This window comes from Marinomonas sp. 63XJN7_7_ISO-PGPR-S23-202, from assembly GCF_056173505.1.
Genome location: NZ_CM149677.1, coordinates 230,686 through 692,058, shown reverse-complemented (window position 1 = coordinate 692,058; position 461,373 = coordinate 230,686). Strand labels below are relative to the sequence as shown.

The 461,373-nt window shown below is 44.2% G+C and carries 403 protein-coding genes, 2 tRNA genes, 14 pseudogenes and 1 riboswitch (2 of these 420 cut by a window edge); of the genes and pseudogenes, 169 read left to right on the top strand and 250 right to left on the bottom strand.

Annotation, left to right across the window (positions count from 1 at the left end):
* The 3 genes from rfbA to AC0VYG_RS03140 form a co-directional block, all read right to left on the bottom strand.
* A protein-coding gene (gene rfbA / locus AC0VYG_RS03150) for a glucose-1-phosphate thymidylyltransferase RfbA (protein WP_475430899.1) crosses the window boundary here: on the bottom strand, positions 1-429 show its 5' end (the start). It extends 456 nt beyond the left edge of the window; only the first 429 of its 885 coding nucleotides appear in the window; it begins with the start codon at positions 427-429; its stop codon lies off the left edge, out of view.
* Positions 430-438: 9 nt separating this feature from the next.
* Complete coding sequence (rfbB, locus tag AC0VYG_RS03145; protein ID WP_475430898.1) at positions 439-1,521, bottom strand: dTDP-glucose 4,6-dehydratase; 1,083 nt, start codon at positions 1,519-1,521, stop codon at positions 439-441.
* 359 nt (positions 1,522-1,880) lie between these two features.
* On the bottom strand, positions 1,881-2,369 hold the full coding sequence (locus tag AC0VYG_RS03140; RefSeq protein WP_475430897.1) for a glycosyltransferase: 489 nt from the start codon (positions 2,367-2,369) through the stop codon (positions 1,881-1,883).
* Positions 2,370-2,629: 260 nt separating this feature from the next.
* Here AC0VYG_RS03140 and AC0VYG_RS03135 point away from each other — a divergent pair.
* Positions 2,630-3,138 (top strand): annotated as a pseudogene (locus AC0VYG_RS03135) (helix-turn-helix domain-containing protein); the annotation flags it as partial.
* 197 nt (positions 3,139-3,335) lie between these two features.
* On the opposite strand, the pseudogene tnpC reads toward AC0VYG_RS03135, so the two are convergent.
* Positions 3,336-4,956 (bottom strand): annotated as a pseudogene (gene tnpC / locus AC0VYG_RS03130) (IS66 family transposase).
* A gap of 36 nt (positions 4,957-4,992) precedes the next feature.
* Positions 4,993-5,355 (bottom strand): IS66 family insertion sequence element accessory protein TnpB, encoded by a 363-nt coding sequence (gene tnpB / locus AC0VYG_RS03125; RefSeq protein ID WP_475430896.1) that lies wholly within the window; start codon positions 5,353-5,355, stop codon positions 4,993-4,995.
* A gap of 73 nt (positions 5,356-5,428) precedes the next feature.
* Here tnpB and AC0VYG_RS03120 point away from each other — a divergent pair.
* Positions 5,429-5,746 (top strand): annotated as a pseudogene (locus tag AC0VYG_RS03120) (IS3 family transposase); the annotation flags it as partial.
* Between the two features lie 21 nt (positions 5,747-5,767).
* Here AC0VYG_RS03120 and AC0VYG_RS03115 read toward each other — a convergent pair.
* The 27 genes and pseudogenes from AC0VYG_RS03115 to AC0VYG_RS02985 form a co-directional block, all read right to left on the bottom strand.
* Positions 5,768-7,732: a polysaccharide biosynthesis protein gene (locus AC0VYG_RS03115; protein WP_475430895.1), complete on the bottom strand. Its 1,965-nt coding sequence runs from the start codon at positions 7,730-7,732 to the stop codon at positions 5,768-5,770.
* 153 nt (positions 7,733-7,885) lie between these two features.
* Positions 7,886-8,437 (bottom strand): sugar transferase, encoded by a 552-nt coding sequence (locus AC0VYG_RS03110; RefSeq protein WP_475430894.1) that lies wholly within the window; start codon positions 8,435-8,437, stop codon positions 7,886-7,888.
* A gap of 16 nt (positions 8,438-8,453) precedes the next feature.
* Entirely contained in the window at positions 8,454-9,395 is a 942-nt protein-coding gene (locus AC0VYG_RS03105) for a UDP-glucose 4-epimerase family protein (RefSeq protein ID WP_475430893.1), read from the bottom strand.
* A 100-nt stretch (positions 9,396-9,495) separates the two neighbouring features.
* Positions 9,496-9,690 (bottom strand): annotated as a pseudogene (locus AC0VYG_RS03100) (IS5/IS1182 family transposase); the annotation flags it as partial.
* A 71-nt stretch (positions 9,691-9,761) separates the two neighbouring features.
* Positions 9,762-11,117, bottom strand: coding sequence for an IS5 family transposase (locus tag AC0VYG_RS03095; RefSeq protein ID WP_475428916.1), 1,356 nt, complete (start codon positions 11,115-11,117; stop codon positions 9,762-9,764).
* Positions 11,118-11,238: 121 nt separating this feature from the next.
* A pseudogene (locus AC0VYG_RS03090) lies at positions 11,239-11,745 on the bottom strand (IS5 family transposase); the annotation flags it as partial.
* Positions 11,726-11,938, bottom strand: coding sequence for a hypothetical protein (locus AC0VYG_RS03085; RefSeq protein WP_475430892.1), 213 nt, complete (start codon positions 11,936-11,938; stop codon positions 11,726-11,728). The pseudogene AC0VYG_RS03090 and the gene AC0VYG_RS03085, both read right to left, overlap by 20 nt.
* Before the next feature lie 149 nt (positions 11,939-12,087).
* A pseudogene (locus tag AC0VYG_RS03080) lies at positions 12,088-13,442 on the bottom strand (IS5 family transposase).
* A gap of 259 nt (positions 13,443-13,701) precedes the next feature.
* Positions 13,702-14,814, bottom strand: a complete 1,113-nt coding sequence (locus AC0VYG_RS03075) for a glycosyltransferase family 4 protein (RefSeq protein ID WP_475430891.1) — start codon at positions 14,812-14,814, stop codon at positions 13,702-13,704.
* A gap of 60 nt (positions 14,815-14,874) precedes the next feature.
* Positions 14,875-16,230 carry a phenylacetate--CoA ligase family protein gene (locus tag AC0VYG_RS03070; RefSeq protein WP_475430890.1) on the bottom strand — a complete coding sequence of 452 codons (1,356 nt, stop codon included), beginning with the start codon at positions 16,228-16,230 and terminating at the stop codon, positions 14,875-14,877.
* An 8-nt stretch (positions 16,231-16,238) separates the two neighbouring features.
* Positions 16,239-17,333 carry a CapA family protein gene (locus tag AC0VYG_RS03065; RefSeq protein WP_475430889.1) on the bottom strand — a complete coding sequence of 365 codons (1,095 nt, stop codon included), beginning with the start codon at positions 17,331-17,333 and terminating at the stop codon, positions 16,239-16,241.
* Positions 17,334-17,385: 52 nt separating this feature from the next.
* Positions 17,386-18,366 carry a glycosyltransferase family 2 protein gene (locus AC0VYG_RS03060; protein ID WP_475430888.1) on the bottom strand — a complete coding sequence of 327 codons (981 nt, stop codon included), beginning with the start codon at positions 18,364-18,366 and terminating at the stop codon, positions 17,386-17,388.
* 36 nt (positions 18,367-18,402) lie between these two features.
* Positions 18,403-19,335 carry a glycosyltransferase gene (locus tag AC0VYG_RS03055; protein WP_475449891.1) on the bottom strand — a complete coding sequence of 311 codons (933 nt, stop codon included), beginning with the start codon at positions 19,333-19,335 and terminating at the stop codon, positions 18,403-18,405.
* Positions 19,316-20,431 (bottom strand): glycosyltransferase, encoded by a 1,116-nt coding sequence (locus tag AC0VYG_RS03050; protein ID WP_475430886.1) that lies wholly within the window; start codon positions 20,429-20,431, stop codon positions 19,316-19,318. The genes AC0VYG_RS03055 and AC0VYG_RS03050 overlap by 20 nt, the downstream gene beginning before the upstream one ends.
* A 160-nt stretch (positions 20,432-20,591) precedes the next feature.
* Positions 20,592-21,629: an EpsG family protein gene (locus AC0VYG_RS03045; RefSeq protein ID WP_475430885.1), complete on the bottom strand. Its 1,038-nt coding sequence runs from the start codon at positions 21,627-21,629 to the stop codon at positions 20,592-20,594.
* A gap of 141 nt (positions 21,630-21,770) precedes the next feature.
* Positions 21,771-21,911: pseudogene (locus AC0VYG_RS03040) on the bottom strand (IS4 family transposase); the annotation flags it as partial.
* 463 nt (positions 21,912-22,374) lie between these two features.
* Positions 22,375-23,696, bottom strand: a pseudogene (locus AC0VYG_RS03035) (IS5 family transposase).
* A 291-nt stretch (positions 23,697-23,987) separates the two neighbouring features.
* A complete protein-coding gene (locus AC0VYG_RS03030; RefSeq protein ID WP_475430884.1) occupies positions 23,988-25,235 on the bottom strand; it encodes a flippase in 1,248 nt (415 codons plus the stop codon).
* 811 nt (positions 25,236-26,046) lie between these two features.
* Positions 26,047-26,910, bottom strand: a complete 864-nt coding sequence (locus AC0VYG_RS03025) for an SDR family oxidoreductase (protein WP_475430883.1) — start codon at positions 26,908-26,910, stop codon at positions 26,047-26,049.
* Positions 26,911-26,912: 2 nt separating this feature from the next.
* Positions 26,913-27,335, bottom strand: a complete 423-nt coding sequence (locus tag AC0VYG_RS03020) for a hypothetical protein (RefSeq protein WP_475430882.1) — start codon at positions 27,333-27,335, stop codon at positions 26,913-26,915.
* Entirely contained in the window at positions 27,323-28,423 is a 1,101-nt protein-coding gene (gene rfbG, locus AC0VYG_RS03015; protein WP_475430881.1) for a CDP-glucose 4,6-dehydratase, read from the bottom strand. Before rfbG ends, AC0VYG_RS03020 begins: the two co-directional genes overlap by 13 nt.
* Positions 28,424-28,428: 5 nt before the next feature.
* The gene (gene rfbF, locus AC0VYG_RS03010; RefSeq protein ID WP_475430880.1) at positions 28,429-29,202 is read right to left on the bottom strand and encodes a glucose-1-phosphate cytidylyltransferase; all 774 of its coding nucleotides are present in this window, start codon (positions 29,200-29,202) and stop codon (positions 28,429-28,431) included.
* Positions 29,203-29,515: 313 nt separating this feature from the next.
* A complete protein-coding gene (locus AC0VYG_RS03005; protein ID WP_475430879.1) occupies positions 29,516-30,541 on the bottom strand; it encodes an NAD-dependent epimerase/dehydratase family protein in 1,026 nt (341 codons plus the stop codon).
* A 53-nt stretch (positions 30,542-30,594) separates the two neighbouring features.
* Positions 30,595-31,857, bottom strand: a complete 1,263-nt coding sequence (gene tviB / locus AC0VYG_RS03000) for a Vi polysaccharide biosynthesis UDP-N-acetylglucosamine C-6 dehydrogenase TviB (protein ID WP_475430878.1) — start codon at positions 31,855-31,857, stop codon at positions 30,595-30,597.
* A 117-nt stretch (positions 31,858-31,974) separates the two neighbouring features.
* Positions 31,975-32,358, bottom strand: coding sequence for a MarR family EPS-associated transcriptional regulator (locus AC0VYG_RS02995; RefSeq protein WP_475430877.1), 384 nt, complete (start codon positions 32,356-32,358; stop codon positions 31,975-31,977).
* A 215-nt stretch (positions 32,359-32,573) separates the two neighbouring features.
* A pseudogene (locus AC0VYG_RS02990) lies at positions 32,574-33,044 on the bottom strand (transposase); the annotation flags it as partial.
* Between the two features lie 15 nt (positions 33,045-33,059).
* Positions 33,060-33,344 (bottom strand): helix-turn-helix domain-containing protein, encoded by a 285-nt coding sequence (locus tag AC0VYG_RS02985; RefSeq protein ID WP_475430876.1) that lies wholly within the window; start codon positions 33,342-33,344, stop codon positions 33,060-33,062.
* 237 nt (positions 33,345-33,581) lie between these two features.
* On the opposite strand from AC0VYG_RS02985, the pseudogene AC0VYG_RS02980 reads away from it, so the two are divergent.
* Positions 33,582-34,247, top strand: a pseudogene (locus AC0VYG_RS02980) (IS5 family transposase); the annotation flags it as partial.
* A gap of 30 nt (positions 34,248-34,277) precedes the next feature.
* On the opposite strand, the pseudogene AC0VYG_RS02975 reads toward AC0VYG_RS02980, so the two are convergent.
* The 3 genes and pseudogenes from AC0VYG_RS02975 to glmU all read right to left on the bottom strand — a co-directional run.
* Positions 34,278-34,705 (bottom strand): annotated as a pseudogene (locus AC0VYG_RS02975) (transposase); the annotation flags it as partial.
* A gap of 228 nt (positions 34,706-34,933) precedes the next feature.
* A complete protein-coding gene (gene glmS / locus AC0VYG_RS02970; protein ID WP_475430875.1) occupies positions 34,934-36,760 on the bottom strand; it encodes a glutamine--fructose-6-phosphate transaminase (isomerizing) in 1,827 nt (608 codons plus the stop codon).
* Positions 36,761-36,892: 132 nt separating this feature from the next.
* The gene (gene glmU / locus AC0VYG_RS02965; RefSeq protein ID WP_475430873.1) at positions 36,893-38,257 is read right to left on the bottom strand and encodes a bifunctional UDP-N-acetylglucosamine diphosphorylase/glucosamine-1-phosphate N-acetyltransferase GlmU; all 1,365 of its coding nucleotides are present in this window, start codon (positions 38,255-38,257) and stop codon (positions 36,893-36,895) included.
* 215 nt (positions 38,258-38,472) lie between these two features.
* Here glmU and galE point away from each other — a divergent pair, with 215 nt between their 5' ends.
* Entirely contained in the window at positions 38,473-39,492 is a 1,020-nt protein-coding gene (gene galE / locus AC0VYG_RS02960) for a UDP-glucose 4-epimerase GalE (RefSeq protein WP_475432514.1), read from the top strand.
* Between the two features lie 64 nt (positions 39,493-39,556).
* On the opposite strand, the gene AC0VYG_RS02955 is transcribed toward galE, so the two are convergent.
* Positions 39,557-40,459, bottom strand: coding sequence for a LysR family transcriptional regulator (locus tag AC0VYG_RS02955; protein WP_475430872.1), 903 nt, complete (start codon positions 40,457-40,459; stop codon positions 39,557-39,559).
* Between the two features lie 185 nt (positions 40,460-40,644).
* On the opposite strand from AC0VYG_RS02955, the gene AC0VYG_RS02950 reads away from it, so the two are divergent.
* Entirely contained in the window at positions 40,645-41,238 is a 594-nt protein-coding gene (locus tag AC0VYG_RS02950; RefSeq protein WP_475430871.1) for an FMN-dependent NADH-azoreductase, read from the top strand.
* A gap of 155 nt (positions 41,239-41,393) precedes the next feature.
* Here the strand turns inward: AC0VYG_RS02950 and AC0VYG_RS02945 are convergent, their stop codons facing one another.
* Positions 41,394-43,568 (bottom strand): Tex family protein, encoded by a 2,175-nt coding sequence (locus AC0VYG_RS02945; protein ID WP_475430870.1) that lies wholly within the window; start codon positions 43,566-43,568, stop codon positions 41,394-41,396.
* Between the two features lie 316 nt (positions 43,569-43,884).
* On the opposite strand from AC0VYG_RS02945, the gene AC0VYG_RS02940 reads away from it, so the two are divergent.
* Positions 43,885-44,283, top strand: coding sequence for an H-NS histone family protein (locus AC0VYG_RS02940; protein WP_199477401.1), 399 nt, complete (start codon positions 43,885-43,887; stop codon positions 44,281-44,283).
* 119 nt (positions 44,284-44,402) lie between these two features.
* Here the strand turns inward: AC0VYG_RS02940 and AC0VYG_RS02935 are convergent, their stop codons facing one another.
* The 6 genes from AC0VYG_RS02935 to AC0VYG_RS02910 all read right to left on the bottom strand — a co-directional run bounded on the left by AC0VYG_RS02935 (position 44,403) and on the right by AC0VYG_RS02910 (position 48,978).
* The gene (locus tag AC0VYG_RS02935; protein ID WP_475430869.1) at positions 44,403-45,491 is read right to left on the bottom strand and encodes an LPS O-antigen chain length determinant protein WzzB; all 1,089 of its coding nucleotides are present in this window, start codon (positions 45,489-45,491) and stop codon (positions 44,403-44,405) included.
* 90 nt (positions 45,492-45,581) lie between these two features.
* Entirely contained in the window at positions 45,582-46,295 is a 714-nt protein-coding gene (gene trmB / locus AC0VYG_RS02930) for a tRNA (guanosine(46)-N7)-methyltransferase TrmB (RefSeq protein ID WP_475430868.1), read from the bottom strand.
* A 125-nt stretch (positions 46,296-46,420) separates the two neighbouring features.
* The gene (locus AC0VYG_RS02925; protein WP_475430867.1) at positions 46,421-46,816 is read right to left on the bottom strand and encodes a DUF423 domain-containing protein; all 396 of its coding nucleotides are present in this window, start codon (positions 46,814-46,816) and stop codon (positions 46,421-46,423) included.
* Positions 46,817-46,819: 3 nt separating this feature from the next.
* Complete coding sequence (locus AC0VYG_RS02920) at positions 46,820-47,806, bottom strand: WD40 repeat domain-containing protein (protein ID WP_475430866.1); 987 nt, start codon at positions 47,804-47,806, stop codon at positions 46,820-46,822.
* Entirely contained in the window at positions 47,778-48,248 is a 471-nt protein-coding gene (gene rsd / locus AC0VYG_RS02915) for a sigma D regulator (protein WP_475430865.1), read from the bottom strand. The genes AC0VYG_RS02920 and rsd overlap by 29 nt, the downstream gene beginning before the upstream one ends.
* A 214-nt stretch (positions 48,249-48,462) precedes the next feature.
* Positions 48,463-48,978 (bottom strand): disulfide bond formation protein B, encoded by a 516-nt coding sequence (locus tag AC0VYG_RS02910; protein WP_475430863.1) that lies wholly within the window; start codon positions 48,976-48,978, stop codon positions 48,463-48,465.
* Between the two features lie 138 nt (positions 48,979-49,116).
* Between AC0VYG_RS02910 and AC0VYG_RS02905 the strand changes: the two genes are divergently transcribed.
* Entirely contained in the window at positions 49,117-49,542 is a 426-nt protein-coding gene (locus tag AC0VYG_RS02905) for a flagellar basal body-associated FliL family protein (protein ID WP_475430862.1), read from the top strand.
* Between the two features lie 82 nt (positions 49,543-49,624).
* On the opposite strand, the gene AC0VYG_RS02900 is transcribed toward AC0VYG_RS02905, so the two are convergent.
* The 3 genes from AC0VYG_RS02900 to AC0VYG_RS02890 all read right to left on the bottom strand — a co-directional run bounded on the left by AC0VYG_RS02900 (position 49,625) and on the right by AC0VYG_RS02890 (position 53,455).
* Positions 49,625-49,909, bottom strand: a complete 285-nt coding sequence (locus AC0VYG_RS02900) for an oxidative damage protection protein (RefSeq protein WP_475430861.1) — start codon at positions 49,907-49,909, stop codon at positions 49,625-49,627.
* Between the two features lie 115 nt (positions 49,910-50,024).
* Positions 50,025-51,083 (bottom strand): A/G-specific adenine glycosylase, encoded by a 1,059-nt coding sequence (gene mutY, locus AC0VYG_RS02895; protein ID WP_475430860.1) that lies wholly within the window; start codon positions 51,081-51,083, stop codon positions 50,025-50,027.
* 95 nt (positions 51,084-51,178) lie between these two features.
* Complete coding sequence (locus AC0VYG_RS02890) at positions 51,179-53,455, bottom strand: AsmA family protein (RefSeq protein ID WP_475430859.1); 2,277 nt, start codon at positions 53,453-53,455, stop codon at positions 51,179-51,181.
* A gap of 257 nt (positions 53,456-53,712) precedes the next feature.
* Here AC0VYG_RS02890 and hisB point away from each other — a divergent pair, with 257 nt between their 5' ends.
* The 3 genes from hisB to hisF are packed head-to-tail and all read left to right on the top strand — an operon-like array spanning position 53,713 to position 55,823.
* On the top strand, positions 53,713-54,306 hold the full coding sequence (hisB, locus tag AC0VYG_RS02885) for an imidazoleglycerol-phosphate dehydratase HisB (protein WP_199477410.1): 594 nt from the start codon (positions 53,713-53,715) through the stop codon (positions 54,304-54,306).
* A gap of 9 nt (positions 54,307-54,315) precedes the next feature.
* Positions 54,316-55,008, top strand: coding sequence for an imidazole glycerol phosphate synthase subunit HisH (hisH, locus tag AC0VYG_RS02880; protein WP_475430858.1), 693 nt, complete (start codon positions 54,316-54,318; stop codon positions 55,006-55,008).
* Between the two features lie 38 nt (positions 55,009-55,046).
* Positions 55,047-55,823 carry an imidazole glycerol phosphate synthase subunit HisF gene (hisF, locus tag AC0VYG_RS02875; protein ID WP_475430857.1) on the top strand — a complete coding sequence of 259 codons (777 nt, stop codon included), beginning with the start codon at positions 55,047-55,049 and terminating at the stop codon, positions 55,821-55,823.
* Between the two features lie 152 nt (positions 55,824-55,975).
* On the opposite strand, the gene AC0VYG_RS02870 is transcribed toward hisF, so the two are convergent.
* Positions 55,976-56,512 carry a hypothetical protein gene (locus tag AC0VYG_RS02870; protein ID WP_475430856.1) on the bottom strand — a complete coding sequence of 179 codons (537 nt, stop codon included), beginning with the start codon at positions 56,510-56,512 and terminating at the stop codon, positions 55,976-55,978.
* Between the two features lie 235 nt (positions 56,513-56,747).
* Between AC0VYG_RS02870 and gshA the strand changes: the two genes are divergently transcribed.
* Positions 56,748-58,337, top strand: a complete 1,590-nt coding sequence (gene gshA / locus AC0VYG_RS02865; protein WP_475430855.1) for a glutamate--cysteine ligase — start codon at positions 56,748-56,750, stop codon at positions 58,335-58,337.
* Between the two features lie 124 nt (positions 58,338-58,461).
* Here the strand turns inward: gshA and yihA are convergent, their stop codons facing one another.
* Positions 58,462-59,106 carry a ribosome biogenesis GTP-binding protein YihA/YsxC gene (gene yihA / locus AC0VYG_RS02860; RefSeq protein WP_475430854.1) on the bottom strand — a complete coding sequence of 215 codons (645 nt, stop codon included), beginning with the start codon at positions 59,104-59,106 and terminating at the stop codon, positions 58,462-58,464.
* 297 nt (positions 59,107-59,403) lie between these two features.
* On the opposite strand from yihA, the gene AC0VYG_RS02855 reads away from it, so the two are divergent.
* The 10 genes from AC0VYG_RS02855 (at position 59,404) to lhpI (ending at position 67,889) form a co-directional block, all read left to right on the top strand.
* Positions 59,404-60,012, top strand: a complete 609-nt coding sequence (locus tag AC0VYG_RS02855; protein ID WP_475430853.1) for a c-type cytochrome — start codon at positions 59,404-59,406, stop codon at positions 60,010-60,012.
* A gap of 173 nt (positions 60,013-60,185) precedes the next feature.
* Complete coding sequence (locus tag AC0VYG_RS02850; RefSeq protein WP_475430852.1) at positions 60,186-60,818, top strand: thiol:disulfide interchange protein DsbA/DsbL; 633 nt, start codon at positions 60,186-60,188, stop codon at positions 60,816-60,818.
* 31 nt (positions 60,819-60,849) lie between these two features.
* Positions 60,850-62,388 carry a GGDEF domain-containing protein gene (locus AC0VYG_RS02845; RefSeq protein WP_475430851.1) on the top strand — a complete coding sequence of 513 codons (1,539 nt, stop codon included), beginning with the start codon at positions 60,850-60,852 and terminating at the stop codon, positions 62,386-62,388.
* 98 nt (positions 62,389-62,486) lie between these two features.
* Positions 62,487-63,242: a bifunctional demethylmenaquinone methyltransferase/2-methoxy-6-polyprenyl-1,4-benzoquinol methylase UbiE gene (gene ubiE, locus AC0VYG_RS02840; protein ID WP_475430850.1), complete on the top strand. Its 756-nt coding sequence runs from the start codon at positions 62,487-62,489 to the stop codon at positions 63,240-63,242.
* Between the two features lies 1 nt (position 63,243).
* Positions 63,244-64,887, top strand: coding sequence for a ubiquinone biosynthesis regulatory protein kinase UbiB (gene ubiB / locus AC0VYG_RS02835; RefSeq protein ID WP_475430849.1), 1,644 nt, complete (start codon positions 63,244-63,246; stop codon positions 64,885-64,887).
* A 16-nt stretch (positions 64,888-64,903) separates the two neighbouring features.
* Positions 64,904-65,233, top strand: a complete 330-nt coding sequence (locus tag AC0VYG_RS02830; RefSeq protein WP_475430848.1) for a phosphoribosyl-ATP diphosphatase — start codon at positions 64,904-64,906, stop codon at positions 65,231-65,233.
* Between the two features lie 9 nt (positions 65,234-65,242).
* Entirely contained in the window at positions 65,243-65,458 is a 216-nt protein-coding gene (tatA, locus tag AC0VYG_RS02825; RefSeq protein WP_475430847.1) for a Sec-independent protein translocase subunit TatA, read from the top strand.
* Between the two features lie 2 nt (positions 65,459-65,460).
* Positions 65,461-66,021, top strand: a complete 561-nt coding sequence (tatB, locus tag AC0VYG_RS02820; protein ID WP_475430846.1) for a Sec-independent protein translocase protein TatB — start codon at positions 65,461-65,463, stop codon at positions 66,019-66,021.
* Between the two features lie 25 nt (positions 66,022-66,046).
* Positions 66,047-66,808, top strand: coding sequence for a twin-arginine translocase subunit TatC (gene tatC / locus AC0VYG_RS02815; RefSeq protein ID WP_475430844.1), 762 nt, complete (start codon positions 66,047-66,049; stop codon positions 66,806-66,808).
* Positions 66,809-66,941: 133 nt separating this feature from the next.
* Positions 66,942-67,889 (top strand): bifunctional Delta(1)-pyrroline-2-carboxylate/Delta(1)-piperideine-2-carboxylate reductase, encoded by a 948-nt coding sequence (lhpI, locus tag AC0VYG_RS02810; RefSeq protein WP_475430843.1) that lies wholly within the window; start codon positions 66,942-66,944, stop codon positions 67,887-67,889.
* Between the two features lie 30 nt (positions 67,890-67,919).
* On the opposite strand, the gene dtd is transcribed toward lhpI, so the two are convergent.
* The 3 genes from dtd to thiI all read right to left on the bottom strand — a co-directional run bounded on the left by dtd (position 67,920) and on the right by thiI (position 72,194).
* Entirely contained in the window at positions 67,920-68,354 is a 435-nt protein-coding gene (gene dtd, locus AC0VYG_RS02805; RefSeq protein WP_475430842.1) for a D-aminoacyl-tRNA deacylase, read from the bottom strand.
* A gap of 166 nt (positions 68,355-68,520) precedes the next feature.
* Positions 68,521-70,341, bottom strand: coding sequence for a translational GTPase TypA (typA, locus tag AC0VYG_RS02800; protein ID WP_475430841.1), 1,821 nt, complete (start codon positions 70,339-70,341; stop codon positions 68,521-68,523).
* Between the two features lie 401 nt (positions 70,342-70,742).
* A complete protein-coding gene (gene thiI / locus AC0VYG_RS02795) occupies positions 70,743-72,194 on the bottom strand; it encodes a tRNA uracil 4-sulfurtransferase ThiI (RefSeq protein WP_475430840.1) in 1,452 nt (483 codons plus the stop codon).
* A 334-nt stretch (positions 72,195-72,528) separates the two neighbouring features.
* Between thiI and glnA the strand changes: the two genes are divergently transcribed.
* From glnA to tsaC, 5 genes are all read left to right on the top strand, one after another.
* Positions 72,529-73,935 (top strand): glutamate--ammonia ligase, encoded by a 1,407-nt coding sequence (glnA, locus tag AC0VYG_RS02790; protein WP_475430839.1) that lies wholly within the window; start codon positions 72,529-72,531, stop codon positions 73,933-73,935.
* Between the two features lie 221 nt (positions 73,936-74,156).
* Complete coding sequence (glnL, locus tag AC0VYG_RS02785; RefSeq protein ID WP_475430837.1) at positions 74,157-75,242, top strand: nitrogen regulation protein NR(II); 1,086 nt, start codon at positions 74,157-74,159, stop codon at positions 75,240-75,242.
* Positions 75,239-76,672 carry a nitrogen regulation protein NR(I) gene (gene ntrC / locus AC0VYG_RS02780; protein ID WP_475430836.1) on the top strand — a complete coding sequence of 478 codons (1,434 nt, stop codon included), beginning with the start codon at positions 75,239-75,241 and terminating at the stop codon, positions 76,670-76,672. The genes glnL and ntrC overlap by 4 nt, the downstream gene beginning before the upstream one ends.
* Positions 76,673-76,844: 172 nt before the next feature.
* On the top strand, positions 76,845-77,237 hold the full coding sequence (locus tag AC0VYG_RS02775) for a DUF3461 family protein (RefSeq protein ID WP_475430835.1): 393 nt from the start codon (positions 76,845-76,847) through the stop codon (positions 77,235-77,237).
* 147 nt (positions 77,238-77,384) lie between these two features.
* On the top strand, positions 77,385-77,942 hold the full coding sequence (gene tsaC / locus AC0VYG_RS02770) for an L-threonylcarbamoyladenylate synthase type 1 TsaC (RefSeq protein ID WP_475430834.1): 558 nt from the start codon (positions 77,385-77,387) through the stop codon (positions 77,940-77,942).
* 166 nt (positions 77,943-78,108) lie between these two features.
* On the opposite strand, the gene AC0VYG_RS02765 is transcribed toward tsaC, so the two are convergent.
* From AC0VYG_RS02765 to amaB, 12 genes are all read right to left on the bottom strand, one after another.
* Positions 78,109-78,822: an ABC transporter ATP-binding protein gene (locus AC0VYG_RS02765; RefSeq protein WP_475430833.1), complete on the bottom strand. Its 714-nt coding sequence runs from the start codon at positions 78,820-78,822 to the stop codon at positions 78,109-78,111.
* Positions 78,819-79,700 carry an ATP-binding cassette domain-containing protein gene (locus AC0VYG_RS02760; protein ID WP_475430832.1) on the bottom strand — a complete coding sequence of 294 codons (882 nt, stop codon included), beginning with the start codon at positions 79,698-79,700 and terminating at the stop codon, positions 78,819-78,821. Before AC0VYG_RS02760 ends, AC0VYG_RS02765 begins: the two co-directional genes overlap by 4 nt.
* The gene (gene livM / locus AC0VYG_RS02755) at positions 79,697-80,968 is read right to left on the bottom strand and encodes a high-affinity branched-chain amino acid ABC transporter permease LivM (RefSeq protein ID WP_475430831.1); all 1,272 of its coding nucleotides are present in this window, start codon (positions 80,966-80,968) and stop codon (positions 79,697-79,699) included. The genes AC0VYG_RS02760 and livM overlap by 4 nt, the downstream gene beginning before the upstream one ends.
* Positions 80,969-81,880, bottom strand: coding sequence for an ABC transporter permease subunit (locus AC0VYG_RS02750; protein ID WP_199477436.1), 912 nt, complete (start codon positions 81,878-81,880; stop codon positions 80,969-80,971).
* An 89-nt stretch (positions 81,881-81,969) separates the two neighbouring features.
* Entirely contained in the window at positions 81,970-83,082 is a 1,113-nt protein-coding gene (locus AC0VYG_RS02745) for a branched-chain amino acid ABC transporter substrate-binding protein (RefSeq protein ID WP_475430830.1), read from the bottom strand.
* Between the two features lie 577 nt (positions 83,083-83,659).
* Entirely contained in the window at positions 83,660-84,691 is a 1,032-nt protein-coding gene (locus AC0VYG_RS02740) for a divergent polysaccharide deacetylase family protein (protein ID WP_475430828.1), read from the bottom strand.
* Positions 84,692-84,702: 11 nt separating this feature from the next.
* Positions 84,703-86,016 carry a S41 family peptidase gene (locus AC0VYG_RS02735; protein WP_475430827.1) on the bottom strand — a complete coding sequence of 438 codons (1,314 nt, stop codon included), beginning with the start codon at positions 86,014-86,016 and terminating at the stop codon, positions 84,703-84,705.
* 54 nt (positions 86,017-86,070) lie between these two features.
* Positions 86,071-87,222 (bottom strand): murein hydrolase activator EnvC family protein, encoded by a 1,152-nt coding sequence (locus AC0VYG_RS02730; RefSeq protein WP_475430826.1) that lies wholly within the window; start codon positions 87,220-87,222, stop codon positions 86,071-86,073.
* A gap of 8 nt (positions 87,223-87,230) precedes the next feature.
* Positions 87,231-88,766: a 2,3-bisphosphoglycerate-independent phosphoglycerate mutase gene (gpmI, locus tag AC0VYG_RS02725; RefSeq protein WP_475430825.1), complete on the bottom strand. Its 1,536-nt coding sequence runs from the start codon at positions 88,764-88,766 to the stop codon at positions 87,231-87,233.
* A gap of 114 nt (positions 88,767-88,880) precedes the next feature.
* Positions 88,881-89,786 (bottom strand): LysR substrate-binding domain-containing protein, encoded by a 906-nt coding sequence (locus AC0VYG_RS02720; protein WP_475430824.1) that lies wholly within the window; start codon positions 89,784-89,786, stop codon positions 88,881-88,883.
* Between the two features lie 161 nt (positions 89,787-89,947).
* Complete coding sequence (locus tag AC0VYG_RS02715) at positions 89,948-91,219, bottom strand: NAD(P)/FAD-dependent oxidoreductase (protein WP_475430823.1); 1,272 nt, start codon at positions 91,217-91,219, stop codon at positions 89,948-89,950.
* Between the two features lie 108 nt (positions 91,220-91,327).
* Positions 91,328-92,872, bottom strand: a complete 1,545-nt coding sequence (gene amaB / locus AC0VYG_RS02710; protein WP_475430822.1) for an L-piperidine-6-carboxylate dehydrogenase — start codon at positions 92,870-92,872, stop codon at positions 91,328-91,330.
* Positions 92,873-93,066: 194 nt separating this feature from the next.
* On the opposite strand from amaB, the gene AC0VYG_RS02705 reads away from it, so the two are divergent.
* The 9 genes from AC0VYG_RS02705 (at position 93,067) to AC0VYG_RS02665 (ending at position 100,007) form a co-directional block, all read left to right on the top strand.
* The gene (locus AC0VYG_RS02705) at positions 93,067-93,954 is read left to right on the top strand and encodes a LysR family transcriptional regulator (RefSeq protein WP_475430821.1); all 888 of its coding nucleotides are present in this window, start codon (positions 93,067-93,069) and stop codon (positions 93,952-93,954) included.
* Between the two features lie 130 nt (positions 93,955-94,084).
* A complete protein-coding gene (locus tag AC0VYG_RS02700) occupies positions 94,085-94,885 on the top strand; it encodes a 2-oxoadipate dioxygenase/decarboxylase family protein (protein WP_475430820.1) in 801 nt (266 codons plus the stop codon).
* Between the two features lie 201 nt (positions 94,886-95,086).
* Positions 95,087-95,509 (top strand): rhodanese-like domain-containing protein, encoded by a 423-nt coding sequence (locus tag AC0VYG_RS02695; RefSeq protein WP_475430819.1) that lies wholly within the window; start codon positions 95,087-95,089, stop codon positions 95,507-95,509.
* Positions 95,510-95,516: 7 nt separating this feature from the next.
* Positions 95,517-95,771 (top strand): glutaredoxin 3, encoded by a 255-nt coding sequence (grxC, locus tag AC0VYG_RS02690; RefSeq protein ID WP_475430818.1) that lies wholly within the window; start codon positions 95,517-95,519, stop codon positions 95,769-95,771.
* Between the two features lie 92 nt (positions 95,772-95,863).
* Positions 95,864-96,340: a protein-export chaperone SecB gene (gene secB / locus AC0VYG_RS02685; protein ID WP_475430817.1), complete on the top strand. Its 477-nt coding sequence runs from the start codon at positions 95,864-95,866 to the stop codon at positions 96,338-96,340.
* Positions 96,341-96,447: 107 nt separating this feature from the next.
* On the top strand, positions 96,448-96,585 hold the full coding sequence (locus AC0VYG_RS02680) for a hypothetical protein (RefSeq protein WP_475430816.1): 138 nt from the start codon (positions 96,448-96,450) through the stop codon (positions 96,583-96,585).
* Positions 96,585-98,312, top strand: a complete 1,728-nt coding sequence (locus AC0VYG_RS02675) for a COG3014 family protein (protein ID WP_475430815.1) — start codon at positions 96,585-96,587, stop codon at positions 98,310-98,312. The genes AC0VYG_RS02680 and AC0VYG_RS02675 overlap by 1 nt, the downstream gene beginning before the upstream one ends.
* A 31-nt stretch (positions 98,313-98,343) precedes the next feature.
* Positions 98,344-98,940, top strand: coding sequence for a penicillin-binding protein activator LpoB (locus AC0VYG_RS02670; protein WP_475430814.1), 597 nt, complete (start codon positions 98,344-98,346; stop codon positions 98,938-98,940).
* A 77-nt stretch (positions 98,941-99,017) separates the two neighbouring features.
* Positions 99,018-100,007, top strand: coding sequence for an LPP20 family lipoprotein (locus AC0VYG_RS02665; protein ID WP_475430813.1), 990 nt, complete (start codon positions 99,018-99,020; stop codon positions 100,005-100,007).
* Positions 100,008-100,062: 55 nt separating this feature from the next.
* Here AC0VYG_RS02665 and pobA read toward each other — a convergent pair whose 3' ends face one another.
* Complete coding sequence (gene pobA / locus AC0VYG_RS02660) at positions 100,063-101,259, bottom strand: 4-hydroxybenzoate 3-monooxygenase (RefSeq protein ID WP_475430812.1); 1,197 nt, start codon at positions 101,257-101,259, stop codon at positions 100,063-100,065.
* Between the two features lie 345 nt (positions 101,260-101,604).
* Between pobA and AC0VYG_RS02655 the strand changes: the two genes are divergently transcribed.
* The 6 genes from AC0VYG_RS02655 to AC0VYG_RS02630 all read left to right on the top strand — a co-directional run bounded on the left by AC0VYG_RS02655 (position 101,605) and on the right by AC0VYG_RS02630 (position 107,013).
* Positions 101,605-102,504, top strand: a complete 900-nt coding sequence (locus AC0VYG_RS02655; protein ID WP_475430811.1) for a helix-turn-helix domain-containing protein — start codon at positions 101,605-101,607, stop codon at positions 102,502-102,504.
* A gap of 186 nt (positions 102,505-102,690) precedes the next feature.
* Positions 102,691-102,873, top strand: coding sequence for an RSP_7527 family protein (locus AC0VYG_RS02650; protein WP_475430810.1), 183 nt, complete (start codon positions 102,691-102,693; stop codon positions 102,871-102,873).
* A gap of 347 nt (positions 102,874-103,220) precedes the next feature.
* Positions 103,221-104,999 carry an EAL domain-containing protein gene (locus tag AC0VYG_RS02645; RefSeq protein ID WP_475430809.1) on the top strand — a complete coding sequence of 593 codons (1,779 nt, stop codon included), beginning with the start codon at positions 103,221-103,223 and terminating at the stop codon, positions 104,997-104,999.
* 142 nt (positions 105,000-105,141) lie between these two features.
* Positions 105,142-105,948: a UDP-2,3-diacylglucosamine diphosphatase gene (locus AC0VYG_RS02640; RefSeq protein WP_475430807.1), complete on the top strand. Its 807-nt coding sequence runs from the start codon at positions 105,142-105,144 to the stop codon at positions 105,946-105,948.
* A gap of 118 nt (positions 105,949-106,066) precedes the next feature.
* Positions 106,067-106,510, top strand: a complete 444-nt coding sequence (locus tag AC0VYG_RS02635) for a MarR family winged helix-turn-helix transcriptional regulator (protein ID WP_475430806.1) — start codon at positions 106,067-106,069, stop codon at positions 106,508-106,510.
* A 71-nt stretch (positions 106,511-106,581) separates the two neighbouring features.
* Positions 106,582-107,013 carry an organic hydroperoxide resistance protein gene (locus AC0VYG_RS02630; RefSeq protein ID WP_475430805.1) on the top strand — a complete coding sequence of 144 codons (432 nt, stop codon included), beginning with the start codon at positions 106,582-106,584 and terminating at the stop codon, positions 107,011-107,013.
* 138 nt (positions 107,014-107,151) lie between these two features.
* Here AC0VYG_RS02630 and AC0VYG_RS02625 read toward each other — a convergent pair whose 3' ends face one another.
* Genes AC0VYG_RS02625 through AC0VYG_RS02605 form a run of 5 tightly spaced genes read right to left on the bottom strand, consistent with a single transcriptional unit; the run spans position 107,152 to position 113,821 of the window.
* Positions 107,152-107,943: a diguanylate cyclase gene (locus AC0VYG_RS02625; RefSeq protein WP_475430804.1), complete on the bottom strand. Its 792-nt coding sequence runs from the start codon at positions 107,941-107,943 to the stop codon at positions 107,152-107,154.
* Positions 107,944-108,318 (bottom strand): biofilm regulation phosphoprotein SiaC, encoded by a 375-nt coding sequence (gene siaC / locus AC0VYG_RS02620; protein WP_475430803.1) that lies wholly within the window; start codon positions 108,316-108,318, stop codon positions 107,944-107,946.
* Between the two features lie 9 nt (positions 108,319-108,327).
* On the bottom strand, positions 108,328-108,864 hold the full coding sequence (siaB, locus tag AC0VYG_RS02615; RefSeq protein ID WP_475430802.1) for a biofilm regulation protein kinase SiaB: 537 nt from the start codon (positions 108,862-108,864) through the stop codon (positions 108,328-108,330).
* A 4-nt stretch (positions 108,865-108,868) separates the two neighbouring features.
* Positions 108,869-110,875: a biofilm regulation protein phosphatase SiaA gene (gene siaA, locus AC0VYG_RS02610; protein WP_475430801.1), complete on the bottom strand. Its 2,007-nt coding sequence runs from the start codon at positions 110,873-110,875 to the stop codon at positions 108,869-108,871.
* Between the two features lie 57 nt (positions 110,876-110,932).
* Positions 110,933-113,821 (bottom strand): bifunctional diguanylate cyclase/phosphodiesterase, encoded by a 2,889-nt coding sequence (locus tag AC0VYG_RS02605; RefSeq protein WP_475430800.1) that lies wholly within the window; start codon positions 113,819-113,821, stop codon positions 110,933-110,935.
* Between the two features lie 440 nt (positions 113,822-114,261).
* Here AC0VYG_RS02605 and AC0VYG_RS02600 point away from each other — a divergent pair, with 440 nt between their 5' ends.
* From AC0VYG_RS02600 to fecE, 5 genes are all read left to right on the top strand, one after another.
* Positions 114,262-114,750: a gluconokinase gene (locus AC0VYG_RS02600; RefSeq protein WP_475430799.1), complete on the top strand. Its 489-nt coding sequence runs from the start codon at positions 114,262-114,264 to the stop codon at positions 114,748-114,750.
* 220 nt (positions 114,751-114,970) lie between these two features.
* Positions 114,971-115,927, top strand: coding sequence for a Fe(3+) dicitrate ABC transporter substrate-binding protein (locus tag AC0VYG_RS02595; RefSeq protein ID WP_475430798.1), 957 nt, complete (start codon positions 114,971-114,973; stop codon positions 115,925-115,927).
* Complete coding sequence (locus AC0VYG_RS02590; RefSeq protein WP_475430797.1) at positions 115,924-116,925, top strand: iron chelate uptake ABC transporter family permease subunit; 1,002 nt, start codon at positions 115,924-115,926, stop codon at positions 116,923-116,925. The genes AC0VYG_RS02595 and AC0VYG_RS02590 overlap by 4 nt, the downstream gene beginning before the upstream one ends.
* Positions 116,922-117,881, top strand: coding sequence for a Fe(3+) dicitrate ABC transporter permease subunit FecD (gene fecD / locus AC0VYG_RS02585; protein WP_475430796.1), 960 nt, complete (start codon positions 116,922-116,924; stop codon positions 117,879-117,881). The genes AC0VYG_RS02590 and fecD overlap by 4 nt, the downstream gene beginning before the upstream one ends.
* A gap of 3 nt (positions 117,882-117,884) precedes the next feature.
* Positions 117,885-118,658: a Fe(3+) dicitrate ABC transporter ATP-binding protein FecE gene (gene fecE, locus AC0VYG_RS02580; RefSeq protein WP_475430794.1), complete on the top strand. Its 774-nt coding sequence runs from the start codon at positions 117,885-117,887 to the stop codon at positions 118,656-118,658.
* Positions 118,659-118,750: 92 nt separating this feature from the next.
* On the opposite strand, the gene nhaC is transcribed toward fecE, so the two are convergent.
* From nhaC to AC0VYG_RS02565, 3 genes are all read right to left on the bottom strand, one after another.
* A complete protein-coding gene (gene nhaC, locus AC0VYG_RS02575) occupies positions 118,751-120,271 on the bottom strand; it encodes a Na+/H+ antiporter NhaC (protein ID WP_475430793.1) in 1,521 nt (506 codons plus the stop codon).
* Positions 120,272-120,597: 326 nt separating this feature from the next.
* Positions 120,598-121,155: a cysteine hydrolase family protein gene (locus AC0VYG_RS02570; RefSeq protein WP_475430792.1), complete on the bottom strand. Its 558-nt coding sequence runs from the start codon at positions 121,153-121,155 to the stop codon at positions 120,598-120,600.
* Positions 121,148-121,666: a hypothetical protein gene (locus AC0VYG_RS02565; protein ID WP_475430791.1), complete on the bottom strand. Its 519-nt coding sequence runs from the start codon at positions 121,664-121,666 to the stop codon at positions 121,148-121,150. The genes AC0VYG_RS02570 and AC0VYG_RS02565 overlap by 8 nt, the downstream gene beginning before the upstream one ends.
* A 362-nt stretch (positions 121,667-122,028) precedes the next feature.
* Here AC0VYG_RS02565 and AC0VYG_RS02560 point away from each other — a divergent pair, with 362 nt between their 5' ends.
* Positions 122,029-122,613, top strand: a complete 585-nt coding sequence (locus tag AC0VYG_RS02560; RefSeq protein WP_475430790.1) for a BON domain-containing protein — start codon at positions 122,029-122,031, stop codon at positions 122,611-122,613.
* Between the two features lie 117 nt (positions 122,614-122,730).
* On the opposite strand, the gene AC0VYG_RS02555 is transcribed toward AC0VYG_RS02560, so the two are convergent.
* Positions 122,731-123,636: a LysR family transcriptional regulator gene (locus AC0VYG_RS02555; RefSeq protein ID WP_475430789.1), complete on the bottom strand. Its 906-nt coding sequence runs from the start codon at positions 123,634-123,636 to the stop codon at positions 122,731-122,733.
* 292 nt (positions 123,637-123,928) lie between these two features.
* On the opposite strand from AC0VYG_RS02555, the gene AC0VYG_RS02550 reads away from it, so the two are divergent.
* Positions 123,929-124,618, top strand: coding sequence for a type 1 glutamine amidotransferase domain-containing protein (locus tag AC0VYG_RS02550; RefSeq protein WP_475430788.1), 690 nt, complete (start codon positions 123,929-123,931; stop codon positions 124,616-124,618).
* 500 nt (positions 124,619-125,118) lie between these two features.
* Here AC0VYG_RS02550 and AC0VYG_RS02545 read toward each other — a convergent pair whose 3' ends face one another.
* Together AC0VYG_RS02545 and AC0VYG_RS02540 are read right to left on the bottom strand one after the other, a co-directional pair.
* Positions 125,119-125,418, bottom strand: coding sequence for a Dabb family protein (locus tag AC0VYG_RS02545; protein ID WP_475430787.1), 300 nt, complete (start codon positions 125,416-125,418; stop codon positions 125,119-125,121).
* Between the two features lie 51 nt (positions 125,419-125,469).
* Positions 125,470-126,315, bottom strand: a complete 846-nt coding sequence (locus AC0VYG_RS02540; RefSeq protein WP_475430786.1) for a thermonuclease family protein — start codon at positions 126,313-126,315, stop codon at positions 125,470-125,472.
* A 210-nt stretch (positions 126,316-126,525) separates the two neighbouring features.
* Between AC0VYG_RS02540 and AC0VYG_RS02535 the strand changes: the two genes are divergently transcribed.
* Complete coding sequence (locus tag AC0VYG_RS02535) at positions 126,526-127,116, top strand: LysE family translocator (protein ID WP_475430785.1); 591 nt, start codon at positions 126,526-126,528, stop codon at positions 127,114-127,116.
* A gap of 20 nt (positions 127,117-127,136) precedes the next feature.
* Here the strand turns inward: AC0VYG_RS02535 and AC0VYG_RS02530 are convergent, their stop codons facing one another.
* The 5 genes from AC0VYG_RS02530 to AC0VYG_RS02510 all read right to left on the bottom strand — a co-directional run bounded on the left by AC0VYG_RS02530 (position 127,137) and on the right by AC0VYG_RS02510 (position 130,958).
* Entirely contained in the window at positions 127,137-127,970 is an 834-nt protein-coding gene (locus tag AC0VYG_RS02530) for an AraC family transcriptional regulator (RefSeq protein ID WP_475430784.1), read from the bottom strand.
* Positions 127,971-128,013: 43 nt separating this feature from the next.
* On the bottom strand, positions 128,014-128,808 hold the full coding sequence (locus AC0VYG_RS02525) for an endo alpha-1,4 polygalactosaminidase (protein ID WP_475430783.1): 795 nt from the start codon (positions 128,806-128,808) through the stop codon (positions 128,014-128,016).
* A gap of 145 nt (positions 128,809-128,953) precedes the next feature.
* Positions 128,954-129,802 carry a diaminopimelate epimerase gene (dapF, locus tag AC0VYG_RS02520; RefSeq protein WP_475430782.1) on the bottom strand — a complete coding sequence of 283 codons (849 nt, stop codon included), beginning with the start codon at positions 129,800-129,802 and terminating at the stop codon, positions 128,954-128,956.
* An 11-nt stretch (positions 129,803-129,813) separates the two neighbouring features.
* A complete protein-coding gene (locus tag AC0VYG_RS02515) occupies positions 129,814-130,497 on the bottom strand; it encodes a GDSL-type esterase/lipase family protein (protein ID WP_475430781.1) in 684 nt (227 codons plus the stop codon).
* The gene (locus AC0VYG_RS02510; RefSeq protein ID WP_475430780.1) at positions 130,494-130,958 is read right to left on the bottom strand and encodes a GNAT family N-acetyltransferase; all 465 of its coding nucleotides are present in this window, start codon (positions 130,956-130,958) and stop codon (positions 130,494-130,496) included. Before AC0VYG_RS02510 ends, AC0VYG_RS02515 begins: the two co-directional genes overlap by 4 nt.
* 118 nt (positions 130,959-131,076) lie before the next feature.
* On the opposite strand from AC0VYG_RS02510, the gene AC0VYG_RS02505 reads away from it, so the two are divergent.
* The gene (locus AC0VYG_RS02505) at positions 131,077-131,829 is read left to right on the top strand and encodes an ElyC/SanA/YdcF family protein (RefSeq protein ID WP_475430779.1); all 753 of its coding nucleotides are present in this window, start codon (positions 131,077-131,079) and stop codon (positions 131,827-131,829) included.
* A gap of 48 nt (positions 131,830-131,877) precedes the next feature.
* Here AC0VYG_RS02505 and AC0VYG_RS02500 read toward each other — a convergent pair whose 3' ends face one another.
* The 7 genes from AC0VYG_RS02500 to AC0VYG_RS02470 form a co-directional block, all read right to left on the bottom strand.
* Positions 131,878-132,390, bottom strand: coding sequence for a ferritin-like domain-containing protein (locus AC0VYG_RS02500; protein ID WP_475430778.1), 513 nt, complete (start codon positions 132,388-132,390; stop codon positions 131,878-131,880).
* Positions 132,391-132,574: 184 nt separating this feature from the next.
* Positions 132,575-132,691 carry a DUF4160 domain-containing protein gene (locus tag AC0VYG_RS02495; RefSeq protein ID WP_475430777.1) on the bottom strand — a complete coding sequence of 39 codons (117 nt, stop codon included), beginning with the start codon at positions 132,689-132,691 and terminating at the stop codon, positions 132,575-132,577.
* Between the two features lie 169 nt (positions 132,692-132,860).
* Positions 132,861-133,523 carry an anthranilate synthase component II gene (locus AC0VYG_RS02490; RefSeq protein WP_475430776.1) on the bottom strand — a complete coding sequence of 221 codons (663 nt, stop codon included), beginning with the start codon at positions 133,521-133,523 and terminating at the stop codon, positions 132,861-132,863.
* Between the two features lie 11 nt (positions 133,524-133,534).
* Positions 133,535-134,944, bottom strand: a complete 1,410-nt coding sequence (locus tag AC0VYG_RS02485; RefSeq protein WP_475430775.1) for an anthranilate synthase component I family protein — start codon at positions 134,942-134,944, stop codon at positions 133,535-133,537.
* Positions 134,941-135,171: a Trp family transcriptional regulator gene (locus AC0VYG_RS02480; protein WP_199477489.1), complete on the bottom strand. Its 231-nt coding sequence runs from the start codon at positions 135,169-135,171 to the stop codon at positions 134,941-134,943. Before AC0VYG_RS02480 ends, AC0VYG_RS02485 begins: the two co-directional genes overlap by 4 nt.
* A 147-nt stretch (positions 135,172-135,318) precedes the next feature.
* Positions 135,319-135,810, bottom strand: a complete 492-nt coding sequence (fabA, locus tag AC0VYG_RS02475) for a bifunctional 3-hydroxydecanoyl-ACP dehydratase/trans-2-decenoyl-ACP isomerase (RefSeq protein ID WP_475430774.1) — start codon at positions 135,808-135,810, stop codon at positions 135,319-135,321.
* A gap of 50 nt (positions 135,811-135,860) precedes the next feature.
* Entirely contained in the window at positions 135,861-136,682 is an 822-nt protein-coding gene (locus AC0VYG_RS02470) for a DUF6597 domain-containing transcriptional factor (protein ID WP_475430773.1), read from the bottom strand.
* 535 nt (positions 136,683-137,217) lie between these two features.
* Between AC0VYG_RS02470 and AC0VYG_RS02465 the strand changes: the two genes are divergently transcribed.
* A complete protein-coding gene (locus AC0VYG_RS02465; RefSeq protein WP_475430772.1) occupies positions 137,218-138,852 on the top strand; it encodes an EAL domain-containing protein in 1,635 nt (544 codons plus the stop codon).
* A 14-nt stretch (positions 138,853-138,866) separates the two neighbouring features.
* On the opposite strand, the gene AC0VYG_RS02460 is transcribed toward AC0VYG_RS02465, so the two are convergent.
* Positions 138,867-139,256 carry a septal ring lytic transglycosylase RlpA family protein gene (locus AC0VYG_RS02460; RefSeq protein WP_475430771.1) on the bottom strand — a complete coding sequence of 130 codons (390 nt, stop codon included), beginning with the start codon at positions 139,254-139,256 and terminating at the stop codon, positions 138,867-138,869.
* 156 nt (positions 139,257-139,412) lie between these two features.
* Here AC0VYG_RS02460 and AC0VYG_RS02455 point away from each other — a divergent pair, with 156 nt between their 5' ends.
* Positions 139,413-140,501: an AbrB family transcriptional regulator gene (locus AC0VYG_RS02455; protein WP_475430770.1), complete on the top strand. Its 1,089-nt coding sequence runs from the start codon at positions 139,413-139,415 to the stop codon at positions 140,499-140,501.
* An 89-nt stretch (positions 140,502-140,590) separates the two neighbouring features.
* On the opposite strand, the gene AC0VYG_RS02450 is transcribed toward AC0VYG_RS02455, so the two are convergent.
* The 9 genes from AC0VYG_RS02450 to AC0VYG_RS02410 all read right to left on the bottom strand — a co-directional run bounded on the left by AC0VYG_RS02450 (position 140,591) and on the right by AC0VYG_RS02410 (position 148,891).
* Entirely contained in the window at positions 140,591-140,989 is a 399-nt protein-coding gene (locus AC0VYG_RS02450; RefSeq protein WP_475430769.1) for a cytidine deaminase, read from the bottom strand.
* Between the two features lie 16 nt (positions 140,990-141,005).
* On the bottom strand, positions 141,006-141,974 hold the full coding sequence (locus AC0VYG_RS02445) for an ABC transporter permease (protein ID WP_475430768.1): 969 nt from the start codon (positions 141,972-141,974) through the stop codon (positions 141,006-141,008).
* Position 141,975: 1 nt separating this feature from the next.
* Positions 141,976-143,085, bottom strand: coding sequence for an ABC transporter permease (locus tag AC0VYG_RS02440; protein WP_475430767.1), 1,110 nt, complete (start codon positions 143,083-143,085; stop codon positions 141,976-141,978).
* On the bottom strand, positions 143,082-144,638 hold the full coding sequence (locus AC0VYG_RS02435) for an ABC transporter ATP-binding protein (protein ID WP_475430766.1): 1,557 nt from the start codon (positions 144,636-144,638) through the stop codon (positions 143,082-143,084). Before AC0VYG_RS02435 ends, AC0VYG_RS02440 begins: the two co-directional genes overlap by 4 nt.
* A gap of 355 nt (positions 144,639-144,993) precedes the next feature.
* Positions 144,994-145,989: a BMP family lipoprotein gene (locus AC0VYG_RS02430; RefSeq protein WP_475430765.1), complete on the bottom strand. Its 996-nt coding sequence runs from the start codon at positions 145,987-145,989 to the stop codon at positions 144,994-144,996.
* 295 nt (positions 145,990-146,284) lie between these two features.
* Positions 146,285-147,103 (bottom strand): bifunctional DNA-formamidopyrimidine glycosylase/DNA-(apurinic or apyrimidinic site) lyase, encoded by an 819-nt coding sequence (mutM, locus tag AC0VYG_RS02425; protein ID WP_475430764.1) that lies wholly within the window; start codon positions 147,101-147,103, stop codon positions 146,285-146,287.
* 149 nt (positions 147,104-147,252) lie between these two features.
* On the bottom strand, positions 147,253-147,423 hold the full coding sequence (gene rpmG, locus AC0VYG_RS02420; RefSeq protein WP_011978459.1) for a 50S ribosomal protein L33: 171 nt from the start codon (positions 147,421-147,423) through the stop codon (positions 147,253-147,255).
* An 11-nt stretch (positions 147,424-147,434) separates the two neighbouring features.
* A complete protein-coding gene (gene rpmB, locus AC0VYG_RS02415; protein ID WP_067012586.1) occupies positions 147,435-147,671 on the bottom strand; it encodes a 50S ribosomal protein L28 in 237 nt (78 codons plus the stop codon).
* A 305-nt stretch (positions 147,672-147,976) separates the two neighbouring features.
* Complete coding sequence (locus AC0VYG_RS02410; RefSeq protein WP_475430763.1) at positions 147,977-148,891, bottom strand: DMT family transporter; 915 nt, start codon at positions 148,889-148,891, stop codon at positions 147,977-147,979.
* Between the two features lie 126 nt (positions 148,892-149,017).
* Between AC0VYG_RS02410 and AC0VYG_RS02405 the strand changes: the two genes are divergently transcribed.
* Entirely contained in the window at positions 149,018-149,485 is a 468-nt protein-coding gene (locus AC0VYG_RS02405; RefSeq protein ID WP_475430762.1) for an Lrp/AsnC family transcriptional regulator, read from the top strand.
* A 515-nt stretch (positions 149,486-150,000) separates the two neighbouring features.
* Here AC0VYG_RS02405 and radC read toward each other — a convergent pair.
* The gene (radC, locus tag AC0VYG_RS02400) at positions 150,001-150,675 is read right to left on the bottom strand and encodes a RadC family protein (protein ID WP_475430761.1); all 675 of its coding nucleotides are present in this window, start codon (positions 150,673-150,675) and stop codon (positions 150,001-150,003) included.
* A 163-nt stretch (positions 150,676-150,838) separates the two neighbouring features.
* Here radC and coaBC point away from each other — a divergent pair, with 163 nt between their 5' ends.
* The 4 genes from coaBC (at position 150,839) to slmA (ending at position 154,442) form a co-directional block, all read left to right on the top strand.
* A complete protein-coding gene (gene coaBC, locus AC0VYG_RS02395) occupies positions 150,839-152,062 on the top strand; it encodes a bifunctional phosphopantothenoylcysteine decarboxylase/phosphopantothenate--cysteine ligase CoaBC (protein WP_475430760.1) in 1,224 nt (407 codons plus the stop codon).
* A 29-nt stretch (positions 152,063-152,091) separates the two neighbouring features.
* Entirely contained in the window at positions 152,092-152,550 is a 459-nt protein-coding gene (dut, locus tag AC0VYG_RS02390; protein WP_475430759.1) for a dUTP diphosphatase, read from the top strand.
* Between the two features lie 314 nt (positions 152,551-152,864).
* Positions 152,865-153,776 (top strand): acetylglutamate kinase, encoded by a 912-nt coding sequence (argB, locus tag AC0VYG_RS02385; RefSeq protein ID WP_475430758.1) that lies wholly within the window; start codon positions 152,865-152,867, stop codon positions 153,774-153,776.
* A 72-nt stretch (positions 153,777-153,848) separates the two neighbouring features.
* Positions 153,849-154,442, top strand: a complete 594-nt coding sequence (gene slmA, locus AC0VYG_RS02380) for a nucleoid occlusion factor SlmA (RefSeq protein WP_475430757.1) — start codon at positions 153,849-153,851, stop codon at positions 154,440-154,442.
* A 78-nt stretch (positions 154,443-154,520) separates the two neighbouring features.
* Here the strand turns inward: slmA and pyrE are convergent, their stop codons facing one another.
* Complete coding sequence (pyrE, locus tag AC0VYG_RS02375) at positions 154,521-155,168, bottom strand: orotate phosphoribosyltransferase (RefSeq protein ID WP_475430756.1); 648 nt, start codon at positions 155,166-155,168, stop codon at positions 154,521-154,523.
* A 114-nt stretch (positions 155,169-155,282) separates the two neighbouring features.
* On the opposite strand from pyrE, the gene AC0VYG_RS02370 reads away from it, so the two are divergent.
* Positions 155,283-156,059, top strand: coding sequence for an exodeoxyribonuclease III (locus AC0VYG_RS02370; RefSeq protein ID WP_475430755.1), 777 nt, complete (start codon positions 155,283-155,285; stop codon positions 156,057-156,059).
* A gap of 139 nt (positions 156,060-156,198) precedes the next feature.
* On the opposite strand, the gene AC0VYG_RS02365 is transcribed toward AC0VYG_RS02370, so the two are convergent.
* Complete coding sequence (locus AC0VYG_RS02365; RefSeq protein WP_475430753.1) at positions 156,199-157,113, bottom strand: D-hexose-6-phosphate mutarotase; 915 nt, start codon at positions 157,111-157,113, stop codon at positions 156,199-156,201.
* Positions 157,114-157,338: 225 nt separating this feature from the next.
* Between AC0VYG_RS02365 and AC0VYG_RS02360 the strand changes: the two are divergent.
* Together AC0VYG_RS02360 and rimK are read left to right on the top strand one after the other, a co-directional pair.
* Positions 157,339-157,743 (top strand): annotated as a pseudogene (locus AC0VYG_RS02360) (ATP-dependent zinc protease family protein); the annotation flags it as partial.
* A gap of 75 nt (positions 157,744-157,818) precedes the next feature.
* The gene (rimK, locus tag AC0VYG_RS02355; RefSeq protein ID WP_475432513.1) at positions 157,819-158,724 is read left to right on the top strand and encodes a 30S ribosomal protein S6--L-glutamate ligase; all 906 of its coding nucleotides are present in this window, start codon (positions 157,819-157,821) and stop codon (positions 158,722-158,724) included.
* A gap of 117 nt (positions 158,725-158,841) precedes the next feature.
* Here rimK and AC0VYG_RS02350 read toward each other — a convergent pair whose 3' ends face one another.
* The 3 genes from AC0VYG_RS02350 to AC0VYG_RS02340 form a co-directional block, all read right to left on the bottom strand.
* A complete protein-coding gene (locus tag AC0VYG_RS02350; protein ID WP_475430752.1) occupies positions 158,842-159,801 on the bottom strand; it encodes a GGDEF domain-containing protein in 960 nt (319 codons plus the stop codon).
* A gap of 6 nt (positions 159,802-159,807) precedes the next feature.
* The gene (locus AC0VYG_RS02345) at positions 159,808-160,818 is read right to left on the bottom strand and encodes a response regulator (protein WP_475430751.1); all 1,011 of its coding nucleotides are present in this window, start codon (positions 160,816-160,818) and stop codon (positions 159,808-159,810) included.
* A gap of 175 nt (positions 160,819-160,993) precedes the next feature.
* The gene (locus AC0VYG_RS02340) at positions 160,994-162,187 is read right to left on the bottom strand and encodes a GAK system CofD-like protein (protein WP_475430750.1); all 1,194 of its coding nucleotides are present in this window, start codon (positions 162,185-162,187) and stop codon (positions 160,994-160,996) included.
* Between the two features lie 284 nt (positions 162,188-162,471).
* Between AC0VYG_RS02340 and AC0VYG_RS02335 the strand changes: the two genes are divergently transcribed.
* Positions 162,472-163,410, top strand: coding sequence for a DUF808 domain-containing protein (locus AC0VYG_RS02335; RefSeq protein WP_475430749.1), 939 nt, complete (start codon positions 162,472-162,474; stop codon positions 163,408-163,410).
* 27 nt (positions 163,411-163,437) lie between these two features.
* Here the strand turns inward: AC0VYG_RS02335 and AC0VYG_RS02330 are convergent, their stop codons facing one another.
* The 10 genes from AC0VYG_RS02330 to AC0VYG_RS02285 form a co-directional block, all read right to left on the bottom strand.
* Positions 163,438-163,833 carry a peptidoglycan-binding domain-containing protein gene (locus AC0VYG_RS02330; RefSeq protein ID WP_475430748.1) on the bottom strand — a complete coding sequence of 132 codons (396 nt, stop codon included), beginning with the start codon at positions 163,831-163,833 and terminating at the stop codon, positions 163,438-163,440.
* Between the two features lie 180 nt (positions 163,834-164,013).
* Positions 164,014-164,808, bottom strand: coding sequence for an HAD-IIB family hydrolase (locus AC0VYG_RS02325; RefSeq protein ID WP_475430746.1), 795 nt, complete (start codon positions 164,806-164,808; stop codon positions 164,014-164,016).
* A 15-nt stretch (positions 164,809-164,823) separates the two neighbouring features.
* Entirely contained in the window at positions 164,824-165,570 is a 747-nt protein-coding gene (locus tag AC0VYG_RS02320; RefSeq protein ID WP_475430745.1) for a glycerophosphoryl diester phosphodiesterase, read from the bottom strand.
* Positions 165,571-165,629: 59 nt separating this feature from the next.
* Positions 165,630-166,706, bottom strand: coding sequence for a sn-glycerol-3-phosphate import ATP-binding protein UgpC (locus AC0VYG_RS02315; RefSeq protein WP_475430744.1), 1,077 nt, complete (start codon positions 166,704-166,706; stop codon positions 165,630-165,632).
* 3 nt (positions 166,707-166,709) lie between these two features.
* Complete coding sequence (gene ugpE, locus AC0VYG_RS02310; protein ID WP_475430743.1) at positions 166,710-167,555, bottom strand: sn-glycerol-3-phosphate ABC transporter permease UgpE; 846 nt, start codon at positions 167,553-167,555, stop codon at positions 166,710-166,712.
* Complete coding sequence (ugpA, locus tag AC0VYG_RS02305; protein ID WP_475430742.1) at positions 167,555-168,430, bottom strand: sn-glycerol-3-phosphate ABC transporter permease UgpA; 876 nt, start codon at positions 168,428-168,430, stop codon at positions 167,555-167,557. Before ugpA ends, ugpE begins: the two co-directional genes overlap by 1 nt.
* Before the next feature lie 86 nt (positions 168,431-168,516).
* On the bottom strand, positions 168,517-169,821 hold the full coding sequence (gene ugpB, locus AC0VYG_RS02300; protein ID WP_475430741.1) for a sn-glycerol-3-phosphate ABC transporter substrate-binding protein UgpB: 1,305 nt from the start codon (positions 169,819-169,821) through the stop codon (positions 168,517-168,519).
* 182 nt (positions 169,822-170,003) lie between these two features.
* Positions 170,004-170,354, bottom strand: a complete 351-nt coding sequence (locus tag AC0VYG_RS02295; RefSeq protein ID WP_475430740.1) for an Hpt domain-containing protein — start codon at positions 170,352-170,354, stop codon at positions 170,004-170,006.
* Positions 170,355-170,367: 13 nt separating this feature from the next.
* The gene (locus AC0VYG_RS02290; RefSeq protein ID WP_475430739.1) at positions 170,368-173,592 is read right to left on the bottom strand and encodes an ATP-binding protein; all 3,225 of its coding nucleotides are present in this window, start codon (positions 173,590-173,592) and stop codon (positions 170,368-170,370) included.
* Between the two features lie 269 nt (positions 173,593-173,861).
* Positions 173,862-175,442, bottom strand: a complete 1,581-nt coding sequence (locus AC0VYG_RS02285) for a methyl-accepting chemotaxis protein (protein ID WP_475430738.1) — start codon at positions 175,440-175,442, stop codon at positions 173,862-173,864.
* 360 nt (positions 175,443-175,802) lie between these two features.
* Between AC0VYG_RS02285 and AC0VYG_RS02280 the strand changes: the two genes are divergently transcribed.
* The 3 genes from AC0VYG_RS02280 to AC0VYG_RS02270 are packed head-to-tail and all read left to right on the top strand — an operon-like array spanning position 175,803 to position 178,677.
* Positions 175,803-176,057 carry a FeoA family protein gene (locus AC0VYG_RS02280; RefSeq protein ID WP_475430737.1) on the top strand — a complete coding sequence of 85 codons (255 nt, stop codon included), beginning with the start codon at positions 175,803-175,805 and terminating at the stop codon, positions 176,055-176,057.
* Positions 176,058-176,083: 26 nt separating this feature from the next.
* Positions 176,084-178,423: a Fe(2+) transporter permease subunit FeoB gene (feoB, locus tag AC0VYG_RS02275; RefSeq protein WP_475430736.1), complete on the top strand. Its 2,340-nt coding sequence runs from the start codon at positions 176,084-176,086 to the stop codon at positions 178,421-178,423.
* A complete protein-coding gene (locus AC0VYG_RS02270; RefSeq protein WP_475430735.1) occupies positions 178,420-178,677 on the top strand; it encodes a FeoC-like transcriptional regulator in 258 nt (85 codons plus the stop codon). Before feoB ends, AC0VYG_RS02270 begins: the two co-directional genes overlap by 4 nt.
* A 331-nt stretch (positions 178,678-179,008) precedes the next feature.
* Here the strand turns inward: AC0VYG_RS02270 and AC0VYG_RS02265 are convergent.
* Positions 179,009-179,084, bottom strand: a tRNA-Phe gene (locus AC0VYG_RS02265).
* An 82-nt stretch (positions 179,085-179,166) separates the two neighbouring features.
* Positions 179,167-179,242: transfer RNA gene (locus AC0VYG_RS02260), tRNA-Phe, on the bottom strand.
* Between the two features lie 120 nt (positions 179,243-179,362).
* On the opposite strand from AC0VYG_RS02260, the gene trmL reads away from it, so the two are divergent.
* Complete coding sequence (gene trmL / locus AC0VYG_RS02255; RefSeq protein ID WP_475430734.1) at positions 179,363-179,833, top strand: tRNA (uridine(34)/cytosine(34)/5-carboxymethylaminomethyluridine(34)-2'-O)-methyltransferase TrmL; 471 nt, start codon at positions 179,363-179,365, stop codon at positions 179,831-179,833.
* A gap of 65 nt (positions 179,834-179,898) precedes the next feature.
* On the top strand, positions 179,899-181,008 hold the full coding sequence (locus AC0VYG_RS02250) for a potassium channel family protein (RefSeq protein ID WP_475430733.1): 1,110 nt from the start codon (positions 179,899-179,901) through the stop codon (positions 181,006-181,008).
* 115 nt (positions 181,009-181,123) lie between these two features.
* Here AC0VYG_RS02250 and AC0VYG_RS02245 read toward each other — a convergent pair whose 3' ends face one another.
* The 12 genes from AC0VYG_RS02245 to AC0VYG_RS02190 form a co-directional block, all read right to left on the bottom strand.
* Entirely contained in the window at positions 181,124-181,375 is a 252-nt protein-coding gene (locus tag AC0VYG_RS02245; protein WP_475430732.1) for a YfhL family 4Fe-4S dicluster ferredoxin, read from the bottom strand.
* Between the two features lie 142 nt (positions 181,376-181,517).
* Positions 181,518-182,009, bottom strand: a complete 492-nt coding sequence (gene coaD, locus AC0VYG_RS02240) for a pantetheine-phosphate adenylyltransferase (RefSeq protein WP_475430731.1) — start codon at positions 182,007-182,009, stop codon at positions 181,518-181,520.
* 170 nt (positions 182,010-182,179) lie between these two features.
* Positions 182,180-182,734, bottom strand: coding sequence for a YggT family protein (locus tag AC0VYG_RS02235; RefSeq protein WP_475430730.1), 555 nt, complete (start codon positions 182,732-182,734; stop codon positions 182,180-182,182).
* Positions 182,735-182,748: 14 nt separating this feature from the next.
* Complete coding sequence (proC, locus tag AC0VYG_RS02230; protein WP_475430729.1) at positions 182,749-183,579, bottom strand: pyrroline-5-carboxylate reductase; 831 nt, start codon at positions 183,577-183,579, stop codon at positions 182,749-182,751.
* Positions 183,580-183,669: 90 nt separating this feature from the next.
* Positions 183,670-184,359 (bottom strand): YggS family pyridoxal phosphate-dependent enzyme, encoded by a 690-nt coding sequence (locus tag AC0VYG_RS02225; protein WP_475430728.1) that lies wholly within the window; start codon positions 184,357-184,359, stop codon positions 183,670-183,672.
* A gap of 298 nt (positions 184,360-184,657) precedes the next feature.
* A complete protein-coding gene (locus tag AC0VYG_RS02220; RefSeq protein WP_475430727.1) occupies positions 184,658-185,752 on the bottom strand; it encodes a GGDEF domain-containing protein in 1,095 nt (364 codons plus the stop codon).
* Positions 185,753-185,890: 138 nt separating this feature from the next.
* Positions 185,891-187,168, bottom strand: coding sequence for a dihydroorotase (locus tag AC0VYG_RS02215; protein ID WP_475430726.1), 1,278 nt, complete (start codon positions 187,166-187,168; stop codon positions 185,891-185,893).
* Position 187,169: 1 nt separating this feature from the next.
* Entirely contained in the window at positions 187,170-188,165 is a 996-nt protein-coding gene (locus AC0VYG_RS02210; protein ID WP_475430725.1) for an aspartate carbamoyltransferase catalytic subunit, read from the bottom strand.
* An 87-nt stretch (positions 188,166-188,252) separates the two neighbouring features.
* Complete coding sequence (locus AC0VYG_RS02205) at positions 188,253-188,417, bottom strand: hypothetical protein (protein ID WP_475430724.1); 165 nt, start codon at positions 188,415-188,417, stop codon at positions 188,253-188,255.
* A gap of 55 nt (positions 188,418-188,472) precedes the next feature.
* The gene (gene pyrR / locus AC0VYG_RS02200) at positions 188,473-188,970 is read right to left on the bottom strand and encodes a bifunctional pyr operon transcriptional regulator/uracil phosphoribosyltransferase PyrR (protein ID WP_475430723.1); all 498 of its coding nucleotides are present in this window, start codon (positions 188,968-188,970) and stop codon (positions 188,473-188,475) included.
* Between the two features lie 106 nt (positions 188,971-189,076).
* Positions 189,077-189,535, bottom strand: coding sequence for a Holliday junction resolvase RuvX (gene ruvX / locus AC0VYG_RS02195; protein ID WP_475430722.1), 459 nt, complete (start codon positions 189,533-189,535; stop codon positions 189,077-189,079).
* Positions 189,535-190,101 (bottom strand): YqgE/AlgH family protein, encoded by a 567-nt coding sequence (locus AC0VYG_RS02190; protein WP_475430721.1) that lies wholly within the window; start codon positions 190,099-190,101, stop codon positions 189,535-189,537. Before AC0VYG_RS02190 ends, ruvX begins: the two co-directional genes overlap by 1 nt.
* 559 nt (positions 190,102-190,660) lie before the next feature.
* On the opposite strand from AC0VYG_RS02190, the gene AC0VYG_RS02185 reads away from it, so the two are divergent.
* Both AC0VYG_RS02185 and iolB read left to right on the top strand, forming a co-directional pair.
* A complete protein-coding gene (locus tag AC0VYG_RS02185; protein ID WP_475430720.1) occupies positions 190,661-191,509 on the top strand; it encodes a 2OG-Fe(II) oxygenase family protein in 849 nt (282 codons plus the stop codon).
* A 235-nt stretch (positions 191,510-191,744) separates the two neighbouring features.
* Positions 191,745-192,617 carry a 5-deoxy-glucuronate isomerase gene (iolB, locus tag AC0VYG_RS02180; RefSeq protein WP_475430719.1) on the top strand — a complete coding sequence of 291 codons (873 nt, stop codon included), beginning with the start codon at positions 191,745-191,747 and terminating at the stop codon, positions 192,615-192,617.
* A gap of 62 nt (positions 192,618-192,679) precedes the next feature.
* Here iolB and AC0VYG_RS02175 read toward each other — a convergent pair whose 3' ends face one another.
* From AC0VYG_RS02175 to AC0VYG_RS02160, 4 genes are all read right to left on the bottom strand, one after another.
* Positions 192,680-193,516, bottom strand: coding sequence for a MurR/RpiR family transcriptional regulator (locus AC0VYG_RS02175; RefSeq protein ID WP_475430718.1), 837 nt, complete (start codon positions 193,514-193,516; stop codon positions 192,680-192,682).
* 269 nt (positions 193,517-193,785) lie between these two features.
* Entirely contained in the window at positions 193,786-194,829 is a 1,044-nt protein-coding gene (locus AC0VYG_RS02170) for an ABC transporter permease (RefSeq protein WP_475430717.1), read from the bottom strand.
* A gap of 48 nt (positions 194,830-194,877) precedes the next feature.
* Positions 194,878-196,428, bottom strand: coding sequence for a sugar ABC transporter ATP-binding protein (locus AC0VYG_RS02165; protein ID WP_475430716.1), 1,551 nt, complete (start codon positions 196,426-196,428; stop codon positions 194,878-194,880).
* A 57-nt stretch (positions 196,429-196,485) separates the two neighbouring features.
* Positions 196,486-197,412, bottom strand: a complete 927-nt coding sequence (locus AC0VYG_RS02160) for a sugar ABC transporter substrate-binding protein (RefSeq protein ID WP_475430715.1) — start codon at positions 197,410-197,412, stop codon at positions 196,486-196,488.
* Positions 197,413-197,758: 346 nt separating this feature from the next.
* Between AC0VYG_RS02160 and iolG the strand changes: the two genes are divergently transcribed.
* From iolG to iolE, 4 genes are all read left to right on the top strand, one after another.
* Positions 197,759-198,769, top strand: a complete 1,011-nt coding sequence (gene iolG / locus AC0VYG_RS02155) for a bifunctional inositol 2-dehydrogenase/D-chiro-inositol 1-dehydrogenase (RefSeq protein WP_475430714.1) — start codon at positions 197,759-197,761, stop codon at positions 198,767-198,769.
* Between the two features lie 257 nt (positions 198,770-199,026).
* A complete protein-coding gene (locus AC0VYG_RS02150) occupies positions 199,027-200,967 on the top strand; it encodes a bifunctional 5-dehydro-2-deoxygluconokinase/5-dehydro-2-deoxyphosphogluconate aldolase (RefSeq protein ID WP_475430713.1) in 1,941 nt (646 codons plus the stop codon).
* A gap of 20 nt (positions 200,968-200,987) precedes the next feature.
* Positions 200,988-202,838, top strand: a complete 1,851-nt coding sequence (gene iolD / locus AC0VYG_RS02145; protein WP_475430712.1) for a 3D-(3,5/4)-trihydroxycyclohexane-1,2-dione acylhydrolase (decyclizing) — start codon at positions 200,988-200,990, stop codon at positions 202,836-202,838.
* A gap of 34 nt (positions 202,839-202,872) precedes the next feature.
* Positions 202,873-203,772, top strand: coding sequence for a myo-inosose-2 dehydratase (gene iolE, locus AC0VYG_RS02140; protein WP_475430711.1), 900 nt, complete (start codon positions 202,873-202,875; stop codon positions 203,770-203,772).
* Positions 203,773-203,904: 132 nt separating this feature from the next.
* Here the strand turns inward: iolE and AC0VYG_RS02135 are convergent, their stop codons facing one another.
* Together AC0VYG_RS02135 and AC0VYG_RS02130 are read right to left on the bottom strand one after the other, a co-directional pair.
* A complete protein-coding gene (locus AC0VYG_RS02135) occupies positions 203,905-204,654 on the bottom strand; it encodes a sulfite exporter TauE/SafE family protein (RefSeq protein ID WP_475430710.1) in 750 nt (249 codons plus the stop codon).
* Between the two features lie 116 nt (positions 204,655-204,770).
* The gene (locus AC0VYG_RS02130) at positions 204,771-205,844 is read right to left on the bottom strand and encodes a lactonase family protein (RefSeq protein ID WP_475430709.1); all 1,074 of its coding nucleotides are present in this window, start codon (positions 205,842-205,844) and stop codon (positions 204,771-204,773) included.
* 214 nt (positions 205,845-206,058) lie between these two features.
* On the opposite strand from AC0VYG_RS02130, the gene AC0VYG_RS02125 reads away from it, so the two are divergent.
* Positions 206,059-206,718: a DsbA family oxidoreductase gene (locus AC0VYG_RS02125; protein ID WP_475430708.1), complete on the top strand. Its 660-nt coding sequence runs from the start codon at positions 206,059-206,061 to the stop codon at positions 206,716-206,718.
* Positions 206,719-206,825: 107 nt separating this feature from the next.
* On the opposite strand, the gene AC0VYG_RS02120 is transcribed toward AC0VYG_RS02125, so the two are convergent.
* The 4 genes from AC0VYG_RS02120 to ligA are packed head-to-tail and all read right to left on the bottom strand — an operon-like array spanning position 206,826 to position 209,335.
* Positions 206,826-207,335 carry a nuclear transport factor 2 family protein gene (locus AC0VYG_RS02120; RefSeq protein WP_475430707.1) on the bottom strand — a complete coding sequence of 170 codons (510 nt, stop codon included), beginning with the start codon at positions 207,333-207,335 and terminating at the stop codon, positions 206,826-206,828.
* Between the two features lie 7 nt (positions 207,336-207,342).
* Complete coding sequence (locus AC0VYG_RS02115) at positions 207,343-208,056, bottom strand: alpha/beta fold hydrolase (protein WP_475430706.1); 714 nt, start codon at positions 208,054-208,056, stop codon at positions 207,343-207,345.
* A complete protein-coding gene (locus AC0VYG_RS02110; protein WP_475430705.1) occupies positions 208,053-208,922 on the bottom strand; it encodes a class III extradiol dioxygenase subunit beta in 870 nt (289 codons plus the stop codon). The genes AC0VYG_RS02115 and AC0VYG_RS02110 overlap by 4 nt, the downstream gene beginning before the upstream one ends.
* Positions 208,910-209,335 carry a protocatechuate 4,5-dioxygenase subunit alpha gene (ligA, locus tag AC0VYG_RS02105; protein WP_475430704.1) on the bottom strand — a complete coding sequence of 142 codons (426 nt, stop codon included), beginning with the start codon at positions 209,333-209,335 and terminating at the stop codon, positions 208,910-208,912. The genes AC0VYG_RS02110 and ligA overlap by 13 nt, the downstream gene beginning before the upstream one ends.
* Before the next feature lie 184 nt (positions 209,336-209,519).
* Between ligA and AC0VYG_RS02100 the strand changes: the two genes are divergently transcribed.
* Positions 209,520-210,782, top strand: coding sequence for a LysR family transcriptional regulator (locus tag AC0VYG_RS02100; RefSeq protein WP_475430703.1), 1,263 nt, complete (start codon positions 209,520-209,522; stop codon positions 210,780-210,782).
* Here the strand turns inward: AC0VYG_RS02100 and AC0VYG_RS02095 are convergent.
* The 6 genes from AC0VYG_RS02095 to AC0VYG_RS02070 all read right to left on the bottom strand — a co-directional run bounded on the left by AC0VYG_RS02095 (position 210,779) and on the right by AC0VYG_RS02070 (position 215,881).
* Positions 210,779-211,426 carry a LysE family translocator gene (locus AC0VYG_RS02095; protein WP_475430702.1) on the bottom strand — a complete coding sequence of 216 codons (648 nt, stop codon included), beginning with the start codon at positions 211,424-211,426 and terminating at the stop codon, positions 210,779-210,781. The two genes, AC0VYG_RS02100 and AC0VYG_RS02095, sit on opposite strands and share 4 nt — an antisense overlap.
* A gap of 161 nt (positions 211,427-211,587) precedes the next feature.
* Positions 211,588-212,181, bottom strand: a complete 594-nt coding sequence (locus tag AC0VYG_RS02090) for a Crp/Fnr family transcriptional regulator (RefSeq protein WP_475430701.1) — start codon at positions 212,179-212,181, stop codon at positions 211,588-211,590.
* 28 nt (positions 212,182-212,209) lie between these two features.
* Positions 212,210-213,142: a DMT family transporter gene (locus tag AC0VYG_RS02085; protein ID WP_475430700.1), complete on the bottom strand. Its 933-nt coding sequence runs from the start codon at positions 213,140-213,142 to the stop codon at positions 212,210-212,212.
* A 2-nt stretch (positions 213,143-213,144) separates the two neighbouring features.
* Positions 213,145-213,984 (bottom strand): arylamine N-acetyltransferase family protein, encoded by an 840-nt coding sequence (locus AC0VYG_RS02080; RefSeq protein ID WP_475430699.1) that lies wholly within the window; start codon positions 213,982-213,984, stop codon positions 213,145-213,147.
* Between the two features lie 48 nt (positions 213,985-214,032).
* Positions 214,033-214,377, bottom strand: coding sequence for a darcynin family protein (locus AC0VYG_RS02075; protein ID WP_199476682.1), 345 nt, complete (start codon positions 214,375-214,377; stop codon positions 214,033-214,035).
* Positions 214,378-214,498: 121 nt separating this feature from the next.
* Complete coding sequence (locus tag AC0VYG_RS02070; RefSeq protein WP_475430698.1) at positions 214,499-215,881, bottom strand: aminotransferase-like domain-containing protein; 1,383 nt, start codon at positions 215,879-215,881, stop codon at positions 214,499-214,501.
* 181 nt (positions 215,882-216,062) lie between these two features.
* On the opposite strand from AC0VYG_RS02070, the gene AC0VYG_RS02065 reads away from it, so the two are divergent.
* A complete protein-coding gene (locus tag AC0VYG_RS02065; protein ID WP_475430697.1) occupies positions 216,063-216,662 on the top strand; it encodes a LysE family translocator in 600 nt (199 codons plus the stop codon).
* 60 nt (positions 216,663-216,722) lie between these two features.
* Here the strand turns inward: AC0VYG_RS02065 and AC0VYG_RS02060 are convergent, their stop codons facing one another.
* Entirely contained in the window at positions 216,723-218,066 is a 1,344-nt protein-coding gene (locus AC0VYG_RS02060; RefSeq protein ID WP_475430696.1) for an ATP-binding cassette domain-containing protein, read from the bottom strand.
* Between the two features lie 393 nt (positions 218,067-218,459).
* Here AC0VYG_RS02060 and AC0VYG_RS02055 point away from each other — a divergent pair, with 393 nt between their 5' ends.
* Complete coding sequence (locus tag AC0VYG_RS02055; RefSeq protein WP_475430695.1) at positions 218,460-219,419, top strand: DMT family transporter; 960 nt, start codon at positions 218,460-218,462, stop codon at positions 219,417-219,419.
* 51 nt (positions 219,420-219,470) lie between these two features.
* Here AC0VYG_RS02055 and AC0VYG_RS02050 read toward each other — a convergent pair whose 3' ends face one another.
* From AC0VYG_RS02050 to AC0VYG_RS02035, 4 genes are all read right to left on the bottom strand, one after another.
* On the bottom strand, positions 219,471-219,971 hold the full coding sequence (locus AC0VYG_RS02050; protein WP_067012471.1) for a GNAT family N-acetyltransferase: 501 nt from the start codon (positions 219,969-219,971) through the stop codon (positions 219,471-219,473).
* A gap of 181 nt (positions 219,972-220,152) precedes the next feature.
* Positions 220,153-221,370: a zinc metallochaperone GTPase ZigA gene (gene zigA / locus AC0VYG_RS02045; RefSeq protein ID WP_475430694.1), complete on the bottom strand. Its 1,218-nt coding sequence runs from the start codon at positions 221,368-221,370 to the stop codon at positions 220,153-220,155.
* Positions 221,371-221,675: 305 nt separating this feature from the next.
* A complete protein-coding gene (locus AC0VYG_RS02040) occupies positions 221,676-222,515 on the bottom strand; it encodes an alpha/beta hydrolase (RefSeq protein ID WP_475430693.1) in 840 nt (279 codons plus the stop codon).
* Positions 222,516-222,608: 93 nt separating this feature from the next.
* Positions 222,609-228,740, bottom strand: a complete 6,132-nt coding sequence (locus tag AC0VYG_RS02035) for an autotransporter-associated beta strand repeat-containing protein (RefSeq protein WP_475430692.1) — start codon at positions 228,738-228,740, stop codon at positions 222,609-222,611.
* Positions 228,741-229,132: 392 nt separating this feature from the next.
* Here AC0VYG_RS02035 and AC0VYG_RS02030 point away from each other — a divergent pair, with 392 nt between their 5' ends.
* Complete coding sequence (locus AC0VYG_RS02030) at positions 229,133-230,344, top strand: IS256 family transposase (RefSeq protein ID WP_475432512.1); 1,212 nt, start codon at positions 229,133-229,135, stop codon at positions 230,342-230,344.
* A 108-nt stretch (positions 230,345-230,452) separates the two neighbouring features.
* On the opposite strand, the gene AC0VYG_RS02025 is transcribed toward AC0VYG_RS02030, so the two are convergent.
* Positions 230,453-231,418 carry a helix-turn-helix domain-containing protein gene (locus AC0VYG_RS02025; protein WP_475430691.1) on the bottom strand — a complete coding sequence of 322 codons (966 nt, stop codon included), beginning with the start codon at positions 231,416-231,418 and terminating at the stop codon, positions 230,453-230,455.
* Positions 231,419-231,712: 294 nt separating this feature from the next.
* On the opposite strand from AC0VYG_RS02025, the gene eat reads away from it, so the two are divergent.
* The 4 genes from eat (at position 231,713) to AC0VYG_RS02005 (ending at position 236,295) form a co-directional block, all read left to right on the top strand.
* A complete protein-coding gene (eat, locus tag AC0VYG_RS02020; protein WP_475430690.1) occupies positions 231,713-233,089 on the top strand; it encodes an ethanolamine permease in 1,377 nt (458 codons plus the stop codon).
* A 121-nt stretch (positions 233,090-233,210) separates the two neighbouring features.
* Positions 233,211-234,629, top strand: coding sequence for an ethanolamine ammonia-lyase subunit EutB (locus AC0VYG_RS02015; RefSeq protein ID WP_475430689.1), 1,419 nt, complete (start codon positions 233,211-233,213; stop codon positions 234,627-234,629).
* Entirely contained in the window at positions 234,629-235,510 is an 882-nt protein-coding gene (gene eutC, locus AC0VYG_RS02010; protein ID WP_475430688.1) for an ethanolamine ammonia-lyase subunit EutC, read from the top strand. Before AC0VYG_RS02015 ends, eutC begins: the two co-directional genes overlap by 1 nt.
* Before the next feature lie 131 nt (positions 235,511-235,641).
* Positions 235,642-236,295 (top strand): helix-turn-helix transcriptional regulator, encoded by a 654-nt coding sequence (locus AC0VYG_RS02005; protein WP_475430687.1) that lies wholly within the window; start codon positions 235,642-235,644, stop codon positions 236,293-236,295.
* 34 nt (positions 236,296-236,329) lie between these two features.
* On the opposite strand, the gene AC0VYG_RS02000 is transcribed toward AC0VYG_RS02005, so the two are convergent.
* Positions 236,330-236,644 carry a 4a-hydroxytetrahydrobiopterin dehydratase gene (locus tag AC0VYG_RS02000; RefSeq protein WP_475430686.1) on the bottom strand — a complete coding sequence of 105 codons (315 nt, stop codon included), beginning with the start codon at positions 236,642-236,644 and terminating at the stop codon, positions 236,330-236,332.
* A gap of 117 nt (positions 236,645-236,761) precedes the next feature.
* Between AC0VYG_RS02000 and AC0VYG_RS01995 the strand changes: the two genes are divergently transcribed.
* The 11 genes from AC0VYG_RS01995 to AC0VYG_RS01945 all read left to right on the top strand — a co-directional run bounded on the left by AC0VYG_RS01995 (position 236,762) and on the right by AC0VYG_RS01945 (position 265,759).
* Positions 236,762-238,828: a phosphatase PAP2 family protein gene (locus AC0VYG_RS01995; protein WP_475430685.1), complete on the top strand. Its 2,067-nt coding sequence runs from the start codon at positions 236,762-236,764 to the stop codon at positions 238,826-238,828.
* Positions 238,829-239,164: 336 nt separating this feature from the next.
* A complete protein-coding gene (locus AC0VYG_RS01990; protein ID WP_199476693.1) occupies positions 239,165-239,929 on the top strand; it encodes an ABC transporter ATP-binding protein in 765 nt (254 codons plus the stop codon).
* Positions 239,930-239,943: 14 nt separating this feature from the next.
* Complete coding sequence (locus AC0VYG_RS01985; RefSeq protein ID WP_475430684.1) at positions 239,944-240,807, top strand: ABC transporter substrate-binding protein; 864 nt, start codon at positions 239,944-239,946, stop codon at positions 240,805-240,807.
* The gene (fhuB, locus tag AC0VYG_RS01980; RefSeq protein WP_475430683.1) at positions 240,804-242,783 is read left to right on the top strand and encodes a Fe(3+)-hydroxamate ABC transporter permease FhuB; all 1,980 of its coding nucleotides are present in this window, start codon (positions 240,804-240,806) and stop codon (positions 242,781-242,783) included. Before AC0VYG_RS01985 ends, fhuB begins: the two co-directional genes overlap by 4 nt.
* A 111-nt stretch (positions 242,784-242,894) precedes the next feature.
* Positions 242,895-244,550 (top strand): multidrug ABC transporter permease/ATP-binding protein, encoded by a 1,656-nt coding sequence (locus AC0VYG_RS01975; RefSeq protein ID WP_475430682.1) that lies wholly within the window; start codon positions 242,895-242,897, stop codon positions 244,548-244,550.
* A 31-nt stretch (positions 244,551-244,581) separates the two neighbouring features.
* Complete coding sequence (locus AC0VYG_RS01970) at positions 244,582-244,785, top strand: MbtH family protein (protein ID WP_475430681.1); 204 nt, start codon at positions 244,582-244,584, stop codon at positions 244,783-244,785.
* Between the two features lie 62 nt (positions 244,786-244,847).
* On the top strand, positions 244,848-255,644 hold the full coding sequence (locus AC0VYG_RS01965) for an amino acid adenylation domain-containing protein (protein ID WP_475430680.1): 10,797 nt from the start codon (positions 244,848-244,850) through the stop codon (positions 255,642-255,644).
* Positions 255,641-261,046 (top strand): non-ribosomal peptide synthetase, encoded by a 5,406-nt coding sequence (locus tag AC0VYG_RS01960; RefSeq protein WP_475430679.1) that lies wholly within the window; start codon positions 255,641-255,643, stop codon positions 261,044-261,046. The genes AC0VYG_RS01965 and AC0VYG_RS01960 overlap by 4 nt, the downstream gene beginning before the upstream one ends.
* Positions 261,047-261,161: 115 nt before the next feature.
* Positions 261,162-263,399, top strand: a complete 2,238-nt coding sequence (locus AC0VYG_RS01955) for a TonB-dependent siderophore receptor (RefSeq protein ID WP_475430678.1) — start codon at positions 261,162-261,164, stop codon at positions 263,397-263,399.
* On the top strand, positions 263,389-264,402 hold the full coding sequence (locus tag AC0VYG_RS01950; RefSeq protein WP_475430677.1) for a GNAT family N-acetyltransferase: 1,014 nt from the start codon (positions 263,389-263,391) through the stop codon (positions 264,400-264,402). Before AC0VYG_RS01955 ends, AC0VYG_RS01950 begins: the two co-directional genes overlap by 11 nt.
* A 61-nt stretch (positions 264,403-264,463) precedes the next feature.
* Positions 264,464-265,759 (top strand): lysine N(6)-hydroxylase/L-ornithine N(5)-oxygenase family protein, encoded by a 1,296-nt coding sequence (locus AC0VYG_RS01945; RefSeq protein WP_475430676.1) that lies wholly within the window; start codon positions 264,464-264,466, stop codon positions 265,757-265,759.
* A 60-nt stretch (positions 265,760-265,819) separates the two neighbouring features.
* Here the strand turns inward: AC0VYG_RS01945 and AC0VYG_RS01940 are convergent, their stop codons facing one another.
* Positions 265,820-266,395: a nitroreductase family protein gene (locus tag AC0VYG_RS01940; protein ID WP_475430675.1), complete on the bottom strand. Its 576-nt coding sequence runs from the start codon at positions 266,393-266,395 to the stop codon at positions 265,820-265,822.
* A gap of 170 nt (positions 266,396-266,565) precedes the next feature.
* Between AC0VYG_RS01940 and AC0VYG_RS01935 the strand changes: the two genes are divergently transcribed.
* Together AC0VYG_RS01935 and AC0VYG_RS01930 are read left to right on the top strand one after the other, a co-directional pair.
* Complete coding sequence (locus AC0VYG_RS01935) at positions 266,566-268,500, top strand: alkaline phosphatase D family protein (RefSeq protein WP_475430674.1); 1,935 nt, start codon at positions 266,566-266,568, stop codon at positions 268,498-268,500.
* Positions 268,501-268,729: 229 nt separating this feature from the next.
* Positions 268,730-269,647 carry a SphA family protein gene (locus tag AC0VYG_RS01930; RefSeq protein ID WP_475430673.1) on the top strand — a complete coding sequence of 306 codons (918 nt, stop codon included), beginning with the start codon at positions 268,730-268,732 and terminating at the stop codon, positions 269,645-269,647.
* A 59-nt stretch (positions 269,648-269,706) separates the two neighbouring features.
* On the opposite strand, the gene AC0VYG_RS01925 is transcribed toward AC0VYG_RS01930, so the two are convergent.
* Positions 269,707-270,252: a hypothetical protein gene (locus AC0VYG_RS01925; RefSeq protein WP_475430672.1), complete on the bottom strand. Its 546-nt coding sequence runs from the start codon at positions 270,250-270,252 to the stop codon at positions 269,707-269,709.
* Between the two features lie 252 nt (positions 270,253-270,504).
* Here AC0VYG_RS01925 and AC0VYG_RS01920 point away from each other — a divergent pair, with 252 nt between their 5' ends.
* From AC0VYG_RS01920 to AC0VYG_RS01910, 3 genes are all read left to right on the top strand, one after another.
* Entirely contained in the window at positions 270,505-271,572 is a 1,068-nt protein-coding gene (locus tag AC0VYG_RS01920; protein ID WP_475430671.1) for a peptidase M42, read from the top strand.
* A 194-nt stretch (positions 271,573-271,766) separates the two neighbouring features.
* Positions 271,767-272,825, top strand: a complete 1,059-nt coding sequence (locus tag AC0VYG_RS01915) for an NAD-dependent epimerase (RefSeq protein WP_475430670.1) — start codon at positions 271,767-271,769, stop codon at positions 272,823-272,825.
* 50 nt (positions 272,826-272,875) lie between these two features.
* A complete protein-coding gene (locus AC0VYG_RS01910) occupies positions 272,876-274,057 on the top strand; it encodes a nucleotide sugar dehydrogenase (RefSeq protein WP_475430669.1) in 1,182 nt (393 codons plus the stop codon).
* A 150-nt stretch (positions 274,058-274,207) separates the two neighbouring features.
* Here the strand turns inward: AC0VYG_RS01910 and AC0VYG_RS01905 are convergent, their stop codons facing one another.
* The 3 genes from AC0VYG_RS01905 to AC0VYG_RS01895 are packed head-to-tail and all read right to left on the bottom strand — an operon-like array spanning position 274,208 to position 275,950.
* Positions 274,208-274,486, bottom strand: a complete 279-nt coding sequence (locus AC0VYG_RS01905; protein WP_475430668.1) for a putative quinol monooxygenase — start codon at positions 274,484-274,486, stop codon at positions 274,208-274,210.
* Between the two features lie 13 nt (positions 274,487-274,499).
* On the bottom strand, positions 274,500-275,012 hold the full coding sequence (locus AC0VYG_RS01900) for a GNAT family N-acetyltransferase (RefSeq protein WP_475430667.1): 513 nt from the start codon (positions 275,010-275,012) through the stop codon (positions 274,500-274,502).
* Entirely contained in the window at positions 275,009-275,950 is a 942-nt protein-coding gene (locus AC0VYG_RS01895) for a DMT family transporter (protein WP_475430666.1), read from the bottom strand. The genes AC0VYG_RS01900 and AC0VYG_RS01895 overlap by 4 nt, the downstream gene beginning before the upstream one ends.
* A 158-nt stretch (positions 275,951-276,108) precedes the next feature.
* Here AC0VYG_RS01895 and AC0VYG_RS01890 point away from each other — a divergent pair, with 158 nt between their 5' ends.
* Both AC0VYG_RS01890 and AC0VYG_RS01885 read left to right on the top strand, forming a co-directional pair.
* Positions 276,109-276,570, top strand: coding sequence for an Lrp/AsnC family transcriptional regulator (locus AC0VYG_RS01890; protein WP_199476711.1), 462 nt, complete (start codon positions 276,109-276,111; stop codon positions 276,568-276,570).
* A gap of 188 nt (positions 276,571-276,758) precedes the next feature.
* A complete protein-coding gene (locus tag AC0VYG_RS01885; RefSeq protein WP_199476712.1) occupies positions 276,759-277,145 on the top strand; it encodes a hypothetical protein in 387 nt (128 codons plus the stop codon).
* 12 nt (positions 277,146-277,157) lie between these two features.
* On the opposite strand, the gene AC0VYG_RS01880 is transcribed toward AC0VYG_RS01885, so the two are convergent.
* The gene (locus AC0VYG_RS01880; protein WP_475449890.1) at positions 277,158-277,880 is read right to left on the bottom strand and encodes a helix-turn-helix domain-containing protein; all 723 of its coding nucleotides are present in this window, start codon (positions 277,878-277,880) and stop codon (positions 277,158-277,160) included.
* 189 nt (positions 277,881-278,069) lie between these two features.
* On the opposite strand from AC0VYG_RS01880, the gene AC0VYG_RS01875 reads away from it, so the two are divergent.
* From AC0VYG_RS01875 to AC0VYG_RS01855, 5 genes are all read left to right on the top strand, one after another.
* A complete protein-coding gene (locus tag AC0VYG_RS01875) occupies positions 278,070-278,486 on the top strand; it encodes a GntR family transcriptional regulator (RefSeq protein WP_067012405.1) in 417 nt (138 codons plus the stop codon).
* An 8-nt stretch (positions 278,487-278,494) separates the two neighbouring features.
* Positions 278,495-279,430 carry an ABC transporter ATP-binding protein gene (locus AC0VYG_RS01870; protein WP_475430664.1) on the top strand — a complete coding sequence of 312 codons (936 nt, stop codon included), beginning with the start codon at positions 278,495-278,497 and terminating at the stop codon, positions 279,428-279,430.
* Entirely contained in the window at positions 279,427-280,401 is a 975-nt protein-coding gene (locus AC0VYG_RS01865) for a hypothetical protein (protein WP_475430663.1), read from the top strand. The genes AC0VYG_RS01870 and AC0VYG_RS01865 overlap by 4 nt, the downstream gene beginning before the upstream one ends.
* Before the next feature lie 203 nt (positions 280,402-280,604).
* Positions 280,605-282,596 (top strand): methyl-accepting chemotaxis protein, encoded by a 1,992-nt coding sequence (locus AC0VYG_RS01860; protein ID WP_475430662.1) that lies wholly within the window; start codon positions 280,605-280,607, stop codon positions 282,594-282,596.
* Between the two features lie 241 nt (positions 282,597-282,837).
* Positions 282,838-283,371, top strand: coding sequence for a 5' nucleotidase, NT5C type (locus tag AC0VYG_RS01855; RefSeq protein ID WP_475430661.1), 534 nt, complete (start codon positions 282,838-282,840; stop codon positions 283,369-283,371).
* Positions 283,372-283,411: 40 nt separating this feature from the next.
* On the opposite strand, the gene AC0VYG_RS01850 is transcribed toward AC0VYG_RS01855, so the two are convergent.
* Entirely contained in the window at positions 283,412-284,527 is a 1,116-nt protein-coding gene (locus tag AC0VYG_RS01850) for an acyltransferase family protein (protein WP_475430660.1), read from the bottom strand.
* A 235-nt stretch (positions 284,528-284,762) separates the two neighbouring features.
* On the opposite strand from AC0VYG_RS01850, the gene AC0VYG_RS01845 reads away from it, so the two are divergent.
* The gene (locus AC0VYG_RS01845) at positions 284,763-285,224 is read left to right on the top strand and encodes a YehS family protein (protein WP_475430659.1); all 462 of its coding nucleotides are present in this window, start codon (positions 284,763-284,765) and stop codon (positions 285,222-285,224) included.
* A gap of 236 nt (positions 285,225-285,460) precedes the next feature.
* Here the strand turns inward: AC0VYG_RS01845 and AC0VYG_RS01840 are convergent, their stop codons facing one another.
* The 5 genes from AC0VYG_RS01840 to AC0VYG_RS01820 all read right to left on the bottom strand — a co-directional run bounded on the left by AC0VYG_RS01840 (position 285,461) and on the right by AC0VYG_RS01820 (position 291,135).
* A complete protein-coding gene (locus AC0VYG_RS01840) occupies positions 285,461-286,495 on the bottom strand; it encodes a peptide ABC transporter ATP-binding protein (RefSeq protein ID WP_475430658.1) in 1,035 nt (344 codons plus the stop codon).
* Positions 286,492-287,460: a dipeptide ABC transporter ATP-binding protein gene (dppD, locus tag AC0VYG_RS01835; protein WP_475430657.1), complete on the bottom strand. Its 969-nt coding sequence runs from the start codon at positions 287,458-287,460 to the stop codon at positions 286,492-286,494. The genes AC0VYG_RS01840 and dppD overlap by 4 nt, the downstream gene beginning before the upstream one ends.
* A 9-nt stretch (positions 287,461-287,469) precedes the next feature.
* Positions 287,470-288,354 carry a dipeptide ABC transporter permease DppC gene (gene dppC / locus AC0VYG_RS01830; RefSeq protein ID WP_475432511.1) on the bottom strand — a complete coding sequence of 295 codons (885 nt, stop codon included), beginning with the start codon at positions 288,352-288,354 and terminating at the stop codon, positions 287,470-287,472.
* Positions 288,355-288,417: 63 nt separating this feature from the next.
* A complete protein-coding gene (locus tag AC0VYG_RS01825) occupies positions 288,418-289,428 on the bottom strand; it encodes an ABC transporter permease subunit (protein ID WP_475430656.1) in 1,011 nt (336 codons plus the stop codon).
* A gap of 105 nt (positions 289,429-289,533) precedes the next feature.
* Entirely contained in the window at positions 289,534-291,135 is a 1,602-nt protein-coding gene (locus tag AC0VYG_RS01820; RefSeq protein WP_475430655.1) for an ABC transporter substrate-binding protein, read from the bottom strand.
* Positions 291,136-292,206: 1,071 nt separating this feature from the next.
* Between AC0VYG_RS01820 and AC0VYG_RS01815 the strand changes: the two genes are divergently transcribed.
* Together AC0VYG_RS01815 and AC0VYG_RS01810 are read left to right on the top strand one after the other, a co-directional pair.
* Positions 292,207-293,706, top strand: coding sequence for a coniferyl aldehyde dehydrogenase (locus tag AC0VYG_RS01815; RefSeq protein WP_475430654.1), 1,500 nt, complete (start codon positions 292,207-292,209; stop codon positions 293,704-293,706).
* 163 nt (positions 293,707-293,869) lie between these two features.
* Positions 293,870-295,027 (top strand): aldose 1-epimerase family protein, encoded by a 1,158-nt coding sequence (locus AC0VYG_RS01810; protein ID WP_475430653.1) that lies wholly within the window; start codon positions 293,870-293,872, stop codon positions 295,025-295,027.
* Here AC0VYG_RS01810 and AC0VYG_RS01805 read toward each other — a convergent pair.
* The 3 genes from AC0VYG_RS01805 to AC0VYG_RS01795 all read right to left on the bottom strand — a co-directional run bounded on the left by AC0VYG_RS01805 (position 294,999) and on the right by AC0VYG_RS01795 (position 299,073).
* The gene (locus AC0VYG_RS01805) at positions 294,999-295,406 is read right to left on the bottom strand and encodes a gamma-glutamylcyclotransferase family protein (protein WP_475430652.1); all 408 of its coding nucleotides are present in this window, start codon (positions 295,404-295,406) and stop codon (positions 294,999-295,001) included. The genes AC0VYG_RS01810 and AC0VYG_RS01805 overlap by 29 nt on opposite strands.
* 312 nt (positions 295,407-295,718) lie before the next feature.
* Positions 295,719-297,347 (bottom strand): methyl-accepting chemotaxis protein, encoded by a 1,629-nt coding sequence (locus AC0VYG_RS01800; protein ID WP_475430651.1) that lies wholly within the window; start codon positions 297,345-297,347, stop codon positions 295,719-295,721.
* 106 nt (positions 297,348-297,453) lie between these two features.
* Positions 297,454-299,073, bottom strand: a complete 1,620-nt coding sequence (locus AC0VYG_RS01795; protein WP_475430650.1) for a methyl-accepting chemotaxis protein — start codon at positions 299,071-299,073, stop codon at positions 297,454-297,456.
* Positions 299,074-299,582: 509 nt separating this feature from the next.
* Here AC0VYG_RS01795 and AC0VYG_RS01790 point away from each other — a divergent pair.
* The 3 genes from AC0VYG_RS01790 to rarD all read left to right on the top strand — a co-directional run bounded on the left by AC0VYG_RS01790 (position 299,583) and on the right by rarD (position 303,143).
* Positions 299,583-300,389, top strand: a complete 807-nt coding sequence (locus tag AC0VYG_RS01790) for an ATP-grasp domain-containing protein (protein ID WP_475430649.1) — start codon at positions 299,583-299,585, stop codon at positions 300,387-300,389.
* 208 nt (positions 300,390-300,597) lie between these two features.
* A complete protein-coding gene (locus tag AC0VYG_RS01785; protein ID WP_475430648.1) occupies positions 300,598-301,974 on the top strand; it encodes a histidine-type phosphatase in 1,377 nt (458 codons plus the stop codon).
* A 218-nt stretch (positions 301,975-302,192) separates the two neighbouring features.
* The gene (rarD, locus tag AC0VYG_RS01780) at positions 302,193-303,143 is read left to right on the top strand and encodes an EamA family transporter RarD (RefSeq protein ID WP_475430647.1); all 951 of its coding nucleotides are present in this window, start codon (positions 302,193-302,195) and stop codon (positions 303,141-303,143) included.
* On the opposite strand, the gene AC0VYG_RS01775 is transcribed toward rarD, so the two are convergent.
* Positions 303,121-303,846 carry a sulfite exporter TauE/SafE family protein gene (locus AC0VYG_RS01775; RefSeq protein ID WP_475430646.1) on the bottom strand — a complete coding sequence of 242 codons (726 nt, stop codon included), beginning with the start codon at positions 303,844-303,846 and terminating at the stop codon, positions 303,121-303,123. The genes rarD and AC0VYG_RS01775 overlap by 23 nt on opposite strands.
* 138 nt (positions 303,847-303,984) lie before the next feature.
* Between AC0VYG_RS01775 and AC0VYG_RS01770 the strand changes: the two genes are divergently transcribed.
* Positions 303,985-304,887 carry a LysR family transcriptional regulator gene (locus AC0VYG_RS01770; RefSeq protein WP_475430645.1) on the top strand — a complete coding sequence of 301 codons (903 nt, stop codon included), beginning with the start codon at positions 303,985-303,987 and terminating at the stop codon, positions 304,885-304,887.
* A 258-nt stretch (positions 304,888-305,145) separates the two neighbouring features.
* On the opposite strand, the gene AC0VYG_RS01765 is transcribed toward AC0VYG_RS01770, so the two are convergent.
* From AC0VYG_RS01765 to AC0VYG_RS01740, 6 genes are all read right to left on the bottom strand, one after another.
* Positions 305,146-305,622 (bottom strand): GyrI-like domain-containing protein, encoded by a 477-nt coding sequence (locus AC0VYG_RS01765; protein WP_475430644.1) that lies wholly within the window; start codon positions 305,620-305,622, stop codon positions 305,146-305,148.
* 86 nt (positions 305,623-305,708) lie between these two features.
* Complete coding sequence (locus AC0VYG_RS01760; RefSeq protein WP_475430643.1) at positions 305,709-307,859, bottom strand: FAD-dependent oxidoreductase; 2,151 nt, start codon at positions 307,857-307,859, stop codon at positions 305,709-305,711.
* A 144-nt stretch (positions 307,860-308,003) separates the two neighbouring features.
* A complete protein-coding gene (locus AC0VYG_RS01755; RefSeq protein ID WP_475430642.1) occupies positions 308,004-309,200 on the bottom strand; it encodes an MFS transporter in 1,197 nt (398 codons plus the stop codon).
* A gap of 106 nt (positions 309,201-309,306) precedes the next feature.
* Positions 309,307-310,242, bottom strand: coding sequence for a DMT family transporter (locus tag AC0VYG_RS01750; RefSeq protein ID WP_475430641.1), 936 nt, complete (start codon positions 310,240-310,242; stop codon positions 309,307-309,309).
* Positions 310,243-310,411: 169 nt separating this feature from the next.
* Positions 310,412-310,590, bottom strand: a riboswitch (FMN riboswitch).
* 88 nt (positions 310,591-310,678) lie between these two features.
* Positions 310,679-311,761 carry a PA0069 family radical SAM protein gene (locus AC0VYG_RS01745; RefSeq protein ID WP_475430640.1) on the bottom strand — a complete coding sequence of 361 codons (1,083 nt, stop codon included), beginning with the start codon at positions 311,759-311,761 and terminating at the stop codon, positions 310,679-310,681.
* 150 nt (positions 311,762-311,911) lie between these two features.
* Positions 311,912-313,294, bottom strand: a complete 1,383-nt coding sequence (locus AC0VYG_RS01740) for an MATE family efflux transporter (RefSeq protein ID WP_475430639.1) — start codon at positions 313,292-313,294, stop codon at positions 311,912-311,914.
* 155 nt (positions 313,295-313,449) lie between these two features.
* On the opposite strand from AC0VYG_RS01740, the gene AC0VYG_RS01735 reads away from it, so the two are divergent.
* Positions 313,450-314,349 carry a LysR family transcriptional regulator gene (locus AC0VYG_RS01735; RefSeq protein WP_475430638.1) on the top strand — a complete coding sequence of 300 codons (900 nt, stop codon included), beginning with the start codon at positions 313,450-313,452 and terminating at the stop codon, positions 314,347-314,349.
* Positions 314,350-314,680: 331 nt separating this feature from the next.
* Here the strand turns inward: AC0VYG_RS01735 and AC0VYG_RS01730 are convergent, their stop codons facing one another.
* The 9 genes from AC0VYG_RS01730 to AC0VYG_RS01690 form a co-directional block, all read right to left on the bottom strand.
* Positions 314,681-315,742 (bottom strand): LacI family DNA-binding transcriptional regulator, encoded by a 1,062-nt coding sequence (locus tag AC0VYG_RS01730; protein WP_475430636.1) that lies wholly within the window; start codon positions 315,740-315,742, stop codon positions 314,681-314,683.
* 355 nt (positions 315,743-316,097) lie between these two features.
* Positions 316,098-317,465 (bottom strand): dihydrolipoyl dehydrogenase, encoded by a 1,368-nt coding sequence (gene lpdA / locus AC0VYG_RS01725; protein ID WP_475430635.1) that lies wholly within the window; start codon positions 317,463-317,465, stop codon positions 316,098-316,100.
* Positions 317,466-317,468: 3 nt separating this feature from the next.
* Positions 317,469-318,296 (bottom strand): 2-oxo acid dehydrogenase subunit E2, encoded by an 828-nt coding sequence (locus AC0VYG_RS01720; RefSeq protein WP_475430634.1) that lies wholly within the window; start codon positions 318,294-318,296, stop codon positions 317,469-317,471.
* A gap of 5 nt (positions 318,297-318,301) precedes the next feature.
* Positions 318,302-319,738: an NAD-dependent succinate-semialdehyde dehydrogenase gene (locus AC0VYG_RS01715; RefSeq protein ID WP_475430633.1), complete on the bottom strand. Its 1,437-nt coding sequence runs from the start codon at positions 319,736-319,738 to the stop codon at positions 318,302-318,304.
* 10 nt (positions 319,739-319,748) lie between these two features.
* Positions 319,749-320,729, bottom strand: a complete 981-nt coding sequence (locus AC0VYG_RS01710; protein ID WP_475430632.1) for a biotin/lipoyl-containing protein — start codon at positions 320,727-320,729, stop codon at positions 319,749-319,751.
* On the bottom strand, positions 320,729-321,712 hold the full coding sequence (locus tag AC0VYG_RS01705; RefSeq protein WP_475430631.1) for an alpha-ketoacid dehydrogenase subunit beta: 984 nt from the start codon (positions 321,710-321,712) through the stop codon (positions 320,729-320,731). Before AC0VYG_RS01705 ends, AC0VYG_RS01710 begins: the two co-directional genes overlap by 1 nt.
* Positions 321,713-321,731: 19 nt before the next feature.
* Positions 321,732-322,712 carry a thiamine pyrophosphate-dependent dehydrogenase E1 component subunit alpha gene (locus tag AC0VYG_RS01700; RefSeq protein ID WP_475430630.1) on the bottom strand — a complete coding sequence of 327 codons (981 nt, stop codon included), beginning with the start codon at positions 322,710-322,712 and terminating at the stop codon, positions 321,732-321,734.
* A gap of 21 nt (positions 322,713-322,733) precedes the next feature.
* Entirely contained in the window at positions 322,734-323,108 is a 375-nt protein-coding gene (locus AC0VYG_RS01695) for an FmdB family zinc ribbon protein (protein WP_475430629.1), read from the bottom strand.
* 72 nt (positions 323,109-323,180) lie between these two features.
* Positions 323,181-324,485 (bottom strand): M24 family metallopeptidase, encoded by a 1,305-nt coding sequence (locus AC0VYG_RS01690; RefSeq protein WP_475430628.1) that lies wholly within the window; start codon positions 324,483-324,485, stop codon positions 323,181-323,183.
* A gap of 420 nt (positions 324,486-324,905) precedes the next feature.
* Between AC0VYG_RS01690 and AC0VYG_RS01685 the strand changes: the two genes are divergently transcribed.
* The 5 genes from AC0VYG_RS01685 to AC0VYG_RS01665 all read left to right on the top strand — a co-directional run bounded on the left by AC0VYG_RS01685 (position 324,906) and on the right by AC0VYG_RS01665 (position 330,735).
* Complete coding sequence (locus tag AC0VYG_RS01685) at positions 324,906-325,706, top strand: SDR family NAD(P)-dependent oxidoreductase (RefSeq protein ID WP_475430626.1); 801 nt, start codon at positions 324,906-324,908, stop codon at positions 325,704-325,706.
* Between the two features lie 428 nt (positions 325,707-326,134).
* Positions 326,135-327,073, top strand: a complete 939-nt coding sequence (locus AC0VYG_RS01680; RefSeq protein WP_475430625.1) for a sugar ABC transporter substrate-binding protein — start codon at positions 326,135-326,137, stop codon at positions 327,071-327,073.
* 267 nt (positions 327,074-327,340) lie between these two features.
* The gene (locus AC0VYG_RS01675) at positions 327,341-328,189 is read left to right on the top strand and encodes an ABC transporter permease (RefSeq protein WP_475430624.1); all 849 of its coding nucleotides are present in this window, start codon (positions 327,341-327,343) and stop codon (positions 328,187-328,189) included.
* 24 nt (positions 328,190-328,213) lie between these two features.
* The gene (locus AC0VYG_RS01670) at positions 328,214-329,176 is read left to right on the top strand and encodes an ABC transporter permease (protein WP_475430623.1); all 963 of its coding nucleotides are present in this window, start codon (positions 328,214-328,216) and stop codon (positions 329,174-329,176) included.
* Positions 329,173-330,735 carry a sugar ABC transporter ATP-binding protein gene (locus tag AC0VYG_RS01665; RefSeq protein WP_475430622.1) on the top strand — a complete coding sequence of 521 codons (1,563 nt, stop codon included), beginning with the start codon at positions 329,173-329,175 and terminating at the stop codon, positions 330,733-330,735. The genes AC0VYG_RS01670 and AC0VYG_RS01665 overlap by 4 nt, the downstream gene beginning before the upstream one ends.
* 144 nt (positions 330,736-330,879) lie before the next feature.
* Here AC0VYG_RS01665 and AC0VYG_RS01660 read toward each other — a convergent pair whose 3' ends face one another.
* Complete coding sequence (locus AC0VYG_RS01660; RefSeq protein WP_475430621.1) at positions 330,880-331,824, bottom strand: LysR family transcriptional regulator; 945 nt, start codon at positions 331,822-331,824, stop codon at positions 330,880-330,882.
* A 109-nt stretch (positions 331,825-331,933) separates the two neighbouring features.
* On the opposite strand from AC0VYG_RS01660, the pseudogene AC0VYG_RS01655 reads away from it, so the two are divergent.
* A pseudogene (locus AC0VYG_RS01655) lies at positions 331,934-332,905 on the top strand (MFS transporter); the annotation flags it as partial.
* 90 nt (positions 332,906-332,995) lie between these two features.
* Here AC0VYG_RS01655 and AC0VYG_RS01650 read toward each other — a convergent pair.
* Complete coding sequence (locus AC0VYG_RS01650; protein WP_475430620.1) at positions 332,996-334,201, bottom strand: bifunctional transcriptional activator/DNA repair enzyme AdaA; 1,206 nt, start codon at positions 334,199-334,201, stop codon at positions 332,996-332,998.
* A gap of 220 nt (positions 334,202-334,421) precedes the next feature.
* A complete protein-coding gene (locus AC0VYG_RS01645) occupies positions 334,422-336,386 on the bottom strand; it encodes a methyl-accepting chemotaxis protein (protein WP_475430619.1) in 1,965 nt (654 codons plus the stop codon).
* A gap of 336 nt (positions 336,387-336,722) precedes the next feature.
* On the opposite strand from AC0VYG_RS01645, the gene ypfH reads away from it, so the two are divergent.
* The 3 genes from ypfH (at position 336,723) to AC0VYG_RS01630 (ending at position 338,919) form a co-directional block, all read left to right on the top strand.
* Positions 336,723-337,352: an esterase gene (ypfH, locus tag AC0VYG_RS01640; protein WP_475430618.1), complete on the top strand. Its 630-nt coding sequence runs from the start codon at positions 336,723-336,725 to the stop codon at positions 337,350-337,352.
* A 166-nt stretch (positions 337,353-337,518) separates the two neighbouring features.
* Complete coding sequence (locus AC0VYG_RS01635) at positions 337,519-338,280, top strand: sulfite exporter TauE/SafE family protein (protein WP_475430617.1); 762 nt, start codon at positions 337,519-337,521, stop codon at positions 338,278-338,280.
* 42 nt (positions 338,281-338,322) lie between these two features.
* Positions 338,323-338,919 (top strand): glutathione S-transferase N-terminal domain-containing protein, encoded by a 597-nt coding sequence (locus tag AC0VYG_RS01630; protein WP_475430616.1) that lies wholly within the window; start codon positions 338,323-338,325, stop codon positions 338,917-338,919.
* Between the two features lie 132 nt (positions 338,920-339,051).
* Here AC0VYG_RS01630 and AC0VYG_RS01625 read toward each other — a convergent pair whose 3' ends face one another.
* The 6 genes from AC0VYG_RS01625 to AC0VYG_RS01600 all read right to left on the bottom strand — a co-directional run bounded on the left by AC0VYG_RS01625 (position 339,052) and on the right by AC0VYG_RS01600 (position 343,864).
* Positions 339,052-339,705 (bottom strand): GntR family transcriptional regulator, encoded by a 654-nt coding sequence (locus AC0VYG_RS01625; protein ID WP_475430615.1) that lies wholly within the window; start codon positions 339,703-339,705, stop codon positions 339,052-339,054.
* Positions 339,706-339,900: 195 nt separating this feature from the next.
* The gene (locus AC0VYG_RS01620; protein WP_475430614.1) at positions 339,901-340,566 is read right to left on the bottom strand and encodes an amino acid ABC transporter permease; all 666 of its coding nucleotides are present in this window, start codon (positions 340,564-340,566) and stop codon (positions 339,901-339,903) included.
* On the bottom strand, positions 340,563-341,240 hold the full coding sequence (locus tag AC0VYG_RS01615; protein ID WP_475430613.1) for an amino acid ABC transporter permease: 678 nt from the start codon (positions 341,238-341,240) through the stop codon (positions 340,563-340,565). Before AC0VYG_RS01615 ends, AC0VYG_RS01620 begins: the two co-directional genes overlap by 4 nt.
* A gap of 49 nt (positions 341,241-341,289) precedes the next feature.
* Complete coding sequence (locus tag AC0VYG_RS01610) at positions 341,290-342,120, bottom strand: transporter substrate-binding domain-containing protein (RefSeq protein ID WP_475430612.1); 831 nt, start codon at positions 342,118-342,120, stop codon at positions 341,290-341,292.
* Positions 342,121-342,138: 18 nt separating this feature from the next.
* Positions 342,139-343,056: an aminotransferase class IV gene (locus AC0VYG_RS01605; RefSeq protein ID WP_475430611.1), complete on the bottom strand. Its 918-nt coding sequence runs from the start codon at positions 343,054-343,056 to the stop codon at positions 342,139-342,141.
* Between the two features lie 22 nt (positions 343,057-343,078).
* On the bottom strand, positions 343,079-343,864 hold the full coding sequence (locus AC0VYG_RS01600) for an amino acid ABC transporter ATP-binding protein (RefSeq protein WP_475430610.1): 786 nt from the start codon (positions 343,862-343,864) through the stop codon (positions 343,079-343,081).
* A gap of 562 nt (positions 343,865-344,426) precedes the next feature.
* Between AC0VYG_RS01600 and AC0VYG_RS01595 the strand changes: the two genes are divergently transcribed.
* A complete protein-coding gene (locus AC0VYG_RS01595; protein WP_475430609.1) occupies positions 344,427-346,403 on the top strand; it encodes a methyl-accepting chemotaxis protein in 1,977 nt (658 codons plus the stop codon).
* 196 nt (positions 346,404-346,599) lie between these two features.
* On the opposite strand, the gene AC0VYG_RS01590 is transcribed toward AC0VYG_RS01595, so the two are convergent.
* Entirely contained in the window at positions 346,600-347,931 is a 1,332-nt protein-coding gene (locus tag AC0VYG_RS01590) for a hypothetical protein (RefSeq protein ID WP_475430608.1), read from the bottom strand.
* A 7-nt stretch (positions 347,932-347,938) separates the two neighbouring features.
* Positions 347,939-349,177 carry an NAD(P)/FAD-dependent oxidoreductase gene (locus AC0VYG_RS01585; protein ID WP_475430607.1) on the bottom strand — a complete coding sequence of 413 codons (1,239 nt, stop codon included), beginning with the start codon at positions 349,175-349,177 and terminating at the stop codon, positions 347,939-347,941.
* Between the two features lie 50 nt (positions 349,178-349,227).
* Between AC0VYG_RS01585 and AC0VYG_RS01580 the strand changes: the two genes are divergently transcribed.
* Positions 349,228-349,923, top strand: a complete 696-nt coding sequence (locus tag AC0VYG_RS01580; RefSeq protein ID WP_475430606.1) for an aspartate/glutamate racemase family protein — start codon at positions 349,228-349,230, stop codon at positions 349,921-349,923.
* Between the two features lie 33 nt (positions 349,924-349,956).
* Here AC0VYG_RS01580 and AC0VYG_RS01575 read toward each other — a convergent pair whose 3' ends face one another.
* The 4 genes from AC0VYG_RS01575 to AC0VYG_RS01560 all read right to left on the bottom strand — a co-directional run bounded on the left by AC0VYG_RS01575 (position 349,957) and on the right by AC0VYG_RS01560 (position 353,585).
* The gene (locus AC0VYG_RS01575) at positions 349,957-351,252 is read right to left on the bottom strand and encodes a TRAP transporter large permease (protein ID WP_475430605.1); all 1,296 of its coding nucleotides are present in this window, start codon (positions 351,250-351,252) and stop codon (positions 349,957-349,959) included.
* Positions 351,249-351,788: a TRAP transporter small permease gene (locus AC0VYG_RS01570; RefSeq protein WP_475430604.1), complete on the bottom strand. Its 540-nt coding sequence runs from the start codon at positions 351,786-351,788 to the stop codon at positions 351,249-351,251. The genes AC0VYG_RS01575 and AC0VYG_RS01570 overlap by 4 nt, the downstream gene beginning before the upstream one ends.
* Before the next feature lie 61 nt (positions 351,789-351,849).
* Positions 351,850-352,839 (bottom strand): TRAP transporter substrate-binding protein, encoded by a 990-nt coding sequence (locus AC0VYG_RS01565; protein WP_475430603.1) that lies wholly within the window; start codon positions 352,837-352,839, stop codon positions 351,850-351,852.
* A 248-nt stretch (positions 352,840-353,087) separates the two neighbouring features.
* Positions 353,088-353,585 carry an Lrp/AsnC family transcriptional regulator gene (locus AC0VYG_RS01560; RefSeq protein WP_475430602.1) on the bottom strand — a complete coding sequence of 166 codons (498 nt, stop codon included), beginning with the start codon at positions 353,583-353,585 and terminating at the stop codon, positions 353,088-353,090.
* A 221-nt stretch (positions 353,586-353,806) separates the two neighbouring features.
* Between AC0VYG_RS01560 and AC0VYG_RS01555 the strand changes: the two genes are divergently transcribed.
* On the top strand, positions 353,807-355,513 hold the full coding sequence (locus AC0VYG_RS01555) for a thiamine pyrophosphate-binding protein (RefSeq protein ID WP_475430601.1): 1,707 nt from the start codon (positions 353,807-353,809) through the stop codon (positions 355,511-355,513).
* Positions 355,514-355,643: 130 nt separating this feature from the next.
* Here the strand turns inward: AC0VYG_RS01555 and AC0VYG_RS01550 are convergent, their stop codons facing one another.
* From AC0VYG_RS01550 to AC0VYG_RS01535, 4 genes are all read right to left on the bottom strand, one after another.
* Positions 355,644-356,579 (bottom strand): GGDEF domain-containing response regulator, encoded by a 936-nt coding sequence (locus AC0VYG_RS01550; RefSeq protein WP_475430600.1) that lies wholly within the window; start codon positions 356,577-356,579, stop codon positions 355,644-355,646.
* A 1-nt stretch (position 356,580) separates the two neighbouring features.
* On the bottom strand, positions 356,581-358,029 hold the full coding sequence (locus AC0VYG_RS01545) for a response regulator (protein WP_475449889.1): 1,449 nt from the start codon (positions 358,027-358,029) through the stop codon (positions 356,581-356,583).
* Positions 358,001-359,320 carry a PAS domain-containing protein gene (locus tag AC0VYG_RS01540; protein WP_475449888.1) on the bottom strand — a complete coding sequence of 440 codons (1,320 nt, stop codon included), beginning with the start codon at positions 359,318-359,320 and terminating at the stop codon, positions 358,001-358,003. Before AC0VYG_RS01540 ends, AC0VYG_RS01545 begins: the two co-directional genes overlap by 29 nt.
* Positions 359,321-359,457: 137 nt before the next feature.
* Positions 359,458-360,633, bottom strand: a complete 1,176-nt coding sequence (locus AC0VYG_RS01535; protein ID WP_475430598.1) for an MFS transporter — start codon at positions 360,631-360,633, stop codon at positions 359,458-359,460.
* 99 nt (positions 360,634-360,732) lie between these two features.
* Here AC0VYG_RS01535 and AC0VYG_RS01530 point away from each other — a divergent pair, with 99 nt between their 5' ends.
* Positions 360,733-361,638, top strand: a complete 906-nt coding sequence (locus AC0VYG_RS01530) for a LysR family transcriptional regulator (protein ID WP_475430597.1) — start codon at positions 360,733-360,735, stop codon at positions 361,636-361,638.
* A gap of 13 nt (positions 361,639-361,651) precedes the next feature.
* Here the strand turns inward: AC0VYG_RS01530 and AC0VYG_RS01525 are convergent, their stop codons facing one another.
* The 4 genes from AC0VYG_RS01525 to AC0VYG_RS01510 form a co-directional block, all read right to left on the bottom strand.
* On the bottom strand, positions 361,652-362,761 hold the full coding sequence (locus AC0VYG_RS01525) for an ABC transporter ATP-binding protein (RefSeq protein ID WP_475430596.1): 1,110 nt from the start codon (positions 362,759-362,761) through the stop codon (positions 361,652-361,654).
* A gap of 94 nt (positions 362,762-362,855) precedes the next feature.
* On the bottom strand, positions 362,856-363,815 hold the full coding sequence (locus AC0VYG_RS01520; protein WP_475430595.1) for a carbohydrate ABC transporter permease: 960 nt from the start codon (positions 363,813-363,815) through the stop codon (positions 362,856-362,858).
* Between the two features lie 58 nt (positions 363,816-363,873).
* Positions 363,874-364,740 carry a carbohydrate ABC transporter permease gene (locus AC0VYG_RS01515; protein ID WP_475430594.1) on the bottom strand — a complete coding sequence of 289 codons (867 nt, stop codon included), beginning with the start codon at positions 364,738-364,740 and terminating at the stop codon, positions 363,874-363,876.
* 82 nt (positions 364,741-364,822) lie between these two features.
* Entirely contained in the window at positions 364,823-366,178 is a 1,356-nt protein-coding gene (locus AC0VYG_RS01510) for an ABC transporter substrate-binding protein (protein WP_475430593.1), read from the bottom strand.
* A gap of 579 nt (positions 366,179-366,757) precedes the next feature.
* On the opposite strand from AC0VYG_RS01510, the gene AC0VYG_RS01505 reads away from it, so the two are divergent.
* Together AC0VYG_RS01505 and AC0VYG_RS01500 are read left to right on the top strand one after the other, a co-directional pair.
* On the top strand, positions 366,758-367,744 hold the full coding sequence (locus AC0VYG_RS01505; RefSeq protein ID WP_475430592.1) for a type IV toxin-antitoxin system AbiEi family antitoxin: 987 nt from the start codon (positions 366,758-366,760) through the stop codon (positions 367,742-367,744).
* Positions 367,728-368,567: a nucleotidyl transferase AbiEii/AbiGii toxin family protein gene (locus AC0VYG_RS01500; protein ID WP_475430591.1), complete on the top strand. Its 840-nt coding sequence runs from the start codon at positions 367,728-367,730 to the stop codon at positions 368,565-368,567. The genes AC0VYG_RS01505 and AC0VYG_RS01500 overlap by 17 nt, the downstream gene beginning before the upstream one ends.
* Here the strand turns inward: AC0VYG_RS01500 and AC0VYG_RS01495 are convergent, their stop codons facing one another.
* From AC0VYG_RS01495 to dgt, 5 genes are read right to left on the bottom strand one after another with little or no spacing between them, the layout of a single operon-like run.
* Positions 368,568-369,155, bottom strand: a complete 588-nt coding sequence (locus AC0VYG_RS01495) for a hypothetical protein (RefSeq protein WP_475430590.1) — start codon at positions 369,153-369,155, stop codon at positions 368,568-368,570.
* Between the two features lie 52 nt (positions 369,156-369,207).
* Positions 369,208-369,810: a DNA-3-methyladenine glycosylase I gene (locus tag AC0VYG_RS01490; protein WP_475430589.1), complete on the bottom strand. Its 603-nt coding sequence runs from the start codon at positions 369,808-369,810 to the stop codon at positions 369,208-369,210.
* Positions 369,811-369,835: 25 nt separating this feature from the next.
* Entirely contained in the window at positions 369,836-370,231 is a 396-nt protein-coding gene (locus AC0VYG_RS01485; protein ID WP_475430587.1) for a GFA family protein, read from the bottom strand.
* Between the two features lie 21 nt (positions 370,232-370,252).
* Complete coding sequence (locus AC0VYG_RS01480; RefSeq protein WP_475430586.1) at positions 370,253-370,891, bottom strand: Vat family streptogramin A O-acetyltransferase; 639 nt, start codon at positions 370,889-370,891, stop codon at positions 370,253-370,255.
* 13 nt (positions 370,892-370,904) lie between these two features.
* Positions 370,905-372,407: a dGTPase gene (dgt, locus tag AC0VYG_RS01475; RefSeq protein ID WP_475430585.1), complete on the bottom strand. Its 1,503-nt coding sequence runs from the start codon at positions 372,405-372,407 to the stop codon at positions 370,905-370,907.
* A 183-nt stretch (positions 372,408-372,590) separates the two neighbouring features.
* Here dgt and AC0VYG_RS01470 point away from each other — a divergent pair, with 183 nt between their 5' ends.
* From AC0VYG_RS01470 to AC0VYG_RS01450, 5 genes are all read left to right on the top strand, one after another.
* On the top strand, positions 372,591-372,821 hold the full coding sequence (locus tag AC0VYG_RS01470; protein ID WP_199478271.1) for a type II toxin-antitoxin system Phd/YefM family antitoxin: 231 nt from the start codon (positions 372,591-372,593) through the stop codon (positions 372,819-372,821).
* Between the two features lie 486 nt (positions 372,822-373,307).
* Positions 373,308-373,805 (top strand): formate dehydrogenase subunit gamma, encoded by a 498-nt coding sequence (locus AC0VYG_RS01465; RefSeq protein ID WP_475430584.1) that lies wholly within the window; start codon positions 373,308-373,310, stop codon positions 373,803-373,805.
* Complete coding sequence (locus AC0VYG_RS01460) at positions 373,805-375,373, top strand: formate dehydrogenase beta subunit (RefSeq protein ID WP_475430583.1); 1,569 nt, start codon at positions 373,805-373,807, stop codon at positions 375,371-375,373. The genes AC0VYG_RS01465 and AC0VYG_RS01460 overlap by 1 nt, the downstream gene beginning before the upstream one ends.
* Positions 375,374-375,375: 2 nt before the next feature.
* Positions 375,376-378,240 (top strand): formate dehydrogenase subunit alpha, encoded by a 2,865-nt coding sequence (gene fdhF / locus AC0VYG_RS01455; RefSeq protein WP_475430582.1) that lies wholly within the window; start codon positions 375,376-375,378, stop codon positions 378,238-378,240.
* 120 nt (positions 378,241-378,360) lie between these two features.
* Positions 378,361-378,591, top strand: a complete 231-nt coding sequence (locus AC0VYG_RS01450) for a formate dehydrogenase subunit delta (RefSeq protein ID WP_475430581.1) — start codon at positions 378,361-378,363, stop codon at positions 378,589-378,591.
* Positions 378,592-378,676: 85 nt separating this feature from the next.
* Here the strand turns inward: AC0VYG_RS01450 and AC0VYG_RS01445 are convergent, their stop codons facing one another.
* From AC0VYG_RS01445 to sstT, 6 genes are all read right to left on the bottom strand, one after another.
* Positions 378,677-379,315: a response regulator transcription factor gene (locus tag AC0VYG_RS01445; RefSeq protein ID WP_475430580.1), complete on the bottom strand. Its 639-nt coding sequence runs from the start codon at positions 379,313-379,315 to the stop codon at positions 378,677-378,679.
* Positions 379,316-379,334: 19 nt separating this feature from the next.
* Positions 379,335-380,693: a cache domain-containing protein gene (locus tag AC0VYG_RS01440; RefSeq protein ID WP_475430579.1), complete on the bottom strand. Its 1,359-nt coding sequence runs from the start codon at positions 380,691-380,693 to the stop codon at positions 379,335-379,337.
* Between the two features lie 152 nt (positions 380,694-380,845).
* Positions 380,846-382,135: a TRAP transporter large permease gene (locus AC0VYG_RS01435; protein ID WP_475430578.1), complete on the bottom strand. Its 1,290-nt coding sequence runs from the start codon at positions 382,133-382,135 to the stop codon at positions 380,846-380,848.
* Between the two features lie 73 nt (positions 382,136-382,208).
* On the bottom strand, positions 382,209-382,748 hold the full coding sequence (locus tag AC0VYG_RS01430; protein WP_475430577.1) for a TRAP transporter small permease subunit: 540 nt from the start codon (positions 382,746-382,748) through the stop codon (positions 382,209-382,211).
* A gap of 106 nt (positions 382,749-382,854) precedes the next feature.
* Positions 382,855-383,925, bottom strand: a complete 1,071-nt coding sequence (locus AC0VYG_RS01425; RefSeq protein ID WP_475449887.1) for a TRAP transporter substrate-binding protein — start codon at positions 383,923-383,925, stop codon at positions 382,855-382,857.
* A 242-nt stretch (positions 383,926-384,167) separates the two neighbouring features.
* Complete coding sequence (gene sstT, locus AC0VYG_RS01420) at positions 384,168-385,391, bottom strand: serine/threonine transporter SstT (protein ID WP_475449886.1); 1,224 nt, start codon at positions 385,389-385,391, stop codon at positions 384,168-384,170.
* A gap of 323 nt (positions 385,392-385,714) precedes the next feature.
* Between sstT and AC0VYG_RS01415 the strand changes: the two genes are divergently transcribed.
* Positions 385,715-386,353, top strand: coding sequence for an NAD(P)H-dependent oxidoreductase (locus AC0VYG_RS01415; RefSeq protein ID WP_475430574.1), 639 nt, complete (start codon positions 385,715-385,717; stop codon positions 386,351-386,353).
* Between the two features lie 232 nt (positions 386,354-386,585).
* On the opposite strand, the gene AC0VYG_RS01410 is transcribed toward AC0VYG_RS01415, so the two are convergent.
* Both AC0VYG_RS01410 and AC0VYG_RS01405 read right to left on the bottom strand, forming a co-directional pair.
* Complete coding sequence (locus AC0VYG_RS01410; RefSeq protein WP_475430573.1) at positions 386,586-386,864, bottom strand: hypothetical protein; 279 nt, start codon at positions 386,862-386,864, stop codon at positions 386,586-386,588.
* Between the two features lie 148 nt (positions 386,865-387,012).
* Positions 387,013-387,300 carry a hypothetical protein gene (locus AC0VYG_RS01405; protein ID WP_475430572.1) on the bottom strand — a complete coding sequence of 96 codons (288 nt, stop codon included), beginning with the start codon at positions 387,298-387,300 and terminating at the stop codon, positions 387,013-387,015.
* 401 nt (positions 387,301-387,701) lie between these two features.
* On the opposite strand from AC0VYG_RS01405, the gene AC0VYG_RS01400 reads away from it, so the two are divergent.
* Positions 387,702-388,238: a DUF3750 domain-containing protein gene (locus AC0VYG_RS01400; protein ID WP_475430571.1), complete on the top strand. Its 537-nt coding sequence runs from the start codon at positions 387,702-387,704 to the stop codon at positions 388,236-388,238.
* Positions 388,239-388,447: 209 nt separating this feature from the next.
* Complete coding sequence (locus tag AC0VYG_RS01395) at positions 388,448-390,352, top strand: alpha-amylase family protein (RefSeq protein ID WP_475430570.1); 1,905 nt, start codon at positions 388,448-388,450, stop codon at positions 390,350-390,352.
* A gap of 126 nt (positions 390,353-390,478) precedes the next feature.
* Here the strand turns inward: AC0VYG_RS01395 and AC0VYG_RS01390 are convergent, their stop codons facing one another.
* Both AC0VYG_RS01390 and prlC read right to left on the bottom strand, forming a co-directional pair.
* Positions 390,479-390,739: a YheV family putative zinc ribbon protein gene (locus AC0VYG_RS01390; protein WP_475430569.1), complete on the bottom strand. Its 261-nt coding sequence runs from the start codon at positions 390,737-390,739 to the stop codon at positions 390,479-390,481.
* A gap of 107 nt (positions 390,740-390,846) precedes the next feature.
* On the bottom strand, positions 390,847-392,877 hold the full coding sequence (gene prlC, locus AC0VYG_RS01385; RefSeq protein WP_475430568.1) for an oligopeptidase A: 2,031 nt from the start codon (positions 392,875-392,877) through the stop codon (positions 390,847-390,849).
* A 325-nt stretch (positions 392,878-393,202) separates the two neighbouring features.
* Here prlC and AC0VYG_RS01380 point away from each other — a divergent pair, with 325 nt between their 5' ends.
* From AC0VYG_RS01380 to AC0VYG_RS01345, 8 genes are all read left to right on the top strand, one after another.
* Positions 393,203-393,763 (top strand): gamma carbonic anhydrase family protein, encoded by a 561-nt coding sequence (locus AC0VYG_RS01380; RefSeq protein WP_475430567.1) that lies wholly within the window; start codon positions 393,203-393,205, stop codon positions 393,761-393,763.
* Complete coding sequence (locus tag AC0VYG_RS01375) at positions 393,760-394,224, top strand: hypothetical protein (protein WP_475430566.1); 465 nt, start codon at positions 393,760-393,762, stop codon at positions 394,222-394,224. The genes AC0VYG_RS01380 and AC0VYG_RS01375 overlap by 4 nt, the downstream gene beginning before the upstream one ends.
* Positions 394,225-394,321: 97 nt before the next feature.
* Positions 394,322-394,954, top strand: coding sequence for an RNA polymerase factor sigma-70 (locus AC0VYG_RS01370; protein WP_475430565.1), 633 nt, complete (start codon positions 394,322-394,324; stop codon positions 394,952-394,954).
* The gene (locus tag AC0VYG_RS01365) at positions 394,912-395,133 is read left to right on the top strand and encodes an anti-sigma factor family protein (RefSeq protein ID WP_475430564.1); all 222 of its coding nucleotides are present in this window, start codon (positions 394,912-394,914) and stop codon (positions 395,131-395,133) included. The genes AC0VYG_RS01370 and AC0VYG_RS01365 overlap by 43 nt, the downstream gene beginning before the upstream one ends.
* A 132-nt stretch (positions 395,134-395,265) precedes the next feature.
* Positions 395,266-395,541, top strand: coding sequence for a BufA1 family periplasmic bufferin-type metallophore (locus tag AC0VYG_RS01360; RefSeq protein WP_199475483.1), 276 nt, complete (start codon positions 395,266-395,268; stop codon positions 395,539-395,541).
* A 21-nt stretch (positions 395,542-395,562) separates the two neighbouring features.
* A complete protein-coding gene (gene bufB, locus AC0VYG_RS01355; RefSeq protein ID WP_475430563.1) occupies positions 395,563-396,462 on the top strand; it encodes an MNIO family bufferin maturase in 900 nt (299 codons plus the stop codon).
* On the top strand, positions 396,446-397,222 hold the full coding sequence (locus tag AC0VYG_RS01350; protein ID WP_475430562.1) for an HvfC/BufC family peptide modification chaperone: 777 nt from the start codon (positions 396,446-396,448) through the stop codon (positions 397,220-397,222). Before bufB ends, AC0VYG_RS01350 begins: the two co-directional genes overlap by 17 nt.
* A gap of 10 nt (positions 397,223-397,232) precedes the next feature.
* Positions 397,233-397,703, top strand: a complete 471-nt coding sequence (locus AC0VYG_RS01345; protein ID WP_475430561.1) for a DoxX family protein — start codon at positions 397,233-397,235, stop codon at positions 397,701-397,703.
* A gap of 105 nt (positions 397,704-397,808) precedes the next feature.
* Here AC0VYG_RS01345 and AC0VYG_RS01340 read toward each other — a convergent pair whose 3' ends face one another.
* From AC0VYG_RS01340 to AC0VYG_RS01295, 10 genes are all read right to left on the bottom strand, one after another.
* Positions 397,809-398,396: a biliverdin-producing heme oxygenase gene (locus AC0VYG_RS01340; RefSeq protein ID WP_475430560.1), complete on the bottom strand. Its 588-nt coding sequence runs from the start codon at positions 398,394-398,396 to the stop codon at positions 397,809-397,811.
* Positions 398,397-398,458: 62 nt separating this feature from the next.
* Positions 398,459-398,893: a YbaN family protein gene (locus AC0VYG_RS01335; RefSeq protein ID WP_475430559.1), complete on the bottom strand. Its 435-nt coding sequence runs from the start codon at positions 398,891-398,893 to the stop codon at positions 398,459-398,461.
* 43 nt (positions 398,894-398,936) lie between these two features.
* Positions 398,937-399,725, bottom strand: a complete 789-nt coding sequence (gene znuB / locus AC0VYG_RS01330) for a zinc ABC transporter permease subunit ZnuB (RefSeq protein WP_475430558.1) — start codon at positions 399,723-399,725, stop codon at positions 398,937-398,939.
* A 54-nt stretch (positions 399,726-399,779) separates the two neighbouring features.
* Positions 399,780-400,574 (bottom strand): zinc ABC transporter ATP-binding protein ZnuC, encoded by a 795-nt coding sequence (gene znuC, locus AC0VYG_RS01325; RefSeq protein WP_475430557.1) that lies wholly within the window; start codon positions 400,572-400,574, stop codon positions 399,780-399,782.
* Entirely contained in the window at positions 400,571-401,095 is a 525-nt protein-coding gene (locus tag AC0VYG_RS01320; RefSeq protein WP_475430556.1) for a Fur family transcriptional regulator, read from the bottom strand. Before AC0VYG_RS01320 ends, znuC begins: the two co-directional genes overlap by 4 nt.
* The gene (locus tag AC0VYG_RS01315) at positions 401,095-402,057 is read right to left on the bottom strand and encodes a nickel/cobalt transporter (protein WP_475430555.1); all 963 of its coding nucleotides are present in this window, start codon (positions 402,055-402,057) and stop codon (positions 401,095-401,097) included. The genes AC0VYG_RS01320 and AC0VYG_RS01315 overlap by 1 nt, the downstream gene beginning before the upstream one ends.
* Positions 402,058-402,185: 128 nt before the next feature.
* Positions 402,186-402,791, bottom strand: coding sequence for a MarC family protein (locus AC0VYG_RS01310; protein WP_067012984.1), 606 nt, complete (start codon positions 402,789-402,791; stop codon positions 402,186-402,188).
* Between the two features lie 39 nt (positions 402,792-402,830).
* On the bottom strand, positions 402,831-403,466 hold the full coding sequence (locus tag AC0VYG_RS01305) for a LysE family translocator (protein WP_475430554.1): 636 nt from the start codon (positions 403,464-403,466) through the stop codon (positions 402,831-402,833).
* A 48-nt stretch (positions 403,467-403,514) separates the two neighbouring features.
* Positions 403,515-404,102: a DUF1007 family protein gene (locus AC0VYG_RS01300; protein ID WP_475430553.1), complete on the bottom strand. Its 588-nt coding sequence runs from the start codon at positions 404,100-404,102 to the stop codon at positions 403,515-403,517.
* Positions 404,103-404,107: 5 nt separating this feature from the next.
* Positions 404,108-405,064: a homoserine kinase gene (locus AC0VYG_RS01295; RefSeq protein WP_475430552.1), complete on the bottom strand. Its 957-nt coding sequence runs from the start codon at positions 405,062-405,064 to the stop codon at positions 404,108-404,110.
* A gap of 787 nt (positions 405,065-405,851) precedes the next feature.
* Between AC0VYG_RS01295 and AC0VYG_RS01290 the strand changes: the two genes are divergently transcribed.
* From AC0VYG_RS01290 to AC0VYG_RS01255, 8 genes are all read left to right on the top strand, one after another.
* Positions 405,852-406,691, top strand: coding sequence for a GGDEF domain-containing protein (locus AC0VYG_RS01290; protein WP_475430551.1), 840 nt, complete (start codon positions 405,852-405,854; stop codon positions 406,689-406,691).
* Positions 406,692-406,843: 152 nt separating this feature from the next.
* Positions 406,844-409,597 (top strand): DNA polymerase I, encoded by a 2,754-nt coding sequence (gene polA / locus AC0VYG_RS01285; RefSeq protein ID WP_475432570.1) that lies wholly within the window; start codon positions 406,844-406,846, stop codon positions 409,595-409,597.
* A 68-nt stretch (positions 409,598-409,665) separates the two neighbouring features.
* Positions 409,666-410,124: a hypothetical protein gene (locus AC0VYG_RS01280; protein ID WP_067012232.1), complete on the top strand. Its 459-nt coding sequence runs from the start codon at positions 409,666-409,668 to the stop codon at positions 410,122-410,124.
* A 774-nt stretch (positions 410,125-410,898) separates the two neighbouring features.
* Entirely contained in the window at positions 410,899-412,386 is a 1,488-nt protein-coding gene (locus AC0VYG_RS01275; protein ID WP_475430550.1) for a Fic family protein, read from the top strand.
* Positions 412,383-412,592 carry a DNA polymerase gene (locus AC0VYG_RS01270; protein ID WP_475430549.1) on the top strand — a complete coding sequence of 70 codons (210 nt, stop codon included), beginning with the start codon at positions 412,383-412,385 and terminating at the stop codon, positions 412,590-412,592. Before AC0VYG_RS01275 ends, AC0VYG_RS01270 begins: the two co-directional genes overlap by 4 nt.
* A gap of 220 nt (positions 412,593-412,812) precedes the next feature.
* Positions 412,813-413,055 (top strand): hypothetical protein, encoded by a 243-nt coding sequence (locus tag AC0VYG_RS01265; protein WP_475430548.1) that lies wholly within the window; start codon positions 412,813-412,815, stop codon positions 413,053-413,055.
* A 378-nt stretch (positions 413,056-413,433) separates the two neighbouring features.
* A complete protein-coding gene (locus AC0VYG_RS01260) occupies positions 413,434-414,645 on the top strand; it encodes an IS256 family transposase (protein WP_475432512.1) in 1,212 nt (403 codons plus the stop codon).
* Complete coding sequence (locus tag AC0VYG_RS01255) at positions 414,646-415,848, top strand: MFS transporter (protein WP_475430547.1); 1,203 nt, start codon at positions 414,646-414,648, stop codon at positions 415,846-415,848.
* Between the two features lie 185 nt (positions 415,849-416,033).
* On the opposite strand, the gene AC0VYG_RS01250 is transcribed toward AC0VYG_RS01255, so the two are convergent.
* From AC0VYG_RS01250 to AC0VYG_RS01240, 3 genes and pseudogenes are all read right to left on the bottom strand, one after another.
* A complete protein-coding gene (locus AC0VYG_RS01250; protein WP_475432572.1) occupies positions 416,034-416,399 on the bottom strand; it encodes a hypothetical protein in 366 nt (121 codons plus the stop codon).
* Positions 416,400-416,440: 41 nt separating this feature from the next.
* Positions 416,441-416,674: pseudogene (locus AC0VYG_RS01245) on the bottom strand (transposase); the annotation flags it as partial.
* A 225-nt stretch (positions 416,675-416,899) separates the two neighbouring features.
* A complete protein-coding gene (locus tag AC0VYG_RS01240) occupies positions 416,900-418,462 on the bottom strand; it encodes an amidase (RefSeq protein WP_475430546.1) in 1,563 nt (520 codons plus the stop codon).
* Between the two features lie 243 nt (positions 418,463-418,705).
* Here AC0VYG_RS01240 and AC0VYG_RS01235 point away from each other — a divergent pair, with 243 nt between their 5' ends.
* Positions 418,706-419,446 carry a hypothetical protein gene (locus AC0VYG_RS01235; RefSeq protein ID WP_475430545.1) on the top strand — a complete coding sequence of 247 codons (741 nt, stop codon included), beginning with the start codon at positions 418,706-418,708 and terminating at the stop codon, positions 419,444-419,446.
* A 365-nt stretch (positions 419,447-419,811) separates the two neighbouring features.
* Here the strand turns inward: AC0VYG_RS01235 and AC0VYG_RS01230 are convergent, their stop codons facing one another.
* Entirely contained in the window at positions 419,812-420,486 is a 675-nt protein-coding gene (locus tag AC0VYG_RS01230; protein ID WP_475430544.1) for an NAD(P)-dependent oxidoreductase, read from the bottom strand.
* 95 nt (positions 420,487-420,581) lie between these two features.
* Here AC0VYG_RS01230 and AC0VYG_RS01225 point away from each other — a divergent pair, with 95 nt between their 5' ends.
* A complete protein-coding gene (locus AC0VYG_RS01225) occupies positions 420,582-421,478 on the top strand; it encodes a LysR family transcriptional regulator (protein WP_475430543.1) in 897 nt (298 codons plus the stop codon).
* Between the two features lie 26 nt (positions 421,479-421,504).
* On the opposite strand, the gene AC0VYG_RS01220 is transcribed toward AC0VYG_RS01225, so the two are convergent.
* A complete protein-coding gene (locus AC0VYG_RS01220) occupies positions 421,505-422,392 on the bottom strand; it encodes a DMT family transporter (protein WP_475430542.1) in 888 nt (295 codons plus the stop codon).
* A 271-nt stretch (positions 422,393-422,663) separates the two neighbouring features.
* Here AC0VYG_RS01220 and AC0VYG_RS01215 point away from each other — a divergent pair, with 271 nt between their 5' ends.
* Complete coding sequence (locus AC0VYG_RS01215; RefSeq protein WP_475430541.1) at positions 422,664-423,260, top strand: hypothetical protein; 597 nt, start codon at positions 422,664-422,666, stop codon at positions 423,258-423,260.
* A 92-nt stretch (positions 423,261-423,352) separates the two neighbouring features.
* Here AC0VYG_RS01215 and AC0VYG_RS01210 read toward each other — a convergent pair whose 3' ends face one another.
* Positions 423,353-423,628, bottom strand: coding sequence for a DUF1330 domain-containing protein (locus tag AC0VYG_RS01210; RefSeq protein WP_199475505.1), 276 nt, complete (start codon positions 423,626-423,628; stop codon positions 423,353-423,355).
* 97 nt (positions 423,629-423,725) lie between these two features.
* Here AC0VYG_RS01210 and AC0VYG_RS01205 point away from each other — a divergent pair, with 97 nt between their 5' ends.
* Positions 423,726-424,640, top strand: coding sequence for a LysR family transcriptional regulator (locus AC0VYG_RS01205; protein WP_475430540.1), 915 nt, complete (start codon positions 423,726-423,728; stop codon positions 424,638-424,640).
* Between the two features lie 583 nt (positions 424,641-425,223).
* On the opposite strand, the gene AC0VYG_RS01200 is transcribed toward AC0VYG_RS01205, so the two are convergent.
* The gene (locus AC0VYG_RS01200) at positions 425,224-426,318 is read right to left on the bottom strand and encodes a methyl-accepting chemotaxis protein (protein WP_475430539.1); all 1,095 of its coding nucleotides are present in this window, start codon (positions 426,316-426,318) and stop codon (positions 425,224-425,226) included.
* 160 nt (positions 426,319-426,478) lie between these two features.
* A complete protein-coding gene (locus tag AC0VYG_RS01195) occupies positions 426,479-427,147 on the bottom strand; it encodes a metal-dependent hydrolase (protein WP_475430538.1) in 669 nt (222 codons plus the stop codon).
* A 263-nt stretch (positions 427,148-427,410) separates the two neighbouring features.
* On the opposite strand from AC0VYG_RS01195, the gene mtgA reads away from it, so the two are divergent.
* The 3 genes from mtgA (at position 427,411) to AC0VYG_RS01180 (ending at position 430,248) form a co-directional block, all read left to right on the top strand.
* Entirely contained in the window at positions 427,411-428,091 is a 681-nt protein-coding gene (gene mtgA, locus AC0VYG_RS01190; protein ID WP_475430537.1) for a monofunctional biosynthetic peptidoglycan transglycosylase, read from the top strand.
* 151 nt (positions 428,092-428,242) lie between these two features.
* Positions 428,243-428,656 (top strand): universal stress protein, encoded by a 414-nt coding sequence (locus AC0VYG_RS01185; RefSeq protein WP_475430536.1) that lies wholly within the window; start codon positions 428,243-428,245, stop codon positions 428,654-428,656.
* 278 nt (positions 428,657-428,934) lie between these two features.
* Positions 428,935-430,248, top strand: coding sequence for a PAS domain-containing protein (locus tag AC0VYG_RS01180; RefSeq protein WP_475430535.1), 1,314 nt, complete (start codon positions 428,935-428,937; stop codon positions 430,246-430,248).
* 98 nt (positions 430,249-430,346) lie between these two features.
* Here AC0VYG_RS01180 and AC0VYG_RS01175 read toward each other — a convergent pair whose 3' ends face one another.
* The gene (locus AC0VYG_RS01175) at positions 430,347-431,138 is read right to left on the bottom strand and encodes a DsbA family protein (RefSeq protein WP_475430534.1); all 792 of its coding nucleotides are present in this window, start codon (positions 431,136-431,138) and stop codon (positions 430,347-430,349) included.
* A gap of 231 nt (positions 431,139-431,369) precedes the next feature.
* On the opposite strand from AC0VYG_RS01175, the gene AC0VYG_RS01170 reads away from it, so the two are divergent.
* Positions 431,370-433,271, top strand: coding sequence for a B12-binding domain-containing radical SAM protein (locus AC0VYG_RS01170; RefSeq protein ID WP_475430533.1), 1,902 nt, complete (start codon positions 431,370-431,372; stop codon positions 433,269-433,271).
* Positions 433,272-433,346: 75 nt separating this feature from the next.
* On the opposite strand, the gene AC0VYG_RS01165 is transcribed toward AC0VYG_RS01170, so the two are convergent.
* The gene (locus AC0VYG_RS01165) at positions 433,347-433,889 is read right to left on the bottom strand and encodes a DUF3237 family protein (RefSeq protein ID WP_475430532.1); all 543 of its coding nucleotides are present in this window, start codon (positions 433,887-433,889) and stop codon (positions 433,347-433,349) included.
* 499 nt (positions 433,890-434,388) lie between these two features.
* Here AC0VYG_RS01165 and AC0VYG_RS01160 point away from each other — a divergent pair, with 499 nt between their 5' ends.
* Positions 434,389-435,495: an NAD(P)-dependent alcohol dehydrogenase gene (locus tag AC0VYG_RS01160; protein ID WP_475430531.1), complete on the top strand. Its 1,107-nt coding sequence runs from the start codon at positions 434,389-434,391 to the stop codon at positions 435,493-435,495.
* 122 nt (positions 435,496-435,617) lie between these two features.
* Here the strand turns inward: AC0VYG_RS01160 and AC0VYG_RS01155 are convergent, their stop codons facing one another.
* From AC0VYG_RS01155 to AC0VYG_RS01135, 5 genes are all read right to left on the bottom strand, one after another.
* Positions 435,618-438,152 (bottom strand): FAD-binding oxidoreductase, encoded by a 2,535-nt coding sequence (locus AC0VYG_RS01155; RefSeq protein ID WP_475430530.1) that lies wholly within the window; start codon positions 438,150-438,152, stop codon positions 435,618-435,620.
* Positions 438,153-438,183: 31 nt separating this feature from the next.
* Positions 438,184-439,908 carry an alpha-keto acid decarboxylase family protein gene (locus AC0VYG_RS01150; RefSeq protein ID WP_475430529.1) on the bottom strand — a complete coding sequence of 575 codons (1,725 nt, stop codon included), beginning with the start codon at positions 439,906-439,908 and terminating at the stop codon, positions 438,184-438,186.
* Positions 439,895-441,685 (bottom strand): flavin monoamine oxidase family protein, encoded by a 1,791-nt coding sequence (locus tag AC0VYG_RS01145; RefSeq protein WP_475430528.1) that lies wholly within the window; start codon positions 441,683-441,685, stop codon positions 439,895-439,897. Before AC0VYG_RS01145 ends, AC0VYG_RS01150 begins: the two co-directional genes overlap by 14 nt.
* A gap of 230 nt (positions 441,686-441,915) precedes the next feature.
* On the bottom strand, positions 441,916-443,904 hold the full coding sequence (locus tag AC0VYG_RS01140) for a BCCT family transporter (protein WP_475430527.1): 1,989 nt from the start codon (positions 443,902-443,904) through the stop codon (positions 441,916-441,918).
* A gap of 443 nt (positions 443,905-444,347) precedes the next feature.
* The gene (locus AC0VYG_RS01135) at positions 444,348-446,279 is read right to left on the bottom strand and encodes a methyl-accepting chemotaxis protein (protein WP_475430526.1); all 1,932 of its coding nucleotides are present in this window, start codon (positions 446,277-446,279) and stop codon (positions 444,348-444,350) included.
* 838 nt (positions 446,280-447,117) lie between these two features.
* Between AC0VYG_RS01135 and adhP the strand changes: the two genes are divergently transcribed.
* The gene (gene adhP, locus AC0VYG_RS01130; protein ID WP_475430525.1) at positions 447,118-448,128 is read left to right on the top strand and encodes an alcohol dehydrogenase AdhP; all 1,011 of its coding nucleotides are present in this window, start codon (positions 447,118-447,120) and stop codon (positions 448,126-448,128) included.
* Positions 448,129-448,195: 67 nt separating this feature from the next.
* Here the strand turns inward: adhP and AC0VYG_RS01125 are convergent, their stop codons facing one another.
* Entirely contained in the window at positions 448,196-449,485 is a 1,290-nt protein-coding gene (locus AC0VYG_RS01125) for a diguanylate cyclase (RefSeq protein WP_475430524.1), read from the bottom strand.
* 165 nt (positions 449,486-449,650) lie between these two features.
* Between AC0VYG_RS01125 and AC0VYG_RS01120 the strand changes: the two genes are divergently transcribed.
* The 3 genes from AC0VYG_RS01120 to AC0VYG_RS01110 all read left to right on the top strand — a co-directional run bounded on the left by AC0VYG_RS01120 (position 449,651) and on the right by AC0VYG_RS01110 (position 452,362).
* Complete coding sequence (locus tag AC0VYG_RS01120; RefSeq protein ID WP_475430523.1) at positions 449,651-449,791, top strand: hypothetical protein; 141 nt, start codon at positions 449,651-449,653, stop codon at positions 449,789-449,791.
* Between the two features lie 102 nt (positions 449,792-449,893).
* Positions 449,894-450,301: a GFA family protein gene (locus AC0VYG_RS01115; RefSeq protein WP_475430522.1), complete on the top strand. Its 408-nt coding sequence runs from the start codon at positions 449,894-449,896 to the stop codon at positions 450,299-450,301.
* Positions 450,302-450,718: 417 nt separating this feature from the next.
* Positions 450,719-452,362, top strand: coding sequence for a methyl-accepting chemotaxis protein (locus AC0VYG_RS01110; RefSeq protein ID WP_475430521.1), 1,644 nt, complete (start codon positions 450,719-450,721; stop codon positions 452,360-452,362).
* A 195-nt stretch (positions 452,363-452,557) separates the two neighbouring features.
* Here the strand turns inward: AC0VYG_RS01110 and AC0VYG_RS01105 are convergent, their stop codons facing one another.
* On the bottom strand, positions 452,558-454,759 hold the full coding sequence (locus AC0VYG_RS01105; RefSeq protein WP_475430520.1) for a PepSY domain-containing protein: 2,202 nt from the start codon (positions 454,757-454,759) through the stop codon (positions 452,558-452,560).
* An 18-nt stretch (positions 454,760-454,777) separates the two neighbouring features.
* Positions 454,778-455,254, bottom strand: a complete 477-nt coding sequence (locus tag AC0VYG_RS01100; RefSeq protein ID WP_475430519.1) for a DUF2271 domain-containing protein — start codon at positions 455,252-455,254, stop codon at positions 454,778-454,780.
* A 182-nt stretch (positions 455,255-455,436) separates the two neighbouring features.
* On the opposite strand from AC0VYG_RS01100, the gene AC0VYG_RS01095 reads away from it, so the two are divergent.
* A complete protein-coding gene (locus AC0VYG_RS01095) occupies positions 455,437-456,099 on the top strand; it encodes a response regulator transcription factor (RefSeq protein ID WP_475430518.1) in 663 nt (220 codons plus the stop codon).
* On the top strand, positions 456,092-457,432 hold the full coding sequence (locus AC0VYG_RS01090) for a sensor histidine kinase (protein ID WP_475430517.1): 1,341 nt from the start codon (positions 456,092-456,094) through the stop codon (positions 457,430-457,432). The genes AC0VYG_RS01095 and AC0VYG_RS01090 overlap by 8 nt, the downstream gene beginning before the upstream one ends.
* A gap of 12 nt (positions 457,433-457,444) precedes the next feature.
* On the opposite strand, the gene AC0VYG_RS01085 is transcribed toward AC0VYG_RS01090, so the two are convergent.
* Entirely contained in the window at positions 457,445-457,825 is a 381-nt protein-coding gene (locus AC0VYG_RS01085; protein WP_475430516.1) for a winged helix-turn-helix transcriptional regulator, read from the bottom strand.
* Between the two features lie 191 nt (positions 457,826-458,016).
* Between AC0VYG_RS01085 and AC0VYG_RS01080 the strand changes: the two genes are divergently transcribed.
* On the top strand, positions 458,017-458,568 hold the full coding sequence (locus tag AC0VYG_RS01080; protein ID WP_199475530.1) for a flavodoxin family protein: 552 nt from the start codon (positions 458,017-458,019) through the stop codon (positions 458,566-458,568).
* Positions 458,569-458,778: 210 nt separating this feature from the next.
* Entirely contained in the window at positions 458,779-459,054 is a 276-nt protein-coding gene (locus AC0VYG_RS01075) for an Lrp/AsnC family transcriptional regulator (RefSeq protein ID WP_199475531.1), read from the top strand.
* A gap of 94 nt (positions 459,055-459,148) precedes the next feature.
* On the opposite strand, the gene AC0VYG_RS01070 is transcribed toward AC0VYG_RS01075, so the two are convergent.
* Both AC0VYG_RS01070 and AC0VYG_RS01065 read right to left on the bottom strand, forming a co-directional pair.
* Positions 459,149-460,225: an alkene reductase gene (locus tag AC0VYG_RS01070; protein ID WP_475430515.1), complete on the bottom strand. Its 1,077-nt coding sequence runs from the start codon at positions 460,223-460,225 to the stop codon at positions 459,149-459,151.
* 109 nt (positions 460,226-460,334) lie between these two features.
* The gene (locus AC0VYG_RS01065; protein ID WP_475430514.1) at positions 460,335-461,168 is read right to left on the bottom strand and encodes a helix-turn-helix domain-containing protein; all 834 of its coding nucleotides are present in this window, start codon (positions 461,166-461,168) and stop codon (positions 460,335-460,337) included.
* 118 nt (positions 461,169-461,286) lie between these two features.
* Here AC0VYG_RS01065 and AC0VYG_RS01060 point away from each other — a divergent pair, with 118 nt between their 5' ends.
* Positions 461,287-461,373, top strand: partial view of a Gfo/Idh/MocA family protein gene (locus AC0VYG_RS01060; RefSeq protein ID WP_475430513.1) — the start only. The gene runs 1,041 nt beyond the window's last position; 87 of the gene's 1,128 nt are visible here — the first part of the coding sequence; its start codon is at positions 461,287-461,289; its stop codon lies off the right edge, out of view.

Here is a 461,373-nt window from a genome sequence, read left to right as displayed (position 1 = left end):
ATCATTAACATGATAACCAAATACCGTTGCCCCCCGCTCTTGGCTAACCGCTTGTTCTAACTTATTTGAGAAGTGCTGACCAAAAAAGATATTATCGCCCAGCACTAATGCAACACTGGCATCGCCAATAAAATCTTCAGCGATTAAAAAAGCCTGAGCTAAGCCATCAGGCGAAGGCTGTGCAGCATAACTAAGATTAACCCCAAAAGGGCTTCCATCTCCTAGCAAACGCATAAAAGCAGACTGATCTTCTGGCGTTGTAATAATGAGTATTTCTTGAATACCTGACAACATAAGAACCGACAATGGATAATAAATCATCGGCTTATCATAGACAGGCATCAATTGTTTTGACATTGAAAGTGTTAAAGGATGCAATCTGGAACCACTTCCTCCGGCAAGAATAATTCCCCTACGATTTACTGACATAATAAGTACTTAACCCTTTTCACCAATACGTCCAAGTTTGTAATCCCCGCTCAGCACTCGTTCCCACCAGCCACGGTTATTCAAGTACCAGCATACCGTCTTACGCATGCCGGTTTCAAACGTTTCTTCAGGCTTCCAACCAAGTTCTTTCTCAATTTTTTTAGCATCAATTGCATAACGAACATCATGTCCTGGACGGTCCTTGACATAAGTAATTAAGTCATTATAACACTGAACACCTTGCGGCTTTTGCGGAACAAGCTCTTCAAGAAGCGAGCAAAGAGTCCTGACCACATCAATGTTACGTTTCTCATTATGTCCACCAATATTATAGGTTTCACCTATTTTCCCTTCTATCGCAACCTTGACCAATGCGCGGGCGTGATCCTCAACAAATAGCCAATCGCGAATTTGGGAACCATCACCATAAACAGGAAGAGGCTTACCAGCAAGGGCACTAAGAATCATATGAGGAATTAATTTCTCAGGAAAATGATAAGGGCCGTAATTGTTTGAGCAATTAGTGACAAGTGTAGGAAGACCATAAGTTCGAAGCCAAGCTCTAACGAGGTGATCAGAACTAGCCTTTGATGCGGAATAAGGAGAGCTAGGCGCATAAGACGTAGTTTCGGTAAATAACGGCAGTTCACCAGGTTCTTCATCAGGATGAGGTAAGTCCCCATATACTTCATCAGTCGAGATATGATGAAAACGGAATGCAGCTTTACCCACCCTATCTAGGCCCATCCAGTATTTACGGGCCGCTTCAAGGAGCACGTAAGTCCCAACGATATTCGTCTGAATAAAATCTCCTGGACCATCGATAGAGCGATCCACATGACTTTCGGCCGCCAAGTGCATCACCACATTAGGTTGGTGCTCAGCAAACACACGACCCAACTCAGCGCCATCACAAATATCAACATGCTCAAATGAGTAGCGATTCGAACATAATTCTTCAGGAATAGATTCTAAATTGCCTGCATAGGTTAATTTATCTAGATTTACGACACTATGAGATGTGTCGGACAAAAGGTGGCGAACCACCGCACTACCAATAAACCCGGCGCCGCCGGTGACTATAAATTTCATCTATTTCTGCCCAATAGTTAGAATAAGCTTTTAATGGATAACGATAATTTAGTAACAAAAAACTTGAAACGACCAATTGACGGATCTATCGCTTTAGCCTGACGCCATATTTTAGATTTCACTTCATTATTAACAGCATACGTCAAGATACGTTTTACTAACTGCCCTACCCCATTACGTTTAGCACCCACCGCATTGCTTCCATGCTGTCTGTACTTGATCAACGGCTCACCAATCTAGTCTATGCATCCCTCACCTGAACCACTTCTACAATAATCCACCAATCATACATTATAGCATGGCTAGAGATAGGCAAAGAAACGCTCCAGGCGCGGAATTCAGCATCATTATGCAGCCCGTTACAGAGTTTTTAGAGAGACATTGTAGAAGACTCTGACAATCAGTATACAATCCTTGATAGTTAAACATAGAGGGGGGGCAATTTGATTGAGTTCTTGATCCACAACCTCTAAATCAGAATGGACTACAATTGGCACATTTGACCCATATCGGTTTTCAGCTTGGCACATTACAACAAAGATTTTCTCTATCTTCTCAGAAAGCCATACCTCATCTTGATCACAAAACATAATGTAATCCGCTGTTGACATGGATAAAAGGTACACGAAATTAGCCCGAGAATTAGCAAAACTAATTCCACCATCCATCAACTCAAACTTTTGAGGATGACTATGGCAAAAATTTTTCACAATACTTATAGTGTCATCTGTTGAACCATCATCATGAATGAGAACTTGCCAATCGCCCAATGTCTGGCACAAAAGCGACTCTAATTGCTCTTTGATGTATTTTTCACCGTTGAAAGTGGCGAGGAGAATTTGGATCATATTCACTCTTTTAGACGATGGTAGCACTTCATTTAAGTATATTATAATTTACCTAAACGACGAATCAAAAAATGAAAAAAGCCTTTCATTATTGCAAGACCTTTACTTACTTTTTGTCGTTCAAAAAAATGATCTTCAGCCACTCAATCACTATTTTTCGCAACTCTTCAAGCACGAATTTAGGCGCAACCCTCTGTGTCAGGATAGTTGTCGCCTCATTTGATATTGTAAAACAGACAGGGGACGGTAAGTGAAAACCAGTGGATTACCAAAGACATTCAAGTGCCTTTAAAGAAGCCATCTTACAGAAGCTCTACCAAAGCCAGTTGTCGAGACGTGAGTTTGCAGAACAGGAAGGCATTAAGCTCTCTACCCTGTATAGTTGGCAAAAGCAATTCAACACATCAGGATTTAGCGAGTCAAAAGTGAGTTCATCAGATAAGTGGTCAAATGAAGAAAAGTTTGCTGTCGTACTTGAAACCGCCGTCTTGTCTGAAGCGGAGCTTAATGAGCATTGCCGTGTGAAAGGCCTGTACCCTGAGCAAGTAAAACAGTGGAAACAAGCTTGTATTGCTGGGAATACAGTGAAAGAGAAGAAAAAGACCACGGCTGAGCAACAGTCGGATAAAAAACGCATTAAAGAGTTAGAGCGAGAACTGAGAAGAAAAGAGAAAGCGTTAGCAGAAAGTGCAGCGTTACTTGTGCTGGGAAAAAAGTTCGATGCCTATTGGGAGGAAAAAGAGGAGTAAGCGTCTGGCAAACCACACGTATCACTAAAAATCAGTCTGTGATGAGGTTTTTCCGTTTTACCCTTTACTGTGGCTGTGAGTATGTTACGGTTTATGTATAGACAGTGATCAGGGTGATCTTCGCTCCTAGGACGGGAGCGCTGTCTTTCTTCAGGATGAACTCAGTGCCGCATGGAAGCGGCGGAGAATCTTCTTCCCTCACTCATTCCTACTCTTTTTATTCTGTGTGCTTTATTGTTGATATGAATGTCACATTCCATGGCAGTAAGTCATCTAGATTCGCCTCTTTCTCGCGCATTGGCAGTTCTTCAAACAACTTAACGAGGTAATCGTAAGGGATTATTCCATTGGCTTTGGCCGTTTCTATGACGCTGTAGAGCATGGCACTGGCCTTCGCACCGTTCTCTGTATTCGAGAAGAGCCAGTTTTTGCGTCCGATCACGAAGGGCTTTATCGCGCGCTCGGCACGGTTGTTGTCGATATTAAGATACGGGGCATCAACGTAACGCACGAGTTTATCCCATTGATTGAGACAGTAGTTTAACGCACCAGTGAGTTTGTCTGTTGGCGGTTTGTGTTGCACGGTTTTCTCTAACCACTTTTTAAAGTCGTTAAGTACTGGTATCGCGTATTCTCTTCGATAAGCGAAGGCTTCTTCCGCTGTTTCACACTGTGCGGCTCTACTCTCTATGGCATAGAGTTTTTGTATCCAGTTAAGTGCCACTGTGTGCGTGCCTGTTTTCCCTTTGCTTTTTCCTAAGCTTTTCTCGATGTCCATAAATTTCCGACGTGCGTGAGCCCAGCATCCGACGAGCTGTGTTTTGGTTTGTTCGTAACCTGCATAGCCATCGACTTGCAGATAGCCAGAGTAGCCACTCAAGAAGTGTTTTGGGTGTTCCGCTTGGCGTGTTTTTTTGGAACTCGTAAAGCACAACAGGCCGCAATGGCGTTTTATACATGGGATGAGGCGTGTCTGGCCCATCCGTGCCACTGCAGTAGACCCACATATAACATTTATCTCGGTCTTCTTTCACAACATTAAGTGGGGTTTCATCTGCATGAAGAGCGGGTTGCTCCATCATGATCGCTTTCAAGTGGGGCAAACGCATCCGCGCTTTTGAGGACCCAGCTCGACAGGGTTTTACGATTCAGTTCGATGCCTAATTGTTTGAAAAGGGCTTCTTGTCGATACAGAGGTAACGCAAATTGATATTTACTGGTCACAACCTGACTCAGTAAACTGGCTGTGGCGATGCCCTTCGGGATAAGACTGGGCGTCTGTGGAGCTTGTTTGATCGAGACCTTCACCTCATTCTGTTCGCAATGACGGCAGCCATATTTGGGGCGAACGGTTTCAATCACGGTCATTTTCGCAGGAATAAATTCCAACCGCTCCGAGCGGTCTTCCCCTATACGATGGAGTGGCCCTTGGCAACAGTCACACACCTTTTCCGCCTCGGATAAGTCCAGTTCAATCATTTTACGTGGAAGATCTTTTGGTAAAGGCTTGCGTTTAGGTGGATGGCGTTTTTGCGAAGTGGCTTGCTCTGCTGACGAGTCAGACTCACTGGATGAGTCCTCATCTTCACCACCACGGATTCGGCCTCATCAAACAACTCACCTTGACCAGGACTCTTTTCAGTGCGTTTACCAAACTGACGATGTTGGGCCAGACGCCATTGCTGTATGAGACGTTCGTAGCTCGCTTTCCATTGAGAAATTTGTGCGTCTTTTTCTTCTAACAGCGTGTCTTTTTCTGACAATTGATCTGCTTGCTCAAGCAGCATTTTCTTAAGCAAATCAATGTCATCAGGTAAGTTATTTGGCATTTTAATCATGACATGGATTATACCATCCAGAATCATATGAGAGTATTAATTGTCATGATAACGATAGGTTATTTTGGGATGAGCTTGATCGAGATGAAGCGGTAGCCCATCCAACAACCAATGAAGCTGTCTAGGGGACACTTGCAAAGACAATGACTCATCTTCTATTCCCGGCCATAAAAACACACCTTTTTCCAAGCGTTTATAATGCAACCAAAAGCCATTGGTAGACCACTGCAGAATTTTCAGTCGATTGCGTGTTCGACCACAAAAGACAAACAGTCTATCTGAGCAGAGCTCTTGCTCAAGATCGTAGGCGACAATCGAAGTTAGGCCATCAATGGATTTACGCATATCGGTTGGCCCACAGATCAGAATCACAGGCAAAGAATCACTGGTGTTGAACATAGTTGTGCCTCCAAAAGTCACAACTATGCAGAATGAGAAAAGCTAAATTAAGGTGTCATTCCCCAGACGCTTACAAAGAGGACAGCTAACCACACTGGCCGATAGGCAAAAGTATTCGCAGTGGATCCGTCATGCGGTGGCGTCCGGTGCACGGCAAGAGCCTGCCTGCGAGGTGATTGGATTATCGGTCAGGACGTTACAGCGTTGGTGTAGAGAGGGTTCTATTGGGGAGGATAGAAGAGTCACATCGACAAGGCCCGCCCCAGCGAACAAACTGAGCGAGGTAGAATGGCAGACGATGATTGAGGTCTGCAACCGTGACGAGTTTGCTTCGTTACCACCCAGCCAAATCGTGCCTATATTGGCCGATAGAGGCAATATACTCGCCAATATCGGCCTACTCAGTTGAATATCACTTCAGATGAACAACCTTGAGATTATTTTCTTTCTGATTTAACACACTTTTTGCCTTCCAAACTAAATCACAAATGCCATCTGTAGGATGAAAATCTGTTGGCGCATTGATAAGTAAATCCCGCACAGAAGTCTGATCAAAAACATCACAAGCCTCACTTAGGGAATCCAAAGTACAAGTCAAATCTGACAGCGGCAAAAAACGTTCATTAGCTGTCATAATACGCTCATGGTAGGTTTTTTGCACATTATCCCCAATCAACAGCTCTTCGAAAAGCTTTTCTCCTGGCCGCAACCCTGTATATTGGATTTCGATATCACCATTTGGATTGGAGTCAGATTTCACCTCTAGCCCAGATAAACGAATAAGATTTTCAGCAAGATCAACAATTTTAACAGGCTCTCCCATATCCAAAACAAACACATCCCCCCCTTTACCCATAGAACCAGCTTGGATAACAAGCTGAGCCGCCTCAGGAATAGTCATAAAGTAACGAATAATATCTGGATGAGTAACCGTTATAGGTTGATTATTTAAGATTTGTTTTTTAAAAACAGGGATAACTGAACCAGAAGAGCCAAGCACATTACCAAAGCGCACCATAGAAAAACAAGTGAACTTTTTTTGCTTGTCAGCTTTTCCTGCTTCTTCATCAGCTAAAGCTTGTAAGCTCAACTCTGCCATACGCTTTGTCGCCCCCATGACATTGGTTGGACGAACGGCCTTATCCGTTGAAATAAGCACAAAAGAGTCAACGCCAGACTCAATCGCTGCTCTAGCACAGCGATAAGTCCCAAACACATTATTACGTACTCCTTCAATAACATTGTACTCAACTAAAGGTACATGTTTATAGGCAGCCGCATGGTAGACGGTTTTTACAGAAAATGCTGTCATAATAGAAGTAAGGCGAGCTTGATCTTGAACAGATCCGATCAATGGAACAACCTTAACGTCAAAAGAAAACGTCTTTAGCGTTTCCATCAGCTCTTTATCAATTTGATAAACAGCAAACTCAGATAATTCCAACAAAACCAGTGTAAGTGGCTTATGCTTTATTATTTGCCGACACAGCTCAGCACCAATAGAGCCACCAGCTCCTGTTACCATAACAACTTTATCAGTGATATTAGCTCTCATTAAGCTAACATCAGGCTCGACTATATCTCGTCCCAACAAATCATCAACAGCAACATCTTGCAACTCATTGACCTTGGCTTTACCAGTCACAATATCGTCAAAATCAGGTACGGTCAGCACCTCTACTGAAAATGGCAGTAACTGATCAATAATCTTTTTACGCTCTGAGCGACTGGCTCTGGGAATAGCCAACAAGACTTTTTCAACATTATGTTTTTCTATCAAACTTGCCATCTTATCAACATGGAAAACAGGCACACCTTGTATGATAGTATCAACTAGTGACGAATCTTGATCGATAAAGCCTTTTACTTTATAACCAGACGCTTGACGCAACGCCAAGGCAAGCTGGCGACCCGTTGATCCAGCTCCGAAGACCAAAACTGCCTCTGAACCATTTTTCGGAATCTGCACCAAAAGCGCACGAAACAACAAACGTGAACCACCACACAAAAGAACAAAAAAAGGGAAGTAAATTATAGGTACAGTACGAGGAATAGGAGCATTAAAAAAGTACGCAAGTGATGTAATACTAAGAGACGAAATAATTGAACCAAATAGAATGGCACTGAATGCATGAAACGTTAGGTAACGAAGAACAGCTCGATATAATCCTAACTTAACGTTGGCCATTAACGTGATAAAAACAGTACCACATAAGACAAGCCAAATTTGCAAAGAAGGGAACGCTTTAAACTCCCCCAAGCGAACCCAATAAGCCACTGTAAAAGCGATAAAAACGAAAGTAGAATCAACAAATAAGCTTATCAGACGTTTATAAAAACGCGGTATAGCCCAAATCAAATCAAATTTTTTAACCATCTCATGCACCCTGTATGTGCGCCTTCAAAAAAACAAGCAACACAAAATCACCTGTAGGTCGCGGCTTTAGCCAGACAACAGCGTATTTTTGGTAGATCAGCCTTTAGACCGACAAAACGTTAGTGAAAACACTTTACGCCAATTTCGCAAAAACTACCCTTTCACCCGATCACCAGACCCACTCCCCCTTACCGTCTTGATGATATAAAAAAAATACAACGGCAAAGACAAATTCTTTATCATCTTCGCATCAGTTTCCGCCAACAGCTCAGGCGTCGACATATCGATCTCATTAACCTGTGCCAAGCCAGTAATACCAGGACGCACGTTGTACACACCTAGCTTATCTCTTTCGGTAATAAGCTCATCTTGGTTATACAAATTAGGGCGTGGACCAACTAAGCTCATTTCACCTTTTAGCACATTCCACAATTGCGGCAATTCATCCAGTTTAGTACGCCGTAAAAAGCCACCTAGCTTAGTAATAGAAGTCGTAGACGCCAAATGACTCGCCACGGAAGCAGTGTCCATCGACATGGTACGAAACTTCACTAAAACAAACGGCTTTTTGTTACGCCCTACGCGCTCTTGTCGGAAAATAGGCGACCCCGTGTCAAATAAGCCAATCAGATAAATCACCAACAACACCGGAGAGCCACACACCAAGCCCAACAGAGAAAACACCAAATCCAATAACCTAATCATTCACTTCATCCAATTTTTAATCTTTCTTTTTCGCTGCCAATGCAAAACCATGCTCGACGGAATAAGGCGGCTCCCAGCCTAACGTATTTTTCGTATGTTCAATGTCCAGTTGCAAAGACCCAACTAAGCGATCGACCACGGCGTCTTTTTTAAACAGCTTACCCGCTAGTTTAAAACACCACACAGGCACAGGAAATGACAAATTTGCTTTACCCTGAACTTTGGCCATTAAAGCTACCATACGAGCGGTCGACATATCATCGTCATCAGACACTAAAAATACTTGGTTTGCCACGTTGGGGTGATCGATACAGACCTTAATCAAATCCACCAAATTATACACAGAAACCAAGCTACGTTTATTTTCATTGATCGCGCGAAATGGTAAGGGCAAACCTTTGCCAACCAATCGCATCAAAGAAGCAAAATTGGCTTTTACCCCTTCTCCATAGACCAAAGGTGGTCGAATAATAACAATCTCCATTCCTGTTTCTTTACCTAGCGCCAACAGCTGTTCTTCCGCTTCAGACTTAGACTGACCATAAGGGTCTTGTGGCCTACGCGTATCAAACGCTGTAAAAGGCTGAAGACCAGACGTGGATTCACCGTTTATCTTGATCGAACTCAAAAAAATAAACCTTTTCACTCCAACTTCTGCCGCTTGGCGAGCTAGGTTTAACGTGCCTTCTGTGTTGACAGCTCTAAACTCAGCTAAAGGGTCCGAGGAAGAGTCATTCATGACATGAACACGGGCGGCAAGGTGGATAACAATATTTACATTATCAAAGGCCCTTAAATAGTCAGTATCTCTCTGTATCTCCCCTTTTACAAAAACAGCTTCGGGTAGATCCAATTCTTCACGACCAAAAAGGCACAGTTGCTTTGAAGGTAAAACAGATAGCAGCACGGTACCAATAAAGCCAGACCCACCTGTAATAAAAATTCGTTTATTATCCATTCCGTTTACCAAATCCAATAATATCACTAATCATTCTTACCATTATATTACCTCAAGAAAACTTAGACCGTGTTGATCTTTTGTATATATTTCAATTAATTCACATGGTTAGCCACATCAGCGTAAAGGCCAATACAACGACACTTTGGTAATTCCTAGCTAATTTATCGCACCATGTCGCAATCGCACGATACCTTTTGATTTTTAGAAACGCATTTTCAACCAAGTGACGATAACGATATAAACACCAGTCCACATCCTCATTTCCTTGCTTGCTATTACATTTTCTTTGTATGACATGTTGAGTACCTCTGTGCTGAATACTCGCTCTTAATGTTTAGCTAGTCGTCCCTGAATAATGGCGTTTCAAGCAAGAAACGCCATGCAATTTTTGGGTCTTTCCAGTAGAAAAGTTATTTTCAGCCATAATCGCCTTAAAAATTGCCCAAAATATGGGGCACAATAAAGCCACTTCAGTAGCTTACGTAGGTTCTGACCACAGGCACTTAAGATCACGTTAATCGCATCGCCTAGTACGCCTTTTAAGAAGCATCGTCTGAGTTTTCCATCTGATTTGAGGTGTCCTATGATGGGTTCTACGCTATTTCGTCTTCCCATCCATGGCTTCTCTTTCTTTGGTACACCACGTTTTTGACCTGCAACCAACACCTTAATATCGTCTACGCCCGATCCTTTATACCCTCTATCAACAAAACAGGTTTCCGGTTTTTTTCCTGTTAGGGTTTCAACTTGTTGAAGTTGATCTTTCAAGGTATGGCCATCATAAGGATTACCTGGATAGCTTCTGGCTCCCACAATGAAGGATTCTTTTGCTGTTACGGCTATGCTCGCTTTTACACCAAATTCGTAGCGTTTATGCGCTTTGCCTTTGGATATGCAGTCCACATTAGGTTCATGCAAGCTATACAGTTTGTTTTTGCTCTGGCGAGTTTGTTTTAGTAATCGATAGGCTTGGTTGAGTGTGTCTTCTTGCTTTTGAGTGAGCGTTAATCCTTGTCGTTTTACTTGCCGATCAACATCTCGCAGGACTCGCCCTAAAAAGCCTTTGACTTGCTTAATCGCTTTTCTCATCCGCTTATATTGTTTGGCGTGGCCATAGCGTCCAATTTTTGGCATTAACTCATGACAGGCTTTGTCGTAGGTTTGTCTTAACGTGATGTTTTGTTCTTTGGCGACCTGAGTGAGCTGCTCTCTAGCCTTGTTGTAGAGCTTGGCATCGGTTGGGAAGGTGATGTTTTTTTCTTGTACCGTGGTGTCTACCACGACTCGTTTTAGGCTCGCTGGTTTGATGACTTTTAGTTTCAATCCTGCTTGTATCGTCTGGGTAAGCAGCCATTCACAGCCTTCTTCTCCTAACCGTTTTCGCCATTTAACAAGACTGGTTGGATGGCACGGGAAGTCGTGCTGGAAAAAGGTTTCGCCGCAAAAGTATTGGTAATAAGGCGATTCAAGCCATTGCTCTAGCACCAGCTCATCAGACAAATTATGCAAGTGCTGCAAATACAGCAATCCCGCCATAAGACGCGTTGGCAACGCGGCCGCACCAACGCTTGAAAAATGGGCACTAAGCGTTGAGTCCAATTGCTTCCAATCAATGATCTTAGCCAGTCGAACTAAAGGATGATTGGGGTTAATGATGTCAACGAGCTGAGGTTGGAATAAATCCTTTTGCGGTATGGTCTGTGTCTGACGAGGCTTCATAAAACTCACCTGTTCTGCAACTTTTTGGGCCTTATGGCGTATTTATAGCAAGATTTAGATATTAACTATCTTATAAAAACACATTAGATTCAATAGGTTGAGAGTTTTTCAGGGGCGACTAGCTATCGTACCCTTTGTCAGCCACCACGACCTTTGCTTCCGGTGACGCTGATATCAAGGATTCACAGTGACACATATCGTGTACTTGGCCACCGGATAACTCAAAATAGACACGAAGGCCACCACTATCTACCGCTAAATGTATTTGGTCGAGTTACCGCCTCGACTTTTTCCTATCGCTTGCTCAAACGGCGCTTTAACACTTGCTTCATCTCGATGAGTTTTAACAATACTTGCGTCAATAAAGAGCCATTCAGGATCATTTAAACGGTTAAGAAACTGAAAAATCTCCATCAATAATCCTTTTTTTTGACCTAGAATTGAAGTGCCTAAATATCGTGTTCCAAGCACCAAATTCTTTGGCCAAGTCACGCCAAGGAATACTTGTTCTCATGCGGTATAAAATGCCTTCCAGGGTCATTCTATGTTCAGGTTTGTTATAAACACGTCCCGTTAGGGACATGATTTTTGACAGCAGTGTCCAGCTATCATCTGTTAGCCTTAGCATTTGGAGCAGTTATTTTGATTTTTGGCGAAACCATTATAACAGCTCCTCTTGCCAATTTGGTATCCAACCGCCCCCAATCCAGCAATTTAACTTTAACCAACCGAACGAGTGCATGGTTGGGGTTAATAATATCGATTAGCTGAGGCCGGAATAAATCCTTCTGCGGATCTTGCTTTGTTTGACGAGGCTTCATAAAAAACTCACTGATTCTGCAACTTTTTAGGTCTAAAGCGCCATTATTGGCGAGATTTTAGTCCTTAGCATCATACAAAATACATTGTATTTCAATAGGTTGAGAATTATTCAAGGACGACTCTGTAGTCGTCCCTGAATAATGGCGTTTCACGCAAGAAGCGCCATGCTATTTTTAGGTCTTTCCGTTGGAAAAATTATTTTCAGCCATAATCGTCTTAAAAATGGCCCAAAATATGGAACGCAATAAAGCCACTTCAGTAGCTTACGTAGGTTCTGGCCACATGCGCTTAAGAGCACGTTAATCGCATCGCCTAGTATGCCTTTTAAGAAGCATCGTATGAGTTTTCCATCGGATTTTAAATGACCGATAATTGGCTCCACACTATTTCTTCGTCCCATCCAGCGCTTCTCTTTCTTGGGCACACCGCGCTTTTGACCTGTAACCAAGACTTTAATGTCTTCCACGCCCGATCCTTTATATCCTCGGTCAACAAGACAGGTTTCCGGTTTTTTCCTGTCAGGGTTTCCACTTGTTGAAGTTGATCTTTCAAGGTATGGCCATCATAAGGATTGCCTGGATAGCTTCTTGCGCCCACAATAAAAGATTCTTTAGCCGTCACCGCGATACTGGCTTTCACACCAAACTCATAGCGTTTATGCGCTTTGCCTTTGGAGATACAGTCCACATTAGGTTCATGCAAGCTGTAGAGTTTGTTTTTGCTTTGGCGGGTTTGTTTTAGTAACCGATAAGCTTGGTTGAGAGTGTCTTCTTGCTTTTGGGTGAGCGTTAACCCTTGTCGTTTTACTTGTCTATCAAGGTCCCGCAATACCCGCCCTAAGAAGCCTTTAACTTGCTTAATCGCCTTTCTCATTCGTTTGTATTGTTTGGCATGCCCATAGCGTCCAATCTTTGGCATTAACTCATGACAGGCTTTGTCATAGGTTTGTCTTAGTGTGATAGCGAGGTCTTTTGCCACTTGAGTGAGTTGCTGTCGTGCCTTGTTGTAGGGTTTGGCATCGGTTGGGAAGGTGATGTTTTTTTCTTGTACCGTGGTATCAACAATCACACGCTTTAGACTCGCAGGCTTGATCGCTTTTAGCTTTAGTCCTGCTTGTATTGTCTGAGTAAGCAGCCATTCACATCCTTCTTCTCCTAACCGTTTTCGCCATTTAACAAGACTGGTTGGATGGCACGGGAAGTCATGTTGAAAAAAGGTTTCGCCGCAAAAGTATTGGTAGTAAGGCGACTCAAGACATTGCTCTAAGGCCATTTCATCAGACAAATTATACAAATGCTGTAAATATAGTAGCCCTACCATCAAACGAGTCGGCAGAGCCGCTGCGCCAACCGTCGCGAAATGCGTCCCCAATTCGGTATCCAACCGATCCCAATCCAGCACTTTAGCCAACCGAACGAGTGCATGGTTGGGGTTAATAATATCGATTAGCTGAGGTCGGAATAAATCCTTCTGCGGATCTTGCTTTGTTTGACGAGGCTTCATAAAAACTCACTGATTCTGCAACTTTTTGGGGCTAAAGCGCCATTATTGGCGAGATTTTAGTCCTTAGCATTATACAAAAGGCATTGCATTTCAATAGGTTGGAAATTATTCAGGGACGACTCTGTTAAATGGCTTCTTTAAAGGCACTTGAATGTCTTTGGTAATCCACTGGTTTTCACTTACCGTCCCCTGTCTGTTTTATAATATCAAATGAGGCGACAACTATCCTGACACAGGGGGGGGGAAGCTATATAAATAACTAAAAGAAATTTAAATAAATTGATAGATGCTTTTTTACAACATCATGAATGCTAAATTCAGATTCAGCTAATAACCTTCCCGCTCTACCCATTTGTTGGCGACGAAAGTCGTCAAAAATTAACTCTTCTATTGCATTGAATAAACTTAATACATCTTTGGGGGGAACTAACAAACCTGTATTAGGTTCTATCGCATCCCTACAGCCAGGTACATCAGTAGTAACAACAGCTCGACCACAGGCAGCAGCTTCCAATAATGATTTAGGCAGACCTTCACGATAAGAAGGCAAAACCATTAAATTTGATTTTGGTATGACTAAGTGAATGTCGTTTCTATAACTCCAATGCTCTACCGATTTATTGTTGACATAATAGCTTAATTCTTGCCTTGTTACGGCATTAGGGTTCCCTTCATCAATGTCTCCGACAATAACGAACCTTACATTTGGGTTGTGCATGAATTTTTCTGAAACCTTACAAAATTCAACTACTCCTTTATCTTTCAAAAGACGAGCAACGAGCATGACAACTTTAGTATCAACCTGTTCTTTTTCGAAAACAAACTTATCTAAATCTACACCAGAACCCCTAATTAAAATAGCTTGACTAGAATTAATAATTTTTTTCTGTAAGAATAAATCCCTATCACTAGCATTTTGGAAAATAACTTTAACTCTATCCCCCCCCCCAAAAGCAAGCTTAAACAATAAGCAAACAAACGGTTTTAAAAGAAGTGTTTTTATCGATTTATCAATAAAAACATAACCTAATCCTGAAACAGAAAAAACTCTTCCGGTAATTTTATTAAAGCGAGATACTAATCCTCCGTAGACTACCCCTTTTATAGTAACACCATGAACAACATCAGGCTGTATTAATGATACAAGCTTGTTCAATCGGTAAAGTGTATTTATCTCTGAAAAAAAAGAAGTTCCACTTCTACTCAACGGCAAATTATGAGTATGGATACCATAAAATTTTATCTCATCTAATTTTGTAGTAAAATTACATATTAAGTGCACTTCATGACCATCTTCAATACATTTCAAGGCGATTGGCAACCTATGTGATAAAAAAAACCAATCTACATTTACAATATAAACTATTTTCATTTTTTTAACTTACAGAAATAATTATTGAAGATAAATAAGTTTCTTTAAATAATAAAGCAACTAAAACTCGCGCTTTATTAAACGAAATTTACCACTTTTTTCACGTTCAATACTATCAACCACACTAATAGTGAAGTTAGTAGAGGCACCAAATCTGAACCGAAGTGCATCAAGCATTTTTTGTTCGTGAGATCGTTCATAAATATTTTCATCAATTTCAATTAAAACATTTATATCCTCTTTAGAGGATTGGATAAATTGAATATTTCTAACGCAATTTGGCAGTCCTTTTATTACGTCGGCAAGATGACTAAGACTTACTTTTTCACCGTTAAGTCCATACAAAAAGTCAACAGCTCTGCCTGAGATCTCATCTACTAAAGGGTGCGCTGAGCCACATTTACAAAAGCCATCTTTGAAAATAATTTGATCGCCTATATCATATCTAATAAGAGGGGTTCCATGTGATGTAAATGAGGTAACCAAAACAGAATTTGTATCTGCTAGTGTTTCAATGACACCGGTATCTAAATTATAGTGCAGTTCACCCATTACACACTCAGTAACAAATGGAGCCCCTTCAGCGGAGGCATATTGATTGTAAATTTTACATTTAAAAGCTCCCTCAATCGTTGCCCTATGATGAGGTAATAATGTTTCAGAAGTAGTAAATATTGCACTAGGAGTAAAGGTCAAAACAACATTGTGTTCTAAGATCCATTTGCTTACTTCATATATGGCGGAAACAAAACCATTAATCACTTCAGGTTGATAATCGTTCATGTCGGATACATAAAATTTGATATATTCTGGTTTAAGATGAAAAGTAGAATATAGCCTTTGATTGTAAACTTTATTATCTCGCCAAAAAACATTCTCAGTAACATTCTTAATAATTTCTCTACCACTGAAAGTTGCTTTTTTTGCTTTCATTGGTTCAACACCAACTCTAAACTTGAAAGCATCTAAATAAGCCATACGCTCTTGAAAATCATCTAACGTAAAAACAACTTCTAAAGACTTTCCTGTAGTACCACCTGTAAAAGAACTTACCCCATCATTCTTTTTAATTGTACGAATAGAGTTGATATTAGTACGGAGCATTTCTTTTGTTAAAACAGGTAATAGATGCAAGTCAGATAAACCGTTAAAATTTTCAACATCTACATTCTTATAAAAATCCCTATAAAATGCAGAATTTTCGACAGAAAATTTAACAAACTCTTTTAATAATTTGTTCTGCTCATTAACATTAGCTAAAGAATCAGAGTAATCCTTATTTATATACTTCGAATATGACTCTTTGTATCGAGCACCGTAACGTTGTTTAAAAATCAACTTTCCATATTGAGAAATAACAAAATCTTGAATCTTTCTAGGCAAAAAACCATAAATTTTTTTAATCGGAATAAACATAAAATACCTTAACCTAATTTATTTAAGAAGTGTTTTTTGTAATTTCTATTGTTATTTTTTGAATTCAAATAAAGCTTTACGTAGCGTAGGGAAAGACGACTTAAGACCCACTTAAGGTTTCTAAGTTTTTTTCTTTTTAAAAGATAATCATTGAGTAAAGAATTTCTCATATCATTATAATCATTGCGTGAACCAACAAGTACATCAAACGCTGTTTGAGAATCATTAAGAACTTTCATTGCACGATCATCATTTAAGATCAAATCACCTAAAGAAATAAAGATTGGAATTTGATTTAAATTTTTAACTCCGTCAAAACCCAGTTCGAAAGTTGAAATCAAGCCGCAACGATTATTACTTGACATTTTAACCAAAGGTTTATCAGATTTATCATTATACACATCACTAAAACAAAAATTCCCAAGGCTATAGTTAATCAAGCTCGAATTAACTAATTCATAAGGCTGGATAACATGAGGATGATGTCCATAATATACATAAGGTGCAATTTCTGAAAGTTTTCTTGCAAAAATTATATCATTATAGCTCGGGAAGTTAACATGCTCCTGTCCCGAGTGGAAGCTAAACACATTAAAATAACCATTGGCATGATTTTTTTTGAAAATTTCAGTAACATAATTAACATCTAGTCCATTAATGCCCTTACGGCCTGAGAAAGTAACATTCAAAGGGTTAGTATCATAATTACAAAACCCATTGAAAGCAATTTTAACCTCCCCCTTTGATACAAAAGCTTGTTTATTCTCAATCCCAAAATATTCAATACCAGCAGACTCTAAAATATTCTTAGTAAGATCATATGAATCAGAGCCATAATCATAAATATGATTATTAGATAGATTAACATGTGTAATATTTAAAAATTTTAGCAACTCTATATTAATTGGATTTGAACTTATATAAGCAGATTTACTACCATAAGGTTTACTAGACAAATTAAAAGGGGTTTCTAAATTACCTACAACAAGATCAAACTGACTCAAAAAATCAGACATATTCTTCAAAGAAGTTGTTAAGCCCTTGTCTTCGGAGAGAGAATAATCTCCAAATAAGCCTATATCACCTAACAGCGCAATTTTCATACCCACCTCAAAAAAAATAAAGCTATAAGTTCCATTTAAAGGATAATATAAGTTAAAATTTCTTTCTTAAAGTATATTTATATATTAATTTAGAAGCTATTTTTAATCCTAAAATAGAAACCATTATTTTACAAATTTTATTTTTATAACTATGTGCTATTGACTCAAATTTCCTCAAGTTCGATATTTTATTGAATAGCTCCGGACTAATATTTCGACTGTTAGACTGTGCAAGAATTATGTAATAAAATTTGGTCAAATCGTCCAAAATCAATGACATATAAAAATCACAGCCGTCGATTTCTTTCATGTGTTTTTTTAAAAAGCCGTAAATATCTAACCAAATCTTATCTGTATAACCCTCAGATTGAGTCGAATTAGTTCTTAACCTATTTCCATAACAATGATTACCTACGCTTTTAAAGTTACAACAGACACTCATGACGCGAAAAAACCATTCAACGTCTTCACCGCGAATGTTATCAAGAAAAAACAAATCATTTTTTATCAAAAAATCCTTCTGAACGACTTTGTTCCACGCACATGAAACATACTTGTTACTTTTTACTAAATATTCTATAGCCGAAACCAAAGGTTTTTCATTGATTTTTTTTTCATCAAACTCTAACAAAGTCCCAACAAATTTCTTTTCTAAATCATTATAAAGCAAAGTTTGAAGCAATATGACTTCGACATCCTCCCTTTCAAAAACAAGGTTATTAATTGATGACAATACGTTCTCATTTACATAAAAATCATCGCTATCCAAAAACAAAAGATAATCTCCTGTAGACCTTTTAATTCCCAAATTTCTGGCACGAGATATACCTTTATTTTCGTCAAAAACCTCTACAACAACTCTATCGTCACTTTCAAATTCCTTATATATGTCTTTACATAATGAAGAAGCACCATTATCAATCAAAATCAACTCAAAATTGGAGTAGCTTTGAGACAAAACACTATTAATACACTCTTTTAAATACTCTTCAGTTCTATACACTGGTATAATAATACTAAACTTAATATTCATAGAAAATCCACAAAAAACACACCTATTAATTTTAATTTAATATTTGAAAACAAAAATCTTTAGAAGCCTCAAAAATCTCTTTGAATCAGTTAAATACATTCTTCTATAATTACGGAAAAAATATTTTAAGGAACAAAAAAAATTCTTTCTCTCCTGTAAACTCTTATAATAAAATAAAGCTTCATCCAATTTACTTAAGTAGTTAATACACTTACCTTTATTAAACTCAATAACATTTATTAGAAATTCAATTTTTAATGAGTAATCACTCTTAACTTTAAAAACTCGATAATAAAATGACTCTTTATTTAAATTAGTAGCATTTCTACCATGAGCACGGTAATAGAGTATATTATCTGAAGTGTATGAAACACCATTTCTAATTGCAGCGTTTATTCCTAACCAATAATCATGAAACTTAACTCCATCTGGAATTGGAAGAACTTCGTCAACTAAGCTTTTTCGAACCATTAATGCTGCACCTTGAATGAAATTAGAATGGCACAAATGTGTAACAAGATCTTCTTGATTTTCGACAAGCAGGTTACAGTTCTTGCTTCTAACAGGTTTCCCTAAAAAATTTCCGTCTTTATCTATAAATACACTATTACCACAAACCAAGTCTTTATTTCCCAGATTGCTTAAGAGTTTCTCTAAATGTAATTCATGCCAAATATCATCTTGATCGGAAAACGCAAACAAATCATATTGTGCCATCGACATTAATTTTTCAAAGTTTTTTTTAAATCCTAAATTTTCTGAGTTTCGTAAAACTCGAATTCTTTTATCTATCAATGAATAACTCTCAAGAAGTTCGAAAGTACCATCAGTTGACATATCATCACAAATTATCAATTCAAAATTCGAGTGGGTTTGATTTAAAATCGATTTCAACTGTTCTTCTAGAAATGATTCACCATTATATGTAGCCATCAAAACTGAAATGAATTTATTTCTCACAGCAAACATCCTCGTACGCCTTCAAATACATTTCTGTCATATCAATTGCTGAATCATATTCAGAGTATCCCTCATCCCGAATTATTTTCCACGCTTCAGCACGAGCATTAAATCTTTCACTATCATCTAGTTGAGAAAGATTTAAAATATTCTCGACCCATAAATTGGTTTTCAATGGAATAAAAATAGTATTTCCATCTATATTTACTTCACTAGTTACTTCGTCCGAGATCACACAATATAAACCATTACATTGAGCTTCAATTGCCGATATAGGAAACCCTTCAAAAATAGATGGCATCAATAAAAAATCAGCCGAACTCAGTATTTCAGGAACATCACTTCTATTCCCTAAAAGCTCAATATAATCAGTAGCATCAAGACTTCTTATTAAACCCTCAATTTCAAGGTATAATGGCCCATCACCAATAAACAAAAATTTCATATTCCTATTAGCTTTATAAGCTTCCACAATTGCTTTAATCAAAAATTTATGATTTTTTTCTTTTACTAACCTTCCAATAACAACAAAAACTTTTTCAGATTCAACAATCCCCAACTCATTTCGTTTTCTCACTCTTACTTGTGGGTCAAACTTGAAAACTGGCAAATTAATACAATTTTTTTTAACAATAAACTTCTTGTTTTCTCCATACATCCATTTACCAGCCTTGATTCCGCAAGCCAACTTGTAGTTAGATATCAAGTTAAGTAATGGCCTACCTATAAAATGTATCAGTCTGTGTTCCCAATCCGAATTATGGGAATGAGCAATCCTTATTCGACACCCCGCAAACTTAGCGACTAACAAATCAATCCACATGATAGACCCAGTTGAATGCCTATGAACTATATCGTAATTATTTTTTATTATTTTATATAATTGAATTACATAATTTATAGGATATGACCGTAGTCTCGGTAACTTATATATAATACTACCGTTACTAGCAATTTCACTCTCTAAACAACCAATTTTATTTGTATGCACTAAAAAATCGATATTTTCTTTTGGTATAGTTGTGTTTCTGTATATTGACATGAGATAGTTTTCTATGCCACCAGTATCCATTGAAGCAACACCAATCATTAATATTTTCATCATATACCTAAAAAGCCATATACGGACATCACAGAATTTTTCTGTTTTTGATTAATCTTTTTATTATAACACACTCGGGTCATAAAAACCCTAGAGTCAAACTAAAACAAACAGGTAATCAACATCAAAAATCTAGCCTCATTTAAAAAACCATTTGACAAATTTAAAATACACTTTCGAATTCCATTCTAAGCCAAAGTGTATCAAAACTTAAAAACAAATAAAACAAACAGAACAATAGAAAAACAAACCTTCCAAAGAATTTAATTTTTGGAAAGAAGTCAAAAAACAAAGGTAAAAGAAAAATAATAGTCACAGAAAAAAGTTGAAGTATTCGGTATGAAACTGCACCAGAAAAAGCACTAAATATAGGAAATAGCACCAAACCGGTCGCAAGGCTTTGTACATACATCACCTCTAAGCTGTTTTTTTTAAAATATGATTTATTTAAAAAAAGTATGAAAAATATTACAAAACAAGATAATGTCGATATATTAATTATCTTAAACCCTCCTTCCGGTTCATAACGCCTTACGTAAAAAGATAATATATCTATATTTAAAATTGATGCAAAACTATATACAAGTTTTGCCACTATGCCAGACAGTGCGAAACTAAGAGCAATACATATAAAAAGAAAAAGCCAAGGCACCCTACTGCGATAAAAATAAACTATACTAAATAGCAAAGCCGTAATATGAAATAATGCAGCAATTGAAATTATCAAAAAAAACTTTACAATATTTCTATCTCTTGCAGCAGGAAAGCAAAAAAACAAAATACCAACAGCAGCTGCCAATCTTATTTGTATCATTTCATGAAGAACGAAACAAAAAACAACATATGATAAAATATATAACAAACCAGATCTATAATATTTATATATATATAGCATATTTGTTGAAACAGCAACTATTGCATAGATAAGTAAAAAAACCAAAAAGTTACTAGAAACATATCTGAAAAATTCTTTTGTTGGCTCTAGATAGTTAAAATGTTGATTTGAATTAGTCGATTCAAAATACATAAGATAATTATGGTAATCTGGCATTTCTGGACTGCGAAAAACGATTACAATAATAAGGAATATAGATAAGACTATAACCTCTATTTTATTAAGATATATCTTATTTGACGATAAAAAAGATATTATTACGAAAAAAATACACAGGGTATAATAAGAAACTAACGAGCCATACATATTCAAATAATCTCGATTTTTAGTTTAGACTTATTTTATGCTCAGAATAAAGTCACAAAATCCTACGCCTATAATAACGTAAGCGTCTGGAGAATGAAACACTGATATCTTGCCACTTGAAGTCATCCCATTAACCATAAGTCATTTTAATACTTCTCGAAGTGTTTCAGCACCTAAAAGCATGCTCTGACACCGCTCTAAACCTTGCCATACGATTTTCATCCCCGGTTCACCACCTCTTTTTCGGCCTAAAAAGTCTCCTAATGACGCGATCATCCTAATCTGTAGTAGTCAACTAATTCCAGACTGTAAATTAGGTTGCTCCTCAGCTTTGTCGGGTGGCATCCCATTGTTACATTGATGCGGCCTACACCAGTTATATTAACCCGGCGGTTAAAATTATCTGATATAATCACTGAATGAACGAAAAAATAGACACAAGAAAACTTACTAGGCTACGAAAGCAAGTTGTCATGCTGCGAGAAAAAGACTTCTCTTTTAAAGACATATTTGAAGTGACAGGCGTCCATGCAGGCACAGTTGGTCGTTGGTATAGAGACTACTTAAAACGTGGAAAAGCAAGCTTTGAGTATAAAATGTGGTCGAGAAAAAAGCTCATTTGACAATCTAATCAAAGCACAAGAAGCTCGAATTCGGCAAGAATGAGGATTTAAGGGCAGGGCTAGAGCATGCTTTGTTCTTTTTTTAGCCGAACAATAATTGGTCGTCCCTGAATAATGGCGTTTCACGCAAGAAGCGCCATGCTATTTTTAGGTCTTTCCGTTGGAAAAATTATTTTCAGCCATAATCGTCTTAAAAATGGCCCAAAATATGGGGCGCAATAAAGCCACTTCAGTAGCTTACGTAGGTTCTGGCCACAGGCGCTTAAGAGCACGTTCATCGCATCGCCTAGTATGCCTTTTAAGAAGCATCGTCTGAGTTTTCCATCGGATTTTAGATGCCCGATGATGGGTTCTACACTGTTTCGTCTTCCCATCCAGCGCTTCTCTTTCTTGGGCACACCGCGTTTTTGACCTGTAACCAAGACTTTAATGTCTTCCACGCCCGATCCTTTATACCCTCGGTCAACAAAACAGGTTTCCGGTTTTTTTCCTGTCAGGGTTTCCACTTGTTGAAGTTGATCTTTCAAGGTATGTCCATCATAAGGATTACCTGGATAGCTTCTTGCGCCCACAATGAAGGATTCTTTAGCCGTCACCGCGATACTGGCTTTCACACCAAACTCATAGCGTTTATGCGCTTTGCCTTTGGAGATACAGTCCACATTGGGTTCATGCAGGCTGTAGAGTTTGTTTTTACTCTGACGCGTTTGTTTGAGTAATCGATAAGCTTGGTTGAGAGTGTCTTCTTGCTTTTGGGTGAGCGTTAATCCTTGTCGTTTTACTTGTCTATCAAGGTCCCGCAATACCCGCCCTAAGAAGCCTTTGACTTGCTTAATCGCCTTTGTCATTCGTTTGTATTGTTTGGCATGCCCATAGCGTCCAATCTTTGGCATTAACTCATGGCAGGCTTTGTCATAGTTTTGTCTTAGCGTGATAGCGAGGTCTTTTGCCACTTGAGTGAGTTGCTGTCGTGCCTTGTTGTAGAGTTTGGCATCGGTTGGGAAGGTGATGCTTTTTTCTTGTACCGTGGTATCAACAATCACACGCTTTAGACTCGCAGGCTTGATCGCTTTTAGCTTTAGTCCTGCTTGTATTGTCTGAGTAAGCAGCCATTCACAGCCTTCTTCTCCTAACCGTTTTCGCCATTTAACAAGACTGGTTGGATGGCACGGGAAGTCATGTTGAAAAAAGGTTTCGCCGCAAAAGTATTGGTAATAAGGCGATTCAAGCCATTGCTCTAAGACCATTTCATCAGACAAATTATACAAATGCTGTAAATACAGTAGCCCTACCATCAAGCGAGTCGGCAGAGCAGCGGCTCCAACCGATCCCAATCCAGCACTTTAGCCAACCGAACGAGTGTATGGTTGGGGTTAATAATATCAATTAGCTGAGGTCGGAATAAATCCTTCTGCGGATCTTGCTTTGTTTGACGAGGCTTCATAAAAACTCACAGATTCTGCAACTTTTTGGGGCTAAAGCGCCATTATTGGCGAGATTTTAGTCCTTAGCATTATACAAAATACATTGTATTTTAATAGGTTGTGAATCACTTAGGGCCGACTAAATGGTTACAACCTCACAACACTAAAATGATATTTAAATTTATACTTCCAATATTATCTTGACAAACTAAAAATATAGATTCTATTAAATCACTATATTAAAAACCACTTTTTAATTCTACATCAAAAATTTAATTTTTTTTGGATTTTCAATATTCTAAAGTAAATTATCAGTTTTTGAAAACCCTAATCCCTTTATTAACAACCATCTTATACATCCTCAACGTAACTAAGCTTTCAATAATCACCACAGAAATCGCAGCACCTTCAGCATCAAAATAGAAAATTGCTGGAACTAACATCAACACACTCAAAACTGCTGAACTTAAATAAATACGCGAAAACTCTTTTTTATATCCAAATGTTAAGAGAACATGATTTGCCATAACATCTGCAATGCTAATTATAATCGGTAGAAAACATAAAATCCTTAAAATTAGAATGCTTCTTTGATATCCAGACCCAAAAACAATATCAACAATAAACGGAGCAAATATAAAAAATGCAACACTAACTGAAAAAGCTACAAGCGTTTGAATTTTTAATAAATATCTAATGACTTCTAGAGCCTTTTCTTTTCCCTCATTCATCTTACTATTAATTCTAGGGTAAAAAGAAGCAGATATCGGTGAATATAACCCCTGAGCAGCTTTAATAAGTTTATTTGATGATACATAAACAGCAACACTTATTGGACCAGAAATAAAACCAAGTAAAACCGTTGTGCTCGATGTATAAAAATTTATTGCTGCCATAGATATAAATAAATGCCACCCATCTTTTATTTCAGTTAGCATGCCTTTAAATGTAGGGTAACGCCAAACAATCCACTTTTTATTCGTAATTAAAAAAAATGAAATTATCGCAATTATTAAAAAAGGTAATGACGTTATCAAGGCAGCAGTATTTATATCACTTTCACTTCTAACAAATATGAACAGACAAGGAATTGAGCATATCTGTATAATAACCCTGTAAAATGATATAATCCCCAACTCTTCTTTGCCTTGGAAAAGCCACTGAGGAAATAACGCCGTACCAAAAACAGTAATATATGAGTATATTAATACATCTGATATTTCTTTAAATGAATCAATAAAATTTATAAGTAGTATTAGTATAAAAAATCCAATTAATGATACTATCATCCTAATTGCCATGACATTCCAAAAAACCTCACTAATACTCACTTGATCATCACTGAATTTTGCGATCTTTTGAGTGATTGACAATTCAAACCCATAACGGACAAAAATTAGAAAATATTGTATTATTGCAATTGAAAATACTAATATACCATACCCCTTAGGCCCTAATACCCTAACCAAAAATGGGAGAGTAATAAGAGGAATTACATATCCAGCCATATTAATACTGAAAAGAGAAGATATATTCCTAATTAATACTTTATCTAGCATTTGGTATTCCATTTTTTAAAAGACATAAATATCTTCATTTTTTTACAAAACTGATATAGCATCAATCAGTCAAACTTTATTTAAACCCTCGTCAAAAATAACTAAAAAAAACTACATTAGCTATCTAAAGTTCGAATATAAAAACGTCTCAATGCTTTTTTATTTTAGATAATTATCTTTATAAAAAATAAAAAACATATACCATTTACTAAACATTTTAATCACCAATCCCCCATTAAATAACCTTTTTCGTAACCAAATACCTTTGACGAAAAAACTTTAAAGCCCAATTTTCTATATTAATTATTTTTAGATTGTTACATTAAAAAACCACCATTTTTTTGCAAAGCAACAGACATCAAAATAGCATTTTTAACAAAATACAAGCTTATTAAAAAAGCAAATTCCCTACCAGAGCTCCATATCTAGTTTGTATTTAAACTATCGTCATTTAAATATAATTTTCATGAACACTAGATTAATAAGAGCCTTACACATTAAACATATGCTATAAGGGGATCTACCAAATGCTTAAGGATAATTTGGTTGTACTTTTTATTCATTACATGTTTTTAAAATACTGAAATCATGTGATCAAGCAATTTTATTGCCATAATTATATATACCGTTCGTAAGTTAGCATTAGTACCATTTAATTAATATCAAAAAGTTTTATATATCGCTACGCCAAAAAATGAAACAAAAATATCTCTTCAATCAAGCGACCAATCGAATTCTCTAAAGATAACGCCCAAAAAAACTTCACCCAATTAGACTTTGAGAGTTATTCTTGGTGCTCTTTCCTATATGATCACCAGTTACCTTTTAGTTTACATATATATTCTGCTAAACTAACGTTCCAAATTGGCATATGAGATAGACCCAGCTCATCCATTTTAAAATTGCACGCACTCTCATTAAAAGAAACCCTAGCCTCTCTCTTGAATGGAGAATCACTAGCAATTACCTTTACATCCAGTTCAGCACATCGTACAATTTCTTTCACATAGTCATGCCTATTTGCAATACCCCGATTGACACAATTAAATACACCCGATAGATTAAGTTTTATTAGTGTTAAAATTCTATCTGCAACATCATCAACAAAAGTTGGATTTCCATATTGTGTAACATCTGAGTTAATTTGACCATTAGAGGCAATACACTCACGAATCCTATTTGCTACAAAATTTTTAGGCATTCCCCACTCACCACCGAATAACCAACCAGTACGTATAATAAGACAATCATTGAGTTGACTTTGTATTAGCTTTTCCGCTTGCCATTTAGAATTATGATGAACTGTTGTCGGTCGTATTTGATCGTACTCATGGTAAGCTGTTTTTTTATGTGTACCATAGATTCCAGTGCTACTGATAAATACCATTTTAATACCAATAATACGACATGCAATTGCAAGTAATTCTGGAAGTAAAGTATTATCTCGGTAACAAAATTCTGGTTCTTTTTCACACTTTTCAACATCAGTATTTGCTGCGCAGTGCACAAGTACTTCAGATTTAATTTCTTGCAAATATTTAACTATAGATTCCAATCCATTGTGAGGACTCAATTCAGCCCTACTAAGAGACAGAATCTCTATACCCTCAGAAACCGCTATTTTCTTGATCCTGCTCCCAAGCAACCCATTTGTACCCGTTAGTGCTAATTTCATCACTAAGCATCCAGAAAAAACTTGCTTAACGCAACATTTTCTGCCTCCTCTGGGCAATGCTCAATTGAAGAAACATTCAACACCAAATTCATACTCGGAGCATGTCCTTTGAAGGCCATCCAATACCCAGGAGGAACTGTAAGGCGACAGTAATTACTTTGGTTAATTCGATATGATCTGGTTTCAGCTTTAGCTTCATCATAAATATAAAAAGTTACATCCCCAACAGGCACAATAAGGTTCATCGTCATTTGAGTATGTTTCTTCCACCCCTTTGTCTCGCCTTCAAAAATTTGCGTAAAATAAGCCTCACCAAAACCAGCATAAGAGTGTTCGCTAGCCTTAAGCGCATGATAAATATCCCCTTGGGGGTGTTTAATCTGCTTCAATTCCGTAAGACTCTCCCTTTTAATTATATTGTCCATGCTAATAACCTTTGTGCAGCTAAAGTTTCATACTCATGAATTTGTTTATTAGTCAGTTCAAACATATCTATATTTTCTTTATAGAACGAGAAATACCATTCACTTACTAACCTGACACACTCTTTGTAATATAGATTGGCTTCCCAATTTAGGTGAAATAATGCTTTGTCACAATTTAGTTTCAACAGCCCGGCCTCGTGAAAAGGAATATTTTCTGTTACTGCATAAGCATCTTTAGGATCTTTAAAGTCCCAATAGAGGCTTAAGTCTGCCAATAAGTTTAAAACTGTTCTATTTTGTTCAGACTTAGGGCCGAAGTTGAACGACTCGCCGTGTAAGGCCTCATCCTCAGATAATTTTTGCCCTAATCGCAGGTAACCACTGAGAGGCTCTAATACATGTTGCCAAGGACGTGTTGCACTTGGGCTTCTTAATTCAACAGGAATACCTTCTGACCATTGTTTCATGCAATCTACAACAATTCGATCCTTAGCCCAATCACCACCACCAATAACATTTCCAGCGCGCCCTGTAGCTAAGCGTACTTTTACTTTATCATTGTTAAAAAATGACTGTTGATAAGCATGAAAGATAACTTCCGCAGCCCCTTTAGAGCCACTATAAATATCTCGTCCACCTACAGCATCAGTTTCTTTATAGCCCCACTCCCATTCTATGTTTTCATAACACTTATCTGAAGTGATGACTATAGCCGTACAAACATGGGTAAAGTACCGTAGACATTCCATTACATTAGCTGTACCAACAACATTTGTTGTAATTGTATCTAAAGGATCTGCGTACGAAATAGACACAATTGGTTGAGCAGCAAGATGGAAAACAAAGTCTGGTTTATGCTGTATGAAAATTGCTTTTAATGAATCAAGATTACGTATATCACAGAAGTAGTGATCAATTTTTTTCTCCAAATTGAGTTCTTTAAACATTGAAGGTAAAGTTGGAATTTTATCTGACACTCCTACAACATGAGCTCCAAGTTTTAGTAGCCATGCCGTTAGCCAAGAACCTTTGAAACCAGTATGACCAGTTACTAATACTGTCTTATTTTTATAAACATCATTAAACATGTTTCTTATTCCCAAATTTTCCAAGGCGCTTTACCCTCTTGCCACAGGTTTTCGAGATAAATTTTATCTCTCAATGTATCCATTGGTTGCCAGAAGCCGTGATGTTCATAAGCCATCAACTCCCCCTCCTCAGCAAGCTGGTTCAATGGATATTGTTCCCATACAGTGCTATCACCATCTATGTACTTAAGTACCTCAGGTGAAAGAACAAAAAAACCACCATTGATCATTGCCCCATCCCCTTTGGGCTTTTCTTTAAAACTATTTACTTGCCCTGCGCTAGTATCTAATGCACCAAAACGGCCGGGGGGGAAAGTGGCAGTTAGTGTTGCTTTTTTACCATGCGCTTTGTGAAACTCTATCGTTTTAGTAATATCAATATCTGCGACACCATCGCCATACGTAAAGCAAAATATTTCTTCATCTTTAAGATGATCTTTAACTCGACCTAAACGCCCCCCCGTCATAGAGTTATCACCAGTATCTACTAATGTAACAGTCCAAGCTTCTGCACGTTTACGATGAACTTTCATATTATTTTCTTTCATATCAAATGTGACATCAGACATATGTAAGAAGTAGTTTGCAAAATACTCTTTAATCATATATCCCTTATAGCCACAACAAATGATGAAATCATTAATACCATGTTCAGAGTATTGTTTCATAATATGCCACAAAATTGGTTTTCCTCCGATTTCAACCATTGGTTTTGGCTTTACAGAGGTCTCTTCACTTAATCGTGTTCCTAAACCACCCGCTAAGATGACTGCTTTCATTGGTGCTCCAGCTATTAAATTATTTTGGGAGATAGATCAAAGATAAAAGCCTTTGAGTTTTTAGGCCAGTTATAGAGCGATCAAGAGCATCGCCACATCGGGGCCGATAAACTAAAAACATGACCTAACTTATTCATGTCAAACACATCTACTTACTCAAAGGTATAGTGCTCATTTCGGGACTACACTTGAGAAATTCTAGGCTACCTGCATGGGTCAACTTATCCAGATTAATATCACTATCATGGAATACTAGATAATATTACAGATAAAAGCGAGCCATTGAAGCCCAAGCCGACTGTTACTAATATTCTCATTTTAAAAAAAACTTTTTATACCAAGGCATTGCTTTATTTATACCGTCTAGAATATGAAATTCAGGTGAATAACCCAATTTGGTTTTCGCTTTTTCAATATCAGCCTGAGAATGACGAACGTCACCGGCCCTAAAGTCTCGATAAATAGGCTCAAATGCAACGTTTATTCCATTTTCTTTCAGTGCTATTTGTATAGCTTTATAGAGTTCATTAAGCGTTGTTCTATCACCGACAGCAACATTATAAACCTGATCCTTAGTTTCATCAGGTGCTGTAGCTGCTAAGATATTCATCTGTACCGTGTTTTCTATGAAACAAAAATCACGACTAGTTTCACCATCACCATTAATATAAACATCTTCGCCTTGGATCATGGAAGCGCTCCATTTTGGAATAACAGCAGCATAAGCACCGTTGGGGTCTTGACGTTGGCCAAAAACATTAAAATAGCGTAAACCAATTGTTTTAAAGCCATAAGTACGAGCGTAAACCCCTGAATATAGTTCGTTAACATACTTCGTCACTGCATAAGGCGATAGCGGATTACCTATGTTTTCTTCCACTTTTGGCAGAGCTGGATGATCTCCATACGTTGAACTGCTTGCCGCATAAGTAAAGCTTTTCACATTTGCTTCTTTTGCTGCTTGAAGCATATTTAGAAAACCAGTGATATTGGCCGCGTTTGTCGTAAGAGGGTCAGCGATAGAACGAGGCACGGAACCCAGAGCCGCCTGATGCAATACGTAATCAACGCCTACCATAGCTACTTCGCAATCTTTATAATTGCGAATATCACCTTCTATAAAGGTAAAACCTTGCCACTGCTCATTGGTAACCAAGTTTTTAACTTCGTCTAGATTGCGCTGATGGCCCGTTGAAAAGTTATCTAAACCAATCACTATTTGATTAAGCTTTAATAAGTGTTCCAAAATATTTGATCCAATAAAACCAGCAACACCAGTAATTAACCATGTTTTACAATTGATACGTAGTTGATCTTTCACTTCATTGTAACGGGACATAAATCTAGCCTTATTTAATCTTCTAACAATATCATTTTTTCTAAAATTTATTATTACAAGCGAATATCTGCTTCTTTTGCAGAAAGCACATATTTTAAATCATATATAACGCCATTTGGTTGAGTTAACTGCCTTATTCCTGTAGCACCCATTTTTTTAAACTCATCATGTGCGACAGCAATAATAACTGCATCATATTGACCATTTTCTGGAGTTACTATTGGGGTGATACCATATTCATGCTGTGCTTCTTTAGCACTCACCCATGGATCATATACATCAGACTCAACGCCAAACTCTTTCAGCTCTTGCACAATGTCTACCACTTTTGTGTTTCGAAGGTCTGGGCAGTTTTCTTTGAAGGTTAAGCCCATGACAAGAACTTTAGCACCTTCAACATGTATGCGTTTTTTGAGCATTTGCTTGACTAGCTGAGATACTACATATTGCCCCATGCCATCGTTTAAACGGCGACCAGCAAGAATCATTTCAGGGTGGTAACCAACGGATTGGGCTTTATGTGTAAGATAATAGGGATCAACACCAATGCAGTGACCGCCTACTAAACCCGGACGAAATGGTAAGAAATTCCACTTTGTACCTGCCGCTTCAAGTACCTCAAGTGTATCTATGCCTAACTTATTAAAAATAATAGACAACTCATTAATCAGGGCAATATTGACGTCACGCTGTGTATTTTCTATGACCTTTGCGGCTTCAGCAACGCGAATAGAGGTAGCTTTGTATGTACCAGCAGTAATAATAGAGCGATAAAGTTGATCAACTTCTTCTGCAATCTCTAGTGTTGAACCTGACGTTACTTTTAAAATATTAGTAACGCGGTGCTTCTTATCACCAGGGTTAATTCGCTCTGGTGAATAGCCAGCAAAAAAGTCTTTATTGAATTTAAGTCCTGAAGCTCGCTCAACCACAGGAATACAAACTTTCTCTGTAGCTCCTGGATAGACCGTCGATTCGTAAATAATGATATCGCCTTTTGATACAACCCGACCCAACACCTCACTAGCTTTAACCAATGGCGTAAGATCTGGCTGCTTATGTTCATCAATTGGTGTAGGCACAGTAACAATGTAGATCTGGCAATCTTTTAAATCCTCTACATTGGCAGAATACGCTAGATTTACCGCTTCAATTAACTCACCATGACTAACTTCTAATGTTGAGTCTTTACCAGATAGCAATTCATCAATACGTGCTTGATTAATATCAAAACCCACAACAGGTTGCTGTTTACCGAATTCCACTGCTAGAGGTAAACCTACGTAACCTAAACCAATTACTGCAATTTTCTTCATTTTCTATCCAATAAATTTAACATAATTTTGTTCTTACCGTTAGGTCACACCTCCTGCCTCGGCTAATCTGACCTACGAGGTGGTTGTATTTATCACCCGTGTTTTGGTTCATCCGGCCTACGTTTTCACTTCTTGTCGTAGTTGTTCTATTTCTTTTTCTAGGGCTTCGTGTTCTTTTAATTTTCGTAGTAGAAAACGCTGTGTCAGGGTGACTTTTTCTTCTATGCCTTTTGGTGTCAGTAGGTATAGGTAGCCAATTTTGTTGGTACTGTGTTTAAAGTTGTCGGCTTTTACCAAGCCTTTTTCGATTAAGGCTTTTAAGCAAAAATTAGCTTTGCCAAGGCTTATATTTAGTCGCTTGGCAAGCTCCCGTTGACTAATTTCAGGATCTTGCTGTAACTCTTTAAGAATTTTATAGCGATATTCATCTGTTAACATAAATAGCCTACGGCCTACCCCAGCTCGCAACCAAGACAGACGATACTTTAACTTGATTGACAAACATGTTCATCTGTTGAACGATACTAGTGGAAAGCATTAAATTATGCAAACAGAGAGATAGAGAATTTTAGATTATGGTTGCTTTACTGACAAGGTTAAACTTTGGTCTAACAGTGTTTGTGGGGATAAATTATTGTCGGGATACCTTCCAACAATGCACACCGAACTTGTATGATTTAGCCGACAACTATTAACCCGGCGGATATTTATATCTTCTATGCAGCATAATGGATTGAATTGTGTTTAAAGTACTTTTTGATTCGATTCGGACTCTTCTGCAACCCCCTCATATGAGAGACCACTCTATCCTTTAAAACCTTTTCATTCTTTGGCGCATCACCTGTATGCACACCTGCCTTTAAATCACAGTCGAGATACTCATCTGGATTGAGTTCAGGTGAGTAGGCAGGTAAATAAAAGACTTCTATTTGCTCTTTGATTTTTGGCTTGGCTAACCACTCTTTTACTAATTTTGCATGATGTACTCGAAGGTTATCGAGTATCAGAAATACCTTTTTCTTAGAGGTTAAGATCAATCGCTTCATAAAGTGAATGAGTACTTTTGCTGTCATGTTGTCAGCATAGGTCATAAAGAGTACTGTTCCTTGGTTTGTGATAGTAGAAATCATATTGATTCGGCAATGCTTTGCTGGAATCACTTGGACTGGTGCCTTGCCTTTAGGAGCAAAACTTCGTCCATGCTAACTATCATTACGAAGGTCCGTTTCATCACCCCAATGTATCTCTGCCCCTTCATTCTTCGCCCTTTCCTTGATCAAGGGGTACTCTTCCCCAAGCCATTTGGACACTTTTCGAGGGTTTTGCTCATAGGCTTTTTTCAGTGGCTTTTGTGGGGTAAATCCCCAGCGCTTTAGATAGTCTCCAATGGCTCTAATGGGCATATCTTTCCCCCACAATTGCTTGATAAGCTGTTGGATCGTACGACGTGTCAACAAAGCAAAATTCAGCCTGCATTGATCAGGCATTTTATCAGTGATTTCTTGCCGAATTCGAGCTTCTTGTGCTTTGGTTAGACTGCCAAATGAGCTTTTTTCTCGACCACGTTTTTTATACTCAAATCTTGCCTTTCCACGCTTTAAGTAGTCGTCCCCAAAAAACTCTCAACCTATTGAAATGCAATGTATTTTGTATAATGCTAAGGATTAGAATCTCGCCAATAATGGCGCTTTAGCCCCAAAAAGTTGCAGAATCTGTGAGTTTTTATGAAGCCTCGTCAAACAAAGCAAGATCCGCAGAAGGATTTATTCCGACCTCAGCTAATTGATATTATTAACCCCAACCATACACTCGTTCGGTTGGCTAAAGTGCTGGATTGGGATCGGTTGGATACCGAATTGGGGACGCATTTCGCGACGGTTGGAGCCGCTGCTCTGCCGACTCGCTTGATGGTAGGGCTACTGTATTTACAGCATTTGTATAATTTGTCTGATGAAATGGTCTTAGAGCAATGGCTTGAATCGCCTTATTACCAATACTTTTGCGGCGAAACCTTTTTTCAACATGACTTCCCGTGCCATCCAACCAGTCTTGTTAAATGGCGAAAACGGTTAGGAGAAGAAGGCTGTGAATGGCTGCTTACTCAGACAATACAAGCAGGACTAAAGCTAAAAGCGATCAAGCCTGCGAGTCTAAAGCGTGTGATTGTTGATACCACGGTACAAGAAAAAAGCATCACCTTCCCAACCGATGCCAAACTCTACAACAAGGCACGACAGCAACTCACTCAAGTGGCAAAAGACCTCGCTATCACGCTAAGACAAAACTATGACAAAGCCTGCCATGAGTTAATGCCAAAGATTGGACGCTATGGGCATGCCAAACAATACAAACGAATGACAAAGGCGATTAAGCAAGTCAAAGGCTTCTTAAACACAACCACTCTCAAGCCAATACATTTAAATATTGATGGCAAGTTCATCATCTTCTTGCTCTCGTCGACTTTTTGGACAATCCAGCCAAGCGTAAAAACCGCTCCTATGGACTTGTATTGTTCGACACAAGACAGCAATAGAATAGTCGTGGAGCCGTGATTTTATGAACGTGTACTTTTCTTTGACTCCCCGGCAAAGTACACGGCGGCCTCCTTTAGAATGTCCCTCTCTTCGGTCACCCGTTTAAGCTCAGCTTTGAGCCGCTGAATCTCTGACTGAGCTGAATCTTCCATTTTTCTGCTCGCTTCAGGCTTGCTGTATCGGACAATCCAATCATGCATACTTTTGTAGCTAACGCCAAGTCGCTCAGCCACTTCTGCAATCTTGTAGCCGCGCTCAGTGACTTGTTTAACGGCTTCAATTTTGAACTCATCGGTATAACGTTTGCCACTCATAATTCACCTCATTTTTACCTATTATTATATAGCTATGAGATGTCTACAAAAGTGGGTCCATACCACTTAAGCTATCTGGGTGTATTACAACAACTCATGGCACCCTACAAACAATCACTACTCCACTAACTGCAGCTTAGGGTTAAGCCTGACAAATACCCATTGCGTCAGGCTTAACCATCTTCGGGATTCCTTCTAACAGTATATATGCCGACCTACAGGCGCCGATTATTCAACAGTTACGGATTTTGCCAAGTTTCTTGGTTGATCTACATCTGTACCTTTTACAACGGCAACATGGTAAGACAATAGCTGCAGAGGGATGGTATGTACTATCGGCTCTAAGATACTTTCGACCTTAGGCACTTCCGTAAAGGTAATGTTTTCTTCATTATTTAGCTCGGTATCTTTGTCTGCAAAGACGTAAAGCTCACCACCTCGGGCAGCCACTTCTTGAAGGTTAGATTTTAGCTTATCTAACATATCGTTATGGGGTACCATGGTTATGATGGGCATATTCTCATCAACCAAAGCCAATGGGCCATGCTTTAATTCACCAGCAGGGTAGGCTTCCGCGTGGATATAAGAGATTTCCTTCAGTTTTAAAGCTCCCTCTAAAGCAATAGGAAACATAGCACCGCGACCAAGAAATAAAGCATTGTGTTTATTAGCAAAGCGATCGGCAATTTTTTTGATATGGGCATCTTCTTGCAACGCCGCACTAACATAGCTAGGCAATGAGCGCATAGCTTGCACTAAGGCTTTTTCTTTTTCTGCAGACAAACTATTTTCCACAGAGATCGCCACACTAGTAATCAACAATGCGGTTAATTGTGTGGTAAAGGCCTTGGTTGATGCCACCCCAATTTCAGCGCCAGCATTGGTTAGCAATGTAAGCGCCGATTCACGCACCAGCGTACTAGAAGGCACATTACAAATGGCGAGAGTCGTCAAATAACCAAGTGTTTTTGCCATGCGTAATGCCGCCAATGTATCGGCCGTTTCACCGGACTGAGACAAGGTTAAAAACAGCGTATTTTTAGGCACCGCCACTTTGCGATAGCGATATTCGCTAGCAACTTCCACACTGCAAGGCACGCCAGCCAAATCCTCAAGCCAATATTTGGCAACCAATCCAGCATGATAACTGGTGCCGCAAGCGACGATATGAACATTTTCTACCTCTTTCAAAAAGCCAGAATCCGCACCAAAACAACTGGTTAGGACCTTTGACTCGCTAATTCGACCTTCTAAGCAAGCCGCAATCACTTTGGGCTGTTCATAGATCTCTTTCATCATATAGTGACGAAATTCCCCTTTGTCGGTAGCATCAACATTGTGATTAAAAACACTGATAGGGCGATCTTGCACTGCACCACTTTGATCATAAATGGTCACCGCATCGCGTGCCACCTCAACCACATCCCCTTCTTCTAGAAATATAAACTGGTCGGTCACATGCAATAACGCCAACTGATCAGATGCCACAAAATTTTCTTCGATTCCTACACCGACAACTAATGGACTACCTTTGCGAGCAGCAATAAAACGTTCTTCATCTTTACTGCTTACCACCGCAATAGCGAACGCACCTTCCAGCTTCGCAAGGGTCTTTTGCACAGCTTTAAGCAAGTCGGGTCCTGTTTTTAAAGCATCATCAATAAGATGTACAATGACTTCCGTATCTGTTTCAGATTTAAACTGATAACCTTTGGCTTTGAGGTCACGGCGCAGTGGCTCGTGGTTTTCAATAATACCGTTATGCACTAAGGCTAAATGATCGCCCGAGAAATGTGGATGGGCATTCGCCTCCGTGGGTTTACCGTGGGTTGCCCAACGAGTATGAGCAATGCCCAATTTACCATCCAGCGGCTCAACATCGAACTTATCCTTGAGGGCTTGTACTTTGCCTACAGCTCGGTGTGCAAACACACCATTACCATTGTTAATAGCGATACCTGAGGAGTCATAGCCACGGTATTCTAGTCGGCTTAACCCTTCGATTAAAATTTTTGATACATTACGGCGAGCAATCGCGCCAACAATTCCACACATGGATAAATCCTTTCAACGACTTATCAAGCTACTTTATAAAGAAGAGCTTGATATTATTAAATAGAGACAAATAGCTAAGACTTATAGGCTTAGACATTTCAGTTAAAATATTTTAGACACAATGCATTTTGGTTAAGATTTTTTAGCAGCGCGAATCCAATTGTCTTTTTGTGTTTGTCGGCTTCTGGCTAACACTAGCTGATTCGCTCCAACATCGCGTGTGATCGTTGAGCCTGCCGCCACGGTGGCTCCTTCACCTATACTTACGGGCGCTACTAATGAGGAATTGGAACCAATAAAGACATTATCAGCGACTTGGGTCAAATGTTTATGTATGCCATCATAATTACAGGTGATGGTTCCTGCTCCCACATTGACCCCAGCCCCCATGCGCGTATCACCAATATAACTTAAATGGTTAACCTTGCTTCCCTCACCAATGATGGCTTTTTTGGTTTCGACAAAGTTACCAATTTTAGCTTTATCTGCAAGCTGAGTACCGGGACGCAAGCGCGCAAAAGGTCCAATATCACATTGTTTGCCAATAACACTGTCTTCAATCAACGTATGGCTTTTTAGAATGGTGCCATCACCAATTTGACAATCTTTTAGATGACAGTTAGCACCAATCTCTACATTATCGCCCAAGACAACATTGCCTTCGAAAATACAGTTGATGTCGATAATCACATCCTGCCCCGCGCTGAGTTCACCACGAATATCAATTCGCGCTGGATCTAACAAAGTGACACCATTTTCCATCAACACTCTTGCGTGATGCTGTTGCCATTCTCGTTCGAGGGCCGCTAGCTGAATTCTATCATTGACACCAGAAACCTCTGCTTCGTTTTCGGGGTGAACAGTAACAATCTCTACGCCATCTTGCGCGGCCATGGCAATAATATCAGTTAGATAATACTCTCCTTGGGCATTATTGTTGCTCAACGCTGCTAGCCATTTTTGTAGATGATTATTAGGCGCCAATAAGATCCCCGTATTCACTTCATTGATTAGCAACTCTTTAGCAGAAGCGTCTTTTTGTTCGACAATGGCAACCACTTGCTCTTGGTCATTACGAACAATTCGACCATAGCCCGTTGGATTTTTAAGTTTTATCGTGAGTAAAACCAATGTATTAGGAGAAGACAACGCCGTCATGGCGTTTAGTGTGCTTGCCTGTATTAAGGGTACATCACCGTATAGGGTCAAAGTCGATCCGCCGACCTGCAAATGAGGCGCCACTCGACGCAATGCATCACCCGTGCCTTGTGGATTATTTTGCCAAACAATATTGGCCGAAAATTTTTGACATTCAGCAGAAACTTTTTCTCCTTCATGCCCAACAATAAGATGTAATTTGGCTCCTGGTAGCTCTTTAGCGGTATTCAAAACATGCTGAATCATAGGAGTGCCTGCTATTTTATGCAGTACTTTTGGTAGGTTAGACTTCATTCGGCTGCCTTTACCAGCAGCTAAAATAGCAATATCAAGCGTCATGTGCGTCCTTATTTATTAGCATCTTCTACAGATAGATGAAAGAATTGTGACCATTAAACAGTGACTCTCTTTTTTGCTCAAGTTGAATTGTCATTTTTTTTATGACAACTATTAAAATAACACCTTTTAACAAATCTATTACAGCTTAGACAAATAGCATTGCTGTGCTGCTTTATGTAAAATCCCCTTATCATAAAGAAGACAAGGATTAAATGATGAAGTGCGTACTGGTAACAGGCGGTGCAGGGTTCATAGGAAGCCACACCTGTGTTGAACTACTACAACAAGGTTACGAAGTAGTTGTTGTCGATAATCTTTGTAATTCAAGCCCTCTTGCATTGGAGCGGATCGCACAAATCACTAGCAAGAAAGTCACTTTTTATAAACTAGACTTGTTAGATAAGCCAAACTTAGAAAACGTTTTTCAAAAACATCCTATCGATGCGGTTATCCATTTTGCGGGATTAAAGGCCGTTGGTGAGTCAACAAAAATCCCCCTGAGTTACTATCATAACAATCTCACTGGAACGCTAGTTCTTCTCGACATAATGCAAAAGCATCATGTCTTTGATTTGGTATTTAGTTCATCAGCAACTGTTTATGGGGAAAACAACCCCATTCCCTATATCGAACATTTTCCTTTAAGCTCAACCAGCCCATATGGCCGGACAAAAGTAATGATAGAACAGTTCCTTCAGGATGCATTTAAAGCGGATTCTAGATGGAATATTTCATTGCTGCGTTATTTCAATCCTGTTGGAGCTCATCCTAGCGGGTTAATGGGTGAGGATCCTAACGGCATCCCAAACAATCTAATGCCGTTTATTACTCAAGTTGCGATAGGCAAACGCGACAAATTAAATATATTTGGGGGCGATTACCCGACCCATGACGGTACAGGGGTACGCGATTATATTCATGTAGTTGATTTAGCATTAGGCCATATCAAAGCCATCAAAAAGCTAGCACACAACCAAACACCAAGCATTGAAGCCTATAATCTTGGTGCAGGTAAGGGTTATAGCGTTTTAGATGTGGTAAAAGCATTTGAAAAGGCCGCAGCTAAAAAGATATGCTACCAGATTGCCCCAAGACGCGAAGGTGATATTGCTGAATTTTATGCTGATGCAACAAAAGCCAAAAGTGAATTAAATTGGCAAGTAGAGTTATCTTTGGAAGATATGTGCCATGATGCATGGAACTGGCAAAGCAAAAATCCAAATGGTTATCAGTAAGAAGTCAACAAAGTAAAATAAATGCTCCGTGTACTCCTAGATGCAACCTAAAACAGGTGGCATTTTATTTTACACTTGGGCAACGATTACATTCCTTCTGAAGAAGCTCAACGAACAATCTTGCTGCGGGGCCAGTGCGCTCTCCTTTACCAAAAATAGCATACACATAAAAAGTACGTTCGCTCCCTGAAACAAGATTTAATCGTTTCAGCTTGCCGCTTTGCAACGCATCGCTAATATCCGCTTTTGGCAACCAAGCAAAGCCGACGCCACTTGAGACAATTTCCAATGCGGATTGCACACTGGAAACCGTCCAACGGCGGTCGGTTCCAAGCCAGCCCGCATCCACCGAGCTTTCTACTGCTGAATCACGAATAACCAGTTGCAGCTCTTGACTGAGTCGCTCATTATTAATAGGAAGTGTTTCTTGATTCAAGGGATGATCCGCTGCTACAACCGCCATCAATTCGACTTCCACAATGGGATCAGCAAGGTAGCCTTTGGGCACAATACTACTTAGCACTAGGTCTGGATGCCCCTGTTTAAGCGCCTCTATACCACCACTTAACACCACCTCTTTCAATTGCACCAAAGTCCCTTGACTTTGTGGCTCAAATGCTCGCAATGCTCTTAATAATGCGGGAGTTGGAAAGACTTGATCGACAACCACTTCTAATTCTGGTTCCCAGCCTTGTCCTAAGGTTTTCGCTAATTCCTCCAAATCCACCGCTTCTTGGATTAAGTGCCGCGATCGTCGTAATAAGACCTCTCCCCGCTCGGTTAATTTTGCTTTACGCCCTTCGATAATCAGTAAAGGGTAACCAAGTTGTTCCTGAAGACGGGCCACCGTATAACTCACTGATGATTGGCTTTTATGCAAGGCTTCAGCCGCTTGCGCAAAGCCGCCTTTATCGACAACCGCTTGCAAAACACGCCATTGCTCTAATGTCACTCTTGGGGCTTTCAATAGTGTTCTCTCTTTTGACTTTCTAGAAGCATTATTAGACAAATAACGTGATTAATATATCGTATTTTTCGATCACTATCCGCTAAATAATGCGCTTTCTTATCGAATAAACTGTCTTTATTATAACCTCATTAATAAACTCACGGGACAAAATAATCCCATTAATGATAATTGGAGAGTAAATAATGCCGACTTTATTACGTATTGACTCTAGTGCTTCTGGTGACAACTCAAAATCTCGCCAACTGGCCAATGAATTTGTTGAAAAGTGGTTAGCGAAAAACCCCGAGGGAAAAGTTGTGTCTCGCGATGTGAGCGCTAACCCTTTACCACATTTTACAGGTGAAACACTTGGCGCTCTTTTCACGCCAGAAGCGGATCGCAGCCCAGAGCAAAAAGCCATTGTTTCCATTGGTGACGAGTTAATTGAAGAGCTAGAAGCCGCTGATATCGTGATCGTTTCTGCACCAATGTACAACTTCGGCATTCCATCGACTTTGAAAGCTTATTTTGACTACATTGCACGTGCTGGTCGCACTTTTAAATACACAGAAACTGGCCCAGTTGGGCTTGTTAACAAAGATGCTTATGTTTTTGCAGCAAGCGGCAGCTTCTTAGCAGATACACCTGCCGACCATCAAGTTCCTCATATCCAAACCTTCTTAGGTTTTATCGGCTTGAACGTGAAAAACACCTTTGTTGCCGGCGGTCAAGCACTTGGCGAGCCCGGTGAAGAAGCCTTTAGCAAAGCTAAAGCCCATATTGCTGAAGCGGTATAATCGCAACGCTATCGTTTAGCATTCTCCTATGAAACAAAGCCAAAGCCCATAAAGCGTATTCCTATTAAACAGGGTACACATTATGGGCTTTTTCATTTCCATTAGACTATCTAATCTATCCATTGGATCAACTAGCATCCAAGAAGATTAATAGCTTATACTCCTTGAGCCTTTAGGCTGATCCGTTTTCTCGACACATCCACCTCTAAGACCACAACCTTAATGATATCTCCCACTCGAACCACCTCCCTTGGATCTTTGACAAAACGATCCGCTAGTTGCGATATATGTACCAATCCATCTTGATGCACGCCAACATCCACAAAGGCTCCAAACGCCGCCACGTTGGTCACAACCCCCTCAAGCGTCATCCCCTCGTGTAAGTCATTCATACTCTGAACACTATGATCAAAGGCCGCATAGCGAAACTCAGGCCGAGGATCTCGCCCTGGCTTTGACAGTTCATCCAGAATATCTGTAAAGGTATAACTTCCCACTTGAGTCGCAAAGTCTGGTTCGCTTTTGAACTGATTTAGCAATGCGCTATTTCTCATTAGCTCGCTGGCTTTCACCCCAAGTCGAGTAGCCATTTGCTTCACCACATAATACGACTCAGGATGCACGGCGGATGCGTCCAATGGCTCTTTGCCATTCAACACTCTGATAAATCCTGCACATTGCTCAAAACACTTCTCACCAATCCCTTTGATGCTTAACAACTCATGACGGGATTCAATACGGCCCTTTTGGGCACGATAGTCGACGATATTTTGCGCCAATCGAGCACTTAAGCCAGAGACATAAGACAGTAAGGAGGCTGAAGCCAGATTCACGTCGACCCCCACTTTATTAACACAATCCTCTACCACTGCGCTCAACGACTTCGCTAGCTGGCTGGGCTTTACATCATGTTGATACTGACCCACTCCTATCGCCTGAGGCTCAATCTTAACCAATTCCGCCAAAGGGTCCTGAAAGCGCCTGGCTATCGAGATAGCCCCTCGGATCGTCACATCTAGATCCGGAAACTCGGCGATTGCCACTTCAGACGCCGAGTAAACCGACGCACCCGCTTCACTCACAACAACCGTTTTACAGTCTAGTTTTTCTGATTTAATTAAATCAGCACAAAAAACCTCCGTTTCTCTAGAGGCGGTTCCATTACCGATCGCCAACCAATTTATCTGATATCTTTCCAGTAACGACCGTAAAGTGTCTCTGGCTGCCTGCGCTTGCTTATCTGATGAAAAAGGGTAAATCACAGTCGATGCTTTTACCTGAGCCAACTCATCAATGACCGCCAGTTTCACGCCGTTGCGAAAACCTGGATCCACCCCTAATACACGACACGCCCCCGCTGGCGCTGACATTAGTAAATCCTTGAGGTTATCGGAAAATACCTTTATCGCCCCTGATTCAGCGCGCTCCTTTAATTCAGACAAGACATCCGCTTCTAACTTTGAGAATAACTTAGTTTGCCAAGCAAGCGTTAAATAGTCACGCTGACGTTTTGTTAAAGGGGAAGAAGAGGACACGGATGTAGAAAAGAGATTATTTAATGTAGGAATATTCAGCCATGAAGGAACCTCTTTCTCTAACCCTACTTCTGAATATCGAACCCCCAATTTTAACATCGACTCCTTTTTACCACGAAAAAGCGCTAATAAACGGTGGGGAGGTACTTTCTTAATCGGCTCCTGATAATCAAAATAGCCTTTATATTTATCCCCTATTTTTTGCTTACCTCGAATGACCTTACTGATTAACTCCCCTTTATCCAATAGCATGGCCCGTCCTTTTTTTAACAGATCACTATTCATAGACAACGCCTCCATAATGATCTCTTGAGCACCTTTTAGCGCCTCATCAAGAGACATAGATATATCATGGTTAGACTTAAGCCATGTTGCGACTAGTTCCCGCTCACCCCCTCCTGATTCAGTCCATAGGTATTCTGCCAAAGGACCTAAGCCCAGCTCCCTTGCCAAGCCTGCATTGGTCTTACGAGTTTTTTTAAACGGTGCATAGAGATCTTCTAACTCTGTTTTTGTTTCAGCCCGTTTTATTTTATCCACCACTTCCAGTGGATAAGGTGTAATAGATTTCAAACTTTCTAGAATACTATACTGGCGCTTATACAGCTCAACAAGATATAACCAACGCTCATGAAAGCGTCGTAGATTCACATCGCTCATTCCTCCCGTCATATCCTTACGATAGCGAGCAATAAAAGGAACACTGACGCCTTCTTCAAATAAACAAACAATACTTTCACTCATTTTATTTGTTAAAGAAAACTCATTACCCAAGGTATTTGCTATTTGCCTCATTTTTTACCTCGTTTTTTACACTTTTTAATCACTCGATTGTTTTATTTGTATCGCATCTTTGGATTTTTTTTATTAGAATCGGCAAACAAACTTGAAATAGTTAAAATATGAGTCAAACTATAGAACAATCCATTGGATCATTTTACAGTAACTGAGTCATCTGTGAATATTGTTTATTCGCATGTCAGCTGGCAAAAAGACAAATCTATCGTCCTTGTCAGTATCATTTCGACACTTATTGAGTCTAAGGATGAATCTCTTTTTCGGTGTAGAACACAAAACAATCCGTTCTTAACAGATATATTAGGGGATACCTATGAGTTTATTACTTGAATTAGCTGGCAATAAAGCCAAAGCACGTGCCGCAGCAAAAGAACTAACGGTCGCTCAACTTGAAAACCTTATTGCAGGCTTTACAAATGCATTAGAAAAAGTCAAGGAAGAAGAGCAAGCTCGTCAAGCTGAAGAAGCGGAAAAAGCAGCTCGCGCTGAAGAAATCGCTGCACTAATTGCGAAAAGCGGTCTAACCATGGAAGAGGTAGCCCTATTGAGCTCACCAAAATCCAGCGCCAACAAAGGCAAAACCGTTGAGCCAAAATACCGTCTTACTATTGATGGTAAAACACATGAATGGACAGGCCGTGGCCGCACTCCAAAAGTATTCCAAGAATACTTTGATGCTGGCAATAGCCGTGAGAGTGTTGAAATCAAATAATTTCACCGCTCTAAAAAAACATAAGACAATAAAAAAGCGACTTTTAGTCGCTTTTTTATTGTCTATTTCTTTTTATCTTATTTTGCTATTTGCTATCTGTGGACACCAAAACAATCTTTCTACTTCTCTCTAAAAGCGTGCCTAATAAGTACAATAGCACAACCTAACATACCTCCTAGCAACACCCCTAAAATAGCAATCAATGCTCGTTTTGGTGAGGTCCTACTTAGCGGCGCTTCAGGACTTTCTACATACTGAAAGGCACTAAACTGCACATTTTTATCAACAGTCTGATCATTGAGTAAATCTAGCTGGGATTCAACAGATTGTAAACGGGGTTTGATCAAACTAAGCTGTTTAAGGCCTTTTAAGACCTTAACTTTGGCTTCTAACGCATTTGCACCAATATTAATTGCAAACATTTCTTGACCAACTAAGTTTTGCTGAGGTTTATCCACTCCCGCCGCTTTAGCTATATCCAAAGCGTATTGTGACAGTAATAACTGGTTTTTTAACTCTGATTTGGCATCACTCACCAAAAGACGCTTACTTTGCCCAAGCTCTTGCCTTTTAGCATCAACTATTGAATACAAGTTTTTTATCAAAGCCGCACGAGACTTGCTTTCAACGTATTCAATATATCCAACTAAAAAATCGAGACTTTCCTGAGCGGATGCTTGAGTTGCTTTTAGAGAAAAGGACGGCTTATCTGAATGACTCACATCCTTCAGATAAGATGATGACAACTTCTCCATCCATTTTGTAAGCAACTTAGCTTTTACCTCTGGTGATTTATCATCTAACTGCGCTTGATTCAAAGCATTCTTAAAAGCAGGCCATGCGAGGATAAACGTTTTCTTATTAAAACTGCTCCGATACTGCTGCATAAAAACGCTAATAAGCAGTTTAGGATCAGTGAAATTATCAAGAGAGGATTGACGAAAGAAAGGTTTGAAATCAGATACCATCTCTTGGTAATGACTAAACTCACTTATCTGTGGCGCCGTTACTGTTGCCTTAGCAGTCCATACCTGCTTCGCCTGCAAGGCATACACTACAGCGCCTACAGCACAGACAATCGTTGCTATGATTATGATCCATTTTCCCTTCCAGAGGGCTATTAATAATTCCTTTAGATCGATTTCATCATCCTGTTGAAAGGTCTTTCTAGGTAAAGACGACTCCTGCAATTGGCGGGACTTTTCCACAATGTTTCCTTTTCTTATGTCAATTACAATTAATAATAGCGAGATAGCGGCACAAAAAAAGGCTCAACTACAACAAGCAAATAATGTGAACTATAGAGTAATTTTTTTATAAATCAAATCCCACACGCCATGACCCAGCTTTTCGCCACGCTGTTCAAATTTAGTCAATGGACGTGATTCTGGTCGCGGATAATATTGTCCCTTACCAGCGGCATTCTCATAAATAGTCTGCGCTTCCATAACCTCCATCATATGCTCTGCATAAGGCTGCCAGTCTGTTGCCATATGAAAATAGCCATCTGTTTTTAAAACATTTGCCACTTGCTGTGCAAATAGAGGCTGAACTATGCGACGCTTGTTGTGTTTCTTTTTATGCCAAGGATCGGGAAAGAACAATTGAAAACCACTAGCCGACTTTTCAGGCAGACAATTCGCCATCACTTCGATGGCATCATCACAATAGACACGTAAATTCGTAATACCTGCTTCTTTTGCCAGCATCATCAGTTTTGCCACACCTGGGGGATGTACTTCAATGCCGATAAAATCTTTCTCAGGAGCATTTTTCGCCATTTCTGCGAGAGAGGCACCCATTCCAAAACCAACTTCAATGATTACATCGGACTGACGACCAAACACTTCTTGATAATCAATTCGGCCATTCTCTAACTCTAGTCCGTAAAATGCCCAATTAGCATCGTAGTTTTTTTGTTGGCCTTCTGTCATCCGACCACCTCGCACAACAAAACTGCGAATGGTACGTTTCTTAATAGGCTCCTGACTGTCTATCATAGTGTCTTGCATTATCTCTTATCAATTAAATGAATGGCATTAAGTGAATGGTCGTTCATCGCTTCACTAATATTGTGGTCGGATATACTACCGAAAAGAGCATTTTTTGTCCTCTACCTAATGACTATTTTCAACAATCAATTGACCTTAAAATGACCTTGCCACAGATTTTTTGCTAAAAGAAACCAAGCAAGCAAATATAAGACACCACCAATAGGCGTAATTGCCCCTAACCAAAGTACACCAGTGAAGGTCATCACATACAGGCTACCCGCAAAAAAAACATTACCGATGAGAAAGCATAAGATGATTTTTCTAGCAGAAGGAATATAGGAAAACAAAGCAGCAACAATAAGAGATGCCAGCGCATGATACATTAAGTACTGGCTCCCCGTATGCCACCAAGATAAGGCTCTTTCATTTACCATTTTAGTCAGAGCATGGGCTCCAAATGCCCCAGCGGCAACAGACACAAAACCTTGTATAGCCGCAAAACCGGCTAATTTAGCCGGAAAAGAGGAAACTTGAGACATGAATTATTCCAATACATTTAGAAAACCATTGCTGCCAATGGCAAAGTAACGGCTACCATTTGAAAAAGACAGGGCAAGCACGCTGGCCCCAGTAGGTTGCAAAGTGTCTCTGAGGTGCAGGTCCCATTCTTTAAGCACTTGTCCAGTCGGCATATCAAGCAAAGAAACCTGATGATCAACCCCACCAATTAAAAGCTGCTGATCATTTCTAGAAAATACGGCACTACTAATGGTTCTCTTACGCGACTTCAAAGATCCTGTATAGACCGTGGTGACAACTTTGCCCGTTTGTGTTGACCACACTTTAGCGGTTCCTAGTTGGGCAGAACCGAAGGCGTATTTACCATCATCAGATAAGGCCACCGCCGCAATTTGATTACTTAATGTCCACTCAAACTTCTTTTTACCTGTCCGGACATTCCACAAGGTAACGTGATATTTGTCATCTCCGGTGAGAGCCAGACGCCCATCAGGTGACACATCTACAGCTCGAACTATGGCGCCAGTACGAAATGTCTGTTTTATGCCACCATTTTTCACATCAAAGTAACGCGCCGTTTGATCATCCAAACCAACGAGAGCGAAATCGCCATTATCCGTCAATTTTAACGACTGAATATTACCCGGTGTGTCCCAAAAACCGACGGAGTGACCATCTGAAGTACGCCATAACACCAAGGTCCGAGCAGATCCTGTCGCGGCAAATTCACCCGTCGGGTCAATGTCGGCACTAATAATGGACGTATACTCACCTTTCGCATGATTCCAATTATAGCGCCTATCGTTAAGAGCTGTTCGCCAATAGCTCCCACCATGTTCAATTGAGCCAACCACTGCGGCACTACCATCCTCACTCAGCGCGGCAGAGAAAAGTCCTTGGACAGCAAATTCTTCAATTCTTACTGGCGCTTTTTCAGAACAAGCAGACAACACAAAAGCGCTGACGATAAACAGAGAAAGATTACGCGCTTTTTTCGCTGTGGGCCTCATGAAGCTCCTCAATCAATCTATCTTCTAACTGAAAACGCTCCGCCATCACCACGGCAAGGGTTTTCATGGAGCACGGAAGTGCTTCCAGCTGTGCACTGACGTGCTTTTGAGTGTCATACTTATCATTAAACTCAAGAGCTACTTCTGTACTCTCATCGATTTCGGGCATCAATTCATTAAGCAGCTTTAAAGCTGAATCATCTTTAAATTCTTGAGCCTCTAGAGCCAGCTGCTCATACACATTAAAATGCCCAACAGACACATAATCCACCAGCAGTTCACATAGGTGTTGAATTTTCGGCGTATCCATTTGGGTATATTCTTCAAGATCGCGTAACTCTACCCAAGTCTCAATTAAATGCTGCCTCTGTTTTAGCCAACGATCAATAATCTCATGAACACCGCCCCAGCGCTCTTGTGCCGTTTTACATCTCTCTAACATAGAATATCTCCATTCACTCGACGATAGTCAACACACGCCTCGCTTAATTATAAATTCAGTCTCTTCATACTCAGTTAAATAAGAGCATATTCCGAAGCGATACCCCCTGCAAGAGCGGGACAAAGGGTAATTTGTAACGTTTCAATTAGGCTAGGTGACTAAGTGAAAACACCATTACCAAGCAGTTAATCTCAGATAGCCCAACCATCCATGTTTAACGTCTTGTTTTTCCTGAACGAAAAGCAATCCAGACATTAACGACGGCCATTAAAACAAACATGACCAAGGTCCAACCAGGAATACTGAGACCAAGGAAGGTCCATACCACTTCGCCACAATCACCGGTTCCCATAATCATTGCTCGCAGGACACTTTGCCATGGGAACGCACTGATCATATAACTTAGCCCAGGCATACAAGCGGGCAAGTCATCCATGGGAAGATTTTGTAAATACAAGTGACGGATGGATAATGCCGCCCCCATTAATGATAAAACGACCACTGTGACAGAAAACCACTGCCGGCGTTTCTCATTCGCCGTTAACGCTGAAAAAATCGATACTAGACCAATAAAAAAGAAAACAATGCGCTGCAACATACATAATGGGCACGGTTCAAGCCCCATTTGATATTCCATATAAAAGGCCACACCTAATAAAGCAAATGCCGCCAAACCAACCACGCCATGGAAGCGACGAGACGACATTCTCTTAATCATAGACAAGAGCATAGAGATTCCTTATATTCCATAGAGTTACATTGAGCAAAAATGGACATAAACAAACGAGAAAAGTTCCAAATTACTACTGACATACACATTTAATCGCAGTTAGTATACTGTCTATTGCAATAAATACGAGACATCACCATGTTCAGAACGGCTCCCTTGGCAATTATTCGCCTTTTGGCTCTTCCCATTTTTCTGCTCAGCCTGTTGACGGTAACAGCCCACGCTGAGGACGATTCAGGAAAAGCACCACCAATTTACATCGAAATCAGACCGCAATTTGTCGTTAACTTTGAAAGCAACACCGCAAGGCTTAGGTATATAAAAACCAGCATTACACTGCAAGCGAAAGCAGGGGATAAAGCGTTAATTGAGGAAAACATGCCGTTGATAAAAGATGCTCTCGTGATGTTTTTAAGCTCAAGAACCACCGACCAAGTGACTGGCGCGCAAGCAAGAGAAAAAACACGCATTGAAGCGATTAAAGACCTAAATAAAGTTATGAAAAAAGAAACAGGAAAAGAGCCAGTGAAAAGCGTACTATTTGGCAGTTTTTTAACGCAGTAGAGACTTAAGTTAACAGCAGGGAAGACGCCAGCGGTCAGCAATTAAACCATTTAAGCAGGCTTTCCCTACGTTAACCAAGAACTTATAGCTCTTTAATATCGTCGGGGCTTACATACCCAGCGACTTTATCAACGGGTTCATTGTTAAAAAATTTGTCCATCTGCTCCATAATGTATTTACGAGCATCAGGCTTCATTAAGTTTAACTGCTTTTCATTGATCATCATGGTTTGCAGTACTTGCCATTCTTGCCATGCTTGTTTCGATACAGTTGAAAGAATCTCCTGGCCTCGAGCCCCAGGTAATGGCGCGCGCTCCAGTGCTTCCATCTCTTTTTGATATTTTTTGCAGAATACGGTATTTGACATGATTTGCTCGCTGTCCAGTGGGTTCAATCTATGTGGTCTATGACGACCATGAATCTATATCAACTATTAATGGTGTTATGGACATAGAAATCAAGCGTTTTACCGGGGAGCTATTTCATTCAATAGAGGCAACCTCACTTAATAACGTACGTACAGGAGCAGGTAAGCCCAAAGCCATCACATCACTGAGATTAAACCACTGATACTTCCCTTCTTCCATCACGGCGTTGACCTCACCAATGCGAACATGACTTGGTTCGATATCCAAGTGATAATGACTAAAGGTGTGCCGGAACGCCGTCAAGGCAGAAACATCATAAATCTGAGTTTGAAAGCGCTGCTCAACATGCATGACCACACTTTCGTCGCAGGCAAGCTCAGGTAAACTCCATAATCCTCCCCAAATCCCTGTTTGAGGACGTTTCTCCATCAATATCTGGTGATCGTCATTCGATATCACTAAGAACTGCAAACGTTTTTCGGGCTTAAGTGCTTTTTTGGGTTTCCGAACCGGAAACTGTGTAGGATCCTGGGTTTGACGGGCTAGACAATCGGCTTCGAGTGGGCACAACAAGCACTGAGGCTTAGAACGGGTACACAAGGTTGCCCCAAGATCCATCATAGCTTGAGTATAATCACCACAGCGTTCGCTCGGCATATAATGCTCCGCCAATTCCCACATAGCTTCTTCCGTTTTCCTCTCGCCCGGCCAAGTGGGAACCGCATGAAACCGTGCCAGCACGCGTTTCACATTACCATCTAAAATCGCGGCCTGCACACCACGAGAAATCGATAAAATCGCTGAGGCAGTAGAGCGCCCTATGCCGGGTAATTCACAGACGCCTTCAACGGAATCAGGGAACAGAGAATCCCACTCGTCCACTAATATCTTAGCGGCCTTATGCATATTTCGTGCACGAGCGTAATAGCCCAAGCCACTCCAATGGGCCAGCACCTTTTCTTGATCCGCCTCGGCCAGCGCTTCAACCGTGGGAAAAGCCGCCATAAACTTCTGATAATAGGGAATAACCGTGGTTACTTGCGTTTGCTGCAACATGATCTCGGAAATCCACACACGATAGGGGGTTTTATTCTCTTGCCAAGGTAGGTTTTTACGCCCGTGTTTATCAAACCACGCTAGTACACGAGGCGCAAAATTTTCAACTGGTTGCATTACCGTCTCACGATTGTCTTGCTCTATGACATACATCGAACAGCGTATGGGAAAGAGATCACTCAAGCCTCCTCTTCCCCATTCACTTATTCACATTAAAACAAACTCTTTAGTTTATCTTTTAGCTTATCTCTAAGCTTTTTCTCTTCTTCTTGGCGTCTTGCTTTAAGTTTCTCTTTCAATTTTTCCTTCTCAGCTGCGACTTTATCCTTTAACTCTTGTTTCGCTAAATTCGCAAACAAAGCCCCAAACTTTTTCAAATCAGGCCGACATAAACTAGCAGGATCATCCGAAAAATGCCCTTTGCAAACAATAGGAAAGGCCAGTTTAGTAATTTTATCATTGACTCGACAGGCATGATCAAGATGACTGCCACTGAGCGCCACATTGGCTTGATAATCCAATGACTGCTTAGGCAAAGAAATAATACCGTCTCCTGTTACCTGAATCCCTGCTGATGTTAGGATCAAGCCAGGCGTTGAAATTTGTCCATTTACAATACGTGCTGGAAAGGTCATGTTTTCAAATGGCGTATCATCACCGAAGTCTTTGTTATTAATAGACTCTTTGCGAACGGCGGCAATGCCTTTACACACCGTTCGAGTGAGGTTCACGCCTACCAATGCGCCTTTTTTAATATGAACCAATAAGTCCCCCTGCAAAGAAGACATCAAATCCGCTAGATGATTGCCTTGAGCAGACAATTCGCCATCTACGAACGTGGTGCCACGTAATTTATCCATCTTCATGTAATCATGTAATAAAGGCTGGATTTGCACACCGGACACTTTTGGTACCAGCGTCATTTTAGGTGTATTACCACTCACATCCAGGGTGGCTTTCACTTCTGCTTGCCCCTGATATAAATGGATTAAAGCGGGTGATACCCGTACAACACCGTTCCCCACCGTCGCGTCCAGCGCAACCTTATTAAGCTTCATTTTTTTGAAGATCACATTCTTTAATGAAATGCCTAAATGCCCTTCTAAGGAACGAATCAGATCCACCGGAATAAGATCTTTACTCGACGCGGCAGCACCGTTTTGAGGCGTTTGGCTCTGGCCTTGTGTCGTCGAATTATTGCCAGCAGCTGGCGCCTGAGAAGCACTGCTTGAGGCTGTTTGCTCCGGAGGTACCGTTTCAGGAGGTAAGTAGCGATCTAAATCCAACCCCTCCCCGGCGATGTTAATGTCCCAACGCAATGGCGAAAAATCAACGCCTGCACTGGCGTTAATCTTACTACCGTCCAGAAGCAAAGACATCGGCTGAACTAAGAGCGTATCTTTGTCCCCATGCAAGGTAATAGCCACTTGAGCCTTGGTTAATGCACTGCTATCCGCCATATTAGGCAGCGCCATATTGAGCTTTTTCATCACCTCTCTTGGGTTAAAGGGGGCGATAGAAAGCTTGCCATTAAATTCGGGATCACTTAACACTTGAAAAGCCTGTACGCTTGCATTCGCCGTCATACCCAATGTTTTCAACACTAAACCTTGCGCCGATAAGGTTTCTTGGGGCACATCCATGTCTACTTGAGAAGCTTGTAAACTGGCCTTAAATGGACTCGTCGGCAGTCTATCTCCCGATGTTGTGGTTGAAAGATCCACATTATTCAAAGAAAAGGCTTCACGTTCTGGAAAAAATGTCAGGTCAGCATCCAGTTTTACCTCGGCATCAATAGGATGCTTGCCTTGCAAGTCACTTTGCTTGATCATCAGATTCATCGCCAATGGCCACGCCTTATTCCACTGAACATTACTCAATTCTACATTCATCACAGCGTTTATTTTTTGCTTATTCACCGCATTGGTGTATGTGATATCGGCATTTTTTATAATCAGTTTATCCAAATGCAGATTTGGCAAAGCGCGCTTGAACGGATCACTCGCCGAAGTCGCATAATCAGCCTGATTAGTCGAACTGGTTCGACTAGATTGACCAGTGTTAGAATTGGATGACGGCACTTGGCCTTTTGCTTTATTAACGGCATTGCGCTGCCAATTAGCATGACCTTGTTTATCCACTGACAGATTGGCTTTTAAATTCACCAACTCTACCGTATCCACATCAATGTTGCGTTTTAAAAGGGGCAATACCGCTAGCCCAAATTCAGCCCGATCAAACTGTAAAAGCTCTGGGTCCTTCCCCAAAGCCACACCAATATGACTTAACGAGAGTCCAAAATGAGGGAAAAAAGACCAATGAATGTCGCCATCCATACGTAAACGTACATCGGCTTTTTCAAGCGCTACCTTTTGAATTTCTTTTTTAAAGTCATTAGGGTTCACAAAGAGCATGACGTACGCTACCAGAGCGACCATCAATACCAAGAGAACCCCAACTAAGATCGCCAATCTTTTTATCCACACCATGCCACACCCCTTAAATCCTATTCGACTGCAACTTATTAAGTTAACCGCTTATAAGCTAAGCCAATCCAATGACCGCCATCATAACACTCGATAAGACTCTTTATCTCCCTCAATAAGCCCTTTATCAACTTAATAGCAACAAGCCATTAAAAAGGACAAAGGAAGGGATAGAAGCCAAGGACGCCAGACTCTATAATACAGACCTAATTTTTATAACATGATGTCAAATCATAGCAACTCACTGTGGAGAAGCTTCAATGTCCGATCGGATCGCCAGCGTCGAGCGTAATACGCTTGAAACACAAATCAAAGTGTCTATTAATCTAGACGGTACCGGAAAATTCAACTGTGAAACAGGCGTCCCTTTTCTTGACCATATGTTGGATCAAGTGGCTCGCCACGGCCTGATTGACCTAGATATTCACGCTGTTGGTGACTTACACATTGACGCCCACCATACAGTGGAAGATCTTGGCATTACCATGGGGCAAGCCTTTGACAAAGCCATTGGTGACAAAAAAGGTATCAAACGCTATGGTCATGCTTACGTTCCCTTAGATGAAGCGTTATCTCGCGTGGTTATCGATTTTTCGGGTCGTCCCGGCTTGGAAATGCATGTACCCTTTACTCGTGCCTCTGTTGGCGGCTTTGATGTGGACCTTTTTTCCGAGTTTTTCCATGGCTTTGTTAATCATGCCAAAGTGACGTTACACCTAGACAATCTTCGAGGTAAAAACACTCACCACCAAGCGGAAACCCTTTTTAAAGCCTTTGGGCGTGCCTTACGCATGGCATTAGAAGTGGACGAACGGATGGCAGACCAAATGCCGTCGACAAAAGGCTGTTTGTAGGAAGCTTTCATGACGAATGTAAAAAGCGATAGAAAAAATGTTGTAAAAAAATCCGTTGTCGCGGTCATTGATTATGGCATGGGGAATTTACACTCAGTCGCCAAAGCCCTTGAGCATGTGGCGGATGACAATACCGAGGTTGTCGTGACCAGCGATCCTCAAATCATTGATTCTGCGGATCGGGTCCTCTTGCCTGGTGTTGGAGCGATACGTGACTGCATTGGGGAAATGCATCGCACTGGCCTTGTACCGAGCATCCAAAAAGCCATGGCGGAGAAGCCTTTTTTAGCCATCTGTGTGGGCATTCAATCCCTCATGTCTCACAGTGAAGAAAATGACGGCGTAGCGTGTCTTGATCACTTTAAAGGCAACGCGCTGTTTTTTGGCAACCAACATAAAGACCACGATGGCAGCAAACTAAAGGTGCCCCATATGGGCTGGAACCAAGTTAAGCAGACAATTCTCCATCCTTTATGGAAAGACATTCCTGATCAAGCCCGTTTTTACTTCGTACATAGCTTCTACGTAGTGCCTGAAAACAAGGACGAAATAGCGGGCACCTGTGATTACGGTTTAGAGTTTTGTGTTGCCTTGGCCCGCGACAATGTATTTGCTGTCCAGTTCCACCCAGAAAAAAGCCATAAAGACGGTTTGCAACTGTATAAAAACTTCCTTAACTGGGATGGCAAACCAGCACTTTGATTGTATAGATACCGTGACTTAAAGATTAGGAGCCAACTATGGGCTTAGCAAAACGAATCATCCCCTGTCTTGACGTAGACAATGGCCGTGTTGTAAAGGGTGTTCAGTTCCTGGATATTCGCGATGCAGGCGACCCAGTCGAAGTCGCCAAACGCTATAATGAACAAGGCGCAGACGAAATTACGTTTTTGGACATCACCGCCAGCTCTGATGACCGCGAAACCACGGTTCATATGGTCGAGGCTATTGCCAGTCAGGTGTTTATTCCGCTTACCGTTGGCGGTGGCATCCGTACCTGCGAAGATATTCGTCGCATGTTAAACGCTGGCGCGGACAAAGTAGGCATCAATACAGCTGCGGTGTTTAACCCGGAATTTGTCCGTGAAGCCGCACAGCGTTTTGGCTCTCAATGCATCGTGGTTGCCATTGATGCAAAGAAAGTGAGCGACAAAGGGGAACCCGATAAATGGGAGATTTTTACCCATGGTGGTCGCAAGCCAACCGGGTTGGATGCGATTGAGTGGGCGAAAAAAATGGTCGAGTATGGCGCTGGCGAAATACTACTAACCAGTATGGATCGTGATGGCACCAAAAACGGTTTCGATTTAGGCTTAACACGTGCCATCAGCGAAGCGGTGCATGTGCCAGTGATTGCTTCTGGCGGCGTTGGTAATTTAGATCATCTTGTCGATGGCGTCCTTGAAGGCAAAGCGGATGCGGTACTAGCGGCTAGCATCTTTCACTTCGCTGAATACAGCATCCAAGAAGCGAAAGAGCGTATGATGGCGGCAGGGATAGAAATGCGCATGTCATAATAGCCAAAACCATATAATCCGCTTTAAAACACGGACTAAACAAACGACTCAGAATAAAAAGGGCATCCCCTACCTTCATCAGGCCGTCCTTTTTACTGTCTAATCTAGAGGGGAATTTAATCTAGTTTTAACTGTCCAATCTAAAAGGAAGCCTAATGCATAGAGTACGTTCGGGGAGCAAAGGTACTTGAGTGAACGACTTGTTTATCCTTCTTGGGCGGCACAGCAAACTCAAACAACACAGAGCGGTGACTGCCATTATCTTCATCCATCGTGACTTCTAATTGCCACGTGATGGTATTGTGATCCGACTCTGGCAACAATATATTGGCTTGCCACTTGTTTTGAACCGGCCGCTGGGTCAACTCCATGGAGCTGACTCCCATATAATGATTCTTGCCCTGTAGTGTAAATTGAATCGAATCCACATTATTCGCCAGCTCTTTGGGCAACTTAAGCGATACCTCCATAGGTTTATTGGCATGAATCCCATTGTCAAATATCAAGGTAGCAGACTTACCGACGTCAGTCAGCGGAGCAGTACAGGTTTTCATGTCTTTGCTGCACTGAACAACAGCCACATAGGGCTGCTGTGGCATGATGCGATCCATCCCCCAGGTTAAAGCGAGTACTATAAGAAATAAAAGCGTGCCCCAATAAAGGACCTGCTTCAGCCTTACTGTATTCATGGTGTTCTGCTTAGCGACATTTAATCTCAACATAGGACTAAGTTTACAGCGCTTACACCAGAACCTCTAGCACCAGAGTGAGGAGTGATTCTGCAATTTTAGAGCAGAAAAAGCGCGTTACTTGCCGTCAATGTGCAGTGCCGAGTACAATCCTTAAAAAACCAGACACTAGGGAAGGGTCCCTAGCTCTGTCAACAATAGACACGGCTTGCCGAATGATTAGAAGGAAGACTGCTTGACCACCCTAAACAATGCCCTTAATGCGCTGGCGAAACATTGTCAGCAGGCAGACTCTTCAGCCTTGACATTTCATCGTGGAGTCGAAAGAGAAGCTCTCCGTGTTGATCGTTCATCGGGGCGGATTTCTCATAATCCACATCCTGTTGCGTTAGGGTCAGCCCTGACCCACGCTTCCATTACCACCGATTATTCTGAAGCGTTAATGGAATTTATTACGCAAGTTCATCCGAGTGTCGAAGGAGTCATTAGCGAACTAAAAGACATTCATCATGTTGTTAATCACGAGCTCAACAAACATAACGAGTGCCTTTGGCCTGCCAGCATGCCCTGTTATTTAGAGAGCAATGAAGATGTTCCCATCGCCTATTTTGGCGAGTCTAACACTGGCAAACTTAAGCGTATTTATCGTGAAGGGTTATCCAATCGCTATGGTCGCATCATGCAGTGTATTGCAGGCATGCATTACAACTTCTCCTTTGATAAGGCATTTTGGCGTTTCTTGGAACACTACAAAGGCAAGACCGACTTGACGCCAGAACAACAGCAGGAGTTCCAGTCTGACCAATACTTCACCCTCATCCGTAATTTCCGACGCAACTCCTGGATTCTTTCTTGGTTATTTGGCGCCTCACCTGCTATCGATACCAGTTTTTTACCCAGTAAGCCCAACACCTTATCTCCATTAGATCAACAAACTTGGATTGGCCCTAAAGCCACTTCGCTTCGCATGAGTGACCTAGGCTACCAAAATAAAGCACAAGCCGACTTATATGTGTGTTATAACGAAGTCAGCACCTACATCAGCACCATCAAAAAAGCCCTAAAAACTCCCTATCAACGCTACGAAGAGATTGGTGTCAAAGTAGAGGGAGCATACAAGCAACTTAATAGCAACTTGCTACAGATTGAAAACGAATACTACAGCGACATTCGACCTAAACGGGTGACACAACCAGGGGAACATCCTAGCGCGGCGTTACAGGCCAGAGGGGTTGAGTACATAGAAGTCCGCATCATGGATATTGACCCTAGCTCCAACATTGGCATGCAAGCCTCAACCCTGTATTTCCTCGATACCTTCTTGCTGTACTGTATGCTAAACAACGACGAACAACTCAACGCAGAAGAATGCCATGCTCTTCGTCTTGCTCAGCAAGATATCGCGGTACATGGGAGAGATGCAGAACATAGCTTTGACTTTGGCCACGGCCCAGTATTGTTAAAAGAAAAACTCCACACACTACTAGAAGAGCTTCGCCATGTTGCGACTTTCTTAGCCGAGAATACAGGCAATAATGCTTATATTTCTGCCATTGAAGAGCAGCTCAACAAGCTCAACAACCTCTCGCGACTCCCCTCTCAAAAATTGATTGAACAATGTGAAGAGTATAAGGGATACCAGTCTGCCATGCTTTCATTGGCGAACCAGCAACAATCAACTTGGTTAAAGACACCCATTAGCCATGAGTTATCACAACGCTTCGCGAAGCAAGCCTCTGATTCTCTACTGGAACAAAAACAGATTGAAGAAAGTGACGAAGTGGATTTTGATACGTTTCTTACCGCATATTTGCAGCAGCAATAAACGTCATTAAGCCCGAAAAAAAACGCCTCTCGGGGCGTTTTTTTTTTCGGGCTGATTCTTTTGCAATAAACCTTTCTCAAGGTCAATAGTCCATAAAAAGGCAGCAGCGCATTAACGTGTTCTGTTACGCATTTGGGGAGATAGGAATATCGTCCAGATTATCAAACACCAACCAATCAGCTAGCTTTATCCGTAGTTCATCAACGCCATCACCGCTCAATGCCGAGAATGTTTGTGCACTGCCATCAACACCACGCTCTTTTAGTGTTTTTGCAACTTTCAACTTCGTTGATTTTGCAGGGCCTCGTTTAAGCTTATCCGACTTAGTAAGCAGCACATGCACTTGCATATTATTTGCCTTTGCCCAATTTAACATCATCTCATCAAATTCTTTTAGAGGATGGCGAATATCCATTACTAAGATGACCCCCGCCAAAGAACGACGATTCATCAAATAATCTTGCATGTGTGCTTGCCAGACTTTTTTCATTTCAATTGGCACTTTCGCAAAACCATAACCTGGCAAATCAATCAAACGACGATCTTCTAAGCTCAGACCAAAACAGTTAATCAACTGAGTTCGACCAGGAGTTTTGGATGTACGGGCAAGCTTTTTTTGATTCGTTAGCGTATTCAGCGCAGTGGATTTTCCTGCGTTAGAGCGACCAGCAAACGCGACTTCGATCCCTTGGTCTAGTGGGCACTGTGAAAGCTTCTCGGCACTCTTAATAAAGTGAGCGGATTGAAAAATAGAGTCAAAAGGGGTCATAGGTTGGTATTCGTCAGTAGAATTTAGCGTTCACGTTTATTCGTCGGTTGTATATAATGCCTGTGAATGGCTCGGTTTACCACGTTTAGTCAGCTTATTCTAACAAATTACACTATTTAGTGAGTATTAGATTAGGTTTAGGTAGTAGTTGCTGTTTGCAAACAATAAAAAACAAATCCTCACATTATCAGCGCGGCAATGAACTATATTAGGCTACTACGGCTAAAGTTAAGAGAGGAGCCGTTACTTATTTAAGAGCTACTACTATTTAAGAGCTACTACCAAAAAGGTTGTTACATGATCAAGGCTCTACTCACTGGCTTACTATTTTCTGTTATGACAGCATCAGTGCTCGCTCAAGGCGACCCCATTGCGGGCAAATCCCTCACAACACCCTGTGCAGCTTGCCACGGACAAGATGGCAACAGCACGATCAACCTCTTTCCGAAACTGGCAGGCCAACAAGAAAACTATTTATTAAAACAGCTGCAAGACATTCAGTCGGGAAAACGAGCAGTCCCCCAAATGGCTGGCCAGCTCAACGCCCTAACTCAACAAGATCTTTCCGATATTGCGGCGTACTTTGCTCATCAAACCATCAAAATAGGTAAAGCTAAACCAGACTTAGTTGAACAAGGCGAGCAACTCTTCCGCTTTGGCGATCCCAGCAGAGCCATTCCCGCTTGTTCTGCATGCCATGGCCCGGCTGGACGCGGCATTAATTCTGCTCGCTACCCTGCTCTAAACGGCCAATTTGCAACGTATACCGCCAGCCAATTACATGCTTTCCAACAAGGTCTGCGACATAATGACCCCAATGATGAAATGCAGTCCATCGCACAGAAACTCAATGATCAACAAATCAATGCGGTGGCCAGTTACTTAGCAGGACTCAAAGCCAGATAAACTTTGTGTTGAATCAAAAGAGCAGAAAAACAGTCACTTATTAGGTTTTATACTTGTAAGTTTTCTGTAAACTTGCTGGAATAATCGAACTTTGTGATGGGAAACACATCGAATAAAATCGACAATTTGTGCATTATCGCAATGCTATCAAACATTACCACTAGGAGTTATCAATGAAAAAGCTGTTCTCAGCCCTTCTTTTCTGCTTGTTATTTCCCCTAACGGCTTTGGCTCAAGACTATAGCGATGGCCATGGCTACACCACTATCGCCGATCCAGTTCCCACCAACGACCCACACAAAGTGCAAGTAGTGGAGGTTTTTTGGTATGGTTGTCCACACTGTTTTCGTTTAGAGCCATACACTCAAGAGTGGAAAAAAACCATCCCAAACTATGTAGATTTTCAGTACTTACCCGCCGTTTTTGGTCGTGGTTGGCTTAACCATGCCAAAGCATTTTACGTTGCTAAGTTGTTAGGCGTCGAAAATAAATTACACTCAGATTTATATAATGCGATCAATGTTGATCACAGACGCCTCAATACAGAGGACTCTCTAGCAAAATTCTTCACCCACTACGGCGTCAGTGAAGCAGAATTTAAAAAGCAATTTAACTCGTTTGCCGTTCAAAGCCGTCTCGCCCAGGCCGATGCACGGATTCGAGGTTATGGCGTTCAAGGGACACCTACTCTTGTCGTAGATGGTAAATATTTAGTCGATGCAGAAACCGCTGGCGGTAATGAGAACATCTACAAAGTAGTCAATTATTTAATAGAGAAAGAACACGACAAAATGCAACTACAGTAGACTTAAATTGCGTCTTATTTAGTGAGGGTATATGACAGAATCTGCTCAGGACAAGTTAATTGGTGCATTGCGCAAGGCAGTATCAAGAATCAGTCTATTGGCCGAAGGTAATGACCCTGAAGTGGATTCTGTCATTCGTCAAATTCGCCACAATATTGCCAAAGGCGCGGATGCTGACAAAATACAAGCCATGCTTAGCGCTGCCGAGCCCTATCTATTAAACAGCGAAGAAACCCATCTGAACCGAGCAAAACAGGTCCGAGAAACACTCCATGAGTTAATTGACTTACTTGAGTTGCATCATAAAAAAAGACTCCCCTGTAGCGAGAAACAAGCCCTGGAGGCGCTCATACGCTTACACTGGCAATCGCCACCGTTCTGGCCCTCTCTTTTCAGTGGCTACCTAGAACTTGCTAAAACGACCTTAAGCTTAAAAACGCCAACAGACAGCGATAAGCAACCCCTTATTAAACGGCTGTTTCATCGCACGAAGAAACAACAAGATGCCCAAAATAGTCAGGAAATTATGGCTCAAATTAGCCATACCCTATCCAGCTTACTAACTAATTTGTCTTTAAGTAATGAATACGACGAGCAAATCATTGCCTTACGAGAAGTATTAGCCAACAGCAACGACTTGCAGCAGCTGCCAGACCTACTAGACGAAGTTATTAATCTTATCGTCATCAGTACAGGCAAGACTCAGGAAGGACTAACCAATTACCTGAATCAGCTGAATCTGCAATTAGCCAGCATGAATGCTTCCATTGTTAGTCATTATAAAAACCAAAAAACACTGGTCGAAAACCGAGAAGGGCTGAATACAAAATTAGAACAACAGGTGAGTGATACCAGCCTTGCCTCCCAAAGTGCAACCGACCTAGATGAACTCAAAGAGCTCATCGACTCTCGTATGAAAATCATGACAACCACCATGGTTGATTACAAGCAACAAATGACGGTGTTAGAAAAAGAGACCCATCAATCCATCTCCTCATTAAAAAACAAAGTAGACCGGATGGAAAAAGAAGCCTCTGCCATGCGAACCAAACTGCAAGAAAAGCTGGCCCAGGCGATGACCGATGCACTCACCAACTTGCCCAACCGAGCGGCTTACCAAGATTCCATCTTGCCTCTGATTCAATCGTCAAAGAAAAGTGGAAAAAAACTCTTCTTAGCCGTCTGTGATATTGACCACTTTAAACAAGTCAACGACACTTGGGGTCATCAAGCTGGCGATAAAGTCTTACGTTTAGTCACCAAACAACTACTCAGCACCCTGTCTAGCAAAGACATGATCTTTCGTTACGGAGGCGAGGAGTTTGTTGCTTTGTTTGTCAATTCGAATGAGCAAGAAGCCACTCAAAAGGCTGAAGCCATCCGTGCCGCCGTCGAAAAGGCACCTTTTAATGTAAATGGCGCCCCTATTACCATTACCATATCGATAGGCATGGCCTGTTGTCGAATGTCAGAGGACCATGATGGGTTGTTTAATAGAGCAGACAAACAACTTTATATTGCCAAAGAAGCTGGCCGTAATATTGTAAAAGTTGATCAAACAAAAGAATAAACCGTACCAGAGGTCGCCGCACACGGTTACAATAGCGAACAATATAGCAATAGATAAATAGATTGGCGCAACATGTCGCCTCTAGGATGAAGTAATTTATGCAAGACGATCAGCAAAAAACCACCGATTTTGGCTTTAAAGAAATCCCCAAAGAAGAAAAAGTGAAGGCCGTCGCCAATGTCTTTCACTCCGTCGCCGCAAAATACGACATTATGAATGATTTGATGTCTGGTGGCATTCATCGCATTTGGAAGCGTCACACCATCAGCCAATCTGGGGTACGCGCTGGCAATAAAGTATTAGACATTGCTGGTGGTACTGGCGATTTAACCTTGCAGTTTTCTCGATTAGTAGGAAGTCAGGGGCAGGTTATTCTCGCCGATATTAACGACTCTATGTTAAAAGTTGGCCGCGATAAGCTCGTTAATAAGGGCATTGTTGGCAATGTACAATTTGTCCAAGCCAATGCAGAAGAACTGCCTTTTCCCGACGATACCTTTGATTGCATCACCATTGCCTTTGGCCTTCGTAATGTAACAGACAAATCCAAAGCCTTGGCCTCTATGTACCGCGTACTGAAGCCTGGTGGACGTTTATTAGTATTAGAGTTCTCGAAACCAGAATCACAGTCCCTATCGACAATCTATGACCAATACTCTTTCCGCCTTCTCCCCCTCATGGGCAAAGTGATTGCCAATGATTCTGAAAGCTATCGCTATCTAGCAGAGTCCATTCGTATGCACCCTGATCAAGAAACCTTAAAAGGTATGATGGATGAGGTGGGCTTTGAGCGAACCAGCTATCAAAACCTGACAGGTGGTATTGTCGCCTTACACAAAGGATTTAAATTCTAATATGTTCAGAAGCGCCTTTCGTTTAACTCGCATCATTTTCACTGTGTTGCGCTTCCGCCTTGACGCCCTTATCCCATTCGATAAGTTGCCTTGGTACCTACGCTATACCGTTGGCCCTTTTTTTTCCTTGGGCCGACAACGCGCCATCAAAAACCGCGGAGAACGTCTGCGTCTTGCTTTGGAGTCGTTAGGCCCTATTTTTGTTAAATTCGGGCAAATACTGTCGACTCGACGCGATTTACTCGACGATGATTTAGCCGATGAGTTGGCACGATTACAGGATAAAGTCCCGGCTTTTTCTGGGCAGCTGGCTCAAAGCATCATTGAAAGAGATTTAAAAGCCCCTGTTAGCGAACTGTTTGCTGAGTTTTCAGCAGAGCCCTTAGCATCCGCTTCCATTGCGCAAGTGCATACCGCCAAACTTCATTCCGGTGAAGACGTCGTCGTTAAAGTCATCCGTCCAGGCATTGAAAACACCATTCGTCAGGACATTAGATTGCTCTATGCACTTGCCCATTTTATCGCGAAAAGCAGCTCCGATGGACGACGTTTACGCCCGGTTGAAGTTGTTACTGATTACGAGTACACCATTTTAGACGAGCTAGACTTAGCAAAAGAAGCGGCCAATACAGGCTTATTACAGCGCAACTTCACAGGTTCTGATTTACTTTATGTCCCCCAAGTCTATTGGGATTATTGCCATAAAAATGTCATGGTCATGGAGCGCATTTCTGGTATTCCAGTGGCTGACATTCGCGCCCTTAATGCTGCAGATGTCGATATGAAGACGCTTGCCGAACGTGGCGTCGAGATATTTTTCACACAAGTCTTTTCACACAGTTTTTTCCACGCCGACATGCACCCCGGCAATATCTTTGTCGATTCAACCAACCCATTGCAGCCCAAATATATTGCCATTGACTGCGCCATTATGGGCAGTTTGGATGATGCAGACAAAAACTACTTGGCACGTAATTTATTAGCCTTTTTTCAACGGGATTACCGCATGGTGGCACAGCTGCACGTTGAAAGTGGCTGGGTTCCAAAAGAAACCCCTGTTCACGCTTTTGAATCGGCCATTCGCAGCGTCTGCGAACCCATGTTTGCCAAACCCCTTAAAGACATTTCTTTTGGCCAAGTACTCATCGGTTTATTTCAGACGGCTCGCCGCTTTAATATGGAGGTCCAGCCTCAATTAGTACTATTGGAGAAAACCCTACTCAACATTGAAGGGTTAGGTCGACAACTTTATCCTGACTTAGACCTTTGGGTGACAGCCAAGCCGTTTCTGGAGCGGTGGATGCGTGAGCAAATGGGTCCTAAACGCATGATGGAAGAAGTTCGCAAACAAGGACCAGAGTGGGCTGGCCAATTTCCGAAGTTACCAAACCTTGTTTTTTCTGCTTTAACACAGATTTCTAGACAAGAAGAGCTCATGACACAACAAACTCATGCGATAAAAGAACTTACCAAAGAAGTGAACCAGGCCAATCGTGGCCTACCATTCAAGCTGCTAGGACTGGTCAGTTTAGGAGCGGCTTGGTTTATATCTGACCCAGAGTCATTGCAAAGATTACAAACCGCAGATATATTCAGTATGCTACTGTTTGCTGCGGGGCTATACTTGTTAGTATTAAAACCGTAACATTCAAGAGGCTATAATGAGCACCAACGTACTGGCAGAACTTGCAGCAACACTAGAACAACGGAAATCTGCTAACGCGGACTCATCTTATGTTGCCAGCCTTCACGCTAAGGGGTTAAATAAGATCCTTGAGAAGGTCGGTGAAGAAAGCACAGAAACCATTATCGCCGCGAAAGACGCAGCCCTTTCGGGAGATAAAAGTGACCTTATCTATGAAACGGCCGATCTATGGTTTCACACCCTTGTCATGCTATCTCACTTGGATTTAGGGCCGGATGCCATTTTAGATGAGCTCGCACGACGCTTTGATTTATCCGGCTTAGAAGAAAAGGCCAATCGCAATTAGGAGTAAGAAATGTTAGGTGGTGTTAGTATCTGGCAATTATTGATTGTCTTAGCAATTTTAGTACTGATCTTCGGCACTAAAAAATTGAAAAATCTAGGCTCCGATCTAGGTAGCGCCGTTAAGGGTTTTAAAGAAGCCGTTAACAAAGAAGAGGACGAAAACGACAAGCAAACACAAAGCAAAGTCATTGAATCCGAAGCCAAAAAAGACGATAAGAGCGCCTAACCTTGTTCGACATTGGTTTTTCTGAGCTGCTGGTAGTATTCGTTGTGGCCTTGATTGTTCTTGGCCCCGAGCGACTGCCTATAGCAGCAAAAACAGCAGGCTTGTGGATCCGTAAAATCCGACGCAGCATTAATGCTGTCCAGCGCGAGATTAATGCCCAGCTTGATCAGGAAGAACTCGCTCGCAAGATAGAACAAACCAATCAGCGCATTAAAAAAGAGGGTGAGGACGTCCAAAACGCCATTCTTTCTGGTGATAAATTGCCTATAGAGGAAGAAGACTCCTCCTCGAAAGCACCCGTCATGTCAGAGGAGAACAAACTCCCTCCTCAAGAAGGAATCGTTGTGGCTGAGCAAAACACTGACGCCAAAACAGAAGAAACCTTGGCAGAGCCACAAACAGGCTTCAACGAGCCAGCCCCTGCGACGTCTACTGCCTCTTCGTCTACTGCCTCTTCGTCAACAGCCGAAGAACAGCAAGATGATTCAATATTAAAAGAGGCTCATTCTTCAACAGCCAATACAAAAGAAAAAGCCAGTACTACAGAGTCAACTCGTTCTTAATTAATTTGCGGATTGTATACCCCTTATGAGCACAGATTCAAACGATCAAGCACCGCTGGTCGCTCATTTAATTGAGCTACGTAATCGTCTACTTAAATCCGTCGTGGTGATACTGATTATTTTCCTTGGTCTGTATTACTTCGCCAATGACCTGTACTTAATCGTATCTGAGCCGCTACGTATGCTGCTTCCCAAAGGAAGTACACTGATTGCAACCGAGGTGGCTTCCCCTTTTCTCGCACCGCTCAAACTGACCTTTGCCATTTCCGTGTTAATTTCCATCCCTTTTACTCTATATCAGGCGTGGTCTTTTATTGCTCCCGCGCTTTATAAGAATGAAAAAACCGTTGCAATTCCACTGCTGATCTCTAGCGTCATCTTATTTTACGCGGGCGTTCTCTTTGCCTACTACGTGGTATTACCCTTGATTTTTGGCTTCTTTACCAGCGTAGGACCAAGTGATGTTCGAGTCATGACAGACATTAACAACTACCTTAACTTTGTTTTGAAGCTCTTTTTTGCCTTCGGTATCACCTTTGAAATTCCTGTGGCAACCTATTTGCTCATCAAAGCAGGGATAACAACCGTTGCAAAGCTCTCCAAAAAACGCCCTTATATCATTCTTGGCTGCTTTGTGATTGGCATGTTGCTGACACCGCCTGACATTTTCTCCCAAACACTATTAGCGGTACCAATGTGGATGCTATTTGAAATGGGATTATTAGCTGGTCGAACGGTCAAAGTCGTTGTTGACGATGAAGCAGAAGAAGCAACGGAAACCAGTTAAACCTTGAATCTCCTATCAAGGTGATGAAACAGGGTGCGCGCCAGCATCCTGCCTACTCTTTGCTCGAAGAATCTAGACCTTTAGCAAACTCTTCTTTACTCTGTACTTTACACAGTCAAAAGAAGGAAGCGACATGAAAATCATTGGGGCCGAAGAGGTTCAACAAACATTATCGTTCGAAGAATTGATTCCCGCTCTGGCACTCGCCTTTCGCAGTGAATTTGGCATGCCACAACGACAAGTGTACCCGCTTCCTGACGGCACAGCCGAAAAACACGACACCTTTGCTGTTTTACCTGCATGGACAAAGGATGTGGTTGGCGTTAAATCTTTTACCCATTACCCCGACAACCCCAATCAAGGCCGCTTAACCGTGGCGGCTCAGGTACTGTTATTCGACAGAAAGACAGGGAGCCCTATCGCTCTTGTCGATGGCACCAGCTTAACGTATTGGCGAACCGCTGCGGTCTCCGCATTAGCCTCCAGCCTAATGGCTCGCAAAGATGCCAGCACACTTTTACTCTTCGGAACAGGTGAACTCGCACCTTATATGGCATTAGCCCATGCCAGCGTTCGCCCCATCCAGCATATTTTCATCCATGGCCGCTCACAAGAAAAGAGCAGCAAGGTTCAAGCCCTTATTCAAACCGCGCGCCCCGACCTTAACGTTGACATTTGCGATAATGTTGAAGATGTTATCACTCAAGCGGATATTATCAGTTGTGCCACAGGCAGCCCTACCCCGCTATTTAAGAGCGTTAGTCTGGCTGCAGGCACACATATTGATTTGGTGGGCAATCATCACACGCACTGTCGAGAATGCGATACAGCCACCATAAAGATGTCCCACGTCATTGTTGACAGTCGATTAAATGTCTTAAACGAGGCGGGAGAGATTTTAATTCCACTCAAAGAAGGCAGTATCGATGAATCGCATATAAAGGGCGAGTTGGCTGAACTCTGTTCAGGTAACGCGCAAGGACGAAAGAGCAATAGCCAAATTACCTTATTTAAGTCTGTTGGCACAGCGCTCGCCGATGTCGCCAGTGCTTATCATGTGTATCAGACGCTGAACAACTAATTCTCAACGCCCTTAATTGAGCATAAACACTTAATTCAATAAAAAAGTGACGGGGCCGTCATTGGTAAAGGACACTTTCATATCCGCGCCAAAGCGCCCTGTTTCAACACGGTCATACTGGGCGCGCACTTTTTCCACAAAATCATTAAACAAACGCTCCCCTTCTGCAGGCACAGCGGCTGTGGAAAAACCTGGCCGCAATCCCTTCTTAGTCTCAGCCGCTAAGGTAAATTGCGATACCAGCAATACGCCACCACCCACTTGCTGAACATTCAGGTTCATCTTGCCATCATCATCGCTAAACATACGATATTTCAACAGCTTATCAGCCAGCCTTTGAGCATCGGCTTCTGTATCGCCTTTTTCAATTCCTACCAATACAAGCTGTCCGTGATCAATGGCACCTATCGTTTCCCCCTCAACCACCACTTTGGCATTTAACGCCCTTTGCACCAATACTTTCATCCTTTCCTTCCTAGTTCCGCCCCACTAAATGAGTCCTATGACTTTAACAAAGTCTAGAAAAAACAAAAGCGCCCAAAGGCGCTTCTGCTCGCTCACAGATTTATTTGCATAAACCCATTTGCTGCTGCTCTATAAAGTGACGCAATACGCCACTCAATAACCGCTATTACTTACGACCAGCACGTTTACGCTCGTTTTCCGTTAGGAGTTTCTTACGAATACGAATGCTTTCTGGTGTTACTTCGACCAACTCATCGTCTTCAATAAACTCAAGCGCTTGCTCAAGTGTATGACGAATAGGTGGAGTCAAGGTCAAGGCTTCATCGGTACCGGATGCTCGTACGTTGGTCAACTGCTTACCTTTAACAGGGTTAACAGATAGATCGTTGTCACGAGAGTGAATGCCGATAACTTGGCCTTCGTAAATTTCAACCGCATGGCCCAAGAACATACGACCACGGCTTTGCAAGTTAAACAGTGCATAAGCCGCTGTTTTGCCAGTCAGCATGCTGATCAATACACCATTTTGACGGCCACGAACATCACCATCCTTCACAGGACCGTAATGATCGAAAACACTCGTCATAATACCAGAACCAGACGTGAGCGTTAGGAATAAGCCACGGAAACCAATCAAACCACGAGAAGGTGTCATGAACTCAAGACGAACACGACCTTTACCATCGGGCTCCATGTTTGTTAACTCAGCTTTACGCAAGCCAAGCTCTTCCATCACCGCACCTTGATGCTGCTCTTCTACGTCAATGACCACTTGTTCGTAAGGTTCTTGGATTTTACCATCCACTTCTTTTTGAACAACTTCGGGACGAGACACACCCAGCTCAAAACCTTCACGACGCATGTTCTCGATCAATACAGATAAGTGCAGCTCACCACGACCAGACACGATAAACTTATCAGGTGTATCGCCTTGACGAACACGCAATGCCACGTTGTGAATCAGCTCTTGATCAAGACGGTCTTTAATGTTTCGAGAGGTAACAAACTTACCTTCTTTACCAGCAAACGGCGAATCGTTCACCATGAAAGTCATGCTAACCGTTGGCTCATCAACAGTTAGTGCAGGAAGCGCTTCAACACACTCTGGATTACAGAGAGTGTCAGAAATACTTAGACCATCGATACCTGTAATACACACGATATCACCAGCAGATGCTTTGTCTGTGTCTACGCGCGCAAGACCATGGTAACCCTTAACGTTTAGAACCTTACCTCTACGCTCTTTGCCATCCGCTGATTTAACAACCACTTGCTGATTAGGCGACAAACTACCGCGAGTAATACGGCCAACACCGATAACACCAACATAAGCATCGTAATCCAATGCAGACACTTGCATTTGGAACATGCCTTCTGGATCAACATCAGGCACAGGCACACTATCGACGATCATTTGGTAAAGCGGCGTCATGTCTTCCGCCATGTTCTCTGGATCATCACCAGAAATACCATTGATAGCAGACGCATAGATCACAGGGAAATCAAGTTGTTCTTCTGAAGCGCCAAGGCTATCGAACAAATCAAACACCTGATCCATAACCCAATCAGGACGCGCACCAGGACGGTCAATTTTGTTGATAACAACGATAGGGCGAAGACCACGCTCAAACGCCTTAGAGGTTACGAAACGAGTCTGTGGCATAGGGCCATCAACCGCATCAACCAACAACAACACAGAGTCTACCATGGACAATACACGCTCTACTTCACCACCGAAGTCGGCGTGCCCTGGTGTATCCACAATATTGATACGATAATCGTTCCACATAATTGACGTATTTTTCGCCAAAATGGTAATACCGCGTTCTTTCTCTTGGTCGTTGGAGTCCATAATTCGTTCTGAACCAAGGTCTTTACGATCGAGCGTACCAGATTGACTTAGAAGTTGGTCAACCAAAGTCGTTTTACCATGGTCAACGTGGGCGATAATAGCTACGTTACGTAACTTTTTGATATCATTAGACATTTATAGTTCTCTGCATTAAGCGTAAGCAAGAAGATACACCGCCGCTTGGCTTGGGCTATTATGCTATTCAAGCGCGTCGGATCTTGGTGCGGGGTAAAATTCGCGCAATTGTACCCTTATATTGATCAATATCCCATTAAAGAGACAAAAAAAGTCACAATAATTAATCAAGGCCAATCTGTGCGCAATAAAATACTTGTGCCTTAGACACAATCCATTTGAAATAAAAAGCGACTCTATCTCAAATCTATTGTGACCATATTGCATCAATTTTATGTCAGTGTAATGACTGTTTATTCAACCACTGCCATTCATAAAATCAACAGGACATATATGAAGGCTTTGCATTGATATAAATATTAGACAGCCCATTTCTGGGCTAATCTCATATTAAGAGGGAGTTAAGGCAAATAAATCCCTACGTTAGTTCGACCTTTGCCTAACAAATAAGAAGCATGGATACGACTCATGACGCCTTTACCACAATACAACAGGTGCATTGTTTCTTGGTCCAAATCATGCCAGCTAGACTCTAACGCAAAGAAAGGAATCACCTTAACTGGACGGCCGCTGACTTTCAAAGGGCGCTTCGCCGCTTCATCCGGATGACGAATATCCACAATCACTTCATCACCAACAGGCATACGCACGACAGGAACCTCACCTTGGTACTGTTTTGCCACATCATCCATTACATTCTGGATAGACATAACTTGAGCTTCTTCCACGGCTTTGTCCAACACGGTAAAGTCAAACTTACTTTCTTCCCGTTCCACACGGTGCATACGAGCACGGGTGGTCGGGTTGACGGAAATCACACCACAGAATTCAGGCATGCTGGCCGCAAAGGGCGCGGTGCCAATTTCAATAGCTTTATCGATAATAGCCTGCTTATTGGTGGTAATCAGCGGGCGAAGCACTAATTCATCTGTCACCTGATCGATAACTTTCAAGTTTATCAAGGTCTGGCTAGAGACTTGCGCGACGCTCTCACCGGTTACCAGTGCCTTCGCCCCGACGCCTTCCATAACTTTAGAAGCCGCCCTAAGCATCATACGCTTAAGAATCACGCCCATCTCCGCATTATCCACTTTAGTCAGTATTTCCCCCACTACCGCTTCAAAAGGGACTGTAACAAATTTAACATTCAGGCCTGAACCGTACTTTTCCCAAATAAAGTTGGAGACTTGCTTCACACCGATTTCGTGAGCATCTCCCCCTAAATTGAAAAAACAAAAGTGCGTTTTTAAACCTCGACTCATTGTCATAAAAGAGCTAACAGTGGAGTCATATCCCCCAGACATAAGAGACAGCACTGAATCTTGGGAGCCCAGTGGGTACCCTCCCAAACCCTCAACACGCTGTTCAATTATCCACACACGCTGATCACGAATGTCGATAGGCACCAGTACTTCAGGGTTTTTCAAACGCACCGCTAAAGCACCACTGCGGGCTTTTAAACAACCACCGATGTAACGCTCAGCTTCTACCGAAGTAAAATCATGATGACCAACCCGTTTAACGCGAACGGCAAAAACAGCGTCTTTTAACATTTCACCATAAGACACCATGGCTTCTTCAACGATGTCATCCAAATCAGTGAAAGAAAACTCACGAACAAACTGAAAATGCGCGATACCGGCTATATTAGACAAGGCAGTGGTAAAATCCTCTCGCAGCTCATCCTTTTCAGAAAGCACCTCGATGAAATCCCAATTACCCGCCACAACGACATCAGCATCATGCTTTTTCAGAACCAACCTCATATTATGACGAAGTTGTTTAACAAACGCCTTTCTCACTGGACGACTTTTAATAGTGATTTCAGGGAAGAACTTAACAATAAATTTCATAGGAATTGCAACGCATACCAGATGGTTAAAAAAGGCGCACAGTATAATAAAAGATGCCGACAACGAAAACCGACATTTTTGCACCGTAATAAAGCAAAAAGATATTTTTACGCACTTTATTGGTTCATTTATTTGTTGTATTGTCTTTTTGCTGGCCACAGAAGTGTGCATTTTTTATGGGAATATTTTTAAGACAATGTTTTTAAAAGCTTTTTTATAACGCCCAACATTCTGGCATAAGTTATGCTTTATCTTGGGACATTGTGCTTTACGGCTAGCACGCTTTTTCACAAAGTCGGATACTTTATTATTTAAATTAAATTGGAGAACAACTATGTCAAACAAGACCCTTGATTTGATTGCTGAGCACGACGCGAAGTGGGTTGACCTTCGCTTTACTGATTTCCGCGGTAAAGAGCAGCATGTGTCTATTCCAGCATCCTCGATCGACGAAGAGTTTTTTGAAAACGGTCAAATGTTTGATGGTTCATCCATTGCTGGCTGGAAAGGCATCAATGAATCAGACATGATCATGATGCCGCAAGATGATACGGCTCTAATCGACCCTTTCACAGAAGAAGCAACCGTCATTGTTCGCTGTAACATTATCGAACCTTCAACCATGCAAGGTTATGATCGTGACCCTCGTTCTGTTGCACTGCGTGCCGAAGAATTTCTAAAATCTACTGGCCTTGGCGACACCGCTTTCTTTGGTCCTGAGCCAGAATTCTTTGTATTTGACGATGTTCGCTGGAAAGCAGATATGTCTGGCTGTTCTGTAGAAATCAATGCAGAAGAAGCCGCTTGGGCATCTAACAAAAAATTTGAAGGCGGCAACATGGGCCACCGTCCAAGTGTAAAAGGCGGCTACTTCCCCGTTCCACCTGTTGACTCCCATCATGACCTACGTGCAGCAATGTGTGGCGCAATGGAGTCTATGGGCTTAGCCATTGAAGTTCATCACCACGAAGTGGCGACAGCAGGTCAAAACGAAATAGGTGTAAAATTCAACACCATGGTTAAAAAAGCAGACGAAGTACAAATTCTTAAGTACTGCGTACATAACGTTGCCCATGCATACGGCAAAACAGCGACATTCATGCCTAAACCAATCGTTGGCGATAACGGTTCTGGTATGCACGTTCACCAATCTTTCTGGAAAGATGGTGTTAACCAATTCGCTGGTGACCAATATGCAGGTCTATCTGAAACCGCTCTTTACTACATTGGCGGTATCATCAAGCACGCTAAAGCATTGAATGCGTTTACCAACGCGTCTACTAACTCTTACAAGCGCCTTGTTCCTGGCTTTGAAGCACCTGTTATGCTTGCTTACTCAGCTCGCAACCGTTCAGCTTCTATTCGTATTCCTTACGTTGCAAGCCCTAAAGGCAAACGTATTGAAGCACGTTTCCCTGATCCAACCGCTAACCCATACCTAGCCTTCGCAGCTATGTTGATGGCAGGCCTTGACGGTGTGAAAAACAAAATTCACCCTGGCGATGCTGCAGACAAAGACTTGTATGATCTTCCTGCTGAAGAAGCATTGGCTATCCCACAAGTGGCTGGCAGTCTAGAAGAAGCACTTAAGTGCCTAGATGAAGATCGCGAGTTCCTAACTCAAGGTGGCGTATTCTCTGACGATATGATCGATGCATACATCGACCTTAAGACAGAAGAAGCACTTCGCGTATCAATGACAACGCACCCTGTTGAGTTCGAACTTTACTACAGCGTATAAGCGTTTTAGCCAATAGAAACTTAGTCAGTTTTTAATAAAAAGCCCCGCCTTATATCGGGGCTTTTTTTCTGCGCTAAAATAAACCGGGCAATTCAATTAGCACCAAAACGGTGCAATTAAAGAAATTCCATCAAGCAAACCCTGTATAAATTGGCCTTATTCATTTGCCCAATGTTGGTTCGTATTTTGCACATAATAAGATTCAATAGAGAGGCACCCAAGTGTATAGCTTATTAATAGACCACTTATCTACCGCCGTGATTCAAGTTAACCGCGAGCTAGGTATTGAGTATTTAAATCCCGCAGCCGAAATGCTACTGGCGGTTAGTCGTCGACGTATTTACGGCCAAGATATCGGAATCGCTTTTCGTGAAAACGAAGAAAGCATTGCATCGTTATATGCCGCCATCGAGTCAGGTCACCCTTTCACCAAACGGGATGCCGAAGTCGAACGTGCTAACGGAAAAAAACTATTCTGTGATTATACAGTGACACCTATTACTGGCACCATGAACACCACAGACAGCTTGCTGATTGAGTTTTATCCCCGTGATCGCATGAAGCGCATCTCCCAAGAAGATGAGTTGATTGCAAATCATCAATCAAGCAAGGAGTTGGTTCGTGGTTTGGCCCATGAGATAAAAAATCCACTCGGCGGCATTCGTGGTGCAGCACAATTAATTAGTCGAGCCTTTACCGACGAAGCACTTAAAGACTATACACAAGTCATTATTGAAGAATCTGACCGACTTAGGGATTTAGTGGATCGTTTGCTCGGACCACGCCAGCTCCCCCAAAAAGCACCATTGAATATTCACCGAGTACTAGAGCGAATTAAACAACTCATCTTGGTGGAATCCGATGGCCAGATTGAGCTGGTTCGTGACTATGACCCAAGCATTCCCGATATCATCGGCGATGAATCCCAACTGATTCAAGCCATGCTCAATGTCTCTCGTAACGCCATGCAAGTTCTTTTAGAGCAAGAAGACAATCAGCATAAGGAGATTAAGATAGTCACCCGTGCTCTTCGCCAATTTACCATTGGAGCCAACCGTTATCGCCTCGTCTGTAAAGTGAGCATTATTGATAATGGCCCAGGTATTCCTGAACACATCATGAAAACACTTTTTTACCCCATGGTGAGCGGGCGAGCCGACGGGACGGGACTCGGGCTTTCTATTTCCCAATCGGTCATTCATCAACATGACGGCATTATCGAATGCAACAGCCAGCCACAAAGAACAGAATTTAATGTTTTGATACCTATCGAAACATCATCTCAAGATAAGGAGAAGAACCCATGACACAACAAGAGACGGTATGGATTGTTGACGATGACAGATCCATACGTTGGGTCTTAGAAAAGACACTTGAACAAGAAGGCATCCAATGTCAACTTTTCGACTCCGCCGATAATCTTGTCAAAATGCTTAACCAAGAGCAGCCCAGCGCCATCATCAGTGACATCCGAATGCCTGGTATGGATGGATTAGAGCTGTTGGAAAAATTGCAGAAAGAACACCCTTACTTACCCGTCATTATCATGACGGCGCATTCAGATTTAGAAAGTGCGGTGGCATCTTATCAAGGTGGTGCCTTTGAGTACCTTCCCAAGCCTTTCGATGTAGAAGAAGCCGTCAGTCTCGTTAAACGCGCCATCTTGCACCATCGTAAATCGATGCCCAGTTTAGATGAGGCAGAAGTCGCTGAAATCGAAGCACAAGTCGATAAAGAAATCATCGGTGAAGCACCGGCTATGCAGGAAGTGTTTCGCGCCATTGGTCGCCTAGCGAATTCCAATATCACCGTCTTGATTAACGGGGAATCTGGTACGGGTAAAGAATTGGTCGCTCAAGCCCTACATCGTCATAGCCCACGTGCCGCGAATCCTTTTATTGCCCTGAACATGGCCGCCATTCCCCACGACTTAATCGAGTCGGAATTATTCGGTCATGAAAAAGGTGCCTTTACCGGAGCCAATACCCAACGACGCGGGCGCTTCGAGCAGGCCAACGGTGGCACCCTTTTCTTAGATGAAATTGGTGACATGCCTGCGGAAACGCAAACTCGCTTATTGCGGGTGTTAGCAGACGGCGAGTTCTATCGTGTTGGTGGTCATACACCTGTCAAAGTAGACGTACGCATTATTGCCGCGACACATCAAAACCTTGAGGGGTTGGTCACAAAAGGCTCATTCCGAGAGGATTTATTTCATCGTCTTAATGTTATTCGTGTTCACTTACCCAAATTAGCAGAGCGTCGTGAAGACATACCGAAACTGGCTCGCCACTTCTTAAGTCGAGCAGCGGAAGAACTGTCTGTTGAGCCGAAGTTTCTCTCCAAAGAAACAGAGAACTATCTCACTCGATTAGAGTGGCCCGGTAATGTTCGTCAACTAGAAAACACCTGCCGCTGGATCATTGTCATGGCCTCAGGTAGAGAAGTACTGGTAGAAGACTTGCCTCCCGAACTATTGACCTCTGTCCCAAGTGAACAGCCATTTGGCTCTTGGGAAGACGCTCTGAAAAACTTTGTCGACAGTGCCTTAGCCAGTGGCCAAAAAGGCATTTTAGATGACATCGTGCCAAAGTTTGAACGTATTATGATCGAAACGGCCCTAGCGCATACTGCAGGCCGTCGTCGTGATGCCTCTTTATTACTAGGCTGGGGGCGCAATACCCTGACCCGGAAAATTAAAGAATTAGGCATTGATCACTCAGAACAAGAAGATTAAAAGACGAAACACCCATCAGCAAAGATTGCTGCGCTGCCCATCTTAGTCACCACAAGACGCCAGGGAATGTTAGATTCCCTGCGTCAGCTCAACTTTCTCACGGCTAGACCTTGCTTTTCCTTAAACAATCCCATACTAATTGAGGTAAGCAAGAAACATACACAAGGAATCAATGATGAGCAGCAGCTATCCAACACTCAAATCCATGGGCATTAGCAGTACGGAGAATATTGAAAAATTTACTCTGCGCTACGAAAATAGCCAAGATGTACTAAAAGTCTATTATCGTCGAGAAAAAGGCTCTTTATTACCGAAAAGTAAAAAGTTCAAATTTGGTCGCTCTACCAAAACCGTTTTAGCCGATGGAGGTCAGCAAACCTACCGACAAGTTCAAGAGCCCTCCCTGATCGTCGTAAGAGCCATGGAAGAGCTAGAACAAATTGTCGGCAAGCAAAAAGAAGAGAAAATCACCAGAGAAGAACTGATTAACGAGCTTGAGCACTTAGAAAAAGTCATGCAGAACAAAATTTCAGAGATCAAGCACAAGATCAATGCATTGAAATAAGACGGCTCAAGAAACATTTTCATTCGCTTGTCTTTAAAGAATAGCATGGCGGGCTCATTGTTATGAGCCCGTTACTGGCTTAGGCTGTCAAATCCCGCTAGAATCACCACCGTCATACCACTCCTATTGAAAGTAAGTGATCGCTTCATGTTGTTAATTTCATCACCAAAAGATTTAGCCTTAATCATGCGTCAAGGCGGTGTCATTGCCTACCCTACCGAAGGAGTGTGGGGACTCGGCTGCGACCCATTCAATGAACAAGCCGTCAAGCGGATTTTAACGCTTAAATCCCGACCCATGGAAAAAGGATTGATTTTAGTAGGTGGGCATTCCAATCACTTACAGCCATGGGCTGAAACCCTAGAACAAAAGGCAGCAGAGCGTCTCATCAGCCAAACGGAGATTCCGACGTCTTGGGTTGTGCCAGATACCAGCATAGCTCCTGCGTTTGTGAGAGGCGAGCACCAAAGCGTGGCTATTCGTCTTTGCCGACATCAACCAGTACAGGCTCTTTGTGAAGCCTTTAATGGCGTGATTGTTTCCACATCCGCTAATCCCGCAGGTCTTGAGCCAGCCATAAGTGCCATTGAAGTGGACAATTATTTTGGTAATCGAATTGATGCCATTTACGATGCCCCCCTTGGCAATGCCACTCAACCCTCACAAGTAAAAGACATATTAACAGGCACACTGTTTCGCGCTTGATCTAAAAGCCCCCTATTTATCGATAAATAGGGTACAAGTCTGTGGGTAACGCCTGTTTTGTACACAACTGACCAAAATAGGCCAAAAAAAAAACAGTGGACTTATACAATGAGCCCACTGTTTTTGTTGATAACCAACGTTAGAAGGTTAACCCTTACATAATCGATCAATGGCCGCCTAAGTAGGCATCACGCACTTCTGGGTTTACTAGCAACTCTTGTCCTGTTCCAGTTAAACGAATTTCCCCATTTACCATGACATAACCACGATCAGCGAGTTTTAAAGCATGGTTCGCATTTTGCTCAACAAGAAAGATAGTCATCCCTGTGCTGGCAACATCTTCCAAAATTTTAAAAATTTGCTTAACAATAATCGGCGCGAGTCCCAAACTCGGTTCATCTAATAATAGCAGCTTAGGACGGCTCATCAGGGCACGAGCAATAGCCAGCATTTGCTGCTCACCGCCCGACATGGTTGACGCCCGCTGGTTGCGACGTTCTTTCAGTCGAGGAAACAACTCAAACATATGCTGCATATCTTTTTCCGCGTGTTCCATGCCAATGGGTATCGTCCCCATTAACAGGTTCTCTTCTACCGACATGCCAGGAAAAATGCGACGTCCTTCCGGAGACTGAGCCAATCCATGAGACGCCACATAGTGCGCGCTTTTTTGCGAAATATCCTCACCTCGATAGACAATTTCTCCTGATGAGATGCGAGGTTGGCCGAAAATAGACATTAATAAAGTTGACTTACCCGCTCCGTTGGCACCGATTAAGGTAACAATTTCCCCTTCCGTTACCGTTAGCGAGACTTTCTTTAGTGCTTGGATTGGACCGTAGTGGACATCAACCTCTTTAAACTCCATCAAGGTTGTCATAGGGTCACCTCCTCACCTTCTTCTGCGCCAAGATACGCCGCAATGACTTTAGGATTATTCTTAATATCATCTGGATTCCCTTTGGCTATCACTTCACCATGATCCAGTACCACAATATAATCCGAGATATCCATGACCATCCCCATATCATGCTCAATCAGTAACACCGTCGTATTATGCTGATCACGCAGAATGCGTATCATTTTGGTCAACGCCTCTGTTTCTGAAGGGTTCAGCCCCGCAGCTGGCTCATCCAAACAAATAATCTCTGGGTTCGTACACATCGCACGCGCAATTTCTAAACGGCGCTGCTGTCCATAAGACAACTCTCCCGCCAAGCGGTTAGCAAACTCTGTCAAATCCACCACACCCAACCAATAGAACGCACGCTCAAGGGCTTCTTCTTCAGATTGTTGATACGAAGGTGTGTTTAAAATGCCTGCGAGCAAATTACGCTTCACTCGCATATGTTGAGCAACTAATAAGTTCTCAACCACAGACATTTCTTTAAACAGACGTATATTTTGAAACGTACGAGACAAGCCTGCACGGTTTACCAAATGCGACCCACCAAACATTTTGTATTTCAAACGCTTAAAAAAAGCGACAGGGGAAATAAAGTCAGTCGCCTTAAATGGCTCACCCAACACTTTAATGACACTGGTGTCTTTGCTATTCGCTGACAGCATAATGTTTCCACCTGTTGCCTTATAAAAGCCAGTCAGACAATTAAACACCGTTGTTTTCCCAGCGCCATTTGGCCCAATTAAAGCCGACACCGAACCACGTTTTATATTAAACGTCACATCATTAAGGGCTTTGATACCACCAAAGTGCATGACCAAGTTTTCTACAGTTAAGATGTTCTCTTGGCTCATTTCACCACCCCTTCTTTCCGAGAAAAACCACGTCGAGTGACACGAACAAGGCCGCGTGGTTTCCAAATCATCATGACAACCATCAAAATTCCGAATAACAAAATTCGATATTGCGCCACTTCCCTCAGTAACTCAGGCAATACCGTCAAACAGAACGCAGCAATCACAACGCCCACTGTTGACCCCATCCCGCCAAGGACGACAATGGCAAGAATCAGAGCAGATTCGAAAAAAGTAAATGAGGTGGGATTAATAAAGCCTTGATAGGTCGCAAAGAACACACCTGCAATACCGGCCGTGGCGGCTCCCATCATAAATGCAGACAATTTCACCAATACATGATTAAGGCCTAGAGAGCGACAAGCAATCTCATCTTCACGCAAGGCTTCCCAAGCTCGGCCAATCGGCATTTTGACCAAACGATGTTTGATAAACAACACCGCCCATACAACAACAAACAAGACCAAATAGACAAACATGTACTTATGGGCAGAATCATAAGGTACATTAAAATATTCATGAAAGGTTTCGCCATGGGCAGAACGCCGCTTAAACTCTAAGCCAAATAAAGTCGGCGCAGGGGCTGTGATACCATTTGGCCCATGGGTAAATGACTGCCAGTTGGTGAGCACCAAACGAATAATTTCACCGAAACCAAGCGTGACGATGGCAAGATAATCACCGTGCATTCGAAGCACAGGGAAACCCAAAATTGCCCCAGCACACGCCGCTAAAATTGCCGCAATTGGCAACATGGACCAAAATCCCAAGCCAAGATGATTATACCCTAGTGCTAAACCATAGGCGCCAATGGCATAGAACCCCACGAAACCTAAATCCAATAAGCCAGCCAGCCCCACAACGATATTAAGCCCCAGCCCCAGTAAGACATAAATCAAACCTAAAATAACAATCGTGAGCACATACTTGGAAGCAATGAAGGGCACTAAAAGGCCAATGACCATGACGAGTGGAATAATCCAAACCATTTTGGATTTATGATTTGGGGGTAAGACAGTCACACCATCGTTATTATTGGCATAACGAAATGCCATCATCTTGCCACGATGCGTTTGAAAGAAAGTCGACATCAAAAAACGCCCAACAAACACAATCGCAACAATCACGAATACTCGATCAAAGCTCAGCTTAAATTGGTAACCATTGAGAACAATCCCCATGATGGGTCCGAAAACCACCAGTGCCATCAACGCAGCGATAATGGCATCAGTCCCACTTTTTTTGTAACTAATATCAGTCTGAGTCATTTACACTTTCTCCACGGCGGGTTTACCAAGAAGACCACTTGGGCGAATAATCAAAATAAGCACAAGTAGAGAGAAAGAAAACACATCCTTATAGTCAGAACTGATTAAGCCTGCAAATAAGGATTCGGACAATCCAAGAATGATGCCCCCAAGCATGGCGCCAGGTAATGATCCAATACCGCCAAGTACCGCAGCAGTAAAGGCTTTGATCCCCATAATAAAGCCGATATAGAAATCAAACGAACCATAATCCAAGGTCACCAAAACACCAGCTAAGGCGGCCATAGAAGAACCAATGACGAACACGGAAGAGATCACCTTGTCGGTATCAATCCCCAAAATCGACGCCATTTTTCTATCTTGTTGCGTCGCACGACACATACGTCCCAACTTGGTTTTTTGAATGATGTAAGTCAAAACCCCCATGCCGGCAAAGGCGATCAACAAAATCAATATTTTCAGATAAGTAATTTGTACAAAACCATCCCCCACATGAAAACGAATGGCTCCAGACAATAACGTTGGTACACCTTGTTGATTAGGACCCTGGCTCAATTGCACATAGTTTTGCAGAATTAACGACATCCCAATCGCAGAAATCAGAACAGAAAGACGACTTGAATTTCGCAGTGGACGATATGCCACCCGCTCGATCACCCAACCATACGCCCCTGTGACAATAATTGTAAAAATCAACGTGCCAATCAGTATGAAAGGAAAAGATTGCACACCAAAAAAAGTAAGTAACGCAATCGCAATGGCGGTGAGATAAGCTGAGACCATGTAAACATCGCCATGGGCGAAGTTAATCATCCCAATAATGCCGTATACCATTGTATAACCGATCGCAATAAGTCCATAAACAGAACCAAGCGTTAGCCCATTAACCAACTGCTGGAGAACGATATCCATCGCAAAACCTCATGGGGGGAATAAAACTAAAAACAGGCTCATTGGTATCTATATACCAATGAGCAAGTGAACAAACTAATTAGGGCAAATTAGTCAAGTTGATGGTATTTACCTTTATCATCCCACTTATACATGACGTAGTCGGAAACGGTCAGGTCACCTTTTTTATCAAAGGTTTTCTTACCCATAACAGTATTTACTGAGTGAGAGTGTAGCCACTGCGCCGCTTTGACTGGGTCAAGGTTTTCATGGCCTAGCGCATCAGCCACTACTTGCATTGCAGTGTAGGCGTATAGTGTGTAGCCTTCTGGCTCATAACCACTATCACGGAATTCTTTAACAACAGCTTTACCTGCTGGGTAGCTAGTTGGGTTAGCACCAAAGGTCATGTAGACGCCATTGACGTATTTCGCACCGCCCGCTACCGTCACAAACTCGTCGGATACGATACCGTCACCAGACATGAAAATGGCTTTTGAACCTTGATCACGAAGCTGACGAACCAATGGACCCGCTTCAGAATGCAGGCCACCAAAGTAAACCAAGTCAGCGTTTACTGAACGAATTTTCGTCACCAAAGCATTAAAGTCTTTCTCACCACGAGTCAAACCTTCATACATCACTTCTTTAACGCCATAACCATTCAGGGTTTTTTTCATGGCATCTGCCAAGCCTTTACCATAAGTGGTTTTATCATTAATGATAGCGACACGCTTGGCTTTTAATGTATCCACAATATAGGTTGCGGCAACATCACCTTGCTGATCATCACGGCCACAAACACGAAATACATTTGGTAGTCCACGATCAGTTAAGATAGGACTAGTAGACGCGGGGTTAACCATCAACACGCCAGCGTCAGCATAGACGTTTGATGCAGGAATACTAGAAGAGGAACAGAAGTGACCAACCACCGCCACGACATCATCAGAGTCCACTAATCGGTTTGCAACAGACAAGGCTTGTTTTGGTTCACAAGCATCATCCGCTTTAATCAAGTTAATCTTTTCACCATCTATACCGCCTGCGGCATTAATGTCTTCGGCCGCTTTTTTGGCACCTTCCCATAGCTGCTTACCAAACGCCGCATTGGCACCGGTAAATGGACCCGCCACACCGATATTCACATCGGCTTGCGCCAAGGTTGCTGCACCAGCTACCGCAATAGAGAGTAACGTTTTTCTTATAACCGCATTTGACATGTTCAGAGCTCCCACTTTTTGTTTATCGTTTTTATTAAATAGCAAGAAGCGTTCCAGAAAATTAAAACCAAAGAAATGATGATAAAAATGGAACTATTTATTGTTTTTATAAAAAATGTGCACACTTTTCACACACAAGATTAATCCGTGCACAAAAATTGGTCAATATTAAAAAGATAAATCTTTGAAATAAAATGGTAGATATAAATGATAGGGCAGCACAAAAAACTATAGATCAGACATTTTTAAGGATTATATTTTGAACAACGAAAGGCATCGCACCAAAAAAAGGCAACAATTGATGTTAAGAAGAGGTAAACAACAAGACGAGACAAGTCATTTACGTAAAGATATGGTCATCCCCTAAATATAGACAAAAAGAACAGAAAAGTTTGTCAAAAAACTCTGTTTTTCTATCAAAAAACTCCGAAAATTGTCTTTTTACAAAAATGCTAAGATTGTCTTCTAGAAAAATTGCGAATCAAAGCCTTAACTCTCCTTAGAATAAGCCATCTCAAATACGCTTTTGAGGTTGTGCTAGACCCTAGACAACCCCAGTAATGGCCTGGATGGACGACTATTGAGAAGGAGCATTATGGCTGAGTATTTGCGATAGAGGCACCAGTACAACATTATCCTTACGAAGCTGCGTTAAACGCTTCTTCAAATAGGACAGAGTTTCTGGATAAGGGTGACCAATTGCCATGGCCTGGCCACGATGCTTAGCCACTTTAATGAGACGGGAAAACTGACGATCTATGGCTTTTTCCGTGCGAATGTTATCCAAAAAGACATCCCGCGTTGTGGTTGGTAAGCCATATTTCTTTGCCGTTTCCCCCGCTACACTATGGGAAGACGTTAAACTGTCGATAAAAAACAAGTGATGCTGTTGCAAGATCTGCATCACCCAATTCATAGACTGCTGGTTGGCGGTCAGCAAACTTCCCATGTGATTATTCACCCCTTGAATACCTGGCAAGCTGTCAATATCTTTCGTCAACGCTGTTTTCAACTCCTTTTCGGACATCCGCGCATACAGTCCGCCAGGTCCTAATTTCAACTCCCTTTCATTCTCCATTGGTGCATGCAGCATGGTTAAGCGCCCTTGTTCTTTAGAGCGCACTGCCGTTTGATGGGCAAACGGCGTCATTGGCAGGATGGCCAACGCCACTTCTTTAGGCAGCTTTAAAGCCCCCAACATCCCTCTGCGATTATAACCAAGGTCATCTATCAAAATCGCAATTCTTACTTTTCGCTCAGGCAAAGACGAACCATGGGATAAGGCAGGTGATTCAGACTTTTGTCTATCGACCACACGATCATCAATGGTTTGCAGCATCAACGGACGATTATCATTTTGCTGCTCAGGGTTCAAAGCATCGAACATCATAAACCCTGATGCTTTCCCTGACGATTCCGACGCACTCTTCAGCGGCCCTGTCAGTGACGATAGCCAAGACGTTACGACAGGAAAGCTTACAGATTCTTTCATCATCTGCCCATGATAAGGCGCAGAATGACTCTCATGAGCAAAAGACACGCATGCGATCAGACCTAGATATAGCACGACAAACAAGCGCATCATTCGCTTGATCAGAACAACTTTCACAATAAACTCTCTCAAGAACGGTGCTCAAACTTAGGCAGTGTTTTCAAAATTGTCACCGCTTGAAACAACTGAAAATCTTTTTTCGCTAACTCACTTAACTTAGCACCTTGTGTATCAAAGCGATCCGCTCCACCTGTTCCATTGCTTAGATGTCCATTCAATTCAGACTCTTTCACAATGAATGGTTCCTTGGTCAAACTTAGAGTGGCTTGTGGCACAACAAGATCAGGAGTAATACCTTGAGCTTGGATAGATCGCCCATTCGGCGTGTAATACAAAGCGGTCGTCAACTTCACAGCAGCCCCATTCGACAAAGGAATCAAGGTTTGTACTGAGCCTTTGCCAAAGGTATTTGTCCCGACTATCAAACCACGATGATGATCTTGCAAAGCACCTGAGACGATCTCGGAGGCAGATGCCGATCCTTGGTTGACGAGCACCACTAAAGGCGCATTGGGCAACAGAGTGTTTTTCGATGTCGCTCTAAATTGACTATTCGATACATCATCTCGACCTTTGGTATAGACAATCATGCCTTTACTAATAAAGGCATCCACCACACCGACTGCTGCTTGTAAAACGCCACCTGGGTTGTTTCTAAGATCCAGCACAACCCCCTTAATCGGTTTTTGCTTTTTCAGTTTCTTAATCGCTTTATAAAACTCTTGGGCCGTGTCCCCCTGAAACTGACTGATGCGCAAGTAGGCAATGTTATTGCCTAGCCATTTTGTCGATACACTGTTATCAGCAATCATCTGACGTTTAAGACTAAAATGCTTGATCTTTCCATGACGCTCTATATCAAGCGACAACGTCGTGCCTGCGTCACCACGCATCAAATTCATGACATCCTCAAAGCTCATGTCGGTAACCACTGTATTGCCTACCTTCACGATCACATCACCGGGTAAAATGCCTGCTTTAGCAGCGGGTGAGCCATCAATAGGGGAGACAATCACCAGCTTATTGTCTTTTAGCTCCACTTCAACTCCGACTCCGGCGTACTCTCCTGTCGTCAGCTGATCAAAATCTTTCACTTCCTCTTTCGTCAAATATTCAGAATGAGGGTCCAAGCCAGCGACCATGCCCTTGAGCGCTTTATTGAGAATTTGTTGATCCGACATGGGGTGTACATAGGTGTCACGGATCGTTTCAAAGGTTTCCACAAAAGCTTGTATTTGCGACAACGGCAATGTCGAGTTCTCCACTCCTTTATCGTTGACTGCAACCGCCTTCTTGGCACCAGAGGTATCCGCTGCGAAACTTGGCTGCATAGAAAACGCCACCAACAAACACACCACTCCACGACTTAAGAACTTCATCATATTTTTTCCTGTTGTTATCTTTGGTGACTCATATTAGGGACGAGCCGCCCTCCACTAACGCCGTCTTATCCACGCAAGTGGTTTAAGTGGCGTGCCATCATGACGAATAGCAAAAAACAATGCGGGTTCAGAACGACCACCCGAACTACCAACGGTGGCAATAACGTCATTCGCATTGACCCATTCTCCGACTTCTTTAAGCAAACTTTGGTTGTAACCATACAAAGACATATAGCCATTACCATGGTCGATAATAATTAAAAAACCAAACCCTCTTAACCAGTCGGCAAACACCACACGACCATTAAAAATAGCATGAACCGGCTCGCCTTCTTTACCTTTTAATGTCACCCCACCCAAATTGATACTGCCATCCGAGGGCAGTTTAACCAAGGGGGTAAGTGGTGGCACTAACTTACCTTTTTGTGATGAAAAAGGCTCATTCTGATCCGGCAATTTTATATCGGCCAATGCTTCTTCAAGCTGTTTTAAGACACTTTCTAATTGCTTCTGATTCTTTTTTATCTGCTCGGAGCGTTGATTGCCTTTCTTTAAATCTTGATCAAGCTTCGCTAATAGCTGTCGACGACTTTGTTTTTCTTTCTTTAACTTGTCACGTTGAGCAAACAAAGAGGCCTGCTCTTGCGCTTGTTGTGCACGCTTGCTACGGATACTTTTTTCCACCAAGTTGAGATCATTCACTTGGCTGGCGTAACCATTAATAAGGGATTGACGGGCATCGGATACATAGCGGTTGTACTGAACTAATCGATCAACATCTTTGCCCGAACCATTGAGCAAAAGCTTAATAGCTTCTTGCTTGCCAGAACGATAAACCGCCCTCAATTGGGCGGCTATTTGTGAACTCTGTTGTTGAATACTGAGCTGCAGGTCACCCTGCTGAATCTTCAGCTTCGAAAGCTGTTTTTCTCCCTTTTTTAAGCTTTCTTTTAGCTGATCAATTTGCTTCATCAAATGTTGGATGGCTTTTTCCTTGCTCTCCAATTGGTTCTCCACATCAGATCGTTGCGATTTCACTTCCTTCATCCAACGATTAAGCTTTTGTAGATCTTTCTTCAATGCTTCAATTTGTTGCTTTGCTTGCTCAGGTGTTTGCGGTGCAGCGTTAGACGCTGTTGCCGCCCAGCTCACACTAGACAGCAACAGAAGCACCCAACACAGCACATGACGACAAAAAACTGTCATCGGTTACCTCACGAATGCGTGAGCAGACTGGTGCCACTCATTTCTTCTGGCTGGTCCATGCCCATCATCTCCAGCAAGGTGGGGGCGATGTCTGATAACGCCCCATCTTTCAGCCCTAGATGTTGATCGCTATTTGGGGCAAACAGAACCAAAGGCACAGGCCCATTGGTATGCGATGTCAAAGGCTGAGAACCATCATCACTCAACATTTGCTCAACATTACCGTGATCTGCCGTAATCAAACATTGCCCGCCATTCTCTTGCAATGCCTCCATAATGCGACCAAGGCAAGCATCCACGGCTTCAACGGCTTTCACTGCCGCGTCAAAAATACCACTGTGCCCCACCATATCACCATTAGCAAAGTTACAAATAATCGTGTCGTACTTACCTGCTTTGATCACTTCGACGAGTTTATCTGTCACCTCTGGTGCACTCATTTCTGGTTTCAAATCATACGTTGCCACATTAGGAGAAGGAATCAACTCGCGCTCTTCTCCCTCAAATACGGCCTCTTCCCCACCGTTAAAAAAGAAAGTCACATGGGCGTATTTTTCTGTTTCCGCAATACGTAACTGTTTTTTACCCGCTTTGGACAAGATTTCCCCTAACGTATTGCTTAATGCAACAGGAGGAAAAGCGACATCGGCCTCAATATCCGCTGCAAACTCGGTGAATGTGACGAAGGCCGCATAGTCAGGGTGGGCTTCTCGTTTGAAACCTTCAAAATTTGGGTCCGTAAACGCTCGAGTCAACTGACGAGCGCGGTCTGGTCTAAAGTTGGCAAAGACAATCGTATCACCATCCTGCACGGAAACGGGCTCACCAATCACGGTGGCTTTCACAAACTCATCGTTTTCATCGCGATCATAAGCTGCTTGAATAGCCTCTTCTGCTGTCTCGGCTTGGAACTGACCTTTGCCCATAACAATGGCATCGTAAGCCGTTTGGACTCGATCCCAACGATTATCACGATCCATTGCAAAATAACGGCCCGTTAAGGTAGCAATCTTGCCAACACCTAATGCTTTTAGCTTCTCCTCTAACGTCGCAATGGGGGTTTTGGCCGAGCGTGGAGGGGTATCCCGACCATCGGTGAAACCATGAACATACACTGCTTTCGCACCGCGTTTTGCCGCCAACTCACACATAGCGATGATTTGCTCATAGTGACTATGAACCCCACCATCCGACAATAACCCCATGATATGAACCGCTTTGTCTGCTTTAACGGCTTTGTCGACGGCACTAACCAGCACGTCATTTTCAAAAAAACTACCATCTTCAATGGCTTTACCGATTCGAGTGAAATTCTGGTACACAACACGACCCGCGCCAAGGTTCATATGGCCTACTTCTGAGTTGCCCATTTGCCCTTCTGGTAAGCCAACCGCAAGACCCGATGTTTTGATAAAAGAATGGGCTTGGTTTTCCCATAAAGCATCCCAATTTGGCGTATTGGCGACGGCAATCGCATTGGATTTTGACGTGTCACTGTAGCCCCATCCGTCAAGAATAAAGAGTGCTGTGGTTTTCTTATTCATGGTGATCCATCCGTAAGTTGGTCATAATGATGTTTCAGTACATTTGCTTCGATACTATCACAGACCTGTAATTTTGTTACAGACTCTGCTTTCTATTCTAACCATTAATCTTCTCTATTCGCTGTCAATATTTGCTAATAACCAATCTCGAAATGCAACCACTTGTTCTAAATCCGCTTTGTCCGCCGGATAGGATAACAAATACTCATTGGGCGTTCTCACTTCGTCGCCAAAAGGGGCAACAAGCTCTTTAGCCTCTAATGCTTGCTCAGTCAAAATAGTCGGCATAATGGCAATGCCCATGTGATTTTTCGTGGCTTCTAATAACATATGAAAATGAGCAAAAGACGTGCCCGCAAATGAACCACTTTCCAACCCTTTTGCCACCAACCAATCAGGCCACGCATTCATTCGCGATGACAGGTGCAACAAGGGAAACTGAGTCACATCATGGCACTGCCAATCTTTCAGCCCTTTGGTTTCGTCAAATTGACGCAAAAGACGAGGTGAGCATACGGCAACCACTTTTTCTGAAATAAGCCGATGAGACACCGCCCGAGGCCAATGATCGCCACCATAATGTAAAATGATGTCGATGCTGTCTGCATCAATCTTGGCGGCATCGTCTAATGAGCGCAGTTTAATTTGAAATTCTGGATGTGCCTGTTGAAACCGTGCCAAACGCGGCATCAGCCAATAAGAAGCAAAGGTGGGGAGAGCAGAAATAGTCAGCGTTGTTTTTTCATCTTCTCGGTGCAGCATTTTTAAGCTGGCGATTTCCATACCATCTAAAAGCGGCACGACCTCCTTATAGTACGCTGCTCCAGTACTCGTTAACACAAGCCGCTTATTCAAACGAATAAATAAATCCCGTGACAAAAACTCTTCCAGATTACGAATCTGACGACTCACTGCACTCTGCGTAAGATGCAGCTCTTGAGCAGCACGAGTAAAACTAAGATGTCTAACCGACGCTTCAAAACACTTGAGCGCAGTTGACGACGGAATATAACGCCGCATGTGATAGCCATTACTTATTTAAAATGAGAGAGGCTAACTGTAACGTATTCGATACACTTTCCCAAACATTGAATGATACGAATGCACTATTATTGCTCACTCATTCATTGAGATGAATAGGGCACTCCCCAAAAGGCAGTGCCAAGTATCCATTCGTTACACTAATCTAATGCATGCGCCTTTTGCCCGTAGTGATAAGTATGAGCTCCGACTTCATAAAACATTCGTTTCAGCTCACGCAAAGGGATATTACGCAACAAGGTAGTGGGTACCGAGAGCGTGTCACGCTGACCAGTAAACCATTCAGCGAGTTCTTTGCCCATTACGGTTCCCGGTCCAATGCCACGACCACTGTAACCTGCGACACTGTATAGCCCCTGCTGAAGCTGTTGGCAATGGGGAAGATGGTCTTCGCTGTATGCAATTTTGCCTGTCCAACAATAATCCCATTCGACCTTATTTAACACAGGAAAAATTTCCGTGACTCGTTGGGTCGCCCAGTTCGATAACACACGACCTTCACCGCCCATTCCACCAAACACCAAACGACCTTGCTTATCCATACGAAACGAACTCATGACGGTACAAGTGTCCCAAACGCCTTCTTTATTTGGCAAAATTTTCGCCAACTGCTCGTCATTGAGCGGTTTAGTCGCCAGTTGGCTGTAAAAGATAGGGACGAACTTTCGTGCTTGTACTCTCACACCATGCTCACTGTAGGCATTGGTAGCCAAAATCACTTTTTCAGCGCGAATTTCCCCTTGATTAGTCTTCACTTGCCAACCATCTTCACAGGGCAAAATACTGTCTACTGGCGAGTAATCATAAAGCTTTGCGCCCTCTTTAATAGCCGCATGAGCAAGCCCTCGAGCATACGCCAGAGGTTGAATGGTCCCGGCACGAGGATCAAATAAAGCCGAGTTGAATTTATTCGATCCGATGCGCAATTGCGCTTCGGAAGCCCCCAAAAGCTCTACTGGCGCACCACGCTTCTTCATTTGCTCGTAACGACGTTGCAGTTGCGCTAGACCGGCTTTCCCCACTCCTGCATGCAAGGTGCCATGGCGTACCGCTTCACACTCCATCCCATACTCATCAATCAAGCCATAGACATAATCTGGTGCAGCAGCCAAAGCGTCATACATAACCCTCCCCGCTTCAGGGCCAAGGGCTCGATCTAACTGGTCAGGCTCTAACCAAACCCCCGCATTGGCTAGACCCACATTACGACCGGAACCACCGAAGCCGATTTCTTGTGCTTCCACCACCGCCACACTGACTCCTAATCTAGCCAGATGCAAAGCCGCCGATAATCCTGTAAAACCGCCACCGACAATCACCACACTCGCACTCTGTGAGCCCGTTAAAGGCGTGAGCTCGGGACCTGCTGGCGCAGTGGCCCGCCATAATGAATCGCATGCTGCATCAGACATAATCAAACCTCAAAGTAAATGAGAACAAGGTAAAAACAACAAAGGCGAGCGTCTGCTCACCTTTGCTTTTCATGCTATAGACGCTAATCGTAAGGCGTTAGATCTGCCTTACTCAAAAACAATTCCCTGAGCTAAAGGTAAGTCGCCACCGTAGTTAACGGTATTCGTCGTGCGACGCATATAGTTTCGCCACGCATCAGAGCCAGACTCACGACCACCACCTGTGTCTTTTTCACCACCGAAAGCGCCGCCAATTTCTGCACCAGAGGTACCAATATTCACGTTCGCAATGCCGCAATCGGATCCAGCTGGAGACATAAATAATTCCGCCTCACGCATACTCTCAGTGAAAACCGCTGAAGACAGACCTTGCGGTACTTCGTTTTGGATCTCAATGGCTTCGTCAAATGACGAGTAGGTCAATACATAAAGAATCGGCGCAAAGGTTTCTTCATGTACAATGGGCGCATCATGGGCGATACGAACAATCGCTGGACGCACATAAAATCCCCCTTCGGGAACCCCTTCGGTTACTCGATCGCCACCACAAACAATGGTTCCACCTTGTTGTTTTGCTGCTTCAAGAGCTGCTTGCATACGCGCAAAGCTGCCTTCATCAATCAGTGGCCCAACCAAGTTACCATCTGATAATGGGTTACCAATGCGCAGAGAGCTGTAAGATTTTGTCAAACGCTCTACCAAGCCATCCACAATCGATTCATGGGCAATCAAACGACGCAATGTGGTACAACGTTGGCCTGCCGTTCCGGCTGCCGAAAACACAATCGCACGCAGTGCCAAATCCAAATCCGCTGTTTGGGAGACAATCATGGCATTGTTTCCACCGAGTTCCAGCAATGAACGACCCAGACGACCCGCGACGGTTTTGGCAACAGCACGTCCCATGGCAGTCGACCCCGTTGCAGACACGAGAGGGAAAGTATCGCTTGCTGAAATGGCTTCACCAAGCTCACGATCGCCAATCATTACACTGACCGATGCTTTCGGAATATCCGGCATGTCGGCGATGACATTTTGCGCTATTTGGTACATGGCCAACGCACACAAAGGTGCTTTTTCAGATGGTTTAAGCAAGACAGGATCTCCACACACTAAACCAAGCATGGTATTCCAAGACCAAACCGCCATAGGGAAATTGAACGCAGTAATCACAGCAACCGGACCCAATGGCTGCCATTGTTCCATCATTCGGTGACCAGGACGCTCTGAAACGATAGACAGACCATGCAACATACGCGATTGCCCAACCGCGAAGTCACAGACATCAATCCACTCTTGCACTTCACCAAGGGCTTCTGGAAGAATTTTACCTGCTTCGAGGGAAATCACCTGGGCCAGTTCGTGTTTATACTTACGAGCTTCTTCACCAATACGACGAACCAATTCACCACGGCGCGGTGCTGGTACAAGACGCAGCGCTTTAAAGGCGTCTTTTAGTTCATCATTTACCTTATCCAGCTGACTTGGCGTAGCATTTTGAAAAGTAGAAAGTACCGCGCCATCAATTGGGCTATGGACAGAAAACGCGCTACCACTGCCCAATACTTGTGTATTACCCGTTAATACGCTGAAAAACGTCTCGCCCTGTTTGAGCGTATTGACACCGAGTGTGTCTAAACAAGTTAATGTCATGGGGAACCTCTTTAGTTAAATTCAAGGAGCTAGGCGACGCCAAACCGCGTTACCTTTAATGTCATCACCATATACCGCCTTTGACTGAATTGAGAAATACTGATTTCCTGCCTCTGGTCTAGTTTTTACCTATAGCCTACGCCATACTGTTCTTATTACTGATTAACCTATTCATCAATGACGCTGAGTTAGACATGGACATCCGATCATTACGCTATTTTATTGCGGTGTTTGAAGAACGTAGTTTGAGCGCCGCCGCCAAACGCTGCTTTGTCGCCCAGCCCTCTATTTCTGCCACTCTAGCGCAACTGGAGGACGACCTAGGCACCAACTTATTTGTACGCCATTCCAAAGGCGTTACACCAACCGACAGTGGCACCCAGCTCTACCCTCATGCCTGTAGGATGATCAGTGAAATGAACGCCATGCGAGAGCTATTTTCCCAACCGGCTGAATCCCTCGACCTATCGATTTCATTGATGCCTTTTTTATCAGGTGCTTTGATAGGCAAAGTCATCAAAACCATGTTAGAAGAAGTGCCTGAACTGAAACTTAGCCTGGTCGATGACACGGAAAGTGCTGATTTACGCTTCACATGCAGCCGCTACAAACAAGATGACGATGTATTCTACCCCTTATGGGAAGACGAATACGTCATCGCCATGCCCACCGATCATTGGCTATCCGACTTCGCCAATTTATCCATCAAGCAAATAGACCGACAGCCCTTTATTTCGCGTACGCCTTGCGACATCTTAGAGTCATGGAATTATCTAGTACAAAAAAGTGGCTTATCAATGGACGTGCGGGCGACAGTCAAAACAGAAGAGTATGCTCTAGACTTGGTAGCAGCAGGATTAGGCATTTCCTTAATCCCAGAGCACTCAGCACGAGGCAGAACCGACATATGCATTCGTCCGTTAAACGACGTCAATCTAAAACGTATGGTGGGGTTAGCCCATCACAAGCAACACAGTTTTCCCGCGCATTTGATCCAAGCTATTTTATCGGCCAAAGCTAACATAGTCAGCACGAAAACACATGGGACACTCACTCCCTCTTTAAATACAGACCGACAGTAACGGATGTTTGGCATACGGAACCCCCTGTCGCATGATCAAAACGCATCAACCAGTGCTTTTTTACCCTTTGTATCTTCCGCTCATAATCCAGTACAGTTGAGTAAATACAACAATGAATATCGAGGTTACTATGCAGCCATCCACGTTCTTTGACTCCCTATGGCAAAGCTATGTCAAAGTGACACCACAAGCCGATCGTATACAAACTTTGTTTAAAAGCCATGGCGAAGAGGTTCTTAATGACCATGTTGCTTTTCGTACCTTCGCAAACTCACCGATTGCTTTGGCAAAGCTAGAACCACAGCTCGAAAGCATGGGGTATAAAGCCTATGGTGCATTTCGTTTTGAAAACAAACACCTTGTGGCCCGTTGTTACAAACACAGCGATTCCTCTTTGCCTAAAATATTCTTGTCTGAGTTACTGGTTGAAGAGCTACCAGAAAACTGTCAACACATTATCCAAGGCTTGATTAAACAGATTCCAAACGATGCCGTACAAACCCCTGAAATTTTCTGGGCTGGTTGCCTATGGGATACCGTCTCGCTGAAGGACTACAACACCCTTGCTGAACACAGTGAATACGCTGCCTGGCTAGCAACCATGGGATTACAAGCGAACCATTTCACCGTAAGCATTAATAAACTAGACACCTTCACCAGCATCGAAGAAGTCAATCAGCTGCTTCAAGACGAAGGTTATGTATTGAATCAAGTGGGAGGGTTGGTAAAAGGCTCTCCTGAGCTTTTTCTAGAGCAATCTTCTACCATGGCTGACAAAATAAGCTACACCTTTGCCGACGGTGAAGAAAAAACCATTCCAAGCTGTTTTTACGAGTTTGCCCGTCGCCATGTACAACCCGATGGAACACTGTTCGACAGCTTTATCGAAGGTAATGCTGATAAAATCTTCGATTCCACCAACACAAAATAACGCTGATCAGCGGTTATTTTTAGCAAATTAATATAACAAAACCATCAATAGCAGGCCTTAAGCGGCTTGCTATTGATGGTTGTTTAACCCGTCTCAGGTCGACATCCTTCCATATTTCCTTACCACTGATCATTAGAGAGTATGTACCGATTCCACAGGCCGTGTATAATGCTGGCAGTTTTTAAATAGGCTTACGAGATTATGATCAACCAACTTATTACATTTGCAACCAATCACTGGGAACTGGTCGCGGTCTTCGTCGTGATTTTGATTACCTTGATCTTCAATGAAACCAAAGGCGGTCCTAAAGGCGTATCTACTAGCACAGCGACCACTATGATGAACAATGAAGAAGCCATTGTTCTGGATATTCGTCCAGAAAAAGAGTACAAAACGGGACACATTACTGGTGCAATTAATATCCCTTCAGACAAAATTAAAAGCAGCCTAAACAAGCTTGAAAAACACAAGGACAAGGCCATTATCGTGGCGTGTAAGACAGGCATGAACTCAACGGCAAGTGCGAAAGAACTCAATAAAGCAGGGTTTGCAAAAGTCTTTAAACTGAAAGGCGGTATAACCGAATGGCAAACATCCAACTTACCACTGGTAAAAACTAAGTGAGGTAACCATGGCCAATGTCACCATCTACTCTAGCAATTACTGCCCTTTTTGCATTCGTGCAAAGCAGCTATTAACCAGCAAAAACGTCGATTTTAACGAAATCAACGTAGACGGTCAGCGTGAGCGCCGCCAAGAAATGATGGAAAAAAGTGGCCGCCATACGGTTCCACAAATCTGGATAGATGAATTACACGTTGGGGGCTGTGATGAACTCTTTGCCCTTGAACGTGATCAAAAGTTAGACCCTCTACTGGCTAAATAAGCTTGGAGCCGTCTTAACATACACATGCCTTACTATGGCAGGCGCTGCTCTGATGCAGCGATAATAATAACCCTACAAAGGAAAGAGTAACCATGGCTGAAAACACTGCAGCGACCGAAACCGAAGAGCAAGGTCCACAGCTTTCTATGCAACGCGTCTTTTTGAAAGACATTTCTTTTGAGTCTCCACGCTCTCCAATGGTCTTTCAAGAAGAGTGGAACCCAGAAGTGGGATTGGAGCTCAACACACGCAGCCGTCAAGTTGGCGAAAGTGTGTATGAAGTCGTTCTAGACCTCACAGTAAACGTTAAAAACAGCGATGAGCCTGCTTACTTGGTTCAAGTACAGCTAGGTGGTTTATTTGTCATTTCTGGTCTAGACGATCAGCAACTTCATCATGCTCTTGGCTCTTTCTGTCCTGCCACCTTGTTTCCATACGCTCGCGAGCACGTTGACTCAATCATCGTAAAAGGCAGCTTCCCTGCAATCATGCTAGCGCCGATTAACTTTGATGCGTTGTACGTAGAAAGCTTACAAAGCCAACAAGCTGAGACAGACACCACTCAGTAATAGCAGATCGAGTATTTTGTTAAAAAAGAGACCTAAGGTCTCTTTTTTTATGGCATAGTATTATTCTTGTCGATACATTTTTATCTTGCTAATGAGCTGACATTTCTATGTTTAAGAAGAGCATGCCTAAGAAGAAAAAGCCCTGCCCTTATTGCCTCAAAATGCGTTGGTTTTTACTCTATGCTGGCTGTATTGCGATGGTGGCACTGTTGATTGCCAATAAGTTTTTAGGAACAGGGCAGTAATGTTGTCGATGGATAAACAGACAACAATATTACCTTGTCAAATCATGACACGCCCCATTTGCATTATTAAATACCTGCTGATCGGCTTCATCGTTACATTATTATCGGGCTGCGCGACCTATCAGCAAGAAGTCCATAAAGGTTTATCGCTTGCCCATCATGGTGATTGGAAAGACGCTGAGAGCCAATTTAAAAGCGCGCTGGACAAACCTCAGGATAAACTCCTTTACTACTTAGAAGCGGGCGCCCTAGCCCAGAATCAAGGGGATTATAAACGTAGCAACCAACTGCTAGCGAAAGCAGACATACTCAGTGATACTTTTTTCCAAGAAAACTTTAAAAATCGTGCTTGGGCCTTGTTAAGCAATCCAAGACAAGGCGATTACCGAGGCAACGGTTTCGAGCGTGTCTATATCAGCTATCTTAAATCCCTCAATTATCTGGCCTTAGCCCAACAAGCAACGCAGCCAATTAAAAAACGCCAATTACAAGACGCCGCCCTCGTCGAGGCCCGCCGCATTGATAACAAACTCAATGAAATACAAGCGCAAGAACCCAGCTACAAAGAATTAGATGCCAAAGAAAACCAAGCGTTCTACCTCAAAGCCCTCAACTGGTTAAGCGGTTTTTATACCCGTGGACATAACGACAAGTATCTGTACCGAGACGATGCATGGGCACGCTACCTAGAAGGGATCCAATACGAGCAAAGCAAAGACTACGACGATGCTCGAATTAGCTATCAGCAAGCCGCTAAACTGTATGAATCTGGTTATGCCAAACAATATGGTCTGTCTAATGTTACGGCGGAACGCGCTTGGTTAGATACCATTCGTATGATGCGTAAAGGCGGAGATTGGAGCCAAGATGACATCAATAGATTGATCCGACAAAAATTATCGCCGACAATGCAAAAAACACTTAAAGATTATCAAAAAGGCGATGGGGAACTCATTGTCTTAGAAAACGAAGGGTTTGTTCCAGACAAGAGTGAGCTGTCATTGCAACTCTACGCCGATCCCAACGCATACTCATTAGTGCTCGCGCCATTTTTGGCCAATGGTGACAACCAACAAAACGATGCCTTTCGCTGGTTTACCATGGTGTATGCCGACGTCAATCCGCTTAACTTAATCGCCAATTACAAAGCAGGAGGGCCATGGGGGGCGTTTGGTGGCGTGTTTACCAAACGGGTCATTCTAGGCCCTGTCGTATGGAAACAACTTAAACGAGCCCATCTGGATACCTTATTAACACAGCAATTTATTCGTATTACCGTGCCCTATTATCCGCGTTTCACCTTAGACCACCATACCCCGCAGGTCTTGTTAAATGGTTCAGACATCAAGACCACTAGCATTCGTATGAGCTCTTTATCGGATATCGCCTTGCAGGAGCTACTATCCAATGCGCAACGGGACATTTATGAAAGTTTGGTGCGAGAATTATTACGCAGTTGGCTGGCGTTTCGCATTGCCAACAGTGTAAATGACGATACGGCAAAATTAATACTAAGCTTAGTAGGGCAAGTTGCTGTTTTTAGTAGCTCTGCGGCGGACACCCGAAACTGGCTCACCCTACCCGCACAAATCCGGCTAACGCGGATTCCGTTGCATCCAGGTGATTACACCCCCCAGTATAAGATCAATAATAAAGATTTTTCACATAACAAAATTGTGATAAAACCCGATAACATAACATTGTGGAACTTGCGTAACCCTTATTAGCCATTGAAGACTATCAACAAGGATTTAAATAATGCAAACGGCTCATTGGAAACATTTTACTCTCATACTCTTTGCCTTGATGCTGACGGCCTGTTCGACCACCGTTCAGCGCATCAACCCAGATCAAGAGGTCGCCCTGTCTGATCGTTGGAACAATATCGACTCAAAACTGGTCGCCGACGCCATGATCAATGACATGTTAAGCTTCCCTTGGTACCAAAACTACGATTTCACCCATAAAAGAAAGCCAACCATTATCATCCAAGACATTCGTAATAAGAGTGATGAGCACATTCCGGTGGATACCTTTATCAACGACATTAAACGCAGCCTGCTGCGTGCTGGAAACGTGAACTTTGTGGTCTCAGGTAGTGAACGCAATGATATTCGCAAAGAACGTGAGGATCAGGCTCTTAACGCGGCCCCCGGCACTGCGGCGAAATTCGGTTTAGAGCAAGGGGCCAACTTTGCCCTTTCAGGCACCATCAGCTCAATTGTCGATTCCAACGGCGACGAGCGAGTGAAATTCTATCAGGTCGACCTTAAGCTTATTAATATGACCACCAACGAAGAAGTCTGGAACGGTCAAAAACAAATTAAGAAATTGTCGAAAAAAGGCTTTTTCTAATGAGGAAGACAGGACCCAAATGGCATTGGTCGTATTGTCTAGCTATCACAAGCGTCACCCTGTTACTGAGCGGGTGCATGGAGACAAACGTAAAAGACGATACTACCATGGCCGTGACGCCCAACTTGGTGACACCAGCGACGGATAAACTCCCCAATTGGGTCCTCTCTCCCCCTCAAGACAGCTCACACCTTTACGGTGTGGGCAGTGCCCCACGTATCGACAATATTGCCTTGTCTTTTGCCCAAGCAGAACAAAATGGTAATGCACAGATCGCACAACAACTGCGCACCCAAGTAAGTCAAATCAATACACAAAATACGCAAGTCTCGAACGCCACCGGACAACCTGAGCAAGTAACCCGTATACAAAGCGCTTATACTCAAGTCAAAACGCCACCGATTGAGCTAGAGCAAACCGTCAATGAAGCCCGTTTTGCTGGCAAACATGTTGTCTACGCCCTGCAATCCATTAATCGCGATCGTATTGTGGCAAAGCTTAAGCTCACCATGCAGGATATTGACGAGGCCATTCAGCAGCAAGCCAGCCAACTCTCCAGCAAGCCTGGTGCAGCACCAAGAGAACAGGACTGGCGTACTTATATGCGGCTCATCCCTTTGTTCGCCAAGCGTAAAACGACACATGATGAATTAGCCCTCTATGATCAACACGTGGGCTCTTTTCTTCATTCAAACCCAGCCATATCCAGGCTAGAGACACAAACCAACAAGGCACTATCTGAATTTGGATTTGATACCACAAACACGTCGTTTCCACAGGCACTGAATAGTGCGCTGTCGACCTTTGGCCTCACGCCCAAAATGCACTCTACCTTTCAACTTACCAGTCAAACCAGCCAACACAGTCAAACACAAGACGGGCGATTTTATGTCTTTGAAGAGGGTACGTTAAGTTTATTGGACTCTACAGGCAATCAACTTGGCACATGGACAGCCAACGGCCGTGGTATCTCAACTGACAAAGACAGTGCCATACAACAGGCCCGAGGCGACTGGTCCCACCAAGCCATTCAAGCGATGTTTCATTGGCTAACCGGACAACAATAAAAAACCCAATAAAAACAGGTTTCTATTGGGGTTTTTATCAGAAGAAAATAATAGATTACACCAAGTCTTCGTAAGGCAAACCGACATATTGCATAGCAATCACACGGCGCCCGGCTTCGTTATTTGTATAAAAATTCAATTCAGACTCCATAAATTTAGCGTGAGTCTCTGTTTCTAAATCATTTTCACCAGTAAAATCATGCAGCATATTGGTCATCCACCAAGAAAAGCGTTCCCCATTCCAGACCCGACGTAGACAAATATCGGAATATTGGCTAATACAGTCCTTATCACCTTCTTTGTATACTCGAGTCAGCACTTTGTATAGTGTCGCCACATCAGACGCGGCTAAGTTTAAGCCTTTCGCCCCCGTAGGTGGGACGATGTGAGCGGCATCACCCACAAGGAACAAATGACCATATTGCATTGGTTCACACACAAAAGAACGTAATGGCGCGATGCTTTTTTCAATACTTGGTCCAGTAATCAACTTTTCCGCTACATCATTTGGTAAACGATTTTTAAGCTCTGTCCAAAATGCTTCATCACTCCAATCTTCGACCTTGTCTGTCAAAGGCACCTGAAGATAATAACGAGAACGAGAGGAGGAACGCATACTGGTCATAGCAAAGCCACGATCGGTTTTACAATAGATTAATTCATCGTTCACCGGTGGCGTATCAGACAACACTCCTAACCAGCCAAATGGATAGACACGCTCATATTCTTTGCGAGAAGAGGCAGGTATGGTTGGTCGAGACACCCCATGAAAGCCATCACAACCAGCAATATAATCGCAATCAAGACGGTAACGTTCACCCCCTTGCTCGAAGGTCACATACGGCGTATCGGTTTTTACGTCATGCAGTTCGACATTGCTTGATTCATAATAAGTTGTTAAGCCTGCCGCAGAACGAGCGTCCATTAAATCTCGGGTGACTTCTGTCTGCCCATACACCATTACCGTACTGCCACCAGTCAGTTTTTCCAGCTCGATTTTGACACGTTTATTGTTAAATGCCAGTTCGACGCCAGTATGTACTTGGCCCTCTCGGTCCATTCTTTCACCCACGCCTGCTTCGCGCAGTAAGTCCACCATGCCTTGCTCTAATACACCGGCACGAATACGACCTAGAATATAGTCACCAGATACACGCTCAATAATCACATTATCAATGCCTTGTTTGGACAGTAATTGTCCTAGTAATAGGCCAGATGGACCAGCACCAATAATCGCTACTTTTGTTTTCATGTTCTCTCACCTATTGTTTTTGTTGTTCCAGTTCAACAGCCAGCATAGACACACTGTTGATTTGAGAGGGCGACACCTTAAGAAAGGCTCAAAAAACGCCCGAAAGTGTCTTCATAGTGAGGGATAGGAGCGCTGAACGTTATGTCATTTCTGTTCAAAAAATTGTACTTTTTGTTCAATATAGCTTAGTTTAATTTACTAAAATATAGATAAAAACGTCACCAAAAATAAAATTAATCTAATAAAAACAAAAAATTAAATTCAATCCACCATGTTGATTTGTGATTTCCTCTAACACTAAATTCAATAGGATATTGCATCTTTCGAATATAACAGAAGAATAAAATGGCAAAAAGTACCAATAACATCCCTCATTTTGGCCTATATGGTGAATCAAGTTGGGTCGACGATCCGGAGTTTTTTCATATCGAAGACATTGTCTCCCGCAGTGAAAACCTTGACTGGAAAATCAATGCCCATCGCCATGTTCAGCTCTTTCAAGTGCTCATTTTGAAAGCGGGTGGGGCGCTGGTGCAGATGGATGAAAAACAGCAAAAGTTGGTCGGTAGTTGGGCCATCATCGTACCCGCAGGTGTTGTTCATGGGTTTCGATTTGCGCCCGACACTGACGGTCGAGTCATCACTATTGCCGAGCCCATGCTAGAAGATATTTATCGAGAAAAAGCAGCGCGCTTCGTTAAACCTCTTTTAAGCCAACCAAGCTATATCAACTTTAACGGTTATCAGTCGGCTTTTTCTGAATTATGGCCCTTACTTTCACAATTAGAAAAAGAGTCCGAACAAACCCGTAAAGGTCGTGTCTTAATGAGTGAATATCTGATCAAATCCATCTTGTTATTATTGCGTCGACAACAGCTTTCTTCAGGCATATTAAACACTGACATCACCCTTCAAAGTCAGCAGATTCACGAACTAAAAGAACTCATAGAGAAACACTACAGACAACACTGGAGCAGTGAGGAATATGCCACCACGCTGGGAACCTCTGTCAGCCGTTTAAACCGACTGAGTAAAGCCATGCTAAATCACAGTGTCCATGATTTAATTCGTGATCGTCTGCTCCTAGAAGCCAAACGTAACCTTATTTATACCGCTCGATCAGTAGAAGAAATTGCCTATGATTTAGGCTTTAAAGATCCAGGTTATTTTTCACGCTTTTTCAAGAAAGCCTGTGGCGTTCCACCAGGACGATTCCGCGCGCTTGCTAACCAGCCAACGGCCTAAATTTAGCACTCATACTCTTCTGTTTCCGCTCATTTCCTTGTGGGGTCCTTTATTGATAAGGACCTCACGATGAAGGGTGAATTTTTCTAACCTCTATGCTGAAAATTGATCGTTTGTACAAATTTCCACGGACTCCTATCATTAAGAGTGTCGATAAAGACCACCTCAACAGACAGGAGAAACACCATGAAAAACAATTACAAATACGATAGCTTAGGTAATTTAGATACGGACTATTACGTTGAAAAAGCCTATGAAATGCGTCGTGTATACTTTGCTCTTATGATGAAAAAAGCCGTTGCCAGCGTAAAAAATATTTTCTCTGGTTTCACCACTGCACGTCATTCACAAGGGCATACTGCTAACTAATTTTTCTACACAACGTTTCACTCAGCAAGCGGTGAAATGGACTTAGTTAGCTGGCTTTGTATACCTAAGCCATAGCAATAACTAAGAGCTTTCTGTAACCGATCGAAGTGCAACAAGAATAATATCGATCTGGCTACAGCTCTTCTTTTTCTCTCTAGAACATCTTGTCTTTTTCCCATCATCTTACTATTTTTCTTTTTCACACTACGTAGACTACCTATTTTGTTACGTGTTTAATAAGTTGCTGAACCATACCAAAACCTATCCGTCATGAAATCGTCATAATTTAGACATAAAATCATTTAACATACATGGATGGGCAATCGATAACATTTGGATAATAAACAATGAGCCAAATAGATGAACTGCAATTATTAAATAAAATCATCCAAGACGGCTTAATCACACCAGTATTTCAGCCCATATATGATTTGTCTAACGGGGCTATCTATGGTCATGAGGCGTTATCGCGAGGCCCCAAAAACAGCGCCTTGTTTAACCCTGATGCACTATTTTCTCTTGCCACAAAAAAAGGCCTGCTTCATGAGTTAGAGCTTTTATGCCGAGAACGAGCCTTATCACGTTTTGCGAAATTAGCACTAGAAGGGCGCTTATTTTTAAATGTGAGCGCCTCTCTGCTTAGCTCTCCTTTACACCAAAAAGGTATGACGCTGGAAATTCTGAATAATTTAGGCTTGGACCAAAAACGTATCGTCATCGAGCTATCAGAACAACATCAATATGACCACAATGGCCTATCAAGAATCAGTGTAAAACATTATCGAGACATGGGATTTCACGTTGCCATTGACGATTTAGGCGTCGGTTATTCAGGGTTGCGTCTTTGGTCAGAACTGCAACCTGAGATCGTCAAAATAGACAAACACTTTATTCATAACATCGACAAAGACGAAATAAAACGTGAATTTGTACGCTCTATTTTGAGCATTTCACAACGTTTAAAATGCACTCTGATTGCCGAGGGCATCGAAACGCAACAAGAGCTGGATCAACTAATTGACCTCGGCATTGAGTATGGACAAGGCTATTTTTTAGGTCACCCAACGGACAAACCCGCGTTTTCCACTCATCCTTATTTGAAGAAACAGGCACAAAGGCGAGCCGTATTTGAAGTGGACCATTCAGAAACAGTACGTTCCTTGTCGCGATTGACACCAACAGTCCAAATCGACAGCCACTTGGACGAAGTCTCAAACCTGTTTAAAGAAAATCAGGAAGTGCATTCTATTCCGGTGTTAAAAGACGAAAAGCCAGTAGGTGTTATACGACGTCATCAGCTCCACGAGCTCTTTTCTACCCCTTATGGGCGGGCACTGTACGAGCATAAATCGGCCACTTTATTACTCAACGAAGACATCATTGTGGTCGAAAGCAATATCAGCCTATCGACAGTGTCTACGTTAGTGACCAATCAGGAAGCCGATACTTTGAACAATGAAATTGTCATTGTGCATAACGGTAAATTCCTTGGTACGGGGTCCTTAAGAGATCTGCTAAGACGCATTACAGAACTGAAAATCCAAAATGCGACCTACTCCAATCCACTGACTCTCCTGCCTGGCAACGTCCCCATCAATCAAGAGGTCATGCGTCGCTTATCCAATCATGAAAACTTTCATGTGGCGTATTTTGATCTCAACGACTTCAAACCGTTCAATGATTATTTTGGCTACTCCATGGGGGATGAAGTGATCCAGCTGGTCAGCAATTTGATTAAAAATATCATAGAGCCGACACGTAACTTTATTGGTCATGTGGGTGGTGACGATTTTATCGTTATTTTTGCAGACGACAATTGGCAAGAACAGTGTCAGACGGTACTCGATCAGTTTGCTCAACAAGTACGACAATTTTACACCCAAGAAACCTTGCAAGCCGATGGTGTATGGGGGAGTAGTCGACAAGGCGAAAAGGTTTTTCACCCCGTGCTAAGCTTATCCGTGGGCGTTGTCGATTTGCGAGCAGAACAAGGATTAAACCATCATCAAGTGGCAGAATTAGCGGCATTAGCGAAAAAGTCAGCAAAACAAAAAGGTGGCAACCATCTTTATATTCAACCCTACCAACGTACGTACTCTCGCTCTACTTTACAAGAACCATCATAAAAATAAAGTAACTTATGACACACTTCCATAATGGGGTTGAAATGTGTCACCGTCCTCAAACTGTCATGACATTGTCTCAGGCCTGTCATGTTTCTTCCTTAATCTAACCTTAAAACCATAGCGTTAGCCATAGGACGAAACGATGCAAACGACTTTTCGAACGGTGTTTATATCCGATGTGCACTTAGGGACTAAGGCATGTCAGGCCGCCCATTTACTGGATTTCCTTACCACGATAAAAACAGACACTTTATACCTAGTGGGCGATATTATTGACCTTCAAGAAATGCGTCGTAAAGCACATTTTATCGACCTCCACTATCGGATTGTAGAACGTATTTTGTATATGGCAAAAAATGGCACTCAAGTCATTTATATTCCTGGCAACCATGATGCTTTTTTTCGTCAATTTACAGGGCAAACACTATCGGGCATCGAGATTCGTCTTAACGCTCGCCATACCACGGCCGATGGCCGACATTTCCATGTAAGTCACGGCGACGAGTTCGATCAAATGGTTAAAATCAGCCCATTGATGCTTGCCATTGGTGATCGTGCACATAGTGCTATGTTGTCACTAAATCAGTGGATTAATGGCGTGCGGCGTTTTATTCGGCTCCCCTATTGGTCCCTCGCTGGCTACCTAAAAAGCCATATCGGCAAAGCCAAGGAGTTCATCCATCGCTTTGAAACAGCAGCCCTCAAATCCGCTAAAAGCAAACACCTTGATGGCTATATTTGTGGTCATATTCACTTCGCTTCGTTTCTATTAAAAGAGGGAACGTTGTATTGCAACGATGGTGACTGGGTTGAACATTGCACCGCTCTCACCGAGTCAAAAACAGGCGAACTCAACCTACTTCACTGGTCAGAACAACCTAAACACCTTGCAACAGAGCCTCAAGATGAGCAATGGCAAGGCAATCCGCTAAGCCGCCAACCTAATTAGGTTTCCTTGACCTCCCCCATACATTGAAAAATATAGTGCGCTATTTAATTTCTTGACATTAAATAGCGCACTATCTAATATAAAACACATCCAGATAAAAGAACAAGGTAAGTCAGCCATGCAAGACACTCCCAAGTTAAATGAGCTTTTATGTTTTTCGCTCTATTCAACGTCTCTGGCGATGAATAAGTTGTATCGAAAACTCTTAAAGCCGTTGGGCATCACTTACCCGCAATATCTGGTGTTAATTCTACTTTGGCAACATAAGTCTTACCCTATGACCAATATTGGTGAAGATTTGTTCTTAGATTCAGCAACGCTGACCCCCTTATTAAAAAGAATGGAAAGTGCCAATTTAGTGACACGTCGTCGAGATAAGCAAGATGAACGACATGTGATTATTGAGTTAACGAAGCAAGGTCAAGCATTAGAAGACCAGGTAGAAAGTGTTTTTCAAGAGGCTATTTGTGCTTCTCAACTGTCGTTAGAAGACATTGGTAGGACCAAACATGTAGTGGATACATTGAGGCAAAATCTCATTCATTACAACGATAGCCACTAACCAACAGGGGGCGTTACCTTATAACCCCCTTGTGATAACCCGTTTAAACGATGACAAAACAGGAGTCAGATATGACAGCATTAAACCAAGTACTATACACTGCTCACGCAACGTCTAAAGGTGGACGCACTGGCGAATCAAAATCCGACGATGGTAAATTATCTGTCACTCTTAGCACGCCAAAAGAACTAGGTGGTAATGGCGGTGAAGGGACTAACCCTGAACAACTATTCGCAGCAGGCTACTCTGCGTGTTTCATGGGGGCATTGCAATTAGTGGCTTCTCAACAGCAAGCAAAATTGCCAGCAGACAGCACAATTGATGCGGCTATCAGCATTGGACCAATCGACCATGGTTTTGGTATTGCCGCGAAATTGACGGTTAACTTACCAGGAATGGATAAAGCGCAAGCAGAGAAGCTGGTTGATGATGCTCACCAAGTTTGCCCATATTCCAACGCCACTCGTAACAACATTGATGTTACCTTAGCCGTTAATGTATAAACGTCTAGGTTTGCTCACTAACCTAGAACGCTCTATTTTATGAGCAAAATGGTTTTAAAAAAGGGCGTCTCAACATGAGAAGCCCTTTTTTATGAACGGTTATTTGTTCTTGTCTATCAAAGCAGTCGTCAAGCCTATTTATGAGCCAACGATGAGACAGTTACGGCCTTTTGATTTGGCTAAATATAAGGCATCATCTACTCTTGAGAGAAGCGTGTCCGTTGAATCTTCTGCACGAAAATTGCTGATGCCAACACTGATGCTGGTCGATACCGTTTTATGATCACATGAGAGTCGATACGAAGCCACTCCATCGCGTACTTTTTCCATCAAAGCAATGGCCTTTTCTTGAGAATATCGAGGCAGTATGACAAGAAATTCCTCGCCGCCCCATCGGCCTAACAAGCCATGATCATTAATGATGTTATTCATTAATTTCCCCAAAGCCACTAAAACATCATCCCCCACCTGATGACCAAATTGATCATTCACTTTTTTAAAGTAATCAATGTCGATCATCGCGACGGTCAATCCCTCTGACAACGCATCCTCTCGATGCTCAACAGCATAAGACAAACGCTTCATGATAAAGCGTCGATTGGGCAACTCCGTCAGTGGGTCAATTAATGATGTTCTCTCTAACTCAAGATTCAACTGACGTAAATTACGCTGATAGCGATCCGAGATTCGAGTAATCTTCTCTAGCTGTCGCAAGTGCTTATCAAAACGCTCACTTAAGCTTTTTTCACGCTGCATCATCATATCTTGGTAAGAATCCGATAATCGTGTCAGCCGATCCATTCTATTCCACTGCTCTTGATTCACTTCCCACAATTGACGCAAAGCCCGGCTTGCGGGGTGATCATTATATTGGGGAGTATTGAGTATCGTTTGAATCTCCTTTTCAAGCTCAGAGAAATTGGTCTTCATCTATTTACCTATAATCTCAAAAGGAAAATGGCAGTCTTCTTTGAATTCTTCCGCTAACTCAGCAACACGTTCATTGTCTTCATCAAAATACCAATTCACTGAGACCTGACGACCTTGCTGAAAGTATTCTTCCATTTCATCAAAGATGTCCATCATGACTTTAATACTACTGGTATTCAAATACAGTAATGACAACTCAAGCTTGAGCGGCGCAGACGATTGGTCTAAATATTGACTGACCCAAGCCACCATCTCAGCATACAACTCATAGGAGTTTTCAGGATAAGAATCACCTTCCATGTATAACGTACCTTCTTGCCAGCTAGCTCTCACACTCGGCGAAGAAACGGTCCCATCTATTCTCAAATCTTTCATCGTGTTCTCTCAAATCTCTATGCTTAAGCTAAAGTAAGCGGTATCGTCATCGATCATTTGCAAATTCGCTTCCATTGGTTTTGACGATTTACGAGCCATATCAATTAACCCTAGTCCGGCACCAGTGACCGCATTTTCATCACGTGGTTTACGCAACTGAGCTTTATACAGGGCTTTTAACTCAGTTTTATCCAATGCTGCTAATGCATCAATACGTTCCACTAACGCCTGACCATCTTCAATTTTGACAATATTACCGGCTGAAACTCGATAGTAGCCTTCATCGTAACTCACAATCACCGTTGCCACTTCAACACCAGGCAATTGGGAAGACGCCGCATAATGACGAATATTTTGCGTGAGTTCTATATAGGCTGCAAACACATCCAACGCACAAGCGGGTGACATTTGCTCTGATTTCAAATAGTTTTTCAGTGCATTGCCTATTTCTTCAATCAGACTGCGAGAAATAGGGCCATTAAAACAAAGTAGAATCCTGTCTTTTTCAAAACGCTCCCTCAAATCATATAAATTTGGTGCAGGCATCTCATCAAACCTCATCATTTTGCGTTTTTGGATCAAACCGGAAAGACAACAACGTGATATCGTCTCGTTGAGGTTGATCCCCCATATAGTCATCTAGAGCAGATTCAAAAAAGTCCGCTTGATCCCTTAGGGGTAAAGAAGCATTGTCTTTTATCAACCCTTCAAAACGTTGATTACCAAAACCAAAGTTCTTCTCCCCACCCGCCTGATCTAAAAAGCCATCAGTTGTCATATAATAGGTCCAGCCAGACATAGGTAATTCGGTATTGTGATACTCGCCTACTCGTCTATCTCCCAATGCTCTTCGTCCTGATTTTTGCTTTATGATCTCATCGCCATTACTGCCATAAAGCGTAATTTTAGCGCCGGAGAAACGAATAAAATCCCCTTGATTAGGCACATAAACCAACCCAACATCAGCATTTGTTGCCACTTTATTCGCACTCAACTCTTCATTCAACATAGAACGCAAGGTAGTATCAATAGAACTGAGCAAAGCCGCTGGATTTTGAATGCCAACATGACCTATAGCATAGTCAATGGCAGCACGCATCAACATCGTCATCAATGCACCAGGGACACCATGCCCAGCACAATCGACGATACCTAATAAACAGCCCTCGTTTGTGTTGTGGAACACATAAAAGTCTCCCCCCACCACATCTCTTGGTCGCCATATGACACTGTGCTGATCCCCCAAAAATTGACACATTTGCCGATCCGGTAAAATCGACTTTTGAATCAAGCTGGCATAATCAATAGACGCTCCTATTTTGCGGTGCGCATCCACCACTTTCTGGTGTGCCTCCTCCAGCTCAGCAGTGCGCTTTTGAACTTGTTTCTCTAGCTCCTGAGTATGGTTTCTAACCTGTTGAGCCATAGTATTAAATGTCTTGCTCAAATCACCAATTTCATCGTTACTACGCGAAACCAAAGACACATCGTAGGAACCACCCGCAATACTTTTTGCCGATTGTTGTAATTCTCTAATGGGGGTAATCACTAAACGTTCAATCACCAGCCCAAAAAAGCCCAAAAGTAAAATCAGCAACAACACAAGAACGCCAAGCGTCGGCAAAACAAGATTAGAATCAAACAGACTAACCTTGTTTAAATCTATATTGGTTACCACGTACCAATCTAACAATGGAAAATACACAAACGCCATTAATTGCTGGTGCCCACCTTGCTCTACCTTAATAGTGACAACCTTTTCCTTATCATGGCGCGCTTTCTTTAAAGCCGCTTTCACTTTTTCTTTAGACTTATCATTGTCCAACAATGCATAAATAGAATGTTGTTTGTCCTTACCATTCATCGAGTTGTAGGCAATCATCTTTTCGTTATGATGAATTTCGATACTGCCATTGGCATTGATAATAAAGGGCGTTACCCCAGGAATGGCGTTATCCGCAAACTGTTTAATAAAATGGTCTAAAGACAGCCCGGTTCCCGCAAGTCCCAAGAACTGTCCATGATCTACAATATGGACATCAATCCAAACCTTTATGACCTTTAATACCGAGTCGTAATTCACATTGATAACAAATGGCACGTGCTGTTGACGGGTTAGAAAATACCAACTGTCAGCAGGTTTATTAGCGTCTAACACATATTTTGGCGTCGTCGACAATGGACTATTTGGATCCGCAAAAAAGTACTGCTTCGTTGCATCATTCACCAAGAACATATTATGGCTTTGAAACGCGTTAAGATAACTCTGCGTTTCCTCTAACCATAGCTTTTTTAACGCTGGGTCATCTGGCTTTCTAAGCCATGCTTTGACAATGGGGGAATTCGCAAACCGTTGCGCTAACGCTAGCTCTCGAGAAACTGGCGTCAACATTCTCTGATAGTTTAACTCGGTAAAACTATTCGCATAATTTTCAGCGGAATACTCTTGCCCTTTTTGAACAAAATACCAGCCAATCATTGCAACCATTAATAAAGCAAACACACTCGTACTTGCCAACGCAAACAACGATTTACCACGCAAGCCCCACCGTGCCATAAGCGTATCCTTTGATATAAATGAGAAACAGTAAGATTATGTATACACAACCGCTAATTAGTAACTAAATGTCTCTATTGGCATGGGGCGAGCCAGTAAAAAACCCTGAAACAGATCACATCCGTGTTGCTTTAACCAATCAAATTGGGCTTGTGTTTCAACCCCCTCAGCAATCACTTCCATATGGAGATTATGACCTAAACCGATAATAGAGGCGGCAAGAGACGCTTGCTTATCACTTTCTTGTATCGCTCGAATAAAGGACTGGTCAATTTTCAGTTGATCGATCGGCAGTTGTTGAAGATACGATAACGAGGAATAGCCTGTCCCAAAATCATCTAAGGAAATCAGGACGCCTAACTGCTTGAGAGACTGCATCTTTTGAATGATATCAAATTGATCATGCACTAACATACTCTCAGTGAGCTCAATTTGTAATTGTGCTGGAGGAATCCCCGTTTGATAAATTGCCTCTTTTACTTGTGACACAAACTCCTCTTGGGAAAACTGCAATGCACTGACGTTCACAGACATGATCAAATGTTTTAACGCTGGATCCTTTTGCCAGTCAGCCAATTGCTTCAACGCCGTTCGTAATACCCAATCCCCTAAAGGCAGAATTAACTTTGACTCTTCAGCAAACGGAATAAAATACATTGGGGAAATCATCCCCCTTTCCGGGTGCTGCCACCGAACTAAAGCTTCCACCCCTTTCATTTCTTTGTTCGCCGTCCATTGCGGCTGGTAATATAAAACAAATTGTTCTTCGGCTAAGGCCCGCCTAAAATCACTGTCTAACGTCACACGTTCTAATACTTTTTCGTGCATTTGAGGAGCGTAAAAGCATACTTGATTACGACCACGCCCTTTGGCCTCATACAAGGCAAGTTCTGCCTGCTTGATGACCTCTTCACTATTGCTTGTTTCTTTACCAAACAGAGCAATACCAATACTAGCGGAGAGATGATAAGGCGCGCCACCCAGCTCAAACGGCACACTCAGCGCCGTCATGATTTTTTCAGCAACATGCTTAGCGCGATAAGCAATTCTATCTTCTGAAACAGAGACATCCACATCCTCCAACATAATCAGAAACTCATCGCCACCAAAGCGAGATACAATATCCCCCGAGCGTGTTGAATCCATCAAACGCGATGCAATTTGTTGCAATAGCGCATCCCCAACCAAATGCCCTCTAAGATCATTCACATCTTTAAAATGGTCTATATCAACAAACAACAAGGCACTGCGACGAAACGTTAAAATGCCACTTTCCAGTATGTGATCTAATTCTTTGGTGATCAAACGACGGTTTGCCAAACGCGTTAAGCTATCGTAGTAATTCAACTGATTAATGCGACGCTCATTATCTTTGGTTTCAGAAATGTCTTTAAAGGTCGCCACATAGTGGGTTAATACACCATGCTCATCTTTTACCACAGAAATACTCAGCCATTCTGGAAAAATTTCACCGTCTTTGCGACGATTCCAAATTTCTCCTTCCCAACTTTCAAACCTTTCAATGTGTTCGTACATATCGCGGAAAAATGCTTTGGAATGGCGGCCAGAACTGATAATAGCGGGGGTTTTGCCAATGACTTCTTTCTCTGTATAACCCGTTATCTTCTCAAAGGCAGCATTCACTCGTACAATACAGTTTTTCGTATCAGTAATTAAAATACCGTCTTGTGTTTGAAAAGCCGTGGCGGCAATACGAAGTTCCGACTCGACGTTTTTTCGAAAGGTCACTTCGCGGGTAATCACAACAAAAAAGCCGTCTATCTCATCATCCGACTGGGAATAGGTTGCTGACACTTCATACCATCGACGCCCTAATTCAGTCTCTAAATAGCACTCATGGCCTTTGGTTATTCCATACTCTTTTGCACAATGTATCGCCTCTTCAAATACCGCCCCCACGCTAATTGGAAAAAACGCTCTATAGTCCACTCCCAAAGGTGAACCAAGAAAACGATAGTCCTGCTCGATACGCGGTGAATGATAGGCAATAATACAACCGTCTAACCCCACTTCATAAATCGAATCCTGCATGGCGTTCAACAATACCGTTAGACGCTTGTTGAGAGTTTTTAATGTGGCAGTCCTTTTATCCACCAAGCTTTCTAGATTATGGTGACTGAGACGAACTTTTAGACCCAAACAGACAAAGTAGGCCATCAAAAAGCTGACAGAGAGGATAAGCAACACACCTAACAAAAGCATCCATATAGAAACCCATGAGCTTTCAGGAGCGAGGTATAAACGCCAAGTCATCCCCTGAATAGGGATATCAAGGTGAATAGCATAGGGACTAGAAGCGACTTCTTTGGAGGCAGCCACCGTCTGTGCTTTACTATGTTGCGCTTGGTTGAGAACAGTCAGTTGATAATCTAAATGTCGACTGACAAATTCATTTAAATCTAATCGCTGCATCAAATCAGCCATATCAATAACAGTATTACTCAATCCCCAAAAAGAAGAGTGCCCTTGCTGATCTTGCAAATAGACGGGGAAAGAGCCAATGATCTCTTGCTTATCCGAGAATACATGCAATGGCCCTCGAAAAGTAACAGATCGAGGTGCATCACCACTGATATAAAGCTTCTTTTCGTCGTCACCAATAAACTGACTCTTATTTAGAGCTTGCTCATGCCCCTTTAGTGGGTAGATATACTGAATCAAACCTTGTGGAGCAAGCGAGAACAATTCAACATCAGGATAGTAGGTCTTCAAGGAGTCAGCTAAATAAGAAAAACCGACGGGGTTCCCCTGAGACTTTTGCAACATGGCGGCGAAGGCATAATTAGCCGATACACTTTTATTCAGTGTGGTGACTAAAAGCGAGGCGTTACTTTGCGCTAGGGCCATCGCCATATTTTTTTCATCTTGTACCTCTATTTTATAAAACTGAAACGCCACATACCCTAAAATAAGCAGAGTCGTCATAAAAACAAAGAGACAAAATTGTTTAGGTCTATTTAGTAATTTAAGAAAAAAATTTAACATCAATGATAAAACCACAACTTAAATAATAAAAAACAAACTGTTTTTACTCACCGTAATAGCAACATTGAGCGTTAACGATCCTACTATAGGTTATTTTTTTAATCGACCTTCCCATCGTAAATTTGCGTTTTATCAAGACCAACATCAAAAAATCACTAAAAATTTCAAAGCATTAGAAGAAGAATATAGAAGAGCCTAAGAAAGGATTGACGGCATCAGAAAGTTACCGGTAACAAACGACCTAAATTCCCACAACTGGCGCTTGGGTGGAAGTAATGCATGTATCATTGTTAACATTTACACAGGAAGACGTTGCGTGATGATTCATCATTCGTCGCACAGCAACACATTATAGGCTATTAGGTAAGAGGCTTTCATTCATGGGAAAAAAGATTGTCGTTCTGGGTGTTTCAGGATCCGGTAAATCATTGATAGGTAAACGTCTAGCCGACGCATTAGGTTATCCCTTTTTTGATGGCGACGATTATCACAACTCGTCGAACATCGAGAAAATGAGCAAAGGTATTCCATTATCCGATCAAGACCGTTTTGGATGGCTATCCACGTTAAATGCCTTATTAAAAAATCATGAATGCGCTGTCGTCGCTTGCTCTGGCCTTAAACCGGAATACCGAGACATGCTGAAAAAAGACCTTGATGATGTCACTATGCTGTACCTTAAGGGAGATTTCGATACCATTTGGCAACGTCACCAAAAACGCAACGGACACTACTTTAAAGGCCAAGACATGCTAAAAAGTCAGTTTGCCACCCTCATTGAACCCACACAAAGTGAAGCTTTTAGCCTTGATATTAGCCAAGATGCTGACACTGTGTTCCAACAAGCACTGGCCTATATAAAGCAATAAACCAGTCCTTCGCAGAATCGCAATCATCCATTTTTTGCAGTTCTCGGGCGACTCAAACTATGGTAATGGTACGAGTAACAAGACGACGAAATAGTTGCACCTAAATGAAAAAGAAACGTCCGACGCTTCAAGAGCTAGCAAATCAAGCGCCATAACAATAGATAAATAATATTGAGAAGTGTTATCATTAAAACCTTCATAAACAAAGAATCAAGATGTAATGAAACACTTCCTAATCATGGTGCTGACTTGTGCCTCAGCTCTTCTTTTTTCAGGGTTGAACCAAGCCGCTTCAGATAATGGCCCTCATCCGGAAAACACTCTAGACAAACCTGTAACGGTGCAAGATAGCAAAGGGACTTTCACAATCGATTACCGACCAAAGCGCATAGTGGTCTTAGAATTTTCCTTTGCCGATGCATTAGCGTCTGTCGGAGTCAGCCCTATTGGCATTGCGGACGATAAAGACCCAAGCCGTGTATTACCGGCCGTCCGTAAGATCATCAAACCTTGGACATCGGTCGGTACGCGTTCACAGCCTAGTTTAGAAACCATTGCAGCGTTAAAACCCGACCTCATTATTGCCGATATCTCTCGCCATGAAGGTGTCTATGCGGATCTGCAAAAAATCGCGCCAACCCTTATTTTGCCATCGCGCCGCGAAACCTATCAGGACAGTCTCAAAGCGGCCGCTATCATTGGCAAAGTGATTGGTAAAAACAAAGAAATGCAAGCGCGTCTAGCAAAGCATCAGAAAATTATGGCCGCCTATGCTAAGCAATTACCAAAAGGCGTGGTGGTTCAATTTGGGGTTGCCCGGGACGACGCTCTCTTTTTACACACTGCAGATTCCTACGCTGGCGGCGTTATTCGAGCCCTTGGTTTAGCCAACGCGCATACCGGAAGAAACGATTCAGCTTCTCGCCAAACCAGCTTGGAACAACTGCTCAGCATTAATCCTGATTACTTGATTATTGGCAACTACACCCATCCCAGTATTGTGGATAAATGGGAAAAAGAACCACTGTGGTCGGTATTAAAAGCCGCTCGTGAGCATCACATCTTTTACGTAAATCCCAATGTTTGGTCGCGCTGTCGAGGCATCATGGCGGCGGAACAAATGGGACAAGACTTGGTTAATGTATTTCACGGCAATCAAGTCGTCTCTCAACCATGATGTTATCGCGGCTTCCCTTTACTTGGCAGTGCATCTTGTTAGGGACAAGCTTATTGGTCATCGCTTGGATCAGTTTATTTAGCTGGTCTGCGGTACCGATTACGCCGATGGATGCCCTTCACGCCTTATTTAATATGGACGATACCAGCATCCCTCAACATATTGTTCAAGATTTGCGCTTACCCCGCACCTTGATAGGTATCCTCGTCGGTGCCTCTCTGGCGGCAGCCGGTGTGGTGATGCAGGGCTTAACACAAAACCCGCTGGCCGCGCCCTCCGTGCTTGGTGTCAATGCCGGTGCCGCGCTTGGTATGGCGGCAGTCTCGACCATCGCCCCTTGGTTTGGTCTATTAGGCACCTCTGTTGCCGCCATCATTGGTGGCGGGATGACTTGGACCTTGGTTATGGTACTGGGAAGCGCATGGAAAGGTGGCAACGACTCCAGCCGTTTAGTGTTGGCAGGTGTGGCCATTTCGGCGCTTTGTGCGGCACTCACTAAAGCCTCCATCATTATGGCAGAAGATCAGGCCTCAGGTGTCTTAACCTGGCTAGCAGGCAGCTTAGCGAACGCCCGATGGGCCACCTTTGATCACTTGTGGCCTATCTCTTTGTTCAGTTTGTTAGCCTGTATGGCGCTCTCGCCAACGTTAAATATCCTGCAACTGGGGGAAGAGAATGCCCGCAACTTAGGCACTTCTCTTATTCTTACCAAGCTGGCGGGAAGCTTCTTAGTATTACTACTGGTTGCCAGCGCCATCAGCTCAGTGGGCTCCATTGGCTTTGTCGGCTTACTCGTCCCACACATGGCCAAAATGCTTTGTGGACAGGACCATCGGCGTTTTTTACCTCTCGCTATGCTATTAGGCGCCATTTTGGTCGTCCTCTCGGACATTATCAGCCGTTCAATTATCTTCCCTATGGAAACTCCGGCTGGGGCGGTTTTAGCGTTAATAGGCGCACCGTTTTTTATCTATCTGGTTAGGCAACGCACTCTATGAGCCGATTTATTCCTTTTTTCATTATTAGTGTATTGTTGATCTTACTGGTCATAGCGAATTTGCTATTCGGTGCCGTCTCACTGTCATTACATGATGTTTTTCGCGGCTTTCAACCGGGCAGTGATAGCTACTTCACCATCCACGAATACCGTTTACCTCGTACCCTACTGGCGGTGTTAGTGGGCGCCATGCTTGCCCTTGCTGGGGCTCTCGTTCAAGGGGTGATTCGTAACCCATTAGCATCACCGGACATTCTCGGCGTCAGCCACGGAGCGGGCCTTGCCGCCGTGGTGTACATGATCTATTTTCCACATTCGAGCATTTCTTGGCTTCCGGCGGTGGCCTTAGTTGGCGGTTTGTGCGCAGCACTGATTTTATGGTGGTTATGTGGTCATCGCAGCAGCACGATAAAACTAGCGATTACTGGGGTGGCTCTGGCAACCTTTTATGCCAGTACAGTCGATTTTTTAATGTTGATCAAGCCGTTAGAAATCAACAATGCGTTGCTTTGGTTAACAGGCAGCTTATGGGGACGCAGTTGGCCACAAATTACCATGCTACTCCCCTGGCTTGTGCTCATTCCATGTGCGCTATACTTGGCGAAATCGTTGAATCTTATTCATCTTGGCGAAGACAGTGCTATTAGCCTTGGCACAAAGGTTAATTCACTTCGCCTGACTGCCTTAGCCATTGCGGTGGCACTAACCGCGGCGGCGGTGTCAATTTGTGGTCCCATTGGCTTCTTAGGCTTAGTCGCCCCCCATCTTGCGCGCAAATTATTTGGTGGTCGCCACCAAGCTCTGCTGCCAGCCACTATGTTAGTGGGTGCCGTCTTACTGCTGATGGCCGATTTAGTGGCCCGTACAATCGACCCACCGATTGAATTACCAGCGGGGATCATGACGGCTGTACTTGGCGCCCCTTATTTTCTTTGGTTACTTATCAGGACAAAATGATTTATGTCTCTTAGTACTCATAATGTCTGCGTTGGCTATCATGGCAAAACCATTGTCAACCAAGTCTCGCTGGCCATACCAGAAGGAAAAATGGTTGCTTTACTTGGACCGAATGGTTGCGGTAAATCGACTCTTCTGAAGGCCATGGCACGTATTCTGACGCCAATCACAGGGGAAGTACATTGGTGTGGAAAAAACCTTCACCAAATGCCTTCCAAAGGCTTAGCAAAACAACTGGCCTTATTACCACAAACACAACCTATTCCTGAGGGCATCAAGGTTAAGGATCTCATCGCGTATGGACGTAGCCCGTATACAGGGTTTTGGGGGAGGTTAACGAAAGACGACCACGCCATTATTGATAAAGTGATGCAAGAAACGGGGGTCACAGCACTAGCCGAGCAGTTAGTGAGCGAGTTATCAGGTGGACAACGTCAACGTGTCTGGCTCGCCATGACGCTTGCCCAAGACACGCCCTACTTACTCCTTGATGAACCAACCACCTACATGGACTTAAACCATCAAGTGGAACTGATGCATTTACTTCGTCAACTTAACCTATCCGGAAAAACCATCGTGACGGTCCTGCACGATATCAACCAGGCAGCACGCTATTGCGACCATTTGATTGTCATGAAGCAAGGTCAAATCAATACACAGGGAACACCAGAAGCGGTATTAACAAAGGACATGCTACGGACTGTTTTTGATCTCAACGCACAAATACATCTTGACCCTATCGCCAACACCCCGATGTGTATCGTTGAAGATAAATAAGCAAAGCGCTACCATCGCCAAGATATGACACCAGAACGAAAAGGCCCCTGTCAATAAGACAGAGGCCTTGATCAGAATCACCTAAGCAAGCGTTAGGTTTGCTGTGACGCTAATGTTTCCTCAGCATTCTCACGAGCTTCTTCAGGTGTTAGTGAATCCTCACCCTGCTCTTTCCATTGAGCCAATTCTTCTTTACTGGCCTTGGGTGAGAAGAAACCAAGCTGAGCATAAAGAATCCCCAATACAGGCGACAACCAACACGCAAACGCTAATGGAATATACAGAAGGTTTTCAAAATTACCGTCCGAAATTCCCAGCCCCAACGCACTGATCACAAAAGCCCCACCCGCATTCCAAGGGATCAGTGGCGACACCAAGGTTCCCCCTTCCTCAAGCGCACGGGATAAGTTCAAAGTGGAGTACTTCATACCACGATAAACAGGAGAATACATACGGCCAGGCAAGGCAATGGATAAGTAAGGATCACCTGCAACTAAGTTAGTCGAAATAGAGGTACAAACGGCAGCGGTTTGAATGTCTTTAAACTTATGAATCCTAGTCAAGATCGCCAGTATGATGGTTTCTAAACAACCGGTTCTCTCCAATGCACCACCAAACCCTAAAGCAATCAGTACAAGAGAAATAGTCCACATCATAGATTGGATGCCACCACGGTTCAGCAGGCTATTAATGGCTGGCACATCGGTATTAATAGTGTAGCCACTGTTAGCAAAGGTCACCACTTCGTGAATACCATTGCCTTGCGCAATCATAGCCGTTATCGCACCGGCCACGACACCGGCAAATAGCGAAGGAATGGGAGCAATACGTTTAACGGCTAAGACAATGACTAACAAGGCGGGGAGCAATAACCAAGGAGAGATAACAAAATGCTTTTGCAGCTCCGTCGTAATGCTATTAATCTTAGCAAAAGACACATCGCCATCATGCACCAGCATTAAACCAGCAGCTAAGTAAATAATCATGGCCGCTATCATGGCAGGCAGAGTCGTTGGCATCATGTTTTTTATATGGGAGAACACATTGGTCCCCGTGACCGCTGGAGCCAAGTTAGTGGTATCAGACAGCGGAGAGATTTTATCCCCGAAAAAAGCACCAGAAACAACAGCACCCGCCGTCCAGTACACAGGCACATCAAACCCTGCACCAATGCCCATGAGGGCAAGACCTACGGTTCCGACTGTCCCCCAAGAGGTCCCCAGCGAAACAGATACAACAGAGCACAACAGCATGGCGGCAACCAGAAAGATCTGTGGAGACAGGATGGTTAAACCATAGTAAATGAGAGTCGGTACCGTACCACTCGCGATCCAAACACCGATAATCATACCGACACAAATCAGCACCGAAACGGAGGGTAACGCAATATGGATAACGTGAAAGACCCCTTCTTCTATGTCTTTCCATTTAAAACCAAGCTTTATACCAACGAGTGAAGTAAGCGCAAGACCAATAGCAAGCGGAATGTGCGGGGTGAAGTCACCAAAATAAAAAATCTGCACCCCTAATACCATAAGTGTTAAGACCACAGGGGTCAGGGCAAGCAACAGACCCGGACGACTAATCCCAGTATCCTGATTTTGTTCAGTCATAAAAGCTTCCTTAATTGCACTTTTTCACATACATATGACTAGTGTAGCGAAAAGAAAAAGCTTTGACCACGAAGCAATATTATTCAGAAAATAGGATTTATTGTCTATAAAAAGCCATTTTTGATATATCTTTTTAGATTTTTGCCAAATCAGAGCAGTTAATACGAGAGGAGAAGCTTTTTGCGAAATTGTTTTGAATTCAAAATAGTTTCGAATAGTACAATTTTATTTAAAACGTTGAAGAGAAAATACTCGCGCGCACCAAAAGGATACCTTGATAACAGCCTAACCCATTTAGTAACGAATCGATATGCCACCAAACAAGCTTAAGTTTCCAGAAGCTCGAACGCATCCGCTTGAGAAATCACCGTCGCATACTCACCATGAAGATTGGCTAATGACATAGCATGAACCTCTTCTGCACTGCGCTCACGCCCATCAAAATCCAATGTAGAAAACGCGAAACAAGCACTGCTGACGACATAGGTCGTAAAGCCGATGTTCCCAGCGGTTCGAACGGTCGACTCAATCGAGTGGTTGGTACTGACTCCCACCACCACTAACCGATCAATCTGCTGGCCTTCCAGCCATGATTGCAAATCCGAGTGAGTAAAAGCATCAGGCACGTATTTCTCAATAACCTTTTCCCCCGATAACGGAATAAAGGCTTCTTGCACCATGACCCCTTCTTGCTCAGGCCAAAATAAAGAATCCTCTTCCCGCGACAAGTGATGAACATGCACAATGGGCGCATTGTTCACACGCCAATGGGATAACAGCTCCGCAATCTCTCGTTCCGCATCAGGATTATTACGCTCTCCCGCTTGCGGCCAGGCCATACCATTTTGCATATCAATAATGAGCAATGCCGTCTGACTAACCATTGCTGTCTCCTTGTTCTTTCACTGTTTTTTCGTTTACAGAAAAGTCTACTCTAGAATATAAAGACAAACGTTTAGACAGTTTCCATATATACCAACCCAGGGCTAAAATCACCATAAGAAGTAAGACAATCACCCCCGATAGCAGGTTCATTCTGTCAACAATGGACGAGGTTATAGCAAAGTGATGTTTCAGTTTATCGATTTGCTTTTGCAGATCTTGCACATCCTCTAAAGAAGCACTGGACACTTGTAGAATAGCCACACTACGCTCAAGCTCAAACACGGTCTTCATCGAGTCTTTGGTTAGGGCCTTGCTCTTACTCGCTTCGCTCTGACTTTCCGTGACTGGCGTTTTCGCAACTTCGGTCTTTGCCGCCTTTTCGGCCTTCTTCACAGCGGTCATCTTAGCGGAGGCATGACCCTTAGACTCAGCCTTTTCCATCTCTTGATCAGCCCACGCCAAATGAACAAAACAGCCAACGAACAAGCACAGTGCGATTTTTTGCAACATGAAAGACCCTAGTGATAACAATCAAAAACGGAATACCCTCAACCATAGCAGCGAATTACACCGAAAAGTAAGCAAAAGTTCACGCACGTAATCAGGGCAAACCATCAGAAGACGCCAATTTTTTGCAATAACTAAGTCGGGACACCTCCTTTTTACAATTCGTTTTGTAAAAAGGTAATAAGACCCAATGAACCAATAAAAGCAAAATCATTTAATTTCAAGCACTTATATATTGGCACGATCATCGCTATGGCTTTTCATAGAAAGTTTTTCACAGCAAATTGTTCACCGCAAATAATAGGTCGCGAGACAGAAAATAACTTCCGTCACCTTACGGCCATTTCTAAAACAAGGAGAGCACTATGAAAAATACAATCATGTCCATCCTTTTCATATCAGCACTTACCGCTAGCGCAGCGCATGCCCAAACAAATGATCACTGGACTGACCGGGCGAAAGACGCGTGGATTGATGGCAAAGCGGAAGCCTCTTTATTATTCAATAAACACGTTAACGCCTTTCATATCAAAACCAGCGTAAAAAATGGTGTGGTGACCTTAACGGGTACCATAGATAATAGCACCGATAAGGACCTTGCAGGCGAACTGGTCGAAGGTTTACAAGGTGTCAAAGGCGTAAAAAACAACATCACCATTGCGGATACTCCCGCAAACTCACCAGAGGGCGCCGATAAGAACAGCATGACAGATCAAGCCAAAAGTACCTTGATCGATACGAAAATTGCGACCGTATTAAAAACCCGCTATTTATGGAACCAAAACATAGAAGGAACCAAAATACACATTGACGTCGATAAAGGCATCGTCACCCTCACAGGGAATGTAAAAAGCGATGCCGAAAAACAGCTAGCCGTGCAGATTGCACGTAACACAACGGATGTAAAACAAGTGAAAGATGAGCTTAAAGTCGCCCCCATAGCCGCTTAATAAGCGATAACGATTAAATACGTTAAGCACAGAGCGCAAGCCTTCTCTGCGCCCATCGTAGATGGGCGCTTTACCTTGTTCACTGCTTTGTCCCTCTTTTATTTTTATCCCCTCTCCTCACAAAGAACTTGCAATACGTCCGAACTCTGCTTTTAAAAAATCCACCAGCAAACGCAGCTTTTTAGCACGGGAGGATCCTGGCGGAAACACGGCGTATACATCAATATCAGTACAACGATAGTCTGGCAAAATACGCTTTAACAAGCCTTTTTGAATACGAGGATTGGCATCGTATACAGGAATACGCCCTATACCATTTCCCCCTTCCAAAAACATCGTCCTAGCCGCTGCATTATTAGTACTGACCTTGCCCATTACCGATAAACTATAAGAACGTGATCCTTGGCTCAGATGAACAGAGTTCGCTGCTGGCTTATACACAACCCAATCATGATCATACAAATCCTGAGGCTGAACAGGCGTCCCTCGCTTACGAAAGTACTCAGGCGAGCCACATAAATAGGTTTCAAACGAGGCCAGTATACTGGCTTGTAATCCAGAGTCGGCCAATGGCGCACCACGGATAGCAAGATCCACTCCGTCTTTAATGATATTAACGACCTCATCACTTAATGACACATCCAGTTCAATTAAAGGATACAAACGACGGAACTCATTCAAGGCAGGTACCACAACTTGCAGCCCTAAATTCACCGGGCAGGTGATTTTTAACTTACCCACGGCCTCTTGTTTTGATCGCTCTATTTGCAGATTGGCTTCATTGGCCTGAAAAGCAATGGTGCGACAACGCTGATAATAGGCCTCTCCCGTATCGGTTAGCGACAAACTTCGAGTGGTGCGATTGAGTAACACAACCCCAAGCTGGTCTTCTAGCTTCTTCAAATGATAGCTCACCACGCCGCGAGAAATCCCCATCGCTTTCGCGGCCGAAGTTAAGCTGCCTTGTTCCACTACTTGAGCAAACACCACCATACTTTTTAACTGCTCGAACGAAATGTCCATACATGCCCCTTATCTGCAACTGACTTAGCAATTGTATCAATTATTAGATCAATGAAGTCAACTTTATTCCTGTGTTCAAACTGCTAAACGCCTTCTATACTGACCACAACTTAACGATCAATCCGACGAGACCTTTGCACGATGTCACGAGCGACGCCAAGACACGGCAAAAAAAGACGAAAAAGCGGAGTTTATACCTATAAATGAGCATTTTGAGTCTGTTTTTAACAAAGTATTGGCAAGCGCAGTAGTCGTTGCAACAGTCTCACGACACCAACAAGGAGTCATAATAATGAGTACGAACAAAATTTTAGTGGTTCTCACTTCTCACTCAGAAATGGGTAATACAGGTCACAAAACAGGATTTTGGGTAGAAGAGTTCGCCGCTCCTTACTACGCCTTTATTGATGCAGGGGCTGAAGTGACGGTTGCGACACCAAAAGGTGGCCAGGCTCCCATCGACCCAAACAGTGAAGCACCGGATGCCCAAACAGAAGCAACCAAACGCTTTTATGAAGACAAAATGGCGCAAGATGTCATCGCCAACACGCATAAATTGAGCGATATGAAACAAGATGATTTTGATGCCATTTTTTACCCAGGTGGTCATGGTCCACTATGGGATTTAACCAACAACGAAGAGTCTATTGCACTCATTGAAAGTTTTGTCCAAGCAAACAAACCAATTTCTTCTGTTTGCCATGCCCCAAGCGCGTTTTTAAACATTAAAGACAGCAAAGGTGACTACTTCATTAAAGATAAAGTCGTCACAGGCTTTACCAATAGCGAAGAAGCAGCGGTACAGCTTACCGATGTGGTGCCCTTCTTGCTTGAAGACGAAATGAAAAAACGTGGTGCGGACTATCAAAATGCAGACAGCTGGACACCTTTTGCTGTGCAAGATGGTTTGATGATTACAGGTCAAAACCCAGCGAGTTCAGAGCTTGTGGCAGAGAAACTACTGGCTCAACTAGCAAAATAGTGAATTGACTCGATCGCTCGAAAAAATAAACCAATAACGGATTGGTTTATTTATCCAACTAAAAAGCCCGTCCTCAAAGTCTGATTGAGTGACGGGCTTTTTGATGCTGACATCTTCATACAAGCAAAGTACTTTTTCACCTTAGCGTTGAAACCCCTCACTCTTTGAAAGGCACAGGATTAAAGTTAAGTACTAACGAGTCCATCTCTTTGCTAATTTTGCCATTAATCTCATTTATGACAAAAAATGGGCAGATTCTTTTTAAATAATTGGATCAATTATTGATTCAAATGTCATTCTATAGCACGTCATATTGCCACCTCGTATACTAACCATATAGCAAAGACTGATAACATTTTGACCTTCGGGAGAAAAAGACATGGCCGTTATATTAATCGCAAGCGCCGCTTATTACTGGCTTTATGCTGCCTAACCTAATAGAGTGCTTTTAAAACAAAAAAACCAGACATCCGTCTGGTTTTTAACGAATAACACGACAATTATGGCAGCTTGTAATCAAACACAATAATATCTTCCATTATGGGCCCCAGCTGTGCCTTTAACGCCATATGCTCTGGGTGTGGCAGGTAGTTATCAAGGGAAGCTTGATCAACAAATGTCATCAATACACAATGGGAATAACCTTTATTACGATCTTCTGAACTGGAGTTTTCGCCCCACTCTACCGATTCAATCCCCTTAACCTGATGCTGAATCGCTTCAAAATTCCCAAAACAAGTTGAGATATCTTCTGCCGTAGCCTCTTCTTTAAACTTTATAAATAACACATGGCGAATCATAACGTCTTAGCTCCTAATCGATCATTTGCTTACTGATTATTAATATCAGGGCTAACTCAAGAAAACCAAGTTTTCTGGCACTTGTGCTAATTTAATGCGGCCTTTTTCATCAATTTCTATCAGGTTATCTAAATGGGTAAAATGCAAGTCACTCAACACCAATACTTTTTCTTGTTTTTCCTTCAAGGATTCAACAAAGGCATGAGCATCAAAGGTATCATGGGCTTTCATATAAGTGACGAGTCGTCGAAACAACTTAGGCAATATCACGTATTCATCCGTCAGGTTGCTTAGCGATTCTACTTTAATAAAACGGTTGGTTTTATCCTCACTCCATACGCCTTTTTTCGCCGATCGTGCTTTTATAGCTGCTTTGGCAAAACGTGCTCTTAAATCGTAGAAAAGCCCATCATAAAACGTTGGATAAGCGAACCCTTTTGCTAACATTTTAAAGTTTACCGAGGTTTTTGCGATGCGGTTATCCAGAAAGATAGTCTGTCCGTCTTCGTATTCGGTTTCGCCAGCAAACACAAATGCTACAGGGCGACCATAGCGCTCGGCCATACGCGTTATAATATAACCTGGGACGCCATCGTCTGCGGACACTACTCGACTTCGAGAGTCATTCCACTGAGTGTTTTTAATTCCTAGTAACTTCAACAAATATTGCGTGGCAGAATCCGCCCACTCAGCAGGTTGGTGCTCGCTTTTATAATGGGTTTCTAAGGTATCGATGGCTTCAATTCGCAGCTGGGCATGCTCCTTTTTGTTCAGACGCACTTTACTGCCTTCTAACAAATCCCACTGCGCTAAGTCATCCGCTTTGAAGCGAACAGAGTCGCCATCCGGCGAATAACCCACTATATGAAAAGATCCTTTAATTACTCGAAATGACATTTCCATTCCTCCTGTACAGGAAACAAACGATTTATCATGGCTAGATTGCGCCTTTCCACAGCCTCTGTACACTGCCTTTTCAGAAAAATTAATACATAAACTTTATAGCGGTAAATCCTCCCAAACCCACCCTAAGGTCAATTTTGTTCAATACTCAAGAGATAACAAAAGGGATAGTCGTCATCGATTTTTACTCTTTTGGAATACGCTATGACCTTATCTCTAATCACTTCTATGTCATTGTTCGCCTTAGCGGCCTCTTTATCTCCTGGTCCAGTTAACCTTGTCTCACTAAGTGGCAGTGCCCGCTATGGCACGAAAACAGGATTACGGTTTATTACTGGCGCGACACTGGGCTTTGTCGCTTTATTTTTAGTAATTGGTTTTGGTCTACATTATTTGATCAGTCATCTGGCTTGGATTACTCAAGTATTACAATGGCTAGGCATCATGTTTTTGCTTTATCTAAGTTTTCAATTATTCATAGATGATGGGCGATTAGACGCTGATAGTCATAAAAACGCGCCTACCTTTATGACGGGCGCTGTCATGCAGTGGCTGAATCCAAAAGCCTGGTTGGCTTCCCTCTCAGGCATCGCCGCTTACATTCCCAGTGCAAAAGCATTCGAAGTTGTCACCTTTGCTGGCTTATACTTGCCTATTTGCTGGTTATCTTTAGGAATGTGGGTTTGGATCGGCATCGTGCTTGGACAATACTTCCAAAGCCCCGAAAAAATGCGTTTGATGAACAAAACACTTGCCGTTCTGTTGGCGGCCAGCTGCTTGTTACTCGTGGTCTAATCCTCTGAGGTTGATAAGACTTAAGATGATATGGAACGGCGATATTGATCCGGTGTTGCAGCCACTCGTTGTTTAAAGACGCGCTGAAAATGCGCTTGGTCACTAAATCCCACCGTCTGCGCAACGGAAGAAATCGCCTGACCTTGTTTAAGGGCTTGTTTTCCCAGTTGAACCCGTCGATTCAAACGATAGGCATGGGGTGTCATATTAAAATGACGCTTAAAAGCACGAACTAAGTAACTTGTATTATAGCCAAATTTCTCGCTAATAAGATCCAGCGACATCTCTTCTAGACAGTGCTGATCTAAATAGCTCGCCACAAGATACAGTCGATTCGGTGGCAACAAGGTTTCCTCTCCTCCATCGCGAGTATCCAGATAACGAAATAAGGCGACAACGTAGTCTATGAGTAAGACTTCTTTTTCCATAACGGTCAACTGATGGGACATAATAGCTTGGCATAAAGCAACAAAATCTTGATAAAAAGACTGTCTCGTCAAAGTATCCAGACGAGTATTTTGCCAATCGCCCACAGACCTTAAACCATGCTGATAAAGCACATTCGCCAGCCAACTTGGCTCTATATGCATCATATAATAGGCCCAAGGGGAATCTTGACGGGGGTTACAAGCATGCACCACATTCGGATTCATAAACACCAAACTGCCTGCTTTTACTTGATGTAACCTGCCATCACAAAAGAACTCGCTTTGCCCATTGAGGACGGCACCGATCGACCACTCTTGATGAGTGTGAGGAGAATAACGTACCCTTTCCCCCTCCAGAACTTGGCGTAACTCAATATAAGGCAAAGCAGCATCTCGCCAGAAAATAGGGTGGGTAGACGGTGTCATATGCAGCTTACCTCCATCAAAAATGTTCCCGACTCTTGCCCTTTTAGGGCTGACAACTTATACGAAAAGAATCATCAAGTTTAACAGGCAAAATTAACGTACTAAACTGCATGGCCAAAGATTCCTTACACATGGCCGCTCTATCTTCAGCATTATTCACATAGCTGGTTCGGTATTCCGCATTCAGTACAGGTTTTCCTTGTTTAATAAAAACACTAAAAGAGCGGCATTCTGAAAAAGCAAAACATTGCTCGGTAACAGCAAAATCAAAATTGCTAACTAGCGCCCGAACCTGATCAGGGTCATTTTTCAACCCTATTGCCAGCCCTCTTTCATGGGCTTGCTTTGCTAAAAAGCGATTAAAGGCTAATTGGTCATATTGGCGAAATGAAAAGCCCGTATTCGTTCGATAGCTGTCCACATTATCCGGCTCCACCCCATCACAGCCCTTTTTAACAGCAAGATCTAAACGTTTTAACATAATGCTTCGTACGTTTTCAGATCGAACATCTAACCAGCGCTCATCATTCCAACCTTTTAACGTTTTCCCCAAGTCCTGTTTGGCGAACTCAGCCGCATCAGGTCGCCAATCTTCATAAGAACCAGCCGAAAAGTAACAAATCACCTTTTTACCTGACGCGTGCAAGCGTTGAATCAGCGCTACGGGGGAATCAAATAAATCAATATCATATAGATCCACATTGTAGCCTTCGTTAACGACCCCATCTAACTGCCATTGCCATGTTGCAGACACAGGCGGTTTATACCAATTCTCAGCGGCATAAAGCGAGGGAACACTGCAAAGCAAGGTCGTTATTGAAATAAGTAATGCGCGCATGTTGGATTCCCTGTTTCCTGCAAGACGAAAAAGCCTACAATATGAGTGTCGTAAGCTTCACTCTACTCTCTTATGAGGCTTTATGCTTATAAACAAGGGAAATAGTTTTATGGAGACCTTTGCACAACATCACAAACAACCGTTTTTAGTGGAATACTTGAGACAAACATTCATCATCAATCTGACCATGACATACTGACGTAACACTCCCGCTCATCGAGACAGTCATGTCCGCAGCAATATCTATGTCTATTTGCCCTCCCGGCATCATCACTTTAATCGACGAATCACATAACCCTAACTTGTATGCCACGGCGGCGGCCGCACAGCTACTACTACCAGAAGCCAGCGTATAGCCTGCCCCACGCTCCCAGATCTCAATCACAATGTGATTGCGGTCAATCACTTGCATAAATTGCACATTCGTTCGATTCGGAAAATCAGGATGGTGTTCGATCAATGGACCAAACTCTTTTGCCATGGTCTCGGTGGGTGCTTCGCTCAAGATCACACAATGGGGATTACCAATCGTCACCGCACTGAACACATGGTTCAACCCCATGACATTTAAATTTTCCAGTAAGACTTCTCGGGGCTCACCCCATACTGGAATGTCTCGGCTCATAAAAGACACCTTACCCATTTCTACATTGACTCGACGCCCCTCCTCCAGCACTTGCGCTTTTACCACACCGCCTTTGGTTTCAATGGTAAACGGCTTGTCTTTGACAAGACCTAGATCCCACAAGGAGCGACAAAAGATCCGTAAACCATTACCACTTTTTTCTGCTTCACTGGCATCAGGGTTAAAAATACGCAATCCAAAATTCGCGACCTTAGAAGGAAGTGGGCCAATCAATACACCATCAGAAGCCACTCCGTAATGCTTATGGCACATGTTCTTAATTATTAAAGCAGCGGGCTCATCTAGAAACGACTCTGGCGGCACCACTAAATACACATTACCAAGGGCATGATACTTACGAAACTCCAAATAACTTCTCCTTAACCATCATCTCTTTTAACATCTGTCATCAGCTTATCAACATAAGGCTCGATAGCATCTGCCCAAACGGCATACTGACTGGCATTAGGGTGTAAAAAATCATTCATTATGTCACGACTCAAGCGCCCTTTGTCATCTAAAAAGTGTTGGTTAATATCAAGGTAGAAAACACGTTCATTATCCTGATAGCCCTGAATCAAGGCATTAACACTATCGTTAAGAAGACGCAGTTTTTGCGTGGGTTTGGCACTACGCGGAAAAATAGCCAACAGTAAAATATTCGTGTTTGGGAGCTTGTTAGCCAACACCTGAAGGATTGTCTTAATACCTAATGCTGTCTGTTCTGGCGCATCTTGGCGATGACCAGTGTTGTTCGTTCCCACCAGCAAAACCAAGAGTTTAGGCTGAATATTATCCACTTCTCCGTGTTCAAGACGCCACAAAACATTTTCTGTTTTATCGCCATTAAAGCCAAGATTCAATGCATTTCGTGGACGGTAAAATTTTTCCCAAACATCCGCCCCTTCCTCTTCCCATGCTTGAGTAATGGAGTCACCAAGAAACACCAAATCTACTCTACCCATTGCGGCTTTTTCTGCCAGCTTTTGTTCATGACGAGGCAGCCACCAATCAACGTCTTGAGGCGCTGGCGTTAAGGCTAATAAGTCACGCTCATTTATCATAGATTGCGTCCTAAAAAATGTGTCCCTGGAATGGGGTTGTAACTCACAGGGTCACACGGCTCAAACCCTAACTGAATATATAAGCGCCTAGCCGTGCCAAAGTCGGCCAATACATCAAGGCACATCCTCTGGTAGCCACTTTCCTTTGCGTATTGTATTAACTGAGTTACCAGCTTCTCACCTAATTGATGGCCGCGTTCACTAGGACGTACATAGACGCGTTTCATCTCACAGACAGTCTCATCCACTCGACGAAAAGCACCACAGCCCACAACTTCATCCTGCTTTTTAATCAGCAAAACGATCCCATCAGGCAGCGCGTATTTGTCTGCCAAATGTTCAAACTCTTGTTCATTCTGCTGGTAATCCAAGTTGACTGGCGCCGCAGCAATGTATTCACGAAAAATAGACAGTACTTTTTCGTTATCCTTTGGTAAAACGGCTTGGTGAATGGCGTACATGGTGTTTCCTTAGTAAATGGCCTCTAACATATCGTGCAAAGGTTTCATCTTATAAGAGATCATACTGATTTTACTATTCGTCTTTTGTAGAATGGCGTTTTCCATCAAGACAAACAACATGAGCCTTATTCTTTTCTATTGTAAAAAATTCATCGGCATGATGCTGATGCCCATTCCACTCACCTTGGTGATCATGTGCCTTGCTTTTTTTCTGATCAATAAGCGACCTAGAATCGCCAAGCTCTTTTTATGCTGCGCGATACTATTATTAGGCTTGACCAGCTGGAGTCCCGTCGCCAATCGACTTATTGCCACTGTGGAACACGATTACCCCGTCTTTAATATTCAGCAACCTGTGGATGTTGTGGTCGTGCTTGGCAGTGCCCATAAACGCCTCACCAACACGCCAGTGGTAATGGAACTGGGAAACAGTGCCTTATTTCGACTTGAAGAAGGAATACGCATTTTAAAAGCTAATCCCACCGCGCAATTATTCGTTTCGGGGTATTCTGGTGGGATTGGCAAATCCCATGCGGAGCTGATGCGAGAAGCCGCAATAGAATTAGGGGTTAGCGCAGATCGCATCACCATATTCCCTTTAGCAAAAGACACCGAAGACGAAGCCAACATGATGGCACCACAATTGAAGGGCAAACGTGTCGCCTTAGTCACAGAAGCATCCCATTTAAAACGGGCGGTGATCTTTTTCCATCGAGCAGGAATTAAGGTCTTCCCTGCCCCCGCTATGTTTTTAGGGTCAGAACAAAGCGATTGGCAAATTAACGCCACTGACGCGCACAAAAGTGAGCGCGCCTTTTATGAATGGATTGGTCGGACCTGGCAATGGATAAAAGGGGAAATAACAAATTAAACAAATCTGAAATCAAGAGAGGCTAACCTCCGCTAGCCTCTCCGTAACTTACTGAAACCTAGTTTGAAACTTTTGGAACGCCGCTAGATGATTTTTTGAAGCATCACGCAAACGTATAAACACATCCTTAACATCGCTCGGTAAATCCTGTTTTAAAAAGCGTTCATACATAGCAATATTATTGATTTCAGCGGTAACACCAATGGGAAAGGTTTCCTGGTAAGTGGCTGGCAATACCGCACTTTCCATTCCTTTATCCGCCGGTAAAGCAAAGCCGTACTTTGTAAAAAGTGGCTCTAACCAAGAAATATGACGCTCTTCCGCTTTTACTATATTGCTATAAGGTTTGCGACTGCCGTACGTCTCGATAATCTTTTGATACTCTCCTCTTGCGAGATATTCATCCTCAATCGCAAAACGCAACATCTGCTCTAGAGTAAACGATTTATCAGACATACTTTTCGCTCCCGCCGCACCATAACTTTCACCAAAAGCAGCAATTGGCAAACCAGACATTAACAATACAACAACCCCACTTGCCAACAATGATTTAAGATTCATAATCTTCTCCTTCTTAGCAACCAAACCTATTCACAGTCATAGACAACACGCCTATAACCATCAGCTCTTCTTATCAAATAGACCCATCGGACTATTTTTACCAGAGATAAAAGCCCTTTGATTGATCTGAGGCGTGATTTAGCGTTTATAAAGAGATCACGTAGCTAATTAGCTAGTTCACCCTTCACTGCTTTTGCATAATTTGCTCTCTATAAATAGAGATGTGAAATTCGTAATCGCCATATTTCACATGTAACTGAGGCAATTCGTGTTGTTGATTATCAAAAAAACAAAATGACAACTCTAATAACGCATCGATGTCAGATATCCTTACCCCCCCTCTTCAATAACATCCATGAAACGGTAGAAAAGTTTCTCAAAAGAGACAAATATGTTTTGTAAGCACAAAAAAAAGCAGCGCCCATAATTGAACACTGCTTTTTATCGCATCAAAGACTATGTCTTTCCTATCAAACCTGAAATAAGAAATTCTTAATCAAATCCTTACCGCCTTCTGTCGCAAAGGATTCTGGATGGAATTGAATCCCTTGGATCGGGTATTCCTTATGGCGCACGCCCATCAGCTCGAATTGCCCGCCTTGATGAATCCTTGCTAGATTATTAAAATTCGCTAGTTGCAAGTCGCCAACCGACGCGGTGACTTCTAACACCTCTGGAAAGCTTTCCGCTTCGGCAATTAGAGAATGGTAGCGCATTACTTCTAGTTGGTCTGGAATATCATGGAAGATGCCTTGTCCATTATGGGTAATCGGACTAGTCTTCCCATGCATTGGTAAGGGCGCTTTCACAACCTTACCACCGAATACATGACAAATACCCTGCATCCCCAAGCAAACCCCCATTAAGGGAATGGTTTTGCCAAATTCTAAAATCACATCGGCACAGACACCAAAATACGCTTTATCGTCTGGTGAACCCGGTCCTGGAGAAATAATAATACGATCGGGCGACGCATCGCGAATGTCATCTAAGGTCACTTCATCATTACGCTTCACGATCACTTCGAAGGCGCTGATGTCGCCACGACTTTTTTCGGTTTCCAACACTTCACCAATAAACTGATATAGGTTGTAAGTAAAGGAATCGTAGTTGTCGATAATATAAACTTTCATGTTACCTTCCCTTAAACCTTAGCTTGATGGTTCGCTGGCGCAAAGCTTTCCAGTACACGGCGGGTACCAGCAAACTTACGTTGAATTTCTTCATACTCGTCTTCGGCGTTTGAATCATATACGTTACCGCCACAAGTTTGCACATAGGCTTTGTTACCCTTAGCAAACACGGTACGAATGGGAATCGCGAACATACAATCGCCATTAAAAGAGAACTGGCCAACCGCGCCACCGTAAGGGCCTCGGCCGTCATTTTCCAAGTCGTCGATGATTTTCATGGCTTCGATTTTCGGCGCCCCCGTCAAGGTCCCCGCCGGAAAATTACTCGCCAAGGCCGAGAACATATCGTGATCTTCTGCCATGATGCCAACAATTTCACTGGAAATATGCTGAACATGACTGAAACGTTTAATGTCCATCAAACTGCGCACTTTCACCGTACCAAAACGCGCCACACGGCCAATATCATTACGATGTAAATCGACAATCATATTGTGCTCAGCAATTTCTTTTGGGTCGTTCAACAAAGCGCGAGCCAAAGCCACATCTTCTTTTTCGTCTATACCACGCTTCGCTGTACCCGCTAGCGGAAAGGTTTCCATTTCCCCCTGGCGTACACGGAATAGTGACTCGGGGCTAGCACCAATGACTTTTTGCTCGCCAAACTTGATGTAATACATTTGTGGCGAGGGGTTCACTTCTCGCAATTGCTCGTACAAGTTAATGGTATCGCCTTCCATGTCGAACCACATTTTAAAGCCCACTTCGCATTGGAAAATTTTGCCATCAATAATGTCTTTTTTGACTTTGGCGACGGCATCGGCGTGGTCACTTTTGCTCATGGACTCCCCCGCCGGCGTGACCACAAAAGCCCCATTCTCAGGCGTTGGTTCTGCCATCATGTGGTTCACCAGTTCTACTCGATTGTCATCGTAATAAAAGTAGAATAGCTCACCCGTCATTTTGTCGTAGATCAAGCCATCCTTAAACAAACCAAAGCGGAACGCATCAAACATATCACTCGATTGTAGATCCAATGTGGGCTCAAAATAATTCATACTGTCGTAACCAAGATAACCCGTTAATCCGCCCGCAAAGCCCCGTGACAAAATATTCTGCGGTACGATATCACGCAGCAAATAGTATGGATTGTCAGACTCGTAAGCTTCTGTCGAGCCATCGCGCTCTTGAATAAACAGCTGCTTGTCTTGTGCCCAGATCAATTTTTCAGGATCAAAACCAATAATAGAATGGCGGGAAATAAAGCTCTCTTCACCAAGAGATTCCAACATAAAACAGTTGTCGAAACGCTTCTCAACCTTTTTAAATAAATCAAAAAAATCACAATCTGAACTGATAGTGATGTACTTAGGTTTGCGCGGTAGCGTGATACGCTCCGGCTTTTTATTAGATTGACTCATATCTCTTTTAATTCCTTCAATGCTCGGGAACCACGGGTCACAGTAGCAATACCTACGCCTAATTGTTTCGCGATGTCTCGCTGTGGCACGCCTTCGTCTAACAACGCAATGATCTTCAAACGGCTCACCATTTCACTAATTTCATTCGGTGTCAGTAGCACTTTTAAACGCTTCTCCAACACAGATGCATCATCAACTTCGGATAAAAACTGGATCAAGTCCTGCATAGGCGGCACTCTTTATGATTTTTCAAAAGGACTTTGTATTCATGCACTAGTACATTATAGTTTTTAAGATAGGGAAGCAAGAGAAACAATCGTGAAAAATATGCTTTTTGTCAGAGCACGAGCAAAGAACAAAATGCCACCCTTCAACTAGGCTTTTATCAGTCCCACCTTCAAATCCGTTGCTTCGTAAATCACTTTACCATTAAGCAAGACAAAACCGTCTGCAATCCCCATTCCTAAGGGCTTTTTGATAATACGTTTAATATGAATTTGGTATTCAATGCTTTTAGCGTCTGGATAAATTTGCCCTGAGAAGCGTACTTTCGCTACGCCTAATGCACGGCCTTTACCGGGTAAACCAGACCAACCCAAAAATACGCCCAATAATTGCCAAAGTGCATCCAAGCCTAAACAGCCCGGCATGACAGGGTCTCCTTTAAAATGGCAGGCAAAGAACCAATGATCAGGCCGAATGGCTAAGTTCGCGATCAATAGGCCTTTATTGTATTGGCCACCAAAATCGTCAATATGTGAAATTTCATCCATCATCAACATCTGATCACTAGGCAATTGTGCGTTGCCCTCACCAAAGAAATCCCCTTCTGACATAGCAATAATATCCGTGTTAGAAAACCTCATATTCACCTCATACTTTTTTAAGAATCCGTTGCGATGAGTATGGAAGTTGCTTAGGAGCGAGGCTTGTAAAAATTGGACATGAATTGCTGGGAAACAGGAGAAAGCGACATTACATTGTGCTGAGCCGTGGTCCTTAGAAGATGCGATTGGTCATAAAAACCAAGGTCCAATCCATGATGAAGATACGGGGCATCATCTTGCGAGCAACGCTTTAAAAAGTGATTAATACGAATGGTCTGAGCAAATGCCTTGCTAGTCAGCCCTGTATGCAATAAAAATTGTCGATTCAACTGACGATGGCTCCAACCGACTTGGCTCGATAAGTGCGCCATACTGATATTGCCACATTCTTGATAGATAATATTCTGAGCGTGTTTTAATTTATCAGGGAAAGATATCGATTGAGTATGCTTTATCAGTATATTTTCACAGTAGTTAACCCGATCATTAAAAGATGCCTTCTCATATAAGCCTTCTTGCAAAGATAAAAACACTTTACTGTCTAAAAAATCCAATGGGACGAGCTGGTCAGTGACCTCAGAGACATCCACATTAAAAAAACTTCGCAATTTTCCAGGCAGAAACCAAATACCAAAATAGGGTCCATCCAATGCATTTAAAGGTACATCCAAAATGGAAGATTGAGTTCCTCCAAATAGCTCTCTACACGCAGAGAAAAACAAAATATTGGTACCATCCGGTACGATAGGATACCGAGTAGGATGGTCGGTATTTACTTCAACAAAAGCATACACGTCATCCGCCAAGGCGAAACAAGGCTTATGGGTTTGTAACTTTAATCCAAATTGCTCTTGCCCCGCATTCGTTAACGTTGGCTGAAAAGATTGATAACGCGTTTGATATGCTTGCAAAAATAATCCTATTAGAGACCTTTGTATGAAGTCGCTAGTATAAAACTAAAATGGAAAAGCAACCTATAACTTAGATCGCTGTTCAAACCCGACACGAATTTTAACCAATCGCTATAATGCTTTTATCCATCTTAGGTTTGGTCCACGATTTCGGGCCCAGTATAAAGAGCAAAACCCATACGTGGTCGAGGGCAATATAGAGCAAGGATTCCATCGAATGGTCAGCCAATATCAGCCCTTAGAAGCGATAGACAGCACCAATAGAAGTGCTCCAACCATCCAAGACACCCGTCCATAATAATCCGCCTTCTTTTACTAATGCACTAATCGCAGCGGCACATTGTGTACATGACCAGTAAAAAGACCCACTTATCGTATTGAAAACACACTCGTGTTAAAAAGGAAGGTTTTAAGAAACAAAACAAAAATGTTATTTTTTGTAAAAAAACACATAAATTAACAAAAAACTATTTAGAATAGATACAGTTTTTTACAATTATCAAAAAAATAACGCTTCTAATAGGCCCAGAAACGGATGACCCAGCCCAACATCTTCTCACTTGGTGTAAAGCGATCAAAAGCCTCTCAATGGCCATGCTTAGTGTTTCCTGCCATTCTGGGGTTCCTAATTACATTGACACTGATTCATTTTTTTTTATTCAATGAAGATAAAAAAAATCTCTACTCTGATTTAGACAAAATGAGTTTGGAAAGCCAAGCGCTGCACAATGAGGTAATGTCGGCTTTATCTAGTGCAAAACGAGACAATAGCCCTCTCTGTTCACAAAAAAATCTTAATAAAATGAGAAATGCCTTATGGAAAGACAAATACATTAAGGATATTGCTCACATTAAAAACAATCAAATTATTTGTTCTGCTAGCTGGGGTGTACTAAAAACCCCCATACCGCTCCCAAAAGAATCAAAAACATTAACGAAAAATTTTAAGCATTGGAAAAATATACCAGACCCATTCACTAAAGAAATAACTGTCAATATGATTAGCATTGGTCACACCTTGCTCTCAATTAAAAGAGACTTATTAAACAACTACTATTACAAAATAAATCATAACAACAATGTCGCTTTTGAACTCGAAACATTTAATTATATTTTTAGACATTACGGTGATATATCATCTAAAGAATTAATTAAAGCAAAAACGGGTTCTACTTTGACAAGCATGACAGAAAAAGTCTGTTCAAATAAAAATCAGTGCATTATTATTCAAAATAATAGAATGGGATTATTAGGTCTATCAGATAGCAATTTATTAGTTGCTATTATAGTGAGTATTATCGCTGGACTGACACTAAGTTATATTCTTTTTTTATCTAGAACGAGACACAAGTCTCTGTTGCAACATTTAAAAAGAGCCATCAATAATGGCGATATTCATCTAGAGTATCAACCCAAAGTCTGCCTTATGACACTCCAGGTGACTGGAGTGGAAGCACTTGCCCGCTGGAATGATAAAACCTTTGGAAAAGTCCCTCCTGATGTATTTATCAGTTTGGCCGAAAAGCATGACCTTATGGAAAAGTTAAGCTATTTGGTAGTTCATCGCTCCTTTCAAGACATGTCGCCCATCATGAAGAAATACCCAAACATAAATCTAAGCATTAACCTGTCTATGAAGAATATATCGGAAGGCAAAATTATACATTTCATTAATGAGCAAGCAGAACGCTATCACATTGCCCATGATAGGATTATTTTCGAAGTCACCGAACGAACAAACGATGGCCTTGACTTGATTGAAAGAGCTGTGTCGGAGTTTACTAAAATCGGCTATAAAATATCATTAGATGACTTTGGTACAGGTTATGCTAACCTGTCTTGGTTAAGTAAGATACACCCTCATGAAATCAAAGTAGATAAAATTTTCACTCAGTCCATCGGCACGGAGTCTATCAATCAAAACATGCTCAATGCCATTTTTCTTATGCTACAAAAGCTCGATGTGACAGTGGTTTTTGAAGGCATAGAAACACAAAAGCAATTAGACTATCTCAAAACTTTGTCACCTGAAACGACGGGACAGGGCTGGTTTTTTGCCCGCCCAATGAAAACAGACCAATTAGAAAAATACCTAGAAACAAAAATCATAAAACAAACGTCTTTCAGAAAAAACACAACAAAACTCCTTAAACACAGCACCATTAAGTGATTAAACCATTCTCTCTATTTTGAAGACAAAACGATGATTTTCACATTAATAACACCTTGATGAAGGTGAGCAATACGTTTAAAAGCTGCTTTACTTAAATCAATAATACGACCACTACTGTAAGGTCCTCTATCATTTATCCTCACCACTACACTCTTACCATTTGCTAGGTTAATCACCTTAACCTTAGACCCAAATGCCAAACGCTTATGAGCAGCGGTTAATGCATGCTGATTAAAACGCTGTCCACTGGCTGTTTTTCGACCTTGATATTTATCCGCATAGTAGCTAGCTTTACCATACTCTACGAAGCCTCGCGATTCAGAATGTGTCATTGGGGCACTAGCACAGGCAGATAGTAACAAGGGCAATACAATCCAACTAACGACAGTAATTTTAAACATAGAAGTTCCATTTTGAAGATTTAATATGAGCAATTATAGAATGCGAATATTTTAAGACAGTTTACTTTTTAATATCATTTTTCGCCAATATTTAAGGTATGCTCCATCATACAACCCTTGGACATTACTTTATTCATTGATCGAAAAATCAGCCTAATGACCACCAACAAACCACATCATCTTCTAGAAAACATCCCCAAATATCAGTCTTTTATTCTGCTATTTGTCCTTTCCAGTCTCATCGGTGGCTTTTTAGAATGGTTCCACTTACCAGCAGCCTTATTACTTGGCCCCATGATTGCCGCGATATTCATTACCGTAAGAGGCGCAAGGTTAAGACTCCACAAGCCTGTCTTTCTATTAGCGCAAGGTTCACTTGGCTTCATGATTGCCTCTCATCTACCTCTAAACCTCTATACTGAGGTCGCTAAAGACTGGCCTGTTTTTTTACTTGGTACTTTATCCACGGTCGTAGCATCGAGTTTCCTTGGCTGGCTATTAAGCCGCACCGGATTACTACCAGGCACCACGGCAATTTGGGGCTCTTCCCCTGGTGCCGCCGGGGCGATGACCCTTATGTGCGAGGCGTATGGTGCCGATATGCGACTGGTTGCCATGATGCAATATTTACGAGTGGCCTGTTGCGTGGTTGCAGCATCCGTCGTTGCTCATATCTATAATGTCAGCTCAACATCCAGTCATACTGTCGGCAATTGGCTCTTAGTCAGCTCATGGCAGGGCTTTGGGTTCACCTTGTTACTTATCTGTATTGCCTCTTATATCGGAGTGAAGCTGCGCTTACCTGGTGGCCCGTTGCTCATTTCGATTGCTTTAGGGGTATTACTGAAAGCCACAGGACTATTAACCATTGTATTACCTACTTGGTATCTAACCATCAGCTATGGCATATTGGGCTGGGGAATTGGCTTTCGGTTTTCCCCGGAAGTCGTGCGCCACGCCGTTAAAGTCTTTCCTTATGTATTAGGCTCAATATTGGCGTTGCTTTTTCTCAATGGCTGCTTTGCTATTTTGTTGGTATATTTTGCTGACATCGACCCACTCACCGCTTTTCTGGCCACTAGCCCAGGAGGAGCCGATTCCGTCGCCATTATCGCCGCCTCCACTAATGCCGATGTCGCCTTCGTTATGACAATGCAAATTTTACGCTTTCTCTTGGTATTGATTGCTGGGCCTTTGCTTGCTCGCTGGTTGTCTGCCAAGCAGCCAAATGAAACCGCACTATAAACGTCTTCGAAGCATAAAAAAACCACGCTTTTTTACGTGGTTTTTTTAACCGGTACAAACTAAAGCCTGAATCAGTCTCCCTTTATTATTTATTTGGCAAGATTCTCAGGACCAAATGACAAAGGCAGCAACTCATCCATGGTAAGGGTTTTCTGTATTTGTGTTGGGCTACAAATATGAATTCTCGTTTGCTCAGTAGCAAACTCACGAATTTTCTGCCGACAACCACCACAAGGAGTCACTAGCATATCACCCTTTCCCATTACATAAATGTCTTGAATTTGAGCGTCACCGCCACGCACCATGGCAGCAATGGCTCCTGCTTCAGCACAGGTCCCCTCTGGATAGGCCGCATTTTCAACATTACAACCTGAGTAATACTTGCCACTCATCGTCAAAATCGCCGCACCAACATGAAAATGGGAGTAAGGCACGTAAGCCTTATCCATCGCCTCTTTTGCTAGCTTAAAAAGCTCGGAGTTTTCCATTTTTCTTATCCTGCTATTAGGCTCGTTCTTTCACGTAAGGGCGGCCGATCGCTTTTGGCCCAACGGCTTTACCGATAAAGCCAGCCAATAACAATATGGTTAACACATAAGGTAACGATTCAATTGCCTGTACTGGCACTTCACCAACCCCTGGAATAATCACACCTTGCAAACGTACAGCCACCGCATTCAAAAAGCCAAACAGCAGACAAGCAAACATCACAGGAACAGGTCGCCACTTACCAAATATCAATGCCGCTAGGGCCATATACCCCTGACCCGCACTCATATTTTTCAAGAAGCCCGCATTGTGCGCCGTCGACAAGTAAGCACCCGCCACACCACACAAGACGCCACACATCATCACTGCTCGGTAGCGTAACCAAGTCACCGAAATCCCTGCCGTATCCACAGCATGGGGATTCTCCCCTACAGCACGAAGGCGTAATCCAAATCGCGTTTTATAGACAATCCAATAGGTTGCCGGCACCATAATGAAGGCCAAATACACTAAAATATTATGGCCACTGATCAGGTTCGAATATATCTGCCCAATAACGGGGACACCCTGTATCGCATGAGCGAAAGGCAAGGTAATAGCTAAGAAACGCTGATCACCTGACAGAGCAGGTGTTTGCCCCCCCAGATGAAACCAATGCAAACCAAGGGTTACCGTTATCCCCGCAACAATGGTATTAATCGCCACCCCCGAGACAATATGATCGCCACGATGAGTAATACAAGCAAAACCATGTATCAAGGCCAAAGCAACGGAGGCGATGATGCCAAAGATCAAACCGATCCAAGCAGAACCAAATACCGCAGAGGCCGCCGCCGCAGCGAATGCACTACCGAGGATTTTCCCTTCCAAGCTGATATCAACAATACCTGCTCGTTCGGAAAAGAGCCCCGCCAAAGCCGCCAAAATTAATGGCGCAGAGACACGCACGGTCGCGTCCAACATTTGAATAAGCGTATCGTACATTTTATTTCTCCTGTGCTGCTGCGGCTCTGCGAATAAAGAAGCCTTCTATACGATCTTTAAACATGTGCTCTAAAGCGCCAGAAAACAAAATAACCAAACCTTGAACCACCACAACAATGTCCGGTGTAATTTGCGGCATATCAAATGACACTTCCGCACCACCCTGATATAAAGCACCGAACAAAATCGCCGCAAGGAAAATACCAACAGGGTGATTGCGCCCCATCAACGCCACCGCAATCCCAGTAAAGCCATAACCCGCTGCAAAATTCAGCAACAGGCTGTGGTTGACCCCCATGATTTCATTTATCCCCACAAAACCCGCTAGTGCGCCCGATACCAACATCACCCAAATGGTCACTTTTGCGGTATCAATGCCAGCGTATTTTGCAGCAGTAGGATTGGTCCCTAAGGTTCGTAGCTGATATCCCCAACGAGTATGCCAAATTAATAGCCACACCCCAAAACAGCACAACAAGGCCCAAAAGAAAGAGAGGTTTACCGGAGAATCGCCGATATCAATCCCCAAGGGTGTCAGCAAAGTATGCAAATAAGGCATCCAAGCATTTTGCTCAAACGTACGGCTGTTTAAAGACATGTTTTGCGTCCCTTTTAACCAGTTCACCATCAGATAAACCATTAAAGACGACGCAATAAAGTTGAACATGATCGTGGTAATTACAATGTGGCTACCACGACGCGCTTGAAGATAAGCTGGCACGTAGGCCCAAGCGGCGCCAAATACCGCTGCCCCAATAATCGCCAAGGGCGCAATAACGATAAATGGCATTGAATGATCCAATGCGAGACACACTAAGCCAACGCCTAAGCCACCAATATAGGCTTGGCCTTCACCACCAATATTAAACAAACCCGCCTTAAAGGCCACGCACACAGCCAGCCCGGTGAAAATAAAGTTTGTTGCATAATATAGCGTGTAGCCAATCCCTTCGCTGTAGCCAAAGGCGCCGTAAATCATATAACCAGCGGCTTCTATTGGGTTTTGACCAATGGCATAAATCACCAAACCAGAAATAACAAATGCCAAGGTAATGTTTAACAATGGGATCAATACAATATTAACCCAAACTGGGACTTTTGCCTGATTCATGCTGGCTCTCCTTGTGGATCATCACTGTAAGAGTTCGCCATCATCAAACCAAGAACGCGTTCGTTAGCGTCTTTTGCCTCCAGCTCGCCAACCACCGCACCATCAAACATCACGAGGATGCGATCACTCAATGCCATAATTTCATCCAACTCTACCGAAACCAACAAAATTGCTTTGCCAGCGTCTCGTAAACTAACAATTTGTTCATGAATATTTTCGATTGCGCCAATGTCCACACCACGTGTTGGCTGACCAATCAGCAACACATCAGGGTTTTGCTCCACTTCGCGGGCAATCACAATTTTTTGCTGATTACCACCTGAAAAATTGGCCGTTTTCAGATATGGATTAGGTGGTCGAACGTCCCATGCGGCCATGCGCTCACTGCATTCATCTAACATGACTTTACGATTCATAAGAAACTTGCCGTTATAAACTGGCGAGTTATGGTAGCCTAATATCGCTGACTCATAGGCCTCAAACCCTGTTACCAATCCCATTTTATGACGGTCTTCTGGTACATGAGCCATCCCCATATCACGCATTTGTGCCGCATTTTTTGGTGCACTGACAGAAATCACTTCACCGGCGAAATGGATTTCACCTTCGCTCATGGCCGTAATACCAGACAGCACATTCAACAGCTCACTCTGGCCGTTTCCGGAAACCCCGGCAACCCCCAAAATTTCACCCGCACGCAACTCTAAGTTGACATCTTTCAAGCGCCTTACACCTTGGCTGTCAACCTGAGAAAGGTGCTTAGCGGATAGAACCACCTTGCCAGGCTTTGCTTCTTCTTTATTAACCGTCAAGCGAACTTTTTTACCGACCATCAATTCAGCCAGTTCTTCTTTGTTGGTTTTCGACGTTTCTCGATGAGCAACCATTTCCCCTTGGCGCATCACCGAAACATTATCCGTCGAGGCCAAAATTTCGCGCAATTTATGGGTGATCAATAAAACCGTCACTCCCTTTTCTTTCAAGGAGTGCAAAATACGAAACAAATGATCCGCTTCCTGCGGTGTCAGCACTCCCGTAGGTTCATCGAGGATCAAGATTCGCGCGCCACGATATAAAGCTTTCAAAATTTCCACGCGCTGTTGTAGGCCAACGGGAAGCTCTTCCACCACCGCATCGACGTCAATATCCAAGCTATACTGAGAAGCCAATCGCTTTAACTCAGCACGCGCATTACTAACCCCTTTTCGTAATAAGGCGCCACCTTCGGCTCCCAACATTACGTTTTCCAGTACGGTAAAATTTTCCACCAACATAAAGTGCTGGTGAACCATACCGATACCCGCTTTTATTGCATCTTGCGAAGTGCGAATATCAACGATCTCGCCATCCACTTCAATATGACCCGTATCCGCCTCATAAAAGCCATAAATGATACTCATCAAAGTGGATTTTCCTGCCCCATTTTCACCGATGATACCGTGAATACTTCCCTTAGGTACTTGCAAGCAAATGTCTTTATTGGCCTGAACCGCACCAAAGCGCTTGCTTATATCACGCAACTCTATTGCGTATGGAATAGTTGTATTTATCATAACTAAATAATGATTCGTCTATGTTGTATTGGGGCAGCAAATGCATTTAATCCCCCTTCAAAACAGGAAAAATCAAATACATCAACCCACCTAACCCGCCGGATTAGGAAGCATGTTTGATTCACACACAGCGTCCTGCATAAATGAGACTATTAAGGATGCAGGCGCCATTATCGAGACAAGAAAACGTGTTCGTGCTCTCCCTCTCAATACCGAATATGGGTAATCGAACGGAACAGCCATTCGTACAATAAATCTTGGGCAAATCTATTAATCAAAAGAGCAAAAACAAAAAACGTCAAAGACAAAAAAACAGCGACTCATATCAATAAGTCGCTGCTTGATTGTGTGTCTCTTACATATTACAGCTGTTGTTTACAGAGTAATCATGTACTTTGATCTTACCATCGATGATGTCTTTACGAATTGTCTTCATTTTCGCTTTCATCTCGGGAGTGATCAATTTTTCGTTATACTTGTCCAATGCCCAATCGACACCATTATCCGCAAGGCCAAGGGTCACTACACCAGGTTTCCAGTCTCCAGCAGCCGCACTTTTGTATACATTGTAAGCAGCCTGATCAACACGCTTAACCATAGAAGTCAGCATCACGCCTGGATGAAGGTAGTTTTGATCTGAATCCACACCAATTGCGAACTTGCCAGCATCGGCTGCGGCTTGGTAAACACCAATACCCGTTCCACCAGCGGCCGCAAAGATAACATCAGCCCCTTGGGAAATTTGGCTTTTGGCCAGTTCAGAACCTTGAGTTGGGTTACTGAAAGCAGCCCCCGTAGAACCAACAAAGTTAACAATCACTTTATCTTTTGGTGCAATGTATTTTACACCTTGTTTGTAACCACAGCTAAACTTACGAATCAGCGGAACATCAATTGCACCAATAAAGCCAACCGTATGGGTTTTAGACTTCATCGCAGCCAAAGCCCCTACTAAGAAAGAGCCTTCTTGTTCTTTAAAGACAATCGATTGTACGTTTGGCAGCTTAATCACGCTATCAATGATACTAAAATGAATATTAGGGAAATCTTTTGCCACTTTCTCTGTGGCAGCAGACATACTGTAGCCTACGGCAATAATCGGAGAGTAACCACGTTGTGCCAAACGACGAAGACCTTGCTCAACTTGCGCTTCATTTTTTGGTTCATATTCACGTATTTTCTGACCCGTGTCTTTCTCGTATTTTAGGACACCGTTATAAACACCTTCATTGAAAGATTTATCGTATTTACCAGCTTGGTCGTAAACAACCGCCGGCTTATCAGTTGCGGCATGAGCTAACGTTGCAGACATTGCCAGTGCGGTCACAGACGCAAGAAAGACACCTTTCATTCCAATTCCTCTTATGGTTTTTTAATTGTGGCATCGACATTTAAAAGAAGGTGCAAATAAATTCTCTAAGCCTCAGGTTTTCAGAGACCAAAGAACTTGTTCCTACCTTCCTTAAGTTGTCTATCCGGTCAAAAATAAACTTATTCAACTCATATCGCAATCAAAAAACAATCAAAGTAGATTGTTTTTTGAGCGACGATTCTTAGCAACACATTTTTTATTCACTACTCAAGAACTATAGACGAATAAAATCGACTAAAGTCGAGCAATAAACATGCCTATCTTATCTATTTAGTCAGGTTTGGCAATTTGGGCAATAAACGGTACTGCGCTGGCCTTGACGAATTTCTTTCAACTCACTACCACATTGACGACAAGGCTTACCGGCTCGACCATACACGGCTAACTCCTGCTTAAAATAGCCAGGCTTACCATCACCACCGACAAAATCTCGCAATGTTGTACCACCTTGCTTAATTGCCGAGGCAAGCACCATTTTAATGCACTCAACAAAATAAGCTAAACGAGCTTTACTGATTTTACTCGCCATACGAGTAGGACGAATACCCGCCATAAACAGGGCTTCATTAGCGTAAATATTGCCAACCCCCACAACCACTTTACTGTCCATAATAAAGGTTTTAATCGCCACTTTACGCCCCTTTGCCTTTTCATGTAGATAATCTACGTGAAAATCTGGTGACAGAGGCTCTGGACCCAAATGGTTCAATAGCTCATGCTGGAGCCAATCATTTGTCGTCCATAAGATGGCACCAAAACGTCGAGGGTCGGTATAACGCAGCCAATTCGCCTCCCCTGCAAAACAAAAGTCCACATGATCGTGAAACAAGGGCGGGGTATTGGCTGGCACAAAATACAAGCTACCAGACATGCCCAAATGGATAATTAAGGTTCCCTTGGCGGTATGAATGCCAATGTATTTTCCTCGCCTAGACAAGTGAGTTATGGCTTGACCTTGCATTTGCTCCGTTAATTCAGGCGTGATTGGCCAACGCAGCTTTGGCTGACGAATATCAATCTTAGCCACTGTCTGATTAACAAGATGCGGTTCGATGCCTCGTAGCGTTGTTTCTACCTCTGGCAACTCAGGCATGAATAAAATCCCACAAACGATTAAAAAGAAGCGATTATACTAACCCTTTAGACAAAACTCTTTATTTTAGATAAGAATTTTTCAATACCGAACATCGAATACAAAAAAACCGACTCGCTGAGTCGGTTCCTTTTGACAAAGATCGAAAATTATTTAATTTTCGCTTCTTTGTACATAACATGCTTACGTACAACAGGATCAAACTTTTTCATTTCTAGTTTGTCTGGAGTATTACGCTTGTTCTTGTCAGTTGTGTAAAAGTGACCAGTACCAGCGGAAGATACCATGCGAATAAGATCGCGAGCGCCTTTAGAAGCCATGATTCAGATCCTTATACTTTTTCGCCGTTAGCACGAAGGTCAGCAAGAACTGATTCGATGCCTTTTTTATCGATAATACGCATACCTTTAGAAGAGACACGTAAACGGATGTAGCGGTTCTCACCTTCGACCCAAAAACGGTGCCAGTGAAGGTTAGGAAGAAAACGACGCTTAGTACGACGCTTTGAGTGAGAAACGTTATTACCTGTAACAGGACGTTTCCCAGTAACTTGACATACGCGAGACATAATTAAATACCTTTTGCTATCCAGAAAATTATTGGAAGTGTGCTTTCACTTCCTCAGGCGGAGCATGATTCCTTATGAATCAAAAAAATCCCGTACCGAGGATATAGCGGCGCGCATTTTCCCATAAGCGGAGCCATTGAGCAATTCTTTTTGTTAAAAAAATGATCAATTGCCGCGATCTAACAAAAGGCACCAAAGAAAAGCATAATGATGGATGACGCTCCTTATCGAAACGAGCGCCTACCTTGCGCAGCGTCACTATGTTTTTCTAACAATAATCAGCTGGACACACATAACAAGATCAACTAAACGCCAACAAACAGTTTTTTCTTATAAGAAAGCTGAATCAACCCCAAAGCAAGCAACATGCCTAAGACAACGCACGCAATACCTGTAACTTCCACCCAAGTCACCACTTCATTTAAGATAATTACCCCCAAGCAAAGCGCAAAAGGAGGAACCAGAGCAGCAAATACAGAACCTTTTGCGGCACCCAATAAAGAAACACTTTTCGAATAACTATACAGGGCAAAAATAGCCACCAATACTCCTTGAAAAGTTCCATGTATCAAAAGTGTAGGAACCGAAAGATTGGTAAACAAAGAGTCGTGGTTAAAAGCGTATAATGGTAAACACGCTATTCCAGAGACTACAGAAACCATTGACGTCGCTAGCCAAGCACTAAGCTGCCAATATTTACAACACAAAGTAAAACTAGCCCACAAGACACCACAACCAACAAACATCAAATCCCCCATAAAAACCTGCGGACTCATACTGTTAAGGCTGTTCCAACCAACGAACAATACTCCAAGCACAACCACAAACACTCCGGCCAGCCGTTGACGAGACAAGGTCTCAGAAAGAAAACACACACTGCCTAAGGTCGACACAACCAACATACAACTGGGAGCAATAATGCCAAAATGAGCACTTGACGAAAGTGAAATACCTTTCATTGCCAGCAAGACATAAGGCATACCCGCACCAATAGACAACGCGACACCTTTGGTAAAAAATATTCGCAAAGATACAGAGTGATAAAATAAAACGGGGAACAATATCAAACCGGAAACGCCAAACCGTAGAATAGAAATTTCGACAGAGGTAACGCTCTGAATTTGAGCCAATTTCGATATAACAGGCCAACTACCCCAAATTAGCGATGCGATTAACCCCATACCAATCCCCAAAAAAACATCTTTATTCTTAATCAGCATCTATCTACTCCCCATTATTTGGCTTTTCTCTATTTTAGTAGCACACTTAGAACGGTTCGCAGAAAAACAGCTAGCTACACGCTGATTAACTGCGTATATTTTTATTTTTTGGGGATTTTCTGCGCTATGGATTCTTTTGACTACCAACTATTAAAATTAATGCAATCCAATGCCCGAAGAACAACAGAAGAAATAGGTCAACTTATTGGTTTGTCGGCAACCGCCGTGCAAAGAAGATTAAAAACATTGAGACAGTCAGGAGTCATAGAAAAAGAAATTGCGGTACTAAGTCCGGTTGAATTAGGCGGTCATATACTAGTCATTGTTGAAGTCGTCTTAATACAAGGTGGCAATTCGGTAATAAATAACTTCAAACAAAAAACCCTAAACTACCCTGAAGTACAACAATGTTATTATGTTGCCGGAGACAATGACTTTATTTTAGTGATCGCCACAAAGAGCATGCAACGATACGATATCATTACCCAAGAGCTATTTTTGGACGACAAAACCATACTCAAGTTCCATTCCAATGTAGTAATGGGAAATGTCAAAGTGAGCTTAGAAGTGCCATTACCCTCAAGCTCACATTGACTTACTACGTTTTTCTATTAAGAGCTCCTTCTCCAGCAAGGAAAACGGCGAGCCCTCACCAACAATAAAGTGATCAGGCAGTCGTATATCAACCCAATAACTGTTTGATTTTACTTGCAATACTGATATCAATCTAACTTGACTCAGTAAACAGCATCGTCTTTTATAAAAACAATCAATACAGCTCTTTTATTTCAGCGTTTGCATCAACGAGGTTTCGATCAAGCTCTCAAGTTCTGCATGAATATCTGAGCGCGCATGGATCACTTGGATACCAGATAGTGACCGCTAAATTTTTCCCTCTTAATGATGAAAATATGTTCAGACTTTGCACACCAACATAACTGTCAGCCCAAGCAAAAGTGCCTCCAAACATCAACCAATTTAAAAAAATAGTTCGAACTTTCATATCAGCCTCTCTGTCTAGATAATGAAAGCTGGAATATTAAGTACAATATAGTTAAAGAACGCCCCATATCACGATCTAGGACGCTCTTATCATTTTTACCATGAATCTACAAAAGCCCTCTTTCAGCCAGTGACACAGGCGCGCCATCCCCCACCACAAAATGGTCTAGCATCCGCACATCAACAAGCTCTAATGCCCGTTTGATTCGATCCGTTATAGTAATATCGGCCTGACTAGGCTCCGCCACACCACTTGGATGGTTATGAGCAAGGATAACGGCAGCGGCGTTATATTGCAGAGCGGCCTTGACCACTTCCCGTGGATACACGGCAGCGGCATCAATGGTGCCCATAAAAAGCTCTTGATAGCGAATTAAGCGATGTTGTGAATCCAAAAACAGCACTGCAAACACTTCCCGTTGGGAATGGCGAAGCTGGGAAGACAAGTAAGTACGGACGTGCTCGGCACTGGTAAATACCGTTTCACGCACAAGTTGCTCGTGCAAATGTCGCTTCGACATTTCTAGCACCGCTTGTAACTGGGTGAATTTTGCATCCCCCAATCCTAGCCCTTTGCAGAATTCCTCACGACTGGCCGACATCAGCGAACGCAACCCACCAAAGTGACTCAATACTTGCCGAGCCAACTCCACGGCACTCAAACCTTGCGTGCCCGTACGCAGAAAAATCGCCAACAACTCGGAATCACTCAATGCGCCCGCACCATGATGGATCAGTTTTTCTCTGGGTCTTTCTTGCTCAGGCCAATGCTTAATACTCATGATCTCCTCCTTGATCCATGATAATCTTGCGCTACTGCAATTATACTAGAAAGGCTGAGGCTTACTTTGTACAAGGTTGGTCAAATCAAATAACCAACCTACATTACGACGCCTCATCCTATTATTACCTTATCGGCCATGGCTTAAATTGAGAAGTTTTTTTATGTCGTCTATCCATCAAAAACGCATTCTACTGGGTATCACTGGCGGCATTGCTGCTTATAAGAGCATCGAGCTTATACGTTTGCTCAGTAAAGCGGGTGCGAATGTTCAGGTAGTGCTTACCGAGGGCGCTAAAGCCTTCGTTACCGAGATGACATTACAAGCGGTATCGGGAAACCCGGTTCGTAGCACCCTATTAGACCCCAACGCCGAAGCGGGCATGGGGCATATTGAGCTCGCTAAATGGGCAGACTTTATTATCATAGCCCCGGCATCGGCCGATTTTATGGCACGCTATGCACAAGGCATGGCAAACGATTTACTAAGCACTCTGTGTTTAGCAACGCAATCCCCCGTTTTATTAGCTCCAGCCATGAATCAAGCCATGTGGCGTCATCCTGCCACTCAAGCAAATGCTTCTTTATTGGCTGATCGCGGTGTATTAAGCATTGGTCCAGCCGAGGGCGCGCAGGCCTGTGGTGATATTGGCCCTGGTCGCATGAGTGAACCACAGGATATTACCCAGGCCGTCGCGGCTCATTTTGAAAATACAAATATGGCTCAAGACTTAGCAGGGCAACATTGGGTGATTACGGCAGGCCCCACCATGGAGGCTATTGATCCTGTTCGCTATATCAGCAACCATAGTTCTGGCAAAATGGGCTATGCCCTAGCGGCCGCCGCACAGGCCCGTGGCGCAAACGTCACTTTGATAAGCGGCCCCGTACAAATCACAGCACCGAATGGCGTGCATATCATACCGGTAAAAAGTGCCGATGAGATGCTTGCTGCTTGTGAGAATACCATGACCCCACAAGCCGATGTCTTTATTGGCGCTGCTGCCGTCGCAGACTTTAAAATGAAAGCCGTCTGTGATCAGAAAATGAAAAAGCAAACCAACAGTGATGAATTAACCCTCACGCTGGTTAAAAATCCAGACATCATTGCCACTCTCGCCAGTAAGCGTCTTGCCCGCTGCATTATCGGCTTTGCGGCAGAAACACAAAATGTCATGGATTACGCTAAAGACAAACTAGCTCGTAAAGGATTAGATATGATCATTGCCAATGATGTGTCTCGCGACGACATAGGTTTTAACAGCGACGAAAACCAAGTCACCGTCATTACCAAAGACGCAACATGGCAGCCAGAAAAGGCTGCAAAAGCGGATTTAGCCGTCTCACTGGTGGATTGCATTAGCAGTCATTACCATAAAACTCGTTAACCATTCTTTTAAACAGTAAGTGAACTTTTATGAAACACCCTATCCAAGTAAAAATTCTGAGCGACAAAATCGGCAAAGACATCCCTATGCCAACCTACGCCACAGAAGGCTCTGCTGGTCTTGACCTTCGCGCTTGCCTAGACCAAGCAATCGAGCTTGCTCCTGGTGAAACAACATTGCTGCCAACGGGGTTATCTATTTATATTCAGGATCCAAACCTTGCTGCGACCATTTTACCTCGCTCTGGCCTCGGACATAAACATGGCATTGTGCTGGGTAATTTAGTCGGCTTGATCGACTCTGATTACCAAGGTGAACTGATGGTCTCTTGCTGGAATCGAGGCAATACCACCTTTACCATTGAACCCGGTGAACGCGTTGCTCAAATGGTGTTATTACCTGTCGTTCAAGCGGAATTTAACATTGTCACTGAATTCGAAAAAACCGAGCGAGGCGAAGGCGGCTTTGGCCATACAGGTACCAAATAAGCCAATGCAGTATCAACCCTGTTAGTAAAGAAAGAGACATATGGGTGAGGGAAATTCATCTATATGTCTTACCTACCAACTTTTCTTCACCTATCCTCTTGCCCTATTGTGAAAATTAGTTTCATAAGTCATTTAGTGGATCATTTTCCAATAAAATCTATAGTTAATCTGTCAAGTTCACGTTATTATTTCGGGGATAAGTGGTTGCTTACACTCACCAAGAGCCTTAAGGAGCAAATCACTTTACAAATACACGCCCCATTTTGATGATCGTAAGAGTCTTTGGCTCTTTTTCTGACAGGAGTAAGTTACACGTGGCTTTTTCGCGAGAATCCGCTTTAGATGTCGCCAATATATTAAGTGAATCACTGCCTTATATTCAGCGTTTTGCAGGCAAAACCCTCGTTATAAAATACGGTGGCAATGCCATGACAGACGAAAAGCTCAAAGCCGGCTTCGCTCGTGATATTGTGTTAATGAAAGCCATCGGAATTAATCCTATTGTGGTGCATGGTGGTGGCCCGCAAATTGGTGAGATGCTACAAAAGCTTAATATCGAATCAAAATTCATCAATGGCATGCGCGTCACCGACTCGACTACTATGGATGTGGTTGAAATGGTACTCGGTGGACAAGTCAACAAAGACATTGTCAGTATGATCTCTCAAGCAGGCGGAAAAGCCATTGGCTTAACCGGTAAAGATAGCCACTTTATTCAGGCTAAAAAGCTGTTTGTAAAACATCAAGCGGAAGGAATGAGCGCACCAGAACCAGTCGACATCGGTCATGTTGGTGAAGTTGCCAGCATAGATATCAGTGTCTTAAAGGTGCTGGAAAACAGTGATCTTATTCCGGTTATCGCACCCATTGGCGTGGATGCTGAAGGCAACTCTTACAACATCAATGCCGATTTAGTGGCTGGGAAAGTCGCAGAAGCGGTTGGCGCAGAGAAACTTATGCTGTTAACCAATATTTCTGGTGTACAAGACAAAAACGGCAATGTACTCACAGGGCTCAGTACCGCTCAAGTTGATGCACTCATTGCCGATGGAACAATCTACGGTGGTATGTTGCCCAAGATCAGCTGTGCATTGTCTGCAGTCAATGCCGGCGTTACCAGCGCGATCATTAATGATGGTCGCGTCCCCCATGCTGTACTGTTAGAAATACTCACAGACAGAGGGGTAGGTACACTGATCTCTAATGTAAAAAAAGACGAAGAATAAGCAACGTACAAGCCAACCCTGCCCAATTAGAGGCACTCAACGACAATAATGGGTTTGATACTGGACGGTCAGATGAGCACAAAAAAAAGCGATCGACGCACGCAAATACTACAAGCTCTGGCACAAATGCTTGAAAGTAGCCCAGGCGCCCGCATAACAACGGCAGCCTTGGCAAAACAAGTTGGAGTCTCGGAAGCGGCGCTCTACCGCCATTTTCCTAGTAAAGCCAAAATGTTTGAGGGTTTGATCGAGTTCATTGAAGAATCATTGTTTACTCGTATCCACCGCATTGTTCAAGAAGAAGCCGATGTATTAACTCGTATTGAGATGGTACTGACATTGACGCTTGGCTTTGCAGAACATAACCCTGGCATGTGCCGCCTGTTAACGGCTGATGTACTGGCTGGTGAAACGGATCGCCTACGTATTCGCATCGCACAATTATTTGAGCGTATCGAAACGCAGCTAAAGCAAGTGATGCGCGAAGCGGATTTGAAACAAGGGCTACGTCCAGCCATGGGCGTCGCACCCTGTGCCGATCTTTTGATCGCCATAATAGAAGGGAAGATTCGCCACTATGTACGCAGTGATTTTAAAGTCAAACCAACCAGTGTGTGGACGGAACAGTGGTCCACATTGGCACAAAATTTGATGCTAAATCGCTAAACTAAAGGGTATCGCTGACATAAGGGGTATCGCTGAAATAAAAGGTGAGGATCTCATAAACAAGACCCTCATTGATGGTTAAATACCGTATTGATCTCGGTACGCTTTGACGTCATCAAGATGTTTAGCAAAGCTTGGGGAGTCCTGCTCTGCTAAATACGTCATGATGTCGTTAAGCGACACAATACTGACAACAGGCATTTGGAAGTCCCGTTCGACTTCTTGGATTGCGGATAGTTCACCTTGACCACGTTCTTGGCGATCTAAGGCAATCAGGACACCGGCAGGCGTTGCGTTGGCTCCTTTAATGATGGCCATCACTTCGCGAATGGCAGTTCCGGCGGTTATTACGTCATCGATAATCATGACATTACCAGCCAGATCTGCACCAACCAGTGAACCGCCTTCACCGTGATCTTTTGCTTCTTTACGGTTGAAGACGTATGGTGTGTCCACATTATGATGGTCATACAGAGCCACTGCCGTGGTTGTCGCAAGGGGAATCCCTTTGTAAGCGGGACCGAATAGAACATCAAATGGAACATTAGCTTCCATTAACGCGGCAGCGTAGAAACGTCCTAACTTAGCCAGCGCTTGACCAGAAGCAAACAAGCCTGCATTAAAGAAGTAAGGACTAACACGGCCAGATTTAAGGGTAAACTCGCCAAAACGCAAAACATTTTGCTCAATGGCGAATTCAATAAAGTCTTTTTGGTAAGGTTTCATGCCAACTCCAGATAGATTAAATACGTAACAAAGCGCCGCCAAGAACGAGCGAAGCCATGCCAACTTTGGATAGGTGCTAATATAACACACGGCTAGGAATTGTAGGGACCAGAAATGAAGGTCATCAGCCTTAATGTAAACGGTATAAGACAAGCAGCCGATCGCGGCTTTTTTGAATGGATGGTTCGTCAGAACCCTGATGTTGTATGTCTACAGGATATACAAGCAGATGAACGCAGTCTCAATGACAGTGTTTTCTTTCCTCCAGAGTTCAATACCTACTTCTTCGATTCCGTCGAGAATCCGGATCAAGCAGGTGTTGCGATTTATTGCAAAACCATGCCTAAGGCCATTATGACTGGCATGGGCTTTCCTGAATGTGACTTTGAAGGCCGCTTTATCCAAGCTGACTTTGATAAAGTGAGCATTGGTACGTTCTTAACTCCTCATGGCTCCAACCATGAAGATGCACTACAAGAACATAAGTATCGCTTTATGGAAGGTTTTAAAAACCATTTGATCAAAACACGCCGTAAGCGCCGCGAATTTATTTTTTGCGGGACAGCCAATGTTGCGCGTTCCCCAATCGATGTTAGTAGTTGGTTTGTCAATCAACGTAATTCTGGATTTTTGCCAGAAGAGCGTAAATGGATCAACGAAATATTCAATGAACATGAATACATTGATGCCTTCCGCCAGGTAAACAAACAAGATAAACAGTACACTTGGTGGCCTGATTATGAGCGCGCTTGGAAATTGGATGAAGGCGGTCGACTTGACTACCAGATCACCACACCAGGGCTACGCAATATCATCCAAGGAGGCAGCGTCTACAAAGGACAACGTTTCTCGGATCACGCGCCATTAATTATGGAATACGATATCGACTGATCTTCTTCAGCGTCATAAAAGTAGCGCACTAAAAAGTAAAAAGCCCGCGGTACAAGGTGACCGCAGGCTTTAATGGGATAACACGCCTTAACAACAGACAAAGAGCAGCATTAAGCCGTCTCGTTTTATCTGTACCCCATTAGCTGAGCGCCTCGACTGTAACAGACAGCCTAAGTTGATGCATATCACCTGAGGCAATTTGATAGCCATTGTTTAATGCATTGGCGGTTTCCACACAGACAAAGTGACGATAATCATCGTCCTCCATATCCCCGCGCTTTTTAGCCAATTCAGGGCCAGGGTTCCACAGTACAGTACTTTGACTGCCTTGGGTGCGGAGAGTAATCTTACGAGCGAAACTGGCATCCTCAATAACACACTCATCAGGCGAATCAATATACACACTGTCCAGGCATTCAAATGGCGTGATAACACCGCTCTGCTTTTTACGAGCACCATTGTCGAGCTTATCGATAAACGACACGCCATCTAACCCCTGAACCTGAACTTGGTGATTGTCTCCCACATGAAAATAGGTATGCAATGCTTCTGTCACTGCCATCGACTTATCCGATAAATTAGCGGCAGAGAAATTGATACTAAAACCATTGCCCGTAAAGCGAAATACTTGACGTAATTCGAATGCCTGAGGCCACATTTCTTCTAGCAAAGGATGATCCTCTGAGGCCAGACGCAGTACAATTTTTACATCGCCATTTTTGAAGCGTCCGGCTTCGGAAAATTGCCAACGAAAGTAACGAGCCAAACCATGAGCAGGATAATCCAGTTGCTTTTCATTAGCCCCAAACCATGGCCAACAAACGGGCACACCGAAATGACGGCGGCCGAAACGCGTTTGATCTCCTTGGTTAGCAGACTGAAACAACAGATCCTTTTGGCCTGTTGGCACAAAGCTCACTAAATGACCACCCCACAATGCAATGCGAGCATGGTATTCAGGCTGATCGATAACAATCTCATCACACTCTCTAAGGCTTGCGGGCAATAAATCCCCACCCAGCGCTTCCAACTCTTGTATTAGTTGGCCATTCATTCATGACTCCATTAGATAATCCGGTATGCACATAGTATCCTGACAGTAGGCGATTACAATAGCCTACACTTATGGCGACTATTTTGCTTGTAAAAGTTTATGGAATTAAGGCTTAACCTCAAGGCCGTTTTAAGCTATAAACCAGCCTACAATGGGCGTTTTTTCATAGCGAAAAAGCGCCTAAATTTTTGATACTAATCGCTTAATCTATGAAGAGTTTTGCCCATGAATCAATTTAATGAACCAAAAATGGTCATCGGTAGTGAGGAATGGTGCGCCTTTCCATCCATCAATATCCCTGCGGTGAAAGCTCGTATCGATTCTGGAGCAAAAACCTCGTCTCTTCATGCCATTAATATTCATTTTTTCTCCCGAGACGGCGTCCAATGGGCTGGCTTTGAGGTACACCCTCTACAGGAAAACCGCAAAATCACTGTACATTGTGAAGCACCGATTATCGACCATCGTGTTGTTAAAAGCTCCAGTGGTGATAAGGAGAAACGTCCTGTTATTCGAGTCCCTCTCGCCATTGGTGAAAAGTCCTGGGCAATCGAAGTCACACTCACCGATCGCGATAGCATGGGCTATCGCATGCTGTTGGGGCGTGAGGCGATGAATGGTCGTATTTTAGTCGACCCTGAAGGTTCTTGTTTATTAGGAGATCACTGCCAAAACGATTTAGCGAACTTATATAAAGCCCCTGAAATGCGTACCGAGGGATTAAAAATTGGCTTACTGGCAAGCAATCCAGACTTGTACAGCAACCGCCGTATTATGGAAGCCGCCGAATCTCGTGGTCACGAAATTCAATTTTTAAACATTAAAAATTGTTATATGAAGCTAGATGCCACCACACCGGAAATTCACTACCGTGGTGGTCGTTTATTAAATGATTTGGATGCCATCATTCCACGCATTCGCCCTAGCAAAACCTTCTACGCATGCACCCTATTGCGCCAATTCGAATCACTCGGAGTGTATTGCTTAAATACCTCCATGGCAATTGCAAAATCCCGAGACAAACTACGCTCCCTACAGTTATTGCTAGATAATGGCTTACAGATCCCGACTACAGGCTTTGCTAACTCGCCACTCGATACTGACGATCTAATCAATATGGTTGGCGGTGCCCCGTTGATCGTCAAATTACTGGAGGGAACACAAGGCAAAGGCGTTGTGCTAGCAGAAACCCGCAAAGCCGCCGACAGTGTCATCAATGCCTTTAAGAGCCTCAATGCCAACATTTTGGTTCAGGAGTTTATCAAGGAAGCCAGCGGAAAAGACTTACGCTGTTTTGTGATTGATGGCAAAGTGGTGGCCTCCATTCAACGTATCGCCGCTGTTGGCGAGTTTCGTGCCAACATTCATCTAGGTGGGCGAGCCGAGCTCGTTAAAGTCACCGCAGAAGAAAAGCGCCTAGCCATTAAGGCCGCCAAAGCCATGGATTTAAAAGTAGCGGGCGTCGACCTCATTCGTTCAAACAAAGGCCCCTTAGTACTAGAGGTCAATTCTTCCCCTGGTTTGCAAGGTATCGAAACAGCAGCCAACGAAGACATTGCTGTCAAGATGGTCATGGCAATCGAAAAGCAGCTGCGCATCACCAGCGAGTAAACACGGTGCCCATCAAACAGCTTGATGGGCACAAGATTTTCTGTAAACACTTACAGTGAAGAGTGAAGTGAAATTCTGTTTAGACCAATACAAGCTTTATGTAGGCGAAGGCACACATCAAGCGGATATTGTGGACTGGTTGCGACCCGCTTTTTTCGATTGATACAAGGCTTGATCCGACCGATTTAGCCAAGCAAAAGCACTACCATCTTTTTCATTCAGTTCAGCGATTCCCAAACTAATTGTAACCTTGATACTCGCTGATTTCGTTTTAAACACTCGTGCGGCAATTTTTTCACGGAATTTTTCACAAAAGGATTTGGCACTTTGTTGATCAGTGTTAGGCAGCAGCATGATAAACTCTTCACCACCATAGCGCGCCACAAAATCCCCCCGTCGGGTGGAAGAAATCATTTCGACGGCAATCTCTTTAAGAATTTGATCGCCTGCCAGATGTCCGTATTGGTCATTAACATCCTTAAAGTGATCCAAATCGATCATTACCAAGGAGTGTGGCCCTGTGCCTTTTTTCAAAAATGAACTAAAGGTCATCTCCAACGCCTTTCCCAAACCACTGCGATTGTTTAACTCAGTTAATGGATCAATCTTACTGAGCAGCTCCAATTGACGGTTCGCAGAAGACAGAGCCATTCTATTACTCGCCGCATCTGTCACATCATAAACAGCAATACACGCATGTTCTAATGTACCATCTGCATTCGTTAACGGGCGTAACGTGATATTCTGGTACATTTTTTCAGCCAGCCCAGTAATAGGACGGTAGCTTTTAAAGGGGAACAAATGCGGACACTGCTCCCAAGAAATAAAAACAGACGTGCGCAAGCCAAATACGTTATCGATTTTACGCTTCAACCACGCTTTATCAATGGAAGGAAAGAGTTCAAAGAAATCCTGTCCCTTAGCAGAAGTTGAACTTTTACCACTATGGTTTTCCATAAAACTGTTCCACAGTGTGATTTGATACTGCTTATTGATCACAACAAGGCCAAGATCAATATGGTTGAGCATATCAAATAACCAGTGCAGCTCCATTATCTCTTCTGTATGACGTTGCATACTCACTCAACCCTCAACCAAATAAGACAAACGTTTTTCTAAAACCGGTACCGAGTCTTCGGTAAATAGCAGCAACAAGTCACAGCAAATATTATAATTCTCCACTTCGTAGACAATTTCTACTGTTAATGTCCGCTTCCACTGAGCTTTTTTCGCGCTAATCAGGCTGTCCATTTTGACATGCTGCCCCAATAAAGAAGGGTGCCCATAACTAAAGTCAATGTCCATCTGCTTGCCCAGCGCATCCATGTAGGGCCCGACCAACACTGAAGCGACGTCCATTAAAAGCTCAATTTCTTTTGTATTTTCAAGGTTACCGGAAGCACCAAGCAGTTTTGCCATGTCCGAAAAACTGGCATCATTAAAAATCAACAAGGCTTCCAACGCCACACCGGCCCCGACAAAGCCTTGTGACACGGCAGAAAAACTCGCGCCTCGGTTAGTATAATCAAGCGCCATCTGCAACTCGCTGACTTCGAGAATGTGAACAGAAGGAACGGGTAACTTGATAAAAACATTAAGCATGTCCGCCAGCACACTCGCCGCACGTCCCATTGCCACATTTGACACTTCTTGCAAACAGTCCGAAACAGAAAACTTATCTAAATCAACGTCGCTAGGGATAGAGTGTCGTGCAGCCGTTTCATCACTAACCATTAAGTTCAGCGCCAATAAAGACTGACGCATCACTTCTGGCCTAATGGGCTTTTTATGAAATTCACTCGCCCCTAAGTCTTTGACTCTCTGTACGGCTTTTGGCTGCACGTCACCCGACACAACAAAGACATGAGGGGCTTGGGGCACATGCTGTAGCGCCTCAAGGGTTTGATAGCCATCTTTGACAGGCATATTCAAGTCAAGAAACAGCACATCAATGGGCTTTGAGGTAATAATATCTAATGCCTCCTGCCCGTTCGCTGCGTAATCTACTTGAATATCCCAATCAGCCGGCAAGGCCTTAGCGAGTTGTCGTCTTGCGATGCTAGAATCATCACATATCAGTACACGGGTACTCATTAATACATTCTTCCTAGAAGTCCATACCATTCAAGTATAAAAGCAATTTTCAAAAACGAGCGCCACCAATAAGACAATCCATACTTGTTTGACATTAAATTAACGACTTTTCAATACATAATTTGTAATTTTAACTCAATCGACTCATGAATATAGTGGAGTTATGTTAATAAGATCAAGTTAATGACAGGAGCGCCTTCACGATGAGCACCTCGTCATAGCGATCCACCTTATGTCGAATCAAAGGGGTTTTGATCACCTGAACACCAAGACGAGATAATTCCTCAATATCAACAACTCCATAATCGTAGCAATCATCCAGCAAAAGATAATCTAAAGCAGAAAACGTGTTACTGACAGACTGACCATCAAGATCGCGCTGGATAACAGAGAGTAAACACTGCACTTGCCCCATTAAAGACAAGCCAATTTGCTCTGGATCAACACCCAAGTTGGGAATGTACACCTTAGGGTTTGGGTTATCACAGATGGAAAGCCCGACACCTTTTGGCAATAAATTTGCTAACAGACTACTGTAAAAACTACCCGGTGGATAACAAATTAGATCCGCCGTGGCGATCATATCACGTCGGTCATCGGCAATTTGGCGATTAATTGGCACCACACCTCGCAAACCTTTGTTTAACCAAATATGTTTAATCGGACTGGCCAAATGGGCATGCTCTTTACCCGTAATTCTGTGCTGGCCTAAAATAACACTACCATCTTCTAGCTCCACTCCTAGATGAAAGGGCGAATCCAAGATGGTTTTCACTTCTCCTAAGGTTTTTACAATACGCGAGAATAGAAACACGATAGGGTCTAACTGCTGCTGATTATTCAGATACCCACCTGCTATAATCAGATTACCAATACTCGCCCCACGCAGATCAAACTCAGGGCTAATTTTCGCTTGTGTGACCGCCAGTTGTGTCTGAATTAAGGCACGCATTGGGTTTGGAATCGGCTCAATCAAGGGATGATGACCATCCACCAATTGTTGTAACTGCTCGGCTAACACGTCAAGGCTGTCCGTTTGCGCAAAACGATGAGTAAAGAGTGCATACACATCCGGCTGTCCCATCACTGTTTCATCCGCTAATGCCATCAATCGACTGCGCAAATCCCCAACGGCTGGCATGTCAAATTCAGCACGCAAACGAGCGGAGCTGCCCCCCGAGTCAAATGGCGTCACCAAATGAATGGAATGATGGGTGAATTTCTTTAACTCCCGACTGGCCTTGTTAAACGCTGAGCCACCACTAAAGAACAAAACTTTTGGCCCTTGTTCCGGCAAGCTTTCATAACGGTGTATGCGAACCGGATCTGGCACCTGCAAACGACGCCAGATACGACAAGTAGTGGACATAACAACCCCTTTGCTAAACAGTCTTAAAAAACATAGCCTATCGTTATAACGACAAAAACTGCGCAAAGTTTACCCTGCGAAGCCCGTCTTTCACAGCGCCATCAAAGGAATTGACGCAGCCCAACCAAAAACACGCACGCTATTAGCACATTAAAGTACAGAGGAGTTTATAAAGAAGGGCCGAATATAGAAAATACAGAATAAGAAGGAAGACACAGTGTTTGGCTTTATTCGCGCTTTCACGCACAATACGCCAAGCTTCAAAATCAGATGGATGATCTGTTATGTCGATAGGATTACTGGCTCTACTTGATGACATCACCACGTTACTCGACGACATCGCCGTGCTATCGAAAGTGGCGGCAAAGAAAACTGTTGGGGTACTAGGGGATGATCTCGCTCTTAATGCGGAGCAGGTGTCAGGCTTTAGCGCAGACAGAGAGTTACCCGTGGTGTGGGCCGTCGCAAAGGGCTCACTGGTTAACAAAGCCATTTTGGTGCCTCTAGCCATAGCCGTCAGTGCTTTTCTACCTTGGCTGATTCAGCCCATACTCATGCTGGGTGGACTGTATCTGTGTTACGAAGGGGCTGAAAAAGTAGTACACAGCATCAAACAACGCCGCCACAAGAAAACCCACCAGCAATCCGTCGTGAGTCGCCTTACAGCACAAATCAAACAAACCGAGCCCAAGTTAGACGAAGAAGCACTAAAAAAACAGGAAAAGATCAAAGTGAAGGGGGCTATTCGTACAGACTTTGTCTTATCTGCAGAAATCATTGTCATTGCGCTGGGCACGGTAGAAAATCAGAGTATTTTAATTCAAGCTCTCGTGGTGAGTGTCATTGCGTTTGTGGTGACGGTTGGGGTCTACGCTTTGGTGGGCCTAATTGTGCGGTTAGACGACATTGGTCTTGCATTGTTTAAATCCAAACACACTCTTATTAAAAGCACGGGGAATGTGATTTTACAAAGCGCCCCTTGGCTCATTAGATTATTAACAGTGGTAGGAACGGTCGCAATGTTTTTAGTTGGCGGGGGAATATTTGTTCACGGCTTTCCCCTATTACATGGTTTCGAACAAACCATCGCCTCTAGCAACGTACTCTCTTCTTCTTTTCTAACTGGCACCCTAACCGTCTTGTTTAATATTCTCATTGGCTTGGGGTTGGGAGGGATGGCTATCGCCATAGCTTCCCCCTTTAGCAAGGAGGAAGCACATTGACAAACATCAGATTAGAGCATCCGTTTATCAGCTTACTTTTTTCGCTTTAAGATGAACAGCATGCGCTAACTCGTGCACAAGTGCCTTGTTAACATGACCCGTCATTTTTAAATGGTGATCTTTTTGGAACTGTTTTACAGCCGCCATTGTTTTGCGTCCCATTAGTCCATCTGCATGACCAACTTCTTTATAACCCAATGTCAACAGATCTTTTTGAGCCGCTAGCACTTCTTTGTTAAGATGTTTCTTAGCACCCAGCTTATGAACAGTTGTCTCTTTTGATGTAGAGCTAACCGCCTTGTTGGTGATTTCTTTTTTGACTTCAGGAGTCGATTTGGTTCCAGCAGGTTGCGCATCTTGCGCGTAAACTTGTGGAATAACAAGACAACATGTAGCCAAAACAACAGGTAGATATAAACGCATGGCAACTCCCTATACACATAAATGGTTCTTTTGTAAATGCGCGAAGCGCGGCGACTATATAACATGAAGAATCATACTAAGATATAGGAAGCGCATATGTTTGACCTTTCGTTTCAACAAGCTGAAGTTGTATACAACAAACTGACTATTTACCTTGAAAAAGCATTAAAAAAGACAGTGTTAACGCAAGGATAATAAATGCTGAGTCAGCTCAGCAAACCCCAATCCTCCGGGGAAATTCGTTTGAAAACGCGGAACATAGGCCATGTTGGGAAGGTGTTCAGCAATATTCGCCACCCCAACACTTAGGGGAAAACGCGCGAACATGCTTTCATCGTTGGGGGCATCTCCAACATACATAACTTGAGCAGCAAAGCCCTCATCACCCAAGCCATAAACATGGTTCAACACGCGCTTGGCCATGGTAAATTTATCATAGCCTTCCCCACTGACATTAATATGAATAGAGCTGGCTTTCGCATTCAGTCCGAGCTCTTTCAGTGCCAATAAACAGGCTTCTTTCGCTTCGATAGCTGGAGGCCTCACGTCTTGTGCAAAGTCGATGGCGACGTCCGTTAAGCGATAGGCTTGATCACGAGCGAGGCGTAGCGCAGGAAAACTGTCTAGAACCGATGTCACGATGGCAAGTATTTCTGTTTTCTGCGCCGCCATCACCGTTTCATCTTGCCAGAACTGATAGCTTAATGAGCTTGGATTCTCTTTGTGGATAAAGACCCCACCCCCTTCGCTAATCACCCCAGCCACAGGCCAAGTTCGCGCCATCATATCGGACCAACCAGCACACCCTCCCGTAACAGGAATAACCGTCAAGCCTCTAGAGGCTAACTGCTCTAATGCAACCAAACTGTCTGTTGGCAAGCTTCCTTGCCAAGTCAAAGTATCATCTACATCGGTGAGAATATAACGTACAGCCTGACAGTCGCTCTTTGTCAGCACTTCTAATGGTTTAATCAAAGCCTGCTCCATGGATCACAACAAAGGCGCAAAACAGGTTGGATCATCCGTAATAATGGTATCCATTCCCCATTCCCAGTGCTGGGCAACCAATGCCATATCATTCGCGGTATAACACAGCAATTGATAGCCTGCCCCTTTAATGGCTTGAGCCTTCTCTTGTGTTAGCGCCCGATAGTCACAATTCAAACTGTAAGCCTCTATGGCTTCAAGTTGAGTCTGCCAATCCTCTGGGATCGGCCCATACAACTGACCAAGATGACGCGTCTTATCCAGTTGCTGACATAGCAGCAAAGCCCTATGATTAAAACTGGAAATCAATAGCTTATCGTTATCTTTCCAATGAGCATCCAACGCGGCTAAGACGGGTGGCACAATGTTCTCGACATCGGACTCATCATGCTTGATCTCTAGGTTCAACCCTAACCCAAGGGACTGGATACACTCTAACGCTTCGTTCAACGTAGGCACTTTTTCGCCTCGGAATGCCCCTGAGAAATAACCGCCCGCATCCAATCCAGCGACATATTCAGGCAATGCTTGACGAGTCACCCCTGCACCATTCGTACAACGGCTCAACTCATCATCATGAAAGATGATCAAACCACCCTCAGCAATCAAATACACATCGATTTCTACCCACGTTACTCCTGCCGCTGCGGCAGCACGGATAGACGCCAAGGTATTTTCTGGTGCCAATAGAGCGGCACCACGGTGCCCCATCACTTTTGCGTTAATGATATCTTTTTTTGGGCTTTTCATTGGACTCTCTCTGATAAAATGACGTTCATCGTATAACGATTAAACATACGCTGACAGTATCATAGTCGTTGCTGTGTATTGGCATCAAATAAATGCCAATCTTCCCTTGGTACAGTGAACCAAAGATGGCTTCCAATATCGGGTAGATGTGGGCCAGACAAACGTACTACCAATGGCACAGCCGAGCCATCAGTTTGCTGACTCCCCACAAGCACTCCGTGAATCAAGGTTTCGGCACCGAGAGATTCTACTGCCTGTACTTGCAAAGCGACATCACCATTTTGCTCATCACTCGCGACTAAATGCTCAGGTCGAATGCCCCAAATGACTTTACCGCGATAATCGTGAGAGCACGGCAACACCAACGACTCATTCAGCTTAATGCCTGTCTCTGTCAGCTCAGCGTCTAATAAATTCATCGCAGGAGACCCAATAAAGGCGGCAACAAAGGTCGACGCTGGCTTATTATACAATTCCATTGGCGTGCCAATTTGTTCAGCTTTCCCTTTATTTAGCACAACCAGACGGTCCGCTAAGGTCATCGCCTCGACCTGATCATGGGTCACATACAAGGTGGTGGTTGCCAGCTTGCGTTGTAACTGACGAATCTCAACACGCATTTGTACGCGAAGCTTTGCATCCAAGTTAGATAAGGGCTCATCGAACAAAAAGACTTTAGGATCCCGCACCATGGCGCGCCCCATCGCCACACGCTGACGCTGACCACCAGACAGCTGATTCGGCTTACGGTCCAGCAATTCTTCCAACCCCAACATAGTTGCCACACTGTTTACCTTAGCGTCGCGCTCTTCTTTTGGAACACCGCGATTTTTAAGGCCATAGGCCATGTTCGCCCGAACGGTCATGTGGGGGTACAGAGCATAATTCTGAAATACCATGGCGATATCACGATCTGCTGGCTCTTTCTCATTGACGCGATTTCCCTTAATCAGCAAATCCCCCTGAGTGATGGTTTCAAGCCCCGCCACCATGCGCAATAAGGTGGACTTACCACAGCCCGAAGGCCCAACCAATACGATGAATTCCCCTTCTTCAATGCTTAAATCGATACTTGGAATCGCTTGGTAACCATTTGGGTAGGTTTTACCAATGTTCTTTAATACTAAATCGGTCATTGCTTACTTCTCCGCGTCAACCAAGCCTTTTACAAACAATTTCTGCATACCAATCACCACGGCCACAGGGGGAATCATCGCCAATAGAGTGGTCACCATCACGTTATTCCATTCAATGTCCCCATCTGGGACAGACAACATATTCTTAATACTCATCACCAAGGTGTAATAAGTATCGTCTGTGGTAATGATCAAGGGCCATAGATATTGGTTCCACCCATAAATAAACATAATCACAAACATGGCCGCGATATTGGTACGGGACATGGGCAATAAAATATCGAAAAAGAAGCGAATCGGGCCAGCACCATCAATACGAGCCGCTTCCACTAGTTCACCAGGCATGGACATAAAACATTGACGAAACAGGAATGTCGCGGTGGCACTGGCAATCATGGGCAAAATCAAACCACTGTATGAATTCAGCATATTAAGATCGGCAATGACTTGATAGGTCGGCACAATCCGCACTTCCACAGGTAACATCAAGGTAATAAATATCACCCAGAAAATCAGCGAGCGAAACGGAAAGCGAAAAAACACAATGGCATAGGCCGAAATCATCGAGATGGCGATTTTTCCAAAGGTAATACCCAGTGCCATAATCATCGAGTTTAACAACAAGTGCCAAACAGGAATCTGTAGGGTACTGCCTGCCGCATGAAACAACACATGACTCCAGTTCTGTACCCCTTGATCACCAAACCACAGAGGCACACTGTCGGCAAAGCTGCCTGCCGATTGTGTCGAACCGACCAACGCCACCCACACAGGCAAGGCCACAATCACTACGCCAGCAACAAGAATAAAATGGCTAAACAATTTGAGCCAAGGACGATTTTCGATCATTAGTATTGCACCTTACGCTCAATAAAACGGAACTGAACCACGGTCATCAAGCCAACAATGGCCATTAACACAATCGATTGAGCCGCCGAGCCACCAATGTCTAAGCCGATAAAGCCGTCTTTAAACACTTTATATACCAAGGTATTGGTACTACCATCTGGCCCACCTTGAGTCGTGGTATCAATCACACCAAACGTATCAAAAAAGGCATAAACCAGATTCACCACTAACAAAAAGAAGGTGGTGGGTGACAACAAGGGAAACACAATATCCCAGAACCGCTTAAACGGACTGGCTCCATCAATGGCGGCTGCTTCAATCAAAGAGCGCGGAATGGCTTGCAGACCAGCCAGGAAAAATAAGAAGTTGTAACTGATTTGTTTCCAGGTCGCCGCAATCACCACCAATATCATGGCCTGATCGCCATTTAAAAAGTGATTCCAATGGATACCAATACGATCCAAAAACAACGCAATAGGTCCAATATTGGGGTCAAATAAAATCCACCATAATACCCCAGCAAGAGCCGGTGCCACAGCATAGGGCCAGACCAACAAGGTTTGATAGACCATTTTCCCGCGAATCACACGGTCTGCCATCACCGCTAACCATAGGGCGATAGCAATACCGAAAAAAGCAACAGAAAAACTGAACACCATGGTCACTCCCATGGATTTGTAATAAAGCGGGTTTTGAAAAAGGTCGATAAAGTTTCCAAAACCAATAAAGGTTTGGCTCAAACCAAACGCATCTTCTCGATAAAACGCTTGTTTAAACGCTTGGCCTGCTGGCCACAGAAAGAAGATAGCCGTAATGATAAGCTGGGGTAAAACCAGAAGATAAGGCAACTTTTTTTGCGGAAAATAAACGGACATAGCATCGCTCGGTCAATTCAAACATCAACATCCCCACCGACTTTCGCCGATGGGGATGACAAACACCCAGTAGAGTAAGGTTTATTTTACTGGTGAGCTCTCGCGAATTTACGTAGCAAGACATCACCACGCTCTACCGCAGTATTCAGAGCCGCTTGAGGTGTTGCTTGGCCGCTCCAGACACTTTCCAAAGCACTGTTGATCACATCGCGAATTTGCACAAAATTACCCAAGCGCAAGCCACGAGAATTCACCGTTGGCTTACTCGCTGTCATCTGAAGTACCGCCACGTCTGTACCAGGATGAGTTTTGTAGAAACCTTCTTTCTTGGTCAGCTCATAAGCGGCATGAGTAATGGGCAAGTAACCCGTAAACTGGTGCCATTCTGCTTGGATTTTTGGTGACGACAAGAAGTGCAGAAACGCGGCAACCGCTTTGTACTGCTCTTTAGATTTGCCTCTAAGAACCCACAATGACGCCCCGCCGATAATCGTATTACTCGGCTTTTTCACTTCACTCGCCCAGTACGGCAAAGATGATACACCAAAGTCAAACTTCGTATTTTTCACCATGCCACCATAAGCAGAAGAGGAGCCTGTATACATGGCACACTGTTGGCTATAAAACATAGGCACACTGTCACTACGACGGCCACCATATTTAAAAATACCGCTCTTTTGCCATTCGTGCATTTTGGTGATATGCATCACTTGAAGAGGGCCATTGAACAACAACTTGGTGCCCTTTATGCCTGAAAAACCATCGTCATTTGAGGCAAAAGGAACATTATGTCGAGCACTGAGGTTTTCTAGTTGTACCCAAGATTGCCAGCCAGTGGTGAAACCACATTTAGCACCGTTCGCTAGCAGTTTTTTAGAATCGGCTGCCACTTCTTCCCACGTTTTTGGAGGTGAACTAATGCCAGCTTTTTTAAACATGTCTTTATTGTAGTAAAGAACCGGTGTTGAGCTATTAAACGGCATCGACAGCATATTGCCTTTTAAGTCGGAATAATAGCCAGTGATGGAACTGAGATAATCTTTCGGGTTGAACGGCTCGTGGGTGTCTTTCATCAATTGGTAGACAGGGTAAATGGCACCTTTTGCCGCCATCATACTGGCCGTACCCACTTCAAAAACTTGCACAATGGCAGGTTGCTTATGGGCACGAAATGCCGCAATAGCAGAGGTCATGGTTTCTGTATAATTCCCTTTAAACACAGGGTCAACTTTGTACTTATCTTGAGAATCGTTAAATTCTTTAACAATCTTATTTAGCTCTTGGCCATTAGCCCCACCCATTGCATGCCACCATTGAATCTCCGTGGTAGCAAAGCTCGAACCAGAAAGAGACAGGCCTAAAACGGCCATTGCTAGCGTTAATTTACGCATTTCATGATTCCTCACACCATTGGTTTGTTTAAAGTCTGCCAATAAAATAGAGACAAATTATTTCCGTTATATGACAGAAATTCTGATTACGCAAAGAAAAATCAACAAAACCACGCTAAAAAACCATAAAATTAGGCAAAACACACCACAAAAAGCCCAAAAAAAGCGGTAACAACTTTATTTCATTTTACTGTTAAAAAATCGGATAATTCATCTCTGAGAGCACCATAATGAGATGTTAATACCAAATAAAGCCCTGAGATGGCAGGTGTATCACCTTCCTTAGCGGCAAACTCAATTGCCCTTGCATCTTCCGTCATCGCCTGTCCAGACACCTCGGCACAAGCTCCTTTCAAACGATGAGCAATTTGCGCCACCTGCAACCAATCTTCAGCTTGAATACTCGCCTCTAGTTGAGAAACCAAATAAGCCGCCTCTCTTAAAAATTCAGCTGCCACTAACGCCATCAGCTCATCGCTGCTCGCCATGCGATTTTTAAAGTCTTCGAGATCAAACACCGTTATTTCTACCATGACTTCTGTTCTCCTATTTTTCTACTTTTGCATGTGGCAACCACTTTTCCAATACTGTCAACAACTCACCTTTATCAATCGGCTTAGCAATATGATCATCCATTCCGGCCTCAAGGCAAACCAACTTATCTCCTTTCATCGCATTGGCGCTTAAGGCAACAATGGGAACGTTTCTCGCTGTTTTACCTGTATCTAACTGGCGAATTCGCCCCGTCGCCTGATAGCCATCCATAATAGGCATCTGGCAATCCATAAAAATCAAATCATAATGGGTATGCTGCAATTTAGTCAGCGCTTCTTCACCATTATTAGCGATATCAACCTCAACCCCTAACTGACCCAGCAACCCTTTAGCAACAACCTGATTGGTAAAATTGTCTTCTACTACCAATATCTTGGCATGAATTTCCGGTGTTTGATCAAGCCCACTATCTGTCGAACCGTCGGGAACCAAGTCTGTCTGCTCCTGAGCCACCTCATCTGTCGACTGCGAAATCAGCATTTGTGTTAAAGATTGGGTTAGTTTATGGCTAAATACGGGCTTATGAAGCACGGTCATGTCTGGCTCGAAATTTTCGTCGGAATAATTTTGCAATAAAATGCAGGTCAGTTTTCTTTGCTTATAAAACGCCTGAAGTATAGCGCGATCCTCTTTAGAGGCTTTTTCGTAAAGCGCATCATCCAATAAAAGAATATTGTATTCTGGCTTTAAAGACTGCTTAGACACATCAGAATCCTCGTCTAAAAGCGGTGCTATGTCGTTAAGCACCATTACACCTACCCCTATTTCTTGAAGTAAAGAAGCAACGTAGTCACGCCCAACATCATTGCGATAAACCAATATCGCCGAACGTTGTGGGAAATCGACGTCACTCTCCTTCCCTTTAGGCTCAAACGGCACAATCACATTAAACCAAAAGGTAGAGCCTTTACCTTCTTGGGAATCAACACCAATACTCCCTCCCATTAATTCAACAATACTTTTACTAATGGCTAGACCTAACCCCGTCCCACCAAATTTTCGAGTCGTCGAATTATCCGCTTGTTTAAAGCGTTGGAATAAGTTCTTTCTCAGCGCCTGATTGATACCTATACCAGTATCAGACACTTTAACGCTTAACTCACAAGTTCCCTCATTTAGAGGCTCAAGGTGTATATATAGATTTACTTCACCCTGCGAAGTAAATTTAATGGCATTACCCAATAAATTCATGATCACTTGCTTGACCCGTAATCGATCAGCAAAAATAGACACATGAGGAATAAGAACCGCTGGCACATTAAATTCAATAGCTTTTTCTTGAGCCCTGAAGACCAACAGCTGGCTCACTTCTTCAACCAGCTCTCTTAGATCAAATAATTCCTCATCCAATACAATGCTGCCACTTTCGATTTTGGATAAATCCAAAATATCATTGATCAATTCCAATAAAGCTTCTGCACTTTGACGGGATAAATTCGCCAGATTTTTTTGCTCTGGACGTAACTCGGTGTTCAGCATTAATGACAAACAACCAATCACACCGTTGAGCGGTGTACGGATTTCATGGCTCATATTGGCTAAAAACAGACTCTTTGCCTGATTCGCTTCTTCCGCTTCATGCTTCGCTTTACTGTGAGCCAACTCTGACGCCTTGAGTGAACGGTTTGCCTCCAAAAGATCCTGTGTGCGGCGGCGAACGAGGCTTTCAATTTCAGACATCTGACTACTGACCATCAGCAAAAACCAAACAAGAATACCCGCCACTAAAAAGCCACATACCAGCACAAATTGCACACCCCAAGGCTGCTTATAAAAACGACTCTCGCTAACTTGGAATAAACGCCAACGTTTTTCACCAACTTTCACATCATGAGCAACCGCCTGCCCAAAGTCCCCCTTGTTGAAACGCGAGATCATGGTCTCTAAAGGCAAATTGGCTGATGCACTGCGAGTCACTAAGATGGGGGTTCCATTTGCTCCTTTCATATCCACCAGATACAGCTCAGTATTTGGCAATAATCCTCGGTTCACTATCTCTTTAGTCAGTACATCCAAACCAATCACCGCTGTCGCTACGCCTAAAAAAGTCCCGGTCTCCTCGTTGAAAAATGGCAAAAACAGCAGAACGCCTTTAGCTCCCTGAACCAAATTAATCGGTTCAGTTGGGTAGGCTTGTTTGAGTTTGATCGCTTTATCAATCGCCTCTCGCCTACTTTCCTGAGAATAAACATCGTAACCAATCGCAGCTTTGTTTTTTTCTCTAGGCACCACATAGGTGACCACAATATGACGTTTTCGGGGCGTTGCATTTACCAACTTACCCGACGAACTTTTCTCTTTGACTCGAAATTCTAAATTGGGGTAACTTTTTTGAATGTCTCGCTCAAAGGCTGGTATCGACATCCCATCCACCGAATAATTGAGTGAAACCCCTAAAAAAGAGTCATCTCGCGACATGGCATTTGCGGCATAACGATCAAACTCTTTTGCGGTTATCGATTCACTGCCTCGCGCAAATCCTGCGACGCCATAAAGCAAATCAACACTGTTCTTAATTCGGTTATTTAAAGAAATTTCCAGCAATTCAGCGTTCGCTCGAAACTCTTTAGCCTGCTTATTCTCTTCAAACTCACTCACCCCAAGCGATAAGCCTGCCGTGACGATAAGAATAAAAACCAGACCCGCCATTAAGCTAAAGGGATGCTGAAAATAATTACCAAAATAGCGCGGGAATAGCACGGCAAACCAAGGCACAATGACCAGCGTACCAATGGAATCTCCTACCCACCAGCCAAGCCAGTTAATCCAAAAGCTGTCCCAGGCAATGACATTAAAATACAGTAAGGAGAAAGAACCGACCGTAGCACCAATCAATGTGGACAAAACACAAGCTAGAAAGACAAAACGCAATACCAGATCCACCCGATGGAAAGCGAACGGAATACCTACATAACGACGTACTAACCAGGCTCCAAACGCCGCCTGTAGGGTTGCCCCACACGCAATGGCTGCAGGTAAAAGCACAGCAAATATATTAAGGTTGTACCAAGTAGCGGATGCATTGACGAGAAAAGAGCCGAGAAACACCCCACATAGGCCGGCTCGAGGAAAAAACATCGCAGCAACTAAAGCCACACCAGAAGCAGGCCAAATAATGGTTGCATAACCAGGCGGAATCGCAACCATTAACCCCAATACACCTAGAATCCAGTACATTAGCGCAGTGACAACAACAACGACTATTCCTTTAAACATAGTGCACCACTTTATCCAGAAGAGGTCTTTAAATAATAAAGCATAGAAAGGTTATATCCATATCAAACGGATCGACTGTCTTAATGCTAAGAATAGTCAAAGAATCCTACTCATGACCCTGATAATCGTTACATTATGTAATAAAAATAATGATCTATGGATGCAAACACATCGAATGATAAAAACACGAGATGCTTATCCGACGACACCGTAAGATAAGCATTCGCTTAAAGGAAGGTTCCCTTACAAAAAAGGCATCAAGGAAATCGTTACAACTGGAACTGACTCACCGCGGTATTCAGAGTACCTGATAATCCGTCTAACTTTTTGGCTGTTTCAACCGTATTCTTGGCAGACTCAGCGTCTTCACGGATAATCATCGCGATACGATCAATTTTTCTGGCAATATCATCACTGGCATGATTCTGTTCAGTCAACGCATTGCAAATATAATCAATGGATTCTTCTACCTTTGCGGTACTGTCTGTCACATCGTTCATGGATTGACCTGCCTGTTGCGCAAGCAACACACCTTGCTCAACCCGCTGAAGACCAGACTCCATACTAAGCGACACTGCCTCTGTTGCTTCTTGTATTTGCCCGACAATCTGGGCAATTTCACTGGTCGACTGAGTGGTTCGCATCGCCAAATTCCGAATTTCATCTGCCACCACGGAAAATCCACGCCCTTGCTCTCCCGCTCTCGCTGCCTCTATCGCCGCATTGAGGGCCAACAGATTGGTTTGATCCGCGACATCTTTGATCACCTGCATAATATTAGAAATATCACTGGACCGATCTTCTAGCTCTTTAATCAACGTGGACGAACCACGAGAATATTCAGAAATTTTATTCATTTCATTGGTTGCCGATAGTACAACCCCGCCCGCTTGTGTTGACAGTTCACCAGATTGCACAGAAAAAGACTGCGCACTTTTAGCGTGCTCCGTTACCTGACCAATACTCACTGCAAGTTGCTGAACCGTCGCCGCCACAGAAGACGCCGCCTCATTCTGAGAGCTGGCACTGTTCGCCACATGAGCCGACGCATCAAACAATTCAGAAGCCGCATGAGACACATCACTTGTACTTTCACGCACCTGACATAAAATAGAATGGGTTTTATCAACAAACCCATTCACAGACGATGCAATAGAAGACAACTCATCCCGTCCTTCTACTGGCAAACGCCTCGTCAAATCACCACGTTCTAAAAACGTCACCACATCCAACATGCGAAACACACGCTTTCTCAGATCTCGTGCTAACAAACGCTGACTGGCAATAACAAACAAACCACCCACAACCAAGGGTGTCAAAATCAACCACAAAATCATCGCCATCTGTTTTGAAATGACGCTGTCTGATGAAGACTCAAGCCCTTGATTTTCCTTAACCAATTGGTCGATATTATGAATCATCGGCACCAAATACAAACCATAAATAGAGTCCGGTATTTGCAGCGCATCTTGAGGGCTATCTTGAGCCATATTAATGGCGCTATTGAACTGCTTAAAATACTCCGCCCACAGAGGCTTAATCTGCTTTAAAAGCTTTACTTTCTTCTCATCAATCACATGAGAGGCTTCAATCGTCTTCAACAACGCATTGATCTTAACATTCGCCGCATCAAGGGCCGTTTTGGTAGAAGGCAGAATAGGATCCCCTTTTGCTACAGACAACCCAGTCGCCTTCATCTCAAACAAATGCTGAGACGTCGCAATTTGCGATTTATAATGATCAAAATCCGTCCTCAACGAAGAGAGAATATAGGCTGCGAAGACGCCAACCAAAATAATACTGATGGCCGTCACTCCAGAAAGAACCCACATCTTTTTGTTAATGTTCACATGCTTCTCCAATTGATCAACATAGAGCGATGAAAAATCGCTCTTATTTTTTCAGGAGAATGTTACAAAACGTATATGACGTTTTTGTAAAAAAACAGCAAAATTTCATTATTGAAAATGTTATTTTCTGACACATCTAAAAAGAAGGAAAGCCTAATAAAAATAAATACTTGGACACAAACCAGTCAATAACACTGTCACGCCATTTGGAAAAACGAATACATAAACCCTAGTAAATACGACAAATATCAAGGATACGTAAAAAGAACCATTATCATATCAACTTGACAAAGATAAAAAACGAGTAAATCATAATCATTCCTAAAACGGTGGCTATAACTTGTATCCGGAGTTAGTTTTATGTCAGCAGTACAAAATAACCAACCCAATATCAAAAAACTCAGTCAGCTTGATTTGGGACAGCCCGCCGTCATAGTCGCAATACATGGCACCAGCGACGATATTCAACGTATTAATATGTTGGGATTACGCAAAGGGAAGCAATTTAAAATAGTGCATGGCCCAGGTCATCGAGGGGCGGTGGTTCATGTGGATGGTGCCCGCATCGCACTTGGCAAGGAAGTGATAGAGCAGATAGAAGTCGTTCCTGTATAATAACAATCCTTGTAAGGTATATTGAGATGAGTGCATCTTGTTGTAGTTCCAATGGTCAGCCAACGCAAATGGGTGAGCCAGTTATTGCATTGGCGGGTAATCCAAATTGCGGAAAAACCACCTTATTTAACCTTCTCACAGGTGCCAATCAACGTATTGGTAACTGGCCTGGTGTGACTGTCGAAAAACGCTCCGGTAAGCTCAATGCCAAGGGCATAAAAGCGTCCGTCTTCGATCTTCCTGGTGTCTATAGTCTGTTAGGCGGTGGCAGTGCCGATCAGGCGGTAGCGCGTGATTTTCTGTTGGATGGCTCGGTCGATATTATTATCAATATCGTTGATGCTTCTAATCTTGAACGTCATCTGGCGATGACGGCTGAACTTCTGGAAATGAATAAGCCCATGATCATGGTGCTCAATATGATCGATGAGGCCAACGCAATGGGGCTCATCGCAGAGGTGAAGGCGTTAACGAAACGCCTTGGTTTACCTGTAGTGCCCATGGTGGCGCGTAAGGGACAGGGGTTAGAAACGCTACTTGAGACAATTGATAAAGTATTACACTCGCCTAAAGTAGGGCAAAACATAAGCTATGACCCCCATACTCAGGAGGCGATAGAAGCTCTGTGTGATACTCTGGATATCCCCAATCCAGCTCGTAAACGTTTTGCAGCATTACGTTTGCTGGAAGGAATGGCTATTCCAACCAGCGAAAAAGTTCAACAGACACTGGACCACCATCGTCAGAAGATTAAGAACCAGACCCAGGAAGAAGCCCCCGACATGATAGCTTCGGCGAGGTTTGGCTGGACAATGGAAACCGCCGAGCTGGCTTTCAGTAAAGGCAAAGCAAGCTCCACTCGACAAAAAATCACTGCTTTTCTAGATAATCTAGTACTCAATGACTGGCTAGGGGTACCCATCTTTTTGTTGGTGCTTTATCTAGTATTTGTGGTCAGTTACAGCGGTGGCAACATTCTACTCGACTTTTTTGACCAGGCTTCATCAGCACTTCTCATCCATGGCGTGGGCCATGTACTCTATTTGATGGGTCTGCCGAATTGGATTGTTGCAGTGGTAGCTGGCGGTATTGGCGGCGGCTTAAATCTGGTAATTACCTTTATCCCACCAATTGGCTTAACCTTTTTGTTTCTCGCCTTATTGGATGACTCTGGGTACATGGCCCGGGCGGCCTATGCCATGGATCGCCTGATGCGTCGAGTGGGATTGCCTGGCAACACCTTAGTGCCCATGATAATTGGCTTTGGCTGCAATGTACCAGCCATTATGGGAGCTCGCATTATTGAAGACCCCAGAGGCCGTATCTTAACCATATTAATGCAGCCTTTTATGTCCTGTTCAGCAAGGCTCACCATTTATATGGCATTTGCCGTGGTATTTTTCCGAGAAAATGGCGGGCAAGTGGTGTTTTTACTTTATGTAATTGGTATTGCCGTGGCATTTCTGACGGCTTTGCTATTGGGAAAAACCGCGTTAACCGGTCGCCCGCAAGCCTTTGTGATGGAGCTACCCCCTTACCGCTTGCCAAGTGTTCGCAGTGTGTTACTGCAAAGCTGGCATCGCTTGAAAGTCTTCATGTTTCGGGTCGGTCGAGTCATTACTGTGATCGGACTGGTGTTGTTCATTTTGCCTGGTATTGGCTGGCATAACGGTAAACTCGTGGCAACAGACATCGATCATTCTCTACTGGCCCAAGGCAGCCGTGCTATCGTGCCAATTTTTGAGCCCATGGGGATACAAAAAGACAATTGGCCTGCTGTATCTGGGTTGATTGCCGGCGCAGCAGCAAAAGAAATTGTTATCGGTACCTTAAACGGTATCTATCAGCGCCAAGGTACGGAAGACAATATGGCTCAGTTTCGTAATCCGGATATCTGGGGAGAATTAAAAGGCGCATTGGAGACCATTCCAGCCAACGCCAAGACATTTTTTGCATCCCTTGACGATCCGCTCGGCATCTCTAGCTTAAGCAGCACTACTAATGCCCGTCAGGCTTCTGGTGCCAGCAGTGATACCTTGAAAGCTCTGGCGGCAGGATTTACATCCTTATCAGCATTGTCCTATATGGTGTTTGTCCTACTCTATATGCCCTGTGCCAGCACTATGGGCGCACTGCGTCGGGAAGTAGGCTGGGGATGGATGATTTTCTCATCCATCTATGGGGTCGCATTAGGCTGGGCAGGAGGCACCCTCGTTTATCAGTTGGGCAACTATGCTGACCACCCGCAAAAATCCATTGCTTGGTGCTTAAGTATTGTCTTGGCCTTCGTGTTGCTGATTATCGGTTTAAAGATCTTTGGTAAATATCAAGAACAGTCCAGCCAAGTACAGGAGAAATTATTATGAATTTGTTATTTGCAGTACGAGACTTAATGCAGCAACGACAAACCTCTAACGCACCTGAACTTGCTCACCAACTTAAATTGTCTATTGCCATGGTCGAGAAAGCTCTCGATCACTGGCAGAAACGAGGTTTAGTAAGACCATCTGCTCGTGGCGGCTCTGGAGGCTGCTCCAGTGGTGGTTGTGGGGGGTGTTCAGGTGGCAGTTGCTCCACCACTTCCAACGTTACTCAGTACCAGTGGTGTGGTGACGCTTAAACCTTCATGCTATGGTGATTCATACGTAACCTAGTGTGTCATTGGTTACTTTATGAATCGCCAATACCATCCTTTCTAATCAAGATAACAATCAACTTGGTCTACACGACCATAGTTAAGAGATACTTGTGCCACAATGTTTTGATAGTGCTTTCCTGCCGATTTTAAATTATCCGGTATAGTGAACTCTTGATATCAGCATCCCCAGGAACAAAGGTTGTAGTGGCGGACGTCAAGGTGTCCAACATGTCATTCAGAGGGAATACTAAACAAGGAAATGATGATGTTGACTGATGTTTAATCGCTATCGTCAAACAGGCTTTCTTTTTTGTGGTGCCCAGAGGCGGAATCGAACCACCGACACGAGGATTTTCAATCCTCTGCTCTACCGACTGAGCTATCTGGGCTTAACAGACAGGAACCAATGATATAGAAAATAAGGCTCCCAGACGAAAAAAAGCCAGCTAATTTAGCTGGCCTTCTTTATCGTGGTGCCCAGAGGCGGAATCGAACCACCGACACGAGGATTTTCAATCCTCTGCTCTACCGACTGAGCTATCTGGGCAAGTGGGGCGTATTATAGAGAAACCTTCTTTAGGGTCAATAGTTTTTCCTAAAAAAATTAAAAAAACTTAGTTTTCCCTATTGGTCTGGTATTATCTCGGTATATCAAGGAGATAATACCATGCTGCATATCGTACTCTATCAACCCGAGATCCCACCTAACACTGGCAATGTGATACGTTTATGTGCCAATACGGGTTATCAGCTTCATTTAATCGAGCCTCTAGGGTTTGATCTGGAAGACAAAAAACTCCGGCGGGCTGGGTTGGATTATCACGAGTTTGCTAACCTGAAGCGTTACGCAAATTTTGATGATTTTCTGGCACAAAATACCATAGGCACAATCTACGCACTGACCACAAAAGGCAGCCACACTCATAGTGAAGCCAAGTTCAAAGCCAATGATGTATTGGTCTTTGGCCCAGAAACCAGAGGTTTGCCAGCGGCGTTCATTGAAGCACTGCCAACAAACCAGCGTTTACGCTTGCCAATGCAAGCCAATTCACGCAGTCTTAATCTGTCCAATACGGTGGCGGTAATGGTCTATGAATCTTGGCGGCAATTAGATTATGCCATGCCAACCGATGAATAAGACCCATAATCAAGTCGCAAACACAACCGCCGCATACCGGTCCCAATGCATTATAAAAGGATAGTATGAATACCTTAGGTCTACTTCTTAGACGTAACAACACACGACGGCAGTATCGCAAAAAGGTCCATTTGCATGCCACTAAGGACATGCAAAAAAGGCTGATTCTATTCGCTTGTGTGATTGGCTTGCATAGCTTAGCCATGAATCATTTCGAACACCTGAATTGGTGGCAAGCATTTTGGCTGACAATGACGTCTGCCAGTACGACAGGCTATGGGGATTTGTCTCCAACTACCTTCTGGGGACAGTTCTTTACAATAGTGCTGATATATGGAATCGGCATTACGCTACTGGCACAAATTGCTAGTGATTATGTGGAGCTAAGAATCTCTAAAAAAGAAATGCGCATCAAAGGTCATATGGAGTGGAATACAATGCAGGACCATTTGTTGATTATCAACACCCCAAGCAGTGATGCATCACGCTATCTTAAACTGCTTGTTTCGCAAGTCTGTAATACACCTGAACTAAGCGAAGTTCCCATCCAGATCCTCACTAAAGCCTACCCCGATGGCCTCCCCATGAGCTTACGATCTCGCGGTGTGGTACACCATACGGGCGAGGCAACGAAAGAGGGCAAGTTACTATCCGCTGGCGCCGATAAAGCGAAATACATTATTGTGCTTTGTTCAGACCCCCATGATGACCACTGCGACAGCCAAACCTTTGATATATTGCATCGCCTAAAAGAAATAGGCTGCTCAGCGTTTGTCCTCGCGGAAGCCATCGATGATTCAAATCGCCAGCGTTTCAGAAGCGCTGGCGCCAACGCAGTGATTCGCCCTATGCGAGCCTATCCAGAGATGCTGGTGCGTTCTTTGATTGCCCCAGGTACAGAGCAAGTACTTGAAAACCTATTCCGCTATGAAGGCGACCATACGATTCGTTTGGAGGTTAATTTAGAGGGCTTTACTTGGGCGCAAATAGTCACTTGTTTAATTCAGAACAACATTGGTACCGCGCTTGGTTATGAAAATCAGCACGGCCAGATCATCACTCACCCAAGCACAACCGAAAGCATTCACGCTCGCTCATTGATTCTGTTAGTCGGAGACGAGCTAAATATCCCCTCCCCTGAGCAGTTGCTGACATTTTTTGAAAACGCAGTGTAGAGAGCCCATAAGGGCATCTAAGGAGGGTTTTGACAACGGTTAATACAATCAAACCAGCATAAAAAAGCTCGACCGTGATGATCGAGCTTTTTTATTAAAGAACAATACAGAAAATTTAGAGCTGGCCGGTCAGTGCTAAATACTTTTCCATCAACTTTTCTTCTGATTCTTTGTTATTCGGGTCCAATGGAATGCAGTCTACAGGACACACTTGCTGACACTGGGGTTCATCATAATGGCCCACGCATTCCGTACATTTTTGGGGATCAATAACATAGATCTCATCGCCTTGCGAAATAGCCTCATTTGGGCATTCAGGCTCACAGACATCACAGTTAATGCATTCATCAGTAATGATCAGAGACATGATTCTCTCCTAACTATCAGCCGATATAAACCAGCCATAAATCCAAACAAGGCAAAAAGCCAAAGAAAGGGAAATACACCACTTTCTATATTATAGAGTAGCCAACTTACTGCCGACCTAAAGTGACGAATAAATCGGCAACCTATCGCTTCATTGTTAAATAATGTTCTTTAAGAACACGCTCAACTTCAGGGTTAACAAATTGTCCGAAATCCCCATTTAATGACGCAATTTCGCGCACCAGAGTTGACGAAATATAAGAGTGTTTTTCCGATGGCGTAAGGAAAATACTTTCCACATCGGGCGCAATAGCACGATTCATATTGGCTAACTGGAACTCGTATTCGAAGTCCGATACCGCACGTAAACCACGCACCACCACTTTGCCATTGACCGAGCGCGTAAACTCAGTCAATAAGTTATCGAAGCCAACAATCTCCACATTTGGCAAATGACCCAATACTTTTTCCGCCAAAGCAATACGTACTTCGTGCGACAGTACCGGACGTTTTTTAGGGCTCGCTGCGACGGCAACGATAACCTTCTGAAACAGTTTTGACGCACGCTCGACCAAATCAGTATGGCCGTTCGTAATAGGGTCAAAGGTACCCGGATAAACCGCAATCGTACTCATAGCTTTCATCCAAAAATTATTATAAGGAGAAGGGACACCAATAAAAGACACAACGCCCCTCAGATTCCCATTCAAGGCTCGAATCATATAGGAATACGCCCCTGTTCTCAATTCTACGCTGCCATTCGCAACCAATCACGCTTAAAAAACCACCAATCCTGGTATCATGTCTAAATAACAGGGAAATATCCCCTTAAGAACTGCTGAATGACAGAGATGGCTAAAAACAAGAAAATAGGTGATAGATCCAAGCCACCTAACGTTGGAATCACACGGTGACACATACGATACAAGGGCTCGGTGATCTGAGCAACCAACATGGCTCCCGGATGGCTTGCCGCTGGTGCCACCCAGCTTAAAATGACCGAAATCAATAGTGCCCAAAAATACAAATCCAGTAAATGATACAGGGTACCAACCACTGTCAAAACCACATACAGAGAGACGGGCGTGGTGGATGCTGCCCCTTGGAAAAATGCCACTCCGAAAACGGTTAAAAACTGCACTAGCAGGGCAAATACAACACAGGCCATATCGACACGGCCAATAGAAGGAATCACCTTACGCAAAGGTAATAGGACTGGGCTGGTTGCTCTGACGATGCCTTGGCTAATAGGGTTATAAAAATCCGCACGCGTCAATTGCAGTACTAAGCGTAGCAATACAATAAACAGATACAAATTGGCAATGGTCTTAAATAAAAAAATCAATGGATCTGAAGTCATCAGATAATCCTTCTTTATGAGTCTGCGTTACCAGAAAATAGTTGAGCCATTTCTTTGGAACGATCCATACAAGCTAGCATGGCCGTTCTGACTATATTATCAATACCTGATGCCTCAAAAGACAATAGGGCTTGTTCGGTAGTCCCCTTTGGCGAGGTAATATTTTTACGTAGTTGGTCAATTGGCTGCTCAAGCTCCGTTGCCATGCGCGCCGCGCCTAGCATAGCATTCGCCGCCAAACGACGGCAGGTTTCTTCGCTTAAGCCTTGCTCTTTACCCGCTTTAATCATTGCTTCCAAGAACTGAAAAAAATAGGCAGGAGAGCTACCGGACAGGGCGGTCACAGCATGCATTTGCGATTCATCCTCCACCCAGACGGACACCCCTATACTTTCAAATACACCGGACACCCATTCCTTCTGCTCCTCACTGGTATGGGCATTGGCAATTAAACCAGAGACCCCCGCCCCTAATTGAGATGGAGTATTCGGCATACAACGTACCACAGAGACGTCTTTACCCAACCAACGAGTTAAGCCGCTAAGCTCTAAGCCAGCGGCCACCGAAATAAACATTTGATCATCACGCACCAGATCGGCAAAGGCACTAATCACCTCTTGCATTTGTGCAGGCTTTACACAAAGCACCACCACATCCGCTTTGCTAACGGCCTCGCGATTATCCGCTAGGGTGACCATTGCGTATTCTTGCTCAAAACGCTCTCGCTTAGCTTGTGTACGAGAGGTACCAAGAATCTTCTTTGCAGGATACCCACTTGCAATAAGGCCGCCAATGATCGATCCCGCCATGTTTCCAATACCAATAAAGGCTATTGTTGGTTTCATTTATATTCCTAATTTTTATGTCACTGTCTAATAATAGAGAACCATCATTGTCTGCAAAACAACAGCACTCGTCTGAACTACTCCCCATGATTAGGTATAATCACGAGCCCCGAAAATAGCCGTTCCAACCCGAACCATGGTACTGCCTGATGCAATAGCCGCCGGTAAATCGCCAGACATACCAATAGATAATGTGTCTATCATGCGATCTGATGACGCCAATTCAAGGTAAGCCTGAGATAATGGACGATAAACCGCCATTTGTTTTGCTTCATCCTCTTGCGGCGCGGGAATCGCCATAAGCCCCCGAAGTTGTATGTTTGGCAGGCTTTTTACTAGTGAAACCATCTCCGGCAAGTCCTCTAACGAAATCCCTGATTTGCTTTCTTCGCCACTAATATTCACTTGTATGCATACATTTAGCTTGGGCATATCATCGGGACGTTGTTCGCTTAACCGACGAGCTATTTTTTCACGATCAATGGTATGCACCCAATCCATAGTTTGTGCAATTACGCGTGATTTATTGGACTGTATCGGCCCAATAAAGTGCCATTCAATATCAACGAGATCTGCCAACGCACTGTGTTTCTCTACGGCTTCTTGAACATAGTTCTCACCAAATAGACGCTGACCAGCCTGATATGCCTCCCGAATAGCCTCTAGTGGTTTAGTTTTACTCACCGCCAGCAGACGCACACTGCCAACATCACGTTGATATTGGCGCTCTAATTGCGCGATTTGCGCACCGACTAGAGAAAGATTCGTTTCAATATTCATAACAAAACCCTAGTTTCTTTTGGACTTTTGGCTGTTCGTATCCAACAGCAAGCTTATAAATTGGCATTAAACGAAATACAACAGGCAACACAGCTCGATGCTCTCCATAAGACAAAGCGTGTAAGTGCATATTAGCACTTTTTTAGAGGTGAAAAAAAAGCTAAGACGAAAAGCAATGAAGGGAAATCAGGTAACGATGTGAAGTATTTAACCCGTTCGAAACAGATCTCCTTTACACTATCCACGGTTTACTAACGCGGCTTATTGCAGAGCAAATAAACAGGGTAATGCAAAGTACTTAGAAAACATAAAAATCATTACTTGATGAATAAACACGACCGTGGAATTCCAAGCGATGTCCAAACGACTCACTCACAGAATTCTCGGCAAAAGAGGCCGCACGATAAAGATCGTCCAAGCTAGAATGTTCAGGATAAAAGGCAATACCGATAGAAACCCCATCCAACACAAGCTTTTTAGCCGCCAATTCAGGGTCTCTCAACGCCTTCATCAATTTGTTAGCGACGACTTCCGCATCTTCCATATGACGAATACGAATACCCATGACGAACTCGCCGTCATCATAATAAGCCACTAGATCGTTATCACGTACCGTACGCTCAATCAACTCTGCTAACGCTTTGAGATCCGCAGCATCCTCTTGATGAATTTGAGCATGCAACTTTAAAGACATCAACGCCACACGCTGGAAATGTCGACGCGAATCTTTTAGCACCATGGCAAAATTATTCTCAAAACTGTAGCGACGCAACAATGCCGTTTTAGGGTCACGGTGGCCATCTTCAAATAGGCAGCGATCAGAGTATTCACGCAGCGACACGGCCTTCATACAATTCACACTTTCATCAAGTACTAGATCAATGACATCATCACTGATATCAGCAGAGTGACATTGAAAAAAGACCATCAAATAATCATCATGTTGTTTGGTCGGCACATTTAACATGACCACATCAGAAAAGTCATTTAGCTCTAAGAAGCCTTTCCAAAGCCCCCAATCAGCAGAGAGTTGAATGTTTGCCTCCCGTCGTTTTGGGCAAGATGGGCTTTCTGAAAACGTCATTAAGGCTCGTGGCAATGAACCCAACTGCCCTTCGGCATTAAGCAAAGCAGCGTTTCTTTCATCGCGACTGGCTAATACCCAACTCTGACTTCCTTTGCTGCGGATCAGCAAAAGACCGTAACAATCTGGCAATATTTTGTGCAAGCTTGCTTGAATATCTCTCCAAAAGAAAGACACAGGTTTACCACTTGCTACTGACAGTAAACGCTGAGCATTGTTCGCATTGAATGTTTTCAATAAATCACGCTCTTTCTCCGCCTGAAGCAGACGAGCATGAATATCATCGGACTGAAAAGAATCGAGCACCATTTAAACTACCAAAATGTTTAATATTAACAACCAAGTTAAAGAGACTAACCTATACGGTAATAAGTTTACAATCTACTGCAATCAATTTTACAGATTAAATGGCACTTGACTCTCCCTGTGATGACTTTGCTGAGAGCCTTATACCAGTCGGTAAACCTGCTGACCAGAAATAAAAGTGGCGATGACTTGACCCGTCAGGGTTTCACCAAAGTATGGCGAATTATGCCCTTTGGTTTTACGGTTATGGTGAGTCCATTGCCAATGTGCTGTACTGTCAAAGATGATAAGATCAGCAAAGCTCCCGACACTCAAACTGCCCGCTTCTAGGCCGAAGCAATTGGCAGGGCCACACGTTAAGCAAGACAGTAACGTCGATAAGTCTAAATCCCCCTCATCCATTAACTGCATCGCCAATGGTAGTAATACTTCAACGTTGGCCATACCAGGTTCAGTAGCCGCAAACGGAGCAATTTTAGCCATTTTTTCATGTGGTTGATGATCCGAACAAATCGCCGTAATCACGCCCGCCTTGATACCTTCAATCAAGGTCAAACGGTCTTCATCAGCACGTAACGGCGGCAACACATGATACTGACCATCAAAATGGCTGAGTATTTGATCGGTTAACAATAAGTTATGTACGGCGACGTCAGCAGTCACATCCAACCCTGACGCCTTTGCATCCGCTAACATTTCAACGGATTTTGCACAAGATAAGCGCGCAAAATGCGCTCGAACCCCTGTTTTTTCGACCAATAACAAAGCCCGCATTAAAGCAATGGTTTCCGCTTCTTCTGGGATACCGGCTAAACCATGCATGGTAGACATCAGACCTTCATGGGCACAACCGCCTTCCGATAAACTCTCTTCATCAGGATGAAATACGACCAGTAAATCATGAGTCGCCGCATATTCGAGTGCTCGGGATAACACTTTGGTGTTGGCAACCGGGTGACGATGATTAGAGACGGCGACACAGCCAGCATCTGTCAATGCCATCATATTACTCAACTGTTCCCCAGCAAGACCTTTTGTTAAAGCACCAATGGGAAAAACATTGGCCATGCCAGCCTCATCTGCTTTATCTTGAATCAACGCAGCCACAGAAGACGTATCGACAATAGGGTTCGTATCCGGCGGACACACCAGCGTTGTCACCCCGCCAGAAACAGCCGCTCGACCTTCCGTTGCAATATTACCTTTTTGCGTTTGTCCTGGCTCACGCAAAGCCACGGCGAGATCCACCAAACCGGGTAATACCCATTTGCCTGTGGCATCAATAATTTCTGCGTTTTCAAAGCCATCAGGCGCCTCACCTATTGCTGCGACTTTTTCATTTTCGATGAATACATCGGTGATGGCGTCAAGGTCTTGGCTTGGGTCAATCACTCGACCATTTTGAATACGTAGTTTCATATTATTTCTCATCCTCGCCACTATCCCGTTGTAACTGCCCACTCATCGCCATGGATAACACGGCCATACGCACAGCAATGCCGTTTGTTACTTGATTTAAAATCACAGAGTGTGCTCCATCGGCGACCTCAGAGGAAATTTCAACACCACGATTAATCGGCCCAGGGTGCATGACAATGGCATCTGGTTTCGCCCACGCTAAGGTCTCTTCTGTTAAGCCATATAAGCGGTAGAATTCCCCTTCACTTGGTAACAATGCCCCCTTCATACGCTCTTTTTGTAGACGCAACATCACAATGACATCCACATCCTTTAAACCCGCTTGAAGATCATGACAAATGGTGGCCCCCATTTCCTCGAAAAACGCAGGGACTAAGGTTTTCGGACCAACTAAACGCACCTCTTCTACACCCAGTGTGGTAAGTGCCTGTAATTGAGAGCGCGCGACGCGCGAGTGCAGAATGTCCCCCACAATGGCGACTTTCAGACCATCAAACCGCCCCTTATGACGACGAATTGTTAACATGTCGAGCATGGCTTGAGTCGGATGGGCATGACGACCATCCCCAGCGTTAATGATGGCAACATTAGGCGTACAATGCTCAGCAATAAAATGAGCGGCCCCGCTGTCAGAATGACGCACAATAAACATATCGCTCTGCATGGCTTCAAGGTTTTTTAGCGTATCCAGGAGCGACTCACCTTTGGAAGTGGCAGAGGTTTCAATATTGAGGTTAATCACGTCCGCAGAGAGACGTTTGGCTGCCAATTCAAAGGTCGTTCGGGTTCGAGTAGAGTTCTCGAAAAATAGGTTTACCACGGTTTTACCGCGCAGCAGAGGAACTTTTTTTACCGACTGCTCCCCCATGGATAGAAAGGAATCAGCTCGATCGAGAATTTCTGTCAAAATGGTTTTATCTAGACCATCCAATGTCAAAAAGTGCTTAAGCTGTCCGTGTTCGTTTAACTGTAATGCCCGAGGTTCGGATCGCATCATGGTTTGCTTTCCTCAAACTGCAAAGACGGTATCGCCTTTCTCTGTTCTAAATAGGGTATAGATGGAAAAATGCCCGGTGCAGACTGACTACAACCGGGCATTCATAACGTTAACAAAATCAAGGGATTGAATAATCAAAGCACACAAACAGTTACGGTTTAGACTGTTTCGATACTTTTCATCGACATCCCACTGGACACCATCCAATGTCGAGATGTCTGTCATACTTTCAACTGAATTAACGTCATTCATATCCATCTGCTAATTGTCGTATTTGTTAACGCAAAAATAAAGCCAGAAACACACTTTAATGCGCATCCAGCACAGAAACCATCAGCGGATTAGGGCCAGACAACTTAACCCTTTGATCAGAATTAAGCGTCAGCTGCTCTCCCACGATATCCGCCTGAATCGGTAATTCATGCTGACCTAAATCGTATAAGATGGCCAAGGTAATACTGGCAGGACGGCCAAAATCAAAAATTTCATTCATAGCGGCACGAATCGTACGGCCAGACATGAGCACATCGTCAACCAGAATCACATGTCGATCTTCAAGAGCGGGAAGCAACGTTTGATTCACTTTTGGATTCAGCCCTGCGCGAGTGAAATCATCACGATAAAAAGTGATATCCAGCGTCGCCAATGGCTCCTCCGTCATCACCGCACTCATCAACTGCTCGGCGACCCAAACGCCACCGGTGTGAATACCGACCACTATGGGGCTTTCTATGCTCTTTTTCGCACAATACGCCGTTAACTGCGTTTTCATGGACGCTAAAGAACGCTCTAAATCTAACTTCATCGCTATCTAAACCTTTGTCTGCCTTGCCATCTACTGGCTCGAATATATGTATGGTTTGAATATGTGTATGGCTCAAATGAGCTTATGGTCCAAACGCCCTAAGTGATCAGTTCGTTTCAGCGAACCAGGTTTCTACAATCATTTGCGCGGCTAACCCATCCACTGAGTTTTCTTTAAAATTGCGATTTCCACCACGGGCAATCACCTGACCTTTGGCCTCAAAAGAGGATAACCGTTCGTCCATCATATGGTAAGGACGATTGAAACGTCCATGCAAACGTTTCGCAAATTTACGTGCCCGTTGACACATCTCATTTTCAGCACCATCCATATCCAGCGGCAGCCCCACCACAAAAGCATCCGGTTGCCACTCTTCTACCAATTTTGCGATCTCATCCCAATTAGGGATACCCTCTTTGGCTTTTAAAGGCGCGAGAGGACGTGCCGTACCCAACATTCGTTGACCAAACGCCACCCCCATTCGTGTCGTACCAAAATCAAAGCCCAATACTGATTGCTCAGTATTGGGCTTATCGTTAACATTTTCAGACGAGGTAACCGTCACTAAGCATGTCCTATATCCGGTGATAATCGTGTCATATCAATTCCCAGCACCTTAGTGGCGGCGGTGAATTGCATATCGCTTGGAGTATGGAATAATACGTCTAAATCCGCCTCGCACACCAGCCAATCGTTATTCGCAATTTCTTTTTCCAACTGCCCGGCTTCCCAACCAGCACAGCCAAGTGTAATACGATAAGCCTCTGGACCTTGGCCACGCGCAATGTCTTCTAGTGCTTCTAGGGAGGCGGATAAAGAGACCTCATCGTTCACTTTGAGCGTATTGCTCCAAGATTTTTCAGAGGTATGGAGAATAAAGCCCTTTTCGGATTCCACTGGCCCACCATGATAAATAGGGTCAGAGGCTAACGTAGGGGCGGTAATGGTCATTTTCAAATGCTCTGCAAGCTCGCTGAAATCAATATTAGAAGGGCGATTAATGACAAGACCTATGGCCCCTTCTGGTGTGTGCTCGCAAAGATAAACCACAGTATGTTCAAAATGTGGATCATCAAGATGTGGCATAGAAATGAGAAAATGATTTTTGAACGAATCGAAAAATGTATTCATATTAACTTGCCCTCTTCTTTGTGAAGACGCAGGGATCTCGCGTCGGATGTGACCTCGTAAAACTCAAGGTGTGTAGAACTTTTTGTTGCCTTACGGTATTCGTATCGGTAAAAATTTGACGCCGATCAGGATATTATAGGTTAAGTATTTGATTTACCCAGTCAAACTACACAATTAATACGTGTTTCACTTCAAAACAAAGGTTTCACACAGTAAACTACATATTGTGACAGGAACTCAACCCATTCCTAGTCATTGTTACACTTTCTTTTCTACACATGAAGTTTGCGACACAGTAAGAGAGCATTGAAATGTCTGTTATATCCTTGCCAACTCTGTTCACTACCTCTACAACGACATCCGTTGGGGATAGGGCCGCTTGTCAGACGACAAGCTCGAACAGTTGCACTCATTACTTAGGCGAAGCCATTGACTTGAAAATGTTTTTTCATAGTGGTTGGTCTTCTTAGGTCACTCTTTTTTGCCGCATGTTATGGGTCCGCAATAGTGCGGACTGACGATCAAAATATCAAAACAGAGACTTAATAGGACACACACAATGCAACTAAAAGCCGTAGATTACACCAGCCCAACCGCCGCTGAAGACTTTGTCAGATCTCTTCGTGAGACAGGGTTTGGCGTACTGAAAAATCACCCGATCAAAAAAGAACTGGTCAGCGCTATTTATGAGGATTGGCTGGCCTTTTTCTCAAGCGAAAGTAAACATGATTATCGCTATAACGTTGGCCCACAGGATGGTTACTTCTCTCCTAAAGTAGCAGAGACGGCCAAAGGTCATACTAAACGCGATATTAAAGAGTATTTCCATTACTACCCTTGGGGTCAGTGCCCTGAAAAGCAAAAGCCACTGTTAGCTCAGTACTATGGCGAAGCCACTAGCTTGGCGGAAGAGTTGTTAGCTTGGGTTGAAGAATATTCCCCAGACGACGTAGCGAAGCATTACTCCCAACCCCTTTCCAGTATGGTTGAGGGCAGCCAACAAACGTTACTGCGTATTTTACATTACCCGCCATTGAAAGGGGACGAAGAGCTTGGAGCGATCCGCGCAGGCGCTCACGAAGACATTAACTTATTGACCATTCTACCGTCCGCTAATGAGCCAGGTTTACAAGTCAAAGCCAAAGATGGCTCTTGGATGGATGTACCTTGTGATTTCGGCACCTTGGTGGTGAATATCGGCGATATGTTACAAGAAGCGTCTGGTGGCTATTTCCCTTCCACATCACACCGTGTGATTAACCCAGAAGGGGCCGACAAAACGAAATCACGTATCTCCTTACCGCTGTTCTTGCACCCAAAACCAGAAGTCGTGTTGTCCGATCGTCATACAGCAAAAAGCTATTTGCGCGAGCGTCTTATTGAACTGGGCGTTATCCCAGAAGAATAATATTCTCTTCTCGATACCAAAAACCTACCCAAAAAAGCACCTAGTCTGGTGCTTTTTTATTGGCTTTTCGTCACACACCATTATTTTTGAAATAAAAATTCTATTTTATATTGTTTTGGAAAATACGATGATTTATGGTTAGAACCATGTATAGAAGGTTCAGTTCTTGATACCTTGCTGAGCCAAACCACCCAACAATAAAAACGATGATGAAACATCATAACGGGAGTTCAATATGTCGACGTCGCATGCTATGCCTAAGTCCTCTGGATCATACCTTTTGTCCAAAAAGCAGGCTCAAGAGGGCAGCACGCTCACTCAATGCATCACCCCCGAAAGCGCCAATTGGCAATACGTCGGATTTGCAGCGCACTCACTCAAAGCAGGCAATACGCTTTCTATCAATACCGAAGACAAAGAAGTCTGCGTGGTGCTACTGGCTGGCCATGCCAATGCGCAAACCCAAGCACACACTTGGCAGAATATAGGCGATAGACAGTCGGTCTTTGATCAGAAAGCCCCCTTTGCCGTCTACGCACCGCCCCACGATAACATTACTATGGAAGCCCTCATCGACATCGAACTGGCGGTTTGCCAAGCCCCATCAACAGGTAAGTATGCTGCTCGCTTAATCCGCCCAGACGATTGCCAATTTGAAAGCCGTGGAGTGGGCAGCAATCGTCGTCATGTGTGTAATATTCTATTTGGTAATCTAGAAGCAGACAGCTTATTGGTTTGTGAGGTCATTACCCCAAGTGGTAACTGGTCTAGCTATCCGCCACATAAACACGATCAGGATGCTGCTCCCAAAGAAACACAATTAGAAGAAACTTACTATCACCGTATTGATCCCCCACAAGGCTTTGTCTTTCAGCGAGTGTATACCGACGATCGCCGTATAGATGAAACCATGACAGTAGAAGATGGTGATGTGGTTATGGTGCCAGAGGGCTATCACCCGGTGGGCGTACCCCATGGTTATCAATCCTACTATTTAAATGTGATGGCAGGCCCCACACGCAACTGGATTTTCCATAACGACGCAGACCACGAATGGATTATTGAGCGTGACAAAAAAATAGCTCAATCATCCACACCGTCTGCATAGCCTCGACTTGAGACTATGTACTTGGTAACGCTGGCGTTTAAACGAGACTCCCATGAGTCTCGTTAATGCTTCTCTAATTCATAAGCTAAACCAATTGATAGAGACTGAGCTAAACAAAGGGAAGATGATAAAGAACGAAACGAATCAATCTCTGCCTCTTTCACCACAAAACAGACCGAGGCAATAGACGCCAATGGGCTTATATGGTTATCCGTAATCACAATCAAAGGCACGCCTTTCGCCGCAGCCGACTTAGCAACCAACTGAGTTTCTTCCGCATAAGGATGAAAACTGACGGCGATTAATACATCTTCTTCCCCGACACTGCCCGCTTGTTCCTTGTACATTCCCCCCACTCCATCGATCAAATAGGCTTTACGATCAATGTGGCGTAACGCATAAGCAAAATAACTGGCCACCACAAAGGCTCTGCGTACCCCCACAATGTGGGCCGCTTTCGCCTCAGCCAGTATATCAATGGCGCGGCTTAAATCTTCCGCACTGGTGACCTCACTCAAATGCTCCAATGCCAAGGCGTTAGCCTGGGAAAAACGCGCCAATAACTGGTGAGGGGATTGTTCTGCCGCCTGCTCACTATGGGCATGACGCGCCATTCTAATGCGTTCTTGATAATTCGGTATTTCCGACATCAAACTTTGCTGAAACAGCTTTTGCATTTCACTGAAGCCACTGAAGCCAAAGGCATTGGCAAAACGCACCCAAGTAGAAGGGTGAACCCCCGCATCTTTCGATAACACTGCAACGGTGCCAAAGGCGACTTCACTTGGAGACTCTAAGACAAACTCCGCCACCTGACGCAGCCGTTTACTTAATTCAGCATGCTGCTGTTTAATCATTTCATTCAAATCCGCTAAGGACTCGGGTATTTTTTCATTCATAAAGCACTCGTGACTCATGACAGGGGGAAACAACACCCCACTGAATCATCAATAAGGTTAGGGTGTAGACAAAAGAATGGAAATAATCGTTTATAAATGTCTGTTCCTAAATTGGAATAAAAATTCTAACTCAAGTCCCGTCACACAGTCCAGCCACCCAATCTAGCAAACGATCTATCATAGTGAAGCGATTCTCATCTCTCATTAGAAATGGGTAAAAGTCCAGTGGCTCTACAGGAATAAGGAGAGTCACTGGATCTTCAGAAAGGTTACGTCGATTTTTTACGTTTATTCTGGCGCTGCTGATCAACCACCACTGCCAGCACAATGATGGCACCCTTAATAATATCTTGATAATAAGCATCGACTCGCAAAAAGGTAAATCCTGACATCATCACACCTAAAATCAAGGTACCGATCACCGTCCCAGCAATGCGTCCACGCCCGCCCGCCAAAGAGACCCCGCCAATGACCGATGCGGCAATCGCATCCAGCTCATACCCTAAGCCCATACCCGCTTGCGCCGTTTGGATACGGGAAATGGTCACCATGGCAGCTAAGCCCGTCAACAAGCCAGCAATCATATACAACACGATTAAGTGACGATCAATATTAATCCCGGAAACTCTTGCCGCTTGTGGGTTAGCGCCAATCGCATAGGTAAACTTACCAAAGCGGGTGTAACGCATGACAATATGGAAAACAATAGCCATCGCAATAAAGATCACCACTGGCATCCAGCGCCCCAAACCATTGCCAATCATAATAAAATCTGGAGTAAAACCAGACACTGGACTACCGTCAGTATACCAACGGGCCACACCACGAGCCGAGACCATCATGCCCAAAGTCGCGATAAAAGGAGGAATCTTGGTTTTGGCAATCAACAAACCATTGATTAACCCCGCCGCACCAGCCACCGCCAACCCCACCAACAGAGGCACAAAGAAAGGCAGGTCAGTTAATGAAGGAGAAATTACTCTTGGCCACTGACTCGACTGGGCAAAGGTGGCCGCAATCATCCCCGACATGGCAATCAGCGACCCAGAGGATAAGTCAATCCCACCGGTGATAATGACCATGGTCACACCGATGGCAATGATGCCGATAACAGAGACTTGTAAGACAATGATTTGTAATCGACTGATATTCATCAAAAAGCTTTGCCCGACGAAGAGCCACCCCAGCACTTCAAACATGATAGCAATACCAATCAAAATGAATAATATGTTTACTTCTTGGGGGATACGCTTTTTAGCAGGTGCTTTCTTTGGCTCATTAGCCTCCTGCATGGTGTTATTTAACGTAGTCATATCAACCTCTTATTTTTATAGTCGGCGTTTTAGTTGCTATCGAATGTTTTATTGGGCGGCTAAATTCATGATGGAGACCTGATTGGCTTCATCATGATTCAAGATACCTTTTACACTACCCTCGTGCATGACCAGCACTCGATCACTCATTCCCAACACTTCGGGCAACTCAGACGAAATCATAATGATGGCAACCCCTTTGTGAGCAAGTTGGGTCACAAAGGAATGAATTTCGGCTTTCGCCCCCACATCAATGCCTCGTGTTGGTTCATCTAAAATTAATATATGGGGATGCGTCAGCAACCAACGGCCTATCAAGACTTTTTGCTGATTACCACCCGATAGGTTTTCAATCGTTTCTTCCATGCTGGGTGTTTTCACACGTAATTTACGGCACATCTCTTCTGACTCTTTGTCGAGCTTGGCTTGATCAACAAAACCCCCTTTGTTGGTAAAACCTTCATGAAGCACTGCTGATTGAATGTTTTCTTGAATGTCTAAAGCGAGAAAGCAGCCCGTTTCTTTGCGATCTTCCGTTAGAAAGGCCATGCCATTCTTAATCGCATCATTGGGGTTCTTAATGTGAACCTCTGTGCCATCGATATAAATTTCACCCGAGTCCGCTGGCGTCACGCCAAATAAAGCTTCCGCCACATTGGAACGCCCCGCCCCAACCAAACCGGCAAAACCTAATATTTCTCCTGCGCGCACGTCAAAGGAAACATCATGAAATACCCCTTCCAAAGTCAGGTTTTTAACCGACAATACCACCTCACCTAACGCCACCTCTTCCTTAGGAAACATCTGTGAAACTTCCCGCCCAACCATCATACGAATGATGTCATCACGGGTCACATCCGACGACGCATGGGTACCAATGTATTTGCCATCACGAAACACCGAAAATTCATCCGCAATTTCAAATAATTCATTCATTTTATGGGTAATATAGACAATACCGATACCCTGATCACGTAAGCTACGGATGATCTCAAACAGATGGGCCACTTCAGTCTCGGTGATGGTGGAGGTCGGTTCATCCATGATCAACACATCTGAGTTAAGGGACACCGCCTTGGCGATCTCAACCATTTGACGGTTCGCTACCGATAAAGTACCAACTTCAGCATCGGGGTCTAATTTGATGTTGAGGCGTTTAAATAAGCTGGCTGTCATGTCATGCATTTTGCGATGATCAATGAACCCAAACTGATTGGTCGGCTCTCGACGAATCCAGATATTTTCAGCCACCGTCATGTAGTTCATCAGCAATAATTCTTGATGAATCATGGCGATACCCGATTGCTGTGCTTTTAGAGGCGTTTCCAGTGTTACTGGCTGACCACGCAATAGCACTTCACCATTGTCCGGTTGATAGATGCCAGCAATCACTTTCATCAGAGTGGATTTTCCCGCGCCATTTTCGCCCATTAGGGCATGCACCGTCCCAGGGCGGATTTGCAGTTGTACATTGTCTAACGCCAAGACCCCAGGAAAGGCCTTTCGTACATTCCTTACCTCAAGTACATACTCAACGTTATTATCCTGGGGAATTGCGCCATTAACAGGTTCGCGTTCCACGACAGATGCGCTTGTCATAACGCAATCCCTCCTTATTATTGTTATTACATGGATTTAGCTAAATAAGACAACGACTTAGTGCATGTATTTATTCATATTCTTAGGGGTCACCAACTCAAATGGCACCCATACTTTTTGATCTACTTTCTCTCCCTTGATCAACTTAAGTGCGGTATCAACCGCCCCCCGTCCCTGTCCACTAGCACTTTGAAACACAGTCACATCAAGCTCACCTGCTTTCATCGCAGCCAAACCATCCGCTGTGGCATCAATACCAGCCACCACAACGCTATTCATCGGGCGACCAGCGGCTTTTAGAGCCTGAATGGCACCGATGGCCATTTCATCGTTATTGGACACCACCGCATCGAACTTAAAGCCCGCAGCAATCCAATTGGTCATCAGGTTATTGCCCTGAGTTCGCGACCAGTTAGCGGTTTGTTGCTGAACAATAGAAATGCCAGAGCAGGCAGGCGTGGCAATAACATCATGAATGTCTTTGGTACGCTGAAGTGCGGCTTGATTGGTTAACTCTCCCATCATGACAACGATTTTGCCCTTGCCATGGAGATCCTTACACACTTGTTCCATTTCTAAGGTGCCAGAAACTTTTTCATTAGAGCCAACAAAAGCTTCATTTTTAGGTAGGAGATCGACGTTGATCGGCTGACGATTAACATACACCACAGGAATACCTGCGGCTTTCGCATCGTCACTCATTGAGACGGTGGCATCAGTGTCCACGGGGTTAATAATCATGGCATCAACACCGGAGGCAATAAAGTTCTGAACCTGATTAAGCTGATTGCCTATACCATTTTTCGCATCTTCAATTTGTACTTCAACGTGATTATCTTTCGCCGCCGCTTCAATACCATTACGCAGCGTAGTTAAGAAGTTATCGTCAAAGGCCGCCATCGAGACACCAATTTTATAGTCAGCAGCAAACACACTGGTCGTTAAAAGCGATGTCGTGACCGCGACGAAGAGTAATTTTTTCATTGTGCAGTTTCCTCAAGAGTGAGCAATCTTGCTCTATTGTTTTTATTGTTCCCGGTAAAGCACACTTAAAAGTGAAACAGACAAGGGTCTGTGTCCCGTGTGCTGTCACACTTAAAAGCAAATATAAATTCTATTATTGACTAAATATAGAATATACGTTCCAATTTGGACGTAGCAAGGAATTTTGTCAAGTCTAAATAATCATCAATTGCATGATATTTTTTTTGACAACCGACAAGATGGCGAAAAAAACTAAGAGCAATATGTCTGGCAGTAGCACAACGACAAACAAATAAGCCATTACATAGACCCTATGGAAAACAACAATAAAAGAGGTAACACCAGAATGAGTATTAAAATCGGCGTAATTGGAACAGGGGCAATTGGTGCAGATCACGCTCGTCGAATCACACAAACATTGACAGGAGCAGAGGTAATCGCCCTCACGGATGTAAACCTTGCTCAGGCCGAAAAAGTAAAAAGTGACCTAAATTTGAACGCCACTATTTATACCGACGGGCACGAACTGATCGCAAAAAGTGGTGTGGATGCCGTGCTCGTTACCTCATGGGGGGCAACTCATGAAGAATATGTGTTGGCAGCGATTAAAACGGGTAAATACGTATTTTGTGAAAAGCCACTGGCCACAACCGCACAAGGTTGTCAGAACATCGTTGATGCCGAAATGTCAGCAGGAAAACGTCTCGTCCAAGTGGGCTTTATGCGTCCCTATGATGCTGGCTATAAAATGCTTAAGGCTGTGATCGATAAAGGAGACATTGGTACTCCGCTGATGATTCACGCGGCTCACCGTAATCAATCCGTTGGCAAAAACTATGTCACCGCCATGGCTATTCACGACACGCTCATTCACGAATTAGACGTCTTTCGCTGGCTACTAGACGACGAATATGTCAGTGCCCAAGTAATCTTTCCCCGTAAAACGCCCCACGCCCATGAGCAACTCGCGGACCCGCAAATTGTGCTACTGGAAACCCAAAAAGGCGTTCGCATTGATGTAGAAGTCTTTGTTAACTGCCAGTATGGCTACGATATTCAGTGTGCGGTTGTCGGTGAAGAAGGCATTGCCAACTTACCAGAACCACAATCCGTCACCCTGCGCAAAAACGCCCAACTAGGAAACGAATTACTGGTCGATTGGAAAGAACGTTTTATCGATTCCTATGATGTGGAACTGCAAGACTTTATTAATGGCGTGCACGCAGAACAGCTGACAGGCCCATCCTCCTGGAACGGTTTAGCGGCAGCCGTGTCGGCAGACGCTTGTGTCAAAGCACAACAAAGCGGCCAGATTGAGGCGATTGAGCTGCCGGAACGACCAGCCTTCTATCGCTAACTTAGAGCACATTGATTTGAGTAGTGTGTGTCAAAGACAAGACCATCGGCACGATGCTTGTCTTTGAAATAAACATTCCAAAAATCATCCAATTCACGCGCTTACGGATAAAACGAATAAAATAATTCTAAAACATTGCAATAATGGAATATTTATTCTATTTTGATTGTGATGTGATATACGATAATAACAATAACCCATGACGCCCTTGTGCTTCACGCCATCGTCATTTTTAGGTTAATACGGGAGAGAACACTATGCTCGTTGAAAAAAACCTTGATCTAATCTGTCTTGGACGAGCGGCTGTCGATATGTATTCCGAGCAGATAGGCAGCCGTTTGGAAGACGTCTCAAGCTTTGCAAAATACCTTGGCGGTTCCTCTGGCAACATGGCTTTTGGCACCGCTCGCCTTGGCTTAAAAAGTGCCATGCTGACACGCGTTGGTAACGAACATATGGGACGCTTTGTCAGAGAAGAGCTTGCTCGTGCTGGCGTCGATACCGGCCATGTCATTACGGACCCACAACGTCTTACCGCGTTAGTGATGTTGGGCATTAAAGATCAAGACACCTTTCCGCTGATTTTTTACCGTAACGATTGCGCCGATATGGCTGTGAGCAAAGACGACTTTGATGCTGATTTTATTGGTTCGGCAAAAGCCTTAGTGATCACAGGGACGCATTTTTCCACCGAACACACGTATGAGACCAGCAAACAAGCCATCACTTATGCGAAACAAAGAGGCACCAAATGCGTGCTAGACATTGACTATCGCCCTGTTCTTTGGGGATTAACCAGCCCTGGCGATGGTGAAACACGCTTTATTTCTAATGAAAAAGTCTCTGCACACTTACAAAGTATTTTGCCCGATTTTGATCTTATCGTCGGCACAGAAGAAGAAATTCACATTGCGGGAGGCAGCACTGACACCATCCGAGCATTAAAAAGCATCCGAGAATTAAGCCGCGCAACCATCGTCCTCAAACTCGGAGCGCAAGGTTGTACGGTGCTCAAAGGTGAGATTCCTAATAGCGAGCAAGATTTTGTTTTGCACACTGGGGTACGTGTTGATGTGCTGAATGTGTTGGGGGCTGGCGATGCCTTTATGAGCGGCTTTTTACGAGGTTGGATTCATGGTGAACCCGCTGAAAAATGTTGCACTTATGCCAATGCCTGTGGCGCTTTAGTCGTATCCCGCCATGGTTGTGCGCCAGCGATTCCAAGTGCCGAAGAACTGGACTACTACATCGCCCATGCAGAGCAAATAAAACGCCCCGATCTTGATCGCGAACTCAACCACTTACACAGAGTCACCACAGAGCGACTGCCCTATCACTGGCAAGACCTGTGTATTCTCGCTTTTGATCACCGCAAGCAATTGTTTGATCTGGCGCGAGCAGAAAATGCAGACCTGGACCGTATCAAAACCTTAAAACGCTTATTAGTCAAAGCCTTAGCAGTTGGTTCAACACAATTGGGTGGAAGTCAGTACGGTGTGTTAATCGATGACACATACGGTCAAGATGCTCTAAATGAAGTGACGGGGAAAGGCATATGGATTGGTCGTCCAGTGGAATTACCTAGCTCCCGTCCCATTGAACTCGAAGGCGGACGCAGCATTGGTTCTAGACTAAAAAACTGGCCTAAAGAACACATTGTGAAATGCTTGGTGTTTTATCATAACCAAGATGACATTTCATTGCGCAGCGCACAAGAGCGTCAAGTGATGGAGCTTTATAAAGCCTGCTCTGCGTCTGGCCATGAATTTTTATTGGAGATCATTCCACCGCTCGATAAAGACTATGATGAGAGCATTTTTACCGACTCGTTGAAGCGTTTTTATCACCTGAATGTGCGCCCAGATTGGTGGAAACTTCCGCCTCAATCAACCGCCAACTGGCAAGCAATTACCGAGGTCATCCACCAGAACGACGCCCATTGTCGTGGCGTGGTCATGCTGGGATTGGATGCCCCAATGGAGGAATTAAAAGAAGGCTTTGCCAATAGTGCAGGATTCGATATTTGCAAAGGCTTTGCAGTGGGTCGCTCTATCTTCAGCGGCCCAAGTCGAGAATGGTTCGCCAATCGCTATAACGATCAGCAGTTTATCGACGCCATTGTCGCCAATTATTTGGAATTAGTTTCCTACTGGAAAGCACGTCATATCGACGCACCTTCCCACAAAATGCAGGCTTAATGGAAGAGGAATCAGCAATAATGAACAGCATTCGATTAACCATGGCACAAGCCGTCGTGCGTTACCTGATGGCGCAAAAAATCGCAACGGAATCCGGCGTCCAGCCCATGTTCGCGGGTGTATGGGGGATTTTCGGACACGGTAATGTCGCGGGGCTCGGGGAAGCACTTTATCAAGTGAAAGAACAATTGCCGACTTATCGCGCCCACAACGAACAAGCCATGACACACGCGGCAATTGCCTTTGCCAAAACCAAGAACCGACAACAAATGATGGCCTGTACCGCCTCGGCTGGCCCAGGCTCGTTGAATATGGTCACCGCTGCAGCGGTTGCTCATGTGAATCGTATTCCGGTACTTTTGTTACCGGGCGATACCTTTGCCACTCGACTGCCAGATCCTGTATTGCAGCAAGTCGAAAACTTTCACGACATGACCCTCACATCGAACGACTGCTTTCGTCCGGTGAGTCGATTTTTCGATCGCATCACGCGCCCTGAGCAATTGCTCGCCTCACTGCCTCAGGCAATGCGAGTTTTGCTGGATCCCATTGAATGTGGCCCTGTCACCCTTGCCATGCCCCAAGATGTACAAACCATGGCCTTTGATTACCCTGCGGACTTCTTTCAAGAAAAAGTTCACCGTTTGCGTCGCCAAGGGCCCGACGAACAGGAGCTAGAAGATGCCATTACGCTGATTCGCCACGCGAAAAAGCCCGTTGTCATCGCCGGAGGCGGCTTACATTATTCCGGCGCCTTAGCGTCGTTTGAACAATTTGTTAGCCAACATCGATTGCCTGTTGGCGAAACCCAAGCTGGCAAAGGAGCCTTACCTTGGGATCATCAACAGAATATGGGCTCGGTGGGTGTGACGGGGGGGGCCGCCGCGAATCAGTTGTTCGGTGAAGCGGATTTAGTCATCGCAGTGGGGACACGCCTTGGCGATTTCACTACAGGTTCTCGCGCCTTGATTCACCCTGAAGCAAAAATTCTTAGCATTAATGTCGCCTCCTTTGATGCGATCAAACACAAAAGCCAAGCCTTGGTGGGTGACGCCAAACTCACACTGGACCGATTAAACCAAGCACTAGAAGACTGGCGAGTAGACACAACTTGGTGTGACAAAGCGGAAGCAGAACGCATCAACTGGCATCAGATTGTTGATCAAGCCACGGCCGATAAAGGGTTGGATTTACCCACGGACGCGCAAGTAATTGGTGCCGTTAATCGTGCCGCAAACGATAACGACATGGTGCTGTGCGCCGCAGGTGGCCTACCAGGCGAATTACACAAACTGTGGCGCACTCGCCACCCTCGCGGCTATCACATGGAATATGGCTACTCTTGCATGGGCTATGAATTAGCGGGTGGTATCGGTGCCAAAATGGCCACCCCAAACGCGAACGTTTTCGTCATGGTGGGCGATGGCTCTTACCTTATGCTGAACTCGGAAATCGCGACGTCTGTCATGCTCGGTCAAAAAATCATTGCTGTGGTACTCGATAACCGTGGTTTTGGCTGCATCAACCGCTTGCAACAATCAGGCGGTGGAGCAGGCTTCAACAACCTACTGGACGATTGCTTAACGGTGCCAGAAGGCGCACCAAAAACCGATTTTGCCGCCCATGCCAAAGCGCTGGGTGCCAATGCCGAAAAAGTCGCCAATATTGCCGAGCTAGAACAAGCGCTTGTCCGCGCGAAAGCCTCTCCGATCAGCTACATCATTACTTTGGACACCGATCCTCTAGCAACCACAGAAGAAGGGGGCCATTGGTGGGATGTGGCATTAGCGGAAGTGTCTGAACGGGAGCAAGTTCGTACTGCTCGCGAAGAGTATGAAAAACAAAAACAACAACAGTTTAACAACTTGTGATTCCAGCTTTCACATTGATTGGAGAAAAATAATAATGACAGTCAGAATCGGTATCAACCCACTTACTTGGACTAACGACGACATGCCTTCACTTGGCGCAGATACGCCTCTAGAAACCTGCCTAAGCGAAGGTAAACAAGCGGGCTTTAGCGGCTTTGAGTTGGGACAAAAGTTTCCTCGTACTCCCGAAGTACTTGGACCTATTTTAAATGCTCACAAGTTGGATTTGGTCTCAGGCTGGTTTAGCGGCGAGCTGCTTACTCGCAGTGTGGAAGAGGAAATTATCGCCATTCAACCCCACTTACACCTGCTTAAAACCCTTGGTGCCAAGGTCATGGTGTATTGCGAAGTCACAGACTGTATTCATGGCAAACAAGACACACCTCTGTCTTATCGCCCGAGTATCAGTGAAGTACAAATCGCCGAAATGGGCCACAAGCTCACTCAAGTGGCAAATTATTGCTTATCCGAAGGAGTACAAATCGCCTATCACCATCACATGGGTACCGTGATTGAGACGCAAAAAGAAATCGATCTATTGATGAAGCACACTGGGCCTTCTGTGGGGTTATTGATCGACACTGGACACCTGACTTTTGCCGGAGGCAATCCTCTAGAAGTACAAGCCAAACATGCCGATCGCGTGGTGCATGTACATTGCAAAGACCTGCGAAAAGATATTTTAAAAGACGCCAAAAACCGTGATTTAAGCTTTCTTGATGCCATGCTAAACGGAGTATTCACCGTGCCTGGGGATGGTTTTATCGACTATGCAAGTTTGTTTAGACAACTCAAAGCAAGCCACTATTCAGGCTGGTTGGTGGTCGAAGCAGAACAAGACCCGGCCGTCGCGCACCCTCTTACCTACGCCACAATGGGGGCGAACAACCTAAAAGCCCTGTGCGCTGAAACAGGTCTCGACTTAATCGCCTAAATCCACGCTTAAGAGCGTTCACGAAAGTCGCATCATTTTGCACTCATAGATCTAGCAACGGTTTGCCCACCAGATGGTGGGCTTTTTTAGTGTGGGTGTTTCACTCGCGACGTCAAATCAAGACCCTTAATATTAAAGCAAGGCTTTAAGGGACAAGCTCACCCCCGACATCAGCAATAAAATCAGCGCAATGCGTTTAATGATGTGTGGTGAAATGGTAGGCGGATAGCGTTTTGACAATAGCGACGTTATAAAGACACAGGGAAAACCAACGATGCTCAACCAAATCATCGGCGCGGTAATCTGTCCGCTAACGCCCATAATGCCAATGCGTAACAAACAGGAGACAAAGAAGACACTCAACAAGGTGGCACGAATCACACTGATCGACACAGGCTGGCGGTACATCAAATAAGAAATTGGTGGCCCCGAGGTGGCAAACAACCCACCAAGTACACCGGAAATACCACCAAACACAAAGTATACCCAAGGACGTGAAGGCTCAGCGCCGACTTTGGGTTTGATCAAACTCATTAAACACGCCACCACAATGGTTAGGCCCAGCAGAAGCTGCAACCAATGCAGCGCACCGTTGCCTAGATAGTTCAATAGATACACCCCAAGTGCAATGGCTGGAGTACAAGCAATAAAATAGACAATTAAGTTTTTTCCATTCACCTGTCGCCAGACACCGCCATAGAGCCCTGTCGCTGCATTCACCAAGCTTAATGAACTCACCGAGAAAGCCACCACATCGATTGGCGCAAGAGAGAATAATCCGGCAACACACATGACAATCAAGCCAAAGGCAAAGCCTGTGATACTTTGCACATAGCTGGCAACAATAAAAACAATCAACAATAGATAGGAAATGTCATGCACAAGAATGCATCCTTATCAGCCACTCTCGGTTAGGAAAAAAGAGAATATCTTATACAGAGGAGCCTATTAGGGAGCTTTGCGCAACCTCATAAGCCAAACCGTTATTTAAATAGCCATTAAAACTCGACTATCTCAACCCAGTTCGCTCCTTGTCCACTTGGCACTTCGCTCACCTTCACGGGCATGCCAGTTTGATCATTTAACTGGTACACACCAAGATGATCCGCCGCTTCACCAGACACCACCATGTACTGGCCATCTTCGGTCAACGCAAAACCACGGGGTTGCTTCTCTACCTCAATATGCCCTTGGTATTGCACACGGCCTGTTTTCGGCTCCACTTGCAAACAACAAATAATACTGCAAGTTCGCTCTGACACATATAAAAATTGTCCATTAGAGGTAACATGAATATCGGCCGCCCAGACTGGCGGATGATCGTTTTGTACGCTTTTAGACGGTGGAACACCATTCACCAAACCTAACTTATCGGAAGGCACGGCTTGTACAGCGCTTTTATAAGACAGTAATCCTGTCGATTCATCGTATTGATAGGTAATCACCACACCTGATAACTCACCTAAGCAATACACATACTGACCGTTAGGGGAAAAGACAAAATGACGTGGCCCATCTCCTTTTTCTGATGCGACCGTAGCCACAACGTTTTTAGACAGTTTGCCTGTCACTTCATCGAAGCGATACTGCCCAATATGGCCATCCCCCAAGCTAGTGGCAAAAACAAAATCATTATCGGGGGACGGATGGATGGCGTGAGCATTGCGCCCCGTTTCTAGCACTTGTATGACATCACCAATATGACCCAACTTATTGACCGCACTCACACTGACTTTATGACCACCATACGAGGCCGCGAATAAAAAACGCCCGGTTAAATCTAGATCGATATTCGCCATACTGTCTGGTAAAGGCGCAACGGCCTCTTCCGTTAACGCCCCCGACTCAGGATCAATGCGATACGAGACAACGCGATAGGGCTCTGAGCGAATAGCTGCATATAAATACGTTTTATCAGGACTGACTGTCAACGGCATCACATTCGGCCCAGCTGGCGTCTCCCCCAATGGCACCATCGTCAACGAGGTTTTATCAAAAGAATAACGCGACACCGTACTGTCTTTTGCATTCGAAACATACACATAGGCTGTTTTATTGATTGCATTGGTCATTTCACAGATTCCTTTTTACTGGACGAAGCACATCGACCAGTGACGACAAACGATCTTGTATAATGTCATACTTAAATAAATTAAATCACACTTATTGTGCAAATTAACAGCAATATTCCCACTTTGTTGTCTGCCATGCTTTTTATTACGCCCTCAAGCCCAATAAATCTATGCAATACACTTAACCATTTACTCTGTTAACAGCGAGCAGATCATGAAAGACTCACTCAATATTCAATTTATCTCCGATATCATGTGCCCTTGGTGCGTAGTCGGTTTGGGGAATTTAAACAACGCCTTGGCGCAACTGGAGGACACCGTTGATGCCGAGATAACGTTCCAGCCTTTTGAGCTAAACCCTGATATGCCAGCCGAAGGACAAGCTTTTCAAGAACATATCACGGAGAAATATGGCATTACCAAAGAGCAATCAGATCAAAACCGTTTGCAAATAAAAGCACGGGGAGAAGAAGTCGACTTTGATTTTAATTTTAATGATGAAAGTCGCATGAGAAACTCCTTTGACGCTCACCGCCTATTACATTGGGCGGAGCACGAAGGCAAACAAACTGAGCTAAAAATGGCCCTGTTTAAGGCGCACTTTACCAACAATCTGGATGTGAGTGATTATGATGTGCTTGCCAAACTCGCGGCTGCAGTCGGTCTAAATTCCGCTACGGCAAAAGGCATTTTGGAAAACGATCAATACGCAGACGACGTTCGTCAAAAAGAAGCTTTTTGGCAACAACACGGCATTACTTCTGTGCCGACCGTTATCATTAATAATAAATACGCCATTACTGGCGGGCAACCCGCCGAGAACTTTAAACAGGCTATTGAAGACATTCTTGAAAAAGAGAAAACGCAGCAGTAATAAAGCCGCTTAATCGTCTTCACCCACCATGCTTCCTAATGATATCAACAGCAAGCGTGGTGGAGTGTCGGTAACGGCCATTCATTGATAGATGAAGCTTGATAAGGTTAATCTGTTTTATCTGAAGAGCCCGTGTAATGCAGTTCGATTGATCCCTTTCTCTTGGCGATTAACCACTCACCCTTTATTTTTTTAAGCTCATCGACAAAGCGACCAATAAAGATATCGCCATTCGCCTGTACCATACTTTCGATGTCGTCGACTTTTTTATTCGTAGACTTTTTATCCGAAGACTTTCTATCAGCAGACTTTTTACCTGAAGAGAATAGCACCACTCGCGATGTCACAATAACCGAGTGGTCATTGATAATATTGGCTTCCATATTGGTCAGTGCATGGCAGGTTTCTTTCGCAGGCCGTGCGGTAAAAGAAGCGAGAATCGCATCGCGCCCTGCGATTTTTACGGTGGGGGCACTTGGTCGATATAATTCACCCTCTTCGGTATAACAGTTTGCTAACTCTTGCCAACGCCCTTGATCGAGCAAATTAATCGAGCGAGTAACCAGCTTCTGGCATTGCCATTCAATTAATAAGTTGTCCATTGATTGATTATTCATAAGGGTTCTACGCTCTCTTCAGCCATGTTTGCAGCGCCAGTGCAATCTCATCAGGAGCTTCCGCTGGGGCCATGTGCCCAGCCTCCTCGATCACCACCAGCTCACTACCTACTATTTTTTCTTGCATTGCTTGGTGTTGAGACACAGGACTCCAGGTATCTTGCGTACCGGAAAGTAACAAGGTGGGCACCGAGATCTGCGCAAGCATTTCTTCCGCATTAGGACGATGGATCAGCGCCTGGATTTGTTTCTCAAAATTTTCAACGGAATAAGACTCCACCATTCTCGTCAAGTCCGCCATTAAATGCTCATTGCTTAATCCTTTAGGAGACATCATGGGAACAAGCCACTGTGTTGGTAAAGCTGACATACCTTGCTGTTTCGCCACATCAATCAACCGCATACGTCCAGGTATTTCTTTGTCTGACTTCGGATGAACACCTGTGTTTAACAGCGCCAGATGAGTCACTCTCTGTGGCGCTAGGCGGTAGATTTCCAATGCCACTCGCCCTCCCATAGAGTGGCCTGCCACAGCAAACTCACCCTTGATGGTAGACAATACATGCCCAGCCATCTCCGTCAGATCATCAAAGCCGGCGAAGCTCATAATATGCACGTCGGCCTCTGGTTCTAAGTAGGACGCGACCTTTTGCCAAACCCGTTGATCACACAATAAACCAGATAAACAAACCAATGTTGGCTTTGTGGGGGATAACGTCATAATGCTTTCTCCTCCTCACTCTCTTGGCTGGCATTTTCATAGATCAAATGGCCTAGCGCAGTATTGGAAACTGGCACATGATAATGTCGATGAATCTCTTGCACCTCATGATTCAGTGCACCACGCATGATCAACCACATCACCATTTCACTCCCTTCGGTGCCCGATTCGCGGATGTATTCGACTTGAGAAATTTTCGCTAGCTTCTCATAGTCGTTCTTTAGATCGTCCATAAAAGCGAGATCCCACTCACGGTTAATCAAGCCTGCTCGCTCTCCCAGCAATTGGTGACTCATACCACCTGTACCCCACACTTGAACCGTCAAATCGTCGGGAAATTGCTCGACTGCAGCACGAATGGCCTTGCCTAACGCTAAACAGCGCTCACCCGTTGGGGCGGGATAAACCACCGTGTTAACCGCCAAGGGGATCACTTGACAGGGCCACTCCTCTACCTCACCAAACACCATCGACAAAGGAACCGTCAGACCATGGTCGACGGTCATCTCATTGACAATCGTTAAATCAAATCCTTGCAATATGACGGACTCGGCAATATGCCACGCCAGCTTGGGCGCCCCGTTTACAATGGGCACTGGGCGCGCACCATAGCCCTCATCCGCCGGGCGATAACTTTCTCCGCAGCCAATAGCAAACGTTGGGATGAGTTTCATATCAAATGTCGTCGCATGGTCGTTATAAACCAAAATGACCACATCGGGTTTCTGTTCACGAATCCACTTTTTAGTGAACTCATACCCCTTAAAAATGGGGGCCCACTTTTCTAGGTGACTTTCACCTTTGTCCATCAGATACCCTAATAACGGGATATGGGATGTCCCTAATCCAGAGGTTATTTTTGCCATAACGACTCCTCAGACGGTTTATTCTCGCCCTGATCAGTAAAACGATTCCCCTCTGGTGAACGCCCACCACGACGCATCATGTCGATATATTCATCAACAGATAAGTCGGTCATGGTGGAAACCGCTGCCGCCACACTCAAACCATCCGTCGAACTGATTTTGACAAGGTAATAAATGTTGCCACCCAAAACGATAAGCTGGCTAAAATTCCGTTCAAGTACTGCGGTTTTTTGCGCTTCCGTCATGGGCCATTGGTCAAGATATGCTCGCTCATTTTGCTTAAACGCAACACGATTAGACTCTTGCATTAACGACATACAAAATTGATTCAGATGGAAGCCTATTCTGGCCATGTCACCGTCAAAGACAGTCGTACCGGGGATATTATCGTAGGGCTTTTGTTGATTATTCATTCACATCCTGCCTTCTCTCACTGAGAGACATTAACTTGTTCTACCCAAAGTAAACAGAAAACACAGGAGTGTCATATGCATAATTAATAATACATCTTAAAATTTGGTTATATCATGATACCGTTGTAACCACAGGACATGGCAAAGCACTTTTCGACAAGGTATTTTTTGACAGGACCATAAGATGGACATTGCCCATACACACTTTCCTCTGACGCTCAAACAGTGTCGTGTCATTTCAGAAATCATGAAAAAGGGCACGGAAAAAGACGCCAGTGTGGCGTTAAATCTTAGCCAACCCAGTGTGTCTCGTGCGCTCTCCCAGGCAGAACAAGCCTTGCAGGTAACGGTCTTTACGCGAGGCTGGAGTGGCGTGGAACCAACGTCCGCAGGGGAAGTCGTGATCTCAACCTGTAATAACATGCTACAAGCGATTGCAGAGACAGAACGCCAATTACAAAACCATGTAAGCAGTCCACTTAAGTTAACGCACTATGTGGAGTGGCGGCATCTGATGATCATTGAAGCGGTCGTAAAAGTAGGCAGTGCTTCTGTGGCGGCGCAAACACTTGGCATCACACAACCCGCCGTCAGTAAGACCCTAAAGGAAATCGAAAACATGGTACAGCAGCCAGTTTTCTCAAGAGCCCGCCGTGGTTTGATGACACAAGCGACCGCCAAGCAACTTGCTTCGCTCTATCTGAGAATATCGCCAGTCGCTCAGTCTCTTCTTCATCGACTGCAATCGCTGCCCCATGCATTAACGGGGAGATTGTCCGTCGGCATGCTGTCCTTTTCCTGCCAAGATATTGTGCCCATTGCCTTTGCCTCAATCTTGAAACAACACGCAGGGATCCGCCTACAAGCCATGCAAGGCCCCTATCACATGTTGGCCAATGCTTTACGACAAGGCGAAATAGATTGCTTTCTAGGGCTCATGAGAAAAGGCCCGATTCATCCAGAGCTCGTCGAACTGCCTTTATTAAACGCCCAATACGCCTTAATCGCTCGTTCCGATCACCCTGTACACAAGGAGGCTAAAACACTCAATGACCTGACCAATGAACGCTGGATTGTGGCACGCCACGGTACCCCTATTCGGGACTATTTCGACAGTTTATTCCTCAATATCAATAACAAGCCCCCCATTCAGGCATTAGAGATGCTGACCTTTGCCTCTTCAGAAGAACTCGTCATTCACAGTGACGCCATTGCCCTACTGTTTTATGACGACTGGAACATAAAACAGCTTAATCCCCGACTCAAGCAACTCGCCATAGCGCTCCCCAAACCTGAGTGCACCATTGGCATAACATTACACCGCGAACGGCAATCCGACATTATCAAAGCTTTTATTGAAGAGCTGAAATTAACAATTCTAAATAAACTGAGACCTTTGCACGATGTCACGAGCGACGCCAAGACGCGGCAAAAACACAATGCTTAGCTATTCACATAACCTAAGGCTTCTACAATAAGCCAGAGAGCCATGAGGATCATAAATAGACCACCGATCATATGCATCCATTTGATCGCTTCGGTAGAGTCTCTTAGCAAACTCCTAGCTTTAGCCGCCGCTAGCACCCAAAGTGCATCGACCACCAACCCAGTCAAAATAGGAACCATGGACAAGATCAGCAAAAAAGAAACAGAAGGGGCCAATAGATCAACAGGCACAAAACTGGGAACAATGGTGCCGAAGATAATGTACGCTTTGGGATTCGTTGCTCCTACCACCACGCCACTCTTAAAGGCATGCGCCTGGCGTGTCGTCAAATTGGCTGTATTCTCAGACGGTTGCTTATTATTGAAGGATAAATACTGGACACCAATCAGTATTAAAACACTAGCGCCCACCATTGGCAGCAACATCTTAAACAGCCCTGATGAAGCTAAAAGATAGCCAAGACCAATAGACATCAGGATCGCAACAGAAAAAGTCCCTACGGCATTACCAGCCACTGACAATAAAGCCGCTCTTTTCCCAACGGCCATAGCTTGGCCCAACAAAAACAGAATACTTGGGCCAGGAACAGCAATCAGTACCAAACAGGTGATAAATAAACTGGCGAAAGGTGCGACAGACGTCATTTAACGTTCCGCTGCTAATCATTCATCATAGTGCTTACGTCCCCTTATTCGGCTATATTTTTCCTGAATTTAAGAGACATTTGCATTTCTAAACACATAAAACAAGGTTTTCTTAGCAAGAATAGCCACACCCTGTTTTATTATTTAAAGCCGTTGCTGCATTACCCATTGCTCAGTTTTAATTTTTGTCTGATTCGGCTCAACGCTATTGGCGTAATGCCTATATAGGAGGCGATATACTGCAAAGGTACTTGCTCTTTCAGCTCAGGGTAGTCGGCACAAAAGTCCAGATAGCGACGCTCAGCGGAGTGCTTCACAAACGCACTTTCGCGTTCTTCTTTGGCAATAAAAATCTGCTCTAAAAACGCCATATAAGATGCTAGAAAGCCTTTATCTTGTGACATTTGTTGGAAAAACTCTGCCCACGGATAAGAAATCACCATGGTATCGCTGAGCGCTTGAATACCAAAGAGTACTGGCATACCTGTCACCATGGCACGTGTCGAACCGATGACCCTCGGCCCTTTTACAAAGGTTTGAGTAAACTCTTTGCCAGCGTCAGATACCCCAACATAACGCACCAAACCAGAATGCAAAAAATACAACCGATTCGCTAGCTCACCTTGATGAAAAAGATAGTCCCCCTTTCGCACCGGATGCAGCGTCATGGATAAGGACAAATACTGCCAATCAATATCATGACCCAAACCAAGAAAGTAAGCGCGAAAACTTGCTTCTAGTACTGCTTGATCCATAACTGTTCTCCAAACATGATGACTCGACTTACACCTGTCTTGCTGCGATAACGCCAACGCCTCTGTTGTCACGAATCAATACCAAGGCCAGCAAAACAATGGATACACCCGTTACAAAGCCAAAATCGAATAAATCTGACCATCTTGCTTGAGAAAACGCGGTATAAACCGCCACCCAAATCGGCACCGTATAAGAGAACGCCAACAATCGACTTGCGCCAACTGTTGTCACCAAGCGCTGCTGTAGTACAAAGGTCAGTAAGGTAGTAAAAATAGTAAGGTACAAAATAGTGGACCAAAAACCAAACGATAGCCACTGCACTTGCTCAATATTTCCCCATATCAAGGCAATGGGCAATAACCACACACTGCCAAATAACATAATCATAAAGGCGCCAGGCAATGCTCCCAAGGTGCGTCCCCATTTTTGTACCGAGACCACATGGAAGGCCAATAACAAACACGCACCAAGGAAAAGACTGTCGCCTTTATTCCAGCCAAACGTCCCCGATGAATGAGTGGCAAGCAGCACAATCATCGCCCCCATTGACCCTAAGACAAAGCCCAGTACTCGCCACCAAGAGGGCAGTTCTCTTAGCCAGACAAAAGCAATCAATACGCCCATTAATGGAATCAGGGTATAAAGCACAGAGGTATGCAAAGGCGTGGTCAACTCCAACGAGGTAAACAACCCAACAAAGAAGCCAACCAGCGCACCACTGATCATCAGGTAATGGAGTAAACGTCTTTTTGACTGAAACAAATCACGGAACTGATCAAGAATATTGAGTCCTGACCGATGCCAACTGACCATCAAAGCTGGCAGCATCATCAGTAAAGATAAGAGAAAGCGAACGGCAGAGGTCGCTAACGGACTGGCATACTGCACCATATGACCAGACACAATAAACGACGATGCCATCAGCCATGCCCACAGCAAAAGCAGTAACAAGGCATTCATCCTTAGCTCCTTGTCTGGCTATCATCCAACTCAGACTGAACAAAGCGCTCAAACAGATGTTCTGCGACAACCAGCTCAAGTTTGATCTGAAAGTGTTCTGCTAAAATGCTTTGCAATACACGCGGTGAATCCACCTTACAACTCTGTTCGCCAGATTCGGTCTTAATATTGAACATCGAGTTGAGTAGCGAACGGGTTTTATCCAGCTCCTTATTCGTGACCATTAAGTTATTCACAAACACCGCGTTAGGGTGTCGATGGGAATAAAAATGCCCTACCGTACAATCCGCTTCAGAATAGTGAGCAAAATCAAAACGATACAATGTGAAATAGTCACCGTCTTTGACGATCTGTAAATCCCATTCCCCCCCTTCAAGAGGAACCATTCGGTAATGCTCAAAGCCAGACTGCTGTTCTTGTTGAGTGCTTAAACTCAGTGGCGACAGAGGGCCATTGCCACCAAAACCAGTGTCGATCAAATACATCTCATTGTTTAGCGTTAACAAGGTGACCCGATGGGTTCTTCCCGCCGCCCTTTCTAGATTATTATTAAGGACACGGGCCAACTTCAGTTGCACGTCATAACCTAACGCTTTTAATAGCTCAAACGTCAGTTTGTTATGCTCAAAGCAATAACCGCCCAAACCGCGGGTGACAATTTTTTCGCTGACGTCGTCCAAATCCAGAGAAATATCGTCCCCTAATACAACCGCCAAGTTATTAAAACTAAACTCCGCCACATGTCGACGCTGTAACTCGCGAACAAAATCCAGACTGAGCGAATCTGGCACCGTCAGATCAAGACGGACTAGATATTGATTTAACGCTAAAGGAAATGACATGACTTTTCTCCCTAATGATTCGCCTTGTTGTTAATCGTGCCAAGGTCGCTATTTAATGTTTGATAACTGGCTTGCTTCGTATTCTTCAAAGCCATTTTCTAGAGCGGGAAAAATATCCACCACCTCAAAATACGGCACAGTAAAAATTTGACTGTCTCTTAGGGCTTCGATTAAGAAATAATAGTGTTGTAAATTCTCGGTTTCATAGACTGCAATATCACTGCAACGAGTGGTAAAGGCTTCGCAGTCATACAAGCGGACAGACACATCTGGGTAACGGGCAAAAATATCCCCTATTGTTTCGGTAAAATAACGGTTCCGCTCTTCACGGCTCAAAGACAGCCACGCAGCGGTGGCATTCATATGAACAAAAAAGGTGTATTTTCTTGGCATGGTCTTTTCCCTTAAGAATCATTCATTGTTAGTGTGTTAACACTATCGAACCCTCGCCGCCAAGAAATTAACCTAGGTTAAGAAATCCCACTTTTTTATCCTCAGAGACCTTTACACACTGTCACAAGCGACGCCAAGCCGCGATTTTATCTTTAATAAACTGCAAGCCTGTTTTCAATTCATCGCGAGAAACAGGCCCGGTTAAAGACAGTCGAATCGCATTCGGCACTGGGTAAGAGCCTACTCGGAAAAAATACGCATCTCGGACAAACACGCCCGTCTCAGCCAGCTCGTTTTTGAAGGTCCGACTATCACAGTTTTCTGGTAAATAGAGCCAAACATTAAACCCTGAGACAGCCAACCTTTTGTGAGTAGGAAACATTTTATAAAAAATCCGATAACGCGCCTTCAGTTCACGGGCGATCTCCTCTTCTACTTGTTCCATTGCCCCATTGCTCAACCAACGACAGACTAAATCCAACAAGAGTGGACTGACGTGCATACAAGAGGTTCGCAGCGCCTGCTTCATCGCAGGTTGCAAAGTACTCGGCAGCACCATATACCCCACTCGAACACCGCCAGCAAAATACTTAGAAAAACTGCCAATATACAAGGTGATATCCGGTGCGATGCTAACCAAGGGAGAGCAGCGTTCATCAGGCTGGCAGTACATCACATCATCTTCGATAATCAACACATCAAAACGGCGGCAAATTTCAATAATTTTTAACCGCCTCGAATCACTTAACCTGACACCCGTTGGGTTTTGAATAGAAGGGGTGAGGTACAAAAGTCGAGGACGATGCCGTTGACACTGCAGAGCTAAATCATCGGGAATCAAGCCCTCTTCATCTATCGCGACGGGGACCGCTTTACGCTCCTGTTGGGCACAGGTGTTAATTAACTCGCCGTAACATAAACCTTCCAATAAAATACTGTCACCGCTTCGCGTCAAGGCTTGTAGCACCACACTTAACGCATGTTGCCCACCATAGGTCCATAACAACCGTGACGCATCCAGATCCCATTGCCAGCGCTCGTTCAACCAGGTTTGCAATGTTGTACTATGACCTTGTAAACCATCTGAGATAAAATAATCCAACACCGCCCGTTGAGCGTTAGGCTCACTAACTAAAGCTTCTAACGACTCGCTCAAGCGCTTTTGCTGTCCCAAAATCAAAGGTCGGCACAAACACAAATCCATCCCCCCTCGGCTGGCGATGGGATGATAATACTCCTCTTGAGTCTTCACCTTATCTTTGACATAAGTACCACTACCAACAACAGGAACCGTTACACCGCGTCGTTCCAATTCTTGATAAGCGCGCGTAATCGTTCCTACGGTTACACCCAGCTGATAGGACAAAATTCGTTGCGATGGCAGCTTGGTATTTGGCTTGAGTTCCCCGCGAATCACCGCTTCTTCAAACACATCAGCAAGCACTTTGTACTTAGGCCCAACTCGACCGACTATATCTGGAACAAACATTGTCACCTTTGTCATAGAGACACTTTGTTAAAATAACCAGCATATTCAAGGATGGGAGACAGGTAAATCATTTAAATGTCATGGTGACACTTAAGTCTTACTAAAAGGAATAAGCCTCTGTTTAGAATGGCTATTGTATGACGACTCGCACATAAGAGCGCTCATCTATAAAACCACTAAACGATAAGGATTCATTATGTTATGGAGTTTGTTGCCTTCGCTGTGTCTCTTCAGCTTCGTTGCGGCCGTCACACCAGGCCCCAATAACTTTCTGCTTGCCAGTTCTGGCTCCCAATTTGGCTTTCGTCGAACCCTTGGCCATGTGGCGGGTATTCGTCTCGGGATTATTGGTCTGCTGTTGTTAAGCGCCATCGGCATTGGGGCATTAATTGAACGTTACCCCATTCTCCATGACGGGCTGAAATATATTGGCATTGTCTATATGAGCTATTTGGCCTTAAAACTGGTCTTTAAAAACAGTGTGTTACAGCAAGGAAACGCTCATCAACCTATTCATTGGCTACAAGCGGCGCTCTTTCAAATGGTCAATGTCAAAGCATGGGCAGCCAGCTTGTCTTTAGTCGCGACCTACTCTTTGGTATCAGACTATTGGCTATCGGTGTTATGGATCATCATGGCCTTTACTGGCTGCGGATTGATCGCCAATTTCTGCTGGGTTGGCATGGGCAAAGCCGCCAACCGCTTATTCAATACCCCCAGCAAAATTCGCCTGTTTAACTATGGGCTCAGCTTTCTCACCATCGCGACAATTGTGCCGCTTTTGTTTGAGGCTTAGTAAAAGCAACGAGAATTGATACTTGCTCCTCAAGGTATCAATTCTCCTAGCGAAAAAGTTTTACTGTCTTACTTCCATAACTAGTCTCGATTTTGCAGCTTTCTCGATTTCTGCATTGACCGTTTTGGTGTTTTCCTGATCAAGGAAAGCATCCCATTCATCCAGCAGTAATGGCCCCTTCGTATGGGATAACAACCATAAGATGCATTTCTTAGAGTATTGTCCATCGGACAAGCTTGAAGACGATACCTCTTCCCAAGGGTACATGACCTTAAAAGAAGGATTGAAATAAATAGCATCGTACTTATCGCGAAACGCTTTCAAGAAAGTGGATTTACCCGAGCCGTTTTTCCCTTTTAGAGAAAATCGCCCCGACTCTTTAGGGGTAAGCTCATTTTGGTCAAAAAGCTTCTCACCTTTATATAGACGCACATTGTCATTAAAGCTAAAAGCAGGCTTTTCAATCTCTTTAGCAAAGCACGAGAGCATTTTTAATCGACCTTTGAAAGAAGAAAACGAAATAACAATCGACACTATCTCTGTTGCAGAATTGAGCAGTTGATAGATTCTTGTCAGATTAATAACAATCGCTAATTTTATACCAACACCAACCCCTGTTTTCAGCAAAAGATACAAAACCAATAAGGTCGTTGGCATCAATGAGGCAAAAGCAATAATGAGCATCACAGAGGATTGAAAGACTTCTTCTTTTACTCTGCTCGCCAGATAAACATCAATTTTATTCTTTAGTTTTTTAATAAAATAGGCGTAACTCACCCACGATCCATGATGTGTGTTGTCATGAGTCAACGACAGTAAAGACACAAGCCCTGCACCAGACTCGGATACCCTCAAAGCGAATGCTTCAAGCTTTCTTGAAACAAGGTACTTGATCAAAACAACAAGCACCGCGCTGATCGCGATACTGATTATAAAACGAGCGTCAATAAAGACCGATATAACGATCAGGCTCAGAAAGAAATTCAGAAAAGCAGATGTTCCAAAAGAAATATAACCTATAAAGTCAGAAATAATTTCTTTTCCTTGAGAGCTTAACACTCCAAGTGGTTCACCTTTTATAAAGGGCGATGTGGATGCTTTGTATCGATCAACAGAAGAGAGCCAAAACACCTTGAATACGCCACAAATCCATTTTTGATTAAAGACATCGGATAAACTAGCGGCAACATGAGGAAGAACCATTGATACCACATAGACCACTAACCAAAAATTGAAATTATTCTCATCTATCTTAAATCCATTAATAGAGCGGATTAATTTTATAGACGCATAGACGGATAGCGCAATGGATGATTGATGCACTAGAATAGAAAGAAAGGTAAAAACAGAAAATTGATTAAAATACAGCGACGCCACTCGCCTTAAGTGAAAAATTTTAGACATAGTAAACCCTTAAAAATTTTTTTAATTTCATAACACTTAAAAATATTTTAAGAATCCATCTACATCGTCATTCGCTTCCGTTCAATATGGCATGTGACCTGAGCATATACTAAAAAGGCACGAATAATCTAGACGCCACCTTCCTCCTTTTTGAAAAGATAAAACCCTACCTTGACTGTCATTATGTTTCGAGGCCCTAACGATGGAAGCTGCGTTCTCACCATCACAACAATTATGTACTATGGAAGCCTTACCAATAATAGGTATATAGATCGAGAAGGAACTATCGTATGCTACCCCCTATGATAAGCGTGCACCTGAAATAATTCCTCGTTTTTCACTAGGGAAAATTCGCATAGACGCTGATAAGCCGATAGGAAGCATGAGGTAGTTATGGTCATCAAAACCCCACGAACAGCGCTGGTCACACTTATATTGGTGACCTTCATATGGGGGTCTGAGTTCACTTTAATTGATTTGGCAATGAAGGTTATTCCGGTTAATACCTTTAATGCAGTACGTTTTACATTAGCAGGCTTATCACTTATCCCTTTGCTTTTACTCTCAAAAGAGAAAGTGTTAAGAGCACAAATACGCCCTTTACTTGGCAAAGGAGCCACGCTTGGTTTTGTGCTATTTATTGCCTTTTATACACAAACAGAAGGGCTCAAATACACCAGCGTATCGAATGCTGGTTTTATCACCAGCCTAGCGACACCATTAGTCCCTATATTAGGCTTTTTACTCTTTAAAACTCGCGCGAATCGCTTTGTTTGGTTAGGGATTATCCTGGCAACGATAGGCCTCTATTTACTCACAGTCGGAGACAAATTAGCGTTTAATAAAGGGGACTATATCGTCCTAATCTGTGCATTTGCGTTTGCCGTTCATATGCTTTTAACGGGACGCTTTGTCGTCTCTCTGCCGATCATCCCACTTACCATCATTCAGTTATTCGCGGTGGGGGTTTACAGTGCCATTAGCGCGTTTGTTTCCCCCAACCCTGCGTTTTACCTAGCTGGGAATCCACCACTTAGTTGGCAAGAATGCATTTTTTCTCCCATTGTTTTAGCCACTATTTTGATAGCGAGCTTACTTGGGACCGCTTACGCCTACTGGGCACAATCAGCCTGTCAGAAATTATTACCTGATTATAAAGTCGCTTTAGTATTCACTCTAGAGCCCATATTTGCTTACCTAACAGCTTGGCTGATTCTGGGTGAAAAGCTTGGTCTATCAGGTGCTATCGGTGCCCTCAGCATTCTAGCAGGCGTGATTTTGGCAGAAACCGGTGACAAGTTTTTACTGCGCAAAAGAACAACACATGTTGTATCTCCCCATTCAAGCAAATAAATAACAATGTCTAAGCCTAACTGACACGAAAATGTTAGGCTTTCCACCGGCTCAACCTATCGTTTTCTCAAACCACTCCACATCCCAGTATTGGCCAAACTTTCGCCCTACTTCCCGGTAAACGCCAACGGATTCAAAACCAAACTTTTCATGGATAATTTGTGATGCTTCATTCGGTAAGGTGATGCCAGCGTAGGCACGATGCACGTCTTCTGCTTCCAACAGCTCAAATAATTCAAGGTATAACGCGGTTCCCAACCCTCGACCTTTGGTATTGGGATCGAGATAAATACTCACTTCCACAGACGTTTCATAGGCACGTTTGGGCTTGAATCGGCTACTGCAAGCGTAGCCAATCACTTCATCGTCCTGCTCCACGACCAGTAATCGGTATCGACCCGTTGTGTCAAACTGCGAAAACCAAACGGCTCTGCTTTCCAAGGTGTATGGCTCTATATCAAAGGTCGTAGGGGTATTTACAATGTAGTGATTATAAAGATCGGTTAAGGCCGCTAAATCCTCAATAACAGCGGGGCGAATTTGCACACTCATTTTGCTCTCCAATGACAATACTCTTAGGCTGAAGCGATTCTCTTGTTTTACCACGCTTTACATTGTTGTAGTAAACAATTTGATCTGCTGTAAGTTCGCCAACCGTGACATCGGAAGCGTATCATTGGTATTTTCTATTCCTTAGAAAGAACGCCTTATAAAAATAAGGCGCTCCACAGGCTTAATCCCATTCTGAAAAAGGGTTTTCCCAACCCACCCATACTTTTGGCCCTTGTGCCATTTCTTCATCGGTTAGCAAGCAAGCGTCCAAATTGGCTCGCAAGGCATCTTCATCCATATCCATGCCGATTAAAACCAACTCCTGACGGGCATCGCCCACCTCGTCATGCCATTTTTCATGGATCCAAGCAACTGACTCTTCATCCTGTGGCCAGCGATCTTTTGGCACAGAGACCCACCAATACCCCGCAGGGCCGTGTCGTGCAGCGGCCCCCGCTTGCGACCAAGACCCCGCTTTGGTTGGATCTGATGCTAACCAAAAATACCCTTTTGAACGCACGACTCCCGGCCAATCTTGGTTAACAAGGTGATAAAAACGGCTTGGATGGAATGGCCTACGTGCGCTGTAAACAAAGCTACTAATGCCATATTCTTCCGTTTCTGGTACATGGGTACCACGAATTTCTTGCAGCCAAGCGGGCGCTAAAGAGGCTTGTTCAAAATCAAACAGTCCTGTATTTAAAACACGGTCTAATGGCACCTTACCAAACTGAGAAATTTCAATTTTCGCCCTTGGATTCAAGCTACGTAGAATCGCTATCAGTCGGTCTCGATCTTCTTCGCTCACCAAATCAACTTTATTAATGACCATCACATCGCAAAACTCAATTTGCTCAATGAGTAGATCAACGACTGTTCGGTCGTCTTCCTCCCCTAACGATTCCCCACGAGTCTGTAAATCATCTTGTGAGCTATAATCACGAAGAAAATTAAACGCATCTACCACGGTCACCATAGTATCCAGTTGTGCCACCTCATTCAGACAACGGCCATCTTCCCCTTCAAAAGTAAAAGTTTCCGCAACGGGTAACGGCTCTGAAATACCGGTTGATTCAATCACCAACTGATTAAATCTTCCTTCCTTGGCAAGTCGCTCTACCTCAATAAGCAAGTCTTCCCTTAACGTACAGCAGATACAGCCATTGCTCATTTCAACCATTTTTTCATCGGTACGAGAAAGCTCTGCTCCTCCTTCTCGAATCAAGGCAGCATCAATATTGATCTCACTCATGTCATTCACAATCACAGCAACCCGTCGGCCTTCGCGATTGGTTAAAATATGGTTGAGTAAGGTGGTTTTACCTGCACCAAGAAAACCAGACAACACAGTGACTGGCAATTTTTTATTCGTAAAGCGACTCATTGGATGTTCATTCATATAATGCCCTACATGAAGAAAAGTGATTGATAGATCTAAGATTAACGATTTGATGGAATTCAATACGCCAAGATAATTATGTTATAACATAACAAATACACTTATGACAAACCCCATGCTCGATGGAAGTGACCTAACAACATCAAAATTAGAAAACCTCAGCTCCTCTGGCTACGTGGCAAGAGAGAGTTGTAGAAGGCGCTCGCCAAACAATTGTTTGTAATCTTTGGCGAATTGACTTAGATGCCAAAAGCCCCATTGAGTGGAAATCAAACTATTACTAGTCTTCATTAATAAACCTATAGCTAATGCATTAGTTCAGGCCATTGGGTCGACCAGCAACAGTGATGATTAAAATCCGGAACGACTTTAATTTGAGGTTGTTTTCCTTTAGGAAAACGATCCCGGTAAGACTCATCAACGGCTAAAGGAATGGTTTTATCTTTTCCCCCTATTAGCAAAAGTTGCGGGATATTCATCAATTCTCGCCAATAATCAGCTGGATTCAGAGACCCTGTTAAAGGCGTTATATCGAGTAACTGTGTCCATTTTTTAGGGTCTAAATTACCGGCAACCGTAATCAAACGCACAACATCATGACGTCTTGCAGCAACTAAAGCAGCAATAGCACCACCACCAGAATAACCGACGAGAATAATGTTCTTTGCATGGAATTTTGTTTTTACCAATGACACAGCCTGATCCATCGATGCCACAACCTCAGGCCCGAAACGGGCGTTTGTCCAGTATTTTTGAGTGCAATTTTTACTTTCAACATACTGGCAAGGTCTTCCTAAATAGACCACATTACCATGATCTTTCAGGGCCAACTTTAAGGCGAGAGGATTCATTGGTGTTGGGTTAGAAGACGGCTGTGTCCTGCTAACCCACGCCAGCCCATCGCCTTCAATATAAACGGTTAACGTCTCATTTTTTTTAATATGATGTTTGACCGTTTTATTAGTTTTTGAAGAGGGCGCATAGCTTTCAATATTAAAAAACTGAGTATGCAAGGTATCCGCTTTCCACCCTGCTTTGTCAGCAATAAGGTCGGCATTTTTAATTCTACTCGCGACTGAGAAATGAGCGCACCCTTGCATCAATAATGTAAGCAGCACAATAAAACCACAAGAAAATCCTCTCACACCACATCCTCTATTTTTTTATAAAAAAACCTCACTTCATATTGAGGTGAGGTCTTTCTAATAACAACTTAGCCACTTAAAAAAGTGGCATCATCAGAACATCCATCTAACTTTAGCCGATGCAGTTTGGCTCAAGAAATCCGTACGACCTTCTAGGTCATAACGCACGATGATATGTGTTTCATCATTCAGTGCGTAATTCATACCTAAACCAGCACTCATTAACCATGGAGATTGCTTCAAACCTTCTGTTGTAAAGGTAGGGCCACCACCTGCGTAAGAAGATACCAAATTAGACTGATCATTAATCAGATCATAACCCACACCCACATTCGCCGCCAAAGTTAGGCTACTACTAAGTCGCTGATTAAGATCACCTTGAGCGGTTATAACAAAAGCGTTCGTAGTATTGCCGTTAACGTTCAAATTTAACGCATTCGCTCCGGTTTCTTTGTAGCTATCGTCTTTGATATAAGAATAATCTGCTCGGATGCTTGGCATTAGACTTGTATCGCTGTTAATCGCAAAGGTTCGACCAATTCCCGTACTTAGGTGACTTGTATAGCTATTGTAATCAGACTTGGCCTTCGTACTCATAAAGTTAATATCTCGTGTCCCTTCATTTCGGTTTAGACCAACACTTGCCTGCCAAGTTATATCAAGATGATGGAAGTCCTTACCTAAACGACGTTGACCATAGAGGGTCGCTTGGTACGCATCAATATCAGCCTTATTTGTGGCACTTAACCCTTTACCATTAACCGAACTGTTTACATAAGACAGTGATAGCCCCACCGTTGTCTTATCATTGATATCTCCATCAATGCCACCAATCACGCCGTAACTATGTGCCTTGTAACCACTCACCCCATTACGTGAGTTTTGGTTTGCCCAACTGCCTATTGGCTTCACCCAAGCATGTTTGTTTGAAATGAAACCATCGCCCGACGACGCACCAGATTGACGCGCTGCTATAATATTGCTATTGCCGTGCATCACACTACTGGACACCTGTGCGCTTACCCCCTCTAGTAGCGGTAAAGTTTGAGCAACGGCCTCGCTTACCTGCTGCCCAGTAGAAAGCTTACCTAATGCAGTGACAACATCTCCCATACCTGTACCTGTATTACCGCCTTGAACAAAGCTATCGAGTACTTTAGCAGCGCCAAAACCTGCTTTAAAAGCTTGATTTTGAACATATTTTTGAACAGTGATTTTATTAACAGCAGTTATATTAATATTGTTACCAACGGCACTGGCTGTGAAATCAAACAAAGCTGAGTTATCGGTCACAACAAAACCATCAGAATGTAAAGTGCCCGCTTCGACAACGTTTGTCATGGTACCAGAAGCTAGGCTGTTAATTTTGTTAACATCCACATCAATTTTGGCGTTTCTTGCAAAAGTAGCCGTATTCACGACGTTTAGTCTACCGAAACTCGTCAAGCTGCTTGCACCTATTTTCAGATTAGCGCTTGCCTCTTGTGTGTAATTCCCACCAATAGTAGTTGTCTCACCATCCGCAATTGACAGGGTTGCCTTATTCGTCAACGAGTTCCCACCTGTACCATTAGCAAAAGACACAGTGCCTGAGTTAATAACGACATTACCATCACCAGTAATATGGCCACCAAAGACAAAGTCATCAGTACGGTTGAAATTCAAATTGGTATTAGTTGCAAGAGCAATATCGCCCGCCACTGACCCCGTTGATCCACCGTTGCCAAGTTGTAATGTACCCGCACTGACTGTTGTCATACCTTTATAAGTGTTAGTTCCCGATAACGTCAGCGTGCCCTCACTGGATTTAGTCAATGTGCCCGTACCTGATACATTGCCTGCGTAGGTACCCTCCGTGCTTTGATCAAAAATCAACGACGCATTATCAACAATATCCCCCTGCAAGCTGGTGGTGGTGCCTGTCAACGAACCGCCTGAAATAGTCGTACCACCAGAATAGGTATTTGTGCCACTTAAGGTTACGTCACCTGTACCCGATTTAGTCAGTGTTCCCGTACCTGATACATTGCCTGCGTAGCTCCCATCCGTGCTTTGGTCAAACATCAACGACGCGTTATCGACAATATCCCCTTGCAAACTGGTGGTGGTGCCAGTCAACGAACCGCCTGAAATGGTCGTACCACCAGAATAGGTATTTGTGCCACTTAAGGTCAGTGCACCCACACCGGATTTAGTCAGGGACCCTGTACCTGATACATCACCTGCGTAGGTACCATCCGTGCTTTGATCAAACATCAACGACGCGTTATCAACAATATCCCCTTGCAAGCTGGTGGTGGTGCCTGTCAACGAACCACCTGAAATGGTCGTACCACCAGAATAGGTATTTGTGCCACTTAACGTCAGCGTACCCGAACCCGATTTAGTCAATGCGCCAGTGCCTGTTATTTCCCCTTTGTATTCTGTATCACTTGCCTGATTCAATGATAAGGTCGCGCTTCCAAGGTTGACTTCAGCATTAGAAGAGTTACCCGCTAGCGATTTTAACGTTTGATTATTGTTGCCTAAGTCAAGCGTACCGCCGTTGACAATAAAATCTGAGTTTGCAGATAATGCATCTTCAGCCCCTGCTTTCAACGTTCCTGCTGTAACGGTCGTTGCTCCAGAGTAAGAATTACCAGTATTGGATAATACTAATGTGCCCGCACCGGATTTAGTCAGTGAACCTGATCCTACAATTTGGCCAGAAGCTGTAACATTTTCATCGCCTGCAACGCTGACAGCACTTGTTTTACCAGCATCAGCCGTCAAATTCATTGCATTGGCAAGCGTTGTACTACCTGTTACCTCCAATGTACCGTTGCCCAAAGTTAGGTCGCCACTACCTAGATTATCCTTAGTTGCAATCGACAAGGTACCATCGGAAATGGTCGTACCACCAGAATAGGTATTTGTGCCACTTAAGGTCACACCCCCTGTACCAGATATAGTCAGTGCTCCTGTACCAGATACATTGCCTGCGTAGCTCCCATCCGTGCTTTGGTCAAAAATCAACGACGCATTATCAACAATATCCCCTTGCAAGCTGGTGGTTGTGCCTGTCAACGAACCACCTGAAATAGTCGTACCACCAGAATAGGTATTTGTGCCACTTAAGGTCACAGCCCCTGTACCAGATTTAGTCAGTGCTCCCGTACCAGATACATTGCCTGCATAGGTACCATCCGTGCTTTGGTCAAACATCAACGACGCATTATCGACAATATCCCCTTGCAAGCTGGTGGTGGTGCCTGTCAACGAGCCGCCTGAAATAGTCGTACCACCAGAATAAGTATTTTCGCCACTTAAGGTCACATCCCCCGTACCAGATTTAGTCAGTGCTCCCGTACCTGATACATTGCCTGCGTAAGTACCATCCGCGTTTTGATCAAAAATCAACGACGCATTATCAACAATATCCCCTTGCAAGCTGGTGGTGGTGCCTGTCAACGAACCACCTGAAATGGTCGTACCACCAGAATAGGTATTTGTGCCACTTAACGTCAGCGTACCCGAACCCGATTTAGTCAATGCGCCAGTGCCTGTTATTTCCCCTTTGTATTCTGTATCACTTGCCTGATTCAATGATAAGGTCGCGCTTCCAAGGTTGACTTCAGCATTAGAAGAGTTACCCGCTAGCGATTTTAACGTTTGATTATTGTTACCTAAGTCAAGCGTACCGCCGTTGACAATAAAACCTGAGTTTGAAGAAAAGGCACTAACTGTACCTGCTTTCAAGGTTCCTGACACGACGGTCGTTGCACCAGAATAGGTATTTATGCCACTTAAGGTCAGCGTGCCCGCACCCGATTTCGTCAGTGTGCCCGCACCTGAAACGACATTACTATAGTTCTGAGCGTCTTGATTGTTAAAAATAATGCCAGCGCCATCCGCTACGGAGACATTGCTGGTGATAGACCCATCTGTCGTACCATCACCTAGCTGTAAATTCCCTCCACTAACCGTGGTATTACCTGTGTAGGTATTCGCTCCCGATAACGTCAGCGTGCCCGTACCGGATTTAGTCAGTGCCCCCGTACCTGTTATTTTCCCTTTGTAGTCTGTATTACTCGCCTGATTTAGCGATAAGGTCGCGCTTCCAAGATTGACTTCAGCATCAGAGGAGTTACCTGCTAGCGATTTTAACGTTTGATTATTGTTGCCTAAGTCAAGCGTGCCGCCGTTGACAATAAAATCTGAGTTTGCAGATAATGCATCGTCAGCTACTGCTTTCAAGGTTCCGTCAGTAACGGTCGTTGCTCCAGAGTAAGAATTACCGGTATTGGATAATACTAACGTGCCCGCACCGGATTTAGTCAGTGCTCCAGATCCAGAAATTTGGCCAGAAGCTGTAACATTTTCATCGCCTGCAACGCTGACAGTACTTGTTTTACCAGCATCAGCCGTCAAATTCACTGCATTGACAAGTGTTGTACTACCTGTTACCTCCAATGTACCGTTGCCCAAAGTTAGGTCGCCACTACCTAGATTATCCTTAGTTGCAATCAACAAAGTACCACCGGAAATGGTCGTACCACCAGAATAGGTATTTGCGCCACTTAAGGTCAGCGTGCCAGCACCGGATTTAGTTAACCCTCCCGTGCCAGAAATAACACTAGAGACTGCGACACTTTTATCGTCTGCAACGTCTATAGCACTATTCGCATCCGTTGTTGAAATAGTTTTGCTGAAGTTTTCAACGTTATCAGTAACTTCCAACGTGCCACCATTCAGGATCAAGTCACCAGCACCCATGTTGCTCTGAGACGCAATAGACAAGGTTCCTCTAGAAATAGTCGTTTTGCCTTTATATGTATTCTCTGCGGTTAATATGAGCTTACCTTCACCCGATTTGGTTAGTGCTCCATCACTAAAGGCGGTTCCATCAGCGGAGATGATTCCCGAAACAGTGACACTCTTATCCTTTAATACACTGATAGTATTATCATTACCTGAAGAATTAAAAAGTCTGGAGGACGAGAGTTGAATATGTTTACTAAAATCTGTTATATCGGATGTTATGTTTAACGTGCCGCCGCCCAGAATCAACTGACCTGTTCCTAAATTGCCCTGAGATGCAATAGATAAAGTACCAGCAGAAATACGCATCGTACCTTTGAATGTATTCTCATCCGTTAATGTAAGCTTGCCAGATCCGCCTTTATCAAATTCCCCTTCCCTTGTACCAACAATTCTCCCAGAAAAAACTTTATCGTCATTAATATAATCGCTCAGATATAGTCTTCCCGCCCCAATATCAATAGTGCCAGCGGTAGATCCTGAAGTACTAGCTAGTGTGGCCAAAGTTTGATTTCTATCATTTAAATCAAGAGTGCCACCATCCACAACAAAATCAGATTTATAAGAAAAAGCAAAATCTGAATCTGCTTTTAGCACTCCACCTGTGATAGTTGTTTGTCCAGAGTAATTAGTCCCAGTTGAATTCAAAACTAAAACTGTTGTACCAGATTTTATATCAACGGAGCCAGAGCCACCAATTCCAGTATAAAAAACGTAATCAGCATGATTTACATGGTTGGTATGATTAAAAGAAATTTTAGTATTTTTTTCGGTCTCAATTCTACCTAAATCCAACACACCAGCGGAAGTAGCACTTTCGCCTTGAGAGCCACCAATATTAAGTGTACCACCATTGACAAGTGATAGAGTTCTGCTAGTTGCATTAAGACGACCGCCATTTTTTAACGTTAGATCACCTGAAACAGTCATTGAACTAGTGTCTAATGTACCTTCGACTTCAATGCTACCGTTTTTTAGCTCTGTTGAACCTGATACGGTAAGAGTTTTATCGCTAGAAATTTTAAGATGTCCGGCTGTTGCTTCTTGACCCACGATTAGAGATTTTGCTTTTTCATCATTCGATACAACAACTGCACTACTATTATCCGCTTGTCCAATGACTATAATATCGTCAGTATCGGTAGGTGGGTTTGTTGCAGTTCCAACATTAGCAGTGGAATCCCAGTTAGCTGCAGTAGCCCAATCTGTTCCAGTATTATTCGATGTTAACGTATCCGCCCAAGTCGGCGCTGAAATAACAGCAACGCCTGTGGTTAACAATATCATGGCGATTTCTTGGGCACGTTTGCCTTTAGTAAGAACTTTTGTACTGGAAATAGTTTTAGTTCTACCCTTTGCAGCTTCACTAGCAACAACCCACAACCCGAGCACAGCATTCCAAACTAAGCGAAATGAACGGTTCATTGACTTGTAACTCCATATAAATACAAGGTTTTTCGAAAAAAGTAGTTACAAGAAAAGTTACAAATATATGTCAATCAGATATTTTGAAGCGTTTATGAAATCAATGAGAATAAAAGAGTCAAAAAGGTAAATAATTAGCAGATATAAAAAGCAACATCCTTGTAACCTAATTGACGATAATATTACATATTAAGCTATATTTCATCACAAAATTTAGAAATTGCGAATTTATGGTAAGGAAATAGTACAGATCTTGTCGTTCAAATAGATCATTCATACAGAAGAAAAGCCATATCACCATTGTAATACGAGGCCTTTCGAGACTGTAACTAATTTTGTGTAACTGCCTACCACAACATATTCTATTAAGAATTAAGGATAGGTAGATGCAAATGAACAAAAAAGAACTTGAAGCGTTCGCAAAAGAAGCCGCCAAGGGAATTAAAACGCCTGAGGATCTCAACGAATTTAGCCAAATGCTGAAGAAGATTACCGTTGAAGCGGCATTGAATGCAGAAATGGATGACCATCTGGGTTACGAGAGACATCAAAAGTCCACCTCAACCAATAGTCGTAATGGCAAGAATAGCAAGCGTATTAAGACGGAAGATGGTGAGTTTGAACTGGATACGCCTCGTGACCGAGAAGGCTCTTTTGAACCCAAGCTGGTCAAAAAACACCAATCCCGATTCACTTCTATGGACGATAAAATCCTGTGGCTCTATGCGCAAGGCATGAGTACCCGAGACATCGTCAATGCCTTCGATGAATGGTATGGTGCCGAGATATCTCCAACACTGGTATCACGCGTTACCAATGCGGTCATTGAGCAAGTGACTGAATGGCAAGCACGCCCTTTGGATGCCATCTACCCCATTGTGTATCTTGATTGTATTGTGTTGAAAATCCGCCAAGATAAACGCGTCATCAATAAATCGATCTTCTTGGCACTCGGTATCAACACTGAAGGTCATAAAGAACTCATGGGCATGTGGATTGCGGAGAACGAAGGTGCGAAGTTCTGGCTCAACGTCCTCACTGAGCTTCAGCAGCGCGGCGTAGAAGATATTCTCATCGCTTGTGTTGATGGTCTAAAAGGCTTCCCAGAAGCCATCAATGCTGTTTTCCCACAAACTAACATCCAACTGTGCATCGTACACATGGTACGCAACTCATTGAAATATGTATCATGGAAAGACTATAAAGCAGTGACGGCGGATTTAAAGCAAGTTTACCGCTCCGCAACGGAAGAAGAAGCCTTGCTAGAGTTAGATCGTTTCGGCGACATCTGGGACGATCAATACCCGCAAATTACCAAATCATGGCGCAATCACTGGCATCACCTCAATACGTTGTTTAATTACCCTGACGATATCCGAAAAGCGATCTACACAACGAATGCGATTGAGTCCCTGAACAGTGTTATCCGTAGAGCCATTAAAAAACGTAAAGTCTTCCCAAGCGATGATTCTGCGAGGAAAATGGTATACCTTGCCATTAAAGAAGCCAGTAAGAAATGGACGATGCCAATTCAGAACTGGCGCCAAGCAATGAGTCGATTTATTATTGAGTTCGAGGAGCGTCTCGAAAAGCACCTTAACTAAATGGCAGTTACACAGAATCTGTTACAGGGTCGGCCTTTCTCATCCATCTCATAGAGCATACTTTAGAGTTAAATCCAAGTGAATCCCGCTTTATATGAAAAACTCACCTTATTCTAAAGCCCGAAACTCCAACGTCTGTGATGGGTTTTCAGCAAACAATTGTTTGTAATCTTTGGCGAATTGACTTAGGTGCCAAAAGCCCCATTGGGTGGCAATATCACTGACGGTTTGTCCGTTTGTTGCATGAAGTAATGAACGTCGTACACCATTAAGCCGACTAGCACGCAAATATTGAATTGGACTCACACCTAGAATACTTTCAAAACTGTACTGCAAGGTTCGGCGGCTCACGCTGCAGACTTCACACAGTTGCGTGATGGTAACGGGCTCGTCCAAATGGTTATCTAAAAATTGACGCGCCACATCAACCACTCGTTTTCGATGGAAATAACTTTGCGTTTTCGCAGGCTTAGGCGTTTCCACTTTCAGCACTTCCAGCAAGGCCATCATGATAATGTCGTGCTGCAAACGCGGCGGGGTCGCGGTATTGTGAGTAGATAATAAGCGAGCCAGCAAAAAACGCACATCGGCCAGGGTTTTATTGGGGACGCCAAGGCGTCCGTAGGCGGTCAGTTCTCGCCAATTCAGATCAACTCCATGAATATTTGCCATGTTTACCAAAGACTCACGATCCACTACTAACCCATAGAGGTCGTAATTCTGAGGCGTCGTTAGCTGAAACTCACAATCACCAGGCCGACACATAATGGTGTCTGGCCGAATCGTCAAACCGTTAATGCGGCTTTCCTCTTGACCCACTAAAGGAATTCCCAACCAAATGGAATCCGGCCAGACCACACATTTTTGCTGCAATGCCTGACTAGTATGTTCGCGGAAAACTTGTAGACCGCTTAATGGCAGCTCAATAATGCGCCCATAGAAACGCCCTCGACTAATTTGGTCGTATTCTTGTTGCCAATTGGTGAGGTTGCTGGCATGCAGGTCGGCATCATATGCGTCGGATACATGAAGCGGAACGCCCTTATTCGGTGCAAAAGTGGATTCAAACAGCATATACTTTTCCTGTAGCATGGTCATTTATCTTGCCAAAATAGCTCTTTAAAACCATAACCTACTGAAATTATTAGATATTAATAATTTTGCCATTATTCGTTAACAGAATGACGAACATAATTATTATTGTGTAACCAGCAAAACTTATGCCGCTCAAAAGACTTTTTAGTCGCATAAGTCATGTATTCAAGTAAACGGAACTTTGCGTGAGTGGGAGCAACTCCCCCTCAAGTGGAACAGGATCTTTACAAACTGAGTTTGTAGAGGACGAATAACATATGTTGAGAGGTCACAATGACAACACAAACACTAAAACCCACGTTAGGTACCATACATTTATGGGCCATCGCCGTTGGGCTCGTTATCTCTGGAGAGTATTTTGGTTGGAGCTATGGTTGGGGAGTCGCTGGTACATTAGGTTTTTTGATCTCCGCCGTTGTTGTTGCCATTATGTACACGTGTTTTATCTTCAGCTTTACCGAATTAACCACCGCCATTCCCCATGCGGGTGGACCGTTTGCCTATAGTCGACGGGCATTTGGCGAAAAAGGTGGTTTGATAGCGGGGCTTGCCACCTTAATCGAATTTGTCTTTGCGCCACCCGCCATCGCGCTGGCCATTGGCGCTTATTTAAATGTTCAATTCCCTGAATTAGACCCGAAAACAGCGGCCGTTGGAGCCTATATTATTTTTATGGGGCTAAATATTCTGGGGGTTAAAATTGCCGCCACCTTTGAGCTGATTGTCACCGTACTGGCGGTCATCGAGCTGCTTGTGTTTATGGGTGTCGTCGCCCCAGGTTTTAGCTTTAGCAACTTTGTTATTAATGGCTGGGCCGGCTCCAACACCTTCTCATTGGGCTCCATGTCAGGCATTTTTGCAGCCATTCCCTTTGCCATCTGGTTTTTCTTAGCGATAGAAGGGGCTGCCATGGCTGCCGAAGAAGCGAAAGACCCCAAACGTACCATTCCCAAAGCCTACGTTAGTGGCATTCTGACCTTGGTCTTCTTGGCCATGGGCGTGATGATTATGGCTGGCGGCGCGGGTGATTGGACAGCACTTTCCAGCATCAACGACCCACTTCCACAAGCCATGAAAATGGTTGTCGGTGAACATTCTGGCTGGTTACATATGTTGGTCTGGATTGGCTTGTTTGGCCTTGTCGCCTCATTCCACGGCATTATCCTGGGTTATTCTCGTCAAGGTTTTGCGTTGGCTCGCGCTGGTTATTTACCTGCTAGTCTGGCTAAATTGTCGCGTTTTCAAACACCGCACCGTGCCATTATCGCTGGCGGAATCATTGGTATTGCCGCCATTTACAGTGATGGCATTATCAACCTACAAGGTATGAGTTTAACCGCAGCCATGATTACCATGGCGGTATTTGGGGCCATTGTGATGTACATCATCAGCATGTTAAGCCTGTTCAAGCTGCGTAAAACGGAGCCTAATCTAGAACGTACTTTCAGTGCCCCAGGGTACCCTGTCGTACCAGCGATTGCGTTGACCCTAGCTGTCGTCTGCTTGATTGCGATGGTGTGGTTTAACCTTGTTATCGCACTGATTTTCTTAGGCTTTATGGTCATCGGTTTTATTTATTTCTCTCTTACCAAACACCAACGGGACAACGCACAGGGCGATGTCATGTTAAGTGGTTCCAACTCGATCTAAACTGGCGACTACTTTGCATGTCAGCATAGAGGTGGTACGTTCAACAACGTACTACCTTTTATGCATTAACAGGTCACCGTTCTATACTTAACGTCGAAATAATAAGAGGCGTAACTGACTGATGAACCATTCAGACTCCAAGTTTTCCTTTCGCTATACCCTTGGTGAACGCACCTTTGGCTTTGTTAACCTTGCTGATTTAATGGCTAAAGCCACCCCCGCTCGCTCGGGAGATCGACTAGCAGGGGTCGCCGCCCAAAGCGCGGAAGAACGCGCTGTCGCGCAGATGACATTAGCCGATGTACCACTTAAGCTTTTCCTTGAAGAACTTTTGGTTCCCTATGAAGACGATGAAATTACTCGGTTAATCATTGACGAGCATGACCAACAGGCCTTTTCTCCTATATCTCACCTGACGGTCGGTGGTTTTCGAGATTGGCTATTAAGTGATTTGGCTACTAGCGAGATACTCACGCAAATCCGCCCTGGTGTCACACCAGAAATGGCGGCAGCTGTCAGTAAAATTATGCGTAACCAAGACCTCATTCTCGTGGCGAAAAAATGTCATGTAAAAACGGCATTTCGCAACACCATTGGCTTACCGGGTCATTTATCCACCCGCTTACAACCCAACCATCCGACGGACGATTTAACCGGTATCGCGGCGAGCATGTTGGATGGCCTGCTCTATGCTAACGGAGATGCCGTCATCGGCATTAACCCCGCGACAGACAATGTGCAACAAGCAACGCGCTTAATCAAAATGATGGACGAGGTCATTCAGCATTATGAGATCCCCACCCAATCCTGCGTGTTAACCCATGTTACCAATACACTCGAATGCATCGAGCAAGGGGCTCCTGTAGATTTGGTGTTCCAATCCATTGGTGGTACACAAGCGACGAATGACAGTTTTGGGTTTAACCTTGCCAATTTAGCTGAGGCACAGGCAGCCGCCTTATCCCTCAAACGGGGCACCGTCGGCAACAACGTCATGTATTTCGAAACAGGACAGGGCAGCGCGTTATCGGCCAACGCCAATCATGGTTTGGATCAACAGACCTGTGAGGCGCGAGCCTATGCTGTGGCACGTAAATTCAGTCCGCTACTGGTTAACACGGTTGTCGGTTTTATCGGTCCTGAATATTTATACGATGGCAAAGAAATTACCCGAGCGGGGCTCGAAGACCACTTCTGTGGCAAGCTACTTGGCTTACCTATGGGATGTGATGTGTGCTATACCAACCATGCTCAAGCCGATCAAAACGACATGGACAACTTACTAACGTTGCTCGGCGTCGCTGGTTGCACTTTCGTGATGGGGATTCCTGGTTCGGACGACATCATGCTCAACTACCAGACAACTTCATTCCACGACGCCCTATATGCTCGAAGAGCACTGGGGCTAAAACCCGCCCCCGAGTTCGATGCTTGGCTCGCCAAGATGGGGATTTTTAAGAACAACGAACAGTTTGTTTTGAATCAGCAATTACCCGATGCTTTCTATAAGCCCTTAAACCGTCTGATTGGAGGCCAATAATGGGCACAGACGATACGAAAAATCGAATGGATTCAACACTGTCTTCCGAGCCACCATCAAACGAAGCGGTGACAGAGAATATATGGCACAAACTCAATGCCTTTACGGATGCCCGTGTGGGTCTGGGACGTTCCGGTATTAGCGTACCGACAAAGCACTTATTAGCCTTTCAATTGGCTCATGCCCAGGCAATTGACGCGGTGCATACCCATTTGGATAGCAAAGGACTCGCGACTCAACTTATGGCACAGGATTGGGCTCCTCAGTCTGCGCCTTTGTTTTTACACAGCCGAGCAGCAGATCGTGCGATTTACTTGCAGCGTCCTGATTATGGTCGACGACTGGATGATGAATCCGCCCGACTTTTAGATGAACACCAAGCCAGTTATCCACAAGGGTATGATCTAGTGATTGCCGTTGTGGATGGACTATCTTCTCTAGCCATTGAGCAAAATACCCAGCCCTTTCTCAATGCCTTGTTTTCCATATTAGGCAATCAGTCGCCTTCTTGGACAATCGCTCCTTTATGCCTAGTAGAACAAGGCCGCGTCGCCATTGGCGATGATATTTGTGAGCGCCTTAACGCTAAATGCGTGTTGGTGCTCATTGGTGAACGTCCTGGATTAAGCTCACCAGACAGTTTAGGCTTGTATCTTACTTGGGGAGGCAAAGTCGGCTATACCGATGCGTATCGCAATTGCATCTCAAACATTCGCCCTGCCGGACTGAATTATCAGGAAGCGGCTCGCAAGGCGTTTTATTTATTGAAAGAAGCCAAACAATTGAAGCTATCTGGCGTGAAACTTAAAGATCGCTCGGATGACGACCTTGTCATTGATACAGGCCACTCCACACGTAACTTCCTAACGGCTTCGGACTGACGGTTTTAGACAAGCGGCATGGCAAAGCCTGTATGGATAATTACTTTGAAACACATACGTAACATTAACGTACTATGCTATAAATTAGAGCGCAATCCATGTCATCATTAGTGAACTTATGAGGTAGTAACATGAAAATGAAAGGCCAAATCGATAGTGTTTACCCGCCAGCTAAAGAGTCAAAAAAGAAGGGCAAAAAAGCGTCTAAAAAAACTGCCCAAGCCAAGCAAAAAGGTAAAACTAAGAGTAAGAAAAAAAAATCGGCCGACATCGTTACTCCCACTACAGTTTTAGAACAAGTTGAATCGGTCATTGCGCCCGTAAAAGAAGCCACGCAGGCCGTGAAAGAAACCCTCGAAGAAACCATTCAAGCCTTAGAAAAAAGCCATACTCCAGTCACTGATGACACCCTAGCCGTACTGGATGAGACAACCGACACCAAGACAAAAAACCCCATTGCACGAGCCTCTAAGAATTCACAACCTCTTGTTGACGATGACAAACAACAGACCATGCAGCGCATCATCAAACAATTGATTCTGGGTGATATTAGTCAAGGAGAAGCGCTGAAAATATTACGCATTCAAGTGCTCGGTTTAAAACAAGAAGACTTCGCTAATCTCGTTGGCGTTTCCCGCAAAACCCTTTCGGAGAATGAGAATAACAAAGGTAACTATACAGCGGACATAGTGAACAAATTGTTCCAGCCCTTCGACTTAAAAGTTGGACTCTTGCCCAACTCCGTCAAGACCTTAGAAAGATTACTGGTTTCCAAAAATAGTTAGCTTATCCTATGACAAGGATGTCGTCTGAAATACTTTACCTTGTAAAGAAAGACGCGTTGCCTTCCATTTTACTTGCCAGATCAAAATCTTTCTCAGAAAGCCCACCCACATCATGAGTTGTCAGTTGTATTTTGACGGTGTTGTAGACATTGAACCACTCAGGATGATGATCTTTCTTTTCCGCATAAATCGCGCACAGGGTCATAAAGCCAAAGGCTTGCTGAAAGTCTTTAAATTTGAAGGTTTTACTGAGCTTGTCGTCTTCCAATGTCCATTTAGAATCGGATTTTTCATTAAGAGAATGTAGGGCTTGTTGAACGTCGTTGTCATTGAGCTTTTGTACTGTCATAACGCCTCCGTTGAAGAATTTTTTAAATTGCTGTCATTAAGCTTTCATCTTGCCCATTTAGCTTAACCTTTTCACAGTAACGCGACTCTCGCTCGATGTCCAAGGAAGCCACTTATAATGAAAACACCCTTTACACTCTCTCCTATTAAAAGTTCGTTATGGTTAACACTTTTCATCAGCTCCGTCACCCAGGCAAACTCGACAATACCAACACCATTACCGCCTATCGGGCTGGGCTTTGAACAAACGGTTCCAGTTCCTAAAGTAGGTTACCCTTTGCCCGTGATTCAAAATGGTGCGAACAACAGTAAAGGGAATTTGAAATACAATATTGAGCAAAACCCCATCGCAACGCTACTAATCGGCATGAATCAAATTTGGACGAATGGGCTGAAGGGGTGGCAAAACGACGCCAATAGCAATGGACCAAGCAGTTTTGCCAACCAAGCCATTGTGAACCCAAAAATCTGGCAAGAAAACATTGCTTATGTGATCAAGGCCACCCAGCAGCGCACAGAGAAACAAGCCATTGCCGCCTATTTGGATGATCAGCGCAGCAAAAACTACAGTGTGATTGACGGCTATGGCCCTCTGACACAAGCCTATGTAACGGCTTCTGGCGCCTATACAGACATTGATCAGCCGACCGTCAAAGACATTATTAGCAACGCCCATTACTATGCCAAGAATAATGATGACATCAAGTTTGCCGGGAGACGAAACGCACCATTAGGTAGTGTGTATCAGCTGGTTTACGATTTTCGCGAGCTAGCCCCAGCTTCCACGAGTGCCTCAAAGTATATTTATTCAACCCCTCGTCCATGGCGTATGGACAAAACTGGCGGAATACATTACCTAGGCACCGCGCCTTATTCTTGTGTACAGCAAAATGGTACCGTGCATTTGGACTGGCTGATTGATCAATACCAATCCGAAGTAAAGGTCGTACCTGGCCTGATGTGCTCACGTCGTCATCATGAGAGCAGTGTTGTTGCCAATAATCAGGAAAACCGCCGTAAAGATGGCGCCTATCCAAGTGGACACACCAATGCTGGTTACTTAGCGGCCATGGCCTATGCTTACGCCTTGCCACAGCGTTATTCAGAGATGCTTACTCGGGCGTCGCAATTAGGCGAGAGCCGCATTCAAGCGGGCATGCATTCCCCCGTAGACGTGATCGGTGGCCGTATTCACGCTTTAGCCGTGGCAACTTACGCGTTATCCCAAAGGCACATTCAGGGGGATGCACAAAGAGCCTATAACGACTCGCAATCCTACTTTGGTCAACAAGCTTACGCGGCCAGACAATTCTTGTATTATTTCGCTCACAACAAAGTGTTGCACCCGCAAGGTTTAATACTTGGCGATACGGTCAATACCCATGTATTTGATAACAATAAGTTTGCCAATCACGAAGCGATGAAAGCCCTTTATCGATCACGACTGACCTATGGTTTTAGTCAGACAGGAAAGTTACACCAAGGGCCCATTGTACCAGCAGGGGCTGAACTCTTACTGGCCACCAGACAGCCTTACTTAAGCCCAGCACAACGCCGTGCGGTTCTAGCAACCACAGAAGTGCCCTCTGGCTATCCTATTCTGGATCAATCAAATGGTTGGGGCCGTTTAGATTTAGTCACCGCCGCCGATGGATACGGTGCCTTTAATGGGGATGTTACGGTCAATATGGACGCTAATAAAGGCGCCTTTAATGCTCACGATTGGTGGCGTAATCCTATTTCTGGCAAGGGAAAACTAACGAAGAAAGGCTGCGGTATTCTTACTTTAACGGGCAACAATCAGTATCATGGTGGCACGATTATCGACAATGGTGTATTGGAAGCCGCCTCAATCCATGCATTGGGTAAAGGCGACCTCTATTTGAAAAATGGCATCTTGGATGTGACATCAAAAGGTGCATTAAAGGTCGCGAACTACACTCAGTTAAATGGGGCCACTAAAATCGACATGGATAAAGACGCCAGCCAAATTCAAGCCTCAGGAAACGTGGTTATCGTTGGCGGTACATTGGCCTTAGATTTGTCGCATTTTCAACCTCAAGCAGGCAAAGGCTACGTGCTAATTGAGGGACGCCAGTTACAAGGTCAATTTGAAACCATTTCTTCCCCTCTACCAGTTCGTCTGCAATATACTGACAATAAGCTCATCGCGACCTTTCAATAAATCTGCTTTTCCCCACGAACCAAGCAATAGCCCAACAAATAGATAGGGCTATTGCCTTATTTATGCCAAATCATGCATAAAATGTGAGACCTTGGCACGATTACTGTGCTTGCCAATACTTTGTTAAAAACAGACTCAAAATGCTCATTTATCGGGATAAACTCCGCTTTCTTGTCTGTTTTTGCCGCGTCTTGGCGTCGCTCGTGACATCGAGCAAAGGTCTCAGCGTACTAAATACTTACACTTTAAATGAAAATGATTTGCATTAACGTCATTATTATATAAAAATATTGCCCTCAGACATCGACACCACATGTAATGCAGAGAGTGAATGGAATGATAGAGTCGAAAGCATTAGGATTTGACGTGAATGGCCGCGCCTTATTGGCCGACTTTTCCATGGCCTTTGAGCCTGGAAAAATTTACGCCTTGGTCGGTCATAATGGATCAGGAAAATCCACTCTTCTTAAGCTGCTCGCCCAACAACAAACAGCAACCCGTGGTCATATTCTGCTAAATGGTCAAGCTATCGACTCTTGGTCCCATAAACAATTTGCCCAACAAGTGGCTTATCTTCCTCAGCAAACCCCAGCAACGGACAGCCTATCGGGCAGAGACCTAGTTGGGTTTGGTCGTTATCCTTGGCACGGTTTGCTGGGCCGTTTAAATCGTCAGGATCAAACATACATCGACGAAGCCATGGCGCTAACCGATACCCTCTCTTATCAGGACCGTTTAGTTGACACCCTATCTGGTGGTGAGCGCCAACGCCTTTGGCTCGCCATGTTACTGGCTCAGCGCACGCAATATTTGCTACTTGATGAACCGCTATCTGCTTTAGATATTGCCCATCAAGTAGACATGCTTAACCTGATCAAAAAACTCAGTCGCGAGTTATCCCTTGGTGTGATTATTGTTATCCACGATATCAATATGGCAGCGCGCTTCTGCGATCATATCGTCGCACTGCACAGTGGAAAGATGATTGCCTCAGGCTCTATTGAGAGCCTCTTTACACCACAAACCCTAGAAGACATCTACGGTATCAATATGCACATTACGGATCACCCCGCAGGGTATCCAGTTGCCATGCCTTACTAGCCAAGTAGGAAGTTATGAAACGTACCTTTTCTTATTTGCTTCTGCTGTCTATCACGTTTACAACCCACTTCGCCGTCGCACAAGAGCGTGAGATGAAAGTGGCCACCATAGATTGGACGCAGATCGAAACCCTGCTTGCCTTAGGCGTTCACCCCATTGGCGCGGCACAGATAGCCGACTACAACGCGTGGGTAAAATCCCCAGCCATTCCCAGTCGTACCGTCGATCTTGGCTTGCGCACTCAACCCAATTTGGAACGATTGGCGGAACTAAAACCAGAGCGTATTTTTATCTCTCCGATGTTTCAGTCTCTGACACCACAATTATCCCGCATTGCCCCCGTAACAAACATCGCCTTATATAAAAAAGGCGATGTTTCATGGCAAGCCTTCAAAACCTATACGCAAACCCTCGCGAAAGACACCCACCGAGAAGCGGCCGCTAAATCACTGATTCAATCGGCTCAGGCGACGTTGGCGACCCTTTCTAAACAGGTTCCCACCCATACGCCACCCTTGTTGATGATGCAGTTTATGGACGCTCGTCATGTGCGAGTCTTTGGCACTAATAGCCTATATGGCATTGCCGCTCAGCAAATCGGTTTACAAAGTGCGTGGCAACGACAGACCAATAAGTGGGGCTTTTCTCTGGTTGGCATTGACAAACTGCTTGGCGTGAAAGGGCAAATTGTCGTCATCGAGCCATTACCAGCAGGTGTGGAAGCGAACCTACGACAGGATGCCTTCTGGCAATACTTGGTCAAACAAACTGGGCATCCGATGCTGAAAATCTCGCCCGTTTGGAGCTTTGGCGCCATCCCTTCCACGGTACGCTTTGCTCGTCTATTAACCACTGCTATTCATCAGGAGAGCAAATGATGCGGACGCTTCCTTTCACGCTGATGGCGCTCCTTGCCGTTCTGGTCGCTTTGTTAATAGGCGCCCACCTAAACAGCGTCGGTGTGCTTAACCATGCTTTTGCTAGCTTATTCCAGACAAACTGGCAGTCTAGCCGCTCGGTCGAGTTGTCATTAACCTGGTGGCCACGCCTGTTTACCACCTTATTGTGTGGTGCCGCATTAGCGGTGGCAGGGGTGTTGTTGCAACAGGTACTTAGAAACCCCATTGCCTCACCCTCTACTTTGGGGATTGCTAGCGGGGCTAGCTTTAGCCTGATGCTGGCAACACTGTATGCACCTTGGCTGATGGCGTTTTCTCAAAGTCTGGTTGCCTTAACAGGAGGGCTCATTACCATGGGGCTGGTCTTTCTGTTGTCTTGGCGACGTGCCCTATCGCCCACAGTGGTCGTGATTGCGGGTCTGGTGCTTAATCTCTATTTCAGTGCTTTCAGCACCGTATTGCTGATGCTCAATCAAGAAAAACTCTCTGGTTTAATGATCTGGGGAGCGGGCTCTCTAGTGCAAACGGGCTGGGGCAATGTCACCTATTTATGGCCACGCATTCTTGCGGCAGTGCTCGTCGCGCTTTTATTCCTTAAGCCATTAAGTTTATTAGAATTAACCGAGTCTGGTGCCAAAAGTTTAGGGGTGTCATTAACTAAACTCCGTTTTGTCTGTCTTGGTCTAGCGGTACTACTGACGTCTTGGGTGGTCGCCAGTGTTGGCGTGATTGGCTTTATTGGCCTCGCCGCCCCTGCTATTACGCGGCTAATGGGCATCCGTCGTTTACTACCTAAAGTAATAGTGTCCATGATACTTGGCGCCCTCTTACTAACACTGACAGATTTATTGATTCAACGACTACCAGACACGGTGGCAATGGTTGTTCAGACAGGAGCCGCCACGGCAGCGCTGGGGGCACCACTTATGTTATGGCTACTACCCAAGCTGGCCATTCGTCATCAGGCCCAAGCGGAAACCGTCTTAACCCGACATAATCAGCAAATACATCACCTCAGCAAATCCGCCATTGTATGGACAGGCGGGACATTGCTGGTGGGGTTTTGTTTATTTGCCAGTTTGTCTATTCAAAGCCACGGCTGGCAATGGCTAGTATTCAATGGCGATTGGTCTTTGTTGGAATGGCGGATACCTCGCTTAGTTGCGGCATTATTAGCTGGCATTATGCTCGCGGTAGCAGGCACCATCATTCAGCGCTTAAGCGGCAATCCAATGGCGAGCCCAGAGGTGATTGGTATCAGTTCTGGCATCGCCATTGGTCTGATTATCACCCTCTATAGTGGTCTTGCATCAGGACTTGTTGGACTCTATATAGGTGGTCTAGTGGGTGCCCTGATGGTCATGGGGTTAATCGTCTTGCTCAATCATAAGTCGGGATTTCAACCGGAGCGGGTATTGCTGACAGGGGTCGCTATTACGGCCCTGATGAATGCCGTGCAAAGTCTTATTCTCGCCGGTGGCGATCCACGTAGCTATGCTTTTTTAGCTTGGTTATCCGGTTCCACCTATTACGTTAAAAGCCAAACCTTGTTGCCTTTAGCGATAGCGACGTTGTTATTGGTCAGTATTGGCTTTTTGCTAAGTAAATGGCTGGATGTTTTACCGCTAGGGCAAGCAACAGCTCGATCATTGGGAATGAATGTCTCCCGATCCCGTCTCTTGCTGCTACTGTTAGCCGCTTGCTTAACCGTTGCTGCCACCTTGGTTGTCGGTCCATTAAGTTTTGTTGGGCTGATGGCGCCTCATTTAGCACGGCTATTTGGTTTTAGTCGTGCCCGCGATCATCTGATCGCCTCATCATTGGTGGGGGGACTACTGATGTTACTGTCCGACTGGTTAGGCCGACAATTACTCTACCCACAGGAAGTACCCGCAGGCATGGTCGCCTCCATTCTCGGCGGCTTATACCTGATGTGGGGCTTACGGCGGCTCTAGGGAATAGCTCTACCAGCATACTAGTATCTTGCTTCGTAAAACATGGAATGTGTTAAAGCTAATTAATGAGAATGATAATACAAATCAAAACTGTTTATTTATGGATCTAACATGAAGTTACTGATGCAGCTTGCAGACAAACAAGGTAAACCTCTGGCTTTTGTCATCTTACTCAGTATGGCCAGCGCACTCCTGACGGTCGGGGTAATTGCTTTTATTCAATACCGACTACTCAGTCAGCACGACCTAACCCCCTCGGTCCTGTGGCAATTTGTCCTTCTATTGGCGGTCTTGCTGGCAACGGCTACCGTCGCTCAAGTGGCACTGCATAAACTGGGGCATCAGTTTGTCTATAAAAAACGCTGTCAGCTTATCAAAAAACTGATCAATACTGATATCGAACAAATAGAAAGCATCGGCAGCGCTCGTTTGCTTGCGTCACTCAACACCGACATTCGTAATGTCACCTTTGCCTTTGTCCATCTGCCTGAGCTGATTTATGGGGTGGTGCTTTGCTTAATCGCCCTCGCCTATCTCGCTTTTTTATCTCTTCCTTTGTTTGGCGTCAGCGTCTTACTCTTAGCGTTGACAGGACTCTTCGGTTTTAGTCTGGTGAATAAAATCTCCTACCACATCACACAGGTGCGAGAATTCGATGACAAGTTGTATCAGGACTACCAGTCCTTTATTGAAGGTCGCAAAGAGCTATCGTTAAACCCGGGACGCGCTAAACGCTATTTCAATGATGAGTTTGATCCACACGCCAAACAGTATCGCGATCAGGTAACCCGTGCTGATATTCTTAACGGCTTTGCGGCCAACATGGCCAACACCATTGTTCTGGCACTCATCGGTTTAAACTTCTATCTCGCGTTAGGACTTGGCTGGGCCAGCTTTCCAGTTGCTTCATCGTTTGCGTTAATTATCTTATTTATGCGCACACCACTGATGTCAGCTGTCGGCTCCCTACCCACTTTAGTGACAGCCAATATCTCAATGCAGAAATTGGAAGACTTGTCATTAAGCCAAAATAGCGCCTTGATCAGTCAGCAACCGGTTTCTGCCCCTTTTGAGCAGTTGCATTTACAGCAAGTGGTTTATCAATACCGAGCTGACGGTGATGAGAAGCCGTTTCAGGTTGGTCCGATCGACTTCACCATTAAACAAGGTGAACTCATCTTTATCATTGGCGGTAATGGCAGTGGCAAATCCACGTTTGCCAACTTATTGACTGGTTTATATCGGCCCCACTCAGGGCAGGTTTTCCTTAACGACCAGCCGGTTTCCCTAGAGAAATGGCCGGAATATCGTTTGCAATTTTCCGCAGTATACAGCGACTTCTATCTATTCCATCAGATCACAGATGGACATGGTGACAACGTAGACAACACAGTGATTGATGACTGGATGATGCGTCTGGAAATGGCACACAAGGTCTCTCATCAGGATGGTTACCTTTCCGACACCCGATACTCCCAAGGGCAACGCAAACGACTCGCCTTAATGATGGCAGTATTGGAACAACGTGGCTGTGTCTTACTGGACGAATGGGCCGCCGACCAAGATCCCAAATTCCGCAAAACGTTTTACCGAGAACTATTACCCCTCTTAAAAGAGCGTGGTGTAACCATTATCGCCATTACCCATGATGACAAATATTTCGATGCGGCAGACCGAGTTTTCAAAATGGATTTAGGTCAGCTTAGCGAGCTCAACTCAAACAACCAACGCCATACAGAAGAAGCGCTTTCGAGCATTGTTTCTTAATCAATTGGACAAAAGCAAAAGAGAGGACTTTATGAGTATTGATAACCCAAACACAGAATTTACCGTCGTCATCAATGATCAAGAACAATACAGCATTTGGCCAACCTATCATGCGGTACCAGCGGGGTGGAAAGAAGTCGGCGTGGTCGGCAATAAAGAGCATTGCCTTGCGCACATCAAAGCAACATGGACAGACATGCGACCAAAAAGTTTAAGAGATGCCTTAGCCAGCTAGAAATAAATAAACAGCCAACGTCATGCCATTGTGTTTTCTTTTTACTCCATTAGGTGGTCATTATGCCAACTGACGATCTCTATAACGCGTCGACATCCAGCCAATATCATTCTCTTTACGCATCTCAACAGCGCCTATGGATGTTTCATCAATTAAAACCAAACAGCACCGCTTACAATCTTGGTGGGTTACTTTGGTTTGATGATCCTCGCCTGAGTATTGATAAGCTGAAACACGCCTTACACCAGATGATAAAAGACCACCCAGCCCTGACGATGATTCTGGATGACAGTACGGGAACCCCGCGCCAGTGCTATAGTGACGCTGACGGTCCAATCACTTCCCAACCAATAGACGTAACAGACTTAACACAGCATGACGACCCAATTGATTGGCTAAAACAAGACGCCGAACAAAGATACCTTGAACCTTATCAACTCACCCACCGCCGACTGACTCGTTTTCATATCTATCAGGTACATCAGGATAAGTTTGCCGTATTAATTGCCGCACACCATCTGATTATGGACGCTTGGTCATTATCGCTGTGTTGTAAATCGGTCTTATCCTACCTTGCTGGCGATCACTCTCCTGCTCGCAATGGCGAGGATTATTTATCCTTCGTGGAAAAGAACAGCCATGACAATGACATAGACACTACCCGCACGGCATGGCAGTCATTAGCACTGTTATCGGATGAGCCGCTTACCTTACCCAACATCGCCCCTCTTAGCGATGTCAGTTATCGTGCTGGCCATGTGACACAAGGTTTGAGCGACGCGCAACTAGGGAGTCTCAATAACGCCGCCAAATCCCTTGGTGTCACACGCTTTGAACTGCTATCAAGCGCTCTGCTTTTGACCCTGTCTGTGTATAGCAATCACCCCCATCCATCGTTGGTGATCCCCACACTCAACCGGAACAGTCAAAACCGACGTACGGTGGGCTTCTACGTTCGCAACGCCTTGCTTGGCCTACCCTTAGAAGCCACCAGCACACTGGGAGAGATCACGCAAAAGGTACGCGAAAAATTGGCCCAATCCCTTGGTTTTTCAAGCTTTTCAGCCGAACAACTCTGTGGCCAACACGCCCTGCCCAGTTATGCCTTTAACTTCCGCACCCACGGGGAAGGAATGGTTGTCAAACAAGGGGATTATCAATTGTTATTCGAAGAGTTTCCCGTAGTAGAAACGCCCTTTGAACTGGTACTGGATGCCATCAGCAATACTGATCTGACCTTGCGTTTTGTGTACGCCAAAGAAAAATTCTCTAGGGCATTTATTGAGCGCCTTATCGACAGCTACCAACATATTCTTCAGCAAATCTGCCACCAGCCAGACCGCCCAAAAGCCAGTATCAACCCGCTGGGCAAGCAAGAAAACCGTTGGTTCGATGCCCAAGCGACAGCAGACACACCGTGGGAAAAGGCACTGTTTCATGATCTGTTTGCCCGCCAGGCATCCTCTCAGCCCGATCATATTGCCTTGAAGCATGGCGACCGAACCTTGACCTACCGTCAACTTGACGAACAAGCCAACCAATTAGCCCACTATTTAATCAGTGAAGGCGTCGTGCCCGACACCATGGTTGGCGTCATGATGGAAAGAGGCCTCGCTCTGTTTGTCACCCTGCTCGGCATACTCAAAGCGGGCGGCGCCTTTTTACCGCTGGATCCTGACTACCCAGAACAACGTTTGCGCTTTATGCTGGAAGACAGTGACGCACAGTTGCTACTAACGCAAACGTCTTTAATGGAAAGCGCTCGGTCTCTTACCACGCAATCGGTAATTGCCTTGGAGTCCATCCCCTTAGACGCCTTTGCCAACACAGTGCCCATCACGAACCTACTTCCCCAGCATTTGGCCTACGTCATTTATACTTCCGGCTCAACGGGTATGCCCAAAGGGGTGGCCGTGGATCATCTTGGCTTAACCATGCATGTGCAAACCATTGGCCAAGAATATGATATGACACCACACGACACAGAGTTGCACTTTGCCTCCATCAGCTTTGATGGCGCCCTTGAGCGCTGGACAGTTCCCCTTGCCTTTGGTGCTCGACTCATCATTCGTGATCAAGCGCTATGGACACCAGAGCAAACCACACAGATTTTATGTAACGAAAAAGTAACTATCGCCTGTTTTCCACCAAGTTATGCCGGCCCCTTATTAGACTGGATAGAAGAGACACAACCCTCATTAACATTACGCTCGATTACCTTAGGTGGAGAAGCTTTCACTCGGGAAACTTTTGAACGCATTCAACGAGTTATCGCCCCACCTAGAATCATTAATGGCTATGGCCCAACCGAAACCATTGTTACCCCATTAATATGGCGAGCCTATCCGCAGGATACCTTAACCAGTGCTTACGCTCCCATTGGTTCCGCTGTTGGTGCTCGTCAACTGTATGTGTTAGACGCTCAATTACAACGTTTACCCGCTGGGGTCATTGGTGAACTCTACATTGGCATGGAGGTGGGCCTTGCCCGTGGCTACTTGAAGCGAGCAGACCTGACCGCTGAGCGCTTTTTACCTGATCCATTTGCAGCGAATGGCGAACGTATGTACCGCACTGGTGACTTGGTTCGTTTTAATGAAAATGGCGTTATTGAATACTTTGGTCGAGCGGATCAACAGGTTAAAATTCGCGGTTTTCGTATTGAGTTAGGGGAGATTGAGTCCTGTCTACAAACCGTATCCCAAGCAAAATGGTGTGCTGTTGTCGCCCACGACTCGCCAAATGGGAAAAAGCTGGTGGGCTATGTGCAAACGCATGACACTCAACAAGACTCGACGCCATGGTTAACGGCACTCGCTCAGCAGTTACCGGATTACATGGTGCCTTCTCACATTATGATGGCAGAGCAATTCCCCATCACGCCAGCGGGTAAAATTGACCGAAATCGGCTCCCCGCTCCTCAGTGGGAACAACTGAACGACACAAACAGCCCCTTGACCACACCTCGGCAAACATTATTGGCTGACCTATGGCGAGACATATTAAAGACCCATGCTATTGGCGCTAACAGCCACTTTTTCTCTTGCGGTGGCGACTCCATTAGTGCCTTACAATTGGTCGGCAAGTTGCGTCAGCACCAGCTGATGTTAAGCCCCAAACAGGTGTTTGACCATCCTGTGTTATCAGACATGGCCGATTGCCTTGTTGATAACCAAACCAAAGCAGCGCAACAACATCCTCTTAGAGGGGAGGTCGCCTTGCTGCCGATGCAATCGCGCTTTGTCGAACAGTATTCACTGACATTGTGCAATCAGTTTGCGCGTTTTCAACTGCCGACGCCCGTTCATCAAGAAGCTCTGAATACGGCAGTAACAAAGCTGCTAGAACACCATGATGCCTTGCGACTGAGATTCAACGACAGCCGAACCGCCACCTATCTTGATCAAGGCAGATTCGCCTTACAAATACAAAACCAGCCACTCGATTGTGACGTCATACAACAGGCCATTGACCCAAGCGCGGGGTTGCTGCTCTCCTTAGGAGTCCACCTGGAAAGCGGTGATACTCTACTGGCGATCCATCACTTGGTAATCGATGCGTTGTCGTGGCCGATATTGCTAGAGGACTTGATGAGCCTCTATCAAGGGAGCTTACACAATACAGCGAACCATTTGCCCGCCAAAACCCACCACCAAGGGGATTGGTATCAAGCGCTGTACAACTATTCATGGTCCGCTCAAGAACACCGCTATTGGACAGAACAAGTTCATCCCCCCGTGTTTCCAACACAGCGGGAAGCAATCCGCAAGCATCAATGGCACCTCACTTCCAGCTCGGCACAAAGCCTGTTTGCCTGCACTCAGCGGTTCGCCAGACTGGATAAGGAAACCAGCTTACTGTGCGTCGTCGCCCATGCGTTAGGCCACTATCAACAACAGAAAACATTTCTGATCCATAAAGAAAGTCATGGCCGTTTCGCGGATGCCTTTCATCTTGATCTGTCACGTAGCATTAACTGGCATACGGCTTTATTCCCGCAAAAAATCCTTATCAGTGACGACTTAAGCGCAACCTTAGCCCACACTAAAGACCTTAGTTTAGCGCGACCAGCGGGGGGCATTGGTTATTCTGCTGGAATATTGCAAGGGGAATGGGCCTATGCTGACGGCATCGATGTGTTATTTAACTACCTTGGTCGAGCAACGCAAAATCACCTCTCTGGCCTACCTCTCAAGGAGTTTGGTTTATGGCGACTAGACAACGGTATTAGCGATGCAGCCATCGCTGTCAATATTTCTGAAACAGACCAAGGAATTGAATTTGATATAGAGCTGGATCGCCTGTTATTTAACGAGTCACAAAGTGAACGCTTTATTCAACATCTCGATCAGGCAACCAAAGCCATTACTCAGCATTGCCAGCAACACTCGGCTATTTTGACCCAACAGGATGCGCTGGGCACAGTGCTAAACCAAGCGTCACTCACCACCATCAGCCAAGCAATTCTGTCACAGCCCGATGGTCAGTTGCCGGAAAAGATCCTGCCTTTATCCACTTTACAGCAAGGGCTCTATTTCCATTCACAACTTGCTAACGACAAGCACACCTATGTAAACCAAATCACCTTGCCGATTCATGGCGCAGAACCGAATAAACTATTAGCCTGCTGGCAACAGCTTATGCAGCGTCACACCATGCTGCGTTCTACTATCAGCCAAGTGGAGGGGCAAGCGCACTTATTGGTCTGGTCAAGCCTGCCTCTGATAAGTTCCTATCAAGATGCCCGAGAGCAAAAAGGATGTCGCCTGAAACAGATTCAACAGCACCTTGTTGAGCAGGGGTTTGATTTACAACAAAACCTCATTAGCGCACCACTACCATTGTGGCGGGTCGATTTAATCCAAACCACAGATCAGACACTGCAATGCGTGTTTACCATTCATCATCTACTCATGGATGGTTGGAGTACTGGTGTGTTATTAACCGAACTCTTTAGCCTGTATCACGGTCACACTCTGCCCCCCGTACAACAGGATTTTTCCGACTATCTCAGCTGGATCCGCCAACAAAATACAGCGTCAGTTGAGCCTTACTGGCGTGATTTTTTAAGCCATATTGAGACCCCTACTTTGCTGGCGAATGTGTATGGTCAGCCCCAGCCGCAACAAGGTCATGTACGTAGTACCATCAGCATAGACACCACCACACTGGCCAACTGGCAACAGGATCTTAAGCACTCAGGGCTCACGCTCAACACCTTAATTCAAGGTGCTTGGCTACTGACCCTGCAGCGTTATACAGGGCAAGACAATCCCGTTTTTGGTAATACGGTAGCAGGCCGGCCCTCGACCCTCGCCCATAGCGATACCATGGTCGGGCTCTTTATTAATACGCTCCCTGTGACCCATAGGATTTGTTGGCAACAGACAATTCAAGACTGGCTAAACGCCATACAAAATCAAACCAGCAGTCAGCGTGAATTTAGCCACACGGCCTTGTCCCAAGTGCAACAGTACTCTCCCCTCGCCGGAAAGTCGCTTTTCGATACCTTGGTGGTATTCGAAAACTACCCGCTGGATCAAAGCCTCTTTCAACAAGGGGAACTCACTATCGGTGAACCAGACAGCTATGAGTTCACCCACTACCCTCTTACGTTGGCCGTGTTGCCCAGTGAACAATTAGACATTGTCTTTGCTTATGATTCCGCTTGCTTTAGTGCCACACAAATAGCGTCATTACAGGCGACAACAAGTCATTATATTGAGCAGTTAGTACATGGTTTAGTACAACCACTTAACAGCATTAATGTGATAGATAACACCCAAAAAGACATCTTACAAAAGCATGTAAAACCCTCTGAGCCTTGGCACTATATCCCATTTACTGAGCTGTTTCGCAAACAAGCCGAGCAACGGCCAAGCCAACAAGCATTAGTCGCCAATCCGTTACTAGCGGGCGGAAAACAAGCCACGGTATTAACCTACCAAGCGCTAGACCAACAAAGTGACGCCGTAGCGGCAGAACTGCTTGCCCAAGGTATTCATCAAGACAGTATTGTTGGCGCCTTATTCCAACGGAGTAATGAAATGTTGGTCGCGATGATCGGTATTTTAAAGGCGGGAGCCGCCTTCCTACCACTTGACCCCTCTTATCCAGAAGACCGTTTACGTTATATGGTCGAAGACAGTGAAGCTGCACTCTTAATCAGTGATCCATCATCCTTATCATTAGCACAACGTATAGGAGAGAAAACGCCTCTTATAAGTTTCAATAACATTGATTTGACCGCTTCTTTAAGTGAAAACCCCGTGCTTTTACCCGACCAGTTGGCTTACGTCATCTATACCTCTGGCTCGACTGGCAGACCAAAAGGCGTCTGTATCAGCCAATTAGGGTTAAGCATGCATGTGCAAACCATAGGACAGCGCTATGGTATGCAACCCTCAGACAGAGAACTGCATTTTGCCTCCATCAGCTTTGATGGTGCCATTGAGCGTTGGGCCACACCTTTAGCATTTGGCTCTACCCTAGTGATTCGTGATCAATCCCTCTGGAGTGCCCAAGAAACCTGCGAGGTACTAGAAAGAGAGCACATCACCATTGCCTGCTTCCCTCCTAGCTATGTAGGCCCTTTACTGGAATGGATACAAGCGGCTAACCCAAAACCCCAACTCCATGTTCGCTCATGGACACTGGGTGGCGAGGCGTTTACTCGCGATACCTATTTTGCTTTGCAACACACTCTACAACCGCCACGTATTATTAATGGCTACGGCCCAACAGAAACCGTTGTTACACCGTTAATCTGGCAAGCTTATAGGGATACGCCACTTGACAGTGCCTATGCCCCCATTGGGACAGCCGTCGGCGCCCGTGACCTGTTCGTGCTGGATAAAGACTTACGCCCCGTACCTTCGGGTGTTTGTGGGGAACTCTACATTGGTGACGAAACAGGGTTAGCGCGGGGCTACCTCGCTCGCCCAGAGCTAACCGCCGAGCGTTTTATGCCCAACCCCTTCAGTCGATATGGTGAACGCATGTATCGAACTGGCGACCTAGTGCGCTGGCGCGAAGACGGTGTCATGGAATATTTGGGGAGAGCAGACGATCAAATCAAAATCCGTGGGTTCCGCATTGAATTAGGGGAAATTGAATCTCGCTTGCAGCAACTTAGCGGCAGTCGCCGTAGTGCCGTTGTGGCCTTTGATGGGCCGACAGGAAAGAGGCTGGTTGGCTATATCGAAAGCCAAGCTACCTCTCTCGGTAGCCAAGCCATTTTACAGAAAATGAAGCACGCGCTGCCAGATTATATGGTGCCTTCTCAACTGATGGTGTTGGATGCTTTGCCACTCACCCCCGCCAGTAAAGTGGATAAAAAGCGCCTACCAGAGCCGGAAATAAAGACATCGCACCAAGATTTTGTTGCCCCTCAAGGTGATGTAGAAACCTTACTCGCCAGCGAATGGCAGCACCTGCTAACACTCGACAAAATTAGCCGATACGACGACTTTTTTACCCTTGGTGGTCAATCACTGCTCGCGACCCAATTGGTCGGCCGTTTGCAACAAAATCATCAGATACACTTGCCACTGCAAGCGGTGTTCGATGCACCTATATTGAGTAAAATGGCCAAACAGTGTCAGTCCCATAACGAAGCCCTTGCTATGAAGGCGGTTCCACGGTTATCCCACATGCCAGTCAGTGCGGCACAAAAGCGCTTATGGTTTGTTCAAGAACTGATGCCAGACAGTTCTGCTTATCATATGCCTTTGGGCATCAAATTGACGGGCCAGCTTGATCGCGTACATTTAGCCCTCGCGCTGCAGTCCTTAGTAAACAAACATGAAATTTTTCGTACCACTTTTGTTCAAGTAGAAGGCGAGCTGATGCAGACCATCCACCAAGAGGTGCAGGTCCCTATTACCTACTATCAAGCCAGTGAGTTTAACGCCCTTGAACCACAACGAAAAAACTGGATAAGCGAACCGTTTGATCTTGCCCAAGCGCCCCTTATGCGAGTGTATGCTATCGAACACAATGCAAACGAACACGAACTGCTTTTGGTCCTCCATCATATTATTAGTGATGGCCTCTCCATACAGCAGTTCATTAAGGAATGGTTCACCCTGTATCGGGATCTAGCGAGAGGTGTTGAGTCAAATATCGATTCCCTTAAGACGTTGGATTATGCTGACTACGCTTATTGGCAACGGGATTGGCTGCAAACACCGCAAGCTAAACAAGATCTTCTGTGGTGGACGCAGGCACTGAAAACCGATATTGATCCACTCATCCTGCACAGCGAAGTGCCAAGAGACCCGCAGCAAGTACATGGCAGACGCTATCATTTTGTATTGAGTGAACAACAAGTCACACACATCCGTTCACTTGCCTCGTCTCATCAGACAACCACCTTTAACGTGATGCTCAGTCTTTGGCATTTACTAATGCACAAATACACAAGTCAGCATGACATTCGCGTGGGGGTTCCTGTCGCGGGACGACACCAACCCGATACACAGGATATGCAAGGCTGCTTTATTAACAGTCTCACGATTCCCGCTAATATCAAAGCCACCGATACCTTCTCGGACTTAGTAAAGCAAGTCACTGGCTTTTTCCAGCAGGCCCTGGCTCGTCAGCATGTTCCCTTTGAGGCCATTGTTGAAGCGCTCGGTGTCGCGGGTAATATACAGCATCATCCCCTTTATCAGACCAGCTTCAATTTCCAACAAATGGATCTAGCCGTTCTTCAGCATGTCGATGACTTAGACATTAGCTTGTTTGATCCTGGAGTAGTCGGTGCTCAACTTGAATTAAGCCTCGATATCCAAGAGTTCACGGATACCATCGATAGCAACGAGAAGTGGACAGGCTTTGTTAACTACGCCTCACCCATTTTTGATGAAGCCTTTGCTCAATCCTTAATTGAACACTGGTTCCTGCTACTGGAAAGCGTCGCCAATGGTCAGCCAAAAACGCTGGCCGAGCTAACCTTGGTAGATGCCTCACAGGGTCAATACATTAAGCAATTCAATGCAACGGACAAAGATTGGGGGGAACTGTTACCCCCACCGTTAAGTATTATTCAACAAGCCCAGCGCACACCCGATGCGACCGCGTTGTCGATGGGTAACCAAACACTCAACTATCGTGACTTTGATCGTCAAGTTACCCAACTGGCCAACTGGCTACGCCAGCAAGGCGTCAAAGAAGAAACCCGTGTTGGACTTGGCCTGCCACGCTCTATTGACTTAGTCATCGGCCTACACGCCATTACTCGCTCAGGGGGAGCCTATGTTCCCTTGGATCCTAGTTACCCTAAGGAGCGCCTCAGCTATATTCTCGACGCGGCCGAGGTCTCCTTACTGCTAACAGATGAGCCAACCCTCAGCCAGTGGCCTGCCTCATCCCATTGCCGTTATGTCACAATCGATAGCCTCGATACGTCGTCCGAAAGTCTGACGCCCCCCCGTGTTCACTGGCAACAGGATCTGGCGTTATATGTCATTTTCACCTCAGGTTCCACAGGGTTACCAAAAGGCGTCGTTAACACACAAGCCGCCTTACAAAACCGTCTACAGTGGATGCAAAGCGAATACTCACTAACAGCAGAGGATTGTGTTTTACAGAAAACCCCTTTTAGTTTCGATGTCTCGGTCTGGGAGTTTTTCTGGCCTCTAATGGTCGGTGCCCGACTTGCCATTGCCCCACCTGAGTCTCATCGTCAGCCAGAACGCTTGCATCACACCATCATTGAACAAAACGTCACCACCATTCACTTTGTGCCATCCATGCTACACGCCTTTGCCAACGAGACAGACATGGCCCATTGCCGCAACCTAAAACGCATTATCTGCAGTGGGGAGGCATTGCCCGTGGAGTCTGTCGATAAGGTGCTGACGACTCTGCCCACCTGTCAACTTCACAACTTATATGGCCCCACCGAAGCCGCCATTGATGTCAGTTATTGGCAATGCCAGCAACCGCTTGGCAGACGCACGCCCATTGGCTATCCGATCAGCAATACGCAACTGCATGTGCTGGATGACTGCTGGAATCCCCTTCCAATCGGCATTCCAGGGGAACTCTATTTGGCTGGCGATGGATTAGCACGAGAATACCTTGGCCGCGCTGATTTAACCGCCGAGCGCTTTGTCCCTAACCCTTGGGGAGCAGCCGGTTCTCGCATGTACCGCACTGGCGATAAAGTCTTGCGCATGCCTGACGGTCGCTTGGAGTATCTTGATCGACTGGATCATCAGGTCAAAATTCGCGGGTTGCGTATCGAATTGGAAGAAATAGAAGCGGTGCTTAATCAACATAGGCTAATCGATGAATCCGCCGTAATCGCCTACCACTATCAAATTGGCTCGCAACAGGATAAGGGCCATACCCAACTGGTCGCTTACTTGGTGTGCAAGGATTGGACGACAGACCACGAAGCGGAGGTAAAACGTCATCTTTATGAGCGTTTACCCGATTACATGGTGCCTGCCATCTTTATTGGCCTCGATGCGATGCCGTTATCCCCAAGCGGCAAGCGTGATCGTAAAGCATTGCCTTCCCCAGAGTGGAATCAAGTACGCTATCGCGCCCCAGAATCCGCACTAGAAAAATGGTTCGCCCAAACCTGGCAAACCATTCTGGGCGTTGAGCAAGTAGGGCTTGATGACAACTTCTTTGCCCTTGGCGGACACTCTCTATTGGCAACCAAAGTGGTGGCTTTGACGCAACAAGAGCTGGGACTCACCCTGACCTTAAAAGACTTTTTTGCCGCCACGTCTTTACAAGCACTCACCGACAGCCTTGAGCCTCACTACCAAACACACCACCAATCGGAGCAGAACGAGCTCGATGTCATGGCGGCATTGATGGACGACTTGGATAACTTATGACTGCGAAAAATGACAAAACAGCCTTAGCGAAACGCTTTTTACAACTTGGTGAGCAAGAACAAATCAAGTTTATCCGTCTTCTTGATAGCAAGGGCTTAAACTTTGAAACACTGCCCATTGTAGCGGGCGAGAGGCCCAAACTGATCCCGTTGTCTCCCGCGCAAAAGCGGATGTGGGATATCTATCAGTTAGATGCAGGCAACAGCGCCTACCATATGGGAGGCTGTTTTGAGGTTTCAGGGCCACTGGATCTTAAGCAACTGCAGAATGCGCTGCTAAAGGTGATGGAAAAACATCATACTCTGCGTACGCGATTTGTTCAGAATGAAGCCGGAGAAACCTTTCAATTTATTGAAAACCAGCCAGTTATCAGCATTGATAGCTGGGATCAACAAGGCGCAGATGGACACACTTTACAACAAGCCAACGAGGACTTTTCAAGCAAGCCATTTGACCTTTATCGCGGCTTACCCATCCGTGCTCAGAGCATCCGTCTCGAAGAAAATCGCTACCAATTACACCTGGTGATGCACCACCTTGTGTCCGATGGCTGGTCTGTGGACATATTTATGGGCGACCTGATCAAGGCTTATCAGGCCATCGCGCTCACCCCACTGGATATCCAATACGCAGATTATGCCATTTGGCAAACGGCCCTGCTAAAGGCAGGAAAAGATCAAGAACATTTGGACTTTTGGCGTCAAGAGATCGGCCCCCATCAGCCAGAAAAGTTGTTTGCTTGGCAGGGGGAAGTAACGCCTAATCAACGCCGTTTGGCAGACAGCCTCCATTTGTCGGTCTCTTCTCGACAGCACCAGGCCCTTAAGCAGATAGCGCGCCAGTTGTCTATCACCACGTCCAGTCTCTGGTTAGGGTTGTGGCAAAGTGCCCTAGCCAAGGCATCAAAACAGCAAACTATCTCCATTGGTATCCCTCTAGCGAATCGACAACGGGCCGAAGTCGCTGATGTCATTGGCTTTTTCGTCAATACCTTGGTCATTAAGCAAACCATCGCCCCGATCAGCCCCTTGATGGATAGCATCCAAACCGCCCATCAAAAAGTGCTACAAGCACAGGACCATCAATTAGTACCGTTCGATCAGATTGTCACATCTTTATTAACCGAACGCTCACCAGGGGAAACCCCTTTCTTTCAGGTGCTGTTTAACCATCAAATGGTGGCCCAAACCAGCGCACAGCTATCACCAGAGGTGACCATAAAACCCATCCACCAGCCAGGTCTCTTTGCCTTGTTCGATGTGGCCTTAGACATTCGTGAACACGCTGACCATACCCGTGTCATTCTCACCTATGCCAAAGACCGTATTGCCCAGCAAGCCATGACACAGCTATTCCAGATGCTAGAGCGTCTCACTAACACCCTAGAAGAGAACCTACCGCTCCCCTTGGCGCGAATCAATCTACTGAGCAAGGAGGACATCAAACGCCTCAATGCACTGGCTCAACCGAATGGCTCATGGCAGTTTGCCCCGATTACAAGCTTGATCGCTAAACAGGCAGTAGTGCACCCGAATGCGATTGCGCTAAAACAGTCTGGGACACAATACACTTTCGCCGAGCTGGAATCTCACGCCAACCAACTGGCTCACTATTTAATAGGGCTGGGCATCCGCCAAGATGAACCCGTGGGGGTTTTATTTGAGCGTGGCGGTAATATGATTATCGCCATGATCGCCATTATGAAAGCGGGCGGCGCTTTCTTACCCCTAGATCCAGACTACCCCACAGAACGACTGGCTTACATGATTGAAGATTCAGGTGCCAAGTACCTGCTTTCTCATCAAACGCTCACCGCTCGCTGGCACCAAATAAACCGCGCTATTACTCAACAAACGGTCCAGTTGTTAGCGGTTGATGAACTGGACCTGAGTCAACAAAATACCACTGCTCCCGCCCTGACGCTTTATCCTGAGCAACTGGCGTATATTATTTATACCTCCGGCTCAACGGGCAAACCCAAAGGCGTCGCCATTGCCCATGATGGCTTAAGCATGCATGTACAAACCATCGGCAAACAATATGGAATGACTCCAGATGATATCGAGCTGCACTTTGCTTCCATCAGCTTTGATGGCGCGGTAGAACGCTGGACGGTTCCACTGGCTTTTGGCGTCAAATTAATCATCCGCGATCAAGCACTATGGAGTGCGGAAAAAACATGTCGCGTGCTGCAAGAAGAAGGCGTCACCATCGCCTGCTTCCCACCAAGCTATGTGGCCCCATTATTGGATTGGATAGAAGCCACCCGGCCAACATTGGCCGTGCGCTCTTGGACATTAGGCGGAGAGGCGTTTACCCGTGAAACCTATGAGAGACTGCAAACCTTAGTTCACCCACCACGTATCATCAATGGTTATGGGCCCACGGAAACCGTGGTTACCCCTTTGATCTGGCGCGCCAACCCAGGGGATTCCTTTCCCACGGCCTATGCGCCCATTGGAGAGCCGGTTGGCTCCCGCCGTTTGTACGTCCTGGATGAACAGTTAAACCCTGTGCCATTAGGCGAAGCGGGTGAACTCTATATTGGCGATGAAACGGGGTTAGCCCGCGGTTATTTACATCAACCAGAACAAACCAGTGAACGTTTCTTGCCAGACCCATTTACCGCTAACGGTGAGCGTATGTATCGCACGGGGGATTTAGTACGCTGGCGTGATGATGGGGTAATGGAATACCTAGGACGCCTCGACCAGCAGGTAAAAATCCGTGGTTTTAGAATTGAATTAGGCGAAATCGAGAGCCGCTTACAGCAATTATCCGGTGTCGAAACCTGTTTGGTTGCCCTATGGCAAAACCAACTTGTTGGTTACCTTCATGGGCGCCACGCCACACAATGTGACCAACAGGTGTTGCTAGCAAAACTGGCGCAACAGGTTCCAGATTACATGCTACCTGCACAACTCATGGTACTGGATCATCTGCCTCTCACACCAGCAGGGAAAATAGACCGCCAAGCACTGCCTGCTCCCAGCCACATATCCCTAGAGACATCCTATACGGCCCCCATCACACCTCAAGAAACCTTACTGACGACTCTCTGGCAAGAGCTATTGGGCATCAAGAAGGTCAGTCGAGCAGGCCATTTTTTTGCCCTCGGGGGCGATTCTATCCTCTGCTTGCAACTGGTCAGCAAACTGAAATTAAGCGGATTTAGCCTGACGCCAAAAGACATCTTTGCCAACCCGGTATTATGTGATCTGGCCAAGACAATGACCCGCGTTCAGCAAGCGCAAGAGAGAGCACTACCTCAGCATGCCTTTGGTTTGATGCCCATACAGGCCCATTTTTTAGCCCAAGACTTTGCCCAACCTAACCACTGGAACCAACATGTCTGCGTCACCTTGAAACAGGAAATGGACACGAACGCTCTAAATCTCGCGTTCAATGCCTTAGTCGAACATCACCCCAGCCTTCGCTTGGCTTTTTCTAAAACGGAAAGGGGCTACCAACAAGCCTACCAACCCTTTGTTTCAAGTAATCTGCTCTGGCAAGCCCAAGCGGCCGACGAAGCCGAATTTGCTGACATCGCCCACCGTCTACAAACTAGCCTCAATTTAGCGTCTGGAAAATTACTGCAAGCGGGGCTTATCACTCTGTCGGATACAAGTAAAAGGCTTATTGTGGTCATTCATCATATGGCCGTAGATGGGGTTTCCTGGCGTATTCTGCTCGACGATTTATGGACGGCTTACCAACAAATCATGAGTGATCAAGCCGTTGTCTTACCCACTAATTATACCAGCTTGGATATGGCCGTCGCCAAACTCCATGAGTGGCGGGCTTCCGTCGACTATCAGCAAAAACAAGCCTACTGGCAAACGGTTGTCGACGCATCCCACGCCCTTCTGCCAAGGACGCCACCAGCGCGTTATGCCGACAAACACAGCCTCACCATTTCACTCAGCGAGCAAGACACAGCAGCATTACTCACCTCAACGAAAGACATTATCAGCACCCTGTTAGCCGCCTTACCTGTCGCCTCGCTCACCAATAACCAAACGGCGTTACCGCTTTATTTAGAAGGTCACGGTCGAGAGGCGTCGGTCTTTGGTGAGTTAGACTTAAGCCGCCTTGTTGGCTGGATGACCAGTTTGTACCCGATGATTCTTCATGCTAATCAAGACAGCGCAGCCATTGAACAGCAACTCAGCACAATACGCGAAGATGGCGGCATCAGTTTTGGCGCACGCTATCTAGAGCCTGACCAACCGTCTCCCAATGCCTTGCTGACATTCAACTATTTGGGCCAATATTCTCATCAGGATTTTGCCCATTGGTGCCAGCCATTTGAAGGCGGCGGACCTGCGCAATCTGAGCAAAATACCATGCTCACCCCATTAGTCATTAACACACAGATTGTCTCTGGCAAGCTATCCTCTACTTGGGAATACGCAACAAGCCATTACCATGAGTCTGATGTTCAGACATTCGCGAATCAGTGGCGTCACCAACTTCACCAACACATAAAACAGTTGGCGCAATCCCCTGTGCCAGTGCAGGCTGATCAAAGCTTAATAGAAAGGCTCAATACGGACTCGAAACCACCTGTTTTTTGCATTCACCCGGTTACTGGACGAGTCGTTGGTTATCAGAAATTGGCTATTGCTCTGGAAGGCCATCGAACTGTCTATGGTATCCAGTCTCAGAGCTTTGCTTATCCTGGCCGTTTTGGCCGCTCTTTTTCACATATGGCAGATGTTTACGTGGCGACCATTAGAGCACGGCAACCCCAAGGCCCCTACAGCTTAATCGGTTGGTCTCTGGGCGGAGCTTTATGTCAAGAAATCGCCATGCGACTCGAACAAGAGGGAGAGTCTATAGAGTTTATCGGTTTATTAGATTGTTATGTTCCAGGCACGGAAATAGCAGATAATCAATGGCAATCCCCCCATGCCAAACACAAGCTTATTTCTCACTTAGAGTTGCTATTAGGGACACTATCAGACACACAGCAAGCCTCTTGTCTGCTCAAGTTTGACCAGTCCCCTCCCAGTCACTGGCCAGCATTATTTGACGAATGGCTAACGGAGAATCAGTTTTCACTTCATGATGCGCAAAATGCGCGGCAAGTCTTATATAGCTGGGCAGTAGAGCAACATATGAGAGCATTATGCGCAGAGTACCAACTACCATCTATCGCAACCCCTATGCATGCTTTCTGGGCGGGACAGCCTGATAAACGTGCTGCTTGGCTAGCCACAGAACTGAGCAAGATAAACTCTCTTGCGGATCACCGTGTTTACGACACAGATCACCTTGGTATCGTCCAGCATCAAGCGGTTATTAATGATTTAAAACAAATACTTAGCCAAACGGCAGATAGGATACGCCATCATCACAAAGCAGTGAGAGCGTCTATAGACGAATTTATCGAATATTAAATTGAGAATGATAATCAACTAAATCTTTTCATTTATTAAAGAATATGGTTAAAATACGCAAAAACAAATAGAAATGATTATCATAATCAACATTATTAACGTAAGGATATTATAAATGAGTCGATTATTCTGTCTAAATCCTCTATCACTTGCCGTGGCGATCGCATTAACGTCAAGTGTCGGACACGCTGAGGATCTCGGCACAATCCTTGTAGAAGGCGATACACATCAAAGCTCCACGACCAATAACTTTTCTTATGTCAGTAAAGTGGCACAGACAGCCACCAAGACAGATGAAAAGATTGTAAAAATCCCTCGTGCGGTTTCCGTTGTTACTCGCGAACAAATGGATGATCGTGCGACGATCAGCGTGTCGGATGCGCTGCAATACACTCCCAGTATTCAGACCAATTTCTACGGTGAAGATAATAAGCAGGATTGGTTCGTTATTCGGGGCTTTAAGCAAGCGAATAATGGTCTCTACCTAGATGGAACTCGACTCTACTCCAATGGCTTTTATAGCTGGCAAATCGATCCTTTCATGCTAGAACGTATAGAAGTATTACGAGGCCCTGCGTCTTCATTGGATGGTCAAACGCCTCCTGGCGGCGTTATCAATTTGATTAGCAAACGCGCCCAATTGAACGAAGATTTTGGCTCGGTATCCGCCAGTGTTGGGTCTTATCACCGCAAAGAAATCAACTTGGACGTCAATAAGGCCATCAACGATAAACTGGCCTTTCGTATGGTGGCACTAAAGCGTAAGAATGATACGAAAGTAGATAAAGTCGATGCTGACCGTACCTTACTAGCCCCATCTTTAGCGTGGCAAATTAGCGATGCAACCAAATTAACCGTATTAGCCAGCTACCAAAAAGACAATTCTAAACCTTACTTACAGTTCCTGCCTGAAGAAGGAACACTTACCAGCAACCCAAATGGTAAGATCGGCTACGATACCGCCTTAGGAAATCCTGACTGGGAAACCTTCCAGCGCGAGCAAACCTCCGTTGGCTATGAATTATCGCATGCCTTTAACGATAACGTTTCATTCCAGCAGTCAGCTCGCTTTAGCCATATGGATATCAACCTACGCCAAATGTACTTTGCGTCCTATTCTGCAGATGTGGCCCGCGTTGGACCGTTACTGGATCCCACAGGTGCCAGAAGCGACATTGTTAGGGGAGTATCTACGGCAGATGGCCATTCTAATGCTTTCAACATTGATAACCGCTTTATCTATAAGTTTAACACTGGCGGCGCAAAACATACGTTACTAACCGGTGTGGATTATCAAAGCCTTGATATTAACAATAAAGACTATGCCTCAGACCCCATCGCCGCAAATGGCAACAAGCCGATGACGGTACCGGGTGTTGGTACCGTTGCGGGTAATCCTAATTTTAATATTTATCACCCAAGTTATAGCAATAACATTGTCTTATTAAACCCAAATACATTAGCCACTGTCACCGATGCTGATTTGCAAACCACCAAAACGAAAAATCGTCAGTTAGGTTTTTATGTCCAGGATAAGGCAAACATCACGGATAAATTTACAGTGATCGCTGGCGCACGCTTTGATGACACCAGCGACAAAACCCACAATACCACGACCGATGCCAAAACCGATGTTGATCACCATGAATGGACCAGCAACTTGGGCGCGTCATATGAGCTAGCGGATGGCTTGGTTCCCTATGCCAACTTTGCTCAGTCTTTCAACCCAATAGTGAAATTGGACGCAAACGGTCACCCTGCAAAACCGGAAAGAGCAAAGAGCTACGAAGTTGGTATGAAGTATCAACCCAAAAGCTTTGATGGCTCTTTTGGCGTAGCCGCTTACCAGGTGACCAAAGAAAACCTAACAAGAGGCTCCAGTAATACAGCCACCTTTAGACAACTGGGCGAAGTACGTAACCGTGGAATCGAATTTGAAGCAGTTGCCAACTTGACTCAAGCCATCACCTTGGTAGGTAACCTAAGCTATGTAGACTCGGAAGTCACAGAAGATTCTGATGCTAAGTATATTGGCAAAACGCCCTCACAAATCGCAAATAAGTTGGCTTCCTTTTGGGGTAACTACCGCTTTTTCGATGGCAAATTGGCAGGCTTAAAGCTGGGAGCTGGAGTCCGTTATATCGGTGATACTTACGCCGATAATACCGAAACCAATAAAGTACCGTCTTACACCCTGTTCGATGCAATGGCTAGCTATCAGTGGAACAACTACAAGTTCCAAGTCATGGCAAAAAATGTCTTCAACAAGGAGTACATTGCCACCTGTGATTCCGGTATTTGTTACTACGGAGACAGCCGTAACGTCATTGCGAGTGTGACATATGACTGGTAATCAGAACGTTCATAACACGCTGCCCGGTGGGCAGTGTGTTTCTTTTGAAGCTGGTCATTACCACGTGACACTGCCATCAGGTGGTGTCAGTGTTCGCGAGGAACAGCACGGTCAAGGTATCTTAGTGCATTGTGAACTGCCTGAAAGTGAGCGGCTTAACGCATTTACCTTACTGTTTGAGCAGGTTCCACAGCTGCGTTGTATTGATTTAAGCGACGTTGATTTAAGCAGCATTGATTTAAGCAAGGTTGATTTACGCAGCCTGTCATCTGATCACTTGGCTCATATACTTTACCGCAACGAATCGGGGCAAAATATTCTATGGAGAGAAGCCATTATGCAGCGCCCGCACCACTGGCTGCGTCAAGATCGCCCCTTGTTTCCCCATAAACCTGTTCTCACTAAAGCGGGTTATCATCCTATGCGGCCAGCCCCACAACAGGGTGAGCTTTATCGTCGCTACCTGCCTGAACTGCAACAACATATTAGCCTATTGGGGCTCAACCTAGACGAACATTTAGCACTCTTTAATAAGTGGCAAAACAATGATCGCGTGGCCACTTTTTGGGATCAAAAAGGCAGTCTAAGCGAACATCGTGCCTACTTAGCAGAGCAAGTCGCGAACCATAAAAACCAGCTGTTAATTGCCTGTCTGGACAATGAACCCTTTGCCTACATTGAAGCCTATTGGGCCAAAGAAGATCGCATCGCGCCTTACTATTCTGTCGGCGATTATGACCGAGGGATCCATATGTTGGTGGGAGAAGAGCACCACCGAGGCGCTCATAAGGTTGCGGCATGGTTGCCATCGGTTTGCCATTACTTATATTTGGCGGACCCCAGAACCGACAAGATTGTCAGCGAGCCTAGAGCAGACAATCAGAAGATGATTCATTATTTGCAAGCGTATGGTTTTGCCAAACTCAAAGAGTTCGATTTTCCACATAAACGCTCCGCTTTAATGTGCCAATTAAGGGAAAGCTTCTTTGTTGACTGTTTTTAGTTAAGCGCCAAAACAGAGTCTAACCACAAAGCCAATATTCAATCCGAACAACGAGGTGACTATGACAAACAAAATAAGGGAATATGATGTGCTTGGCATCGGTCTAGGGCCGGCTAATCTGTCCATCGCCATCGCTTTAGAAGAACAAGCGCAAGACAATCAACTCTCATACTGTTTTTTAGAACAAAAATCGCAGTTTGAGTGGCACGGAGGCATGCTGCTTGATGGCACTCGCATGCAGATCTCTTGTTTAAAAGATCTGGTGACATTACGCAATCCCATGAGTCCTTATACCTTTGTGAATTATCTCCACACCCATAATCGACTTAACTCCTTTATTAACCTCGGCAGCCAACATCCATCACGTATCGAGTTCAACGATTATTTGGCTTGGGTCGCCAAACAATTTGATGCGCTCGTGCATTATGGTCAACGCGTCATCGACATTCAGCCAATAGAAGAGGAAGGGGAAATCACCAAAGTCAAAGTGATTGCGACCAATATCCATGGTGAAAAAACCGTTCGCATTGCCAGAAACCTGATTTTAGGGATGGGAGGCATGCCCAAACTACCAGAACAGTTCCAAGGGTTCGAACACGCCAATGTATTGCACTCCTCCCGCTATAAAACCTGGAGTGAATCCACCAAGGCCCTTCCAGAACAACCTAAAATCGCCGTGGTGGGAGCCGGTCAAAGTGCCGCAGAAATTTTTGTGGATTTGTGCAACCGCTATGAAGACGGGGAAGTGCATATGATCAACCGTCGCTTTGCGCTTCACCCTGCCGATGACAGTCCTTTTGTGAATGAAATATTTGATCCAGAGTTTACCGATCACATCTACTCCCGTGAGGAAGCAGAACGCAAAGACATCCTCAATCACTTTAGCGCAACTAATTACTCTGTCGTGGACATGGAAGAACTTCATGCCATATATGAAAGACTCTATTTGCAAAAAGTGACAGGAAAAGGGCAGCACAAATACCTACGCTGTCATGACATCCAAGAAACGGGCGAAAAAGAACAGAAAATTGCCTTACGCCTTAACGATAGAGTAAACCACCAGCAAAACTGGCAAGATTATGACGCGGTGATTTTGGCAACGGGCTACCGCTATGACGAGTTTCACCAGATGCTCAATCATATGCAACCTTTGATGACAAGTTCCCCAGTGGAACGCAGTTATCGCTTGCCGATGAAAGACCAGTGCTCTGTTAATGTGTTTCTACAAGGTTGCTGTGAATCGTCCCATGGTTTAAGCGATACCCTGTTATCGGTACTAGCTGTTCGCTCTAAAGAAATTGTGGATGCGCTGCTTAAGCAGAAGTCTTCTCTTCATGACGAAAGAATCAGCGCCTAATAACCTTTTGTTAGCAACAAAACATCGCCCCGATAAAGGAGTATCAGGGCGATGTTTCGCTCATTGCCATGGTTGCAAGCCGCTTTCCTGATCCCATTCAAAGGTGTAATCGGCAAAGGACTTTCGCTTAGCAAGAGACGTCCGTTTAGGGGTTCCTAATGACATCACCCCCAGAATATGGTCTTCATTACCCATCTTTAGCATGACCCTTAGAGCCTCTGTTGTTTCTTGGCTATGCCAGATGCCACCAAATCCCATGGCATGTGCCGCTAGCAATATATGCTCACATGCCGCCCCACCCGCTAACTGTTGATCTAATACAGAGACTTTGTGTTCTGTGTTGAGCACACTGTAGACGCAAATCATCATAGGGGTATTGATAATCTCTTGAATAAATCGATTGAAGTACACTTCATCCTCGACTTGTCCATCGTACATAGCTCGTAGGACACCTTCTAGATCCTTCATCCCCTGTCCTTGAATCACCACAAAGCGCCAAGGTTTAATATTGCCGTGGTCAGGTACGGTCATCGCCGCTTGTAAAATTTGCTCTACTTCCGCTCTATTAGGGGCAGGTTGAATAAGGCTGCCCCGTGGATAAGAACGACGCGTCATCAGCGCTTGAATGGCATCCATTTCACTTTCCTTAAGTAAATTTGCATGCATAGTCTATGCAAAATAATGATAATACGTCTCATCCTCATTTTTATCAAACACTAACAGAAATACCTTTATATTTATAAAAACATTTTTTTAGATGATTGCTATAGTGTTGAGGTATAAGAAGTGATGGAAGAAAGCACATTATGCAAACATTACCTTTGGTGTTGGCCGGTCCCATTTTACGCAAAACAAATGCACACGAAGTGACATTCTGGTTAGCAACAAGCCGACCCGTTGACGTGACGCTTTCGCTTCAATGCGACACACTAACCGCTTCGCCAGTGCTCACCGTAAATCATCGTCAAATCCAATCAGGCGATAAACTCTACTTTCAGTTGATTCATGCCGTTCCTGAGTCAGCCTTACCAATCGCAGAATGGATTGGTTATGACATCATGTTGATCGACGCCGTTTCAAAGCAAGAGCATCCTATCCAATCTTGGGCTACGGATCTCTGCTACCCGGGATACACGACACCAGGATTCATTATCCAGAAAAACATCAAGCAATTACTACACGGCTCTTGTCGTAAGCCCCATTATGTTCGTCCAAACGACTCACCAGAAGAAAGCAATACCGATGGACTCGCACTGGTCGACAGTCTATTAGAGAGAACGCCCGTAAAAGAGTGGCCCGCCGTGTTATTATTAACAGGGGATCAAATCTACGCTGACGATGTGGCTGGCCCCATGCTAAATGCCATTCATCAAGTGATTCAGCAATTAGGGTTAGCCGACGAAGACATAGACGACACGGTATTAGACAAGCATCAGAGCTTACATAGTTCAGCGCCCTATTACTATGAGCGAGACCGCATCCTACCTCAAAGGGAAGAAACCCAGGAACTACGTAAACAGTTCTTTGGCGGTGTCAAAAAGCCTATTTTTACCAGTAGCACGGCGCAAAACCACCTTATTACACTCAGCGAAATACTGGCAATGTATCTACTTGTCTGGTCGCCTGCTTGTTGGGCTAATATCGACTTAACCTGCCCTAATGTCATCCAAGATAGCGCAAAACGTATGCGTTATGAGAAGGAAAAAAAGGCCATTGAGGCATTTAAACAACCGCTCAAACACGTCCAAAGAGCTTTAGCCCATTTACCTACCGCCATGATTTTTGATGATCATGATGTGACGGATGATTGGAATATGACCGCCGCATGGGAACATAGTGCTTATGGTCACCCTTTATCAAAACGCATTATCGGTAATGCACTCACGGCCTATTTATTATGCCAAGGCTGGGGGAACACACCAGAAAAGTTCGATGATGCCATGCTCTCGCAGCTTGATCAAACCTTACAATCCGTCGGCAGCCAACAACACGATGCCTTAATTGACCAGTTATTAACATTTGAGCAATGGCATTATGAATGGCCGACCCATCCCCCGTTAATCGTGTTAGACACTCGCACCCACCGCTGGCGCTCTGAGCGTCATCCGCAGCGCCCGTCAGGGCTCATGGATTGGCAAACCCTAACCGATTTACAACAAACGCTGATTGATCATAAAGCCGTCATTATGGTGTCACCTGCCCCTATTTTTGGAGTCAAGTTAATTGAAACGGTACAAAGAATCTTTACTTTTTTAGGTAAACCTTTGGTAGTGGACGCCGAGAACTGGATGGCACATTCTGACTCGGCTCACACCTTAATGAACCTATTTCGACACCCAAAAACACCGCATCATTTTGTGATTCTATCAGGGGATGTCCATTATTCTTTTGTCTACGACATCGAAGTGAAAGGCCTTCAAAGCAGTCCTCATATTTGGCAAATCACCAGTAGCGGACTACGTAATGAATTTCCAAAACGCTTATTAGATTGGTTTGACCGACTCAATCGCTGGCTCTACGCCCCTTGGTCACCTCTTAATATATTTACCAAACGTCGAGGTATGTGGGTATCGCCACGCAAACCGGATGATGCCTCTCGTGGAGAGCGACTGCTCAATCATGCCGGAATTGGTTTAGTCACCTTAGATGAGGAAGGCAAGCCAATACAGATACAGCAACTAACTGGCAACAACAGAGCCATTGCCTTTAGACAAGACCCTCAAGATCGTCGGTTTGAATAAAGCCAGAATGCTTCTCTCCAATTGTCCACCCTTTTCTTTTCTACACTCTGATGACAATAATGCTGTGAGTTTGTCTAGCACCGTAATATGGCAAAAATGATCTTGTTACATACATTCCAAGTTGAAAAAACAAAGCAAAAAAAGTGTAAAACTTTACCAATATCGGATAATGAAAAAAGTTTGTTAGTAGTACTGTTTAGTGACATAACTAAAACTAAGGAACGTACTAATGACACACACAAAACGTTTTATGATTGCCGCAAGCAGTGTTTTGATTGCCTCTTTTGCAGCCCAAAGCCAAGCAACAGAGTTTGGATCCCCCACCACGGCGGCAGGTGTTTTCGATTTTGGGACGGGCTTTATGCCACCCGTTACGCCAATCGGAAGTTTCTCCTTACGTATTGCACCTTACTCAGCCGATTCAACACGAAACAACAGTGGCAAAAGCACCCTACCAAAGTTTTCATTGGATGTTTTGAGTATCTCATTAGCCTACATTAAACGTACTAACTACAAAATTTTAGGTGGGGACTTCGGCTATAGCGCCGTCCTTCCCTATCTGGATATGAATCTTGATCTAACGACTCCTCCTGGCGGTAAAGTACATGGTTCACAACAAGAGCTGGGAGACCTACAAGTCGCGCCTATTATCATTCAATGGGATATTGCCCCTAACTTTGGAATGAATGCACAACTGCAAATACAGGCACCCACAGGCCATTTTAATAAAAATGCAGCCATTAATGCTGGTCTGAACCATTGGACATTTTCTCCGGCCTTGGGCGTCACTTACATCACCAGTAATAAAATCGAGTTCTCCTCTAGCTTCCAGTTAGATTTCAATACCAAAAACAAAGAGACAGACTACACCAGTGGTATTGAATACCGCCATGAGTTTGGCATCGGGAAAATTATGGGGGCCTGGACCGTTGGTTTAGGTGGTTTCTACTACAAACAATTAACCGATGATAAAGGACCCAATGTCCCGGCAGATGGTAACCGAGCACAGACCATTGCGGTGGGCCCTGCCATTGCCTATTTCAAACCAGGGTTACCAGCCATTTGGTTCCATGTCTATAAAGAGCATCACTCAAGAAACCGTACACAAGGCACCTCTATCGCATTACGCATTGCGCAAAGTTTCTAAAGGGACGCTAGAGCCCCCTAGAAAGTAAGCAACTAGACAAGGAAGTCACCCTTGCCGATTTACAGATCAAATTTATCGACAAGCTGATCAATCATAGAGGCGCTGATGTTATCGGCGTCGATGTGTTCGTCACTCTTATCCCATAAGTGCATTGCTTGCATAAAGTTAATAATAATGGCGCTAAAAAAACCATTAATCGGCGAATAGTTCGAACGTTTTAAGGTCGCAATCAATTGCCCATGTTGATAGACCTTAATAATATGCGAGACCAGTGGTCGACTGAGTGCCTCACCACCGTATTTATAGCGACGAGTATAATCAATCGTGATAACTAATGCCGCACTATGCTTATTAGGCTTCACTGCATACACATCGTGCTCTACTAAGCTCTTTTGGATAGAGTAGGCAAAATCTTTACTTAAAGTCTCTTCTGAAGAAAAGGCTTTATTGTTTGGCTTCCCCCAATCCCCTTCTTTTAAATTAACATGAAGACTTTTTACATAAAAAGACGTAACACGCTTGTTATCGGTCGGAGACGTAAACCAACTGGCACAACCTGATAAAAACAAGACACCCAGAATCACTATCAAATGCTTCGAACGCACGATTATTATCCTTATCTAAGGAGCCAAACGAAAAACACATTAAGGAAGGTAGCGCCGATGCGTTTTCCTTAATTGGAGATAGTATGCAATAACTTTGTACAGACTTGTACTTTTTACATTCTAACAGCGTTTTCCTATTTTATCATGACTGCTTTTTGCCTCGTTAAAAACCGTAAAAAGGCTATTTACTGCTATTAAATCCATGAAAAAACTCTATGATAATACTTCCCGCTACCCATTAGAGATGTCGTGATGCAAGACAACAACACCGAGCTGGATAACGACTTTATCGACCTACTTAAATTACTTATTCGACAGCCAAGTGTTGTCGGTGCTGAGCACTCATTCTTTCGCGTCTTACAGCGAGAATTGGAAGAGCGGGGAGCCAAAGTGACTTGGTACGAAGGATTATTAGTGGCCCAAGGCAGTGACCCCATGAGTACCATGTTCTCTGCGCATATTGATCGCCACGGTCTGGTATGTACCGGACCAAATGAATTTCAATACGCGGCCTTTGTTTCTGCCAATAAAACAGACTTGCTAAATAATTCCGTGTCAGAAGAATTAATGAGCAAAGTGACTGAGCGCTTCCATCATGAAGCAATCTATGCCTATGAACCTTGGTCTGGCGTTTACCGAGGCCAAGGCGTCATAAACCACTCTTATGTATGTGAATTTCGCAACAACCTTATTTTTGAAGTCGATGGCCTTGAAGGGGTGGTTGCTGGAACCCCTATCGCCTTTAAAGATCAACTCACCATAAAAGACCAGCGCTTAGAAGGGCAATTGGATAATGTCATCTCCGCCGCAGCGCTGGTCCATTTATTTGACCATGGCTTCAAAGGGACTGCCTTTTTTACCGCCCAAGAAGAAGCCGGCAAAAGTTGGCGTTATCTCCTCGAATGGTTTCGCCGCTTTGGTGGTTCGACTAACCGCTTATTTGTGGTTGATACCAGCCCTTTTCCTGATACTCAAGCGGCGAATGAACAACTCTTAGTATTGCGGGAAAAAGACGCAAACGCCTCATTTAACAAAGACAGTACTCACGCACTGGAAGCCCTTTGCCAGCAGCACCATATAAGCTATCTCTACAAAAATCGTTATGTGGAAGCAGAAAATATTAAACGCGCCGCCTTAGGACAACCACCTTCCTCACTCGGCAGTACAGAGTTAGGACGCATTATCTCAGCGTCAAACGGGTTGGTGGATGGTACCACCATTCAAATCCCCACGACTGGATACCACACCATGCATGAATCCGCTTCAATTGATTCGGTAAACGCCTTTTTAAACACACTTAAAATACTCTCTAATATCTAAAAATTTTCGTCCACACAATAATCCCCCCTCAATTTATCCTTCAGGGGGTGATCTCAAAACCCCTATTTTTTCCTACTTGCTTACACCCTATTTCACCCCAAGTCTTTGGTAATATTTTTTTCACTATGTATCATGTAACTTGGCATTTTTTAACTTTATCGACGTGTCTAGTTAACAAAAGAAAGAGAGTTAGTGTGAAGATTTTAGTAACGGGAGCTGCAGGCTTCATTGGACATGGGTTGATTAAATCGCTTCTTTTAAGGGGAGATGAAGTCATTGGAATTGATAACCTCAATGACTATTATGATCCAGATCTCAAGCGAGCACGCTTAAAAGATATTGAGGATTTTCAAGCCACCCACAAACTAAAAAACACGCTACACTTTATACGTATGGATATCGCGGATAGAGACAATATAGCCGCGCTGTTTTCACAAGAAAAATTCGATGTGGTCATCAACCTAGCCGCACAAGCAGGTGTTCGCTTCTCCATCGAGAACCCCCAAGTGTATATTGACTCCAATTTGGTGGGGTTTGCTAACATTCTAGAGGGGTGTCGACATAACAAGGTTAAACACCTTGTTTACGCCTCCTCAAGTTCCGTTTACGGCATGAATAGCAAACAACCTTTTAGCACCGAAGACAGAGTGGATTACCCCATCAGTCTTTACGCTGCCACCAAAAAATCCAACGAATTAATGGCCCATTCCTATAGCCATCTTTATAACATCCCCACTACTGGACTGCGCTTTTTTACGGTCTATGGCCCTTGGGGGCGGCCTGATATGGCCGCCTACAAGTTCGTCAAAGCCATCTTGAACGGCACGCCTATCGATGTCTACAACCACGGAGACATGCAACGTGACTTTACCTACATCGATGATATTGTTGACGGTATCGTTCGCGTGGTCGATACCATCCCGCACCCCATGAAAAACACCGAGACGAAGGCACAAGCTCCCTATAAGCTGTTTAATATAGGGAATCATAATCCCATTACACTGCGTCGTTTTATCAGCGCAATAGAGAAGGCTTGTGGTAAAAAAGCGAAAGAGAATTTATTACCTATGCAAGCTGGCGATGCCCCCATCACCTATGCCGATATTGATGAACTGACACAAGCCACAGGTTTTATGCCCAAAATGACCATTGAACAAGGCATGCAGGCATTTGTGGATTGGTACCAAGCCTTTTATAATCTTGGGAACACTCACAACGTGGGCGACACTAGACGAAAATACATCAGTGCCTAACACTATACCAATCACCTATTGAACAGAATACTTAGATTAAGGGACATACCTTGAACACTAAAAAATACCATATTGCGGTTGCTGGTACAGGCTATGTTGGCCTGTCTATTTCCATGCTATTGGCTCAGCGTAACAAAGTCATTGCTGTCGATATTGTTCCCAGTCGAGTGGAAATGCTGAATCAGGGTCAATCCCCTATCAGCGACACGGAAATTGAAGATTTTCTCACCACAAAAGCACTCGATTTCACCGCAACAATGGATAAAAACCTTGCCTATCGTGACGCGGATTTTGTCATCATCGCCACGCCAACAGACTATGATCCTGTCACCAACTATTTCAATACCAGCTCCGTTGAAAGTGTGATTGAAGACGTGTTAGCCATTAATAAAAACGCCACGATGATCATTAAATCGACCATCCCAGTTGGCTACATCAATAGTGTTAAAGAGAAATACAATATTGATAACATTTTGTTTTCTCCCGAATTTTTACGAGAAGGTCGTGCTCTTTACGATAACTTAAACCCATCACGTATCATTGTCGGAGAGCATTCTGAACGCGCTGAGTTCTTCGCCCGCCTGCTACAAGAAGGGGCTATTAAACAAGACATTCCGACCTTATTTACGGATTCAACTGAAGCCGAAGCCGTGAAGCTTTTTTCCAACACCTATCTGGCCATGCGTGTGGCTTATTTCAATGAGCTGGACTCTTACTGTGAATCGTTTGGCCTCAACAGCAAACAAGTAATAGAAGGCGTCGGACTAGACCCACGTATTGGTAGCCATTACAACAACCCTTCTTTTGGCTACGGTGGCTACTGTCTGCCAAAAGATACCAAACAACTGTTGGCAAACTACAACGATGTACCAAATAATTTGATTCGTGCCATTGTCGACTCCAACACAACGCGCAAGGATTTCATCGCCGAATCGATTCTTAAGCGTAATCCTGAAGTGGTAGGTATCTATCGTCTGGTGATGAAAACAGGTTCCGATAACTTCCGAGCTTCCGCAATTCAAGGTGTTATGAAGCGCCTGAAAGCCAAAGGCATCGAAGTCATTTTGTATGAACCAGAACTGGAAGAAGATACCTTCTTTAATTCAGAAGTCTGCCGTGACTTTGAGGACTTCAAAGCCCGTTCCAATGTCATTATGGCAAATCGCATGACAGAAGACCTCCGAGATGTAGTCGATAAAGTCTATACACGTGATTTATTTGGTACAGATTAAGGATTAAAACAAACATAAAACCCCCAATAAATGGAATTTATTGGGGGTTTTATGTTTTCGGGTAAGCTAAATTAATCCGAATTGATGGCGCTTGTCGTGGAGGCGTAAAAACCGCGCGCCAAATGGACTTCGATTGGGCAAAAACGCAATTTAACCACCCGTAACCGTATAAAACCGCTCAACATTTTTGGTCACTTTCCCCCAACGGGAAGCCTTGACACGGGTTTGATGTTCGTCGAACGCGGCTCTGTCAGTGAATTCCTCGTACACATCAAAACGCGGTGAGTTTTCAGACGCTCTTGTCACGGTAAAAGTAATGCAACCCGCCTCTTGCTTCGTTAGAGCAATATGATTTTGTAGTTCAGCCAGTACCAAGTCTAAATCTTCATTGGGTACTTCTATATGTCCACTTAGTATGATTTTTGCCATAGTGCAAAGCTCCCTATTTATCTAGCGATGAAGCAAGATAATACACCATATAAGTAACAGAAAAAGGCAGGTGATCGAACTGTTTGGTGTCGCCTTTTACAAAGCCAAACTGTTCATACCAATCTTGTAACTCTGAGTGTTTGCCAATCACGCCAATGCTGATCAATTCGAGCTCATCAGCTCTCGCCTGCTCGATAATGTGCTCGACAAGTTGTGCCCCGATGCCTTTGTTTTGCCACTCAGGTAACACTGACAATCGGTTCAAGTAGGCTTTACGAACGCGATTGGTCTGAGTGGGAATGTCATACGCCACACAAGCAACTGGCTGTTGATTGTCAATGCAGACAAAATAGCGCTCACCTCGTTTAAAATCCTGCTCGACCCAACTGCCCTCGCAAAAAGAGGGATGCTTTGGGCAGTTATCTTGGTTTATTGCAAAACGTTTAGCAACAGGTCGATTCGCCTCACGAATGATATAGGCGATCACCTCGGCTTGGTCTTCAAATACTTCCTTTATCTGTCTCATAACTTCTTCTCCCTCATACTTTTCTTAGAGGCACTCAATGGCAACCTCCAATGAAACTTCACGGCACTGACTGCGATCAAAATCATGATGACCCCCAGTATTTGCGTTACACTGATATGTGTCGAAAACGCATAATGGTCGACAAACAATGCCGTAATCGGATAAATAAACGACAGCAAAGCAATCAGGCTAGTCGGCAATTTTTGAAAACTGTCGTACATGATGATGTACATAAACCCTGTTAGTATCGCTCCAAGAATCAATAAATCTAACCATTGACTAGTTTGCGTTGGTAGGCTATTGAAGTCAGCAAAAGGCAAGAGCATGAGAATACCAACGATCACCTGTACCAATGCCACAAAAGTGGAAGGCACTTGACTGACTTTTTTTGTAATGAGTGTCGTCGCGGTATAAAGTAATGCAGCACCCAAGGCGAGTAATAAACCGAATAACGCAGAAGAATCGGTTCGATTTAAGTCGCCGATAAAAAGCTCATGTAACTCATGAGGATTAAGTTCTACGATTAATACTAAGCCGACAAATGCTAAGGCTAGCCAAACAAGTAGGGAGATTGACGGCTTTTCTCGGGTGATTAATGTGCTCGCTAACACCAAAAACAAAGGTTGCATATGGTAGGCAACGGTAGCAATAGAAAACGGAATATAATTGAACGAAGCAAATAACAATACCCAGTTTCCTACTAAGGTAATACCGCCTAACACAATCAATAACAGTACCCTGGGCTGGAAAAACTCGGCACGAATCAAGCCTGAAAAATAGGCATATCCGCCTAAAACCATTGCACCAATCACACAACGAAAAAACACCACATTCCAAAATACCTGTCCCGAACTAATCACAAAATAACCAATGGTGCCAGACAGTATCATGGCAAAAGTCAGCTCTAAACTGCTTATCGTATGATTTGAATGTTTCATAATAGACCTCGGTTATTGCCCCCCCACGGTAGAACACTGAATGCATTCTCTTTTTAAGGGAACTGGTTTATGGTGAATAGAATAAAATGAAGGAAGCCACCTTGGCAGACCTATAAAAAGACAAATAAACAGAATAACCGTACTTATCAGAGGGAAAAATGCGAAATAACCTTAAAAAAGAAAAAACCATTTTAGATGGTATTGATAGCAAGCTGATTGAACAACTTTATACGAATGCGAGAACCCCGGTCACAGAACTTGCACGGGCAGTGGGTATGACCGCGCCCAGTGTCAACGAACGATTAAAACGACTGGAAGAAAGTGGTGTCATCTCTGGCTATCGAGTGGAAGTGAACCCTGTGGTTTTAGGCTATAGCCTAATGGCAATTGTACGAATGCGCCAACTTCCTGGCAAACTCAAAGCTCTAGAAGCTCTGATCCAATCGATTCCTGAATTTGTTGAATGCGACAAGGTAACTGGGGATGATTGTTATATCGCTCGTCTGTATTTAAAAGACATTAGTCAATTAGATCCCATTCTTGACCAAGTCTCTGAGTTAGCCGATACCAATACAGCCATTGTGAAATCAACACCTGTCAAACGACGACTACTCATTTAACAACCTCTATTAGTATAGCCAATAACGAGATGGTGAGCGTTTTGTTTTTCGTCCATCCGTTTTGTGCATTGGCTATAGCAAATCATCCATCTCAACTTGGCGAGCAAAGTGTATCGTTTGGCGAGAAGTCAGCAATCAGACTTGCTTCCTTATCGTAGACTGGCATTTTCCATGATGAGGACAAGACCATGCAACTAACCAAACGACTAGAGCAAATATTTACGGACGTTTTAACTTCCACCACAATCGATAAGGCTCAGCTTGCTGAGTATTTCACCTTAGACTATCAACAATGGGTTGATAATAAGACGCTAAACTTCAGCGACTTTGTCACACATATTCAGTCATTAAAAGCGCATTTACATCATTGTGAAGTGAGCTTCGACCAGATGATTAGTGAAGGCAATAAAGTCCATTCTAGCCATACGGTCACCGCTCAGACCAAAGCTGGAGAAAATATTAAGATAAAAGTAGTTGGCCTATTTATCTTTGCTGAGAATAAATTGCAACGCACGGAAGAACTGACCTGTCTATTATCAGGACCAAACCATGAGAAAAACATAGGTTCTCGATAAGATAACCAGGCTTTAACAAGGCTTCATTGATTTTTGATAGTCTAGAAACGCCCTAGAAAAAGCCGATAAGCTCTTATAGCCCAAATCAAAAGCGATGTTAGTAACACTTTCGCCCTGTTCATACGCTTGTTGTGCTTTTTGCATGACAAGCTGATAGCGAAACGCTTGGTAAGTGGTATTCAATTGCTCGGCAAACAGTCGATTAAGTGTGCGTTCTGATGCTCCACTTTGCTGACTCACCGACGCTAATGATGTCTTGATGCTCACACTATGAGAGAGGGATTCGATGACGTTCAATAGTCGCGGATCCACACAGGCAGACGATAGGCGATACCCTTGCAACGGGGTAAAACGGGCAAGCTGGTCCAGTAAAATAGCATCATAGTGTTGCCATGATGCTTGCGTTAGATGTGGTTGATTATGCCGCAAGTACGCCATCAATTGAGTCCATAATGTATGACTTGCCAATAAACCAATCGATTGGATAGGAGGAGTGGCAACGTCCTCGCCTGAAAAAATCAAACTAAGACAACTGTTTTTGAGTGCAATAAACTCATGGGAGACATAAGCAGGAATATACACCAGTTGCCCAGTTAACAGTAAAAATCCACCGTCTTCTGTGGAAATTATCCCTGAACCTTCATGCACGTAGACCCACTGGTACACACTGTGTTCATGAGATTGCGTTGTTTGCCGTGACTCATAGTACTGGATAACGTGATTGAGCATCTTCATGATGATTCCGCACTGCTCTAAACCGTTAGTATGACAATAGGCCTTAAGGAGTGGCAAGCCAATAAGAACCACTTGCATATTAGTATTGCCAAATACTAATATAGTGTTATAGTTATATATAACACTATATTTAACTGGTTTATTAAAACGCGACTTACCCATCGCGAAACCAAGCAGAAGAGAGCCCCTATGCAAGAGCAATGGAACGACGAACAACCCATTTATCGCCAAGTGCGTGATCGCATGGTGAGCTTGATACTTGCAGGAGAGTTACGTGAAGGCGAAGCACTACCCTCTGTTCGGGCGGTATCCACCAGCTATCAAATCAACCACTTAACGGTATCAAAAGCCTATCAGTCACTGGTTGAAGAAAAACTCGTCGAAAAACGACGCGGTATGGGCATGTTTATTCTTGGTGGCGCCCGTGCGCGAATTTTACACGCAGAAAGAGCACTCTTCTTTCAGTCAGAAATCCCCAAATTAAAACAACGTTTAACTCTATTAGATATTAGCACCAACGAATTAATTGAGCAGTTATCACTGGAAACACCTCCCTTAAACGACATCACGGTAGATCAACTTCGTCTACAAAAAGACAGCGAATAGGTATGATTATGAAGACAACAACAAACCATGCCGCGATCATCGAGGCACAAGGTTTACACAAACAATATGGCGACTTCAAAGCTTTAAACGATGTGAGCTTTCGCATCTTCCCTGGGCGAATTGTCGGTTTAATTGGTCCCAATGGGGCTGGCAAGACCAGCCTGTTAAAAGGCATTTTAGGATTGAGCACGCTAGACGGAGGGCTAAGTGTCTTGGGTCTTAAACCAATGAAAGACCGCACAAAATTATTGGAGCAGGTGAGCTTTATCGCTGACACCGCCATTTTACCTTCATGGCTTAAAGTGCACCAAGCAATCGAGTATGTAGCAGGAGTGCATCCAAGGTTCAACCGAGAAAAAGCCCAAGCGTTTCTAGCAAAAACCACAATCAACCCAAAAAGCCGCATTAAAGCCTTATCCAAAGGCATGGTCACACAGCTGCACTTGGCTCTCGTTATGGCGATCGATAGCAAACTATTGGTATTAGACGAACCCACATTAGGGCTTGATATTATGTACCGAAAACAATTCTACTCCAGTCTGTTGGAAGATTATTTTGACGAACAAAAGACCATTTTAATCACCACCCACCAAGTAGAAGAAGTTGAGAACCTGTTAACGGATGTGTTGTTTATTGACCGTGGACATTTGGTACTCGACAGTTCAATGGACGACATTAGCCAGCGATTCTGCCAACTCTCCGTTTCGACAGAGGGCCGACATCAGGTCTTGGAGGCAGGGTTTCAACCTATTTACGAAGAAACTCGCCTTGGTGGGGCCAGTTTATTATTCGAAGGCGTTGATCCTGAAACACTCGCCGCTTTTGGTAAACTCCACACGCCGTCTATTGCCGACCTGTTCGTGGCAAAAGTCAGCTCAGCCAACGAGAGACGCCATGACGAAAGCACGGTATCCAACATGCAATGGAAGGAGGCAGGACAGTGAACCGCTATCTAATACAAATTAAACGCGAATTGTGGGAACACAAAGGCGCACTGATCACAACACCTTTAGTGGTCTTGACTATTTTTGTCGTACTAACCATTCTTGCGGGACTGGCTGGACGTGATGTTGTCCAAGGTGGCCAGTTTATCTCACAACACGACGGCATGATGTCGTTCTACTCATTTTCTTCCGATGGCCAGCAACAATCCTTTATCTACCACAAAGGTATAAACGGTCTTTCAAACATTACCGACATGACACCGCAAAATCCTGCGACCATGTTAGAACAAAACCCGGCGATGTCACTTTTGCCTGCCCTACCTTATATCGCATTTGATCACCTGGCTTGGCTAATTGGTCTAATTTATCTACTGTCTTGCCTATTTACCGATCGCAAAGACAAAAGCATTTTGTTTTGGAAATCCATGCCCGTCAGCGAATGGCAGAATGTTCTCACGAAAGCCTTTATGGCGGCGTTCATTATTCCTGCCACTGCCTGGCTCGCAGCATCGGCTTATAACCTGTTTTATCTGCTCTTCATGACTATCTGGTCATTCTTTAGTAGCGTACATCATCCCGATTTACTCTTTCAGCCTCAAGCGGTACTTGCTACGGCCTGGTCATTTTTAGGCAGTTATCTTGCCACTTCTATATGGATGTTGCCTTTTATCGGTTGGGTTTTATTGGTCTCCGCGTGCGCCAAGAAAACACCCTTTCTGTACCTTGTCCTACCCTTGTTGGCATTAGTACTTATTGAGTATACCGTCTTGGGAAGTCACCATATTTCTCAAATTATCGGCTCCTACATCAATGTGAGTGACCCGAGGACAGAGCAGAATATGCTCAATGTGTCAGGCTGGTACCATATTCGGAATGTGCTATCCAGTGTGCAATGCTGGCTTGGTTTGGCCGCTACCGCTGGACTACTTTACGCAACCGTATGGCTACGGGAAAATCGCTTTGAAAATTAGAGAAGCACACCGAAGCGAAACAAACTAACTACCCAAGCCTCCATTACTCAAAACATCCTGCAAGCCATCCTATCAATATGAGATGGGCTGCAGGATGTTTTTTTTTATGTTTTATCTACTCCCTATTTATTCAAACATTTCTGGTGAAAAAACATTCAACCTTTACTAAGCTTGTTTTTAGGATCACAGGGAGTAATAACAAGGTGTTTACATTTTCTAAACTAAAGCTATCCAGCGCCATTACCTTTATCGGTATCGTCCCCTCTCTATTTGCCGTTCTCGTTGTTATCATTTTAGTAATAGACCTGAACAAACAAGTCGATGAAGGGCGAACCGCTGAAGACATGGTCAAACTTTCTACCTTATTGGATAACGTTGCCCATAATTTCGCCGTGGAACGGGGCTTAAGCGCCGGTTTTTTAGGCAGCCAGGGCAAAAAAGGCAAAGACGCTTTAATGGCTCAGCGCCTAAAAGCGGACCAAGCTGAAGCCACCTTGAGAGATGTTCAGCCAGACGCCTTCCAAGAGCTAAGTACCGCTCAGCTGAATAGCTATCGGGATCATGTTCTCAACGTACTAGCGGATAAAAACGCCATTCGTCAAAAAGTCGATAGCCTAGCGCCCGACAATAACGCCTTTAATTTTTATTCTAAAGTCAATCAAAGCGCATTAGATGCGATTCAGTATGCCATTTTAAACATTAATAATAGAGACATCGCCAAGACGCTAGAGGCACGCTTAAACCTATTATGGATGAAAGAACGAGTAGGCCAATATCGCGGGGCGTTAAATGGTGTATTTGCCGCTAAAACCACCACCCCCAAACGCCAATCACAAATTGCCGCTTTCATTGACAATGAAACGCTCCAATTAGAGCACTTCAAAGCCATGGCATCCGAGAAACAATTAGCCATGCTAAAGACGGCCACCGAGAACGAGGCATGGAAAAAAGTGGATCAAGTCACCAGTGACTTTCTCAAACAAAAAGACCTCACTGTCGTTAATGGCCCTGCTAATTGGTTTGACTTGGCCACTACGAAAATTGGCTTAATAAAAGCCGTCGCCGATAAAATCAGTACTCAAATCTATGCCCTGAGTCACGACCTCACCACGCAGAGTGTTTATTATCGAAATGCGCTGATTATTGTTTTTACCATACTAATTCTGCCGATTCTTTGGCTGTCTTATGCTCTCACGCGCTCCCTAACCAGACGCGTCAAGCAAATTAGCCAAGTCCTATCCAACATATCGACTCAGCGTAACTTGCTTGGTCGCATTGAAAATAAATCCGCTGATGAGCTGGGTGAAATTATCCAATATTTAAATGCGCATTTAGACCATTTAAAAGGATCATTTGACGCCATGATGGGCATGGCAATCGAATCCAAAAACAGCATGGATGAGCTAAGCCAATCTTCTCGCAACGCCCTGCAAGAAACAAAAGATCAATTTAACCAAACCGATCTAATGGCATCAGCGGTGAACCAAATGTCACAAACCAGTGGCACGATCTCGCAAGACATGCAATCTGCCGCAGACGATACAGAAATCATTCGAAAACAAAGCGTGCAAGGGTCGCAACGAATGCAAACCATTCTAGATTCCATTTCAAACCTATCCTCTGAGATAGAGGGCGGGTACAAAGCCGTACAATCGGTCACGACTCATACCGAACAAATCAACAGCATTTTACAAACCATCGAAGCCATTGCCGAACAAACCAACTTATTAGCATTAAATGCCGCCATCGAAGCAGCCAGAGCAGGAGAACAGGGTCGAGGTTTTGCTGTTGTCGCAGATGAGGTCAGAACCCTAGCCCAGCGTACTCAAGGCTCAACAGAAGAGATTCGCACCATGATACAGGCCCTTGTTGACTCGGGAAAAGACGCCTTACAATCCATGGAACAATGTACCGATATGGCAACTGGCACTTCAACTGTGATCGAGGATAATGTCCATATGATGCAAGAGCTGTTTGCTTCCATTGAAAGCATCACACAAACCATCGAGCGAGTCGCTACGGCATCAGAAGAGCAATCTCAAGTATCAGAGGAAATCAATAAAAATATTCAGAACATTAATGAACGTTCGCAAAACATTCTTAATATAGTCACCAATACAGATCAAGAAGCAAATCTGGCGAAACAACGTTTTGACAATGTACTTAACGAAATTAGCTCTTACACCATTAAATAAAACCTGTTGAGATGACAGTCTTCCATTATTTGGTAGGCTGTCATAAATACCTCAGTCATTAGTACACATCACTTGATGCTAAGTGTCACCCCTGTCTGTCTGCAAGATACAAGCAAACCGCTAAAATAACCCAGGGCGTTTATTCTCTATGTCACAATATAAGCTTAAAATTCATTAAGCAAAGCCAACCTTTAGTAGTAAGGTTAATAGGTAGTAGGGTAAATATGAACCGGAGTAAGGTATGAGAAAACGTATAGCGATTGATATGGACGAAACGGTCTGTGACAGCTTGTTACGTCATCTAGAATGGTATAATAAACAGTTTGACGCTCAGCTTACCAAAGAAGATACCGCAGGCAAACGTATTTACCATGTGATTCCAGAAGAGCACGTGGCAGCAGTAAAATCCTACCCTCATCACCCTGATTTTTTTCGTGACCTAGTAGTCTTTGATGATGCCATAGAATCCATCAAAACGCTCTCCGAGCAATATGACATCTTTTTTGTCACTGCCGCAATGGAATACCCAACGTCTTTTCAAGCTAAGTATGAATGGCTAAAACAGCATTTTCCCTTTATTCATGAACTTAATTATGTCTTTTGTGGAGACAAAAGCATTATTAATGCAGACTACCTCATCGATGATACCCCAAAACACTTAGCCACTTTTGATGGAGAAGGTCTGTTATTTCATGCCTTTCATAATATGCATGCAACAGGCTTCCAACGCGTCCATAGCTGGAAAGAAATTCTAGAAATGTTGCGCTTAGATTAAAACTCCCTTGTTCAAAACAAGGGAGTGAAGGCTTAAGCCGTTAAGCACCGATCAGTAAACGACTCTTAGAAGCAAAGAGTCGTTTCAAGTGACGAATCAGCCATACAGAGCCATAGAACTGGAAGGCAAACAACACGACTGACGACACCAAACTATACCAAAGGGTTGTATTTGGCTGAATATAACCAAAATGCAAAAGGAAATATTTTGTGTTTCCCCACATCATCCCCAGCAGCGGATGCAAAAAGAAAATCGCAAAGCTAATCCCTGCAATCATGGTTAAATACTTTCCTAAGCGCTCACTGACCCAATGTCGGCAAAATCCCACCAGTAAAATACATAGCCCTACTTTTTGAATAAACTGCAAGTCTATTCCCCGCCATGCAAAGGCCTGTTTATGATAATCCCCAACGTGAAAAAAAATGCTGGACTGAAGCCATATGGTCAACAAGACTGTTACTAAGGCAGCCATAAGAAAATAACGATAGTTCTGCTTCATCCAGTCCAGATGCTGAGAGTACAGCATGCCCATTAGATAAAAAGGCGTGAAATACACCACTGATTGCAAGACATTCACATTCGCTTCTGGCCGTTGAATCACCAAAGCCACCACTGAGAAGGTCACTAAAATCGATAACTGGGAAAACAATGGCAGTTTCAAGTAGCGAAAATGCAACCCCGAACACAAAAAGGTGGCCATAATGAATGGTATGTACCAGTGAGGAAACAGGACATAGCCTCGCTCTAACACCTTACCGCAAAGCGCTAGCGCCTTACTAAAAGAAACGCCATCAATCCACATGAATCCCAAAAAATTGACCACAATGGCAAATGCCGATACGGCCAAAAATGGCACCAATACATTGCGGCATTTTTTCCCCATAAAATGCTGGAAGTTGAAGCTGTGAGAAAAAACATGATGGAAGAAAAAGCCTGAAATAAATACAAAGACTCCTGTTCCACCACGTAGTATGTTTTCTAACCAAACAGGGAAGCCATGATTACTATTGGTAATAGAATGGCCTAGCACAATCAAAATGATGGCTATTCCACGTAGATAATCAAACTCCGTTACTCTCGCGACTTTACTGACTTTAGAAGGGCTGGTGTTGTCAATGCCTGCCCCTATGGGCATTGAATGCTCAAATGTTTTCACAAGAAACCTCCATACATAAGAGATTTTCGTATTAAGTCTTTAGTCGCATCTAGAATCAACAACTATTTTTCAATCAATAAATATTTTACTTTCACCATGCAATGCCTACGAGATGCTTACAAATCATTCAGGTTTTTAATTAAAAAAACATCGGGATATATAACGAAACCTGCTAAGATCCCTCTATCTCATTCCCTGTATTCATGTCTCGCTTACCTAACACTAGGACTCTATTTTGACAAACAATGATATTTTACGCCGCCTCCGTTATACGTTTTCTATCAAAGACGCTTATGTGAAAGAAATATTTGCCGCAGCGGACAGCACTGTCACACGTGATCAAATTATTGCTTGGATGACAAAAGAAGAAGAGGAAGGTTACACGCCCTTGGCGGATCAGGAGCTGGCTACCTTTTTAAATGGCTTTATAAACGTAAAGCGCGGTAAACGCGAAGGAGAGCAACCCGTTCCAGAGAAGCGTTTAAACAATAATGCCATTTTTATGAAGCTGCGCATTGCCCTTAACTTAAAAGCAGAAGATATTTTAGACATCATGCAATTAGCCGAGTTCAACATGAGCAAGCACGAGCTAAGCGCTTTTTTCCGCAAACCAGACAACAAACACTACCGTGAATGTAAAGACCAAATCCTGCGTAATTTTATACTAGGACTGCAACGAAAGTTTCGTCCAGAGTAGTCATTTTTTTCATGACATATACAAATGATAATTTTAAATACTTGCTTGGATAAACCAAAAAGACTGTTATCAACACAGCCTTTAAAAAGCAGAATTATAAATACGTTTTTATCATAAGTTGTAGAATATATCGGATGCCAGCATAGATGTATAAAATGACTTTTTATGGAAAACCACAAAAAAACGCCCTTTCGGGCGTTTTTTATATATATCCTGTTTGCCTACTTGTGATCGTGTTATGCCACTTCTTCAGCCAGATTAATGCGGTCTTCTTCTACGGCATGGCAAGCAATTAAATGACCTTGCTCTGATTCGTCGCAGCTATCCAGTTTCAACACAGGTGTTTCACTTTTACAACGTTCATTAGCAAAGCGGCAACGCCCATGGAATGCACAACCAGAAGGCGGATTCAATGGTGACGGTAACTCTCCTTCTAGCTTAATACGTAAACGACGCTTTTCTGGCGATAACTGTGGCGTACTAGACAATAGGGCTAGGGTATAAGGATGTTTCGGGTTACCAAACAATTGCTCACACGAGCCTTGCTCAACCACTTTTCCTAAATACATCACCATCACATCGTCTGCAATATGCTCCACAACCGACAGGTCGTGGGAGATGAACACATAGCTCAACCCAAACTCTTCTTGCAAGTCCATCATTAAGTTGAGTACTTGTGCTTGTACCGATACGTCCAACGCCGAAACGGGCTCATCCGCTACGATCACATGAGGATCCAGCATCAAACCGCGAGCAATGGCAATACGCTGACGCTGACCACCGGAAAACATATGGGGATAGCGATCATAATGCTCCGCTCTGAGTCCTACTTTTTCCATCATGGTAATGGCTTTGGCTTTACGGTCCGCTTTGGATAGCTCTGTATTAATCACCAAAGGCTCTTCGAGAATTGTGCCGATCTTCTTACGCGGATTCAGCGACCCATAGGGGTTCTGAAAAATAATCTGAATTTTCTGACGTAACTTAGTCTGCGCGCTCTTGCTTAACGTCAACAAGTTCTGCCCTAAGTAGCCCAATTGACCATCAGTCGGTGTTTCGATCATGGTCAGCATACGACCTAGGGTCGATTTACCGCAGCCAGATTCCCCTACTACGGCCAGCGTTTTGCCTTTTTCCAGATTAAAGCTCACCCCATCCACCGCTTTCACCACGGCTTCAGGCTTAAACATGCCTTGCTTTACATGATAATGCTGTTTCAGACCCTCTGCTTTTAGAATTAGCGCACTGTCAGCAACGTTTGTTTTACTCATGCGGCAGGTCTCCCTTGTGTATCAAGTGGCGTGTGACATTTCACTTGTCGATTCAGTGAACCTTGGTTCTCAGGCTCCTCTTTTCGACAATGATCCGTTGCGTAAGGGCAGCGTGGACTTAGCAAACATCCTTGTGGGCGGTCATATTGACCTGGCACCACTCCAGGCAGAGCATCTAGACGGGCTTTTCCTGACGCCGATTCAGGTAAGGAAGCCAACAAGGCTTGCGTGTATGGATGCTTCGGAGTACTAAATACCTCGGCAGCCGGACCAGACTCAACGATTTGGCCTGCGTACATAACGATAACACGATGAGCGACCTCCGCCACCAACGCCAAGTCATGGGTAATCAATACCAAGCCCATTTGTTTTTTGCGTTGCAGCTCTATTAGCAAATCAATAATCTGTGCCTGAATGGTCACGTCTAGGGCTGTGGTGGGTTCATCTGCCACCAGCAAACGAGGATTACAAGCAATCGCCATAGCGATCATCACCCGTTGACTCATTCCCCCAGACAGTTGATGAGGATAATTATCCAGACGTGATTCAGGCGCCGGAATGCCCACTTGGGTCAGCAATTCAATGGCCCGTTTTTTCAATTCTTTTTTACTGCCGCCTTGGTGCGTTTTGAGCGCTTCAATAATCTGATAACCCACAGTAAAACATGGATTCAAGCTGGTCATTGGATCTTGGAAGATCATCGCAATGTCCGAGCCAGTCAATTTACGACGCTGCTTTTCTGGCATGGCTTGTAGATCTTTGCCATCGAACGACAACTGATCGGCGGTGACTTTGCCAGGGAAATCAATCAAGCCCATAATCGCCAATGAACTCACACTCTTACCTGAGCCTGACTCCCCCACAATACCTAGGACTTCCCCTTCCTCGACTTTATAACTGATGTTGTCCACGGCACGGAATTTGCCGAAGGTCACACTTAAATTGTCCAGCTGTAACAGTGACATCACAACCTCCTACTGTTTCAACTTGGGATCAAGGGCATCGCGTAAGCCATCGCCCATGAGGTTAAAGGCCAACACGGTGATCAAAATGATCAAACCTGGAAAGGTGACGACCCACCATGCGCGCTGTACAAATTGCAACGCATTCGCCAACATAGATCCCCATTCTGGTGTGGGTGGCTGTGCGCCAAGCCCCAAAAAGCCCAGTGCGGCCAAGTCTAAAATCGCGCTGGAGAATCCCATTGTGGCCTGCACAATCAAAGGGGCCAAACAGTTTGGCAGAATACTAATAAACATCAGGCGAAGCGGGCTTGCCCCAATCACTCGCGATGAGGTGACATAATCACGGGACATTTCACTCAAGGTGGCCGCCCGGGTCAAACGAACATAGTTAGGCAAAGAGACAATCGAGATGGCCAAAGCCGCATTAAAAATACTGGGACCAAGGATGGCGACAACGGCAATGGCGAGCAATAAACTGGGCATAGCTAACATGATATCGACCAAGCGCATGATGACGACATCAATCACGCCTTTAAAATACCCCGCCATTAACCCGAGTAAAATACCTAACATCAAGGATAAACTAACCGCCAACGCCCCAACAGCCAATGACAAACGGGCACCGTAAATCAAACGAGATAAAATATCCCGCCCCACATCGTCCGTCCCTAAAATGTAAGACCAATTACCCCCTTCTAACCAAGCCGGAGGCAATAAGAACGCATCACGAACCTGATCAGACGGGGAGTGGGGGGCGATCACATTAGCAAATACCGCCAAAAAACAAATCAGAATAATAAAGGCCAAGCCCGCGACCGCCCCTTTATTGCTACTAAAATAGTGCCAAAACTCACGTAAAGGGGTTCTTGGTGCTGGTGCCACATCGACGGCCATTGGCGTCTCTGAGTTGGGTTGCGCAGATTGCGCTTCTGATTGAATCGTCATAAAAGCGCCTCCTTATCGGCTATGTCGAATACGTGGGTTAACAATGCCATAAGCGACATCAACCAACAGGTTTACGATGATGATAATGGTGGCGACAATCAGAATACCACCTTGCACCACTGGATAATCTCGCCGGCTGATGGCTTCGATCAACCATTTACCGATGCCCGGCCAGGCAAAGACGGTTTCCGTCAGAATCGCCCCCGACAACAAGGTACCAACTTGTAAACCAATCACCGTAATCACCGGAATCAACGCATTGCGTAATGCATGAATAATAATCACTCGCCAAGGGGCGATCCCTTTGGCACGGGCCGTTCGAATATAATCTTCACTCAATACTTCTAGCATGGACGAGCGAGTCATACGAGCAATGACCGCCATCGGAATGGTGCCCAAAACAATACTTGGCAAAATAAGATGAGAAACAGCCGAAATAAACGCCCCTTTTTCACCCGACAGCCAAGAATCAATCAACATAAAGCCTGTGACATTATCAATCCAGTACACCACATCGATCCGACCGGAGACGGGTGTCCACCCCAATGTCACCGAGAAAACCAGCATTAATAATAATGCCCACCAAAAAATCGGCATGGAATACCCTGTCAACGACATCGTCATCACAGTGTGATCAAAAATGGTTCCGCGTTTCACGGCTGCAAAAATACCGGCTGGTAGCCCAACTAAAATGGCAAAAATGGCGGCACAAACAGATAACTCAACAGTGGCAGGAAATAGGGTTAAAAACTCTTTCATCACCGAATCATGAGTCACCAGTGAATACCCTAAATGGCCGTGTAAAATACCGACAACATAGTCGAAATATTGCACGTAAAGCGGCTTATCAAGACCAAGCTGAGCAGCCAACTCAGCATGACGTGCAGCGGATACACCGTGCTCACCCGCCATGACTTCAATCGGATCCCCAGGAATCATATGAATCAAAGCAAAGGTCAGTAGAGTAATACCCAGAAACGTCGGAATGACAAGGCTTAATCGGCGAAAAATAAACTGGAACATAAAGAAATGGCTCTCTGGCTATTTGACTGGATCGAGCAATGCTCGGTCAGCGAGGGGGTTGCCTGCGTCCCGGCAAGCAACCCCCCTTTTTAGATCCAATTAGGACTAATTTTCTTTACTGACGTACTCGAAGTCATGCGTGCCTAATGGACTGATTTTGAAGTTTTTTACATCTTTGCGAATTGGTACATAAACGGTAGAGTTCGCAATCGGCATAAAAGGTACCTGTTTATGGAAGATCACTTGCGCTTCCTTGTAGTACTTAGTGCGTTCTGCAATATTTGAGGTGCGTTTCGCCTTGATTAATAGCTTATCGAAGCTCTTATCACACCACTCAGAATAGTTACCGCCACCCACAGCATCACAGCTTAGCAAAGTGTATAGGAAGTTATCTGGGTCACCATTATCGCCCGTCCAACCAATGAGTAGGGTATCCGCTTCACCCGCTTTCGCGCGTTTCAAATACTCACCCCATTCGTAAGTCACGATCTCCGCTTTCACACCCACTTTTGACCAGTCTTCTTGGATAATCTCAGCCATGCGACGCGCATTTGGGTTATATGGACGTTGCACAGGCATGGCCCAAATTGTGGTGCTAAACCCATTGGGATAGCCCGCTTCTTTTAACAACTCTTTGGCTTTCGCAGGATCATATGGATAATCCTTAATGCTGTTATCATAGGACCACATAGTCGGTGGGATTGGATTTTTGGCTACGGTGCCAGCTCCTTGGAAGACAGCATCAATAATGGCTTTTTTGTCAGTCGCATAGTTCAATGCTCGACGAACTTTCACATCGCCAAAGGGTTTTTTCTTAACGTTAAACGTTAGATAGCCCACATTCAAACCCGCTTGGCTTAGCAAGTTAATGTTTGGATCTTTTGCCATCTGCTTAAGATCAGCAGGGTTTGGATAGGGCATTATGTCACACTCACCTGCTTTTAACTTAGCATAGCGAACAGAGGCATCTGGGGTGATAGCGAAAACAAGACGATCAATTTTGGGCTTGCCTTTCCAGTAATCTTTAAAGGCAACATAACGAATTAAAGAATCTTTTTGATACTGTACTTTTTCAAAAGGCCCTGTGCCAGATGGATCTTCATCTAGCTTCTCTGGAGTGCCCGCTTTTAGGTATTGATCAGCTTGCTGTTTAGAGAAAATGGACGCGAAATCCATTGCTAGGTTCGCAACAAACGGCGCTTCTGGGTGATTCAAGACAAACTTCACTGTGTAGTCATTGACTTTCACAATGTTTTTGATCAGTTTACCCATCCCCATGTCATCAAAGTAACCGTAAGAACCGCCACCTACATTATGGTATGGGTTGCTCGCAAGACGCTGGCGGTTAAATGAGAACAATACATCGTCCGCATTAAAATCACGAGTGGGTGTAAAATCTTTTGTCGTTTGAAATTTCACGCCATGACGTAAATGGAAAGTGTAGACTAAGCCATCTTTAGACACATCATAGCTCGTCGCTAAGCTGGGAATCACTTCGGTCGTACCGTATTTAAACGCCATAAGACGGTTAAAAATCGCCTGTGAAGACGCATCGAATGTGGTACCAGAGTAGTAAAGCTCAGGGTTAAAACCTTCTGGGCTACCTTCTGAACAATAAACCAAGGTGCTTGTCGCTTGTGCTGTAGAAGCCATCATCGCTCCCGCTGCCAGCATAGCAAGCGGTAATGCTGCTAACCCTTTTTTCATTTTCATTCTCCATTAGCATAATTATGATCGTGTGGAACACGTGGGAAGTAGAATCAAGGTACTCGTTACTTTTATGATTTGGTAAAGGGTAACTATAGACGCCTTTCAGAAAGTTGGAGAGAAAGAACCTACATAAAACAACCTCATTTAGGCTCCTGCCTAAATGAGGTGTTTGTCTCGTCCTTGAGCCCCCTTTAGCTATTTTCTACTAACCGCTGAACGGCCTGCAGAAAAATAACGTAGGTAAAGAGTACTCAAGGTTTACACAATGACCAATCGAAATAACGAGATGCCTCATACGTGTAATGAATATGGAATGAATATGAAGAAAAATTTCACTCCTCAAAAGCGGCGTTAAAAATCTCAATCACAGTACAGTAAGGAAACGATTAGAAAAGATGAAAAGAACCAATAGTTTCAATATGCTACTGGCTTTTTCATTGAGAGAACGCCTTCACGTTAGGCTTTATAGGCCTTCCATATAACATGAACACCACAAGGATAAGGCACCGCTTAGGCTGTGGATAACTTTGTGCAAGATTTTCTCAACCCCCACCCAATCCTGATAAAATCATCGCGTTAATAAAAATCGTGTGTTTTTTATACGACTCAGTTGTCAAACGTCCAAACGCATAACAGATGTCAACGATACAATCAAATTCATCAGACCGATCCAAGCCATAAAGTCTAAGAAAATCAACTGATAAGCTATGTATTTTTCAAAAATATATTTTTTCCTTTTAAAAATCATGATGTTATAGACATTACCTAGAAGTACTCTTCCAAGTCATAATGAAACGAATTCATATCTATGACTTCAATTTGACTTGTCACCGACTCGCTCACAGTGTCTTTGTTAAAGCTTTCAGAAAGCCAATTCGACGAGTTTACGTATGTTTTCTCGTAAAAAATCACGTATCTTTCTATTGTCGGCGTTTGGGGATAATTTTTTTTCAGATTTTATTCAGCCCCTCTTTTCCGCAGCAGACGGACGCTTAATAATGAGTATAATTCATATCGGTAGACATCAAGAGTTGTGCTAGAGTGATAGAAAAACAATAAGACTTACAAATGAGGCCTCGACTCGCAATGGATAATATCGCTTCTCAGATTACGTCGACTGAGCGATCTTCTGTCGCCCCGATGGATTCGGATCATCCAGGTGATCCACATAAGCATCTAGAAAGCACGTTTTTTGCCTTAAAAAAACACAGCCAAATGCATCCATTTCCAAACCTTAACCAGCGCCTAACGCTATTAACTAAGCTTCAACAAGCATTATTAAGTTATGAAGAAGCCTTATTGGCAGCATTAACGTCAGATTATGGGCAACGCGCCCCTGAAGAGTCTCGCTTAATTGAACTGATTCCGACGTTAGGAGAAATAAAACACGCTAAACGACATCTGGCTCGTTGGATGCGCCCCAACTCTCGCCGTCCTCATATCAGTATTTTCCCAGCTAAAGCCAGTGTCATGTATCAACCTAAGGGGGTTGTCGGCATCATCTCGCCTTGGAACTACCCCGTTTTATTGTCCCTTGGCCCATTAGTCGGTGCATTGGCTGCGGGAAACCGCGTCATGTTAAAAGTGTCTGAGTTCTGCCCTGCCACCAACGCGGTGTTGCGTCAACTAGTAGAAGAATCTCTTGGCGAGGACTGGATTGCCTTTGTTGAAGGGGAAGTTGAAGTAGCGAATGCTTTTAGCCAGTTACCCTTTGACCATCTTTTATTCACTGGATCCACCCAAGTGGGGAAGAAGATTATGGCAAATGCCGCACAACATTTAACCCCAGTGACTCTTGAGTTAGGCGGTAAATCCCCTGTGATCGTCTCACTATCGGCGAACCCAAAAACGGCAGCAGAATCTATCCTATTTGGTAAATTGATCAATGCGGGGCAAACCTGCGTCGCACCCGATTATATACTGTGTCATCGACAACAAAAGCCGGCTTTGATACACCATATGAAGCAAACACTCGCGCAAATCTATCCTAACGGAATCGATAGCCCTGATTACACCTGCTTAATCAATGAAAAACAAATGGACAGACTAACGGGATATTTGGCAGAAGTAGAGCAACAGCAAATCTATTACGAAAATTTAATGCCGCAGGGTCCCAAATGGAAAGAGCGCAAATTGGCCCTCCACCTTTTGCACCAGCCTGACGAGCAACTCAAGGTGATGCAGGAAGAGATCTTCGGGCCCATTTTACCCTTGCTCCTTTATAACGATCTCAGCGAAGCCATGGACTACATCAATGCGCGACCTCGTCCACTAGCGACCTATCTGTTCAGCCAAAATACAAAGGAGCATCAAGAGGTTGAAACAGGTATTGTGTGCGGAGGCTTAGTCATCAACCAAACCCTCTTACATGTAGCACAGGCCGATTTGCCCTTTGGCGGAGTCGGTGAGTCCGGAATGGGGATGTATCATGCAATTGAAGGGTTTCATACCTTCTCACACGCCAAAGCCATGCTCCATAAAAAAGGCCCAAATATGATACGTCTGCTCATGCCGCCTTATAAAAAACACATTCACAAGCTACTAAAAAAATATTGGCGTTTTCTATAATACAGAAGACATAAAAAGACCCCATGGTAAGTGTGGCTTTTTATTTGAGCAGATACGATTCAAGCTTACGGTAAGGTAAATCCCCTTCTTTGCGTTCTACAAGTTGTATGGTTTTTTATGATGACCCACGCTAGCATAGCCACACCTAATTCGGAGACACTTCATGTTTACACTGACTATTCTTAGCCATCAACAACAAATTGATGTTGCTAACTTTTCCCTTAATGCAGAACAAATGGGCCTACCAAAAGAGTTACCGATTCATATTTCTCAATCCTGCTTGGTTGGCGGTAAACAGACTGGCTCCCGAATCATCACCCTAACCGTTGGCGAAACAAGCGTTCGCATTGTTCCAACCCGTGCTATGGCGGTATTAGATGCGGTTCGAAACGGTGTTCGCTTTGGCTGGCAATCCCCTGTAAAAGAGATCGTGCACCCAAGCTTTATCAATCAAGAAGCGTCTGGTGGGTCAGGTTGGTTAGATGGTTTTAATGAAATGATCGTACGATGCGGTTATCAATGGGCTGGACACCCAGGACAAGACGGTGATGAATTTTTAACATTACATGGTCGCATTCAAAATACACCCGCCGACGACGTCGTGCTCGAAGTTGAGCAAATCCCCCCCTATCGAGTGACGCTTCGCGGACGAGTGGACGAAAAACGCTTTAAATCCACCAACTTTGAGGTCGAAACCTGCTTGTCCCTTTCCATTGATGAGCCTTATCTGACCGTAGAAGACACCTTAACCAACAAAGGTAGCTACGAGCGCGAATATCAGGCGATTTACCACAATAACTTCGCCCAACCTATTTTAGAAAAAGGCGCTCAATTGCATGTACCAGCCAAAGAGTTATCGCCTTTTAATGACTACGCCGCACAGGGATTAGAAGACTGGAATAAAATGCCAGCCCCCACTAAAGACTTTGATGAAATGGTCTTTAATGTGCGCCCGATCAGTGATGAAAATCACTTAAGCAGCGCCTTACTGCATAATGCTAAGGCCACATCAGGCATCGAAGTAACTTACCAAACCGATACCTTGCCTGTATTAACGATTTGGAAAAATACAGACACGGAAGAACAAGGCTATGTTGTCGGTATTGAGCCCGGAACCAGTTTTGCTTATAACCGCCGCTACCAACGCAAACTTGGTTTAGTCCCAACACTTCAGGCAGGAGAAACAAAACGCTTTATGGTGCGCTTTGGATTATTAACGGATGAACACCAAGTCTCAGCAAGCAAAGCGCGTATCGACGCTTTGCAAGCCAGACAAACGTGCCAAGTGAGCACTACACCACTGATACTTCTTGACGCTTAGTTCGAGCAAAGGTTCTTTCCCAATCTCCCCCTTCAATGGGGGTCGATTGTTGCAGGGATTGGTTATAAATATACATACTGCCTCTACCGTAAGGCGAATGAACTCGAACGCGAACAAATAGAGAGTCATCCGGAGAATTTGGATCGTATTCCTTCATACGGTCCAAAGCCTCAAGAGTACTGTCACTTACTTTATACCATTCCACACGAACCCGTTGATTCTCTTCGTAGGTTTTCACGACACCAGGGTACTGTCCAAGGTTGAACATTCGAAAACCCGTTAGCCAGCCTTTACCAATGGGCTGACTATCAACAATCATTTCGTGATCACTAAATCCAAATCTAAGCGAGTCATACACTGCGACAATATTTGAAGACATTTTTCGTTTCCATCCAGTCATACTAATCAGCGAAGCATCCCTCATACCACCGTCGTATTTCAAGCCCAAGCTTGGGCGTTTAGCGATAAATTACAGCCTTATTACACATCCCAAAGACAACCTTGAATTCATTGATAGAATGGTTACTTTAGGAGCCATTCTATCAATGACCCGCGCCTAACAGCGTCTCTATACAAAAAGCCCGTCATGTCACTTCATGACAGCGTCGGGAAAGTTGAATTTGCCATTATCACTCTTCTGCTGGCCTTTAGGAGAAATAGGAGCAACCACAATGCTTATCACAAATACCTTTTAGACGGTGAAACGTTTCACTTGAGCGGTTACCTCACTAGAGTCTCGTAACGTTTCTCCCACACTTTTATTAATCGCTTGTGAAATCACCAGAATCTCTTTTGTCATTTCAGCTAACTGAGATAAGTTATCATTCACCTCATCGCTGACTTTACTTTGTTGCTCTGTTGCACTGGCCGTTTGGGCTGTAAAGTCATAGATACTCTGGGCAGAGCGTTTTAGATTCAAAATAGACGTATGGGTTTGTTGGCTACTGGCCACTGTTGTCTGCGCCATATTAACGCTTTCAGCAATCACCAAGACGGCATTACCAACCCCTGATTGCAATTCATTAATCATCTCTTGAATATCCGTCGTAGACGCCTGTGTCTTACTGGCTAAGTGACGCACTTCGTCGGCCACCACAGCAAAGCCTCGTCCCATTTCACCCGCCCTCGCCGCCTCAATGGCCGCATTTAAAGCCAATAAATTGGTTTGCTCGGCAATATCTAAAATCACGTCCAGTACCGTGGTAATTTGCTCTGAGCGTTTAGACAGTTGCTCAATGGCATCCGATGCGGTTTCAATTTGTGCCGCTAATTGATTGAGCATATCAATAGAGGATTGCACATTGGCTTCGCCACGTTGCGCTTGCTGGTTCAATACATCCACTTCTGACACGGTATCACTGGCATTTCGAGCGACTTCTGTGGTCGCCGAGCTCATTTCTTCTATTGCGGTGACGACAAAATCTAACGCCTCATTTTGTCGACTACTGAGTTGATCGGATTGCGCGGTAGCACTTTCTAAGTTAACCATCGCACCACGAATATCATCACAACGCGTTCTAATTTGTAAAATCAACTCCCCCAATCGACCAACGAACTGATCCAATTCGTTGCTAAGCACTCCGGTTTCATCCTTCTTTTTACTGTTAATACGGCGGGTTAAATCACCGTCTCCAGAGTTCATTTCGCGCACCCCATCGGTCACCTTACGAATGGCCCGTGAAATAGTTTGCGGAGCAAACCAAGCCAGCAACACACTTCCTACCAAGACAACGATGGAGAGCCCCCCGACGATGAGTTTAAAACTGGATGAATAAGACTGTATCGTCTGCTGCTCCAAATCAGAATACTTCATCACCAACTGTCCAGAAACATCATAGCGCTCACGTAAAGCCCCAAACTCCTGCTGATTTTTACCAAGAAATAAGGCCAACGCATCAGCCTGTTTACTCTCTTTGACCAACTCAATGATATGTAAGCTACTGGCTCGCCAGAGACCAGATAATTCATCGACTTTCACCAACACTTTTTGAATATCAGACAAATCGACGGTTAATTCCCTAAAACGAGCCATACGTTCAAGCGCTTGACGCCCATTTGTCACCACTTTTTGTTCATAGTCTGCCATGTGACTCGATAGCACATCTTGCTTAGCAAACACCATATCAGCCAGCGCTAAGCGAGACTGATACAAATCTCGATCCGCATTTTGTACAAAAGAAGCCCCTTCTACATATTTATTACTACTGGTTTGCAGATAGGACACTAAAAAATACGCGGCTCCCGCAACGAGTAAAAATACTAGGGATAACAAACTAAAAATAGCGGTATATCGACTACGAATGGTAGGTAACACGGTCATGATCATCATCCTTTATCATCATTTGCTGTGACTATTCAGGACAACATAACCTGAAAGCAACACTATCTAGACTAGGTATTATTTGTCACACTGGGTGACAAAACGCTTAGACAGTAAAACGCTTTACTTGCTTTGCTAAGGCATCGGAATTCGTCAAGGTTTCACTAACAGAGTTATTAATGCGTCGAGAAATACCCAGAACCTCTTTGGACATATCCGATAAGTTAGACAGATTTTGATTAATCTCATCCGTCACTTTACTTTGCTGTTCCGTGGCACTGGCGGTTTGCGTGGTGAAATCGTAGATCCGAGTTGACGACGCTTTGATCACATCAATCGAGGCGGCCGTTTCTTGGGTTAAGTCCACTGTTAACTTCGACATTTTGACACTCTCCGAAATAGATTGAACGGCATCGGTTACCCCAGATTGCAGGTCGTTAATCATATTTTGAATATCTGTCGTGGAGTCTTGGGTTTTGCTCGCCAAATTACGCACTTCGTCTGCCACGACAGCAAAACCGCGACCTTGCTCACCAGCCCGCGCCGCTTCTATCGCCGCGTTTAAGGCCAATAAATTAGTTTGCTCTGCAATACCCAGAATCACATCAAGTACCGAAGCAATGCGATCGGAACGGGAAGACAATTGCTCAATAACACTGGAGGCATTGCCCACTTGTTTTGCCAAGTCATCCAATTGTTGAAGAGAGGCTTTTAACTGTTTCGCTCCCTCATCAGCACAACGATTTAAGGCTTCCACCTCATCCACCGTCTGCGTTGCATTATGAGCCACTTCTCTTGTTGCCCCGCCCATTTCCTCTACCGCAGTGACAATAAACTCCAGCGCTACATTTTGCCTTTCACTTAAGCCCGCCGATTGTGAAGCAGATTCTCCAAGGTGATGCATTTCTTCACGAATATGTTCGCAGCCATGTTTTACGTCGCCAATGAGTTTGCCTAGACGGGCGACAAAGCTATCGAGTTCTCTGCTTAATTCCCCTGTTTCGTCTTTTTTGACGCTATTAATACGACGCGTTAAATCCCCATCGCCAGAGCTAATTTGGCGCACCCCAAAAGTCACTCGGCGAATCGCATTGGAAATGTTTTTAGGAGCAAACCAAGCCAATGAAATACTAAACGCCAATACGATCATGGCTAAAATACCTACTGACGTCTTAAAACTGTTTGCATAGGCATCAATACTGCTTTGTTCTAACTCTGCATACTTAGAAATCAACTCTTCAGATTGGTCATAGAGATTTCGTAAACTGGTGAAATGAGTTTGATTTTGGGCAACGAAAGCGAGCGTCGCACCATCATATTGTTTGTTGTCCACCATGGTGATAATACTCATGGTATTGTCTTTCCAGGATTTATATAAGGTATCGAATTTATTGAGTTTTTGGTGAATTTCGTCTACATCCTGAGTCATCGAAAGAAATGCTTGCATACGCTCCAGTGCTTGCTGGGCATTGCTCGTAATGTTAAGTTTTAACTCATCAGGATTCTGAGCCGATTTATCGAATACTAAAGACGCCAACGCGAGGCGAGACTGATATAAGTCTCGATCTGCGTTTTGAATAAGGGATGCCCCATCAGCAAATTTTCCAACACTACTTTGAAGGTAGGAAACTAAAATGAATGTGGCAATGACAACACTTAAAAAAACAGCGGTAAGGATACCAAAGGCAACTGTATATTTAGCTCGAATCGTCGAAAGGGTTAACATATTAGCGGCTTCCCTGTTTGGATCTGCCTCATTTCATATTGAAATAAGCACAAAATCCATTTTGTGATTTAATTCTGTTGCGAGGCAAATTGTCCAATATATACGCCTTCAACGTCTCCTTAATTTGCAACATCTATTTAAAAATGACACCCACTATAGAAACCCGCAAGGTGCTAAATGTGATATTTTGTAATATTAATACAAAACTTTGTACTCCTAATAAAAATCAAAGAGAAAAAAAATAATAACTCATTGTTTTAATATATTAATTTTTTATTTTCCCCATACTCGCTATTTAAAAAAAAGTAACACAAAAGCAATTTTCTCTTCTTTTCTCAGATACCTTCGCTTGTCTATGTATCATTTTTATCCATTTTCCCTTGATCCACCTCAACCATCCTCCTCTTTCCATCATCATCTTCAATATCCGTAATAAATGAAAAAATCGTTTCTTTTTTAAGCGGTTTGGCTCTAAAATCGCGCGATGTTTCGCTACTGACTATGAATAAATGAACATCATCTCTTTTGACGCCCTACGCACCTTACACTTACCCAATGTCCGTTACATCAAACCCGAATCCATGTATGACCATTTGGAAGACATCAAACAAGCAGACTGGTTGCTCTTCCCTCAATATTGGCAACTAAACGCCTTAGTACACGGGTTAAAAAAACGTATTTTTCCCAGTCTGGCGTCTTATATGATAGGGCATGACAAAGTAGAGATGACTCGAACGTTTCGAGTGGTGACGCCGCAACACCACCCCTATACCATTATTGCGGCAAACACACCTTACGAAGCGGATAAAATTTGGGACACCTTGTGTTTACCTTTCGTTGCTAAAATTCCTAAAAGCAGCATGGGGAATGGTGTTTTTCTCATTGAGACGATTGGCCAATGGCGCGACTATCAGGCAAAGACGGATGTGTTGTACGCACAAGAATATTTACCCATTGATAGAGACATACGAATCATTTGGGTAGGCAATAGGATTGTGAATGGCTATTGGCGTTTACAATCCGACAATGGCTTTCATAACAATATTAGCCAAGGAGGCCAAGTCGAGATTGGACTCATTCCCAAAGAAGCGCAAGATCTTGTCACCTACTTAGCACAGTCGCTGGGTATTAATCACGCGGGATTCGACATTGCCATGGTCGGCGCAACGCCCTATGTCATCGAAATAAACCGTATTTTTGGTAATCAAGGCATCGCCAGTATACAAAGTGATGTCAATACTGAGCTATTAAACTATTTAAACGAACAGCACTTATTGTCTACTGTGCCCATAACCGACCAGCCGATTGGGTTTTAAGTCTCGCACATAACCTGAAGTCTTGCACAACCGCCAAGCACTGTACCGTGATTATTCACCCACGGTGCGGTGTCTTGTCTCTTGCTGACCTCCGTCTTTGTTCTCTTTCTATGTAACATAAGTGAAATTGAAATGCCCTACTCTTGGCGCACAGATTGATCCTATGTGCATTCGACTAACAAGCAAGAGATTAAAGGAAAGAGCATTTATGAAAAAGTCCCTATTATTGCTGTTCACTATCGTTATCCCTCTGTCTGGCTGCAGCAGTCTAGACCAAAAACAGGTGTCGCCCAAACACTATGCGTATGGGACCAAATCTGTTTATCAACCGCAAGCCTCATTGGCCCATTACCAAGCTATTCCACACGGCTATCATTTGGTCTATACCGAACTGCTTGCTCGTCATGGATCACGTGCTTTATCCCGCCCAAAATATGACTATATCAGCTTGAAAATTTGGCAAGCCGCTAAAGCACAAAATGCCTTAACCCCACTAGGCAAACGTCTTGGGCCAGAAATAGAGCGCCTTATGGCTGCCAACCAAAAAATGGGATACGGTAATTTATCTAAGCGAGGTAAGTTAGAACAAAAAATGATAGGTGAACGTCTTGTGGAGCGAGACAAAAGCCTATTCGAGAGCGCGGTAAACAACCATCGACCCATTGAAATGGAATATTCAGGAAAAAAACGCGCAAAAGACAGTGGCTTAGCCTTTATATCAGGCATGGAGCAAGAGAACCCCGCCATACGCTCTTTAGTCAGCAAACCCATAGTAAACAAAGCCCAGCTCTATTTTCATAAACAAAAAAGCAACCAGTATTATCAAGACTATAAAAAGCATGATCCCGCCCTGCGCGCAGCCATTAAGCGGTTAATGAATCTTCCTAAAACCCATGAAATGGCACAACAAATGTTAGAGCGAGTTTATACGCCAGCTTTCGTTGCGCAATTAACGGCGGGGAAATTATCTTTTCTGCAGAAAAACAAAAGCAAGCCAACCATTTACAACGACGTTGACGCAGCGATACAATTGTTCAACTTGTACTTAGCGGCACCGGGACTTTCCTATGAGGCTGGCAAAAAACCTTGGCAGTTTATCGATTTTGTCACGCCGGCTGAGTCACAATGGTTTACTTATGTGCTCGACGGAAAAGACTTCTACGAGAAAGGGCCAAGCTTTACTGGCACAGACGTTACCTACCGCATGGCAAAAGTCTTAGAGGATGATTTCTTTAAGGAGATAAAAGGTATTCAAAACGGCAGTAATAAAAAAGCGGCAAAAATTCGCTTTGCTCATGCCGAAACGGTGATACCATTTGCCGCCCAAATGCACTTAAAAGGTAGTACTAAAAGCGTTGCGAAAGGCCAGCTATATCGCTATGAAAACAACCCATGGCGCGGCTCTTGGGTGTCTCCGTACAGTGCGAACATCCAGTGGGATGTGTATAAAAACAAAGCTGGCACACTTCTTGTTAGAATGTTATATAACGAAAAAGAAATTCCTTTTGCGAACCAGTGCCAGCCAATCCAAAAAGGCAGTTACTTTTATAAGTTTACTGAGTTAGAACACTGCTACGGTGAATAGCCCCCAGAACTAACTCAATAGAAAAAGAGCAAGCAACAAAAGCCAGCCATTACAAGTGAGCGCTTGATGGCTGGCTTTTTATTATTGGCTGTATTCTCTTATTACCTCCCTCTACCATAAGCGCCTTTTTCAACCGTATAAATTAGCTGACTTTCCAATCGATAAGTGCTAAAAGTACCGGATAAGTGATTGATTCATAGAAAACAATAAGGACGATAATGCCAAACTCTTCTTCTAAAAGCGGCGTTGCCTATGCTCTCGCTGCATTTGGCATATGGGCGATTGCGCCTATGTATTTTAAAGCCATGTCCTTTGTCCCCCCTATCGAAATTCTTGCCCATCGTATCGTTTGGTCTTGTTTGATTGTGTTTGTACTCATCATCGCCATGGGCAAAATCAGCAAAGTCAAAGCAGTATTTGCCTCCAAACAAACCGTTTTCTTCATGGCCATATCCACCTTATTAATTGGCCTCAACTGGGGAACCTTTATCTGGGCTATCGCTAACAATAAGTTGCTGAGCGCCAGCTTGGGGTACTATATCAACCCCTTGATTAGCATTTTGTTAGGTATGATTTTCTTTAAAGAAAAGTTGGACCGGGTGCGTAAAGCCGCCGTGGTTTTGTGCTTTATTGCCGTAGCGTTTGAGGTCATCCGCTTTGGTTCCTTGCCTTGGGTCGCGTTGTTACTCGCTCTGACCTTTGGGTTCTATGGATTAGTGCGCAAAAAAGTGGCGGTAGACAGCTTTACCGGCATGGCAGTAGAGACGGTTCTCTTACTACCAGTCGCCTTGGTGTATTTGTTTAGTATTCATACGCCCACCTCCAATATGCTGAAAAATACCGACCTGACCAATTGGCTCTTATTTGCATCTGGCCCAGTCACAATGATACCACTCATGTTTTTTGGCGCCGCCGCCAACCGAGTCAGTCTAACCACGTTAGGTTTTTTTCAATACATAGGGCCAAGCGGTATGTTTATCCTCGCCGTATTCCTTTACGACGAACCCTTAGCCCCCGCCAAATTAATCACTTTTGCGCTGATTTGGACGGCGCTGGCGTTGCTCATCTTTGACTCCATTCGCAAGCTACGCAAACCTGAAAAGTTGCTCAATGATGAGCCTCTGCTGGAGCAAAACGCCCCAACGGCTAAGAAAACAGAAACAATTTAGCGGCTGCCATCAGTGACATAATGCGAATTAACCATTTAAATTGCGAAGGGTTCACTTTTTTCAGAAAGTGAAAACCAATAAACGCCCCGATGGCTAATCCTGGCAGCGCTTGTAAACTGGTTTCTGTCGTCTTAACACTGAGCAAGCCTAAGCTGATATACATAGGAATTTTTGCCAAATTGATAATAAAAAAGCCCCATGCCCGCGTACTGACATACGACTCTTTTCCCAATTTCTGTTCTAGTAAAAACAAACTAAATAAAGGGCCGGCTGCGTTCGCAATCGTGCTCACAATGCCTCCCATGAACCCCATACCATAAGCCGCCAATGGATTTCGCATAAAAGTCGCCGGACGAAGATCTAAATACAAGCCCAAGGCAATCATGGCCACGATGATAACTCCCAGAAAAGCCACAAACTGATGCGCATCGATATTTGCTAAAAAATGTCCCCCAATCAACACCCCTAAAAATGCCAAAGGTAAAAAACGCGCTAATACACGCCACGAAATTTGTTGGCGATAACTGTACACGGCCATCATATCGGTAATGATATACAAAGGAATCAGAATACCGAGCGCCTCAGGGCCTGGAAACACCATCATCACCACTGGCAATATCAGCAAGCCCATTCCGCCGACGGAAAATTTAGAAAAGCCAGTAATTAAACCAGCGACAGATAATACCCAAAATGTGGTATCCAATTTTTTCTCCCAACTTATCTCACTTTCTAAGCCTTGTTATGAGCAACATTGCTCGGCTTTTGACGGTAATTATGATAAAAGAAATAATGAGTTAAAAATAATTTCATTTTATTATTATAATGATCAGGTATAAATATCATGAAACTGGATCAAATACGGGCCTTCATCGCCGTTGTCGAAGCGGGAAGCTTTCGCTCAGCGGCGGACAGCATTCATAAAACGCAACCCAGTATCAGTGCCGCCGTCAAAGCATTAGAGACACGCTATGGCCTGCAGCTTTTTGATCGTGACAGTTATCGTCCAACCTTAACCTCTGAAGGGCATGCTTTTTTTCGACAAAGCAAAAAGCTTATGTCACAGGTGCAACAGCTAGAACATCTGGGACACGACCTAGCCCACGGAGCCGCCACACCATTACGACTTTGTATAGGGCAAATGAGCCTCTCGGACGAGTGTTTAAAACTCATTAAACGCTTTCAGTACGCTTACCCTGACATCCCCTTAGAGATCACCACCGATCACCTCCATGGCGTTCAGGAAAGCCTCAAAAAAGACAATGCCGACATTGCCATTGGTCCCCGTTATGGATTGGATGACCAACACGCTTTTATTGAAATTACACGGATCGAAATGGTTACCGTCGCCACGCCTGAGCTGTTGCTTTCCATCAATGGAGGTAACAACAAAGTAAAGCAGCCGCAGCTGTATTCTACTCCGCAGATTATGGTGGAAGGGACCAACAACCATCAAGGTGACAAAGGCCACCGATATGTGCTTGATACCGGGAAACGTTGGTATATTAATGACTTCCAAGCAAAAAAGTCTTTGCTATTTCAAGGGCTAGGGTGGGGACGCATACCACGTTATATGATAGAGACAGAACTCGAAAAACGCATTCTAGTCACCATAGAAATTGAGAACTTCACCTCTCATAGCAGTATACCCATTTTTATGATTCGCTTACGCCAGCAAACGCAAAGCTCTCAAGCGAACCTGTTCTGGGAATTTATGAAAAATGTCACCCTACCAAAAGGCGAGTAATATCCCCAAGCCTTGGTCACTAAACACCCCATATGGGTCGATTCGGACATGAATAATTAATCTTAGCTAGGCACCCAAACATCATGCCTTATCGTGATAAGGCAAAGTGAGAAGTGCAAAAAGTGACGTGTCTTTTGGGGTATTTTGCAAATTTAAATAAAAATTATTTTACTGTTCAAAAAGTTGAGTAAAAAACAATTTCCAATCTAACGACTCGATACGAGTTTTACCGGAATCTGATTGGCCCCTTAAAATGTCCTATTCGGCTGTTTTTTGAATCGCCGACACATAAAGTGTTGCCATGTGAGTGTCTATATAATGCACATAGTCCGTTGTATAGGTACGAGTATAAAGACAACCCTCTTCATTAAAGAATTGGTGCGCTTGCTGCCAAGCCCTCATCACCGACTGTCGATGTTCCCCCATCGCGGCAAACGATAAGAAGCCACCTGCCTCTATCGTTACACTGGTAAGCTCATGATCCGTTTGAATTGGCTGCTTGTCCATATCCTCCGCTTTCGCACCAAGAATAAAATCTAAGTCATTATGCGTATTGGTATTGCGATAACGGCAAGCACCGTATAACTGACAGTCCTCCTCTAATTGAGGCAAAATATCAGTCATAAATTGATCCCACAATGGAGCAATCTTACCTAGCGTTGTCATCTCATTATGAGCTGTCGTCTTTATTCTCAACCCTTTAATTTGGATTGCGTCTTTAATATGATATGCCATACATTCTTCCCAATAGTACCTAACCACTTTCTTTGCGACTTCTTCTAAACATGAGGCAACATCAAGAATGCCCTAGAACCCCCTTTCTAGCCTCGGCGCCATGTGTGGTATTTCTCTACCCAACGCAGCAACCTATCTGGGGTATGGGCACGCTTCCACTCGCCCGCTGCATATTTATTTGCTTCTGCCCATGTTGGGTAGGTATGAATCGTCCCCAATACCTTATTCAGCCCCAGCCCATGCTTCATGGCCAGTACAAATTCGGCCAGTAATTCTCCGGCATGCTCACCAACAATGGTCACACCTAGAATAGTGTCTTTCCCTGGCACCGTTAGCACCTTTACAAAGCCTTTCGCTTCGCTTTCAGTAATCGCACGATCCAGATCATCCACGCCATAACACACCTTCTCAAAAGCAATGCCCTTTGCTTTGGCATCTTGTTCATTTAAGCCAACTCGCGCCACTTCAGGATCAATAAAGGTCGTCCAGGGAATCACTCGATAATCCGCACGAAATTTCTTAAATTGTCCAAATAACCCATTAACCGCTGCGTACCAAGCTTGATGGGCCGCCACATGGGTAAATTGGTAAGGGCCAGCCACATCGCCTGCTGCCAAAATGTTCGGGAACAAGGTCTGTAAATAGTCATTTGTTACTAGATGTCGTTTGGTTTCGATGCCCAATTCTTCCAAGCCATAGCCCGTTAATCGCGCTTCTCTGCCTACAGCACAAATGAGCGCATCGTATTCGACTCGCACTTCTGAGCCATTATGCTCAAGCCATACGCATTTTTGCCCGTTATTCATCTCACAGCGAACTGCCTTATGTTCCGTCAGCACAGTCACCCCATCGTTCGTGAGGGTCGCTCTAGCAAACTCACTCACGTCCGCATCTTCTCGGCTAAGAATACGGTTCGAGGATTCAACTTGTGTCACGTGAGAACCCAGACGAGCAAAGCTCTGCGCTAACTCACACCCAATTGGCCCACCACCCAATACCACCAAACGTTTTGGTGCTTCGTCTAACTGCGAGAACGTTTCCCATAAGGTATCACTGGTCAGATACCCAACCTCTTCTAATCCTGGGATATCCGGTACTGAAGGTTTAGAGCCCGTCGCCAGCACAATGCTACGCGTGGTTAAGCGCTGTGTTTTCCCATCCTGACGCTGTATTTCTACCGTCCAAGGATCAATGACTTTGGCATAACCTTGAATGACATCGACACCAAGCTGAGTGTATCGTTCCACACTATCGTGGGGCTCTATTTCCTCGATAATCTCTTGAATCCGTTCCATGACAGAACGAAAGGAAAATCGCGGTTCACAGCCTTCTAAACCATAATTCGCTCCGTGGCGCATTTGATGGGCCACTTTGGCACTCTTGATTAACGCTTTACTGGGCACACAGCCATAATTTAGGCAATCACCGCCCATTTTATGCGCCTCAACCAAACTGACTTTGGCTTTTACTGTTGCCGCAATGTAAGCACTCACCAATCCACCCGCTCCTGCACCAATAACAACCAAATTACGATCAAACTGTTTTGGCTTGGTGTAAGCGCGATAAACGCGTCGGGATTTAATTGCCTCCGTCAATTTTTTTGCCAACAGAGGAAACACGCCGAGCAACACAAAAGACAGCAATAAGGACGGCGACAAAATGCCAGACAAACTGTCCAAGTGACCGATCTGAGTACCGGCATTCACATACACCAGCGTTCCCGCAAGCATTCCGACTTGACTGACCCAATAAAAGGTCACCGCTCGGATCCTAGTTAGCCCCATTAATAAATTAATTAAAAAGAAAGGGAAAACAGGCACCAAGCGTAAAGTAAACAGATAAAAAGCACCGTCTCGCTCAATACCTTCATTAATCGTACTAAGACGGCTACCAAAGCGGGCCTGTACCACATCTTGCAGCAAATAACGGGACACAAGAAAAGCACAAGTCGCACCAATCGAACTGGCAAAGGACACCATCAACACCCCCCACCCTAGACCAAATAAGGCCCCAGCGGCCAATGTCATAATGGCAGCCCCCGGCAAAGAGAGCGCGGTAATCGCAATGTAGAGTAAAAAGAAGGCGCCATACACCAGTAAAGGGCTCTTATTACGCCACATTTCAAACTGTTCTAACCCTGATTTTAAGCCATCCAGTGTCAGCAGACGGTTTAAATCAAAATAGAAAAAGCCGACTACCATCAGCACAATGACAACAAGCAGTCCGATTTTTTTCATATAGCAAATCCATTAAGTCTATGTTACTGAGTATACGCATTAGACGTTAGAACAGGTCGATTTCTTACGGAGAAAGTATGCATTTACTTAATATATTCAAGAAGCGCATTAACCCATGCACAATAAGACGAACGACGAGAGGTTCTAAGAAGGATTTGAAGGTAAACGACCTGCTAAGAAACTAAAAAGCCCACCTAGCACACACAAAAACAGCACCAGCAATACCAAGCCTTCAGTATTCATTAAGGCAATCATGGCGGCGAAACTTGGCGGCCCAATGGTGGCTCCTAAATTTCCTAACTGGGCTATTAAACCGTAGCCTTGGGCCTGTTCGCCCGCAGACCGAGTAACCAATGGAATCATCGACAAAGCCGACCCAGGCACCATACCCGCCGATAGCACCATCAAGCTAACAGACAGCGCAAAAACAATAGGATAAGACTGACTAAAATGGGCGAACACCGCTCCCACAGCAACCGAGGAAAACGCCAACAAGGCGACGCGTTGTGGGCGCATCACATATTGGGATAACGCCCCCGCCAAAAATGTGCCAGCCGTACTGGTTAACGGCAAGGTGATACGCAACAAATTTCTTAGTTTCTCGTCCGAAATCAACGTCGGAATATACGTCAGAAGGGACACCAACATACAGGTGTAAAACAAAAACACCAAAGCCGGCATCAATGTACGGGGCGTCTTATACATATTGCGTAATTGCGTCCAAAAACCTAACGAGGACGGAGCACTTTGATTCTCATAAACCGATTTGTATTGACTGAGCAGCCACCATAAGACAAGCGCCATACTGCCAATGAGCACCCCATGGACAAGCAAAAGCCCCTGTAGACCATAGGCACTCAGCAATTTATTGCCTAGCCAACCAGTTATAGCAAACGCCACCCCAAAGAAGGTACCCCACAGGCCCATGGTAATAGAACGGTGTTGGGGCGCACTTAATCGCGCAATCATGGTTGGCGCAGCCACCACGACACCTAACTGCGACATGCCTTCTAATACGCGAAGTACCAGCATTGTTATAAAGGATGGCAAAAAGGATTCAAGAACGGACAGCAAAGAACCAATGGCTAGAGCACCCACTAACACATTGAGATACCCCATGCGCCCTGCGACCACACCTGCAGACGCCCCAAAAATCAAGCCGACAATCCCCACCACAGAAATCAACGCCCCAGTCCAAGCAGGCCCGGCTTGATAATGAGTTAACAGTTCATCATAAGAAATGGAAAACTTCGCGAACTGCATCGCCGCCGCCACCCCAGAAACCCATAATAAAACCACCTCAAACCAATGGGTTTTCTGAGGCTGCGCCATGTCAGACATAAACTCTTCCTTTTTAACGTATTCATTCCAATGGGAATACGCCTGTGTAATGGATCAAAAAGCTCGCCATTATACACAATATAAGATGTCTCAATAACCACTCAAATTAAGCTTGTTGAGCAGGCACCGCTAAAGGTGGCGCTTTCAAGTCTCGCAGACGAAGCCCCACATTCCCCAAAATTAACATGATCGCCCCAATAATCTGGTAGCTGGTTAAGCTCATATCTAAAAAGAACCAGTTAATACCTGCCGCAAAGACAGGAAACGACATTTCTGCCAAGGTAGCAAATTGTGCGGGGACGGATTTTAATCCCTGATAATAAAACCACATACCAATCAGACCACTGAGTAATGCCATCACCACGACAAGCCCGACTTTCGTCATGGGCATGGCTACCAGGCTAGACGGCATCATCATGGCTAAAGGCACCAGTACACACAAACCGGATAAAAAGCGTCCTGACAGGATGGCGTTGGCAGGCACCCCTTGATAAGAAAGGTACTTACCACATACGGTAGCAGCGCCCCACGCAGCAACAGCAATTAAGGTAAATCCATAGCCTTTTAAAATATCAATATTGTTATTGGTATAGTGCCACTGAGCGCTACCAAGGGAATGAATATCTGGCCACATCATGACAAGACTGCCCGCTAAAATCACCACCGCCCAGCGCACAAAATGCCCACGTATACGCTCTTTTAAGAAAAAATAAGCCAGTAAAATCGCGACAATGGGTTGCAGTTTTTGCAGCAAAATAACCACTGTCGGGTTGAGGTAGTGAAAAGCTTGGGTAAACGCCAAGGTGCCCAACGCCGACCCGACACCGCCAATAAAAAATAAGCAGCCAAACGAGGTGCGTGATAAATGCCGAAAGGCATAACGGTGACGAAACAATAACGGGCTGGTGACTAACACCAAGGTCAGATGTTCCATCAGAACTATCTGTAAAGTGGAAAACCCCGCGTTTAGAAGGGGGTAACGAATGAGAGTATCTAATGCCCACGTGAAACACGCGATCATAATAAACAATGTGCCTGCCATCTTGTTTGTCTCCTAAAATTAAGATGCACAGGGGTGATGAGGAATATACCAAACAAAGCAGTACTTCACGCTCGTCATACACGACGCCTAAAGCACGCATACCAAAGCCGGATGACCATCATTTAACGGCGTAGCCTTAAACGACTTTCATCAAGCATTAGTCTATCTGGTCGATCTTCTATCATCCGGACTATAACCGTCGGCTCTGGCGTCTCACCAGATCTGCTGACCCTTTTTCCTGCATCCTCCCTTAGGAGATCATCTGAAAAAGGCGCTCGCGGGCTGATTACGAAGCATGGCTTGTAATATACCGCCGGTGGGGAATTTCGCCCCGCCCCGAAGTTCGATTTAGTAACATTCTATTGGTAAATAGAGTGAGCTATTACTTTACCGCGACACATCCAGACAGACAACCACAAAAATTTGATCGAATGTATCAAAACAATGAAAACTGATCCCCTACTTTGGCTGGCACAGTAAACTGACTGCAATCAAACCGACTCAATCGTTCATCAGACAATCCATATTTGCGTCTTGCTAAATGAAAACGTTGGTTAATGATATCGGCAAACAGACCTTCCCCTGTCATGCGCTTACCAAAGCGACTGTCGTATAGCTTGCCACCGCGCATGTCCATAATACGCTGCAACACATGGGAAGCTCGGTCGGGATAATGCTGTATCAGCCACTCTTCAAACAATGGCGCAACTTCATGGGGCAAACGCAGCATAATGTAGTGAATAGATTGGGCTCCAGTGTCTGCTGACGCCGCAACAATCTGTTCCATCTCATGATCATTGATAAACGGAATCACCGGTGCCACCAGAACAGTCACGGGAATGCCCGCCTCACGTAACGCTTTAATCACCTGCAAACGCGTTTTTCCTGAGGCGGTTCTGGGCTCTAGAATACGCTTTAAATGATTATCTAACGTCGTCACACTGATTGCCACGTGCACCAAATGCTTTTGAGCCATCTCAGTGAGAATATCTAAATCACGCAGAATCAAGGTACTTTTGGTAATTAAAGACACAGGCTGACCATAGGCCAAACACACGGACAACAGCTGGCGAGTTATTCCCAGTTGCTTTTCTATTGGTTGGTAGGCATCGGTATTGATCCCCAACGCAATCGGCTCACAACGATAGCTCGGATGAGCAAGCTCTTTCTCAAGAAGCGCCGCCGCATTCAGCTTTGTGGTTAACTTGGTTTCAAAATCCAGCCCTGGTGATAAATCCAAATACGCGTGGCTTGGCCTTGCAAAGCAATAGACACAACCATGCTCACAACCTCGATACGGATTCACCGACAAGGTAAAGGGAATATCCGGGGAGTTATTACGGGTGATAATCGTCTTAGCCGTTTCGTAACGAACTTGTGTTTTTGGCGATGACGTTTCGAGCGCCTCGACAGAGACATCATTTTCGTCCACTTCCACTAAGGTAATGGCAAAACGCCCTGCTAGGTTGCTCGCTGTACCACGACCTTTTATGGGTTTATTGGCAGAAAAATCAGACATAATAGCACCCCAATATACTGTATATAAATACAGTATATTTTATTTATGCTATTCTAGCAAAAACGATTAATGAGGGGCGGTTAAAGTGAGCTAAACTGACCTGCTAAATGGAATGACCTTCTCGTATCCTGTCACGCTTAATCTTCCCCCTTAAGAGGTCACGGCTGCTTTTTTGATCATCTGAGTGTTCTCACCGCGATGCTGTTTCATCAGAGCCTTTAAGTTCATTAATAGCATAGGTAATACAATCATTGTGAAAGCGATGTTTGATAACGGGACCGACAACCATACGCCTTCAATACCCAAAAACCTTGGCAAAATAAACAAGAAAGGCAATTGCACGATCATGTTTCCGACAGAGACAAACAAGGCTTGACCGCTTTTTCCTACCGCCACAAAGTAAATCGACGCCATAAATAAGAAGCCATCTAAAAATAACGCCATCAAATGCAAGCGGATACCCACTTTGGTGGCTTCAATCAAAGATCCATTAGCACCAGAAAAAAAGTGGGTGAAAAATTCAGGAAAGAGATTCAACACAATGACCACAACGACACCGGAACCAACCGTTACTGAAAACGCTAACTTTACCGTTTGGATAATGCGTTGGTACTGCTTCGCCCCCAAGTAATAGCTCACTGGCGGCTGCAAGCCACTCACCAAGCCTTCGGCAAAAAAGTAATAGCAACTGGCTAAATATCCAACGATGGCGAACGCTGCCAATTGTGTTGTGTCCCCATAAGTCATAAATAACCGATTATGCAGAGCGATGATAAAACTCATATAGATAAACATCACCAAGTTCGACGAACCAAGCTGCATGATCCTTTTAGCGATGTGTTTATCAAATTGATTCAGGGATAAAACAGTTTTTGCTTTAGGCGAGGTAAAATATTGTAAGCACAAAATGCAGGTAGCCAGCTGAGCGATCAAGGTTGCCACGGCCGCCCCTTTTAACCCCATTCCTAACATCCCTAAAAAGACATAGTCCAAAACAATGTTCAATAATGCTCCGACCACAATAAAGAGCGTCGCCATGTTCGGACTATCGTCATTTCGTACTAACATGGGCATGGCACTGGCGCCAATGGAAATTAACGCACCATAAGACATAATCTCAACATACTGCCAGCTTAGCACCAAGGTGTTCCCTACCGCCCCTTGTAACAGCAAGCCACTTTTCCCAAAAGTCGTAAACACCAAAGAAGCAAATAAGCCAATCCCAACGACTAAAAATAAAGACGTCATCAACGTTGATTGTGTCGCAGGAAGATTCTTCTCACCACGATATTGAGACAACACACTGCCGCCGCCCATACCGATAAGAAGACCAAAGCCCATTATCAGACCCAATAATGGAATCGCCATATTGATTCCAGCTAAGCCTTCGCTTCCCACATAATGCCCAACAAAGAAACCATCAATAATTTGATACAGACCACTCACCAGCATGGCGACAATAGAAGGAATCGCAAAGCGCCAAAAGGCCTGTGCAACCGATTTTGGTGGTTGAGTGGGTGTCACGGTTGGCATTTTGCCTCTCCCATTGCGTAAAAGTAGGAGAATAATATGATAAATTCAGATATAACAAAGTTAGTTACCATCCGCTTTTAGGATACATAACTGAGTCAGTAAACTGGCTTTGAAGACATACTTGAACTGGAGAGGTGTATGAACTGGAGAGGTGTATGAACTGGACCCTTGATCAACTACTCGCTTTTGTGACCGCCGCTGAATTAGGTTCCTTTTCTGCTGCCGCAAGAAAGCTTAACAAAGCACAATCACGTATTAGCAGCGCCATCTCCAATTTAGAGCTGGACTTAGGGTTTGATCTGTTTGATCGCCGCTCAAAGTACCCAGCGCTAACCACTTTAGGAAAAGAAATGCTGCCTGAAGCCCAAGCTATTCTGAATCAATGTTTACGCTTAGAATCACGAGCCTTAACCGCTGCGGGTCAGGAGCCGATCTCATTACGTATTGCCATTGACGAGGCGCTTCCTTTAGAAACCATCCATACTATTTTTTCCCAATTCGGCGACACCTTTCCCAACACTCATTTGGTCATTACTAATGGCTCCCAAGATGATATCGCCGTCGCCATTGCCCAACATAATGCAGATATAGGCTTAATGATCAGTAACCATGTACTGCCCGCTAAATTACAACTCCACCCGCTTGGCTATTTAAAAAAAGTGCTTATTGTTGGCAAGCAGCACCCTTTGGCTGACAAAGGCACGCTCAACTTGGCGCAATTACAACAATATCGACAATTCGTTTTATGCAATCGTTCAGGAGAGAATCGGGAACAAGCTTTAAGTCCTGATCATTGGGATATAGACAGCTATTATTTAATTTGTGAACTGGTGACACAAAATCAAGGATGGGCCATTGTGCCCGAGCACATTGCCAGCGCTCAGTGGTTTTCTCAGCAAATAAAAATTGCTAAAAGCGACGTACTATCTGATCGCTTTATTGAAGTTGGTATTGTCACACTTATCGAAAGCCCCACCTCAACACTAACGGATTGGATTATTGAGCAAACCCGTCAATTGATGACAAATCCCCCAAATGAAAGGGGAATGCAATAACAATGGGATGTTCCTATAAATGGATCTCTTACATCAGGAAGAGCTCAAAGGCTAACTACTCCACTTTTAGCAAAGACAAAATAGCGGTTAACTCTGCTACCGCTATATGAATGAAAGAGAGTAATTAAATGCTAACTCACCTTAGAAGGAGGCTTTGTTCTGACAAGTGTTGGCATGATATCTCGTATGATGAACGAGTGGGAGAAAGGATAGAGACACAGGCAAAAGAGCAGCACACCACTGTGACAGACAATGCTCTAAGTTACCTGTGGTCATATCAGTAACGATTCACATCGTAGAAATATTTTCCCTCACTTTTTCTGACGGCCCCTTAAACACAAGTCGTTTCAAATTTAGACTCGAATTCCTTATTACAAACAGCGGTTGAAGCTCGTTCTAGTAAGCGAGGTTCTAGTTCAATATGTTTTATCGCCAAGTTTGGATTCTCAATACGTTCTAAGATCAGTTTTGCGGCCCTTTCTCCCATTCTAAAACGGGGAATTTCTATTGTCGTCAAGGGAACTCGAAAAAGATCTAAATACGGCATATTATTAAATCCCACAACAGAAACATCTCTTGGACAACACAATCCGTTCTGCTCTAACTTTTCAATACACCCCAATGCAATGAGGTCATTAGAACCAATAACGGCACTAAATGGCACATTACGAGACAAAAGCTCCATGGCGGCTAATTCGCCTGCTTCTTGGCTAAATGCATCGGCAAAAACGATAAGGTTATCATCTATCTCAATACCATGTAGCTCCATCTGTCTACGATAGGCGACAAAACGTTCATACCCATCGGATATTTCTTGGGGAGCGGCAAGCAAAGCAATACGCCGATGTCCGAGGTTAAGTAGATGCTCAACGATTTGCGCCATCCCTGAATCGTTATCAATAACAATACGATCCACATTGGAGTTATCGACCGAACGCCCCACGGTAATCGCCGGAATATTATTCTCAGCACAATATTGGACAGACAGGTCTTCTCGAAACACACCCGCTAAGATAAATCCATCCACCTGACGACCACTCATCTTTTTGATCTCATTTAAGGCCCGCTCAACATTGTTTTCACAATAAGCAATATTCGCAGTATACCCTTCGTAGTTAAGAGCATTTAAGGTGCCTTTCAGTATGGCTGAAAAGACTGGATTTAGAAGATCAGGCATAATAATGCCAATGGTCATCGAACATCCTTTTCTAAGTGCATATGCCGCACTGTTTGGCACATATGAAAGCGCATCTGCGGCTTCTTTCACTCGTCGAACCTGCTCAGGTGTCACCATCTTGCTCGTTTTGGGATTAAGCGCTCTCGATACAGTAGATGTATTCACGCCTAAGTGCTCAGCAATATCCCGCAGTGTCACCTTTTTCTTTCCTGCCATTCAATTTCCTTAATAAATTTCTAAGACGCATAGCCAAAATAGCAAAATACTAGAATTGGCCATGATATCCAACAAACAACACAATATGCAAACGTTTGCAGTTTGTCAATTACATCCTAAAAAGTAGAAGGTCATGCATTTTTATTGACTGTGTTCGCTCCAAAAAGGTCTAGACTCGATAAATAAGCGTATGATTAAAGCATCTGATTTGTTATATGGAACCATTTAACAACGGACAACTCCTCTTTCTTCGGCAACCATAATCCACCGTAATGCAAGTTCTGACAGCTTATTCGCACCTTCACCACATCTATATAAATAAGAAAAGAAAAGACAATAGCAAACGCTTTATTACTTACAAATCCGTCAAACTCCCAAGCGCTCTTTCTGCGGCAAAAGCAACCGTTTCAGAGAGCGTAGGATGCGCATGAACGACAAGCGCAACATCTTCTAGTGTTGCACACATTTCAATAGCAAGGGTTAATTCGGCAAGTAGCTCTCCAGCGTTCATACCAACAATCGTCCCTCCCAGTATTCGATGTGACTCAGAGCAATATACTAATCTCGTTAGACCATCACTACCACCTGATGCCAGGTTTCGACCACTGGCTAACCAAGGAAAAGACGTTGCTTGAGCATTAAAACCTTGATTTTTGGCCTCTTCAACATCCAACCCTACCCAAGCTAATTCTGGATCGGTATAAGCAACAGAAGGCACTAACGACGTATTCATTTTGACCTGATGACCAGCAATCACTTCTGCAGCCACTTTACCTTGATGCGTGGCCCTATGAGCCAGCATTGGCATACCTGTTACATCACCTACGGCGAATAACGAAGGCACTGAGGTACGACATTGCTCATCAACCTCAATGACGTCACCTTTGTTCAGCGTAATACCCGCTGCGTTGCAACCGATGCCGTCTGCATTGGAGCGGCGACCAACTGAGGAAATAGCCACATCAAATTCTTGCGACTCACCGCTATTGAAAGTCAGAGTCACGCTTTTATTGGTTGCAGTAACGGTTTCAACGGATGTCCCCAATAAAAATTCGCAACCGTAACTTTCCAGTTGCTGCTTTAATATTTTGGCTGCGTCTTTATCAACCATTGGCAATAAATTTTTACCCAGCTCTATCAGCGTTACTTTGGAGCCAAGCGCGCTGTATATGGTCGCCATTTCCAAGCCAATAATACCGGCGCCAACAATCGCTAATCGCTTAGGTACTTCAGGCATTTCTAGCGCCCGAGTAGAGTCCCAAATACGCTCATGTTTTGGCCAGTTTGCTAATGTCACCGTACGCGAACCAACCGCAATGATTGCATGCTCAAAACGGAAAACATCATCGCCTGCCTGCAACGTATTTGGCCCTAAAAAAACACCATTAGCATGGACAACTTTCACTTTACGCCGTAACGCTAATCCACTTAAACCACCAGTGAGATTCCCAACAATATGATCTTTACTGTCAATCAGCTTCTTAATATCAATTTTAGGCTCTTGATACTCCACTCCATAATTTGCCGCGTGTCTCGCTTCGCGAATGATTTTCGCCACATGCAATAGCGCTTTAGATGGGATGCAACCTTCATTAAGACAAACCCCACCAAGGGATTGTCTACCCTCAACTAATACAACATTAAGACCAAGATCGGCCGCTCTAAATGCCGCTGCATAGCCACCAGGGCCACCACCGAGTACTAATAATTGAATGTCTGCCATGAGTTACACCAATAACCTTTTTGGTTCATCCAGTAACGCACAAAAATGCTTTAGAAACCGAGCCGCATCGGCACCGTTAATCACACGATGATCGTATGTTAAGTCTAAAGGTAATTTGTTTTCTGGTACGAATTCCGAGCCATTCCATACAGGTTCAACAACGGCTTTGGTAATACCAAGAATCGCTACTTCAGGAGGGTTAACGATAGGCGTAAAATGCGTCCCACCAATTCCACCTAAACTTGAAATGGTCATTGATGCCCCACCAAAATCTTCACCCTTCAATTTTTTGTTTTTTGCTGCCACAGCTAATTGATTAATTTCATTAGCAATTTGAACAATGCCTTTTTTATCTGCATTGCGGATGACGGGCACAACAAGACCATAATCCGTATCAACAGCGATACCAATATGCACATAATGCTTTAACACCAACGTTTTAAAATCAGGCGTTAAAGAGCTATTAAAGCGCGGAAATTGCCTTAAGGTTTTAGCCAATGCCTTTACAAAGAAAGCGAGGGAAGACAACTTAACATTTTGTGCTGTCATCTCGCCCTTCAAAGACTTACGAAAGGCTTCTAATTGGTCTATACAGGCCTTATCACCATGTGTCACTGACGGTATTGATTGTGAGGCGGCGGATAAGTTATTCGCCGATAATAACGCAATGTTACTCAATGGCTCTTCGCTTACATCCCCATAGTCGCGGTGGTTTACTTGCCAATATTTGGTCACATCAACACTGGGCGCATAATCTTGATGCTCTAACGTGCCATTGGCAAAAGCGCTAGCTCGTTGGGATGGCGTCGAATTGGGTATTGTAGTTTTCATAACATCTACCACACTGTTGAAATATATTGGGTTTCCATGAATTCCAGAAGCCCTTCATGCCCGCCTTCCCGACCTAAACCCGATTGTTTCACCCCACCAAAAGGGGCAGCAGGATCGGACACCAGCCCGCGGTTCAACCCCACCATGCCAAACTCAAGTTGTTCACATAATTGCAGACCGCGCTTCATATTTTCGGTAAACACATAGGCAACCAATCCGTACTCCGTATCGTTGGCACGAGCGACAACATCAGCTTCGTCTTTAAACGTCTGTATAACGGCAACCGGACCAAAAATTTCATCCTTCAAACACTCGGCACCATCAGGTACATTGCTTAATACGGTTGGAGGGTAAAAATAGCCTGGGCCATCAGGCAATTGACCGCCGAGCTCAACTGTCGCGCCACGCTCAATGGCATCTAAAACAAAATTATTTACCTTGTTTCGAGTGGCCGCATTGACTAACGGACCAACGTCTACATCGGCGTCTAATCCATTACCCATTTTTAAATTCGCCATGGCTTCAGTGAATTTTTTAGTAAAAGCGTCCGCAATCGACTTATGTACATAAAAACGGTTTGCCGCTGTGCACGCCTCACCCAAATTGCGCATTTTAGCCTGCATAGCGCCGCTAACAGCCACATCAATATCAGCATCCCTTGTCACAATGAGTGGGGCATTTCCACCAAGCTCCATAGCGGGTTTCAATACTTGGTTCGCCGCTTGTTTTAATAAGTGCCTACCAACACCCGTAGAGCCAGTAAAAGAAATAACTCGCACACGAGGATCTGTCATAATAACGTCTGAAATCTCAGACGGTTTGCTAGTAGGAATAATATTCACCACCCCTTTTGGCACACCAGCCTCTTCTAGCAGCCCAGCCAAAGCCAATAATGTTAACGGCGTTTCTGTCGCTGGTTTGACGATAACCGTACAACCCGCTGCCAGCGCTGGGGCAATTTTCCTCGTGCCCATTGCCGCAGGATAATTCCAAGGGGTAATCAAATAGGCAATTCCAGCAGGCTTGTGCTGTACCATAATCCGCGCACCGCTTGCTGGAGCCATGGTTAACAGGCCATCGGCCCGTACCGCCTCTTCCGCAAACCAGCGAAAAAATTCAGCCGCATAAACTGCTTCGCCCATAGCGTCTGAACCTGCTTTGCCATTTTCAAGCGTGATTAATCTTGCGAACTCAGGTAAACGCGCACTCATCAGCTCAAAGGCTTTTCGCAGAATATCACTTCGTTCTCGTGGGGTTTTGCTTCGCCAAGCGGGAGCGGCTTCTGCCGCAGCGTCTAATGCAGCAGACGCATCTTCCAATTCAGCAGATGAACATTGTGTCAAAATGGACTCATCGAATGGATTAATGACATCAAATACGTTTTTAGAAGCGGAATCACGCCATTCACCATTGATATAAAGTTGGTTTTTAAAATCAGTCATGGACAATTTCCTATAGCAATTGACGAAGTGGCTGGGTCACTCGACGCGTTAATTCAGACAACAGAGCAACAGCTTGTTTTGAGGTCATTACATTGGTGTCAAAACGCAATTCAATCGTCCATTGATCACCACCAAATACGCTCACATTCAGTGTCGCTGAGCTATCTAATTCAAACCCATCGATGGAAGAGGCACTAAAATCCCATAAGCAAACAAAGCCGTCCTCTTCACTCTGTTTTTCTAAGCCCACAAGGCCAACTTGATCCGGATTTAATAAACTGAATTCATCAGCAGGGACAGACACCACACAGTCAAAGTCCGTTTCGATCACTTTTGTATAACGCAACGCGCCGGCAACCAAAAACGCCAGTATTTCAGCGCGCGTTACACTTATGTCTTCCGATAATAGCCATTGCTCTATGTTAATAAGCGCTTCAGGATTGACTGAGCCTCTGATTTTGCCCAGGGAGGAAACTCGAGCTGCACGTGGTTGATAGCTTGCGGCTTCTGCAGCATGAATAGGCTGTGTCGCACCATCTGCCACCAGATCACTAAGAGTAATACCACGTTCTCGCAACAAAGCTTTGGCTTTTGGAGAGGCCAGAATTTTTCCGCTCGTTGATGGAGCAACTTTACTGTCTTTTTTTAGCGGTGGTGCTTTCGCAAGCGGCGCTTCAGTTGCTTTGGTTTTTTCTTCTACAACCTCAACTTGAGCAGCAGGTGATGACTCCGCTGCAGGTTTGTCTTCTTCAGGCTCAGCGGTTAATTGTGCAATGATGTCTCCGACGGGCACTTCAGAACCGGCTTCGTATTTAACGTGAGATAGGTAACCTTCATGGCGTGATTCAATATCTTGCACGGCCTTATCCGTCTCAACTGCCATAATTACATCGCCAGATGCAACCCATTCACCCGGTTTCTTTAACCATTCGGCAATGATTCCGGTGTCTTGGTTCATACCTAAGACTGGCATGATAATATCGTGGACCATTAGAGTTCTCCCGATACTAACTGCGCTGCCTTTTTGGCAACGCCATTTGCTGTTGGCACGGTAATATCTTCTAGCGCAGGTGAGAAAGGAATAGGAACATCCATAGCCCCCATTCGAGTCAGTGGAGCGTCTAAATAATAAAAAACTTGCTCATTCAAACGAGCCACAATTTCAGACGTCACACCAAAACTCTGATGACCTTCATCAACCACAATCGCACGACCCGTTTTCTTTACCGAATCCGCAAAGGTTTTATCGTCTAAGGGAGAAACCGTGCGAACATCGATCACTTCAGCGCTAATGCCTTTTTCCGCTAATATAACAGCCGCTTCTTCGCATACCTGCACCATTGATGATGTTCCGATCAAGGTAATATCTGTGCCCTGCGACAAAACATTCGCTTGCCCAAATGGAATCAAATATTCTTCTTCTGGAACCGGGCCCTTCATTTGATACGACAACTTGTCTTCAAAAATAACGACAGGGTTGTTATCTCGTATGGCCGTTTTCATTAACCCCTTAACTTCATAGGGTGTTGAAGGCATTGCCACTTTTAAGCCTGGAATATGAGCAACCAGAGCTTGTAAGCTTTGACTGTGCTGAGCTGCACTTCGTCGAGTAGCTCCCATATTAGTACGCACGACCAAAGGCACGGTTAATTTACCACCAGACATGTAGTGCTGCTTCGCCGCTTGGTTGGCGAGCTGATCCATAATTAAATAGATAAAATCGCCAAACATTAAATCGACAATAGGCCGCATACCTGTCAGGGCCGCACCTACCGCCATCCCCATAAAGCCCGGTTCGGAAATGGGCGTATCTAACACACGTTGAGTACCAAATTCCTCGACTAACCCTGAAGTAACTTTAAAAGGTGTGCCTGCTTCGGCAACATCTTCACCCATAATAAAAACGGTGTCATCGCGGCGCATTTCCTCTGCAATTGCTTCGTTCATCGCTTGCGACCATGTAATATTTCTCATTCAAATTCTCCGGTCTTTGCTAACTGACAAATACGTGCATATCAACTTCAGATTCATGCGGATACGGCGCATCAAGTGCGTAGTTAACGGCATCTGCTGCTTCTTGTTTTATTGAGGCTCTTATTTCGTCCAATTCTTTTTGTGTCACCCATTTCTTAGAAGTAAGAACCGCACTTAATAACAAGATGGGGTCGCGCTCCGTTTTCCAATGCTCTTCTTCCTCTTTGCTGCGATAGTAAGCCCTGTTAACATCACCTACGTGATGACCGTGATAACGATAAGTGTCCATCACCATGAAGAATGGGCCTTCACCGTTACGTGCACGTTCTACTAGCGTTTCAGACAATTTATTGACCGCGACAAAGTCCTGCCCATCAAGTCGATGCGTTTCTATGCCAAAGGCTTCGGCTCTTGCTGTCAGAGAACCCGATGCCATTTCATCCACATGTGTGTATTCGCCATATAGATTGTTTTCACAGGCATAGATAACGGGTAAATGCCAAAGCGCAGCCATGTTCATACACTCATAAAGCAGGCCTTGACCTAACGCACCGTCACCAAAAAAACACACTGCAACATCCTTTTTACCAAGCATTTTTGAGCGCAATGCCGCCCCTGTTGCGATGCCAGCACTTCCTCCAACAATCGCATTGGCGCCTAGATTGCCATTACTTTGATCCGCAATGTGCATTGACCCGCCTTTACCACGACAGTAACCTTCTTCTTTTCCCAGTAGCTCGCAAAACATCAATTTGAGTTCAGCACCCTTAGCAACACAATGACCGTGTCCACGGTGTGTACTGGTAATGTAATCCGTACTTTCTAGTGCTTCACAAATTCCCACCGCGACCGCTTCTTGTCCGCTATACATGTGCGTTAGCCCTGGCATTTTAGCCGTCAAATACAACTCGTTAGCATTGTCTTCAAATTCACGAATGGTCACCATCTGACGATAGGCTTGCAATAAACGAGGCAGATCTTTCTTTGTTAGAGTCGCCATTTTGAACCCTCTTTATTTGGATTAATGGTTATGACCACAGCTCGAACCGTGTCCATGACTATGACCACAACTAGTGTGTTTCTGAGCACTTACGCCCCCTGTCACAGTGCGACGACTGGACACAGAACCATAACGTGGCGTCTCTCTCGAATTAGCAAACATTTGTTGAGCGAGGGCGGCGTTCGAAGCACAACCACAGGCTGTCGCAGCGGGCAAATTTTTGTTCACTTTTACGTGTTCACGAATACCGTTATAGCGAATGGCAACCCCGGCAACGATGACGCGTATTAGCGCTTCTCCCGTTTCAGGGTGGTGGGTATAATGTGGTTCATCCATCTTTTGCATAAAGTCGAACTGTTCGCCAGTTTCAACCGATTCATAAGTATATGTAGGCATAATGCCTCCTTTAAAAATGCGCTCGTCGACGAAAAGTCAGACGACATTGATCTGGTACACAAACATGCTTGTCTAATATTGATTAGCAACGAACAGATCTTGAGCAGGGAATAAAGTAATAATTCGGCACCCATCAGCAGTGACGACTATCTCTTCTTCAATACGTGCGGCCCCATTTCCATCAGCGGCAGGACAATAAGTCTCTAAGGCAAAGACCATCCCCTCCTCTAATTCAAATGGGTTATCGAAAGAAACCAATCGACTGATAATTGGCCGCTCATGTAGAGCAAGCCCTAAGCCATGACCAAACTGCAAACCAAACGCTTCCATTTCAGAATCAAAACCAAAATCTTGCGCTCGTGGCCAAACTGCGGCGATTTTGTCAGTCGTCATTCCAGGTCGAACCAAAGCAATCGCATTATCGATCCACTCGCGCGCTTTAGCATATGCATCTACTTGCGCTTGCGTTTTACTACCTATATTTAATGTGCGGTAGTAACAGGTTCGATACCCCATGTACGATTGAATAATGTCAAAAAAGGCTTGATCTCCAGGTCGATACATTCTGTCGGTGAAATTATGTGGGTGGGGAGAGCAACGCTCACCAGAAACGGCATTAATCGCCTCAACATCATCAGAGCCGTTGTCATATAGAAACTTATTAGCAATGGCCACTAATTCATTTTCTCGCTTACCGGGCTTCAGTTCGTCGGCAATTAATTGATAAGCACCGTCTACCATAGAGGCAGACTGATTTAACAAAATAATCTCGTCCATGCTTTTTATTTGTCGAGCATTTAACATGACTTGTTGCACATCTCGTACATCAATGCCTTCTCGCTGCAAAGCGAAAAACATCGGTGGCTCGCAAACATCAACGCCCAAAGGCATATCAAAAACACCTTCCTGTCTTAATAGGTCTGCAATTTCCTTTGCCGCACTCTCAAACAAACCCGCTTCTTCGCTAACCGATCCACGTAGCCCCAACATCCCGGCACGCCAATGATCTTTCTCAAACCATGGGTTATAGAGCCGGTGATGAGAAGCGGCACTACCAAAGTCCCATAAATACGGATCAGAGTTACCCGTAAATAGAGCGTAACGACATATTTTGTCACGTGACCATTCGCCTATCACGCTACTGGTTAAATAACGAATATTATTATTATCGAAACATAACATCGCACCAAGGTCTGACTCTTGTAGCGCCTTTCGAGCCCTTGCAACACGATAACGATGCAGACGACGAAAATCGACGCGCTCTTCAAAGTCAACGTTCATCCGCCCCGGCGCAGGAATAGGTCGACTCCAGTCCCAATTCGGGTCAATGTCGTCTGGTACAATGAGTTTTGGCTCTGTCGGTATGATGATGTCCATTAATTCACCTCGTTATTATTTAATTATTATCATTAAAGTGATGCAATCGTTTGTATTTATAGTTAAAAACACCCCATTAATCGCCAATTTTTGCATGCTTTTCTCCTTGGAAAAGGTGCTTTTTCGGCCATCCTACCATAACAATAAAGCGAATAAAGAGTGGCTATAGACATGCAATACAATCGATTGCAACACAACCCAATATTGATTGTCAAGCTTGTTTATTTATGAAAAAACATAAAATCACAAGAATATTTGGCACTAGACTGAACACTTTTATAAAAAAAATATAGGAGATAGTGTTATCAGCTTACAATTCTAGTGTTGACAAGAGCATTCTCGTCATGATGCAATCGATTGCTGTAAACAAGCATTTTCTATCTATAAGCAGACAAAATAAATATAACGGGGAGATTAAAGATGGATACAACAAGATTACAAGGCAAACACATTGTCATCACAGGTGCCGCCCGAGGCATGGGGGCTGCCGTTGCAGAACACTACGCTGCACAAGGAGCCAAGGTCTGTGTCGCAGACATTAACATTGATGGTTGTAATGAAGTCGTAGAGCGGATTAAAGCCAATGGCGGCGAAGCAATATCAGCCTGTGTCGATGTCACGAAGCGTGACCAAGTCAAAGCAGCCATTGATGCGACCGTTGCCGCTTTCGGAAGCATTAATGTCATGCTTAATAATGCCGGTATCAATAAGCCTCTTATGTTTCTCGATATCACAGAAGAAAACTGGCATCAAATTATGGATGTGAATGCTCTAGGCTGCCTAATTGGCATGCAAGAAGCCGCCAAACAAATGATTAAGCAGGGAAAACAGAAAGAACCATACAAAATCATCAACGTTGGCTCTATTCTATCTCGTCAGGCTTTTGATGATGTCTTGCCCTACAGCTGCAGTAAACACGCGGTACTAGCCATGATCAATGGTGGAGCCAAAGCCTTAGCAGATAACCATATTACTGTTAACGGGTATGCGCCTGGCGTTGTTCGTACAGAGCTCTGGGAGCAACTAGATAAAGACCTAGTCTCCATTGGCAAGTTCGATAAAGCAGGCGAATCAATGGATCAATTAGCGGACACCATCTTACTGAAGCGCTACTCATACCCTGAAGATATAGTGGGCACGGCAAGCTTTTTAGCTAGCCATGAATCCGACTACATGACGGGGCAGCTCCTTATGATCGATGGCGGTATGGTATTGCAGTAAATACGACGATCTAACTAAAAGCCCCACCGTATTTCGTCAGAGAGTACGGTGGGACGCTTTTCTGATGTCCCCCCCATCTAAAAGGGACATACAACGAATTCAGAGCAAGCTAAAGCCCCATGATGCTCACTTTTTTAACAAAAGAGTGAAGACGAAAGTCGATCCTACCCCTTATGGCTAAAGCGTTTCAGAGCGCTTGATAAACGGTCGCCCGTAGCGCTCCCCCCCTCATACATTCTCGAAGCATTTTTGAAAAACGAATATCTATATTTCCTATTGACTCTCAAAAAAAGATGTGTTGCAATCGTTTGCATAGCTTATATGACTCGATGGCTTATGGTCTTTTTAGTTTCGTTAAAGTTTTTTATAGAGCTTCAGCGACTAATAATTCCATTGATAAAAATAATAATTACTGAGGAAACCACAAAATGAAATGTTCATTAATAAAAACAATGTTTACCCTTTTGGGTACCGCCTTAATGTCTCAAGCCGCTATGGCAGAAATAACAATAGGCCTTACTCAAAATAACGTTGGCGTAGACAGTTATCAGACAACCTATGAAAAAGCCTTTAGAGCCGCGGCCGCAAAAGATAAAGACGTCAAAGTAATTGTCTTAGATGCTGGCGGCAACGTCGCACGCCAAATCGCACAGATGCAAGACTTAATTCAACAAAAAGTTGATGCCATTATCATTTGGCCAACCAATGGACAAGCCGTTGTCCCTGTTGTTCGCCAAGCATACAAAGCAGGCATTCCAGTCATTGTCACCAACTCACAGATAGCGAAAGAAGGCTTACCTTTCATAAAATCTTTCTCAGGTCCTAACAACATCAAGGAAGGCCAAGAAGCCGCAGAGATGATGTGCCACGCACTTCACAATAAAGGTGACATCGTTCAAATTAGTGGTAAACCAGGTTACACAACAGCGATTCAACGTCAGCAAGGTTTTGAAGAGCAGTTAGCAAAAGAATGCCCCAATGTTAAAATTTTGGAGACTCAACCAGGTGATTGGAACAGGGAAAAGGCACAGCGTGTAATGGAAGACTTTTTAACCAAATACAAACACATTGATGGCGTATTTGCGGCGGATGACAATATGGGTGTAGGCGCTCTTAATGCCGCTAAGGCAGATGGCCGTAAAGGCATCATATTCATCGGTGCCACTAATTTTGCAGTGGGCTATGAAGCAATGAAGCGTGGTGAGTATTACGGTTCCGTTTACCAATCTCCTACAGAAGATGCACGTAATGCACTCAAAACAGCTATTGATGTGGTAGAAGGCAAAAAAGTACCTAAGCTAAATTACTTTAAGACGCCAAAAATCACTCAGAAAAATATGTCCTCATTTAAAAAACCTGTGTTCTAAATCACTGGCAAATAAAAAGAGAAGATAGAGAGCCTATCCATTATCCCCTTAAATAGGACAGGCTCTTTACCTTTATTTTATACGTTATAAAACAGAGTGAGGACAATCAAAGTGACCGATATTACGGAATCAAAACCCAACAGCAATGGGAACTACAAAAATCATTATTCTCGTATACTCGCGAAACAGGGAATTTTAATTGCTTTTATTCTTTTCCTAGTAGTATTTTCTTTTTTCTCTGAACAGTTTCTCAGCGCTGATAATTTCATGACAGTCATTAGACAAGCATCTATTGTCGGTACGATTGCCGTTGGGGTTACCATCGTTGTCATTGGTGGCAACCTAGACCTCTCAGTCGGCTCACTATTATCTTTTTGTACCGTATTAGTCGTCAATTTACACGATAAAGTAGGTCCACTAGGCGCCATTGCATTAACGTTTTTATTCGCTCTTCTAATCGGTGCAATCAACGGCTATCTAATTGGTTTTTTAAAGCTTAACTCACTAATCGTCACGCTTGGAATGCTCTCTGCTATTCAAGGAGTGACGTTAATATATACTGGTGGGGAAAATGTTGATATACAAAACCCAGGTAGCACTTGGTTTGCCTTCTTTGGCCGGGGGTATTTTTTAGGTATTGCCGTCCCAGTGATTATATTCTTGGGACTTGCCTTGATCATGGAATTCATTTTAAAAGCCACAACCTATGGTAGAAAAGTATTCGCTATAGGCGGTAACCCGGCAGCGGCGGCATTTACAGGCATACGTCGCAATAAAATGGTCTTTAGTACCTACCTAATCTCAGCCTTCACGACGGCATGCGCAGCAGTCATACTCGGATCACGAGTCATGGGCTCTCAAAATAATGTAGGTCAAGGTTATGAACTGCTTGTGCTCGCCGGCATTATCCTAGGTGGCACCAGTCTACTCGGAGGCTCTGGCAGCGTAATCAGAACCGTTATAGGGGTTCTGATCTTAAACTTTATCCAAAACGGTCTACTACTAATGGGCTACCCTTACTACGCTCAGTGGTTGGTAACTTGGGCCGTCATTATTCTCGCTGTTTGGCTTGATATAGCATCAACACGCGGCAAGGTTTTTACCTCGTTTTCCTAATAACAAGAATAAAGGAGTCTGTAGATGTCCACGCTGATTCTCAGAGCAAAGTCCTTCGCCATCGCACAACCCATTTGGTTGTTCGTTATGGCGTGTATTATCGTATTTAGTTTCTCTAGTGAGCATTTTTTTGCCATTAATAATTTTAAGAACATTCTGGTTCAAACATCCACCATTGGGCTGATAGCGCTCGGCCTGACCTTTGTCATGATCAACGGCAATATCGATTTGTCTGTTGGCTCAGTGGTCGCTTTAGCCGCAAGTTTGGCCGTCCACCTTCAAGCATCCATAGGTATCCCTATGGCGGTGGTGGTGGGTCTAATGAGCGGCGCCATGCTCGGTGCTCTTAATGGCATTATTGTTTGGAAAACGGGGGTTGATGCCTTTATTGTCACCTTAGGTGCAATGATCGGTGTTAGAGGCCTCGTCTTCGTCTATACAAAAGAGCAGTCATTTTACGCGTCGAACTTTGCTTATTCCGATTTTGGAACCAGTAGCGTTGCCGGCCTTCCTACTCTGGCGATCATTTTTGTTGTGCTTGCGTTCTTCATGCATTGGCTGCTTACCCACACAATACATGGACGTAACACTTATGCTGTAGGCGGTAATCGCCAAGCAGCTATCGATTCAGGCATTCGAGTCGGCCCCCATATTGTTATTAACTTTATGATTGGTGGTTTTTTTGCCGCTCTTGCGGGCATTACACTATCGACACAGATGGGAGCATCAACACCCAATTTGGGTCGCAATTTTGAATTATGGGCCATTACCGCCATCGTGCTCGGCGGTACCAAGCTAACCGGAGGCGCGGGCAGCATTATCGGCACTTTTGGTGGTGTTATTGCGATAGGTATACTACGTAATGGCATGAATTTATTAGAAGTTCCATCCTTCTACGTACTCGTCATCATGGGCATTATTTTAATCACTGTACTCTTCATAGACAGACAGGTGAACCGCAACACGAAACAGGAGCTGAAGGTATGAGTACTATTGAGCCAGTCAAATACGATAACTCTAATGACGTAAGCGAGTACAACATCCTGTCACTCAAAAATATTACGAAGTCTTTCCCACCATCAGTCATCGCACTTGACGATGTCAGCTTCGGGGTACGAAAAGGTGAAGTGCATGCTCTGATAGGAGAAAATGGGGCTGGTAAATCGACCCTTATGAAAGTATTAGCGGGCGTCCATCAGGCTAATAAAGGCGAAATCTACCTAGACGGCAGCCCAGTAAAACTAGAAAACCCAATGCATGCCAAGCAACAAGGAATATTGCTGATACACCAAGAATTATCACTCGTATCAGAGATGACCGTTGCTGAAAATATTTATCTTGGCAATTTTCCCCATAAATGGCCTTCTCGTGTTGATTGGAAAAAACTCTACCAAGATGCAGATGCTATTTTGAAAAAGCTGAAATGTCATTTCAGTGCACGTGATAAAGTGGCAAAACTGTCCATTGCCAAAAAACACATGGTAGAAATTGCTCGTGCTTTAGTATTCACCCCAAAAATCGTTATCTTTGATGAGCCCACCGCATCACTGACTGATACCGAAAAGTTTGTACTCTTTGATGTGATCAATGATTTAAAAGCGCAAGGCGTCGCGGTTATCTATATCTCACACCGCATGGATGAAATCTTCACCCTCTCAGACCGTATCACCGTACTAAGAGACGGAAGCTATCGAGGCACATTGTACACAAACGATACGAACGACGATGAAATAACCCACTTAATGATTGGACGCAGCCTTGATAAAAACCGTGAGTTTGAGACAGTAAAATTCGGAGACAAAGTCCTTGAAGTCAAGTCGCTTAGCTGTGGTGATCTTTTCAAAGATATAAACTTTTCAATCCGTAGTGGTGAAATTGTTGGCATGTATGGTCTTGTCGGTGCAGGACGAACAGAGATTGCCGAAACTCTATTTGGTTTACGATCACCCTCATCTGGCGAGATTTATCTCGATGGTAAACAAGTTAAGCTTAATAATTCTTCCGATGCCGTTCAGCATGGTTTGGCTCTTGTACCAGAAAACCGCAAAGATCAAGGTCTGGTGCTTGGTTTAAGCTGCCGTGACAATATCACCATGGCAGTACTTCAACATGTGGCACAAAATGGCGTCCTCAGCCCCACAAAACAGAATGAGATTTACGATCAATACGCACAGAGACTGTCCATCAAATCCCCTAATAGCGCTCAAAAAGTTGGCAACCTTAGTGGTGGTAATCAGCAAAAGGTCGTTATCGGTAAATGGTTAGCAACGAAACCTAAAGTCCTCATTCTAGACGAGCCAACTCGCGGAATTGATGTCGGCTCCAAATCAGAAATACATAGATTAATCCGAGAACTGGCTAAATCAGGTTATGCCGTATTAGTTATTTCATCAGAAATGCCTGAAGTACTTGGTGTGAGTGATCGAATCATCGCCATGTACAATGGCACAATCAATGGTGAATTTTTAGATAGTGAAGTGACCGAAGATGATCTGGTTAGGGCGATTTCGTTCGAGCATCCTAATCAGGCAACCAAAGCGCATTAAAGCAATCGGCCCCTTATACACCAAGTCAGTCAACGATAAAAAACGGCATGTATAAGGGTTAATACATCAAAACCAACAATACAACACCATAAGCTCATCAAGTAGATCAATATACCTTTTAGGTTTATCTGCTTGATGAGCCTTTTAAGTATATAAAATCGAAGGCGGTCTTATTCCAACAAGCGTTGGCATAGCGTCTCTTATGATGTCGAGAAACGTTCGTAGACGTGCTGGATAGTAGCTTGCATAAGGGTAAATAAGGTACACAGGCAAGGGGGCTGCATGCCATGGCGGCAGTAAATGCACCAAACGGCCTGCAGTAATGTCATCGTTTACCATCCAAGCCGAAGTTACCCCCGCTCCCACCCCTGCCAAAAGAGCATTACGCATAGCATACAGACTATCGGTGCTAAGTTTTGGGGAGATTGCCAGTTGGTAGTGATGATCGCGGTCACTTTGTAATATGACCTCCGTACGGTAAAACGTACTTAGTGCAATCCAAGGCAGAGCTTCTAAATCCTGAACCTGCTTAATCTCAGGGAGTTGTCTCAATAATTGAGGCGATGCCACAACAATCCGAGGTATTTCCGCCAATAAAACGGCCACCATAGAGGGATCAGTCAGCTCCCCTACATGAATCGCGCAATCAATACCATCATTGATAAAATCGGGCGAATGGTCATTAAGCATCCATTCCACTGACATATTGTTGTAGCGATTTAAATAGTCGACCAGCGGCACAATAAGCTGATCTTGTCCAAAGGCATGGGGCGCCCTTACCCGCAATGTACCAACAGGCTCATCTTTGGCGTTATTAACGTCGTCTTCAAGGGCGTTCCAACCGTCAATTAACGTTTTAGCATGCTGGTAACAGCGTTCTCCATCGTCGGTCAGTTTCATTGCATGGGTGGTTCGCAGAATCAGTTTTGAACCAAGCAAGTTCTCTAGAGACTGCAAGCGTCGGCTAACGGTTGGCTGGGAAGTACCAAGTTGATTCGCCGCCGCCGATAAGCTGCCACTTTCTACAATTCGAACATAAGTTTGCATCAGTTCTATACGGTCGATGCTACCGAGTTTTGATCTCTTCATACGAGCTATGTATAACCGTTTTACCTATGAGCTGGCTACCAAAATAATGCCAATACGTTAAAAATAGCCATATTACCACTCAAGTCATTCACTCAGAGATGAATCAGCCATGTCATTGCAAAAAACCATGGATAATACCGCTACACTACAAACTCCCCCTTTATCCAAAAGCCTTGTGTTTACCATGGCAACTGGCGCGGGACTCAGTGTTGCTTCCATCTATTACAACCAACCCATGCTGGGTAATATTGGCGCGACGTTTCATGCCGATGTCAGCGCCACAGGGTTTATTCCAACGTTCACGCAAGTCGGCTACGCCTTGGGTATTCTGTTTCTGATACCACTGGGGGATCGCTTTGATCGACGCAATGTCATTGCCATCAAAAGCCTACTCTTAGCACTGGCTCTGTTCTTGTGCTCGATTATGCCAAGCCTGAATAACGTATTAGTGGCCAGTTTAGCCATCGGCATCATGGCGACCATGGCTCAAGATATCGTGCCCGCAGCAGCGAACTTAGCCCCAGAAGCGAAGCGGGGGAAAACGGTTGGCACGGTGATGACAGGCTTACTGGTTGGGATTCTTTTATCTCGCGTAATCAGTGGTGCGGTAAGCCAATATTTGGGTTGGCAAGCCATGTATCAATTAGCGGCATTGAGTATTTTGCTTATTGGCTTGAGTTTATGGCGTATTTTACCCGCATTCGAGGTGCACTCCAGCTTGAGTTACCCAGGGTTATTAAAGTCCATGCTGACCCTATGGAAGCACCATGATGAGCTGCGCCGTGCGGCATTCGCACAAGGCTTGTTATCGGTTGGCTTTAGTGCTTTTTGGTCCACCCTTGCAGTCATGCTCCACACACACTATGGCCTAGGCAGCGCTGTCGCTGGCGCGTTTGGTTTAGCCGGTGCGGCAGGAGCGCTAGCGGCCCCATTAGCAGGAACACTAGCGGACAAAAGCGGGCCTGCACGTGTCACACAGATAGGTTGTGCTATTTTCTCGGTCTCATTCGCCATTATGTTTTTATTACCTTATTTACCTGTGAACGGCCAGATCGCGCTGATCATAGTCAGTGCCCTCGGGTTTGATTTGGGAATACAAGCCACCTTGGTTTCCCACCAGTCTCTGGTATACAGCCTTGATCCCACCGCCCGTGGTCGTCTCAATGCTCTGCTATTTACTGGGATGTTTATTGGCATGTCCATTGGTTCGGTTTTGGGCAGCCAAGCTCTGGCTTTGACTGGCTGGAATGGTGTGGTGGCTGTCGCGACCATTGCTGGCATTTTGGCTTTCATCATCCGCATAACGGATCGATCCGCGTAATGGGCTTTGCATGTTACGTTCATGATCCAGCAGCCAGCGCTTTCTTTCTAATCCGCCACCATAGCCTGTTAAGCTGCCATCTTTCCCTATCACTCGGTGGCAAGGGATCATAATAGAAACGCGGTTTGCCCCATTGGCCGATGCGACAGCCCGCACAGCTTTGGGGTTACCAATTAACAAGGCCTGATGCTGATAGCTGGCGGTATGACCACAGGGAATCTGCTGTAACGCTTGCCATACGGCGTTCTGGAAATCCGTCCCAGGTGTGTCTAATGCGACACTAAAGTCACGTCGTTCTCCTGCAAAGTACTCCTCCAATTGCTGCTTGGCCAATAAAATATGCTCATTCACACCAGCCATGATAGGGGCTTTCAGGTAGCGTTGTAGATCTTTAAATTCCGTTTCCAACATACGTCGGTCGACGAACTCCAACAAACAAATCCCCCGTTTGGTGGCCCCCACAAACATAGGCCCAAGTGGGGTAGTCAGCCGATCAAGCAAGATTACATCCTGCTCTAATGACGCTTTGGGGGAGCGCCCTACCAATTTCTTAAAGGTATAACCAAAGCCACTTAACGATTCATAACCATGGTCAAACGCTGTTTGCGTGGTTTGTTTTCCTTGACGCAGCTCTTCATAGGCGAAATTAATGCGATACATGCGCTGAAATGTTTGGAAAGTCATTCCATAATGTTGATTAAACCAACGTCGTAAAAAAATAGGCCGAATACCCGCTTGTTCAAGTTGCTCATCGGTGATTTTCGCTTTCGGACAATCCCGTACTAAATTTATCGCGATTTGCACTTCATGAGGGGCTTCATGGGTGTTTTCTGTCGGTTTACAGACCTTGCATGGCCGAAAGCCGGCTGCCATGGTTTCCTTTAAATCCGTATAGAACAGCACATTGTTACGCTTGGGCTTACGCGCTCGGCAGGTGGCAATACAAAAAATGGACGTGGTTTTTACCGCCACAAAAAATGCTCCCACAAAACTAGGGTCGCGCTCAATCAAAGCCTTGTAGTAACAATCTGCTTGTTTTTCATCAGTGATTAACATGGCACTTCTCTCATTAGTCAAAGTTTGGCCTATTACACAACGCTACCTATCAACATCGTGTTTGATCCCGTATTCATAAGGTTATAGGGTACCGACTGAATTCCACAACCGAAAACTGAACAAGTATTTTTTTGATGGGAACACACAGAACCTGCCACGCGCCACAGACCAAAAAGCCCTGTTACCGTGGGGCAACAGGGCTTTTTCATCCATGGATGCACTAAAATTTGGTCGATTTAAATCTCGCCACCATATTTTGAAGCTCCTGAGATAATTCATTCAACATAGAGGCCGTTTGCGACACTTGTTCCGCAAGAGTATTGGTCTTAACCGTTCCATCGTGAATCACCATCACATTGGTATTAATCTCTTCAGCAACTAAGTGCTGTTCTTCCGCTGAGGCACTGATTTGAATCATCATGTCTTTAATGGTTAATACCGACTCTAAAATTTGCTCAAACACAGTGTAAGTCTGTGAAGCTAAATCCACCGACCCTTTGGCGACCATCACATTTTGGCTCATTTTATTCGCGGCAACACTGGTTTGTTCCTGCAATCGATTGACCAATTTATCAATCTCTTCGGTCGATTCAGCCGTGCGACCCGCCAAGGTGCGCACTTCATCGGCTACCACAGCAAAACCACGACCTTGCTCGCCCGCCCTCGCCGCCTCAATCGCCGCGTTCAAGGCCAGTAAGTTGGTTTGTTCTGCGATGGCTTTGATGGTATCCAGAATCCCCACAATGTTATTCGACTCTTGTGACAAGGTCTTCATAGATTCATTAGAGCCATTTAACTCGTTCTCTAATTGACGCAGTGAATCCATGGTTTGCTGAATGAGTTTATTACCATGCTGAACCTGAGTTTCACTGTGTTCAGCAGCACTTGCCGCGTTGTTACAATTGGAGGCAACTTCATTGGCGGTTGCCACCATTTCATTAAACGCCGTGGAAACATGGTCCACCGAATTCACTTGATGGGAGGCAACATCACTCATTTCTGCTGCTAATGACTCGGATTGATGAGCAACATTGGCAATTTTCTCGCATGAGCCTTTAGAGTGCCCGACAATATCGTCAATTGACGCCACAAACTGGTTAAAGGCCTCAGCCATTTGCGCCGACTCATCCTTAGACTCAATCGCTAAGCGTTGGGTGAGATCCCCCTCACCATGGCTAATATTCGTTAAACGCTCGGCCATCACATTAATAGGACGAACAACAATATTGGTTAATAACATCCCCAACATCACAAAAATGACAATCATCACCGTCGCCACACCGATGGTCACCCACATCAGATGATTCGCCTGAGCGTAAACCGCACTGCTGGGGATTAAACCGATGAACTTCCAACCTAATTTAGGGGATATATGCATACTGGCAAGCCAAGTATGACCATCAATGGTGATTTTCTGCAGTGACTTGTCCGACGTCACTTGGCTGTATGGACGGGACGCATCGTTAATGGATTTGAAGTTGTTCTTCGGATTAGAAGGATCGGCTAAAATCGTCCCGGAATCTTCCACCATGACCACATACCCATCGCCCCCAAATTTGACGGTTGCGAGTAACTCTGTCAGTTTTTTAAGCGTCACATCGACCCCAACGGAGCCATAAAAACCATCTTTTCCATCGAATCGTTGTACATAATCCACTAAAGGGGCACCCGTAAATGCGTCTCGATAAGCAGGAATACGAACAGGCTTACCACTTTTATCGTTTATAGAGAGTTTATACCAACTCCTCTCCAACGGATTATAGTGATCGACACTATCGCCTTGGGGCCATTGTAAATAACCTTTATCGTTTGAGCCTAACCAAATGTAGGCTAGATCTGGATGGGTTTGACCAAAGGCATCCATTAATTCAAATGCCTTTTTTTCCAACGGTGAGTTTGATAACGGCGTCATCTTTTGTACTGGCTTATCGGCGTAGCTGAAAATGCTACCTGGGGTCAGATCAGTCAATTCCTTAGTACGAGCAAAAAAAGCCGCATTTTCTGATAAGTTGTTGAGATACATGGAAAATAAAGCATCTATGTAGCCCATTTCCGTTTGGCTTTGTTGTTCAAATCGAACTTCAGCATCAGAGCGAACTTGACTGATGACGATGAACGAGACAGTGAGAACAGGCAATATGACACCAGCCAGCAAAAGCGCGATGATCTTTTTTCGTATTGTCATTTAAAGCCCCAATTGTTGATAAAACAGCTTACTTTTATCCAATTTTTCATAAAGCTCCCTTTCATTATTTATAGCAGAATATCCGTTGCTCGGAGAAAAAAACAAGAAATATATAGATTGTTTATCAATAGCCAAAAGAGGCCTCCGACAAGTTATCAGAAGGCTCCCTTCTAGCAAAGCCTTTCCAGCCATTTGCTCGCCAAAGATAAAACACCCCCATGTGATAATGCGTGACATGAAATTGAAAGGGATTAATGGCATACTGATTAAAAGTACATGACTTGAAATAAATTTTAGTAAAACACCTCTTTTACTAAAAAAAACAGAGGACTTAGTATGACAAAGTCAATGACACTGCAACGGCCCAATTCACCCGAACGACTCATCCTATTGTTGCATGGTGTCGGCGCCTCGCCAGAGAGTATGGCCCCGTTAGGAGAACTTTTGGCAAGACAATTCGCTCAGGCGGCTATCATTTCGGTGCAAGCACCTGATGCATCCGATTTTGGGCAGGGCTTTCAATGGTTTTCTGTTCAAGGTGTTACAGAAGAAAACCGTTTTGAGCGCATTCACACCGCAATGCCACGGTTTGTAGAATGCGTGCAATATTGGCAGGATCAGACCAGTGTCGACGCTGATAAGACAACGCTAATAGGCTTTTCACAGGGTGCTATTATGGCGCTATCCTCTACGCAAATGGTTGATGATCCGTTAGCCTCATGCATTATCTCGTTATCCGGACGCTTAGCCAATCGACCAACCAAAGCACCAAAGAGCACACGTATACATTTTTTACATGGCGACCAAGACCCAGTGATTGATAGCCAATTCGCGCAACAAGCCCATGCGGGATTGTCTGAGCTTGGTGCCGACACCACCTTTGATTTGATCACCAATTTGGTTCACACCATCAATCAGACGGAAGTCAACCTCATTATTCACTATCTACGGGATGGAGCACGATAATCTCAATCTAGCCTCTTCATAGTCGTGCACCACTTGATAGTAGTGCACTACTTGCGTCCCCTGCACGCGTATGACAAAAGTACTGGTCGCATTGTATATTCCTTCTTTCGCCATTATAGGGTAGCCTTTCTTGACTCTCCTTCATCTCTTTTTCAAGGACTAAATAGTGGACTACAGTTTTTTCACCGTTGCACTGCTTATGGGGACAGGTTTTATCGCCGGTATCATCAATACCTTAGCTGGCGGCGGTTCCAATCTCACCTTACCCGCTTTAATGGTGATGGGAATGCCCGCCGATATAGCCAACGCCACCAATCGAGTAGGGGTATTTTTACAGAACCTCACCGCAACCTTTGGCTTTCGTAAAGCCAAAAAGCTCGATAATGCCGACATTTTACCCGTGATGATTCCCTCATTACTTGGCGGCGTGGTTGGGGCTTTTGCTGCAAGTTATGCTCCAGAAACCTGGCTCAAGCCCTTACTGCTTAGTGCCATGATAGGCATGACGCTAATTATGATTGTCCGTCCCACTTTGATTGCACCACCCGAAGGAACGGTGCCCTTTAAGGTCAGAGAAAAACCCAGTGCTTGGATCGCCCTGTTTATCGCCGGCGTCTACGGTGGTTTTGTACAGGCTGGCGTAGGCTTTATTCTCATCACCGCCTTGGCAGGCACATTGCGCTATGATTTAGTAAGAACCAACGCGCTCAAAATGGTCTGCACCATGGGGTTCACCACATTAGCCCTCGGCGTCTTTATTTGGAATGATCAAATCCTCTGGATACCAGGATTGATCCTCGCCTCAGGTACCATGCTCGGTTCACACCTAGCCGTGAAAATGGCCATCAAGGCCAACCCCAAACATTTGAAGTGGTTTTTGTTCATTATGACCCTCTGTGGCAGCGCGGCGGCGTTATTGAGCGATTAAACTGGCTAAAAAGTTAGCCTTCTCAAGCATAAGGAAAAGTACATGCAACTAGTTATTGGCACCCTCTCAACTTGGTCACTACGTGCTTATATTTGCAGTAAAATTGCAGGGATTGAACTGGAGTTTATTGCCATTAATTTGGAAAAAGAAGGATATAAAGCAGAGGTACTTAAATACTCGCCGTCAGGTCTCGTTCCCGCTTTATTAGTTGATGATGTTGTTATCCATGATTCTTTAGCGATTGCCGAATATGTAAACGAACTTTCAGACGGTGCCTTGTATCCAAAATCATCCTCACAACGGGCCTTGGCAAGAAGTCTATGTATGGAAATGCATTCTGATTTTATGAACTTAAGGAAGCAGTGTCCATTTACCCTGGAAGAAGCCTCTCCCTTGACGAATTTGGACAAGGCAACAACAGTGGAGATCGAACGTATTAGGGCGATTTTCACTCAAGCGCAACGGCCTTTTATGTTTGAACAACCCGGAACAGTTGATGCGTTTTTTGCCATTCTAGCTTTTCGATTACAACATTATGGTGTTGTCTTTGATGGTCTTGCAGGGGAATATCAGCAACGCTTGTTAGACTGGCCGCTACTCAAAGACGCCATCATGTTAACTGAAAAGATGTCGAATTAGAGACCTTTTCACGATATCGCCAACACAACTAAGAGCAGATAAAAATAAAAAAAACAAACACTTAAAAGGATGTAAGTGTTAAGTTGAGTCAGGACATCAAAGCCGAATTAGGATATAAATAACCTAATGGGATCATATTGAATCTGAAACGGATTGCATACCCCGAACCATGTGTTCTTCAATTTCAGCAATCATGGCGTTCAAATCATTACCAGTTGCCAATTTTATATAAATATCATGTCCATCTATTCTTGCACCTAAACGATGTTGCGCTTTTTGATGAAGAGACCAATAAAGTTGCAATCGACCTGATAATGTCTTCCAGGCCCCCAATAGTAATTCATTGTCAGAAAACTCATAAACCGTTGCATGCAAAGCTAGTTCTTTTTCAATAGCAAATGTTTTATCTTCCGCAACAATCGCCTGTTTAAGATCTTCATTACGAGTAGCCAGTGTATCAGCAAACTTATCAGTGCGATGATCCCATATCAATTTGAACGCCAGCGTTTCTAAACCAATACGCATTTCACATAAGTCTTTCAAGTTTTTATTGTTAAAAGACTGGACGAAATAGCCTTCATAGGGCACAGAAACTAGAAATCCTTCCTCCACAAGCGCCGCAATAGCTTCTCTTAAAGGCGCTCGGCTAATCCCCATATTTGCGGCAAGTTTAGACTCAATTACTTTTGCCCCTGGCTCCAAATCTCCATTCAATATCGCTGCACGAATTAACTGCTGAACTTCAACACGTTTTGTTACGCGCTGCATAAGCGGTGTAAAATTCATAAAACATAATTTTCCATTTTTTTGGGAAGATTATGATAACATATTTCAATCAAATAAGACCGTAGCATAATGTAATAATGCAAGGTGAAAATGATAAATACTTTTTGTTATCTTATATTCCATTAGTAGTTATCGTCATAGGGAACTCTATCTAAAGACATCCCCCCTATGACTGTATTGAATGGTCATTACACATCAGTCATAACGAGAAAAGCGTTTTTCTAACCTGTTAGAAAATAAACTACCGGGAAAAATCACTAAGAAATAAACAATGGCTACTGCAGTAAATATTTCTAAAGGACGATAATAGGTAGCACTTAACAAACGCCCTTGATACATAACCTCTTGTACCGCAATAATGGAACAAATAGATGTCATTTTTGCCAGTTCAATGGCTCTGTTCGTAAAGGCTGGTAACATGCGTTTAAAAACCTGCGGTAAGATAATCCGACGAAAAATTTGATAATAACGCATACCAATTGCAGATGCCCCTTCCCATTGCCCTTTCGGCACAGACAGGATACCACTTCGATAAATTTCTGCACAATATGCTGACGTATTCAAACCTAACGCCAAAACAGAGGATTCAAAAGGCGACATTTGATGACCTGTAATAATAGGTAAAGCGTAATAAAACCAAATAACCTGAATCAGCACGGGTATATTACGAAATAGTTCAATATAGAAAATAGCTAAAAGATTAATGGTTTTGAATCGTGATATTCTACCCAAAGCAATAATACAACCAATGACCATACCAGCGATAAAGGCCACTACCCAAAGCTGAATCATGACAGACACCCCTCTGAATAGGACGGGCATACTTAAGCTAATAACAGACATATCCCATGTGAAGTTCATACTGTGGCGGCCCTTATCGTCATAAATTTATGCTCTACGTATTTCATCAATGTGCTTAGTAACAACAAAGAAACAAAAAACATCAAAGCAATCGTTGTATATACTTCCAATGGTCTAAACGTAATACTATTTACTTGCATGGCTTCATATACAAGATCACTATAAGCAAGTGTAGAGGCTAACGTTGTGGTTTTTGTCAACTCAAAAGTACGTTCTATAAAAGGCCCTATCATGCGTTTCATTGCTTGAGGAATAATAATTCTTTTCATCGCCTGTGTATAACTCATACCAAGTGATTTAGCGCCTTCCCACTGACCTCGTTCTATCGACTTAATTCCACCTCGAAAAACTTCCGCATAAAACGCACCAGACTGTGTTGAAAGAGCAATAGCAGCAGCCCAATACGCAGATAAAGAGACACCTGCTAAAATTGGTAACGCATAGAAAACCCAAAAAAAATGGACGATTGGAGGTGTATTTCTATAAAACTCTATAAAGCAAACAGCCGGAATGGAGAAATATTTCTTTTTTGACATCCTCAATACACACATGAAAAGTCCGACCAAAACACCAATCGTTACCGCAGTAATGGCCAGTTTGAATGTTCCTAATAGTCCAACAAGCAGCATGTCTTTATACTGCCAAACGGCACCAAAATCCCAATGAAATCCCATAACATATTCCTCTAAAAAAAATGGGCATGACAACATGCCCATTCATGACTTATTTTTCAATACTAGGAATTTCTTTTGGATCTAACCCTTTTGACTTCATGTAAGAAGCAAATATTTTTTGTGTCTCTCCCGATTGATTCAACTTCTTGAATTCCACATTTAAGAAATCAACAAACTTTGTATCCCCCTTCATTACACCACCACTGGTCGGTAATTCAACAACTGGTTTAGGAACAATTACATTGCCCATATGGATTCTAGATTTAGCTATAGCAAGAGCCGGGTGATAGAAAGCAAACGCATCAATACGGTGAGCCATAAAAGCCGCGATCGTTTCATCAGTGTTAGCGAAACGCTTAATCGTTGCTTTTGGTAATCGAGCAGTCAAATCACGATCTGTTGCTGTCCCCAAAGCAACGCCTATTCGATATTTAGGGTCATTAAGATCTTGCCAATTCTTTACTTTTAAGCCATCACGAGCCAAAATCCCCTGTTTATACCAGAGTAGCGGAGTGCTAGGAAAACTCAGTGCCTTTTTACGTCCAGGGGTTGCATCCAATACTAAGAAAAGCTCCACTTGTCCAGATTGAATAGAAGCGGCAGCATTACCATATGTGGTTTCAACAGGGACCACTTTAGCGCCTAGGTCTTTCGCTATTTGCTCACCTAATCGATAGCCAACCCCATCCCATTTGTCAGTTATAGGGTTCTTATAGTACCAAGGGTCTCCTGGCGCGACCCCCAGTTTTAGGATGTGTGTTTGTTTTATCTTGTCCAACGTTGAAGCATATTGCTCAGCATTAGCCATATTCGAAATAAATGAGGCGGCAATGACTGCCGACAAAAGAACGATCTTCTTTTTGGTTGTCGAGAAAAGCATAGTGATACTCCTAAATGTTTAGACTTTTAATAAATAGCCGTCATAAAGCTCAGCTAATCGGGCGGTCAGACTTACCCTGCTTTTATTCACGATTTTCCTCCCATCAACGGTATTGACAGGAGTTATTCCACCTAGTGTTCCCGTAACGAATGCTTCATTAGAGGTATACACTTCTGCTAAGGTAAAATTCTTTTCTTTCACTACAATATTATTCTCCCTGGCCAAAGCCATGATGGTTTTATGAGTAATACCATTGAAATTATAAAAACCTGTGGAAGTCCAAAGCTCATCGTTGCGAACAATAAAAAAATTCGTGGAGTTGCAACTGGCAACAAAGCCATGCGGGTCCAACATTAGGGCTTCATCTGCACCAGCATTAATCGCTTGAATAAGCGCTTGAATAAAATTTAAACGACTGTGTGAATTCAAACGTAAATCAAATACATCAGGCCCACTACAACGAAACGTAGATGTGAATAAAGAGAGACCCGCTTTTTTTGCCTCTTTATCAATCACTTTATATTCGGCAACGATCACAATCGTCGCTTTTCCTAAGGCAAAGCGAGGGTCTTGGTTCGGTGTTTTCTTCGTGCCACGGCTAACCATCAAACGAATGTGAGCACCGTCATGCATATCATTTTTAGACAATGTCTCGTGTATCAAGGCAATCAGCTCTTCTTTTGTCACGCCGATTTCCAAGGAAATGGAGCTAGCGCCTTCAAAAAGACGATCAATATGCTGATCAATAGCGATTAAATGACCCTTAACTAAACGAATACCTTCCCAAACCCCATCACCTAAAACAAAACCACTATCAAAAATAGAAACAGTGGCTTCCTGTTTTTTTACAAAATTGCCATTTACATACACTAGGACATTTTCATTTCGGCTATCTTCGATATATGCCTGTGAACTTTTATTAGACTTGGTCATCATACGTTAGGTCTCGTTATTAAAATTAAAAATGAAATGCTGTGAATTTTTCAATGAAATCTTGTGTGCGCTTTTTTTGCGGATGTTTAAGCACTTCATCAGGTGTGCCAACTTCGTGGAATGAGCCATCAGCTAAAAACAAAACTCGATTGGCAAAATGATAGGCAAAGCCCAACTCGTGAGTCACCAATAACATGGTACGACCTTCCTCCGCCAAGCTATTAATCACATTGAGAACTTCTCCGACAAGTTCAGGATCAAGAGACGATGTCGGCTCATCAAATAGTAAAATTTCTGGATCCATAGCTAAAGAGCGAGCAATAGCAACACGCTGCTGTTGTCCGCCAGACAAATACGATGGATAAGAGGCTTCCTTCGAGGCTAAGCCAACTCGCTTTAATTCATCCATGGCTCTTTGTTTAGCATCACGTTTTTTAACGCCTTTTACTTGAATTAATCCTTCCATGACGTTTTCAAGAACCGTCATATGGGGAAACAAATTAAACTGCTGAAAAACCATGCCAATTTTTTTGCGCACGTTACACAGTTCCAACTCGTTGTATTTCATAATAATGTCAGAATCTATTTTTCTAACTTCTTTCCCAATGACATTGCCATCAAGAGAAATAACACCTGATGTGGGTTCTTCCATGAAATTCAAGCAGCGGAGCATTGTACTTTTTCCGGAACCACTACCACCAATAATGGCAATTCGATCCCCTTTTTTAACTTTAAGATCAATGTCTATAAGGACATGATTACTCGCAAATTTCTTATTTAGGCGATGCGTTTCTAATAAAGTCTCTGACATAATATTTGCCCGTTTTTAATAGCATTGGACTGTAAAAATGCATAATCAGTAATTTTTATGCAGACCAAACCATGGAGTTTTTTGTTCATTTATTTAGTTGATTTTTTAATGTCATCACTTTATTGTCGTCTGTCGACAATGATTAAACTTTATACATCAAAAATTTGATTTTCAATAGAAAAAAATAAAATAATTTAAAATTTTCTATTAAGCATATGAAAAATAAGAGTTTTTTATGACTCAACTTGCCAAAATAAAGGCATGTGTGGATTGATAAGAGCATCATAGCGAAGTGCTCGAACTTATATCAGAAAAAGATGCGGCTTAATGTTTTAGACAATAATCGCCTTGAAAAAAACTGAGCGCGTTAAATTAGTGCAATGAAAAATTTACAGCACCAAATTTGTGCAAAAAATATAGTTAGTTAACGTGATTTTAATGCGGTGCCCATCTTTTCATTTGAGTATGCGTATTAAAAAAACTAAATGACCGAACTTTGTATAAGAAAATGAAAGAGAGAAACCTCTTTGTATTCAACTAATTGAATGAGAAGAAACTTAAGATGAAACTGTTTAAACCAGCGATCACTTTAATGAATTCTCTTCCCTATCTTGGGAAGTTCGCTATTATCACCTTGCTCTTTTGTTTAACGTTTGGTTGGTTAGCCATTGACAAAATATTAGCACTCAAACAAGATCTCGCTCGATCAGTAGAGGAAAGAGAAGCAAATGCTTTAATTCCAAAGGCATTAGATTATTACAATCAATCGCTAAGATACTCTAATCTGCTGTTTATCAATACGGCGATGCAAGAACAAAAAATAGAAAAATCGATTCAGGAAGCCGAAAATTTAGCGTCCAAAAAAGCCATACAATTCAACACCTCTGCGTCGCAACTATTACCATCATTGCCGCCATTAGCTTTTGTTAAAGATAGAAAAATTAAAGACATGAGCAACATGAGTCTCACGCAAATTTACAACGCTTACACTAAATCGGAAGATAGCTTTCCATCCTACATGCGCACCTTTATGAGTCAAAGTAACCTACTTCATGATGAAGACCCAGTGATTTTTAATCAGGTAGAGTTTATTCTTAACAACCTGATCAACTACTATAAGCAAGTACATAAAGCATCTGGATACCATAGCTATGTCACCGCTTATGGCTATATTGAAACGCAAACAAAAGCAGGATTTCTCTCTATCTCAGACAACTTGACAGACTCAATAAATAAGGCAAAAAACCAAGAAATTCGCCATGCTTTGGAGGCTGCCAAAGATATTTATCAAAAGAACGTCATTGAAAAGTTCATTAGTCATGGATTTATTTATGATATGAAAGATAGAGGCAATTGGAATAAAAAATCGCTTCTTTATCAACCAACACTTAACAAGATCAACTCGGTTCTCAACCAAGTTACGAGCAAAATTAATCAACAATTATCAAAACGTATAGAAAAACTGAAACTACATCTTGCCCTAGTCTTCAGTTCAATCATTGGTGCGATTTCATTACTACTTTATCTACTGTATGGCTTTTACGTATCGGTTAAAAGCTCCATCAAACGACTCATGGTATCCGCCGAAAAACTTGCCGAGGGAGACTTATCTCAACCGGTAAATGTAGAGTCAAAAGATGAGCTTGGCCTACTGGCAAATACTTTCGAAAAAATGCGTATGCAAATAGCACAACTGGTAATCAAAGTCGTCGAAATAACCGATAATACGGCCATTAAGGCCGAAGAGGTCAGGAGCAATGCACTCGTAAGCCGATCGGCTACAAACGCTCAATTCCAAGATACTCAAGTCGCTATAGACTCTATGAACCAACTCGTAGAAGGGGTTCATCATATCGCACAGGGCACTAATAAAGCTTCTGAAGCATCCAATAAAATTGAAAATGAAACGGCTCAGGGCATTCAGCAACTTAAGGAAATGACCGAAAAAATAAAAATGTTAGCGCAAATTATCAACAGCTCCTCCGACTCAATTCAGAAAGTGGCTAAAGAAACAATCGCTATCACACAAATACTTGATGTCATAAATGGCATTGCAGACAGAACGAATCTATTGGCACTTAACGCCGCAATTGAAGCCGCTAGAGCTGGCGAACAAGGAAGAGGATTTGCCGTCGTTGCGGACGAAGTCAGAGGCCTAGCTAAAAAAGTCCAAGAATCAACGGAAAAAATTGAACAGAGCATTCACACCCTTCAGCATCAAGTAAATGACTCTGTCAGATTTATGGATAACACACAAAATCACATGGAACAAAGTACCCAAACCAACGCCAAACTTGAGGAGTCCTTTAGCCTCATTACTCTTTCGCTTCGACAGTTAGTCGATATTAACACCACCATTGCTTCTACCGCTGAGGAACAAGCCAACGAAGCGCAAACAGTCGAAGAAACCATCTCAAACATTGGCAAATCTAGCAAAGAGACCAATGATTTAGCCCAACAAGCAGAAAACAATTGTAACGATTTAAACGACTACACTACGAATCTAAAATCGGTTGTTGCGGCGTTTAAAGCGCCCTAAGCAAAAGACAGAGGTATTCATTACCAATAAAAAAACGTAATAATGGGGAACAGCTAAATTGCTGGCATCGTCGGTGTGGAAATCAAAGTCGATAGCCTACAAGGTAAATTTAAGCTCAGTCAAAACCAAACCACGGAGAACAAAAACGGCGTTCGAGATGGTTTAAGGAAAAAGCATCTCCTGGTTGGGATTCAAGTCAGCGCTGAAATTGCACCAAAGTAAACATGGCAATGCCAACCACTAAAATCATTGCCGCCCCATACCACCAATTTTCTCGGGCGAGTTGAAAGTTATCCACACCATACTTTCCAGAGACGGACAGATTAATGCCTGATAGCGGGCCTATTGCCGTACCGACGCCCCATGAGCACAAGGACACAAAGGCTAGAAGCGTATTATTCACTGTATCAGCGGGAATAAAAGAACTCATCAAAGAAATGCCTACAATAGGGTGAAGACCTAACAGCGCAATGCAACAAATTCCCAAGAAACAACCAAACGCTTCAACAAAACCAAATTCATGAAATAAAGACCAATTCGTACCCAACATGCAACTCAAGGCAAGACTGACCATCTTGGTCAGAAAGCCCGCCGATAAAAAAAGTGAGACTTCATTCGCCATATTGGGTAAACGAATTTGCGAATGCTCGGCTAAACGCTGCTTGGTGTAACTGGGCCCTTTTTTCACTAATAGCAAAGCAATCACAGAAACCGGACTGAGTAAGGTAACGATGGATAAAATCGGTACCCCTCTCATCACAAAATAGTGAAAAACAAGCACCAGTGCAGCCAAACACACGGGAAACACCAGCGATGCAACAGACAAGGGGTAACCGGAAAACGTCGCCAATTCTCCTTGAGCACGAAACTGCCAGAGTGTAATCAGCGCCGCACTGATCGCCATAGGTACCCCTAAAATGGCGAGTTGATGGAACTCGGCATTTGGCGCAATCGATAATGCCACCGCAACGGAGGCAAAAAAAGGTGACCATAAACCAGCACTGGTAAGCGCCCGTGTGAGTACAGAATATTGGGACTTGGTCAGTGTCTGAGATTGCTGTAATAGCTTGTCCGCGACAATAAAAATCGCAGACATATTGATCACGGCTCCCAGCAATTGCACACTGGCCCACGTACTAAGCAGCCCTTTCGTACCGACAATAGGCTTATGTTGTTTGGCATTATTAGGCAACAAACCTAACACTGACACACCCGACAACATGGCAACAATGCCCAAATTCCCTTCTATTAGGGAAAAAGACAACGTCATCTTTCCTGACGCCCAAGCAACCAGAAAGGCAATAACGCCGCCGCCCATTAGAAACCGAATTTGTCGTTTATTACGAGGGTTTAGACGCGGCCAAGCCGACACAAATACAGCCCAGTAGGATAAAGCTGATAAAACTAATAGACCGCTTAGCGAAGGGATAAGTGACAACAAGTAAAAGCCACAGCCTGCAATCACACCATACCCAGAAAAACGGTTTTTATTGAATCTCAACACGCTTGTTTCATCCTTGTTTATCATATCAATCCTATCTAAACCGAGCGGGTGAGTATGGGGTAGGATCGATAAAGGTATCTTGCCCCACCATCATTTCAGCCAACAAACGCCCCGTTGCAGGCCCAGTGCTAAAACCAATATGCTGATGCCCAAAGGCTAACCAAAGCCCTTTGATATGAGAGCAAGGCCCGATGGCAGGTAACGAGTCTGGTAAGGTTGGGCGGTTCCCTAGCCAAAGGCTATTTGGCACTAACTTTCCTAACTTAAGCATCTGTTGGGCGGCTTTCGCTACTTTATTCAGTTGATCCGGTGAAGCGGGTGCGTCTCTGTCTTTTAATTCCGAGCCACTGGTAAGACGATAGCCATGGGTCAGAGGAGTCAACACAAAAGCACCATCGACATCATAGACAGGCCGCGTTAGCCTTGGCCCTTCAGGTATTTCATAATGCTCGTGATAGCCGCGTTCAAACCCCATCGGTAGCGGTTTAGCGATGGTTTTTAATACATCGTTTGACCATGGACCCGCTGCGAGCACAACTTGATCCGCAAGATAATTTGCCCCTTTTGCCCGAATAGCAATTTGCATGTCTTGCTTGGCCAAAGACATCACATCGTCACGAATCAGTTTGCCCCCCAAAGAGAGGAAATGGTCAAGGTAGCCTTGTGTAACGCCACTGGGACTGTCCACCGAAGCCGCTGACTTTATGTACAGTGCACTGCCATAGGTAGGCGAAATGGCTGGCTCTAAATCCTGAAGCTGTTTGGCATTGAGTACTTCAAAATCGATGCCCAATTGTTTATAAATCGCTTGTTCGTAAAAAGTAGCTTGCGCCCCATCTGGAGAACGGAAAATTTTTAACCAACCCGTATCTCGTAAACGGTGCATTTGACCAGATGCCGTCAACCACTTTTTATGCTCGGATAAAGACCCTCGAATAATGGAATCCAAGCTTTTGATATTTCTTTCAGACGTTTCTTGTAGAGACTGATAAAGAAAACAAGATGCCCACTTGATATTTTTTAATAAATAGGGGTAGCTCATCCGAACGGCAGGATGTTTATTAAAGACATACTTCTTTAAGCTTGGAATTAAGTTCTTATTATTTATCAAATACGCAGAACTACGGGTAATCACCCCAGCATTTCCAAAGGAGGTTTCTAAAACCCTCTCATTTCTTTCGATTAAAGTAACATCAAATCCTTTTTCGATCAGGTTAAGTGCGCAACTAACACCAACAACACCCGCCCCAATCACATAAACATTGCCCATTTAAAAAACCTCTGATTAAATTGAGATATTCGTTTTAGGGAGTACATAAAATGGCACATAAAGAGAAAACCTTTTCTCTCGGCGTTATCATGCTTAATACCCATTTCCCTCGCGTCTTGGGTGACATAGGCAACCCCGATTCTTTCCCGTTTGAAGTCATCTACGAGCGCGTCAATTCCGCTGCTGTTAGCGCGATTGTCACAGCAGAAGGCATCAATAAAGAGGTCAAAAAAGACATCTTTAACAGTATAAAAATTTTGGAAGATAAAAACGTTGACTTGATCGTCACTACCTGTGGTTTTTTAGGCGAAATGCAAAGCGAATTAAAGGACTTTGCACACACACCAATCATAACCAGCTCTCTCCTTACTTTGCCTTTTGTTCGAACGTTTCTAAATAAGCAAGAGGATAAAGTTGGAGTTCTCACATTTGACGCGAACAAACTTAACGAAAGCCATTTTGGCGGTTTTTATTCCAACGATATTATTGTTAGCGACATTCCAAAAGATGGTGTTCTCTACCAAACAATAAAAGAGGACCTATTAACTCTGGAAATAGATCAAGCCCAACAAGAAGTGGTTGCCGCTGCTAATAAGTTAATAGCACTAAATCCATCCATTAAAGCCATTATCCTAGAATGTACAAATCTATCCCCTTATATTCAAGCCATTCGGGAAGCCACCAAACGCCCCGTATTTGATATTATTCAAGCCATCAACTGGTTTAAGGAGACAAAATCGACTTAAACCAGCCGAAAACATATGAAGTAAGCAGATTGCTTAATTCATCGCACTTGGTAATATCGTAGCTATTTCGGGTTGCCATACTAAGATAAATACCGCCAAAATCATAATCAAAAACATGGGGAAGGCAGCACGCGCAATAAACGCCATATTGTGCCCTGTCATGGATTGCAAGACGAACAGGTTAAAACCAACCGGTGGCGTTATCTGCGCCATCTCCACCACAATCATTAGGTAAATCCCAAACCAAATCATGTCAAAGCCAGCTTGGCGCACCAAGGGCTCAATCACCGCCATGGTAAGCACGATGGAAGAAAGACCGTCTAAAAAGCACCCTAAAATAATATAAAACACGGTCAAAATGACAATCAGCATGAGCGGCGATAAATGCATCGCAGCAATACCTTGGGCTAAGTTGCTGGGTAGACCTGTAAAGCCCATCGCCAAGGATAAGAAATGTGCTCCCATTAAAATAAAGGCAATCATACTTGACGTTTTCAATGCCCCCATAAGGGATTCAATAAAGCACTTCCAATTCAAACTTTTCTGCACGGCGGCAATAATCAAAGAGCCAATAACCCCCAAAACAGCCGCTTCAGTCGCGGTAGCAATGCCTGAATAGATAGAGCCAATAACACAGACAATTAGCGCCAAAACCGGCGTTAAACTCAGCAAGGCTTTGAACTTATCACGCCACGTAAAGGACAGATCATCCGTTTCACCCGTCTTTTTAAATAAAGATGTGAGTGCGACGTATCCCATAAATAACGCAGCTAACATAATCCCTGGTAAAATCCCTGCGATAAAGAGCTTTACGATCGACACATTCACTGTTACCCCATAAATAATCAAGGATACAGAGGGCGGAATTAATAAGCCTAATGTTCCTGCACCAGCCAATGTCCCAACGATCATTCGTTCGGGATACTTACGCTTTTGCAACTCAGGAATCGACATTTTGCCAACGGTGGCGACAGTGGCTGCAGAAGAGCCTGATATGGCGGCAAATACTGCTGATCCAGTAATATTGACATGCAACAAACCACCTGGCAGCCGATACATCCACGGGGTTAACCCCCGGAATAGGGTTTCCGATATTTTCGTTCGAAAGAGAATCTCACCCATCCAAATAAAGAGAGGCAAGGAAGTCAGCGTCCAAGATGAAATAGAACTCCATATTGTGATGGCCATGGAGTCCCCCACCGGACTACTAGTAAACAACTCCATCGCTACCACAGCACAACCAATTAGACTGGCACCAACCCAAACACCTGAGCCTAAAAAGAAAAATAAGACGATTAGTAAGACGCCTATTAACCACATATCACTCATATAATTTCCTCTGATTCTTGTCTCATAAGAGGACTGACTTCGCGTCCTGTCGCAACGAACCAGAGACACTCAAAAAAGGAGTGCACCACGCTCACAGCGAAAAAAATACAACCTAAAGAGACAACGGACTGTGGAATCCACATGAGAATGGCAATAGAGCCGCCACTAACATCACCATATTGCCAAGAAAAATACGCCAAACGGCACATATAGTAGGCTAAATAAACGCTTACAACAGAGGTCACTAGCAGAGCAAATAGCGACCACCATTGCTGTTTTCTTACACCCATTTTTTCGATAAAAAGCGTCACTTGAATATGCGCTTTACCACGAAAGGTGTAAGCAAGAGCAAGACAGTTTGCTGCCGCCATCAAAAAACCCGCGATTTCCGTTAACCCTGGTACATACACACCTACCAAGCGGCTAACAATGCTGGTCACGACACACAGCGCCATAGAAACAAGGCATAAAGCAGCCAACGCTCCAGACAACTTATATAAGTAATCCAGACCTTTACCAATATTACATAGAAACATATACGTGGTCCGTAGAGGTAAAAACACACGGAGAGCTTTTGCTCCCCGTGTTAGCTAGCGATCATTTGCTTTTTTGATAAGCATTGATGATATCTTGACCTTCTGGTCCTGCTTTTTTTAACCACTCCATTGTCATTTTCACACCAATTGCTTGTAGCTGCTCGGTCAATTTATCACTGGGGTATTGAACAATCATACCGTGTTTCTTTAACTGAGTTTTATACCAGCCTGCCAACTCTTGAGATTTTTCCCAACCTTTCTTCTCAGCATCAGCAGCGGCTTTTAAGACGATTTTTTGCGTCGCTGGCGTCAATGCATTCCACGCACGTAAATTTACAAATACCATATTTTTAGGTAGCCAAGCTCTGATGTCATACCAGTATTTGACGCTCTCCCACAGTTTCTGGTCGTAACCAGTAGAACCTGAAGAGATCATACTGTCTGCCACGCCAGTCGCAAACGCTTGAGCCACACCAGCCGCTTCGATCTTAGTTGGAATCGCCCCCATTAACTCTGCCACTTCTGACGTCGCTGGATTATAGGCGCGGAATTTAAGACCTTTCATGTCGGCAATCGAATTGATCGGCTTGTTGGCGTAAAGGCCCTGCGGCGGCCATGGAATGGAGTACAACAACTTCATACCATTTTTCTTAAGCTCCTTTTCCAAAGCGGGTTTTGAGGCTTGATATAACTTCCAAGCAGATTTGTAATTCGTCGCAAGAAATGGAATAGCATCTATAGTATAAATAGGGCTTTCATTACCCAATGCAGAAATCAAACGCTCACCAATAGGCGCTAAACCACGACGTACTGCATTGTAAATTTCACCCCCTGGAAATAAAGACCCGCCCGGATGGGTAACGATTTTAATTTGACTCTGTGCGGCTGACACCTGGTCAGCAAACTGTTTATCGATGACAGAATTGTAATTAGAGGCAGAGTAGGCCAATGGCATATTCCAAGTCTCTGTAGCAAAGGTAAAACCAGATAAGCTAAGCGCTAACCCAGCAATCAGAGCCTTTGCACCCTTTTTGATCGTGTTTTTTTTCATTTGAGTTTCCTTGTTTGTGACATTTTTTTAATATTGTTTATAAATATAACCATCTAATTATGCCTATTGCACTATACAAAATACCGGATTTTCTCATTTATCAGACAAAGTGACGATAGGAACCATCACTTTGATCATGAAACGTTCTAACTTCTTTAAACCATCTGCTAAAAAGCGCTTGTGATAAACCAGAAAAAAGCCGTGATCAAGAATAAAGCAAAGCCATCGATTCAGGCACTACAAAACAGCTACTCATTGGCTATTTCACTCATCTGTGTTTTCACCATATCAAGCACTTCTTTATAGCGTCTATCGAATTTACGAGACAAAACAATCCACGAGGTAGAGCGTTCGACTCCGGGGATATCGCCAATCGCATCCAACAATTCATCCAACTCTTCCAAAGTCGGCTGCTCAACGCTTAGAAAATAATCAAAACTCCCGTTAATCGCAAAGCACACCTTCACTGCAGGGAAGCTATTTAGTCTAGCGACTACCTGTTTACCACGTTTTTGCTCAACCGCTAGCATCACCATCGCTTGAACATTACCCTCGGATGGATTACGACTCAACACAGCCGAATACCCAGTAATCACACCAGACTTTTCTAAACGGGTAATCCGTTCATGAACCGTAGAACGTGCCACCCCTAATTTCTTCGCAAGGCTGCTCGTTGACTCACGCGCATTCACTTGCAGCAAAGCCACTAATTTGCGATCCAGTTCGTTCTTAAACCACTTAGACATAATTACACCCTCAATATACCGGAATTTCATAAAAATCCGGTATTTTGTCTGCTTATATTCGACTTCATTGCATAGGAGACTGAAATAAAGACGATCAACAAACATGCCAACTTGAGTCAAGAAAGTACGCTAGAGCGATCAAGCCAAGAACTCTAACCGTTTTCAAATTCGTCTTTTTTTGAATCAAAGTCAACGTTATCTACGAATATGAAGGAAATGCCATGTCAGAACAATCAAAGAAGATTACCGGTGCCGACGCGTTGGTTATGATGCTGGATAAAATGGGCGTAAAGCATATTTTCGGAGTATGCGGCGACACAAGCTTGCCCTTCTACGATAGCTTAACGAAATTGAACCATGATATTACGCATATCCTGACACGAGACGAGCGCTCTGCGGCTTACATGGCGGATGTTTATGCTCGCCTAACCAATAAGGTAGGTGTGGTTGAAGGACCAAGTGGTGCGGGCGCTACCTATATGGTGCCCGGTATTGCCGAAGCGAACGGCACCACGATTCCTGTATTAGCCATTACCTCCGATATCCCTGTCGCAGGCCGCGACCGTTTTGTTTTAACAGAGTGCGATCAAGAAGCTTTGTTTAAGCCGTTTACAAAATACACTCGTGTTGCTGAGACTCCTGAAGTGGTACCCACTACCATACGAGCGGCATTTAATGCCATGACATCTGGCGCACCGGGAGCAGCGCACATTGGCTTACCTTACGATGTTCTCAAAGGCCAACTTGATATCAATGAAGTTTGGGGAGATAACTCATTTGGCCAATACCCATGTCGCCGAACGGTTCCAGCAAAAGAGGATTTTACAAAAGCCGCACACCTTCTTCTTGAAGCAGAAAAAGTGGCCATCATCTGTGGTGGTGGCGTTATGCACTCTGGAGCCGTTGAGGAATTTATTGCGTTGGCAGAATGTCTTGGCGCGCCAATTGGCACCACGATTTCAGCTAAAGGAACAGTAGCAGAAAGTCATCCTCTTGCCATGGGAACAATCGGAACAAATGGCTCAACAGCGGGTGCTCGCGAGGTATTACGTGAAGCAGATACTCTCATTTATGTTGGCTGTCGTATCGGTTCCGTCACCAGTGAGAAACGTACAAATCCATATAATGGCGAGAAAAAAATTCTGCATATTGATATCGATCCAAAATCAATTGGCGCCAACTATCTAACGGATGTTTCTTTGGTCGGTGATGCGAAAGCTATTCTGACAGAGATGCTGCTCCTGATAAAATCCAGTGCATCAAAATGCCGAGAATCTGAATGGGGGCCGAAAGCAGTTACCGCCTCAAGAGTGCAAAAGAAAGAACGTTTTGATCGATACTCTCACTCAGATACGATGCCGATCTATGGAGAACGCTTTGTCACTGAGTTACAAAAATCCTTACCAGACGACGCAATTGTGGTTTCTGACCCAGGCACGCCGACCCCTTTTTTGTGCGCTTTCTTTGAGCCCAAGCGTTCTGGTCGTTCGTTTATTTTTCACCGATTCCACGGTGGTTTAGGCTTCGCCTTGCCTGGCGTCGTGGGAGCACATTTTGCCAATACAGGGCGCAAAGTCGTTGGCATTATGGGCGATGGTAGCTTTGGCTTTTCTTCTGGCGAACTTGAGACTATTGTGCGCTACAATCTACCTGTGACACTTATTGTGCTCAATAACTCCAGCTTTGGCTGGATTCGCGCAGGGCAAGACCGCTCATTTGGTAAGCGTTATTTTTCGACACAATTCTCAACAACAGATCATAAAAAAGTGGCAGAAGCATATGGTCTTAAAGCATGGAGCGTTAGGGACCCTAACGACTTAGCAGCCACCTTAGCGAAAGCCTTTGCCACCGAAGGCCCAACTTTAGTGGATGTTTATACACGACCGCTTGAAGACAGTGAAGTCCCTGTCACCGCATTCTTAGGATAACCCCTATAGAAATGTCCACTTAGGCAGCTTCGGCTGCCTTTAAAACTTAACAATTGAGGGAGCTATCAGATAGACTATCGAGAGGAAAGGTAAGACGCTGAGAGCCAAGAAAAATACGGTAGCAGTCTAATTAATCCGTGCTTCCTTGAGACGTCTCACTGATGGTCACATGTTCCCATTTCACTTGGTTTTTTCCGCTTGTTTTTGCCATATATAAGGCCTTATCTGCGGCAGCAAATAAGTCTTCAAATTTAGCATGTCGCGTAGGGGCTATGGAGGCTACCCCCGCACTGATGGTCACCACATTTTTATCTTTTATATTGCATGCGATGGCCATCGCCTGAACCTCAGCGATACATTTATTAATACGCTGTAACGCTTCTTCTTTTAAGGTATTCGGCATGATTGCGACAAACTCTTCTCCGCCATACCGTGCCACTAGATCTCTATTTTTAATAAAATTATTAGCTAAAACCGTGGCCACTCTTTGTAACACGACGTCACCAGCAGCATGACCATAAAAGTCGTTATATTGTTTAAAATTATCAATATCGATAACCGCTAAGGATAAAGTTTGATTAAGCTCTTCCATTAATGTCCATTCAGATCGAATCGTCTCTTCATACTTACGACGATTTGACAAAGAGGTTAATGGATCGATAGTACTTAAACGCTCTAATATACGGTGCTGGTTTATTAGTTTAAGATGCAAAGCAACTCTGGCTTTTATTATCGAAGCATGTATTGGCTTTTGAATATAGTCACTTGCCCCAAGCAATAGCCCTTTTTCTTCATTATCTATGTCATTCAGTGCCGTTATAAAAATGACTGGGATATCACATGTTCGAGCGTCCTGGCTCAGCTTTTTCATTGTTTCAAAGCCATCCATATCAGGCATAATAACATCGAGCAAAATTAAGTCAGGAGAAAACTCTAACGCTTTACGAACGCCCTGCTCACCACTTTTCGCCAATATAATGTCTACTTCATCACACAAAATATCGCTGATAATTTGTAAGTTTATCATTTCATCATCGATAATAAGGACACTAAACGAATGAGACATTCTAGTTACCTGATAATTTAATTAAAAGTTGGCGAACAAGCTCCGAGGCTTGCTCATATTCAAGGTCCGTTATACTCTGAATAATTTTATTTATATCATCCCTATATTCAGTATTTTTAGATTTATGATGTAAAGTGTAAACATAGTTTTCTACTTTGAAATCATTCTTCTTCAGTAATGCTAACACTTTTTCAAGTGTGACACTAAGAGGAAGGGTTGAATCATTATCATCTTGCTCCATTATCTCAAATACAGGATTAAGCTCAGTTAAAAGCGTTTGCATTTTTCTGATAACACCGTCTAACAGAGAGCTATCAAGGGCTTCATGGTTGAGAAGTTTACGCTCTATCATTTCACAGTCTTGAGAAATTTCTTCAGCACCAATATACGATGCATTAGATTTTAAAGAGTGTACATCGTTTAACAGACTATGATTATCTAGGGTGAGAGATAGCGCTTTAGAGTTTGATAACATTGCTTTATATTGTGACCAGAAAGACTGAACTATTTTCAAATAAAGAGAAGTATCGCTTTTTAGGGAGTAGATTGCCTTTTGCGCTCTTAAACTACTTATTTTACAAAGCATAGATAACCGATCATTTAAGGCTGACTCTACAGATAATGTATCAGAAGTTTCATTTTTTTCTGATCTGCTCTGCATTAAATATTTATTCAGTATTCGATAAAGCAAGTCTGATGGAATAGGTTTAGGTATATGATCATTCATTCCTGCAGCGAGACTCTTTTCTATGTCTTCTGGGGATGTATGTGCCGTCATAGCAATAATAGGAAGTTCATAATCCAGCCCCATGTCGCGAATGATAGAGGTGGCCGTTAATCCGTCCATAACAGGCATTTGAATATCCATCAGGACAAGGTCATACTGAGTCTCTTGTATTTTCTCAATGGCAATTTGTCCATTTTCAGCGCAATCTACATGAATGCCTGTGCTTTTTAAGTAACCCAATGCAACTTGCTGGTTAATGAGATTATCTTCCACCAGTAAAATATGGAAATCCGAGAGATGGGGTACAATTTCTGTTTCTTCACTTTCCTGCGCTATTTTTTCAATACGAAAAAACTGATTGATGGCATCAAACAAGGTGGATTTTCGAATAGGTTTTTCTATAAATTGTCGAATGATGCCTGTATCTATGTACGGCTGAATATGATGCTTTTCATAGGCGGATATCATCAGAATAGGCGGCGCTAATTCTTGGAATACTTCGTTTATTCTTTTCGATGTTTCGATTCCATCCATATCTGGCATCTGCCAATCCATAAAAACCACATCGAACGCCATACCGGACTGATCCGATTGTCGAATGGCATCAATGGCCTCCCAACCACTCCCTACACAGGTACTTTCTATACCAAAGCCACCTAATAATTTGGCTAGAACCTCTCTAGATAAGGAATGGTCATCGACCACCAGCACTTTGAGAAGCATTTGTAGAATCAATGACTTCAAACGTTGGTTGCTCTGTAGGGATTTTCAACGGCAATAAGACAGTAAAGGTTGAACCTTTGCCCAGCTCACTTTCGACTTTGATGTCCCCATTCATTAGCTCACATAGCTGACGACTTATCGTTAAACCTAAGCCCGTGCCGCCATAAACACGAGTGACACTGTTATCTGCCTGTGTGAAGGGAGAGAATAGTTGTTCGAGTTGTGCGGGTGACATACCTATCCCTGAATCAACAACGTCGAACTGTAGTAAAGCTCTATCTTCATCGAATTTATGACAACTTAAGCGAATAATAATGGTTCCACTCTCGGTGAACTTAATCGCATTACTCACTAAGTTGACTAATATTTGTTGAATACGCAGAGGATCCCCTAATAAATACTCGGGGATGTCATCGGAGATATCCGTTACCAATTCTAGTTTTTTCGCATGCGCCCCAAACGCATTCATGTTAACGGTGGTTCGGATCAATTTTTCAGTTGAAAAGCGTACGGATTCAGCGGTTAATTTACCGGCTTCTATTTTTGAAAAATCCAGTACATTATTGACCAAACTAAGCAGAATTTCGCCAGAATCTCGTATTTTTTGTAAGTAGTCTTTCTGCTCATTATTATTCGGTGAGTTATTAAGAGCGAGATCGCTTAAACCGATAACCGCGTTAATAGGTGTACGAATTTCATGGCTCATTCTAGCGACGAACGACGACTTCGCTTCTATAGCCTCCTCTAACTCTGCTTTAGCGAGCTCCAGCGCCGCGGTTCGCTCCCTTACTTTCGCATCTAGGCTCTCATTGATTTGCTTTAGCCCAGTGTTGTATTCCTTTAGTTTTACACTTGCTTCAACCGCCATTTTTTCGGCGGCCTTGATTTTGGTCGTTTCATGGCTGATACCGCAAATAAATATCGGATTACCTTGCTTATCAAAAATAGGCACTAGCAAGGTATTGAAAAACACGTCCTCTCCATTTTTGACGGTATATTGCTCCATTGAAATAGGTTTTCTGCTGGTGATAGGGGTATGGTAAGTACGATAAAAACCTTCAACAATCTCTTCAGGAAACATATCGCGAAGACTGTTACGGTGATAAGTTTGATTCGGTTCAATCCCCATTACCATTCGAGAGGCTGTATTATTATCATAAAGCGAAAATTCACCATCCTCTTCCACAGCAACGATAAACATAGGATCATTGGAGTGATTCCATAACTGAAAAAGGCACTCTTTAATAATAAAATTATGTTCTTCTTGGTCAAAATGTTCGCTTAGTTTCATATAACCTCTCTATTAATGAGAAAAACTAACAGTAATCAATTATTTTTTGTATATACCCCATCTCAAAGAGCTAAGTGATGCAAAGATTGGTGCGGGGATGCTTTGGTTAATACCTAAAACAGTCCCCCGCTTGTTAGTTAGGAAGAGGCGACTTGTTCATTGCCTTGGTTTGACGGGCTTCGTTTTAACACCAGTACCATAAACAACCCAAGCGCTGCGGTTCCCGCTCCGGCTAACGCGACCGCAGGTAGGCCCAATCCCATGCTTATGACACCGCCACCTAAGGCTGCCCCAATTGCATTGCCGAGATTAAAGGCGCCAATGTTCATAGCAGATGCCAAGTTAGGTGCTTCACTGGCTTCGTGTACCACCAAGGACTGCAAGGGTGGAACCACCGCAAAGCTGGCCATTCCCCAGAGAAAGATAAGGGGCATCACCATAACCGGAGAAGACATCACCCATGCAAAAATAACCAATAGCAAAATCGCCGCGATTAACGATGTAATCAAAGTACCATAAAGAGAGCGATCCGCATAACGTCCGCCAAGGATATTCCCCACGGCAAGCCCAGCACCATAAAGCACTAACATAGCGGTCACAAAGGCTGTGGACTCATGGGTTTCTTGTTGCAAGATAGGCACAATGTAAGTGAATACGGTAAACATCGAACTGGCTCCCACCACCGTTAGCAGTAACGCGGCCAAAACAGGCCCTTTTCCTAACACCGTTAACTCATTGCGAATGTTCGCCTTCTCTTGATTGACTAATGGCGGCAAGCTGACTCGTAACGCGACCATCACCATTACACCAATCGCGGCGATTCCCCAAAACGCACTTCGCCAACCGAATGCGGTGCCAATAGAACTGGCTAATGGCACCCCACCAATGGTGGCAATGGTAAGACCCGAAAACATCGCGGCAACGGCGCCCGCCCGTTTATTCGGCGGTACTATATTCGTGGCAACGACAGCGCCAATGCCAAAAAACATACCGTGATTCAACGATGTGATAATACGCCCAACCATCAATGCACTGTAGCTGTCAGCCATAGCGCTGATGGCATTCCCCACGGTAAAAATTCCCATGGACAACACCAACAAACGACGTCGCGGCATATTTGCGCACAGTAAAGTCATAACAGGCGCCCCAATTAATACACCAAACGCGTAAGCGCTAATAAGCATGCCAGCTGTCGGAATAGAAACACCTAAATCCCCGGCAATCACTGGCAACATCCCCATGGGAGAAAATTCCGTGACGCCAATTCCAAAAGCGCCCATGGCCAACGCCATTAATGGAAAGTTAATCTTCATATTAATCCTCGTTTATTTATGATATTAGGGAATATAACGAGACGACCTAACCCTGAATAGTGGGTCAAAAAGCGATTCTGTTTTGCATTGGATTCACAAATGAAGCAAGTAAAAGTTGATAAAACCACCGAGATGGAAACATTCTTAGCCGTTGCCATGACGGGAAGTTTAAGTGGCGCCGCAAGAGCACAGGGACTCACACCCTCTGCAGTGAGCCGCATGATGACAAGAATAGAGAAGCGTTTAGGGGTTCGTCTGCTTGTTCGCTCTACCCGCAAGCTTTACTTAACCAGTGAGGGCGAGTCCTATGCCCTTGCTGCTCGGCGTATTTTGAAAGATCTAGAAGAAACTGAGCGCACAATCGCTGATAGAGCAAACCCAAGCGGATTAATCAAAGTCAGTACCCCAACAGCTTATAGCCGTTTGACCATGATTCCCTTATATAAAGAGTTTTTGCAACGTTATCCCAATATTAAAATCGAAGTCGAAGTGAGTGATAAGATTAGCAATGTGGCAGATGGTCATATTGACGTCGCAATTCGTTTTGGTCCGCTACCCGACAGCAATTTAACCGCAAGACGCCTTGGGGAAACAGGTAGAACGGTTATTGCCACACCGAACTACTTAGCACAAGCCGGAATCCCTAAAACGCCAGCGGATTTGCAGCATTTTAATTGTTTGGATTTTAGTTTTCAGCGGATAGAACCGGGCTGGCCATTTCGTGAAAACGGCGAAGACTATATTTTACCCATCAAAGGCAATATGACCTCCAACAATGGGGAAACGCTAGTCGAACTGGTGATGGAGGACATTGGCATTACCCGAGTGGGGAACTTTCATATTGAAAAAGCCCTCGCATCGGGTCAACTCGTCCCTTTATTGGAAGACTTCAACCCACAGGACAAGGAAGTTATCCATGCGGTGTTTATTGGCGGACAACATATGCCAGCACGAGTCAGAGTCTTTGTGGATTATTTGGTGGAGAAAATGGCTTCAAGCTATTAGATCGGCTTGCCCATCAAACTTCCCCTTTGTTAATTAACCCCCCTTCTTTGCTTGTTTCAAACAAGAGCACACGGTTTAAATCCACCGACAATGAAATGCTTTCTTGGCGTTTGACATGGGAACGTAGGTCGAGCCTCGCTTTGGCATCTTCACCGCCGAGTTTGAACATAATTTCTTTGTCAAAGCCGAGATTTTCCACCAGCTCAACATTAATATCATTAAATTCAAATAGGTTATCACTGGGGGATGATAAAGCGCTGTCTTCAAAAAAGTCTGGACGAATACCAATCAACACCGAGTCGTGAGATTTGAGATCGTGTAAATCCACATTCGCGATTTTCGACGCTGGAAGTCGATACTGATCGATTAACAGATCGTCACCGTCCCGTTTCGCTTCGATCAAGTTCATCGCAGGAGAGCCAATAAAGGTGGCAACAAAGGTATTTGTCGGTTGCAGATAGATGTCCATTGGCGAGCCAACCTGCTCGACAATGCCATCACGCATCACCACCACGCGTTCCCCCAACGTCATGGCTTCGATCTGATCATGTGTGACGTAAATAGCCGTCATGCTGTATTGGTGTTGTATGCGCGCGATTTCCGTACGCATATGATGGCGCAGCTTGGCATCTAGATTCGATAACGGTTCGTCGAACAAATACACATCCGCATCCCGTGCCAAGGCTCGCCCCATAGCAACCCGTTGTCGCTGGCCACCGGATAGATCCGCCGGTTTGCGATCCAAATAGTCGTCCAGCTTGAGCATAGTCGATACATCGGCAAGTTTTTGTTGAATGGTCTCGGCATCAGCCCCTGATTTTTTCAAACCAAAAACGATGTTTTCTCGCACTGACATATGCGGATACAAGGCGTAATTTTGAAACACCATGGCGATGTTGCGTTTGTTTGGAGGTAAATCATTGATGGTTCGAGTACCGATTTGAATGTCCCCTGCGGTAATGTCCTCAAGACCCGCCACCATACGTAGAGTGGTACTTTTGCCGCAGCCACTTGGCCCAACTAAAACAACAAACTCGCCGTCTTTCACCTCAAGATTGAGGTTCTTCACGATAGGCATGTCGCCGTAGGACTTATTGACATTCCTTAATATCACTGAGCTCATAAATGTCTTCCTTTTATTGAATAGGGCGCAATGAGCGAAGCAAAGACAAATCCAGTTTTAACAAAGTATTTGCCAGCACAATCGTCAGTCATCTTTAGCCTTTTACTCCCCCTTCCGTTAACCCGCCAGAAAGCTGACGATTAGCGAGCATAAAACAGATCACGACGGGCAATAAGGTCAATATGGACGCCGCCATAATGCGATCCCATATGGCATTTTTTGAGGTAAATAAGGTTTGCAGCGCTAAGGGTAAGGTTTGGAAATCTTGGTATTGTTTAAGAAACACAGAGGCGAATAAGTATTCATTCCAAGCGATAACAAAACAGTAAATAAAGACGGTGAATAACATGGGTTTCGACAGAGGGAGAACGATTCGCCAAAAGGCTTCCACTCTTGAGCAACCATCCATCATCGCGGCCTCTTCAAGGGAAAAAGGAATACCACGGAAATAGTTACCCAGCATGTACATGGCAACGGGTAAAGTTTGAATTAGATAGATCAAAAACAGACTAAGAATCGTGCCCCATATACTGCCCGCTAACCCAAGGTTCACACTCATTTGATACAACGGCACCATGAGCAACACGCCACCGACCATATAGACAAACAAGACACCGTTGGCCATGGCGGATTGACCAGGAAAGCGTAAACGAGCGATGGCATAAGCCGCAAGTGAGGCCAGTAATGTCGAACAAATCCCTGTCACAAAAGAGATAACAAAAGTATTAAGCATGTAACGACCAAAGTTAAATACATCCCCACCGGAACTGAATTTTTCTAGCAACATCTGACGTTTGGCTTCCGATAACGCTGGGTTACTCAGTAAACGTTGGATACTTGCGGGGACTTCGACAGTTTTAGGAGGCATAAGACCAAGCAGTTCTTTGTAAGCCTCCAAATGAAGAACCCGAGGAATCAAGGAGGGGTTCCCCCAATCAATGGGATCCTTTAACGATGTGGATAAAATCTGTACAAACGGAAACACGCAAAAGATCACTAGGGCAAGTACCATAGAATACAAAATGATGGACTGAATCAATGTACGTTTATTCATCTTCTCACCTGCTTCTCTGCATGTGTTTATATTAATTTATTGATACTTATATAACTCTTTACCATTTCAACACCTTACGAACATACAACCATATTAAACCGATCAGCACGAGTAACTGAATTACCGAAATAGTCGCGGCAACACCTTGATCAACAATCCCAGCAAAGGCTTGGTAATAGGTAAAAATGGGCAAGGTTTCCACGTTCGGAGCAAGTAAATAAACATCTTCAAAACGGTTAAGGTTCCATATAACACGTAATAAAATAACAGTGGCAATAACAAACCTGAGTTCCGGTAAGGTCACATGCCAAAATCGTCCCCAAGCATTTTGTCCATCGATTGCAGCGGCTTCATACAAATCTTTGGGAACGCTTTGCAATTTAGCGAGAAACAAAAGATAGGCAATGGGAAAATGCTTCCAAATATCAAACACAATCACCACAAAAAGGGCTGTATCAGGGTTACCAATCAGGTTCCGGCGCGTATCCGTTAGATGTAGAACATCCACCACCACATGGTTATAAATGCCATTCACTGGGTCGAAAATAAACTGCCAACCAAACACCACGCTGATCACAGGTGCAAAATACGGTAATAAGATCAAACCTCGGGCCAGATTGCGAAAATGAAACGTTTGATTCATTAACACTGCGGCCGCTAAACCAAGAAGGGTCGTACCTGCAACGGTGCCAAGCAGATATATCACTGACACACCGACGGAATGGTAATAACGAGGATTGCTAAGCAAATCGCTATAGTTTGTTAGCCCCACAAAGTGTTTATCACCATTGAGCTGAACGTCAAAAAAACTCAGATAGATATTAAACCCAATGGGATAAACAACCAGTAACGCAATAATCCCTACCGCGGGAGCCACCAGTTTAAGGCCAAGCTGTGCTTCTTTTCTGACTAATACAGAAGACATGTCGACTTCCCTTCTTTACATTAAGCCCACCCTAATCCTCCCCTTGCCCTCTATTTGCAAGTAAGCGGGAGGCTAGGCGGATCTATTCAGCAATAATGGCCTTCATTTCAGCCGTCGCTTGATCCAATGCTTTTTGCGGATCTTCTCCTTTGATGGTTACGCCATAGACCATGCGGGGAATCACAGACTTTGCAAAAATAGCACCCGAAGCGGGAAAGGTTTTGCCTTTTACAACAGCAAAAGAACGGATGTCATCAAAGCCTGAGGCTATTTGCTCCATCTTTTTCGGCCCATAGAGTTTAAACACCCCATTGGGATCATCTAAATAAGCGGGATCCTCGGCAATGCCTTTGATCATGGGGTTCATACCACCTGGTGCCATGTGTAAAAAGGTGATGTAAGAGTCCGGTTCATACATGAATTCGATGAATTTTTTGGTGGCGTCGGCTTGCTCTGTATTATTCGTTTTTAACGCCACCAACCCGGAAAGGGTGCCATAGGAGGCAGAACTTTTATGGGTGATGATGGGCACGAATCCGGTATTTTTCACCAGATTAGGATCAAAGGTTCCCCCAGAGAGTTCCTTAAAGTGATCGGCAGAAAGAGAACTTTGAGCCACTTTGGCCAATGCCAAATCGTCCATAATATAGGTGGAGTAGAAGAACATGCCCATTTTACCTTGCAGGTAATAATCTCGAGCACGCCAGTTTTGCGGCCCTGGCGGATTGTATTGAGCGAGTTTTTTGTAGAATTTAAGAGTCTCTAAAGTTGCGGGGCTATCGAAGACAAGGTTGCCTTTGGCATCAAATTCGCTGGCATTATTAGATAAGGCCAATTGTGTGAAGACTTGCTCCGTATAACTATCCTGTTTCGTGCCCACTAAAATGCCGTATTGGTTATGGGTTTTATCGGTCAATGCCTTGGCGGCTTTTTCAATATTCTCCCAAGTATTCGGCGTAGCAAGCCCTTTTTTATCAAACCAATCTTTACGATACCAAATGCCTTGAATCCAACCATGGTATGGCAATCCATAATACTCACCATTGGGAGACGTTAACATGGTTAAGGCCCCTTGGTTAAACTTGCCTTTCCCAATGTCATTGACCACCGCTTTATGGGTTTTGGTATCGACAATGCCCTCTTCTCCCAAAGACATTATGATTTCAGAATTGACTTCTATAAGCTGCGGCGTGGTACCCGCCGCTACGGCAGCCGCCATTTGCGTAGCCATTTCATTTTCATCTACTGGCACAACTTTCACGGTAATACCATCGTTGAGCGCTTCGAAAGTGCTCGCAAGCAATTCAATCGTCTGCATGCGATCAGACTGGGTCTGCGCTGTCCAAAATTCCACCGTCGAGGCGTGAACAAGCTGACTGATTAGAAGCCCATTAACCAGCAATCCACTGGCGACGAAAAGCGATTTGCGATCTTGCATGTCGTCTTCCTTTTTTTATTTTATTCTTGTGTGAGTCTTGCGATATAACCTACCTGTCTACTTTTTAACCATTCAAAAACAATGCCAACCAAATGGTCAAGCAAAATAGAACGAAATGAGAAAAGGGAAAAATAGGGCCCTCTCATAAAAAGTCCCAGAAAAAGCCTGACTATTCAGCAATAAGTGTCAATATTGAGTAAACGAGAAAATTGTTTTTAAGAACATTCTACAAAAATAAAAACGAACCAAGTTGAAACATCACTTCATACAATGCACGTTTTTTGTGCATTTTTTACTCAAAAATGAGCATTTATCTTAACCTACAAATAGATTCATCTAGTCTTTAGGGTATTTAATCAAAAAAGGGGTATTGAACAGTAAATCGCTCATAAAGCAGAGCACATTAGGGGCGACGAAATACCTTTCTCGCTTGATCTACCCTCTCCCGCATAAAACAGTGTTCTGCATGGCCGTTGATGAGTCCCATGGATTGCATAAAAGAAATGGTATTTGTATTATCCGATGTTCAAAGATATAGTTTGTTCATGAATCATGAACAAACTTGGATGGTGAACATCAGTGTCGACTGGGACAAGAAAAACTGCATTAGCTATGAATGTGCTGGCGTTGTTACCAGCTCATATCAAAGGTGACTTTGTCCAAAATGAGGGTGTTAATGATATATGCTTCACCGACGGCGAATTGCGCTTAACTGTCAGCGGTGATGAATATCATTTTTATATTGCGGTCAAAACAATTCATCGTAAGGAAAGCTTAAGCTCATTATTTGCTGATGCTGCACCGAATACCTTGCTGATTTGTAACCGTCTGACGCCTTATCTAGCCGATATCTGTATGGAAAATGGGGTTAATTTCATTGATAGCGCAGGCAATGTGAGAATTAACAACGGTGCTCTGCATATTTGGATTGAATCCCAAAAAACGAGTCAATCGAAGAAAGACTTTGACCTTGCAAGTAAAAGTAACAAGTTAGGTGAAGGTTCAGCAAAGCTGCTATTTGTTCTTTTATCTAGTCCCGATGTGCTTAATTTGTCATACCGTGAGATGGCAGAATATGCCAATATTTCATTGGGCATGGTGAGCAAAGGCTTGGGAATTCTTCAAGGAGAATCGTTGATTAGCCTTGGCGATACGAGACGAATACTAGACACAGAGAGGATGTTAAACCTTTGGGTCGAAGCCTACCGTTTATCGATTAGGCCAAAATTAGGCGGCATTCGTTTGCAGTTAGAAGGCGAATGGAAAGATATTCCAATGGAAGAGAATGACTATTGGGGGGGGGAAGCCGCCGCAGAAAAGTTAACCCAATACCTTCACCCTCAAGAGTTACAGCTGTTTACACGCCAGCCGTTACAAAAGAAACTTGCCCAACTTAAATGCCGCCCGAATCCACAAGGCAATTTATGGTTAGTGCCAGCCTTTTGGGGCGACAAATTAGTATGGTCAGAAACAAGCCAGGCCTTATTGGCCGTGGCGGAATTGGAAGTGAGCAAGGACAGCCGCAATATAGAAGTCGCAAGGATGATATATGAGCAATATTTATGAGCTAAAGAACCCGCTGAACCCAGCATTTGAGCCTGTGCTTAACATCATTATCGATGTAACCACTCAGCTTGATATACCGTATTTTATTGCTGGAGCAACAGCGCGAGATTTATTGCTTTTTCATGTGTTTGGCCGAGATCCAGGTCGTAAAACTCATGATATAGACACAGCAATATTAGTATCAGACTGGGGCAGTTTTACCGATGTAAAAGCTGCCTTGTTAGACTCTGGCCTAAGTGAGACAAAATTTCCTCATCGGCTAATGCATGAAGTTAGTAGCTTGCCCGTTGACATCATTCCATTTGGTGCTATTGCTGACAGCTCTGATGAAATTCAATGGCCGCCAGAACATGCCATCACCATGTCCGTTATCGGCTTTCAAGAAGCCTTTGATCATGCTGTCTTAGTCGATATTGGCCAAAGTAAACGTGTAAAAGTGACTTCGCTAGCGGGATTAGTACTGCTGAAGTTAATGGCATGGCAGGAGCGTCGATTAGAAACTAACAAAGACATCACTGACTTTCTTACCATCCTTAAAGAATATCCCAATGTCGAATTTGACCGACTTTATGACGATTTTATACCCGCTGAAAAATTGAATTATGACATAGAGCGACAAGGTACATTTTTATTAGGCTATGACCTAAATATGCTTTTGACTCACCCGAATACCAACTCTAAAACGCTGGAGCGGTTGGTAGAGCTGCAAACATCTCAAAGCGAAATGTTCATTAATGATTTGCTTAAAATACGCAGTGGTCTTGATCCTGATCAGCTAGAGCAGAGGTTGGCTGACTTTTGGGATGGCACTGCTTTGACTTAGTTATAGTTTTATTAATCTTCTTATTCCTTCAATTGCTATTGCGGAAAAGAGAGCAAACTCAATACTATTGGTGTAAAAAAACACAAAAGTGTCGCACAAACCATTAAAAATCAGCCAAGAAAGATCATATACTCTTCTAAATGCGATTAGTTGATGGAAAAGCTTCTTTTTGACGCAAAACCTTATCCTAGTTAAATTGTAATTTCCTTTGTTGTCTGGAATTAGGGCTGCGTTGCTCTCTGGTTCTATAAGGTAATATTTTTTGTAAAATTTGTAATAAAGAACCTCTACTAAAATAGGTCTCAAGTGGTCATTAATAAAGCCCGATGGTATATGTGTATTTAGGTGTAATTCAGCTCCATGTTCTCCGTCAACTTTGATAGCTCTAGATGTTTTTTGTTGGTATGACGACGTAATAACAAAACTTTCAATTAACTCAATACCTACCAAGATTTCGAAAAAAGTAAGCTTCAACCATTGTAAGCGTGTAATCTCATTTTTTAAGTTGCCTCGAAAAAATACAGTCTCCATGTAGTTTGTTTTCGCTACTGGACTATCATCGATTATCAGTGTCTTGCTCTTACTCATTTAGATATGCCTTGTATGGTTTTGAGCGAATTATATTATTAACGGTGTCTTTTTACGGCCTCTTAAATCTCTTCCTCGCTCGATCAACTTCTTCTCGCATAAAACAGTGTTCTGCATGGTCATTGATGAGTCCCATGGATTGCATAAAGGCGTACAGGGTGGTTGGGCCGACAAATTGCCAGCCGCGTTTTTTGAGTTCTTTGGAGAGCGCAATGGATTCTGCGCAGGTGGTTTGAGTTTCGGGTGGAGGAAGGGAGTTTTCATCGGGTTCATAACGCCAGATAAACGTAGCTAAAGAACCTTCTTGATCGACCATTTCTAGGGCACGTTTGGCGTTGTTGATGACCGCGAGGATTTTGCGTTTATTACGAACGATGCCTTCATTGTTAAGCAACTCGGCGATTTCTTGCTCGCCAAATTGCGCCACTTTATGAAAGTCGAATTGCGCAAAGGCTGAACGAAAATTCTCTCGTTTACTCAGAATGGTTCGCCAACTCAGGCCGGATTGAAAGGTTTCCAGACAGAGCTTTTCAAACAAACGCTGATCATCTCCGACAGGAAAACCCCACTCGTTATCATGATAATGGGGGAAATCCGGCGCAGAGTCGGCCCATGCACAACGATGTGGATGGGCTACTGAGAGATCAATAACCATATAAACGCTTCCGGTTAAACAAACATCATCGATCAGCCGGATGGTTCACACCATCGTTTACTACAACGTCACCAAGATCATAAGGATTAACACCTTCTAAGCAGCCGATATTGTAGCCATATTGTGTGGGGGCGGATCGACGTTGATGGTGGGTGTAAATACCACAGTTTGAACAGAAAAAATGTTTAGCGGTGTGGGTATTAAATTGATAAAGCTTTAGTACATCATGCCCTTTGACGATACGCAGGTTATCCAATGTGACGGAAGCCACAATGGCACCCTTACGACGACAAATAGAGCAATCACAGCGTCTTGGGTTTTCGATGCCGTTTGGCAAGGTTAATTCCAATTCAACCGCTCCACAATGGCAGCTTGCTTTGTGCTTAAGCTTTATTTCTGTTGAGCCAACTTGTTTAATCATAGCGTTTACCTCATTTTAGAATTAGTCGTCTTTTGCTGCTTGGAGCCGAGCTAAATCAGCACCAACGATGGCATCCAAATGTTGGGTGATTTTCTCCGGTCCCCAATCCCACCAAGCAATCTCTTGTAATGTTTGGATGGTCGGCTCGTCAAAACGGTATTTGATGATCTTGGCAGGGTTCCCACCGACGACGCAGTAAGCTGGTACATCGGATGTCACGACGGATTTACTGGCAATAATAGCGCCATTACCGATTTGTACGCCAGGCATAATAGTGGCGTCATAGCCAATCCACACATCATGACCGATCTTTGTATCGCCTTTGTAGGGTAGATCGCCGGTTTTGGGCGCCACCTTTTCCCAACCGTTGCCGAAGATATAAAACGGATACGTAGAGAACCCTGCATTAGCGTGATTCGCACCATTCATAATAAACCGAACGTCTTTTGCAATGGCACAAAATTTTCCAATAATTAATTGGTCACCGATAAAATCAAAATGATAAAGCACATTGTTTTCAAAACGTTCTGGCCCTTCAGGATCATCGTAGTAGGTATAATCACCGACGGTGATATTGTCTCGGGTGATAAAATTTTTAAGGTAACCCACTTGTGGGAACCCCTTCATTGGCTCTTTGTTATCTGGGTTGGGGCCTTTCATGCTTGCTCCCTTTCTAATCAATCACATGCAACGCGCGATATTCGTCATAGGCGAATTGATCGGTCATGCCACTGATATAGTCTTGTATCAGTCGACAACGGAAGTAGAACTCCCAAGCATCATCGCTGATGGATTTTAGGTCGCTGTTTTCGAAGTGTTTTTTGAATTCATTCAAATTACCAATAGCTTGTTGATAAGCAGCGAGGTGTTTGCCTGAGAGCTTATTGAATAGACGGGTCTCATAAATGGGCATTTTGTCTACTTTGTTAAGAATGTCGGTAAAGGTAGCTTTATCCAAGCTGAGTAGAGGTTTGTAGATGTCGAGCAACCCATTGATGATGCGATAGCCTTGCAACTCTTGCTTTTGAACTTCTTTAGCACAAAAAACATAGTTGAATGCAACGGCTTTAAGCGTTTTTAATATAGCGTGACTACTGCTCTTATCTTCTACTAACGCTCGGTTGTAGCTACCATCATAAATCGCTTCTAAGTTATCCACAAACTGTTTACTGGCATGTTTTACTGCCAGCGTGTTAATGGCCACTCGAAAAGGCACAAAAAAATCGCTGTCGATTTTCGTTTTTTCGTAGCGCCATGAGTTATTTTTGATGAGCTCTTCCATTAAGTTATGATCGCTATCTTTAAGAGCGTATTTTTTACTATCAACGAGCTTTTTATATTCTTCTTTCAGCTTGACCAATAGCTCATCAAATTTCAAAACGCCTTTTTCGACAGCGTCTTCTATGTCCGCAATGCAGTAAGAGATATCGTCTGCAGCCTCCATCACATAGGCAAATGGCGAACGACAGCCCTCTTGTATTCCCAATATCTCGTTAATGTCTTTGATGATAGGGGCTTCGCTTAAATAGTAGCCGACTTTCTTTTTCAGGTAACTTTGTGAGTCATGCTCATCTGGCTTAGGTTGATCCGCACGACGGGTGTATTTAATGATGCCTGACATCTGGGTATAGGTAAGGTTTAATGTGAGCAACGAATGCACGATACGCAACGCCTGAGCATTGCCCTCAAAGTGACAAATGTCTTGCTTCAATGGTGATAAGACTTCCTTTGGGTCTTTAATATCATCACGTTTGAAAAGCGCCTCTATGTGATCCCGAAACCACTGTTTTATAGCTTCTTCACCAAAGTGCCCAAAGGATGGATTACCCACGTCGTGCATTAAACAAGACATTTCAACAATAGACTCAAACTGCCTTTCCAGCCCATCTAAACCATAATTCGCTATATCTTGTGCTGTCAGTCTTTCAAAGATTTGTTGGCTAATAAAACGGCCCACTTGTTGCACTTCCATTGAGTGGGTCAAACGACTGCGTACCGCAGCATTACGCTCTAAAGGAAACACTTGGGTTTTTTGCTGTAAACGGCGAATAGCGGCCGAGTTAATAATACGCCCCCGATCACTTTCAAAAATAGAAAGAACGCGGCTATCTGGATTAAAACGCTTAGAGTTATAAGAGCGATGTGGACAGATTTTCTGCTTAAAATTCATAGTCATTTATAGCGTCCTTGGCTATAGGGTGAAAGCGGATGGTATATTTTTATCTTCTCAGTATGTCAACCTAAACATACCATTCAATTTTGTACAAAAATACATCAAAACTCTTATCCGCTTCATTGATAAATAAGCAATCGTCTTCCATTCTTATGAATAACAAACAGCATAGTTACGGAGACACAGATGGAGTTAGTTACTGCTTCAGCACTACAGACCGATTTAGACACCATGATGAAAAAGGTGTGCGATAGCCAAACACCCATCATGATAGACAGAGGGAACGAACCAGCCGTTGTAATGATGTCAGTAGACTGTTTTAAAGCATTGGAAGAAGCCACAACCTTATTCGACAACTATGCTAATTCAAAAGATATTTTACAAAATATCGCCAATAAAGACGGCGACACGGATTAAAAACACGGTGGCGTTACCCAGTAACGCCACGCCTCCTTCACATCTACCATTGATACCCACTACCTACATCATTTAGTGGATTTGAGCGTTTAATAATGAGGTTAAACCGTGCAAACACCCATGAAACAAGATCGCGATTTGCCAAACTTAGCAATTGAGTCCAATATTAGAAACGCGACATTCGCGTAAAAATGGCGGACACATGATTTGCCTGTTTCTCCCTATAGATGGCTGCCATTTCGTCAAATATGTCGCAATAAGATAAGAGAAAGATCAGTGAATGTGCGATCCTGAGCGCCGTAATTGGTCTAATAAAGGCTGCCTGAGTAGCGATCATTCCCAGTTATGTGCAGGTTGCCGCGCTGGTGAAAGCACCATGTTGATCCAAGCGCTAACATGTGTCTACGTCTTGATGGGCACTATATTAAAGTAACGCTTCTGCCTAACGATGATTTCCGTGTTTAGGCGGTAGGAGGAATTATAATAATGACTACACCGAGAGTTGTAACTTGGGATCCTGCCATCGCGCAAACCATTATTGAAGAGTTTAAGTCCAAACCAGGCGCTCTTTTACCCCTTCTTCATGCTATTCAAGAGCGCTTTTCTTATATTCCTGAAGAGGCCGTCGGCTTAATCGCCACCGCCCTCAAGCAAACCCGAGCGGAAATACATGGTGTGATCAGTTTCTACCATCACTTTCGCACCAAACAACCAGGACGCCATGTAGTGGAAGTCTGCCGTGCAGAAGCGTGCCAAGCGCTTGGGTCACGCCGCTTAGAAGCCTACGCTAAAAGCATGTTGGGCGTGGATTACCATCAAACCACCACCGACAACAACATTACCCTTGAACCGGTTTATTGCTTAGGCAATTGCAGCTGTGGTCCATCGGTTCGGGTGGGCGATGAAATCTACGCCGATGTCGACACTCAGCGTTTTGATGAATTGGTCGACAATCTGAAAACCGATCGTTTGGAGGTGCAATAATGACTTTTTGTATTCATGTACCTTCCGACACCACAGCGAAAGCGCTAGGGGCAGATCGTCTTACCAAACTGCTGGCCGCAACCGCCAACGAGCGCAAAGTGGATTTGTCGATCAAACGTAACGGCACCCGCGCCTTGTATTGGCTAGAGCCCCTTATTGAAGTAGAAACTAAGCAAGGTCGCTTTGGTTTTGGCCCTGTAAAAGAAGCGGATATTGACTCTTTGTTTGATGCTGAATTCTGGCGCGGTGATGTGGTGCATCCTCTGGCACTTGGTCTAGTGGAAGACATTCCTTATCTAAAACAACAGCAGCGCTTAACCTTTGCCCGCGCGGGAGTTATTGATCCGCTTTCCCTAGCTGACTACCAAGCAAAAGAAGGCTATCGCGGCCTGAAAAATGCTTTGGCGATGGATGCTCAGACCCTTGTTGATGAGATCAAAGCATCCGGCTTGCGTGGTCGAGGTGGTGCAGCTTTTCCAACGGGTATCAAATGGCAAACCGTTTTAGATGCTCCTGCTGAACAAAAATACGTTGTTTGTAACGCCGACGAGGGCGACTCTGGCACCTTTGCCGACCGCTTAGTGATGGAATGCGATCCCTTTATGCTGATTGAAGGTATGACCATCGCGGGCTTGGCCGTTGGCGCAACGCAAGGGTACATCTATCTGCGTTCGGAATACCCATTGGCGTTCAAGACGCTCCATGACGCCATTGCCATCGCCTATGAGAACAACTTACTCGGTGCAGACATTCTAGGCAGTGACAAACACTTTGACCTTGAAGTGCGTTTGGGTGCTGGCGCTTACATTTGTGGTGAAGAAACCTCCCTGCTCGAAAGTTTGGAAGGCAAGCGTGGCTTGGTTCGAGCGAAGCCACCATTGCCGGCTATTGTCGGTTTATTCGGTCAGCCAACCGTAGTAAACAACGTCCTGTCCCTTGCCGCTGTCCCCTTTATTCTAGATAAAGGCGCACAAGCCTATGCCAACTATGGCATGGGGCGCTCGCTCGGTACCTTACCCTTCCAATTAGCGGGCAACGTCAAACAAGGCGGTCTTGTCGAGCTGGCCTTTGGCCCTACCCTACGCGAACTCATGTTCGACTTCGGCGGTGGTACTCGTAATGGACGCCCACTAAAAGCCGTGCAAGTCGGCGGCCCGTTGGGAGCGTATCTTCCTGAGTCACAATGGGACACCCCATTAGACTATGAAGCCTTTGCCAAAGAAGGCGCGGTGCTAGGTCACGGTGGCGTGGTCATGTTTGACGACAGCGTCGATATGAGCGAGCAAGCGCGCTTCTCGATGGAGTTCTGTGTGGCCGAATCCTGCGGTAAATGTACCCCATGCCGTATCGGTTCCACCCGAGGTGTGGAAGTCATTGACCGTATTCGTTCTGGTGAAAATGTGGATGGCAATATGTCATTGTTATCCGACCTATGTGAAACCATGGTAGACGGTTCGTTGTGTGCGATGGGAGGTATGACACCATTCCCAGTGCAAAGTGCGATGAAGCACTTCAAGGACGACTTCACTAAGCGCGCCACGTCAACGACGAATACCGAGGAGATCTAGTCATGTTACAGCACTTTGATCCTAATAAAGATTATGGTACACCAGCTTCTTTAAGTGAGAAACAGGTCACATTGGAAATTGACGGTGTTGAAATCAGCGTACCAGAAGGGACGTCGGTGATGCGTGCGGCAGCACTTGCCGACATCAATATTCCCAAATTATGCGCCACAGACAACCTAGAAGCCTTTGGCTCTTGTCGCCTTTGTGCCGTGCAAATTGAAGGCCGTCGCGGTACGCCAGCCTCTTGTACGACACCTGCTGAACAAGGCATGAAGGTGTCTACTCAGAATGAAAAATTGGCCAAATTACGCCGCAATATTATGGAGCTGTACATTTCCGATCACCCGCTGGACTGTTTGACTTGTCCAACCAATGGCGATTGTGAATTGCAGGACATGGCAGGGGCAGTGGGCCTTCGTGAAGTCCGTTATGGCTTTGATGGCGCCAACCATTTGGACGCCCCAAAAGATACTTCCAACCCTTATTTCACCTTCGACGCCAGCAAATGTATCGTCTGTTCTCGTTGTGTGCGTGCTTGTGAAGAAGTCCAAGGTACCTTTGCCCTGACCATCGATGGCCGTGGCTTTGATTCCAAAGTCGCCGCGGGACAAAATGAAAGCTTCTTAGATTCAGAATGTGTATCTTGTGGTGCCTGTGTGCAAGCCTGCCCAACCGCCACCCTGTCTGAAAACTCATTGATTCAAATGGGTCAACCAGAACACAGCATTTCCACCACCTGCGCGTATTGTGGTGTCGGTTGTTCCTTTAAAGCCGAAATGAAAGGCGACCAACTGGTGCGCATGGTGCCAGACAAAGCAGGGGATGCAAACCACGGTCACTCTTGTGTCAAAGGTCGTTTCGCTTTCGGTTATGCGACCCACAAAGACCGCATCCGAACTCCCATGATTCGTGACGCTATCGATCAACCATGGAAAGAAGTGAGCTGGGAAGAAGCCATTGGCTTTGCCGCGAACCGCTTAAAATCCATCCAATACGAATACGGCCGTGAAAGCATCGGCGGTATTACTTCTTCCCGTTGTACCAACGAAGAAACCTACTTGGTGCAAAAACTGATTCGTGCTGCCTTTGGCAATAACAACACGGATACTTGTGCCCGTGTTTGTCACAGTCCAACCGGTTATGGTCTGAAACAAACCCTTGGGGAATCCGCCGGGACACAGACATTTGATTCGGTGATGAAGTCCGACTGTGTCCTCGTCGTCGGCGCCAACCCAACGGATGCTCACCCAGTATTTGGCTCCCTGATGCGTCGTCGTCTTCGCCAAGGCGCAAGCTTGATCGTTGCCGACCCACGAGAAATCGATATTCTTAAGACACCGCATCTAGGCGACTCTGTACACTTACCATTGCGTCCAGGAACCAACGTGGCGCTTATCAATGCGTTGGCCCATGTGGTCATCACAGAAGGCTTGGAAGATACCGACTTTATTGCCAAACGCTGTGAGCCAGAAGCCTACGCCAAGTGGCGTGCTTTTATTGCTGAATCTCGCAACGCACCAGAAGCGGTTGAGGACGTGACTGGCGTACCAGCAGAGTCGGTTCGTCAAGCCGCTCGTACTTTTGCCAACGCGCCCAATGCGTCGATTTACTATGGTCTCGGTGTCACCGAACACAGCCAAGGCTCCACCATGGTAATGGGGATCGCCAACCTTGCGTTAGCAACAGGCAACATTGGCCGCGAAGGCGTAGGTGTCAACCCACTTCGTGGTCAAAATAACGTACAGGGTTCCTGCGACATGGGGTCATTCCCACACGAGTTACCTGGTTACCAACACGTTGCGGACCCTGTGGTTCGCAATCGCTTTGAAAAAGTCTGGGGCGTAACGCTGGACGATGAGCCAGGCCTACGTATTCCAAATATGTTTGATGCGGCCATTGCTGGACACTTCCGAGGCTTGTACGTACAAGGGGAAGACATCGCCCAGTCGGACCCAAATACCCAACACGTGGAAGCCGCGTTACGTGCATTAGACTGCTTGATCGTGCAGGACATCTTCCTAAACGAAACCGCAAAATTTGCCCATGTTCTGCTACCAGGCTCCACCTTCCTTGAGAAGAACGGCACCTTCACCAACGCCGAGCGTCGTATTAACCGCGTTCGTAAGGTGATGCCACCGCTATCCGGTAAAGAAGATTGGGAAGTGACAGTCGACTTAGCCAATGCCCTAGGTTACCCAATGAACTACTCTCATCCCTCGGAAATCATGGATGAGATAGCCCTATTGACGCCAACCTTCACAGGGGTGAACTACGAGAAACTAGACAAACACGGCAGTTTGCAATGGCCATGTAATGATGAGTTCCCTATTGGCTCACCGATCATGCACGTGGAAAGCTTTCCTACATTGGAAGGCAAAGGCCACTTTGCTGTCACAGAATTCGTTCCAACGTCCGAACGTGCCAGCCGTCGTTTCCCACTCTTGCTTACAACGGGGCGTATTTTGAGCCAATACAACGTTGGCGCTCAAACCCGTCGTACTGAAAACCAAGTGTGGCATCACGAGGATAAATTAGAAATCCATCCCCATGATGCGGAAGAACGCGGTATTAACGAAGGAGACTGGCTAGGCATCAGCAGCCGTGCTGGACAAACCGTGTTACGTGCTCATATCAGTAAGCGCATGCAACCTGGGGTGGTGTACACCACCTTCCATCATCCGGGCAGTGGCGCGAACGTGATCACAACAGACAACTCGGATTGGGCAACGAACTGTCCTGAATACAAGGTTACAGCGGTGCAGGTCGAGAAGGTGTCTCAACCGTCCGAATGGCAGAAAGATTTCGCGGCGAACAACCAACGCCAACAAAAACTTTTGTCCGAGGCCAGTGCCTCTAGTGGCGAATAAACAATAGCCTCAGACGCTTCAGCACACGGTCATTATCCTGTGCTGAAGCGGTTGGCTAGGTTTGGTCAAGTGATCATCGATCAAGCCTCGTATGAGAGTTCAGTCTAGCGAGAATTAATTATGCATAACGAACAAGAACGTATCATCTCTATGATTAACCAAATCGCAGAGAATAATATTAGCGCGGGCGATGAAAGTGCTGTGGCAACAATTGTCGCAGGCCATGTGAAGAAGTTTTGGCCACGACGCATGAAAAACATGCTGAAAGACTATATTGAACAAGGTGGGTCAGCATTGCATCCGGCCGCCCTACAAGCAGGTAAGCAGCTTTTTGAGGAAAGCAAAGCCTAAAACCGTAATCCAGTTCGCTATATCGACCCTCTAAAGAATACCTTCCTGTTAGATCGTCGATATAGCCGTCCTCTTTTTCGCAAGATCAAATAAGATTGTGTTCAATGGCGTATTTCACCAGACCAGCAGACGAGTGAATATCCAACTTACGCTTAATATTTTGTCGATGGGTTTCTACCGTTCTTACGCTAATATTGAGTTGTTGGGCAATTTCTTTGTTGGATAACCCGTTCGCAACTTCAGCGAGTACCGCACTTTCCCTTGGTGTTAGTGACTCCTCTTCTTGTGGCGCTGAAGAGAATTGACCAAATAACAAGTCGGATGCTTTTGAGCTAAAGTAAGTGCCTCCTTGATACACCGTATTAATGGCTTGTATCAGCTCTTCCGACGAGACATCTTTTAGCACATAACCATTGGCCCCCGCTTGAATCACAGACAAAATATACTCTTTGTCGTAGTGCATGCTTAGCATCAGAATTTTGATATGTGGCTGTTCACTGCGAAAGCGTTTTGTGGCGTCTAACCCATTTAAAATAGGCATGGAGACATCCATTAGCACCAAATCTGGCGATAAGACCTTGGCTTTTTCCAGAGCTTCCAAGCCATTTGCAGCTGTCCCAACAATGTTAATATCCGCTTCCAATTCTAAACGAGCCTGTAAACCGTCTAATACCAACATATGGTCGTCCACCAGCAACACTCGAATGTCTCTACTTATTGTCATGACTTATCTCTTGTTGTTTCTAATCCATTTTAGGTGCTATCGGCAAAATAACACGGACTTTTGTGCCTTTGCCTTTCTGCGACTCTAAGAAAAACTCCCCACCAACGAGTGCCACTCGCTCACGCATATTAATCAACCCAATCCCTTTTGATAAAGCCGACTCTTGAGAACAGCCAAGACCATCGTCAAGACATTCGAACACCAAATCCTGACGCGACTGCTTAATATGCAACACCACATGGCTGGCTTGGGCATGCTTGTCGATATTGGTCAACGCTTCTTGGGATACTCGATATAAGGCAATTTCTATTTCATCAGGAATGTCACAAGACACATCAAAGCAATAGTCCACAGATACCTTGGTGCGCTCGCTAAACTGGTCAACCAAAGCGCTAAGCGCCGTATTCAACCCCAAATCATCCAGCAATGTTGGTCTGAGATCATGGGAGATCTGACGAATTTCTTGAATAGTAAGGTTTATCAACTCACCCGCTTTGAGTAACTCTTCATCAATGGCGTCTTTACCTTGGTCACGGTTGAGTTTGTTGCTGGCCAATTCAATACGAAACTTGCAAGACACCAGTAACTGATTGATCCCATCATGCAACTCGCGGGAGAAGCGCCGCCGCTCACTCACTTGCAAGCGCATAAAACGTTGTACCAAGGCTTTGAGTTTGGAGTCCGCTAATTTGTGTTCATGAAGGTTAATCGCCAAACCTAATAAAATCACAAAAATCACAGTAATAATCACCACCACACTGACGGAGAAAAAGCTGCGACGGATATTGGCGTCCATATTGGCTTTGGCCTTGGATAATTCGAGAAAGACATCACCAAGATACAAGCCAGTTCCCAGCATCCAGTGCCAGCGATCAATCATCACGGCGTAACCAATCTTCTCCTCCACGTCCATATAAGGCGGCTTTTCCCAAAAGTAACGATGAAATCCCCCTCCCGTTTTAGCAACCGCCAAGAGGTGCTGGATCAAATAGTTACCCGACTTATCCTGAAAGTCCCAAAGATCTTTCCCTACCAATTCCGGCTGCGTAGGATGAACGAGGTTTTTTCCTGAGCTGTTGTAAATATAGAAATAACCATCCTCACCATAGCGCAGGCGGTTAATCACTTTTTTTACTTCCGCTTTGGCTTCTTCATCACTTAGCGTATCACTGTCTAAAATCGGTTGAATCGCTGAAAGTGCAATGCTGATGTGGCTTTTAAGAGCTTCTTTTTTGGCATGAATCAAATTGAATTCATAGATCGACAATTCCTCTCTGGCAAGCTCCCTGGCAGATTGCAAACTGAGGTAAATAATAATGGCCGTCGAAGCAATTAAAGGGACCACAGCCAAAAGGATAATCTTACTTTTTAAGCCCACAAAGACGTCCTTCTTATTCTTTTTATATCATGCCGATCCGTAAAAAACGGGCTAGTGACAACCTAGCCCGTTTGCTGATTTGAAGCCCATAGACAAGGTTTTACATTATCGATAAAAAACCGTACGACCCTCCCCGACTAACGAAAGGAAGCTTAAGCCATTCCATACCATTCAGGAAAGATCATTATGCTGGCTAACACTAGCACTTGGATCAAGATAAAGGGAATGACCCCACGATAAATATCCATCGTCCGGATAGAGCTCGGCGCCACCCCTTTTAAATAGAATAGACTAAAGCCAAAGGGCGGTGTTAAGAACGATGTCTGCAAATTCATCGCAATCAAGATCGCAAACCACAACATATTGATGCCCAGCGCTTCAGCCACTGGTGCCAAGATCGGCACAATGATAAAGGCAATTTCCACAAAATCGATGAAAAAACCTAGAACCAAAATCGCGACCATCGCAAGAATAATAAAGCCCCATTTTTCACCCGGTAGGTTGAGCAGCACTTCTTCCACTATTTGATCACCACCAGTGTAGCTAAAAGCCATCGAGAAGGCGGTCGCCCCCATCAAAATAGCAAATACCATGGCGGTGACTTTGACCGTCTCTAAACTGCTGTCGTAAAGCATCTTCCAGGTAAACTGACGATACAACAACGCCAACACGATTGCGCCCATACCGCCTAATGCTGACGACTCTGTCGGCGTCGCGACCCCCGTAAAGATAGACCCCAATACCACCAGTACCAACGCCAAAGGTGGAATGATGGCTTTTAGCGCGCTGATAATTTGTTGAGTACGTGTCTCCCCATCGTCGTCTTCTGCCATGGCAGGTGCCATATCAGGCTTAAGAAAAGTCAGAACCAGAATATAGACAATATAACAACCAATTAGCACCAACCCGGGCAGCATGGCCGAATGGAATAAATCCCCCACAGGTATGCCTAAAACATCCCCTAAGATAATCAAAATAATCGAGGGAGGAATGATCTGCCCCAGCGTACCTGAAGCGCAAATCGTGCCACAGGCAAGGGATTTGTTGTATTTGTATTTCAGCATGACAGGCAAGGAGATCAACCCCATCGCCACGACGCTGGCCCCCACCACACCGGTTGATGCAGCCAATAATGCGCCCACCAAAATAGTCGAAATCGCCAAGCCTCCGCGCACTCGACCAAACAGTTTCCCCATGGCTTCTAATAATTGTTCTGCCAAGTGTGTTTTTTGTAAAACAATGCCCATAAAAACAAACAAGGGCACCGCCATCATGGTGGTGTTTTCCATGTAGCTTTGTATGCGAAAGGGCATAAAAGCAAACATATCAAAACCTTCGGCAAACACCCCAAAAATCAAGGCGATCCCACCAAAGGTGAAGGCAACAGGGAACCCCAGCATCAGCATCGCTAGGGCAACGAAAAACATGATAATACCAATCATAAACGACCTATTAATTCGTCAGAACAAGAGAGCAAGCACGGCAAGACATCGCTGCAGAAAACAAGACTCAAGATCAATGTTGGATTGGAGGGTTTGAAAAGCCCTCTTCACTCACGCCACGAATGGCATTAATCGAACGCAGCATCATGCCGACTCCACTGATTGCCATGGAGAAAAAGGCAAAAGGGATAACCGCTTTAATAATCCAGCGATAAGGCAAGCCACCAGGGTCGCCACTGGTTTCCCCTAGGGCAAAGGCTTCTTGGGCAAAACCAATACCGTAGTAACCAACCAGCAAGGTGAAAGGTAATAAGAAAAAGACGCAGCCAAACAAATCGATCCATGCTTTACGTTTGATCGGTTGATTTTCATAGATCAAATCGACTCGCACATGACCACCGTGTTGAATCCCATAGGGAATCCCCAACAAGAAAATAGCCGCATACAAATGCCACTCCAATTCTTGCATAGCGATGGACACATCATTGAACAAATAGCGCATTAATACGTCGTAAAAAACGTTACATAACAAAGCGATAAGCAACAGGGTCGCAATAGCGCCAAGCAGATTTGAAAAACGAGCGATGCCTCGCTCTAAATTGATGAGAAACATGGGAATGACTCCTAGAAAACACCTAATGGCACGTAAAACCTAACAATCAACTCACTTAACAGGAGCAAAGCAGCGAGGGAACCCGCCCCCGCCACTTGATCAAGATTTATTCGGCAATTTTGTCTAAACTTTCTAGGTAAGCTCGATCAGAAATGTTGGTCCATACACGGGCCACTTTCATATAAGCTTGTTGAGAATCGATAATTTCCTTCGTTAATGGATCTTTCGCAGCCGCTTCCGCCAATAACTCTTCGTTGGCTTTTTTCATGGCGCTTAGTACTGCTGTGGGGAAGGTTTTAACCTGAATATCTGGGTATTCCGACTTCATTTTCGCCCAGTTCACACCACTTTCATGGTAAGACTGAATGTACATATCGTAGGCGGCCAGTTTCATAGAGACACGCAGGATTTCACGCAGGTCGTCCGGTAGTTTTTTCCATGTCCGCTCATTCACTAGGAACTGAAGCTCCGTTGCTGGCTCATGCCAACCTGTGTAGTAGTAAGGCGCAATTTTGTGGAAGCCCATGCGCAAATCAAGGGACGGTCCTACCCACTCCAAGGCATCAATCGTGTTACGCTCAAGAGCCGTATACAACTCACCAGGTGGAATGTTCGTTGGTTTGGCACCTAGCTTCGCTAACACTTCACCCGCAAACCCTGGAATACGCATTTTCAGACCTTTCAAGTCATCCAACGAGTTGATTTCCTTACGAAACCATCCACCCATCTGCACACCGGTATTGCCCCCAGGGAAAGACAACAAGCCAAAAGGCTTATAAACTTTCTCCATCAATTTCATGCCATCCCCATAGTAGAACCAACCATACTGCTCCGGTGCCGTCATCCCAAACGGCATGGTGGTGAAATACATAGTGTTGGGCACCTTACCTTTCCAATAATAAGAAGCAGAGTGACCAATGTCGTACTGACCCGCACGTACCATATCAAATATGCCTAATGGCGCTTTGTGTTTGTTTGCTGAGTCGATGGTGATTTTTAAGCGGCCTTTAGACATTTCTTCCGCCATACGCACCATGTTACGAGGCGCATCGCCAAAGATAGGGAAGTTGGTGGTCCAAGATTCTGCCATTTTGAGTTTATAAACACGCTCTGCTGCCATAGAAGGCATAGACAGTGTGCCGAGGGTAACAGCCGCAGCCGCTACAAAAGAAGTCATCTTAAGAGAGATCATTGATTATCATCCTGCTTGTTTATTATTGTTTAATTGGATAAAGCAGGTTTCATCATCTTCTGAAAATAATCTGTAAACAATTCGCATAAATACCGAAAACAGATCGTGATTAGTACGTAAACTGTCTCAGTATTTCTACTTAGACGATCTTCACGCCGCATAAAAAACCGCGGGCGCGGTTTTTTATCAGCCTATTTTTATATCACTGTGCTGGCCTCAATCATCCCTCACGCATGACGCGTAACGGAACGACAAGCCGCTGCGGTAAAGAGTACATCGGTTGAACTGTTCAATGCTGTTTCTGACGAGTCTTGTAGTACCCCGATAATGAAGCCCACGGCAACCACTTGCATCGCCACTTCATTGGGGATATTGAATAAGCTACAAGCCAAAGGAATCAGTAATAAAGATCCCCCAGCCACACCAGAGCTACCACAAGCCGATATAGCCGCAATAATACTGAGCAGAATCGCAGTGGCAAAATCCACAGGAATGCCTAATGTGTTCACCGCTGCAAGCGTTAAGACGGTAATCGTGATCGCCGCTCCTGCCATATTAATGGTTGCCCCTAAGGGAATAGACACTGAATAGGTATCTTCATCCAGCTGAAGTCGTTTACAAAGGTCCATATTGACGGGAATATTGGCAGCGGAACTGCGCGTAAAAAAAGCCGTTACACCACTTTCTTTTAGGCATTGAAAAACCAAAGGGTAGGGATTTTTTCGCGTCGCTAAAAAGACCAACAAAGGGTTGGTGACCAAGGCAATAAATAGCATGGAACCAATCAACACCGCCAGCAAATGGGAGTAACCTAACAGTGCACTAAAGCCTGTGGTTGCAATGGTGTTCGATACCAAACCAAACACACCAAATGGCGCTAAGCGAATCACAAAACCCACAACTCGAGTGACACTGTCAGCTAAATTTTGCAGTAACGCCTTCGTTGTATCCGACCCATGGCGCAGGCCGATACCAAAACACACGGACCAAGTTAATATGCCGATGTAATTACCCGTCACTAACGCATTAACAGGATTATCCACCATATTAAAAAACAACGTATGCAAGACATCATGTATTCCCTGTGGCGCTGATTGGCTTACATTGCCAGCCACAAGGTTTAGCTGAGTCGGAAACAAATAACTGAAAAAGACCGCCGTAAAGGCAGCAATCAAGGTGCCCACAGCATACAGCACTAAAACAGGTCGAATATAGGTTTGTTGGTTATGTTTATGGTTGGCAATGGACGCAATCACTAGGATAAACACAAGAATCGGCGCGATACCTTTTAATGCTTTGACAAAAAAGCCACCTAATACACCCACTGATTGGGCCGCTTCAGGGGAAACGTAAGCTAAGACAACACCACACAGAATACCAACAACAATTTGCAATACGAGACTGCCATTCATATAACGCTGAAACAACGTTGATTTCATATTTGAAGTCATGGGAGGGAGATCCATCAAATTTTTCGAGGGGGCACCATAAAACATCACGGACGAGAAATGAACCATCTTGGCGCATAATTATGAGAATTTTATTTACTCAAGTGGTTAATCTTTTGACATGCCGCAAGCATACAAGCTTATCCTTACCGCACTGAGCTTCTCAGGGAGACATAGCGTTCATCGTCAACAGAATTTTGCCAAGAACCGAACGATTGTTCATTCTGTTTCAAAGCTATCGCTAAAATTCGTCTTCATAGTCGCCTTGAAGTTCGTCATCATAGACCTCATATAGTGGGTAGACTTACATATCGAGGAATTCCGAAATGTCGAACTTATTAGAGCAACTGTCGTGGCGCTACGCGACTAAGAAAATGAGCCCTGAAAAATCGGTACCACAAGAAAAGGTAGACCGTATTCTTGAAGCCATTCGTCTAACAGCAACTTCAAGCGGCCTCCAGCCCTATGAAGTGTTTGTTGTGACCAATAAAGAGCTGCGTGAAAAAATGGTACCCCATGCCTGGAACCAGGCACAGTTGACAGATTGCTCTCATTTGCTGGTCTTTGCGGCTTGGGACAATTACACAGAAGAGCGTATTAACAAAATGTTCGACCTGGTTAACGAGGAACGTGGATTCGTCAGCGAAGGCTGGGAAAACTATCGCCAAATGATACTTAGCAGTTACCCTCCTCGTGACAAAAAGGTGAATTATGAACATGCCGCTCGCCAAGCGTATATTGGCCTTGGCACTGCCCTGATAGCAGCGGCGGAAGAAAAGGTCGACTGCACACCTATGGAAGGTTTCGTTCCCGAAGAGATCGATGCACTATTAGGCTTACAAGACCGTGGCCTACGCTCGGTTATTTTGCTTCCTCTCGGTTACCGTGAAGAAGAAGGAGATTGGCTGGTTAACTTGAAAAAAGTACGTCGTCCAAAAGAAGAGTTCATTACTGAAATAAAATAAGCTTTTCACTCGTGCTAAATAAGACATAAAAAAACGCTGGTTTATCCAGCGTTTTTTATGTCGCCATATGTTTCTTCAACTTTTATTCAACAAACACTTACTTATAAAACATCAAATAATTAATTAACATTCATCAAGTTTTTTAATCATTTAAAAAACATAAAAAAAGCCAGCTTGTGCTGGCTTTTTTATTTTTTCAATCGAATTCTTTAAATCATAAACTGTTAGTAGATTATGGATTTTGAGATTTAAGCTCATTCAATTCTAATTGCAGATCTTGTGCTTTTGCATTTAATACCGCTGCTTTATCTTGAAATGTGTGAACGGTACTCATATCAATGCTGGTATTAACGTTAACACCTCTGCTTTCAAGCTGTTGCTCAAGATGATTGACTTTCTCTTGTGCTCTAACAACAGAACCGTATGTACCATCACCTGGGGCAGCATACGCCGCAGTGGCAAAAGAAGTCGTTGCTAATAGAGTTAATGCTACTTTCGTTAAAGTATTCATAAAACATCTCCTTTGTATCGAGTTCCAACAGGTTTATGACCTGCCCGAACCTTTATTATATTGAGCTAACCTGATAAGTTGCCCTTGATAAATAAGGGTTGCATCTACTCAAAATAAACCGATGCAACCATCACTGTTTAACGACAACTTAAGGGTTTTGGCTTTTAATTTCGTTAAGTTGTAGTTGTAGATTTTCAGCCGCTGTGTTCAACAGTTTAGCTTGCGTATTAACTGTTTTCGCTGTGCTCAGATTCACACCTAGATTTGGTGTTGCACCCAATTGCTGAATTTCACTTTCTAGCTGTTGTACATCCGCTTGCGCTTTTACTTTAGAACCGTATGAAGCGTCACCAGGTGCTGCCATCGCAACAGAAGAGATAGAAGAGATAGAAGCCGCTGCAAACAATGCTAATGCGCTTTTAGTTACCATATTCATATTTACCTCCTAAGGTATTCCATATTTAAGAGGCGATAGATTTTAAAAAGAACATCAAATAAATTTAAAAGATCGCCTGTTCATGTCATGTTTTAAATAATAGCACCTGTTAAAAAAAATAAAATAGCATTGCCGACACTATCTCTTTCTATTCATCTTTGAAGAAAAAAACGCACCTTTAATTTAATTAGACACATATTATGCACAAAAGAAGAATTGCTGATAAATTAACCGAGGCAGTACAAATAATATCTAGCCATTCCTTTAAAAATTCACACAATATGAACAAGATATTTATATTTTTTATATCTTATGTGTTATTAAAGAAATAACTCGAACGCAATATTTCATAAAAGATCTATAATCAGTCAATAGATACATCAAAAATAAATGGAGTCTGCATGAAAATATTGACCATCACGTTGTTCACTTTACTGATTAGTGCCTGCTCTAGTGATAATTGGCGCACCGCCAGCCGTGAGCCTGCCGGTCTTGCAGCCGACCCGAAGAAAAACAAGGCGGCAATAATAGAGTTTTACGCCGCCGATGCATTCAGCTGGCGGGGTTGGTTTGCGGTTCACACTTGGATCGCAGTAAAAGAAAAAAATGCTTTGGAATATACCGTCTATGAGGTCGTGGGATGGCGAGTAAAGCGAGGTCTACCTGCTTTAGAGACGTATCAAACCACCACCCCTGATCGTTATTGGTTTGGCGCCAAGCCTGAGAAGATCTTATCTATTCAAGGAGAAAAAGCCCAACGCCTAATCCCGAAAATAACCGCCGCCGTCAAACGCTATCCTTGGGCCAATGAATACGTCGTCTTCCCTGGTCCAAACAGTAATACCTTTCCCGCTTGGATAGGTTTACAGGTGCCTGAGCTTGAACTAGACATGCCATTTCGTGCCATTGGCAGTGGCTACGCCGATAAAGCAGAATAAATAGTCACCAGAGCCCTAAAAAAATTAAGTCAGTATTTAGAAAGCCCCCATATTGACCCTTCCTATCCCTTTAAGCTACGTTTTCTGTTTGGAAAACGTAGAGCGCTGTTTTTTCGTGGAAGCGAACCCTCTCTCGCCAAACCTTTTAATTTAATTCATACAAATCTATTCTCGCCATTGTTACGAGCACGTCTTTATAAGGCACTAATATGGACATCACGTTTGAAGCACAAAAAACACAGCAACGCTTGTTGGCCGAACTCGATTTCAGCCAACTCACACCACAAAAAAAAGCCATTTTTATTCAGCGTTTAACAAACGGCTTTCAAGCCCTGTTCAGCCAACTTTTTCCGCTCTACGGACAATGCTTTGACCTGCAATATCATCTAAAGGTATTACTGCAATCCGTTATTGATTTTCATAAAAGAAAGGGGCCTGCTCAAATCAAGGACAAATCCACACTCTGGTTCGAGTCCAATCAAAATGTTGGTATTGCTGTCTACGTGGATCTACTGGCGGATGACCTGGGTTCTCTGATTGAAAAGATCCCTTATTTTGAATCTTTGGGGGTGAATTATGTGCACCTCATGCCGCTTTATTTATCGCCAGAAGGAAACAGTGACGGCGGGTATGCCATTTCGGATTATCGCACGGTGTCCCCTCAGCTGGGCACGAACAAAGATTTAAAAGACCTAGCGTCAGCACTGCATAAAAAAGGCATTCGTATGGTGCTGGACTTTGTGTTTAATCACACATCAGACGAGCATCGCTGGGCACAAGCTGCAAAAGCAGGCGATCAAGAATACCAAGGCTACTACTATTTCATGGATGAGCAAGACGCCATGGAATACAACCAAACCGTCCGTGAAATATTTCCACAAATTCGTCGCGGTAGTTTTACCTATTTACCAGAATTAGATCGCCACGTTTGGACAACCTTTAACTCATTTCAATGGGATCTTAACTATTCCAATCCTGCCGTTTTTGTCGCGGTTGTAGAAGAAATGCTGCACTTGATTCTAAACGGCTGTGATGTGCTACGGCTTGATGCCTTAGCCTTTGTGTGGAAAGAAAAAGGCACCGTATGTGAGAATCTCCCCAAAGCACATAATCTGATTAAAGCCTTTAAAGCCTGTCTAGACATTGCGGCACCGCACGTCGTGTTTAAATCAGAAGCCATTGTCCACCCTGATGAAGTAAACAAATACATCGCTACCGACGAGTGTACGCTGTCTTACAACCCTCTTATGATGGCCTTGTTATGGGAAAGTTTAGCAACACGTCAAACGAATTTGTTATATCAATCCCTTGAACGCAGTTTTCAGATTCCAGAGCATACAACCTGGGTCAATTATCTTCGTTGCCATGACGACATTGGCTGGTTGTGGGACGACACCATTTCAGACCATCTTGGCATTGATGGCATCGGCCATCGTCATTTTTTAAATCAATTCTATACAGGACAATTTCCCGGCTCTTTTGCCGCAGGCGTGCCGTTTCAAGAAAACCCAGCCAATGGTGACTGCCGTGTATGCGGTACGTTGGCATCCTTAGCAGGCGTGGAAAACGCCATTGCGGCTGACGATCCACTGCTGCTTGATCACGCCATCAAACGCATTCGAGTACTCAATGGCATCAACTTTGCCATGCCAGGCATTCCCTTGTTATATCAAGGGGACGATCTTGGTGTGCTCAACAACAACGATTATCTGAACGACCCAACAAAAGTAGACGATAGCCGCTGGGTACATCGTAAAAAACTCACTAAGGCCGACTTCACTCTTGCTGAGGATATCAACACCCCACAGGGAAAAATCGCTCAATTGATTCGAGAGATGATTCAAATTCGTAAAGCCAATGGCATTTTTGCCGCAAAGACATTTGAACTGATTTCTCTGGGCAGTGAACACCTCTTCGCCTTCAAGCGACAAAGCGGTGATAATGTTCTGTTGGTCATCGCCAATATTAGCGAACACCCTATAGCAATTGCTCCCAAACTCGGTGAACTTATCGGCAACAAAAGCGCAATGAACTTGCTAGACAATGAACGGATTGATTTATCGTCTTTGAGCCAGATTGAACCATTGGGTTTGCTGTGGTTAACCAAGGCTTAGTTTCGTCTCGTCATTTAACATCGTGGTCAAAATCGTCACAAAAAAGCGGATCGACGTTACTTTATATGACGTTACTTTATATGACGTTACTTTATATATAGTCGATCCGCTTTTTTGTACTCTTGATTAATGCTTTGTCGAGTCAGGATTTGGTATAAAGTTAATCACCATTTCATCCGCTTGCGGGGCACTACTATGAGGCGTATTCACACGCGTCGGAATCTCTGTGGGCTGCGCCTGCACTGAGGTGGATTGCTCATCCGTGTAACCACAAGCAACACATTCACGATATTGCTTTTCCTCTTCGTCGTCACGCCATGCACGAATTTTATCCATTTCATTACAACGAGGGCATACCGCCCCTGCGATAAAGCGTTTTACTGTCATAACCCTAGCACCTTTAAAAAGTGACGCCTGCGAGCGACGCCATAAAAAAAACAGAGCCTTGCCTGACCATCGTCAAGTAAGGCTCTGCTTCCTTGCAGAACGAAAATTTATGCCGCGATGCCACTGTGTCTTAATAAGGCATCGGTACTTGGCTCACGACCACGGAATTCAGCAAATAACTCTGCCGCAGGACGAGAACCACCATTAGCCAATATGGTATCACGGAAGCGCGCCCCCGTATCTTGATTAAAGATGCCATCCTCTTCAAATTTCGAAAAGGCATCGGCCGATAAGACTTCTGCCCATTTATAGCTGTAGTAACCTGCAGCGTAACCACCAGCAAAAATATGCGAAAAACCATTTTGGAAGCGGTTAAATTCCGGCGGCGTCGTTACTGCCACTTTACGGCGGACATCGTCGATAACAGATTGAACAGAAATACCTTTTTGATATTCCCTATGCAAACGGAAGTCGAATAACGAGAACTCCAGCTGGCGCACCATCTGCATACCTGATTGAAAATTCTTCGCGGCCAACATTTTGTCTAACAAGTCTTGTGGCAATGGCTCACCCGTTTCGTAATGACCCGCAATATGAGCAAGAGCTTCGGGCTCGTAACACCAGTTTTCCATAAATTGACTGGGCAGCTCAACGGCGTCCCATACCACACCGTTAATACCAGAAACGGATGACACGTCCACTTGGGTCAACATATGATGCAAGCCATGGCCAAACTCATGGAACAATGTCGTAACCTCGTCATGAGTTAACAACGCAGGTTTATCGCCAATCGGTGGCGTAAAGTTACACACTAAATAGGCCACTGGTAACTGCAAACGATTATCACTCAAACGACGACGCGTACGGCAAGCATCCATCCAAGCGCCGCCGCGTTTTGCTTCGCGAGCATAAGGGTCTAAGTAAAAGCGGGCAATGTCTTCACCAGCTTTACTGATAGTAAATAATTGCAAGTCCTTGTTATAACTATCAAATTCTTTTTCTTCTCGAATATCGACGCCAAATAAGGTTTGTGCCACGTGAAACAATCCTGACAATACCTTATTTATTGGGAAGTAAGGACGCAGTACTTCTTGAGAAATACTATACTGGTGCTGACGCAATTTTTCTGCATAGTACATCATGTCCCAAGCGTTCAATTCTTCCACGCCATTTTCATCTTTGGCAAAGGCTTTTAATTGTGCAAGATCTTGTTCTGCCGAGCTTTTTGATTTTTGGGCTAGATCTTCTAAGAAGTCGATAACCTGTTGTCCACTGTCAGCCATCTTGGTTGCCACTGACAACTCAGCGTAGTTATCAAAACCAAGGATTTGTGCCATTTCATGACGCAACGCTAAAATTTCATCAATCAAAGGGGCGTTATCGAATTTAATGTCTCCTCCTTGGTCTGATGCTCGAGTCGCAAAAGCGCGATACATTTCTTCGCGCAACGGCGCGTTGTCTGCATAGCTCATCACAGGGATGTAAGAAGGGAAATCCAAAGTGAATAACCATCCGTCTTTTTCTTTGGCTTCGGCCATTTGCTTCGCTTGCGCTAATGCCGACTCTGGTAGCCCTGACAGCTCACTTTCATCCGTAATCAGTTTGCTCCACGCCTGCGTCGCATCTAAGACGTTTTCGCCAAACTGGCTGCTCAGCTCTGACAAACGTTGACTGATCTCGCCGTAACGTTTTTTGGCTTCGCCTTCGAGGGCGACACCCGATAATTCGAAATCCCGAATGGTTTGCTTGAGCGCTTCGCTCTGCGCTTGTGTTAACTCTTTTGCCGCATCACTTTCTGCTAAGCGTTTATAAGCTTGGTAAAGATCCTTGTTTTGCCCTAAATCCGTATAAAACTGAGTCAACTTAGGCAAGCAGGCATTATAAGCCTGACGTAACTCAGGCGTATTTTTCACGGAGTTTAAGTGGCTAATCGGAGACCAAAAATTATTTAAATCGTCGTGAAGCTGGTCTAATGGCAGCACTAAGCTTTGCCAAGTGGGCTGAGTGTTGTCTTTCACACACTCATCAATGGCTTTCTGGTTACGCTCTAGTAACTGCGTTAAATCTGCCTCGATATTCTCCACTTTCAAGTCGGAAAAGACGGGTAAACTGGTGGCATCCCATACAGATTGAGACATATCATGTTATCCTTTTATCACTAACGAAGAATCGTTTCAGTAGATTGGTTATTAAATAAGACCTTTGCCGAAGTCTCAAACCAAGACGGGGAAATAGGCCAAAAGCAGTGACAATGAGTTATAAGAGCATCTTGACTCTACTTCAACACGGTATTGATACCTTGGTCGTTACCTCTAGGTTTGCGTATGTAACAATAACCAGTCACAGTAACTAACATAAGGCTTGTGTGCTTTTTTTCAACATCTAAGAGGCTATCATTCTGATAGTCCCCGTTTACTGCACATAGAAGCACTGCACATAGAACCATTAAAATAGAGAGGCGATATGGTGATGAAATCTTTCCGTGGCCACACACCACAACTAGGGGACCGCGTTTGGGTCGACGAGAGCGCCGTTATCATTGGCGACGTGGAAATTGGCGAAGACAGCTCCGTTTGGCCTTTGGTCGCTATTCGAGGCGACATGCATCGTATTCGCATCGGCGCGAGAACCAGCATTCAAGACAACTCTTGTCTGCACATTACCCATGCCAGTTCCTATAAACCAGAAGGCCATCCTTTAACCATTGGCGACGATGTCACTGTAGGCCATATGTCGATGCTCCACGGTTGTGAAATCGGCAACAAGGTTTTAGTGGGAATGGGTACTACCATTTTGGATGGCGCGGTGATCGAAGAGGAAGTGATCATTGGTGCTGGCTCTTTGGTACCACCAGGCAAACGTTTGGCGTCTGGCTTTTTGTATATGGGTTCACCTGTCAAACAAGCCCGCCCATTAAGCGCGAAAGAAATCGAATACTTTCGATACGCTGGCCTTAACTATGTCAAACTCAAAGATGAGTACTTAGCCGAAGCCGCACAATTAACATCAGGTCATCAAGAATGAAACGCTCCAATTTCATCTGGCTAGGTTCTCTGTGTCTCGGTATTTTCATTATTTGGCAGATCAGCGCACATTATCGGTTTTATTCAGAAGAACCTCATTTATCCAAACCACAACAAGCGGCCCTTGATATTACCTTGCTGCCTGAGCCATATGCTTTACCTTCCTTAAAGGGCAAGCCTGGGGCAAATATTGGCAGCTGGTTTGGCTTGCTACTGCAACCGACTATTTGTGATGCTATCTGCCAAGGTGAATCCATGGCTTTCGAACAAAGTGGTCAGGTGGTTATTCGCCCTTTTTCTCCTTTGTATAAACAAATCGCCCTCATCACGGAAAAAGAAGGCTATCACGAAAGCCAAGGACTGCTCTTATTGGTGAACCCTAAAGGACAATTTGCTGGCAGCATTGCACCACCTTACAGTCAGAAAAAAATTAAAGAAGCCTTTAAAGCCCTTAATGAATAAGGGCTTTTTTTATTTTAATAAAAAATATTCCTAATGTGTGTAAGAAAAACTCTACTATTGACGTCTAAACTAGGATAAACGACAAGCAGAGGCTTACATGACAAACGCTAGCACCTCACCCGGCTCATCACCGTCTCCTAATATAGGCATTTTTTTTGACGCCGAGTTCACCCAAGAACTGCGTCAGCAAATGCTAAAATTTGCCCTTCTACAAGTACGCGACGAGCAACTTGCTGAAGACGCCGTACAGGAAGCGATGATTTCCGCCTATCAAAATATTGAGCGCTTTGAGCGCCAAGCGGCACTAAAAACCTGGGTCTTCTCCATCCTAAAAAACAAGGTGATCGACTTACTCCGCAAAGAAAAACGCCATACCGCCGCCAGCCAATTAGAAGAGGGCCCGAATATCAATGGCGAAGCGTTGATCGAGACACTATTTACGGAAAATGGCCATTGGCAGAAAAGTGAGCGACCACGAAAATGGGATGACCCGGACCATGGCGTGGAAAACGAACATTTCTGGCGCGTGTTTGATGCCTGCCTAAACGCTTTGCCAGAAAAATATGGTCGCTTGTTTATGATGCGCGAGTTTCTGGAAATGGAAACCAGCGAGATCTGCTACAACGAGGAACTGACCATCACTAACCTCAACGTCACTCTTTACCGCGCGCGTTTGCGTTTACGTGAATGCTTAGAAGACAACTGGTACGCAGCGGAGCCAACATCATGAATTGCAAACAAGCTACTCAACTTCTTTCTGAAAAACTTGACCGTCCAATGAACACCAAGGAAAAAGTATCCTTAGGCGTGCATACCACCATCTGTGTATCATGCCGACGCTTTTCTCATCAAGTAGAAGAATTACGAACTATTTCAAAGCGTTACGTTAAAGAATCAAAACACGAATAATTTTTTTAATATTTTTTTCTGTTTTTGTGTAAGAAATCCCTTCCTCACTTCGACAAAGGAATGTCATCACAAGGAAAGGCCATTCGCCCACCTTGTTTATACAATCCAATAACGAAAAAAGAGGATACACCCATGAAAAACACAAAAGCGACTCTAGCACTAGCCCTTGGTACTGCCGTTGCCCTATCTGCCGTTGCGATGCCAGCACAAGCGGCTAGCAAAGAAAAATGCTTTGGTGTTGCTATGGCAGGCCAAAATGATTGTAAAGCAGGCCCAGGCACGACCTGTGCGGGAACGTCAAAGGTGGACGATCAAGGCAATGCCTTCAAACTCGTTCCAGCTGGCACTTGCATGGACATGAAATCGTCTACCTCTCCCACTGGCCACGGCCAGTTAAAAGCCTTCTAAACAGACACCGGAGCTTTTTTCATGTCTTGTTTAGCAAACAAAGCCGAAGACGCGCTAAGCGCCTCTTCGGGCTTTTTATCCCGTACTGGTATCAGTCTAAAACCCATTTATTATCAGACTATCTTGACCGATTTTCCTGAGATAGGTTTCTTTGAGATTCACGCCGAAAACTATCTGAGTAAAGGGGGTCCGGCGCCACACTTCCTCGCGCAAATCCGCGAACATTACCCGATTACCGTACATGGTGTGGGATTATCCATTGGTGGAGAATCCCCTTTAGATGTAGAGCATTTAGAACGCGTCGCAACACTGGTTGAGATGATTCAACCAGAGGTGTTTTCCGAACACCTTGCGTGGTCGTCCCATGATTCGCATTATTTGAATGACTTACTTCCTGTGCCGTATGATCAAACAACACTGGATCGAGTTTGCCAGCACATCGATCAAGTTCAAGAGCGTTTACAGCGTCCTATACTGTTGGAGAATCCTTCCACCTACTTTGAATTCGCTCGTAGTGATATGAGTGAAGTCGAATTTTTGAGCACCATCGCTAACCGTACAGGCTGCGGCCTCTTACTTGATGTGAATAACGTAGAAGTGTCTTGTTTTAATCGTAGAGGAAATCCTTACGAGTATTTGGACGCTTTTCCGATGAACGCTGTGGGCCAAATTCACTTGGCAGGTCACACCATGGATGCGAATCAAGAGACTCCGCTGAAAATCGACAGTCACGATGACACAGTGAGCCAAAGTGTTTGGGTGCTTTACCAACACACCCTGCGACTGGCTGGCGATATTCCAACCTTGATTGAAAGGGACGGTAATCTGCCGCCCATTACCGAATTGATGAAAGAGGCTCAGTTTGCGGATGAACTTCGACAGGCGGTAATCCAGGAGAGGCATCATGAACTCGCACTTTAAATTCGCTCTTTTCTCCCAAGACGCACGCTTCTATAACGAGATCAAAGCAGGCTCTTTAGCAGAAAAAGAAACGCGCTTAAACGTCTATCGCAACAATGTCTTTGTCTCTTTGATTGAAACACTGAGCGACATTTTTCCGGTTACCCATTCTGTAGTGGGCGATGATTTCTTTCGTGCCATGGCACGGGCTTACATTGTTGAACATCCCCCAAGTTCGCCTATCTTGCACGAGTACGGGCAGAACTTTGCAGACTTTATTCGAGGTTTTGAAGCCGCTAACAGTCTGCCTTTTTTGGCCGACCTTGCGGCATTGGAGCACAATTTGCTCACACTGACTCACGAAAGCGAGCACGACACACTGACTCGAGAAGAGGTTGTCACGGTGTTTGCCAAGGTTGAAGATCCCAGTACGCTTTATCTGAATTTACCTTCCAGTACGCAACTATTCGCCTCTCCCTTTGCCATTGGCTCCTTGTATCAGGCCCATCAGAGCGATGGAAAATTACGCTTAGACGACGTGGATATTTATGAGAGTGAGTATTTACTTTTATGTAAATCGTTTCTTTATGCACAACTGCATGTTATCCGCTTTAGCGAAGCTTGTTTTTTAAAGAACCTCTTGCAGCACAAATCACTGGAAGAGGCTATTCCAGATGAAGCCGATTTTGACCTAGGCAACATGCTGGCCAAGTTGATCGAGTGGCAGCTAATTAGCCGCATTTCGAACCAACCACCAGCCATTCACCAACAAGAAGAATAAGGAAAACACTATGGTGCGTTTCATACTATCTAGAAGTGAGAGTCTGTTTCATCTGATTCCGGAGTCCGTGATTTTGTTCATAGCCCGCTTTGGTATCGCTGCGGTATTCTGGAAATCCGGTCAGACTAAAATCGAAGGATTCTCCTTAGACATTATCAGTGGACACATACATCTAGGCTGGCCACACCTGTCGGACACCGCGATTTATTTATTCGAGAACGATTACAAGCTGCCACTGCTCGCCCCTGTGGTTGCCGCTGTGATGGCGGCCTTGGCAGAGCATATTTTGTCGACCTTGATTTTATTCGGCTTATTTACGCGTTTAGCGGCATTTGGCTTGGCCTTTATGACTCTGGTGATTGAGATTTTCGTCTACCCAGACGCTTACCCAACCCATGCCACTTGGTTAGCTCTTACCCTACTGCTGATGCTAAAAGGAGCAGGTAAGCTCTCTGTGGATCATTGGATTAACAAAGCGTAATGCTTCGACATAGGAAGGGTAAACATGGAGATCGATTCTTGCGTTTGGTGATGAGCAAACCGACTGAGACACTGTAAAGTTTCCAGCCCCATTTGAGCGGACCTATTAGAAAATACGTCGTAATGTGGTTTTATAAAAATCAAAGGCGTCAACAGCGCCTTTTAACACACGATGGGATTGCTCATCAGTCAGTTCCAGAGCATCCAACTTCACGACAAATTGGCGCCAATGGAGGGCTCGACCTTCAATGGGCGACGCTAAGTGCCGTGCACCATGATCTTTATCATAGTAGAGTTTTTGCGTTTCTTTATACAAAAAAGCGGCGCCGATGTTCGACCCTTCGCTGCAATATAACCAACCAATGGCCTCGTATACATCATCCACTCTCGCCACCATACTGACATCAACCTGCGGAGTTAAGCCAAGATCCGCCAAATCCGCTTCGACTGCGGCCAAACGCGATAATGTACTAAGCCCTGGTAGCATGGCTTGCAATGGTTCATGCTGATACAAAGGGGCAACACTAAGATGAAAAAGATACTGCAGCGTTAGAAACTTCGCATAATTTTCTTGGCTGGCGAAGGGTTCAGAGGACATCACCATCTGGTCTACCCCATCGTGATCCTCTCGAGTAGACAGTTTTAAACATTTAGCGAGGGAGTGTTGATCTTTTTCATTCAAGGTAACGGCCATTTTTTGTCTCATTCAGTATTTAATGTCATTAATGGTAGAAACAATACGAAATAACCGCCAAGCTAAACAGTCGCCTTTTTTACGGATTCGGGACGAGACCATATCCATATATTGGCGCACAACATACACCCGATACACAACGCAATCAGTAAGGGATGCAAGGCACTTAGTAACAATAAAATAGCGCAGACCAGCATACTAATGGTGGCAGCGATTTTACTTTTTCTAGAGACGACGCGTCCATGATGCCAGTTATACAACAGAGGGCCCGTAAAACGGTTTTCATGCAAAAATCGATAAATACGCGGCGATGCTTTAGCAGAAGACCAAGCACACAACAAAATAAACTCAGTGGCAGGAATACCAGGCACCAAAATACCAACAAACGCCATAATCAAGCTCAAGACGGCGATGATCTGAAAAGCCAATCTTTTTGTACGCCCCATCTTTGGAGGCGTTACTGGTTCGACACAGACAGTGTCTTTTAGATCTTTCATTTTTTAACGCCATTGTTTATCGATGAAAAAAGTATACCACTCACTAACGCCGTCTAAACGGTAAACTATAAGTAATCAAAAACAACATGGCAGCACACACCACCACACTGGGTCCGGTTGGGGTATCCCAATGATAAGATGCCCACAAGCCACCACATACGGACAAACAACCAATAAAGCTAGCAATTACCGCCATTTGAATCGGCGTACCAGACACCTTGCGAGCGGTCGCAGCGGGAATGATCATCAAAGAGGTGATCAGCAACACCCCTACGATTTTCATCGCCACCGCAATGACCAGCGCCACCAGCAACATCAGAAGCAGCCGGATCGATTCCACTGGATAGCCTTCCACTTTTGCTAACTCTTCGTTCACCGTCATGGCTAATAATGGCTTCCAAAAAGCCACCAGTAAAGCAATAACGAGCAAACCACCACCATACACCCAATACAAATCGGTCTGACTAATCGCCAGCAAATCGCCAAATAAATACGCCATTAAATCGATGCGGATATTATCGAGAAAGCTCACCGCCACCAGACCAAGAGAAAGAGAAGAGTGGGCGAGAATCCCCAACAAGGTATCCGTGGCAATGATGTGTTTTTTTTGCAACGTTACCAAAACAGCAGCCAGACCCACACATAAAACGATAATAGCCAGGTTCAAATTAACATTCAGCAAAAAGCCCAGCGCCACCCCTAGCAAGGCCGAATGGGCAAGCGTATCTCCAAAATACGCCATACGTCGCCATACCACAAAGGAGCCTAATGGCCCTGCTACCGCCGCGACGCCCAGCCCCCCGACTAAGGCTCTGATTAAAAAATCCATCATATTACAGAATACTCCAAACTGGCACGTAGAAAACGACACATAGATATAAAGACATTAATGGTGGGAGCAATGGGCGTGATCCTGGTGATCACCCTCCTGCGAGGTATCGGCGTCGAGTACGTCGCCATGCTTATCATGAACATGGTCGTGTTGATGGGCATAAATGGCGATGGACTCTTCGGCTCCAGGAATGCCAAATAAAGCCTGATAAGCGGGGTGTCCAGTTACCTGTTGAGGCGTACCCGAGCAGCATACATGCTGATTAATGCACACCACTGTATCGGTTTTGGCCATGACTAAATGCAAATCGTGGGACACCATCAGTACAGCACAATGCAACTCATTGCGGATATTTTCTATCAAGTTATAAAGCGCCACCTGGCCATTCACGTCCACACCTTGTACTGGTTCATCTAATACCAATAAATTCGGACGACTTAATAAAGCACGCGCCAATAATACCCGCTGCGTTTCTCCGCCTGACAGCACATGTACTTGTGAATCCAGCAAATACTCAACGCCGACCTTTTCCAGTGTCGGTAAAATATCACGCTTATTAACGTTACGAACCAGCGCCAAAAAGTGCTTCACCGTCAGGGGGAGAGTGGGATCAATATGCAACTTCTGTGGCATATAGCCAATGCGTAATGCTTTATTACGTATCACTTTACCAGAGGTCGGCGCTTGCAACCCCAGCAAAGTACGAATCAAGGTACTTTTGCCACTGCCATTCGGGCCAATCAGGGTGACTATCTCCCCCTCGTCTATGGTCATATCAATATTGGACAATAAAATACGCTGATCAAACGTAATACCGATATTTTCGAACGAGACTAAACGGATACTCACGACTTATCCTTAGCGACTTTTTTGGCAGCTTCACCCGCACTTTTACAGGCGGCGCATAACCCCGTTAACTCAATGGTTTCCGCACGTAATTCAAAGCCTTGTTTTTTGGCTTTATCGATCAATGAGGCGTGAATATCTTGATAATCGAACTCCATGACATTGTGGCATTCGTCGCAAATCAAAAAATACCCTTTATGGGCTCTGTCCGCATGGGCACACCCCAAATAGGCATTCATAGACTCCACCTTGTGGATTAAACCTGCACCGAGTAAAAAGTCCAACGCACGGTAGACTGTCGGTGGAGCCGAATTAAATCCCTCTTCCGCCAATTTTGCCAATAACTGATACGCCCCTAGCGGGCGGTGACTTTCCCAGATCAATTCCAATGCCCGACGACGCACCTTGGTTAAACGTTGCCCTTGTTCCAGACACAATGCTTCCGCCGTCTGCAGCGCCGATTCAACACAATGGTCATGATCGTGATGCTCTTCATCCTTAGGATGATTGTGTTTTTCACTCATTAAAAAGGCCTTCCTGCATAGCTTGCGTACGTCCAAATCATGGAAATACTGATAATAATTAATGCAATTGCCGCAAAATACCCAAAGCTAACGGACAACCGCCTCTGCCAGACGCCTTGTGTACCTGTAATGGCAAAACTGCCGTCGCGTATCATAACACTAATGATCGCCAACCCTGCCACCGTGATGGCCGTTCCCAAAGACATCGCCGCTGTCGCCACCAACCCCCAGTGAAAAATGCCTGCACTCATGGAAAACACCAACACCAACACAGCACCAGTACACGGACGGATCCCCACGGCGCCTACCATGGCCCAAATGCTACGGCGATCCGCCTTTTGGTCATCCAACACAACCTGCTCAGCAGACTTGACTTCACCATGATGATGTTGACAAACCGGATCGCCACAACCTTTGTGCTCACCATCGTGATCATGGGAATGATCGTGTCCACAACTGGACTTACCCCGTAGTAAACGCACCAACATCCAGACACCAATCAAGCCCACAGCAGCAAAACTGGCGATCTCAAAAAACTGACTGATCTGCATGGCCTTTCCGACTAGGGAAAACATCTGCCCCAACACCACAATCAAGGCCACCGCCATCAAACCTTGTACGGCCGCACACAAGAAAGACAGACCAATAGCACGACGCAGTGGCGCTCGGCTGGCTAACATATAAGAAGAAATAACCGCTTTACCGTGACCTGGCCCCGCTGCATGGAAAATGCCATAAATAAAGCTACCGGAGACTAAAGACCATAGCAGCGCTGGACTATCGTTACGACTTAGCTTTTGCACCGCCATCACCAACTGACGATGTAAATCCACCTGCTCGTAGACTACCCAGTTAAGAAAGCGTGTATAACCAAAATCCCCCCAATCCCAAGCGGCATAGGCATCAATCGGTATCGACAGACATACACAAGACATCAATAAAAAAACGGCGCTCTTAGCCATCCACTTCTCACTTAAAAAACATTTCCGTTATATTATAACAAGAAGAACTCAACGTACTAACACGCCGTTTCAAAAAATTACCTTCAGTAGCAAACCGCTGGCTATTAGGGGAACAAAAACACTGACCGTTAAGCTGGATGTAAAAAGCCCATCACGCCACTCATTAAAATTTGCGACGCCATTGCGGCCAAAATCAAGCCCGTAATTTTAGACAAGACGTTTAATCCTGTTCGCCCCAGTATTTTTTCGATTAGCGAACCAGAATACAAAATCACCGCCAAAGATAAGAGGGCCAGCAGCAATCCCATGATCCCCATGACTAAATGCCAACCATGAAGTTCAGCGCCGTATACCAAAATAGTACCGATGGTCGCCGGACCAATGATAATCGGCACCGCCAAGGGCACCACGGATACATCGTCACGCTCTTCACTCGGCATACCTACCGCATGGTTGCGTGTACCATCTTTGACCAAGCTTAAGGCGGATAAAAACAGCAACACACCGGAACCAATCCGGAAAGCATCCAAGGTAATGCCCAGCACGTTAAACAATGCACCACCAAAAAATAGCAGCACCATAGCAATGACCAATGAAGCGATCAGCGCCTTGTTGGCCACCTGTCGTCGTGAGGCCGCAGATTCACCTCGCGTTAACGCGAGAAACATAGACAGCACAAAAAAGGGAGCAAACAGGAAAAAGAATTTAATCCAAGTCGTAATTAATAAGCTTATCAAGAGAGTTATCCAAGATCGGCATTGGTTAACAAGGGATCACCTTTGAATCAATGCGAGTTTCACACCAAAGCCCAACAGCAATACGCCCGTTAGACTATCCAAGACTTGCGCCACTTTTGGTCGCGCCAGCCATACGCGCGCTCGATGAACCATAAGCGCGAGAAACGTTTGCCACACCATCGCTATGATAAAGTGAAGGGAGGCCATAAAAAGCGATTGAACCAAGGCCGAATGGGCAGGATCAATAAATTGAGGCAAAAATGCCATGTAAAAAATAATCGGTTTCGGATTCAATACATTCGACAAAAGACCCTGGCGAAAACATCCCCCGCGCGTCAGAGCTCTAGGGGATTTTACCTCCTTAAACGTCATACCCTTTGGAGCCAACGCACTGCGGATGGCTTGCACCCCCAAATACACAAGGTAGGCGGCGCCAAGCAGCTTAAAGACGGTAAACAACTCAGCCGACCCCAGTAGAATGACCGACAACCCCAATGCAGACACCGTCGCATGGGCAAATAACCCCATGCAAATACCTAAGCTCGTCAAAAAGCCTAAACGCCAACCGCCGGATGACGCATTACGCATCACCAAAATGGTGTCCACACCTGGACTTAAGGTCAGCAGTGTAATCGCAGCGAGAAAAGGCAACCATTGGAAATGCTCTAACATAAATAAAAGCCCTTCAGAAAATGGACGATAGGATGATCATGCAAAATGTTACCGCAGTGGTCCGCAGGTTAAATCCACCCAGGTCTCAATGCCTCGCTCTTTGCCATCGTGACTAATGAGCGTACAACTTTCTGCCAACTTGCCAGAAAGACGCAACAAGCCTTCTTCCGATGGCACCATAGCAAAGTAGTAATCTGAATCACCAAAAGCCAGGCTCAAAGTGGACTGATAGAGATTCACAGGCGCCTTTAATGTCACTTTGAGATCTATCATAAGCTGCTTATTTTTAAAGCTAAAATGCGTAATCTCAACATCTTTTGGCCTAATGGCTTTTTGGTTTACTTTGAGCTGAATAAAATAGTCATTTTTTTTCAGGTTTTGCAGGCCTTTTAATAGCTCTTTGCGCTCTTCACCCGTTAACTTACCATCACCATTTGTATCGTAATTTTGCAGCAGACTAAGAGAGGTAAAGGCATCCATTGACCAGGTCGCATAAAACGTTTGGATCGCTGGGGTATTCACCATGATTTGATACTGTGAATCCACCCATATATGAGGATGAGCCAACGCCTGATTCGCGCCTAACAGCGTCCCCAAAAAAAGCACAACACCACGCAACACAGAAAAAGGAGACAAGACCATTACTCCATCAAAGCTGGTGCATAACGCACTCGCGCCTCTAAAATACGTTGAAATTCACGCGGATCGTGTTGCTGAGCCAAACGTTCAGGATCATGCTTCGCCTTATGCCAAGCCTCCAAACGAGATAACCAAAAGCGCAACGCGGCGATGCGTAGCATATAAGGCCAAGACGCAATCTCTTCAGCACTTGGCTCTCGCTCATGTATGTAAGCGTTCACTAATGAGCGATATTTTTCCATATCAAGCTCGCCTGTGGCCATGTCTGAGCACCAATCATTCACCACAATGGCAAAATCGTACATGGACCAAGAATAGCAGGCATTATAAAAATCAATAATCGCAGATAACTGCCCATTCTCAAATAACGTGTTGTTATAAAAAAGATCCCCATGAATGGTCGTCTTCGGTAAATCATCATGCTGAGCAATAAACACGTCAAACTCGGCCACTTGCGACATCAACAGTGTGGCTTGTTCAGGCTCTAGCTCAGGCTCAATGGCTTTGCTCGTTTCACGCCACCATTCCATGCCTCGATGACTTTCACGGTGCTCGGCAAAGTCTTCCCCTGCCACATGCAGCTTCGCCAATGCCGCCCCCATCAAACGGCACGAATCCACGTCTGTTGCTTTCAATTCACTACCCGGGAAACAATCAACAATGATAGTGGGACGCCCCTTCACTACGCGCAAACGCTCCCCATGAATATCAATCAACGCCGCAGGTACGTTAAAGCCCTTATGCTTTAAATGCGCCACCACATTCAAAAAATACGGAACCTCGTCAAATTCGAACTCTTCAAACAAAGTCACCACATACTTTCCTGTGGTGGTTGTGAGAAAATAATTGGTGTTTTCTACACCACCAGCAATCCCCTTAAAGGAAACCAGTTCACCTAAATAATAATCAGCCACAAGGCCGCGCATGTCAGAATCCGAGAGGGAAGTGTAAACAGCCAAGTTTCTACCTATAAATCGTTAATAAAGAAATCGAATAACATAATAAAGAGGCCTTTTCATCACGTTAGAGCCATGCTCGCCCCGATTGATAAGTCACTCAAATCCATTGCTCATCCGTTTTTACAAATCCTGTTACAGAGCAAAGACCTCAACACGCCTATGCTCCACAATAAGCATCAAAAGGTCAATTTGTTCTATGTAATTCTACCGTCTGACTAAAAAAATTTTCTTAATTTAAGCAATTTGCCGATTTGGCATCTAAACTTACCTTTCAAGTTTGTACTTAAGCTGACAAGAACAGCCAGACCCAAGCTACATAGCAATTCCAATAGAACCTTCTTATACTTAAAGAGGTCACTTTATGAACAAAATCAAGAAGACGGTCTAAAAAAAGACGCCATAAAAAGGAAAAGAATAAAAGCTGACACTCACTAGATAGCGTTAGGTTAAAACAGGAAGAAAAAGTGTCGATTGATCGAATCAAGCCATATAAACACAATAAACACGGGCTTTTTCATCCTATTTAATAAGACATACTCGGAGTCACCCCTTGAGACTAAAAGCTGAAGAAAGCAAACTAGCCATCGCTGCTTTATATAGGGTTCTTGGAGCCTCCCTTGTTTGCTGTCTATTCTATAACATTTTCTTTTTTTATTTTCCTTCTAAATACCTATTCGACATCATCGCTCCGCGGATTATCATGTTCTGCTGCCTAGCGCTATTGATCTATTTCTATGTTAACCCTCAGGCCCACTTCAAGAATACAGTTAGAGCCTTCCTTGCCCTAGTGATAGTGTCCTTTGTTCCACCAAGTCTTTACTTTATTGTCATGGCATGGCAAGGCAAATGGCTGTTAATAGAGAGGCTTCCCCCCACATCCGGCATTACCTTATCTTTATTAATTTTAGGGTTAATGATGCTACCAAGAAGGCAAAAAAAATACGTCGTACTCTCATGGTCAGTGATCGCCATCCCGACGTTTCATTATCTTATTTATCATCCTGCTGAACTGCATACAGAACGGGGCTATGAACTCGTTTCATTATTCGGCCCAGCCTGTTTAATACTGTATGTTATCTACCCTTATCAAAGTGGCATCCGTCATCATATGGATGAAATGACCTTTAGTCTTCGGCGCTCGGAAGCAGAAGCCGATCGTGATTTTTTAACCGATGTGTACAATCGTCGCGGATTAAAACATTGGCTGGACCAACTCACAGCAAGTGACCAAATCTGTGTGATTCTGATCGATGTGGATCATTTTAAAAGCATCAATGACCGCTACGGGCACACGACTGGCGACAAAGTTCTCATCGAAGTCGCGTCCAGAATGCGCTCCATCTATTTTGAAAAACACGCCATTGCCCGTTGGGGGGGAGAAGAGTTTACCGTCATATTAGCGAATCCAAAGAAGCAGTCTGCCGCCAATATTGGCTCCATGTTTCAGATCGCCATGAGCAACCTGCCCTATAAAACGGTCGGAAAATTAACCGTTAGTGTAGGTCAGTCTGAAATTCAGTCCTGTGAACACTTTATCGATTTAATTGAACAAGCCGACAAAGCCCTCTACTACGCCAAAAATAACGGACGGAATCAGGCCATTATTTACAATAACACGCTCTCTTAGATTGTGTCTCACCCAAGACACGGCCTAGCTAAAGCACTTAATTCCAGTTTAGACTGTAAAAATCATCTCAACCGCTTAGAATAGGCCTCATATTTGCCGATTCATAAAGAGGTTCTATTTTGGCTACGGATTCTAAAACACACACACCACCTATGGTTTTGGTAGACGGTTCATCCTACCTTTATCGAGCATTCCACGCGATTCCACCGATGCATACCAGCGATGGTCATCCGACCAACGCCACCCGCGGTGTAATCAGCATGATCCGCAGCCTTATCAAAACCTACCCTGATTCCCCCATGGTGATCATTTTCGATGCCAAGGGCAAAACCTTCCGCGACGAGATCTACAGCGACTACAAAGCACACCGTCCGCCCATGCCCGACGACCTTCGTCCACAAATTGAGCCCATTCACCGTATGGTGGAAGCCATGGGGTTGCCGCTCGTCATTATTGATGGCGTCGAAGCCGACGACGTTATCGGCACCATTGCCAAGCAAGTGGGCGAGCAAGGCCGTGAGGTCGTTGTTTCCACGGGCGATAAAGACATGGCCCAACTGGTCACCGAAAAAGTCACCCTAGTGAACACCATGAACAATACCGTCATGGACATCCAAGGCGTCAAAGACAAATTCGGCATTCCACCTGAACTGATAATCGATTACCTCGCTCTGATGGGCGACAAAGTCGATAATATCCCTGGCGTGCCAGGGGTTGGAGAAAAAACCGCCCTTGCCTTGTTACAAGGGTTAGGTAGCATCAAAGACATCTACAACCGCTTAGACGAGATTGCCGCTTTGGGCTTCCGTGGTTCCAAAACCATGGCGAAAAAGATGGAAGACAACAAAGAAATGGCAGAACTGTCTTACACTCTGGCAACCATCAAATGCGACGTGGACCTGCCCTTCGACCCGCAAGACCTGAAAAATGGCGAAGCCGACAAAGAAAAACTGCGCGAGTGGTATACCAAGCTGGAATTCAAAACCTGGCTATCTGATCTGGACAAAGCGCCGAGCGTCGAAACCGCCAGCGATACGGTTGGTAATATTTCTTCTGAACAAAAAGACGGCCAAGTGGACACACCCGTTAAGTCCGACCTCGAAGCCAACTACACCACGGTATTGGATAAAGAGACCTTTGCCGTTTGGCTAAAGAAAATTCAAGCCGCCGAACTGGTTGCCTTCGACACCGAAACCACCTCGCTGAACTACATGGCCGCCGAACTGGTGGGCTTGTCTTTCTCAGTAGAAGTAGGCGAAGCAGCTTATGTACCCGTCGCCCACGACTACGAAGGCGCCCCCGAACAACTGGACCGCGATTGGGTACTAGAGCAGCTAAAACCTTGGCTCGAAGACGACAGCCAAGCCAAAGTGGGTCAACACCTAAAATACGACGCCAACGTGCTCAATAACTATGGCATTACTTTGCGCGGCATCGCTTACGACACCATGTTGGAATCCTACGTCTACAATTCCGTGAGTTCCCGTCATGACATGGACACCTTGGCCAGCAAGTTCCTCGGTCACACCAACGTGAGCTTTGAAGACATTGCCGGCAAAGGTGCGAAACAAAAAACCTTCAATCAAATCGAACTCGACGTGGCCGCGTTTTATGCCGCTGAAGACGCCGACATCACTTTGCGTTTGCATCAAGCCATTTGGCCAAAAATCGAAACCACACCCGAATTGGTCAGCATTTTTAAAGACATCGAATGCCCATTGATTCCCGTCTTGGCGAAAATGGAACAAACTGGCGCCTTGATCGACCCAGAGCTTTTACACATCCAAAGTGGTGAAATCGCCGGCAAACTGCAAGAGATTGAGATCAAAGCCCACGAAGAAGCGGGCGAAAGCTTTAACCTTAGCTCACCGAAACAGCTACAAGTGATCCTGTTCGAAAAACAAGGCTTGCCCGTTATCAAGAAAACCCCCAAAGGCCAGCCATCCACGGCGGAGCCGATCTTGCAAGAACTGGCGCAAGAGTACGAATTGCCGCGTTTGATCATGGAACACCGCAGTCTGTCTAAGTTGAAATCCACCTATACCGATAAATTGCCAGAGATGATCCAGAAAACGGGCCGCATTCATACCTCTTACCACCAAGCCGTCACCGCGACAGGCCGTTTGTCATCGACCGATCCGAACTTGCAGAACATCCCCATTCGAACTACCGAAGGCCGTCGCATTCGCCAAGCCTTTATCGCTCCACAAGGTTACAAACTGGTCGCCGCCGATTACTCGCAAATCGAATTACGCATCATGGCTCACTTGTCCCAAGATAAAGGGCTATTAGATGCCTTCGCCAAAGACGCCGACGTGCACAAAGCCACCGCAGCGGAAGTTTTCGACGTTAGCTTAGAAGAAGTCACCACTGAACAACGTCGTCGCGCCAAAGCCATCAACTTCGGCTTGATCTACGGCATGTCCGCCTTTGGTCTAGCGAAACAACTGGGTATTGGTCGCCCAGAAGCGGGAAAATACATCAAACGCTACTTCGAACGTTACCCAGGCGTACAGCAATACATGGAAAACACCCGCGAAGGCGCGAAAGAAAAAGGCTTTGTCGAAACCATCTACGGCCGCCGTTTGTACCTGCCAGACATCAAAGCGAAAAACGCCATGATGCGCCAAGCCGCCGAACGCACCGCCATCAACGCCCCAATGCAAGGCTCCGCCGCCGACATCATCAAACGCGCCATGATCAAGATGCACGACTGGCTCGCCGACACCGACCTAGACGTGAAAATGATCATGCAAGTACACGATGAATTGATCTTTGAAGTGGCCGAAAAAGACCTCGATGCCGCACAAAAGAAAATCGTCGACATCATGCAAAACAGCAGCCAGATAGACGTGCCGCTACTGGTTGAAGCGGGGGTTGGTAATAACTGGGACGAGGCGCATTAAGGCTCTAAAATAACAAATGAATACGAGCAAGGCTCAAGGAAGAGCCTGCTTTAAACTTAAGGGATTAAATGGAAACCACCATTCTACATAGCGACCTTTCAGTCGAATGGATGTCGCACAAACGCAGTAAAAACGCCTTTGTTACGACAACGAACGGCTCACTTTCATTTGGTACCTTTCCTAAAAATAACGCTCACTGGCCAGAACTAGAGATTAGATTGAAAGTCGGCTTTGCAGGCTTTGGAAGAACAAGATCAGGGGCATTTGGTGTTAGACATATCTATGAAAAACATAGTAAAGAAATTGGCATTACCTGCCCAAGTCAAGTATCGGGTTATATACAATCCATCATAACTGACGGAGCAACCGTCATTGTTGACACGGTGAAAGACGAAAACGCCGCGCTGGTTATAGAGTCCAAGACTGGGCTGGTCATTTTAAGACTATCCAAAGACAAAACCTATTACGACATTATCAGCGCCTACGATAGAAAATCCCACCCAGGGACAGTCATCGCAATGATATAGAACAGACATAAAAAAAGAGCATGACAAATGCTCTTTTTTGAAATGAAAAATGATAGTTCGTGGCAGCCCTTTAGCTCTTTGGGGTCAGGGTGACTAAACAATGTTTAGTCTAACCATCAACAACGATGTCACTGGCGAATCATTGGTAGCGTGAGAACATATGGACAATCCAGTAATGAGTCATATGTTAAGCCCTTCTACATGATTAATTTTAGTACTGGCACCAACGTATTGCAACCGACAACAAACAGTCAATGATAAAAAACCTTCAGACAGGATGTAAAATAACCAAGATAGTCTGCTCGAAAGCTTTTTTTACCCACAGCTCCTAGCGGCTACAGACTTTTTTGAGTACAAAAAAACTCCTAAGCAAATCCGCTACATCAAGTAGCCTCATTGAAAGGAGCCGTGTTGCGTTCAATTATCTACCAATGCGTGCAGATGCGCAATTGAGACAAAAGAAAAGCCCAATTAGAAAAATAAAGCCCCCTAAGCAGATCCATCACAAGCAATGTACTGAAAGGGGCCAGATGACAAGTCATCCTGAAGATAAACCATATAGTAACGCTTACTTACACACTACCTGTAATTTTTTTCTGGAAGAAATGGCAATTTGTAACAAAAATCTTAGCTCCGTAAACATTTTCTTAGACTAAATTGCAGTTTAGGCATATCCAACACCAAGGAACAATGCCTAGAATGTAACTATTATCTTAGCGAATGAAGCAGATATAACTAAAATCTTAGTTTTGTAAAAATTTTTTGGTGCTGAATATGACAAATACATCCGTAGGCTACGCATACTTACTGGAGCGCGCAGATATCACCGCACTGCCGTTGCAAGTATCTGCCCGTGTTATGCCAGTAACTAAGGTACAGCTAATTGACAATACATTAGCGACGCCTGCTTCATTAAAGCCTTCTGATAAGATACTCGATCACATTCTGTTTGCACTGAAATACGAAGACCTTAATTTACAAATACTTTCCCAAGCACTGCTCAAAGTTAGCTCAGAGGAACTCTTAGAATGTTATGAATCCGCTCCTATGGGGAGATATATCCGTATTGCCTGCCTACTTTGGGAACACTTTCATCAGCAACTGCTACCACGCATCACCGATCTGACACGCGGTAACTATATATCCTTGCTAGATCCAGAACGGTTCATAACCGCAAATAATCAAACCAATAAACGCTGGCGTGTCCATATCAATTTGATCGGCTCATTAGATTACAGCATTACCGTCAAACGTACTGACCGATTAGAAAAGGCTTTAGCACTCAATACTCTACAAAAGGCCAAAGAGTTCACAGATGGGCTAGATGACGCCATGCTTAATCGCGCTTTATCTTGGGTGTATCTCAGTGAAACCAAAGATTCCTTTGCCATTGAGAAAGAACAACCCGATACCAATAAAATCCAGCGTTACACCAATCTAATGAGGCAAGCACACATTCCCCGTGCAATTGATGAAGATTATTTAAAAGAATTACAAAAGGCCACGATCAATAATCCCTACGAATGGGCTGTCTCGTATCGCAATGAGCAAAACTACTTAAGTAATGGCCCGGGCGCAATCGGTGTCACTTACGTCCCCCCCTCACCCAATTTGTGCCGCGAACTCATGCAAGAATGGGAGCATCTTATCAACCAATTACCAGATCAAGTAGATCCTATTGTGCTTGGCGCAGTCATCTCATTTGGTTTTGTGTTTCTACATCCTTTTATGGATGGGAATGGACGCTTATCACGCTTTATGTTTCATCACGTACTATGCCGCAGTGGCCAGCTCACGAATGGCCTATTACTGCCTGTCTCAGCTGTTTTGCATAACAAAGAGCGAGAGTATCTTGCGGCATTAAGCGCCTACTCCTCCGAAACCAGAACCTTCTGGCAAGTAGACTACCTAGACACAGAAAACTATGCTTTTAAGTTCAAAGGTCATGAATCTATCTATCGCCATTGGGATGGCACCGCCTGTTCCGAACTCATGGCAGAAGCTTGTGACGAAGCCATGGAACATTATATAAAACAGGAAGTCGCCTACCTAAACCAATACGACGCCCTAAAACGCCATATCAATAAACAGTTCGATATTAATGACAAAACACTTTCAAAATTGGTAGTCTTCTGTTTAGAGCAAAACGGTAAGATATCTAAAAGGCGTAGAGATCAGTTTCAGTATGAAGTGCCCACCGACGCCTTTGATGCTTTAGAAGAAGCTTACTCAAAAACAACCTATCTAGATAATACGCCATGATCAACATGCACGACTGGCTCGCCGACACCGACCTAGACGTGAAAATGATCATGCAAGTACACGATGAACTCATCTTCGAAGTAGCTGAAAAAGACCTAGACGTCGCCAAAGAGAAAATCGTCGACATCATGCAAAACAGCAGCAAAATCGACGTGCCATTGTTGGTTGAAGCAGGAGTTGGTAATAACTGGGACGAGGCGCATTAAGTGCCTCTCTTTAAAAAGTGTTAGACCCCTTAAACAAAGACTTCTTTTTATAAAAATTGATTTGTCCATGGCTCTGATTTTTAACGCCAAATACTCAAGGAAAGAGATGACAATAAATATAAAGAAGATTCTGTTTCTGTTCGTGCTATGTCTAGTAATAACGTCGTGCGCTTTTGTCCCGGAAGTCGATAAAAAGCAGAGTTATGCAAGCCAATGTGATATGACAACACGTCATCTAACGTTGACTACGGTGGCTTTGAGTAACCCAAATTGTGATGGAGGAAGCGGAGAAGTCTGCTTAGCGGCATTTGGTGTGGTTGTCCCTGCAGTGAGCTTGGTCGTTTCCGGTAGTATAGTAGTGATTGGTAACACGATTAATTGGATGGAATATCAAGGTACTTGTAAGAGCGGCTACGTTTCCAAGTATTTGAAAAATTTTAAGAAAAACCTACATAATGAATAAGGGAATATGATGAATCAACACAATAAAGACGCGAACAGGCAGAAGCCATTACTGCTTGAAGCGGGTGTTGCTAATAACTTGGACGAGGCGTATTAAGCGTCTCTCTTTAAAAAGTGTCATACCTCTTAAACAAAGACTTCTTTTTATAAAAATTGATTTGTCCATCGCTCTGATTTTTAACGCCGAATACTCAAGGAAAGAGATGACAATAGCGTAAGAGAAAAAAGAGGCTAATAATGAAAAACAAAGAATTCTGGAAATTAAGAATTGCCGAAGGGCTTTATCTCATCAATTCCAGAGTGATGGAGACTGTAACTAATTTTGTGTAACTGCCTACCACAACATATTCTATTAAGAATTAAGGATAGGTAGATGCAAATGAACAAAAAAGAACTTGAAGCGTTCGCAAAAGAAGCCGCCAAGGGAATTAAAACGCCTGAGGATCTCAACGAATTTAGCCAAATGCTGAAGAAGATTACCGTTGAAGCGGCATTGAATGCAGAAATGGATGACCATCTGGGTTACGAGAGACATCAAAAGTCCACCTCAACCAATAGTCGTAATGGCAAGAATAGCAAGCGTATTAAGACGGAAGATGGTGAGTTTGAACTGGATACGCCTCGTGACCGAGAAGGCTCTTTTGAACCCAAGCTGGTCAAAAAACACCAATCCCGATTCACTTCTATGGACGATAAAATCCTGTGGCTCTATGCGCAAGGCATGAGTACCCGAGACATCGTCAATGCCTTCGATGAATGGTATGGTGCCGAGATATCTCCAACACTGGTATCACGCGTTACCAATGCGGTCATTGAGCAAGTGACTGAATGGCAAGCACGCCCTTTGGATGCCATCTACCCCATTGTGTATCTTGATTGTATTGTGTTGAAAATCCGCCAAGATAAACGCGTCATCAATAAATCGATCTTCTTGGCACTCGGTATCAACACTGAAGGTCATAAAGAACTCATGGGCATGTGGATTGCGGAGAACGAAGGTGCGAAGTTCTGGCTCAACGTCCTCACTGAGCTTCAGCAGCGCGGCGTAGAAGATATTCTCATCGCTTGTGTTGATGGTCTAAAAGGCTTCCCAGAAGCCATCAATGCTGTTTTCCCACAAACTAACATCCAACTGTGCATCGTACACATGGTACGCAACTCATTGAAATATGTATCATGGAAAGACTATAAAGCAGTGACGGCGGATTTAAAGCAAGTTTACCGCTCCGCAACGGAAGAAGAAGCCTTGCTAGAGTTAGATCGTTTCGGCGACATCTGGGACGATCAATACCCGCAAATTACCAAATCATGGCGCAATCACTGGCATCACCTCAATACGTTGTTTAATTACCCTGACGATATCCGAAAAGCGATCTACACAACGAATGCGATTGAGTCCCTGAACAGTGTTATCCGTAGAGCCATTAAAAAACGTAAAGTCTTCCCAAGCGATGATTCTGCGAGGAAAATGGTATACCTTGCCATTAAAGAAGCCAGTAAGAAATGGACGATGCCAATTCAGAACTGGCGCCAAGCAATGAGTCGATTTATTATTGAGTTCGAGGAGCGTCTCGAAAAGCACCTTAACTAAATGGCAGTTACACAGAATCTGTTACAGGGTCGAGTGATGGTATCCATTCTGGTGCTGATGCTGATCTCAGGCACCCAGTATTATACAAGTTCTGCTTTTCTGTTCTGCTTTTTCGTGACAAGAAGTTTGTGCGGTATTTTTATTGGCAATCGTTTTGAACATCATAAGAAAAAGACAGTGTTACTGGCCCTCTCATCTCTGTTTTGTTTGCTGACTATGGCTCTTGGGATGCTTTACTCCTATCAGCAATTAACCATTCTCACCCTGCCACTGATTGCGATTATTTTGGCCTTTATTGATTCTATCTTCAGCTCAGTGGTGGATGCCTATATTCCTTTAGTGGTGCAAAAAACAGAGCTTGAAAACGCCTACCGCAAAACCTTTATTATGCAGGCCTTTATTGATCTTTTCGGGCTGGCTTTGGGGATGACGGGGATTGCCCTGATTGGCTATGAAAACGTGATGATGATTATCATAGCCAGCGCAGCGCTCAGCGTCTTTATGCTTGGCCTGCTTAATAATGTTGATGACATTGACGATGTGAAAAACTATCAAAGGTTCGATGTTGTTCGTTCGCTGAAATTGTTTTTCCACTATAAATTTGAACCTCGGTGGGCGTTGCTGTCTTTATCCTGCAATATGATACTCCTGCCATTTAGTATGATGGTGATTCCCTATTTTGTTTCCCATGTGATTCAAAAATCCCCGATTTACATTGGTGTCATTGAGGCTTGTGCCTCTCTGGGAGTGTTGCTGGCTTCGCTTTATCTGCATAAAAAGGTCAGCCGGATACTGGGTAACACCAATACCATCTCCCTTGCCTTTGTCCTGATTGGACTGCCTCTGGTGGTCTTGGCTTATCAGCCTTCTATAGCGATCTGGTTGCTCTGCGCTTTTGTGATTGGCGCCAGCATAGTGCTTAATAATGTCACCATGGAATCAAAACGGGCTTCGATTATTCCCAAGGAGCACAGGGTTAAGATTCAAACCATGCATAATGCCTTTATTAACCTGGCCAACCCCATAGGCTTTCTCATTACGGGGCTTTTTCTGGCCAAGGCGGACTATTTCTATTTTTTGCTTATTGGAGGTCTACTGATTACTTCTCTTTCTGTGGTGGTACGTCTTATTCCGAAATTTAAAATCATCGCAGAAAACGCGGATGAGAATCTTAGCTACAAGGATATTTATGGCGAAGCATAAGGGCTCGGCGGTGGCGCGGACGTTTTTAAACCAAAAGGGTCAGTGTCTTTGATTATCCAGACAGGACTAAGACACTCTCTAATGTATTCCTACTTTTAAGGAATCTGACTCCTTTTCTATACCACAGCGACCAGTGAGAATGGCCTATTACTTCCTGTCTCAGCCGTTTTGTAGAACAATTGGAGTCAGATGAAAATTAATTCCATCTGACTCGGTTTTCTACCTCGCTTCCTTGGCGTCACTCGCCTACCCGTTAACTTCTCAATCTCTTCTTTGAATCTGTCATTCCCCAGTGCCATATCTGAATGCATAGCAGCTCGAATCCGTCCGAGTTCTTCTTCTGGGATGTGGCATTTGAATAAAGCTTGATAACGCTTCGCTCGCGTTTCCTGCTGAAAGCTAAGCTTGAGATAAAATTCATGCGGTTGCCAAAGCTCACTTTGTAGATCCAGTGACTCTTGTGCATGAAAGCAATGGCTCGACCACTTGTAGTGAGCGGATGGGATACCATATTGGCTCTGACGGGGTTGAGTTCGATGTAACGCTGACAAATAAAGAAATATTCCTCCGCATAAATAACACAGGATTTGAAGCGCCCTTCCCACAATGTGCCCGTTCGCTGGTAGGTGTAATTGAAGTAGCGCACATAGCGGCGTCCCAGTGCTTGCATCATCTTCGAGATATCGCCCTCGGTCATTGGCGTTGCAAGTAAATGTATGTGATTGATCATAAAGACCCATGCATGCGTTTTAACGTCAAACTCTTGGGCGTACTCTGTTAACCAGTGCGCATAAGCGATGAAGTCATTTTCACTGGCAAAACACACTTGGCGGTTGTTGCCACGCTGGATGACGTGTTGCGGGATACCAATAGGACAAAGTCTGGGAAGTCTTGCCTTATTTCACTCCTTTGAAATAAGGTTTACTTGTAAGCTCTGATTGAACATCCTGTTCATATCAGATTCGTTTACATCTTACGACACAAGTTTATTGGGTCTAGAGGTGGATCATTGTTGAATTTTCATTTGTCCCTAATTCTGCTTAATTCAGGTTTATGCTGTAGATAGTGTAGGTTTATGCTGTAGATAACCACATACCTGCTCATAAGCCTTGGCAATCTGAAGTACCTTAAGATCTTGTTGATGTCGACCAATCAGCTGAATTCCCATTGGTCTGCCTTGTGGGTCAAAACCTGCAGGAACATTAGCAACAGGACAACCACTGAGCGTACCGGGAACAACCACTTCCATCCAGCGATGATAGGTATCCATTTGACGGCCATTAATTTCTCTCGGCCAATGAGTATTTGCGCTAAATGGGAAAACTTGGGCAGAGGGCAACGCGACAAGATCAAAACGATCAAACAGCGCATCTAGGGCTTGATACCATCTACTTCTGGCTTTAGAAGCCTCAAAAACATCCATTCCAGAGAGCTCCAGCCCGCCTTCAATCTCCCATAAAGCTTCTGGCTTCATGAGGGAACGATTGGCTTGTTTCTTATACAGATCGCTTACACCACCTGCGATCAGGAAGTGACGTAATGTCAACCAAGTTTGCCAGACCTCTTCCATAGGATGCTGCATATTAACAGTTTCTACGTGCCCACCTAGTACTTCGAAGTGCTTCAATGCCTGTTCACATGTGGAGAGTACGCCAGGCTCCATGGACAGATAACCATTGAAGTCACCTAGCCACGCTACCTTAATACCTTTGGTATCCACATCTAAGTTTTGACTGAACACCTGGGCATTAGAAGACAGGGATAATGGTGTTCGTGAATCGTATCCAGCCATTGTGGATAACAGCATTGCGGTATCCTGTACAGTTCTTCCCATCGGCCCTTCATAACCCAGTTGCTGGAAAAACACCTCACTTGTAGGACCAAAGGGGACTCGTCCTTGAGTGGGTCTAAAACCGATAATATTGTTATAGGCAGCAGGATTACGCAAAGAGCCCATCATGTCACTGCCATCGGCGACAGGTACCATACCTGTTGCAACAGCTACGGCTGCCCCACCACTACTGCCACCGGCACACAGTTGATGGTTGTATGCATTTCGGGTTACACCAAAGACGTTATTATACGTTTGAGAACCCAACCCAAATTCCGGGGTATTGGTTTTTCCGATTAAAATAGCACCGGCATTTCGGATACGCTCAACAAAAATAGCGTCGTGTTTGGGGACCCAATTCTTCAGGATTGGAGACCCCATGGTCGTTGCAATACCCGCTGTAGCCGCTAGGTCTTTAACAGCATGAGGCATGCCATGCATCCAACCACGATAATGGCCTTTTGCCAGCTCCTGGTCAGCCTTATGGGCTTCTTGCAATAGAATTTCTCTGTCTCTTAAAGAAACCACCGCATTGTAAGTTGGATTATAGGTATCAATTTGAGCCAAGTAGCTGTTCATGACCTCGAAACAACTGACCTGCTTATTTTTGATGATTTGGGACAGATCTACAGCACTCAATTTCAAGAGTTGATCTGGGGCGTTGACTCCATTCTGTGCAGATAAGGCCCAAACCGGGGTCACCTGAACAGCTGCTGTCAGTAGCCCTAACTGACCGCCATTTTTTATTAATTGTCTACGGGTTAAATCAATTAAAGAACTCACAGCATATACTCCTTTACGTAGATGTCGTATGAATCCCATACGCTACTTCATAACGTGGAATGATGCCGATTTACTGGTTCCACAATACGGAATAAAATTTTTACCGGACCGGTCAGTCTTCAAAAATGCTATTGCGTCAGGATGAACTATCGACCATATTTATTTAATCAATTTTTCTAAAATTAAAAATAATGGTCGTAAAGCAAGATGCACTCTAAAGCCCTGCAGAAATCAAAGCTGATTATGGACACCATAAATGCCAGTGAAAGCGGAGCTCTTAGCTTGGAAAATATTCATATTTTGACACAGATACCTAAGCCAACCGTAAAAAGGTTGCTGGATGATCTGCAGGACCTGGGTGTGGTTTACCGCAAGCTGAAAGATAAACAGTATGTTGTTTTGTATAGCCGAGGCCAGGATGATAATGATAAATACCTACTGGCCAGAGAGTTATCCCCTATCCTGACTCAGCTCCATAAGGAAACAAGCATGTACTCTGATATTGTCTATCTTCACAGGGGGGCACTGGTTATATTGGAAAGCAACTTTTCCTATAGTAATATCAGGTCTGCAGCTGAAAGAATAATGGACATCAGGTTTAGCCCATTACTGTCTGCTGCGGGACGGACACTCTATAGCGAGAATAATATTTACCACCGCTCACAGCAAGGTTACAGTGGACTTAATTTTGAGCAATTAGCCGCTGAAAAAGCCTGTGGTATCTATCAACGTATCCCCGGCAGCTGGGAGCACCCATTTCCTCCACCCTTTCCTTTAGCCGCCATTGCCTTGCCTATACGTTTTAAACAGAAAACAGTTGCGGCTATTAATCTCTATTGGAGCACTCAGCTTCCACCTTCGTACCAAATTCCCCCGTTTGAGTTAACCGCATTACATAATGCAAGAAATACCTTAGAAAAAATGCTACAGCAAGTGAATGTTTGCCGTAAAACGCTGCCGCAACTGCTCCAACAGGAATGGTAATCCCTCCATGTTTTGCTGTTTTACTAGCAATACCCACTCGACGTTCAAACTGCTCTATAAACGTCTCACTTCCTAATATCCAGGCTTTATTGATTGCTAAACGAATAGCTTCTATATCCATGTCAGGAACACAGTTAACAGGCCACCCACCTTAAAAAATGATCTAGTACTCCATGAACAATTAGAACAATTAGGGACAGATGAAAATTAATCACCCTGACTTGGCTTGACCTCGCATCATATGTGAGGCCCGCCCTTCCCTTATCGTTTCAATCACTTCTTTAAACCTATCATTCACCAATGCTATATCAGACGTAGTAATTGCACGTAGTCCAGCAGTTGCTCTAGTGATTTGCGACACTGATTTATTTATGTATTTTGCAACTCGCAATGGCTGGTGCTGTTTGTATCAGTTCGTCTTTCTCGATAGCAGCGACCATAAATTTAGCAAAGTCGATGCGACGCACTAGGTTATGGGCAATGCGTTCATCTCCTACATGTTCCGCCCAAATAGGCATTCCTTGGCTTTCACCTTCTTCTAAATCACAGCCGCGCACGACGGTCCAAGGGGGCTTTGAGGCAAATATGGCATTAGTCGCGCGTACTTGATCGGCAATGTCGGCGATGCGTAACCAGCGCGCCAACTTTTCAAAGATGGCGACGAAACATTTTAGCTTGAAGGAGTACTGATCTTTGCCATCACGACTAATGTGCCAACCACATGAGAAGATCAAACGTGCATTGGCTGGGGCGAAATCCAGCACAGCCTTGGCGGTATTCGTTGCGTAGCCTTTAATGCCCCAAGGTACCAATACGGTTAATACGGCATCAACATTGGGCATTAAAAACCCCAATGCTTCTCGGTCATCCGTGTACGCGGGTACTATGTGAATTGTATCTTTCCATGGCTCCAGTTTTTTGACACTTTGTGGGCGACACACTGCGGTTACTTGGTAACCTAGCAAGAGTGCTTCTTCGATCATGTATCTTCCCAGCTTGCCCGAGCCACCAATAATGGCAATGTGTTTGGTTACCGTCATTTTATCCACCTGTTCGTTTTTGTATGGATAAAGTCTAGCTAGGTCGATATTCTGTTAAAATTACCAAAAATTAAAGAACGGATATGCGTATTTGTATGGCAAATCAATACGAGCAATTAGATTGGAATGCCCTTAAAGCCTTTCTTGTCGCTGCGCGAGAAGGCTCTTTTTCTCAAGCTGCTAAGCACATTGGCGTGACTCAACCCACCTTGAGCCGACAGATTTATAACCTTGAAAGTACCCTCAATGTCACCCTGTTTGAACGCCTTAGCACGGGGTTAGTGCTCACCGAAGCAGGACAACATTTACTGGATTTCGCAGCGCCCATGGGCATGGCCGCGCAACAGGTGAGTTTAGCCGTATCGGGGTTATCATCTAATTTAGAGGGGGAAGTCAGCATTTCGGTCAGCGAAATAGACGCACTATTTCGACTGCCATCGATCACCGCCTTTTTAAGAGAACACGCTCCCACCATTCGGCTCACTATTCATGTAAACAACAAAGTCAGTGACCTCAAGCGCCGAGACGCCGACATCGCCATCCGAAGCTTTCAGCCAACCGAGCTGGATTTGATCGCACGTCGTTTGATCGACGAACCCATTTGGTTTTACGGCTTACCTGAGACAATCGCGCGCTATGGCTCTCCCAAACAACCAAACGACCTTGGGGCGGTTGAAATCATTGGTTTTGAGAGAGAGGGTGAGCTGATCCGTCGCTTGAATGTATTGGGCTGGCCACTGACAGAGCATCACTTCCCCATCGTGACGCCGTTTCAAGGATTACAATGGGAACTGGTCAAAAAGGGATTAGGCTTGGGATTATTTCCTCAATCCATAGGTGACAAAGAACCTAGCTTCGTCCGTGCCTTTGAACACTTTGGCTGCCCCATCACTGTGCCTTTATTGCTTGTCACACACCGTGAGCTGCACACCAACCCTCGCATTCGCAAAGTCTTCGATTTGATAGTGCAATGGTTTCAGGAGAATGATTAATCAGTAGTTCTGAATCAGATTAAAAATTACTCGCGTTTATGCTGTAAGTAGATCACATATAAGCCACTGGCAATGACAATGCCTGCTCCCACAATGGTCCATCTGTCTGGCAGTTCTCTAAACACTAAGAAGCCAATAATGGTGGCAAACACTAGTAAGCTGTAATTGAAAGGTTGTAGTATCGAGGCGGGGGCATACTCTAGGGCTTTCACTAATAAAAGCTGTGCAGCGACACTCATAATAGAAATCACGGCCAATAGAATCCATTCTTGCATGCTCGGCTCACGCCATACCGTCACCCCAAAAACCGTTGCACACACACAACCGACTAAGGCCATATAGAGTATGTTGGTGTTAAAACCATCCCCAGCGGAACTCACCTGACGGGTCACCACATGATAACCAGCAAAACACAAGGCCGCAGTTAACGGTATCAGCGACTCAGGTTTAAAGACTTCTAGCCCGGGTCGTAAAATAATCAGTGTTCCGATAAAACCGACACACACCGCCAACCAACATTTCAGACTTACCCGTTCCCCTAAGATGGGTGCCGCCAAGGCAATTGCCATTAATGGGAACACCGCCATCAGGGAATGCGCTTCAGCTAAGCCAAGATAACGCAGTGCCAGATTGAAAATCGCAATCTCAGCAATGGACAATAAGGAACGTAACACCTGCAACTTAGGGCGCACCGAACGTAATGCATGACGAACCGTACTGTGACGTGACACCCAAATGATCGCAAATAATGCAAACACCCAATAGCGCACGAGTACCACTTGCGCCACCGACATCTCCTGCACGAGGATTTTCGTCACGGCATCTTGTGAGGCGAATACCAACATCGCGGCTAAACATAACAACACACCTTTTCCCACTAGGGTACGCTCCGCTTCCATGTCTAATGGGGTCATGTGGTTATTCGCCTTTTCTCGTTGGTTTAATAATGAGGATGTTCGGATTGTAGTGCATCTCCATAGCGTTGAGAATCTCGATTGTCAGCTTCATTCCCCAACGCTACCGCGGACTGGGTTGTTGGGAGCATTTTATCGAGTACTATGGATGTCTGACCGATTCACCTTAAACGACCTATTTTGGTGCAGATCTGACGTGTTTTGTCCGTCTGTTTTAGAACGAAGTCGGTAGAATCAAGTTTTACTATGATCTTAAGCGTAGGGAGGGCACATGGAATTCAATATCAAGCTTATTTTTAGTGGCATCGCCATTGTATTAGCGATCATTGGATTTGTGCCTTACATTGTGTTGATCTTACGAGGCCTAGTGAAGCCCCATGTGTTTTCATGGATGATTTGGGGCATAACCACCACCATTATCTTCTTTGCTCAGCTGGAAGCCGAGGGCGGCATGGGAGCATGGCCCATTGGATTATCAGGGTTTATTACGATTTTTATTGCCATACTAGCGTGTATCAAGCGCGGCGATGCCACTATCACTAAATTGGATTGGGCCTTCTTAATCGTTGCCTTGGCGTCGTTGCCTCTGTGGTACATTACCAGTAACCCATTGTGGACAGTAGTGATTCTGACCACTGTCGATATGATCGGTTTTGGACCTACCTTCCGCAAGGCTTACCACCATCCCTTTGAAGAAAGCCGTCTTTTTTTCATGCTTATAATTTTGCGTAATATGTGTTCTGTTGTGGCACTCGAAGCCTACTCCGTTACCACGGTGCTGTTTCCAGCCTGCTTGGCAGTAGGGGCTTTGGCTTTATTGGCTATCCTGCAACTCCGCCGCAGTGCGCTGACCCAGCAAGCGGCTTAATCTCATTGAGGCTAAGTTATGGGGTAATTGGCTCCAGGTGACAATTACCCCATCTTTCAAAGAGTTACCTCTCTTGCTGTCATTACTGACGACTACAACAGTTGGAAAGTACTGCGAATGCCAGCTTCACGAAGCGGCGCTAGTGCTTGATAGGCGTCGCTGTTGTACCAGTTTCTAGCACTTTCTTTATCGGGGAATTCGATAATGGCTTTTTTACTATGTTCGGATTCCCCATGCAGTATTTCGGCTTCCCCCTTGGCGATAAATCGGCCGCCATAGGGCTCTATAGTGGCCTTTGCTTGAGCGCTGTACTCTGCCAATTTATCTTGATCAATGACGGTTGAATCGACAATCACAAAGCTAGTCATGTTTCTGTCTCCTTAAGACAAGTGAATAGGTTGACTTAGCTTAAGATTGTGTTGTTTATTTAACAATATCGATATAATTAACATAGTGTTTATATAAATGAACAATATAAAGCTCGCTCCCTTACTTCTCACCTTTGCGGAAGTCGCCTCCAAACGTTCCTATACTGCCGCCGCTAAAAAGCTAGGCATTAGCAAGTCGGCCATTAGTCAACAAATCAAACGTTTAGAGGAGGCCATTGGTCAGCAACTTCTAATACGCAGTACAAGAGGCGTCTTACTAACCGCAGCGGGGGAAACCCTGCTTGCCCGCAGTGAATTGTTAGATGAGCAGCTTAATATGGCTTTCACGGAGTTAAACCAAATCAAGGATCAACCTAGCGGACTCTTTAAAGTGTCCGTTCCGCCTTTTTCCGAAAAAGAAGTTGTGATGCCCGCCATCCGGCAATTGTGTATCGAGTTTCCGCTGATCACCCCTGAGATTGTGGTGACCGCCAAATGGCAAGATCTGATAGAACATCAACTCGACGCCGCCATTTTTGGTGGTGATATTAAAGACTGTGACTATCGCGCTTTATCGGTCAGCACCGTATCAGAGATATTCTGTGCCTCACCGCGCTACACGGCCCAGTACGGCTTCCCCAAAAACTTAGAAGAACTTGCACAACACAAATTCATAGCGACGGCATGGCATAGACCCAAAATCGAGGTATTTGATAACCACCTCGATAATAAACAAATGATCTCTCTCGGCCACTGTGTCAAAATAAATAGCCTAGCCACAGGACTTGAAGCGACATTACTGGACATGGGAATAGCCCTGCTGCCCGAATTTTTAGTGCAAAAGCATTTGCAAGATGGCGGTTTACAAAGAGTACTTCCAGAATGTCGCGGCAAGGATTGGCACTTTTATTTTTTACATCAATATAAGGGGGAGAAACCACTGCACGTCTCACGCTTCTATCAGCTGTATCGTCATTATTTTTTAAAAACGTGCGCTACGAATAAGGCGTAGATTGGGTTAATTGATAAGCGGCAATAGGGGAAAGTTAATTTCGATATAAAAAGTTAGCCCACTCTATCCGTATTGTTTTTTTGTGATCAGCATAAGCCTTCGCATGTTGATGGATAATGTCTAATATGGATTCTGGAGCACCAGAGCGCACAAGTAAGGTTTCAATAAGAGAAACGGGATAGCCATTTATATGGGGTGCCTTTTAAGCAACCAAAGTATAAGTTGTAACCATCGATGTAGACCCTCGTTCTCATGTTTTCAGTCCAATTGCTTGGATATAATAATGATTGGCGTGTCTCGTATCAAAAGTATGAGAAGAAGGACTGTAAGGACTTTCCATATCCATTATTTAACGTCTTTTTTAAGGCTGTAAAATTGAAAAAACCGGCACTAGGCCGGCTTAATCGTCCAACTCCAGGGGTCTGTATGTCGCCACGCGTGGAAGAAGGATAAGTTGTGTTCATATTGTAGACAAGTAAAGTTTACATTGCACTATTTTTTTCATTATTTCTCAATCACTTAGGCTACTAATTTAATCCTCTATAATTCGTTCGCCTCTTTGTTTATTAAGCCTCTTCCTTTACTAAACAATGGTTTCCTGAAGCTGTGTTGAGAGGGCTTTTGCTTCTAGGGTTCGTTCATTGAGGTGTTGTAATCGTTCGTTCACTTCCACCGCCAATTTGCCAATATTGATTTGCTTAGTGGAATTTTCGTTAACCAGTCGGTTAATTTCATTCACTTCGGTACAGATTTCGGCCAGAGACTCACCCGCTTTGTTGGTTAGCTCAACGGTATCCTGCACGGAGTGCACACTACCATCAATGTTGTTCACGGCTTCTGAGACACCCTTTTGCAGGCTTTCTATCATGACTTGAATGTCGTGAGTGGATTGTTGGGTTTTGCTGGCAAGGTTACGCACTTCATCGGCAACCACAGCAAAGCCTCGACCTTGTTCGCCCGCACGGGCGGCTTCAATGGCAGCATTAAGAGCTAACAAGTTGGTTTGGTCGGCAATACTACGAATCACGTCCAGCACAGAGGAAATTTGTTCCGAGTTGTTAGAAAGCAGATTGATTACATCGGCTGTAGAGGACACTTGCTGAGTCAGTTCTTTCAAGACGCCTTCCGCCAATTGCAAATTGTGCTGCCCTTGATTGGCATCGCTCACCAAGACGCCAACCTTTTGCGTGATAATTTCAGTATTGGCTGCCACCCCTTGAATAAGCGGCGCGCTATGCTGGCGGTGTTTGAGAATGTCAGACAAATCTTGCTCTTGTTTATTAACAATCTGAAGTAGCGCGTCAAGTTTACTCTGTGGTGCTGTATTCGCTACTGTGACATGCCGTTCTTCCTGTTTCGGTTGCGTCAATTCCTGAATAGCTTGGTCGACCCAAAGTAGGAAGTCGTCGACCTTCGCTGGCAAGGTAAATTGGGGGTGATCAGGCATATGTTTCGCCAGTCTGTCAGCAACCAACAACAGAGCCTGATGTTGCTGGCGCCCTTTTTTTAGCGTGTTATACGTGAAAAACATGGCAATGGCGGCGAGTAGCCAAACCAATATTAGGCTGGCAAGCGTTGGCATACTATCGGTCAGAGTGAGCGGTATTGTCAAAGCAATGGCAATGAGTATTTCAGCAATCATCAACCCAGTAAACCACACGTTCTGTCTAGCATTCATGGTGTATTCCTATTTTTATTATTGTGAATCATGCTTTGATAAGAACACAAAATAGATGAGATACACAATTATTTATATGCTAACCAATTTGGATTTTGAGATAGCCATTGGACCCATCACTAAGAAGAAAGGCGCATTAAGAATCTGCTTTTTGATGCTCTTAAGCAAACTTAGGCAACCAAGCAAACGTCGTATGCCATACATCTGGATTGGGGCTTAGCCAGTACCCCAAAGCACAGCATAGAACGAGCAAAAGTGATGTCCAAGGTTCGCTCCAGTCCGTGAGTTTCAGAGCACTACCAAAGGAGCGTTTAACGCGCATTCCAGACAGTTCAATGCTGTATAGCTCATCGAGTATGAGGTGTATGGTCGACCCAAAGAAGATAAATGCTCCTACGCCCCATGCGGTTTTCGCGTTCAGATCGAAGACATGAAACGAGATTGCTGCCGAGATCAAGGTAAACATCAGGTTGGCTAGCAAGCTGTGTAGTGTTCCTCGGTGAATGGTGAGTTGTTCAAACCCCCACTGTATCGGGAAGCGTACCAGTAAGTAGCTGACTAGCGCCAACGCGAGCACTTGCCAATGGGGCAGCTGGTTTACACATAGCACGACTGTGAGACCTGCGACCAAGGCACCAAGCAAGCGAAAAACGATCCGAATGGCGATGGATTCATCAGAGTCGATATCAGGCAACATCCCGCCAAGCGTTCCGGCTAAGGCATAAAGAATGGCGTCACTTATAGTCGCAAATCCCATCATAAAGGCACTTGCGGCAAGTGGTGCACTGAGTATGGCAGCCACAGTCACATGGATTTTGAAGTCAGCCATTTTGACGGTTCCTTATTACGCTGAGTGAGGTGGGACATTGCTTTACAGACGATATATCGTTAGTGAGCGCATACTACAGGAATCTAGTCTCCGAATAAAAGACGATAAAATGTAAAGGAATCATAAACATCTAAGATGTCAGTTTGCCGCTTGCACCTTCCATCGAGAGCCCTCTTATCAAAATGACAGGAGATGGATAATTTTTTTGTTTATACTCTTGCTCAACATGAGTTAGCCTCGTTCAAACAGATAAGAGACAATGAATGGCAAAGCGTAAACGTAGTATTTTAGGTAAGGTATGGTCTGTTATATGGCGTTTTTATCTGGTTCTGCTTCTCGTCTTACTGGTCTTTCGGTTTGTTCCACCGCCAACCACATCCTTTATGCTACAAAGCCCTTATCCAGTCACTCAACAATGGATAAGTATTGATAAGCTGCCACCCTACGTGCCACTCGCTTTCGTTGCCTCAGAAGATCAGCGGTTTCCATATCATTTTGGCATTGATTTTACCGCCATTGGTAATGCTATCAGCCAATACGACGATGGTGACGGCCTGCGTGGCGCCAGTACCATCACCCAGCAAACGGCAAAAAACCTTTTCTTATGGCCTGCGCGCAGTTTTATCCGCAAAGGCCTCGGAGCCATATTAGCCGTCAGTCTTGAGGCCATTTGGGGCAGAAAGCGTATCTTAGAGGTGTACTTAAACATAGCGGAATTTGGTAAAGGTATTTATGGTATTGAAGCGGCTAGCGAGCACTATTTTGGCAAGTCTGCAAGTAAGCTAACCAAAGATGAAGCCGCGCGATTAGCGGTACTATTACCCGACCCTCGTGAACGCAATCCTAACCATTTAACACCGTATCTTCGCGAAAGGGTCAATTGGGTGGAACAACAAATGCGGCAACTCGGTGCGGGCTATCTTAAATCTATTTTAGGGCGCTAGACGCCCACCGTTTCACGGAGCCGTTATATAGAAGCATCTCTATAACGGCTCCTTATTAGCTCGTCTCCTATTACTTTTCACCTTACCTCCATAGTCTTGACTCAGATTGCTCTATACTGAAAAGAAGTCAAAAACTAAAAGGAGGCTTGTTATGTATGACCATATCGCTGTACCTGTGGATTTAGCCCACGCGGAAAAACTAGAAAAAGCGCTAAAAGTCACTGGGGATCTTGCCAAGCTGTATTCGTCCAAGGTGTTCCTACTCGCCGTGTCAACGTCTGCAGCAAATGAGGTTTCCCATGATCCTGAGGAGTTCAAAAGTAGGTTGGATGCGTTTGCTGAAATGAAAAAGCAGGAGTTTGGCGTTGAGTTTGTTGGCGTGGTGGTTCCTTGCACCGACCCTGCCGCCGATATGGATCATGTGTTAAATCACTGGCTACATGACAATCCTATTGATTTGGTCGTCATGGCGTCCCATGTTCCCACGTTTAAAGACCACTTTTTCCATCCCCACGGCAGCTATTTAACGTCCCATACAGACAAATCTATTATGCTCGTTCGTTAATTTCTGAGTGACTAGGGGTAAGGGAATGCCCCCTAATCACTCTGACTACCCCTCTATCCTCTCTCTACCTACCCTAGCCACCAGCCAATGTATAGAACCTGAACCGAGTACATAAATGCAACAAATCTCATCTATTCAAACAACATGACACACACATTTAACTAAAAATCATAACACTTATGAAATTAATTTATACACGCTTCCTTGCTATATTCCTTGATACAGAACGTTTGCACGGACCTTACGTTATCAACTGATCCTGTGTGAAGGAAAGTCTTATGCTACTGAGCAAAAAACATAAACAAAAAATTGATGATACCATTCAGTCCATTATGAACGTACTTCCAGAAACAAAAATAGACTTGGAAGATCGTTTTGATGTCATATCCCATATATCCAAAATCGTAACCGATAAGCTACAAGCCGCCTATAGCACCGAGCAAACCCTAAGAAAAGAACTCGAATCAGCTAACCAACAGCTCATCTCCTTTGAAGAAGCCATCAACAATTATGAGCAACGGTTTAATTTAATGTGTGAAGCGACGGCAGATGGCCTTTGGGATCTTACGTTTATTCCTGGAAGAGAGTTTGATGAGAATTACCCATTTTGGTGGTCACAAGCGTTCCGCAATATGCTGGGCTACCGTGATGAGAATGATTTTCCAAATATTGCTAGGAGCTGGTCAGACAGATTGCATCCTGACGATAAAAACGCGACATTCGATGCTTTTACAGCACATCTAAACGACAAATCAGGTCGCACAGGTTATGACATTGAATACCGTCTCAAATTAAAAAGCGGTGAGTATCGTTGGTTCCGCGCTCGAGGAGCAACCCTTAGAGACAGTCAAGGTAACCCATTACGCGTGGCCGGTGCGCTTACGGACGTACATGAAGAGAGGCTAGGACAAAAAGAAAGACGTAAGTTTATTGATCGTTTTGAACTGGCCAATAAAATGCTTTCTGACGGGTTATGGGACATGGAAGTTATCGCTGGCGACCCTGTGAACCCTGATAACCCATTCTGGTGGTCAGACCAGTTCCGTCATCTTTTAGGTTTTGAAAATGAAAACGACTTCCCCAACGTGCTTGATAGCTGGGCTTCTCGTTTACATCCAGATGAAAGCAAAGACGTTGTGGATGCTTTTTCCAAACACCTCTCGGATCGCACGGGCAAAACCCCTTACGAGATTAATTACCGACTCAAGATGAAGTCCGGGGAATACCGTTGGTTCAACGCGAGAGGGGAGACAAAACGAGATGCACAGGGCAATCCACTACGTGTTGTCGGAGCCTTAACCGATATTGACGCCCAAATTCATCAAGAAAATATACAAGAAACAGAAATGGAATATCAAAATAAGATGAAGGAGAATTTCGTAAAAATTGGAGAAATTGTAGAAATAATTAGCGATATTGCCAAGCAAACGAACCTGCTCGCCCTTAATGCCGCCATCGAAGCTGCTCGAGCAGGAGAGCAAGGTCGAGGATTTGCTGTCGTAGCCGATGAGGTGAGAAACCTTGCTTCGCGCACACAAAACGCCACGGAACAAGCGGCTAAGTTAGTCGCCAATAACGAATTATCAGACTAACATCAAGCCAGTTGACGTATGCTAAGGGTCATGATTCAAAACAATAAAAAGAGATTTGGTTTAGCAAATCTCTTTTTGGTTTTTCATTTTACGCTTGCTTAGTCCTGACTGGCTTGATCAATCGCTTGCTGCAACGTTTGCTCATCCACTGCGCCGCCGATCACGGTGGTATTTTTCACTGAGGCACCACTAGCGGGTGTAATAATAAACCCTGGTGTGCCTTGGAAACCAATCTGACGAGATATTTGATCGTTAACCATGATGGTTTTCTTATACGGCGCATCAGACATTTTTTTCAAAGGCGCTTTGAGAGCCGCTTTTGCTACTTTTTGAATATCGGCATTGGTCAATTTGCCTTCATCATGATTCGTTGCGAAAATGCCATTATGGTAGTTAAGATAGGCTTTAGCTCCTTTTTGATGCCAAATTTCTAGACCTGCAAACGCGGCTGTTGCGGAAGTTTCCCAGCGGGATGCAAAAATCGGCCAATCACGGAAAATAAACTTCACATTCGGGTTGGCTTTCATGAGCTGTTCCACTTCAGGGGCCATTTTATGGCAATAGAAGCACTGATAATCAAAAAACTCCGTCACAGTCACTTTGGCATCTTTCGGGCCAATGTGCGGAATACCGTCCAGCTTCATTAAGGCGGCATGGGCTTTCACAGCCGATATTGTCAACGCTGACTGTTCCGCCTCCTGCTGTTTCTTTTGGAGCTCTTGGCTCACTTGAACCAGAATTTCAGGGTGTTTTATTAAGTAGTCTGCGGCAATTTTGCCAATCTGCTCTTGCTGATCTTGAGAAAACGTGCTGCTGTCACTAGCGTATGCCATTGTCGTGGTTGCCATGATAGCTGTTGAAGATAAAACGGCTAATAGTTGTTTTTTCATACTGATATCCAATCATATTTACAAACATAAAGACCCATTGACTACCATATCGACGCAATAGCAGCAAAGCAACGCGCAATTGTGGAGAGATTGGGGTTCACTATGGGAGTATTTCTCTCTCCCCAGTGAATTAATAAGACTTTTATTCAGGCCATTTGCTAAAATCCGCCTCATTCCTATTAGGTTTTACTTTAAAGGCAAGCTATGACCGTTCTTCTGATGACCCCACCCATGACTCAGTTAAATACTCCGTATCCAGCGACGGCCTATCTAACTGGTTTTTTGCGCTCTCGGGGCTATGAGGCGGTGCAGCGAGACCCTGCCATCGAATTGTTTCTTGAGATGATGACGGCCCCTGCGCTGGATATTATCCGTCAGCATGTGGAGGCCAATTTCGAGTCTTTTGAGGAGGATGAGCTACCTGATGTGATCTTTACCTTTTTGGCCGAGTTTGATCGTTATCGTACTTGTGTCGAGCCGGTTATTCGCTTTTTACAAGGCAAAGATTCCAGCCTTGCCTTACGCATTATCTCACGTCGTTTTTTACCAGAAGGCCCAGCTTTCAATGTGATCGCACAGATGGAAGCCGTCTCAGGGGACATACTCAAAACCGCTTTTGGTGATCTTGGTGTCCAAGATAAAGCCAAGTATCTGGCAACCTTGTTTATCAACGATTTGTCTGCCGTGATTACTCAAGGGGTTGATCCCTATTTTGAGGTCAGCCGTTATGGTGAGCGGTTGGCGGCGGCCAATCCAAGCTTTGACGATCTATACAACACGTTAATGGATGAGCCGAGTTTTAGTTCTGAGATTCTAGAACAGCTCGTTGAGCAATATCTAGAAGAAGCTCAACCCAGCGTCGTCGCACTCACCGTGCCTTTCCCTGGTAATATGCTGGGAGCACTGCGCATTGCGCAAACCTGTAAAGAGATTAATCCTGACCTGCCTGTGGTACTAGGCGGCGGTTTTGTGAATACTGAGCTTCGCGCACTGAAAGACCCACGGGTATTCGAATTTGTCGATTTTATCTGTGTTGACGATGGCGAGCGGCCTTTTATGACTTTGCTGGAATTCTTTGATGGCAAGCGCGAAATTGATGAGTTGGTGCGTACTTACTTTCTTGCAGAAGACGAAAACGGCGAGCCCTTCGTGCACTATAACGAAAACGCCGAGTTGCACGATATTCCTCAAACCGATGTTGGCACGCCGATATACGACGGCTTACCGTTAACAGAATACTTGTCCCTATGTGAAATGCTCAATCCCATGCACCGCATCTGGAGCGATGGTCGCTGGAATAAGTTGACCATTGCCCACGGTTGTTATTGGCGCAAGTGCAGCTTCTGTGATGTGACACTGGATTACATTGACCGCTACGATGCGGCCGGCGCCGATATTCTGGTGGATCGTATTGAAGAATTGATAGAAGAAACGGGGCAAACAGGTTTCCATTTTGTCGATGAAGCGGCACCACCAAAGGCCTTATTTGCGCTGGCAAAGCGTTTGATCGAACGGGGCGTAGTAATCAGTTGGTGGGGCAATATTCGCTTTGAGAAAACCTTCACCCCTGAACGCTGCCAATTACTGGCGGATTCTGGCTGCATCGCCGTGAGCGGCGGCTTGGAAGTGGCGTCCGACCGATTGCTTAAACTAATGAAAAAAGGCGTGAGTGTCGAGCAAGTTGCCCGTGTAACCAAAGCATTCAGTGATGCTGGTATTCTGGTACATGCTTATTTGATGTATGGCTTCCCAACGCAGACCGAGCAAGAAACCATTGATGCGCTAGAAATGGTGCGACAAATGATGGGGCAAGGCTGTTTTCAGTCTGCTTTTTGGCACCGTTTTGCCGCCACTGCCCATAGCCCTATTGGCATCAATCCCGATGCGTATGGCATTACCCTTACCGAACGACCCCATGTTTTGTTTGCCGAAAACGATGTGGATTTCATCGACCCAACGGGCACCGACCATGATATGTTGGGAGATGGACTGCGCAAAGCGCTCTATAATTATATGCATGGCATTGGCTTTGATCAGCCGATGAGTTTTTGGTTTGACCAACCCGTTGCCCATACCAAGGTAAAAAAAGATCTGATTTCTAGCGCGGTAAACGATTTGATTGTCAGTAGTTAACACAACTGCGCGAACTGAGATCCCCTTGCAGTATTTGGAAGAGGATCTAAGTATTAAGCTGGATTAAGTGTTGAGTTAGAGCACCTGCCAAACACGAATAATCACAGCGGGATCTTTATCATAATCCTTTGCTTTGTCTACTGTTCCTAAGAAAATGGCTTTATTCATCCATTCGTAAGGACTACCGATGGGAGCTTCAAAGCTTAACACGCTTTTTGCATAACGATTTTTAGGGTTTTCTTTGGTTGGTTTTGGGCTAATAATCGCTTTATTCTGTACTAAAATAATATAGCCATCGTCGGTTTTAAGAGCATATTTTGCATCTAACTCTTTACTACCGTCTGGACGGCCAAGTTGCCAATCACCGCCTCCAGAAAGAACCTTTCCTTTTAACGATGGGCCTTTAAATTCTCCCCCCGTGATCCAAACAATGCCTCGTTCACCATATTTACTCTGGCCAACGGTTACTCTCGCTTTATCTATCGTCACACGAGATTCATAAACGAATTTTGTTATAAAGCGATCATCCCTATTGGAGTTGTCATTAGCGGCTAACGCACTGACACTAATAAGAAGGGATATCGAGCAGAGTGTAATAGCATTGATGATTTTTAGCATATTGATTCTCCATTTTTGTTTTTATTGTTATCCATTTTTGCTTCCCTAAGTTAAGAGTTCCTTTTTGAGAAAAAAGCATTTTAACAATAGATGGTAAATGTTGATTTTAGCAATTGTTTGATCAATCAATGTTTACTGGTTTTTGCGATAACCGATGAAATCGAATTTGCAGGTGGCAGATTTGATGTCACTTGTGGAGGCATTGTTGTCCCGACAAAGCCTAGCAGTATTGCGATATGGTTTGGTTTATGGGCATGTAGCGACTAAAGACATATACGCTGAAGAATGACATGCTCTGTCATGGTCAGAACCCATCGACCCATATCGACAAACCATCATCTTATTTTTTCCGCGATGTTCGTTTTCTACTTGTTGTAAAAAATAGTTTAATATCATATTGTTTAATATATAAACAATAAAGCTTGCCTTACCGATTAAAAAACCCCAGATGTCATGTCTGGATTGCTCATCAAATAACAACAATAAGGTGGAAATGATCATGAAAATTTTGGCCGCTATCGCACGTGAAACGGGAAAACCTTTCAGTGTCGAACACATTGATATTGAGGAACCAAGACAAGACGAAATCCTTGTTAAAGTCGTCGCTACGGGGGTTTGTCATACGGACCTTGTGGTTCGTGACGGCATGCTGCCCACGCCACTGCCCGCAGTATTAGGACACGAAGGCGCGGGGATTGTTGAAAAAGTGGGAGCTGGTATCAGCAAAGTCAAACCTGGTGATCATGTGGTGATGACATTCAACTCATGTGGAACTTGCCCAAGTTGTAAAAATCACGATATCAGCTATTGCCATGAATTCTTTCCACGCAATTTTGAAGGAACACGCAGCGACGGTTCCAGTGCCTTGAGCCAAGATGGTACTCCCATTACAAGTAACTTCTTTGGGCAATCATCCTTTGCCAGCTATGCCATTTGTAACGAGTTGAATGTAGTGAAAGTCCCCACCGACATTAAACTTGAGCTATTAGGCCCACTAGCCTGCGGTATTCAAACTGGTGCGGGATCCGTCTTAAATGCCTTGCAAGTCTCTCAAGGTGATAGTTTTGTGGTATTCGGCACGGGCTCAGTAGGGTTATCCGCTGTCATGGCGGCAAGTGCCGTTTCTGCAACCACGATTATCGCGGTGGATATGAATGATGATCGCCTAGCACTGGCGAAAAGTTTGGGGGCAACTCACACCATCAACCCCAGCAAAGTAAACAGTACCGAAGAAATCCTCAAAATCACTGGTTATGGGGCGAAATTTGCCCTCGACACCACGGGGATTCCTGCCGTCATCAAAGGGGCAGTAGAAAGCCTTGCACCAAAAGGCACCTGTGGCATTCTCGGTGCCTCTGGACCAGACACGGAAATATCGTTCAATGAAACGCATTTTATGAGCGGCGGTCGACGCTTAATGGGAATCGTGGAAGGGGAATCGAATCCTGATGTCTTTATTCCTGAACTGATTCGACTCTATCAGGCGGGCAAATTCCCCTTTGATAAATTGATCAAGCTATACGATTTTAAAGACATCAACCAAGCCGTTGAAGACTCTGAATCAGGCGTGACCATTAAGCCTGTTGTAACCATGCCAGCCGCCTAGTCACAATCAGACGGCTCAAATCAGCAGAACACCGCTAACAGCAGACAACAGTGAAAAAGCGCCAACTCAACCAAAGCTGGCGCTTTTTTTGTCTTTTTTGTCTCCTTTGTCCCGTCGATCTCTTAAATAATGGTTTTACGTTTTCGTAAATAATTATAGGGATCTTGCACATACTCTTTTTTGACATTAACCAGTTGAGTATAGTTTTTATCAAAGTACACAGACGTCGGAATAGACGCATCTTTAAAACTGATAAAGGCACCTGAAGTGTGGGGGATAAAACACTTACGAGCTTCCTCAATCCAGTCCATGGCACGATTAACCCTAGTGTAGACGAAATTATCCTGGCCTTTCACTTTGTTAGCCAAGCTCTCATTCCACCACGTTTGATACTGGATGGTATAGAGCTTGTCTTCATACGGAAAGGCACTGCCAGAGAATAGATTGGCACTTTTTTGTTGGTTGTCACTGTCCTGATAATAAGGCCCTGTAATCGCGCCAAGGGTTACATAACAATACAAGCCTTTTTCTCGGTTTTTTGTACCGATCAATGGGGAAGTCAAGCTCTGCAGAAGCTCAGTATAGCCGACATGAGGGGCTTTATTGTCACTTAACCAATCAGGGTCCACTAGACGAGAGGTAATTTTATGGGGCGCTGGCTGATCTAAATCTGGTGGCAAGGGGGCCGACTGATGACCATTTTGCAACGCTTTGGTTTGATCAAACGACTCTCTATCCCAGGCACTCATTAGCTGCTTACCGTAATCATGCCCGAGACCGGCTACACCATCGATACGAATCGCATCCGGCTGTGGTATGAAACACGCCTTAATGAATGCGTCTAAAGCGGCTTTCTTACCTGCCCAATAACCATACATAACGCAGTTATGCTTAATGTTCGATACATTAAAGTTTTTGGTTTTCATGGAATTGGGCGATTCAGCGTCGCCATATTTACCGTTTATTTTCAGGTTAGTACCAATCAGTTCGCAATGCTGATCCGTAATCACTTGCTCCCAGCACTGTAGTATTTTCAAGGTAGGGTGCTGTTCGCTAAGCTCAATGCCAGTACCATTGGATTCTGTTTGATAAGGGTTCCATTCCAACTCAAACTTAATCAAAGACGGTGGCAAGTCAAAGGTTTGGATCTCGAATTCAATCACAATACCGTAACTTAAGCCCCCGCCGCCTTTTAAGGCCCATAATAATTTTGGCTTATTGTGTAAGGAAACGGTTTCCACCTGACCATCCCCTAAAATCACTTTCGCTGCGACCAAGCTTTCACAGCACATGCCATGCGCTCGTGTCCATGGCCCCCAGCCGCCTCCCATAATAAAGCCAGGGATAGCCACAGTGGCGCAAGTGCCATGGGGTATCATCACCCCATCGCGAGCCAGCTTTGTCGTTAATACTTCAAAACGATTGCCCGGACCGACTTTGACACGTTTTGTGGTAGGGTCAAACTCGTAACGGTCTAACCCCATTAAATCCAGTAACACGGTGTTCGTGCCACTGCATTCCCCTTCATGATCGTGACCACCAGAACGAATACTAATCGGCAGTTTTTTCTCTTTGGCTAATGCAAACGCCTCTCGTACATCGTCTTCCGTCTGACACAGAACAATCACGGCGGGCACTTTTTGAATCCGGCGATTAAAAATTTGTGCTTGCTCACTAAAGGCGACAAACTGGTAGTCTTGTTCCTGCTGAGTCAGTTGCTGATGATCAGACAGATTCGTATTCAAACCCAAGCCTCGGCTTAGCAGCTTTTCTTTGCCTATTTTATTGCCTAGCTCCACGATATAGCGCCTAAATAGCAAGCTGTTGCTGATAACCAAATTGTCCGCTATATAGAGATTGGCAATAAAACTCGTTAATTCGCCCTTTTTATAGATTGATTGAGACGTATCAATATCTTTTTGAAGGTAAGGAGATATCTCCACGTCCAGCGTTGTATTATTCCGCTCCTGTGGAATGGTGAGCCTTATCTCTAACCATATGTCAGTATTCTCTTTCGCCTCATAACGGGCCGCTATCGACGACTCGCCCGTAGAGGATTTAAAAGAAAAAGACACCTTCTCGCCCTTTGGGATAACGTTGGGAAAGCAACTAGGCAAGCTGTTCCCTGACGGGCACAATATCAAGTCAACAGCCGATTCATTATTAATCATCAGGCGAGTGTCTAACATGCTGGCTGAGGTCGCCATATTGGCGAGCATATCAGCATGTTGGGCATTGACATTTTCTTGGGATAAAACACTGTTCGAAAAACTAAACTGGCCTTTACGATGGTGAAGAGTCGTTATCTGAGGGGCTGGTTGAGGTGCCTGTGTCGGCAGGCTTGCGTCCAACGGAATCTCTTTACCATTAATATAAAGAGACATTTTTTCTCCATCGTGGGTAATGGTTGCCGCTAGTGTTTCCCCTTCCTTTAGTCCCCCTTGTCGAGAAATGAAATATTGATTGTCTGTCATCGATGTCAACCGTATCGCAATGCGTGCGCCGTCAATCGCAAATAAAGACAACGTCATCACCTCGTCTTTTTTATACTGATATAACAAGCTATCGAGTTTGACATTGAACAGAAATGAAACGGAGAAAGAAAAGCGAGCCCCTTTTTCTCCCTGACGCCTTGGGTTAAATTTTTTCGGTTCCATGGGCATATTGAATCCTTAAATTTGCTTAATATTAATGACAAAGACAGTCTGCATATGGCTTTTCATTGATCGAATCAGCTAGGTTTTTGACGGCGGGAGCAAGATCACGTGGCGATATAATGACTTCCACTAGATAGGCTTTTCCTTGATGAGTGTGAATCTCATTAAGACAATCCATTAGCGCTTTTCCCAGCTCCACTTTGAAGAAGTCCACACCATAAGCCGTCGCTAACCCTTTATAATTCCAACTCGCTAATTCATCAAACGGCGCAAATTTTCCATTAGGGGCAAACGCACAGATATCCACAAAGGACTGCTCAATGGCATAGACCTGATTGCTCATTACAAACACGACGGAATTAAGCTTATTTCGCGCTATTGTGGATAGCGCCTGACACATCATCATAAAACCGCCATCCCCTGCGACCACCATGGCACGACGATCATTCACCATACTAACCCCTGTCGCACAACCCGTTTCATGCCCTAAGGATCCCCATGCGGCATCGCAAATAAAGCTGTCTTGGACAAAACCATTCATCCGAATCGCCATGTATAAGGAGGAGCTTTCCCCTAAAATCAGGTTTAATTTAGGATGCAACGCATGATTGTGAATGTGTTTATTGAGTATGGTAAAAAAGTGCTCATAGCTTAATGGTTCGTTTAAGACCTTATCGTCCCACGGATAGCTGTCCAGAGTTGGCAAATCTTGAGGCGTTAACATCCCTTGAGCCTTTTTAAAGCACGCCGTTAAACTTCTTATAACGTCTTTTAAAAATACATCATGATACGCAATATTACCTATTCGAGATGATGCCATATCAACCGATATCATTTGGTTATATTGTTTGGTCAGTAAATTCAAATAGTCATCCGTAAAAATGGCCCCTAACGACAAAATAACATCACTGTCTGACACATAACGATTGGTCTCCTCCAATGACGCTGCATCCGCATAGGTACCAATAAAAGGGAGCCCTGCCTCTTCATCTAACACACTTTTCGCCAGTGATGTTGTGGTATAGGGCAAACCTGAAGCGCTGAGCAAATCCATGACATCGGCTTGTAAACCTAAACGAGCGATTTCAATCCCCAGAATCATGACGGGCTGTTTGGCTTGCTGTAGTTTGAGATAGGCATTATCAACAAAATGCGTTAGCTGATCTTGATTACTGGTAGGACCACTCAAGTCCAATTGATCCAATGGCGCCACACAAGGCTCTCCCCACACATTAGACCAAGCTTCTAAATAGATAGGCCGTTTATGCAACATGGCCAAACGCAATGCCTCATCTATTTTTGCCGGTGCCGTCATCACGCTGCCTAACACTTCAGACGCAACCGTTACGGCGGTAAAGACTTTTTGGTCTGCTAATAAATCACCCGTTGAGTGATGAAAAAGCGCTCCTGTATTGGCAATGATTTCTCGATCACTTTGGCTAGGGCTGGCGCTGATCACCACGACAGGATTCCGTTCGACATAAGACCCTGCCGTGGCGTTGATCACACTCAAAGTACCAACTCCATACTGTACAGACACAGCGCCAATGCCTTTATAACGCGCATACCCATCTGCGGCATAACCTGCACCTAGCTCATTAACATCACCGACAGCGTCAATGCCCTCAAAAGCCTCTAAGGCCTCCATAAAGTGACTGACATAATCTCCTGGAACCTGAAACACCTTATCTAGGCCAAGCTGTTGTAAACGGGTCAGCAAATAATCAGCAACGGTAAACACCTTATTGTTGGACATGGTTGATTCCTTCATAGGCAAATACAGTCACTTCATCTAGCGTCTTATGACCATCCTCTACGGGCTGTTGAGGTTGCTCCAGATCGCAAGCGCCAGGGCAAGGAACAGGTAGGTAACTATAATTTTTGTCGCGTAACCAAGTCGGCGTTGTTAGTCCGAAAAACTCTTCTAATGTAGATTCTGCCGTGTTTAGGGCACCTTCTACCCAACCTTGCTCATAGGAATAGGCTTCACCCACAATGTAAATTGACTCACTTTCTACAGGGTGTCGCATCCTGCACATAATATCATCCAGACGATAACCGGACTTCCATTCATGCCAACCACCACCATAGGGATCATCACCCCATTCTTGATACACAGCAGAATACGGCATAGGTAAGCCTTTTTGATTGTGCACTGCTTCTATTTGGCGCTGCGCGGACTCAACCATTTCTTGGGTAATAGGAAACTCATTATCCAATATAATCTTATCCGTATTCTTCAACCCAAATTTAGGCATAAAGCCCTTATATGGAGCACCTTTTTCCATTCCTTTCCAAAAAGGAATGGTCTCCATGTCGTTATAGGACGCCATCAATAAGGAGTTCATGGTTTTTTCGCCGCCCTCTTGTTCGCATTCTGTCCCCATATAATAGGTTTGACGAATAGGCAAGTCGGTTACTGAACGGCCAGCAACTAAACCAAGACTTCTCCACCAAGGCGTCTCATAAGCCAAAAACATTTTGAGGGCTTTTTGAATTAATACAGAGGGGATATTGTCTTTTAGCCAATCATTTTCAAAGAAGTCTGATTTAATCAATTCAAGAGAACGGCGAGGCATGGCTAAAATGATTTTCTTCGCTTCGACACTCACCTTTGACTGGGTATCATCATCCTCCGTTTTACCTGAACCGCAGGTAGTAGTTGGCTGAAAGACCAAGGTATAGGGATACTCTTTTCCAGAATGTATTTTAATTTCCGCAAGGCGCATGTTCATCTTCACACGCTCATCCTCTGGCAACATTCCCTTAGCCGTTACAAACTGTTCGCATAAGCATAAAGGTAACGCTTGAAAGCCGTCTTTCAAGGTTTTAAAAACGGTATCGTCTTTGTATTCTGTAGCCGGTAATTGGGTAACCGCATTGGCATTCGCTACATTGGCATCATAGCCACCTGCGTCTTTCATAAATTGATAAGCTTCGTTGCTAAGAACACGTTCTAGCAGATTCCAAAAACCATACTTCCAGATTTCTTTGCCGAATACCTTCACTTTCATTTGTTCACAAAGCGGCATATCAGCAAAACCAGGACAGATCAGGTTCATCACCTTGACCTGAAGGTTTTCCGGGCCGTAACCCCGCTCTGACCAATCTAAGTTATAAGGAATCTTGTCAGGGCATTCAGCAAAATCACGGTAACGGAAATACTGACCACGTAAGTAAAATAAATTATTTTCTGCCCCGGCTAACGGTTTGTCGTCACCCGTTTTCTCACTTAACTCAGGATATAGAGGAAGAGAGGAACCCATGGGGAAATCTTTTTCGGCAAGGTCTAGCGTTTTTACTAAACTATTGACCATCACATGTTGGTCTGGAATCCAGCGCATTCCTCCTAACTCAGCTACCACATTTGGCAAGCCAGGAAGTTTTCGGCTATACAAGCGACCGCCAATCCGGTTACTGTATTCAAACAGAGCTATTTTTTCACTGTGTCCACAGTCCTGTTGCAAACGCCAAGCACTGTATACCCCTGATACACCACCACCGATCACCGCTATATCTAATTTTGCACTCATTACTTTTACTCCCTTTTGTATATGCCTTACTCACAGGCTTTCAGGGATAATGCAGAGAAAATTAAAAGATGGCTATTACAGCTTATTACACTAGATTGAGCTCTTACTGGAAAATCTCTTTGCTTCAATTTTTATCGGGAAACCAAAAAAGCCAGCACCCTCCCCGTGAGGTGGTGCTGGCTTTTTAAAGGAGCCGTATTTTCACAGCTCTGTTTAGCAAAGCATTTTTATTAAGAAACGGTATTCCAAGGAAGTTGTCCCGGTGCGGCATCAACAAAGTTAAAGTACTGCTCTAACTGATCAATAAGATCTCGAATCACTTCATCTTTGCTACAGCCATAAAGCTCGTAACCCAATGCCCCATTACGAATGTACACATCCGCTTGCCAATGGGTGTCATAGTTTGATTTGTCGCTATGGGCTTCGGGGATTTGGTGTTCCGTCGCCAACACTTGATAGAAAAAGTCCAGTTTATCGTCATGCTCAAGTTGGAAGGTGACACCATTCTCTTGCGTGGTAATGTTGGCTTTCCAGTCATGGATCGCCAGTTCTTTTTGCACTTCTTCCATTGCTGGCACGACCACTTCTTTAATAAAGTGGCTCACCTTGGCCTGTCCAGGAAACTTAAACAATGTACTAAGACGTTTGCGCCAGTTCCCCTCGTTACTAAACGCACGGCCAGGAACCGCAGCCGCTTCTACGGCAGCTTCACGATGGCCTTCAATAACCAGTGCTCGCCATAGCCCAAGCGCCGCCAACAGCATAATCATAGCAAAGGGCAATGCAGCTAGAATACTCATGGTTTGTAATGCACTTAAACCGCCTGCTAACAACAAGGTGGCAGCAATGACACCTTCAAGAGAAGCCCAGAAGACACGCTGCCAAATGGGAGTTTCTAGCGCGCCGCCAGACGCCAATGAGTCAACGACTAAGGACCCCGAATCCGATGAGGTAACAAAGAAAGTGATAATCAAGAAAACGGTGACGACGGATAAGAAAGTAGACCAAGGTAACAAATCATAAAACTGAAATAAGGCCACCGAATGGTCTGCCTGTACTTCGCCAATGAGCACATCCTTACCCTGTTCCATAATCAAATACAAAGAGGTGTCGCCAAAGATAGAAAACCATAGGAAAGTAAATATGGTCGGCACAGCAAGCACACCAAAGATGAACTGGCGGATGGTACGACCACGGCTAATTTTGGCAATAAACAAGCCAACAAACGGAGCCCAGGCAATGGTCCATGCGAAGATAAACAGTGTCCAGTTACCTATCCAATCACTTTGCGTATACGCCTGTAGATTAAAGGTACGCTCTACAATGTTGCTCAAATACGCCCCGGTGTTTTGCACGAAGGCATCGAGAATATGAATGCTAGGACCGACAAAAAAGACAATGACCATAATGAATACGGCTAACCCCATATTCAAAATCGATAAATTTTTCACCCCTTTATCCATACCAGCAACCACAGAACCAATCGCCGCTAAGGTAATCAAACCAATCGCTATCACTTGTACTGTCGTGTTAATAGGAATGCCTTCCCAAAGGTAATGCAAGCCAGCATTAATCTGTGTAACCGATAACCCGAGCGTCGTCGCTAAACCAAACAAGGTACCGAGAATGGCAAACACATCAACAGTATGGCCAATAGGGCCATAAATACGATCACCAATCAGCGGATAAAGTGCCGACCGGACGGACAATGGCAAACCATGACGAAACGCAAAATAGGCAAGTACCAGCCCCATCAGACCGTATATGCCCCAAATATGTAACCCCCAGTGGAAGTAAGCGATTTGCATCGCTTCACGAGCCGCCCCAATAGTTTCAGCAGTGGCATTAGGTGGTTGAGAGAAGTGTAATACCGGCTCAGCAACACCAAAAAACAACAGAGCGATACCGTAGCCAGCGGAAAAAAGCATAGCAAACCAAGCAGGAAAGCTGTATTCCGGATCGGCGTGATCTGGCCCTAAACGAATATTGCCCCAGCTACTGAAGCCAATACAAACCATAAACACAAGAAAAATCGCGGTGGCCAACATATAAAACCAGCCAAAGGTTTCTGTTATCCATGACAACGCACTTTTGAATGCCTCGCCGGCAAGCTCTGGGTTACTAAGTGTTCCGACGATGAGTAATAGAGTAATAATAACGGTGGGAATAAATACCGGCAGCAATACGGCCCCCGATAACGTTTTCTGCGAGTTGGTCATAAAGTGATCTCCTATCCATATGCCCTGACAGGCTTATATGGATAGTAACGTACATAACCTTATGGATCCCCCAAACTGAGCCCCTTGTTACTATAAGATACAAAAAAACCAGTGCTAACATAATCAGTTAGCACTGGTTTGGTATCATTTGTCATCGACTTTTAGGCTTGTTCTCATCTTTCTTTAATGTTGAGCTGCCGTTTTTTGCAGAGCTTTCATTTCATCATGGCACTCCTGCATTTTAACTTTTACGCGACGCAGCGTGACCTCACAGTCTTTAGGTTGGTTTCTCCCTAGAGCATGGTCGAGTTCTTCTAGCTGATCAATATAAGTAAAGACAGTGGAATTGCTAGCAACGTTAGCTAACAACGTAGAGTTGGGTGTTCAAACAAAAGGCAATGTGAGAAGCACATTGCCTTTATAGAGCAGAACCAGTCAGGCTGCTAGAGTTTGAAGCGGAGCGTTAAGTCTTGCAGCGTCTGACTTAATCGAGATAACTCTTCACTGGCTTGTGATGTCTCCCGTGCGCCACTTGCAGTTTGTTGCGAGATATCACGAATGGTCACCACACTTTTACTAATTTCCTCGGCTGCTACGTTTTGCTGTGTGGTCGCAGAGGCTATTTGCGTATTCATATCGGACAAATAGGTAATAGAGCGGGTAATTTGTTGCAAGGCATCGTTCGCTTGCTCGCTTCTTGCCACTGTTTCTTCAGCCGTTTTCTCGTTTTTTTGCATTGCCTGAACGGCAATAGATGCTTTTTGCTGCAGGCCTTCTATGAGTGTGGCAATTTCTTCCGTTGCAGTTTGAGTTCGCTGAGACAAATTACGAACTTCGTCAGCGACAACAGAGAATCCTCTACCTTGCTCGCCTGCTCTAGCTGCCTCAATAGCCGCATTAAGCGCCAGTAAATTCGTTTGTTCCGCTATACTTTGAATGACATTGATCACAGTGACCGCATTTTTCGACTCATCACTCAATGCCTCAATTTGAACGGCCGACTGGGCGATCTCCTGAGCTAACCCTGAAACCGCTTCCCTACTGGATGTGACAATCACACTGCCTTTTGCAGATAACTCACTCACTTCTCTCGCAGAATTAGAGGCATTTTCTGCATTTTTGGCGACGTCATTTATGGTTAACGACATTTCTTCCAGTGCAGATGCCATTTGATCAACTTCTTCCCGTTGACTCTCAACACCAGAAGCAGTTTGTCCCGTCACCACAGAAAGTTCTTCTGATGACGAAGCCACTTGATCAGCACTTGAGCCAAGCTGGGAAACAATATCACGAAGTCCAGCGATCATTTGCGCTAAAGAGTCCATCAAATGCCCCACTTCATCACCCGAACTTTTTCCTTCTAAGGTAATGGTTAAGTCACCATTCGCGACTCTCTCCGCCATTTCTTTCGCTTTTTGCAGTGGTGGTACAATTAGATGGCTAATGAGCCAGGCAGAAAGAACTGAAATCACAATGGCAATGGCGCTAATAATAAGGGACAAAGTCGAGATGTTTTTCTGCAAGGCAATCATTTCCTGTTTTTGCTTCGCACGACTGTCTTCTGCCAGAGCAATAACCGATTGTGCGGTTTTAATCATAGTCTCTCGTCCAGCGGATTTCTTATTGTTTATGTCTACATAAGCATTGAGTGCTTTCTCATACTGACCCACTTGTTGCATTGTACTCATTAATTGAGACTGACCTTCAGAGGTACTAAACATGCCTTTTAACCTGGAAGCAATATTTTTAATCTTCTCAAGTTCTTTTTTGGCGAGAACAACATTCGATGGATTGCCAGTGATAATAAAATTCTTTTCATGCATTCGCGTTTTTAGTATATCGAGCGCTAATTCTCCTTGAATGTCGGCAACCTCAGTGGCTTGTCTAGCATTAGAGGTATTCTCCTGGCCCATTTGTGATAGCTGATTAACAGCACCTCCCGCTTCATTTCGCATCTCCAACATAGCTTGTTGACTTTGCTTATCAAGCTCGACAAAATCAGAGAAGCTCTTCCGGTAGCTCGATATTTTCTGGATAATCTGATCCATTACTTTATCGTGCTCTGTTCCCTGAAATATAGGTTTTAGAACTTGGGCCTCATGAACCGCCTCGTCTAAGGCTTTATTGAACTTATCGACATATTCGTCTTTTGTTCTAGCATCATAATTTTTTTCCTGAATACGGGCCGTTTGTAACCGTTTTACAATACGGTTAACCTTATCTGCCGCTGCTACCTTTTGATTTACAATCGTATTTCCATAATTATTAAGAGCCGTTAAGGCTATAATACTAATAATAACAAGACCAAAACCAAGCATCAGTTTATATCTAACGGAAAGATTGGTTATTCTAAGATAACCAAGTAGATTTTTCATATATCACCTTTTCATTCGCTTGAATCCATTTAAAATTTGACCTTTATCTTTCACTTAAAACTGAAAATCCATTTCTTTCCATTTAGTTAACACGGCCGTCACAAACTAAAATATCACAAGAAATTTTCAAGACAAGAAAATTTTCATCCTTAGTTTAAAAAATTCGTCAAGATTTAATAAAAATACAAAAAAAAATCATATGATGTTGATTTAATTGAGAAAATATAAAATATTGATGAGAGCACAACTTAATCAAAAGAACAAAACATCATAATCAGGAAAAAACAATGATTTATAGAATAAAAACAAAACATTATATTACAAAACAAAACATTATATTACAAAACAAAACAAAGACTTACATATTCAACTGAACTCTATTCAACTTGTCACAAGTTCATTGATTCAATTAATTAAGATGAAACAATAGATAAGATAATAAACAACCGCATTTAATATAGTAAATTTTCAATACATGGTTATTAAATAACACTTTTATAAGTACGTTATTTTGAAGAAAAACATTATGGTTTCATTATATAAGTTGCAGCAGGAGATTTTTCATAGTTCATCGAAAACCGTTCTATATACGTAAATCTTGCCAGAAGCGGTATAAACTGAGTCAGAAACCATCAAAAAGCAATCATTCTCTTTAGGTAAAGAATACTGTGATGAAAGCATCAAAAAGCAATCATTCTCTTTAGGTAAAGAATACTGTGATGAAAGCATCATGGACTACTGGACAAGCTTTTTTGTTGTTTGCCTTTAAAGTAGAAGTGAGCCACGAAAGTGCGCTTAACCCCTATTTAATAAAAATAAGCATAAGATGGAGTTTGTTATGAAAGCAGCTGTTGCCAGTAAATTTGGTGCTATTCTAAAAATCGAAGACGTTGTCAAACCTAAAATTGAACCACACCAGGTCCTTGTCAAAATACACGCTTGTGGTGTGTGCCATACGGATTTACATGCTTGCCACGGTGACTGGCCCGTGAAACCAACCTTGCCTCTTATTCCTGGTCACGAAGGAGTAGGTGAAATCGTCGAAGTAGGCAGTGCCGTGTCTCATCTTGCCCTAGGAGACCGAGTGGGTATTCCTTGGTTATACAGTGCCTGCGGCCACTGCGAATACTGTTTAACGGGTAACGAAAACCTCTGTTTATCACAACAAAACGCAGGCTATTCGGTCGATGGTGGTTACGCGGAATATTGCGCCGCTCATGCGGAATATGTCGTCAAAATGCCCGATGGCTTAGATTATGTGGAGGCAGCACCATTATTTTGTGCGGGCGTAACAACCTATAAAGCCCTCAAGGTATCTGGGGCAAAACCAGGCGATTGGGTGGCGCTATTTGGTGTTGGTGGATTAGGACACCTAGCCGTTCAGTATGCTGTTGCCATGGGCTTTCGAGTGGTTGCTGTGGATACGGGCGATGCTAAACGTAAATTAGCCATGTCCCTTGGCGCCGAATGTTTCTTTGACTTTAAAACCGATGACGTAGTCGAGGATATCCTGGCAAAAACCAATGGTGTCCACGCAACCGTCTGTACGGCTGTAAGCAAAGCAGGCTTTAGACAAAGCTATGACGTTGTTCGCCGAGGCGGAAAATGCGTCTTAGTTGGTCTACCACCAGAAGACATGCCACTGCCTATTTTCAATACGGTGCTAAACGGCGTAAGTGTTGTTGGCTCAATTGTTGGTACTCGTAAAGACCTCGAAGAATGCTTAGAGTTCGCAGCTCGGGGCAAAGTCAAAGCCATTATCAAAGAAAAATCTCTTGAAGACATTAACGACATCTTCGCTGATATGGAAAAAGGGGAAATTACTGGGCGTATTGTCATGTCGATATAGCATTTTCAATTGAATTAAAAATACATGAATCACTAAAAAGCCGACCCGTTCTGGTCGGCTTTCATTTTTAAATGGCCACTTGTACATCACATTTTCCCTGTTTTTTAACACGGTACATAGTGCTATCAGCCGTTTGTATCAGCGATTTCATATCTTTACCGTGTTCAGGGTAATGAGCAATACCCAAACTGGTACTCACTTGTACCGTTTTATTTGTATCACTGATCAGGACTGGCTCTAATACGACATTTAAAATGATATTGGCTAATTTAAGCACTTCATCACGATCATTCAGGCGATCAAGCCAAATAATAAACTCATCTCCGCCGACTCTGACGATTTGTCCAACCTCTTTCACTTGCGCATGAAGCCTTTCAGCAATGCTGGTAAGCACTTGATTCCCCGCTTCATGACCATAATTATCATTCACTTGTTTAAAGCCATCTAAATCCAAATACAGAATGGACAATAATTGATTTTGTTGCTCGGCCTTGATGATCAGTTCCGCTTCTTTTTCCAGTAAATAATGCAATGAAGGAACCCCTGTCACTGCATCATAATGCGCTAGCTGTCGCAGCTTATCTTGTGCTTTTTTCTCGGCTTCTAACGCAGAATGTAAAGCAGAAACATCATACTCAGACATCAATAATAAAAACTCCCCCGTTAAAGGGTGGCGTGTGATGCGTATATCTAAACTGTGCTTACGAGGACCTATGGAGGTGTTCACATCACAGGTCCATTGGCCGCCTTTTTCGTCTATCGCCTGGGCTAATAGCCTTTGGCCTTCTTCTAAATTGACAAAGCGCGAGGTAAAGAAAGAATGTCCTTCAGGAAAATTTTCTCTAGAAAGATGCTTATAGGCTTCGGTGGCAGCAGGGTTTTCAACGATTGGATCACCAGCAAAACTGAAGCTTGTCACTAACACACTGGTATAGCGCATGGCTTCAACCAATAGCAGATTTTCTGGAGTATCCCCTAAATTCACTTCTTCATTGATGAACGCAATGATGGCTCGATGTTTATCTGGCCCGACCAAAACAGCACGATGGCGCATATACAAGGTCTTTGGTTTTCCATTTGGATAGGTTGTCCATGGATCGATTGTTAGGCCTGACTTAGAGGCCAGCTCAAAGGTTTGTGCAGTGCGATCCTTTGCGCCTTGGGTATCACCAGACAAGTCTTTATTTATCAAGTCTTCAAGCGTATTTAACCCCCAAAATTTAAGCGCCGCAGAGTTGCCCCACCACCAACCATGTTTATCTAGGTCAAAAATCCACACGACATCGGGAATTAGCTCATATAAAGCAACGTCGGCATGATCGCGAATATGGATCAAGTGGTCGTAATGGTTTGTCAATTTACTCTCCTTTCGGCAGCTTTCTCATTCATCAGTATTAAATAGCACACTCGTGCCTTTTTGTTATACCAAATTTATACTGGCAACCGCGTTGAGGCTTTCAGTTAATGCCCTCTTCCTCTAAGCGTTTTAAACGTCGCCAACAGGCCGTTTCACTACGACGCTATGCTGACGATGATCAAGCCAGGAAAACTCAATCCAGAGAAACTGCTGGGAAGAACCATCAGCTTAGAAGAGTCGATTTACGCGCTGACCAGTATGGATACGATCAATCCACCAGGCGTCACGGTGGTCACTCAACTCTAAACCGTCACAGGAAACCTTTTTATTGGCTTTATTCACGACCGAAAACCATGGCAAGATAGTAGCTATTGAAAGACATAAAAACCATATTTGGAGAACAATACTATGGGACATCTTCACACAGGATCTTGTTTATGCGGTGCGGTGAAATTTGAGTTAGAAGGTGAATTTAAAAAATTCTTCTTATGTCATTGCAGCCGCTGCCGTAAAACCTCAGGCTCGGCCCATTGTGCCAACCTATTTGCTCCAGGTGCGACCATAAAGTGGTTAAGTGGTGAAGATAAGCTGAGCTACTATCATTTGGAAGGCACCCACTTTGCCCGTACTTTTTGTTCTGTTTGTGGTTCTAATGTCCCCACAGACGCCAAAGCTCGCAGCCTAGTCGTTGTGCCTGCAGGTTGCTTGGATACGGATGTCGATATCACAGCCCAAGCACATCTTTTTACGGGCAGCAAAGGCAATTGGGACGAAGGTTTGGATAAGGTTCCCGCTTTTGAAGGTATGCCCACGTAATAGGCAGTTCTTCAAATTCTATTCCCTTAGGTCGTCAGGTGAAACAGCAATAAAAATAAAGGCCCATTTTCTACTCTGATCGTTAAAGCAGAAAATGGACCTTTATAAGCAGTCGACTAGCCACTTTTCAATACAAGCGTTTGCCGACGAATCCCCCCCTCTAAATACCGCCCTTGTGCCTTCAGTTCTAGCAATGAAATGGTCGGGGCAGCGGCAAAGGAAACACATTGACACATAAATTTGCTAGCTAGATCATGTTCTTAGGGATAGTTTCTCAAATGAAGAATAGGTGCAATCAAAGCGCTTATCACACAAAACAAGGGATATTTTCCCATCACTATCTATAATTAAAAAACCATAAAAATAAAAAATCATAAACAACTATAAAAACTATAAAAGCTTTACTAAGGAGGATACATGGGACTCAAGCATATGAGTGTCCGACGTCAATTAATTGTTCTGATCTCCAGTGCAGTGATTGGCTTAATCGTATTAGTGGGATTAGGATTATTTCAAACCAAAAATATTTATGAAGCTTCTAACCATGTTAATGTAAAAACCGTTCCATCAATTCAAGTGATGCTTAACATCAGTCGTGCCATCAGCGAAGTACGCCGCTTATCCTATGTGCACGTATTACGGAACGATGAAAGACAAAAGAAAAAAGTGGACGATCAACTAAAAGCCAAAGTGGCGGAAGTTTACAAAGCATTTGATAGCTATAAACCGCTTATTAGTAATAAAGAAGACGCCACGCTTCTCAACAATGAAATCAAAGCATTTGAGGCCTATAACGCGAAACGCGAAAAAGCGATCAACCTATCACGCAAAAACATGCAATCTGCAGCAACAAGAGTCTTGTTGTATACCGCACCGGAAGCAGAAAAACTCACCCAAGCACTGAACAAGCACATCGCTTACAACCAAAAGTTAGGCGACGCCGGCGCACAAAAAGCGGTGACCACCATCTGGCAAGCCGTGATCGTACAAGCATCTATTGCGGTGATTGTTATTGTGGTGGTCTTCATTGTGGGGATTAAGATATTGCGAAATATCATGAAATCACTTGGCGGTGAACCTAAAGAAGTGGCAGAAATTGCCAATCAAATTGCCCAAGGCAACACAGACATCATCATTGAACTGAATGACAGTGATAGCACCAGCTTAAAAGCCAGCATGAAAACCATGGCAGACACGATTCAGGAGATAGTCATGGATCTTACAGAGAAAATGTCTCGCTTGGCAGAAGGTGACCTACGGATACGGATTACCAAGGACTACATTGGAAATTTCTCGGCGATCAAAAGCAGTACCAACGGCATGATCGATCAGATTAAAGACATCATAGTAGAAACCCAAAGCGCCACGGATCAGATGGCCGCGGCCAGTGCTCAAGTGAGCATTACCGCGCAAAACCTATCGAGCAGTGCGTCGTCTATGGCGGATAATTTGGAAAATACGACGGTAGCCATTGAAAGCATCTCCACCAGCATCAGCCAAAACTCCCAAAACGCCACATCGACCAACGAAATCGCGCTAAATGCCAGTCAAAAAGCGGCGCAAGGCGGTGAAGCAGTGGATGAGACCATGAGTGTGATGAAAAACATTGCCGACAAAATCAGCATCATTGAGGACATTGCAGAACAAACTAACTTACTGGCATTGAATGCGGCGATTGAAGCGGCTCGCGCAGGGGAACAAGGTCGAGGATTTGCCGTAGTCGCCGACGAAGTACGCGCCTTAGCGGCGAAAAGTCAATCGGCAGCACAAGAAATCAGTGACATCACTCACAATAGTGTGCGAATCAGTGAGCAAGCGGGTAACTTATTAAAAGAAGTTGTACCGCAAATTCATCAAACATCGGAATTAATTCAATCCATCGCGAACGTGAGTATGGAACAAACCCAAGGGGTGGAACGTATTAATCAATCCATGCAGCAGCTCGATAACATCACACGCCAAAATACCGATGGTAGTGAACAACTCGCAAGCACCAGCGAGCAGATGACGGTCCAAGCTGAGCAACTTAAACAAATGATGGGCTTCTTTAAGATTCATTAATCTTTTTAGCCATATGGCCAGACAGTGCAAGCTCTCTGGCCATTTTTATATGGCTCATTTTTTATGGACTGAGAAGGCCAGCTCTAAACAAATGATGGTTCTTCGTTATTTAGCCCAAGCCATACTGGCTATGACTCAGGCTAAAACAAAAGGGAACCCTTAACGTTTCATTGCTAGCAGATTATCAAAACCTCGTTAATACACATCCTCTAGATAACGTCCTTGTGCTTTCAGCGCGTCAACGTTCGTTTGCAGTGGCTCTAATATGTCGTTGAGTGCTTGAGTCACGCCATTTGCCATGCCTCGACCACCGCACACGAGAATTTGCGCGCCTTGCTCTAGTAATTGTCGGACGGTTGCCTGATCCTGTAAAAGCTTATCCTGTACATAAGCTTTTTCTGTTGTTTGATCTTCTCCCTGTGAAAAAGCAGTCTGTAACCCCGTCAAACGCTGATCATCAAGGTATCGAGTCAAGTCTGGCTGATAAAGAAAATCCACTTTTTGATTACGCCCGCCCCAGTAAAGAAACATCGGATGACGCTGAGTATTTTGTCGAATAAACCCAGTTAATGGGCCAATACCTGCCCCAGCGCCAATCAGTATCACCGGATGACGGCCAACAGCGGGGCGAAATTCTGGGTTATGACGAATGAATCCTTCAATACAATCACCTAATTGTAAGCCATGTAAATAACTGGAGCAGACACCATTGGGTTGCTTGCGAACGCAAATCTCCAACACATCATCCGTTGTCGAAGACGCTAAGGAATAAAATCGCGCGGTCGCCTCCTGTGGTGGCATCACTCCCAGGAGGTCACCCGCTTCGAAAAAAGGTAAAGAATGAGTTCCCGCCGCACGAAAGCGTAAAATACTCGTGGCCGCATGGCCATTGACGCCATAATCTTCACGCCCAACCAATGCCAGCGTTTGTGTGACGGTAGGCTGCGGATGATAGGACAAGGCCAGAGGCCACCCCGTCAAATCGGCAATCGTTTTACCCCATTCCCTAAATTGCTCGGCAGAACTTCGATTAATCAACTCGGTATGACACAGAGGCGTAAGGCCTTTATTCTCTAAGGCAGTGGTGACATCCAAAGCAAACTGGCAAAAGTTGGGAAACTGTCGATCCCCAAACCCCAATACCGCAAACCGGAGTGAGTTATTGCTTTTAAAGCGTTTTAACTTGTTCATAAATTGCTGTGCCGTCGTCGGTGCGTCCCCATTGCCATAAGTCGAGGTCAAAATAAAAAGCATATCGGCCTGTGGATAGTTCTCAACCAACTGGTTCATTTGCGCACAGTGCACATGTCGTCCAGCCCGAATCAATTGGCGCTGCAAATCTTGCGCAAACCCCCATGTCGTTTGACCCTCCGTGCCAACCAAAAGAATGGTGTCGGCTTCTTTGCTAGGCGTATTCACTAGGTCCCCTTTCTTCACTCGACGCTTTCTCCACCAAGCCAACACACCGGTGTAGGACAAGACCGGAACGGTCAATGCACTCGCCCCGAGAATAAGACCAAGCCACCAAATTCCTTGCCCCGTGTGTAAACGGATGATCCATTGCTGAAAGACACCCATCGGCGGCAAACGGGTAAAGTTCAGCAGAGTGCCCGTCGACTGATCCACAAAGCCGGATCCTTGTTCTGTCGTCAATGTATAAAAATCTTGGAGGTCACCAGGATAGGGAAACACCAATTCATGTAAGGAGGTTAAATCAATATTTTTTAACGCAATCAGTGAGCCTACCGGAGCAGGTTGGCCACCTGACACGCTGGACGGAAAAGAAGGGGGAATAAAAGTATGATCCTTAACAAAGCCAAAACGCATGGCTGACATATAACTCCCTGTCAACGAGGAAAGCAATAACCCCAGCACAGCGAACCGAGCCAGTTCCGAGTGAATACGCTTCACACCGTTACCTTTAATCGGTTTGATAAGGGCCTTCCAGCCACCGAGCCGACGCACCAACAAAAAGACACCTGACAGGCAAATCAACACCATAACCAGTGCTACTCCGCCGGCCAGCTTTCGCCCCGTATCGTGCAGTAAAAAGGAGCGGTGCATGTCTTCAACCCAATTCATAAAAGCAGAAGGTTGGTAGGGACCTATACTCTGCCCCGTCAACGGGTTCACTAAATCCGCCTTAGGCTGGTGGTTCGCCGTTTTATAATAAACAACCACTTCACCAGACAACTTTCGATCAATCTTTTCAACGTTTGGATGATGCTGAACAATGCGTTGCGCCATGGCGGCAACACTCACTTCTCCCTTATCCGGCACCACAGCATGGGCTCTATGAATGGCAGGCATTAGGGAAAGCATGGCCCCGGTCGTTGCTATGGCGATTAAAAACAAGGCCATAAATAAACTGGGCAAACCGTGTAGTTTACGTAACATTATTATTACCTCATCGTCTTACTTAAGGTCATAACGAAACGAGAGAACATACACATTCCCCATCACCGTTTTGCCGGATCCGGCCGTTGTTAATGGGGTGGAGACATCGGCACGATTGCTGTTGCCATTTTCCACCGCACTGTCGATGACAATTCGATAGCCTTTATTAATTAAGTTATCAGGGATATTTTTGGTCACAACCAAGGTATGGCCACTGGTGACACTAGCGCCTGTCATACCATCGTATTCAGAAGGTCTTAAACGACTACCGCGAGCCCAACCAGGCAGCTCAAAATAGTAGCGGGCATTTCGCCCGGCCACCCAGATTGTTTTACGGTATCGGCCATGGGCATCCGCCAGATAGATCGCTAAATACGCACCACTACCATCGTATCTAGCAAGATGTGTGGTAAAGGTTACCTCTCGTGCCTGTGCTGACATAGATAGGGTGAACGCAGTGATCAGGCTTAACGCCAAAAAAATGTACTTTCTCATAATATCCGTCCTAATAAACCGTTGGACGAACTCTATAACCTTTACCTGACACTGACCTGAACAAGAAACAGAGAGAAAAAAAGACTTTTTTTTCACCTTCCACTGGCTAGCATGAACGTCGATTAATGGGGTTCAAATGACGGTCTGAGCAATACTGTGATCAACAGAATAAGAGGTAAAACGTGCGTGTACTCTTGGTAGAAGATACAACTGGACTTGGGGAAGCTGTTCGGGATCAGATTCATGAAGATGGGCACGCGATTGATTGGGTGACCTCCTTGCGCTTTGCCGAAACCAGTATGCTTAACACAACTTATGATCTGATTTTGCTCGATCTCATGTTACCCGACGGTAATGGCTTCAGCTTTTTAAAAAAACTTAGAAAAGCAGGCAGTTCGACGCCTGTTATCATCCTAACAGCACGCGATCAGGTGTCTGATCGTATTGAAGGGCTTAATGCCGGGGCCGATGATTATTTGATCAAACCGTTTGATTTATCCGAATTATCCGCTCGAGTCAGCGCCGTTGCTCGACGTTATCGGGGCAATCCAAACCCACTGGTAAAAATAGGCCATTTAGAAGTCGACTTGAACGAACATCGCCTAAAATCGAAAGGACAAAGCGTTGAACTAACAGCTCGGGAATGGGCTGTACTGGAAGGCTTTTTTCAGCGACCAGGCACCTTGTTATCGCGCTCACAACTGGAGGATCGTCTCTATCAATTTGGTGCAGAAATCGAAAGCAATACCATTGAAGTGTACATTAGTCGCCTACGTAAAAAGCTAGGGCGCGAGGCAATTGTCACCGTAAGAAACATGGGCTATCGCCTAGAAACTCATGAGTAATACACGCAGTTTAAAAAGAAACCTCGGCATTGGCCTAACACTAGGCGTCTCCATTCTGTGGTTATTAAGCGCGATAGCCTCGGGTTTGGTCGTACAAAAAGAAATGAAAGAGGCCTTCGATAAAGCCCTCAAGCGGTCTACTCAGCATATCTTACCTTTGATCACAGCGGATATCCAAAGACGAGCCTTGGGGGCAAACAACTCTCATATTCCGATCTTGCAAAACAACGATAAATACTTGCGATACAGAGTGCTTGATCGTCATGGCCATATCCTTCTACGCTCAAAAGATGCTGATCCACAGCTTTTTAATCGCTCTCCCTTATTGGGGTTTTCTGACACCGCCACCCATCGAGTCTATACCACCACAGCACTCAATCATCGCGTATTCATCGAAGTCGCTGAGTCACTCGCTTATCGAGATGAAGACCTGAAAGAAGCCATCGTTGCACTGCTGTTCCCCCTGCTAATTCTTGCGCCAATCAGTTTTCTAGGCATCTTACTCATCATTCGCCTGTCGCTTCGTAAAGTCACCGACTTTCAACATGCCATTGAAAAACGCGGCGCTGGCGATTTATCCCCTGTCGGTACATATCGACTGCCTGCCGAGTTTTCACCGATCGCTATTGCGGTGAACCGACTGCTTGAACGGCTGCGTAGAACCTTGGACGCTGAACGCAGCTTTACCGCCAACAGCGCCCATGAATTACGCACGCCTTTGGCAATCGCTCTTGCCAAAGTGCAACGCGTTAAAGCCGTCATTGACGATGTGCAACTGAAGCAACAGATTTCGGATGTCGAAGCCTCATTACACAGTCTGTCAAAACAATCTGAAAAGTTGCTCGAACTGGCTAAAGCAGAAGGGGGCGGTGCGTTGTCTGAGCAACCCCATGACCTAATACCGATTTTGGCAATGATCGCGGGTGACTTCAGTCGTCAAACACCAGACCGCCTTCATCTGATCCTACCCAACAGAGCGGTATCGTCACATTTAGATCCTGATGCGTTTGCTATTTTAGTCAGAAACCTTATTGAGAATGCTCTTAAACACGGCCAAGCCAACCTGCCAATAGAGGTCTCTTTGTCCCACGATGGGACGTTGCGAGTGGTGAATGACGGTCATCTTGTACCGCCTCAAGATATGGCGCGCTTACGTAATCGGTTTGTACGCTCTAATACAACCGCAGCGGGTTCGGGGTTAGGGCTCGCCATCGTCGACGCCATTGCAACAGGAGCAGGAATATCCTTGCATCTCAGGTCACCAGCGACGGGCCGAAAACGTGGCTTTGAAGCGGAACTCAATGTCAAACCAAGCACAAGCAGTATCCATTAACATTAATGGTCTCTATGCATTAATACTGTCGTAATTTTTCTGAGCTTGTTTCACCTGCTCTATGTTTTGCTCTGCCCAACAGCCAAGTTGCTCAATCGTCTGCACAAAGCTGTGCCCTAGATCCGTTAAACGGTATTCCACTGTCACCGGAACCGTGGGGAAGGCAGTACGGGTAATCAAACCATCGCGCTCTAATTGTTTGAGTTTTTGCGATAACACCTTTTGTGAAATGCCCTCTACTTCACGTTTAATTTGATTAAAACGAAACGCTTCTTTTTTAAGTAATCCAATAATCAACAGCGTCCAATGATCAGCCAACCGATCAAAAAAAGCTCGTGCAGGACAGTCTTTGGAATAAATATTATAGGCGACAGGCGATGCATTTTGTTTCATGGTGGTTTCCCTCAGGTAACCTAGTCACTCTTTGGTTACTTCTTGTTAAGTTAGTTTCTAATATATACTATTAATTTTGCCGACACAAAACGAGACGTTATCTAAATGAAATCTTGCCGTGAGAAGCTTTCACACGGCCATTGTACAAAAGTCTCTTTGTATTAATCGATCTAAAAATATTGGAGTGAGTAATGAAAAAAACAGTCGTGGTTTTCTTCTCTGGATACGGACATACAAAACGAATTGCCGAGTATGTTACTAAAGGGGCGAATGCACAGAGCATTCAAATTGATGACAATGGTGACATCACCGAAGCGGATTGGGAGACGTTAAACGCCGCAGATGCCATTATTTTTGGCGCACCAACTTACATGGGCGGTGTGCCTTGGCAATTCAAAAAATTCGCAGATGCCACCTCTAAAGCCTGGTTTACTCAAGCTTGGAAGGACAAAGTATTTGGCGCTTTCACTAACAGTGGCAGTTTAAACGGAGACAAACAAGTCACCCTAATTTATCTACAAACGCTGGCCTCTCAACACGGCGGCATTTGGGTAAGTTTAGGCCTTCCACCAGCGAATACACTTTCTGCAACACGTAACGATACAAACAACCTCGGCGGTTCTGTTGGTGCGCTCATTCAATCGCCATCAGATGCCGCTGCGGATGCCATTCCAGAAGGCGATTTAGAAACAGCGCGTCTTTACGGCGAGCGTGTTGCAAACATTGTCAGCCGCTTCAACTAAGTAAGCGTCTAACGGTTTTCCACGGCATGGTGTCACCATGCCGTTTTCACTTCTACTAAGACAAAACTCTAACCAGACTTTCCTGCCATCGAAGGGGCCGCTTTGTTCCTTTGTAAATCACAACTTAAGGTGCTTTAATTCGCACACTATTTGCTATGATGTCGTTACTTGAACACATGCGTACTCTAAAAGTTTAAAGAGGAAACACCTATGGTTACTGCGATTATTTTACTGTCCGTCGACAAAAAGCACATCAACCAAGTGGCTGAGGAATTGGCGGCGATCGACGGGCTGAGCGAAGTCTATTCCGTCAGTGGTTCTTATGATATTGCCGCCATTGCACGGGTTCAGCACAATGACCAACTCTCCGAATTAGTTACTCAGCATCTTGCGCAGATCGACTTCATTTTGAAAACCGAGACCATGCTGGCATTTCGTGCCTATTCCAAACACGACTTAGAAGGAATGTTCTCAGTGGGTGTGTAAGCACTAGGTGACAACCCTAAGGTTTTAGCGAACAAAAAAAGCCAAGGCAGCGTTAACCGCCTTGGCTTTTTTGTCTATAACAAAATGCTAATCGCTACGCTGTCATAAAAGGGTAGTCTGTGTAACCTTCTTTACCAGAGGTGTAGAAAGTATCTGGGTTAGGTTCGTTTAAATCCGCCCCCGCTTTCACACGCTCCACATAATCTGGGTTGGCAATAAAGGCTTTACCAAACGCCACGCTATCGGCTTGACCACTGGCAATCACTTGGTTGGCTTCTTCTGCATCATAAGCCATATTGACCATTAAATGACCTTGATAAGCCTCACGAGCCACACTTAACACATCCGCTGATTGTGCGCCAAAGAAATCAGCGCGCATCACGTGAACATAGGCCAAATTAAAACGGTTTAGCTGTTCACATAAGAAACGAATCCAAGCCATAGGATCTTCTTCTTTCATACTATTGAAGCTGTTTAATGGCGATAGGCGTACACCCACTCGACCACTGCCCATGACCTCGGTGACCGCTTCAAGTACTTCCATCAAAAAGCGAGCACGGTTTTCCAAAGAACCGCCGTATTCGTCAGTACGCTGGTTGGCACTTTCACGCAGGAATTGGTCTATCAAATAGCCATTCGCACCGTGGATTTCCACACCATCAAACCCCGCCGCTTTGGCATTGATTGCCCCTTGACGGAAGTCATTCACGATCGCTTTGATTTCACTCACAGTAAGTGAATGTGGCACGGTGTAAGGTTTTTTACCTTCAGGGGTATGCGTTTCGCCATCAATAGCAAGAGCACTAGAGGAAACCGCCTCTTTGCCGCCGTTAAGCAATGGGTGTGCAGCACGACCCGCATGCCAGATCTGCATGAAAATACGTCCGCCTTTTTTATGCACAGCATCCGTTGTCAGCTTCCAACCCTCTATTTGTTCTTGGGAATAAATACCTGGGTCATCACCAAACGCCGAGCTGCCTTCTGTCACCATGGTACATTCGGTAATTAGCAAGCCTGCGCTGGCGCGCTGGGAGTAATACTCAGCCATCAAGGCATTCGGTAGATGGTGCGGTGCGCGGGTACGAGTCAGCGGAGCCATGATAAAGCGGTTTGGCAGTGCAACATCGCCCAATGTAACGGGACTAAAGAGGTTTTTCTCGGTCGTTGACACAATAAACTCCTATATAAAGTTTCAAAGTTAATTCGAATATATTTATAAGATAGGGAAAGAAAACGGGAATTCAATCCGCCATATCGAAATACTTCGATATTTGCATAATTTAACCATCCCGATGACTCAGTTCATGGCGATACCCTGTTGGAGAAACACCATATTCTTGCTTGAACAAACGCGAAAAATGAAACGCTGAAACAAAGCCTGTTTGTTCAGAGACGAGGCTAATAGGAATGTTGGTTTCCCGCAGCAAAGCCGACGCATGCTGACATCGTAACTTCCACAAGTAACGACTTGGTGTAATTTGTAGATGTTTTTTAAACAATACGATTAGGTGGTTCGTCGAAACATGGCTCACCTTGGCTATCTTATCTAAATAAAGCGGCTGATCAAAATGACGACTCATATAATCGCAAGCGATGCGCACCGCTTTAGGAATAGGATGCCTGTCTTCATTGGCATTCGTATAGGTCTTAGCATAGGCCAAATAATAACGTAATAACGATTGCCCAAGATCCAACAAAGCGGGCTGAGTCGCCAGTGTCGGTGTACGGGTCAGTGCTAGCCCTAAATCCATATAAGCCTGAATATCATAATTGGCTTCCACTACGGGCCGCACATCGCCAAGTTGCACTGCCAGTTCATCGGGCCGTATGACAAAATCCAACTGACACCAGGTATGAGTGCTCTCTTCTCGCTCGCTAAATTGATGAAATTCATGTCGACCTGGCAGCAGCAAAGCAAAATCACCAGGATGCAAAAGGAGGCTTTTCTCATCAATCGTCATGGTGACCTGACCACTCAGCAGATGAAAGAGCTGGATACCACGCTGAACACGCGGCCCATGTGTGCCCGATTTAGGGTATTTTGTCAGCCCGAAATAGACTTCTTTTAAATTAGTAAAAGTGATTTTAGACAAATCCTTCTTCATTCCAGTCATGTACGGCACCAGTCATTTCCTTCTATATTATGCCAATTAAAGAGGATAACGAGCGAAATAAATCCTTTTTACAAAACACCATCATGAAATAAGTTAAAAATAATAAAAAAGGTGAGGCATGAGACAAGTTAGAATAGGTCTAATTGGTACTGGCTATATGGGAAAAGCCCACGCCATCGCATTTAAAACAGCCGCAGCGGTTTTT

Bases quoted from the DNA above. Each gene is read 5' to 3' on its own strand.
- rfbB (WP_475430898.1), bottom strand. From the start codon at position 1,521: ATGAAATTTATAGTCACCGGCGGCGCCGGGTTTATTGGTAGTGCGGTG.
- AC0VYG_RS03140 (WP_475430897.1), bottom strand. From the start codon at position 2,369: ATGATCCAAATTCTCCTCGCCACTTTCAACGGTGAAAAATACATCAAA.
- tnpB (WP_475430896.1), bottom strand. From the start codon at position 5,355: ATGTTCAACACCAGTGATTCTTTGCCTGTGATTCTGATCTGTGGGCCA.
- AC0VYG_RS03115 (WP_475430895.1), bottom strand. From the start codon at position 7,732: ATGGTTAAAAAATTTGATTTGATTTGGGCTATACCGCGTTTTTATAAA.
- AC0VYG_RS03110 (WP_475430894.1), bottom strand. From the start codon at position 8,437: ATGATTAGGTTATTGGATTTGGTGTTTTCTCTGTTGGGCTTGGTGTGT.
- AC0VYG_RS03105 (WP_475430893.1), bottom strand. From the start codon at position 9,395: ATGGATAATAAACGAATTTTTATTACAGGTGGGTCTGGCTTTATTGGT.
- AC0VYG_RS03095 (WP_475428916.1), bottom strand. From the start codon at position 11,117: ATGAAGCCTCGTCAGACACAGACCATACCGCAAAAGGATTTATTCCAA.
- AC0VYG_RS03085 (WP_475430892.1), bottom strand. From the start codon at position 11,938: ATGAAGCCTCGTCAAACAAAGCAAGATCCGCAGAAGGATTTATTCCGG.
- AC0VYG_RS03075 (WP_475430891.1), bottom strand. From the start codon at position 14,814: ATGAAAATAGTTTATATTGTAAATGTAGATTGGTTTTTTTTATCACAT.
- AC0VYG_RS03070 (WP_475430890.1), bottom strand. From the start codon at position 16,230: ATGTTTATTCCGATTAAAAAAATTTATGGTTTTTTGCCTAGAAAGATT.
- AC0VYG_RS03065 (WP_475430889.1), bottom strand. From the start codon at position 17,333: ATGAAAATTGCGCTGTTAGGTGATATAGGCTTATTTGGAGATTATTCT.
- AC0VYG_RS03060 (WP_475430888.1), bottom strand. From the start codon at position 18,366: ATGAATATTAAGTTTAGTATTATTATACCAGTGTATAGAACTGAAGAG.
- AC0VYG_RS03055 (WP_475449891.1), bottom strand. From the start codon at position 19,335: ATGTTTGCTGTGAGAAATAAATTCATTTCAGTTTTGATGGCTACATAT.
- AC0VYG_RS03050 (WP_475430886.1), bottom strand. From the start codon at position 20,431: ATGATGAAAATATTAATGATTGGTGTTGCTTCAATGGATACTGGTGGC.
- AC0VYG_RS03045 (WP_475430885.1), bottom strand. From the start codon at position 21,629: ATGTATGGCTCGTTAGTTTCTTATTATACCCTGTGTATTTTTTTCGTA.
- AC0VYG_RS03030 (WP_475430884.1), bottom strand. From the start codon at position 25,235: ATGCTAGATAAAGTATTAATTAGGAATATATCTTCTCTTTTCAGTATT.
- AC0VYG_RS03025 (WP_475430883.1), bottom strand. From the start codon at position 26,910: ATGAAATTAGCACTAACGGGTACAAATGGGTTGCTTGGGAGCAGGATC.
- AC0VYG_RS03020 (WP_475430882.1), bottom strand. From the start codon at position 27,335: ATGGACAATATAATTAAAAGGGAGAGTCTTACGGAATTGAAGCAGATT.
- rfbG (WP_475430881.1), bottom strand. From the start codon at position 28,423: ATGTTTAATGATGTTTATAAAAATAAGACAGTATTAGTAACTGGTCAT.
- rfbF (WP_475430880.1), bottom strand. From the start codon at position 29,202: ATGAAAGCAGTCATCTTAGCGGGTGGTTTAGGAACACGATTAAGTGAA.
- AC0VYG_RS03005 (WP_475430879.1), bottom strand. From the start codon at position 30,541: ATGTCCCGTTACAATGAAGTGAAAGATCAACTACGTATCAATTGTAAA.
- tviB (WP_475430878.1), bottom strand. From the start codon at position 31,857: ATGAAGAAAATTGCAGTAATTGGTTTAGGTTACGTAGGTTTACCTCTA.
- AC0VYG_RS02985 (WP_475430876.1), bottom strand. From the start codon at position 33,344: ATGCCTGATCAATGCAGGCTGAATTTTGCTTTGTTGACACGTCGTACG.
- glmS (WP_475430875.1), bottom strand. From the start codon at position 36,760: ATGTGTGGAATTGTTGGCGCGATTGCTCGCCGTAATGTATCAAAAATT.
- glmU (WP_475430873.1), bottom strand. From the start codon at position 38,257: ATGACGCTTGATATTGCTATTTTAGCTGCTGGTAAAGGCAGCCGAATG.
- galE (WP_475432514.1), top strand. From the start codon at position 38,473: ATGAAGTGCGTACTGGTAACAGGCGGTGCAGGGTTCATAGGAAGCCAC.
- AC0VYG_RS02950 (WP_475430871.1), top strand. From the start codon at position 40,645: ATGCCGACTTTATTACGTATTGACTCTAGTGCTTCTGGTGACAACTCA.
- AC0VYG_RS02945 (WP_475430870.1), bottom strand. From the start codon at position 43,568: ATGAGGCAAATAGCAAATACCTTGGGTAATGAGTTTTCTTTAACAAAT.
- AC0VYG_RS02940 (WP_199477401.1), top strand. From the start codon at position 43,885: ATGAGTTTATTACTTGAATTAGCTGGCAATAAAGCCAAAGCACGTGCC.
- trmB (WP_475430868.1), bottom strand. From the start codon at position 46,295: ATGCAAGACACTATGATAGACAGTCAGGAGCCTATTAAGAAACGTACC.
- AC0VYG_RS02925 (WP_475430867.1), bottom strand. From the start codon at position 46,816: ATGTCTCAAGTTTCCTCTTTTCCGGCTAAATTAGCCGGTTTTGCGGCT.
- AC0VYG_RS02920 (WP_475430866.1), bottom strand. From the start codon at position 47,806: ATGAGGCCCACAGCGAAAAAAGCGCGTAATCTTTCTCTGTTTATCGTC.
- rsd (WP_475430865.1), bottom strand. From the start codon at position 48,248: ATGTTAGAGAGATGTAAAACGGCACAAGAGCGCTGGGGCGGTGTTCAT.
- AC0VYG_RS02910 (WP_475430863.1), bottom strand. From the start codon at position 48,978: ATGCTCTTGTCTATGATTAAGAGAATGTCGTCTCGTCGCTTCCATGGC.
- AC0VYG_RS02905 (WP_475430862.1), top strand. From the start codon at position 49,117: ATGTTCAGAACGGCTCCCTTGGCAATTATTCGCCTTTTGGCTCTTCCC.
- AC0VYG_RS02900 (WP_475430861.1), bottom strand. From the start codon at position 49,909: ATGTCAAATACCGTATTCTGCAAAAAATATCAAAAAGAGATGGAAGCA.
- mutY (WP_475430860.1), bottom strand. From the start codon at position 51,083: ATGCAACCAGTTGAAAATTTTGCGCCTCGTGTACTAGCGTGGTTTGAT.
- AC0VYG_RS02890 (WP_475430859.1), bottom strand. From the start codon at position 53,455: ATGGTGTGGATAAAAAGATTGGCGATCTTAGTTGGGGTTCTCTTGGTA.
- hisB (WP_199477410.1), top strand. From the start codon at position 53,713: ATGTCCGATCGGATCGCCAGCGTCGAGCGTAATACGCTTGAAACACAA.
- hisH (WP_475430858.1), top strand. From the start codon at position 54,316: ATGACGAATGTAAAAAGCGATAGAAAAAATGTTGTAAAAAAATCCGTT.
- hisF (WP_475430857.1), top strand. From the start codon at position 55,047: ATGGGCTTAGCAAAACGAATCATCCCCTGTCTTGACGTAGACAATGGC.
- AC0VYG_RS02870 (WP_475430856.1), bottom strand. From the start codon at position 56,512: ATGAATACAGTAAGGCTGAAGCAGGTCCTTTATTGGGGCACGCTTTTA.
- yihA (WP_475430854.1), bottom strand. From the start codon at position 59,106: ATGACCCCTTTTGACTCTATTTTTCAATCCGCTCACTTTATTAAGAGT.
- AC0VYG_RS02855 (WP_475430853.1), top strand. From the start codon at position 59,404: ATGATCAAGGCTCTACTCACTGGCTTACTATTTTCTGTTATGACAGCA.
- AC0VYG_RS02850 (WP_475430852.1), top strand. From the start codon at position 60,186: ATGAAAAAGCTGTTCTCAGCCCTTCTTTTCTGCTTGTTATTTCCCCTA.
- AC0VYG_RS02845 (WP_475430851.1), top strand. From the start codon at position 60,850: ATGACAGAATCTGCTCAGGACAAGTTAATTGGTGCATTGCGCAAGGCA.
- ubiE (WP_475430850.1), top strand. From the start codon at position 62,487: ATGCAAGACGATCAGCAAAAAACCACCGATTTTGGCTTTAAAGAAATC.
- ubiB (WP_475430849.1), top strand. From the start codon at position 63,244: ATGTTCAGAAGCGCCTTTCGTTTAACTCGCATCATTTTCACTGTGTTG.
- AC0VYG_RS02830 (WP_475430848.1), top strand. From the start codon at position 64,904: ATGAGCACCAACGTACTGGCAGAACTTGCAGCAACACTAGAACAACGG.
- tatA (WP_475430847.1), top strand. From the start codon at position 65,243: ATGTTAGGTGGTGTTAGTATCTGGCAATTATTGATTGTCTTAGCAATT.
- tatC (WP_475430844.1), top strand. From the start codon at position 66,047: ATGAGCACAGATTCAAACGATCAAGCACCGCTGGTCGCTCATTTAATT.
- lhpI (WP_475430843.1), top strand. From the start codon at position 66,942: ATGAAAATCATTGGGGCCGAAGAGGTTCAACAAACATTATCGTTCGAA.
- dtd (WP_475430842.1), bottom strand. From the start codon at position 68,354: ATGAAAGTATTGGTGCAAAGGGCGTTAAATGCCAAAGTGGTGGTTGAG.
- typA (WP_475430841.1), bottom strand. From the start codon at position 70,341: ATGTCTAATGATATCAAAAAGTTACGTAACGTAGCTATTATCGCCCAC.
- thiI (WP_475430840.1), bottom strand. From the start codon at position 72,194: ATGAAATTTATTGTTAAGTTCTTCCCTGAAATCACTATTAAAAGTCGT.
- glnA (WP_475430839.1), top strand. From the start codon at position 72,529: ATGTCAAACAAGACCCTTGATTTGATTGCTGAGCACGACGCGAAGTGG.
- ntrC (WP_475430836.1), top strand. From the start codon at position 75,239: ATGACACAACAAGAGACGGTATGGATTGTTGACGATGACAGATCCATA.
- AC0VYG_RS02775 (WP_475430835.1), top strand. From the start codon at position 76,845: ATGATGAGCAGCAGCTATCCAACACTCAAATCCATGGGCATTAGCAGT.
- tsaC (WP_475430834.1), top strand. From the start codon at position 77,385: ATGTTGTTAATTTCATCACCAAAAGATTTAGCCTTAATCATGCGTCAA.
- AC0VYG_RS02765 (WP_475430833.1), bottom strand. From the start codon at position 78,822: ATGACAACCTTGATGGAGTTTAAAGAGGTTGATGTCCACTACGGTCCA.
- AC0VYG_RS02760 (WP_475430832.1), bottom strand. From the start codon at position 79,700: ATGAGCCAAGAGAACATCTTAACTGTAGAAAACTTGGTCATGCACTTT.
- livM (WP_475430831.1), bottom strand. From the start codon at position 80,968: ATGACTCAGACTGATATTAGTTACAAAAAAAGTGGGACTGATGCCATT.
- AC0VYG_RS02750 (WP_199477436.1), bottom strand. From the start codon at position 81,880: ATGGATATCGTTCTCCAGCAGTTGGTTAATGGGCTAACGCTTGGTTCT.
- AC0VYG_RS02745 (WP_475430830.1), bottom strand. From the start codon at position 83,082: ATGTCAAATGCGGTTATAAGAAAAACGTTACTCTCTATTGCGGTAGCT.
- AC0VYG_RS02735 (WP_475430827.1), bottom strand. From the start codon at position 86,016: ATGATGAAGTTCTTAAGTCGTGGAGTGGTGTGTTTGTTGGTGGCGTTT.
- AC0VYG_RS02730 (WP_475430826.1), bottom strand. From the start codon at position 87,222: ATGACAGTTTTTTGTCGTCATGTGCTGTGTTGGGTGCTTCTGTTGCTG.
- gpmI (WP_475430825.1), bottom strand. From the start codon at position 88,766: ATGAATAAGAAAACCACAGCACTCTTTATTCTTGACGGATGGGGCTAC.
- AC0VYG_RS02720 (WP_475430824.1), bottom strand. From the start codon at position 89,786: ATGCGGCGTTATATTCCGTCGTCAACTGCGCTCAAGTGTTTTGAAGCG.
- AC0VYG_RS02715 (WP_475430823.1), bottom strand. From the start codon at position 91,219: ATGTCTGATGCAGCATGCGATTCATTATGGCGGGCCACTGCGCCAGCA.
- amaB (WP_475430822.1), bottom strand. From the start codon at position 92,872: ATGACATTAACTTGTTTAGACACACTCGGTGTCAATACGCTCAAACAG.
- AC0VYG_RS02705 (WP_475430821.1), top strand. From the start codon at position 93,067: ATGGACATCCGATCATTACGCTATTTTATTGCGGTGTTTGAAGAACGT.
- AC0VYG_RS02700 (WP_475430820.1), top strand. From the start codon at position 94,085: ATGCAGCCATCCACGTTCTTTGACTCCCTATGGCAAAGCTATGTCAAA.
- AC0VYG_RS02695 (WP_475430819.1), top strand. From the start codon at position 95,087: ATGATCAACCAACTTATTACATTTGCAACCAATCACTGGGAACTGGTC.
- grxC (WP_475430818.1), top strand. From the start codon at position 95,517: ATGGCCAATGTCACCATCTACTCTAGCAATTACTGCCCTTTTTGCATT.
- secB (WP_475430817.1), top strand. From the start codon at position 95,864: ATGGCTGAAAACACTGCAGCGACCGAAACCGAAGAGCAAGGTCCACAG.
- AC0VYG_RS02680 (WP_475430816.1), top strand. From the start codon at position 96,448: ATGTTTAAGAAGAGCATGCCTAAGAAGAAAAAGCCCTGCCCTTATTGC.
- AC0VYG_RS02675 (WP_475430815.1), top strand. From the start codon at position 96,585: ATGTTGTCGATGGATAAACAGACAACAATATTACCTTGTCAAATCATG.
- AC0VYG_RS02670 (WP_475430814.1), top strand. From the start codon at position 98,344: ATGCAAACGGCTCATTGGAAACATTTTACTCTCATACTCTTTGCCTTG.
- AC0VYG_RS02665 (WP_475430813.1), top strand. From the start codon at position 99,018: ATGGAGACAAACGTAAAAGACGATACTACCATGGCCGTGACGCCCAAC.
- pobA (WP_475430812.1), bottom strand. From the start codon at position 101,259: ATGAAAACAAAAGTAGCGATTATTGGTGCTGGTCCATCTGGCCTATTA.
- AC0VYG_RS02655 (WP_475430811.1), top strand. From the start codon at position 101,605: ATGGCAAAAAGTACCAATAACATCCCTCATTTTGGCCTATATGGTGAA.
- AC0VYG_RS02650 (WP_475430810.1), top strand. From the start codon at position 102,691: ATGAAAAACAATTACAAATACGATAGCTTAGGTAATTTAGATACGGAC.
- AC0VYG_RS02645 (WP_475430809.1), top strand. From the start codon at position 103,221: ATGAGCCAAATAGATGAACTGCAATTATTAAATAAAATCATCCAAGAC.
- AC0VYG_RS02640 (WP_475430807.1), top strand. From the start codon at position 105,142: ATGCAAACGACTTTTCGAACGGTGTTTATATCCGATGTGCACTTAGGG.
- AC0VYG_RS02635 (WP_475430806.1), top strand. From the start codon at position 106,067: ATGCAAGACACTCCCAAGTTAAATGAGCTTTTATGTTTTTCGCTCTAT.
- AC0VYG_RS02630 (WP_475430805.1), top strand. From the start codon at position 106,582: ATGACAGCATTAAACCAAGTACTATACACTGCTCACGCAACGTCTAAA.
- AC0VYG_RS02625 (WP_475430804.1), bottom strand. From the start codon at position 107,943: ATGAAGACCAATTTCTCTGAGCTTGAAAAGGAGATTCAAACGATACTC.
- siaC (WP_475430803.1), bottom strand. From the start codon at position 108,318: ATGAAAGATTTGAGAATAGATGGGACCGTTTCTTCGCCGAGTGTGAGA.
- siaB (WP_475430802.1), bottom strand. From the start codon at position 108,864: ATGCCTGCACCAAATTTATATGATTTGAGGGAGCGTTTTGAAAAAGAC.
- siaA (WP_475430801.1), bottom strand. From the start codon at position 110,875: ATGGCACGGTGGGGCTTGCGTGGTAAATCGTTGTTTGCGTTGGCAAGT.
- AC0VYG_RS02605 (WP_475430800.1), bottom strand. From the start codon at position 113,821: ATGACGACTCTGCTTATTTTAGGGTATGTGGCGTTTCAGTTTTATAAA.
- AC0VYG_RS02600 (WP_475430799.1), top strand. From the start codon at position 114,262: ATGGGAAAAAAGATTGTCGTTCTGGGTGTTTCAGGATCCGGTAAATCA.
- AC0VYG_RS02595 (WP_475430798.1), top strand. From the start codon at position 114,971: ATGAAACACTTCCTAATCATGGTGCTGACTTGTGCCTCAGCTCTTCTT.
- AC0VYG_RS02590 (WP_475430797.1), top strand. From the start codon at position 115,924: ATGATGTTATCGCGGCTTCCCTTTACTTGGCAGTGCATCTTGTTAGGG.
- fecD (WP_475430796.1), top strand. From the start codon at position 116,922: ATGAGCCGATTTATTCCTTTTTTCATTATTAGTGTATTGTTGATCTTA.
- fecE (WP_475430794.1), top strand. From the start codon at position 117,885: ATGTCTCTTAGTACTCATAATGTCTGCGTTGGCTATCATGGCAAAACC.
- nhaC (WP_475430793.1), bottom strand. From the start codon at position 120,271: ATGACTGAACAAAATCAGGATACTGGGATTAGTCGTCCGGGTCTGTTG.
- AC0VYG_RS02570 (WP_475430792.1), bottom strand. From the start codon at position 121,155: ATGGTTAGTCAGACGGCATTGCTCATTATTGATATGCAAAATGGTATG.
- AC0VYG_RS02565 (WP_475430791.1), bottom strand. From the start codon at position 121,666: ATGTTGCAAAAAATCGCACTGTGCTTGTTCGTTGGCTGTTTTGTTCAT.
- AC0VYG_RS02560 (WP_475430790.1), top strand. From the start codon at position 122,029: ATGAAAAATACAATCATGTCCATCCTTTTCATATCAGCACTTACCGCT.
- AC0VYG_RS02555 (WP_475430789.1), bottom strand. From the start codon at position 123,636: ATGGACATTTCGTTCGAGCAGTTAAAAAGTATGGTGGTGTTTGCTCAA.
- AC0VYG_RS02550 (WP_475430788.1), top strand. From the start codon at position 123,929: ATGAGTACGAACAAAATTTTAGTGGTTCTCACTTCTCACTCAGAAATG.
- AC0VYG_RS02545 (WP_475430787.1), bottom strand. From the start codon at position 125,418: ATGATTCGCCATGTGTTATTTATAAAGTTTAAAGAAGAGGCTACGGCA.
- AC0VYG_RS02540 (WP_475430786.1), bottom strand. From the start codon at position 126,315: ATGTCATTTCGAGTAATTAAAGGATCTTTTCATATAGTGGGTTATTCG.
- AC0VYG_RS02535 (WP_475430785.1), top strand. From the start codon at position 126,526: ATGACCTTATCTCTAATCACTTCTATGTCATTGTTCGCCTTAGCGGCC.
- AC0VYG_RS02530 (WP_475430784.1), bottom strand. From the start codon at position 127,970: ATGACACCGTCTACCCACCCTATTTTCTGGCGAGATGCTGCTTTGCCT.
- AC0VYG_RS02525 (WP_475430783.1), bottom strand. From the start codon at position 128,808: ATGCGCGCATTACTTATTTCAATAACGACCTTGCTTTGCAGTGTTCCC.
- AC0VYG_RS02515 (WP_475430781.1), bottom strand. From the start codon at position 130,497: ATGATAAATGAGCGTGACTTATTAGCCTTAACGCCAGCGCCTCAAGAC.
- AC0VYG_RS02510 (WP_475430780.1), bottom strand. From the start codon at position 130,958: ATGTACGCCATTCACCAAGCCGTTTTACCAAAGGATAACGAAAAAGTA.
- AC0VYG_RS02505 (WP_475430779.1), top strand. From the start codon at position 131,077: ATGAGCCTTATTCTTTTCTATTGTAAAAAATTCATCGGCATGATGCTG.
- AC0VYG_RS02500 (WP_475430778.1), bottom strand. From the start codon at position 132,390: ATGAATCTTAAATCATTGTTGGCAAGTGGGGTTGTTGTATTGTTAATG.
- AC0VYG_RS02490 (WP_475430776.1), bottom strand. From the start codon at position 133,523: ATGAAAGTTTATATTATCGACAACTACGATTCCTTTACTTACAACCTA.
- AC0VYG_RS02485 (WP_475430775.1), bottom strand. From the start codon at position 134,944: ATGAGTCAATCTAATAAAAAGCCGGAGCGTATCACGCTACCGCGCAAA.
- AC0VYG_RS02480 (WP_199477489.1), bottom strand. From the start codon at position 135,171: ATGCAGGACTTGATCCAGTTTTTATCCGAAGTTGATGATGCATCTGTG.
- fabA (WP_475430774.1), bottom strand. From the start codon at position 135,810: ATGAGGTTTTCTAACACGGATATTATTGCTATGTCAGAAGGGGATTTC.
- AC0VYG_RS02465 (WP_475430772.1), top strand. From the start codon at position 137,218: ATGACCCAGCCCAACATCTTCTCACTTGGTGTAAAGCGATCAAAAGCC.
- AC0VYG_RS02460 (WP_475430771.1), bottom strand. From the start codon at position 139,256: ATGTTTAAAATTACTGTCGTTAGTTGGATTGTATTGCCCTTGTTACTA.
- AC0VYG_RS02455 (WP_475430770.1), top strand. From the start codon at position 139,413: ATGACCACCAACAAACCACATCATCTTCTAGAAAACATCCCCAAATAT.
- AC0VYG_RS02450 (WP_475430769.1), bottom strand. From the start codon at position 140,989: ATGGAAAACTCCGAGCTTTTTAAGCTAGCAAAAGAGGCGATGGATAAG.
- AC0VYG_RS02445 (WP_475430768.1), bottom strand. From the start codon at position 141,974: ATGTACGATACGCTTATTCAAATGTTGGACGCGACCGTGCGTGTCTCT.
- AC0VYG_RS02440 (WP_475430767.1), bottom strand. From the start codon at position 143,085: ATGAATCAGGCAAAAGTCCCAGTTTGGGTTAATATTGTATTGATCCCA.
- AC0VYG_RS02435 (WP_475430766.1), bottom strand. From the start codon at position 144,638: ATGATAAATACAACTATTCCATACGCAATAGAGTTGCGTGATATAAGC.
- AC0VYG_RS02430 (WP_475430765.1), bottom strand. From the start codon at position 145,989: ATGAAAGGTGTCTTTCTTGCGTCTGTGACCGCACTGGCAATGTCTGCA.
- mutM (WP_475430764.1), bottom strand. From the start codon at position 147,103: ATGCCTGAGTTGCCAGAGGTAGAAACAACGCTACGAGGCATCGAACCG.
- rpmG (WP_011978459.1), bottom strand. From the start codon at position 147,423: ATGGCTTCTAAAGGCGCTCGCGATCTTATTCGCATGGTATCTTCCGCT.
- rpmB (WP_067012586.1), bottom strand. From the start codon at position 147,671: ATGTCTCGCGTATGTCAAGTTACTGGGAAACGTCCTGTTACAGGTAAT.
- AC0VYG_RS02410 (WP_475430763.1), bottom strand. From the start codon at position 148,891: ATGCTGATTAAGAATAAAGATGTTTTTTTGGGGATTGGTATGGGGTTA.
- AC0VYG_RS02405 (WP_475430762.1), top strand. From the start codon at position 149,018: ATGGATTCTTTTGACTACCAACTATTAAAATTAATGCAATCCAATGCC.
- radC (WP_475430761.1), bottom strand. From the start codon at position 150,675: ATGAGTATTAAGCATTGGCCTGAGCAAGAAAGACCCAGAGAAAAACTG.
- coaBC (WP_475430760.1), top strand. From the start codon at position 150,839: ATGTCGTCTATCCATCAAAAACGCATTCTACTGGGTATCACTGGCGGC.
- dut (WP_475430759.1), top strand. From the start codon at position 152,092: ATGAAACACCCTATCCAAGTAAAAATTCTGAGCGACAAAATCGGCAAA.
- slmA (WP_475430757.1), top strand. From the start codon at position 153,849: ATGAGCACAAAAAAAAGCGATCGACGCACGCAAATACTACAAGCTCTG.
- pyrE (WP_475430756.1), bottom strand. From the start codon at position 155,168: ATGAAACCTTACCAAAAAGACTTTATTGAATTCGCCATTGAGCAAAAT.
- AC0VYG_RS02370 (WP_475430755.1), top strand. From the start codon at position 155,283: ATGAAGGTCATCAGCCTTAATGTAAACGGTATAAGACAAGCAGCCGAT.
- AC0VYG_RS02365 (WP_475430753.1), bottom strand. From the start codon at position 157,113: ATGAATGGCCAACTAATACAAGAGTTGGAAGCGCTGGGTGGGGATTTA.
- rimK (WP_475432513.1), top strand. From the start codon at position 157,819: ATGCGTACCGAGGGATTAAAAATTGGCTTACTGGCAAGCAATCCAGAC.
- AC0VYG_RS02350 (WP_475430752.1), bottom strand. From the start codon at position 159,801: ATGCAACGTCATACAGAAGAGATAATGGAGCTGCACTGGTTATTTGAT.
- AC0VYG_RS02345 (WP_475430751.1), bottom strand. From the start codon at position 160,818: ATGAGTACCCGTGTACTGATATGTGATGATTCTAGCATCGCAAGACGA.
- AC0VYG_RS02340 (WP_475430750.1), bottom strand. From the start codon at position 162,187: ATGTCCACTACTTGTCGTATCTGGCGTCGTTTGCAGGTGCCAGATCCG.
- AC0VYG_RS02335 (WP_475430749.1), top strand. From the start codon at position 162,472: ATGTCGATAGGATTACTGGCTCTACTTGATGACATCACCACGTTACTC.
- AC0VYG_RS02330 (WP_475430748.1), bottom strand. From the start codon at position 163,833: ATGCGTTTATATCTACCTGTTGTTTTGGCTACATGTTGTCTTGTTATT.
- AC0VYG_RS02320 (WP_475430745.1), bottom strand. From the start codon at position 165,570: ATGAAAAGCCCAAAAAAAGATATCATTAACGCAAAAGTGATGGGGCAC.
- AC0VYG_RS02315 (WP_475430744.1), bottom strand. From the start codon at position 166,706: ATGACCGATTTAGTATTAAAGAACATTGGTAAAACCTACCCAAATGGT.
- ugpE (WP_475430743.1), bottom strand. From the start codon at position 167,555: ATGATCGAAAATCGTCCTTGGCTCAAATTGTTTAGCCATTTTATTCTT.
- ugpA (WP_475430742.1), bottom strand. From the start codon at position 168,430: ATGTCCGTTTATTTTCCGCAAAAAAAGTTGCCTTATCTTCTGGTTTTA.
- ugpB (WP_475430741.1), bottom strand. From the start codon at position 169,821: ATGCGTAAATTAACGCTAGCAATGGCCGTTTTAGGCCTGTCTCTTTCT.
- AC0VYG_RS02295 (WP_475430740.1), bottom strand. From the start codon at position 170,354: ATGGTAGAAATAACGGTGTTTGATCTCGAAGACTTTAAAAATCGCATG.
- AC0VYG_RS02290 (WP_475430739.1), bottom strand. From the start codon at position 173,592: ATGTTTAAAGGAATAGTCGTTGTTGTTGTCACTGCGCTAATGTACTGG.
- AC0VYG_RS02280 (WP_475430737.1), top strand. From the start codon at position 175,803: ATGTCAGCAGTACAAAATAACCAACCCAATATCAAAAAACTCAGTCAG.
- feoB (WP_475430736.1), top strand. From the start codon at position 176,084: ATGAGTGCATCTTGTTGTAGTTCCAATGGTCAGCCAACGCAAATGGGT.
- AC0VYG_RS02270 (WP_475430735.1), top strand. From the start codon at position 178,420: ATGAATTTGTTATTTGCAGTACGAGACTTAATGCAGCAACGACAAACC.
- trmL (WP_475430734.1), top strand. From the start codon at position 179,363: ATGCTGCATATCGTACTCTATCAACCCGAGATCCCACCTAACACTGGC.
- AC0VYG_RS02250 (WP_475430733.1), top strand. From the start codon at position 179,899: ATGAATACCTTAGGTCTACTTCTTAGACGTAACAACACACGACGGCAG.
- AC0VYG_RS02245 (WP_475430732.1), bottom strand. From the start codon at position 181,375: ATGTCTCTGATCATTACTGATGAATGCATTAACTGTGATGTCTGTGAG.
- coaD (WP_475430731.1), bottom strand. From the start codon at position 182,009: ATGAGTACGATTGCGGTTTATCCGGGTACCTTTGACCCTATTACGAAC.
- AC0VYG_RS02235 (WP_475430730.1), bottom strand. From the start codon at position 182,734: ATGACTTCAGATCCATTGATTTTTTTATTTAAGACCATTGCCAATTTG.
- proC (WP_475430729.1), bottom strand. From the start codon at position 183,579: ATGAAACCAACAATAGCCTTTATTGGTATTGGAAACATGGCGGGATCG.
- AC0VYG_RS02225 (WP_475430728.1), bottom strand. From the start codon at position 184,359: ATGAATATTGAAACGAATCTTTCTCTAGTCGGTGCGCAAATCGCGCAA.
- AC0VYG_RS02220 (WP_475430727.1), bottom strand. From the start codon at position 185,752: ATGGTGCTCGATTCTTTTCAGTCCGATGATATTCATGCTCGTCTGCTT.
- AC0VYG_RS02215 (WP_475430726.1), bottom strand. From the start codon at position 187,168: ATGAAACTACGTATTCAAAATGGTCGAGTGATTGACCCAAGCCAAGAC.
- AC0VYG_RS02210 (WP_475430725.1), bottom strand. From the start codon at position 188,165: ATGATGCGATCCGAACCTCGGGCATTACAGTTAAACGAACACGGACAG.
- AC0VYG_RS02205 (WP_475430724.1), bottom strand. From the start codon at position 188,417: ATGAATGACGTTAATTCAGTTGAAAGTATGACAGACATCTCGACATTG.
- pyrR (WP_475430723.1), bottom strand. From the start codon at position 188,970: ATGAAGTTAGATTTAGAGCGTTCTTTAGCGTCCATGAAAACGCAGTTA.
- AC0VYG_RS02190 (WP_475430721.1), bottom strand. From the start codon at position 190,101: ATGAATACATTTTTCGATTCGTTCAAAAATCATTTTCTCATTTCTATG.
- AC0VYG_RS02185 (WP_475430720.1), top strand. From the start codon at position 190,661: ATGCAACTAAAAGCCGTAGATTACACCAGCCCAACCGCCGCTGAAGAC.
- iolB (WP_475430719.1), top strand. From the start codon at position 191,745: ATGTCGACGTCGCATGCTATGCCTAAGTCCTCTGGATCATACCTTTTG.
- AC0VYG_RS02175 (WP_475430718.1), bottom strand. From the start codon at position 193,516: ATGAATGAAAAAATACCCGAGTCCTTAGCGGATTTGAATGAAATGATT.
- AC0VYG_RS02170 (WP_475430717.1), bottom strand. From the start codon at position 194,829: ATGACTACGTTAAATAACACCATGCAGGAGGCTAATGAGCCAAAGAAA.
- AC0VYG_RS02165 (WP_475430716.1), bottom strand. From the start codon at position 196,428: ATGACAAGCGCATCTGTCGTGGAACGCGAACCTGTTAATGGCGCAATT.
- AC0VYG_RS02160 (WP_475430715.1), bottom strand. From the start codon at position 197,412: ATGAAAAAATTACTCTTCGTCGCGGTCACGACATCGCTTTTAACGACC.
- iolG (WP_475430714.1), top strand. From the start codon at position 197,759: ATGAGTATTAAAATCGGCGTAATTGGAACAGGGGCAATTGGTGCAGAT.
- AC0VYG_RS02150 (WP_475430713.1), top strand. From the start codon at position 199,027: ATGCTCGTTGAAAAAAACCTTGATCTAATCTGTCTTGGACGAGCGGCT.
- iolD (WP_475430712.1), top strand. From the start codon at position 200,988: ATGAACAGCATTCGATTAACCATGGCACAAGCCGTCGTGCGTTACCTG.
- iolE (WP_475430711.1), top strand. From the start codon at position 202,873: ATGACAGTCAGAATCGGTATCAACCCACTTACTTGGACTAACGACGAC.
- AC0VYG_RS02130 (WP_475430709.1), bottom strand. From the start codon at position 205,844: ATGACCAATGCAATCAATAAAACAGCCTATGTGTATGTTTCGAATGCA.
- AC0VYG_RS02125 (WP_475430708.1), top strand. From the start codon at position 206,059: ATGAAAGACTCACTCAATATTCAATTTATCTCCGATATCATGTGCCCT.
- AC0VYG_RS02120 (WP_475430707.1), bottom strand. From the start codon at position 207,335: ATGAATAATCAATCAATGGACAACTTATTAATTGAATGGCAATGCCAG.
- AC0VYG_RS02115 (WP_475430706.1), bottom strand. From the start codon at position 208,056: ATGACGTTATCCCCCACAAAGCCAACATTGGTTTGTTTATCTGGTTTA.
- AC0VYG_RS02110 (WP_475430705.1), bottom strand. From the start codon at position 208,922: ATGGCAAAAATAACCTCTGGATTAGGGACATCCCATATCCCGTTATTA.
- ligA (WP_475430704.1), bottom strand. From the start codon at position 209,335: ATGAATAATCAACAAAAGCCCTACGATAATATCCCCGGTACGACTGTC.
- AC0VYG_RS02100 (WP_475430703.1), top strand. From the start codon at position 209,520: ATGGACATTGCCCATACACACTTTCCTCTGACGCTCAAACAGTGTCGT.
- AC0VYG_RS02095 (WP_475430702.1), bottom strand. From the start codon at position 211,426: ATGACGTCTGTCGCACCTTTCGCCAGTTTATTTATCACCTGTTTGGTA.
- AC0VYG_RS02090 (WP_475430701.1), bottom strand. From the start codon at position 212,181: ATGGATCAAGCAGTACTAGAAGCAAGTTTTCGCGCTTACTTTCTTGGT.
- AC0VYG_RS02085 (WP_475430700.1), bottom strand. From the start codon at position 213,142: ATGAATGCCTTGTTACTGCTTTTGCTGTGGGCATGGCTGATGGCATCG.
- AC0VYG_RS02080 (WP_475430699.1), bottom strand. From the start codon at position 213,984: ATGTCATTTCCTTTAGCGTTAAATCAATATCTAGTCCGTCTTGATCTG.
- AC0VYG_RS02075 (WP_199476682.1), bottom strand. From the start codon at position 214,377: ATGCCAAGAAAATACACCTTTTTTGTTCATATGAATGCCACCGCTGCG.
- AC0VYG_RS02070 (WP_475430698.1), bottom strand. From the start codon at position 215,881: ATGACAAAGGTGACAATGTTTGTTCCAGATATAGTCGGTCGAGTTGGG.
- AC0VYG_RS02065 (WP_475430697.1), top strand. From the start codon at position 216,063: ATGTTATGGAGTTTGTTGCCTTCGCTGTGTCTCTTCAGCTTCGTTGCG.
- AC0VYG_RS02060 (WP_475430696.1), bottom strand. From the start codon at position 218,066: ATGTCTAAAATTTTTCACTTAAGGCGAGTGGCGTCGCTGTATTTTAAT.
- AC0VYG_RS02055 (WP_475430695.1), top strand. From the start codon at position 218,460: ATGGTCATCAAAACCCCACGAACAGCGCTGGTCACACTTATATTGGTG.
- AC0VYG_RS02050 (WP_067012471.1), bottom strand. From the start codon at position 219,971: ATGAGTGTGCAAATTCGCCCCGCTGTTATTGAGGATTTAGCGGCCTTA.
- zigA (WP_475430694.1), bottom strand. From the start codon at position 221,370: ATGAATGAACATCCAATGAGTCGCTTTACGAATAAAAAATTGCCAGTC.
- AC0VYG_RS02035 (WP_475430692.1), bottom strand. From the start codon at position 228,740: ATGAACCGTTCATTTCGCTTAGTTTGGAATGCTGTGCTCGGGTTGTGG.
- AC0VYG_RS02030 (WP_475432512.1), top strand. From the start codon at position 229,133: ATGAACAAAAAAGAACTTGAAGCGTTCGCAAAAGAAGCCGCCAAGGGA.
- AC0VYG_RS02025 (WP_475430691.1), bottom strand. From the start codon at position 231,418: ATGCTGTTTGAATCCACTTTTGCACCGAATAAGGGCGTTCCGCTTCAT.
- eat (WP_475430690.1), top strand. From the start codon at position 231,713: ATGACAACACAAACACTAAAACCCACGTTAGGTACCATACATTTATGG.
- AC0VYG_RS02015 (WP_475430689.1), top strand. From the start codon at position 233,211: ATGAACCATTCAGACTCCAAGTTTTCCTTTCGCTATACCCTTGGTGAA.
- eutC (WP_475430688.1), top strand. From the start codon at position 234,629: ATGGGCACAGACGATACGAAAAATCGAATGGATTCAACACTGTCTTCC.
- AC0VYG_RS02005 (WP_475430687.1), top strand. From the start codon at position 235,642: ATGAAAATGAAAGGCCAAATCGATAGTGTTTACCCGCCAGCTAAAGAG.
- AC0VYG_RS02000 (WP_475430686.1), bottom strand. From the start codon at position 236,644: ATGACAGTACAAAAGCTCAATGACAACGACGTTCAACAAGCCCTACAT.
- AC0VYG_RS01995 (WP_475430685.1), top strand. From the start codon at position 236,762: ATGAAAACACCCTTTACACTCTCTCCTATTAAAAGTTCGTTATGGTTA.
- AC0VYG_RS01990 (WP_199476693.1), top strand. From the start codon at position 239,165: ATGATAGAGTCGAAAGCATTAGGATTTGACGTGAATGGCCGCGCCTTA.
- AC0VYG_RS01985 (WP_475430684.1), top strand. From the start codon at position 239,944: ATGAAACGTACCTTTTCTTATTTGCTTCTGCTGTCTATCACGTTTACA.
- fhuB (WP_475430683.1), top strand. From the start codon at position 240,804: ATGATGCGGACGCTTCCTTTCACGCTGATGGCGCTCCTTGCCGTTCTG.
- AC0VYG_RS01975 (WP_475430682.1), top strand. From the start codon at position 242,895: ATGAAGTTACTGATGCAGCTTGCAGACAAACAAGGTAAACCTCTGGCT.
- AC0VYG_RS01970 (WP_475430681.1), top strand. From the start codon at position 244,582: ATGAGTATTGATAACCCAAACACAGAATTTACCGTCGTCATCAATGAT.
- AC0VYG_RS01965 (WP_475430680.1), top strand. From the start codon at position 244,848: ATGCCAACTGACGATCTCTATAACGCGTCGACATCCAGCCAATATCAT.
- AC0VYG_RS01960 (WP_475430679.1), top strand. From the start codon at position 255,641: ATGACTGCGAAAAATGACAAAACAGCCTTAGCGAAACGCTTTTTACAA.
- AC0VYG_RS01955 (WP_475430678.1), top strand. From the start codon at position 261,162: ATGAGTCGATTATTCTGTCTAAATCCTCTATCACTTGCCGTGGCGATC.
- AC0VYG_RS01950 (WP_475430677.1), top strand. From the start codon at position 263,389: ATGACTGGTAATCAGAACGTTCATAACACGCTGCCCGGTGGGCAGTGT.
- AC0VYG_RS01945 (WP_475430676.1), top strand. From the start codon at position 264,464: ATGACAAACAAAATAAGGGAATATGATGTGCTTGGCATCGGTCTAGGG.
- AC0VYG_RS01940 (WP_475430675.1), bottom strand. From the start codon at position 266,395: ATGGATGCCATTCAAGCGCTGATGACGCGTCGTTCTTATCCACGGGGC.
- AC0VYG_RS01935 (WP_475430674.1), top strand. From the start codon at position 266,566: ATGCAAACATTACCTTTGGTGTTGGCCGGTCCCATTTTACGCAAAACA.
- AC0VYG_RS01930 (WP_475430673.1), top strand. From the start codon at position 268,730: ATGACACACACAAAACGTTTTATGATTGCCGCAAGCAGTGTTTTGATT.
- AC0VYG_RS01920 (WP_475430671.1), top strand. From the start codon at position 270,505: ATGCAAGACAACAACACCGAGCTGGATAACGACTTTATCGACCTACTT.
- AC0VYG_RS01905 (WP_475430668.1), bottom strand. From the start codon at position 274,486: ATGGCAAAAATCATACTAAGTGGACATATAGAAGTACCCAATGAAGAT.
- AC0VYG_RS01900 (WP_475430667.1), bottom strand. From the start codon at position 275,012: ATGAGACAGATAAAGGAAGTATTTGAAGACCAAGCCGAGGTGATCGCC.
- AC0VYG_RS01895 (WP_475430666.1), bottom strand. From the start codon at position 275,950: ATGAAACATTCAAATCATACGATAAGCAGTTTAGAGCTGACTTTTGCC.
- AC0VYG_RS01890 (WP_199476711.1), top strand. From the start codon at position 276,109: ATGCGAAATAACCTTAAAAAAGAAAAAACCATTTTAGATGGTATTGAT.
- AC0VYG_RS01885 (WP_199476712.1), top strand. From the start codon at position 276,759: ATGCAACTAACCAAACGACTAGAGCAAATATTTACGGACGTTTTAACT.
- AC0VYG_RS01880 (WP_475449890.1), bottom strand. From the start codon at position 277,880: ATGAAGATGCTCAATCACGTTATCCAGTACTATGAGTCACGGCAAACA.
- AC0VYG_RS01875 (WP_067012405.1), top strand. From the start codon at position 278,070: ATGCAAGAGCAATGGAACGACGAACAACCCATTTATCGCCAAGTGCGT.
- AC0VYG_RS01870 (WP_475430664.1), top strand. From the start codon at position 278,495: ATGAAGACAACAACAAACCATGCCGCGATCATCGAGGCACAAGGTTTA.
- AC0VYG_RS01855 (WP_475430661.1), top strand. From the start codon at position 282,838: ATGAGAAAACGTATAGCGATTGATATGGACGAAACGGTCTGTGACAGC.
- AC0VYG_RS01840 (WP_475430658.1), bottom strand. From the start codon at position 286,495: ATGAGTAAAACAAACGTTGCTGACAGTGCGCTAATTCTAAAAGCAGAG.
- dppD (WP_475430657.1), bottom strand. From the start codon at position 287,460: ATGTCACTGTTACAGCTGGACAATTTAAGTGTGACCTTCGGCAAATTC.
- dppC (WP_475432511.1), bottom strand. From the start codon at position 288,354: ATGGCCGTCGATGTGGCACCAGCACCAAGAACCCCTTTACGTGAGTTT.
- AC0VYG_RS01825 (WP_475430656.1), bottom strand. From the start codon at position 289,428: ATGTTCCAGTTTATTTTTCGCCGATTAAGCCTTGTCATTCCGACGTTT.
- AC0VYG_RS01820 (WP_475430655.1), bottom strand. From the start codon at position 291,135: ATGAAAAAAGGGTTAGCAGCATTACCGCTTGCTATGCTGGCAGCGGGA.
- AC0VYG_RS01815 (WP_475430654.1), top strand. From the start codon at position 292,207: ATGAGGCCTCGACTCGCAATGGATAATATCGCTTCTCAGATTACGTCG.
- AC0VYG_RS01810 (WP_475430653.1), top strand. From the start codon at position 293,870: ATGTTTACACTGACTATTCTTAGCCATCAACAACAAATTGATGTTGCT.
- AC0VYG_RS01805 (WP_475430652.1), bottom strand. From the start codon at position 295,406: ATGTCTTCAAATATTGTCGCAGTGTATGACTCGCTTAGATTTGGATTT.
- AC0VYG_RS01800 (WP_475430651.1), bottom strand. From the start codon at position 297,347: ATGACCGTGTTACCTACCATTCGTAGTCGATATACCGCTATTTTTAGT.
- AC0VYG_RS01795 (WP_475430650.1), bottom strand. From the start codon at position 299,073: ATGTTAACCCTTTCGACGATTCGAGCTAAATATACAGTTGCCTTTGGT.
- AC0VYG_RS01790 (WP_475430649.1), top strand. From the start codon at position 299,583: ATGAACATCATCTCTTTTGACGCCCTACGCACCTTACACTTACCCAAT.
- AC0VYG_RS01785 (WP_475430648.1), top strand. From the start codon at position 300,598: ATGAAAAAGTCCCTATTATTGCTGTTCACTATCGTTATCCCTCTGTCT.
- rarD (WP_475430647.1), top strand. From the start codon at position 302,193: ATGCCAAACTCTTCTTCTAAAAGCGGCGTTGCCTATGCTCTCGCTGCA.
- AC0VYG_RS01770 (WP_475430645.1), top strand. From the start codon at position 303,985: ATGAAACTGGATCAAATACGGGCCTTCATCGCCGTTGTCGAAGCGGGA.
- AC0VYG_RS01765 (WP_475430644.1), bottom strand. From the start codon at position 305,622: ATGGCATATCATATTAAAGACGCAATCCAAATTAAAGGGTTGAGAATA.
- AC0VYG_RS01760 (WP_475430643.1), bottom strand. From the start codon at position 307,859: ATGAAAAAAATCGGACTGCTTGTTGTCATTGTGCTGATGGTAGTCGGC.
- AC0VYG_RS01755 (WP_475430642.1), bottom strand. From the start codon at position 309,200: ATGTCTGACATGGCGCAGCCTCAGAAAACCCATTGGTTTGAGGTGGTT.
- AC0VYG_RS01750 (WP_475430641.1), bottom strand. From the start codon at position 310,242: ATGGCAGGCACATTGTTTATTATGATCGCGTGTTTCACGTGGGCATTA.
- AC0VYG_RS01745 (WP_475430640.1), bottom strand. From the start codon at position 311,761: ATGTCTGATTTTTCTGCCAATAAACCCATAAAAGGTCGTGGTACAGCG.
- AC0VYG_RS01740 (WP_475430639.1), bottom strand. From the start codon at position 313,294: ATGCCAACCGTGACACCCACTCAACCACCAAAATCGGTTGCACAGGCC.
- AC0VYG_RS01735 (WP_475430638.1), top strand. From the start codon at position 313,450: ATGAACTGGACCCTTGATCAACTACTCGCTTTTGTGACCGCCGCTGAA.
- AC0VYG_RS01730 (WP_475430636.1), bottom strand. From the start codon at position 315,742: ATGGCAGGAAAGAAAAAGGTGACACTGCGGGATATTGCTGAGCACTTA.
- lpdA (WP_475430635.1), bottom strand. From the start codon at position 317,465: ATGGCAGACATTCAATTATTAGTACTCGGTGGTGGCCCTGGTGGCTAT.
- AC0VYG_RS01720 (WP_475430634.1), bottom strand. From the start codon at position 318,296: ATGAAAACTACAATACCCAATTCGACGCCATCCCAACGAGCTAGCGCT.
- AC0VYG_RS01715 (WP_475430633.1), bottom strand. From the start codon at position 319,738: ATGACTGATTTTAAAAACCAACTTTATATCAATGGTGAATGGCGTGAT.
- AC0VYG_RS01710 (WP_475430632.1), bottom strand. From the start codon at position 320,729: ATGGTCCACGATATTATCATGCCAGTCTTAGGTATGAACCAAGACACC.
- AC0VYG_RS01705 (WP_475430631.1), bottom strand. From the start codon at position 321,712: ATGAGAAATATTACATGGTCGCAAGCGATGAACGAAGCAATTGCAGAG.
- AC0VYG_RS01700 (WP_475430630.1), bottom strand. From the start codon at position 322,712: ATGGCGACTCTAACAAAGAAAGATCTGCCTCGTTTATTGCAAGCCTAT.
- AC0VYG_RS01695 (WP_475430629.1), bottom strand. From the start codon at position 323,108: ATGCCTACATATACTTATGAATCGGTTGAAACTGGCGAACAGTTCGAC.
- AC0VYG_RS01690 (WP_475430628.1), bottom strand. From the start codon at position 324,485: ATGGACATCATCATACCGACAGAGCCAAAACTCATTGTACCAGACGAC.
- AC0VYG_RS01685 (WP_475430626.1), top strand. From the start codon at position 324,906: ATGGATACAACAAGATTACAAGGCAAACACATTGTCATCACAGGTGCC.
- AC0VYG_RS01680 (WP_475430625.1), top strand. From the start codon at position 326,135: ATGAAATGTTCATTAATAAAAACAATGTTTACCCTTTTGGGTACCGCC.
- AC0VYG_RS01675 (WP_475430624.1), top strand. From the start codon at position 327,341: ATGACAGTCATTAGACAAGCATCTATTGTCGGTACGATTGCCGTTGGG.
- AC0VYG_RS01670 (WP_475430623.1), top strand. From the start codon at position 328,214: ATGTCCACGCTGATTCTCAGAGCAAAGTCCTTCGCCATCGCACAACCC.
- AC0VYG_RS01665 (WP_475430622.1), top strand. From the start codon at position 329,173: ATGAGTACTATTGAGCCAGTCAAATACGATAACTCTAATGACGTAAGC.
- AC0VYG_RS01660 (WP_475430621.1), bottom strand. From the start codon at position 331,824: ATGAAGAGATCAAAACTCGGTAGCATCGACCGTATAGAACTGATGCAA.
- AC0VYG_RS01650 (WP_475430620.1), bottom strand. From the start codon at position 334,201: ATGTTAATCACTGATGAAAAACAAGCAGATTGTTACTACAAGGCTTTG.
- AC0VYG_RS01645 (WP_475430619.1), bottom strand. From the start codon at position 336,386: ATGACAATACGAAAAAAGATCATCGCGCTTTTGCTGGCTGGTGTCATA.
- ypfH (WP_475430618.1), top strand. From the start codon at position 336,723: ATGACAAAGTCAATGACACTGCAACGGCCCAATTCACCCGAACGACTC.
- AC0VYG_RS01630 (WP_475430616.1), top strand. From the start codon at position 338,323: ATGCAACTAGTTATTGGCACCCTCTCAACTTGGTCACTACGTGCTTAT.
- AC0VYG_RS01625 (WP_475430615.1), bottom strand. From the start codon at position 339,705: ATGAATTTTACACCGCTTATGCAGCGCGTAACAAAACGTGTTGAAGTT.
- AC0VYG_RS01620 (WP_475430614.1), bottom strand. From the start codon at position 340,566: ATGAACTTCACATGGGATATGTCTGTTATTAGCTTAAGTATGCCCGTC.
- AC0VYG_RS01615 (WP_475430613.1), bottom strand. From the start codon at position 341,240: ATGGGATTTCATTGGGATTTTGGTGCCGTTTGGCAGTATAAAGACATG.
- AC0VYG_RS01610 (WP_475430612.1), bottom strand. From the start codon at position 342,120: ATGCTTTTCTCGACAACCAAAAAGAAGATCGTTCTTTTGTCGGCAGTC.
- AC0VYG_RS01605 (WP_475430611.1), bottom strand. From the start codon at position 343,056: ATGATGACCAAGTCTAATAAAAGTTCACAGGCATATATCGAAGATAGC.
- AC0VYG_RS01600 (WP_475430610.1), bottom strand. From the start codon at position 343,864: ATGTCAGAGACTTTATTAGAAACGCATCGCCTAAATAAGAAATTTGCG.
- AC0VYG_RS01595 (WP_475430609.1), top strand. From the start codon at position 344,427: ATGAAACTGTTTAAACCAGCGATCACTTTAATGAATTCTCTTCCCTAT.
- AC0VYG_RS01590 (WP_475430608.1), bottom strand. From the start codon at position 347,931: ATGATAAACAAGGATGAAACAAGCGTGTTGAGATTCAATAAAAACCGT.
- AC0VYG_RS01585 (WP_475430607.1), bottom strand. From the start codon at position 349,177: ATGGGCAATGTTTATGTGATTGGGGCGGGTGTTGTTGGTGTTAGTTGC.
- AC0VYG_RS01580 (WP_475430606.1), top strand. From the start codon at position 349,228: ATGGCACATAAAGAGAAAACCTTTTCTCTCGGCGTTATCATGCTTAAT.
- AC0VYG_RS01575 (WP_475430605.1), bottom strand. From the start codon at position 351,252: ATGAGTGATATGTGGTTAATAGGCGTCTTACTAATCGTCTTATTTTTC.
- AC0VYG_RS01570 (WP_475430604.1), bottom strand. From the start codon at position 351,788: ATGTTTCTATGTAATATTGGTAAAGGTCTGGATTACTTATATAAGTTG.
- AC0VYG_RS01565 (WP_475430603.1), bottom strand. From the start codon at position 352,839: ATGAAAAAAAACACGATCAAAAAGGGTGCAAAGGCTCTGATTGCTGGG.
- AC0VYG_RS01560 (WP_475430602.1), bottom strand. From the start codon at position 353,585: ATGTCTAAGTGGTTTAAGAACGAACTGGATCGCAAATTAGTGGCTTTG.
- AC0VYG_RS01555 (WP_475430601.1), top strand. From the start codon at position 353,807: ATGTCAGAACAATCAAAGAAGATTACCGGTGCCGACGCGTTGGTTATG.
- AC0VYG_RS01550 (WP_475430600.1), bottom strand. From the start codon at position 356,579: ATGTCTCATTCGTTTAGTGTCCTTATTATCGATGATGAAATGATAAAC.
- AC0VYG_RS01545 (WP_475449889.1), bottom strand. From the start codon at position 358,029: ATGCTTCTCAAAGTGCTGGTGGTCGATGACCATTCCTTATCTAGAGAG.
- AC0VYG_RS01540 (WP_475449888.1), bottom strand. From the start codon at position 359,320: ATGAAACTAAGCGAACATTTTGACCAAGAAGAACATAATTTTATTATT.
- AC0VYG_RS01535 (WP_475430598.1), bottom strand. From the start codon at position 360,633: ATGAAGATTAACTTTCCATTAATGGCGTTGGCCATGGGCGCTTTTGGA.
- AC0VYG_RS01530 (WP_475430597.1), top strand. From the start codon at position 360,733: ATGAAGCAAGTAAAAGTTGATAAAACCACCGAGATGGAAACATTCTTA.
- AC0VYG_RS01525 (WP_475430596.1), bottom strand. From the start codon at position 362,761: ATGAGCTCAGTGATATTAAGGAATGTCAATAAGTCCTACGGCGACATG.
- AC0VYG_RS01520 (WP_475430595.1), bottom strand. From the start codon at position 363,815: ATGAATAAACGTACATTGATTCAGTCCATCATTTTGTATTCTATGGTA.
- AC0VYG_RS01515 (WP_475430594.1), bottom strand. From the start codon at position 364,740: ATGTCTTCTGTATTAGTCAGAAAAGAAGCACAGCTTGGCCTTAAACTG.
- AC0VYG_RS01510 (WP_475430593.1), bottom strand. From the start codon at position 366,178: ATGCAAGATCGCAAATCGCTTTTCGTCGCCAGTGGATTGCTGGTTAAT.
- AC0VYG_RS01500 (WP_475430591.1), top strand. From the start codon at position 367,728: ATGAGCAATATTTATGAGCTAAAGAACCCGCTGAACCCAGCATTTGAG.
- AC0VYG_RS01495 (WP_475430590.1), bottom strand. From the start codon at position 369,155: ATGAGTAAGAGCAAGACACTGATAATCGATGATAGTCCAGTAGCGAAA.
- AC0VYG_RS01490 (WP_475430589.1), bottom strand. From the start codon at position 369,810: ATGGTTATTGATCTCTCAGTAGCCCATCCACATCGTTGTGCATGGGCC.
- AC0VYG_RS01485 (WP_475430587.1), bottom strand. From the start codon at position 370,231: ATGATTAAACAAGTTGGCTCAACAGAAATAAAGCTTAAGCACAAAGCA.
- AC0VYG_RS01480 (WP_475430586.1), bottom strand. From the start codon at position 370,891: ATGAAAGGCCCCAACCCAGATAACAAAGAGCCAATGAAGGGGTTCCCA.
- dgt (WP_475430585.1), bottom strand. From the start codon at position 372,407: ATGACTATGAATTTTAAGCAGAAAATCTGTCCACATCGCTCTTATAAC.
- AC0VYG_RS01470 (WP_199478271.1), top strand. From the start codon at position 372,591: ATGGAGTTAGTTACTGCTTCAGCACTACAGACCGATTTAGACACCATG.
- AC0VYG_RS01465 (WP_475430584.1), top strand. From the start codon at position 373,308: ATGACTACACCGAGAGTTGTAACTTGGGATCCTGCCATCGCGCAAACC.
- AC0VYG_RS01460 (WP_475430583.1), top strand. From the start codon at position 373,805: ATGACTTTTTGTATTCATGTACCTTCCGACACCACAGCGAAAGCGCTA.
- fdhF (WP_475430582.1), top strand. From the start codon at position 375,376: ATGTTACAGCACTTTGATCCTAATAAAGATTATGGTACACCAGCTTCT.
- AC0VYG_RS01450 (WP_475430581.1), top strand. From the start codon at position 378,361: ATGCATAACGAACAAGAACGTATCATCTCTATGATTAACCAAATCGCA.
- AC0VYG_RS01445 (WP_475430580.1), bottom strand. From the start codon at position 379,315: ATGACAATAAGTAGAGACATTCGAGTGTTGCTGGTGGACGACCATATG.
- AC0VYG_RS01435 (WP_475430578.1), bottom strand. From the start codon at position 382,135: ATGATTGGTATTATCATGTTTTTCGTTGCCCTAGCGATGCTGATGCTG.
- AC0VYG_RS01430 (WP_475430577.1), bottom strand. From the start codon at position 382,748: ATGTTTCTCATCAATTTAGAGCGAGGCATCGCTCGTTTTTCAAATCTG.
- AC0VYG_RS01425 (WP_475449887.1), bottom strand. From the start codon at position 383,925: ATGACTTCTTTTGTAGCGGCTGCGGCTGTTACCCTCGGCACACTGTCT.
- sstT (WP_475449886.1), bottom strand. From the start codon at position 385,391: ATGACTTCAAATATGAAATCAACGTTGTTTCAGCGTTATATGAATGGC.
- AC0VYG_RS01415 (WP_475430574.1), top strand. From the start codon at position 385,715: ATGTCGAACTTATTAGAGCAACTGTCGTGGCGCTACGCGACTAAGAAA.
- AC0VYG_RS01410 (WP_475430573.1), bottom strand. From the start codon at position 386,864: ATGAATACTTTAACGAAAGTAGCATTAACTCTATTAGCAACGACTTCT.
- AC0VYG_RS01405 (WP_475430572.1), bottom strand. From the start codon at position 387,300: ATGAATATGGTAACTAAAAGCGCATTAGCATTGTTTGCAGCGGCTTCT.
- AC0VYG_RS01400 (WP_475430571.1), top strand. From the start codon at position 387,702: ATGAAAATATTGACCATCACGTTGTTCACTTTACTGATTAGTGCCTGC.
- AC0VYG_RS01395 (WP_475430570.1), top strand. From the start codon at position 388,448: ATGGACATCACGTTTGAAGCACAAAAAACACAGCAACGCTTGTTGGCC.
- AC0VYG_RS01390 (WP_475430569.1), bottom strand. From the start codon at position 390,739: ATGACAGTAAAACGCTTTATCGCAGGGGCGGTATGCCCTCGTTGTAAT.
- prlC (WP_475430568.1), bottom strand. From the start codon at position 392,877: ATGTCTCAATCTGTATGGGATGCCACCAGTTTACCCGTCTTTTCCGAC.
- AC0VYG_RS01380 (WP_475430567.1), top strand. From the start codon at position 393,203: ATGGTGATGAAATCTTTCCGTGGCCACACACCACAACTAGGGGACCGC.
- AC0VYG_RS01375 (WP_475430566.1), top strand. From the start codon at position 393,760: ATGAAACGCTCCAATTTCATCTGGCTAGGTTCTCTGTGTCTCGGTATT.
- AC0VYG_RS01370 (WP_475430565.1), top strand. From the start codon at position 394,322: ATGACAAACGCTAGCACCTCACCCGGCTCATCACCGTCTCCTAATATA.
- AC0VYG_RS01365 (WP_475430564.1), top strand. From the start codon at position 394,912: ATGCTTAGAAGACAACTGGTACGCAGCGGAGCCAACATCATGAATTGC.
- AC0VYG_RS01360 (WP_199475483.1), top strand. From the start codon at position 395,266: ATGAAAAACACAAAAGCGACTCTAGCACTAGCCCTTGGTACTGCCGTT.
- bufB (WP_475430563.1), top strand. From the start codon at position 395,563: ATGTCTTGTTTAGCAAACAAAGCCGAAGACGCGCTAAGCGCCTCTTCG.
- AC0VYG_RS01350 (WP_475430562.1), top strand. From the start codon at position 396,446: ATGAACTCGCACTTTAAATTCGCTCTTTTCTCCCAAGACGCACGCTTC.
- AC0VYG_RS01345 (WP_475430561.1), top strand. From the start codon at position 397,233: ATGGTGCGTTTCATACTATCTAGAAGTGAGAGTCTGTTTCATCTGATT.
- AC0VYG_RS01340 (WP_475430560.1), bottom strand. From the start codon at position 398,396: ATGGCCGTTACCTTGAATGAAAAAGATCAACACTCCCTCGCTAAATGT.
- AC0VYG_RS01335 (WP_475430559.1), bottom strand. From the start codon at position 398,893: ATGAAAGATCTAAAAGACACTGTCTGTGTCGAACCAGTAACGCCTCCA.
- znuB (WP_475430558.1), bottom strand. From the start codon at position 399,725: ATGATGGATTTTTTAATCAGAGCCTTAGTCGGGGGGCTGGGCGTCGCG.
- AC0VYG_RS01320 (WP_475430556.1), bottom strand. From the start codon at position 401,095: ATGAGTGAAAAACACAATCATCCTAAGGATGAAGAGCATCACGATCAT.
- AC0VYG_RS01315 (WP_475430555.1), bottom strand. From the start codon at position 402,057: ATGGCTAAGAGCGCCGTTTTTTTATTGATGTCTTGTGTATGTCTGTCG.
- AC0VYG_RS01305 (WP_475430554.1), bottom strand. From the start codon at position 403,466: ATGTTAGAGCATTTCCAATGGTTGCCTTTTCTCGCTGCGATTACACTG.
- polA (WP_475432570.1), top strand. From the start codon at position 406,844: ATGGTTTTGGTAGACGGTTCATCCTACCTTTATCGAGCATTCCACGCG.
- AC0VYG_RS01280 (WP_067012232.1), top strand. From the start codon at position 409,666: ATGGAAACCACCATTCTACATAGCGACCTTTCAGTCGAATGGATGTCG.
- AC0VYG_RS01275 (WP_475430550.1), top strand. From the start codon at position 410,899: ATGACAAATACATCCGTAGGCTACGCATACTTACTGGAGCGCGCAGAT.
- AC0VYG_RS01270 (WP_475430549.1), top strand. From the start codon at position 412,383: ATGATCAACATGCACGACTGGCTCGCCGACACCGACCTAGACGTGAAA.
- AC0VYG_RS01265 (WP_475430548.1), top strand. From the start codon at position 412,813: ATGACAACACGTCATCTAACGTTGACTACGGTGGCTTTGAGTAACCCA.
- AC0VYG_RS01260 (WP_475432512.1), top strand. From the start codon at position 413,434: ATGAACAAAAAAGAACTTGAAGCGTTCGCAAAAGAAGCCGCCAAGGGA.
- AC0VYG_RS01255 (WP_475430547.1), top strand. From the start codon at position 414,646: ATGGCAGTTACACAGAATCTGTTACAGGGTCGAGTGATGGTATCCATT.
- AC0VYG_RS01235 (WP_475430545.1), top strand. From the start codon at position 418,706: ATGGACACCATAAATGCCAGTGAAAGCGGAGCTCTTAGCTTGGAAAAT.
- AC0VYG_RS01230 (WP_475430544.1), bottom strand. From the start codon at position 420,486: ATGACGGTAACCAAACACATTGCCATTATTGGTGGCTCGGGCAAGCTG.
- AC0VYG_RS01225 (WP_475430543.1), top strand. From the start codon at position 420,582: ATGGCAAATCAATACGAGCAATTAGATTGGAATGCCCTTAAAGCCTTT.
- AC0VYG_RS01220 (WP_475430542.1), bottom strand. From the start codon at position 422,392: ATGACCCCATTAGACATGGAAGCGGAGCGTACCCTAGTGGGAAAAGGT.
- AC0VYG_RS01215 (WP_475430541.1), top strand. From the start codon at position 422,664: ATGGAATTCAATATCAAGCTTATTTTTAGTGGCATCGCCATTGTATTA.
- AC0VYG_RS01210 (WP_199475505.1), bottom strand. From the start codon at position 423,628: ATGACTAGCTTTGTGATTGTCGATTCAACCGTCATTGATCAAGATAAA.
- AC0VYG_RS01205 (WP_475430540.1), top strand. From the start codon at position 423,726: ATGAACAATATAAAGCTCGCTCCCTTACTTCTCACCTTTGCGGAAGTC.
- AC0VYG_RS01200 (WP_475430539.1), bottom strand. From the start codon at position 426,318: ATGAATGCTAGACAGAACGTGTGGTTTACTGGGTTGATGATTGCTGAA.
- AC0VYG_RS01195 (WP_475430538.1), bottom strand. From the start codon at position 427,147: ATGGCTGACTTCAAAATCCATGTGACTGTGGCTGCCATACTCAGTGCA.
- mtgA (WP_475430537.1), top strand. From the start codon at position 427,411: ATGGCAAAGCGTAAACGTAGTATTTTAGGTAAGGTATGGTCTGTTATA.
- AC0VYG_RS01185 (WP_475430536.1), top strand. From the start codon at position 428,243: ATGTATGACCATATCGCTGTACCTGTGGATTTAGCCCACGCGGAAAAA.
- AC0VYG_RS01180 (WP_475430535.1), top strand. From the start codon at position 428,935: ATGCTACTGAGCAAAAAACATAAACAAAAAATTGATGATACCATTCAG.
- AC0VYG_RS01175 (WP_475430534.1), bottom strand. From the start codon at position 431,138: ATGAAAAAACAACTATTAGCCGTTTTATCTTCAACAGCTATCATGGCA.
- AC0VYG_RS01170 (WP_475430533.1), top strand. From the start codon at position 431,370: ATGACTCAGTTAAATACTCCGTATCCAGCGACGGCCTATCTAACTGGT.
- AC0VYG_RS01165 (WP_475430532.1), bottom strand. From the start codon at position 433,889: ATGCTAAAAATCATCAATGCTATTACACTCTGCTCGATATCCCTTCTT.
- AC0VYG_RS01160 (WP_475430531.1), top strand. From the start codon at position 434,389: ATGAAAATTTTGGCCGCTATCGCACGTGAAACGGGAAAACCTTTCAGT.
- AC0VYG_RS01155 (WP_475430530.1), bottom strand. From the start codon at position 438,152: ATGGAACCGAAAAAATTTAACCCAAGGCGTCAGGGAGAAAAAGGGGCT.
- AC0VYG_RS01150 (WP_475430529.1), bottom strand. From the start codon at position 439,908: ATGTCCAACAATAAGGTGTTTACCGTTGCTGATTATTTGCTGACCCGT.
- AC0VYG_RS01145 (WP_475430528.1), bottom strand. From the start codon at position 441,685: ATGAGTGCAAAATTAGATATAGCGGTGATCGGTGGTGGTGTATCAGGG.
- AC0VYG_RS01140 (WP_475430527.1), bottom strand. From the start codon at position 443,904: ATGACCAACTCGCAGAAAACGTTATCGGGGGCCGTATTGCTGCCGGTA.
- AC0VYG_RS01135 (WP_475430526.1), bottom strand. From the start codon at position 446,279: ATGAAAAATCTACTTGGTTATCTTAGAATAACCAATCTTTCCGTTAGA.
- adhP (WP_475430525.1), top strand. From the start codon at position 447,118: ATGAAAGCAGCTGTTGCCAGTAAATTTGGTGCTATTCTAAAAATCGAA.
- AC0VYG_RS01120 (WP_475430523.1), top strand. From the start codon at position 449,651: ATGCTGACGATGATCAAGCCAGGAAAACTCAATCCAGAGAAACTGCTG.
- AC0VYG_RS01115 (WP_475430522.1), top strand. From the start codon at position 449,894: ATGGGACATCTTCACACAGGATCTTGTTTATGCGGTGCGGTGAAATTT.
- AC0VYG_RS01110 (WP_475430521.1), top strand. From the start codon at position 450,719: ATGGGACTCAAGCATATGAGTGTCCGACGTCAATTAATTGTTCTGATC.
- AC0VYG_RS01105 (WP_475430520.1), bottom strand. From the start codon at position 454,759: ATGTTACGTAAACTACACGGTTTGCCCAGTTTATTTATGGCCTTGTTT.
- AC0VYG_RS01100 (WP_475430519.1), bottom strand. From the start codon at position 455,254: ATGAGAAAGTACATTTTTTTGGCGTTAAGCCTGATCACTGCGTTCACC.
- AC0VYG_RS01090 (WP_475430517.1), top strand. From the start codon at position 456,092: ATGAGTAATACACGCAGTTTAAAAAGAAACCTCGGCATTGGCCTAACA.
- AC0VYG_RS01085 (WP_475430516.1), bottom strand. From the start codon at position 457,825: ATGAAACAAAATGCATCGCCTGTCGCCTATAATATTTATTCCAAAGAC.
- AC0VYG_RS01080 (WP_199475530.1), top strand. From the start codon at position 458,017: ATGAAAAAAACAGTCGTGGTTTTCTTCTCTGGATACGGACATACAAAA.
- AC0VYG_RS01075 (WP_199475531.1), top strand. From the start codon at position 458,779: ATGGTTACTGCGATTATTTTACTGTCCGTCGACAAAAAGCACATCAAC.
- AC0VYG_RS01065 (WP_475430514.1), bottom strand. From the start codon at position 461,168: ATGACTGGAATGAAGAAGGATTTGTCTAAAATCACTTTTACTAATTTA.